Source organism: Amycolatopsis sp. 505 (genome assembly GCF_031625235.1).
GTDB lineage: Bacteria > Actinomycetota > Actinomycetes > Mycobacteriales > Pseudonocardiaceae > Amycolatopsis.
The window spans coordinates 173,015-634,387 of the sequence record NZ_JACKQP010000003.1 but is presented as its reverse complement, the minus strand read 5'-3'; the positions used below and the strand labels follow the sequence as shown (position 1 = coordinate 634,387).

Below are 461,373 nucleotides of genomic sequence, written 5' to 3'. Positions count from 1 at the left end.
TCATGAACTGTCGCAGAAGGGCGCCGAACCCCGGACCGGGCGCCGCACCGAACGACCCGCCCGCCTGGCGCTTTGCTTTCCGTCTGCTGCCTGGTCCGGCGTGGGGTGTCGCATATGCTGTTCTGGGCATCGCCGGGGCCGTCGAACTAGCGTGCCGCGCACCGTATGCGGTGATCATCGCAGCTTTGGCCGCACCGAGGGGAGATGTCAGGAAAGGCTTGAGCGCGTCCCGAACGGCCCCGTAGACGGCCACCGTGAGGACGGTAATCATGAGACGAGAGCGCCGATCGATCAGGGACGTCAGAAAGTCGACGTGGGCAATCTTTGGCACGATTGCCTTTGTCGTTCTCGTGACCTATACCCTCCGCCGGTGGCTGAGTCCCGGCGACTGGGCCGGCGTTGGCCAGTGGTTCGGCGGCCTGGGCGCGTTGATCGCAGCGTGGGTGGCCCTCCGGGTCGCCAGCGACGAGCGGCGGCGCGAGAGCCGCCGAGACGCCGAGCGGCTTCGCGTACAGGCCTTCTACATCGTCGGCGGACTAGCAGGATCCGAAGGCAGCAACGGCGTGCAGGTGTTCGTGCGGATTACCAGGCACGAGCCTGTCGTGAACATCGACGTCGTCGCACTGCACGTCGTCGGCCGCAGCGAGACATTCGTCGTCGAATGCGCGCCCACGGGCGAGCGCCGACAGGTACTGCAAGCCGACGAACGAAGATCTCACGTCGGTCGTGACGAACCCGCGCGTGCCGACAATGGGATACCGACTTGCAGTCCGCCGGTGACGCATCTTCTCCCGGGCGCGTCCACCATGTCGGTCTGTACATCGGCGGCAGCAACATGATCGACGCCCCCGACTTCGGGCGGGCAATCGAGGTCGAGCCCTACCTGCGTTGCGGCGGCGAACCCCGGTGCGGAAGCCCGCGCCCGGACGCGCGCGGGCACCGGCTGGGCCGTCGAGAACATCACCCGCGCGAATCGACGTCCTGCCCACGACGGAGACTCAACCGCCGGCGGGCTTCGTGCGTGGAGGTAGCAGCCAAGCCGTCACGTGTTGATTGTCTGGTGGATTTTGCTCTGTTCCGTTTGTCCGTGTTCCGTGTTACGTTCGGTTGACGGGCCCGCGGTAGTGCTCCGGGCTCGGCGTGCCCGCCCGCCCGGAGTGCTTCGCCGTCCCCGCCAGGCCGGTGCGCGGTTCCGTGCGCGTCCGAAGGGGAGTCCGATGCGCCGTCTCTTCGTCCTGGTCTTCGCACTGCTGTGCACGATCCTTCCCGTGGTGCCGGCGGCCGACGCCGCCGTCGCACCCAAGCCACCGCCGTTGTCCACGCCGTGGACCTCGCAGGTGAGCACCACGAACCCGCTGCCCGAGTACCCGCGGCCGCAGATGACGCGGCCCGACTGGCAGTCGCTCAACGGTGAGTGGGAGTTCCTCAACCCCGCCACCGGCGCGAACGGCAGCGTCGACCGCTACGCCGCGCCGCCGCTCGGGCAGACCCTGCCCGAGCGCATCCTGGTCCCCTACCCGGTCGAGTCGGCGTTGTCGGGCATCATGCGCAACGACAACCGCGACCTGATGTTCTACCGCCGCACCTTCACGGTGCCGGCGGCCTGGGCCGGGCGGCACGTGCAGCTGCACTTCGGCGCCGTCGACTACGAAGCCACCGTGTGGGTCAACGGCGTCCAGGTCGCCACGCACAAGGGCGGCTACGACCGGTTCGAAGCCGACATCACCGCCCGGCTCAACGGCGGGGTGAACGAGATCGTCGTGCGCGTCTACGACCCGACCAACGGCCGCGACGAGAAGCAGCCGGTCGGCAAGCAGGCCACCACCCCGTCGGACATCTTCTACACGCCGACTTCGGGCATCTGGCAGACCGTCTGGCTCGAACCGACCGCGCCGACGTCGATCTACTCCGTCGACATCCGCCCGAACCTGGCCGACAACACCGCGCGCGTGCGGGTGTTCGGCCGCGGCGACGTCAGCGGCTACTCCGTGCTCGCCGAGGCGGTGACCGGCGGGGCCGTCGCCGGCAGCGCGACCGGCGGCTTCACCGAGTTCTCGGTGCCGGTGCCGAACGCGCGGCGGTGGTCACCCGACGACCCGTTCCTCTACGACCTGCGCGTGTCGCTGCGCGACGCCGCGGGCACGACCGTCGACCAGGTCGTCAGCTACTTCGGCATGCGCGAGGTCGGCACCAAGAACGTCAACGGCGTGCTGCGCCCGACCCTCAACGGCGAGTTCGTGTTCCAAGTCGGCACGTTGGACCAGGGCTTCTGGCCCGACGGCCTGTACACCGCGCCGACCGACGCCGCGCTGGCGTCGGACCTGCAGAAGCACAAGGACCTGGGCTTCAACATGGTCCGCAAGCACATCAAGGTCGAGCCGGCCCGCTGGTACTACTGGGCCGACAAGCTGGGACTGCTGGTGTGGCAGGACATCCCGTCGACCACGAACGCGAACGCCGACCGCACGCCGGCGCAGATCGCCGAGTTCGAGACCGAAGCACGCGAGATCGTCGACGAGCACCGCTTCTCCCCCGCCGTCATCACCTACGTGCCGTTCAACGAAGGCTGGGGCGAGTGGAACCTCGCCGAGACCAGGCGCGTCACCACGAACATCAAGAACCAGGACCCGACGCGGCTGGTGGACGCGCACAGCGGGTTCAATTGCTGCGCGTCGAAGGGTGATCCGGGCACCGGGGACATCATCGACTGGCACGTGTACACCGGGCCGGACGCGCCCCGGCCGGCCGGGGCGCGGGTGTCGGTGCTGGGCGAGTTCGGCGGGCTCGGCCTGCGCAACCCCGGGCACGAGTACAGCCCCACCGGCAAGTTCTTCGCCTACGAGCAGATGGTGAGCGCGGCGCAGCTGAACGACCGCTACACCGGCATGGTCCGCGACGCGCGCCAGCTGATGACCACCAAGGGCCTGTCGGCGTTCGTCTACACCGAGATCACCGACGTCGAAGGCGAGTACAACGGGCTGCTCACCTACGACCGGCGGGTGCAGAAGGTCGACACCGGGCTGGTCCGCGCGGCGCACACCGATCTGATCAACGCCTCGAAGAACCTGAACGCCGCGGTGCCGCTGACGCTCGGGCACATCCGGTCGTTCCGGGTGACCACGCCCGGGTACACCGACCGGTACCTACGGCACGCGGACTCCTTCGCCCGCACCGACGTGCTGACCACGGGCAGCGCCGACGGACCGCGGCAGGACGGCTCGTTCCGGACCGTCGCGGGCCTCGCGGATCCGCGGTGCTTCTCGTTCGAATCGGTCAACTTCCCCGGGAAGTTCCTGCGGCACGCCGACAACCGGGTCCGGATCGACAGCGACACCGGCGGTACGTTCGCCGCGGACGCCACCTGGTGCGACCGCCCGGGTCTCGCCGCCGGCGGGACGTCGTTCGAGTCGCTGAACCTGCCGGGCCGGTACCTGCGGCACTACGACGAAACCGTGTACCTGGCCGTGAGCGGCGGCCCGAACCCGTGGGACACCGCGACGAGTTTCGCCGCCGACGCGACGTGGGACGTCTCGGCGCCGGCGTTGTGGCGCAGTTCGGTGCCCCTGGCGGTGAACGCGCGGCAGTCGCTGCGGGTGACGACGTGGGGCTACACCGACCGCTACCTGCGGCACGCGGGCGGCCTGGCCTACACCGAGGTGGTGACCAGCGGCAGCAGCGCGTTGCTCAAGCAGGACGCGACGTACACGGTGCGGCGCGGGCTCGGCGAGTCGTCGTGCTACTCGTTCGAGTCGGTGAACTACCCCGGGCAGTTCCTGCGGCACCAGGACGGGCGCGTCCGCAACTCGGTCGACGACGGATCGGCCTTGATGCACGCGGACGCGACGTTCTGCACGCGGCCGGGGCTGGGCGGCACCGGCGTGACGTTCGAGTCGCTCAACATCCCGGGCGCGTTCCTGCGGCACTTCGATTCCGCCGTCTACATCGCTTCCGGTGGCGGAACGGGCTCCGACCGTCCCCAGACGGTGACGGCGGACAGCAGCTGGACCGTCGCGGCCCCCTGGGCACCGTAAGTGGATACGGTCCGGTGTGGACACTCCACACCGGACCGGGCTCAGTGCCGCTCGGACACTGCTTCGGCCTCGGGCTCCGCGGGCGGCGCCCCGCGACGCAGGTCCGCTTCGGTCCGCACCTGGATCCGGTTCGGGTTCGCGACGAGCCGGGGCGTGGGGTTCTCGTTCACGTCGGTCCTTTCGACTGCTTCCAGTCTCGCGAATACCCCGGCGCCGGCGCTTTGAACAGTGGCCAAGAGCACTCCCGGCGGACGCCGGTGATCACGCTGGACCACGCCAGCGGCTCGGCCGTATGCACCAGGAGCCCGACCGGACGGAGTCTGGAGGTCGCTACTCGAGGAAGTCGGTGCCGGCTGCCAGTGCCCGTACTCGCGGACGGTCATCGCCGCCGCGCGGGTCGCCGAGCTCGGAGCGGCAGCAGGTCGAGCACGACATCAGTTGTTCAACCCCAGGGTGCGGCGAACGGCTGGACTTTCGGGTTGTCGACCGGCAGGTCGTGGTTTGGGGTACGAGGTTCGGGGTACTTGCGCAGTCCGCGCTCATTGATCACCCAAAACCATCGAGGATGAGCATGCCTGAGCCGACCACGCCCGAGCCCTTGCCGGCCGAGCTGCGTGCGCTCGCCGCCGACGCTGAAGCGCTCGCGGCACGTACCGCGGAGGTGGCCGCCCGGCTGCGGACCGCCCCCGACGGCCACCTGCAGCGCCTCGCCCGGCCCATCGCGAAGGCGACCCACGACCTGAGCGACTACACCGACGAGATTTCCCGGACGGCCGAGGACCTGGCCCGGGTCCGGGTCGCCCGCGACCCCGGCCTGTGCGACGTTCCGTGGGGCATCTGCCCGGCCCACGGCGTCACGCTGCACTCGGCCGGAGGACGCGCCTGGTGCACCGACCCCGGCTGCGCCGGTGCGTGGGACTACGACCGGCTTCACACACCGTGTGCGGAGCCGGTCGCCGCGGTGGTGACCGACCAAGGCGGCGTGACCGCAAGGCTGTGCGCAGCCCACGCGCGGGACGCGAGCGACCGGCTGGCCGGCTGCACCGTCTCCCGTCTGGACCGTCAGGGCTCCGGCGACTGAACCGGCGCCGGCAGTTCGGGACGAGCGCCACCGCGAAGCAGCCGGCCGCCGAGCCTCTGTCAGGGCCTCGGCCGCTCCCTGGTCCACCGCCGGCGCCCGGGACGGTCGCCGGTCGCGGCGGCGCACCGGTGACAGAGCACCATGCGCTCGTCGGTCGTGTCGGCCAGCCAACGGGCGTCGATCCACAACACGTGCGGGAACCGCTCCAAGCCGGCTTTGTGCAACGGCAGTCCGCACCGGGTCTGGTTGGTCCCCGGCCGCCAAGCGTGCACGGATCCGCCGGGCGCGCGCACGCCGTCGTCGTCGGTCCACCGGCTGGACGCGGCGACCGCGGGTTCCGAGCGCCTGGGCATCCGGGCCTCACCTTCCGTGTCGGTGGTGCGGTCAGCTCACGGTGAAGTTCTGGTCGACTTCGGCGGCCAAGGCCTCCAGCGCCGCGTCGAGCACCGTGCGCACCTCGCCGGCGTCGACGTCGTCGCCGGCCTCCACCAGCAACTCCGCGCGGCTGGACCCGGCACCCTGTTCGGTGACCCGCAGCTCACCCGCCCAGGCGCCGTCCCCGGCCGGGTGCCAGGCCAGCCGGTGCCCGGCCGCATCGAGGTCGATCTCGTAGCGGTGCACGCCCTCCTCCCGCCACCGCAGGTCGACCGTGCCGGCTCCGGTGCCGACCACCTGCACCGGGGCCGGCAGCCACGCCGGGGCGCGAGTGAGATCGGAGGCGGTGTTGAGGACGATGTCGGCGTCCGCGGCCATCGCGCGGCTGGTCCCTCGAACTTGGGTCATGGGTGCAGGTACCCCGCCCGCTCCCGGCTAGCCGCCGATCGCCGAGCCATACGGCGTGTTTTCGCCCGCGGGGCGCGGGTACTTGCGGCGGATGGCGAGAAGACGCGACGAACTGCAGCGGATCGCAGCGGACACCTTCGGCTGGTCCCAGCTCACCGACGAGCAGCTGGCCGCGATGGAGCAGGTGATGGCCGGGCACGACGTCCTCGCCGTGCTGCCGACCGGGGCCGGCAAGTCGGCGATCTACCAGGTGCCCGCGCTGCTGCTGGACGGCCCGACCCTGGTCGTGTCGCCGCTGATCGCCCTGCAGAACGACCAGATCGAGGGCATCGAAGAGAGCCGGGCCCCGGGGGCCGTCGCCCTGAACTCCGCACAACGCGCCGCCGAGCGCAAGCACGCGTGGGAGGCGCTGCGCGAGGGCACCGCCGAATACCTGTTCCTGTCCCCGGAACAGCTGGCGTCCGACGAGGTGCTCGACGCCGTCGCCGAGCTCGGCGTCTCCTTGTTCGTCGTCGACGAAGCGCATTGCGTCTCCGCCTGGGGGCACGACTTCCGGCCCGACTACCTGCGCCTGGCGCCGGTGATCGAGCGGCTCGGCCACCCCCGCGTGATCGCCCTGACGGCGACCGCGGCCCTGCCCGTGCGCAGCGACATCGTGACCCGCCTCGGCCTGCGCGACCACCGGGAGGTCCTCGCCAGCTTCGACCGGCCCAACCTGCGTCTCGGCGTGGACCCGCTGCCGGACGACGACGATCGCCACCAAGCCGTTCTCACCCGCACGCGGGCGCTGACCGCCGACCCTGCGACGCGTCCAGGGCTGGTGTACGTCACCAGCCGCAAGGACGCCGGAACCTACGCCGAGGAACTCGCCGCGGAGGGCGTCCGGGTCGCGGCCTACCACGCCGGGATGAAAGCGGCCGACCGCGAACGGGTGCACGAGCAGTTCCTGCGTGACGAGCTCGACGTGGTGGTGGCGACGTCGGCGTTCGGCATGGGGATCGACAAGGCCGACCTGCGGTTCGTCCTGCACGCGGCGGCGCCGGAATCGCTCGACACGTACTACCAGCAGATCGGCCGGGCCGGCCGTGACGGCGAACCGGCCGAGATCACGCTGTACCACCGGCCGCGGGACCTGGGCAGGCAGAAGTTCCTCACCGCCGCGAAGGCACCCGAGCAGGCGCTGGCCGAGGTGGCCGCCACCCTCGCCGAGCACGACACCCCGCTGAAACCGGCCGAGCTCGGCCGGGAGATCGGCGTCTCGGCGGCCCAGCGCACCAGGGCAGTGAACCTGCTGGAGCAGACCGGCTCGGTCGGCGTCACCGCCGACGGCCGCCTCGAGTACCTCGATTCCGATGTGGACCCCGAACACGCCGTCGAGCAGGGCGTCGAGGCCGCCGAAGCGCACCAGCGGCTGATCCGGTCCCGGATCGACATGATGCGCGGCTACGCCGAAACGACCGGGTGCCGCCGCCAGTTCCTCCTCGGCTACTTCGGGGAGCAGCTCGAGCAACCTTGCGGCAACTGCGACACCTGCATCGCGGGCACCGCCGAAGCGGTGTCGTCCGATGGCGGGGACTTCCCGGTCAACAGCGGCGTCGAGCACGCGGAGTGGGGTCGCGGCATCGTGATGTCCGCAGACGACGACACGGTGACAGTCGTGTTCGACGACCACGGCTACAAGACGCTGTCGGCGTCCGCGGTCCGCGAGCGCAGCCTGCTCACCGCCGTCAGCGGGGATTGAGCGGGGTGCGCGGGTCATGACGGACCGCAGCGGAACGGCGACCGACGACGGGGGCCGCACCCCGCCACCTGCGCGACCAGCTCGCTGGCGCAGGTCGCGGACGGCGTCGCGGAGGACGTGCGCACGTTCCAGGCCGCCATGCGCACGCTCGGGGTCCGGCCCGATCCGGCCAAGGTCGTCCTGGCGGCGGCCGGGGAACGGATCAAGCGCAATGGTTGGGCCGCACGGTCATCGCCCCCGGGCAGCCCCCGGCCGTCCTTCGTGTGGCTGCTGTACCGGCACCGGTGATCGAGGTTCCCGCCGCGTCCACGGGGACAACCGGGTGGGCACGGACCGCAGCGCGCCGGCCACCCCCTCGCCGGCGCGCTCCGGTCCGGCCGGAGACGTCCCCGATCGACCTGGCGACGCGGGACGGCTCGCTCACCTCCGGCAACCGGCCGCTCCCCGTTCCCCCGGCGGAAGCGGCCGGTCGCCGGGCCGGAGCTCAGCAGACGATCAGGATCTTGACCCAGGCGAAGCCGGTCCGCTGGCTGGTGTCGACGCTGCTCGACAGGCGGTAGTGCGGCACGGTGCTGCCCTGGTTGAACAGGTGGCCGCTCTGTCCTCGCGCGTCCCACTCGTACGAGCCGTGGTACGGGATCGAGTGTTCACCACAGCCTTCGATGAACGCCTTCCGCCCCGTCATCCCGCCCTTCTCGTAGGCCGTGAAGATGGACGTCGCCGCGAGACTCGTGGCGGGCGCCGCGACGGCCGGGGTCACCGTGGCCACCATGGCCGCGACGGCCAGCGTGCCACTCGCCCAGATACCGGACTTCCTCATGCGTGGAACCTCCCCTTCGTGGAACCCCCGGCGCCCGAGGCCGCTCCGCCGATCGCGTGAATCGAACGGAGGTTCGCCCAAGGCGCCGTCCAGGTCTGCTATCCCGGACGCGGGGGGATTGCAGGTGCTGGCTGAACCGAGTACGTCGAAGACTCTGGCCGACGTCTTCACCGGGAATACACCACCGGCGTGGAATCGCCTGGTCAGCCGCCGTGGGCGGGACTGACGCGTGCTGCGGTTCCGGGTGCTCGGCGAAGTGACCGCCACGGACGGCGGCGCCCGGGTGGCCCTCGGCCACGCGCGGCAGCGGTGCGTGCTGGCGGTGCTGCTGGTGGAGGCCAACCTCGTCGTGTCGACCGACCAGCTGGTGGACCGGGTGTGGGGCGACCGGCCGCCGCTGCGGGCCCGGCAGGTGGTCAGCAACTACGTGTCCCGGCTGCGGCAGCAGCTGCCGCCCGGTGGCGGCGTGGAACTGCAGCGCCGGGGCGGCGGGTACGCGTTGCTGGTCGAACCCGGCCGTATCGACCTGCACGAGTTCCGCCACCTCGTCCGGCGCGCCCGCAGCGAACCCGACGAGCAGACCGCTTGGGCCCTCCTGGAACAGGCCTCGGCGTTGTGGTCCGGCGAGGCCTTCGCCGACGTGGACGTCCCGTGGCTCGCCGCCGTGCGCGAAGGCCTGGCGATGGAGCGGTTCACCGCCGACGCCGACCGCATCGACCTGGCGTTGCGACTGGGCCGGGACGCCGGCCTGCTGTCCGAGCTGACCGCCCGGGCCGCTGCACATCCGCTGGACGAACGCGTGGCCGGGCAGCTCATGCTGGCGCGGTACCTGGCCGGTCACCCGGCCGAGGCTCTCGCGGAGTTCCAGCGGGTGCGCACCCGGCTCGCCGACGAGCTCGGCGCCGACCCGGGCCCGGCGTTGCGGGAGCTGCACCAGCGCGTGCTGACCGCGGATCCGGACCTCACGGCGTCCCCTCCGGCGCCGCCGGTGCCCGTGCCGCGGCAACTGCCGCCGCGGCCCACCCCCTTCACCAGCCGTGAAGCCTGCCTGGCCCGGCTGACGGATTTCCTGGCCGGATCGCCGGTGCCCGACGGCGCGAGCCCGATCGCCGTCGTCAGCGGGGCCGGCGGGATCGGCAAGACGTGGCTGGCGCTGGAGTGGGCGCACCGCAACGCCGGCCGGTTCCCCGACGGCCAGCTGTTCGTCGACCTGCGCGGCTTCGGCGCCGACCGCGGCGGCCCGATGGATTCCGGTGTGGCGGTGCGGGGCTTCCTCGCCGCGCTGGGGGCCGATCCGGACCGGCTGCCCGCCGAACCGCACGCCCAGGCGGCGCTGTTCCGGAGCGTCACCGCCGGCAAACGCCTGCTCGTGGTGCTGGACAACGCCGCGGACGCCGGCCAGGTCCGGGCCCTGCTGCCCGGCAGCGGGCACTGTGTCGTGCTCGTCACCAGCCGCCGGTGGCTGACCGGGCTGACCACCGCGCACGGAGCCGGCCGGCTGCACCTGGACGTCCTGGCCGACGACGAGTCCCGCGCCCTGCTGGCCCGGCGGCTGGGCGGCCGGGCGCGCACCGAGGCGGCGGCGGTGGCCGAGCTGACTGCCTCGTGCGGCGGTTTCCCGCTCGCGCTGGGGATCATCGCCACCCGCGCCCAGCTGCACCCGGACGTCCCGCTCACCGAGCTCGCCGCCGAACTGCGCCGCCAGGGCGCGGCCGCCCTCGCCGACGACGACCCGGTCGCCAGCCTGCCCGCGGTCCTGTCGTGGTCCTACCGCGCGCTGTCCGACCGCGACCGGACGGTGATCCGGTTGCTCAGCACGGCGCCCGGGCCGGACATCGGCGTGCCGGCCGCCGCCGCCCTCACCGGTCTCCGGCCGGCCGAGGCGGGCGCCGCCCTGCGCGCGCTGGAGGAGGCGTCCCTGCTCGGCCAGCACCCGCGCGGCCGGTACCGGATGCACGAGCTGATCCGGTCCAGTGCCCGGTCGGCGGGCGCCGACCCCGGCTCGGCCGCCCTGCGCCGGCTGACCGACTTCCACCTGCACACCGCCTACACCGCCGAGCGCCTGCTGAACCCGCACGCCCTGCCGATCCGGCTCGCCCCGGCCGTCGTCCGGCCGCACCCGGTGGGCGACGTCGCGGCGGCACTGTCCTGGTTGGACACCGAGCACGCCAACCTGCTGGCCGTCCAGCAGGCCGCGGCGGATGCCGGGATGCACGCGGTCGTCTGGCAGCTGGCCTGGGTCCTGCTGACGTTCCAGACCCGCCGCGGCCACCACCGCGAGCAGGCGGTGGTGTGGCGGACGGCGCTCGACGCCGCCCGCCACCTGCCCGACCCGGCGGCCCGCACGGTGGCCCACCGCCGGCTCGGCGCCGCCTGCGTCGAGCTGGAACGGCACGACGAGGCGGTCGAGCACCTGCAGCTGGCGATGGACCTGGCCCAGCGGCACGGGAACACCGGCGACGAGGCCCACACGCACTACCAGCTGGCGTGGGCCTGGGGCCGCCGCGGCGACGACCGGCAGGCCCTGGATTACGCGATCAGCGCGGTCCGGCTGTGCCGCCGGGCGGACCTGCCGGTGTGGGAGGCGGACGCCCTCACCACGGCCGGCCGCCACGCCACCCGCCTCGGCGACCACGAAACCGCCCGCCGCCACTGTCACGCGGCCCTGTACCTGCACCGCAGGCACCACAACGCCCACGGCCAGGCGAACGCGCTGCGTGTGCTGGGCGAGATCAGCCTGCTGGCGGACAACGAGATCACGGCGGCCCAATGGTTCCGCGCCGCCGCGACGCTGTACCGCAACCAGGAGGTGACGGCCGCCGAAGCCGACGCGGCCGACCGGCTGGGCCACGCCCGTACCGCCGGCGGGCCCCACGTCCGGTGGCAGGACGCCGTCTAGTACTGCAACGGCAGTCAGCCGGGTGGTGGTGGATCGTCGATGTGGTGATGGAGCGGCTTGAACCGGGTGCAGGAGCGGATCGAGCACCTCGGCGGCCGTCCTCGGCGGGCAGTACTACGGCCCCGACGGCCTGGCCGGGCGACGCGGCCACCCGGAGCTGGTCACCTCCAGCCCCGGCTCCTACGACTTGACCGTGCAGCAACGCCTCTGGGCCGTCTCCGAAGACCTCACCGGCGTGCGATACCCCCTCGGCCAGGCAGCCGCCGCAAGGTGAGCGTTCGCGGTAAGAACCGGCGGCCGGTGCTTCAGTTCCGCTGCTCGGGTGGCACGTACTCGAACGTCGGGCCCGCGGTCGTCTTCCCGTCGCCGGTCGGCATCTTCATCAGCGCCAGCCCTTGCTTGCGCAGCCCGAACATCGTGCCGACCGCGTCCATCATCCCGCCCGGGTTGCCGGTGAACGCCTCTTCCAGCTGGTACAGCAGCAGGCTGTAGGTCTGGTTGAACTCCTCCTGGGCGACCCGGATGGCGCTACCCTCCGGGTAGTCGGCGGTCCGGGGGTTGTGCCGCATCGGCAGCACGCCGTCGAGGTCGACCGCGATCGCCTCGCCGGTCGGGCCGGACTGCGGGGTGTCGCCGGTCCGGTAGCGGCGGCCCACCTTCAGCTCCTGGAACCGGAAGTAGTGCGCGACCTCATCCCGGTCGGGGTGGAAGACGTCGCGATCGCCGTCCCACACGTCCGTGCGCGCGGCCCCTTCCCCCTGCTCGACGATTTCCGCCAGCGCGGCCGATGCGGACTTCAGGTCGTGGACCGGCAGTACCCGGCCACCTCCGCCGCGGAGGTGGAACTCGCCGATCTGCCGGGCGGGGTCGCCGGTGAACACCCGGTCCTCCCCCAGTTCGTCGCACAGGGTGCGCAATCCGGCCTCGATCGCGGCGTAGAACTGCCCGATGGTCCGGTACTCGTCGGTCTGCGGCGGCGCGTCCGCGGACGCGGGTTGCTCGATGCGCAGGAACAGCTCCAGGGCTTCGGGGCCGAACGGCGCCAGGTGGACGTGCACGGACCGGTCGCCGTGGGGCAGCGGGTGCGGGTACGGCGGCAGCAGCTCCGGCGTGTCGAGCTCGGGCGAGCCACCGACGGCGTTGAGCAGGTTCGCGGCCAGGGCCAGGTGGATCATCTCCTCGGCGAGGACCGTGCCCACGACCTGGGTGGCTTCGGGGTTGCGCGCCGGGTCCAGCGAGTACAGCGCGCACAGGTAAGGCGGAATCGTCGCGTGCTCGAGTTCGATCGCCCACTGCAGGTGGCGGCGGAGATCGTCGATCGTGTCGATGGCGTGAGCGCCACGGGTGTCCATGCGGTACTCCGGTTCGTCGGGTCGGTGTCGCCAGCCAAGACCGGACGCCGTCGCGGTTTGTGACAGCCGGGCTGTCACAAACCGGCAGCCTGTCCGGTCCTTGCCGGAGAACGACGTCCCGGAGCGGCCGGGGCGCGGGAGGAGAAGGCACACCATGAAGATCGTCGTGATCGGCGGCAGCGGGCTGATCGGCTCGAAGCTCGTCCGGAAGCTGACCGCACACGGCCACGAAGCGGTTCCCGCGTCCCCCGATTCGGGCGTGAACACGCTGACCGGCGAAGGGCTGGCCGAGGTGCTGGAGGGCGCCCAGGTCCTGGTCGACGTCTCGAACTCACCCTCGTTCGCCGACGACGCCGTGCTGGACTTCTTCCGCACCTCCACCGGAAACCTCCTCGCCGCCGAGGAGAAGGCCGGGGTGGGGCACCACCTGGCGTTGTCGGTCGTCGGCACCGAGCGGCTCTCCGAAAGCGGTTACTTCCGCGCGAAGATCGCGCAGGAGAAACTCATCAAGGAGGCCGGGCAACCGTACTCGATCGTGCACGCCACGCAGTTCTTCGAGTTCGTGGGCAGCATCGCCCAGGCGGCGACCGACGGGAACACCGTGCGCCTGCCGGACGCGCGCATCCAGCCCATGGCGGCCGAAGACGTGGCCACCGCGGTCGGCCGGGTCGCCGTCGGCGCACCGCTGAACGGCACCGTCGAAGTGGCCGGTCCCGAGCAGTTCGGGCTGGACGAGCTGATCCGCACCGGGCTGGCTTTCCGCGGTGACCCCCGCGAGGTCGTCACCGACCCCGAAGCGCGCTATTTCGGTGCCCTGCTGGACAAGGACATGCTCCTGCCCGGCCCCGGCGCGCAGCTGTCCGCCACGCGGTTCGCCGACTGGCTCCCGCTCAACCCGCCGCCGGTGAAGTGACCATGACCGAGCGTCGGATCGCCACGTCGGTCCTCGTCATCGGGACCGGCGGAGGCGGCCTGCGCGCCGCGATCGAGCTGGCCGAACAGGGTGTCGACGTCCTCGCGGTCGGCAAGCGGGCGAAGTCGGACGCGCACACCACCCTCGCCGCGGGCGGCATCAACGCGGCGCTGGCGACGATGGACCCGGAAGACTCGTGGCAGCAGCACGCGGCCCGGGGCATCGAGGACCTCGAACGCTACGGCATGCCCTTCGCACGTGAAGATCTCCCAGCGCTTCTTCGGCGCGCACACCTACCGCCGGACCGCGTTCGCCGGTGACTACACCGGACTGGAAATCCAGCGCACGCTGGTGAACAGGGCGGCGCAGGTGGGCGTCCCGGTCCTGGACACCGTCTACGTCACGCGGATCCTGGTCCGGGACAACGTCGTCTTCGGTGCCTATGGATTCGACCTCACGGACGGGAAACGCTATGTGATTCACGCCGACGCGGTGATCCTCGCCGCGGGCGGGCACACGCGCATCTGGCGGCGCACCTCGTCCCGCCGCGACGAGAACACCGGCGACTCCTTCCGGCTCGCCGTACTGGCCGGCGGCCGGATCCGGGACGCCGAACTGGTCCAGTTCCACCCGTCGGGTCTGATCGCGCCGGAGAACGCCGCGGGCACGCTCGTCTCGGAGGCGGCCCGCGGCGAAGGCGGGGTGCTGCGCAACGCGCTCGGCGAGCGGTTCATGGCCGGGTACGACCCGGACCGCAGGGAACTGTCCACTCGCGACAGAGTGGCGCTGGCGGCCTACACCGAGATCAAGGAGGGACGGGGGACGCCGGCTGGCGGGGTGTGGCTCGACGTCTCGCACCTGCCGAGGGAGACGATCATGCGCCGGCTCCCCCGCGTCTACCAGACCCTGCTCGAACTGCAGATGCTCGACATCACCCGGGAACCGATCGAGATCGCGCCCACCGCGCACTACTCCATGGGCGGGGTCTGGGTCCGGCCGGAGGACCACGGCACCGGCGTCGAAGGCCTGTACGCCCTCGGCGAGGCGGCGAGCGGTCTGCACGGCGCGAACCGGCTCGGCGGCAACTCCCTGATCGAGCTGCTGGTCTACGGCCGCATCGTCGGTGAAGCCGCCGCGCGCTACTCACGCGACCTGAGAGCGCAACAGCGGTCACCGGCGGCGACGGAGGAAGCCCGGGGCGAGGTCGACGAGCTGCTGGCCGCCGACGGCCCGGAGAACGTCCGGGCCCTGCAGCGCACGGTGCGGAACACCATGACCGAACACGCCGGAGTGGTCCGCCACGAGACCGGCCTGCGCACCGGCCTGGCCGAGCTGGACGAACTGGAAGGCCGGATGCGTGCCGTGGGCGTCCACCCCGACATCGCCGGGTTCCAGGACCTGGCGCACGCGTTCGACCTCAAGGCGGCGGCGCTGGCCGCGCGAGCCACGCTCGAATCGGCGCTCGAACGCCGCGAGACGCGTGGCTGCCACAACCGCGCGGACCACCCGGACCTCGACGAGTCGCTGCGCGTGAACCTCGTCTGGTCCGGGCCCGGGCGGGTCGCGCGCGAGGTGTCCACCGCGGGCAAGCTCGTCGAATGAGCCCCCCGGAGCCGACGTCGTAGAGTCGAGGGGTGGCGGATTCCGGGATGAGTGCCGAACTCGGCGACGTGGCCGATCTCGAGGCGGCCACGGCCGCCTTCACGCAGGTGCGGCCGCGCCTGTTCGGGATCGCCTACCGCATGCTCAGCAGCGTCACCGAGGCCGAGGACCTGGTGCAGGACGTGTGGCTGCGCTGGCACTCCTACGACCGGTCCACGGTGACCAACCCGGAGGCGTTCTTGGCGACGACCACCACCCGGCTGGCCATCAACGTCCTGCAGTCGGCCCGGAAACGGCGAGAGACCTACATCGGGCCGTGGTTGCCCGAACCGGTCGACACCGGCGCGGACCCGTACCTGGGCGCCGAACGCGGTGAAGCACTGGAGTTCGCGACCCTGCTGCTGATGGAGAAGCTCACGCCCGGCGAACGCGCCGCCTACGTGCTGCGAGAAGCCTTCGACTACTCCTACGCCCAGATCGCCGACATCCTGTCCTCGACCGAAGCCGCGGTGCGCCAGCTGGTCAGCCGGGCGCGCAAGCACCTCACGAGCGAACGGCACGCGTCGGTGCCCGCGGCCGAGCAGCGGGAACTGCTGACCACGTTCCTCGCCGCCGCCCGGTCCGGCGACATGGCCGGACTGGAGCGGCTCTTCACCCCGGACGTGACCAACCTGTCCGACGGCAACGGCCGCAAGGGCGTCGCCCGCCGTCCGCTCGTGGGCAGCGTCCGGGTGGCGAAGTTCCTGCAGGCGATCTCCGGCTGGTTCTGGGACGACATCGACATCGAGTGGACCCGGGTCAACGGGCGGACCGCCGCCGTGCTTCTCCAGGACGGTGGCGTGTACGGCCTGCTCACGGTCAGCGCGACCGCCGAGGGCATCGATCAGCTGCTGTGGCTGGTCAACCCCGAGAAGAACAAGGCGGTGTCGATTCCGGCCTGACCCGCCGGCGGGAGGAAGCCGTGTTCGACCCGCATGACGCGACCGTGCGCCGGTTCGCCGCGGCTTGCCGCCGGCGGGACAGCGCCGCGCTCGAAGCCGTCCTCGGCGACGACGCGGTCGCGACGTGCGACGGCGGCGGCCTGGTGCCCGCGCCGGCGGGGACCGTGCGCGGCGCGGCGGAGGTCGCCCGGCTGGTCATCGAGGTCATGGGCGGACGTGCGGACGCCGAGCTGACCGTGGAGTCCGTCAACGGCCGCGCCGGGCTCGCCCTGCGCCACGCCTCGCGCGCCGTCGCGGTCGTCGGCGCCGAAACCGCCGGGTCCCGGGTCACCACGCTTTGGATCGTGCTCAACCCGGCCAAGCTGGCCGGGTGGCACCGCGGTTGACCGGGCCCGCACCGCCACCGCCGTGCGGGCCCGGTCACTTCACCGTCCCAGCCAGTCCCGGTAGGTGGTCTTCGCGATGACGGCGCCGTCCTTGGCGATGAGCGCGTCGCCGGACGCGGCCGCGAACAGGCCGGCCTGGTCGTCGGTCACGACCGGCCGCCGGTCGCCCTGGGCGGCGAGGGTGATCCGGCCCAGCTCGTCGAGGGCGAACACCTCCGGCCCGGCGACGTCGCGGGTCCCTCGCAGCGGGGTCCCCATGCTGACGTCGGCGACCGTCTGGGCGACGTCGTCCGCGGCGATGGGCTGGATGCGCGTCGCGGGCAAGCGGACGGTGTTCTCGTCGGAGGTCCACGACATCGTCGCGGCCATGAACTCGAAGAACTGCGTGGCGCGGACGATCGAGTACGGCACCGGCCCGGCCTTGAGGATGTCCTCCTGCAGCACTTTGGCCCGGTAGTAGACCAGGTCCGGCACCAGCTCGGCGCCCACGATCGAGAGGATGACCGCGTGCCCGACGCCGGCCGCGCCCGCCGCCTCCAGCAGGTTGTCCATGGTCGTCCGGAAGAACGCGGGCGAAGCGTCGTCGAACGTCGGCGAGTTCGTCAGGTTGACGACGACGTCGGCCCCGGCCAGCGCTTCGGCGAGGCCCTTTCCGCTGAGCAGGTCCAGCCCGGTGGACGGCGAGTGCGGGACGGCCTCGTGCCCGTTCGCGGTCAGGATCTTGACGACCCGGGAGCCGATGAGCCCCGTCCCGCCGATGACGGCGATCTTCACTTCCGCGACCATCCCTTCGCGCTGAGTTCGTCCTCGCTCACCAGGTCGACCATCGGTTTGCCCGGTTCGCAGAGCATGGTGACGGTGAACCGCACCGGGACGTCGTCGCGGTTGTTGCCGTCCTGGTAGTGGATGACGTCGCCGCCCGGCTCCCAGAACGCTTCGCCGGCGCGGACGACCCGCGGCGGCTCGCCTTCCAGCTCGAACACCATTTCGCCCTCCAGCACGTAGCCGAAGGCCGGCCCGGGGTGGCGGTGCGGCGGGGTGCCGGGGTCGCCCGGCGGGTACTCGATGACGATCGTCATCGCGTGCGCCCCCTCCGGGATGACGGGCGGTTTCGCCTCCTGCAGCACGGTCAATGACATGAGAAGACCTCCTCGACGAACGGATACACCCGCTAGGACCGGACAGCCCCGCGATTTGTGACCGGCCGGCGCGGCGGGCGTCCGCGTCACCGGATCGGTCAGCAGGCAGACGCGGGTTCTCGCCGCCGCTGATCCGGACGGACAGGCCCAGCAGCGACGCGGTCGGGCGCGGGAGCTTCGGCCCGCCTCATTCGGCTCGGCTCGGGGAATCGGTGGGTTAGCCGGATCGCCGAGGGGTAGCCGCCCCCGGTCGGACAGGCCCGGGGCGTGCTTCACCCGGTTGTTCGGCAGGGCGCAATCGGATCGGAGGCTGACCATGACGCGCTCGGCAAGCCCCGCAGCAGAACGAACAACGCAGGAGAACGGTCGGCGACTGGGCTGGATGAGTCTCGGTCTCGGCCTGGCACAGCTGATGGCCCCCCACGCCGTGCGCCGGATCAGCGGCGTCGACGACTCCGCGAAGTCGCAGGCGGTGGTCACGGTCGTCGGCGTGCGGGAGCTGGTCCACGCGGCCGGGCTCCTGACCAGCCGGCGGAAGGGCGTCTGGGCGTGGACCCGGGTCGCGGGCGACGCGATGGACCTGACCGCCCTGGGAGTGGCCCTCACCCACCGTGGCGGGCGCCGGCGACGGCGGCTCGCCGCGGTCACCGGCGCCGTCGCCGGGATCACCGCGCTGGACCTGCTGACCGCCGTGCGGGCCACCCGAGCGGACCACACCGGCTCCGCGCGGGCAGCGCGGGGCGCACACAAAGGAGATTCCGTGGAACTGACCGCAGCAACCACCATCCGCAAACCCGCGCCGGACGTCTTCGCGTTCTGGCGCGATCTGGAGAACCTTCCGTCGTTCATGGCGCACCTCGAGCAGGTCCGCGCCACCGGCGACCGGACCAGCCACTGGACCGCCAGTGCCCCGTTCGGCCAGGACGTCGAATGGGACGCGGAGATCACCGACGAGACGCCGGGCGAGCGGATCGCGTGGCGCTCGACCGGGAAAGCGACCGTGCCGAACGCCGGCACCGTCTGGTTCGCCCCCGCCCCCGACGGGGAGAGCACCGAGGTGCACGTCGTCCTCGCGTACGAGATCCCCGGCGGCGCGGTCGGCAAGGCCGTCGCCAAGTACTTCGGCGAGGAACCGCACCAGCAGCTCGACGACGACCTGCGCCGCCTCAAGCAGGTCCTGGAGACCGGCGAGGTCGTGCGCTCCGACGGCGCGCCGTGGGGCAAGCAGGCACGCAGGGAATTCCCGCAACGGCCGGCACAACCGCTGTCGGACGCCGAACTGGAGAAGGGACCGGACGCATGAGGGCCAACACCTGGTCGGGCCGCAACAAGGTCGAGGTCCGTGACGTCCCCGACCCGAAGATCCTCAACCACCGCGACGCGATCGTGCGGATCACCTCCACCGCCATCTGCGGCTCGGACCTGCACCTGGTCGACGGGTACGTCCCCACCATGCAGGACGGCGACGTCGTCGGCCACGAGTTCATGGGTGAAGTGGTCGAGGTCGGCCCGGGCGTCGACCCGGGCAAGCTGCGCGCCGGGGACCGGGTCGTCGTGCCGTTCCCGATCGCCTGCGGCGCGTGCGCCGCCTGCGCCGCGGAGCTGTACTCGTGCTGCGAGAACTCCAACCCCAACGCCGGGATCGCGGAGAAGATGTTCGGCCACCCGGTCGCCGGGATCTTCGGCTACTCGCACCTGACCGGCGGCTTCGCGGGCGGCCAGGCGCAGTACGCGCGCGTGCCCTTCGCCGACGTCGGCCCGATCAAGATCGAGTCGGACCTGACCGACGAACAGGTGCTGTTCCTCTCCGACATCCTGCCCACCGGCTACATGGGCGCCGAAATGTGCGACATCACCTCCAGCGACGTGGTCGCGGTCTGGGGCGCCGGCCCGGTCGGCCAGTTCGCCATGGACAGCGCCCGGCTCCTGGGCGCGGCGAAGGTCATCGCCATCGACAAGGAGCCCTACCGGCTGCGGCTGGCCGAAGAAGCGGGCCACGTCCCGGTGAACTTCGAGGAGGTCGACGTCCGGTCCCGGCTCCTGGAGCTGACCGGCGGCCGCGGACCCGACAAGTGCATCGACGCGGTCGGGCTGGAAGCCACCCACGGCAGCGCGCACATCGCCGCCTACGACCGCATCAAGCAGGCCGTGCGGTCGGAGACCGACCGCCCGCACGCGTTGCGCCAGGCGATCATGTCGTGCCGCAGCGGCGGGGTGGTTTCGGTGATCGGCGTCTACGGCGGCCTGCTCGACAAGTTCCCGGCCGGCGCGTGGATGAACCGGTCGCTGACCCTGCGGACCGGGCAGTGCCACGTCCAGCGCTACATGGATTCGCTGCTGCACCGCATCGAACGCGGCGAGCTCGACCCGACCCGGATCATCACCCACACCCTCCCCCTGGAGGAAGCCGGCCGCGGCTTCGAGATGTTCAAGAACAAGCAGGACGACTGCGAGAAGGTCGTCCTCAAACCCTGACCGGCACCTGCGCCTCCGGCCGCCGGCTTACCCGGCGGCCGGAGGCGCGGGCCGCTCAGCCGTCTCCGGCTTCTTCGGCACGTTCGCGGTTGCGTTGCTGCCGCTCCCGCTCACGGCGGCTGTAGGTGGCCCGGCGGACGCGTTCCTCGTCTTCGACGCTGGAGCCCAACGCCCCGGCGACGATGCCCACCGAGGTGGCCAGCCACACCAGCTTCAGGTACGACGCCGGCCCGGCCGGATGGCCGAGGGTCTGCCCGAAGTAGGTACCTTCGATCAGCACGATCGACGCCACCAGGGCCAGCCCGAACAGGATCGCGTACATGCACGCGACGCCGATCGACAACGTCAACGCGGTCGACGCATTGTACAGCAGCGCTTTCCGCCGGTCCAGGTGCCCGGACGGGGAGTCCCAGAGGTGGTTGTGCACCATCAGCCAGCCCGCCATGACCACGATCGCCAGCACTGTGATCCCGGCCAGCCGCACCGCGGGCAACGCCTCGGCCAGCTTCCAGAACGAGGTGGTGATGATGCCATAGGCCGCGGTCCCGGCCGCGGCCGCGGTGGCCCCGGCGAGGTTGGGCACCAGCCGCCACGGCCGGTTGTCGCGGATCATCCCCGCCAGCAGCCGCACCCGCCCGCGCACCCCCGCCAGTGCCAGGTGCTCGTCGGCGGCACCGCGGCCCTCGACGTGCCGCGTCGGCGCCACCAGCTCCCGCAGCCGGTCGAGCGCCCGCGGGGGCGGATCGACCGCCTTCGTCGAACGGGGTGCCACCAGGTGCCGGACCAGGTGGACGATCAGCCGGCGCGCCCGGTGCCGCAGGCGCACCGCGCCGAGCGCGGGCAAGGACACCATCGCCACCCCGTGGTCGGCGTTGTAGTCCGACGCGATCGGGACCGTGCCCGCCCGCCGCGGGAGGTCCGTGATCAGTACCAGCAGGTCCCAGCCGTGCTTCTCCCGGCGCTCTTCCGCCAAGGCCAGCATCGGGATGTCACCCTCCTCGTTCAGCGGAAGGGCCTGCGTTTCGTGCTCGACGCGCCAGGACCTCTCCTCACCGAGGTCACGAGCCAGGCGGGCGGGCAGCCCGTCGGCGATTCTTCCGACGAGCTGACCGGGCAATCCCTCATCGGTCAGCAAACCCACCACCAGGGCCTCTCGCTGAGCGGTCATCTTCGAACCTTTCCTCGATCCGCGAGGTCAGCCCTCCGGGTTCCCGGCTCGATCACCGGCAAACGGCCGGGCGTTTGCCGTGCGGATCTCCGGGTACGACCAGGTATGACCGAAAAGGACGATCCGACGACCGACGACCTGCGTGCCGAAGAGTTCGACCGCGCGGCGGTGGGGACGGTACTGGCGGCCGGTGACTGGGCCGGGTGGGACGACCTGCTCGACTGGCTGCGCACCGAAGGCCCGGGCGTTCCGGAACTGTCCCCCGGCGCGCTGCGCGGCATCCGGCAGGACGCCGAACGGGCCTGTGCCATGGGGTTCCCCTTCCCGCACGACCCGGACCACTTCTACGCCATCCTCCGTGGACAGCACCTCGCGCGATCCCACGACTGAGTTTGTCCCCGCGGCCGACGGGTAGCCGCCGCACCGTGGATCGGTGGTATCGCAACGGCGTGATCTACTCCCTCGACATCGAGACCTTCCAGGACTCCGACGACGACGGGGTCGGTGACCTGCGCGGGCTCGCCGACCGGCTGGACTACCTCGGGCGGCTCGGGGTGGACACGATCTGGCTCAACCCGTTTCATCCCTCGCCCCGCCGCGACGGCGGCTACGACATCACCGACTACTACGGCATCGATCCGCGCTTCGGCACGCTCGGGGATTTCGCCGAACTGGTGAGCCAGGCCGACGAAGTCGGTATCCGGATCGTGCTCGACCTGGTCGTCAACCACACCAGCGACGAGCACCCGTGGTTCCGGTCGGCCCTCACCGAACGGACGGCACCGCACCACGACTGGTACGTCTGGGCCGACGACGAACCGGCCGACCGGTGGGACGGGTGCGTGTTCCCCGGATCCGAAGAGGAGACCTGGACCTACGCCGAGGCCGTCGGCCGCTGGTACCGGCACCGGTTCTACCGCTTTCAACCCGAGCTCGACGTCGAACACCCGGAGGTCCGCGCCGAGCTGGCCAAGATCGTGACCTTCTGGCTGCGGCTCGGCGTCGCGGGGTTCCGGATCGACGCGGCCCCCTTCCTCATCGAGTCGCGCGGGCGGCGGGACTTCGGGCTGCTGCGGCAGCTGCGGGAAACCGTTTCCTGGCAACGCGGGGACGCCGTGCTGCTCGCCGAGGCGAACGTGCCCGAGGACGAGCTGCTGGAGTACTTCGGCACCGCGGACGACGAGGCCAGCCGCGCGACGATGCTCTTCGACTTCCGGCTCAACCAGGCTCTCATGCTCGGGCTCGCGCGCGGGGACGCCGAACCCGTCCGGGAGCGGCTCCGGCGTTCGCCCCCGCTACCGGGCCAGGCGCAGTGGGCCACCTTCCTGCGCAACCACGACGAGGTCGACCTCGGCGGCCTGTCCGCGGAAGAACGCGCCGACGTGATCGGCCGGTTCGGGCCGGAGCCCCACATGCAGCTCTACGACCGCGGCATCCGGCGCCGGCTGGCCTGCATGCTCGACGGCGACCGGCGGCGCCTGGAACTGGCTTACAGCCTGCTGCTGACCATGCCGGGCAGCCCCGTGCTGCGGTACGGCGACGAGATCGGCATGGGCGAGGACCTGGCGCTGCCGGAACGCACCGCGATCCGCACCCCGATGCAGTGGTCCGACGGGCCCAACGGCGGGTTCTCCCGCGCTCCGGCCGACCAGCTGGTCTCCCCGCCCGTCCAAGGCGGGCCGTTCGGCTTCGAACGGGTCAACGTCCTCGGCCAGCGCCGGGACGCGAACAGCCTGCTGACCTGGTTCGAGCGGGTCCTGCACACCCGCAAGGAGTGCCCGGAGATCGCCGTCGGCACGCACGAACCCGTCGACGGCGGCCCATCGGAGGTGCTGGTGCACCGGGCCGAGACGGCGAAGGGCCGCATGGTGTTCGTGCACAACCTGGGCCCGTCCGCCTGCCGCGTCCGCATCCCGGCCGGGCCGGACGATGTCGCGCTGGCGGTGTTCGAGGACGGCGGCTACGACGACCGGATCGACCCCGCGGACGTGGCCGTCGCCGGCCACGGCTACCGCTGGATCCGCCTCGTCACCGCCTGACCAGCCACGCCGCGGCGTCCACCGGCAACAGGCCTCCCTCCGGCGGCACGCTGGCCAGGAGCACCCGCGCGCCGTCCGGCAGCTCGACGGGCCCGGACGACAGGTTCACCACGCACTCGAAGCCCGGCTCACGCGCGAACGACAGGACTCCCCCCGGCGCGGGCAGCCACGCCATCGTCCCGTCTCCCAGCGCGGGGTGCTCGCGCCGCGCGGCGAGGGCGGCGCGGTACAGGCAGAGCATCGACTGCGGGTCGTCGCGCTGGGCCTGCGCGGTCAGCTCCCGCCACCGGGCCGGCTGCGGCAGCCACGTCGGCACGCCGGCGTCGGTGAAACCGAACGGCGGCGCCGTCCCCGACCACGGCAGTGGCACCCGGCAGCCGTCACGGCCCCGCTGGGTGTGGCCGGAGCGTTCCCACGTCGGATCGGTGAGCACGTCCTCGGGCAGGTCCTCGACCTCTTCCAGCCCCAGCTCCTCGCCCTGGTAGAGGTACGCACCCCCGGGCAGCGCCAGCATCAGCAGCAGCGCCGCCCGGGCCCGCCGCCTGCCCAGCGCGAGGTCGGCAGGCTCGGTCGGGCAGGGGTGGTCCTCGACCCGGGTGTTCGCGCGGCCGAACCGTGTCACGTGCCGGACGACGTCGTGGTTCGACAGCACCCACGTCGCGGGCGCCCCCACCGCGTGCAGGGCCTGCACCGTGCAGTCGATCACCGAACGCAGGGCCCCGGCGTCCCACGAACAGCGCAGGAAGTCGAAGTTGAACGCGGTGTGCAGCTCGTCCGGGCGGACGTAGCACGCCAGCCGCTCCGGTTTCGCGACCCAGGCTTCGGCGACGAACACCCGGTCCGGGCCGAACTCGTCCGCGACCGTGCGCCACGACCGGTAGATCTCGTGCACGCCCTCGAGGTCCCAGTGCGGGTGCCGGGTGCGGTCCGGCGGCCGCATGAGATCTTCGTGGTCGGCGCCCAGATCGGGGAACGCCGGATCCTTCACCAGGCCGTGGGCGACGTCGATGCGGACGCCGTCGACCCCGCGGGAGAACCAGAACCGGAGCAGGTCCTCGAACTCGGCGCGCACGTCGGGGTGGTCCCAGTTCAGGTCCGGTTGCTCCGGGGCGAACAGGTGCAGGTACCACTCGCCGTCCGGCACCCGCCGCCACGCCGGACCGCCGAAGACGCTGCGCCAGTCGGTGGGCGGCAGCTCGCCGCCGTCGCCGCGCCCCGGCCGGAAGTGATACCGCCCCCGTTCGGGCGAACCCGGCCCGGCGGCGAGCGCGGCCTGGAACCACCGATGGCGGTCGGAGGTGTGGTTGGGCACGACGTCGATCAGCAGCCGCAGCCCGGCCCGGTGCACCTCGGCGATCAGCTCGAGCGCGTCCGCGTCGGTCCCGAACAGCGGGTCGACGGCCCGGTGGTCCTCGATGTCGTAGCCGCCGTCGACCATCGGCGAGCGGTACCACGGCGTCGTCCACACGGCGTCCACGCCCAGGTCGGCCAGGTAGCCGAGCCGCGCGCGCAGCCCCGCGAGATCTCCGGTGCCGTCCCCGTTCGAGTCGGCGAAGCTGCGGGGGTAGACCTCGTAAACGACGGCGTCGCGCCACCAGTTCTCGGAGTCGTCCATGGCGTACGGGTATCCGCTTCGGCTCCACTCAACCGGGCCGTCCCCCGGACCCCACCGCGGCGACGGCTTCGTCGATCCGTCCGGCCAGCCACAGATCCGGTTCGGTGACGACTCCGTCACGACCGGTGCGCAGCCGGAACGTCACCCCGCCGTCGGCCGGCTCGACGTGGGCGTGGTCGTTCATCGCCCGCGCCTCCCGCTCGACGCGGTCGACCAGCGGCTTGATCCGGTCGGCGGGCAGCTGCACCGTGCGCTCGATGCCGTGGCGGTCCCCGGTCCACCCGGTCAGGTGACGCAGGCCGCGGGCCACTTCCTCGTCCGACAACCGCGTCGGCACCTCCGGCCGGTGGCTCGCCGCGTCGCGGGGCGACTCGCCCGCCGGGGTGAGCGTCTCGACGACCGCGTGCGGAAGCCGGCCGCGAAGCTCCTCGGCGAGCCCGGGATCGGTCCGGGTGAGCGCGGTGAGGACCGCCTGGGTCAGGTAGCGGCCCCGCTCGGGCGTGGTCCGCAGCCGCCGGGCCACCGCCGCTTCGACGTCGGTGCCCGACTCCAGGTTCGCCGGCCCGGGATCGCGGACGGGCCCGGCCTCGGGACTGGGCAGCCGATCGGCCAGCCACTCACGGCCGGTGTCCGGCAGGCACCGGGCGAACGCGGCCATGACCGCGGCGAGCGCGGCCCTCGCTCCGGCCCGGTCCAGCTCGGCAACGTCTTCGACGGCGGTCAGCCACTTCTCGTGCTGTACCACGGCAGGCTCCTTCCCCGCGGATGCTTTCGCCGTCGCGTACCCGCCGAGCCTCCGTTCACACGAGGGTCGCCGGGGGCAAGTATGTTCTCCCGGTACCGGGAGAGGTCGTCCATGCACAGGATCGCCTGCGGGTAGCGACTGGTGACCTCGTTCAACGCGGCCTCGTACCGGAACGCGACGACCCCGGTCCACCGAGAAGTCCTCCGGCAACAGCAGCGTGGCCCCCGCGGCCCGGCAACCGGTCACGGGGTGTTCCTCCGTTCGAAGCCGGGGTGGTGCCCGTCTTCGGCCGCTGAGCAGTAATAGGGGTTTTCGACGAGCGTCCCGGCCATCCAGACCTTCGGGTGCGCCTTGATCATCGGGATGATCAGGTCGCCGCCGAACAGGTCGAGGTCGTACAGGCACAGGACGACCTGGGGGAACCTTTTCCCCCACGCGGTCACCGCGACCTCTTCGGCGAGGAGGGCATCGATCAGCGCGGAACTCAGCCGGGGCGCGGCCCAGCTCATGTCACCGGCGATGCGCCCGAACGAGTGGTCTCCGGTGGCGAGCTTGCGTCGCGACCAGCCGTCCAGCGTCCCGAACAGCGCGTCGGGTGCGAACTCACCGTCCCGGAGGTGGCCGCCGTCCGGCTCGGTCAGGTCGAGGTCGCCGGCGGCGGCCAGCCGCTCGCGGAAGGTCTCCCGCTCCCCCTCGGCGGCCAGGTAGAGCACGGCGTCCCCCGCCCGCAGGCCCTCGGCGAGGAACGGGACCAGGAGGCGGTCCCGATCGGTCCTGCCGCGGTGGAAGACGCAGAGGTGGTCCCCGGGCGCCAGCGCGACTCCGCCGAAAGTGACCTCGTGCCCGGTCCGGTTCTCCTGGTCCATCGTGGCCTCCGGTCACTCCGATCCGCGCAGCACCTGCCACACCCGGGTGGCGAGGTGCAGGTTCAGCCTGCTGTCCACGTCGTTGAGGTCGAGCTCCGTGATGTCCCGGATCCGGCCGAGCCGGTAGCGCAGCGTGCTCCGGTGGATCATCAGCGCGGCGGCGGTGTCGCCGTAGCTGCCGCCGCATTCGAGGTACTGCGCGAGCGTCGCGACCAGCTCGGCGTTGCGCTGGGCGTCGTAGTCGAGCAGTTTCCCCAGCCACTCGCGGACGAACTCGACGACGTCGGCGTGGTTCTGCCCGGTGTCGAGGATGCGGTAGATCCCGAGCTGGTCGAACGTCGTGACCCCGTTCGGGGTGTGCGAGCCGCGCCGGATCTCGAGCGCCCGCACCGCTTCCGCGTAGGACTTGGGCAACCGCGCCGGGGTGTCGCAGCGGCTGCCGATCCCGATCGCGCCCTCCGCGCCGAGGCTTTCCGACAGCGAGGCGTGCAGTGCCGCACCGTCCGGTGGCCCGGCCACGAGCAGCACGACCGCGCCCGAGTGGCGCGACACGAGCGAGGCAAGCCCGAGCGTCGTCACGGCGCGGGCCGTGGCCTCGGCGACCATGTCCTCGGCGAGCTCACCGGACCAGCGCAGCACGACCACGTGGTGCGGGCGGCGAAGATCGTGCCCGATCGCGTCGGCACGGGCGTAGGCGCTCCCGTCACCGGTTCCGGTGATGAGGTCGTCCACGAGGTCGCGGCGCAGGCGTAGCTCCACCTCGGCCAGGCTGCGCTGGTGCGACAGTTCCAGCGCCAGCACGGTCGAGCCGTACTCGAGCGCGAATACCTCGTCCGTGCCGGCGGTCCGCCCGGGGTCGATCAGGGCGAGCACGCCGAGCACCTCGTGCCGCGGCCGGACGAGGGAGATGAGCCGGTCCTTCACGCGGACCGGCTCGGACAGGGTCGCGGCGTGCCGCAGCAGCTCCTCGCGCCGGTGCACGGCGACCTTCGGGTACGGGTCCGGCCGGCCGGGACCGCCCCACGCGCGCAGGTTGCCGAACCGATCCTCGATCGCCACCGGCAGCGCGGTCAGCTCGTGCAGCGCGTTCGCGATCCCCGGCTCCCCGGCCCCGGACGCCGAGATGGTGGACAGCACGTCGTGCACCTGTGTCTGGCGCTTGAGCCGCTTCACCGACGTCGACAGCTGTTCGTTGAGCTCCCGCAGCGTCACCGACTGCCGCCGTTCCCGTTTGAGCAGAGCGGAGCTGGCCAGCGCCGCGGCGGTCTGCTGGCCGAGCGAGCTGAGCAGGAAGAGTTCATCACGGGAGGGTGACTTCTCGGCCCGGACGACGAGGTTGCCCGTCAGTCCTCCCAGTCCCCGCAGGGCGTAGCACCAGCGCCAGTGGCCGTCGGCCAGTTCGATCCGCCCGCTGTGCCCGCCGAGCTTGCCGACTTCCGCGCCGAGGCCGGGGTACGCCTCTTCCGCACCATCTTGCGGGGTGACCGTGCCGTCCTCGTCGATGAGGTACGCCGCATCGGTTGTGCAACCACTCAGCGACGGCACGGACGTCGCGGCGAGCCGGAGGATGTCCGCCGCTTCGCGGCCGTCGAACATCATCATCGAAATCGCGAATAGGCCGTACAGGTCCGACAACTGGGCACGCCACCAACTGTCCGTTTTGGCTTCGTGGCCGAGCGGAACCGCATCGTTCTCGGGCGTCATTTCCGGCCTCCCCGGCGCCGACCTGCTGTTCGCACCCTACGCCGCCGCGACCTGTTCTGCCGGGACGACAACGCTCCCGGAAATTCGGCCTGCGGGGCGCACGCGGACAGCGGGCTCCTTTGCCACCGTGGAACGCATCGGACAGGCACACCCCGTCGCCGTATGCCGGGCGTGGCACGCAGGAAACGCCTGCCCGCCGGACAATTGAGCGCGAAAATCGGTGCGGATCGGACACTCCCGGCAGGACGGTCCGCACCGGAATGGGACTAGACCATGACCTTGATGCGTTTCGATCCCTTCCGTGATTGGGAACGCCTGAGCGAACAGGTGCTGAGCGGGCGCACGGCACCCCGCGCGATGCCGATGGAAGCGTTCCGCCGTGGTGACGAATTCTGCGTCGCGCTCGACCTGCCCGGAATCGATCCGGACGACGTCGACGTGTCCGTCGAACGCAATGTCGTCACGGTGCGGGCGACCCGCCGGCCTGCTCGCGACGAGAGCGCCGAACTGATCATCGACGAGCGGCCGAAGGGAGAGTTCAGCCGCCAGCTGTTCCTCGGGGACAACCTGGACACCTCCCGGCTGTCGGCCGACTTCGAGCGCGGCGTTCTGACCCTGCGGATCCCGGTGGCCGAGTCGAGCAAACCCCGCCGGGTCGAAATCGGGAACCGCGAAGAGCGACGGCAGCTCACCGACGACCGCACCGAAGAACACGCGAACGCCTAGGAGGCGAGCCATGACCGCACAGCCGGGCGCCACCGCGCCTTCCCCACGCCACGCCCCCGAACGCGTCCCCATCGCTTCCTACGACGACTACCGCGAGGCGGAGCGTGCCGTCGACTACCTGTCCGACCAAGGGTTTCCGGTGCAGCGGACCGCCATCATCGGCCGCGACGTGCAGCTGGTCGAGCAGGTCATCGGCCGGCTCGACTACGGCGGAGCCGCCCTGCGCGGCGCCGGCTCGGGAGCCCTCACCGGGCTCCTGATCGGCTGGCTGTTCGGCCTGTTCAACTGGTTCACCCCCGTCCTCGCCACGCTGACGCTCGCCCTCTACGGGCTCGTCTTCGGCGCGATCGTCGGGGCGGTCTTCGGGCTGGTCGCGCACGCGCTGCAGCGCGGCCGCCGGGACTTCGCGTCGGTCCGGGCGATGGCGCCCTCCCGGTACGAGGTCGTCGCCGACGCCGAAGTCGCCGACGAAGCCCGGGCGCTGCTGGCGAAGCTGCCCCCGGCGCCGGGGGGTGCGTGATGGCCAGGGCAGTCGGCATCGACCTCGGCACGACCAACTCGGTGATCGCCGTCTGGGAAGCGGGTGAGCCGCGGGTCATCCCCAACTCGGAGGGGGCCCGGACGACCCCGTCGGTCGTCGGGTTCACCGAAAGCGGTGAACGGCTGGTCGGGCAGCTCGCCCGCCGCCAGGCGATCCTCAACCCGAAGGGCACCATCTACTCGGCGAAGCGGTTCATCGGCCGCAAGTTCGACGAGGTGTCCGACGAGGCCAAGGCGGTCGGGTTCGACGTCGTCGAGGGCGAGGGCGGCGTCGTCCGCTTCGACATCCGCGGCAAGCTCTACTCGCCGGAGGAGATCAGCGCGCAGGTGCTGCGCAAGCTGGCCGACGACGCGGGCAAGAACCTGGGTGAGCGGGTGACCGAGGCCGTGATCACCGTACCCGCGTACTTCAACGACGCGCAGCGGCAGGCGACCAAGGACGCCGGCAAGATCGCCGGGCTGACCGTCCTGCGGATCATCAACGAGCCGACCGCCGCGGCACTGGCCTACGGGCTGGACTCCCAGCAGCACGAGACCGTGCTGGTCTTCGACCTCGGCGGTGGCACGTTCGACGTGAGCCTGCTCGACGTCGGTGACGGCGTGGTCGAGGTCCGGGCGACCGCGGGCGACAGCCACCTCGGCGGCGACGACTTCGACCGCCGGATCGTGGACTTCCTCGCGGACAAGTTCGCCGCGGACAACGGCATCGACCTGCGGCAGGACGCGCAGGCGTTGCAGCGGCTGTTCGAGGCGGCGGAGAAGGCCAAGGTCGAGCTGTCCTCGGTCGCCCAGACGAGCGTCAATCTGCCGTTCATCACCGCCGACGCGAGCGGGCCGAAACACCTGACCGCCACTGTCCGGCGCTCGGAGTTCGAGCAGATCACCGCCGACCTGGTGGAGCGCTGCCTCGGCCCGGTGCGGCAGGCGATGGCCGACGCCAAGGTCAGCGCGAACGACATCGACGAGGTCATCCTGGTCGGCGGCTCGACCCGGATCCCGGCCGTGCAGAGCCTGGTCCGCCGGCTGACCGGCGGCAAGGACCCGAACATGAGCGTCAACCCGGACGAGGTCGTCGCGCTCGGCGCCGCCGTGCAGGCCGGGGTGCTCAAGGGCGAGGTCAAGGACGTCCTGCTGCTCGACGTCACCCCGCTGTCCCTGGGCGTGGAGACCCGCGGCGGCGTGATGACGAAGATCATCGAGCGGAACACGACGATCCCGGCGCGGCGCACCGAGGTGTTCTCCACCGCGGAGGACAACCAGCCCGCGGTCGACATCGTGGTGCTGCAGGGCGAGCGCGAGCGCGCGGCCGACAACCGGGTGCTCGGGCGGTTCCAGCTCAAGGACATCCGGCCGGCACCGCGCGGCGAGCCGCAGATCGAGGTGACGTTCGACGTCGACGCGAACGGCATCGTCAACGTCACCGCGCGCGACAAGGACACCGGCGCCGAGCAGGGCATCACGATCACCGAGAGCTCGAACCTCGACAAGTCCGAGATCGAACGGATGGTCAGCGAGGCCGAGCGCAACCGCGCCGACGACGAACGCCTGCGCGAGGAGGTCGAGGCGCGCAACCTGCTGGACACCGTCGCGTACCAGGCCGAGAAGGCGATCACGGACCGAACGCCGGCGCACGAGAAGGCCCGCGCCGAGATGCTGATCACCGACGCCCGCGAAGCCGTCCAGTCGAACGCGCCGCTGGACCGGGTGCGCGAGCTGACCTCGGAACTGCAGCAGGTGCTGGCCGGGCTCACCGCGGCCGGGCCGGCCGGCGACGGCGGTCCGCCGCCGCAGCGAGAGCAGTCCGAGGACGACGACGTGATCGACGCCGACTTCGACCGAGCGTGAGGAAACCATGGCCACCACAGGGAAATCCGCGGAGTCGGGGACAGCCGCCGCGGATGCCGCCGGGACGGGCGCGGAACCCCGCCCCCAGGACGCGCCCGTCTCGGCGGCGGGGCAGGACCGGATCCGGGAGCTCGAGGCGAAGGCGGCCGAATGCGAGGACCGCTGGCGCCGGGCGATGGCCGACGCCGACAACACCCGCAAGCGGCACGTGGCGGAGCTGCGCGCCGAGCGGGCGGCCGAACGGGCCCGGGTCGCGGCGGCCTTCCTCCCCGTCATCGACAACCTGGAACTGGCGCTCGCGCACGCCGAGGCCGATCCCACCGCCGTCGTGCAGGGGGTGCTGGCCATCCGCGACCAGGCCGTGCAGCTGCTGACCGGGCTCGGGTACGAGCGCGACGACGAGAGCGGCGTCCCGTTCGACCCGGCCCGGCACGAAGTGGTCGCCGTCGTCGACGAGCCGGGCACCGAACCGAACACGGTGACCCGGGTGGTCCGGCCGGGGTACGGAACCGGTGGCGGGCAGCTGCGGCCGACCGCGGTCACCGTGGCCCAGCCGCGGAGGTGAGGGCCCGTGGCACGGGACTTCTACGCCACGCTCGGCGTCGGCCGGGACGCCGGGCCCGACGAGATCCAGCGGGCGTACCGGAAGCTCGCCCGCGAAAACCACCCGGACGTGAACAAGGACCCGGAGGCCGAGGAACGGTTCCGGGAGATCGGCGAGGCCTACCAGGTGCTGTCCGACCCGGAGCAGCGGCGCAAGTACGACCGGTTCGGCGCGGACTTCCGGCAGGTGCCCGACGACTGGGAGCAGCGCGTCGGCGCCGGTGCCGGACCGCGCGGCGGCCGGGTCCGCCACGCCACCTCCGGCGGTGGGTTCGCAGGGTTCGAGGGCGTCGACATCGAAGACCTCCTCGGCGGCCTCTTCGGCGGCCGGGGACGCGGCGGCCCGGTCCCGGGCGCGGACCAGGAAGCCGAGCTGGAGCTGACCGTCGAGGAGGCCTACCGCGGCGGACGGCGGCACCTGACCATCGGCGGTGACCGCGAATACGACGTCAAGATCCCGCCCGGGGTGCTCGACGGGCAGCGCATCCGGCTGGCCGGGCAGGGCGGGCGCGGCTCCGGCAACGCCGCCCCCGGGGACCTCTACCTCGTCGCCCGGATCCGGCCCGACCGCCGGTACCGCCTGGAAGGGCGGGACATCCACGTCCAGCTTCCCGTGACGCCGTCGGAGGCCGCGCTCGGCGCCACGGTCCCGATCACCACCCCCGGCGGCGAGGTGAAGGCGCGCGTCGCGGCGGGCTCGTCCAGCGGGCGGCGGCTGCGGCTGCGCGGGGAGGGCATGCCGAACCCGAAGGGCAAGCCGGGCGACCTCTACGCCGAGGTCCGGATCATGGTGCCGAAGCGCCCGAGCAAGCGCGAACGCGAGCTGTACGAACAGCTCGCCGCGGTGTCCGACTTCGATCCCAGGAGGACCTGATGGCGCGGTACGTGCTCGTCCGCCCGGCCCGGCTCGACCTCGAGACGGTGGCCGTGCGCAGCGGGCTGCACCCCGAGCTGGTCCGCCGGTTCGCGGCACTCGGCCTGGTGGAGTCGACCCCGGACGCGAACGGGCGCCCGTGCTTCCCCCTGTCCACTGTGGCCAGACTGGCCCGGATCCAGCGGTTGCGCGCCACCCTGTCCCTCAACTACGCCGCGCTCGGGCTGGTGCTCGACCTGCTCGACCGCATCGACGTCCTCGAAGCCCGAGTCAGGAGCCACCGGCGATGGACATGAGCAAGCTGACCCAGAAGTCGCAGGAAGCACTGCAGGAGGCCCAGAACCTCGCGGGACGCCTCGGACACACCGAGACCGACGGCGAACACCTGCTGCTCGCGCTGCTCGACCAGCCCGAAGGGCTCGTCCCGCGGCTGCTCGCGCAGACCGGCGCGGACGTCGACGCGCTGCGCGCCGCGGCCGAAGCGGAGCTGCGTCGCCGGCCGAAGGTGACCGGGCCCGGCGCCTCGCCGGGGCAGGTCTACGTCACCCGGCGGCTGGCCGGGCTGCTCGACACCGCGGAGCGGGAAGCCCGGCGGCTCAAGGACGAGTACGTCTCCGTCGAGCACCTGGTCCTGGCGCTGGCCGAGGAGGGGACGAAGTCGGCGGCCGGGCGGGTCCTGCGCGAGCACGGCGTGACGCGCGAGTCGTTCCTGACCGCGCTGACGAAGATCCGCGGCAACCAGCGCGTCACCTCGGCGACGCCCGAGGGCGCTTACGAGGCGCTGGAGAAGTACGGCCGCGACCTGGTCGCCGACGGGCGCGCCGGCAAGCTGGACCCGGTGATCGGGCGTGATGCCGAGATTCGCCGGGTGGTCCAGATCCTGTCGCGCAAGACGAAGAACAACCCCGTGCTCGTCGGCGATCCCGGCGTCGGCAAGACCGCGATCGTCGAAGGGCTCGCGCAGCGGATCGTGCGCGGCGACGTGCCCGAGGGCCTGCGGGACCGGACGATCTTCTCGCTCGACATGAGCGCGCTGGTGGCCGGGGCCAAGTACCGCGGCGAGTTCGAGGAGCGGCTCAAGGCCGTGCTCGGCGAGGTCACGGCCGCCGCGGGCCGGATCATCCTGTTCGTCGACGAGCTGCACACGATCGTCGGCGCGGGCGCCACCGAAGGCGCGATGGACGCGGGCAACATGCTCAAACCGATGCTGGCCCGCGGTGAGCTGCACATGATCGGCGCCACCACGCTGGACGAGTACCGCAAGCACATCGAGAAGGACGCCGCGCTGGAACGGCGTTTCCAGCCGGTCGTCGTGGACGAACCCGCCGTCGAGGACACCATCTCCATCCTGCGCGGGCTGCGCGAGCGGCTGGAGGTGTTCCACGGCGTCAAGATCCAGGACGGTGCGCTGGTCGCCGCCGCCGTGCTGTCGCACCGCTACATCACCGACCGGTTCCTGCCGGACAAGGCGATCGACCTCGTCGACGAGGCGTGCGCGCGCCTGCGCACGGAAATCGACTCGATGCCCGCCGAGCTCGACGAGCTGACCCGGCGGCTGACGCGGCTGGAGATCGAAGAGGCCGCGCTGGCCAAGGAATCCGACCACGCGAGCAAGGCACGGCTGGAGGAGCTGCGCCGGGAACTGGCGGACCTGCGGGCCGAAACCGACGCCAAGAAGGCGCAGTGGGACGCCGAACGCCAGGCGATCCGGCGGGTGCAGGAGCTGCGGTCGGACCTGGAGCGGGTGCGCCACGAAGCCGAAGAAGCGGAACGGAACTACGACCTCAACCGCGCCGCCGAACTGCGCTACGGCGAGATCCGCGAGCTGGAGCGCCAGCTCGAAGGCGAAGAGGAACGGCTGGCGCGGAAACAGGGCGAGAAGCGGCTGCTGCGCGAGGTCGTCACCGAAGACGAGATCGCCGAGATCGTCTCGCAGTGGACCGGCATCCCGGTCTTCAGGCTGCAGGAAGGCGAGCGCGAAAAGCTGCTGCGCCTCGACGAGATCCTGCACGAGCGGGTCGTCGGGCAGGACGAGGCCGTCCGGCTGGTCGCCGACGCGATCATCCGCGCCCGGTCCGGGATCCGCGACCCGCGCAAGCCGATCGGGTCGTTCATCTTCCTCGGCCCCACCGGGGTCGGGAAGACGGAGCTGGCGAAGTCCCTCGCCGGGGCGTTGTTCGACAGCGAGGACAACATGGTCCGGCTCGACATGAGCGAGTACCAGGAGCGGCACACGGTCTCCCGGCTGCTCGGCGCGCCCCCGGGGTACGTCGGCTACGACGAGGGCGGGCAGCTCACCGAAGCGGTGCGGCGCAAGCCGTACTCGGTGGTGCTGTTCGACGAGATCGAGAAGGCCCACCCGGACGTGTTCAACACGCTGCTGCAGGTGCTCGACGACGGCCGGATCACCGACGCGCAGGGCAGGCTCGTCGACTTCCGCAACACCGTGATCATCATGACCTCCAACATCGGCTCCCAGCACCTGCTCGACGGCGTCACCTCCTCCGGCGAGATCAAGGCGGAGGCACGGGACGCGGTGCTGGCGGAGCTGCGCCACCACTTCCGGCCGGAGTTCCTCAACCGCGTCGACGACATCGTGCTGTTCACCCCGCTGGGCCTGCCGGAGATCGAGCGGATCGTGGACCTGCAGTTCGACCAGCTGCGCAGCCGGCTGGCCGAACAGGGCATCGCGGTCGAGCTCACCGGCGACGCGCGGCGGTTCATCGCCGAGCGCGGGTTCGACCCGGTGTACGGAGCCCGGCCGTTGCGCCGCTACATCTCCCACGAGGTCGAGACGCGGATCGGGCGCGCGCTGCTGCGAGGGGAGCTGGCCGAGGGGCTGACGATCGTGGTCGACGCCGTCGACGGCGACCTGGCCGTCGAGTTCCGCGCCCCGGCAGAGGAGGCGGCGTGAAAACCGTGACCGTCACTTGCGAACACTGCGGCAAGACCAACCGGATCCCCGTCGCCGCCGACGGGTCGCCGAAGTGCGGCCACTGCCACCGGCCGCTGCCGTGGGTGGTCGACGCGGGCGACGACGACTTCGCGGGGATTGCCGAGCAGGCGGGCATCCCGGTGCTCGTCGACCTCTGGGCCACCTGGTGCGGCCCCTGCCGATCGGTGAGCCCGGCGCTGGACCGGCTCGCCCGCGCCCGGGCCGGGAAGGTGAAGCTCGTCAAGGTCGACGTCGACCGGGCGCCGGGAGTGGCGCGCCGGTTCGACGTCATGGCCGTGCCGACGCTCCTCGTGCTCCGCGGCGGCGAGGTCGTCCGGCGGCAGGCGGGCGCGGCCCCGGAAAACGTTCTGCGCGACTGGCTGGACCAAGCGCTCGACTCGCCGGAGGAGGCGAAGACATGACCGCCGTCACCGATCCGCACCTGGCTCTCGTCCGAGACGTGGTGCCCCGCACTCCTCAAGGCTGCGAGGAGTGTCTCGCGGCCGGGACCCCGTGGGTGCACCTGCGGCTGTGCCTGACCTGCGGGCACGTCGGCTGTTGCGACTCGTCGCCGATGAAGCACGCGAGCCGGCACGCCCACGCCATCGGCCATCCCATCGTGCGCTCGTTCGAGCCCGGGGAGAACTGGCGCTGGTGCTATGCGCACGAGGCGTTCGTATGACGCTTTCGGCGCAGGACCTCGTCGAGACTCCGGATCCGCACGGCGCGTTCCCCCGGCTGACCCGGGAGCAGCTCGAAACGCTCTCCACCGCGGGCGAGCGCCGGCCGGTGCGCCCGGGCGAAGTGCTCTACGCGCAAGGGGAACGGACGACGGACTGGTACGTCGTCTTGAGCGGCAAGGTCGCCATCCAGCACCGCGAAGGGGACGACACCAGAACCGTGCGGGTCCACGGGCCAGGGCGGTTCCTCGGCGAACTGGGTCTGCTCGAGGGGCAGCCGTCGTTCTTCACCGCCGTCGCCGCGGAACCCGGCGAGGTGCTCGTCGTCGGAGTCGGCGAGCTGAAGCGGCTGGTGCTCGGCGACCCGGTCCTCGGCGATCTGATCCTGCACGCCTACTTCGTCCGCCGTGCGGTGCTCATCGGCTCCGGAGACGGGCTGCGGATCGTCGGCTCGTGCTATTCACCGGACACCCGGCGGCTGCTGGAGTTCGTGGCCCGCAACCGCCTGCCGTACCGGCTGGACGACCTCGACAAGGACCGCGGCGCCGAAGCGCTGCTGCGCCGGCTCGGCGTCACCGCCGCCGAAACCCCGGTCGTGGTGCTGCCCGGCTCCGGCGTGCTGCGCAACCCCAGCAACACCGAACTGGCGTGCGCGATGGGGCTGCGCCACGAGGAACCCGCGGCGGGTGTGCGCGACGTGCTCGTGGTCGGCGCCGGACCCGGCGGGCTCGCGGCCGTCGTCTACGCCGCGTCCGAAGGACTCACGACGTCGGCGTTCGACGCCGTCGCCGCGGGCGGGCAGGCCGGCACGACGTCGCGGATCGAGAACTACCTCGGTTTCCCGTCCGGGATCTCGGGTGCGGAACTGGCCGAGCGGTCGGTGATCCAGGCGGCCAAGTTCGGGGTCCGGGTCGCCGTCCCGGGCGAGGCGCGCACGCTCGTCCCCCGGGACGGGCTGTACGCGGTGGGCTTCGACGACGGCACCGAGATCGTCACGCGCACGGTGATCATCGCCAGTGGCGCCCGGTACCGGCGCCTGCCCCTGCCGAGGCTCGAACACCTCGAAGGCACGTGCCTCTACTACGCCGCGACCCCGCAGGAGGCCCGGCAGTGCCGGACCGACCCGGTCGCGGTGGTCGGCGGCGGGAACTCCGCGGGACAGGCCGCGGTGTTCCTGGCGGCGACCTCGCCCGTGGTGCACCTGCTGGTGCGCGGCGGCGACCTCGGCAAGGACATGTCGCGCTACCTGGTCGACCAGGTCGGCAGGCACCCGCGGATCCAGGTCCACCTGCACACCGAAGTCCGCGAGGTCGTCGAGGACGGCAAGACGATGTCGGCGGTCGTGACCGAGGACAACCGCACCGGCGAGCGGAACCGGCTCGCCGCCCGTGCGCTGTTCGTCTTCATCGGGGCCGCGCCGCACACCCGCTGGCTGTCGGGCCGCATCGCGCTCGACGAGGACGGGTTCGTGTTCACCGGGGCGGACGCCGACGCGTTCCGGGACGCCGAGGTGTGGCGGGCCCGTCCTCGGGCGCCGTTGCCGCTGGAGACGAGCAGTCCCGGGGTGTTCGCCGTCGGCGACGTCCGGCACGGCTCGGTCAAGCGGGTGGCCTCGGCGGTCGGCGAGGGCGCGATGGCCGTCCGGCTGGTGCACGAACACCTGGCCCACGAAAACCCGACCACCGGAGGATCACCATGACCACCAGGCTCTCCCACCCGCCTGCTTCGCTCGCGGAGCTGGATCAGCTGCTCACCGGCGCGACACCCCCGGACGAGTTCACCATCAGCTCCACTCTGCACCCCGGGCGTTACACCGTCGTGGCGATCGCCGGACGAGCGGACGCGGCGGCGTCACGGACCCTCGCGGGGTACCTGGCCGGGCTGGTGCACGCGGGCTCCCGGTTCTTCGTCGTCGACCTGTCCCGGGTCGAGCACCCCGACGAGGGCTTGCTCGACCTGCTGCGCCGCTTCGGCGGCCGGCTCGCCGCGGCCGGCGGCGCGCTGGAGCTGACCGGGCTGACGCCACCGGTACTGTACGAACTCGACGACGGGCCGCTCGCCGAGGTTTTCGCGCTGTACCGCGTCGATTCCGAGGGCGGCCGGCGGGGCTGGGCGGCACTGCGCTGCCCGCAGGGGTTCGACGGCGTCGCCGAACCCGGCTCACCCGGGCGCTTCCGCGCGTTCGTCGACACCGCGGCCACCGGGCGCGGCGAGCGGTTCGGGAGGCGCCGATGACCACCGCCGGCCGCCGTCCCCGCCGGCGGGCGTGGGCGCGGATCTTCGTGGTCGGCCTGGTGCTGTGGGTGCTGTCGGTGGTGGTGACGTATGCGACCGGCAACCCCAATCTCCTGCCGACGCTGGTGCTGCTGGGCAGTTTCCTGGTGCCGGTGACGTTCGTGGCGTGGGCGTTCGAACGCCGCGACTCCGGGGAGATCACCGCCGAGCTGGTGTTCCGGACCTTCCTCGTCGGCGGGGTGCTCGGCGTTCTCGGCGCGTCGGTGCTGGAGGCCTACCTGCTCTACTCCTCGACGTGGCTGTACCTGTGGGTGGGGTTGATCGAAGAGGCGGTCAAGCTGGTCGCGCTGGCGCTGCTGACGCGCGGGCTGGCCGTGAAGTCCATGCGGGACGGGATCATCCTCGGCGCGACGGTCGGGTTCGGCTTCTCCGCCTTCGAATCCGCGGGCTACGCGCTCACCTCGTTGTTCACCGACCGGGGCCTGTCGCTGACCGATCTGGTCACGACCGAGCTGCTGCGCGGGCTGCTCGCGCCGGTCGGGCACGGGCTGTGGACCGCCATCCTCGGCGGGTTGCTGTTCTCGTGGAGCACGCGCGAGCACTTCGTGCTGAGCCTGCGCCTGGCGCTGGCGTTCCTCGGCGTCGCGCTGCTGCACGCGCTGTGGGACTCGATGTCGGCCATCGCGCTGGTGGTCGCCCTGGTGCTGACCGGGCAGGTGGCGCAATTCGACCCGCGCGGCCTCGTGGTGCCCCCGGAAGACGTGGCGACGGTGTACACCGCGACGACCTGGCTGGGCCAGGGCGTGATCGCGCTGATCGGCGTGCTGTGGCTGCTGGTCCTGATCCGACGGTCGCGGCGGGAGCGCCGGGCCGCGGAACCGCACTGGGCCTACCGCGTCCCGGCCACGCGCACGCCGGCGACCGGACGCTACTGACCGCGGTCACCCACCGGCCGGCGCCGTGACGGCCCGGCCGACGCCGGCGTGGATGTCGAACCGGCCGACGAGCCCGAGCGCGGTGAGCGGGCGCAGGACGGCCCGCGACGGGTGGGCCAGCCGCAAGGGGATCCCTGCGTCCTGGAGCGTGCACCGCGCGTGCTCCAGGACGCCGACACCACCCGCGCTGAAGAACCCGACCCGGCCGAAGTCGAGGACCACGAGCCGGTTGCCCGTGCCCAGCAGGCCCGCGAAGGCGGAACGCAGGTCGGCGAGGCCGCAGACGTCCACTTCACCGCCCACTTCCAGCACGGTGACGTCCCGGCGGACCTGGTAGACGCACACCCACAGTTCCCGGGGAATGCGTATCGGGAGGTAGGCCTCCCGGCGCGTTCGGACGGACGGGGTGGCGTGGTTTCGCGGCTGGGCCATATCGCGATTCCCTCCTGCTCGGCGAAGCGGCCGTTCGTGTGGGGCGAATTCGCATTTTGCCGAGCCTGGCGGCATCACTCCTGGTCCTGACGGTGTGAACATCGGGGTGCCGATCGGTCCCACGGAGTCGATCGGCCGAAATCGCCCGCGGCGGCCGGGTTCCGGCAAAGTCGGGCCACGCGCGCGGGGGCGGGCCCGCGGTGTCGCGAATGACTCATTCGGGGCATCCCAGGTCCCGAATGAGTCATTCGCGACCTTCGACGAGCGTCGGCACCCACACCGGCAGAACTTTGCCGGTCCCCCGCCCCCGGCGGGCAGCTCACTCCAGACGGTCCGGACCGGACTCTCGGAAGTCCCCCGGCGGCAAGACGAGCACAGCGAAGCCGTTCAGCGACTCGTGGAGGTCGGCGGCGGCGCCGGCTGCCGCGGAGACGACCCGGAGGTACCTGCTTCCTCTTCTTCGGTATCCGACCGGGACGAACGACGGCGGACACGGGACCGCTGTGCTTCCCCGCCCGTCGGCCGGTCACGTCAGCGCCGGTTCAGCCGCTTCAGCATGCCGGACCACCGGGGAACCGAACCTGACGAGTACCTTGCGATTCCGGCAGACCGGCCGGCAGCTCCGGAGCCGGTGGCAACCGGTGGCCGCGAGTGCCGGGCGCGGCTACCTCGCCGGCTCGGCTGCGGCCGATGTCGCCGGCCAGGACCGTCGAGTGCTTCTCACGGCGAGGCCGTCGGCCGCCGGGACAGGTCCAGGGCCTGGTCGCGGCGCGGGAGCGGGCGCAGGCGGTAGGTGTAGTGGTAGTCCCGGTCGGCGAACAGCTTGTACTCGTCGTGCGTCTGCGCGCCCCAGCTGTCGTCGCCGCCGACGCCCATCTGGTGGTGGTTCAGCCGGAGCACCACGTCCGGGCGCGGGGTGAGCTGGTAGTCGTGGAGTGCGCCGCTCGAGAGGTCCTCCGGGGTGAAGCGGGACGCGTTGACCTCCAGGAGCGGCTCGCCGCTCGCCAGCAGCCCGACGCCGCGCCGGTTGGTCAGCGCGATCCAGCGGACGTCGGTCTTGTTGCCGTTCTCCTGGGGGCGGATGTAGCCGGTCCACTGCTCGGCCACCGTCGAGGAGTACACGCCCACGTCGGAACCCGTGTTGCGGTCCCAGTGGTTCTCCTCGGGCCCGCGGCCGTAGTAGTCCAGCGTGTCGAATTCGCCGGGCACGAACAGGATCGAGCCGATTTCGGGGATGTACGGCAGGTTCGGTGAGCCGGGGTGCACGTCGTGCGCCACGAGGATCTCGCCGTGGCCGAACACCGTGTATGTCGTGGTGTAGGTCGAGGCGACCGAGGTCGGCAGGGTGCCGGTGACCGTGACGACCACCGCCCGGCCCGGCTGGACCGAGACGTCCGTGACGTGCCGCTCGGCGCCCGCGTAGCGCCAGGTGGCGACGCGGCTCGGGTGGCCGTTGCCGATGTCGTTGTCGGTCGGCGCGCGCCAGAAGTTCGGAACCGGCCCGGACGTGACGAGCCGGACGCCGTGCGCTTCGTAGGCCGTGATGAGCCCGGTGTCCTTGGCGATCGACACGCTGAACCCGGCGCCGGTGATCTCGACGCTCCGGTCGCTCTCGCGCACGGTGGCCGCGGGCACCTGCGCGAGCGGCACCAGCGGGACGGCGGGGCTGCCGAAATCGACCGGCAGCTGCTGCTTCGCCACTTCGAACCCGCGTTCGGCCCAGGTCGTGGGTGCCTTGGTGGTGAAGGAAAGCCGGAGGAAATACTCGCCGGACGGCCGGCCGGGCCGGCGCAGCGGCAAGGTGATCGTCCGGCTCGATCGCGGCGGGACGTCGAGCTGGGCGGGCGTGAGCCGGCCGCGCTGGACGACCTTGCCGTCGTTCACCAGTTCCCAGGCCCCGTCGTGGGCGTTGACGTTGGTGAACAGGTTCTCGTTGGTGATCGTCACGCGGCCGGCGGGCAGGTCGGCGCCCGCGGAGACGTTGATCGCCTGGTAGACGTGCTTGACCTCGACGGCCTTGCCGCTGATCCGGCGGTCGGCGGTGACGATGCCGTTGGCGCAGAAGTTGCCGTCGTTGGGGTTGTCGCCCCAGTCGCCGCCGTAGGACAGGTAGGTCCGTTCGGCCGGCTGCTTCTCGGCGTAGCCGGCGGTGGCCGCGTCGAACCAGAACCGGACGGCCGGGTCCTGCGGGGACCGGTCGGCGGCGAGCTCGGCCGCGGTCAGCGCCCGCGTGTAGACCCGCGCGATCCGGATCCGCCCGCTGAACACCCGCTCGGGGTTCTCGTAGTCGGTGCCCAGCGCGAGCTGGGCGGCGGTGCTGTCCGGAACGCGATCGGTGCCGGCCTGGGCCACGGCTTTGCCGTCCACGTAGAGGGTGAGCGTTTTCGCGTCGTGGTCGAGGACGCCGGCGACGTGGTGCTCCTGGCCGACCCAGTCCGCGGGAAGCGGTGCGGTGGCCGAAATCCAGCCGCCGGAGTACACGAAGAACTCGAGATTGGTCTCGCTCTGCTTGAGCGAGTACTGGTGATCGCCCTTGGCGACGATCGGCTGGTGACCGCCCACCGCACCGGCCGTGACCCACGCTTCGAGGGTCACCGAACCGGTCAGGTCCAGGCTCCGCGCGGGCGGGAAGACCGCGGCTCCCGCCAGGCCCTGCCCGGCGTCGAACGTCGCGGCGGGTGCCAGTTCCGCGGTGAGAGCGGCGGGGCCGGTCTCGGTGACCAGCTTGCGCTTCGGTGTCGGCCAGTACAGCCCCTGGTCCACGAAGTCCCAGATGAACCCGCCCTGCAGCACCGGGTGCGCGCGGATGACGTCCCAGAACTCCTTGAAGTTCCCGGTCGAGTTCCCCATCGAGTGCGCGTACTCGATCATGACGTACGGCCGGGTGTCGGCCGTGTCGCGCGCCCGCTGCTCGAGCGCGGCCGGGGTCGGGTACATCTGCGAGCGGATGTCGCTGGTCCCCGGCCGGTCGTCGCCCTCGTACTGGATCACCCGCGTCGTGTCGTAGGAGTGGATCCAGTCGTACATCGCGGTGAAGTTGCTGCCCGAACCGGCTTCGTTGCCGAGCGACCAGATCACGACGCTCGGGTGGTTCTTGTCGCGGTGCACCATCGCCTGGGCCCGGGCCAGCACCGCGCCGGTCCACTCCGGCTTCGAGGCGGGGTACTGGTCGCGGACGCCGTGCGTCTCCAGGTTCGCCTCGTCCACGAGGTACAGGCCGTACTCGTCGGCCAGCTCGTACCAGGCGGGATCGTTGGGGTAGTGGGACGTGCGGACGGCGTTGATGTTCAGCCGCTTGATCAGCCGGATGTCCTCGACGAGATCGGCGCGGGTGAGGGCGCCGCCGCGGGCCGGGTGCTCCTCGTGCCGGTTGGTGCCGCGCAGGCTGACCGGCTGCCCGTTGATCCGCATCAGCCCGCCGGTGAGCGCGAACTCGCGGAACCCGACGCGCGCGGACAGCGTCTCGATGGCCTGTCCCGAGGGATCGCGCAAGACGAGCACCGCGGTGTAGAGGTTCGGCTGCTCCGCCGACCAGAGCTTCGGTGCGCGGACACCTTGGGCCGTCTGCACGGTCACGTCCTGCCCGGCCGGCGCCGAGCCGAGCCCGACCTGCTGCCGCAACGGCTGCGCCCACACCGGTCGCCGGTATTCGTCGTACAGCTGGGTTTCCACGGTGTAGGTGCGGTTGTCCGCGCCCCCGTAATTGCGGACGCTCGCGGTGACCGCGAGGTCGGCGTTCGTGTAGCCGTCACGCAGCTTCGGGTCGAGCCGGAAGTCGCGCAGGTGCACCGTCGGCGTGGAGAACAGGTACACGGAACGGAAGATGCCGGACAGGCGGATCATGTCCTGGTCTTCCAGCCAGTCGCCGTCCGGGAAGCGGTAGACCTCCACGGCGAGCTGGTTGGTCCCCGGCCGCAGGTGGTCGGTGATGTCGAACTCCCCCGGCGTGCGCGAATCCTCGCGGTAGCCCAGCAGGGTGCCGTTGACCCACACGTAGAACGCCGACTTCACCCCCGCGAAGTGCAGGAACGTCCGCCGGCCCGACCACCCGGCCGGGACCTGGAAGGTCCGCCGGTACTGGCCGACCGGGTTGAACTTCGTCGGCGCGAACGGCGGCTGCGCGTTTTCGTTCTGCCCGTTGGCGCCCCACCAGGGGTAGGTGATGTTGACGTAGATCGGGAAGTCGTAGCCGTGCAGCTGCCAGTTCGACGGGACCGGGATGGTCGCCCAGGAGCTGTCGTCGACGTTTTCGCGGTAGAACTCCGGATCCCGGGCGTCCGGCCGGTCGGCGTGCCGGAACTTCCAGTCGCCGTCCAGGCTCTGGCGGAACGGCGAGCGGGTGCGGTCGCCGGCCAGCGCCTGTCCCAGGTCGGCGTACGGCATGAGCGTGGCGTGCGGCGGTTCGCTGCCGATGTCGAAGACGCCGATGTTGTTGTTCCACTCGGGGAACCCGTTGGGCGGCGCGGCCGGTCGCCGGGTGGCGGCCGCGGCCGGGCAAGCCAGCGACGAAAGCGTCGCCGGTAACGCCAGCGTGCTCAGCAACGCAGCCCCACCGCTCAGGAAAGTGCGACGGCTGAGCGCGCGACGGTACTCGTGCGACATCGTGAACCACCCCGTTCCTCGACGCGCAGAACGTTACCTTCCCACCCCGCGAAGTCAACGTTCTTCCGCATAGTCAAACGGACAGGATGTTGAGTCCTGTTCGACAATGGGTTGTTCACGGGAATGGCGGAGTGACCGCAGGCCGGCGGCTCAGTCCGTGAGCAGGTCCGGAAAACCGAACAGGGCCACGTTCGCCGCGTGCGCCTACGGGAACCTGACCGGCCGTCCGGCGGAGTGTGTCGCCATCGCCGGGCCGGGTCGACGAATCTGCTCACCGGGCTCTACGACGTGGCCGTCTCGGCCACCACCGTCCACCGCGGAAGCGACCACGCCGAGCCGGCCGCGCTCGCCGTCAAGCACGCGATCGACCGCCGCGGCGTGGCGCACCTGGTGCTGCCCGATGAAGTCCAGCTGATGAACGAGGCCGATCTCCTGATCGTCGTCGGCGCGTCCTTTTCGAACCACACCGGGATCGCCGCGAACCAGCCGATCCTGCGGATCGACGACGAACCCGCGGCGATCGGCCGGTTCGACGCGGTGACGGTGTCCCTCCCTGCTCGGCGACGCCCGGCTCACGGTGGCCGCGCTGACCGCCGCGCTCGGCGGGACCAAGGCCGAGGACCAGCGGCCCGACGTCGGCAACCACGCCTACTCACTGGGCCGCTACCCGGAGTCGACGGGCCGGCCGGTGCTGATGTCGGGCTACCTCGGATTCGGCTACCCCGCCGGTCTCCGCGTCACCTCCCGCGACCACCTGTATCAGAAAGGAAGACCATGCCCCAGCTCACGACCGGCGTCGTCCTCGAGCGTCCCATGTGGACGCTCCTGCACGATTTCTCCGCCATCGGGTCCCCGCCCGCCAGCGCGGTGCTGAGCCTGCGCGACGTCGGGGACCACACCGCCGAGGAGGTCTGTGCAGTGCTGCAGATCTCCGCGGCCAACCAGCGTGTGCTGCTGCACCGGGCCCGCGCCGTCGTCCGGGAACGGCTGGCGGACTAACTGCAGAGCGGAGCCAGGACGTGAACTGTGACGAATTCATCGAACTCGTCACCGCGTTCCGCGACCGGCACAGCGCCCGCTGATCTCGGCACGGGCAGCCGACCGCTGTCGACAAAGCCCGAGAAGCCCGCTCGTTGCTGTTTACGACGACCTGTCGTAATCTTTGCGACAGGTCGTCGTAAAGCGGCCGGGAAGGAGCTTCTCCATGGACACCCTCGCCGATCGCGCCGAGCTCGTCGAACTGCTCGGCCGGTACGCCGACATCGCGGACCGGAAGGAGTACACCGAGCTGCCCGGCCTGGTCTTCACCGACCCGGTGACCCTCGACTTCGAGGCGGTCGCCGGGATTCCGCCCATGACGACGCCGCTGCGCGAATACGTCGAAATCCTTCGCGGCTCCTTCGCGGCCTTCACCGCGACCCACCACGTCATCAGCGGGCACGTCGTCGAGATCGACGGCGACACCGCGAAGATCCACGCGCACGTCCGCGCCGAACACTGGGCCGACGATGGACCCGACCGCTGGCTGGTGGCCGGTTTCTACGACAACGAGGCGGTCCGCACCGCGGCCGGCTGGCGCCTCAGCCGCGTCAAACTGACTGCGACGCACCAGGAAAACGCCCACCTGTCGGGTCTCGCCGGTCCCGCGGGAGGATGACCGGATGCCGCGGATCCGGGGAGCCAGCATCGACGAGCACCACGAGCTGGTGTGGGCCGACCTGGCCGAAGCGCTTCGGCAGCTGCTGCTCGACCACGACTTCGACGCGATCTCCATGGGCCACATCGCGGCCCGCGCCGGGCTCGCGCGCAACACCTTGTACAACTACGCCCGCGACAAGAACGCGCTCGTCCTGGCGTTGACCCGGAGGGCATGCCGGCCGCTGATCGACCGGGTGACCGCGATCGCCGGGTCGGCCGGCCCGGCCGCCGAACGGATGCGGGACATCGTCGAAGCGGTCCTGAAGGCGTGCACGGACCCGGCCCTGCACCTGATGTTCCGGCCCGGTTCCGGGCTGCCGGTCGCCGAGGTGCCGGAAGGGCCGGAGAGCCCGTTCCACGCCATCGTGGCCGACGTCGAGAACGTCGTCCGCGACGGCATCGCCCGCGGAGAATTCCGCGACGTCGGCGACGTGCCGCTCGCGATCGAGCTGCTGTCCGGCGCCATGCGCGCGGGCGCCGAACGCATCAGCCGCGACCCGGCCACCTACGCGCCGACGGTCGCGGCGGCGCAGGACACCATCCTCGCGTCCCTGACCCGGCGCCCGGATCGCCCCTGAGCCCCCCGACGCCGATCCTGATCCCGGGCGCCACGCAGACCGCGTTCGCCGGGCCCCTGGCGCACGCCGTCCTGCGGTCGACGCTGCGTGGGGCGGATCTGCCCGGGATCACCGCCGCCGCGCATCGGTACCTGCAGCTCCACCTGGCCCGCATCGCCGACCACCTGGAGCCGGCCGGCGGGTGAGCGGACTTGCGCCGATCAGCGGTTCTCACGCCCGGGTTCGCCCGATACACCCGAACGGTGAGCGGTGAGACGCGTCCCGAGCCCGTTCCCTACCCGTTCGGGGCGGCGGCGGGGCTGGACATCGACCCGGCCTTCGCGGAGGCCCGCGAAACACCCGGGCTGATCCGGGTCCAGCTGCCCTACGGTGAGCCCGCGTGGCTGGCCGTCCGTTACGACGACGTCCGGCTCGTCGTGGGCGACCGGCGGTTCAGCCGCGCCATGGCCGTCGCGGCCGACGTGCCGCGGATGGGGCCGGTCAAGCTGGACGCCGGGATCATCGTGCGGGATCCCCCGGAGCACACCCGGCTGCGCAGGCTGGTGGCCAAGGCGTTCACCGTGCACCGGGTGGCGCAGCTGCGGCCGCGGATCCGGGAGCTGGCCGAAGAGCTCGTGGCCGCGATGACGGCCAGGGGGATGCCGGTCGACCTGGTGGAGCACTTCGCGTTGTCGCTGCCGGTGGCGGTGATCTGCGAGCTGCTCGGCGTCCCGGTGGCCGACCGGCCGAAGTTCCGCGCCTGGAGCGACGCCTTCCTGTCCACGAACACGGCCACGGCGGAACAGTTCGCCGAAAACCGGGACGGGTTCCGTGACTACCTGAGCGGGCTCGTCGCCGCCCGCCGCGCGGCCCCCGCCGACGACCTGATGACCGCGTTGATCGAGGCCCGGGACGAGCACGACCGGCTCTCCGAGCTCGAGCTGGTCGACATGTGCCTCGGGATCCTGGTCGCCGGGCACGAAACCACCGCGTCGCACATCCCCAACTTCCTCGTCGTGCTGCAGGCACACCCCGAGCGCCTGGCCGAGCTGCGCGCCGACCTCGACCTGATCCCGGCCGCCGTGGAGGAGCTGATGCGGTTCACCCCGCTGAGCTACGGGCCCGGCTTCCCGCGCTACGCCACGGAGGACGTCGAAGTGGGCGGTGTCCTGGTACGCGCGGGAGAACCCGTCGTCGTCGACTTCGCGGCGGCCGACCGGGATCCCCGGCAGTTCCCCGATCCCGACGAACTGCGCTTCGACCGGGCGGAGAACCAGCACCTCGGCTTCGGCCACGGCGTGCACCACTGCCTCGGCGCGCCGCTGGCCAGGGTCGAGCTCCAGGAAGGACTGCGAGCCCTGCCCGGCCTGCACATCGCCGGGGACGTCGAGTGGAAGGTCGAGATGCCGGTCCGCGGCGCCCAGCGGATGCCCATCGGGTGGTGAGCTGCCGGCCCCGGCGGCTCACCGAGCGTCGCGCAGCTGACGCCGTGAGCTGATGCCGAGCTTGCCGAAGACGTTGCGCAGGTGCCATTCCACGGTGCGCGGGCTGAGGAAGAGCCTCGTGCCGATTTCGGGGTTGGACAGGCCTTCGCGGACCAGGCGCGCGATCTGGAGCTCCTGGGCGGTCAGCTCCCCGGTGGTCCCCGTCGTGCGCTTGCACGCGGTCTCACCGGTGGCCAGCAGCTCGCGGCGCGCACGGTCCGCGAAGGCTTCGAGGCCCATCGCGGACGTCATGGCGTGGGCCGTGCGCAGGTGCTCCCGGGCGTCGGCACGCCGTCCCTCGCGCCGGAGCCATTCGCCGAACAGCAGGTGGCCGCGGGCCAGCTCGACCCGCAGCGGCGTCCCGGTGAGCAGCGCGATCGACGCGGCGTAGCACTCGTCCGGGGTTTCCCCGGCCAACGCCCGCAGCCGGGCTTCGAGCGCCCGGGCCCACGTCGTCGGCGTGGCCCGGGCCCGTTCGGACATCCGGTCCAGCGCGGCGGCGACGAGGACGTCGTCGCCGGTCCGGGACGCGGCTTCCGCCAGCTCGGCCGTCGCCAGGGCCTGATGGCCGACGGTGTCGTCCTCGAACACCCGTAGCGCCGCGTCGCGGGCGCGGTCGTGGCGGCCGAGGCCGTTGCCGAGCACGGCGTTCGCGTAGCCGGCGAACCGCACGACCCGGCCCTGGCCCCGCTCGGCCGCCTCCTCCGCCGCCGCCGCGATCTCCGCGGTGTCCCGCCCGCGCAGAGCGGCGAGCAGGATCGCGCTGTACCCGACCGGGCGGCCCCCGGTGACCTCGGCGAGCAGGCGGTCCTCGTCGACGAGCGCCTGTGCCGCGTCCAGGTCGCCGGCGACGAGGTCGTGGTTGGCCAGGAAGTTGAGGGCGAACTGCAGCTGGACGAGCGCACCGGTGTCGCGCGCCAGCCGGACCTGACGCTCGGCGAGCGCGCGCCCGGCCGCGTAGTCCAGCATTTCGGTCGCCAGGGTGCCACCGGCCCGGTTGCCCAGCAGCCACAGCACGCGTCCGGTGTTCTCGCTGCCGGTGTCCAGTGCCCGGACGGCGTCGATCGCCTTGGTCATCAGCGGGGCCGCGGCCGCGTAGCCGTCGGTGAGGCGGGTGGCGAGCGCGTCCAGCACGAGGTCGGCAGCGGTCGGCGGGCGCTGGGCGGCGGGCGCCGTACGCGCCTGCTTCGCGGCTTCGTCCCCGGATCCCGCCCAGACCGCGGCACCGAGTGCCTCCAGGTAGGTCTCGCGCGCCTGGTCGCCGTCGAGGCGTCCGGCCGCACGCAGGAGCAGCTCCGCCGCGGCACCGCCGCGCCGCTGGTCGAACGCGATCTGCCCGCGCAGCCGTTCGGCTTCGGCGTCGCGCTCCGGATCCGGCGGCCCGGCATCGGCCGCGTTCAGCAGGCCCAGTGCCGCGTCCAGTGCGCCGGCGCCGCGTTTGGCCCGGGCCGCGGCGAGCTCGCGCCGGGCCCGCAGCGCCGGATCGGGCGTGAGCGTGGCCGCCTGCTCCAGCAACGCCGCGGCGGCGACGAGGCCCCCTCGGGCCTGGGCGCGGCCGGCGGAGTGCGCCAGTTCGGCCGCGACCTCTTCGTCGGGGGTGATGGTGGCCTGCGCGCGGTGCCAGGCGCGCCGGTCCGGGTCGACGCGGGCGTCGGTCACCTCGGCCAGGGCCCGGTGCACCTCCCGCCGTTCGCGGGGCTCGGCGGACCGGTAGACGGCCGAGCGCACCAGCGGGTGCCGGAAGCGGATCCGCGGCCCGAACTCGATCAGCCCGGTCGCTTCGGCGGCCGCGGCGGGGTCGGCAGCCAATCCGAGCTCGCCGGCCGCACGCCAGAGCAGGGTCGCGTCCCCCAGCGGCTCCGCCGCCGCGACCAGCAACAGCTTCCGGGTGTCGGACGGCAGCGGGTCGAGCTGCTGCAGGAAGCAGCGCTCGAGGCGGTCGGCGAGCGCGTTGCCGTCGGGGCGGAGGAGGCCGTCGGTCTGCTCGGCGGCGGTCCAGAACCGGGGCAGCTCGACCAGGGCCAGGGGGTTGCCGTGGGTTTCCGCGACGATCCGGTCCCGCACGCGAGCGTCCAGCGGGCCCGGAAAAACCGAATCCAGCAGGGTGCCGGCCGCCGCTTCGCCGAGGCCGCGGACGGTCAGCTCCGGCAGCCCGGCAAGGCCGGGTTCCCCCGCGGGCTCACGGACGGCGGCGACCAGGGCGATCGGCTCGGCCAAGAGCCGCCGCGCGACGAACGCGAGGGTCTGCGCGGACACCTGGTCGAGCCACTGCGCGTCGTCGACGAGGCACAGCAGGGGCCGCTCCTCGGCGACCGCCCCGAGCAGGGTCAGCACCGCCAGGCCGACCAGGAACCGGTCCGGCGGGGCACCCGCGGTCAAGCCGAACGCCGTGCCGAGCGCGGCCCGCTGCGGCGCCGGCAGGTGCTCGAGCCGGTCGAGGAAGGGCGCGCAGAGCTGCTGCAGCCCGGCGTAGGGCAGCTCCCGCTCGGACTCGGCACCGGCCGTCCGCGCGACCCGGCAGCCGCTCGCCTGCGCTGCGACGTGGTCCAGGAGCGCGGTCTTGCCGATGCCCGCCTCGCCGCGCAGCACCAGGACCCGGCTGTGTCCCGCCCGCGCGGCGGCGAGCACGCCGTCCAGCGCGGCGAGTTCCTCGCCGCGGCCCAGCAGCTCCGGCTCCCGACCAGACACCCCCGGAACCCTAGCGCCATCCCCGGGGCACCGGCCCGGGGAACACCAGGGTGTCTCCCGGGGGCGACCACACCCCCGGGAGACGACTGTGGTGGTGCGCGGCGAACCCCGCCGCCACCCGAAGAAGGAGTCCGATCATGGACATGAAGCTCGAAGTCGTCGTCCTGCCCGTCGCCGACGTCGACCGCACCAAGCACTTCTACAAGACACTCGGCTGGCGCGAAGACGCCGACATCGCGTTCGGTACCTCGCGCGTCGTGCAGCTGACCCCGCCGGGATCGCCGGCGTCGGTCCACTTCGGCACCGGCATCACCGACGCCGCCCCCGGGTCGGTGCGCGGCACCTACCTCGTCGTCGAGGACATCGAGGCCGCCCGCAAGGAGCTCGCGGCGCTCGGCGTCGACGTCAGCGAGGTCTTCCACCGCGACGACACCGGCGCCTTCGCCCCCGGCGCGCACCCCGCCCGCGGCACCTACTCGTCGTTCGCCTCGTTCAGCGACCCGGACGGCAACACCTGGCTGCTGCAGGAGATCACCACCCGGTTCCCCGGCCGCGTCTCCGGCGTGACCTACGGCTCGGCGCAGCAGCTGGAGCAGGCCCTGCGCGAGGCCGCGGCCGCGCACGGCGAGCACGAGAAGGAAACCGGCCGGTACGACGAGGAATGGCCGGTCTGGTACGCCCGGTACATGGCCGGCCACCAGGGCGTCTGAACCGATCCGGGTGACCACACCGCGGCCGGCGACGCTCGACACGGCGACCTCAACGGGGCCACTTCCCGGCCCAGGCCGTGTCGGCGCTCGCCGACCAGTAGTTGTCCATCAACCGCGCCGCCGAGCGCGGATCGGAGCCGAGGTCGGGCGGTGGCAGTTCACGCCGCTCCGCGGGAATGCCCAGCCCCATGATGACCTGCTCGAATCCGCCCGGCGTGTAGCCGTTGAACACGTGCGCGGCGCTCCGGGTGGTGAAACTGTGCACCGTCCCACGCGGGATCCACACCGAATCACCCGCCGTCGCGCGCATCGGCGGCTCGTCCCCGACCCGGAACTCGATGGAGCCTTCCAGCACGGTGAACCACTCGTCGATCGGGTGCACGTGCGGCGGCGGCCCACCGTCCGCCGGCATCCACTGCTCCATCACCGAGAACGCTCCCCCGGTCTGCTCCGAGTCCGCCAGCACGACCCAGAGGACACCGAAGGCCCAGTACGCCGGCGCGGTGTCCCTCCCGGTCATGAACGGCACGCTCTTCACGATCGCGTCCCTTCCGCCGCGTCCTCGGGTGCGAGCGGATAGACGTCGGCATCGAAGAACCGGGCGAACGGCAACGTCGCCAGGATCTCCGCCACCTGCCCCTGATCGGCGGCGGCGACCTCGACGAACGTCGTCCGCCGCGCCGGGGAAACGTGGTGGGCACCGATCTTTCCCTGTGAGCGCAACACTTCCAGCTGCCGGTGCTCGTCCTCTCTCCGCGCGGCGAATTCCGCGGGGTCGGTGTCGTCCCGGAGGGTTCCGACGACCATGAACGTCTGTCCCGTAGCGGGGTTCGCAGGCATGGTTCTCCTTTCGAGGGCAGCTCGTGCGCCCTGATGTCTCGACGTGACATCACCGTAGCACTGATGTCGCGGCGCGTCATCACCTCGGCTATCCTGGCGCCATGCCCCGGTGGGAAGAAGGCAGCGAAGAACGGATGAAACAGGCCGCCATGGAGCTGTTCGAGGAACAAGGCTTCGAGGCCACCACCGCGGTCCAGATCGCCGAACGCGCCCGCGTCACCACCCGGACGTTCTTCCGCTACTTCCCCGACAAGGAAGAAATCCTCTTCGCCGACGCGGAGCCGCTCAACGCGGCACTCGTCCGGCAACTCCGGCAGACGCCCGACCTCGAACAGCCACTTCTGGCCGTGGTCCGGACCTTGGCCGGGTTCGACTGGGAGAAACTCGGCTCACGGGACGTCCTGCAGCGGCGAAGCGGGATGATCGCGGCCAACCCGCGGTTGCTGGAACGCGATCTGATCAAGCAACACCAGATGGCCGAAGGGTTCCGCCAGGCCCTCCACGAGCGCGGCGTCGATCCCGACACCGCAGAGCTGGCGGCCGGCGCGGGAAGCCAGATCTTCCGCACAGCCTACCGCAAGTGGCTGGAAAGCACCGACGACACCGACCTGAAGGCGATCACCGACACCGTGACGTCTCTGCTCACCGGCATCGTGCCCGCGCCCCGGCCGCCACGAGGACGCCGCCGCGCGCCGGCCACTCTGCCGGCGAAGTAGGCCGAGGGCCACCGGAAAAGCAGGCTCTAGCCCGGTCCGGCCGCGGCGTTGGCCCGGTCGATCGCGGGCATGTGCTCCTCCGCCCAGGTGCGCAGGGCCGCCAGTGGCACTTCGAGGGAGTGGCCCAGTTCGGTGAGGCGGTAGTGCACCTTCGGCGGAACCGTCGGCTCGACGCGGCGCTCCACCAGGCCGTCGCGGGTGAGGCTCTGCAACGTCACCGACAGCATCTTCTGCGAGACGCCGGGCATTCGCCGGTGCAGCTCGGCGAACCGCACCTCGTCCGGGCCGGCCTCGGCCAGCACCTTGACCGCCATCGACGTCCACTTCGTGCCGATGCGGTCGAGCAGCCGGCGGGTGGGGCAGGCGGGGTCGAAGAGGTCGCCGCGCGCGCCCTTCGGCGAGGGGGTCACCTGGAGCTCACCACCTGTCGGGAAAGTGCCGTCTTGGCCAGGCCGGGCCGATTACCTAGCCTCACCTGGTAACCAATGGTAACCGACAAGGAGGCAAGGGTGCACGAGCAGCGGGTCAGGGCGAACGGCATCGACATCACCGTGGCCGTCACCGGGCACGGACCGGCTTTCCTGCTGCTGCACGGCTTCCCGCACACCTGGCGGCTGTGGACCGCGGTCATCCCGCACCTGGCCCGCCACCACCGGGTCATCGCCCCGGACCTGCGCGGGCTCGGGGCCACCACCCGCACCGAAGACGGCTACGACGCCGGCACCCTCGCCGCCGACGCCGAAGCGCTCCTCGACGCGTTGGGCGAACCGGACGCGACCGTCGTGGGTATCGACGCGGGTGCCCCGCCGGCGTTCCTGCTCGCCATGCGGCGCCCCGAGCGGGTCCGCCGGCTCGTCCTCATGGAGTCGCTGCTCGGGCGCCTGCCCGGCGCCGAGGACTTCCTCGCCGGCGGGCCGCCGTGGTGGTTCGGCTTCCACGCCGTCCCCGGCCTCGCCGAAACCGTCCTCGCCGGACGCGAAGCCGACTACATCGGCTGGTTCCTCGACGCCGGCACCCGGGGCCGCGGCGTGCCACCCGCGATCCGGGACCACTTCACCGCGGCGTACACCGGACGCGACGCCCTGCGCAGCGCCTTCTGCCACTACCGGGCCATGCCCGAAAGCGCGGCACAGATCGCGCACGCCACCGCAGCCGCCCGGCTCACCGTGCCCACCGTGGCGATCGGCGCCCACCCGGTCGGCGACACCCTCGCCCGCCAGCTGCGCCCGGTGACCGACGACCTCACGGAGCACCTCATCGAAGACTGCGGCCACATCATCCCGCTGGACCGCCCCGGCGCCCTGGTGGAGCGGCTGTGTTTCGGCACCGGCCGGCCCGGGTAATACTGCTCTCGTAACGCAACCAGTTTCGAGGTGAGAGCGGTGAAGGCAGCCCGGTCGCGGTGTCCGATCAACCTGTCGCTGGAGATCTTCGGCGACCGGTGGACGCTGCTGGTCCTGCGTGACGTCGTTTTCGGCGGGGCGCGGCACTTCCGCGAGCTGCTCGGCGGCGAGGAACGGATCTCGTCGAACGTGCTGGCCGACCGGCTGGCCGTGCTCGTCGAGCACGGGCTGCTCACCCGGGCCGGGGACGCGTCGCACAAGCAGAAGGTCACCTACAGCCTGACCGAACGCGCGATCGACCTCGTCCCGGTGCTCGTGCAGCTCAGCGCCTGGGGGGTGCGGCACCTGCCCGTGGCCGACGCCTACGCGGCCCGCGCGGGAGTGCTCATCGCCGGCGGTCCCCCGCTGTGGGAAGCCTTCATGGACGAACTGCGCGAGATCCACCTCGGCACCCGCCGCGGTGAGGCGCCGGACGGCCCGAGCGTCGCCGAGCGCCTCGACGCCGCCTACGCGGCTTCCGCGGCCGACCGAACGGAGTGACGATGGAAACCCGGCTCGACGAACGGTTCAGCGATCCCGGCACCGAGGCCACCGGCTGGGCCGAAACCACGCGGGCGCTGGAAGACGCCCAGATCAGCTGGCTCACGACCGTCCGCGCCGACGGCCGGCCGCACGTGACACCGCTGGTCGCGGTGTGGCTGGACGGTGCGGTCCACTTCAGCACCGGCGCCACCGAACAGAAGTACCGCAACCTCACGGCGAACCCGAACGTCGTGCTGACCACCGGCCGCAACGCCTGGGACGACGCTCTCGACGTGGTCGTCGAAGGCGTGGCCCGCCGCGTCACCGACCGCCCGGCACTCGACCGGCTCGCCGCGGCGTGGCGGCGGAAGTGGGACGGCAGCTGGGTTTACGAGGCGACCGACACCGGATTCCGGCAGGGCGGCCACGACGACGTCGCGGTCTTCGCCGTCGAACCGGCGAAGGTCCTGGTCTTCGGCCGGCGGCGGACGAACCCCTCGGAGACGTCGATGCTGTCCACTGTGGAGTTCACGCACACCAGCCACCGGCTCTGACGGGTCGAGGGGCCGGCGACGAGCTGTGCGGGACCGGCGCGAACTGGCCGGCTCCGCGTTTCCGGCGGCCGCACGTCGTCGTCCCAAGTGGACGGAGGATCGTCCCGCAGGGCCTGGATCCGGGGCTTCGCCTCGGTGCGGTTCAGCAGGCCCATGGCCACCTCCGCCGCGCGGTCGTCCTTGAGCTTCGGCAACGCGCTGATCAGTTCCAGCCGGGCAGCGCCCGCTCGCCTCCTCGCGGTACTGCGGCACGGCCGGGTCGGATCGAATGGCCAAGCCGTTCCTGGTGCTGACTGCGGCCACCGGTCTGCTCATCGCCACCCTGCCGACGGCCGGCTCGGCGGCCGCCGGGACCGCACCGGCCGAGCAGGGCTTCGAACTGATCACCGGTGACGGCCACCTGCTGCTGGCCGACTGCCCGTCGACACCCGGCAACGACGGGTTCATCCGGGTGCGCCGCAACCTCGAGCCGATCGCCTGCTTCAAGGTCCCGGCCGGCCAGTCCGACCGGCTGACGATGGAGAGCACCGTGATCGACATCTCGAAGAACAAGTGGACGCCCATCCCCGGGGACAAGGGCAGCACCCTGGTCACCCTCGTCGCCGCTCCCTGAGCCCCACCGGCCCGGAGGAATCAGCCCGCGGCGGCGGCCATGATCCGGCGGACTCGCTCGCGCAGCAGCGCGTGCGTCCGGTCGTGGTGGTTGCGGGGGTGCCAGGCCATGCCGAGCACCACTTCCGGCACGGCCACCGGGATCGGGAACGTCCGCAGTCCCAGCGTTTCCAGCATCGGGCGGCCCAGCTTGGCCGGGGTCACGCAGACGACGTCGGTGCCGCGCGCCACTTGGAGCGCGCCGGCGAAGCTCGGCAGGACGGCGATCACCCGGCGGCTCAGCCCCAGCTCGGCCAGCCGCTCGTCGATCGGGCCGTGCGCGCGGCCCCGGCGCGAGACGACGATGTGGTCGGCCGCGGCGAACCTCTTCGCGGTGACCGTCTTGACCTTCGCCAGCGGGTGATCCGGGCGGATCGCGCCGACGAGCGTTTCGGTGACGAGGGTTTCCGAGTGGATTTCCGGGTCGCCCGGGCCCAGCGTCCCGATCTCCAGGTCCACGAGTCCTTCGCGCAGCGCCGGGGTGTCCTGGAGGGTTTCCGGCCGTAGCCGCAGGGAGATCCCCGGCGCCTGGGCCCGCAGGTCGTCGATGAGGGACGGGATGACCGTCGTGGACAGCATGTCGGTGACCTGCAGGTCGAACCGGCGCACCGCGGTCCGCGGGTCGGCGGCGGTCGACGGGCCGAACAGCGCGCGGGCCCGGGCGGCGACCGCGTGCACCTCCCCGCGCAGTTCGAGGGCCCGCGGGGTCGGGACGAGATCGCGGCCGGCCCGGACGAGCAGCGGGTCGTCGAACGCGCGCCGCAGCCGGGCGAGCGTGCGGCTCATCGCCGGGGCCGACGTGTGCAGGCGCTCCGCCGCCTTCGTGACGCTGCTTTCGGTGAGCAGCGCGTCCAGCGCCTCGATGAGGTTGAGGTCGTAGTCCACCGGCCGATTATCACAGGTGGAATGAGTCCGTACCAACGTTGCACTGGAGTCAACCGGCGGACGTCCTTAACGTCGAGTTCGGAAGACGAAGGAGGACAGTGATGCGGGCTGTGGTGATCGGCGGCGGGATCGTGGGACTGACGAGCGGTCTCGCCCTGCGCCGCAAGGGAATCGACGTGGTGGTCTACGAGCGCGCGCCGGAGGTCCGCGCGGCCGGGGCGGGGCTGGGCCTGTGGGCCAACGCGCTGGCGGTGTTCGACGAACTCGGCGTCGGCGACCAGGTGCGAGCCATCGGCAAACCCGGGGAGATGTACTTCCACGACCCGGCCGGGCGGCTGCTCGAGACGCCCGAGTTCGGCGTCGAGGACCACCGGTTCCTGCTGGTGCACCGGGCGAAGCTCACCGACCTGCTCGCCGACGCCGTCGGCCGGGACGGCATCCGCCTCGCCACCGGGTTCGCCGCGTACGACGAGCACGCCGGCCACGTCACCGTCCGGCTGAGCGACGGCAGCGAAGACACCGCCGACGTGCTCGTCGGGGCGGACGGCGCGTACTCGGCGGTGCGCGCGCAGCTGGTGCCGGGGACGCCGGCGGAGGAACACCCGGGGCACCACGCGTGGCGCGCGGTGCTCCCGGATCCGGGTCTCGCCCTGACCGGGAACCGGGTGATCCTCGGCGGCGAACGCTGCCGCGGCGGGTGGGTGCGCACCCACGAAGGCGGCGTCTACTGGCTGGTGAACCAGTTCGACACGCCGGAACCGACCGGCACCCGCAAGGAGCAGGCGCTGGCCCGGGCCGCGCACCTGGACGACGGCGAGCACGGCGGAGTGCTCGCCGAGCTCATCCACGCCACTCCCGAGGAATCGATCCTGCACAACCGGATCATGATCGTGCCGCCGTTGCCGCACTGGGCGTCCGGGCGTGTCGTGCTCGCCGGGGACGCGGCGCACGCGATGTCGCCACACATCACCGCCGGGGCGACGCTGGGCATCGAGGACGCCGCGCTGCTCGGCCGCCTGCTCACCCCGGGCGGCGACGTGCCCGCGGCGCTGGGTGCCTACGAAGCGGACCGGATCCCCCGGTACGCCCGCGCCGCGGAACTCTCGGCGGCCGTGGAGCACGCCCCCACGCCGCAGGGGTTCGCCCGGCACTACGCCGCGTTCAGCCACTGGATGCTCACCTCGTCCGCCGGGAACCCGGTGACGGCATGACCTTCACGGTGGAGGTGGACGTGCCGGTGCCGATGCGCGACGGCGTCGCGCTCGCCACCAACGTGTGGCTCCCGGACGGGCCCGGTCCGTTCCCGGCGTTGCTGGTCCGCACGCCCTACGGCAAGGACGACGCCGGGCTGTACGGCAATCCGAAACTCCCCGACGTGTTCGCCCTCGTCGAAGCCGGGTACGCCGTGGTGGCGCAGGACGTCCGGGGCACGTCCCGCTCCCCCGGGACGTTCGTGCCGCACACCCACGAAGGCCCGGACAGCGTCGACACGCTCGCCTGGCTGGCCGCGCAGCCGTGGTGCGACGGCGCGGTCGGCATGTGGGGCGGGTCGTACATGGGGTTCAGCCAGTGGCAGGCCGCCGCGCGGAACGTTCCGGCGCTGCGGGCGATCGCGCCGGTGATGACCTCCGCCGATCCGTACGCGGCGCCGTGGCGCTCCCCCGGCGGCGCGCTGTCCCAGGACGCGGTCCTGACCTGGGGCACCCTCTCGGCCCTGCGCAATCTGCGTCGTGGACTCGACGGTGACGCCGGAGCGCTGCTGTCCGGCCTGTCCGACCCGCGGTCGCTGCACGAGCCGTTGCCGATCGCCGATCGCGCCGCGGTGACCCGCTCCCTGCCCTGGCTCGGCGACGTGCTCGCCCACCCGGAGCGCGACGCCTTCTGGCGGGAGATCGCGGCGACCGACCAGTGCGAGCGGATCACCGTCCCGGCGCTCCACATCGGAGGGTGGTACGACGTCTTCGTCGGCGAAACCGTGCGGTCGTACCGGATGCTGCGCCGCCGCGCCGGCAGTGCCGCCGCCCGTGACGGCCAGCGGCTGATCATCGGCCCCTGGTCCCACCCCGACGGGACCGACCTGGGCACCTACCCCGACCGGTCGTTCGGGCTCGCCGGCAGCATCAAGACCGCCGGCGTCACCGAAGCGCACCTGCGGTTCTTCGACCGCTGGGTCCGTGACCGCGAGCTCCCCGAGGACACGCACCGGGTCCGGATCTTCGTCATGGGAACCGACGAGTGGCGCGACGAGCCGGACTGGCCGCTGCCGGACACCCGGTACACCGGCTTCTTCCTCGACGGCGGCGGCCGAGCCAACACCGCGGCCGGCGACGGCGTCCTGGCGTCCGACGCCCCGGCCGAGAACGCCACCGACACGTTTCGGTACGACCCGCGCGATCCGGTGCCCAGCCTGGGCGGCACCGTGCTCGCCGCCGCGCCGGGGACCTACCCCGGACCGGCCGATCAGGCCGCGGCCGAGGCGCGCGAGGACGTCCTGTGCTTCACCACCCCGGTGCTCGAACGTCCCATCGAGGTCATCGGGCACATCACCCTCGTGCTGCACATCCGATCGTCCACACCGGACACCGACTTCACCGGCAAGCTCGTCGACGTGCACCCCGACGGCCGGGCGATCCTGCTGTGCGAAGGCATCCAGCGCGTCCGCTACCGCGAGTCCCTCACCGAACCGGTGCTCCTCGCGCCGGGCACGGACGCCGAACTGACCCTCGACCTCGGCGTCACCGCGAACGTCTTCCGGCCGGGGCACCGCATCCGGATCGAGGTGGCCGGCAGCAACTTCCCCCGCTACGACCGCAACACCAACACCGGCGCGACGATCGCCACCGACGGCCCGGACGACGTGGTGGTCGCCGTCAACCACGTCCACCACGGCCCCGCGCACCCCAGCCGGCTGGTCCTGCCGGTGGTGGAACGCCCATGAGCGCACTGCAGGATCTGCTCGATCGCGCGGCCATCGCCGACGTCGTCGCCGGTCTCGCCCACGCCCAGGACGACCGCGACTGGGCCATCTTGCGGCGGCTGTTCGCCGACGAGGTGACGCTGGATCTGTCGACGCACTACCACGGCAGGCCGCCCACGACGGTGACTGCCGACGCCCTCGTCGAGCTGGCCCGCGCGACCCTGGAGGGTTTCGACAGCACCCACCACACCGCCACCGACCTCGTCGTGCAGTCGTCCGGGGACGACGCGACGTGCCGCGCGCACGTGGTCGCCTACCACCACGTCCCCGCCGAGCCCGGCGTCGTCGACCACTGCACCATGCGCGGCCGCTGGGAGCTGGAGCTGCGCAAGCTCGGCGGGCGGTGGCTCATCCACCACTGGACCGTCCTGCGCACCGCGCCCTGGGACGGCTCCCCCGACGTCTACGCCCTCGCCGCCGCCCGCCGCTCTTGACCCCCTCCGAGGAGGACCGCCGATGTTCTACGAGATCCGCACCGAGCACGCCCGCCCCGGCCACGGCAGCGAACTGGCCCGCTACCTGGACGAGACCGTCATCCCCCTCCACCGGGAACGGGGGATGGAGGTGGTGGGTTCGTTCACCGTGGCCGGCGACGAGGACGCCGTCGTCTGGATCAGGCGCTTCGCCGACGACGCCGACCGCGAACGTATCCTGGACGCCGTCCACCGGGATCCCCGGTGCGCGGCCCTGGCCGAGACCGTGGCCGCGCTGACCGGGCAGCCCGCGTCCACGGTGCGCCTGGCACCGACCGCCGGTTCCCGGCTCCGCTGAACACCCGCACCGGAAAGGAAGAACCGTGGCCGAGTACCGGCTTCCCGCGACGCGGGAGACCACAGTGGACGTCCTCGACCGGGCCACCCCGCCCGTGCTCACCGTCGATCCGGGCGACTCCGTCCTGGTCGAATCCCTCGACGCCGCCGGCTACCTGGACCGGCGGGTGAACGGCCCGGCGATGTACCCGGCCCGGCGCGGGCACTGCCTGACCGGGCCGATCGCGGTGCGCGGCGCCGAGCCGGGCATGGTCCTGGGCGTGCACTTCACGTCGATCACGCCCGGCGGCTGGGGCTGGACCACCGCCGGGGTGAAGGACACCGCGCTCAACCGCAGGCTCGGCGTCGCCGACGGCCCGGCAACGTGGCTGACGTGGGACATCGACGGCGAAGCCGCGACCAGCGACCTCGGCCACACCGTCGGCATCGCGCCCTTTCTCGGTGTCGCCGGCGTTCCCCCGGCCGAGCCGGGACCGCACTCGACCATCCCGCCGCGGGCTCTCGGCGGCGGCAACCTCGACTGCCGGGACCTCGTCGCCGGGTCGACGTTGTACCTACCGCTGACCGTGCCCGGTGCGCTGCTGCACCTCGGCGACGGGCACGCGGCCCAGGGCCACGGCGAAGTCGGCGGGAACGGCGATCGAGTGCCCGATGACCACCGAGGTCACGCTCACCTTGGCGGCGGACGCGCCGGTGCCGGGCATCCACGCCGAAACGCCCGAGGGCCGGGTCACCTTCGGCTTCGGGGCCGGCCTCGACGAGGCGATGGCCGACGCGCTGGCCACCATGGTGACCTGGCTGCAGCGGCTCCACGACCTGGACCGGGCCACCGCGCTCGCGCTGGCCTCACCGGTCGTCGACCTGCGGATCACCCAGGTCGCCAACGAGACGTGGGGCGTGCACGCCGTCCTCCCGCACGACGCGATCCGCTGACGGGCATCCGGTTCACCGGCCGTTCGCCACCGACAGGTCGCCCGCCGGCTGGAACCGGGTCAGGCGCAGGCTGTTCGACACGACCAGGCAGCTCGACAACGCCATCGCCGCCCCGGCGATCATCGGGTTCAGCAGGCCTGCCGCCGCCAGCGGCAGCGCGGCGACGTTGTAGGCCAGGGCCCAGAACAGGTTCGCCTTGATCGTGCCGAGGGTCCGGCGGGACAGCCGGATCGCGTCCACCGCGGCCATCAGGTCACCACGCACCAGGGTCAGGTCTCCCGCCTCGATCGCGGCGTCGGTTCCGGTGCCCATCGCCAGCCCGAGGTCGGCCGAGGCGAGCGCGGCGGCGTCGTTGACGCCGTCGCCGATCATCGCCACCACGTGCCCCTGCGCTTTCAGGCCGGTGATCACGTCGACCTTCTGCTCCGGGGAGACGTCCGCGATGACCTCGGTGATCCCCGCCTCGCGGGCGATCGCCTGCGCCACCGCCTCGTTGTCGCCGGTGAGCAGGATCGGCGTCAACCCGAGCCGCCGCAGCTGGAACACCGCGGGCGCCGACGTCGGTTTCACCGTGTCGGCCACCACGAGCACGGCGTGCGCGAAGCCGTCCCACGCCAGGATCACCGCGGTGTGGCCGGCCTGCTCGGCCTTCTGCTTCACGGCCAGCAGCGACTTCGGCAGCCGCACCGAAAGGCGGTGCATCAGCTCCGGGCGGCCGACGACGACGCGGTGCCCGTCGACCCGGCCCAGCACCCCGTACCCGGCGACGTTGCGGAACTCCCGCACCTCCCCCACCGAGCCGAACCGCCGGAGCGCGGCGGACACGACGGCGTCGGCGATCGGGTGCTCGGAGGCGTTTTCGAGCGCTCCGGCCAGCTGCAGCGCCAGGTCCGAGGGGACGCCGTCGACCGAGCGGACGGCGACCAGGCTCATCTTGCCCGTGGTCACGGTGCCGGTCTTGTCGAGCACGACGGTGTCGACGCGGCGGGTCGACTCCAGCATCTCCGGTCCTTTGACCAGGACGCCGAGCTGGGCGCCGCGGCCGGTGCCGACCAGCAACGCCGTCGGCGTCGCCAGCCCGAGCGCACACGGGCAGGCGATGATGAGCACCGCGACCGCGGCGGTGAACGCCACCGCGGTGTCCGCGCCGGTCCCGAGCCAGAACCCCAGGGTGGCCAGGGAAAGCGCCATGACCACGGGCACGAACACGGCGGACACGCGGTCGGCCAGCCGCTGCACGTCGGCCTTGCCGCTTTGGGCCCGCTCCACCATCGCCGCGATCCGGGCCAGCCGAGTGTCCGCGCCGACGCGCGTCGCCCGCACGACCAGGCGGCCGCTCATGCTGACCGTGGCGCCGACGACGGGGGTGCCGGCGGAGACCTCGACCGGGACGGCCTCACCGGTCACCAGGCTCAGGTCGACCGCGGAGTCGCCTTCCTCGACGACGCCGTCGGTGGCGATCTTTTCGCCGGGCCGGACCACGAACCGCTCGCCGACCCTCAGCTGCTCGATCGGGATCCGCTCTTCACGGCCGTCTCGCAACACCGAGACCGACTTCGCGCCGAGGTCCAGCAGCGCGCGCAGGGCCGCGCCGGCTCGGCGCCGGGACCGGGACTCGAAGAACCGGCCCGCGAGGATGAACAGGGTGACGCCGGTGGCGACCTCGAAGTAGATGCCGTCGAGGTTGTGGTCGGCGGCCAGGGTCAGTTCGAACTCGTGCCGCATCCCGATCACGCCCGCGCCGCCGAAGAACAGCGCGTAGAGCGACCAGAGGAAGGCCGCGGCGACGCCCATCGACACCAGCGTGTCCATGGTCGCGGTGGCGTGCCGCAGGTTGGTCCAGGCCGCGCGGTGCAGCGGCCACGCACCCCAGGCGACGACCGGGGTGGCCAGCACGAGCGACACCCATTGCCACGCGGGGAACTGCAGCGCGGGCACCATCGCGAGGACGATCACCGGCACGCTCAGCACGGCCGAGCCCAGCAGCCGCTGCCGCAGCAGATCCGGTGCCGCCGCAGCGGGCTCGGCGGCCTCCGGTTCCGGCGGTGCGGGCGGCTGCGCGGTGTAGCCGGCGGCCTCGATGGCGCGGACGATGTCGTCGACGGTCAGCGCCGCCGGCACCGAGACCAGCGCTTTTTCGGTGGCGTAGTTGACCGACGCCTCGACCCCGTCGAGCCGGTTGAGCTTGCGCTCGATCCGCGCCGCGCACGACCCGCAGGTCATGCCCCCGATGACGAGTTCGATCTCCGTGCCCGGCACGGGCGGCGCTGCCGGCGGGGCCGGTGCTGGTGGCGCGGCCAGGGCGGGCGGCGCGGCTGATGCAGGCGGTGCGGGCCGCACGGCAGGCGAGGCGGCTCCTACGGGGTGCCGGGCAGGTGCACGCCGGGCATCGAGGGCGTGGATGGGGCTGGTGACGGGCTCGGGCCGACGAGGCTGCCCAGCAGCCACGCCAGGCCGAACACCAGTCCCAGCACCAGCGCGAACCCGCTCACCTTGGCCGAAGTCGGCATGACGGCCTCTCTCGTTCATCGGACGAGCTGGTAGCCCGCGACCTGGACGGCACCCTCGACCTGCTCCAGCGCCAGCACGCCCTCGCTGGTCACCAGGACGCGGCCCGAGCCCAGGTCGACCTCGACGTCACGGACACCCGGCAGCTCACCGACCTCCTCCTTGACCGACGCGACGCAGTGTCCGCACGTCATTCCCGTCACCACGTATGTGCTCTGGGTCATCGTCACACCTTCCGGGCCCGTGGCCGTCTCGTGACGAGGCAGTGGCCTCGCTGCCACAAAGGTCGGCCCGGACGGCGGAATGGTTCCCGTGAGTTCTTTTTGAACCATCCCGGCTCGAGCCGCGTACTAGCCGGTGTGAGGCCACAGTCATCGGATGACGCCGACATCACCCACTGGGCCCGGCTCGCCGGCCGCGGCGACCGGGTCGCGCTCGAGCGGTTCCTGCGGGCGACCCAGCCGCACGTCTGGCGGTTCGTCGCCGGCCTGAGCGACCCCCAGTCCGCCGACGACCTGACCCAGGAGACGTACCTGCGCGCGCTGGGCAGCCTCGGCCGCTTCCGCGCGGAATCCTCGGCGCGGACGTGGCTGCTGAGCATCGCCCGCCGCGTCGTGGCCGACCACATCCGCGCCGCCCAGGCCCGCCCCCGTCCGGCCACCCTGGCCGACTGGCGGGTCGATGCGGGCCGGACCACCGAACGCACCGCGTTCGAAGAACGCGTCCTGCTCGACCACCTCGTCGCCGCGCTGGAACCCGACCGGCGGGACGCGTTCGTGCTCACCCAGGCACTGGGACTGTCCTATGCGGACGCCGCCGAGATCATCGGCTGCCCGGTCGGCACGATCCGCTCCCGGGTCGCCCGGGCCCGCGACGACCTCGCGGAGGCGATGCGCGACACCAACGTGCGACGGACCGCCGCCGGGTGAGGCACCGGAGCGTCCGCCAGTAGCTCCGGAACTCCTGCAGGACCAGCTGCAGCGACGCCGCCTTCGCCGCCGCGACCGCACCCTGCTGCACGTCCGACTTCTTCTTCGCCGTCACTGTTCCTTCTCCCCGGAACCGTCGAACGAACGCAGCCGCAGGCTGTTGGACACCACCAGCACCGAGGACAGCGACATGGCCGCGCCGGCGATGAGGGGGTTGAGCAGGCCGAGGGCCGCGAGCGGCAGGGCGGCCACGTTGTAGCCGAACGCCCAGGCCAGGTTGCCGCGGATGATCCGCAGCGTCCGGTCGGCGAGCCGGATCGCGTCCGGCACCACCCGCAGGTCCTCGCGCACCAGCACCAGGTCGGCCGAGCGCAACGCGATGTCGCTGCCGCGGGCCATCGCCATCCCGAGGTCGGCGGTGGCCAGCGCCGGGGCGTCGTTGATGCCGTCGCCCACCATCGCCACCCGCGCTCCGGTGGCCCGCAGCTCGTCGATCGCGCGGGCCTTGTCCGCGGGCAGGACTCCGGCGCGGACCTCGTCGACGCCGATCTCGGCCGCCACCGCCTGGGCCGCGACCTCGTGGTCGCCGGTGAGCAGTACCGTCCGCAGGCCCTGGGCCCGCAACGCGGCCACCGCTGCCGCGGCGGACGGTTTGACGACGTCGCGGACTTCGATCAGCCCGATGGGTTCGCCGTCGACCGCGACCAGCACCGGCACGGCCACCCCGGCGGGCGTCTCGAACTCCGAGGGGATGCCTCGGTCGCCGAACAGCCGCGGGCTGCCCACGAGGACGGTGTGACCGTCCACAGTGGCCTCGGCGCCCAGGCCGGGAAGGGCGGTGAACCCCGAAACCTCGGGCAGCGACGGGAGTTCGGCTCGGGCGGCGCCGACGACGGCGGCCGCGATCGCGTGCTCGGAACCCGACTCGACCGCGCCGGCGAACCACAGCAGGTCGCCGCGGGTGCGGCCGGGCGCCGGGCGGCAGGCGGTGACGGTCATCCGGCCGGTGGTCACCGTGCCGGTCTTGTCCAGCACGACGGTGTCGACCTTCCGGCTCGCTTCGAGGGCGTCCGGGCCCTTGATCAGGATGCCCAGCTGCGCGCCGCGGCCGACCCCGGCCAGCAACGCCGTCGGCGTCGCCAGGCCGAGTGCGCACGGGCAGGCGATGATCAGCACCGACACCGCCGCGGTGAAGGCGTCCCGCCCCGGGTGCCCGGTGAGCAGCCACGCGCCGAGGGTCAGCGCGGCCAGCACGAGGACGACCGGGACGAACACCGCGCAGATCCGGTCGACCAGCCGCTGCACGGATGCCTTGCGCGCTTGGGCGTGCTCGGCGAGCGCGGTCATCTGCGCGAGCTGGGTGTGGGTGCCCACGGCCGTCGCGCGGACCACCAGCCGCCCCTCGCGGTTGACCGACGCGCCGATCACCCGGTCGCCCGGGGCCACCTCCGCGGGCACCGGCTCACCCGTGACCGCGCTAACGTCCACAGTGGATCGTCCACTTTCGACGATGCCGTCGGCGGCGAACGCCTCCCCCGGCTTTACCACGAACCGGTCGCCGACAGCCAGCTCGCCCACCGGAACCAGCGCCTCGGCGCCGTCACGCAGGACGCGCACCTCCTTGGCGGCGAGGGCGTCGAGCGCGGCCAGCAGCCCGGCGGCGTTGCGACGGGACCGGCTCTCGAAGTAGCGCCCGGCCAGCAGGAACGTCGTCACGCCCGCGGCGACGTCGAGGTAGATCGCGTCCGCGCCGGCCGCGGTCGGCCCGAACCCGACCCAGTACCCCGGTTCGTGGCCCCCGAACAGCGTCGCCCAGGCCGACCAGCCGAAGGACGCCAGGACCCCGAGCGACACCAGAGTGTCCATACTGGACGATCGGTGCCGCAGGTTCCGCAGCGCCGCCCGGTGGAACGGCAGCGCCGCCCAGAACACCACCGGCACCGCAAGCGCGAGACACAGCCACGGCCAGCCGGGGAACCGCAGCGACGGCACCAGCGCCAGGGTGATCGACAGGTTGCCCAGCGGCACGGCCAGCAGCGCCGCGACGAACAGCCGCCGACGCAGGTCACGCACCCTGGCCAGGGTGCGGTCCTCGTCGTCCTCGCCGCGGACGCGCGCGCCGTAACCCGCCTTGCGGATGCGCTCGACCAGCAGGTCGTCGCCGACCGCGGCGGGGACCTGCACGGTGGCGCGCTCGGTCGCGTAGTTGACCGACGCGCGGACGCCGTCGACCTTGTTCAGGGTGCGTTCGACCCGCGCCGAGCAGGCGGCACAGGTCATTCCGGTCACGGCCAGCTCGACCGTCCGGACCTCCCCGGCGACCGGGGTGGTGGTGGACATGCGGGTTTCTCCTCAGTTTCTGCGGGCCGCGAGCTCGGCGAGCATCGCGTTGTAGGCGTCGAAGTCGCCCTCGCCGTGCCGGTCGGCGCGGCGGGCCTTGCGTTCGTCGTCGCGCGCCCACTGCACGAGCAGCGCGACGACCAGCACCACCATCGGGATTTCCCCGCTCGCCCAGGCGATCCCGCCGCCGAGCCGCTGATCGGCCCGGAGGTCACCGGCCCACGGCAAGGCGAGGTAGTGGTAGTAGGTGGCGGCGATCAGGGTCTGCTTGCTCATCAGGAGCACGCCGAAGAAGGCGTGGAACGGCATCACCGCGAAGAGCATCCCGAGCCGGGCCAGGTGCGGCAGCGGCCGCGGCGTCCGGTCGGCACCGACCGCGACCCACGCGAACAGGTAGCCCGTCACCAGGAAGTGCAGCTTCATCAGCTGGTGCGCCCAGTGGTAGAGCATCGCCTGGCCGAACAGGTCCGAGAAGTACAGCACGTAGAACGATCCGGTGAACAGGATCGCCGCGACCGCCGGGTGCGCGAAGAACCGCGTCACCGGGGCGTGCAGCAGCGCGACCACCCACTCGCGGGCACCGGGAACGTCGCCGCGGGCCGGAAGGGCGCGCAGGGCGAGCGTGACCGGCCCGCCGAGCACCAGCAGCACCGGCGCGAACATGTTCAGCGCCATGTGCGTGACCATGTGCAGGCTGAAGGTCCCCGGCGCGTAGACCCCGAGCCCGGACGACGTGACGGCCACGACGATCGCCCACCCGGCGAGCCAGGCCGCCACGCGGCCGGGCGGCCAGTGGTCACCGCGGCGCCGCAGCCGCCGGACGCCGAGCAGGTAGGCCGTCACCGCGATCAGGGCGAGCGGAACGAACAGCAGGTCCGGCCGCCAGGCCCCGAGCAGCCGGGCGAGGGTCCGGGGCGCGTCGAGGTCGTAGCCGAGGACGGTTTCCGGCACGGTCGCCGGGTGGTTCACGAACGACGGCGGCACGAGCAGGGTCAGCGCCGCCGAACCGCCGGTGCCCAGGGCCAGCAGGAGCAGTTCCGCCACGGCCGGCCGGAGACCCGTCCGGCGCCGGCGCCACCCGGCGATGCCGAACCCGGCGGCGAGCAGCAGGACGGTCTCGACCGCGAGGGCGAGCCCGTAGCGGCTCATCAGCCCGTCGGGGCGGGCGAGCGCGAAGCCGGAAACCGCGCCCGACACGGCCGTCACCACGAAGCAGGTCAACGACAGCCGGTGGTAGCGCCGCCGGACGAGATCCGCGGGTCCGCGGCGAAGCCGGGCCAGCAGGGCCACCGACGCACCGAGCCACGCGCTCGCGGCGGGCACGTGCCAGAACATCGCGTTGGTCGCGATGTCGTGCCCGGCGCCGACGGAGACGTGTCCCACGGCCACCAGGGGCAGAGCAACCCCACTCCGGCGACCGCCGCCGCGGCGACGACGGTGCGCCAGGCCATCGCCGGCCAGGCCAGCGCCGTCGCCACCGCCGCCGCGGCCACGACGCACAGCCAGGCCTTCGGTTCTTCGGTGGCGCTGAAGGTGGGCAGGAACACCTCGGGCCGCAGGACGCGGGACACCGGCAGGCCCGCGGCGACCGCCGTCGAGAACGGCACCGCGACCACCGCGGCGGCCAGCCAGCAGGCCGCACAGCCGGCGGCGAACCGGCTCGCCGCGAAGGCGTCCGCCGACAACGAGCCGCCCCGGCGGCCCGGCGCCACGAACGCGGCGAACACCAGGCCGCCGAAGCACCCGGCCGCGGCCGCGTCGGCGGCGAACCGGACGACCGCGAACCCGTAGGTGGTCAACGGCCCCGGATCGGCGTTGCCCAAGGGCGCGTACACATCGCCGGCGGTGGCGACGACGAGCAGCACCAGGGCGAGCCCGGCCACCACCGCCGTCACGACCGCGGCGCGGAACCGGGACGTCGTCACCCCTCAGCCGTCGGACCGGACCCGGCCGCGGTTCCCGGCTGTGAGCCTTCCCACAGTCCACTGAGGACAATCACGCCATGGTCAGCAGCATCAGCGCCATGCCCAGCGCCATCACGCCGTTCGCGCCGCTGCCGAGGCTGCGCAGCGGCGGCCGGGACACCCGCGCCTCGTCGATCGCCCGGGCCAGGAACACCAGCCCGGCCACGGCGAACACGGCCACGAGCACCAGCGCGACGGTCGTGACGTCCGCGGGCGTGCTCCCGGCGGCGCCGGACACGGACATCGACATCCCGGCGTGGCCCGGCATCTCCATCGTCCCGCCGGGCCCGGCCAGGCCGGCCATCGCCCGCGGCATCACGAACACCATCCACGCCATCGCCGCCATCATCACGACGTGGTAGAACGCCGCCCGGCGGCCGCCGTGGTCCCCGTGCGACGCCCCGGTGACCGCCACGCCCACGAACCAGACCGCGGCCAAGGCGAAGAACACCGTCTGCGGCCAGCGGGCGAAGCTCATCGTCGCCGGCCACGCCATCGCGACCATCGCCACGCACATCACGACGTGCAGCACGTCGCCGGTGCGCTCCCCCGCGGTCCGGTCCTGCAGGCACCGATAGGCGCAGAACGCCCCGGTCAGCGCGAACAGGACCGTCACGATCCAGCGCAGGCCTTCCGCGGTGATCATGCCGCCGCCTTCCGCCGCCGGGCCTCGAGCAGGCCGTCCACGATGAGGAAACCCAGCAGCGACAGGCCGAACAGCGGCAGGTAGTAGCCGACGACGGCGACCACGACCAGCGCCGGGGCCAGCGCCCGCCCCGGGATCTTCCGCCACGTGGCCCGGGCCGGTGGCCGCCCGGCGCGGGCTTCCCCGCGCGTCGGCCGGCGCAGCCACCACATCCGGTAGCCCCAGCCGATCACCGCGATCAGCGCGACCGCCAGCAGCGTCAGCACGATCTGGTTCCAGATGCCGAAGAGGAAGCCCATGTGGGCGTCGATCCCCCATTTGCTCAGCTTCGCCGCGAGGTTGTAGTCGGCGAACCGCAGCGTGTCGGTGACGGTCCCGGTCGCCGGGTCGACAGCCATCGAATCGGCCCGCGTCGGCCAGCTGCGGCCCGTCTGCGCGACGACGTAGCCCTTGCCGGGCCCGGCCGGCGGCCGCACTTCGACCGGCCCGGTCAGCCCGGCCCGCACCGTCGCTTCGCGAGCGCCGTCGAGACCGATGTCCCGGCCGCTCGACGCGGGCACGGTCGCGGACACCGACGGAGTGGTCCAGTCCAGCTGCGTACGTAGCTCGCTGATGCTGTTCCCGGCGTACTCCGACCACGTCAGGCCGGTGGCCGAGAGGAACAGCAGCCCGATCGCCAGGACCAGGCCGGTCCGGCCGTGCCAGGTCAGGAGCTTGGCGCGCCGGCCGGCGGCGGCCCGCTTGCGGCGGACCCGCCCGAACCAGAGCGCGAGCCCGGCCAGCACGACCACCCAGAGCCAGCTGGCCGCGAGTTCGCTGTACAGCCGCCCGAAATCGCCGAGGTGCAGGCTGCGGTGCAGGACGTCGATCCAGGCGCGCACCGGCATCGCCTGGCCGGAGCCGTAGGTTTCCAGCTGGCCGCGGACGTCACCGGTGTGCGGGTCGACGAAGACCGTCCAGTGGAAGCTGGGCTCCAGGCCGGGACGGTTGAAGATCACCTGGGTCGTGTCGGTCGGGGTGAGCCCGGGACGGACACCGGTGAGGGTGCCGTCGGGCACGAGCGCCTTCGCCGCCGCGGCCTGCTGGTCCAGCGGAACCGTGGTGGCCGCGGCCGGGACGTGCAGTTCGTGGTCGTAGACCGCTTGTTCCACCTGCGGCGCCCACACGTAGGCGAGTCCGGTGATCGCGGCGACGAGCAGGAACGGTCCGATGAAGACGCCCGCGTAGAAGTGCAGGCGCAGCAGCAGCGGCCGGATCCCGGCCCAGCCGAGCCGAGGCTCGGCCGGGCTTTCCCGCTCCGGCGTGAGCTTTTCCGCGTTCTGATCGATCGACATCCGGCTCCCTTCGTCCACCGCCCCGGTGAAAGAGTCGGCCCGGGAACGCCGCTGGTTCCCGGCAACCGGGTGACCCGGCTCACCGCCTCCACACCCGGGTGGCCACGGCGTCGAGCAACGGGCCGACCAGGGACTTGGTTTTCCCTCCTGAGGCTCCGGAATCGCCGCCGGCCCGCTCAGCCCGCCGGGGCGAGCACCGCGTCCAGGACGCCGGATTTCACGTCGGCGACGAGCACCGCCAGCTGTTCGCGGCTCATCTCGATCCGCTGCCCGAAGTCGTCGGTGATCACCACCTCGCGTTCCGCGGGCGCACCGTCGGCCAAGAACAGCTCCGGGCACCCGCAGTTGCACTGGCCGCAGAACGTCGCGACGTGCCGCAGGCCGGAACCACGTTCGGACATGGTGATCAGCTCCTCGTCGATCGATCCCCTCACCCGGTAGTCGGCCGGCGGGCGGCTTCGGTTCCCGCGGGTTTCCGGCCGCGCGGCCGCGCGGTTTCCAGCCGCGCGGCCCGCGGTATCACGCCGCGTGCCGGCCGGTGGGCCGCTGCGGGAACCGGCGCCGCTGCGGCCGGTCGCCCGACCCCAGCTCGGGAGCGTCCGAAGCGCTCGCGCCCGCAGCACCCGGCGCCGGGAGCCGGTCGGCCGACGGGGGTGCGGTCTGCCGCGTGTGCTGCCTGCGCACCGCGAACAGCAACGCGACCCCCACGACCACCAGCCCGTGCGACGCGACCCGGTCGAACGCCACCTGCCCGGTCGACAGATCGACCCCCGACACGAGACCGAGCACCACCACGAACCCACCCAGCGCGGGCAGCAACCCCGACGCGGTCGCCGGGCGCAGCGCGGCCCACAGCAATCCGATCCCGACCGCGAAGTTCCAGGCCGCGCTCTCGTTGCCCAGGTGCACCGCCGCGGCGAGCCCGCCGTGACCCGCGTGGCCGACGTCCGCGCCCAGCAGCTCGGCCAGCCCGAGCCCGCTCTGCACCAGGGCGACCAGGCCGAGCGCCAGCCGCAGGCCCCACCGCTGCGGCTGCGGCGCGGGCACCTCGGCCAGGATCCGGGCCGTCAGGTCGGGGACCTGTGGCGCCTCCCGGACCAGCGTCAACCGCCGCAGCGCCATCGCGCGCTCCTGCCAGGCCCGGCACTCCGGGCACCCGGCCAGGTGCCGGTCGAGCAGTTCGTCCGGTACCGCCGGCTGCTCGCCGTCGATCCGGGCCGAAATCGATTCGCGCAGTTCGGAGCAGTCCACACCCCAATAGTCGCCCACCGGGCGGTCCCGGTTCCCGCGGGTGTCGGCTACCGTGTCCGATCGTGACTTCCGGCAGGGACCGCGACGACGAGCGGATCACCGCGCTCGCCTTGGCCGCCGTCCGCGGTGACCAGGGTGCCTTCGAGGCGTGGGTGCGGGCGACGCAGGCCGACGTGTGGCGGTTCGTGGCGCACCTCACCGACCCGACCACTGCCGACGACCTCACCCAGGAGACCTACGTCCGCGCCGTCACGGCGCTGCCCCGGTTCGCCGGCCGCTCCTCCTCCCGCACCTGGCTGCTGTCCATCGCCCGCCGCGTCGTGGTCGACCACTTCCGCGCCCGCTCGGTCCGCCCGCGCTCGTCCGGCCAGGATTGGGAAGCGGCCGCCGAAACCGCATCCGCGCGCCGCACCGGCCGCGGCTTCGAGGACCTCGTCGAGCTGGGCCTGCTGCTCGACGACCTCGACCCGCAGCGCCGGGAGGCCATCGTGCTCACCCAGGTCCTCGGGTACTCCTACGCCGAAGCCGCCGAGATCTGCGACTGTCCGATCGGGACGGTCCGGTCCCGGGTCGCCCGGGCCCGCGAAGACCTCCTCGCCGCCCGCGACGAACGGGACAACGCCGTCTGAGCCCGTTCGGCTCCACCCGCGGTCCGGAGCCGGGGAACCCGGAAGGCCGGTGGTGGCAAAGAGGGGCATGACATCGTTGCGTGCCGTGGGAGACAGCGATCCGCCGGTGGCCGGGTTGCCGGGCTCGGACGCGGAGCTGGTGGCCGGGAACGCCGAGCAGTTCGGCGTGTTGTTCGATCGGTACGCGGGGGTCTTGCACCGGTACTGCGCCGGCCGGGTCGGGGCCGAGGTGGCGGAGGACGTCGTCGCCGACGTGTTCTGCGTGGCGTTCAAGCAGCGGGATCGGTACGACGCCGGCCGGGTGAACGCCCTGCCCTGGTTGTACGGGATCGCCACCAACCTGTTGCGGCGCCGGTGGCGGCAGGAGGTCGCGCGGTACCGTGCCATGGCGAAGGTGGTGCCGCCCCTTGCCGGAGGTGATGAGCCCGCGCAGCGGGCCGTCGAGCGCACCGATGCCGCCGAGTACGTGCGGCTGATCACTTCGGCTCTCGAACAGATGCCGCGTCGCCAGCGGGACGTGCTGCTGCTCTTCGCGCTGGCGGACCTGGACTACGCCGAGATCGCCGCCGCGCTCGGGATTCCGGTCGGGACGGTGCGGTCCGCGCTGCACCGGGCCAGGAAACGGCTGCGTGACGTCCTTCCCGCCCATGCCGATGTATCCGCGTCCCAGGAGATGACCTCGTGAGCACCCAGCATGCACGGGACGAGATCGACCTGCTCCGGTCCGTCCTCGACACCCCTCCCCCGGACGACCTCGGCCTCGCCCGGATGCGCGCCCGGGCGCTCCGGTCGATGCAGGCCCCGCCGGCACCCCGCCACCGGAAGCGCGTGGTGCTCGTCGCCGCGTCGGTCACGCTCGTCGCGGGCCTGGGCATCGCCATCGCGGTGCAGCCGACCGGCGGCGACACCCCCTCGACCGCGCTGCCGACCGGCGGCGGCCCCGCCCCCGCACCGCTCGTCGGCGCGGACACCCCGGCTCAGGAGGCACTGATCACGCTCGCGGCGCACACCGGCGACCTCCGGCCGCTGGCGGTCCGGCCCGGCCAGTTCGTGTACTCGCACACGCGCGGTCAGGCCGTGACCGGGATCCCGGTGGGCGCGGCCGGCGAGGCCCAGGTGGTCACGGAGACCGAGACCAGGACGTGGTTCGCCGCGGACGGGCTGCGGACGGTCCGCATGGAGATGGCGATGAACCTCAACGCACACCCGTCGACGGACGAGGACGCGCGCAAGCTCGCCGCCGGCGGCCGGTCCCTGCCACGGCCGCACACCCAGGTGTACCCGAACCCGAACGGCGGTCCGAAGGAACAGCTGCCGATCAGCCAGCCGACGGCACCGGGCGTCGACCACCCCACGCTGTCCTGGGTGGCGGGTCTGCCCACCGACCCGGAGCGGCTGCTGGCCGTGTTCCGCGCCGCCGCGGGCACCAGCACCAAGCACGACAGCGACTACCTGACGTTCAAGACCGCCGCCAGCTTCGCCGCCCGTGCCGACGCCCTGCTCACGCCCGCGGTCCGCGCGGCGCTGTACCGGGCCATCGCCCTGCTGCCGGGCATCGAGCGGGTCGCCGGCCAGGTCGACGTGACCGGCCGCGCCGGCGTGGCCATCGGGCGGAACGCGGAAGGCTTCCGCTCCGAGCTCATCCTCGACCCGGCGACCTCCCGGGTGATCGGCACCAGGATGGTCGCGACGGACGGGGCCGACTGGCCGGCCGGGACCGTGATCGCCTGGTCCAGCACCGACCAGGTGGTCGTCGACTCGGTGGGGGCGACCTCGTGACGCGTCGGAGCGGACGCCTCGGTCACGCGGCACTGGCGGTCGTCACGGCGCTGGCCGTCGTGGTTTCGCCGCCGGCCGCGTCCGCGAACGGCAGCGCCGTCGCCGCACCGGCGCCGCCGGCCGGGAAGACCGTCACCCTCGTGACCGGCGACCGGGTGACGCTCACCGGCCGGGACGACGTCCGGGTCAGACCCGCGCCGGGCCGCGAGCACGTCGGTTTCGAGCAGCGGATCGACGAGAACGGCCACAGCGTCGTAGTGCCTCACGACGTCGCCGCGCTCGTCGCGAGCGGGCAGCTCGACCCACGGCTGTTCGACATCTCGTCACTGGTCGAAGCCGGCTACCACGACGAAGCCCGGCGGGACCTGCCGCTGGTGGTCACCCACCCCGGCGGCGGCCTACGCGCCGGGCTCGCGGCCGTCGCCGGCGGCCGCGAGCTGCCCAGCATCGGCGCCACCGCCATCCGCCCGGCCAAGGACGCGCTGGCTTCGGTGTGGGCGGCCCTGGACGCCGGCGGCGGGACGACGCTGTCGCCCGGTGTCCGGCGGGTGGCGCTCGACGGCCCGGTGCGGGTCGACCTGGAGCACAGCGTGCCGCAGATCGGTGCGCCGCAGGCCTGGCAGGCCGGGTACACCGGCCGCGGGACGACCGTCGCCGTCCTCGACACCGGCATCGACGCCACCCACCCGGACCTCGCCGACGCGGTGGCCGGGACCAGGGACTTCACCGGAAGCCCCAGCGGCAGCGACGACCGGGTCGGGCACGGCACGCACGTCGCGTCGATCATCACCGGCAGCGGGGCCGCCTCGGCGGGCCGGTTCCGGGGCGTCGCTCCCGATACCCGGCTCCTGGCGGGGAAGGTGCTCGACGACAACGGCAACGGCACGGAGTCCACGGTCGTCGCGGGCATGGAATGGGCGGCCGCGCAGGGGGCCGACGTCGTCGCGATGAGCCTCGGCGGGTCGGTGGCCCCCGGCAAGGGCTCGAGCGTGGACGTCCTGGCGGAGGCGGTGAACCGGCTCACCGCGCAGTCGGGCGCGCTGTTCGTGGTCTCCGCCGGGAACAAGGGCCCGCGCGGCGGGTCGGTCGGCACCCCCGGTGTCGCGGACGCCGCACTGACGGTCGGGGCGGTGGACGGCGACGACGCGCTCGCCGAGTTCTCCGGTCGCGGCCCGCGCGCCGGCGACGGCGCCGTCAAACCGGACATCACCGCGCCGGGAGTGGGCATCGTCGCCGCCCGCGCGAAGAACGGGCACCTCGGGACGCCCGTCGACGACGCGTACACGGCCATGTCCGGTACCTCGATGGCGGCACCGCACGTGGCCGGCGCGGCGGCGATCCTCGCCGGGATGCACCCGGACTGGGACCCGGCGCGGCTGAAGTCCGCGCTGATGGGCAGTGCCGCGCCCCGCGACGGGCTGACGGTGTACGAGCAGGGCGCCGGCCGGGTCGACGTCGCGAGGGCGGTCGGCCAGCCCGTGTCGGCCACGCCGGCGAGCGTGTCCCTCGGCCTGGCAAGGTGGCCGCACGAGGACGACGAACCGCTCCCGACGGTCCTCACCTACCGGAACACCGGCACCACCCCGGTCACCCTGGACCTGGCCGTGGCCGTGCGTGACGCGGCCGGGCAACCGGCGCCCGCCGGGATGTTCACCGTGGCGCCGCGCACCCTCGAGGTACCCGCGGGCGGGCAGGCCACCGCCACGCTGACCGCGGACACCTCGGTCGACGGCCCGGACGGCACCTACGGCGGCACGGTCGTCGCCACCGGTGCCGGGACCGTGGTCCGCACCCCGTTCGGTGTCCAGCGGGAGGCCGAGAGCCACGACGTCGAGCTCGACTTCCTCGACTGGCAGGGAAACCCCGCACAGATCGCCGACTACCGCTTCGTCGGCCTCGACCGGCCGGCGGCCTACCTGGCCACCGTGACGACCGGGTCGGCCGTCGTCCGGCTGCCACCCGGCCGGTACTTCTTCCACGCCACCGTCCTCGGCCGGAACGCCGGCAACGAGCTGATCAGGGCGCTGTTCGCCGAGCCGGAGATCACCGTCACCGGGGACACCAGGATGGCGATCGACGCCCGGGACGCCGGACCGGTCGGCATGACGGTCGACCGGCCGGACGCCGGCGACTCCGAGACGATCCAGTCGTTCCTGCGCACGACGTCCTACGGCGAGACGGGCTTCCGCACCTTCGGTTCGTTCGACGACGTGTGGGTGCGACCCTCGGCCACGAGCGCACCCGAGTTCACGTTCACCGCGGAGGGCCTGTTCGCCCGGCGCGACGGGCAGGGCGGCTTCACCGGCAGTCCGTACCTGTACCACCTCCGGTGGGCGGAGCGGGGCCGCGTGCCGGCCGAGCTCGTGCGGCACTTCGCCGATCGCGACCTCGCCACCGTCCGGTCCACGCACGCCGCGAGCGGCGGCAGCGGGGAGACCGGCGAACGCGACTACACGGTGCGGGCGCCGCTTCCGTTCACGCTGCAGGAGTTCTACAGCCCCGACACGCCCTGGGAGCGTTTCTTCGGCAAGCCCGTGGGAAAGCAGCAGTACGAGTGGCTCACGCAGACCGTGCCGAGGACGTTCCGGCGGGGCGAGATCGTTTCCGAACGCTGGAACACCGGGGTGCTCGGGCCGGCTTTCCCGCCGTATCCCGGTTCTCCGGCGCACTGGGCGGGCCGGACCGGCAACACGGTGTACTTCGACCTGTGGCCGTTCAGCGACCCATCTTCCGGCCACTATGGACAGTCGGTGACCGATTCCGCCGAAACCGTGCTGTACCGGGGAGACGAGCGGATCGGCAGTCAGCCTTGGGTGGGCTACAGCGAGTTCGACGTGCCACCGGAGGAGAGCACGTACCGGTTGCACAGCGAGTCGGTGCGGGCAGGCTCGGCCGAGCTGTCCACGAAGGTCACCGCGGACCGGACGTTCCGGTCGGGCACCGTGCCGGGCACCGAAGCGCGGCCCCTCCCCCTGATGGCGGTGCGGTTCACGCCGTGGCTGGACGACCACAACCGCGCGCCGGGCGGCGTCCCGTTCCTCGTTCCGGTGCGGGTGGAGCACACCGGCCAGCACGCCCGCATCACCTCGTTGTCGGTCCGGGTGTCCTATGACGACGGCGCCACCTGGCAGCCCGCGCCGCTGCACCGCGGCGACGGGCAGTGGCTCGCCGCCCTGCGGCACCCGGCCGGGGCCGCCTTCGTCTCGCTGCGGGCCACCGCGACCGACGACGCGGGCAACACCGTCGACCAGACGATCATCCGGGGGTACCGGCTGAGGTAGCCGGACGGCGGCCGTCGGCCCCGCTCACGCGAAGTGAGCGGGGCCGGGTGGCAGCGCGCTCGGCGTAGCGGGTGGCCAGGTGACGGAACGGATCGAGGCGGGCGAAGCAGCGTTCGACCCCCTTGCGCTGCCGATAGACCTCGGCAGCGAAGGCGGGTGGCCGCCCGTCGCGGGAGCCATTGGCGGCGCGGCGAGCGATCTGGTCATCGCGTTCCGGGCTGATGAAGGTGATCCGCCGGTCCAACGGCTGGACCAGGACACGCCCTAGAAACCTTCGAACAAGGCGACTGCCTGCTCGTAGTCCCCGTCGCGGAACGCCTTCGGCGGCAGGATGAAGTGCACGTAGCCGCCATCGCCGAGGTCGTGGTGGCCGATGGTGATGAGGTGGCGGTACGGCTCCTCCAGCTGGGGGAAGCTGTTCTCCAGGTGCGGCCAGCCGAACGCCTGGTCGGGCGAAAAGGACACGCCCTCGTACTGGTACAGGCCCTGCTCCCGCTCACAGAACTCGAGCCAGGGGTCGCCGAGGCGGTCCGAAGCCGCCCAGCCGGGCATCGACCGGTAGTGGAGGGAGTCTTCCGTCTCTCCGCCGTAGTCCACCGTGTCGAGGACCGGGTCGTAGGACACTCCGCGCATCGACGGCAGCGTCACCACCGGTACCGCGGAGAACGGCTCCGGGGCGTGGATCGAGGCCGGCGCGGGTGCTGCCCGCTCGATCGCCCGTGCCGGGTCCGCGGGGATGATCCGGCAGCAGCGCGGGTCGTCCAGGTCCAGGAGAGGCGCGCCCGCGAGCACGTACCCGCGCTGGACGTCCGGCTCGAAGAAGAAGATGTTCAGCAGCCCGTCGGGCGGGCGCTCGTCACCGAGCCAGGAGCCGAGCGCGTCGACGTCCAGGACGGCGAACAGGCTGAGCGGCACGCCGTGGTGCTCGGGCCACGGCGTGCCGGGGTCCAGCAACGCCGGACCGCCCCACCGGCCGAGGCCGGCCGCGGGGCGGCCCGGCTGCACCGGACGCAGCCCGAAGCCGGGTTCCGCCAGGGCCGCGACCTGGGTCCCGACGTGCTCGCCCAGGTGCTCGACGCACAGCTCCCGCACCCTCGCGCAGGCTTCCGCGAAGCTCACCGGTGCACCCTCCGGCGGTAGCGGACCAGGCTCGTGAGGACCAGGGCGAACAGGGCCAGCGCGAGGCCGCCCACCACGAAGGAGATGACGGCGGTGGTGCGGGTGTCGCCGTTGTGCTCGGGGTCGCCGGGGTCGTAGTTGATCTCGAAGCGGTCCCCGACGTGGGCGTCGTAGGGAATGGCCCGTTCGGTGTGGTAGGTCCGGGCGCCGACCGTGAAGACCGCGTCGCCGGTGCTGCAGGCGTTGCCCGGTGTCGCGGTGTGGCAGGCGACGACCGTCGCGGTGGTGGACGCGGGCTCGCTGGGCGCCTGCTGCCACTTGATCACGCCGATCGCGAGTAGAGCCACCGCCAGACCGCCGCACAGCACCGCGGCGACGACGAAGGCCGGCCAGCTGAAGCGTTCGGGCCGGCGCCGGGACGGCCCCGGGCGACGCTTGCGGCTCTGGTTCACCGGTCCACGATGTCATGCCCCGCTCGCGCCCGGCGGTGCTCCCCCGGGTGGCGTAATCCGTCAGTTTCTGCCCGGAGTGCGCCGCGACGGTGTTAACTTCCGTCCGTCATCCGCTGCCCGAGCGAGGTGTTCGAGTCACAGTGACACTGCACACGGACAAGTTCGCCGCCTACCTGCGCATGCTGAAAGACCGCAGTGGGCTGGGCTATGAACGGCTGGGCAAGCAGGCGGGGGCCAGTGGCTCCAGCCTGCACCGGTACTGCTCCGGCAAGAGCGTCCCCGCCGACTACCGCGTCGTCCACTCGTTCGGCAAGGTCTGCGGCGCCTCCCCGGCGGAACTGCGGGAACTGCACCAGCTGTGGGCCCTGGCCGACGCCGGCCGCGTCGGCGAAGCCGAGCAGGCCGGGCCCGGCGAGGAGGCCGCGCCGCCACGCCGGCGGCGCGCCTACGCCGCGACGGCCATCGCGGTCGTGGTGCTGCTGGCGGCCGGTCTGGTCTGGCTCACCGCCGACGCGTCCCCACCGGCGACCGGCCGGTACGCCGATCGGATGCTGTTCTCCCCGGGGTGCCGGCCGCCGGTCAGCATGGGGCAGCACGACGAGTGCGTCACCGAGGTGCAGAACCTGCTGGTCGCGGCCCAGGGGCGGCTCTCGGTCGACGGCTCGTTCGGGCCGGAGACGCTGCGCCGGGTCACCGCGTTCCAGGTGCTGGCGGGCCTGCCCGCCCGCGGGGTGGTCGACGAGGCCACCAAGACCGCGCTGTACGACCGCCGGACCAGCATGGCGACCTGGCCGGCGGCCATGGTGGAGCAGCGGGTCCGGGCCGTGTTCACCGAAGTGCCGGACACCGCGGTCGCCATCGCGCGCTGTGCCTCGTTCCTCGATCCGCTCTGGGTGCTGCCCAACACGAACGGCAGCCGCAACTGGGGCGTCTTCCAGATCTCCGACGCCCGCCTGCTGGAGCTGGGCGGCTCGCCGCGGCAGGCGTTCGACCCCGTCTGGAACATCGATGCGGCACACCGCCTGTGGAGCGTGCGCCACGACTTCCACGACTGGCCGGCCTGCTCGGCGGCGCTGACGGACGCCAAGCCGCGCTGAACACGGCCGGGGGCCGGGAATCCCCAGGTCTCCCGGCGCCCGGCCGCTAGATCAGACGGTGCCGTTCTCCCACCACCACGACCGGCCGAGGTCGGCCCGGCTGTCCACGTGCTGGTGGTCGGTGTTGTAGGTCTCCAGTCCGGAGAACCCGCACGTCTCGGCCTTCTGGTAGACGGTCTTGTTGGCCACGCCCGGCACGTTCAGGTCGGCTGCGGTGCCGTACAGGTGCATGCTGTCGCTCGCGCCGCCGATCTCGGCGTTGTGCGCGATGCTGCGGAACCCGGAGTTCACCGTGATCGGCTTGTTCCCGAGCTTCTTGCGCAGCGCCTCCAGCTTGTACATGCAACGCCGGGCGTTCTCCTTGGCGGTGGCCGCGCTGACCTTGCCGCCGTTGAAGGTGCCGCTGTCGCGGTCGGTGAACTCGCTGAAGTTGAAGTGGACGGTGGACCCGTCGCTCTGCTCCAGCGCGTTGAGCGCGGCCTGGGTGGCCGGACCGACCTGGGCGTCCGCGCCGAGGCCGTAGGCCGCCTGGAACCGGCGGACGGCCGCCGCGGTGCCGGGCCCGAACTCGCCGTCGATCGAGACGCGGCTCTGGGCGGCGTGGTCGGCCGCCCAGCCGGCGACCCGGATCTGGAGCTCGGTGACGTCGGCGCCCGTGCTGCCCTCCTTCAGCGTGCGGGACCACGGGTAGGCCTGGGCGGTGCCGGTCAGCAGCAGCGGGCTCACGGCGGCGGCCGCGCCGAGCACCACCGCGCCGCGGAGCACCGAGCGGCGGCTCATGGGGAGACTCATTCTCGTCCTTTCCTAGCGGGGATTCAGCGGTTGGCGAGCTGGTCGAGGTCGGCCTGGGTGCCGTTGAAGACGTCGCCGGTGGCCGGCGCGGGGATGCCGGCGGGGATGGCCGCGTCGGTGTACTGCCACATCAGCCAGGTCTTCGAGCCGGCGGGCAGCGCGGGCTGGGTGACGGACTGCCGGTAGTCCGCGAGCTGCATCGGGTAGGCCGAAAACGCCGTGGTGCCGCCCAGGCACGCGTCCAGGAACGACTTCTGGGTGTAGATGATCGGGGTCCGGCCGAACGCCGCCTGGACCTTGTCCAGCCACGCCTTGGCGTCGGCGACGGTCACGTGCGGCGGGCAGCCGCCGGAGCCGTCGTCCTTCCACTCCAGGTCGAACACGGGCGGCAGGTCACCGGCGCGCCGGCCGGTGTACCCGGTGGGCTTCACGGCGGCGATGAACCGGTCGGCCTGCGCGCCGCCGGTGCCGGCCGTGGTGCCCGTGTAGAAGTGGTACGGCCCCACGGCCAGGCCGGCGTTGCGCGCGGCGGGCAGGTCGGTGGCCAGGTAGTCGTCGGTGACGTTCAGGCCGCGCGTCGCTTTGACGGTCGCGAACTCGACTCCGGACGCCTTCACCGCGTTCCAGTCGATCGGCGCGCCCCCGGGGTGCTGGTACTTCGCCGTGTCGACGCCGTCGATCGGGTGCCCGGCGGGCTTCGGCGGCGTGCAGTAGGTGTTGCGGCCGGACCAGTCGGTGACCTTCGCCCAGGTGGTGGGCCCGGCGATGCCGTCGGCACTGGCATTGACGCAGTGCTGGAACTGGATCACCCGGGTGCGGGTGCCGTCGCCGAACTGCCCGTCGATCGTCAGCGGCGGGTAGTGCCCCGGCTCCATGGCGAGGTTGAGCCGGCACTGCAGTTCCTCGACGTCGGTGCCGCTGGAGCCGCTCTGCAGGGTCGGGCGGGCGGTGGACAGGCCGCACACGACGCTCTGCGCGGCGCCGGCGGTGCCCTGGGTGGCGCACTGGCGCGGCCGCGCGGCCCAGGAGTTGAGCGCGGCCCAGGTGTTCGGCCCGATCCGGCCGTCCACACTCAGGGCGGCGCACTTCTGGAACACGCGGACCCGGGCGTCGGTCGCCGGGCCGAAGGAGCCGTCCGCGCCGATGGGCGTGTACCGGCTCGCCTTGGTCGCCAGGTTCAGTTCGCACTGCGCTTCGGCGACCGCGGCGCCGGTCGCCCCTTGTGCCAGGGTGGGCTGGCTGGTGGTGTGCCCGCACACCGCAACGGGTTCGGCCGCGACCGCGGCTGCGGCGGGGAACACCAGCAGCACCGCGACGGCCAGAGCGAGTCTTTGCATGGCGAGAAGGCTGGCAGCGGCCGGGCCGCCGATCGCCCTCCGGCGGCCGACCCGGGACGCCGGGACGGTCCCACCCCGCCGGACCAGCGGGAACGCCACGCCCCTGGGACGCGGCGGGGACGCCGAGCCGGCTCAGCCCCGCGGCACGCCGAGGGAGCGACCGGCCGCCGCGACGCCTGCGCGCTCACCCCGGACTGCCGCCGCAGTGGTCCACGAGTTCATGGGCGCGCCGGCGACGGGCGCCCGGACCGGCGCGAAATCCCCGGCGGCCGCGTCGCCCGGGACACCCGACGCGGTGCTGCCCGCCAGGCGGCAAGGCCACCTGACCTCTGCCGCCGCGGCGAGCGCCCCTCGCAGACGAACCCCCGTCAACGCCCGTCGTTGAGCTCACCGATGCTGCGGCGCACGGCAGCACGCAACGCCGGCTCGCGGGTCTCGGCGGCACTGGCCGTCGCCACGTGACCGCCGGTGACCGGGCCGGCCACCGGGAAGACGCGCTCCTCGCCGGGCAGGGGCACGCCCGGGCAGGTGACCGAGCCCGGCCGGGAGTTCGCCGTCAGGAAGACGTTGACCATGCCGTCGACGCACGGGTTGCCGCCCAGGGCGTACTGGCCGTGGAACGCGGCGTCGTCGACCGACACCAGCGGGACCCCGGCGGCGCGGATCGCCGAACGTGCCTGCTCGTAGCCGGTCTGCGGGTCGAACTCGCCCTGGACCACCAGCACGTTCGCCGCCGCTTCGGGCGGCAGCCCGGCCAGGGCCTGCCGGGGCCGGTCGGACCAGAACCCGCACGGCTCGGTCAGCCCGTAGGCCCAGCCGAAGATCGGGTACTGCGGGCCCTGGCGGTCGGACAGGCGCCGGTACCAGCCGGCGGACTTGGTCGGCTGGTCTCCGCACGCCACCGCGTAGCGCGTCCCGGAAACCTTGCGGTAGTCCGGTTCCGCCGCCGCCAGCCCGGCGGCGACGTCGGCGCTGGTCAGCTGGGCCATCCGCTTGCCGAACACGGCCGTCGACCAGGTGTCCAGCTGCCCGGCCAGCGCCGCCGGGAGCTGGACCGGCTGGCCGTCCAGCTCCCCCGCGCCGGCGACGAGCACGGCGGCCACGAGGATCCAGCGGATTTCGTTGCCGTTGCCGACGAACAGGGCGTCGAACTGGTCCGGGGCGACGCCGTGCCCGGCGTAGAACCCGCGCAGCCGCTCGATCTTCTCCTTCACTTCGGCCGGCGAAGCGCCCAGCTGGTCGGGGAACTGCCGGGCCAGCCACGGCACGAAGACCTCGTCGGTCTGCCGCTGCCCGATCTTCGGGAACGCCTCGAAGTCGGCCTGGAGCCGGCCTTCGAAGTCGACGCTGGAGTCGAGCACCACCTTGCCCGCGCGGGCCGGGAACAACGACGCGTACTTGGCGCCGAGCCAGGTGCCGTAGGAGTACCCGAGGTAGTTCAGCTTCTCGTCCCCGAGCAGGGTCCGGATCAGGTCCATGTCGTGCGCGGTCTGCCACGTCGTGATGAACGGCGCGACCGCGTCGCTCTGGCACGCCTCCGCGATCGCCCGCGGCGTCTTCTGGTGCTCGGCGATGCTCGCCGCCGAGCGGTCCCGCGCGTCGAGCGGTCCCTGCGGCAGCCGTCCCGCCGGTACCTGGCAGACGAACCCGGCGTCGGTGGTCCCTTCGTGCCCGGTGCCGCGCGGGTCCATGCCGATGATGTCGTACCGCTCGTTCACGCTCGGCTCGAGGCCGGCCAGCGCACCCGCGAGGGAACTCCCCTGCCCGCCGGGACCACCCGGGTTCACCAGCAGTGCGCCGAGACGTTCGCCCGTCGCCGCGACGCGGCTGACGGACACGCTCAGGTCCACTCCGGAATCCGGGTTCGCCCAGTCCCGCGGCACGGTGATCACCGCGCATTCGGCCGGTTTCGCCCCGGCGGTGACGGGGAACGGGCACGCTCCCCAGGTCAGCTCCTGGCCGGTGTAGCGGTCCGGCGTGGCCGCGGCGGCGGTGCCCGCGGGAACCGCCGCCGCCAGCACGACGGTGACCAGAAACCGGCTCGCTGTCTTGTTTTTCACGTGACGCCCCTCGTCCGGGTGAATGATCAACCCGGAGTATGGCGCGCTTTCCCGGCGCCGGGATCAACCGAAAGTACGAGGACCGGCCCGCACCACGAGGGTTCGCGCCACTAGGTCGCCGATCCGCTGCCGCCGCCGGGAAACCGCGATGCTGACGACGGCCACCAGCCCGAGCAGCAACCCGTCGACCGTCATCAGCAACCACCGGATCACGTAGGCGCGCGCCTTGGGCGGCCCGCCCCGCAGGGTCTCCACGCGCAGCCCCATGACCAGCATGCCCGGGGTGACCCCGCCGCGGCGCAACGGGATCCAGATCTGGATCACCGCGTCACAGGCGTAGTTCACCGCGAAGAACGTGATGACCGGACCCCACAGGATCACCTTCGGCGGCACCCATCCCCACCGCAGCAAGGGAATCGCGACGAGGCCGGCCGCGAGCGCGGCGAACACCCCCACTCCGGTGGCGAGCGCCTGGTCCAGCACCGCTTGCACCACCCGGCGTCCCGCCATCCGCAGCCGCTCCGGCAGTTCTCCGGGCGAGTCCCGCCCCCCGGTCGAGGTCATCCCAGCAATCCCCGCTGCCACGCCCAGACGGCGATCTCCGTGCGGTTCCGGAGTTCGAGCTTGCGCTGCACGCTCGCCAGGTGCGTCTTGACCGTCGAGAGGGAGACGCGCAGGTCGTCGGCGATCTCCGCGTTGGTCCGGCCGCGCGCGACCGCGAGCACCACATCGGACTCGCGGTCGGTCAGCAGGCCCGGTGTCCCCTGCGCGCGCTGCCGCGCCTTTTCGGTGAACCGGGCCAGCAGGCGCACGGTCACCGACGGCGACACCATCGCCTCGCCGCCGGCCGCCGCGCGGACCGCGTCCACCAGCAGCTGCGGGCCGGCGTCCTTGAGCAGGAACCCGCTGGCGCCGCCGAGCAGGGCGGCGTAGACGTTCTCGTCCGCGTCGTAGGTCGTCACCACCACCACGCGCAGCGGTTGCGCGACTCCCGGCCCGGCCAGCAGTTCGGTGGCCCGCAGACCGTCCACTTTGGGCATCCGGATGTCCATCAGCGTGACGTCCGGCCGCAGCTGCCGCGCCAGCCGGACCGCGGTCTCCCCGTCGGCGGCTTCGGCGATCACCTCGATGTCCGGCGCGGCGTCCAGCACCAGCCGGAACCCGGTGCGCACCAGCACCTGGTCGTCGGCGACGAGCACCCGGATGGTCATCAGAGCCCCCTCGGCAAGGCGTCGAAGGGCGCGTCCTCGCCGGCGAGCGGGAGCCGTGCGGCGACCCGCCAGCGCGCCCCGGGTTCCGGCCCGGCGGTCAGGCTGCCGCCGAGCATGGTGAGCCGCTCGGTCATGCCGATGATCCCGAACCCGCCGGGTGCGGCGCGGGCCGGCGCGGCGACCCCGTCGTTGCGCACTTCGAGCACGAGTTCGTCGGCCTCGACGCGCGCGGAGACGACCACCTCGGTCGCGTCCGGCGCGTGCCGGCGGGCGTTGGTCAGCGCTTCGGTCACGACGCGGTGGACGGTCGTGGCCACCTGGGACGGCACCGGCAACTGGTCCAGTTCCTCGGCGATGTCCACGCGGGCGACGGAGCCGGCGGCCGCGCGCACCGCGTCGCCGAGGGCGGCGCCGGACAGCAGGGGGACGTCCCGGGTGTCCCGCAACATCCCGACCAGCCGGCGCGCGGCGGCCAGCGCCGCACCGCCGGCTTCCTCGATCTCGCGGTAGACCGCCGCGTGCCCGCCGACGTCCGCGTTCGCCTCGGCGATCGCCCGGGCGGCCTGCACGCGGACGACGATCCCGCTGACGTGGTGGGACACCAGGTCGTGCAGTTCCCGGGCCAGCTGCAGGCGTTCCTGGCTGCGCACCCGGTCCAGCGCGGCCCGCTGCCGGGCGTCCGCCGCCCGCAGGATCAACCCGACGCCGAGGCAGGCGCCCCAGTACGCCGCGGCCGCCACCGCCAGCAGCGTCTCCGGCTCGCCGGCGCCGTAGCGGAGCAGGGGCGCGGCGATCATCACCGCGCCGAGGGCCGGCGCCAGCGCAGCCGCGTGCCTCGGTTCGAGCTTGCGGCCGGCGGCGGCCGTGAGCAGCCCGGCGGCCACGATCTCGGCGAACGGCGGCTGGCTCCGGGCGTGCGCGGTGACCACCACGACCGTGCTGAGCGCCGACAGCGCGGCGACGACGCTCCCCAGCACGCCGATGTGGCGGGGGAAGCGCCGCCGCAGCACGGCCAGCACCGGGATCGCCGTCCCCGTGGAAGCCAGGAGCCCGGTGAGCGGCGCCGCCCAGCCCCCGCTCCCGCCGGGGACGCGCAGCACCAGCACCACGTCGGCGACGATCGCCGCGACCAGCACGGCGAGCTCGGTGCCGAGCATGCCGCGCCGGGCCCGTGCCCCCGCTCTGCGCATGGCCGTCATGATCTCGCGCCCCGGCTCAGCCCGCGCGCCGAACCCCGGCGATGTAGCGGTTGGACGGCGTCAGGTAGCTGAGCACCGTCGCGACGACGGCCACCCCGCAGCTCAGGTAGCCCGCCCACGACGGTTCGGTGGTGAGCAGCGACGCCGCCTGCAGCAGGGTGAAGACGGTCAGCGTGACGCGGGCCCAGTTGCGGCCGGCCTTGAGCTTGAACGACAGCCACAGGTAGACCAGCGCGATGACCACGGCGATGGCGATCGGCACGGCCTGCGCGACCAGCGTGAGCCGGTCGAGCTGCTCCGGCGCCAGCGTGGGGTTGGTCCGCCGCAGAGCCGCCGCGATTTCGTCGCGCGCGCCGAGGATGAGCAGCCCGCCGGCGATCGCGGACACGGTGGACACCAGGAAGCCGAAGAAGGCGGCGATGATCGTGCTGGGCGGGTTTTCCCGCGCGGTTTCGGTAGTCATACCGGGAAGTTAGGACGCACCGCGCCCCCGCACCGGTCGAGGCGAGCTCGTCTCGTACTTTCGGCCGAGGCGGGGAGTGCCCGCGCGGCGCCGTCTCCCCTAGGTTCGGGGGATGCGGCAATTCGCTGACGTCGAAGAGCTGTCGGAGCTCGTCCGGGAGACGCTGGGCGCGGGCTGCCGCGTGATCGCCGTCGACCGGCTGCGCGGCGGGACCAAGAAGGGGGTGTACCGGTTCCGCCTCGACGGCACCGGCACGGCCGGCGTGATCGTCTACCGCTGGGCCGACGCGGAGAACTTCTGGCCCGGCGAACGGGGAACCGACCCGGCCGACCCGTTCGCGCCGGCCTCGGGCCTGGCCCCGTTCCTGGCCGCGCAGCGGAGCTTGGCCGGGCTCGGGGTGCGGGTGCCGCGGGTGCACCGGGTGGACGACAGCCGGAGCCGCTATCCCGCGGACGTCGCCGTGGTCGAGGACGTTTCCGGTGGCACGCTCGAGGCCCTCTTCGAAACCGATCGCGCGGGTGCCGCGAACGCCCTGGGCGAACTCGCCGGGGCGCTCCAGGTGATGCACCGGCACCGGAGCCGGCATCCCGGCCGGGTCGGCCTGCCGGACCGGGCCGAGGTCTCCTGCGAGCGGCGGGTTCTGGACCGTGCGCTGCGGCACGTCGACGAGGCGGCGGAGCGCGACGCACGCATCGCGGCAGCCGGCGGCGCGCTGCGGGACCGCCTGCGGGAGTTGGCCGGCCGGGTGCCTCCTCGCGCCGAGTACGGGCTGATCCACGGGGAACTCGGCCCCGACCACGTCCTGATCGACGCCGGCGGGCACCCCGTGCTGATCGACATCGAGGGCCTGATGCACTTCGACGTCGAGTGGGAGCACGTCTTCCTCCGGCTCCGCTTCGGCGAGCACTACCCCGCGCTGGCCCAGCCCGGCCTCGACCCGCGGCGGCTCGACCTCTACCTGCTCGCGATGCACCTGTCCCTGGTGGCCGGCCCCTGCGGCTGCTCGACGGGGACTTCCCGGATCGTGCGCTCATGCACGGGATCGCCGAGCACAACGCGAACGAGGCGCTGGCACTCCTGCGGCGTCCGGTGTAGCACCCGTCGCTCCGCCCGACCGGCCGGGTTCCGCAAGACTGCAGTGCGACTGCAGTGCACACTGCCAGGCTCCCCGTCGACAGCAGGTCGATCTTGACGAGGGGACACGCACGATGGGCAAGACGTGGATCAGGGGAATCGCGGTGGCCGCGGCCGCGGCGGCGTTGCCGATGGTGCTGGCCGGCCAGGCCGGAGCGACGACGACCGCGTTCCCCAACGACTCGTGGGACATCAGCAACGACGTCTCCCCGGTCGGGCTGAGTTCCGGCGGGGTCATCTGGAGCAATCGGAGCGCCGTCCTGCAGGGCAGCGTGGAGGACTTCGGCGGCAACTTCGCCACCAGGGTCTACTTCACCGCGTACGCCGGTGACACGAAGGTCGACGGCGACGGGCGCACCGCGGGCCCCGGCAAGACGGTGCCGTTCAAGTTCTCCATCGGCGATCCCGACCGGGTCGGCGGGTTCGACCGCCTCTCCATCCAGGTGTGCGAGCTCGGCCTGGACGGGCCGCAACTCTGCAGCCCCGGCGTCAACCTGCACCGGGACGACCTCGGCGAACGCCGGGTCTGGCGCCCGTAGCCGATCCCCACCAGGTGTACCGAGCCGAGCCGAAGGAAGAAACTGCCATGAAAACCCGGACCATCCTCGCCGGCGCGCTGCTGAGCGCCGCGGCCGTGGTGACGACCGCGGCGCCCGCCTCCGCGGCGACGAACCCGTACACCCCGGCGGAGGTGTGCGGCAGCGGCTACGGCGTCATCTCCTCGAAGCCGGCCAAAACCGACGCCGGACGCGAGTACGGCGGCGTCTACCTGCTCTACAAGTCCGGCGGCTACAACTGCGTCGTGACCATCAAGTGGACGTCCATCGGGGTGGCCAGCGACACGATGGCCGGGCTGTACCGGGACTCCGAGGACCACAGCCGGAACCTGATCGACCAGGGGAACTTCAAGTACTACGCGGTCGTGCGCGGCTACGCGCCCGACTGCATCAGCTACGCGGGCTGGGTCGGCGACGCCGTCGCCACCAGCGGGTGGGGTTGGTGCGACTGAACGCTCACGCGGCAGATTCGCCGGCACGAGCGATCCGAATCCCACGTACGAAGGCCGCCGGGTGCTGAAGGCTCTTCGGGGTCGGCGCGGCCCGGGCTGTTCTCGCTGCCTGCGGGAGCGGGTCCGGTGGCGCGCCGACCACCAGGGGCGGCGCACCGCCCGACTCCGGCGCGGGAACCTGAAAGTTTCAGCGGAAAAAGCCTCCTCGGCGGCACCTGTGTTAGCGTTCACACTTCCACCGTCACTGCCGATGGGGGTTCCGTTGCCACACGCGCAAGCACGCCGAGTCAAGCGCCCGCTGAGTCCTCTGTGGACGGTCTGCGCACTGATCGCCGCCCTCTTCTCCCTCGCGACGCCGTCGAACGCCGCCGCCGCGCCGGCGCCGATCACCAAGCCGCCGATGGGCTGGAACTCCTGGAACTCCTTCGCCGGGGCGATCGACCACACCGTCATCGAGCAGCAGGCGGACGCGCTCGTGTCCTCCGGCATGAAGGACGCGGGCTACGAATACGTCAACATCGACGACGGCTGGTGGACCGGCAGCCGCGACGCGAGCGGCAACATCACCGTCGACACCGCGAAGTGGCCGGGAGGGATGTCCGCCATCACCGCCTACATCCACAGCAAGGGCCTGAAGGCGGGCATCTACACCGACGCCGGCCGCAACGGCTGCGGCTACTACTACCCCACCGGGCACCCCGCCTACCCCGGCACCGGCGCCGAGGGCCACTACGACCAGGACTTCCTCCAGTTCTCCCGCTGGGGCTTCGACTACGTGAAGGTCGACTGGTGCGGCGGCAACGCCGAAGGGCTCAACGCCCGCACCGCCTACACCCAGATCAGCGACTCCATCTCGCGCGCCACCGCCCAGACCGGCCGCCCGATGACCTTCTCCGTCTGCGAATGGGGCGGCAACCAGCCCTGGAACTGGGCGCCCGGCATCGCCAACCTGTGGCGCACCAGCGGCGACATCATCTACTGGGGCGAGCGGCCCTCGATGTCGAAGATGCTGGCCAACTTCGACGCCGCACAGCACCCCAGCGCGCAGAGTCCCGGCCACTACAACGATCCCGACATGCTCATCGCCGGCCTGCCCGGCTTCTCCGACGCGCAGAACCGCACCCACCTGAGCCTCTGGGCGATCTCCGGCGCCCCCCTGATCGCGGGCAACAAGCCCAGCGACATGAGCGCCGCCACCCGCGCGACGCTGACCAACCGCGAGATGATCGCCATCGACCAGGACTCGCTCGGCCGTCAGGGCACCAAGGTCGCCGAGGACGCCTCGGGCCTGCAGGTCTACCAGAAGGTGCTGTCCGGCACCGGCCGCCGGGCCGTCGTCCTGCTCAACCGCACCGGCTCGGCCGCCACCATCACCGCCCGGTGGTCGGCGCTGGGCCTGTCGGGCCCGGCGGTCGTCCGCGACGTCTGGGCCGGCGCCGACCGTGGCACCTTCACCTCGAGCTACGCCACTTCGGTTCCGGCCGGGGAGGCGTTCCTGCTCACCGTAACCGGCACCGACGGCACGCCCCCGGCCGGTGGCGGGCCGATCACCGGCAAGCAGTCCGGCCGCTGCCTCGACGTGCCCAACGCGACCACGGCGAACGGCACCCAGCTGCAACTCCTGGACTGCCAGGGCGGCCCGGGGCAGACCTGGACCCGCACGGCGAGCCGCCAGCTGACGGTCTACGGCAACAAGTGCCTCGACGCATCCGGCCAGGGCACCGCCAACGGGACGGCGGTGGTCATCTGGGACTGCAACGGCCAGGCCAACCAGCAGTGGACGGTCAACACGAACGGCACGATCACCGGCGTCCAGTCGAACCTCTGCCTGGACGCCAGCGGCCAGGGCACCGCGAACGGCACCAAGGTGCTCCTCTGGGCGTGCAACGGCCAAGCGAACCAGCAGTGGACCGCACCCACGGCGTGAGCGTCACCCCTGAATCGGCTCGGACACGCACCTGTCCGGCGGGTCACACCCGGAATGGTGACCGGGGGAAGCGGTCCCTCAGGAACCCCCGCCGGGCTGGGCCGCGCAGTGGATGTCACGCACCGGCCGCTCCCCCGTCGCCAGGAAGTTCGTCACCGCCCTGTTCGCGCACTGGTTGAGCCCCAGGTACACGCCGTGGCCGCCCTGGTCGGCCGTCACCATCCGGGCGCGCTCGCCGAATGCCGCGCGCAGTTTGACCGCGTTCACCAACGGCGTTGCCGGGTCGCGGTCGTTCTGCACCAGCAGGACGTTCGCCGGGCCGTGGCCGGTGATCCGCACCGGCTGCTCCTTCGGGGGTGCCCAGTAGGCGCACGCCGAGATGTTCGCCGTGGCCGCGCCGAGCAGGGGGTAGCGGAGGCGGTCGACCGCCACGTTCAGCTGGTACGTCGCCACCGATCGCGGCCACGCCGCATCGCCGCAGATCACCGCGAACCGGGAGGCGAAGAGGTTCTCGACCGAGCCCCACACCGGCGCCGGTTTCGGTGGCCGGCCCTGGTCGAGGGCCTGCCAATCCGCCGCCAGCGGGGCCAGGTCCGTCGCGTACAGGCCGCTGAACGTCAAGCCGCGGAAGACCGAGCCCGTCACCTCCGCCACCGGGGTGCGGTCCAAGCGCGCCGCCAGCTCGTGGAACTTGGCCGTCACCTCGGCCGGCGTGCGGCCGAGGCCGTACTCCGGGTGCGCCGCGGCGAACTTCGCGAAGTCCGGGAAGCGGTCCTCCATGCCCCGCGCGAAGGCGCGCATCGCCGTGATGTCGTAGCCGTCCGGGCCGAGATTGCTGTCCAGCACGATGCGGTCGCTGCGGTCCGGGTACATCGTCGCGTACACCGCGCCCAGGTACGTGCCGTAGGACGCACCGAGGTAGGACACCCTGAACTCGCCCAGCGCGGCCCGGATGCGGTCCATGTCCCGTGCGGTGTTCGCGGTGGTGACGTGGGGCAGCATCGGGCCGGTGGCGGCGTCCCGGCACTGCTGTGCCTCGGTTTTGGCCAGCTTCGCCTGCTTCACGACGTCGGCGGGGCCGCCGGCGTAGGGCAGGTTGCCGATCGCCAGCTGCTCCGGCGTCAGGTTGCACGTCACCGGCGTGCTGCGCCCGACGCCCCGCGGGTCGAACCCGATGACGTCGTAGGCGTCCAGCACGCTCTCCGGCAGCTTCAGGTACTTCAGCACCTGCGGGTAGTCCAGGCCCTCGCCGCCGGGGCCACCCGGGTTGGTGAACAGCACGCCGCGGCGCTTCTCCGGGTGCTTGCTCGGCATGCGCGACACGGCGAGGTCGATCGTGCGGCCACCCGGGTCGCCGTAGTCCAGCGGCACCTTCATCGTCGTGCACTGCAGGTCCGGGACCGGGAAGGCACCGGCCGGGCACGGTCCCCAGGCCGGGCCGGTCGCGGCGGACGCCGGGGACACGGCCGTCGCGCCGAGCACGGCGACCGCGGTGGTGAGCAGGGTTTTGCGCAGCATCGTTGTTCCTTTCGTCCGGCCGCGGTTCAGCGGCGCGGTTCCCAGCGGAAGAGCCGCGCGGCCAGCGCGACGGCGACGACGACCCAGGCGAGCGTCGGCGCGAAGAGGACGAGCGAGTCGGCGAGCGGGACGCCGCCGTTCCAGGCGTTCAGCACCAGCTCGGTCGCCGAACCACCGGGCAGCAGGCGCTTGAGCAACGTCAGGTCGCCGGTGCCGGTGAGGCCGACCCAGCCCGACACGGCGAGGACGCCGATGCTGACCGGCAACGTGGTCACCTGCGCGTGCTCGGGCGAGTTCGTCAGCCCCGCCGTGGCCAGCCCCAGCGCGAGCATCATGACCACGGTGGCCACCACGGCGGCGGTCAGCAGCAGCGGGTTCGCCGGCTTCCCGGCGACCCCGGCCAGCACGCCGAGGATGACCGCGATCTGCAGCACCGAAAGCACGGTGATCGGCAGCAGCAGTCCGCCGAGGATGCCGGCGTCGCCCGCCGCGGTGGAGCGCAGGCGCTTGAGGAACAGGTTCTGGCGGCGGGAGGCCAGCGTGGTCACCGACGTCGTGTAAAGGCCGATCCCGGCGACGAAGAACAGCGCCAGCGTCGCGATGTAGCCGATGCCGGCCCCGTCGGTGAACAAGTCGTGCTTGGTGACGAAGAACGCGCTCAGCGCGGCCGGCAGCACCAGGGCGGTGACCAGCACCAGGCGGTTGCGGAAGATCTGGATCAGCTCGCCACGAGCGATCGTGAGCATGGGAGTCCTTCTCTCAGGAGTGTTCGATGGCGCGGAAGACGTCGTCGAGCCGGGTCGGCCCGGCCGCCAGGTCCTGCAGCTCGACGGCGTGGTCCTCGGCCCAGCCGAGCAGCGTGTGCAGGTCCTTCTGCAGGCCGAAGGTCTCCACGAGGAACTTGCCGTCGCCGCCCCGCGAAGCCAGCAGCGGCGGCGCCGGCGCGTGCGGCGGCAGTCCGAAGTGGATGGTCGCGGGCAGGGTCCGGGTCAGCTCGGCGACCGTGCCCTCGCGGTGGAAGGCGCCTTGGTGCATCAGGCCGATGCGGTCGGCGCGCTGCTGGGCCTCTTCGAGGTAGTGGGTGGTCAGCACGACGGTCGAGCCGTCCTCGCGCAGCCGGTCGACCGCGTCCCAGAGCGCGTCGCGGGACTGGATGTCCAGGCCGGTGGTCGGTTCGTCGAGGAAGACCAGCTCGGGGGTGCCGTACACGGCGGTGGCGAAGTCCAGCCGCCGCTTCTCGCCGCCCGACAGCTGCCCCACCTTGGTCCCGGCCTTGCCGGTGAGGCCGGCGACGCCGAGCACGCGCCCGACGTCGTCGGAGCGTTGGGTGAGCCGCCCGACCAGGCCGACGGTCTCGCGCACCGTCAGATCCGGCGAGAACCCGCTCTCCTGCAGCATGATCCCCATCCGCGGGCGGACGGCGGCGCGGTCGCAGGGATCCTTCCCGAACACCCGCACGGCGCCCGAGGTCGGCGTGCGGTGGCCTTCGACCGTTTCCAGGGTCGAGGTCTTCCCGGCGCCGTTGGTGCCGAGCAGGGCGTACAGCTCTCCGCGTTCCACTTGGAACGAAAGGTCCTTCACGGCGGGGAAGCCGCCGTAGGTGAGGGTGAGGCGATCGACGTCGATGACCGGTGTCGTGGACATGCCGCCATTCCAGCGCCGATCGCGGCGGGGCGGCAGTGCGCTCGCGTCACCACCGCACCGTGACATTCCGGCCCCGGAAGCATGACGTGGCGTCACTGGTGGGGCCCCGGCCGGTGCGGCATGCTGGCGGGTACCACGCCGACCCCGGAGGACCATGACCGAGACCCGCCGGAGGTGGTCCGGCGGAGCCGTGCAGGACCGGCTGCGCCGGCTCAACCTCCTCACGACGGTGCCGCCGCTGGCCTTCGTCGGCGTGCTCCTGCTGGGGCTCACCGCCCGGTCGTGGTGGCACGCCGGCATCCAGCTCGTCGGGCTCGTCGCGGCGCTGGCGACGGCCGAACGCTGGACGGCGGGCGACTACCTGCGCGTCGCGCGGCCGAGCCTGGCCGTCACCGCGGTGGTCTGGCTGGCCGGGGCGCTGACGGACGACACCGGCGCGTTCTTCGGCGTGTCCATCGTCGGGTCGTTCCTCGTCCCCCCGCTGCGCCGCCACCGGCTCGCGGCCCTCTTCGGGGTCGCCGCGCTGGTCGCGGCCCTGGGCCTGCCCAACGTGCTCGTGCACCCCGGTGCCACCGGGCCGCGGCTGGTGCAGTTCGTGGCCGTCCCGGCGATCGCCGTGCTGCTCTCCACCGGGTTCATGTTCGCCACCCAGCGGCTGTTCGACCTGGTCGCCGAGCTGGAGCAGTCCCGCGAGCGGGAGGCGGAACTGGCCGTCGCCCGGGAACGCGTCCGCTTCGCGAGCGACCTGCACGACATCCAGGGGCACACCCTGCACGTGGTGAAGCTGAAGGTGGCGCTGGCGGAGAAGCTCCTGGACGCCGACCCGGACCGCGCGCGGGAGGAGCTGCGCGAGGTGCACACGCTCGTCGGCGACACGATCGTCCAGACCAAGGAGCTCGCCTACGCGCAGCGGCGGCTCAACCTGTCCGCGGAGCTGGAGAACGCGAAGAACCTGTTCGAGGCGGCGGGCATCCACGTGCGCCTGGAACGGGAAGCCGAGCCGGACGCCCGCGTCGGCGAGCTGCTCGGCCAGGTCCTGCGCGAGACGACGACGAACATCCTGCGCCACGCCGAAGCCCGGCACGTCCGGATCACGCTCGGCCGCACCGGGATCGCCATCGTCAACGACGGCGCGGGCGAACCCGGTCCGCCCGGCGGGCTTTCGGCGCTGCGGCACCGGCTGGCGGAGAACGGAGGAGAGCTCGAGGTGTCGCACGAGGACGGCCGGTTCCTGACGGCGGTGGCGTTCCCGGAGCTCGACGGAGCCGTCCGATGACGACCGTGGTGCTCGCCGACGACGAAGCGTTGCTGCGCAAGGCGTTGGCGGCGCTGCTGCCGCTGGAGGGCGGGATCACCGTGCTCGCCGAGGCCGAAGACGGCGAGCAGGCGGTGGCGGCCACCCTGCGGCACCGCCCCGACGTGCTCGTCATCGACCTCGAAATGCCGGCGGTGGACGGTCTCGGCGCCGTCGCGGAAATCCGGCGGGCCCGCCCGGAGCAGGTCGTCCTCATGCTGACCCGGCACGCCCGCCCCGGCGTCCTGCGCAAGGCGCTGAAGCTGGGCGTCCAGGGGTTCGTCAGCAAGGCCGCGGAACCGGCGCACATCACCGCGGTGATCCAGACCCTGCACGCGGGCAAGCGCTGGATCGACCCGGACGTCTCGGCGCTCGCCGTCGTCGACGACTGCCCGCTGACCGAACGCGAGCTCGACGTCCTGCGCGCGACCCGCGAGGGGTATTCGGTGGCCGAGATCGCGGGCCGGCTGCACCTGGCCGAGGGCACGGTGCGCAACTACCTGTCCAACGCGATGCAGAAGACCCAGACCCGCACCCGCCACGAAGCGGCCCGCTACGCCCACGAGCACGACTGGCTGTGACCGCCCCGGCCGTCACCGGTGCACGGACGTCGCCGGAGCGAGGGCCCGGCTACGCCCGGCCGGTCGCGGGCGCGCCCACGGGGTGCGGCCCCAGGGCTTGGCCACCGACAACCACGTCATGAACAAGAACGCCAGGATGTTGAGCCCGGCCCCGTAGGCCAGCCGGCCGGCCACCGGGCTCTCGACCCCGGAACCGGCCGCCGCGATGCTCTGTTCGACCCAGACCCCGAGACCGAACGTGCTGTAGCCGATCACCGCCACCGTGAGGACCAGCTTCACCAGCACCCACCAGAACCGCGTGACCCCCCACTTCGTCACCAGGCCGAGCACCACGCCTCCGGCCAGCGTGGCGAACGCGGCGGGGATGACCACGAAATCGTCGATCCGCTCGATCAGCACGTACGACACCCGCCGCACCGCCGCGTCCCCGGTGTAGCCGGCCGTCATCGCGAGCACGACGTTCGCCGCGCCCGCCCCCATCCAGCCGACCGACACCGCCACGTGCAGGAACACCAGTACCTGCCGGAAGCGCTTGTCCACCGTCCACCGCGTCACCCGTCCATCGTGACCGCCGGGGCTCCCGGCCGCAGCGCCGGTGAGCAATAGCGGCCGCATCCTCTCCTCGTGGGTCACGAGCGCGAGTGACGCGCCGCCGCCGATCGGGGTGACGCACCGGGCCGCGTCGCCGGCCAGGGCGTGTCAGGTCTTCGCGCGGGAGAAGGACAGGATGGCCCACGGCGGTGTACCAGCGCGAGCGGTCGTCGCCGAAGAGCCGGTCGCGGGTCGAGGATCGGACGCCGTCGGCGATGACCGGGAGGTCGGCTCGCAGCGTGGTGGTCACCGAGACCGTGGCGGCGTCCGGGCGAAATCGCCGCGCGGGACTTCGAGTTCGGCGGCGCGCCGTCCGGGCCGGCGGAGGTCGGTTCGCCCAGGCCCCGCCCGGCGGCGTCGACGAAGACGGTGCCGGTTTCGATGGTGTTCCGGCCCTCCAACAGGCCCACGCGCGCCTCCGGTCGCCGCCGCGTCACGTTGTGCCCCTCCCCCGCCGCGCGTGAGTTCCTCCGCGGGCGTCGAGGTCGCGGCCCGCCCTCCAGGCGGCAGACCCGGACGAAACCAACGCCTGAGCGGCTCGTCCGGACGGCGTCATCCGACGGGCGGCCGGGAGCCATTGCGTCGGTGGCACACCGGCTTCTACGGCGGAGCGCCGAGCTATCCGTCGTCGCGCCGGCGGCGCAGCCCGTCCAGCACGAGGGTGATGACACCGTCGGCCTCGGTCCGCCAGCCGGGACGGTCGTGGGCCGCGCCGATGCCGTGCAGGGCCATCAGCACGGCGCCGGCGTCCACGTCGTCGCGGACGCTGCCGTCCCGCACCGCGGCGGCCACCAGGTCGACGACCGCCTCTTCGAGCGCGCGGCTGCCTTCGGCGAGGGCACCCGATCGATCGGCCCACAGCGTGGCCAGCGTTCGGGCGAGGCCCGCGTGGGCGTCGATGTGGTCGACCATGCTGCGCAGGAAGGTCGCCAAGGCCTCGGCCGGGGGCAGCGTGGCCTGCAACCGGCGGGCGCGCTCGCACAGCGTGGCGACTTCCCCGCGGTAGACCGCCTCGGCCAGCGCCTCCCGGGTGGGGAAGTGCCGGTACAGCGTGCCGGTGCCCACGCCAGCCAGCCGGGCGAAGTCGTCGAAGCGCAGGTCGAAGAAACCTCCGGCGTCGAAGACCTCCCGAGCCTTGGCGAGCAGGGCCTCGCGCTTGCGCTGGGCGTCGGCCCGCAGCGGCTTCTCGGCAGTCACGCGCTCCCCCGCCGTAGCAACTGGAGATGATCTCCACATCGATACTACCGCACGAGGTGACCGAACCGGGGTCAAGCCATCCCCCGCGCGAAGTGGCCGGCCGCGCGGCGGACCCGGGGTGGCGGCCTGGGTCAAGCGGGCGGCGAACGTGTCGTCCGCCTGGGCCCGGGCGGCGATGGCGCCGGCCAGCTCGGCGACCTCCGGGCCGCCGGGGAGCAGGAGGAGGTCCGCGCCCGCGGCGAGTGCCGCCAGTACCGTCTCGCGCACCGGACGGCCCTTGGTCGTGGCCGGGGTGTCCAGGTCGTCGGCTGACGACCAGGCCGGTGAAGCCGAGGTCGCGGCGCAGCACCTCCACCGTCGCCGGCGAGGTCGAAGCGGGTTCGGCCGGGTCGATCGCCGGCACCACCATCGGGCCGGTCATGATCGCGCCGACGCCGGCCGCCACCACCCGGCGGAACGGGGTCAGGTTCGCCGGGACGGACTCTTCCAGCGCCGTGTCGTGCAACGCCGGGTCCAGGGCGAGCTCGGGGTGGCCGGGGAAGTGCTTCGCGACCGCGAGCACACCGGCACTTTGGACGCCCGTCACGAACGCGGCTCCGATGCGCCCGGCCTCGTCGTGGCCGAAGGGCAGCGTCCGGCCGGTCAGCCACGGGTTCGGGCCGGAGAGGACGTCGAGCACCGGCTTCGACGATGCGCCGGAGGCCGGATCCCCGCGGCCTGACCACCATCCCGCAGCCGATGGTCCGAAAAGGACAGCTGGCCGCCGAGCTGTTGTTCGACCTCCTGCGCGGCGATCCGAAGCCGGAGAACGTGTCCTTGCCCACCGAACTGGTGCGGCGCCGCACCTCCGGCCCGCCGCCACCCGGGCGACCGTTGCCGGCCGGAAACCGTCGCTCGTAGCGGCCGGCGGCTCGGCGGGCTACGTTGGTCGTCGCGATGGTTGAGCACACAGCCGTCTTCCGCAGCGACTCGGGGAGACCGGTATGAGCAGTGACCAGGACTGGCGGCGCGACAAAGAGGCGTTCGTCTCCGACCTCCTCGCGCCCGGGCCCCTGGCCCGGCAGTTCGCCGAGCTGACGCGCACCCTGCTCACCGCCCCGACCGTCGAAGACGTCCTGCAGCGGGTGCTCGAAGCCACCACGGTCATGGTCCCGGACGCCGACCTCGCCAGCTTCACGCTGCTCGACGCCGACGGCGGCTTCCACACCCCCGCCGAGACCGACGAGGTCGCCACCGAACTCGACCGGCTGCAGTACCGGTTCCGGGAAGGCCCCTGCGTCGATGCCGCCGAACCCGGCGGCCCGGCCGTCGCGATCGCCCCCGACCTCACGGCCGAACCGCGGTGGCCCCGCTGGGCTCCGTCCGCCACGGAACTCGGGATGGGCTCGGTGCTGTCCACCGCCCTCATCAGCGGGCCACCGGCCGGCGAGACGAGCGGCGCGCTCAACGTCTACTCCCGCGACCGCCACGGACTCGACGCCGCCGACCGCGACGTCCTGCTGCTGCTCGCCACCCACGCCTCCCTCGCCCTGGCCGCCACCGACGCCGTCACCCGAGCCGAGCTGCAGGCCGCCCACCTGCGCAAAGCCATCGACAGCCGGGACGTGATCGGCCAGGCCAAGGGCATCATCATGGCGCGCCGGGGCGTCTCCGCGGACGACGCGTTCGACGTCCTGCGCCGAACCTCCCAGGACCTCAACGTCAAGCTCGCCGACCTCGCCCGCACGCTCGCCGACCGGCACACCGAGATCGACCTGCCCACCGGCTGAACTCTCCGGCGGGCGGGTTGATCGCCGCGGCGAGCGGGTAGTCACTGGCCCACACGGACTCGTCTCGACGGACAGGAAGGGCCTCGATGCCTACCGAGCAGCTGGACGACTCGTTGCGGGTGATCGCGCTGGAGGTCGCCGACGACCTCGCCGAGCTGGCGAGGGTGCGCGCCTGGGCCGACCGGTTGCTGCAGGACCTGCCCGAAGACCAGCGCGTCGACGCACTCATGGTGGTCGACGAGCTGGCCTCGAACGCGCTCCGGCACGGGTCGCCGCCCCGCCAGGTCCGGCTGCTGCGCAGGCCGAACTGGCTCTCGGTGGAGGTCGACGACACGTGCATCGATCCGGCCTGCCCGCAGCCGCCCTCCGCCGAGGGCGGGCACGGGCTCAAGCTGGTGGCCGGCATGAGCGTGTCGTGGGGTCAGTCGCAGCGGCCCACCGGCAAGACCGTGTGGGCCGAGATCGACCTGACCCGCCCGCGCTGACCGGGCCACCGGCGGAGGAGAGCCCTCACCAGGTCGTGCCCGGGCGATGGGTCCCGGCGCTCCACTCCTTGCCCTCCGGGTCGAGCACGCGGGCGCGGCGCGTCCCCCACTCGGTGTCCTCCGGCGCGATCACCGCCCGTGCGCCCGCCGCGACGGCGCTGCCGAACCAGCCGTCCACCGATCCGGGCCGGTCGAACCACAGGTAGAGCCCGTCCCCGGTGCTGCGGCCGAGCAACCGCGGCCGGTCGTAGTCCGCATCCGCGGTGGCGATCATCAGCACGACCGCCCCGAACCGGACCTCCGCGTGGACGACGCCGCCGTCGGCACCGTCCACACGGGACACGATCGCGAACCCCGTCGCGGTCAGCCAGCCGAGCGCCGCGGCCGCGTCCCGGTAGCTGAGGTAGGCGTGCAGACCCGGTGTGTCCATGGTGCCCTTTCCTTCCGGTCACTTGCGGATCATCGGGTTCCCGTAGCCGATGACCAGTCCGGCGGTGAACGCGCTGACGCCGAACGTCTTGTTCAGCAGCGCCGCGGCCGGTGCCGTCAACGCCAAGGTGACCCCGGCGGGGGTCGCCGCGCCGATCGTGAACAGGTCGGCGCGGGTCCGGAAGTCGATCCGGCCGCTCACCACCCCGCGCCCGAGGTCGATGGTGTAGCTGGTCAGGTACAGGCAGCTGCCGCCCGCGCGCAGCAGCAGCCCGCCGAGGTGCTCGATGGTGCCGTCCTCGGGGTTGCCGACGATGGTGAACCCGAAGACCGTCTTGCCGCCCGGGTGGCTCACCCGGGCCAGGACCGGCGAAACCTTGACTCCCAGCGAAGTGAGCGCCTGCGCGGCCGCCGGGTCGAGCGTCAGGTCGGTCCGGCCTTTCCCGAAGTGGTACGGGTGGTGGTGCGAGACGGCGTGGGCCGGTTGCGCCGCCTGGGCGGGCGCCGCGGCCACGCCGGCCAGCGCCGCCGCGGCCACGATGGACATCCCGAGCATCCGAACGCGCATGATGACTCCGTTCCCGATGAGGACTGGACACCCGGGATACGAGCCGGGGCCCCGGATCGGATGCAGCCGTGCGGAAGTTTCCCGGCGATCAGGCACGGACGCTCCCGCGCAGCATGCTCGTCCCGTGCTCCTGCTGCCCCAGCGCCTGGGCCGACACGTCGATCACCGGGAACCGGCTCAGGGAAAGCCCCGGCGGAACCGCGACCTCGAGGTCGGCCCCGGCCGTCACACCGAGCGGGATCATCGTGTTCACGCCGTCGTAGAGCCAGACCTCGTAGAGGCCCTCCGCGGCCGGCATCCCGGTCAGCCGCACCTTCAGCCGCACCGTCCCGGACCCGTCGTCGACGACCTGCACCTGCCCGCCGGCCCCGGCCGGTGCGGCCGGCTGGCGGCTCAGCGGTGCCTCGGCCACCACCCGGCCGGGGTCGCCGCCGGAGGCGGTCACCACCCACGCCACCGCCACCAAAGCCGCCGCCACGACCGCGGCCGCGTACCGGAACAGCCGGCGCGCCGGAGTCCGCCGGCCTCGGTGCGGGAGGGCATGCACGGTTGCCCGCGCCGAACCCGCCGCGTCCTGACCGGCCGACACGCCCACCCACGACGAACCCGCCGGGTCCTGACCGGCCGACACGCTCGGCCGCGACGAACCCGCCGCGTCCCGACCGGCCGACACGCTCCCCCGCGGCGAACCCACCGGGTCCTGACCGGCCGACACGCCCGCCCGCGGCGAACCCGCCGGGTCCTGGCCGGTCTCGGCGGCGATGCGGTGCCAGACGTCGTCGGCCACCGGTGGCAGCGACAGCTCGGCCGCCACTTCCCGGCCCAGTCCGGCGATCGTGCGCAGCGAGTCGTAGTCCGATCGGCACGCCGGGCAGGTGCCGAGGTGAGCGGTCTCGGCGGTGTCCGGGCCGCCGTCACCGAGGGCGAGCAGCGTGAGGCGGTCGGGATCCGGGTGCGCCATCGTTCACCTCCTCCGCGCTCGACTCGAGCTGTTCGCGCAGCGCGCGCATGCCGCGGCGCAGGTGGCTTTTCACCGTGCCCAGCGGGAGATCCGTGCGGTGGGCGATCTGGGTGTGGGTCAGATCGGCGTAGAAGGCCAGGTGCAGCACCAGGCGTTGCGCCTCCGGGAGCCGCGCCAGGCCGTCCGCGACGATCAGCCGGTCGAGCACCCGCTCCGGCGACTCCGCCACGGCGGTCTCCGGCGGCGAAACGGCCGCCGCCGCTTCGCTGTCCCGGTGTTCCCGTCCGCGCGAACGCAGGAGGTCGACGATGCGGCGGCGGGTGATCCCCAGCAGCCAGACCAGCAGGCCGGCTCGGCCCGGGTCGTAGGTGCTCCGGCCGTTCCAGGCCGAGACGAAGGTCGACTGGACGACGTCGTCCACGTCCGCCGGATCGCGCAGGCTCGCGCGGGCGAGTCGCTGCACGGCGGGCCCGTGCCGGTCGAAGACCGCGCGCAGCGCGCCCGCGTCCCCGGCGGCGAACCGCCGGTCGAGGTCGTCGGGCACGAGCGGCCTGACGCCACCTTCGGTCCTCGGCATCGCCGTTTCCCGGCCGAGGGAAGCACCGGCTGCCAGGCGGCGGCTCACGACGCCGGCCTTCGGGGTGTGCGGCTCGTTCGCCGGTAGACGTCGGCGAAGCGGGCGGCGACCTGGGTGATGCCGAACCGGCGCCGGACCGTGTCCCGGCCGGCGGCCGCGGCCGCGCGCGCCCGCGCCGGGTCGTCGGCCGCGGCGCGGACGAACGCGCTCAAGTCGTCACCGAAGGCGTCGAGACCGGAGGTGTCGGCCAGCAGGCCGTTGTGGCCGTGGTCGATGTAGTGCCGGAGCCCGCCGCGGCGCGGGCCGAGGACGAGCAGCCCGGCTTCCATGGCTTCCAGGACCGCGATGCCGAATTCCTCCTTGCGGCTGGGGCAGGCGTAGAGGTGGGGCGAGGGCGCCGGAAGCAGGCGGGTGAGCCCGTGTTCGAGCAGCCGGACGTCGTCGTTGCCGAGCGCCGCCAGCACGGCCAGGCGGCCTGCCGCCCGCGGGTACGCCCGGTGCAGGGCGAGGATGCGCTCCAGCACCCGGGTTTCGTCCTCGGTCGGACGGGCGGGGTCGCCCCCGACGAGTACCAGCGCCGTCCGCCGGTGAAGGCCGCGGGTGAGCCAGGCTTCGACCAGGAGGTCCTGCTGCTTGACCGGGTGGAGCCGGCCCACGGACAGCACGATCGGCAGGCCGCGGGCGTCCGGGCCGAGGCGGGGCAGCCGGTCGTCCGGCGCGAACAAGGAGTCGGCCAGCTGCTGCTGCCGGGGATCCTCGGCGGCGACCTGGGGCAGCACCGGGATCCCCTCGGCGAGGGACTCCGGTTCCGGGCGCCCGCGCAACGCGGGGAAGTACGCGGGCAGTTCCCCCGGCGGCCGCCCGGGCAGGCCGAGCAGCGTGTCCGCCCGGGCCACCAGCCGGTCGGCCGCGTACACGCGGTGCAGGTCGAACCGCGCGCTGGCCGGGGACTCGGCGCTGGCGGGCCGGTGCCGCTCGGCGAGCGAGCGGTGCGGGTCCGCGGTCAGGGTGAACACGGTCCGGGCGCCGAGCGCGGTGGCGGCGTCGGCGATCGCCAGCGATCCGTCGTCGGCGTACCGGACGTGCACGACGTCGGGGTGACAGCCGGACAGCCGCAGCAGCCGTCGTGCCAGGAACGTGAGCGCCGCGCGGTGCCGGGACAGCTCGGGCTGGGCCGGCGCGGTGGGGGCGTCGACCGGGATCCGCAGCACGACGTGCCCGTCGCCGTCGGCTTCGGCCAGCGCGGGGCGGCCGGCGAGGTCGTCGTGCCCGGCCGGGGTCAGGGTGACCACGCGGGCGATGCCGTCGTGCTGGGGCAGGGCCGTACCGAGGTGCCGCAGGAGCACGGTCAGCCCGCCGCTCGCCCCGGCGCCGGGCTGGTCGAACGAGCCCAGCAGCATCGACTGGGCCACGACCAGCCCCTCGCGACGCGCAGGCGGGACCGTCCACAGTGGTGCGTCGGCCGGGGTCGCGCGGCAGACCGCCGCGAGCGCCCGTTCGTAGGGGTCTTCGTCGCGTTCCCGCGTGATCGCCCCGCTGTGCCGGGAGAGGTACCGCCACCCGGCGTGCCGCAGCGCTCGGTCGTGCTCGGCGCCCTCGACCACCGCCCCGGCCGGGATGCCCCCGACGTCGTGCCGCTCGGCCAGGTCCAGCAGCAGTACGCGACGGCGTGGCGAGGCCGTGCCGAAAGCGGCGCGGATCGCCACGCCCGCCGCCACCCAGCCGTGCGCGGCGGTCGCGGCGGAGAAGAGGTCCAGGGCCACGGACGTGCCCAGGTCGGCGAGCACTCCTTCGGTCTCGGGGAGGGCGGCCAGCACGTCGGCGGGCGACGGCGGATCCGACGCCCGGGCCAAGGCCCGCAACTCGGCCAGCGCGGAATCGGCGTCGCCCGCCGCCGGACCGGCGCCGGCGTATTCGACCAAGGCCGGGACGCCGAACGCCGGGTGGAAGCCGCGGCGGACCTCGTCGACCCGGGTGAGGTCGGTGCCGGGTCGCAGGTCCCGCAGCGCCGTCAACGCGTCGGCGGGGGCGGTGTCGTGGATGATCACGGCAGTACCTCTGGGGACAAGGCCGCCGGATCGGCGACGACGACGGGGAGAACGGGATGCCGGAAGCGCGGATCGTGGTGGTGAGCCCGCCGTTCGCCTCGCACGCCCAGCCGCTCGCCACGGTGGCGGCGGCGCTGGCGGCCGAGGGCGCGGACGTGACGTTCGCGTGCGACCCCGCGTTCGCGGACCTCGCCGCACGGCGGGGTCTGCGGTTCGAGCCGTTCGGGTTCGGCGACAACGCCAACACCGGCATCGCCGAGCGCACCCGCCAGCAGGCGGCCGGGGCCCGGCGGCTGACCGAGTTCCTCGACGCCACCCGCGCGGGTGCGGTGCCGGCGCTGCTGGCCCAGGCCCGGCACCGCCGGGCGGACATGCTGCCCGACCCCGCCGGCGTCCACGCCGCGCTGCGGCGCCTGGACGCCCGGCTGCGTCCGGACTGGTACCTCGTCGACCAGCTGGCCTACGCGGTCACGCTCGCGCTCCGGGCGCTGGACCGGCGGTGGGCGGCGTTCTGCCCGGGGCACCCCGGTTACGTGCTCGAGGGCCCGGACCGCTTCTTCGGGCTGCCGCCCTACTGGCCGGACGCGATCACGCCCCCGGCGGCCGAACTGGCGGCGCTGCGAGCCGAAGTGGCGGCCAACGACCGCCTGTTCACCGAGCTGTTCACCCGGTTCCTCGCCGAGCACGCTCCCGGCCGGCCGGCCCCGCGCAGTGCGTTCGGCCTGACCTCGCCCGAGGCCGTGCTGTTCAACTACCCCGAGCTGCCGTGGCTGCCGCCGTTGCCGGCCGGGCCGGCGCTGCTGTTCGCCGGGCACTGCAGCGACGTCGGCGAGACCGGGCTCTCGCCCGAGTGGCGGGACCGCGTCGGGCAGCTGACCGACGGCGGGCGTCGGCGGCTCGTCCTCGTCTCGTTCGGCACGTTCCTCTCCGCCCGCGACGACGTGCTCGCCACCGTCGCCCGGGGTGCGGCGCAGGTGCCGGACGTCTCGGTGCTGGTCTCGGCCGGGAACCGGGCCGAGACGCTGCGGACGGCGTTCGCGGACGGGCGCTGGATCGAGGTCTTCGACCACGTGCCGCAGCGGGCGCTCCTGCCGAGTGCCTCCCTGGTCGTGCACCACGGCGGCAACAACACCTTCACCGAATGCCTGGCCGCCGGGGTGCCCGCGATCGCGTTGCCGTTCTCCAGCGACCAGTTCGCGGTCGCTCATGATCTCGAACGCATTCCGGCGGGCCGCGTGCTCGACCCGCACCGCCTGACTCCGGCCGCGGTCACCGAGGCCACCGCCGCGGTGCTGTCGTCGGGCGGCCGCGTGCGCGAGGCCGCCGCGCGCCTGCTCGCGTCAGGCGGGCCGCAGACCGCGGCGCGCCGGTTGCTCGAAGCCATGGACCGCCCTCCCGAGTGAGTTGCACAATCGATGCAAAGCTAGCCGTCACTGCGCTCGATCGCCGTACTCAAGGCAAATTTGGGTCGTTTTGAATCGCATATGAATCGCCATTACGCGCTGAGACGCGGGGACCGGCAGCGAGTACTGTGATGCAGAATGCGTTCAACCGGAGCCGGGAGAGCCTGTGAGCAGCACATCCGAGGGGCGGTCCCTCACCTCGAGCGAGGTCGCCCGGACCCTCGGCGTCTCGCAGGTGACGCTGCGGACGTGGGAGCAGCGGTACGGCATCGGCGCCTCGGGCCGGGAGGAGAACGGCCGGCGGCGGTACACCGCCGAGGACGTCGAGCGGTTGCGGCGGATGCGAGCGCTTCAGGCGCAGGGCACCCGGGCGCGCGAAGCGGCCAGGCTGGTGCTGTCCCGGACCGCGGCGGAGACGACCGTGAAGCAGCGGCGGCAGCGGATCGCCGAAGCCGCCGAACTGCTCGACGTGCCGGCCATGGGCGACCTGGTCGACGACGCGCTCGCCAGTCTGGGGGTGGCGAAGTGCTGGACCGAGGTCGTCGCGCCGGTCCTGCGGGCGATCGGGGAACGCTGGGCGCAGGCGGGCGACCGCAACGCGATGGCCGCGGAGTGGGCGCTGGCCGCCGCGGCCTCGGCGGCGCTGGACCGGTTGCGGACGCCGGCGCCCGCCCGGGCCGGCCGGGGCCCGGCCCTGTTCGTCTGCGGGCCGGCGGAGCGCCACGAACTGCCGGTCAAGATGCTCAGCGCGGCCCTCGGCGACGACGGCGCGCCGTCGATGTTCCTCGGCGGCCTGGTGTCGATCGACGTCCTGCGGGTGGTGTCCGGCCGCTACGCGCCGAGCGCCGTGGTGGTGTGGTCGATGACGTCGCCGTCCGCGGACGTGCGGACCCTGCGCACCCTGCACGCCGAGGGCATCCCGGTCCGCCCGGCCGGTCCGGGCTGGCGCGGGCTCCCGACGGTCGGCGAGCCGCTGCCGCCGTCATTTCCCGAGGCGCTGGCGTCCTTCGGCGGCTGACCGCGGCAGTTCCGCGCGCGGCGGCCGGAAGCGGCTGGTCCGCTCGGTGCGGCGCGCCGGCACGTCGTTGGCGATGAGCACCGCCGCCCACGGCAGCGGCACGGAGATCGCGAGGAAGGCCAGGGCCAGCCACCAGACGTGCGCGGTGAGCCCGGCCAGCACCAGGCACGGGATGCGGCAGGCCATCATCACCACGTACTTGCGGCGGCGCCGGGCGAGCTGCTCGTCGGCCGACGGGGCGGCCGTGGTGATCAAGGCGGGGCTTCGGCTCATCCGACACTCCCGAGCCGGACGGACAGCACGGCCAGCGGCCCGACGCCGTTCTGGACGACCGACAGCAGCACCGCGGGCGGGCTGCCGGACCAGTGCACCGCGGCCGCCCAGGCCGACCCGGCGAGCAGCAGCCCGCCGAGCAGCACCGCGACGGTGGCCGCACTGCGCCGCAGCCGCCGGTCGCGGAGATCGACGATGGTCAGCGCCAGTGCCGCGTGGACGACGAGGGCCACCGCCGCACCCAGCGCCGGCCAGTCGAAGGGCAGCCAGGTGAAGCCGGCCGCCGTGGCGGCCGCGGAGCCCACGGCGGTGACCGCCGCACAGCAGCCGGCGAGCCGCGCCCGGGCGACCGGCGCCACCGTCGTCATCGCCGCCCCCGGTCCAGGGCACGGGTTTCGGCCGGCGGGTCCGGCGTGAACAGCGAGCCGGGCACCGCGTGGCCGGCCGAGCCCAGCTTGTTCATCTTCTTCGGCACGGGTGCGCCCTGGTACTCGAGCGGGGTGGCGGCCAGCGGCTGGTGGATCTCGATGAACTCACCGTGCGGCAGCCGCTTGATGATGCCCGTCTCGACGCCGTGCTCGAGCACCTCGCGGTCGGCCCGCTGGAGGCCGACGCACAGCCGGTAGGTGACGAAGTAGGCCAGCGGCGGTCCGATGAGCAGCCCGATCCGGCCGGCCCACGTCATCGCGTTGAGGGACACGTCGAACTGGACGGCGAGGATGTCGTTGAAGCTGGACAGGGTGAGCACGAGGAAGAACGTGATCGCCATCGCTCCGATCGACGTGCGGACCGGGACGTCCCGCGGCCGCTGGAGCAGGTTGTGGTGCGCGGTGTCCCTGGACAGCTTCCGCTCGATGAACGGGTAGCTCAGCAGGGCCGTCACCAGCACGGCGATGCCGATGGCGCCGGCGAAGAAGACCGGCGGCACGGTGTGGTCGCCCAGGTAGAGCTCCCAAGGCGGCCAGACGCGCAGCAGCCCGTCCGCCCAGCCCATGTACCAGTCCGGCTGGGACCCGGCGGAGACCTGGGAAGGGTTGTAGGGCCCGAAGTTCCACACCGGGTTGATCTGGAACAGCCCCGACATCAGCGCCAGCACCCCCACGACCAGAGTGAAGAACGCCCCGCCCTTGAGCGCGAAGTACGGCATGATCCGCACCCCGACGACGTTGGTCTCCTTACGGCGCACCCCCGGGAACTGCGTGTGCTTCTGATACCACACCAGCGCCAGGTGCGCCCCGACCAGCGCCAGCATGATCCCCGGCAGCAACAGGATGTGCAACGTGTACAACCGCGGGATGATCTGATCGCCCGGGAACTCCCCACCGAACAACGCCCAGTGGATCCAGGTCCCCGCCACCGGCACCGACAGCACGATCCCCGACAGCGTCGCCCGGATACCGGTCCCCGACAGCAGGTCATCCGGCAGCGAATACCCGAAGAAACCCTCGAAACAACCCAGGATCAGCAGCAGGCCACCGATCACCCAGTTCGCCTCACGCGGCCGCCGGAACGCCCCCGTGAAGAAGATCCGCAGCATGTGCACGGCCATCGACGCCACGAAGATCAACGCCGCCCAGTGGTGCAGCTGCCGCATGAACAGCCCACCACGGACGTCGAAAGAGATGTCCAGCGTCGTGCGGAACGCCTGCGACATCTCCAGGCCCTGCATGTTCTTGAAACTGCCGTGGTAGACGACCTCCTGCATCGAGGGGTCGAAGAACAGCGTCAAGTACACACCGGTCAGCAACAGGATGATGAAGCTGTACAGCGCGATCTCGCCCAGCAGGAACGACCAGTGGGTCGGGAACACCTTGTTCATCTGGTGCCGCAGGCCCTTGGCCAGGTGATACCGCTGGTCGGCGTTGTTCGCGGCCTCGCCCAGCGCCTTCTCCACCGTGCTCGACCCCTTGGTCGGCGTGGTGAGTGAACTCATCGGCGCCCCACTCCTCCCGGTCTGTCCCCTGCTCCCGACCGTGACACCGGGAGATCGATACCGCAACGACAGCCCGCGGTTTGCATCGACTGTGAATCGCTCGCGGGCCTTCGGCGTGCCGGAACGCGGCGGAAATCGTAGGCTCGGCGAAACAGCGCAGCTTTTGTGCATCGGGAGGTGGCCTTGGCCAGGGTCTTTCGCTCGGTCGTCCGGTCGGCGGTCGAGGAGGTCTTCGCCTGGCATGCCCGGCCGGGGGCGATCACGCGGCTCACCCCGCCGTGGCAGCCGGTGCGGGTCGGCGCGGAGGCGCCCTCTCTGCGTGACGGCACGGCCAAGCTCCTCCTGCCCGGCCGCGTGCCGTGGGTGGCGGCGCACGAGGCGGACGGCTACCGGCCGCCGCACCAGTTCGTGGACCGGCTCGCCTGCCCCGTGCTGCGGTGGCGCCACACGCACCGGTTCGACGCCGACGGCCCCGGCCGGACGCAGGTCACCGACCACGTCGACACCCCGGTGCCCGAAGCGTTCCTGCGCTCGATGTTCGCCTACCGGCACCGCCAGCTGGCCGCCGATCTGGCCGCCCACCGGCGCTATCGGCACGACCCGCTGACGGTCGCGGTGACCGGTGCGAGCGGTCTCGTCGGGACGGCGCTGACCGCGCTGCTGACCACCGGGGGCCACCGGGTCGTCCGGCTGGTGCGGCGGCCCGCCGAAACCTCCGGCGAGCGGACGTGGCAGCCGGAGGCACCCGCGGCCGACCTGCTCGACGGCGTCGACGCGGTCGTGCACCTGGCCGGCGCCTCGGTCGCCGGCCGGTTCGACGAAAGCCACCGGAAGGCCGTGCGGGAGAGCCGGATCGAGCCGACGCGGGCGCTCGCGGAGCTGGCCGCGCGCACCGCCGGCGGGCCGGCGGTGTTCGTCTCGGCGTCCGCCGTCGGGTACTACGGGCCGGACCGCGGCGACGAGGTCCTCACGGAGGAAAGCGAACGCGGCCAAGGGTTCCTGGCCGACGTCGTCACCGACTGGGAAGCGGCCACCGAACCGGCCTCGGCGGCGGGGCTGCGCGTGGTCCGGGTCCGCACCGGCCTGGTGCTGAGCCCGCGCGGCGGCCTGCTGCGGCTGCAGTACCCGCTGTTCACCGCCGGACTGGGCGGCCCGCTCGGCACCGGACGGCAGTGGATGCCGTGGATCGGGATCGACGACCTGACCGACGTCTACCTGCGGGCCCTGACCGACTCCGTCCTCAGTGGACCGGTCAACGCGGTGAGCCCGCACCCGGTGCGCAACGCCGAGTACACGCACACGCTGGGAGCCGTGCTCAAGCGGCCGACACTGCTCAAGGTGCCGCCGATCGGCCCCCGGCTGCTGCTGGGCGAGGACGGCGCCCGTGAGCTGGCGTTCGCCGACCAGCGCGTGACACCCCACCGGCTGACCGAGGCCGGCCACGAGTTCCGCCATCCCCGCCTCGCCGACGCGCTCGGCCACCTGCTCGGCACCGCGACCATGCCCACGTCCGGCCCCTCCCCCTCGCTCGCCCCGCCCGCCTCGCCCGCCTCGCCCGCAGGAGAACCGGTATGACGACGCTGCCCCGGCCCACCCCCGCCCCGCTGGCCCTGGCCGGCTTCCTCGCGGCGGTGACCGCCGTCGCCGTGGTCGGCAGCCTCGCCGCGACCCGGTCGCGCGCTATCTACAGTGGACTGACCCAGCCGCCCTGGGCTCCCCCGTCCTGGCTGTTCGGTCCGGTGTGGACGGTGCTGTACCTGCTGATCGCCGTGTCCGGCTGGCTGTTCTGGCGGGCCGGCGGCACCCGCCGGGAATTCCTCTGGTACGCGGCCGGGCTGGTGCTGAACGCGGCGTGGACCCCGCTGTTCTTCGCGGCCGGGGCGTACACCCTGGCCCTGGTGGAGATCGTCGTCCTCGACGTCGTCATCGCCGGAACCCTCCTGGTGTTCCGGCGCCGCTCGAAGACGGCCACCGCCCTCCAGCTGCCCTACCTGGCGTGGACCCTGTTCGCCACCGCCCTCAACGCGGCGATCGTCGTCCTGAACCCGTAGCCCGTCGTCCGGCTCACCTGGTGGCCGCGAGCACGCGGCGCACCTCGTCCGCGCCCAGCACCACGGGCGAACGCAGCGATCCGACCTCGCCGATCTCGATCTCGACGACGTCGTCCGGGCGCAGCCCGAGGTCGAGGCCCGGCACCACGGACGTGCCCGTCGAGAGCACCGCGCCGTCGGGGAAGTCGTTGTCGCGCCACAGGTACTCGACCAGTTCGGCCGGTTCGCGGTTCAGCTGCGAGGTATTGGCTTCACCGGCGAACACCTCGCGGCCGTCGCGCAGGATGCGCATGCGGAGGTCGAGGGACAGCGGGTCGGGCACCTCCCACACCGGCCGGACCCGCGCCGACACCGCGCACGAACCGGTGTAGATCTTGGCCTGCGGGAGGTACAGCGGGTTCTCGCCTTCGATGCTGCGGGAGCTGACGTCGTCGACCACCAGGTACCCGGCGGTCTCGCCGCCGCTCGTCAGCAGCAGGCCGAGTTCCGGCTCGGGCACGTTGCTGGCGGAGTCGGCGCGGACGGCGATCGGCTCGCCGTCGGTGACCACCCGCCACGCGGCCGACTTGAAGAACAACTCCGGCCGCTTCGCGCGGTACACGCGGGCGTAGACGTCCTCGTCGGCGCTCTCCTCGCGGCGGGCCTCCTCGGACCGCAGGTAGGTCACGCCGGCGGCCCACACCTCCATCCGCCCGTCCAGCGGCGGCAGCAGGCGCACCCCGGCCGCGGGCACCGGCTCCCCCGCGGCCTCGGCCAGCTCGCGGATCTCCGCCACGGGGCGGCGCAGCAGGTCACTCATCGACGCCACCGCGAGCAGCCGCAGCTGCTCATCGGCGAGCAGGCCGACGCGGATCTCACCGGTTCCGCCGGCGAACCGCACCAGGTGGCTCATCCCGCACCTCCTCGTTCCGCTCTCGAACCTACGGAGTGCGGAGCGTGGCGGTCAATGAGCGGACGCGGGGAGTCGCGGTGCCGCAGGTGGTCGAGCTAGGACCGGCAGAACAGCGCGTCCGGTGTCCGGCCCGAGCCGATCCGGCCCGTGTAGGCGACGCCGGCGACGTACTCCCCCGGCGCGCACTGGCCCTTGTAGTTCCCGGTCGCGAAGTCGCCGCCGGGATCGCCGGCGGGCCGGTTGTCGCCTCGGTCGAACCACACCGTGCGGCCCGTGCGGCCCAGCGGGGTCGCCGACCGGCCGCACAACACCGCCGAGAACGCCGCGCCCTGGACGCTGTACCCGACGACCGCGGAGTCGGGCGGGCACTGCGTCTTGGTGTAGCCGGACGCCCAGTCGGTGTCGACGAACGCCTCGTCGCGGACGACGACGTACCCAGTGGGCGCCGCGAGGGCTCCGGTGCACAGGCCGCGGTTGCCGGTGTGGGCCAGGCCCGCGAGCCGCCGGCCGTCGGGGCATGCGCCCTTGCGGGCGCCCGGGTTCCAGTCCGGCAGCGCCCGCACCTGGCGCGACTCCTGGAAGTCGCCGTGGTCGAGGTTCAGCATCGGCCATTGTTCCGCTGCCGGGATCGGCCCGGTCCGGGACGGCGCGGAGATCAGCCGCCGCCACGCCGGGCCGCGCCAGTCCGTGCCGTCGAGCACGTCGATGCGGCGCCCCGCGGAGTCGTACTCGAGCAGGGCCCAGCCGTCACCGGAGCCGTCGACCTGGAACCCGACCGCGGGCCAGTAGGCGAAGTCCGTGTCCGTCTCGGCGAGGTAGTTCACGAAGTTCTCGAAGAACGCGCGCGACGCCGGGTCGGTGGTGTTGCGGCCCTCGCCGAATTCGCTGATCCACAGCGGTGCGGTGTAGTGCCGGCCGGTGTCGGCCGAGACGAAGAACGCCTGCCGGTACAGGGTGTCCCGCAGGTCCTGGAGCGAGAGGTCGCGGTAGCGCGGGTCGTGCGTCTCGCCGATGCCGGTCGCGCCGGAGTGGCGGGGTCCGGTGTAGCCGTAGAAGTGCGCCGAATAGACGAGCTTGCCCGAGTCGACGAGCGTGTGCGACAGCGTCCGCGCGGGTTCGAGGGTCGGGCGGCCGTGCGGGAAGCCGTCGATCGGCAGCCCGGTCCAGTTGATGCCTTCGACGAAGATCAGCAGGTCGCGGTTGGCCTCGGTGAGGATGCGGTCGGCGACCTGCTGGCTCGCGCGCTGCCAGTCGGTGCCGTTGCCCCAGCCCCAGTTGGGGTCGTCGAGGGTGTTGCGGCGGACTTCGTTGTAGAGGTCGGCGCCGACGACGCGCTTGTTCGCGGCGTAGCGGCGCGCCATGAACAGCCAGTCGTCCTGCCACTGCTGCTCGGTCTGCGCGGTGTTCCAGCGTTCGTTGCCGTCGAGCCCGCAGCACCAGCGCGAGGTCGTGGTGTGGTTGTTGAGGATGACGGCTAACCCGCGCGCGGTCAGCCGTTCAACGACGCGGTCGTAGACCTGCAGGGGGGTCAGGCCGTGCAGGTCCGGGTTGGCGGCCAGGTCCGGGACGGGCCGGGTGTCGTGGAGCATCGCGTTGGAGAACTGCAGCCGGACGCTGTTGAGGCCGAGCTGCGCGAGCCCGTCGATCACCGTGTCGATCGACGCGCGGTCGAGCCCGAGCGGGGTCTGGTAGGCGATCTCGCCGGCGTGGTGGTTCGCCGGATCGGTCACGTCACCGGAGCCGGTCCACGTGCCGCTCGCGCCGTGCCAGTTGGCGGCCTTCAGCTTGAAGCGGTCGCCGTGCGCGTCGACGATGTAACGGCCGCGGGTGCTGAGCGGCCCGGCCCAGGACGGCGGGCCCGGCTCGGCCCGCGCGAGGGGCACGACGGCGCCGGCGGTGGCGAGCAGGACGGTGAGCAGCACACCCGAGATCCTCACGTGGGTGAGTCAACCAACTCGCGGCCCGCCGGGTAAGGGCCATAAGGAGGTGATCGGGCCTGGCGCCGCCGCATCCTCGCCGCCGAGACCGCCGGCCCGATCAACCCCGGGGCGCCGGCCGGTTCGGCCCGTCCACAGTGGATTGCTACGGTCGGCGTCCACCTCGGCCGAGGGCCGGCATGTCCGGTTCAGGGGGTCGGGGTGCGGTCACCCAGCCAGGCTCGGGCGGTGGCCAGGTAGTCCCGGGTCACGGCGGTGTCGGGCGCCCACGCCTCGAAGCCGTGGGGCGCGCCGGGCACCACGTGCAGCGTGGCGTCGACACCCGCCTCGCGCAGCCGGCGGGCGTACGCGGCGGACTCGTCGTGGAGCAGGTCGATGTCGCCCACGCCGATCCACGCCGGGGGCAGCCCGGCGAGGTCTTCGCGGCGGGCCGGTACGGCGTAGGACGGCACGTCCGGGGCGCCCGGCTCGGTGCCGAGGTAGGACCGCCAGCCGAAGCGGTTGAGGCGGTTGTCCCAGCCGCGGTGGTTGTGGTCGTCGAGCTCGCGGCGGGCGGCGGTGCGGTCGTCGAGCATCGGGCACAGCAGCCACTGCGCGTGCGGCCGCTCGCCACGGTCGCAGAGGCGCTGGACCAGCGCGGCCGCGAGCGCGCCACCGGCGCTCTGCCCGCCGACGACGACCCCGTCCGGCCCGCCGGCCTGGTCGCGGGCCCAGGTCCAGGCCGCGTGGCAGTCGTCGAGCGCGGCTGGGTACGGCGCGTCCGGGGCGAGCCGGTACTCCACGGACACCACCGTGATGCCCAGCTCCCGCGCCGTTTCCCCGCAGAGCCGGTCGTCCTGCGCCGCGCGGCCGACGACGAACCCCCCGCCGTGGATCCACAGGAGGGTGCGCCCGGGCCGCGCGGCCCGCGGGCGGTGCACCCGCCACCCCGGCGTGCTTTCGACGTCCACGCCCGCCACCTCGACCGGCTGGATCTGCGCGGTCGCGGCCCGGATCCGCGGCAGCACCCCGGCTTCCTCCAGCGGCACGCGCGGGAGCCGGTCGGCTCGAGGACGGAGTTCGGGAGCGATCTCGGCGAGTTTCACCGCACCGCACCGATCGTGGTCTGCGTCGTCGTGCTCATGATCTCACATTAGCGCGCAAACCCGTCCGCTGATGGCGTTTCCCCGACTTGGGTACCCCTATGTTTTCTTCTGACAGAGGGGAAAGTACCTTCCTGTACCGGTTGTCTCGTCTGTCCGAATCGGAGTGTTCGACTGTCCACTCAGGACTATTCACGTGCGCGGAGGAAAATCGGTTAGTTCCCGGCGGCTGCTTCGGTACCCTGACGCGCATGCCGACCTACCGCGTGCTCGTCCGGGGGAAGTTCGACCGGCCGAGCGAGGCAGTCCGCGAAAAACTGCTGGCCAACGCCGCCGACGACGACCTCTCCGGCCTGTCCTTCGGCGAAACGGGCACGCTGACCTACAGCCGGCACCTGGGCGGGTTCAGTTTCCGGGTCCTGGTCGAGGTCGCCGCGGGTGCCGGGGCCGCGCAGCGGGCACACGACGACGCCCAACTGCGGGCGATGGACCTGCTCGACCGCGAGGGCTATCCCTACCGCGACCTCACGGTGAGCTCGACCTGCCTGGACGACGTCCGGACCGCGCGCCACTGAGGCCGGCCGGAAAGCGGGTGGCGGGCCGGGCCCGCCACCCCCTCCCCTAGAACTGCGTGAAGAACTGCCACTCCAGCGCGGGAACCCAGGCCTGGGAACCACAGTCCCCCGGTCCCCCGTCGTGCGGGGCGGCGATGTGCCCTTCGTCGAACGCGGCCCAATGCACCGGGGTGCCCCGCGGCGCAGCCCGCGCACGACGTCACCACGTGCGTCCGGCTGCCCTGGGCCGGCTCTCGGGGGCTCCGCGCGGCACAGCCGTTGGCGCGGACGAACCGGTCCCGCAGCGACCGGTCGCCGGCGATGCCCAGCACCCCGTCGCGGATGCCGTGGACGCCGAGGTAGGCCACCGGCTGGGTGCCGCCGCTCCAACCGCTGAGCGTGCCGCCGGACCGGCGTGGCTCGCCCGTGCGAGGCGCGGGGCAGAGCATCCCCGCGCGAAGACCGTCGCCCGAGCCGGTCACACCTCGGCCTTCTCCGCACGGGACGGCGTGCCGGCCCGGTGGGGGCCGATCAGGAACGCGCCGCAGGCCCGGAGGCGGATCAGCACGGTGCGCGGCCACTGGCCGCTGCATCGGCCACGCGGCGCTCGCCTGGTTGGTTGCCGCATCGACCCGGTCGTCAAGCGCAACCACCAGGAAACGCGCCACCCGCGTGTTTCAAGTTGATCACACACGGTAACGCACCGCGGCACCCTTGCGACTCGCATGAACGCACAGCAAACAGAGCGCAACACCTGAGCAACGAGAGGGCTGTGACATGCCATGACCACCCCCGCAAAGCCAACGGTGCGCGGCCGTTCCCTCAAGGACAAGATCGACGCGGCCGAGGTCGCGATCAACGAAGCCCTGACGGCCGCCAGAAGAACGCGCAATTCAGCACTCGTCAAGGCCCTGACCGAGGCACGGGAATCACTTCGCTCCGCGAAACACCACACGAAATCCACCGCAACCTCAACCACCACGACGAAAGCATCAACGAGGGCAAAACCAGAACAGAAGAAGCGGCAGCCCAAAATCGACGTGAAGCCGCGGCCCACGGTTTACTCCGCCCGGCCGGGTGACGACGCGAGCGTCGGTCGTCAGCCATGACGTCCGCACCGGGCCCGGAGCCTTCGTCGCACCTCGCGCCGGCGCGGGAGATGATCAGAAGCGCTGCGAAGTGGTTCATCGCCGGCCTCGGCGGCATCGGCGTCGTCTTGATCGCCGGAAGTCAGCTGTCGAGTATCGGAGCACTTCCAGCCGACTCGTCACGCTTCTACCTCGCAGTGGCCGGAGTGGTGGCCGGCCTGGTCGCGATCCTCTGGGCGATGTGGCGGGTCGTCGACATCCTCTCCGGAAAACGCTGGACCTTCGACGACGTGGTGGCGGACTGGAAACTGACCAAGACCGACTCGACGTCGGCCTACAAGAAGCGGCGCAACAAATCACAACACCCGGTCGGATGGTACCTCCACGACCATTTGTCATCGCTGGGCGGATTCGCCTCCCCGACGGAAATCAAGAAAATCTACGACGAATCGGAGCCTGACCGCGAGGGACTCTCGGACCTCGTCGGGCTGATGGACGAACTGTCGGACATCGGCGCCACCGTCGACCTGGACGCACGCTTTCGCAGGCTGCGCCGGCAGATCGCGGTCGGCGTACTCGTCGGGGCCGCGGGGATCATACTCTTCGCCTGGGCCGCCAATCCTCCGAAGCCCGAGCAGCCGGTTCCGTCACTCCTTCATGCGGATCTGCGCAACGCCAACCTCAACGGCGCTTCCTTGCGCAACGCCGACCTGACCGGCGCCGACCTCTCCGGCGCCAGCCTCCGAGGGGCCGATCTGAAGGGAGCCACGATCAAGGATGTGATCTGGGCGAACACGATCTGCCCGGACGGCACCAACAGCAACGCGGGTGTCCGAACCGACCGCGCCGGTAAGCAAACACCACAGACTTGCGAAGGACACCTGATACCGGGTTGAGCACGCGGCCAGTCCCGTCTGGCCCGGTCCGTCCGGCGACCGCGTCGCAGCACGCCGGGCTCACTCCTGGCGCGCCACCCAGGCCGCGATCTGCGCCCGGTTGCCGAACCCCAGTTTGGCCAGGATGTGCTGGATGTGCGTCTCCGCCGTGCGCGGCGAGATCACCAGCGCGGCCGCGATCTCGCGGCTGGTCAGCCCTTCCGCGACGAGCTGCGCCACCTGCCGCTCGCGACCGGACAGCGGCGACGGCTGCTTCGGCGACGGCGCCCGCAGGTCCAGGGCGAAGCGGTCAGCCTCGTCGTCGGCCATGGCGCGGCCTGCGGCGAACGCCTTCTCGAACCGGGCGTTGCCGAGGGCGGCGCGGGTGTTCGCGATGTGCGTGCCGTGCGGGATGGCGACCGCGAACTCGGGCGCCGTGCCGATCCGCTCCCAGTTCGCCGCCGCGATGCCGAACAACGTGGCGGCCCGCGCGTGCTCCCCCGCCCGGTCGGCGATCCAGGCCAGCGTGTCGAGCCGGTAGGCGCGGCCCTGCAGGTCGCCGAGGCGCACGTCGAGCCGGAGCGCTTCGGTGGCCGCCCGGGCCGCCGCCGCGGCGTCGCCGAACTCGACCTCCACGACCGCTTCCCCGAACAACGACATCGCGCGGTAGAACATCTCGTCCTCGCCGGTGAGCTCGCGCATGCGACGCAGCGCGCCGTGCGCGGCTTCGAGGTTGCGGTCCCGGTAGGCCACCGAAACACTGTGGATGAACAGCGGGTGCAGCTCGTCGCGCACCAGCCCGTGCTCGCGGAAGGCCGCGGCGGTCTCGGCCGCCAGCCCCGCCGAGCCCGGCCGGTTGGTCAGCATCGCCACGAAACTGCGCACGTGCAGGACGCGCGCGTGCAGCACGGGGTCGTCGTCGAGGGCTTCGGCCTCGGCCACCAGCCGCTCCGCGCCGCCGACGTCGCCCAGCCACAGCGTGTACAGCGCACACACGCACAACGCCCGGCCGCGGTCGGGGTGCCCGGGCGCGGCCAGCGCGAGCGCGCGGGTGAGCCAGCTCTTCGCTTCGCCGGCCAGCCCGCGCAGCAGCCAGTACTCGGACGGGCGCGCGGCGATCCGCAGGGCGACGCCCACTTCGTCCGAAGTGGACAGTGACCGGTCCAGCGCGGCCCGCAGGTTCGCGTGGTCGCGGGTCAGGCCGGCGAGCAGGCGCTGCTGCCGGCCGCTCACCCACCCGGCTTCGGCGCACGCGGTCAGCCGGTCGAACCACTCCGCGTGCCGCCGCGCCACCCGCTCGCGCTCGCCCGACTGCTCCAGGCGTTCCTGCCCGTACTCCCGCAGGGACTCCAGCAGCCGGTACCGGACCACGTCGTCGTCCTGCCGCCGGACGAGCACCGACTTGTCGAGCAGGCCGTCGACCAGCTCGAGCACCTCGTCCGCCGGGACGTCGCACACGTACGCGGCCGCGTCGAGGTCGAACGACCCGGCGAAGACCGACGTCCGCGCCCAGACCTCCTTCTCGGCCGGCGAGCACAGCTCGTGGCTCCAGTCGATCGCGGACCGCAGCGTCTGCTGCCGCTCCGGCGCGCCGGGCAGGCCGGACTTCAGCAGGCCGAGCCGGTCGGCCAGCCGGTCGGCGATCTGCCGCGGGGACAGCGAGCGGATCCGGGCCGCGGCGAGCTCGATCGCCAGCGGCAGCCCGTCGAGGCGCGCGCACAGCTCGTCCAGGACGCGCTCGGAGTCCGGGGTGGCGGGCAGGGCGGCGGGCCAGATCCGGGCGGCGCGGTCGCGGAAGAGCCGGACGGCGTCGGCCGCCCCCAGCGGCGGCACCGGCAGCACCTGCTCGCCCGGTACCGCCAGCGACTGCCGGCTGGTGGCCAGGACGACGACGTGCGGGCACTCGGCCAGCAGGGTGGCGGTGAACTCCGCGCAGGCGCCGACGACGTGCTCGCAGTTGTCCAGCACCACCAGCACCGTCCGCGGCCGGAGGTGGTCGACGACCAGCCGGTCCGGGGCCAGGCCCGGCCGGCCGTGCAGCCCGAGCCGGTCCGCGACGACGTTCGCCACCAGTGCCCCGTCGCGCACCTCGGCGAGCCCGGCGAACACGACGCCGCCGGGGAAATCGGCGGCGACGTCCGCCGCGACCCGCACCGCGAGCCGGGTCTTGCCGACCCCGCCCGGGCCGGTCAGCGTCACGAGCCGCGCGTCACCGAGCAGCCTGCGGACTTCCGCGCCCTCCCGCCGGCGGCCGACGTAGCTGGTCAGCTCGGCCGGCAGGGCGGGCTCGGGCGTGGACGTCAGTGGGCACCTCGCAGTCGGGAACTCGATCAATTTAACCGAGCCACCCGCACCGGGCGACCGCGTACGTAGCCGCGCGGCGGCAATACCGGATTTTGCCGATGCGGCGTCCGGGCCGAACCGGTGATGATCACCCGCGTCCGGCTCGAGGAGGCGTGAAATGCCCTGGAAGTGCCACAGTGTTGTGGCAGTTGCGCTTAGGGTCGCTGCGGGTGCTTCGCCGTTCCGCGACCGCACCCCGGTCCCTGGCCGCAGGTGGCACCGGTGACCCGCGCGGCCGTCGAGGCACCTGCCTGGACCTGGGCGGTGGCCCGGCTGATGACCGATGCCGAGCTCCGGCCCGCGGTGCCTGGCCGCCCGGTGGCCCGGGCCTGGCGGTTCGTGGCGGTCGTCGCCCCGCTGATCGCCCTCCTGACCGCGGCGGGTGCTTCGCCGTTCCGCGACCGCACCCCGGTCCCCGGCCGCGGGCGGCACCGATGACCCGCGCCGCCGCCGAGGCACCCACCTGGACCTGGCCGGTGGCCCGGCTGATGACCGACGCCGTCCTCGGCGAACTCCGGCGTACCGTGCCCGGGCACCCGGCGGTCCGGGACGGCCGGGCCTGGCGGTTCGTGGCCGTCAACCTGCACCGGACGCTCACCGGGGACGACGCCGGCTGGGACGGTGCCGACGCGGACCTGTTCCGGCAGCTGGGCGCCGCCGAGTTCGCCGCGGGCCACGATGCCCAGCGCGTGGTCCGGGCCTGCAGTGCCGGGAGCCGCCGCGCGCTGGCCGCGCTGGGCGAGCCGCCCAGCGCCGTCGTCTGCGCGTGCGCGGAGGCGCTTTTCGCCGGTGTCGAAGCCCTTTCCCGGTTGACGAGCGCCGGTTACGCCCGCGCCCGCGACGCCGGTGACCCCGGCGGCAAGCTCCTCCTCGACGCGATCCTCACCGGCGCCGCGGACCTCGAGGCGCTGTCCCGGGCCGCCCGGTGGCCCCTGCCCGAGCACGTCGTCCTCGTCGCCCTGGAGCCCGGCGCGGCCGCTCCCGGCGGGCCCGCGCTCGCCGACCTGGATGCCCCGGAACCGCGGCTGCTGCTCCCGGACGGCACCACCCCCGGCCCCTTCGGCGCGCGGGCCGCCGTCGGCCCCCGCGTGCCCCTGCCCGATGCGGCGAAGTCCCTGTACTGGGCCCGCCGCACCCTGCAGCTCGTCCACGACCGCGTCCTGCCCGACCGGCCGGTCACCCACTGGGCCGACCACCTGACCACCCACTGGCTGCTGGCCGACGCCTTCCTCACCACGACCCTCGCCGACCGGGCGCTCGCCCCGCTCGACGCGCTCACCCCCACCCAGCGCACCAAGGCGGCCGACACGCTCCTCGCGGTCGTCAGCACCGGCGGCAGCGCCCCCGAGATCGCCCGCCTGCTCGGCGTGCACCCCCAGACCGTCCGCCACCGCCTGCGCCTGCTCACGGACCTCTTCGGCGGCCGGCTCGCCGATCCGGCCGAACGCCTCACCCTCGAGATCGCCCTGCGCGCGCGGAAACTCGCCGGGACGGCCGCCGGCGAAATAGGCTCGACGGCATGACCGACACCGCACCGGGCGCCTGAGCCGATGGCCCGGATCCTCGTCACCGGCGCCACCCAGGGCCTGGGCCGCCTCACCGCCGAAGAGCTGCTCGCCGACGGCCACCACGTCGTCGCCCACGGGCGTGGCGCCGGGCGGCTGGACGACCTCGCCGCCCGTGGGGCCGACGTCGTCCTCGGCGACCTCGCCGATCCCGGGCTGACCCGGGAGGTCGCCGAGCAGGTGAACCGCCTCGGGCCGGTGGACGCCGTGATCCACAACGCCGGCGTCATGACCGGCGCCACGATCCTTCCGGTCAACGTCGTCGCGCCCTACCTGCTCACCGCCCTCGTCGGCCCGCCCGGGCGCCTGGTCTACCTGAGCAGCGGCATGCACCGCGGCGGCCGGGCCGAGCTGGCGGGCCTCGACTGGTCCGGGGCGCGCCCGACCGGGTCCTATTCGGACAGCAAGCTGCTGGTCACCACGCTCGCCGCCGCCGTCGCGCGCCGGTGGGCGCGGGTGTTCAGCAACGCCGTCGACCCCGGCTGGGTCCCGACCCGGATGGGCGGCGCGGGTGCCCCCGACGACCTGCGCGAAGGAGCCATGACCCAGGTCTGGCTCGCGACTTCCGACGATCCGGAAGCCCGCACCAGCGGCGGCTACTGGCACCACCGGCGGCACGCCGACCGGCATCCGGCGGCCGCCGACCGGGAGTTCCAGGACCGGCTCCTCGACGCGCTCGCCGGGCACACCGGCGTTCCGCTCCCCTGACGCGCCGCCGATTCCCGGACCCCGGTCGGCGAGCATTCCGGAAACGCGCGTGAATGCGTTACGATGACGGCGAGGCGAATCGACACCGAGGGGGCTTGCCGGTGCCCGGCATCATCGATTTCTCCGTCCGGTTTCCGAGCGGCGTGCTGAAGGTCCCGGATCTGCAGTCCGCGTCGGGGGTGCCGCTGCCGGAAATTCTCGAAATCACGCACACCGAAACCATTCCGGTCCTCAGCGAGCACGAACAGGCGTGGGAGCTCGCGGTGGACGCCGGCCGGGAGGTGCTCGACCGCAGCGGCGTCGAGCCGGGCGAGGTCGGGTACGTGCTCTACGCCGGGTCCGGCGAATGGGACGTCCCCTTCTGGTCGCCGGCCGCCAAGGTGGCCGAGGAGCTGGACATCCGGCGGGCGCACTGCTTCGAGGTCGCCAACTTCTGCAACGCCACCATGACCGCGGTCCAGCTCGCGGCCGACAAGATCGCCCTCGGCCGGGCCGAGCACGTCCTCGTGCTGTCCGGTGACCGGCTCGCCGGGCTCGTCGACCACGCCGACCCCGACTCGAAACCGCTGTTCAACTTCGGCGACGCGCCCGCGGCCATCCTGCTCGGCGCGCACGACGTCCGGTTCGAGGTCGTGCACTCCGCGATGCGGACCGATCCCGCCTGGGCCGACTACTACCGCGGGGAAATCCTCGACGACCGGATCTACATGCGCCGCCGAGGGCACCGGAAAGGGCTCGGCGACGCCTATGTCCGCAATTTTGTCGAGCTCGTTTCCGAAACCCTCGGCGAACTCGAGCTGCCGCTCGGGGAAATCGCGTTCCTGCTGATGAACCAGGGCGACCGCGGCATGCACGAACGCCTGCTCGGCACGCTCGGCATTCCGCGGGAGAGGTCGGTGTTCAACTACGACCGGCTCGGGCACATGGGCGGGTCGGACCCGTTCATCGCCCTGCGCGGCCTGCTCGACGAGCACCGCCTCACCGAGGGGGACACGGTGCTCGTCGCCAGCAGCGGCATGGGGTTCAGCTGGGGCGTGACCGCGCTGCGCTACGGCAGCTGACGCCGCAGCTCGTCGAGGTGGTCGAAGCCGGCGAGGACGGTCTTCGTGTCGAGGCCGAAGTCGACCAGGCAGGCCACCTCGTCGACGCCGGTCTCCGCCAGCCGCCGCGCGATGCCGAGCGCCTTGGGCACGGTGCCGAGCAGGCCGCCGTCGTCGAAGTACCGCCGGAACGAGTGCTCGACCAGGAAGTCCAGCTCCTCCGGCGGCAGCTTGGCCGGGTCGACCCGGCGCTTGCCGTCGAGCTGCGAACCCAGGATCAGGCCCAGCGAGCTGCGGATGTACTCGCTCAGGGCGGGGCGGACCTGGTCGCGCACGCGGTCTTCGTCGGTGCCGAGGAAGGTGTGGACCATCAGCACGACGTGCCCGGGCCAGCCGTCGGCGTCCGGCCGCTGCGCCACCGCCTCCCGGTAGGCGGCGATCTTCTCCGCCAGCTGTCCGACGTCCTGGCCGAGCAGGTGGGTGAGCAGGCCGGCCCCCAGCGTGCCGGCCGCGCGGAACGTGTCCACCGAGCCGCCGCTGGTCAGCCAGATCGGCAGGTTCGCCTGCACCGGGCGCGGGTAGGTGCGGAACCGCTGGAGGGTGCCGGCGCCGTCCTTGCCGGACATTTCCTCGCCGCGCCACAGCGCGCGCACCTGCTCGGCGTAGTCGACGACCAGCCGGCGGCGGTCGGGGTAGGCGTCCGGGTTGAGGACGAAGTCCGACGCGTGCCACCCCGAGGCGAACGACAGCCCGACCCGGCCGCCGGAGATGTTGTCGACCACCGCCCACTCTTCGGCGATGCGGGCCGGGTGGTGCAGCGGCGCGACGACGCTGCCGGCGCGGATCGCCACCCGCTCGGTCACCGCGGCCACCGCGGCCCCGGTCACCGCCGGGTTCGGGTAGAGCCCGCCGAAGGGGTGGAAGTGCCGTTCCGGCGTCCACACCGCGGCGAAGTCGTTGCGGTCGGCGAACTTCGCGCCTTCCAGGAGCAGTTCGTAGCGGTCACCGGACTCGGCGGTGCTGTCGTTGGCGAAGTAGAACAGGCTGAAGTCCACCGGGAAATCCCCTCCAGAACGGTCAGTTGTCGGTTGCCGGGGCGGCCGGGCCGAGAGGGACCGCCGCCCGGTCCGCGGCGGTGGCGCCGGCCCAGCGGACGACGGCGGGCGCGGCCAGCCCGGCCAGCAGCATCACCGCACCGAAGGCCAGCCAGCCCGGCGCGCCGCCGCCGATGATGAGCACGGTCACCGCGAACGGCGCCACGGTCGACCCGAGCTGGGTCGACATGCCGAACAGGCCTTGGTACTGGCCCTGGGCGTGGTCCGGGGCCAGGCCGTAGGCCAGCGACCAGGCACCGGCGCTGTGCAGCATCTCCCCCAGCACGTGCGCCAGCGCGCCGGAGACCAGCACCAGCACCGCGGCCCACACCGGCAGCCCGGCCGCGAACGCGTAGAGCCCGCAGGTGATGGCGAGGACGAATCCCGCGCGCCGCAACGACTTCGCGCCACCGTCCGGCTTCTCCGCGCCCTTGCTGACCCGGACCTGCAGCAGCACGACGCACACGGTGTTGAGCACCAGCAGCGCGGAGAACAGCGACGACGGCGCCGCCGTGCGGCGGGCGATCCACAGCGGCAGCGCGACCGTCAGCAGCGGGCCGTTCATGATCAGCACGGCGTTGATCAGCGCGAACGCCGCGTACGGCCGGTCGCGCAGCACCCGCAGGCGCGGCCCGTCCGCCGGCTGGGCCACCGGGTCGACGCTCGGCACCCGCAGGTAGCAGAGCCCGGCGACGGCGAACAGCACCCCGGCGAGCAGGAGCAGCACGACGTACCCCGTGTGCGAGTCGAAGTACAGGCCGATCCCGCCGAGCACCGCGCCCGCGGAGACGCCGATGTTCGCGATGGAGCGGAAGTACGACCACGCCCGCACCCGGTCCTCGGGCGGGACCACGGCCGCCACCAGCGTGCCGCGCGAGGCGTCGGTCGCGGACTCGCCCATCAGCACCAGGCAGGCGGTCACCGTGAGCCAGGCGAAGCTGCCGACGAACGCGTACCCGCACGCGGTGACGCCGAGGGCGCACAGGGCGATGACCGTGGCGTTGCGCGGGCCGAGCAGGTCGGCCGCGTGCCCGGCGGGCACCGCGACGACCATCCCGGCCAGCGCGCCGATGGTCAGGGCCAGCCCGACCTGCGCCGCGGCGAGGCCCAGCGAGCCGGTGAAGTACAGGACGCTGACGGACATGATGATGCCGTGCGCGGTCGTCTTGGCCAGGTTGCTGACGCTGATCACGCGCACGACGCCCGCGGGCGGCACGAGCTCGGCCAGCGCCGCGCGCAGCCGCGTCCCGGCGGTCACCGGCCGCTCGGCTCGAGCTCGAGACCGGTGAACGCGGGCTGCTCGCGCAGTGCCGGCCGGTCGATCTTGCCGTTGGCGTTGAGCGGCAGCGCGGCCAGGTGCACCAGCCGCCGCGGCACCATGTGCAGCGGGACGTGCTTGCGCAGCCACCGCCGCAACTCCCCGGCCGGCTGCTCGTCGCCGGTGTAGAACCCGACGAGCACGGTCTCGCCGCCGGCCGGGCGGGCGAGCACCACGGCCTGGCCGATCCGCTCGTGGCGGCGCAGCGCGGCCTCGATCTCGCCGAGCTCGACGCGGTAGCCGCGCACCTTCACCTGGTTGTCGAGCCGGCCCAGGTGCACCAGCCCGCCTTCCTCGAACCGGACGCGGTCCCCGGTGCGGTAGTAGTGCTCCGGGGTCAGGCCGCCGCCTTCGTAGGGTGTGGCGCCGTCCGGGCCGTGGGCCAGGAAGCGCCCGGCGTCGTCGGCCGGGTCGAGGTAGCCGTCGAACCGCTGCGGCCCCCGGACGCACAGCTCGCCCTCCTCGGCGGGCTGCCCGTCGTCGCCGAGCACCACGTGGTCGAGGAAGTCGTAGACCGGGCCGATCGGCACCGTGTCGTTCGACGTCGGCGGCCAGCTCAGCGGGTCGAGGCCGAGCCGGAACTCGGTGCAGGCCACGGTCAGCTCGGTCGGGCCGTAGACGTTCGTGATCACCGCGTCGGGCGCCACGGCCTGCCAGCTCTCGGCCTGGTCGTAGGTGAGCGGCTCGCCGATGAACACGCTGTGCCGGACCCCGGTCGCCCGCCCCTTGGGCAGGGTGCCGAGCTCGTCGCCGACCGAAACCACCGACGGGACCGAGAACCAGTGCGTGATCGCCCGGTCCACCAGGTAGTCGACCGGGCTGAGCAGCTCCGCCTTGCCCGGCACGACCAGGGTCGCACCGCCCGCCCAGGTGACGAACAGGTCGTACACCGACGGGTCGAAGGTCAGGTCGAAGGTGTGCGACATCCGGCAGCCCGGGCCCACCGCGAAGCGCTCGACGTTGTGCCGGACGTAGGGCACGACGTTGCGGTGGCGGATCGGCACGCCTTTCGGCCGCCCGGTGGAGCCGGAGGTGAACAGCAGGTAGGCGACGGCGTCGTCGTCGGCCGGGTGCGCGGGCAGCGGTGGTTCCCCCGCCCCGGCGAGCACGTCGGCGTCCGAGGGGGCCAGCGCGGCCGGGACCGCGTCCGCGAGGCCGGCCAGCTGCGGGGCGCCCGACTCGTCGGCGATCAGCACGTCCGGACGGGCCAGCTCGCACACCGTCCGGTTGCGCCGCACCGGATAGCCCGGGTTCAGCGGCAGGACGGCGGCGCCCAAGCGTTGCGCGGCGAGGTACCCGGCGAACGTCGTCACGCTGTGCGCGGCCAGCAGCGCCACCCGGGCCGGCGGACCGCCGTGCTCGGCCACCATCCGCCCGGCCAGCCCGAGCGCACACCGGTGCAGCTGCGCGTAGGTCAGCTCCGTGGTGCCGATTTCGACCGCCACGGCGTCGGGCGTGCGGGCGGCGGTGCCGGCGAAGATTTCGTAGAGCGTCACGCCGTCACCGCCACGCCGGTCAGCGAAGGCGCGGTGACCTTCATCGTGGCCGGCGGTTCCGTGCGCCGCGGGACCAGGTGCAGGCGCTGGACACCCTCGTCGGCCGGCGCCAGACCGGCCTGACAGCCGCAGGGGTCGTCGGTGTAGCCGGCGAACCGGTAGGCGATCTCCATCATCCGGTTGCGCGCGGTCGGCCGGAAGTCGGCGACCAGGTGCGCCCCGGCCCGCGCGGCCTGGTCGGCGAGCCAGCCGAGCACGATCGCGCCGACGCCGAACGAGACCACCCGGCACGAGGTCGCGAGCAGCTTGAGGTGCCACGCCCCGGCGTCCTTGGCCACCAGCAGCACCCCGACCGCGCCGTGCGGGCCGAACCGGTCGGTCAGCGTGGTCACCAGGACCTCGTGCCGCTCGTCGGAGAGCAGGCCGCGCAGCACGGCGTCCGGGTAGTGCACGCCGGTGGCGTTCATCTGGCTGGTGCGCAGGGTCAGTTCCTCCACACGGGAGAGCTCCTCCTCCCCCGCCCGCCGGATCCCGAGCTCCAGGTCCAGCGAGCGCAGGAAGTCCTCGTCGGGTCCGTCGAAGCGGTCGCGGGCGGCGTCGCGGCGGAAGGAGGCCTGGTACATCGTGCGGCGCCGCCGCGCGTCGACCGTGACGGTGGCCGGGCTGAACTCCGGCCGGCCGAGCAGCTCCAGCACGTCCGTGGCGTCGTAGCAGCGCACCTCGGGCAGGTGGTGGGCGACCTCCGCGCGTTCGACCGGCTGGTCGTCGACGAAGGCGATGGTGCCGAGCGCGAACTTCAGCTCGTCGGCGATTTCGCGCACCGAGTCGGACTTGCGGCCCCAGCCGATCTTCGGCAGCACGAAGTACTCGGCCAGGCCGAGCGCCTCCAGCCGCTCCCAGGCGTGGTCGTGGTCGTTGCGGCTGGCCACCGACTGCAGGATGCCGCGCGCGTCCAGCTCGCGCACCACCGCGCGGACCTCCTCGGCCACGCCGACCTCGGCGTCCTCCAGCAGGGTGCCCCGCCACAACGTGTTGTCGAGGTCCCAGACCAGGCACTTCACCGTAGTCACCGCTGTTCCCTTCCCGCTCAGACCCGCCACAGCGACACCGCCCACGCGGCCACCGGGCTGTTGTTCAACACCAGCACGTGTTCCCCCGCCGAGACCTCGCCCGAGCGGAGCAGCGCGTCGAGGTTGAGCACGACGTCCATCGCGCCGACGTGCCCGTACCCGGCCAGGTTCCGGGCGCACACCGGGTGGATCGGCAGGCCCAGCAGGGTTTCGTAGAAGTCGTACGCACTCGCGGTCACGTTCTGCATGAGCGTGGCGGCGACCCCGTCCTTGCCCAGGCCGGCGTCGGCGAGCACCTCGTCGACCAGCCGGCTCAGCCGCAGCCTGCTGTGCATGGCGAGCTCGAACCGGTAGCGGTCGGGCGAGGAGCACTCTTCGCGCCACTCGTACCAGGGCGCCTGCTTGTAGTCGACGCGGAACAGGTCGTGGAAGCTGCCGTCGGTCTCCTGCCGGTGCGCCACCAGCTCCGGGCGCCCGCCGCGGACCACCGTCATCGCGTAGGCACCGTCCCCGATCACGGTGACCGGGTAGCGGACGCGGTCGGCGCCGGCCGGGCGGCTCGCGTGCGTGATCAGGACGCTCTGCTTCGCCGGATCCGCGAGCAGCAGGTCCCGGGCCAGCGCCCACGCCACGCTCGAGCCCGCGCAGCCGAGCCCGTCGACGGTGAAGGAGAACGTCTTCTGCAGCCCGCAGCCGGCCTGGACCCGGCCGACGTCCGAGCCCAGCAGGACGTCCGGCGCCCGCGGGCCGACCATGACGAGCACGTCGGGTTCGCCGGTGGTCTCCTTGAGCAGCTCCTGGCACGCCCGGGTCGCGTACTCCGCCGTGTCGGCCTCCGGGAAGACCCCGACCCGCGATACCCCGCTGGCCGTCGCGAACTCGGCCTCTTCGGTCGGCAACGAGTCCAGTTCGGACAGTGCCGTCACCTCGGTGAAGTCCTCGGGGAGGACACAGTGGACGGTGCCGATCCCGATCATGTCCGCTCCCGTCATGCCCACGTCCGCAGGGCTTCTTCGGCCAGCACGAGCTCGCTGATCTCGTTGCTGCCCTCGATGATTTCCATCAGTTTCGCGTCCCGGTACGCGCGCGCGACCGGGTGCCCGTCGCGGGCGCCCGCCGAGCCCAGCAGCTGCACGGCGGTGGCCGCGCCCGCCGCCGCTCCGGTCGCGGCGACGTGCTTGGCCAGCACGGCGGCGCCGCCGAGGTCGGGGTCGCCCTCGTCCCAGCACCGGCTGGCCCGGGCGCAGGCCAGCGTCGCGGACCGTTCGGCGACGTACAGGCCGGCCAGGTGCCGGCGGACGAGCTGGTGCTCGCTCAGGGCCACCCCGCCCTGCCGCCGCGCCGAGACGTGCCGGGCGGCCTCGGCCAGGCAGGTGCGCAGCATGCCCGCGCAGCCCCACGCGACGGAGATCCGGCCGTAGGTGAGCACGGTCGTCACCAGCATGCCGAGCGGGAGGGCGGTGCCGCCGAGCAGCGCGTCGGCGGGCAGCCGGACCCGGTCGAACCGGACGTCGGCGTGCCCGGCGGCGCGGCACCCGAGCGGGTCCGGCACCCGCGTCACGCGGACCCCCGGCGCGTCGGCGGGCACGACCACGCACCCGGCCTGGCCGGCCAGCTTCCCGATCACGACCAGCAGGTCGGCGTAGGCCCCGACGGTGACCCACACCTTCGCGCCGTCGACGACGACCTCGTCGCCCTCGACGGTCAGCGTCGTCTCCATCGCGGCGAGGTCGCTGCCGGCACCGGGCTCGCTGAACGCCACGCCGGCGAGCGCGCCCCCGGTGAGCGCGGTCAGGTGGGCGGCGCGCTGGCGGGCGGTGCCCAGCCGCTGCACCGCCCAGGCCGCCATGCCCTGCGACGTCAGCACGCTGCGCAGCGAACCGCAGAGCGTCCCCACGTGCGCGGTCAGTTCCCCGTTGTCCACACTGGACAGTCCGAGGCCGCCGTGGTCCGGGGGCACCTGCGCGCACAGGACGCCCTTGACGCCGAGCTCGCGCAACACCGCCCGGGGCAGTTCCCCGGCGAGGTCCCAGCCCGCGGCGGCGTCCGCGGCGAGCCCGGTGGCGAGGGCGGCCGCCTCGGCGTAAGGCTCAGCCATCGGCGGTCTCCCGCAGCCGCAGCACCAGCGCGGTCATCGCGGTCACCGTGCGGAAGTGGTCCAGCTTGAGGTCGGGGCCGCCGATCGTCAGGCCGAACGCGCTCTCCAGGTGCACCACCAGTTCCATGGCGAACATCGACGAGACGAGCCCGGAGGCGAACAGGTCGAGATCGGGGTCGACGGCCTGTTTCGTGCGCTGCTCCAGGAAGGCCAGCAGATCCGCCCGGACCGCGTCCGCGGTGACCGGCTCCCGGTTGGTTGTTGTGCTCACAGCTCTCCTCGGGTCAGTGTCGGTGGAAGCCCTGGCCGGTCTTGCGGCCGAAGTCGCCGTCGGCGACCTTGCGCAGCAGCAGCGCGCACGGTTCGTAGCCCGCGTCGCCGGTGCGTTCGTGCAGCACGCGCAGCGAGTCGACGACGTTGTCCAGGCCGATCAGGTCGGCGGTGGCCAGCGGCCCGGTCGTGTGCCCGAGGCAGCCGGTGAACGCCGCGTCCACCGCCTCGGGGGTCGCGATGCCCTCCTCGACGATCCGCGCGGCTTCGTTGATCGTCCGCTGCAGGATCCGGTTGATGACGAAGCCGGGCCCGTCGCCGACGACGACGGGTTCCCGGCCGAGCCGGTCCAGCAGGGCGGTGGCGGCGGCCATCGCCGTGTCGGTGCTGCGCGGCCCGCGGATCAGCTCGACCGCGCGGATCAGGTAGGGCGGGTTCATGAAGTGGATGCCGACGAGCCGCCCGGGGTGGGTGACCGAGGCCGCGAGCTCGTCGATCGGGATGGCGGAGGTGTTGGAGACGAGCAGCGCCCCCGGCCGCACGACGGCCGACACCTCGGCGAGCACCTTCGCCTTCAGCTCGGGCCGCTCGGTGATCGACTCGATCACGACGTCGGCCTCCGCCACCGCGGCGATGCTGTCCGTGGGGGTGACTTCCCCGGGGGTGACGTCGGTGGGCAGCTTCCCCATCAGCTGGGCCAGCCGCAGCTGGCCGCGTATGTCGGCCTCGACGGCCTCGAGGCGTGCCGGATCGACGTCGACCACCGTCACCGGCAGGCCGTGACCCGCCGCCAGCGTCGCGATCGCCGTGCCCATCACCCCGGCGCCGAGCACCGCCAGCCGTTCGCCGCTCACTTGCCCTCCCTCGCCAGTTCAGGCAGCTCCCCAGCCGGGATGTTGCCCCGCCGCCGCCCCGAATCGACCTCGACCACCGTCACCGGCAAGCCGTGGCCCGCCGCCGGCCGTTCGCCGCTCACTTGCCCTCCCTCGCTAATTCCGGCAGCTCCCGAGCCGGGACACCGCCCCGCCGCCCCCGCACCTCGGCGCCCACCGCCGCCAGCCGCCCCGAATCGACCTCGACCACCTTCACCGGCAGGCCGTGGCCCGCCGCCGGCGTCGCTATCGCCGTGCCCATCACCCCGGCGCCGAGCACCGCCAGCCGTTCGCCGCTCACTTGCCCTCCCTCGCCAGTTCCGGCAGCAGCTCGCCGAACGCTTCGTCGTGCGCGGCCAGGAAGGCCAGGCCTCGGCGCAGCTGCGCGCCGTCGATGGCCGAGCTGAGGCCTCGCCGGCGCAGCCAGGGTTGCCAAGCGCGCACCTGCACCGCGTCCTCGGCCAGCTCGTGGCCCTCGAGTTCGTACAGCGCGACCGCCGACAGCACGCGGCTGTCGCGGGCCAGCGCCTCCTTGGCCACCATCGCCCGCCAATCCGGCAACGGCATCGGGTCGGTCTCCAGGCCGGTGCCCGCCAGCAGGCCGAACAGGTCCCGGGTGCCGATCGAGCGCTCGTCGGCCAGGTGGTAGACCCGGCCCGCCGAGGCCGGGCTCAGCGCCAGCTCGGCGATCGCGCGCGCGATGACGTCGACCGGGGCGACCGGCTCGGCGCGGTCGTCCAGCGGGTGGGTACCGGTGGCCAAGCCGCTGGCGAGCATCAGCCACACCAGGTCCCGCGTGTTGCACGCGCCCGTGTCGCCGGCCGCCATGATCAGGCCCGGCCGGAACACCCGCGCCCGGATGCCGTCCTCTTCGGCCCGCTCCAGCAGCCGCTCGCCGACCCACTTGCTGATCCCGTAGCCGCCGAGGTCGGGGTGCAGCGGCTGGCGCCGCGTCTCCAGGCGGGTGCCGTCGGTCCCGCTCGCCGGAGCGGTCGCGGCCAGCGTCGAGACCAGGCTGAAGTCGCGGATGCCGTGGCGGCGCACCCAGTTCAGCAGGTCCACCAGCGGCAGGACGTTGTCCTCGCGCAGCACCCGGTACGGCTCGGTGAACACCACCCGGGCCGCGCAGTGCACGACGTGCCCGATCCGGTCCGGCAGCACGCCGTCGGCCAGCGCGTCCGCGGTCTCGCCGAAGGTGCGCAGGTCCGCGGGCACGGCGACGGCTCGGTCCGGATCGGGCGCGGGCAGCGCCACCGCGGCGGCCGCCTCCCGCAGCCGGGCCGCCGCCTCCGCCGGGTCCGCGGCCCGCACCAGGCAGTACACCCGGCCCGGCGTCGTCTTCAGCAGCTCGTGCAGCAGGAACGCGCCGAGGTAGCCGGTGGCGCCGGTGAGCAGGACGTCCCGGCCCGGCGCCCGCCGCCGCGACATCGGGGCGAGCGGCAGCTTCAGGTCGGCGTCGACCAGTACGCCGTGGTCGTCCACTTCGGACGGCTCGGCGGTGCCGTCCGCCAGCTGCGCGCGCACGATCCCGGCCAGCCGCCGCACGGTGGCCCGGCTGCCGCCCGCGCGGTGGACGTTGACCAGCACGCCGTGCCGCTGCTGCAGCCGCAGCGCCATCTGCACCGACAGCAGCGACGTCCCGCCCAGCGCGCCGAACTCCTCGTCGACACCGACGGTCTCGCGCTCGAACAGTTCACCCCACAGGGCGGCGATGTCGTCCTCCAGCGACCCCGTCGCCGCCGCCGCCGGCGGCTCGGCCGGGCGGGCGGGCGCGAACACGTCCAGCCGGTCCAGCGGCCAGAACCGCTTGCGCTGGAAGGGGTACGTCGGCAGCGGGACCCGGCGGCCGGTCTCGCCCGCGGCGGCCGCCCAGTCGACGTCGACGCCGTTCAGCCACGCCGTGGTCAGCAGCTCGTCGAGCCCGCCCGGCCCGTCGGCGAAGATCCGGTGGATCCCGTCCGCCGCCCCGGGGTCCACAGTGGACACGGTGGTGTCCGGAGGGAGGGCGGCGAGCAGGCCGGCGGGCGGCTGCGTCCCGACGACGACCGCGCGGCGCGGCGCCGGGCGGGCGGTGGCGGCCAGCGGGGGCCGGGGCAGCCGCAGGGCCGCGGCGAGCCGGCCGGGCGGGGCCGTCACGACCCGCCGTTCGCCGAACGCGGCCCGGCCGACCCGCAGCGTGTGCGCGATGTCGCCGATCGGGGCGCCCGGCGTGTCGAGCTCATCGGCGAGCTGCCGCGACAACGCGTCCAGCTCGGCCCGCGTGCGCGCGGAGAGCACGAGCCGGACCGTGTCGCCCGCCTCCGCCGGAGGACGTGCCGGCTCCGGCGGCGCGGCGAGCACCGCGACCGCGTTGGTCCCGCCCACGCCCATCGAGTTCACCAGGACGTGCCGGTCGGCGGCCGGGTCGGCGACCCGCTCGGTCGGCACGTGGAACGGGCTCGCGGCCAGCTCGGCCGGGTCCCGCGGGGAGTCGAACGCCGGGTGCGGCGGCAGGACGCCGGTGCGGGCGACGTGCACGGCCTTGATGAACCCGGCGATGCCCGCCGCCGGGCCGAGGTGCCCGATGTTCGCCATCACCGAGCCGAGCCCGCAGTAGCCGGTGTCCGCAGTGCTCAGCCGGAACGCCTTGGCCAGCGCCAGCAGCTCGACGTGGTCCCCCAGCGGGGTGCCGGTGCCGTGCGCCTCGACGTAGCGGACGAGCCCGGCCGGGACGCCGGAGACCCGCAGGGCGGCCGCCACGACGTCCGCGACGCCGTCCAGGTTGGGCGCCACGTACCCGAGGCGATCGCCGCCGTCGTTGCCGACCGCGGTGCCGCGCAGCACCGCCAGCACGGGATCACCGTCGGCGAGCGCGTCGGCCAGCCGCCGCAGCACGACCACGCCGACGCCCGAGCCGTACGTCGTCCCGCTCGACTTCGCGTCGAAGGACCGCACGTACCCGTCTTCCGACACCCACCCGCCCGGAGCCGGCTGGTAGCCGAGCAGCGGGTCGAGCACCGTCGCCCCGCCCGCGAGCACCAGGTCGCACTCGCCGGACAGCAGGCTGAGCGTGCCGTAGTGCACCGCCGTCAGCGACGACGAGCACCCGGTCTGCACGCTCACCGAAGGCCCGCGCAGGCCCAGTTTGTAGGCGGCGCGGGAGGTCATGAAGTCCGCCTGGCCGCCCAGGGTCAGGTCCAGGTCGCCGACCGCGGCGGCGAGGCCTTCGTCGCGGACGCGCGCCGCGAACACCGCGGCCGAGTAGTTGCCGGCCGCGCTGCTGGCGAAGACCCCGGTGACCGGCCCGTCCGGGCGCGGCGGGTGTCCCGCCGACTCCAGGGCCTCCCAGCAGGCTTCGAGGAAGATCCGCTGCTGCGGGTCGATGGCGTCGACCTCGCGGGCCTTGTAGCCGAAGAACTCGGCGGCGAAGTCGGCCACGCCCGGCAGCGACGCGCCGACCCGGACGAACCCGGGCGTTTCGAGGGCCGCTTCGGAGTGCCCGGCCGCGCGCAGCTGCTCGTCGCTCAGTTCGCGCATCGAGACGACACCGCGCTCGATGTTGCGCCAGTACTGCGCGGGCGTCCAGGCATCGGGGAACCGGCAGCCGACGCCGATGACGGCGATATCGGTCGGAGAACTCATGCCCGCCCACCGGCTCGGCCGAGCAGGGCACCACGCGCGGCCGGGCCCGCCGGGGCGGCCACCCGGTCTTCGGTGCCGGCGAGGAACGCCGCCTGCGCGCGGATCGTCGAGTGCCGGAACAGGTCCGACACCCGCAGCTGCCGGTCGGTCAGCTCGCGCAGGTCCTCCCAGAGCATCACGAGCAGCAGCGACGAGCCGCCCGCGTCGAGGAAGTTGCGGTCGAGCGGCAGCGCCGCCGGGTCGGCGAGGTCCAGGATCTCCGCCCACACCGCGCGGACCCGCTCCTCGAGTTCGGTGCCGGTTCCTTCGCTGGTCGTCACATTTCCTCCAGTGGCCGGGCCGACGGACCGGTGCTGAGGTCCTCGGCGGCGGTGACTATCGCGGCGAGCAGGGTTTCGGCCGTGCCGCGGTCGAACAGGGCGGTCAGCCCGGCGAGCTCGAAGGCCAGGTCGCCCGCGTCGTCGACGACGGTGAGCTCGAGCTCGTACTTGATGTGCAGGGGTTCCAGGGGCCGCAGCCGGCCGGGCGGCGGGGTGTCGCGCACGGTCAGGTACACCGGGGTCACCGGCGGCCGGCTGGTGTCGCGGTCGGGGTCGAGCGCCGCGGCGACGGCGTCGAAGCGCGCCAGCGACGTGCCGAACGCGGCCTGGCCCGCCGCGCGGACGCGGCTCAGCAGCTCGGTCCACGACGGGCCGTCCCGCAGGTCGACGCGCAGCAGCAGGGTGTCGACGAACATCCCGGCCACCTCTTCGTCCCGGGCCGAGCGGGTCGACCACGGGAAGGCGAAGAGGAAGTCGCGCTGGGAGCCGGTGCGGGCGAGGGCGACGCCGAGCAGCGCCGCGCCGAGCAGGAACGGCGTGCACCCGGCGGCGGTCGCGGCCGCGCGCAGGGCGGTGGCCCGCTCGGGACCGAGCGACGCGCGCACCACCAGCGCTTCGGTGCTCTGCTCGGGCGGCCGGGGCCGGTCGTGGGGCAACTCGACGTCCACCGGTGCCCCGGCCAGCCGCGCGATGACGGCTTCGGTGTCCTGGTCGGCTCCCGCTTCCTCGGCGGGGGACGGCGGGGTGGCCGGGGCGAGCGGCTCGCCGCGGCCCAGCGCCGCGATCTGCCGCAGCACCAGGTCCATCGACGGCCCGTCGCAGGCGATGTGGTGGGCCACGACGACCAGCAGCACGCCGTCGCGGTGGCGGACGACCTCGGCCCGCGCGAGCGGTCCCGCGGCGAGGTCGAACCCGCGCCAGCAGGCCTCGGCGAGGTGGGCCGCCAGCCGGGCCGCGTCCCACGCCCGCGCGTCGGTCACGGTCACCGGCGGCACCGCGTCGCCGGCCCGGACCACGACCCGGCGGCGCTTGCGGTCCAGCCGGAAGGCCGAGCGGAACGCGTCGTGGCGGGCCAGCACCTCGGCGGTGTCGTCCCGCAGCCTGCCCGGGTCGGTGCCCGCGGGCAGCTCGAGGACGGCGGGCACGACGTAGGCCTGCCGCAGCCACGGCAGCCGGTCCAGCGACCAGAACCGCTGCTGTGCCGCGGTCGCCGGGCGCTCCGGCCCGGGATCGGCCGGGGCCGGCGCCGCCGCGGCGGGGGCCGGTTCGGCGAGCAGGGCCGCCAGCCCGGCCACCGTCGGGTCGGCCAGGAACCGCCGGGCGGAGAGGGCCACGCCGGTCTCCTCCTCGATCCTGCGGAGCATGCGCACGACGAGCAGCGAATGCCCGCCCAGGGCGAAGAAGTCCGCCCGGGGCCCGAGCTGCCCCGCTTCCGCCCCCAGCTCGCCCAGCGCGGCTGCGAACAGCTCCGCGGCGCGGTGCTGCGTGCCGGACAACGCCGTGGTGGCAGGCGCTTCCGCCCGGACGGGCTCTTCGGCGGGCGGCTCCGCGGCGAACCGCGAGAGGTCGGCGGCGGGGTCGGCGAGGACCAGCGCCAGGATGTCCACATAGGACTCAAGCAGCGCGGCCGCGACCTCGGCGGGGTACCGGCCGGTGTCGTGCTCCAGGCTCACCCGGGCCTCGTCGCCGCGCGGCTCGACGGTGAGCAGGAGGTCGAACTTGGCCGTGCCGGTCGGCAGGATCTCCGGCTGGTCCCAGCGCACCGGGACGTCCGCGGCCGGCCGGGGGAAGTTCTGCAGCGCGAAGGCAACGTCGACGAGCTCGGTCCGGGCGGCCGCGGTGAGCCGGTCGAACGGGATGCGCTGGTGGGTCAGCGCCCGGTAGGCCTCGCCGCGCACCCGGCGGCACAGTTCGGTGAAGCCGGCGCCGTCCGGCACGGCGCACCGCAGCGGCACCGTGTTGACGAAGAACCCCACCAGGTCTTCGACCTCGACCGAACTCCGGTTGGCGGTGATCGCGGCGGCCAGGAACTCCGTGCGCGCCGAGCGCAGCCGCAGCAGCAACTGGAAGGCGGAGAACAGGACCACGAAGGGCGTCAACCGGTGGGCCCGCGCGTAGTCCGCCACCGACTGCCACAGCGGCGCGGGCAGGACGGCGACCTGCTCGGCACCGTCGCGGACCACCCGGCGGCCGGGCTCCTTCGGCAGGGCCCCGGCGAGGGTCAGCCCGGCCGGCACCCCGGCCAGTTCGGCCAGCCGCTGCCGGACCCGGTCCGCGGTTTCGGCCGAGCCGGCGTCCGCGGCGTCGCGGCGGGCGAACTCGGCGTACTGCTCGCCGAGCCCGGGCAGCCGCGCCGGCCGGCCGCGCACGGCGGCGTCGTAGGCCAGCGCGAGGTCGGTGCCGAGCCGGCCGAGCGACCAGCCGTCGAAGGCGATGTGGTGCAGCACGAGCAGCACCGCGTCCTCGGCGCCGTGGAAGACGGTGGCGCGCAGGACCGGGCCCGCGGCCAGGTCGAACGGCAGGGCGACCCGGTGTGAAGCGCTTTCACGGGCGTCTTCGGTCGCGACGACCTCGACGTCGACCGGGGCCGCCGGGACCACCTGCTGCACGGGATCGCCGTCCCGCAGGAGGTACCGGGTGCGCAGCACCTCGTGCCGCCGGACGACCTCGGTGAGCGCGGCCCGCAGGGCGGGCACGTCCACCCGGCCGTGCCACCGCAGGAAGACGGGGACGTTGTAGGTGGCCGCGCCCGGGGCGGCCTGGTCCATCAGCCACAGGCGGCGCTGGGCCGCCGACAGCGGCGCCTCCCCCGGGCCGGGACCGCCGTGCGGCCGATCGGCCGAAGCAATGGGCGAGGACGTCGGAATTCGACCTTGTTCGCGAATTTCGCGCAACTTTCACACCCCCTGCCGACCACCATAGGCAACCTTTTCGTAGATCATCATGTGATCTGGGTCACGACCCACCTTCGTCGGCGATTCCCTGATCATTCGCTCACCCTCGAAGCCGATCGGGTATCGTGCCGGGCGGACGTGATCGAATTGACCGGGCCTCGCCGATTAATCGGAATTCCCGGCAGGTGAACAAAGGACGAACATGCGCACCGAGCTCAGCAATCCGGCGACCGCGCCCGCCCCGGCCGGCCCCTACTCCCAGGTGGCCCGGCTGGACTTCGGCGACGGCGCGCTCCTCATCCTCTCCGGCCAGGTCGCCCTCGACGACGACAACGCCGCGATCGTCGGCGAGGGCGACGTCGCGGTGCAGGCCGAACGGACCCTGGAGGTGATCGGGGCGATCCTGAAGGCGCACGGCGCCGGGTTCGCCGACGTCGTCAACATCCGGACCTACCTCACCGACATGGCCGACCGGGCGGCGTACGCGCAGGTGCGCGCGCGGTACTTCACCGGCGACCTGCCGACCAGCACCACCGTCGCCGTGGCCGCCCTGTTCCGGCCCGAGGCGCTGATCGAGATCGAGGTCACCGCGGTCGTCCGGGGTCGCTGACCCACGTCCACGCACCAGGGGGAAAAGTGCAGCTCAACCGCTTTGTCACCGCCGAATTCCAGGCCGCCGCGGAACGCCTGCGGGTGCCGGAGATGGGCACCGAGGTGATCGCCCGGCTGCTGGCCGACCTCGTCTGCCTGCACCGGCCGAGCCGGGTGCTCGAGGTCGGCATGGGGTACACGACCCCGTTCCTGGCCGCGGCCCTGGCCGACGTGCGGGACCAGGTGGCCGCCGAGTCGGCGGCGCTCGCCGAGAAGACCAGCCGCCACCTCGCCGACCACGACGAGCTCGACGACACGTGGCTCAACGCCGCGCCGGCCCTGGTCACCCCGGAGTTCCACCTCCGGCCGTACCGGCCGTCCCTGGTCGCCGTCGACGACCTGTCGATCCCCGAGTCCTCGGCCGAACGGGTGCTCGGCGTGCTCCGGGAACTGCGGCTGGAGGACTTGGTGACGGTCGTCAACGCCGATATCCGCGACTGCGCCGACCGGCTGCCCGAGGGGTTCGCACCGATCGACTTCGCGTGGGTCGACGCCTGGGAGTGCCTGTACTTTTTCGACAATTTCTGGGAACGCATCAACCCGGACGGCGGAATCGTCCTGATGCATTATCTGCTGACCTATCCGGAGGGTGAGGCGATTGTCCGGTACATCGGCGAGTTCGCCCGCACGAATCCGGGTGAGCTGGAAGTCGTCAACCTCCTCGAATCGCAGAAACTGACCCAGAACAGCCTGACGATGATCCGCCGGACCGGCGGCACCCGAAAGCGCCGCTACGGCGGCCCGGGCGGCCGGGTGCGCTATTCGCCGGAGCTGCACGCGGCCGCCGAGGCCCACCGGGACGCCTTCCGGTCGTGATCACCCCGCCCCGGCCGCCGGATCACGGCGGCCGGAGCGGGGCCGTTCATGGGTGTTGCAGCTCGCGAACCCGCGTGGCGAGCTCGCCGAACGACTCCGCCAGCAGGACGTCCGCCGGTTCCAGCACGATCCCCAGGCCGCTGCGCACCCGGGAGGCCACCTGCATGGCCAGGATGGAATTCCCGCCGAGGTCGAGGAAGTTCGCATCGGCCGGGGTGCCGGTCACGCCCAGCACCTCGCGCCACGCCCGCTCCAGCACATCCCCCGCCGGCTCACCGGACGACCGCGGCGGCTCGCCAGACGGCCGACCCAGCACGCCGGCCGCCGACCCTGCAGCCGGCCCGGGCGGCGCAACCGGAGAGCCGGGCGGCCGATCCAGCGACGCGAGCAGGGCCGCGCGGTCGGCTTTCCCGGTAGCTCCCAGCGGAACCTCGTCGAGCACGATCCAGCGGGCAGGCACCATGTAGGCCGGAAGCACCCGGCCGAGCGCGGCCGACAGCTCCGCCGGACCGGGGCCACCACCCGCCGCCGGCAGCACGAACCCCGCCAGCCACGCCGACGGGCCATCGCCGACCTTCTCCACGAACACCGCCGCCACCCCGTCGACGGCCGCCGCGGCCTTTTCGATCTCCTCCAGCTCGATCCGGTACCCGCGCAGCTTCACCTGGCGGTCGCGCCGCCCGACCAGTTCCAGCGCGCCACCGGGCAATTCGCGCACCAGGTCTCCCGTGCGGTAGCTCGGCGCGCCCGTCTCGTCGGACACGAACCGTTCCGCGGTCAGGTCCGGCCGCCCGAGGTAGCCGAGCGCGACACCGGCGCCGCCGACGAGCAGCTCGCCGGTCTCCCCGGCCGCGACCGGCTCGCCGTCTTCGCCGACGACCGCGAGGGTGGTTTCCTGCAGCGCGAACCCGATCGGGATGCGGTCCAGCCCGGCCAGGGACTCCGGTGTGCAGTCGAAGAAGGTGGCGAAGGTCGTCGTCTCGGTCGGCCCGTAGCCGTTGACCAGCCGGCCGGGCGCGCCGTGGGCGAGCACCTCGCGCACCGCGCCGAGGTCGAGCTGTTCGCCGCCGACCACCAGCGTGTCCAGGAACCCGAAGGCGGCGGGGTGTTCCCGCGCCGCCGCGTGGAACAACGACGTCGTCAGGAAAGCCGCGGACACCCGGGCGTCCCGGGCCAGCCGCGCCCACTCCGGCGGCGGCAGCTCGGCCACGGTCGGCAGCACGACCACGGTGGCGCCGTTGCCGAGGGTGTTCCACAGCTCGAACGTGGTGGCGTCGAAGGCCGGGTTGGCCGTGTTCGCGACGCGGTCCCCGGGGCCGAGCGTGCAGAACCGCGCCCCGGTCGCGAGCCGGCGGACGGCGCGGTGCGGGACCAGCACCCCCTTGGGCGTCCCGGTGGACCCGGACGTGGAACAGACGTAGGCGACGTCTTCCCCGGTCAGCTCGACCTCCGGTGCCGCCGGGCCGCCACCGGCGTCCGGGACCGGCAGCGACGGCAGGTTCGCGGCGGGCGGGCCGGCCACGACCCGCGCGCCGGCGTCCCCGAGGATCGTCGCGACCCGGCCGGGCGGGGCCTGGGGGTCGACCGGCAGGTAGGCGGCGCCGGCCCGGAGGATGCCGAGCACGGCCACCACGAGCTCCGGGGACCGCGGCACGGTGACGCCGACGACGTCGCCGCGCCCGACACCGGCGGCCGCCAGCTCGCCGGCGAACCGGCCCGAACGCCGCCACAGCTCGGCGTAGGTCAGGCTCGCGCCGGTGCGCGCGTCGGCGACCGCTTCGGCCTCCGGTGTGCGGCTCACCCACTGCCCGACGAGCGCCGGTACCGTTCCGGCTTGCTGCACTGTCGCTCCTCCCACGCCGGGGAACGGGATCAGCTCCGGAAGCCGCGCTGGTGAAGGGAAAGCGCCACGCGAGCCGAGCGTCCGTGCGCGCTTGCGGCAGACTGCGGGCGCGACCCTGCGCCGACGGCGCCGTGCACCGTGTCTGCGATTCCCCCGAGCGAGCCCCCAGAAGTTCCCCGGCACCAACGGTCGAATCCGATGCCAGTTGGTGAAAACCATACCGAGCACCGAAGGGATGCCAACCCGCCAATCAGGTGACTGGTCACGGTAGTGTCACGCACGCGCGGTCACTGTCCACATCGGACGATCAAGAAGCACTGCGAGGAAACAGAATGCGCGTTTGACGACGTGACGAACACCGGCAGCCAAGGCCGATCGCCTTCACCGCCACCGCCTCGCCCGGGTGGCTGTTGCCGGACTCGCCGTGAGCCTGTCCGGACGTGGCACTGAGTGCCATCCAGGTCAAGAAACGGGCCGCTCGCCACCGAGCGCGGCCCGGACTTCGGCGAGCACCTGCTGCAGCGGAGTCGCCGTGGTCAGCACGGCGACCACCGTGGCGGCGTCGCCGCCCTCGGTGCCGGCCCGCGCTCGGAAAGCGTCGGCGACCAGCGCGAACGCCTCGGCCGCGTCGGCCTGGATGTCGCCCTTCCCGCCACTGCGCAGCCAGCGCCGGAGGACGTGGTTGTTGGCGGCGGCGATCGCCGCGGCGAGCACGGCCGCACGCAGGCTGGCCGCCTCGTCGCCCTGGTCCTCGAACCGTGCCTGCAGGTACCGCGTGAGCACGCGCTGGTAGCGATCGACCGTCGCGACCTCCTTGTCGCGCAGGGAAGGCACGGCGCGGGTCAAGGCGAAGCGCTTGAGCGAGACGTCGAGGTCGTCGGCGTAGGCGTCCAGGACCAGGCCGACCGCGGCACACGCCACTTCGACCGGATCGCGCCCCGGGTCCGCGGCCGCGAACACCTCTTCCATCTCGGCCACGATCTCGTCGTGGTTGGCGAAGAGCACGTCGTCCTTGGTTTCGAAGTACCGGAAGAACGTCCGGCGGCCGATGCCGGCCGCGGCCGCGATGTCGTCCACCGTGGTGGCCTCGTAGCCGTTCGCCGCGAACAGGTCCACGGCCGCCGCGGCGAGCGCGCGCCGCAGCCGCCGCCGGCCCGCGGGGGTGGCGCCGGCCCGGGTGGCGGGCGCGCGGTGCGGTGCGTCGGTCATGACGGGAAAAGTAGCAGCCCGGCTTGCTAGTGGCACTCAGTGCCGCTAACCTGGCATCCTCACCCCGAGCGGAAGGCGCCGAAGATGTCGCTCGACCAGGATCTGCAGCCGGTCTCGCCCCGCGACCGGGCCGACGCGGTGTACCGGCGGCTCTTCGGCTGGTCGGTGCAGTGGCGCGGGAGCCAGCCGTTCCTGTCGCTGGAGAACGGCATCTGCGCCGCGACGCTGCCGAAGCTGAGTGCCGCCCCGGTCCTGGCGCGGCTCGCCGCCAACGGCTGCCAGGGCCCGGCCGTGGTCATGCCGACCCAGCAGGGACAACGGGTGGCGATCCTGGCGGAAACCGACGGCCTCATCCCGCCGCAGTTCGAACTCCCCCGGGCCGTCGAGGTGCTCGCGTGGGGCACGCTGCTCCCCCTGCCCCTCGACCCCCGGCGCGGCACGCCGGGCGCGGAGTGGCTGGTCGCCCCGGATCCGCAGCGCCGGTGGCTCCCGAGCCTGGACGCCGTGCTCGCCGGCCTCCACCGGCAGTAACACGCCAGGCGCTCAAGGAACGCTCAAGCCTCGGCAGACCATCGGGAACCGCCGAGCGGCCCACCGGCAAGCACCGCGGGGCGGAACTCCGCGTGCGCCACCCGCTCAAGCCTCGGCGCATCCCCAACAAACGCCGGACGGCCGCCACCGGAACCCCGCGGTCGCCACCCGCTCAAACCACGGCAGACCCTCACGAAACGCCGAGCGGACCACCCGCAAACACCTCGGGCGGGAACTCCGCGGGCGCCACCCGCTGAAACCACGGCCGGCTCGCAGGAAACGCCGAGCGGACCAAGCACAAGCACCGCCACCGGAACCCCGCGAGCACCACCCCGCTCAACCACCCCACGCCCTCACGAAACGCCAAGCGGACCACCCTCAAGCACCCGCCGCCGGAACTCTGCGGGCGCCAAGCCGTTCGCCCGCTTGAAAACCGACCCGAAGTGCGATGCCCCGCGAAACCCCCACCGGGCACCGATCGCGGACGCCGGGACGTGCGCGAGTGCCGGGTCGGCGAGGTCGAGCCGGCAGTGTTCGATGCGGCGGTCGCGGATGCAGCGGGACACCGTGGTGCCGGTCCGCTCGAACAGGCTGTGCAGCGCCCGCGGCGAAAGGAAGTGCGCGGCGGCGATCCGGCCGGGGTCGAGACCGGGGTCGGCCAGGTGGCCGTCGATGTGGGCGAGGATCCGCTCGAGCAGCTCCTCGTGCGGGGGCCGCGCCGGCACGCGGGGCCCGAGTTCGCTGCGCAGCATCGTGCCGACGAGGGTCATCAGCGACCGGACGGCGGTGGGCCCGTGCGGCCCGAGCGCCTCCAGGTTCCGGTTGACGCTGAGCACCGTGCTCCACACCGTGTCGGTGAGGCCCGGCGCGCAGGCGAACGGCGTCGCGGTGATCTCGGCCAGCGGATCGCCCGGCCGGGACGTGATCGCGCTCTTCGGGAACCGGATGCAGGTGGAGCGGTAGCCGTCGCCCACGGTCAGGGTGGCCGGTTTGCCCGAGTCGTACAACGCGAACAGACCGGGTTTCAGCAGCGCGGCCCGGCCGTCCTGCGCGATGCGGATTTCGCCGGCGAGCTGCAGGGTGAGCACGTAAAACCCTGCGTCGGCGGGGCGGATCGTGCGGTGGTCGCGGTGGGCCGCGTGCCGTCCGGAGGCCATGTCGACGAAGCTGACGCCGTGCAGGTGCCGGTCGCGGACGCGGCCGGTGAACTGCTCCGGCCGGTCGCAATCGAACTCGATGCTCAGCACACTGCGCCGGACCGCGGCCGCCCACGACGTGAGCGTGATCGGTCGCGGTGCCAAGCCGGTGAACTGCTCGGGCAGCGATGCGAATGACGTCATCGGCGCACTCCACGGTCGGTCCCGCCCACGGTACCCAGCCTCCGCGCCGCGGACCAGTGCGCCGGCTCGACACCACCGTGCGCTCTGGCGCCACCTGCCGGCTCGCGGTGTTCCTAGAGTTCGCGTCGGCGGACGTCTCAGCGCAGAGGAGCCATCCATGACCCACGTGCAAGGTTCGCACCACGTGACGCTTTCCGTGGCGGACGCCCAGGAGGACGTCGACTTCCACGTCAAGATCCTCGGCCTGCGCTTCATCAAGCGCACCGTCCTGTTCGACGGTTCCCTGCCGATCTACCACCTCTACTACTCCAACGCCGCGGGCGACCCCTCGAGCGTCGTCACGACCTTCCCGTGGGCGCAGGCCGGGTTCTTCGGCAAGCGCGGCACCAACCAGGCCCGCGAGGTCCTGCTGTCGGTTCCGGAGCACTCGCTGGACTTCTGGCACGGCCGGCTGACCGAGCACGACGTCGAGGTCACCGACGTCGAACGGTTCGGCAAGCGCCGGCTCGCGTTCCGGCACCCCTCGGGCATCGAGTACCGGTTCGTCGGCAACAGCGGCGACGACCGGGCCGGCCACCCCGGCCACGGCGTGCCGCCGGAGCACGCGATCCACGGCATCCACGGCGTCGGGGTGCACATGGCCACGCCCGACCGCATGGTCGAATTCGCCGGCGAGTCGTTCCACGCCCAGGACGGCCTCGCCGAGGAGGGCGACGTCATCGGGCTGCAGATCGGCGACGCCAAGCACGGCAACCACCTCGAGATCACCGTCAACCGCACCGACGACCAGGGCACCTGGGGCTACGGCGCCGGCACCTACCACCACTTCGCGTGGAACGCCGCCACCCTGGAGAACCAGGACGCGCTGAAGTTCGAGATCGAAGGCCGCGGCTACACCGACATCTCCGAGCTCAAGGACCGCAAGTACTTCAAGAGCGTCTACGTCCGCACCCCGAGCGGCGCGTTGTTCGAGCTGGCCGTCACCCACGCCGACGGCGGCTGGACCTGCGACGAGTCCCCGCACGAGCTCGGCAGCCGCTTCCAGCTGCCGGAACAGTTCGAACACCGCCGCGACGAGATCCTGGGCCGGCTGGAACCGATCGACATCTGAGGGCGGCGCGCATGACCGCACCGCACGCGGCCGGCGGGCACGAGGTCACCTGCCCGATGGGCCCGCTGCCGGCCGAGCGAACTCGGACGAGACCGTGCGGCCCGTCATCGGCTGGATCCTGCCCACGCTGCCCACCGAGGAGGGACACCGTGAACCACCTGCACGTCAGCGCCGAGTTCGACGCGGTCATGGCCCGGCTCGACGCGATCACGCCGCTCATCGAGGACACCGCCGACCAGGGCGAGGTCCTCGGCCGCGTGCCCGACGAGCCCGCCAAGGCCCTGCAGGGCACCGGCGCGTTCAAGATCGGCATCCCGCGCGAACTCGGCGGCTACGAGTTCTCGCCGCGCCAGGTGATCGACACGATCGCCCGGCTGTCCTATGCGGACGCTTCGGCCGGCTGGGCGTTCATGGCCGTGCAGATGGTCACCGGCACGACGGCCGCCTACCTCGGCCCGGAGGCCGCCGCGGACCTGTACCCGGACGCCGGCCGCGGCGATCACGCGCTCATCGCCGGCCAGGGCACCAAGCTCGGCACGGCCGTCCGGGTGGACGGCGGCTACCGCATCAGCGGGCACTGGCACTTCGCGTCCGGGATCTCGATGGCGACCCACATCCACACCGCCGCGCTGTGCGCGGAGACCGGCGAACCGCTGGTCTTCACGCTGCCCAAGGAGCAGGCCACCGTCATCGACAACTGGGACGTCATGGGCCTGCGGGCGACCAGCAGCCACGACTACGTGTGCGAGGACGTGTTCGTGCCGGAGAGCCACGTGTACGGCATCGCGACCACCGACGTCCGGCACGGCGGCGCGATCTACCGGATGGGGCTGGCGAACATGGCCGGGGTCTGCCACACCGGCTGGGCGCTCGGCGTCGGACGCCGGATGCTCGACGAGCTGAAAGCGTTGGCGGCCAAGAAGACCGGCGTCCCGGGGGCGTCGGTGGACACGCAGCAGTTCTACGCCGAATACGCCCAGGCCGAGGCGAAACTGCGGGCGGCGCAGGCGTGGGCGAAGGAAGTCTGGGCGGCCAACGAAGCCACCCTGGACCGCGGCGAACCGCTGGACACCGAGCAGGAGACGCTGACGCGGTTGATGCTCAACAACACGACGTGGTCGGTGCACGCGGTGGGCCAGACGGTCTACAAATGGGCGGCGACGGCGGCCCTGCGCCACGGCGTCCTGCAGCGGTTCTTCCGCGACCTGCACGCGGGCACCCAGCACGTCACCTCCAGCCCGGTCGTGCTGCAGAACTGCGGCAAGCTCCTGAGCGGCCTGGCCCCCGGCGCGCGGTGGGTGTTCCTCGATCTGCAGGAATCGCGGTGACGGCCGGGCTCACCGAATGGGGCGCTCCGGCGGACCGGGCCGCGCTGGCCGTGCTCGCCGTGCACGGGCGCGGCCAGGATCCCGCCTTCATGCGGGCGACGGCACGTCGGCTCGGCACGGCGTCCGCGCGGTTCTTCGCGCCCGAAGCCGAGGGCAACACGTGGTATCCGCTGTCGTTCCTGGAGCCGGTCGAGCGCAACCAGCCCGCGCTCGACCGGGCGGTGCAGGTGCTGGAGTTCTCCCTCGACCGGCTCGCCGAGGCCGGTTTCGGTGGTGACCGGGTGGTGCTGTGGGGCTTTTCCCAAGGCGCCTGCCTGCTGGCGCACCTGGTGCTGAGCGCCCCGCGGCCGGTGGCCGGGCTGGTCCTGTTCACCGGCGGCTACCCCGGCACCACCCCGCCCGCGCCGGGCAGCCGGGCCCTGCGCGGGGTTCCCGTGGTGCTGCGGAGCATCGAGCACGATCCGTGGGTACCCCGGTACCGGGTCGAGGAGACAGCCGCGGTGTTGCGGCAAGCCGGAGCGGAGGTGGACCTGCGCATCGACCCGGGCACCGAGCACATCATCACCGATGAAGCCTGCGCGACGGCCACCGAGCTGCTCGACGCGGTGGCGGCGCGCGGCGCGGGAGAGCCGGGTGCGGCAAACGGTTGTTGACGGTGAACGGCTCGCGCTCAGTCCTCGGTGTACCGGCCGGCCAGTTCCGCCGCGCCGAAGGAAACGTCGAAGCGGTCGCACCAGAGGCTCACGCTGCGATAACCGGCCAAGTCCGTCCCGGCCGGCAGCGGGTAGTTCTGGTTTCCCTTGTTGCCCTTGAGCTTGCCCGCGTCGAGGTGCTTGCCGTCGTCGAAGACGGCCCAGCCGTCCTTGCCCGGCTTCACCGGCGCGTCGGTCAGCCAGACGTGCACGTCCGGGCCGCTGCTCGTCTCGAGGTTTTCCAGGCGCAGCACGAGCGATCCGTCGGCCGCACGCAGGATCCGGACGGTTCCGGCGGTCCGGTGCTCGTGGCTGATCAGCTTGCCGGTCGCGAGGTCGGCGGGTTCCGCCGGGCGAGACGGCACGGACACCGGCGGCGAGGACACCGGCGGCACGGACACCGTCGCCGGTGCGGCGGCGGGCTCGGGCAGCGCTTCCTGCACCGTTTCGTCCACCCAGAGCTGCCACGGCTGGAACCAGTACAGGCCCGCGGCGACCGCGACGAGCCCCGCCACCAGCACGCCGATGAACCAGGGCCGCCCGAATACCCGCCGGGTGCGGTTCATCTCGCTCTCCTCCACGTCGTCGGTTGCCCCTCATTCAACGGGAAGAATGGCCCGGCCCGCGCTCCGAGCACGGTTACCGATCCCTTACGGCGAACTAATTGCCGGCTTCGTCCGGGGCGTCCGCGGGCGGGTGCAGTTTGCGGAACTCGGCCAGCAGCATGCTGCGGCGTTCCGGCGCCAGCACCCCCGGCGATTCGTCGGGCAGTTCGCCGAGCGTGGTGATCGTCCGGCGGAACTGGTCGATGTAGCTTCCGCAGCCTTCGCAGATGGCGACGTGGTCGACCAGACGGCGCTCCGTGGCCGGATCGAGCTCGCCGTCGAGGAAGGCCGAGACCAGCTCGACCAGCTCCTGACATGTCATCTTCTTCATGTCGACCACCCGTTCAGACTACCTGTCCGACCTTCCTCGGCACCGCCGTGCAACCAAGAGCTACGGACATACAGTGTCGGAGGGTCGCGCAGCGTTACACCGCGCACGAGGATCGCGGTGCAGCCCCCCTCGACGACGGGCCGTCACGGTGCGATCGCGTCCGGGTCGTCGCCCGCCGGCGCGGGCGTCAGGTAGTCTTCGAGCCGCTGCCGGACCGCCGCCCTCGCCCGGTGCAGCAGAACCCGCTGGTTCGCCGCCGAAATCTCCAGCATCTCGCAGACCTCTTCGGACGTGCACCCCTCGACATCGCGCAGCGTGAGCACGATCTGCTGCCGCTCGGGCAATTCCGTCAGCGCCGACGACACTTCATTTCTGATTTCCGTCGCCATTGCTTCCTGTTCCGGCGTCGGCCACGCGGCCGGATAGGCCCACCAATCGCCGGGGTACGGATCGGTGGAACCGCGAAAACGGGACGGGTCGACCGTCGGCCCGAAGTCCTCCGCCAGGACCACACTGCTCCAGGGGACGGTACGCCTTTCTTGGGTACTACGCCGTTTGGCGGCGTTCACGAGAATCCGGAAGACCCACGTCTTCAACGATGAGCGGCCCTCGAAGTCGCCGATTCCGCGCACCACGGCCAGCCAAGTGTCCTGGACCAGCTCGTGCGCCGAATCGTTGGTGCTGACGAAGGATCGCGCCACGCGCAAGAGTTTTCCCGACCACGCGTCGAGAAGGAGCGCATACGCCGTTTCATCGCCACCCCTGAGCCGGGTGACGAGTTCGGCATCGGACGGGAGCGGTTGTGCTCCCCCAGTAAATCCTCCCACGGGCCGAGGGTAGCTCAAGACATGGGAGGGCGCAGACAATAGAGCAGCGCATTGATCAACGGAACAGAGCGTATTCGGAAACGCTCGGAACGGCGGTTGCGGCGGCGAAAACCGTGCGGCTCGTCACATCAGGTGACGGCGGGTGTGACGGCGGTGCGACTCCGCGGTCACGGCGAGTCGTGCAGGGTCGGCCCGATGGTCTTCCCTTCTACCGAGGACGCCACGATGCCTGACCTCATCGCCGTCGAGCCGGGCGGCCCGGAATGCGGCTGCGAACTGGTGGCCGTCCTCGGGGAGCAGGACCGGCTGCTGGTGCCGCACCGCTGCGGGGACGACTTCCTCGGCTACCTCGGCGACCTGCTCGGGTCGCGGCTGAGCGCCGGGAACCTGGTCGTGTCCGGGCCCGCGCTGGACGACGGCCGGGCCGCGGCCGCACTCCGCGCCGGCGACCTCGGCGCGCGACGGCTGGTCCCGTACCGCCCCGGGCGCGGCGTCCTGGCCCTCGCCGACGATCTCGGCCTCCCCCTCGCCGGGGTCGGCGGCGACACCGACGCCGCGTGCCGCCGGTTCCTCCGGTTCGGTGGCGCCGAAGCGCTCGACGGACCCGCCGGGCTGCATTTGCTGGCAAGCGCGGTCGGCGCTCCGCTCGTGCCGGGCCGGCCGGTCGCCACCGAGCACGGCCTCTGCTCGGCGGTGCGGGCGCTGCTGCCCGTCGCGGGGCGCGTGCTCGTCCGGCGGGATTCCGGCCGGGGCGAGGGGCTGGTGGTGACCGTGCACGACGAGATCCGCGACGAACGGCACCCGATCGTGCGGGTGCCCGGCGACGACTGCGACTTCGCTTTCCTCGCCGCCGAACTGTGGCCGCTGCTGAGCGACCACGGCGGCGCGGACGTGCTCGTCGAGGTGCACCGCCGGGTCCTGCGCGCCCACGTCGCGGAGTTCTGGGTGCCCGGGCCCGCCGGTCCGCCCGATCTGCTGGGCCTCGCCGAACGGCGGCCCGGCGTCGCGGGCCTCGAAGTGCCCGGCGGGAACCTGACCGCGGCCCTGCGCGCCGAGCTGACCGCGCACAGCGTGAACGTCGCGGCCGAGGCGGGGCGGCGGGGGTACGCCGGTGCGCTGCGCGTCGACTCGGTGGTGACCGGGGACGGGTGGTTCGTCAGCGGGGTGCGGGCCGGCGCCGGCCGGCACGGCCCGGTCGCGCGGCTCGCCCGGGCGCTGGCCGGGCCGGACCACACCCGGGACCGGGTCCTGCTGACCCGCGCGGGCATCAAGGTGCGCGATTTCCCGACGGCCGTCGCGGCGCTCGAGATCGCCGAGGTGGCCTACGACCGGCCGGCCCGGACCGGGGTGGCCGTCACCGTCGACGCCACGGCGTGCCGCGGCGAAATCGGCTGGCTGGTCGCCGGGCGCGACGCGGCGCACGCCGCCCGGCTGGAGCAGCGAGCGCTCGCGGCGTTGCGGATGACGTGGAGCTGTGCCGAGTGACGGTCGTGTGACGCCGCAGCGCGGAGGGTGGAACCATGGACACAGCAATCGGTACGCGCCCGGGGACGCGGTCCCCGGCCGAGCTCGGCCCGGCCGGGCTGCTGACCGTGCTGAGCGGCGCCGGCCTGTCGATCGTCGACTTCTTCATCGTCAACGTCGCCTTGCCGACCATCGACCGCACCCTGCACGCGACACCCGTCGTGCTGCAGCTGGTCGTCGCGGCCTACGGGATCGCCTACGCCACCCTGCTGGTGCTCGGCGGGCGGCTCGGCGACCACTTCGGCAGGCGGCGGCTGTTCGCCGTCGGCCTCGGCCTGTTCACCCTCACCTCGCTCGCCGGCGGCCTCGCACCGACGGCCGGCCTGCTGGTGGCGGCCCGGGCCGCGCAAGGGGCGTCGGCGGCGCTGATGGTGCCGCAGGTGCTGTCGATCATCCAGGCCACCACCGCCGGCGAGCGGCGGTCGAAGGCGCTGGGCTGGTGGGGGGCCACTTCGGGGCTGGCCATGTGCGTCGGCCAGCTGGCGGGCGGCCTCCTGGTGACGGCCGACCTCGGCGGCCTGACCTGGCGGCCCATCTTCCTGGTGAACGTGCCGATCGGGCTGGTCTGCCTGCTCGCGCTCCGGCGAACCGTGCCGGAGAGCCGCTCGGAGCGCCCGCTCGGCCTCGACCGGGCCGGCACCCCGCTGTTCGGTGCGCTGGTCCTGGCGGTCCTGGTGCCGCTGATGGCCGGCCGCGTGCTGGGCTGGCCGTGGTGGACGTGGCTGTCGCTGGGCGCCGCCCCGGTGCTCGCGGTGCTGTTCGCCCGCACGCAGCGGCGGGCCGAGCGGCAGGACGCCACCCCGCTGCTGCCGCCGTCCCTGCTCGCGCTGCCCAGCATGCGACGCGGACTGGCGCTCAGCGCCCCGTTTTTCGCCGGCTTCGGCGCTTTCCTGTTCGTGTACGCGCTGACGCTGCAGGACGGCCTCCGGTTCAGCGCCGCGGCCGCGGGCCTCGCGATTACCCCGATGGCGGTCGGGTTCCTGGTGGCCTCGCTGGTCAGCAGCAGGTTGACAGTCCACATCGGACACCGAGTGGTGACGACGGGCGCCATCGCCCAGGCAGCCGGGATCGCCGTCCTCATCGGCACGGTCCTGCTCGCCTGGCCGCACGTGCCGATCCTCGCCCTGGTCCCGGGCATGGCCCTCGCGGGCTTCGGCCAGGGCCTGACGATGACGACGATGTTCCGCGTCGTCCTGTCCCGAGTGCCGGCCACCCAGGCCGGCGCCGGGAGCGGCGTGCTGGTGACCGTGCAGCAGGTGTCGGTGGCCGCGGGCGTGGCCACGCTCGGCAGCTCGTACCTGTGGCTGGCGGAGCCCGGAGTGCTCGGCATCCGCGACGCCTTCGCGGGCGTGATGGCGGTCCAGGTCTTGGTCGCCCTGGTCATCTTCGCGGCCGGACGCAAACTCCCCGACCCACGCGGCTGACCCACCACACGCGACGGAACCCCTCACACCCCCAACGTCGCCGAGTGCAGCGAAAGCCCGAAGGTGGCCGCGAGCCGCTCCGCTTCGCGGTCGAAGCCCGCGCGGAATGCCTTGCCCTTCTCCTCCCGGACGGCGAACCGGCCCTCCACGGCCAAGCCGCCACCGGTCACCGTGCAGCAGACCCAGCCCACCGCGCGGTCGCCGGTCAGCAGCGGCAGGGCGTAATACCCGAACCTGCGGGCCGCGGCCGGTGTGTACGCCTCGAAGCGGTACGGCCAGCCCCACAGGAGCTCGAAGCGGCGGCGGTCCCAGACCACCGGGTCGAACGGGGCGAGGAACCGGACCCGCGGCGGTACCGGCGTTTCCGGGACGACCGCGCCGGCCGGCCGGGCCCACGCGCACCCGGCCACCACTTCGACGACGAGTTCCCCCGAAGCCACCAGGGCATCGACCGCCGCCGACGCGTCGATTCCGCCTCGGCGGCGCAGCTGCACCAGCGCGCTTCGCAACGTGGGCAACGGAACCGGCATCAGCAACCGCGCCAGGTACCTCGTCAGCGCGAGCGCCGGGTCGCCCGTCGAGGACACCGGTGCCGCGGGGCCGTAGAGCTTCACGCCGTTGCGGCGCCCGGCGACCCGGACCAGCCAGTGCCGGTGCAGCTCGTCGAGCGCGTGGGTGGTGGCCGTCGACGTCCCGCCCCAGAGGTTCTCCACGCGCGCGTCGCCCAGGCGGGCCGCGACCTCCCGAGGGTGGACGACCCCCGTCTCGCCGACCAGCGCCAGGACGTCCGCGGCCACGCCCGAGGGCCGGTACGCGAACTCCGGGCGGCCGCGGGGGTCGGCCAGCGCCCGCAGCCGCGGGGTCATCGCGCCGTAGACGTGCAAGTAGCCCTCGTCCAGGCCGAGCCGGTCGTACGCCCGCTCGAGACCGCCCTCGCGGTAGCCGCGCACCCGGTGGCGCAGGATCAGGTCCTGGGCGCGGCCCGGGCGGCGGATCGGGTCGTACTGCACGAACTCCAGCGCCTCGACGGCAGCGGTCAGCGCACCCGGGTCACCCAGGGTCGCGTGCACCGCCGCCGCCCGCAGGCGCCGGAGCCGGCCGGTTTCACTCATGGGGCGATCATGCAGCGCGCGCCGTGTCCTCGTCGTCCGGGGCGTCCTTCGGAGCCGGGGCCGGAGCCGGTGCAACGACCGAGGCGGCCGCCGGCGCGCGGCGCTTGAGACGGCTCAGCAGCGGCCCGGTCATCAGCGTCGTCACCACGGCCATGATCACCATCGCGGTGAACAGCCGCGTGTCGAGCACGCCGAGGCTCAGCCCGACGTTGAGGATCACCAGCTCGGTCAGGCCGCGGGTGTTGAGCAGGATGCCGAGCGCGACCGACCGGTGCCCGTCGGCCCCGGTGAGGCGGGCCGCCCCGACCGCGCCGGCGAACTTGCTCACGCACGCGACGGCGATCACCGCGAGCACGATCACCACCCCGCGCATCCCCAGCGTCCCGAGGTCGACCGAAAGCCCGGTGACGGTGAAGAACACCGGGAGCAGCAGCAGGCTCATCTGCTCGATCCGCGCCGGCACCTCCGGCGTGCTCGCGGCGACCGCCTCCCGCGGCACCACGGCGCCGAAGAGGAACGCCCCGAACACGACGTGCAGGCCGATCACGTCGGTCGTCCACGCACACGTGAGCAACCCGGCCATCAGCACGGTGTGCACCGCGATCCGGCTGCCCGCCCACTTCCGCTCCGGCGCCAGCAGCCACTTCAGGGCCGGGCGCACCAGGTACACCAGCACGAGGACGAACACCGCCGAGCCGAGCGCGATCCGGCCGAGTGGCCACGGACCGCCCACCGTGACGACGGCGACCACCACGGCCAGCACGCACCAGGCGAGGAAGTCCTGCACGGCCGCGCTGGCCAGGGCGACCGTGCCGAGCCGGCTGTGCTGGAGACCGCGCTCGGTGACGATCCGGGCCAGCACGGGGAACGCGGTGATCGACATCGCCGCGCCGAGGAACAGCGCCGGCCCGAGCGCCCCGCCCATCTTCAGCTCGTGCCGGTCGAGCCACGGGTACAGCAGCAGGGCGAGCCCGGCGCCGAGCGCGAACGGCAGCGCGACCGACACGAGGGACACCGCCGTCACCTGCTTGCCGACGCCCCGCAGCCGCGAAAACCTCAGTTCGTAGCCGACACCGAACATGAACAGCACCAGGCCCAGCTGCGAAAGCACCATCAGGTAGGGCCGGGCCGCCGGCGGGAACAGCACCGCCGTCGGGTCGCCGGGCAGCAGGCCGAGCAGGCTGGGGCCGAGCGCGATCCCGGCGACGATCTCGCCGAGCACGGCGGGCTGCCGCAGGCGCTTCGCCAGCAGGGCGAACGCGAACGCGGTCACCAGCAGCAGGCCGAGGTCGGCCAGGACGACGCCGGCCACCGCTTCGCCTCCGCCGGCGGAAGCAGCTTTGATGTGGGGAGTCACGGATTCGACCACCTTCGGGGGAAAGCCGCCCGCGACGCCGGGGACGACCGGCACTCACTCCCGGTCGTACCGGACGCCGAGCAGGACGGCGAGGATCACGACGGCGCCACCGGCGATGCCGTTGACACCGGGCACTTCGCCGAGGACGAGCCAGGTCCACACCGGCGTCATGGGCGCGTCGAGGACGTCGATCAGCGACGCGTCCCGGGACGGCACGCGGCCGGAGCCGAGCACCAGGAAGACGCGGCCCAGACCGAGGGTCACGATGCCGAACAGGGCCGAGACGGCGAACCCCTTCGGGTCGAACAGGTCGCGGTCCAGGAAGGGGGCCGCGAGCAGGCTGGAGAGCAGGCAGGCCAGCGCGGACGCGGCCAGCATCGGCGTGTCCCGGTGCCGGCGCGAGATCAGGATGACCCCCGCCACGCACACCGTCATCACGAAGGCCAGGCCCATGCCGGCCAGGTCGCCGCCGCTCAGGCCGCCGCCGGCCATCACGCCGACGCCGATCACCACGGCGGCGCCGGACACCCAGAACACCGGGGACGGCCGGCGCCGGAAGAAGATCAGCTGGGCCAGCCCGACGACGATCGGGATGGTCGCGTAGATGACCGACACGTTCACGACGCTGCCGAGCCGGTAGGCCCCGACCAGGCTGGTCATCCCGACGGTGAACAGGCCGGCCACGGCGAGCGCGGGCCAGCGGAAGTTCTCCCGGTCCGTCATGCGCTGCTTGGTGAACAGCCGGGCCACCACCCAGATCGCGAGCGCACCGAACACCCCGCGCAGGAACAGCACGTCACCCAGCGACTGCGTCGTCGCCCGGGTGAACAACCCGATCGTGCTGAACGACGTCGCCGAGCCCAGCATCAGCAGGATGCCGACGACCCGCTCCCGGCGCACGTGCGCGTCGCCGGACTTCTCCCGCACCAACGGCTCCACGTCTGACCTCTCGTCATCCACCGGACCAACCTACGGCACCGCGCCGGCCCCGGCCGGTTTCTCCGTCCACAAAGGACTCCCGGCCGGGGACGACCGCGGTGGTCAGAAGACCTGGGTCCCGCCGACGCTGTTGAGCTGCTCCGGCGCGAAGAAGGTGTGCTTCTCGAACACGGTGTCGTAGTCGCCGCGCGCGAGCGTGTCGTCGGGCAGCTTCTCCGTCGGGCGGTAGGCCCGGTGCGGCGACTTCTCCGGGTCCACCGGCTCGTTCGACCGCGCGTTGTAGACGCAGTGCATCAGCGTGCGCGGCCGGCTGGTGCTGTTGGGCAGCGAACCGTGGAGCATGTTGGCGTGGAAGAAGACCGCGTCGCCCGCCTCCATCTCGCACGGGACGACTTCCAGCCGGTCGAGGATCTGCGCGGTCCGCACCGGGTCGGCCACGTGCGCGCCGCCGACGTCGACCATGTCGATCCGGCCCAGCTTGTGCGAGCCCTTGACCACCTTCAGGCAGCCGTTCTCCAGGTTGTTCGAGTCGAGCGCGACCGAGCACGTGACGGTGTTCGGGTAGACGCAGTCGTCGTACCAGTAGGCGTACCCCTGGTGCCAGTCGACCGCGCCGGGGACGTCGTCGCTCTTGCGGACGAGCTTGATGTGCCAGAAGTAGCTTTCCTCACCCAGCAGCAGGGACGTGTTGTCGACCATCCGGGCCAGGCGCGGCAGCTTGCCGGCGTAGGTGTCGTTCTGCTCGCACCAGATGGTGACCTTCCACAGTTTCCCTTCGAGGTCGGGAATGCTGGACTGCGAACCGCGGATGTCCGGGTGCCGGTCGAGCTCGTCCTGCAGCGGGCGCAGCTCGCCGGCGGAGAAGAGCCCGCGCTTGACGACGTACCCGTCTTCGTGGAACTGCGCGGCCTCGTCCGGGGTCAGCAACCGTTCGGTGGCGGCCGCCGGGGTGGCGATGGAAGTCATCTCGTGTCTCCTTCGGTTGTCTCACTCGAGGTGTTCGGCGAGCCGGGTGACGTGCGGCGAGCGCAGCATCGAGAAGTGATCACCCGGGATGCGGACTACGGCAACGGAAGTACCTCCCAACTTCTCCTCGGCTTCGGCGGCCAGCGCGGCCGCGCGGCCGGGTCCGAGGCCGACGCCGGTGGCGGTCTCGGGCACGGCGATGACGATCGGGCAGCCGAGCTCGCCGACGACCTGGGCCGAGCGGGCGATCTCGCAGTTGACCCGGTAGCTCTCCCAGGCCTCGGCCCGGCTGTCCCCGGACAGGCGGCCCGCACCGCCGCCCAGTTCCAGCAGGCGCGTGAATTCCGCTTCACCGGCAGGTTCGACGGCGGATTCGGCGGCCGCGGCGACCGGTTCGCCGTCGACGGCCACGAACCGCCGCAGGGTCCGCCCGCGGCGCTTGAGCTCGACGGCCAGCGAGCAGGCGACCATCGCCCCGAACGAGTGACCGGCGAGCGTGATCTCACCCTCCGGCTGCACCGACTCGACCCGATCGGCCAGGTCGCCGGCCACCGCCACGACGTCGGTCCGGCCCGCCGCCTCCGCCTCGCGGGTCGGCGAAGCCAGCGTGACCAGCCCGCCCGGCGTCGTCAGCGCGCTCTCCAGGTCGGGCGCGCCGTCGAGCCGCCCGAAGATGCCGGAAACGTAGAACACCGGGTCCGTGGCCACCGGCTCCGTGGCCGCCGGGGCGACCCGCGGCCGGACGGCGTCCGCGGCCGCGGCCAGGGTCGGCGCGTCGGACAGGTCGTTCAGCGGCACCCGGACCCCGCTCCGGCGCTCGATGAGCGCGCGGACCTCGATCAGGGTCAGGGAGTCGACGCCGTTGTCGGCCAGCGACCGGTCCGCGGCCAGCTCGCCGGGCGCCACCCCGAGCACGGACGCCACCGCCGCGGTGACGAGCTCGCCATCGGGCGCGGTTTCACCGGCCGGGGCCGCGCTCGTGCTTTCCGGCGCGTCCGGAGTGGCCGCCGGGCGGGGCAGGGCGGGCAGCAAGGCGGTGTGGAACGGGTGCCGGCGCAGGACGGGCGCGCTCAGGTCGGCCGCGATGCCGGGCTCCCCGGTCCGGCAGGCCCGGTCGAGCTCGGGCAGCAGGACGGCCGCGGGCAACGGGTTCTCCCCCGCCCGGCGCAAGGCCGTGTTCAGCCCGCGCCGGGCGGTGACGCCGACGCCGTCCCACGGTCCCCACTGCACCGCCACGACGTCCGGGGCCGCGGCGAGGCCGTCCAGGTAGGCGCAGGCCATGCCGTGCGCGGCCTGGCCGGCGTTGCCGAGCAGGACGCTGGTGGAGCTGAACAGCACGAACCGGGCGGCGGTGCCGGCGAAGGCGGTCCGGAGGTGGTGGCTGCCGCGGACCTTCGGCCGCAGCACGGCTTCGAGGTCTTCGGCGCCGACGGTGTCGATCGTGCCGTCGCGCAGCACCGCGGCGAGGTTGAGCACGAGCGGCTTCGCCGAGTCCGCCAGGACCCGCTCGGCCACCGCGCGGACCTCGGCCGCGTCGCCGACGTCGGCCGTCACGTAACGGACCTGGACGCCGGTGTCCGCGAGCCGGGCGGCGAACCCTTCGGTGCCGGAGTCGAGGACCGACCGGCCGGCCAGCCACACCCGGCCGGTGCCGTGGTTCGTGACGAACCATTCGGTGACGGCGTGGGCGAGGTCGCTCGAGCCGCCGAACACCACCAGCGCGTCGTGGTCGAGGGGCTCGCCGTCCGGCGCGGGGCCGGCGGGTTCGACCGCGGGCAGCAGCAGCGTGCCGTCGCAGATCCGTGCGGCGACGTGCGCGCCGCGGTGCGTCAGCAGGGTCTTCACCTGCCGGACGGTCTCCGCGGCCGGGCCGTGCCCGTCGACCGCCAGGGCGAGGGTCCGGACCCGGCGGTCTTCCGAGGCCGCGACCCGGGCCAGCGCCGCGGCCATCGCCCCGGCCGGCGCCGCGGCGGCCCCGTCCGGGGTGCCGAACACGAGGGTGTCCAGCCGCGGCAGCTCCTCGGCCCGCCGGACCGCCCGCAGCAGCGCGGCGGCGAACCACTCGGCCGTGTCCGCGTCCGGCTCACCGGCCTCGAACCGCAGCACGGCCGTGCGTGCCGACGCGGGCAGCAGGTCTCCGGCGTCCGCACCGGTCGCGACGTCGACGACGACCGGCTCGTCCCGGTCCGCCGGGCGCGGGTTGGCGCAGACGAACAGCCCTTCGTCGGCGACGGTGTCCCCGGCGGGCAGCCCGCCGCACGCCCGGAGCACGTCGACCCGGCCGAACCGGCTGTCCAGCAGGGTCCGCCAGCGTTCCTCGGACAGCAGCGGGTGGTCCGCCCGGATGTCGTCGTCGAAGGACCACCAGCTGTCGAGCAGCCCGAAGGTCAGGTCCACCCAGGCCAGCGCCTTGAGGTCTTCGACCAGCAGGACCATCCCGTGCGGCGCGAGGCGCCCGGCGAGCCGGTCCAGCGTGGCGCCGACGTCCCGGGTGGCGTGCACGACATCCACCGCGACCACGACGTCGTAGTCGTCGTCGAGCGCGCCGACCGACTCGTCGGAGTCGAGGTCGGCGAGCGCCGTGCGGAAGCCGGGGTGCGCCCCGAACCGCTCGGCGGCGAGCCGGTTCAGCCCCTCGCTGAGGTCGGTGAAGGTGTAGTCCGCGTCCGCCCCGAGTTCGCCGAGCGCGGCGAGGACGCCCTCGGTGGTGGCGCCGGTGCCGCCGCCGACCTCGAGGACCTTCAGCGGCCGGGAGGAGTGCGCGGCCGCCGCGGACGCGACCACCCCGGCCAGCGCGGAGTTGAGCCGGTTGAGCAGGAACGAGCTCTGGTAGTAGGACCGCAGCCGGGCCGCGCCGGAGCCGCCGAAGAGGATGCTCTCGCCGTCGAGGGAACCGTCGAAGAACCCCGGCAGCTGGCCGGCGCAGTTGCCGACGATGGCCCACTCGGCGTCCAGGGCGCCCTCCGGCGGCACTTCCGTGACGGCCGGGCGCGGGCGGTCGAGCAGGTTCGCGAAGGCCCGCAGGCGCCGGTCGTCGGCCGGTGTGGTCGCGGTCGCGGCGGCCAGGTACTCGCGGGCGCCCGACGAGTCGAGGACGCGCACGGCGTGGTCTTCCAGCTGCCGGATGCGCCGCTGGTACCGCGTGACTTCGTCGTCCGGTGCGGACAGGGCGGCGTGCGCCTCCTCCAGCGCCGCGGCCACCGGGCCGGGCAGTTCGGCGCCGACCGGGACGTGCGGCCGCCACACGAGCCGGTGGGCCACCTGGCCCCCGCGGCGATCGCCCTGGAACCGGACGCCGGCGAGCTCGGCGACCACACCCCCGGTCTCCCCATACAGGGCGCCGGAAACGGTGGCCGGTCCGTCGGGGCCGACGGCGATCAGATCGGCCGGGGCCGCGACCGCGCGCAGCCGGGCCCACGCCACGTGCGCGGGCATCCGGACGTCCGGTCCGGCGGTGGCCGCCAGGACGTCCGCGAGCTGCAGCACGCCGTCGACCGCGGCCACCTCGTCGGTGCCGATGCCGAGGCGGGTGCGGTCCCCGCGGGCTTCTTCCGGCCGCCAGTGCGCTCGCGCCGCCGCCGGGCCGGCGGTGATCCGGGCGAGGCCGCGGTAGCCGGTGCCGTAGTGCAGTCCCTGGGCTTCGAACCGCCGGTAGAGCCCGTCGGCGTCGACCGGGCCGGCGGCGCCGTCCGGGGTCTCGACCTCGCGGACCTCGTCGGTGAGCAGGGCCGCGGCGTTGCGGGTCCACGCCTGCCCGGGCCGCCGGGTCCACAGGACGCACTCGGCGGGCGAGCCGGACGCGACCGAGATCCGGGCCTCCACGACGTCGGTCTCGGCCTCGAAGGCGATGGGCCGCTCGAAGGAGACGTCGGCCAGCAGGACGTCGGTGCCGTCCGGGCGCACCGCGCGCCCGATCCGGGCGAAGAGGCGGAGGATGCCGGCGGCCGGGACGAGCCAGCGGTCGCCGACCCGGTGGCCGCCGATCCAGTCCTCATCGGACGGAGCCAGGGTGAACGGCACGTCCGGGGCGAGCACGTCGCCGAGCGGCCCGCGCCGCGGCACCGGGCCGAGCGGCCGGATCTCGGTGCGGTCGAAGGGGTAGGCGGGCAGCGGGAGCAGGCCCCCGCCGGTCACCCGGTTGAGCGCGGCCCAGTCGGGCCCGCGGCCGGCGCGGTAGGCCGCCGCGGCGACCTTGCCGACGTAGCCGGGGACGGACTTCTTCAGGTCGCAGACCAGCTCCGGGGCCGGCACCGCGCCGTCGGTCGCCGCGGCGCGCACCAAGCGCGAGAGTGTGGCGGAAAAGCCGAGCTCGACCACGATCGCGGGGTGCGGCGACCGGCCGAGCACGTGCTCGGCGGCGGCGAGGAAGTCGACCGGCGAGGTCAGCTGGGTCGTCCAGTAGCGCAGGCCGTCCGGTTCGCGGGTGGGGCCGTAGGCCGCGTTCGAGCCGACGAACGCCACCGCGGCGGGGTGGGCCGGGACGGGTGCGCCGCGCTCCAGCTCGCCGGCCGCCCCGGCCAGCAGCCGGCTGTGGAACGGCTTGCCGACGGGCAGCGGGGTCAGGTGGATGCCCGCGGCGGACGCGGTCCGCCGCAGGTCGTCGAGCCGGGGCCGGGGGCCGGCCAGCACGACCTGCGCCGGGCCGTTGACCGCCGCGACGTCGAGGTCGAGCTCCGCGGCCAGTGCCCGGGCCCGGTCGTGCGAGCAGCGTGCCTGGGCCATGAACCCGGCCGGGGCGGCGTCCATCAGGGTGCAGCGGGCGGCCACCAGCGTCAGCGCGTCCGGTTCGGCCAGCAGGCCCGCGCACACCGCGGCGGTGATCTCTCCCAGGCTGTGCCCGGTGACGACGTCGGGGGCGCAGCCGAACGACCGCAGCAAGTCGGCCAGTGCGAGCTGGAACGAGAACTGCAGGACCTGCTCGCGGATCGTGCACGGGTCGCCGCACGTGGCCGCGTCGGTGTCCACCGGCCGCGCCGGGTCGCCGGTGCGCCGTCCGACGTGCCGCTCGAACGCTTCGGGCCCGAGCCGGTCCGAGAACTCCGCGAGCAGGGCCGGGAAGCGCTCGCCGAACACCGGCCACCGGACCAGCTCGGCCACCGCGTCCCAGGAGAACCCGCTGCCCTGCCCGGGGAACGCCCAGACGGTCTCGCCGCGCACGGCGGCGGCGGGGAACTCGCGGAACGGCGGCGCGCCGGCGCCGTGCACGAGCACGCCCCGGTGCTCGCCGGAGTGCTCGCGGCCGTGGGTGAGGGTGCGCACGACACTCGCCGCGGGCAGCTGGGCCGCGTCGTGGCCGAGCCGCTCGCCCAGCCGCGTCGCCAGTGCGCCGAGGGCCTCCCGGCTCCGGCCGCTGACCGGCAGGTAGAGCGGGGCGTCGCGGTCGCCCAGCGTCCCGGCGTCTTCGCTGGCCTGCGGGGCCGCCGGCGAGCTGAGCAGGACGTGGCAGTTCGCACCGCCCATGCCGAACGAGCTGACCCCGCCGCGGACGGGCCGGTCGTCGGGCAGCTTGCGGCTGTCGCCGGTCACCGTGAACCGGCCGGTCCCGGTCAGGCCCGGGTGCAGGCCGGAGAAGCCGTACGTCCCGGGGTAGAGCCGGTAGCGGACGGCCAGGCAGGCCTTGACGAACCCGGCGATCCCGGCGGCTTCGTCGAGGTGGCCGACGTTGCCCTTGACCGAGCCGACCAGGCACGGCGTGGCTTCGTCCGGGGCCTGCAGGCGGGACGCGAGCAGCCCGTCCCACTCGATGACGTCGCCGATCGCGGTTCCGGTGCCGTGCGCTTCCACGAAGTCGACGACGGGGTCCGAAGCGCCGACGGCGGCGTCGATCAGCCGGGTCTGCGACGCCGGGTTCGGTGCGCTGAAGCCGGCCTTCGCGGCCCCGTCGTGGTTGACGGCGCTGCCGACGACCTCGGCGTAGACCGTGTTGCCGCCGGTCCGGGCGTCGCGGGCGCGCTTGAGGACGACGACCCCGGCGCCGTTGCCGAAGACGGTCCCGTCGGCGTCGCGGTCGAACGGGCGGCACACGCCGTGGCGGCTGCGGACCGAGCCTTCGACGTACTCGTAGCCCTCCGGCTGCGGGTAGATGATCGACACGCCGCCGGCGAGCGCGAGGTCGCATTCGCCGGCCAGCAGGGCCCGGCGGGCGGTGTGCACGGCGGTGAGCGCGGTGGCGCAGGCGGCCTGCACGACGACGCTGGGGCCGGTCAGGCCGAGCCGGAAGGACACGGTCGAGGTGAGGTAGTTCCGGTCGGTGCCGAGCCGTTCGGCGAGCGTGTTGTGCTCCAGGAACGGCGTGTCGTCGTCGGCCAGCCGCCGCGGCTCGACCTCGTTGAGCAGGTAGGTGCTCAACCCGGCGCCCGCGAACACGCCGACGTTCTTGCCCGGCAGGCCGGCCACCTCGCCGGCGTCCTCCAGCGCGGTCCAGCACAGCTCGAGGAACACCCGCACCTGCGGGTCCATCCGCCGGGCTTCGGCCGGGCTGATCCCGAAGAACGCGTGGTCGAACGCGTCGACGTCGGCCAGGTGGCCCTGGGCGCGGACGAACGTGCCGCCGTCGCCGGGAGCCGTCACCGCGGACGTCCCGTCGAGCAGGGTGCGCCAGAAGGATTCGACGTCCGGGGCGCCGGGGAACCGGCCGGCCAGGCCGACGACGGCCACCTCGTCCGGCTCGCCGGCCGCGACCGGCTCGGGCCGGACGGCGGCGGGCCGGGACGCCGGCCGGTCCAGGGCCCGTTGCAGGTCCCCGATCACCGGGTGGCGGAAGAAGTCGGCGACGGACAGGCCGGGGTGGTCCCGGCCGAGCCGGGCCGCCAGGGTCATCAGGCTGATCGAGTCGAGTCCGGCGTCGAGGAACCGGGAGTGCTCGTCGACGGCCGGGTTGCCGGTGAGGTCGCGGACGGCGGCGAGCACGGCCGACCCCGCCGCGCCCGGTTCGGCGGCGGGCGCACCGGACGTCCGCTGGGCGCCGGCCTCCTCGGCCAGCTTCGTGATCGCCTGCAGATCGGGTTTGTGGTTGGCCAGCCGCGGGAGCGCGGGCACGAACCGGAGCTCGAACTCGTAGCCTTCGCCGAGGCGTTCGGCGATCCGGTCGCGGATCGCGGCCGGGTCGGGCTCGGCGGCGGAGTCCTGCCTGGTCGCCACGACGACGATCTCGATGCCGCCGGCGGGGGTCGGGTGGTGCACGGCGACGGCATCGGCCACGCCGGGCGCCGCGGCGGTCTCGGCCTCCAGGGCCTGCAGGTTGACGCGGAAGCCGCGGCGCTTGATGACCCGGCTGTTCCGGCCCAGGATGTGCAGCCTGCCGTCGCGGTCGGTGTAGCCGACGTCGCCGGTGACGACCGTATCGGTGCCGCGCCGGACGACCACCGCGCCGCTGAGGGTCGGCGGCAGTTCGACGTCGTCCCCGCCGACCACCCGGACGTCGACGCCGTCGATGGGGAAGCCCGCCGGCGGGCGGTCCGGCCAGCCGGACGGCGGCCCGCCGAGCTGGTGGCTGGTGACGTCCTGGGTCTCGGACATGCCGTACTGGTTGACCAGCCGCGCCGAGGTGCGGCCGAACCACTCGCGGATTTCGGGCGTGATCCGCAGCCCGCCGCCGGCGACGAGGACCTCCTTGAGCGCCGGGGTCGCCACCGCCGGTTCGACCAGCGCCGACTCGGCCACCGGCCGCAGCAGCACGGTCGGCAGGTACACCTTCTCGATCCCCGCCGCGGCCAGGAACTCCAGCAGCTTCCGGGGGTCGTCGCGGACTTCCTTGCCGGCCGCCACGAGGGTGCCGCCGCCACACAGCGTCGCGTAGATGACGTGGTAGGCGATGTCGAACGACAGCTTGGAGAACTGGAGCATCCGCCGCGGCGAGGGGAACGTCCGCAGGTGCCAGGCGACCAGCGCGGACAGGTCCGCGCGGGCGAACGGGATCGGCTTGGGCTGCCCGGTCGAGCCGGACGTCAGCGTGATGTAGAGCGGCCGCTCCGGACCGGCGGCCGGGCCGCGTGCCCCGGCGACGATCCGGTACGTCCCGAAGGTTCCTTCGAACGATTCCTCCGGCCCGGTGCCGCGCACCGGGGAGCCGGGCAGCCGGATGACCGCGCCGATCCCCGCCACCCCGGCCAGCGCGCGCCGGGTGGCCGCCGGGCCGCGGTCGAGCCGCAGCACGGTGGCCCCGGCCAGGTTCACCCCGAGCACGCAGGCGATCTCGGCGGGGTGCTTGCGGCCGACCACCGCGACGACGCGGTGCTCCGGCGGCAGCGTCCGGCCGAGGAGGTCCGCGAGCGCCGTAGCTTCCGCCCACAGCTGCCCGTAGGACGCCGTGCCGGTGCCGGGGGCGTCGACGGCCACCGCGTCCGGCTGGGCCTCGACCACGGCGGACAGCCGATCGAGCACGTCGAGCTCCGCCTGCGGTGCTTCCTGGCGGCCGTCGTCGCGGTGGTCCGTGCCGCCCTGCAGTTTCGCGCCCAGGTGGTCGAGCACCTCCGGACCGACCACAGTGGACTCCAGATGCACGCGCAGCCGGCCGGCACCGTCCCGCCAGTGGTTGAGCACCAGGGCGTACGGCGTTCTGCTGACGGCCGGCTCCGCCACCGACTCGACGAGCTCCCCGCGGTGGCCGAACAGGGTCCGGGGCACGAGCAGGACGTCGAAGGGGTGGGCCGGGTCGGCCGCGGCGCGGAACCCGTCGTCGGCCATGACGTGCTGGAACGGCACCTGCGCCAGGGCACGGGCCCGGTCGTACTCCCGCTGCGCCCACCGCGGGTCATCGTCGTCCGATGGCAGGACGGCGATCCCCGGGTTGCCGAAGTAGCCGAACTGCCCGTCCTGCTCCGGCGTGCCGCCGTCGAACGGGATCGCGACGAGCAGCTGCTCCCCCGGGACGAGGTGGGCGGTCGCCGCCCGCAGGCGCCGCAGGAGGTGGACTTCGTCGGGCTCGCCGTCCGGCCCCGGGTCCAGCACCCCGCTCCAGCGGTGGCCGCCGGGATCGGGCTCGACCACCCGCCGCCGCAGGTCCCCCGGGGCGGTGAGCGCCCCGGCGAGCCGGGCCACCTCCGCGCCGGCGTCCTCCGGCAGCGGCGGTTCGGTCACCAGCCGGCCGAGGTCCGGCCCGGCCGCGGCCGGCGGCCGGTCGTCGAGCCCGGCGAGGAACAGCTCCAGCGAGCGGTCGCCGTCGCACACCAGGTGGTGGAACCGGCAGCACAGGTACGTCGCTTCCGGCGTCACGACCAGGCCGGCCGACCACGGCAGTTCCCGGCCGAGGTCCCACGGCTGCCCGGCGAAATCGGCGTAGAGCGCGCGCAGCCGAGCCGGGTTCGCCGCCCGCACGGTGGGCCGCACCGCGGCGAGGACGGCCTCCCGCGGCGGCAGCGACCGCCACACCGGCTCACCCGCCGCCGCGTCGACGACCGCCGACAGCAGCGGGTGCCCGGCGACGACGTCCAGGAGCCGGCGCTGCAGCTCCTCGACCCCGATCGGGGCGCTGAGCCGGGCGGCGCAGGCGATCGTCAGATCGGTGCGCCGGACGTCCATCGCCTGCATGAACCACATGCGGAGCTGGGACCGGGTGAGAGCGGTTTCCCTGTTCACGGTGCCCACTTTCGTCGTTCGTGCGCCTGCCTCGGTGTGGTCGGAAGTCTTCCCGGACCGCCGTCGCCACGGCGTCACAGCGCGCCCGGTGGAGTCCTGCTGGTCCTCTGTGGACGGTCAGTACGCGGCGATCCCGAACGGGGGCAGCTGGCCGCCGTTCTCCGGGAGGACCACGTCGAACGCCTTGTGCTCCTCGAGGAACTTCAGCGTGCCGTCGGCGTTCACCTGGAACACCTGCAGCAGCCCGAAGTGGGAGTTGAGCTGGTACAGCCACCGGCTGTCGTGGCTGAGCGCGATGTCCAGCGTGCCGTCCTTGGGGCCCTTGTCGGTGGCCTGCGGGTGCAGCAGCGTCAGCGCCCCGGTGTCTTCGACGCGATAGCTCGAGAGCGAGCCGCCGCCCAGCGCGTTCGAGGTGAAGGCCAGCTTCCCGTCGTTGGTCGGGACGATCCAGCACGTGTCGGTGCCGCTGTTGGGCACGGCCTTGCTGATCGCCTTCAGGGTTCCGTTGCCCAGCATGGTGTAGCTGCTCGCGGTGCCCTTGCCCTTGTCGGTGTGGTTCTGCTCGCTGAACAGGACCGTGCCGTCCTTGGTGAACGCGAAGCCGAACGGGCCGGCGCCGGAGGTGTTCTGGACGGACTTGGCCCCCAGCGTCCCGTCGGGGTTGACGGCGAAGGTGTCGATGGCCCCGTTCTCGGCCGGTTGCGTGGGCAGCGTGGCGACCCGCTCGGACACGACCAGCTGCGAACCGTCCGGGGTGAACGAAACCTGCGCGCAGCCGGAGCGGCCGCCGCCGCTGAGCGGGCGGGTGGACGAAGGGATCGGGGTGAGCCTGCCCTCGACGTCGATCCGGAAGCCCGAGACCGACGGCTGGTCGCCGTGCGTGCAGTTGTCCAGGAACTGGTCGGGGAACCGGAGCACGAACCGGTCGTCGAGCTCACCACTGTTGAGCGCATAGAGCAGGCCGTGGTTCACCGTGAGGCTCACCGGCTTGGTCCCGCCGGAGGGCACGTTCGACACCAGCTGGAGGCCGTCGGCCGCGACCCGGAACACGCTGATCGAGTCACTGCCCGCGTTGGCCACGTACAGCAGCTGCGCGCTGTCGAGGTTGTGCTGCGGGGAAGTCTCCCCCGCCGTGGTGCCGAGCACGATGCCGTGCGCGGAGTCCTCGAAGCTGCCGCTGCCGACGCCGCCGGTCTTGTACCGGCCGACCTCGTGCACCCGCCCGTCCTCGCTGCGGGAGAAGGCGATGACCTCGTTGGCCGTCGGATCGTTCGTCTGCACGAACACGGCGCCGCGGCGCAGGTCGAAGGGGCCACCGCCACCCGCGGCGGGATTGCCGGCCCCGGCGAGGGAGTCCCCGGCGTCGCCGGCGGCCGTGCCGTTCTGGGCGGCCAGCGGGACCGACAGCCCGTCCGCGCCGTCCGAGTCGTCGTTGACGACCCAGCCGACGACGAACCCGGCGGCGATCGCGATCACCGCGACGAGCACCCCGACCACGATCGCCGGGCCGCGGCGCCGGCGCCTCGGCGGCGGGGCGGGCGGCGCGAAGCCGAGGTCCGGCCGCGGGGCGGAGCCGGGTGGCCCGGTCGGCGGCTGGGCGGGGAAGCCCTGGGTGCGGGGGCCGCGGTCGAAGCCGTGGCTTCCTCCGGCGTTGGTCGTGTTGTCCATCGTCACTCCTTTGCTGGACCGGCGGTTCCGGCCGCCTCCCCGGCCGGCGAACCGCTCAGTAGTGCGAGAATTCGGCTTGGTCGAAGGAATGCCGCTCGTCACCGCGCAGCGGCGGGTTGAAGACGCTCACCAGTTCCATGTCGCCTTCGGTGCAGGCGATGAGGAAGTGCTCGTCGTGGTCGTCGAGGGCGTAGATGACGCCGGGCGCCAGGTCGAAGGTGGTGCCGTCGGCGGTGACCACCTGGCCCCGCCCGGAGATGCAGTAGCAGGCTTCCAGGTGCCTGCGGTACTGCAGCGGCGATTTCGAACCGGCTTTGACCAGCGTGTGAGCCAGGGTGAACCCCATGTTGTCGCGTTGGGTGAGAAACCGGTAGCTGAGCCCGTTCCCCCAGTCGACGCAGGTCACTTCCGCCTTGGAACGCACGATCATGACAGGGTTCCTTCCTTCGAGGTGGCCACGGCCCGCCGCTTCCCGTTCGCGGTCCGGCCGATGCGGTGTTCGACGATCTCGACGTCGCTCGGGACGGCGGTGGCCGGCAGCTTGGCGCGGCAGTACACGCGCAGCTGCAGCCCGGTGAGCCGGGTCCGCGGCCGCAGCCGCACCGACGCGCTGATCCGGTGGCCCTCGGCGGGGTCGGCGGTCGCGGTGACGAGCGCGTCGACCACGTCGGTGTGGCGGAGGATGACCGCCTCGACCTGCTGCAGGTTCGTCCGGACGCCGCGCACCTTCACCTGGTCGTCGCGGCGGCCGCGCGGGAACAGCCGGCCCCGCTCGTCGCGCTCGACGACGTCGCCGGTGCGGAACGGGCTTCCGAGCGGCACGATCCCGCCCCGCCGCCGGTCCAGGTAGCCCCGGGCCTGGAACGGCGTGGACACCAGCAGCTCGCCCCGGCCCGCGCCGGTCACGGTTTCGCCGTGCTCGCCGGCAATGGTCGCCCGCACCCCGGCGATGGGGTCGCCGAGGGGCACGGCGCCGATCGTGAGGGCGTCCTCGGCGTCCACTTCGGCCAGGAAGCTGTCGTTGGTTTCCGTGCAGCCGTAGAGGTTCCACACCCGCGCCCGCGGGAACAGCGCCGGCAGCGCGGCGGCGAGGCGGGGCGGCAGGACGTCGCCGGTGGAGATCGCGTGCCGCACGCCGGGCAGCGGCCGGGCCGCCGATTCGGTCAGCATCCGCAGGTGCATCGGCGACAGCTGCACGACGTCGGCGCGCCCGCACGCCTCCGCCAGGCGGGCGCCGTCGGTGGCGGCTTCGGGTGCGGCCAGCTCGGCCCGCGCCCCGGCCGCCAGCGCGGCCCAGACGTCCAGCAGGGACAGGTCGAAGTTCAACGGCACGCAGCTGAGCGTCGCGACGCCCGGGCCGATCCCGAACCGGGCCGAGGCCCAGCCGAAGAACCGGTCGAGCCCGGCGGCGTCGAGCACCACCGTCCGGGCCGGCCCGGTGGTGCCGGAGGTGGTCAGGAGCAGGCCGGGTGGCGCGGCGGGCCGCACGTCCGCCCGGGCGAGCCGGACGAACTCCCCGTCCCCCGCGAGCACGGCCGAGCACCCCGCCTGGCCGCACAGGTCGACGAGCGCGTCCGACCCGAGTTCGGCGGGCGGCAGCAGGACCTGCTTGCCCCCGGCGAGACAGGCCAGCACGAGGGCGACGGTCTCCGGCGACCGGCGCGGGGCCACGCAGACGGGTCCGGCGGTCCGCGCGACGGCGCGGCCGAACCCGGCGGCCAGGCGCCCCAGGGCCGCGTAGGAGACGACCCGGTCACCGGCGGACAGAGCGGGCGCCTCCGGCGTGTGGCGGGCCCACGCGGAGAAGCGGGCGAGGAAGGACGACGACGGCATGGCGGGCTCCTTCGGAGTCGAGGATCAGCAGTGCCGGTGGGAGAAGTAGTGGAGCTGCCGCATCCCGGCGGCGACGGTCGAGCCGGGCTCGAGCACGGTCTCGGCCCCCGGTTCCAGCCGGCGCCAGGTGGCGCTCCCCCGAGGCAGCACGAAGGTCCCGTTGGCCGACTGCAGATCGGTGACGACGACCTGCCAGCCCCGCAACGCGATCCGGGCGTGCCGCCGCGAGACGAGCGGATCGGCCAGCGTGACCGGATCGGCCTCCCCCGTGGCCACGGCCTCGTCGAACTCGGGCATCCGGCCGAGCACGAGGTCCCGCAGCAGCGGGACGGTGGTGCCATCGTCGAGCACGAGCACGCCCAGCTGCGGCCGCGGTCCGACATCCGGCGAGCGCGGGGCCTGCGCCATCGAGATCCCGCACACGGAGCAGTAGGAGACGGCGGGATCGTTGAAGTGATCACGAGCGCACCGCACCCCGGGCACGGTCGCGACGACGACCCCGACGGGGCGGCTGTCCGTTGTGGACTCGGCGGTGGCCGGCGCGGTTTCGGTCGCCGGTGCGGGGGCCGGAGCTGGCGCGGGCGCCGGAACCGCGGCCGAGGCCTGCGCCGGAACCGGAGCTGATGCGGGCGCCGCCACTGGAGCTGTTGCTCGCACCGGAACCGAAGCCGCAGCTGCCGCCTGCTCCGCCACCGGAGCCGGAGCCGCGGCCGGAGCCTGCGCCGGCACCGGGGCTGGCGCGGGCGCCGGTACCGAAGCCGGAGCTGTCGTCCGCTCCGCCACCGGAGCCGGAGCTGCTGCCTGCTCCGCCACCGGAGCCGGAGCCGGAGCCGCGGCCGGAGCCTGCGCCGGCACCGGGGCTGGCGCGGGCGCCGGTACCGAAGCCGGAGCTGTCGTCCGCTCCGCCACCGGAGCCGGAGCTGCTGCCTGCTCCGCCGCCGGAGCCGAGTCCTGCGCCGGAGCCGCGGCCGGGGCTTGCGCCGGGACCGGAGCTGGCGCGGGCGCCGGAGCCGCGGCCGGAGCTGTCGCCTGCCCCCCTACCGGAGCGGAGTCCTGCGCCGCCGCCGGAGCTGTGGCCGGAGCCTGCGCCGGCACCGGAGCTGATGCGGGCGCTGCCCCCAGAGCCCGAGCCGCGGCCGGGACCTGCGCCGGCACCGGAGCTGACGCGGGCACCGGGGCCGGATCTGCCGCCTGCTCCGCCACCGGAGCCGAGTCCCGCGCCGGAGTCGGCTCGGCCGGGGCCGGAGCCGGGGCGTCGTCCAGCGTGCCCAGGTCCGTGCCGCCCAGTACCGCGCGTACGGCGTCCACCCGATCGGTGATCACCCGGTCCAGGACCGTCGCCGCGTCGCGGCCGTCGAGGTGGACGTGCTTGCCGTTGACCGTCACGATCAGCTCTGCCCCGCCGTGCACGACGGCCGCCATGCCGTCGCCGGTCGGGCCGAAGGCGCAGAGGGCCGGGAAGTCTTCGGCGTCCGCGTCGATCAGTCCCGCCACCCGGCGGCTCAGCTGCCTCGCGTCGGCCTCGTCCGCCGCGATCGCGGCGACCGCGTCGAGCAGCGCGCCGATGCGGTGCTGCCGGCCGGGCACCGCTTCGCAGACCAGGGTCAGGTCACCGTAGCGGGCCAGGACTGCGTTGCCCCGCAACGGGTGCAGCCCGTCCGGGGCCGTCGCGGCCGCCTGCGGTGCGTTGTCCAGAACCGTGCTCATACCAGTCTCCCGCCGTGAAACCTCCATCGGATGAACGGCACCCGCATCGGCCCGTTCGCGAACAGCCACACCGCCAGCCAGACGACCCCGAAGTGGATCAGGAACGCGCCCCAGGGCACCGGGCCCGGCAGCCAGGGCAGCCGGCCCCGGCCCGCCAGGACCCACACGAGGATTCCCTCCGGCACGGCGGTGAGCAGGCCGAAGAGGGTGGGCCAGTCCTTCTCCCACCGCCACTGCATGAGCAGGTGGTAGACGAACTCCCAGCCGACCCCCAGCACGGTGACGGCGCCCAGCACCACGAAGGTGGCCTGGTACCGCTGCGCCACCGGGGCGTCGATCGGCAGGATCGGCGCGAGCAGCGCGGTCAGCGCACCACCGAGGAAGATCAGCAGGAACAGCCGGGTCTGGATCCGGCCGAGCAGTGTCGGCACCACGTCGTCGTCCTCTCCACGTACGGTCAGATCCGGCGTCCGGTGGCCCACTTCAGCCACCGGGCGATGGAGCTGACCGGTCCCATGTGGTCGCAGTAGCCGCGCCGGGCGATGTCGTCGATGACGTCCTGCGCGGCGAGCTGGAGCCCGAGGAAGGTGTCCACCCCGGGGAAGTAGCCGCCGTACGCGGCCGCGCCGGTCGCGTAGAGCCGTCCTTCGCCGTTGTCCGCCCCGCGCACGTCGAAGGCTTCGCCGACGTCGAGCCGGCCGAGCACGTTGCGCCCGACGCCGGGCTGGCGCAGCAGGTCGCCGAGGACGCGGTGCTCGCTGATGTCGCCGTTGAGGCCGGTGCAGTCGATCACGTAGTCGACGGCGACGTTCGCCAGGCCCTCGGGGCGGCCGATGGTGGCCACCATGCCCGTCCCGTCGAGCCGCAGGTCGGCGATCCGTCCGGAGACCGGCTGGTACCAGCCCTGTTCCCGGGCGGTCCGCTGCCCCTCGCGCCAATGCCGCCGCGACGGCGTCGTCGTCCCGCCGATCTGCTCGTAGATCCGGACCCGGTCGGCGCCCTCCAGCCCGTGCATGCGGGCGCGCAACTGGCCGCCCCACGCGGACTTCGGGTAGTTGAAGCCCTGGAACGCCCAGCCGTCGCGACCGGGCCGCCGCGCCCACGGGTGCGGCCCGTGGTGGCCGGCGTAGAAGGTGCGGAACAGGTGCACGATCCGGGTTTCCGCGCCGCCGGAGAGCCGGTCGGTGATCAACCGGTGCAGGACGGCCGAGGCGACGACCCCGCCGCCGCGCACCAGCACGGTGCCGGGCCGGTGGCGCAGGGCCTGGTACACGTGCTCGTGGTCCTCGTAGCCGTTGACCACGTGGTGGAAGTCGTTCATCCGTTCGCGGAACGCCTGCATGTCGGGCAGGAACCGCAGGCCCGGGTAGCCGACGGCCAGGTGCACGTCCCGCGAGCGGAAGGCGACGTGCCCCGGCGCCGGGCTCCCGTCGGCGGCGGCCGGGGACAGCAGGCTGAAGTACCCGCCACCGGCGCGGCGGCGGACCACCTGCACCTCGCCGCGCACCAGCATCTCGCCGTACCGGATCCGGTCGGCCTCCCGCGCGATGCCGTCGAGCACCGTGCCGAGCACCGGGGTGTAGAAGTCGGCGAAGTCCGGCTCCAGGAACACCTGCGTCAACGGCTTGAGGCTGCGGGTCCGCCACGCTTCCTGCAGCGCGTACGACGGGAAGCCCCACAGGTTGTCCGGCCGCGACGCCGAGTCCGACCGGATCCGGCGGGCCCGCGGCAGCTGCGAAACGCGGGTCAGGTACTCGTAGGTCTCCCACGGGTGGGCCAGGTTCGACAGGACGCGGATGTCCTGCGCCGGCACGTCGCCGGCGATCCGCAGGTAGTCGACGGTGACGAAGGAGCCCATCCCCCCGCCGACGCTGACGAAGGGCGCGTCGTGCACCGGGATGCCCGCGCCGGCCACCATCTCGTCGGTCCACATGGGACTCTGGTCCAGCAGCGGCGGGACGGCCCGCGCGGTCGGCAGCTGCGGCGCAGCCACGGCATCGGTCGTGTCAGTCACTTTCCCTCACCGGCTCACTGTTCTCATCGCTCCGGGGAACATTCACTCGCAAGAGTGACGGCGGCGCCGTCGGCGCACCGTTCTCCGAGCGTCACACGTCGAGGCCGGCGGCCGGTTCGTCGAGCAGTTGGCCGATGCTGGAAGCGGGTTCGACGCCCAGCTCGTCGCGGAAGACCCGCTGGTAGTCGGCGAAGTAGGAAAGCGCTTCCTGCTGGTTTCCCTGCACGAGGCAGGCCCGGATGAGCGTCTGGTGTGCACTGTCGCGCAGGGAATCCGCCTGCACCAGCGCCAACGCCGTGCAGACGGCCGCGCCGGGCAGGCCCTCGCTGGCCAGGCGGCGGGACAGGGTTTCCAGTGCGGCCAGCCGGAGCTGGTGGTACCGGGTCTGGTACTCCAGCAGCCATTCGTCGTCCAGGTCGGGCAGGAGGTCGTGGTGGAAGCCGGCGTCGAGGGCTTCGGTGCGCACCGCGGCGGGCAGCGGGCCTTCGGTGGCGAGGATCCGGTTGGCCAGCGCGGTCGTCTCGTCCAGGTCGATGCGGAGGCCGCCGGCGAGCCGCAGGTAGGAACCGCACACGACGATCAGGCCCGGGCAGGTTCGTTCCAGCCGGTAGATGACAGTGCGTAGATTGGCGTGGGCGCGCGCGGTGGTGGCATCGGGCCACAGCAGGTGCGCGATCTGCCGCCGCGCGACCGAGCCGGAGTGGCAGACGAGGACGGCGACGAGCCGCTGCCCGGTCGTGCTCACGTCGACCAGTTCTCCGCGCAGCACGAGCCGGAACCCGCCGAGCAGGCTCAGTTCGCCCACCGGAGTGACCTCTTCGGACGTCCCGATCGGACGCTCGGGTGCGGACGGCCAGAGCTGCGCGTCCGGGCGGAAGAGAGCGGACCGGGTGGTGGTGACGTCGACGAGCATGGGATGTCCCCCAAACGCGGGTCGGAGATGGTTTCGTGGAGTACCGAGACGCCACGCCGCGGGACCGTTACATGATCACGGAATTCTCACGATCCGTACACGGATCACCGGGAATTCCGTTGTAACGAGGGGGAAAGACGATGGATAGTCACGAAAAGTAGTCGTTTGAGAAGACGTCGGACGGGGTATTCGGTTACTTCGGTGCCGTGCCCTGGGGCTGGACTGTCCTATTCGGCCGGTTTCGGCTCAGCTCCCGGCACACCGATGCCCGGCCGGTTCGCCACCGAACCGGCCGGGCATCGGCGTGTCACACCAGCGACGCCGTCAACCCGCCGTCGAGGACGTAGTGGCTGCCGGTGATCCAGCTCGCCCGGTCCGAGGCCAGGAACGCCGTCACCTCCGCGATGTCCTGCGGGGTGCCCAGCCGGCCCTGCTTGGCCGCGACGAGGTCGCCGAACGGGACCTGCGTGGCCGCCTCGAAGTCCGGGACCAGGCGCTCGACCATGGCCGTGTCCGCGAAGCCCGGGCAGACCGCGTTGACCCTCACTCCCGTCGGGCGCATCTCCACCGCCGCGACGCGGGTCAGCTGGATCACCGCCGCCTTCGTCGCGCAGTACGAGCCGAGCAGGGGGCTCCCTCCGATGCCCGCGATCGAGGCGATGTTGACGATGTTGCCCTTGGACTCCACCAGGTGCGGGGTCGCCGCCTTCATCGTCACGAACGTGCCGCGGACGTTGACCGCGAAGATCCGGTCGAAGCTCTCCGTCGGCTGCTGCAGCAGCGGGGACGACACCTCGATGCCCGCGTTGTTGACCAGGACGTCCAGGCCGCCGAGGAGGTCGACCGCCTGCTGGATCGCCGTCTGGACCTGGGTTTCGTCGGTGACGTCGCAGTTGGCGACACCCGCGGCGCCGATCTCGTCGGCCGCCTGCTTGGCCGCGAGGGAGTCGAGGTCGCTCACGACGACCCGGGCGCCGCGTTCGGTGAACAGCGCCGCGATCGCCTTGCCGATACCGGCACCCGAGCCGGTGACGAAGACGCGCTTTCCATCGAGTTCGGACATGCTGGTCCCTTTCACATCGCGTCGATCTTGGGGAGGATTTCTTCCTTGAGGCGCTTCAGGTCGTCGAGCGTCTTCGCCACCGGGACGTCCTGGAAGGGCGGCCACAGGAACGGCATCGTCAGCCCGGCTTCCCGGTAGCGCTTGAGCCGGTCGGTGATCTGCGCCTGCGAGCCCACGAGCAGGTTGGTGCCCTTGCCCAGCGGGCTCTGGTCCATGTCCTGGTCGGTGATGACGAACCAGATCATGCTGGCGATCTCGAGGTCGTCGACCGATCGCGGGGTGTCGAGGGCCTCGAGCTCGCGCTGGATTTCGGTGCGCCACCTCGTGATGTCCTCGGGCGAGTCCTGGATGCCGATCCAGCCGGCGAGCCCGTACTTCGCGATGCGCGCGGCCGACCGCTTCGCGTCCTTGAGGCCGCTGAAGAAGATCGGCGGGTGCGGTTTCTGCACCGGCTTGGCGCCGAACCCGCTGCGCTGGAAGTCGGCGAACTCGCCGTGGTACTCGAACAGGTCGTTGGTCCAGATGCCCTGCATGATCTCCAGGGTTTCCCGGACGTGCTGGTGCCGCTTGGGGAAGATGTGCGACGCACTCGCGGCGGCGAACTCCTCGGGCATCCAGCCGGAGCCGACGGCGACGTTGAGCCGGCCGCCGCAGAGGTGGTCGATGGTCGCCAGTTCCGCGGCGAGGACGCCGGGCGAGCGGTAGGGCGTGTCGATGATGCTCATCCCGATCCGCACCTTCGACGTCTTCGCCGCGAGCCACGGGATGAGCGGCATGCCCTGGAGGAACTCGCCGCGCGAGCTCACCGGCAGGCCCTTGGGAAAGCCCTCGATCATGCCGAACGCGTACTGCATCTCCTGGGTGTCCGACGTCTCCGGGACGATGATCCGGTCGAGCGTCCAGACGGAGTCGAAGTCGAGGTCCTCGGCCAGCGCGGTGAGGTCCTCGAGCTCCCGCACGGTCACCTTGTCCCGGAAGTTCGGCAGGTAGAGCGCGAGTTTCATGTGTTCTCCTTCAACGGGTGGCGAGGGTGGTGCGGATGTCGGCCTTGAGCACCTTGCCGACGGTCGAGCGAGGCAGGTCCGGCCAGACTTCGACCTGCTTCGGGGCCTTGACGCTGCCGATGCGGTCCTTGACGAAGGCGATCAGCTCGCCGGCGTCCAGTTCGGCACCGGGCCGGAGCTGGACGACGGCGGTCACGCGCTCGCCCCACTTGTCGTCGGGCAGGCCGACCACGGCGCAGTCGCGGACCGCTTCGTGGGCCAGCACCGCCTGCTCGACCTCGGCGGAGTAGACGTTGAACCCGCCGGTGATGACCATGTCCTTGGCCCGGTCGACGATGTGGAGGAAGCCTTCGCCGTCGAGGAACCCGATGTCGCCGGTGTGGTGCCAGCCGTGGGCCGACGCCTCCGCCGTGGCTTCCGGGTCGCGGTGGTAGCCGGCCATCACCAGCGAGCCGCGCACGCAGATCTCGCCGCGTTCCCCCTGCGGGACCGGGTTTCCGTCGCCGTCGAGGATCGCCACGGTGACCAGCGGCGACGGCCGCCCGGCCGAGGACAGCCGTCCGGTGTGGACGGTGCCGTCGGGCCGCCGGTGCTCGGCCGGGGACATCGTCGAGATCATCATCGGGGCCTCGGACTGGCCGAACAGCTGCGCCATCGGCCCGATCCGGTCGAGCGCTTCGGTGAGCCGGGCCGTCGACATCGGGGCCGCGCCGTACCAGAAGCACTGCAGCGACGAGAGGTCCGTGCGGTCGAGGGCTTCGTGGCCGAGCACCAGGTAGATCAGCGTCGGCGGCAGGAACGTGTGCGTGACGCGGTGGTGTTCGATGAGCTCCAGGAACCGGCCGACGTCCGGCTTCGGCATGATCACGACCTCGCCGCCGCGGGCCAGGACCGGGAAGCACAGGACGCCGGCCGCGTGCGTCAGCGGGGCCAGGGCCAGGTAGACCGGGCGCCCCTCGAAGGGGTAGCTCATCAGCGTGATCGCCGACATCACCTCGAGGTTGCGGTCGGTGAGCATGACACCCTTGGGACGTCCGGTGGTGCCGCCGGTACCCACCAGGGCGACGACGTCGCCGGGCGGCTCGGCCACCGCGGGCGGGTCGTCTTCCGCCTGGCCGAGCCAGTCGTCGAAGCCGGGCGCGAAGGCGTCGCCGTCGCCGAGGCGGACGAGCGTGGTCAGCTTCGGCAGCTGCGGGGCGATCCGGCGGACCAGGTCCTCGAAGGCGGGCTGGAAGACCAGGGTGGCGCAGTCGAACAGGTCCAGGAGCTCGGCGTTCTCGCCGGCGGCGTTGCGCGGGTTGATCGGGCACCACACCGCGCCGGCCCGGGAGATGCCGAAGACGCAGGTGAACGCGGTGGGGTCGTTGGCCGAGAGGATGCCGACCTTGTCCCCCGGGGCGACGCCGGAGCGCCGCAACGCGCGGGCGACCGCTTCGGCGAGCTCGACGACCTCGCCGTAGGACCGGGTGACCCCGTCGAGGGTCAAGCAGGGCGCCCCGGGGTCCAGGGAGGCGCCTTTCTCCAGGTAGAAGAACAGAGACATCGTCGTCCCTCCCGACATCGCCGGCGGCTGGTGAAGACCATGACCGCCATTTGGACGAATGTCAAGATTTTCTTGGACGATTGGTTAGAAAACGGCCGGATGGTATCTTCGGGGTCGTGACCAGCGCAGCCGCCGTGAGGCGCCGGACCCCAGCCGACAAGTTCGAGGACCGCCGCCGGGAACTGGCCGACGCGGCGCTCCTGGCCCTGGCCGACCTCGGCTACGCCCGCACCAGCCTGCGCACGATCGCGGAGCACACGAAGTTCTCCCACGGGCTGCTGCACTACTACTTCGCCGACAAGGTCGAGCTGATCACCTACTGCGTCCGCCGCTACAAGGCGGCGTGCGTCCAGCGTTACGAGGGCGGCGTCGGCGAGGCGGCCACGGCGGCCGAGCTGGCGGCGGCGTGCGCCGACGGCCTCGCCGCGGCGCTCGGCGAAGCGCCCCTGATGCACCGCATGTGGTACGACCTGCGCACGCAGTCGTTGTTCGAGCCGGCGTTCCGCGAGGACGTCGCCGAGATCGACGACAGCCTGCGGGACATGATCTGGCGCAACGTGACCGCGTACGCCGGCCTCGCGGGCGCCGAGCCGACGTGCTCGGCGGCGGACGCGTACGCGCTGTTCGACGGGCTGTTCCAGCAGGCGCTGCTGCGCCACCTGGCCGACGAGGAGACAGCGCTCGACGACCTGCGGCGCGGGGTGCGGGAGCCGTTCCCCCGGCTGGTCGGCTGACGACGACGGGCCGCCGTGCCCGGCACGGCGGCCCGCACCCGGGTCAGGGGATGTGCCACTGCTGGGGCGGCGTGTCCTCGCACGTCCACTGCTGCAGGAGCGTGCCCGGGGTGTTGCTCCAGTCCTTGTCGTCCACGCAGCGCCCGGTCATCAGGTTCTTCACGCGAGACGTCGGGACCGGCGGGGAGAACGGCTGGGTCTCCACCGCCCACAGCTGCATGTAGCCCTGCCGGGCGTCGGCCCAGCAATCCCACTGCTGCAGGAGGACACCCGGCGCGGAATCCCCGCCGGGGACGTCGAGGCACTTGCCGGTTTCCAGGTTGCGGAGCCGGTAGTAGTGCGTCACGCCGATGGTCATCACGTACTCTTCGGTCCAGCGTTGCGGCGCCCCTCCCCAGCAGTACCACTGCTGGATGCGAGCGCCGCTGGCGCGGTCGCCGCCGACCACGTCCATGCACAGGTGGCTGCTGTTGTTGATGAACAGGTAGGGACCGTAGTCGGGCGCCGCGTTCGCCGGCGAGCCGGTGAGCAAGGCGGCGCCGGCCAGGCCGGCCGACACGATCGACGCGACGATCCGCCGCGCGATTCGGTTCATTTCGCTTCCCCTCCCGAGAAAACCCGGACCCCGGTGGCCCGGTCCGGGGATTCTGGGCCCGCCGCCCCGGTGGCCGGAAACGCCCGTCTCGTTCAACGGAACGATCGGGGGTGCGGGAGCCGGTCGGTGATCTCCTGCGACGCCCGCCGGACCAGCTCGGCGAGTCCGGCCGGTGCGGCCCGGCGCACCACGACCGCGCCGACCGAACCGGCGAAGGAGCCGTCCGCGTGCCAGATCGGGGCGGCTACACAGGAAACGCCGGACGGGTGCTGCTCGGCCAGCCACGGGCCGCCGACCCTGGCCAGGATCTGCCGGCGCCGCCGCTCCACCGGCAGGCGGTCGCCGGCGGCCCGGCCGGCGAGGAGGACCTTTCCGGCCGCGGTGGCGTCCGGCAGGGTGTCCCCCGGCCGCATCGGCGGGAATTCGACGCTCTCGCACCGGGTTTCGGCGACCACCCGGACCCGGTCGTCGTGCAGCACCGTCACCACGACCGCCGTGCCCGTGAGGGCGGCGAGCACCTGCACCGGCTCCCGGGCCGCGTGGTGCAGCCGGGGATCCGGGTTCCAGGCCGCCCCGAGCCGGGCGAGCGACCGCCCGATGAAGTACCGCTGTTCGTGACGGTGCACCGCCCCGAGCGCGACGAGCTGTTCGAGCAGCCGGTGCACGGTGGCTTTGGGCAGGCGCACCGCGCGGGCGAGATCGGCCAGCCTGCTGCCGTCGGCGGACCGGGACAACGCCTCCAGCACGCGGAACGCCCCCTCCAGCACGCCCCGGCCCCGGTGTTCTCCGGATTCCATCGATGCCCTCCTCCCCCGGACACCCGGCAGGACGAAGATCGCCGGCGATATCCGGAGGGGGACGGGATTTCCCTGATACGAACCCACAGGGACTTCTCAGGAACGCGGCGGCCCGGGCCACCGCCTCCGGTCACTCCGTGACGACCACGACGTGCAGGCTCCGTGGCCCGTGCACGCCTTCCACCCGGGTCAGCTCGATGTCGCTGGTGGCGCTCGGCCCGCTGATCCAGGTCTGCGGGCGCGCCGGGTCCAGCGCGGCCACCGCCTCCGGCACCCCCGGCACGATCTGCTCCGCCCGGAGCACGCACACGTGCACGTCCGGCACCAGGCTGAACGCCCGCCGGCCTTGCCCCGGCCCGTGGTCGAGGACGATCGTACCGGTGGTCGCGATGCCCAGCGCCGCCGTCGTGACGACGGCGTCGAACCCGGTCGGCATGGCGGTGCTCGCCACCGGCGGCGCCCCCTCGATGCCGACCGGGAACCCGTCCGGTACCAGCACTTTCCGCGACGGCCCCAGCGCCGCGCGGATCGCGTCCGGCAGCTCGGCGGCGGTGCACCGGGTGAGCGTGGCCCGGTAGTCGACCACGCGCTCGGCGAACAACTCGACGTCCGCGACGGCCGCGCGGTATCCACGGGGTACCACGGCTTCCGTGCGATCCGCGTCCCGCAGCGCGCCGCGGACGGCCGCCAGGATCTCCTCCCGCGCGTTCATCGCTTCCGCCACCAGGACCGGAAGGACTCGGGCGGCGGCGCCGGCAGGTCGCGGCTGGTCGTCCACAGTGAACCCGGCCACGGCAGGCGGGACAGGGCCCGGCGGCCGCCCGGGAGCAGGCGGCGGCCGAAGCGGGTCAAGGCCCGGTTCGCGACCCCCAGCCCGCGTTCGGCCGCGCCGAGCCGGCGGGCGTCGGACAGCACCCAGGACGCCGTTTTCATCGCCACCGCCTCGGGTTTCGGGGGCCCGCCGCGGTGTGCGTCGACCACGCGGGACCGCAGGTGCACCAGGACTTCCGGGATGTCGATGCGCACCGGGCAGGCCTCGAAGCAGGCCCCGCACAGGCTGGAGGCGTAGGGCAGCGAGTCGGTCTGCTCGTCCACGCCGACGCCCTTGAGCAGCGGGTTGAGGATCGCGCCGATCGGCCCGGGGTAGACCGACCCGTAGGCGTGCCCGCCGGTCCGTTCGTAGACCGGGCAGACGTTCAGGCACGCCGAGCAGCGGATGCAGCGCAGCGCCTGCCGGCCGACCTCGTCGGCGAGCGCGCGGGTGCGGCCGTTGTCCAGCAGCACCACGTGCATCTCCTGCGGGCCGTCGCCCGGTGTCACGCCGGACCACGTCGAGGTGTAGGGGTTCATCCGCTCCCCCGTGCTCGACCGCGGCAGGAGCTGCAGGAACACGTCGAGGTCGGCCCACGTCGGGACCACCTTCTCGATACCCACCACGGAAACCAGCACTTCGGGCAGGGTCAGGCACATCCGGCCGTTGCCTTCGGACTCGACGACGACCAGGGTGCCGCTCTCGGCGACGGCGAAGTTCGCGCCGGAGACGGCCATCTTCGCGCGCAGGAACTTCTCGCGCAGGTGCAGCCGGGCCGCGCCGGCCAGCTCGGCCGGGTCGTCGGTCAGGCCCTCGGGCGCCGGACGGCCCGCCGCGGCCATCTCGCGGCGGAAGATCTCCCGGATCTCCGCGCGGTTGCGGTGGATGGCCGGCACCAGGAGGTGACTGGGCAGGTCGTCGCCGAGCTGCACGATGAGCTCGGCGAGGTCGGTTTCCCAGGCGGTGACGCCGTGCTCGGCGAGCACCTCGTTCAGACCGATTTCCTGGGTCACCATCGACTTGACCTTGACGACCTCGTCGACGCCGTGGTCCCGCGCGATGCCGGCGACGACCTCGCAGGCCTCCCGCCCGTCGCGTGCCCAGTGCACGGTCGCGCCCCGCGCCTGCAACGCCGCTTCGAGGGTCAGGAGGTGCTCGTCGAGGCGACGCAGGGTGTTGTCCTTGATGGCGGCGCCCGCCAGCCGCAGTTCCTCCCACTCGGCCACCTCGCCGACGACGGCCGCGCGCTTGGCGCGGATGGTGGCGGTGGCGTGGGCGAGGTTGCGCCGCAGCTGCGTGTCGGCGAGCGCTTCCCGGGCCGCCGCCGGGAAGGCGGGCATGCCGACGAACGTGGCGCTCACGCGTCCTCCTCGGTCGAAGCGAGCACGTCGGCCAGGTGCAGCACGCGGACGCCGGACCGCTGCCGCGACAGCAGGCCGCCGACGTGCAGCAGGCAGGAGTTGTCGCCCGCCACCAGCACCTCGGCTCCGGTGGCGCGGACGTGCCGGGCCTTGTCCGCGCCCATGGCGGTCGACGTCTCGGCGTTCTTGACGGCGAAGGTGCCGCCGAACCCGCAGCACTCCTCGGCGGCGGGCAGCTCGGCGAGGTCGAGGCCGCGCACGGCCCGCAGCAGCCGCAGCGGCTTGTCGCCGACGCCGAGCATGCGCAGCGAATGGCAGGTCGGGTGGTAGGTGACGCGATGCGGGAAGTACGCGCCGACGTCGGTCACGCCGAGGACGTCGACGAGGAATTCGCTCAGCTCGTGGACCTTCGGCCCCGCCTCGGCCAGCCGGGGCTCCCCCGCGCGCCGGGCGACCAGGCCGTGCTGGTGCCGGGCCGACCCCGCGCACGAACCCGAGGGCGTGACGACGTGGTCGTACCCGGCGAACGCGCCGGTGAACGCGCGGACCACCGGCACGGCCTCGTCGAGGTAGCCGGTGTTGACCATCGGCTGGCCGCAGCAGGTCTGCGCCTGCGGGAAGTCCGCGTCCACGCCCAGGCGGCGCAGCAGCCGGAACACCGCCTTGCCGGTGTCGGGGAACAGCGCGTCGTTGATGCAGGTGACCAGCACGGCGACCTTCATCCGCTCACCCGCATCGCGCACCTCCGTATTGAAAGGTTTCAATTTCCTGCGCGTTGACGCTACTACGATCGGTTGTTACGTTTCAAGTACTCGGGCACGGTGATCCACAGTGACGACGCTGCTGTTCCCGGCGTCCCCACTGCGCCACTCGTGGAAACTCCGTTCCACGATGGGGATTTCGTCACCACGGACCGTGACCGGATTGGACGGAGGTCCCGTGCCCGAGGCGTCCGGCCGTGCCGATGCACGCCCATTCGCCGGGCCCGCAATCGTTGAGGGACAACAAAATCTCGTTCATCCGTCAGGTGACGGATGTCTGAAATGCGCGCACCACGAAACATTGCTCTACGGAGTTTGCCGCTCCGGCCTCGACACCCGAGGAGGAGCGATGTCGCGTGCTACCACCACGGTCTCCACTCTGGTCATCTTCGTTCTCGCACTCAACCTGCGGCCGGCCGTCACGAGTCTCGGCGCCGCGTTGCCGGACATCTCCGTCGCCGGCGGCCTGGTCGCCGCGGTGCTCGTCGCCCTGCCGCTCTGGGCGATCGGCCTCGGCGGCTGGGCGACGCCGTGGCTGTGCAGCCGGGTGGGGACGCACCGGACCGTCACCGTGGCCCTCGTCGGGCTGATCCTGTCGCTGGCCGGGCGGGTCTTGGGGGGTTCGGTGGAACTCCTGATCGGGACGGCGCTCGCGTGCCTGTCCATCGCCGTGCTCGGCACCATGCTGCCGTTGCTGGCGCAGGGGTCCGCCGCCTTCACGTTCGGGCTGGGGGTGGGCAGCACGGCCGGCGCCCTGGTCACGCCCACCGCGGTCATGTCGTCGTCGTGGCGGGTCGCCCTGGGCGTGTGGGCGGCCTCGGCGCTGGTGGCCCAGCAGGTCTGGCAGCGCACGCCCGGCGAGTTCGCGTCGCCGCGGACCGCACCGGGCGCCGTCCGGGCGTCGGCGTTGACCCTCCACTTCGGACTGATTTCGACGGTGACGTTCCTGGTCATGGGCTGGCTGCCCGGCATCCTGCGCAGCGCCGGCGTCCCGTCGGCGACGGCGGGTGCGTGCCTCGCGCTGTCGATGGCGATGGGGTTGCCGATGATGTGGCTGGTGCCGGGCTGGACGCGCCGCTGGCGCAACCAGACCCTGCTCGTGGTCGTCCTGGCCGCGCCGAACGTGATCGGCGTGACAGGGCTGCTCCTGGCGCCCGCGGCGGCCCCCTGGCTGTGGGCCGCGGCGACCGGAACGGGCATGGGCGCGCTCGCGTTCGCGCTGACGACCATCTCGTTGCGCAGCAAGGACAGCTCGGTGGCGCTGTCCGCGGTGGTCCAGGGGGTGGGGTACGTCATCGCGGGCTTCGGGGTGCTGGTCTGCGGGTGGCTGCACACGGGGACGGGCACGTGGCGGACACCGCTGATGCTGGTCCTGGCGGTGTTGCTCGGCCAGATGGTGAGCGGGCACATCGCGGTGTTCCGCCGAACCCCGGCACCGACTCCGGAGCCGGCCCCCCAGCCGGAGCCGGCGCCCGACCCGAAGCCGGCCCCTGAGCCGGAGCCCGCGGCCACCCCGCCGCTCGTCGTGCATCCGCAGGACGACGCTCCGGAGGTCGCTGCTTGATCCGGCCGCGCCGGGCACCCGACGGCAGTCACGACCCGCCACCGGTGCCGCGAATGACTCATTCGGGACGTCGGAGGTCCCGAATGAGTCATTCGCGACGTTCGAGCCGCTGCCGTACCCGGCCGGGGCGCAGCTCAGCCGGAAGCGGACTGGTGGCGGGCGGCTTCGCGGGCGATGTCGATGCGCGAATGCACCCCCAGTTTGGTCAGGATGTGCGAGACGTGCGTGCCCACCGTGCGCGGCGACAGGTAGAGCCGGGCCGCGATCTGCGGGTTCGACAGGCCCTCCACCACCAGCGCCGCGATCCGGCCCTCCGTCGGCGTCAAGCTGTCCCAGCCGTGCGTGGCCTCACGGTGTTTCACCTTCGGCCCGCGGCGGATGCCCAAGGCGCGGAACAGGGCGCGCAGCCTCGCCACGTCCCATTGGGCGTCCAGCTCCGCGTACAGGTCGATGGCGCGGATGAACGCCGCCCGCGCCGAACCGCGGTCCTCCGGCCGGGCTTCGGCGAAGGCCAGTGCGGCCGCCTCCAAGGCTTTGGCCTGGGACAGCGGGCGGCCCGCGTCCGCGTAGCCGTCGGCGGCTCGCAGCAACGTCGTCCCGTCGCGCTCGAGCAGGCCGCGGCAGTACAGGGCCAGCGCGCGGCGGTGCGGGACCGCCGAGTCGGCGGCGATGCCGCGGGCCCGGGCCTCGATCTCCGCCGCGGTCTGCACGTCGCCGATCGTCATCGCCAGGCGGGCGGCGTCGCCGAGGCGCTCCTCCCCCGCGTCTTCGCCGGCCGGTACCGCCGTCAGCACGGCGAGCGCCCGGTCCGGCGCGCCCGCGTGCTCGAAGGCGAGGCTGCGGGCGCGGACCAGGGATTCCACCACCTCGTCACCGACGCGTTCGGAATGCAGCGCCGCGACGTCGAGGTGGCGGCGGGCCGCGGCCGACTCGTCGCGGTGGAAGTGGATGATCGCGGCGACGCCGTGGTCGCAGCACACCACGCCCGGGTCCTTGTGGTCGTCCGGCACGACGTCCACCTCGGCCAGCGCGTCGTCCCACCGGCCGGCACCCAGCATCAGCTGCCCGATCGCGCTCTGGACCTGCGTCAGCCGCGCCTCGCTGCCGGTGCGCTCGGCCAGGTCGCGCGCCTGCCCGGCCGCGGTGAGCGCGTCGGCGTAGCGGTCGAGCGCGCCGTAGGTGACCGACTGGTTGATGCGCAGCAGCAAGGTGAGTTCGATCAGCGTGGGGTCGCCCCGCACGACGGCGATCGCGCGCTCGAACAGCGGCAGCGCGGCGGCCCACTCGCCGCGGGCCATCGCGCACTGGCTCAGCACGTGCAACGCCCACCCCGTCGCCCAGCGGTCTTCCGCTTCGCCGAGCTCCGCCAGTGCCGCGGAGGCGGCCCGGCCGGCCGCGTCGATCTCGCCTTGGACGCGCCGGATCCGCGCGATGAGCACCAGCAACCGCGCCCGGTGCCGGGCCTGCAGCCCCGGCTGGTTCAGCGCCTCGTTGAGCGCGGGCAGGGACTCGGCGGCGCGGCCGGCCGTCCCGCGGCTCTGCACGACCGTCGTGTGCAGGTCGACGCGCACGTCGGGGTCGCGGACGCGATCCAAGGCGCGGCAGGCGATCCGCTCGGCCTGGGCCACGTTGCCGACCCGGTAGTAGGCGTCGGCCAGCCGGCAGGCCAGCGCACCGGTCACCGCGTCGTCGAGGGGCGCATCCCGCACCGCCCGTCTCAGCAGCGCGACGGCGACCACCGGCGCCTGGCCGATCAGCGGCATGGCCACCTTCAGCAGCCACCGCACGGCCCAGTCCGGGACCGGCACACGAGTGTCCGTTGTGGACACCATGGGCAGCAGCTGCCGCGCCACCCGCTCGACCGGGGCACTCGCCTCGGCCAGCGCCCACGCGGCCGACTGGTGCCAGGCGACGCGGACCGCCGTCGGCATCTCGTCGTACAACGCCGTGCGGATCAGCGGGTGCCGGAACTCCAGGTCGTCGCCCGCCGCCACCAGGACGCCGGCGGCGCGGGCCTCGTCGAGGGCGGGCAGCAGCTCGGCGAGCGAAGAGTTCGTCACGGTCATCAGGTCCGCGACCGAGAACCCGACACCGAGCAGCGCCGCCGTCCGCAGCACTTCCCGCGCCGGCTCGGTGAGGAAGCCCAGCCGGTCCGCGATCGCCTCCGGCAGCGAGTCCGGCGTGGCCGCGCCGGTCAGCTCCGCGATCCCCGCGTGGTCGACCTCCAGGCAGGAACTCCTGGTCAGCGCGTCGACGAGTTCGGTGAGGTACAACGGATTCCCGGCGGCCCCGGCGGCCAGTTCCTCCAGCCGGGCCCCCGGTTTGCCGCCGGCCAGCGCGGCGACCAGCTCGAGCACGGCCGGTTCCGCGAGCCGGGTCAGCCGCAGCCGCTCGGCCGGGCGGACGATCCGGAAGAGCGAGCGCAGGTCGTCGCGGCGCGGTACCGGCCGCAGCACGCCGATCAGCAGCAGCGGGAGCTGCCGGACCAGGCGGGCGAGCCGGCTCCACACCGCCACCGTCGTGCTGTCCGCCCACTGCAGCTCGTCGACGACCAGCACGGCCGGGCCGTCCTGGCACAGCTGGTCCACCAGCGCGATCAGCTGCTCGGCGGCCGCGGCGGCGAGGTCGGCGCCCTTGCCGGCGACAGCGCCGCCGCCCAGCAGCTCGTAAACGGCGTCACGACGCGGATCCCGCGTGGCCGGGGTGATCTCCAGTGCGTCCAGGAGCGGCAGCAGCGGCAGGGCCTGCCCGAGCTCGTCGCCGGCGCCCCAGTACACCTGGCAGCCCGCGTCGGTGGCGGCCACACAGGCGGACCGGACCAGCGCGGACTTGCCGATGCCGGGCTCACCGTCGACCAGCACGGCGCGGCCGCGACCCGCGGCGACGTCCCGGATCCACGCGACCAGCCGGGACAGCTCGCTGTCCCGGCCGACCAGTAGCTCCGTACCGTCCGTAAGCGGTCGCACACGGGGGATTTTAGAAGTAAAACCTGTTCCCCAACAAGAGGACCACTTGGCCAGCCCGGAACGCCGGCCGGTCGTCCGGCGTTCCCGGCGCGTAAACCTCCCATTCGGCAAATGCGCCGATTCGTGATCCGGGCGTGATTCACCCGGCCGGGCGCGCCGGATCTCCGGCCCCGGAACCGCAGGTCACCGCCGGTGCGGGTGGTCCGGACAAGCCGCGGGACGGCCCGGCGGGCGGCCGACGAATCCCTTGTGTCGCAGCCCGTTGACAACGCTTCCACGGACAGGTGAACTTCGCCCGCGCCGGCCGGCCGCTGCCGGCGAGGCGGCACCATCGACGATTTCGACACCTTCGCGGCTATTACCTGCTTTAGCAGACAACGGCGGGAAAACCCCGCCGCCGAGTTCGATTTCGGCGCGGCAACTACACCGGGTTCGCGGTCCCGGGATATGGCAGTCGATCTGTTGTTTCCGCTTTGCCGGTGCCCCTCCGGCCACGTTTTTCGCACTCCGTCCACACCTTCGTCGAGTCTCGCGGCGAGCGCTCGGTGACCGCGGAGAGCGCAAGATCGTCGATCTAGTATTCGTGCCGCCATTGTGGTGAATTCCCCGATCCGGCGGCATCACGCATTGTCAAGGGCTGCCGGGATCCCTACAGTTGCCCGCCTGACGCCGGGGAGTGAATCACGGACCTTCCTTGGAGCCGGTACATCAACTGTCATCTCCTTCGAGGAGCAGACCTTGTTCGGAATAGTCAGGACCAATGCCCGTTTTCGCGCCGCACTCGCTCTCGCGGTCGTCACGGTCGTAACCGGTTGCGGCGCGCTCGGCGCGACCGGCTCGAGCACGTCGTCGAGCGGCAGCGGGCTGGAGAAGTCGGCGCTGAAGGTCTCGATCCTGCCCACCACCGACCTCGCACCGTTCTGGCTGGCCCAGGACGAGGGCTACTTCCAGGCCGAGGGACTCTCCGTCGAGTCCGTCATCGCCGCCAGCGGCCAGGCCTCGTTGTCGAAGTCGATCTCGGGCGACGTCGACATCGCGTTCTCGACCTACCCGCCGTTCTTCACCGCCCGCAGCACCGGCGCCGCCGACATGCAGCTGGTCGCCGACGCGACGTCGGTCAACGCGAAGTCCAACGCGATCGTCACGGTCCCGAATTCGCCGGTGAAAACAATCACCGACCTGGCCACCGCGAAGATCGCCATCACGGCCAAGAACACCGCTTCGGATCTCCTCACCCGTTCGATCATGCAAGATCACAACGTCGATTTCAGCAAGGTGAAATGGGTGCTCATCCCGCTGCCCAACATCGCCGCGGCGCTGCAGCAGGGCCAGGCCGACGCCGCGTACCTGCCGGAGCCCTACATCACGCAGGCCGCCAAGACGGCCGGCGCGATCCCGGTGATCGACATCAACAGCGGCGCGACCCAGGACTTCCCGCTGACCGGCTACGGTGCGACGCGGAAGTGGGTGAAGGAGAACCCGAAGACCCTGGCCGCGTTCCAGCGCGCCATGCAGAAAGCGACGCACGACGCCCTGTTCGACCGCGCCAAGGTCGAGCCACTGCTGGTGCGGTTCGCCAAGATCGACGAGGACACCGCCAAGCTGCTCACCCTGCCGGGCTACGGCGCGGTCCTGGATTCCCGCCGCCTGCAACGGGTTCCCGACCTGCTGCTGCAGCTCGGCGCGATCCCGTCGCCGATCGACGTCAACTCGATGATCGGCCCGCAGGCCGGTAGGTGAGCGGAGGTGCCGCGCTAGCCGAGGCTCTCGTAGGGATCGGCAGGCGGCGCGACGGGCCGGGCCCGGCCGACGTCGACGAACGGGATGGTGCCGCCGTTGACCGGGTCCGTGGCCTGCCGGCCGGTGTACGCGCCGGTGACCTCCAGCCACGCATCGGGCGGCAGCACCGGCGGAACGCGGTCGGTCAGGCCGACCTTCACCGGCTGGGCGTCGGCCGCGCAGCAGTTCAGCAGCATCCGGACCAGGTACGGCGTGCCGTCGCGGTCGAAGGCCACGAACCCGGTGATCGTGACGGTCCGGCCGGCCAGCGACCGCCCGTGGTCGTAGACCGCGCGGTCCGCGTAGTCGATCATCGTCAGGCGGACGGGGTTGCCGTCCGGGAGCGGGGTGAGGATCCGCGGCGCCGTCACCGCCGTGCCGGCGCGCATCGCGCTGTAGGACCCCAAAGCCGGTGGTGCGGCGAGCATCAGCGCGAACACCGGCAGCACCAGCAGCCACGAAACGCGCGGCGCCGGATGCCCGCCCGGGCGCCGCCGGGCGTACCAGGCGGTCGCGACGGCCGCGACCACCAGCACCGCGCCCGCGGCCAGCACCAGCGGTTGCAGGCCGGCCTTGACGTACCGCAGGTACAGCCCGGTGAGGCCGGCGTGCAGCAGGACGCCGCCGACCAGGAACAGCAGGATCGCCTGCACGGTCCGGTTCACCGCAGCACCGCCCCGGTCACGACCGCGGCCGCCACGGCCACGACGAAGGTCACCGGCGCGAACCGCTGCGCGAACCCGCGGCCGAACGTGGCGGCCTGCATGCCGAACAGCTTGAGGTCGATCATCGGGCCGACGACCAGGAAGGCCAGCCGTGCCGTCGGTGAGAACTGCGTCAGCGACGAAGCGACGAACGCGTCGGCCTCCGAGCAGATCGACAGGAGCACCGCGAGGGCCGAGAGGGCCAGGACCGCGACGACCGGGTGGCCGGCCGCGGCGTGCAGCCAGGAGGCGGGCACCACGGCCTTCAGAGTCGCGGCGGCCATCGCGCCGCCGACGAGGAACCCGCCCGCGTGCATGACGTCGTGCCGCACCGATCCCCAGAACGCCTCTCCCCGGCCGCCGCCCGCGCCGTGGTCGTGGGCGCGGGGCCGCAGCCAGTCCGGACGGCCGAGCCGCTGCCACAGCCAGCCCATCACGCACGCCGCCGCGAGGCTCGCGGCGAACCGGGCGACGACCATCCGCGGCTGGCCGGGGAAGGCGACCGCCGTCGCGGTCAGCACCACCGGGTTGATCGCGGGTGCCGACAGCAGGAACGCCACCGCGGCCGACGGCTGCACGCCGCCGCGCACCAGCGCCCCGGCCACCGGCACCGACGCGCATTCGCAGCCGGGCAGGACCGCCCCGGCCAGCCCGGCGGCCGGCACCGCCAGCAACGGCCGTTTCGGCAGCACGCGCGTGAAGAACGACGGCGGCACGAAGACCGCGAGCCCGGCCGAGAGCAGCACGCCGAGGACGAGGAACGGCAGCGCCTGGACGACCACCGCCACGAACACCGTCATCCAGCTCTGCATGACCGGGGTGGACAACAGGCGCCGAACCGGGCCCTGCGCCAGGAAACCGGCCAACAGGACCAACGTCAGGACGAGCACCGGATCGACGTTCCAGCCCGGCGTTTCGCCCAGGTTCCGGCGTTCTTCGATGGCAGCCAACGGCGATCTCCCGTACTTCCGCTCCACACCCGCCCCTTTACACGGGCCTGGGAGGCGTCCGGTTCACCAGCGGCAGTGACCACTGTGGACTCCAGCGACGGACGCCGGCAGCGACCGCAGCGGGCGTCGATCGCCCCCCGTTGCCGCGGCTCGCGAAACCTGAACGTGACTTTGTTTCATGTTTGGCCTACGCTGAGCCGATGACCCAGGACACCGCGCTCCTGCAGGCCGAGCGGCGGGCCGTCGTCGCCGCCTGTCAGGACCTGGCCGGCGCCGGGCTGCTGATCGGCACCGCCGGCAACGTCAGCGTGCGCGCCGGCGAGCACGTCGCCGTGACCGCCACCGGCGTCGTGCTCGGGCGGGCCACCGCGGACCAGGTCACCGTCGTCGACCTCGACGGGACCGTGGTCGCCGGGGACCTCGCGCCGACCTCGGAACTCGAACTGCACCTCGGGATCTACCGCCGCTCCGGCGCCGCCGCGGTCGTGCACACCCACTCGCCGCAGGCCACCGCCGTGTCGCTCGTGCTCGACGAACTCCCGTGCGTGCACTACCAGCAGCTCCTGCTCGGCGGGGCCATCCGCGTCGCACCCTTCGCCGTCTTCGGCAGCGACGAGCTCGCCGAGCACGTCTGGACCGCGCTGGACGGCAAGTCGGCGGCGCTGATGGCCAACCACGGCGCCGTCGTGCACGGCCCGACGCTGCAGGCCGCGGTGGACAACGCGCTGCTGCTCGAGTGGGCCTGCGAGCTCTACCGGAACGCCGCCGCGATCGGCACCCCCCGGACCCTGGACGCCGCCCAGCAGACCGCGGTGGTCGAAGCCGCGCTGCGACGCGGTTACGGCAGCACCAAACGGATCGAGGAGGATCGGTGACGCAAACGGTGATCACGCTCGGCGCGCACGTGTTCGACGTGCAGGTCCGGCCGGTCGAGGCCATCCCGGACGGGCAGGGCGCCGCCCTGGTCGAGCAGATCCGCTTCGGCCCGGCCGGCACCGCCGCCGGCACCGCGCTGACGCTGGCGAAGCTCGGCGCGACCGTCCGCACCGCCGGCGCGATCGGCACCGACCCCATCGGCGACCTGCTGCTGGCCATGCTCGCCAAGTTCGGGATCGACACGTCCCTGGTCGTCCGCCGCGAAGCCGTGCAGACCTCGGCGTCGGTGCTGCCCATCCGCCCGGACGGCAGCCGTCCGGCCTTCCACGTCCCCGGCGCGAACCTCACCTATGGTCCCGACGACATCGCCGAAGCCGAAGTCGCCCGGGCGACCCATCTGCACCTCGGCGCGCCCGAGCTGATGGGCGGGGACAACGCGGCGAAGATCCTGTCCCCCGCGCGGGCGGCCGGCGTGGTCACCTCGGCCGACCTGCTCGCCCCGGGCGACCCCGGCGTCCTCGCCTGGATCGCGCCGGCCCTGCCGCACCTCGACTACCTGCTGCCCAACGAACAGCAGGTCCTCGGGCTCACCGGCGCCGACACCCTCGAAGACGGCGCTCGCGCGCTGATCGGGCAGGGGGTCGGCTGCGTCGCCGTCACGCGGGACGCCCGCGGCGCCCTGGTGATCACGGCGGACGAGGTGATCACCGTCCCCGCGTTCGCGGTCGACGTCGTCGACACCACCGGCTGCGGGGACGCCTTCTCCGCCGGTTTCCTCCGCGGCGTCGGCCTCGGCCGGTCCCCGCGGGACGCCGCCGTGCTCGGCTCCGCCGCCGCGGCCCTGGTCGCCCAGGGCCTGGGCAGCGACCACGGCGAGTTCGACCTGGCCGCCGCCGACGCCTTCGCCGCGGCCACGCCGACGCTGGAGGCCGCCGATGCGCCGCACTGACGTCGTCGTGGTCGGCGCGGGCCTGGCCGGGCTCACCACCGCCCGCGAGCTGACCGCGGCCGGCCGGGACGTCGTCGTCCTGGAGGCCCGCGACCGGGTCGGCGGCCGCACCCTGAACCACGACCTCGGCGACGGCAAGGTGGTCGAGGCGGGCGGGCAGTTCGCCGGCCCCACCCAGGACCACGTCCTCGCGCTGGCCAAGCAGGTCGGCGTCGAGACGTTCCCCGCCCACACCCGGGGAGCGTCGGTATACGTCCACGGCGACCGGGCCCGCCGGTACCGCGGCGACATCCCGCCCGATCCCCTGGCCCTGCCCGATCTCGGCATCGCCATGCGGCGGATCGACCAGCTGGCCCGGAAGATCCCCCTCGACGCGCCGTGGCGCGCCCCCAAGGCACGGGCGTGGGACAGCGTGACGTTCGAAAGCTGGCTCCGGCACACCACGGCCGGCACCGGCGCGCTCGACCTGGTCAACGTGCTGCTCGGCTCGGCCTTCGGCGGCAGTGCCGCCGACACCTCCCTGCTCTACAGCCTCTGGTACATCGCGGGGTTCGGCAACGAAACCACGCCCGGCACGCTGGAACGCGGCATCGGCGTCACCGGCGGCGCGCAGGAATCCCGCTTCGCCGGCGGCTCCCAGCTGATCTCGCAGCGCATCGCCGAGGAGCTCGACGGCCGCGTGGTGCTCGGCGCCCCGGTGCGGGCGATCGAGCAGGACGCGGGCTCGGTGACCGTCAAGTCCGATGTGGACACCTGGCACGCGCGGCACGTCGTCGTCGCCGTCCCGCCCGCGCTGGCCACCCGGATCTCCTGGCGCCCGCTGCTGCCACCGCAGCAGGACGCGCTGTTCTCCCGGATGGCCTTCGGCGCGCTGATGAAGTGCGAAGCCGTCTACCCCGAGCCGTTCTGGCGCGCCGACGGGCTCAACGGCCAGGCCGTGTTCCGGCACCCCTCCCCGATCTGCTCCATGTTCGACAACTCCCCGCCCGACGGCGAACCCGGTGTCCTCATGGGTTTCCTCGGCGGCCCGCAGTGGCACCTCTGGGCGGCCCGGCCGCCCCGCGAACGACGTGCCGCCGTCCTGCGCGTCTTCGCCGCCGCCGTCGGGAAGCCCGCGCTGCGGCCGGTGGAGTACTTCGAACAGGACTGGGTCGGCGAAGAATGGACCCGCGGCGGGCCGACGTCCGTGCCCGGGACCGGCGTGCTGACCGAGCTCGGCCCCTGGCGCGACCGGCCGTTCGGCCGGGTGCACTGGGCGGGCGCCGAGCACTCCGACCACTGGAACGGATACCTGGACGGCGCGGTCCGCTCCGGCGAGACCGCCGCCCGCGCCGTCCTCGGCCACGGGTGAAGGGGACGTTGGTGCGCGACTACACCGTTTCCGAGCAGGCGATCATCCCCCACCCGGTCCGGCGGGTGTGGGACGTGATCTCCGCGACCCACCGCTACGCCGAGTGGGTCCCGACGGTCCTGGAGGTGACCGACCACCACGGCACCGCGGAGCTCGGCCGGACCTACCGCGAGCACAACAAGTCGCTCGGCCCGCTGACCACCCGGTCCGTCTGGACGGTCCGCGAGATCGAGCCCCTGGCCCGCCGGGTCGACACGGGCATCGGCTTCGCGCCGCTGCAGGACCTGACGAACGTGTTCGAGTTCGAGCCGATCATCCGCGGCGACGGGTCGGAGAGCACGCTGATGACGTACGCGGTCCAGTACCGCCTCGGCCTCGGGCCGCTCGGACCGCTGGTGCACCGCGTCGTCGCGGCGGGCCTGCGGGCCGACATGACGCGGGCGATGGACAACCTCGCCGACGTCATCCTCGCCGAGGGGGTGCCCTCCTAGGGCCGGCCGTGCAACCCGGGGGCCGGCCCGTTCCGTCTTCGGGGCAACGGACCGAAGGAGGCATCCCATGCGAAGGCTGTCCGCGCTCTCCGGCGTGCTCGTCGTCGCCCTGAGCGCCGTGGCCTGCGGCGCCGACGCCCGGCCCGCGTCGGCCGACCCGCTGTGCGCCGCCTCCTACGAACCCCGCGAACTCGTCGTCAGCGGGCCGCTGTACCCGCCGTTGCCCGGCCCGGCGGACGGCACGCGCGGTGAAGACCGCAGCACCGACGCGGCCGCGATCAAGAAGGTCGCCGCCGCGGCGTGCGACCTGCCGGAAGCGCCGGCCGACCCGGTCTGCACGGCGGACCTGGGACCGAGCTACCGGCTGCGGTTCACCGACACCCGGAACCGGACCACGACCCTCACCGCGGCCGCGTTCGGCTGCCGGTTCGTCGAAGGGCTCGGAACCAAGCGGGTCGACGCGCGGCCGCTCTGGGACGCGCTGGCCGCGGCCGGCCTGCCCGCGCCGCGGGGCCGCTGAACCCACCGTCCACATCGGACACACACCGGACCACCGCGGACAGTGGTCCGGCTACGAAAGGGCACCGTCGAGGGCCGTCCGTACCCGACCCGGCCCGCGGGATGTTGACCCCGCCGGACCACGTACCTACCGTCCGGGCACCGTTTCCGCTTTCGAGGAGGTGCCATGCTGTCGAGGCGTACGTTCGTCACCAGCCTGGTCGCCGCCGCGGCGAGCACGCCGCTGTGGTCCGCCGTCACCGCGCCGGGCGCCCGCGCCGCCGCGGCCCTGCCGTTGACGCTCAAGAACAATTCGGGCAGCGGCACCGTCTACGCCTACATCAGCGGCGCGGACACCGCGGGCCGCCCCGGCTTCGTCACCGCCGACGGGCGGTTCCAGCCGCTGGCCAACCCGTCGGCGCCGGTGACGCCGATCCCCGACTACGCGATTCCGCTCGGCGGATCGGGTTCCCAGGTCACCGTGACGCTGACCGACTACCTCATCGGCGGCCGGGTGTGGTTCTCGGTCGGCAAGAAGATCCAGTTCTTCGTCAACCCCGGCCCCGGCCTGGTGCAGCCCGGGTTCGCCACCGCGGACCCGAACTGGCAGACGAACTGGACGTTCTGCGAGTTCACCTACAACAGCGCGAACCTCTACGCGAACATCAGCTACGTCGACATGGTGGCGCTGCCGGTCTCGATGGCCACCACCGGCGCGGCGGGCGCGCAGTCGGTCAGCCCGCTGCCCAACGGCGCCCTCGGCAGCATCGCGGACGGCCTGCGCGCGCAGCACAACGCCGACGGCGCGCCGTGGGACCGGCTGGTCGTCACCGACGGCTCCGGCCAGGTCGTGCGCGTGCTCGCCCCCGGCCACTCCCCGGTCGACTTCGGCGGCTACTGGACCAACTACCTCAACGCCGTCTGGGACCACTACCGCACGACGCCGCTGACGATCAACGGCCAAGGCGGCATCGGCTCCTACACCGGCACGGTCAGCGGGGACGCGATCGTGTTCGCCGGCCTGAACACCAACGGCGTGCCGTTCACCAAGCCGAGCGCGGCGGACATCTTCGGCTGCGCGAGCGGGCCGCTGTACAACTCCGGCAGCGACGCCCGCGGCGCGGTCGCGGCCCGGCTGGCCGCCGCCCTGAACCGCAGCAGCCTGCTGGTGGCGGGCGGCAACAACCAGCCCGACGGCGTCCCGCCTTCGCAGTACTACCGCGACGCCACCACGAACCACTACGCGCGCCTGGTGCACCAGTACGCGTCGATCGGCTACGCCTTCCCGTACGACGACGTCGGCCCGACCGGTGCCCAGCCGGTCGACGGCCACCTCCAGGACCCGGCCCCGACGTCCTGGACGGTCGCGCTCGGCCCGGGCGCCGGCGGTGGCACCACCCCGCCCGGCTCGGGCGGCACGAGCGCGTACTCGACGATCCAGGCGGAGGCCTACAACGCCCAGAACGGCACCCAGAACGAGTCGTGCGCCGACACCGGCGGCGGCGTGGACGTCGGCTGGATCGCCGACGGCGACTGGCTGAAGTACGCCCGCGTCGACTTCGGGTCGAGCGCGCCGCACCAGTTCGTCGCCCGCCTCGCGTCGGGCGCGGCGGCCGGTGTCAGCGGCGCCATCCGGGCCCGCCTGGACAGCGTGACGGGCCCGGTGATCGCGGAAATCGACTTCGCGAACAACGGCGGCTGGCAGCAGTGGCAGACGGTGCCGGCCAACATCGTCGCGTCCGCCACCGGCGTCCACGACCTCTACCTGACCTTCTCCGGGAGTTCGGCGGACTTCGTCAACGTCAACTGGTTCACCTTCACCCGCTAGGTGTATTCGGCCAGGACATTGGCAGCGGAAGGGGCTCGGGTTGACGTGGGAAGAGCCTCCGGTCGAGGTGTGGCTTGTCCAGGACCCGTCTCGACCGGAGGCTTTCGTGTCTCGCCGGCTGCGCTGGACGACTACATCCACTCCGAGATCCACCGGGACGAGAAAGGCCCGGCCTGCGCCGGCTTCCTCACCGGGGCGATCGCCTGCTTCGCCGTTACCCTCACCCGCTAAGCAGGCTCCGGGACGACGACGACCTTGCCGTGCACCCCGCCTTCGGCCGCGCGGGCGTGCAGGGCGGGCAAGCCGGCCAGGGGCACCCGTTCGGCGACGTCGATCCGCAGCTCGCCGTGGTCGACCAGGTCGACCAGCCGGGACAGCTGCTCGGCGTCGCTGCGGACGAACAGGTCGATGCCGCGGATGCCGCGCTCCTCGTCGGACGGGGCCGGCATCCACACCGTCGTGTTCACCAGGGCACCGCCCGGGCGGATCAGCGTCAGCAGCGCCGCCAGCCGCTCCGGGGTGATCGGGGCGAGGTTCAGCACGAGGTCGACCGGCTCGGTCACCACCGCCGCCACGTCGCCGGTGGTGCGGTCGACGGCGATCACCTCGGCACCGGCGTTTCCGGCCAGCTGCACCGCATACCCGCCGACCGCGCCCCGGGCGCCGTTGACCAGCACGCGCTGCCCGGCCGTCAGCTTGCCGTGGTCGAACAGGGCCTGGTGCGCGGTCAGCCCCACCAGCGGCAACGCGGCGGCGTCGGCCAGCGGGACGTTCTCGGGCGCCCGGGTCAGCACGTCGGCCGGGGCCAGGACGTACTCCGCGGCGGCGCCGGGGCCGTCCATCGGCAGGAAGCCGATGACTGCGGTGCCGGTCTCCGGGCCGGTCACGCCCTCGCCCAGCGCGTCGACCGTGCCGGCGACGTCGATGCCGGGCGTGTGGGGCAGCGCGACCGGGATCGGCCCCTGCATGAACCCGCCGCGGATGTTGCCGTCGACGGGGTTGAACGACGTCGCCGCGACCCGGATCCGGACCTGCCCGGCCCCGGGGACGGGCCGGTCCACGTCCTCGTAGCGCAGGACGCCGGGATCGCCGTACTCGTGGAACCGCACTGCCTTCATCGGGTTGCTCGCCTTCGTCCGTGATCCACTTCGCCCCCAGGATCGCGGCCGCGGGCCGGTTCAGCCTGGGCCGGTTTGGCCCACCCTGACGACGGACGGCGGCCCGGCGGCGGCGACGACCTCGCCGAGCAGGGCCGCGTCGCGCGACCCGGGTGCCGCGGTGAGGACCACCGCCATCAGGTCGTCCCCCGGTATTTCCAGGAGGTTGCCGTCGAGGGTGAGGTCAGCGCCGTCGGGATGCCGGAACACGGCCCGGTTTTCGTACGTGCGCACCGGTTCGGGCGTCCGCCACAGGGTGTCGAACGACCGGCTCGTCGTGCGCAGCTCGTCGACGAGCCCGGCGAGGGAGGCGTCCCCGGGGTAGCGCAGGGCGGTGTCCCGCAGCCGGCCGGCGAGCATCGCCCGGAACGCGGCCGCGCGGTCGTCGTCCCGGCTGATCCCGCGGGGTGCGTTGCGGAAGGTGCGCCAGGCGACGTTCCAGTCCCGGGCGTGCCCGGTCGGGCCGCCGGCCTGCAGCGCGAACCACGCGCCGTTGACGGCGAGCACGTTCCAGGCCGCGTCGGCCAGGAAGGCCGGGGTGTGGGGGAACCGCTCCAGCAGCCGCACGGCCGCCGCCCCGGCCTCGCGCGGCACCTGCCCGTCGACCGCGGCGTACCCGGCCAGCGCGCAGAGCCGCTCGTAGTCCGCCCGCCCGAGCCGCAACGCGCCGGCGATGGCGGCCACCACCCCGGCCGACGGGTGGCGGCGCCCCTGCTCCAGCCGCCGCACGTAGTCCGCCGACACCCCGGCCAGCTCGGCGAGCTCCTCCCGCCGCAGCCCGCGGGTCCGCCGCCGTCCGGCCGCGAGCCCGGCAGCGGCGGGATCAGTGTTTTCGCGCAGCCGCCGCACCGCCGTGCCGAGTTCGTGCAAAGCCATGGCGCCAGGGTATCCGGTCGCCGGGCTCCTTTGTGGACAGTTCGGCGCGTGACCCGCCGCGCCGGGCCGGTGACGGCCGACCGGTCACGCGTGGCCGGTCCACGACCTGGTCTCCCGCCGCTTCCCCGGTCATCATGGAACTCGCGGCAGCGCAGGAAGGACGGGGAGGGCGATTGACCGAGCACTGGGGCGCACTGCTCCGCCGGCACCGGACCCGCGCGGGTTTCACCCAGGAACGCCTGGCCGAAGCCGCCGGGGTGTCGATCCGGACCCTGCGGCGGTGGGAGACCGGCGACCGGGGGCACCCGCACGGGCCGTCCGTGCGGCGCGTCGCCCAGGTCCTGGACCTGTCGGCGAGCGAACGCGACCAGCTGCTCGCCCTGGCGGACGGCCCGGAGCCGCCCCCGGGGCGCGCCTTTGCACCGCCGCGGCTGCGCCCCTTCGATGCCGGGCTGTTCGTCGGCCGGACCGCGGAACTCGACGCCCTGACGGCGAAGCTGACCGGGCCCCGCAGCACCGGCATCGTCGTCGTCGACGGCCCGCGCGGCATCGGCAAGTCGTTCCTGGCGCTGCGGTGGGCCGCCGCGCACACCACGGACTTCCCGGACGGCCTGCTCCACGCCGACCTGTGGGGCTCGCGAACCGACCTCGGTGCGCAGGCCCCGTCCGACGTGCTGCGCGACTTCCTCCTCTCGCTGGGCGTCACGCCCGCCGAAGTTCCGGGCGGCAGCGACGAGCGGGCCGCGCTCTACCGGAGCGTGGTGGCGGGCAAGCAGCTGCTTGTCGTGCTGGACGACGCCCGGGACTCCAACCAGGTGCAGCCCCTGCTGCCGGGGGCCGGCGCCGTCCTGATCACCAGCCGGCACCGGCTCAACAGCCTGGTCGTCGGGGCCGGCGCGGACAGCGTCACGCTCGCGCCGATGCCGGACACCGACGCGCGGGAGCTGCTCGCCGGTTCGATCGGGGCGCGCAGCGATGGCGCGGACGAGCTCCTGGAGTTCTGCGCCGGGCAGCCCCTGGTGCTCAGTGCCGTCGCGGCCCGCGCGGCCGCGCACCCCGAACGCGACCTGCGCGCCCTGACCGAAGAACTCCGCGAGCTGGCGGCGGCGTCCCCGGCGCCGCACGACCGGACGTCCGGCCTCGCCGCCGTCCTGGGCGAGTACCACCCGGACGTCGAGCTGATGGAGCTGGGCTCCGACCTGATGACCCAGGCCCACCAGCTCAACGAACTGGGCCGGCCCGAGGAAGCGCTGTCGGCGCTCACCGACGCTGAGGCCGTCTTCCGGCAGCTGGACCGGCAGAGCCCGCGGTACTACCAGGCCGGGATGCTGGCCGAGTGCCTCATCACCAAGTCACTGCAGCTGCTCGGCCTCGGCTTCGCCGAGGAAGGGGTCAAGGCCAGTGCCGAGGCCGTGGCGCTGCGCCGCCCGCGGGACGACGGTCCCGGGCCTTCGATCCCGACCGGAGCCGCGCTGCGGATGCTGGCGAACGGCCTGAGCAACCACGCCGTGCTGCTGTGCACGGTGGGCCGCCCGGAGGAAGCCCTGGCGGCGCTGTCGGAGGTGGTCGAGCTGCGCAAGCGGTTCATCACCGGGAAGCAGGCCGGGCGGGCCGTGTCGGCGAGGGGGTGACACGGCCCGTCCGGCCACGGTGGACGGTGTCCGGGCTCAGCTCACCTGCAGGTCGATGCAGGCGTAGAAGGCGTTCGACGTGTCGGCGATGTTCCACACCGCCAGGACCGTCTGGCGGCCCGTGTGGTTGCCCAGGTTCACCTGGTGCGCGACCGTCGACGGCGGCTGCTGGTCGTTGCCGCTGACCTCCGCGATCTTCTGGCCGCCGATGAAGTACTGGTAGTTCGACGTGCGGTGGCGGGCGGTGAACGTCCAGTTGAAGGTCACCGTGCGGCCGACGTTCGCGGCGCGCCAGCCCTTGCCGTTGTCGTTGAGCTCGGCGAACTGGGCCACGCCGCCGTTGCAGGACCGCAGGCCCTTGGGCCCTTCGACGCTCTGGGGTTCGTACTGGATCTGCCCGCACTGCACGATGTGCTGGGCGCACTGCGCCTGCCGGCTGGCGGGCGAGCTGACGTAGCCGTGCGCGCTCGCGATCCCGGCGGGGTTGAGCACCACCAGCACCGGGGCCAGCAGGGTGCCCACGGCGGCCGCGACCAGTTTGCGATTCATCCCAAGCTCCTTCGGGGACAGGCTCGCCTCCCCGCCGCCGGGCACGGCGAAACCGCGGCCCCGGCCTCGCTGGGAGGTCCGCCGCGACGGGAAGGGTTACGAGCGAAGGAAAATTGTGGTCTAGACCATACGTCGAAACGTTACTCAGGTCAACGGCTGGCAAAGTCATGGCCAATGTTGGTAAGGCGCCAACTGTCACCCGGTGTTCCGTTGAGCGGGACCGGGCCCGCCGGACCGGCGGTGGGCCGCGAGTCGCGTGCCTCTAGGATCACGCCGGTGACCACCTACGACGACACCTTCGAGCACCTCGACCCCTCGGCCCTGCCGGAGCGGCAGCAGCGGATCCTGGTCGCGATCCGGGACTGGGTGGTCCAGCACGGCTACTCCCCCAGCACGCGCGAAATCGGCGAGGCCGTCGGCCTGCAGTCGACGTCGTCGGTCTCGAAGCACCTGGCCAGCCTCGAAGACAAGGGCTTCCTGCGCCGCGGCACCGGAGTGTCGCGGCCGATCGACGTGCGCGCGTTCCTGAACGGCACGGCGGCCACCGAAGACGGCGATTCGGTGCCGGTGCCCGTCGTCGGCGACATCGCGGCCGGCACGCCGATCTCGGCGGTCGAGCACACCGACGACGTCCTCAAGCTGCCCCGCGACCTCACCGGCCGCGGCACGGTGTTCGGCCTGCGCGTCCGCGGCGACTCGATGATCGACGCGGCCATCTGCGACGGCGACATCGTCGTGGTCAAGCAGCAGTCCGAGGCCCACTCGGGCCAGATCGTCGCGGCGATGATCGACGAAGAGGCGACGGTCAAAGTCTACCGCCGCCGCGACGGCCACGTGTACCTCGAGCCCCGCAACCCGGCCTACGACGTCATCGACGGCGACCGCGCGGTGATCCTCGGCGCGGTGGTGTCGGTGCTGCGGAGCGTCTGACTCACCAGGTGACGGGCAGCTCGTACACGCCGTACACCGACCCGTCGTGCTTGAACGGGATCTTTTCGACGTCGGTGGCCGGCGCCAGCGTCGGGATCCGCCGGTACAGCGTGCTGTAGACGACCTGCAGCTCCAGCCGGGCCAGCGGCTGGCCGAGGCACTGGTGGACGCCGAAGCCGAAGGCCACGTGGCGGTGCGCGTCGCGGGTCAGGTCCAGCCGGTCGCCGTCCGGGAAGGCCTCCGGGTCCCGGTTGGCGATGTCGTTCGCCATGATCAGGCCCTCGCCCGCGCGGACGGTCTGCCCGGCGATCTCGATGTCTTCCAGCGCGACGCGGCGGCGTCCGTTGTGCGTGATGTTCAGGTAGCGCAGCAGTTCCTCGACCGCCGACGCGACCAGCGCCGGGTCGTCGGACTCGCCCAGCAGCGCCAGCTGGTCCGGGTGCTCCAGCAGGGCCAGGGTGCCGAGCGCGATCATGTTCGCCGTCGTTTCGTGGCCGGCGATCAGCAGCAGGACGCCCATCTGCGCCGCCTCGACCCGGGTCAGCTCCCCCGCCGCGACGCGCGCGGCCAGTCCGGACAGCAGGTCGTCACCCGGGTTTTCGAGCTTCGATCCCACCAGCTCGTCGAGGTAGCCGATCAGCGCCCGGTGCCCGGCGGCCCGCTCCTCCGGCCGGGCGTCCCGGCGGATGATGACCTTGCTGTTCTCCTGGAAGAAGTCGTGATCGGCGTACGGGACACCCAGCAGCTCGCAGATCACCAGGGACGGCACCGGCAGCGCGAACGCCTCGACCAGGTCCACCGGCTTCGGCCCGGCCAGCAGCTCGTCGATCAGGTCGTCGACGATCTTCTGCACCGCCGGGCGCATCGCGGCGACCCGGCGGATGGTGAACGGCGCCGTCACCATCTTGCGCAGCCGCGCGTGCTCGGGGTTGTCCATCAGGATGAAGCTGATGCCGGTGCCGCCCTTCGGCAGCGGCGCGGGGCTCGGGTACCCGGGCCGCGTGACGTCGGCGCTGATCCGGGGATCGGCGAGCAGCGTCCGCTGGTCGGCGTAGCGGGTCACCAGCCACGGCGTGCTGCCGTCCCACAGCCGGACGCGGGCGAGCGGGCGCTCCTCCTGCAGCGTGCGGGCGGCCGGCGGCGGGTCGAACGGGCAGCCCGCGGCCCGGGTCATCGGGAACTCGGGGATCTCGGTCGTCGTCATCGTTCCTCCGCCGTCGCCGTCAGTTCGTGATCAGTCAACCGAAGACTGCTAGGCTAAGTCAAGCGACTGATTTAATTCAACGTCCTGGGAGGACCCACCCGTGTCCGATCCGTCCAGAGCCGCCGGGGAGGCGTCGCCGCGCGCGAACCTCGTCGTCGCGGTCCTCGCCCTCGCGGGCATCACCGTCTCGCTGATGCAGACGCTGGTCATCCCGCTGATCCCGGCGCTGCCCGGGCTGCTGCACGCCTCCGCGGCCGACGCCACCTGGGCCATCACCGCCACCCTGCTCGCGGGCGCGGTGGCGACGCCGACCATGGGCCGGCTCGGCGACATGTACGGGAAACGGCGGATGCTGCTGATCAGCCTCGGGGCGCTGGTCGCGGGCTCGACGATCGGCGCGCTCTCCGACAGCCTGGTGCCGATGGTCGCCGGGCGGACGCTGCAGGGCCTGGCCGCCGGCGTCATCCCGCTCGGGATCAGCATCATGCGCGACGAGCTGCCGGCCGAGCGGCTCGGTTCCGCCACGGCGCTGATGAGCGCGTCGCTCGGCGTCGGCGGCGCGCTGGGCCTGCCCGCGGCGGCGCTGCTGGCCGAAAACGCCGACTGGCACGCGCTCTTCTGGACCGCGGCCGGGCTCGGCGTGGTGGTGACGGCGCTGGTCGTCGCGCTGGTGCCGGAGTCGCCGGTGCGTACCGGCGGCCGGTTCGACGTGCCGGGCGCGGCGGGGCTCTCGATCGCGCTCGTGTGCTTGCTGCTGGCCATCTCGAAGGGCGCCGACTGGGGCTGGGGCAGTGCGGCGACGCTGGGCCTGTTCGCGGCCGCCGCCGTCGTCCTGTTCCTGCGGGGCCGCTGGGAGCTGCGGACCGCGCAGCCGCTGGTGGACCTGCGGACGACCGCGCGGCGCCAGGTCCTGCTGACCAACATCGCCTCCGCGGTCTTCGGCTTCGCGATGTTCGCGATGTCCCTGGTCCTGCCGCAGCTGCTGCAGCTGCCGGCGGCCACCGGGTACGGCCTCGGGAAGTCGATGCTGGCGGTGGGCCTGGTGATGGCACCGTCGGGGCTGGTGATGATGGCGCTGGCCCCGGTGTCGGCCCGCATTTCGGCGACCCGCGGGCCGAAGACGACGCTGATGCTCGGCGCGGTGGTCGTCGCCGCGGGGTACGGCCTCGGCGTCGTGCTGATGAGCGCGACCTGGCACCTGGTGCTGATCTCGAGCATCATCGGCGCGGGGATCGGGCTCGCCTACGGGGCGATGCCCGCGCTGGTGATGGGGGCCGTGCCGGTGTCCGAGACCGCGGCCGCCAACAGCCTCAACACGCTGATGCGATCGATCGGGACTTCGGTGTCCAGCGCCACGGCCGGGCTGGTCCTGGCGAGGCTGACGATCTCGTTCGGGCCGGCGACCCTGCCGTCGCAGAACGGGTTCCGGCTCGTGCTGGGCATGGGTTCGGCGGCGGCGCTGATCGCGCTGGCCGTGGCGGCGTTCCTGCCGCGGCGGTCGCCGGTCGCCACCCGGGAGCCGGCCGTCGCGGCCGCGCGCTGACCGCGGCTCGGCCGGGCCGGGCCACGACGGTCCGGCACCGACCTTGGGGAGCCTGGCATGACGAAGAACGCACTGGTGACGGGAGCTTCGCGGGGCATCGGGCGGGCGATCGCGCTGCGGCTGGCCGCGGACGGGGCGGTGGTCGCCGTGCACCACGGGGGCAACGAGGGCGCGGCCAAGGAAACCGTGTCACTGATCGAGGACGCGGGCGGGCACGCCTTCCCCGTGGCGGCCCGGTTCGGCGAGGCCGGCGCCGTCGAGCGGCTGGTGGACGCGGTGACCTCGGCCTTCGGGGACGGTTTGGACATCCTCGTCAACAACGCGGGGATCAGCTCGCACAGCTCGATCGGGGAGCTGACCGAGGAGGAGCTGGATCGGCTGCTGGCGGTGAACGTCAAAGCGCCGATGCTGCTCGTTGCTGCCGGTGCTGAACGAGGGTGGCCGGGTGGTGATGGTGGGGTCGATGGCCACGCGCATCGCCGTTCAGTCGCAGATCGGGTACACGGTGAGCAAAGCCGCGGTCGAGGCGTTGGCACCGACGCTCGCCAGCGAGCTCGGGCACCGGGGGATCACGGTCAAAACCGTGGCGCCGGGTCCAATTAGGACGGACATGACCGAGGCTGTCCTGGCGATTCCCGAGGCCGCCGCGGGTTTGGCGGCGATGACGGCACTGGGTCGGATCGGGGAGCCGGAGGACGTCGCCGAGGTGGTGGGATTTCTGGCCGGCCCCGGAGGACGGTGGATCACCGGCCGGACCTTGGATGTGTCCGGGGGCACTTTTCTCGGCCCCATTTCGGCGGGGTGACCGGCTTCGCCGTGTCGTCCCTTCAATCACGCGTGTCGTCCCTCTGATCACGCGTGTTGACCCTTCAATCACGCGTGATGTCTCTCTGATCACGTGTGATGCCTTTGCGGCTTTGTTTGATCTCGTTTTTGGAGGTGCCTTGGGGTCCTTCTGCCGGCCCGATCGCCGGATTGTTCAACGGCCGGCACGCCGCGTCAAGGCGGGAAAGCGTGCCTTGACCCGGCGTGCCGGCCGCTGATTCGGCTGCGTATCGGGTCGGCAGGGGTGTGGTCGTTGGCGGGCCTGGTTGGTGGCCGAGCCCGGTCGGCCCGCCGAGCCCGGTTGGCGGACCGAGCCCGGTCGGCCCGCCGCGCCCGGTCAGCCCGGCGAGGCGGCGGCCGCCGTCCCGGTCAGGTCCTTGCCGCCAAGCCGTCCAGGTGGAGGGTTCCGCCCGCGTGGTTCTCCGCCACGTACTCCGGGCCCTTCGTCACCAAGCGGGCTATCGCCGTTGCGTGGCCGTGGCCCAGGGCGTGTTCCTCCTTGAGCCAGGCCACGATCTCGCCCGTCTTGGTCAGGTTCTTGGCCGCCGCCAGTTCCAGGAAGCGGCGGGGGGTGATGCCCGTCTGCTTCTCCGCGTTGTCGAGGTAGGCCTGAAAAGACATGGTTACTCCCCAGTTGAGCCGAATGGAGCCGAGGTCGCCCTCGGGTTTCACCACCCTTTCACCGACAACTTTTTTTGTCAAGCCCGGGCCGCCACCACCGCCAACGTCGTGTACGGCAGCACGAAACTCCCGCCGAGGTCGTCGATCGCCGCGCCGACTTCGGACAACACCTCCGCCAGCTCGGACGGCGGCAGGTGGGTCAAGCCGCCCGTTGTCGGCAGGAAGTCGAGCCATTGCTCGCGCGTGTACGTCTGCTCCCACTCGAAGCTCCAGCGGTCCGGCGCACCGAGTACGTCCGCCCGCGCGATCGACTCGGCGAACCCCGTGAACATCACGTCGTAGACCTCCGCGGCCGGGCGGGACTCCCCCGCGAACGGCGCACCCGGGATCACCCTGCGGCACGCCGTCGCCAAGGCCTCCGCCACCGGCGCGGGCGGCTGGAACACGTGCGCGAACACGGCCAGCAGCCCACCCGGCCGCAGGACGCTCGCCGCCTTGGCCGGGCCCGTTGCCGGGTCCACCCAGTGCCACGCCTGGCCGGCGATGACCGCGTCGAACGTCCGGCCCTTCGGTTGCCAGTCCTCGAACTTGGCCACCTCCACGTCGATTCCGCTGCCGCGGGCGAACTCCGCCATCCGGGCGTCGGGGTCGATGCCGAGCACCCGGCAGCCCGCGTCGCGGAACTGACGGGCCTCGATGCCCGTTCCGCAGCCGACGTCCAGGACGTCGGTACCCGGACTGGCCTCGATGATCCGGTCCACCAGTTCGTGCGGGTACGCCGGGCGCGCCCGGTCGTAGCGTTCGACATCGGTTCCGAAGGACTCCGCCATTGCGCGGGCTTCGTGCGGTTGAGTGGGCATGCGCCCACTCTAGTGGGCACTCGCCCACTAGGACAACCGGCGGGGGTACCGGAGAATGGGCACCATGCCGACCGGGGTCCACCTGCGCGATGTGCGCCAGCAGCTGTTCCACGCGGCCGAGCGGGTCCTCCTCCGCGCCGGGCCGAACGCTCTGACCAGCCGCGCCGTGACCACCGAGGCCGACGTCGCCAAGGGCGTCCTGCACCGGCACTTCAGCGACTTCGACGACTTCCTGGCCGAACTCGTCCGCGACCGCATCACCCGGCTGGCGGACCAGGACGCCCTCCTGCGAGCGTCCGCCGGCACCCGGACCGTCGCCGACAACCTCGTCGCCACGCTCGTCGAACTCTTCGACCCGATCACGGTCGCGCTGACGAGCCTGGTTTTCTTCCGCGACGAACTGCGGGCCCGCCTCCGCAAGCAACCCGGCCTGCCGATCCTGGCCGAGGCGCGGGACATGCTGACGAATTACCTGTCAGCCGAACGCGAACAGGGCCGCATCGCCGCCGACGCCGACGTGGACTCGCTCGCCCTGTCGTTGATCGGCGCGGCGCACCTGCTGTTCGCGGGCCGCCGCCGGGGAACCCTGCCCGACACCGGCGAATTGGCGAAAACGGTCCACACGGTCATCGCCGACGTCGTGCAGCGCCGCCTGCTGTGACCGAGCCGACAACGAAGAAGGCCCCGTCCGCGGACGGGGCCTTCTTCGTTGTGGAGTGGGCGATACTGGGATCGAACCAGTGACCTCTTCGGTGTGAACGAAGCGCTCTCCCCCTGAGCTAATCGCCCGTGTACGAACTTCCACGAAATCCGGGGGTGGACTCGTGGTGCGCGATACTGGGATTGAACCAGTGACCTCTTCCGTGTCAGGGAAGCGCTCTCCCGCTGAGCTAATCGCGCGCTGCGGAACTTCGTACTGGCGGAAGCATATCGGACGCCTCCGGCGGCCGCGCAGGGGGGCCGGTGACCCGAAATCCGCCTGACAGAAGCGCCCCGAAACGGGCACACTGCGAAGGACATCCGTGTTCGCCACGGCCGTCTCCGGCCGACCAGGAGAGTCCCACCCCGATGACCAAAACCGTGTCCACCCCGCCCGCCGACGTGAACCGCGCCCCGGCGCGCTCGGGACTCATCATCGGGATTCTCGTGCTCTCCGCGTTCGTGATGATCCTCAACGAGACCATCCTGAGCGTCGCGCTGCGGGACCTGACCGTGGACCTGCGGGTTCCGACGACGACCGTGCAGTGGCTGACCAGCGGGTTCCTGCTGACCATGGCCGTCGTCATCCCCACGACCGGGTTCATGCTCGAACGGTTCTCGCCGCGGCAGGTCTTCGTGTTCTCGATGGCGGCGTTCAGCCTGGGCACGCTGCTGAGCGCGCTCGCGCCCGGGTTCGGGCTGCTGATGGCCGGGCGCGTCGTGCAAGCCTGCGGCACCGCCGTGATGCTGCCGTTGCTGATGACCACGGTCATGCGGCTGGTGGCGCCGGAACGGCGCGGCGCGACCATGGGCACGATCACGATCGTCATCGCGGTCGCGCCGGCGATCGGGCCGACCATCGGCGGCGCGGTGCTGCCGCTCGGCTGGCGCTGGATGTTCTGGATCGTGCTGCCGCTGGCGATCGCCGCGCTGGTGGCCGGCGGGCTGCTGCTGCGCATCGGCAGCGAGCGCCGTCAGGTGCCGCTGGACGTGCCGTCGGTGCTGCTGTCGGCGATCGGGTTCGGCGGGGTGCTGTACGGCCTGTCCTCCAGCGGCGAGCAGGCCGGGGCCGAGCCGGCGGTGCCGGGCTGGGTGCCGATCGTCGTCGGCGTCGCGGCGCTGGTGGTCTTCACCTGGCGGCAGCTGCGGCTCCAGCGCCGGGACCGCGCGCTGCTCGACCTGCGGCCGTTCACCCACCGCAGCTTCGTCGTCGCGCTGGTGCTGACCGGCCTGCTGTTCGTGTGCCTGATCGGCGCCGCGGCGATCCTGCTGCCGCTCTACCTGCAGACCGTGCTGCACACGAGCACGTTCGTCAGCGGGCTGGCGGTGCTGCCCGGCGGTCTGGTGCTGGGCCTGCTGGGCCGCCCGGTCGGCGCGCTGTTCGACAAGGTCGGCGGCCGCCCGCTCGTCATCCCCGGCGCGGCGGCGATGGCCGCTTCGCTGTGGCTGTTCGCGGTGCTGGGGCCGGATTCGCCGCTGATCGCGGTGATCGGGATCCACGTGCTGATGATGGCCGGGCTGGGCCTGATGATGACGCCGCTGTTCGCCGAGTCGCTCGGGGTGCTGCCCGAACACCTGTATTCGCACGGCAGCGCGATCCTTTCGACGCTGCAGCAGGTGGCCGGCGCCCTGGGCACGGCGATGTTCGTCACGGTGGCGACCATTGGCAGCCACGACACGACCGCGGCCGGCCCGGACGCCTCCGGCCTGCGAGCGGCCTTCATCGTCGCCGGGGTCGTCGGCCTCATCGCCTTCGCCGGCACCTGGCTCATCCGGCGCGGCCCGGTCCCGCAAACCACTTCGCACCACTGAGTCCCGCTTCCACCGGACGAGTGGAAGCGGGACTCCGGCGCGGCTACCCGACCTTGGGCGTCGCGCGGACGCCGCTGTGCAGGTACCGCTCCCCCGTGGGCAAGGTGTAGAACGTCGCCGAGATCCACGACCGGGTACCCGGCTCGCGGAACGCGAACTGCGGGCCGCCCAAGGGGATCAGGTCGTGTTCCGTCGTCGGTTCCGGGACCAGCTCGGCGATCGGGCCGGTGATCGACTGCCGCATCCGCAAGCCCGCCTCCCCCTCGAAAACCTCGATGCGCATCGACGCCCGTTCGTACACTCCGACGAACTCGTCGACCTCCACGGACGGCGGCTCGGCGGCCGGCGCAATCGGACGCGGCAGCGCCACTCCGGCCAGCGAAGCGAAGATCTCGCGGTAGAGCTCCTCGTACAGGTCGCGAGTGTTGCCGCCGTTGGTGAGCAGCGTGACCGCCAGGCCGTGCGAGGGCAGCAACCGCAGGAACGCCGACTGCCCGATCGTGTTGCCGTCGTGGCCGATCACGCGGTGGCCGTCCCACTCGAAGCGGATCCAGCCGAGGCCCCACGAATCACCCAGCGTGTGCTTGTCCGGCATGTCCGCCTGCCACTCGGTCATCGCCGCCGCCGACGCCTCCGACAGCACCTCACGGCCGCCCGCCAGGTGCATGCGGGCGAACTCCAGGACGTCCGCCGCCGTCGCCGTGATCAGGCCGGCCGGACCCGCCGAACGCGGGAGGGTCCACGCCGGGGCCGGTGCCGGCGCGCCGTCGCCCGCCGCGACGTGGCCCATCGCCGCTCGGTGCAGCAACGCCTCCTCCGGCAATGTGCCCGTGTGGGTGAGCCCCAGCGGGGTGAACAGCCGCTCGCGCAGGGCCGCGTCCCACGTCTGCCCGGTCAGCTTCTCGATCACCCGGCCCACCAGCACGAACCCCGAGTTGCAGTAGGACAGCGTCGCCCCGAGCGGGTGGTTCTGCGCGACCCCGTCGAGGAGGCCGACGAACTTCTCGAGGCAGTCGTCGCCGCGGCCGGTGTCGGTGAAGACGTCGCCGTCGATGCCGCTCGTGTGGGTGAGCAGGTGCCGCAAGGTCACCTGCTTGGTGACGTCCGGGTCGGCCAGCCGCAGCTCGGGCAGCACGTCGGCGATCGGCGCGTCCAGCTTCAGCAGCCCCTCGTCGACCAGCTGCATCGCCACCGTGGCCGTCCAGACCTTGGTGATCGAGCCGATCTGGAACACCGAGTCGTCGGTGACCTCGACCCCGGTCGCCGTGTTCAGCACGCCGTGGCTCGCGAGCACCCGCTCGTCGCCGCGCAGAATGCCCAGCGACGCGCCCGGGACGCGGTGCTTGCGCGCGAGCGCGGCCAGGCGCCGCTGCCAGTGCGCGGCGTCCAGTGGGACCTGCGCCGGCCGGCCCGGCTCGCCCGCGTACTGCGAAACCCAGTCGACGATGCGGCGGTTGAAGTCCCGCCGGTGCGACGGCTTCCCGTCGAGGATGAACAGGTGGGACGCGCCAGGGTAGAGCACCAGGCGGGTCGGCACGCCCTGCTCGCGCAGCGCGGTGAACCACTGCTCGGCCTGCCCGGCCGGGCACCGGTCGTCGGCGGCGCCCTGGACGACCAGGGTCGGCGTCCGCACTTTTTCCACTTGGGCCAGCGGGGAAAGCGCCGCGTAGTGGGCCCGGTTCTCCCACGGGATCGCGCCGAGTTCGGCGACGCCGAGGTAGTGCCCGCTGTCGGACGTGCCGGCCATGCTGACGACGTCGCTGACCACCCCGCCCGCGATCGCCGCGGCGAAGCGGTCGTCCCGGCTGGTGAGGTAGCAGGTCATGAAGCCGCCGTAGCTGTAGCCGGACACGGCGAGCCGCCGCGCGTCGGCCACGCCCTCGGCGACGAGGGTGTCCACGGGCTCGAGGAAGTCCCGGGCGTCGGCGACGCCCCAGGCACCGACCGCCGCGGTGTAGAACGCTTCGCCGTAGCCGTCGCTGCCGCGCGGGTTGAGCAGCAGCACCGCCCAGCCGCGCGCGACGAGCTCCTGGTGGTAGAGGTGCACGGCGTCGGCGGTGCCGTTCCACGCGTTGTGCGGGCCGCCGTGGATGTCCAGCAGCAGCGGCCGCGGCCCGGTGCGGGCCGGGTCGCGCAGCAGCCAGCCGGCCACGACCGTGCCGTCGGAGATGATGAACTCCCGTTCCTCGCCCGCGAAGGGGTCGAAGCCGGGCCCGTGCGCGGTGCGCAGCTCGATCTCGCCGCCGGGGAGGTCGACCGTCGCGATCTCGCCGTAGGACGTCGGCGTGCCCAGCACGATCGCCGCCGTGTTCCCGGCGACCGACATCGCCGCCACGGCGTTCCCGGTGCCGCCGAGCACGAGCCGCGGCTCGCCCCCGTCGGGATCGACGGCGTAGAGGTGGGTGTAGCCGCGGTCGCGCGCGCAGAACAGCACGGTGTCGCCGGCAAGCTGCGGCAGCGCGCCGGGATAACCGGGCGCCCCCGGCATGACGTTCCGGTCCAGCGGCGCGGCCAGGTCGGTGGTTTCCCCGCCGTCCAAGGGAATCCGCAGCAGCCCGAGGTGCCCGGGTGCGGTGTCGCGGCGGCCGACGACCAGCAGCGCACGGCCGTCGGCCGTCCAGGTGACCGTGCCGCACATCCCCTCGCCCGAACCGACCAGGCGAGGTTCGCCGCCGGGTTCGACGACGTACGCGCCGGAGCGGAACGTCAGGTCGGCGTCGGCGTCCTGGCCCGCGGGGAAGGCCAGCAGCGCGCCGTCCGGCGACCACGCGGGGTCGCCCGCGTGCCAGTCCCCCGACGTCACCTGCCGGACCTCGCCGGTGGCGACGTCGAGGACGTGGACGTGCTTGCGCAGCGTCCGCAGCAGCCCGGCGCCGTCGGCCTTGAAGTCGAGCCGGTCGGCGACCACGGGGGCGCCCGCGCGACGAGCCCGGGCGGCGTCGTCCTCACCCTCGTCCGCGGCGAGGTCGACCGGGGCGGCGAAGGCGATTTCGGCGCCGTCCGGGCGCCAGACCGGGGTGCCCGCGCCGAGCGGCAGCGTGGTGACCCGTTCGGGCTCGCCGCCGTCCGCCGGGAGCAGCCACAGCTGGGCCGGGCCGTCCTGGGCGCGCAGGAACGCCAGGCGCGTGCCGTCCGGCGACCACCCCGGCGCCAGGTCGGCCGGACCGCGGGTGAGCCGGCGCGGCTCGCCGCCATCGGTTCCGACGAGCCAGAGCGAGCGGGTGTCCTCGTCCTTGTCGCGGTCGGCGGTGCGCAGGACGTACGCGATCCGGCGGCCGTCCGGCGCCATCGCCGGCTGCTCGGGGAAGGCGAAGGCCTCGAGGTCGTCGATGCCGGGACGTCGGGTCATGCGGATCTCCTCGTGGGATGGCCGGCGGCGAAGTGGCACGCCGCGGAGTGGGACCGGCCCGCGGCCTCGCCGGCCGGGTCGGTGGTGACGCAGACCGTGCGGTCCGGGTGCGCGAGCGGCCCGATCGGGCAGCGCGGGTGGTAGCGGCAGCCGGACGGCGGGTGGTGCGGATCGGCGGGTTCGGTGTCGGCGAGCGGGTCGTCGCCGGTGTCGTCGAGCAGGCTCCGGTGGGCCGACGGCGCGGCGGCCAGCAGGTCCCGCGTGTAGGGGTGCTGGGGATCGGTGAGGACCTGCGCGGCGGGCCCGGCCTCGACGATCCGGCCGAGGTACATCACCGCGACGACGTCGCTGACGTACCGCACCACGGCGAGGTTGTGCGAGATGAACAGCATCGACAGCGCGAGCCGCCGCTGCACGTCCCGGACCAGGTTGAGCACGGCGCCCTGCACCGAGACGTCGAGCGCCGAGGTGATCTCGTCGGCGATCAGCACCTTCGGCCGTCCCGCCAGTGCCCGGGCGAGCGCGACGCGCTGCCGTTGCCCGCCCGAAAGCCGGCCGGGCAACATGTCCGCCCGATCGGGGTCGAGGTTCACCAGTTCGAGCAGCCGGGCCACCTCGGCCCGGCGGCCGGCACCGCGCGGCATCGCCTCGGCGATCGACTCCCCGATCGCCATCCGGGGGTCCAGCGACGAATACGGGTCCTGGAACACCATCTGCAGCGGCCGCCGCCGCGGCAGCCGGCGCACGTCGACGCCGTCGAGCCGGACCCGGCCCGCGCTGACCGGCGCGAGCCCGGCGGCCGCCCGGGCGAGGGTGGATTTGCCGGAGCCGGACTCGCCGACCAGGCCGACGACCTGCCCGGACGGGACGGTCAGGCTGACCCCGTCGACCGCGGTCAGCCTGCCGTAGCGGACGCTCACGGCGTCGAACTCCAGAGCGCTCACGCGGCACCCTCCTCCTGCGACTGTCCGGAAAGGACGGTGACCTGCGGGTGCCAGCAGGCGACCCGGTGGCCGTCCCCGGCGGGTTCGAGCACGGGGTCTTCGGCGCGGCAGCGGTCCGAGGCCAGTGGGCACCGGGCGGCGAACGCGCAGCCTTCCGGCACCTGGCCGGGTTCCGGCGGGCGGCCGGGGATGACCTCCAGGGGCCGGTCGCGGTCGGTGTCGAGGTCGACCGTGGTGGCCAGCAGCGCCCGCGTGTACGGGTGCTGGGCCGCGGCTCCGCTCGGCAGGTCCTCGACGATCCGGCCGGCGTACATCACCAGCATCCGTTCACAGGTCTGGGCCACGACGGCGATGTCGTGGCTGATCAGCAGGATCGCCGCGCCCTCGGCCTCGCGCGTGCGGGCCAGCAGCCGCAGCACCTGCCGCTGCACGGTGACGTCGAGCGCGGTCGTCGGTTCGTCGGCCACGATCAGCTTCGGCCGGCCCATCAGGCCCATGCCGATCATCGCCCGCTGCCGCATGCCGCCGGAGAACTCGTGCGGGTACTGCCGCGCCCGCCGCTCGGGGGCCGGGACGCGCACGGCGGCCAGCCGGTCCACCGCGCGGGCGAACGCCTGGCGCCGCGACAGGCCGTGGTGCTGCTCGGACACTTCGGCGAGCTGGCCGCCGACGCGGCGGGCGGGGTTGAACGACGTCATCGGGTCCTGGAACACCATGGCGAGCGCGGTGCCGAGCTCCCGGTCGGACGCCTCGGCCAGGGCCTTCCCGGCGAATTCGAGCCGGTCGGCGGTGACCAGACCGGGCGCTTCGACCAGCCGGGACACGGCCAGCGCGGTCAGGCTCTTGCCGGAGCCGGACTCGCCGACCACGCCGATCGCCTCGCCCGCGCGGACGCTGAAGCTGACTCCGCGCACCGGGACCGTCCAGCCGGACGGCCCGGGGAACGCCACCCGGAGGTTCTCGACCACGAGCACGGCGTCCGCGGGCGGCTCGCCGGGCGCGGACGGGGCCGCCGGAAGCGGCGGCGCCCCACGCCGGGTCGCGTGGGTCCGGACGCCGACCACCGCGGCGACCGTCTCGCCGACCAGGTTGAACGCCAGCCCGGCGAGCACCACCGCCGCGGCCGGGGCGAGCGCGGCCACCGGGGTGACGTAGATGCCGTCCAGGCCCTCGCGCAGCAGCCGTCCCCAGTCGTAGTCCGGCGCCTGCACGCCGATGCCGAGGAACGACAGCCCGGCGAAGGCCAGCAGCGCCGAGCCCGCCCCGATGGTCGCGTTGACCACCAGGGGCTCGCCGATGTTCGGCAGCACGTGCCGGGCCAGCAAGCGAATCCGGCCGACGCCGGCGATCCGGGCCGCGGCGACGAAGTCACGTCCGCTGACCGACGCCGAGAGCGTCTGCACCAGCCGCGCGAACGCCGGCGCCGTCGCGAACCCGATCGCCAGGACCGCGCCGTGCGTGCCGACGCCGAAGATCACCGCGAGGAACAGGGCGAGCAGCAGGCCGGGGAACGCGACGGCGATGTCGACGACCGCCGTCAACAGCCGGCCCACGCGCCGGGGCAGCACCGACGGCAGCGTGCCGAGGACGACGCCGGTGCCGGCGCCGATCGCGGTCGCGAGCACGGCCAGGCCGACCGAGAGGCGGGTCGCGACCAGGGTGCGCAGCAGCAGGTCGCGGCCGAGGGAGTCGGTGCCAAACGGGTGTGCCCCGGACGGACCCTGGCCGATCGCGTCGGTGTCGATCGCGGCCGCGCCCTCACCCCACAGCAGCGGGGCCAGCGCGGCCAGGACGACGACCAGGGCCAGCAACACCGCCGAGCACGCGCCCACCGGGGTGCGCAGGGCCGCCGCCCAGGTACCGCGTCGCGCCATGTCACGCCTCCCGAATGGCCGAGCGCGGGTCGAGCAGCCCGAGCACGACGTCGACCAGCAGGTTCACCAGCAGCACGCCGACGCCGTAGACGAGCACGATCCCCTGCACCAGCGGGTAGTCCTTCTGGAGGATCGACTGCACGATCGTCGAGCCGAGGCCGGGCCAGGCGAAGACGTTCTCGACCAGCACCGTGCCCGCGACCATCCCGGTCAGCATCAGCCCGCCCAGGGTCAGGGTCGCGGTCAGCGCGTTCGGCAGGGCGTGCCGGACGTAGACCAGCCGCGCGGGCAGCCGTTTCGCCCGCGCGGTGCGGACGAAGTCGGCGCCCAGCACCGAAAGCAGCTCCACCCGGACGATCCGGGCGAGCACCGCCGACGGCCCGGTGGCCAGGGCCGCGACCGGCAGCACGTACGCGCTCGCGCCGTCGCCGCCGGCCACCGGGAACCAGCCGAGGCCGACCGCGAGCAGCGCCACCAGCGCGACCGCCACCAGGAATTCCGGGACGGCGGCGAGGAAGGCGCTCACCGACGTGAACGCCAGCTCGCTGCCGCGACGGCGGCCGCCGCGGGTCAGCACCGCGAAGGTCAGGCCGACCGGGATCGCGACGGCGACGACGACCGCGAAGGCCGGCACCGCCAGCTGCAGGGTCGCCGGCAGCCGGTCGCCGATCACCTGCGTGACCGGCTGGCCGCTCGCCATCGACGTCCCGAGGTCGCCGGTGACCAGGCCGCGCAGGTAGTGCCCGTACTGCACCCACAGCGGGTCGTCGAGGCCGAGTTCCAGCCGCTTCGCCCGCACCAGGTCGGCCGGGGCGGTCATCCCGAGCGCGGCGCGCACGGGGTCGCCCGGGACCAGGTGGATCATCAGGAAGGCCGCGGTGACCAGCGCCCACAGCGAGACGGCGAACCGGGTCAGCCGCCGCGCGGCGAACGCCGGCCACGGTCCGCCGCGCAGCCGCGCGGGCGCCGCCGCCGTGGTCATCGCGCGTACATCCGGATCGACGACGGCGTGATGGAGCCCTGGCTGACCTCGAACCGCGACGCGTTCGCGTAGTACGGCACGACGGAGTCGATGTAGGGCACGACGTCGACGTGCTTGATCAACGCGGTCTCGGCGGCCTGCCAGGCCGGGCAGCTGGCCTCGCCGCTCATCGCGGCCGCCTGCTTCACGCCCTGGTCGTAACCGGGGTTGGCGATGTGGCCGAAGTTGGTCCCGTCCGGCGCCGCCGGGCCGGACACGAACGGCACCAGCTGGCTGGGCAGGGTGAGCCCGAGCGGCCCGAGCGACACCTCCCACTCGCCGGTGCCGAACAGCACCTGGGACAGGCCGGGACTGTCGACGGCCTTGAGCGTGACTTCGGCGCCGAGGGACTTCCACGTCTGCTGGGCCAGTTCGGCCGTGGGCGCCATGGTCGGGCCCAGCTGGGTGCCGTACAGGACGGTCAGGGTCAGCCGCTTGCCGCCCTTGACGCGCACGCCGTCCGCGCCGGCCTTCCAGCCCGCGGCGTCCAAAGCGGACGCGGCGGCGGCCGGGTCGTGGTTCGGCAGGTGGCCGGTGACGGTGTCGCCCGAGCACGCCTTCGGCTCGGCGGTGACCAGGCCCTGCGACGGTTTGCCGGTGCCGCTGGTCAGCACCTTGCCGAGCTGGGCGAGGTCGAGCGCCTGGGTGAGCGCCCGCCGCACGGCCTCGTCCTGGCCGGGGCGTCCGGGGGCCTGGTTGTAGAAGATCTCCCCGAGCGGGGCGAGGTAGTCCGCGTGGAAGAGTTTGCGCGCTTCCAGCCGCTGGCGGTCAGGCCCGTTGATCTGACCGGCGTTCAGCTCGCCGGACAGCAGCAGGTTCGCCGCCGTCGCGGTGTTCGGGACGACCCGGGCGACGACCTTGTCCGGCAGGCCGGGCTGCTGCGCCTGCCACTCCCCCGGTCCCCACGCGTAGTCCTTGCGGCGGGTGAACGTGTAGTGGTCGTTCGGCACGATCTCGGAGACGGCGAACATGCCGGTGCCGCTGCCGCCCGTGGCCAGGAGTTTCCGGTCGGCCAGTCCCTTGCCGCAGACGATCGGCAGTGCGCCGACGTTGCGGAGCAGGAACGCGTCCGGTCCGCCGCTGGTGACGGTGATCGTCCGGGTGGCTTCGTCGGCGCCGGCCTTGGTGCCGGGCGCGATCGTCAGGCCGGCGAACGGCGACTTGTTGGCCGGGTCGCCGACGAAGACGATGTTCGCGGCGACGTCGGCGGCGGTCAGCGGGGCCCCGTCCGCGCAGGTGATGCCGGGCCGCAGGGTGAACTTCGCCGTGGTGTTCGTGGCGTCCCACTTTTCGGCGAGGTTCGGGAGCGGCTTGCCGTCGGGGGTGAGGTCGAGCAGGGAGTCGTAGAGGAACCGGTCGACCTGGGCGGCCACCGCCAGCACTGACATGTGCGGGTCGAGGTTGCCCGGGTCGGAGGGCAGCCCGAGGGTGAAGGTCTTGCCGTCGGCGAGAGTGCCGCCGGCCGCGCTGCCGCCGCCCGGTCCCCCGCAGGCAGTGGCCGCGAGGGCGAGCGCGCCGACCAGGACCACCGCTGTCCGTGGGTATTTCATGGGTATTCCTTCCGGAGGTGGTCCACGGCGAGCCGGCCGGCCCGGCCGATCGCCGCGTCGATGGCGGGTTGGCGCTCGGCCAGGGAGTTCGCGCGGGTGAACACCGCGACGGCGAACCGGCGACCGTCCGGATAGGACACGACACCCGCTTCGTTGCGCACCGCGGGCAACGTGCCGGTCTTGGCCGCGACCCCGACGTCCGAAGGGAATCCGGACGACAGGCGGTGCGGCCAGATCTGCCGCGCCAGCATCGACCGCACCCGCTCGCACGCCGCCGGGTCACCGGCGCGGTCGGTCCACACCGCGTCCAGCAGCTCGGTGATCTCCCGGGGTGTCGACGACGTCGTGCGCTCGGGGTCCAGCACCGCGAGCTTCCACGTCTGCTCGGGCGTCGCCTCCGCGAAGACCGCGTCGATGTCGGCGCCCTCGGCCGCCCCGAGGTCCGCCAGTACCGAGGCGAACAGGTCCTCGCAGCAGCCGATCAGCCGGGTGCGGTGCAGGCCGAGATCGGTCAGGAGGCGGTCGACGGCCTGCTGCCCGACCCGGTGGTAGACGACGTCGGTGGCGGCGTTGTCGCTCATGGTCAGCATGAACAGCGCGAGGTCGCGCCAGCTCATCTCGACGTCGTCCGCACAGCCCGCGGTGCCGATGCCGCCGATGCGGTAGCGGCGGCCGACGCGGGTGCGGGCCGTCTCGTCGAGCCGTCCCGCCGCGGCTTCCCGCGCGTAGGCGACGGCGACCGGGATCTTGAACACCGACGCCAGCACCACCGGATCGTCGGCGCCGACGGCCACGGACGGGCCGCCGCCGATCTCCCGCGCGTGCAGGAACCCGCGCGCGTCCGCCCGGGCGAAGACTTCGGCGATCTCCGCCTCCACCGCGCTCACGCGTCGACCCGCCGGTCGGCGCGGCCGGTGTGCAGGTACAGCGCCCGGCCGGAGCCGTCGTCGCCGACGAAGGCGTGCGGCACGTACATGCCCTGCATCGGTTCGGCCAGGATCAGCGTGTCGCCGTTCAGCGCGACCAGCTCGGTCTTCTCCGGCTTGGCCAGCTCCGCGAGGATCCCCTTCGGGATGCGCTCGACCCAGACCCGGCCGTCGTCGTCCTGGCTGACCACGATGTCCGCCACCGACGACGAGTATTCGCCGACGTACCGCGAGGCGTCGAACCGCGGCGCGGCCGGGTCGGGCACCGGCGGCACCCGCAGGGCGATGCCGGTCAGCTCGCGCAGGACGTGCCCGACGACCTCGGTGTAGACGGCGATCGGGTCGCCGCCGTTGGTCAGCAGGGCCACCGCGACGTCGTGCTCCGGGGCCACGCGCAGGAACGCGGACTGGCCGATCGTGCCGCCGTCGTGGCCGACGACGAGCCCGCCGGGTGCGTCGAACAGCGACCAGCCGAGGCCCCACGCGTCACCGAAGAGACCGAGATCGGGCAGCTCGACCAGGCGTTCCCGCATCGCGCGGGCACTGTCCGCGCCGAGCACGCGGGTGCCGTCGGCGCCCTCGCCGTCCCGCAGGTGCATGGCGGCGAACGTGACCAGGTCCCGCGGGCGCATCGCGAGCATCGAGCCCGCCGGGGCGTTCGACGGCGCCAGCGCCCAGGTGCTCGCGGGTTCCGGCTCCGCGCCGGGCGAGGGCGTCAGATGTCCCAGCGCGGCGCGGAAGCGGATCGCCTCGTACGGGCTCTGCGCCGCGTGCGTCAGGCCGAGCGGCGTGAACAGGTGGTCCTGCAGGCATGCGTCGTAGGTCTTGCCGCGCAGGACTTCCACGAGCCGGCCGAGCACGCAGAACCCGGCGTTGTTGTAGGAGAACATCTCGCCGGGGGCGAACAGCTGGGGGACGTCGCCGAGGGTGGCGACGTACTTCTCGACGCAGTCGGCGCCGCGGCCGGTGTCGGTGAAGATGTCGCCTTCGAAGCCGGCGGTGTGGCACAGCAGCTGCCGGACAGTGATCCGCGCGGCCGCCTCCTCGTCGCCGAGCACGAACTCCGGCAGGTACTCCCGGACCGGCCGGTCGAGGCCGAGGACGCCGTCGTCGACGAGCTGCATCACCAGGGTGGCCGTCCAGACCTTGGTGATCGAGCCGATCTGGAACAGCGAGTCGACGTCCGCTTCGACGCCGGTGGCCTTGTTGAGCACCCCGGCGGCGTGGTCGGCGATCTCGCCGCCGGCGTACACGGCGACGGCGGCGCCGGGGACGTGGTGCTCGGCCAGCAGGGCGGGCAGCCGGGTCTGCAGCCAGGCGGAGAGTTCGGGGAGTTTCGACATGGGGACCTCTCGTTTCGCTAGGCGAGCCAGGACTTCGCGGTGGTCACCTCGGCCAGCCGCCCGGGGACCGGGGTGACGCCGAGGCCGGGCCCGGACGGCACCGGCAGCCGTCCGGCTTCGAGCACGAACGGCTCGGTGATGTCGGTGCGGTAGAACCGGTCCGACGCCGAGGTGTCGCCGGGCAGGGTGAATCCGGGCAGCGCCGCCAGCGCCACGTTGGCGGCCCGGCCCAGCCCGGTCTCGAGCATCCCGCCGCACCAGACGGGAATGCCGTGCGCGGCGCACACGTCGTGCACCCGCCGCGCCTCCAGGTAGCCGCCGACCCGGCTGGGCTTGATGTTGACGATCCGGCAGGCGCCGAGCCGGATCGCGTCGCCGGCCGACCGCGCCGACACGACGGTTTCGTCCAGGCAGATCGGCGTCCGGAGGTGCTTGGCCAGTTCGGCGTGACCGAGCACGTCCTCCTCTTCCAGGGGCTGCTCGATCAGCAGCAGCCCGAACGGGTCCAGCCGCTGCAGCTGCGGCACGTCCGAGAGCGTGTACGCCGTGTTCGCGTCGACCTGCAGCAGGACGTCGTCGCCGAAGCGCTCGCGGACCGCGCGCACCGGCTCGACGTCCCAGCCGGGTTCGATCTTCAGCTTGATGCGCAGGTAGCCCGCGTCGAGGTAGCCGCCGACGACGTCCAGGAGGTGCGGGATCGAGTCCATGATCCCGACCGACACCCCGCACGGCACGGAGTCCTTCGTGGCCCCCAAAGCGGTGCCGAAGGACATGCCGTGCGCGCGCAGCTCGGCGTCGAGCACGGCCATCTCCAGCGCGGCCTTGGCCATCCGGTGGCCCTTGAACTTCGCCAGCAGCGGCGCGACCTTGTTCGCCGTCAGGTCGCCGGCGGCGAGGAGCGCGGGCACGAGGAAGGCCTGCAGCACGTGCTCGACGCCGTCGATGTACTCCGAGGAGTAGAGCGGGCCGGCCATCGCCCCGCACTCGCCCCAGCCTTCGCCTTCGGACGTCACCGCGCGCAGGAGCAGCAGTTCGCGGTCGGCCTGCGTCCCGAACGACGTCCGGAACGGGGCGACCAGGGGCATCCGCACGCGCAGCAGTTCCACACCGGTGAGCTTCATCGGGACTCCTTGGTGAGCACGTACCAGCCGGCACGATCGAATCCGGTGACCGAAGCGCCCTGGGCGAGCAGGCCGCCGAGCACCTCGCGGAGCGCGACCCGCCAGGCCCGGCCCTGGTCCGGGTCGGTGCGCCGGAGCGCCTCGATGTCCGGCGGGACGGCGACCAGCACCACCGGCGTGTCCGCGGCCCCGGTGACCGGGCCTCCGTCCGGACCGGCCGCCAGGGCGACCGCGGCGCCCCGCAGCGTCGCCGCGTCCACCCGGTCCGGCCGGCCGGCGGCGGCCGCCCGCACGGACGGGCTCGCCAGGTCCCAGGCGACCATGAGGCGGTCGGTGTCGCCGGTGCCGTTGATGCCGTCCTGCATCGGGCCGTAGAAGTCCGGCAGGTAGCGCGCCGGGCGGGCGGCGAGCTTGGTCAGGTTGAAGTGGGCGTTGCGGCGCACCAGCGGGTCGAACGTCCAGGAGATTTCCGCGACGCCCTGGCGCAGGGCCCACGCGCGCTGGTGCAGCTTGAGCGCGAAGCCGATGCCGCGGCCGTGCCCGGCCGTCGCGACCCCCGCGATGTGGCTGTGCAGTCCTCCCTTCGCGGGTTCGCCGAAGAACCCGAAGCAGGCGCCGAGCAGCTCGGGCCCGTCGAAAGCGCCGGCCACGTAATTGCCCGCCGAAACCATGGCCCGCAGCAGCTCGGCCGTCACCAGGGGGTTTCCCGGGGCGGGCCGCCAGATCGATTCGAAGAGCCGGGACACCGCGGCCAGGTCGGCGACCTCGGCCAGGGTGCGGATCCGGACGCCCGAGGCGAGCGCGGCGCCGGCCGCCGCGGCGGTGGCCTCGTCCCGCAGCGGCGGGGCTGTGTTCGTCACGACTTCTGTCACGCCCACCATCCTTTCCGGACGTTCGCCGCCGGTCACCGTTGTCCCGCACGGGATTCGTCGCCGGTGTTCGTCGGCGCGGACGAACTCCGCCGGGCCAGGACGGCTTCGGTGAGCGCGGTGAGCAGCGCGGTCCGCCGGGGCAGTTCGGCGACGACGACGTGTTCGTCGTCGGCGTGCGCTCCCCCGCCGACCGCGCCGAGGCCGTCGAGCGTCGGAATGCCCAGTCCGGCGGTGAAATTGCCGTCCGAGGCGCCGCCGACCGCGGCCTCGGTGAGCGTCCCGCCCGCGAGTTCGTTCGCGAGCACGAACAGCTCCGAAGACGCTCCCGCGTCCAGAGGTGCGCGGTTGATGCCACCGGAGATGTGGATCCGGGCCTCTTCGTGCCCCGGTGCGAGGCTTCTGATGGCGCGGTCGACGCGCTCTTGTTCGGCCGCGTCCCACACCCGCACGTCGACGGCGACGCTCGCCTTGGCGGGCACGGTGTTCGTCGTGGTCCCGGCCGTCAGCGCGGTCGGCACGACGGTGGTGCCCCGGTCCGCGTCGGCGAGCGCGGCGATCGCGAGGATCTGGTGGGCGATCTCGATCCCCGCGTTGACGCCCTTTTCCGGTTCGAGCCCGGCGTGCGCGGCGCGGCCGTCGACCTCGACGCGGTACAGGGAAACGCCTTTGCGGCGGGTCTTCAGCGCGCCGCCGTCGGCCGAGGCTTCGAGCACGAAGACCGCGTCGCAGCTCTTGGCTTCCTCTTCGATCAACGTCCGGGACAGCGGCGAGCCGATTTCTTCGTCGCCGGTGACGAGGATCGAGAGGCCGTCGCGGTCGAGCAGCGTCGCGGCGGCGTACAAGGCCATCACGACCCCGGCCTTCATGTCGAAGCAGCCGGGTCCGCGCAGGATCCCGTCGCGGACTTCGCAGGGGTGCGTGCGCAGGGATCCCAGCGGCCACACGGTGTCGTGGTGGCCGAGGAGCAGCACCCGCGGCTCGCCGTCGCCGAACCGCCAGCGCAGGTGCGTGCAGCCGCCGGTGACGATCCGTTCGGGTTCGACGCCGAGCAGGCGGCCGCCGATCCCGGCGACCACCTCGGCGCTGCGCGCGACGGCTTCGTGGTCGGCCGACGGCGACTCGCACCGGACGAGCGTCTCGATGTCGTCGATCACCGCGGCTCACCCCGCAACGGCCGGCCGGGCAGTGCTTCGGTGTCCAGGGTTCCTTCGCGGACCACCGGAACTCCGGCGACGTAGAGGTGCCGGACGCCGTGGGAGGGCCGGGTGGGGTCGGCGTAGGTGGCGGCATCGGTGATCCGGTCCGGGTCGAGGACGACGACATCGGCGTCGGCTCCGGCACCCAGGTGGCCCTTGCGGCGGGCCGCGGGCGCGACGTCGTCGAGGAGCCGTGAAGGCAGGTAGGAGCAGCGTCGGAACGCCTCGAGCCAGCTCCAGGCGCCGGTCTCGCGGACCATCAGGCGCAGGGTCTTGGCGAAGGTGCCCGCGGTGCGCGGGTGCGTCCGGCCGCCGGGCGGCAGCGGCCACTCGGTGCTTTCGCTGCGGCCGTCCGGCCAGGACACGGGCATCGCGTCGCTGGCGACGACGGCGTCGGGGAAGGCCAGGGCCCGGTGCAGCAGCGCGCGTTCGCGGGGGTTGTCCTCGTCGAGGAACTCCAGGAGGCACGGTGCGCCCGGGTCGTCCCGGCGCAGCTGTCGCAGGCGGGCTTCGTCGCGCACGCGTTCGCCGGTCTCGAGGATGACCACGCTGGACGGCCGGAGTCCCTTGAGCCGCAGGCGGTCCGGCTCGATGAAGGCGGCGCCGACCGCGGTGCTGCCGGCGCCGTAGGGGTAGGCCTCGACGGTGACGCGGGAGCCGGCGCGCCGGGCGTCGTCGAGCGTGGCGAGGACGCGGTCGACGTGGTGGCCGGAGGTGCTGTTGACGTGGCAGTGGTGCATCGCGGCGCCGGTCTCCCCCGCGGCGGCGACGATCTCGGCCGAGCCGTCGACCGGGATCGCGGGATCGACCTCGACCAGCTCGCGCACGTGGGTGTAGGTGGGCACGCCGGCCCGCGCGGCGAGGTGGGCGACGGCGAGGAACTCCGCGGGCGCGGACTGCGGCGCGTACCCCATGAGGACGCCGATGCCCAGGGCGCCCGCGGCCAGCTCGGTGTCCAAAAGGGACAGCCAGGCGGCCAGCTCGGTGGGGGTGGAGGACCGTTGCCAGGCGGGGTTGCCGAGGACGGCCAGCCCGCTGTCGATGTTCGCGTCGGGCTCGATCCCGGCGAGCACCTGCGCCCGGGCGGCGCCCCAGGAGGCGGAGAAGCCGTAGTGCAGCGGCCGCCCGGCCGCGGCGGCCTCGGCGTAGGCGCGCTCGACGGGCATCAGGCCGGCTTCGAGGTCGAGCGCGGTGGTGACGCCGTCCATCGCCTGCAGCCGCTGCCCGGCGACGGAGTGCACGTGGCTGTGCAGGTCGACGAACCCGGGCCCGACGACGAGCCCGGTGACGTCGACCTCGGTGTCCGCTTCCAGCCCGGTCCCGACGGCCTCGATCCCGTTCTCGGACAGGAGCACGTCGGCGACGCCGTCGAACCCGGTCCCCGGATCGACGACCCGGCCGCCCCGCAAGAGTGTCCGCACCCGCCGCCTCCTCGTCACCGCCCGATCGACGTGACGATAGGAGGATTTCCGCGCTTGCCGTTCGTCCCCGGCAACGAACTCGGGCCGCCCGATCCATCCGCGCGGACGAACCGAACCGGACTACACGCGTACCCACACGGACGACACGCGTACTCAGCCGGACGACACGGCGGCAGGCGGCCCGGGCACCGTGTCGTCCATCCAGGTACGCGTGTCGTCCATCCACGTACGCGTGTCGTCCGGCTGGGTCAGGAGGGCGGGGTCACCGGGGCGAGGAGCAGGCCGGTGATCGCGTCGATCAGGCCCGTGCCCGCGTCGTTCCAGCTGGCCCGCGGGGTCGGCGTGCCCTCGGCCAGGGCTCGCTCGCGCTCGGCCGTCATGTGGATCATCAGCTGGCGGGCCATGTCGCCGCGCTCGGCGCGGACTTCCGGGGGGAGGCCGTCCAGGCAGCGGTCGAGGCCCTCGACCGCGCGGGCCAGCGCCGGTGAGGACAGGGACTCCTCCACGACGATCACGCGCAGCGCCGGGTCGGTCATCACCTGGGCGCTGAACCGCGCGAACCACGTCGGCGCGCCCAGCTCGTGCAGGTAGCTCGTCGACGGGCGGACCAGGCACGCCACCCAGTCGCGCAGCTCGCCGTCGCCCTCGATGGCGTCGACGAGCTCCTCGCGCAGCCGCTCGATCCGGCCGAAGTGCTTGCGGGCGATCGCGCGGACCAGGTCCACTTTGGTGCCGAAGTGGTAGTTGACCGCGGCGTTGTTGCCCTGCCCGGCCGCCTCGCTGATGTGCCGGTTGGACACCGCGTGCACGCCGTTCTCGGCGAACAACCGCTCCGCCGTCACGAGGATGCTCTCCCGCGTGGCACTCGCGCGATCCGCCTTGACGTTCATCCACCCACCCGGTCACCCCGACGTTCTGCCGGCCCCCACCTTACGGACGCCGTCACCGGAACCGGCCCAGCCACGCCCGCGCGGTGGCCAGGTAGCCGCGGCTGAACCCGGTCGACGGCGCCCAGGCCTCGAACCCGTGCGGCCCGCCGGGCACGACGTGGAACGTCGTCGCCACGCCGGCCGACCGCAGGCGCCGGGCGTACTCGGCGGCCTCGTCGTGGAACAGGTCGATGTCGCCGACGCCGATCCAGGTGTCCGGCAGCCCGGAGACGTCGTCGCGGCGCGCGGGCACCGCGTAGAGCGGCACCACCGCCGCGCCGGGCTCGGTCCCGAGGTAGGACCGCCAGCCGAAGCGGTTGAGGCGGTTGTCCCAGACCCGGTGCCCGGCGCCGTCGAGGTCGCGCCGGGCGGCCGTGCGGTCGTCGAGCATCGGGCAGAACAGCCACTGCGCCCGCGGCCGCTCCCCCTCGTCACGCAGGCGTTGCACGAGGGCCGCGGCGAGGCCGCCCCCGGCGCTCTGCCCGCCGACGACCACCCGGTCCGCGGCGACGTCGCCCCGCAGCCACCTCCAGGCGGTGTGGCAGTCGTCGAGCGCCGCCGGGTACGGGTTTTCCGGCGCGAGCCGGTATTCGGCCGAGACGACGGTGATGCCGAGCTCGCCCGCCGTCGCGACGCAGAACCGGTCGTCCTGGGCCGCGCCGCCGATGACCAGGCCGCCACCGTGGATCCACAACAGCGTGAGGTCCGACCGCGGGGTCCGCGGCCGGTACACGCGCAGGCCGGGACGCAGTTCGACGGCGACGTCCGGTGGCGACGGCGGCCGCATCCGCGCGGTCCCCGCCCGCACCAGGCGCCGCACCCAGGCCCGGTGCAGCGGCAGGCGCGGCATCCGCCGGACCCGGCCGCGCAGCTCGGGCGCCACCGCGGACAGCGCGGTCACTGCACCGACCAGCCGCCGTCGGACGGCAGCAGGGCACCGTTGACGTTCACGCCGTCGTCGGCGAGCAGGAAGGTGATCGACGCGGCGAGCTGCTCGGCCGTGGCGATCGGCGGGATGAGACCCAGGAACTGCCCGACCCGGCCCTGCCCGAACTCCGACGGCTCCGCGTGCATCCCCATGCCGGTCGCGACCCCGCCCGGCGCGACGGCGTTGACGCGGATGCCGTGCGGCCCGTACATGAACGCGCAGCTGCGGGTGATGCCGACGACGGCGTGTTTCGAGGCGGTGTAGGCGATCCCGGCGGCCGAGCCGCGCAGCGCGGCTTCCGAAGCGACGTTCACGATGGCGCCCGAACCCGCTTCCAGCATCGCCGGGACGACCGCGCGGATCAGCCGGAACGTCCCGTCGACGTTCACGGCGAAGACACGCCGCCACAGCTCGTCGCGCACCTCGTGGGCCGGGGAGAAGTCGTCGACGACGCCGGCGACGTTGGCCAGCCCGTCGATGCGCGGTCCGGCGGCGGCGAGGATCCGCGCGACGCCGTCCTCGTCGGTGATGTCGGCCGCCACGGCGACCAGCTCCGGCGAGCCGATCTCCGCGGCGAACTCGTCCAGCCGGCCGGCCGAGACGTCGACCGCGACGACCCGGCCGCCTTCGCGGGCGATGCGCGACGCCGTGGCCCGGCCGATACCGGACGCGGCACCGGTCACCACGACCGTCCGGCCCTCGAACCGGCCGGGCACGATCCGCTCGCGCCAGCCCGCCCGGCCGGCCCCGGGTGCCGGGGTCACGCCGTGGTTGGCCCGGGCCACCAGGTCGTCGACGACGTCCTGGGCGAGCCGTCCCTGGCTCAGGACGACCAGCTGCCGCAACGGCAGCAGCCGGACCGGCGCGAGGACGGTCTCGTCCACGCCCGCCTCCGCGAGCAGGGCGCGGACGAGCGGGCCGCCGTCGGGGTGGGCGACCCAGTCGCCGATCGGGCTGTCCGCGGTGAGCGGTTCGGTCGTGGACATGGCCGCAGCGTACCCCAATTTAAGTCAAGCGCTTGAGTTAATTGCCGGGTGGCGAGATCCCGGCGTCCCCTGTCCATCGAGCCGCTGGCCGCCCGGGCGGCCGGTTCCTAACGTCGGGTTCCGTGATCGAGATCCTGGCGCCGATCCTCATCGGCCTCGCCTACGTCCTGCTCAACTCGCTGATCCCGGAGCGGCACCGGCAGCGGTTCAACGCCGTGATGGTGGGCGGTGCGGGCGCGGCCTACCTCTCCGGCGGCGCGCTCGGGCCGTGGGAACTGGTGTTCTGCGCGGCGCTGACCTACGTCGCCTTCCGCGGGCTGGACTCGTGGACGTTCATCGGCATCGGTTGGCTGCTGCACACCGGCTGGGACGTCGTCCACCACCTCAAGGGCCAGCCGATCCTGCCGTTCGCCCACGATTCGTCGTTCGGCTGCGCGATCTGCGACCCGGTCATCGCGATCTGGTGCTTCACCGGCGGCAGGTCGGTGTGGACGTGGCGGCCGGTGGGTAACCCGGTGGCATGAGCGCCGACGTCGAACGCGCCGCCCACGCCTACTGCCCCCGGTGCCACCCGGACCCGCGCCCGGGGGACGTGATCAAGGCACTGTGCGGAGCCACCCACCCGTACTACGGCCGCCGCGACCGGCCGGTCAACACCTGTCCCGCCTGCGTTCAGCTGGCCTCGGCGAACATCTACGCCTGCGGCCACCCCGGCGCGTGACGGCCGCCCCGGGGAAGTTCCCCCGGGGCGGCGGCTTTTCACGGGCGGATCACGCGGGCAGTGAGGACAGCGGCACCGCGAACACCGAACGGCCGCAGGTCTGGCTCTTCGCCGCGCACTCGGCCGTGGACCACTCCGCCATGGACCACACCAGGCCCGTCGACGAGTCGTACGTCAGCGCCTCCGGGTGCATGGCCCAGCAGGCCGTCGTCCCGGTGCCGCACGTCGCCGAGGTGCTTTTCGCCGTCGTCTGGGCCCAGAGCTGGCCGTTGATCGTCGCCGAGCTGTGGGCCACGTACCACTTGCCGGCGTTGGACAGGACGCCCTGGACGTTGCCCACGTTGCTGCGGAACGCCTCGGTCGCGGGGACCGTGCCGGACGAGGCCGCCAGCAGGAAGTCCTCGCCCATCGGGTACCGGTAGAGGCGGCCGTGGAGGTTCGTCTCCTTGAAGTACTCCGACGTCACGATGCTCGCCGGGCTGGTGCTGCGGTCCAGCGACATCGACGAGAAGCACGGCACCGCGGTGTCCGAAGCCATGTTGCAGGTGCCGCCGGCATAGCTGTAGTAGCCGATCTGCATCATCGCGTACTTGTACGTCCAGGCCGCGTAGCCGGACGACGTCTTGCCGATCGCGTTCGACGTCGTGTCGGTCATCTGCAGGATGTGCTTGGTGCTGAAGACCCGGATCGCGGTCGAGGTGCTGCCCACGGCCGTCACGTAGATCTTGTCGCCGTACCAGGCCATCCCGCCCATGTGCGCCTCGGCGGCGGAGAAGTTGCTGCCGGTGCTGTTGGGCACGGCCAGGTACAGCATCCGGTACGACGGCTTGGCGGGATCGTTGTAGTTGATCGCCTGGATCCGCGCGTCGTTGTACCGGTTCTCGTTGTCGGTGCTGAGTGCGTCGGTGCCGTGCCAGCCGGACAGGATGATCTTGTCGTCACCCCACTTCCCGTCGTCGTCGGCGTCGCCGGAGGTCGTGATGGACTGGGGGACCCACGTCGTCGTCCCGGCGCGGTCGGCGTCCCAGCACATCGCCTTGGTGGCCACCGGCGCCTTCGGCAGCGACGCCTTCTCCGCGGTGGTACAGCCGGTCATGCTGTAGCTGGGGTCGTTGACCACGGTGTTGAGGCTGACGTTCGGCAGCGCGTTGTCCAGCGCGGTGAGCGCGGCGGCCGGCGTGGCGTGCCACACCAGGTTCTGCTTGGTGGTCGTCGTCAACGGGTCGCTGTAGGCGGCGCTCGCCGTCCCGGGCAGCGCCACCACACCGGCCGCCACGGCCAGCGCGAGGAGGATCGCTTTCGGAGTTCGCATGGGAGGAGTACGCCAGCCGGCAATCCAAAATCCGTACACCGGCCTTGTACGGCGGTTGTACCGCCGGCTCACTCCTCCCGCAGGTGCTCCAGGCTCGACGTCCGCCACAGCGCCGGCAACGTCACCGCGGTCACGGCCGGCACCGCCGCGGCCGCGGTCAGCGTGAGCAGCACGGTGGTCGCCACGTCGACCACCATCGGGCGGTGGACGACCAGCGTGAGCAGCAGCCAATCGAGGCCGAGCCCGGCGAGCACGGCGACGACCACCGCCACCGCCACCGGGATCGCCAGCTGCCACAACAACGACCGGGCGAGCACCCCGCGCCCGACACCGCCCGCCCTCAGCGCGGCGAGGCTGCGCCGGCGTTCCCGCAGCTGCTCCGCCGCGGCGATCAGCAGGCCGGCCGCCGCGAGCAGCAGCACCACGAACGACCCCACCGACAGCACCCGGGTGATCAGCGCGTAGGTGCCGTCCCGTTCGGTGCCCAGCGAGCTGACGACGCCGTTCCAGCCCGCGGCGTTGCGGACCTGCTCCACCAGATCCGGCCCGGCAGCCGGGATCCGCGCGGTCGAGCTCAGCCCGACGCTCGTCGCCGTGCGCAGGGCCGCCGTCGTGACGAGCAGGGCCGGCGCCTCGCCGGCGCCTCCGGTGACGTGGTAGCCCGCCGGGACCGTCCACTGTGGAGGCGCCGACGGGTCGGTCTGCCGTGCGTCGTAGAACCACAGCCGGTCCCCGGGTGCGGGCCGGTAGTCCCCGGCCGCCGCGGTGCCCGTCGCGTAGACGTCACCGTCGCGGCAGTCGGCGACCTCGAGCTCGGCGCACGTTCCCACGACGGCGGAGACCTTCCGGCCCGCGGCGTCGTACAGGATGGCGCGGGTCTGCACGGGGATGCCGCCCAGCCCGGGCAGGGCGTGGAGCGCGGTGGCGAAGGCCGGGACGTCGGCGAGCGCGGTGGCGAAGGCGGTCGCCAGCACCCGGACGTCCCGATCCACCGGCCGGTCGCTCTCGGCACGGGCGTAGACACCTTGCAGCGCAATGGATCCCGCCAGCACCACCGCGATCCCGCTGACCAGGCGCGCGGCCGTCGCGCTGTCCAGCTGGAGCCGCCGCACGGCCAGCAGCCAGGCGGGCGAACCGCCGCCGAGCACGCCCGCGACGCGCTCGACCAGCCACGGCAGCACCAGGGGCACGGCCACGAGGACGAGCACCACCCCGCCGACCACCAAGGGGTCCCGGGTGTCTTCGGTGCCCGGCTTGCCGGCCAGCAAGGCCCCGCCGGCCACCAGGGGCACGAGGCGCCACCAGAGCTTCCGCCGCAGCCGCGTCGCGCGCCGCACCACCCCGAGCGGCTCGATGACGACCCCCCGCAGCGCGAAGACGGCCGTCGCGCACGCCAGCAGCGGCAGCGCCAGCAAGGCCGGGAGGCCCAGGCGCCAGTCGGGCACGACGTCGGCGGCGAAGATCCCGCCGCGGAAGGCGGACACCGTGATCCGCGGGACGAGCGCCCGCACGAGCAGGAAGAGGCCCGCGCCGGCCGCGAGCCCGGCCAGCGAGGCGAGCAGGGCCTCCCCGGCGGCGATCCGGCGCACCTGGCCGCGGTCCGCGCCGACCAGACGCAGCGCGGCCAGGCGCCGGTCGCGGGACGCGGCGGCGAGCCGGGTGCTCGTGACGACGAAGACGAACACCGGCACCAGGCACGTCGTCGCGCCCAGCACGACCAGCAGCAGCTCGATCGGTTCGAGGGCGCGCCGCTGGGTCAGGCGGCCGAACTCGCTCACCGCCACGGCTTGCGGCTGCCGGACGACGGTGTCGGAACCGAGGTAGAAGTACAGCTCGTTCGGCCCGGTCAGCCCGTCGTCGCCGATGGTGCCGACCACCCGCTGCGGGAACCGCGGGCGGAGCAGTTCCCCCTCCGGTGACCGCAGCAGGTCCAGCAGGGCCGGGGACAGCACCGCCTCGCCGGGCCCCGGCAGCCGGTCGACGCCGGGCACCGCGGGCGGGTGCGGCCCGGTCGGCTGCACCAGGAAGCCCTGGATCCCGCGCCCGCGGAACTCGTCGCCGCGGCCGACGACGTGAACGGCGTCGACCCCGGGGACGGCCCCGGCGAGCGGCGTGCGCTCGGCGGACCGCTCGCCGCGAGCGGTGAGCATCTGCGGCAGCGACGTCGCGGTGAGCAGGACGGCGACGCCGAGGCCGACGCCGACGGTGATCAGGGTGAGCCGCACCAGCGCGGTCCGGGCCCCGCCGCCGCCGATCGCCAGCCGCACGCCGAGGAGCAGGTCGGCCACCCAGCGCCGGATCACCGGGTCACCTCGAGCTGCCGCGTCCGGCCGTCGCGCACGACCACCTCGCGGTCGGAGTACGCCGCGACGCGCGCTTCGTGCGTCACCAGGACGACCGCGGTGTCCCGTTCGCGGGCGACCGTGGTCAGCAGCCGCATCACCTGCTCGCCGTTGAGCGAGTCCAGCGCACCGGTCGGCTCGTCGGCGAAGACGACCCGCGGCGCGGTCACCAGCGCACGGGCCACCGCGACCCGCTGCCCCTGCCCGCCGGACACCTCCCCCGGCCGTTTCCCGGCGACACCGGACAGGTCGAGTTCGGCCAGCACCGCCCGCGCCCGCTGCACGGCCGCGCGGCCGCGGTCGCCGTTCAGCCGCAGGGGCAGGGCCACGTTCTCCAGGCAGGTGAGCTCCGGGACGAGCTGCCCGAACTGGAAGACGAACCCGAATTCGGTGCGGCGCAACGCCGAGCGCGCCCGGTCGGAGATGGTGGCCAGGTCCGCGCCGAGGTAGCGGACGGTCCCGGCGTCCGGCCGGACGATCCCGGCCAGGCAGTGCAGGAGTGTCGACTTGCCGGCCCCCGACGGGCCCATCAGGGCGACGATCTCCCCCGCGCGCACCTGCAGGCTCGCCCCGGAGAGGGCCTCGGTGGGGCCGAACGCCTTGCGGACGCCGGTGGCCTCCAGCAGCAGCTCGCTCATCGGATCGCCTCCGCCAGCCGGTCGAGCCGGGCGGCGGTGAGTTCGAGCCACCGGAGGTCGGCCTCCAGGTGGAACAGCGCGTGGTCGCAGACGAGCTGGTCGACGAGGTCGCCGCCGGTCTTGCGGCGGGTGAGCGCACGCATGGCGTCGAGGTGGGCGGCCCGCTGGACGTCGAGGACGTCCGCGGCGGGCCGCCCGGACAGCAGTGCGAGCACCACCTTGGTGTAGAGCGTGTTGTGCAGGTAGGCGTCGGGCTTTTCGGGCGTGGCCAGCCACCCGGCGACGTCGGCGACCCCGGCGTCGGTGATGGCGTACCGCTTCCGTTCGGGACCGCCGTCCACCTCGACGCCGTCGGCCTCGACGAGCCCCTGCTTCAGCAGCCGCGCCAGCGTCGAATAGACCTGGCCGTAGTGCACCTGGCGGTCATGCCCGAAGCGGTCGTCGTAGGCGCGTTTCAGGTCGTAACCGTGCCGGGGGCCGTTTTCCAGCAACCCGAGCAGGGTGAGTCCGATCGACATGGCGACGACTGTACACGGTGTGTATAGCCAGAGTTTATACACCCGGTTTATAGCTCGAGTGCCTCGGCGAGGACGGTCCGGAGCGGGGTGGCCGGGCGGTCGAGGAGGGCTTCGAGGTCCGGCCCGGCCGTGGCGAACTCACCACGACGAGCCGCCCGGAACATCCCCAGCAGCAACTCCGCCCGCTCCGCCGGAACGCCGTGCCCGACCAACCCGGCCGCCCAGGCGTCATCGGACACCACGACCCGCCGGACGGAACGCCCGGTCAGCTCGGTCAGCAGCGCAGCGACGTCCTCGAGGTCCAACGCCACCGGGGCGGTCAGTGGCGGCGTCGGGCCGTCGAACCGCCCTTCCTCCGCAAGGATGATCGCCGCGGCTTCGGCCAGGTCGGCGTGCGCCGTCCAGGAAACCGGGCCGTCGGCCGGTGCCGCCAGCTCGCCGGTCTCCAACGCCCCGCCCAGCAGCAACGGCACCGTGCTCGCGTAGAAACCGTTGCGGAGAGCGGTGAACGGCGCCCCCGCGAGGCGGCCCTCCGTCGTGGCGTGGTCGACCATGGGCGCGAACCGCGAATCGGCCGCCGCGGCCTGGTGGCTCGTGTACAGAACCCGCTTCGCCCCCGCCGCGCGTGCGGCTTCGACCGCCGCGACGTGGTGCGCCACCGCTTCGGCGCCCGTTTCGTCCGTCGACACGACGAGGACCTGGGTCGCCCCCTCGAACGCGTCGGCGAGCGATTCCGGATCGGCGAAATCACCGCGCCGGACCCGGACACCCCGCGCGGCGAGCTCCGCGGCCCGGCGGGGATCGCGCACGCTGACCCCGATCTCGGCGGCCGGCACCCGCTCGAGCAGGCAGTCGACGATGCGCGACCCGAGCCGGCCGGTGCCCCCGGTGATGACGATCATGGCGTGCCCCTTCTCGACGTTCACACTGATACTAACCACGTTAGCATCAGTGATATCAAGAGCGAGTTACCACTGGAATCGGACGGGTGTCCCGCAGGTTGAGGCGGCGGTAAGTCGTTGACCCTTAACGGGATTGAGCTGTTCGTGCGTTTTTCTTGCGTCGGCGTAACAACTTTCGGACGCCGGGCGCCATACCGGACGGCGTTCGCGCCAGTCCGGTCCCCGCCGCAGGAGGAGTTCGTGATGGGTCCACGTCGTTTCCTGGTTTCGCGAAGATCAAGACGCGCACTGGCCGCGGGGGTGGTCGTGCCGCTCGCGGTGGCGCTCGCCGTCGCGGCACCCGCCGCCGCGGCCGTGCCCGCCGGCTTCACCGACACGCTCGCCATCGGCGGCCTCAGCTCGCCGACCGCCGCCGCCTTCGCCCCCGACGGGCGGGTGTTCGTCGCGGAGAAGAGCGGGCTGGTCAAGGTGTTCGACAACCTGGCCGATCCGACCGCGACCGTGTTCGCCGACCTGCGCACCCCGACCCAGGACTTCTGGGACCGCGGCCTGCTCGGGCTCGCGGTCGACCCGGCCTTCCCGGCCCGGCCGTACGTCTACGTCTCCTACACCCTCGACGCCCTCCCGGGCGGCACCGCGCCGAAGTGGGGCGACACCTGCCCGACACCGCCGGGTGCGACCGACGCCGGCTGCGTCGTGACCGGCCGCGTCTCCCAGCTCACGATGGGCCCGGGCGGGACGGCGGTCAGCGAGAAACCGCTGGTCACCGGCTGGTGCCAGCAGTACCCGAGCCACTCGGTCGGCGCACTCGCCTTCGGCCCGGACGGCGCCCTGTACGCGGGCGGCGGCGACGGCGCCAGCTTCAACTTCGCCGACTACGGCCAGGTCGGGAACCCCTGCGCCGACCCGCCTTCGCCGGCCGGTACGAACCTCAGCCCGCCGTCGGCCGAAGGCGGCGCGCTGCGGTCGCAGTCCCCGCGCCGCGCCGCCGGACAGCCGGTGCTGCTCAACGGCGCGCTGCTGCGGATCGACCCCGACACCGGGGACGGCCTGCCCGGCAACCCGTTCGCGAGCAGTTCCGACGCCAACGCCCGGCGCGTCATCGCCTACGGCTCGCGCAACCAGTTCCGGTTCGGGTTCCGGCCCGGCACCGGCGAGCTGTGGGCCGGTGACGTCGGCTGGAACACCTGGGAAGAGATCAACCGCGTCGCGAACGCCGGCGACGCCGTGGCCGAGAACTTCGGCTGGCCCTGCTTCGAAGGCACCGGCCGCCAAGCCGGTTACGACGGCGCGAACCTCGACCGCTGCGAATCGCTGTACTCGGCGGGCGGCCAGACCGCGCCGTTCTACGCCTACAACCACAGCGCCAAGGTGGTGGCCACCGACCTGTGTCCCACCGGCGGCTCCTCGATCAGCGGGATCGCCTTCGAATCGGGCAGCAACTACCCGGCCGAGTACGCCGGCGCACTGTTCTTCGCCGATTCCTCCCGCGGCTGCATCTGGGCGATGCAGACGGCCTCCGGCCAGCCGAGCCCCAGCAAGCTCGTGCCGTTCGTGACCGGCGTCAACACGCCGGTGCAGGTGCTCACCGGTCCCGGCGGTGACCTCTTCTACGTCGCGCTGGGCGCCGGGGAACTGCGCCGGGTGAGCTACGCGGGCAGCGGCAACCGGCCGCCGGTCGCCGCGGCCACCGCGACGCCGTCCAGCGGCCCGGCACCGCTGACCGTCCAGTTCGACGGCACCGGCTCCACCGATCCGGACGCCGGCGACACGCTGTCCTACGCGTGGGACCTCGACGCGGACCGCGCCTACGACGACTCTGCGGCCCCGAAGCCCACCTGGACCTACACCACCGCGGCGGCGGTCGACGCCGGCCTGCGGGTGACCGACTCCCACGGCGCTTCGGCGACCACGACGGTCCGGGTGACCGTCGGGACCCCGGCGGGGCTCGACCCGGTGCCGGTCATCGACACCCCGGCCACCACGCTGAACTGGTCGGTGGGCCAGACGGTGCCGTTCTCCGGCCGCGCCGTCGACGCCCAGGACGGCGAGCTGCCACCTTCGGCGCTGTCCTGGCGGCTGGCCATCCGGCACTGCGCGGCCAACGGCACCTGCCACACCCACAACGTCCAGGACTTCCCGGGCGTCGCGGCGGGGTCGTTCGTCGCGCCGGACCACGAGTACCCGTCGTACCTGCAGCTGACGCTGACCGCGACGGACTCCACCGGCCGGACCGGGTCCAAGACGATCGACCTGCAGCCGAAGACGGTGACGCTGAACTTCACCTCGAGCCCGAGCCAGGCGATGCTCACCGTCGGCGGGACCGAGCAGCGGACGCCGTTCTCCCGGACGGTGATCGCCGGATCGACCAACTCGATCAGCGCGAACAGCCCGCAGAACCTGCCGCCGCTGAACATGAAGTACGCCTTCACCGGCTGGGCGCACGGCGGGGCGCGGACGCAGAATGTCGTCGCGCCGGCGACGGGCGCCACCTACCAGGCGAACTACCGGCTCTGCTGGCTGCTGCAACCCTGTTGAGCGGGATGACCCGGCGCCGCGCGGCGCCGGGTCATTCCCCGGGGTTCTTCGTCTTCTCGGCCTTCCTCGACTCTTTCGCGGACGACTTCGCGGCCTTCGACGACTCCTTGGCCGCCTTCTTGGACTCCTTCGCGGCCGGATCGTTCCCGAGGCCGTTGCCGTTGTTCCCGGTGCCGTTCCCGTTGTTGCCGTTGCCGTTGCCGTTGCCGTTGCCGTTGCCGTTGCCGTTCCCGGTGCCCGTCACGGCCGGGGCCCCGGAGTCCGCGGCCCCCGCCGACTCGCCCGCCGGTTGCGCGCCGGTCGGCTGCACGTCCGTGGCGCCGGGCACCGTCCCCGCGGCCTCCGACGTCGGCGCGACACCGCCGGGCGGGAGTCCGGCGCGGGAACCGGCCTGCGGCCCGGTCGGCACGGGCTGGGTCGTCGTGCCCTCGCCGCCGGACAGCGGCGGCGGAGCTTCGCTGGACGTGCTCGCGCCGATCGTCACCGTCGTGACCAGCGCCGCGCCCGCGGCCGCCACCTTCGCCGCCGTCGCCCACGACAGGACGGAAACGCCGGTTCCGGCGGCGCCGGACCCGGTCGCCGTCGCGGTGAGCCAGTGCGTTGCGACCGGGATGCCCAGGATGAGCGGGGCGACGGAGGCCGGCAGTTCCTCGTTGAGCTCCCGGAGGCCGGTGGCCAGGCTCCGGCAGTCGGCACAGCGGTCGAGGTGGGCGGCGATCCGGTGCGCCTTGTGGTCGGAGATGCCGTCGCGCACGAACTTGGCCAGCTGCGCGGAGACGTTCTTGCAGGTGCGCCGCCGCGCTTCGGGGACGTGCTGGTCCAGGTAGGCCTGGCGCAGGCCCTCCCGGGCGCGGTAGGCCAGCGCCGCTACTCCGTTCGGGGTCATCCCGAGGTCTTCCGCGATCCGCGCGGGCGATTCCCCGACGATCTCGGTCCGCCACAGCACCGTCCGCCACCGCTCGGGCAGGCTCGCGAACGCGTCCGCGGCGACGTTGGCGTGCATCCGGTCGCCGACCGGCTCGTCACTCCCCGCGCTCGGCGTCACATCCGGAACCTCGGCCACCACCGAGACGGCGGCGTCGCGGCGACGCCAGCTGATCATCGTGTTCCGGATGGTCGTCAGCAGGTACGGCCGGAAATCCTCGTCCGGGCCTTCGCCGGAACGCAGAATCCGTAGTACGCGGGTGAATCCTTCGGCGACCAGGTCGTCCCGCTCCGCCGGGTTGGCCGCGATCGCGGCCGCCACCCGCCGGGCGGCGGGGAGGTGCCGGTCATAGAGCTCGCCGTAGGCCGCGATGTCGCCACCGCGGACCGCTGCGATCAAAGCCGCGTCGCCAGGGACGTCCGTCGTCCCGGCCACCGCCGGCGCCACTTCGGTCACCACACCCCCTCGCCGTGCGGATGCACGTGCAGAACGTCCCGAGATAGTCGCGCAACGAGCGACCCCTGCGCAAGGTTGCGGCGCCGAAAGGACATTCTGTGAATTCGCTTTCCGCCGAGTGCCGGGCCCGTCGAGTTGTCACATCCCTGAGCGATCCCGGGTGGATTCCCCCCGATTCGCGGACCGGACGTTGCCCCCGGCCATTACCGGCGGGTAAAGACAACGGCGGTGACCGGGCCGGTCGCCGCCTCACTGTCCGATGTGGACGGTTCGGGGAGCCGGGAGCCGCTTCGCGGGCCGTCGCCCACCAGAAGGGTTTACCCATGCGCAGAGCCCTGCTCGTGCTGCTGACCGTGCTCCTGCCGTCCTCGGTGCTTCCCGGGGTCGCCCAAGCCGGACCGTCCGCCGCCGCGCCCACCGTGACGGCGGTGCCCGCGAACGCCGGGCGGGGCTGGCCGGTGAGCGGCGCCCACGGCGTCCTCGACCTCGCCGCCCGCGGGTACGTCGAAGAGGAGTACCTGCTGTCCGGCCAGGCCGACACGTTCGACCAGGTGGGACTGTGGACCGAAGCCGGCCGCTGGGCCACGCGCGTGGCCTCGACCGGCACCCCGTACACGACCCGGATGGTCGTCGTGCGGCCGCGCGACGCCGCCCGGTTCACCGGCACGGTCGTGGTCGAATGGCTCAACGTCAGCTTCGGCGTCGACATCCCGGTGGACTTCTCGCAGTCCTACGAGCACTTCATCCGCGAGGGCTACGCCTACGTCGGCGTGACGACCCAGAAAGCCGGTGCCGACAAGCTCAAGAGCCTCGACCCCGCCCGGTACGCCGCGGTGGACCTCGGCGGGGACGCGCTGTCCTACGATGTCTTTGCGCAGGCCGCGCAGGCGGTCCGGGCGAACCCGCAGCTGCTGGGCGGGCGGACGCCGACCGTCGTGCTGGGCTCGGGACACTCGCAGTCCGCGCTCCGGCTGACCACCTTCGCCAACGCGATCCAGCCGGTGCGGCGCAGCTACCAGGGCTTCCTGATCCACGGCCGGGCCGCGCTCGCGGCCCCGATCGGCGACGGCGTCGTCGGGCCGCTGTCGGCGAAGATCCGCACCGATCTCGGCGTCCCGGTGTTCGTCCTGCAGTCGGAGACCGACGTCATCGCGTCCGCCTCGGTCCGGCAGGACACCGCGCAGGTGCGGACCTGGGAGGTGGCCGGCACCGCCCACGCCGACCAGTACGGGCTGGACCTGTACAACGCGGCCAACGCCCGGGACGGGTCCATCAACGGCGGCGCCCCGACGACGTGCGACAAGCCGGTCAACAGCATGACCTTCCGGTATGCGGAAAACGCGGCGTTCCGCTACCTGGACCGCTGGGCCCGCGGCGGCGCGGCCCCGCCCACGGCGGCGCCGATTTCGATGCTGCTCAACCTGATCATCCTGCGCGACGGCGACCAGAACGCCCTCGGCGGCGTCCGGCTGCCCGACCTGGACGTCCCGGTGGCGTCCTACTCCCCCGACAACAGTGGCGGCAACGTGCCCGGCGCGTGCCTGTTGCTGGGCACGACCACACCGCTGACGCCGGACCGGATCCGGCGGCTGTACCCGGACCACGCCACCTACGTCGCCAGGTTCACCGCGGCGGCCGACCGGGCCCTGCGCGCGGGCTACCTGCTGCAACCCGACCGCGACGAGGCCGTGGCCCGGGCCCAGGCGACCCCGGTGCCGTAACCGTCCACAAAGGAGTGTCAACCGCGAGCCCGTCCCGGTCCGGGGCGGGCTCGCCGGCGAAACCGCCGAAACACCCCCTCGCCACCGCCGTTCCCGCTACCCTGGCCGCGCCGATTCCGAACGATTGAGTTTTCCGAACGAATGAGGAGGTGGCGATGCGGTTCAAGGCTTTGCGCGTCGCGGTCGCGGCGGTGGTTGCCCTGTCGCTGGCCGTGCCCGCTCAAGCCAGCCCGCGGCCCGATCAACCGGTTTCGCTGGGGGGCAAGAAGGTTCTGCTGGTCAACGACGACTCGGTGCAGGCGGCGAAGCCCGACGGGTCGGACGGGCGGGGCATCTACGTGCTCCGGCAGGCGCTGTGCCGGGCCGGAGCCGACGTGGCGATCGTCGGCCCGTGGGCGGTCCAGGGCGGCAAGGGCCGGTCCACGGCGGTGTCGTTCACGTCGTCCGTCGCGCCGCCGCCGGCGGTGCCGGCGGAGTTCGCCGCGGACTGCGCGGGCGCGCCGGGGCACGGGCTCGTGCTGGGGGCGTGCCAGGGCGCCACCCCGTGCGGCCCGGGCAGCGCGTCCCTCACCCCGGCGGACGTGACCGAGCTGGCGCTGACCGGCATCCTGCCGCAGCGGCTCGGCTGGACGAGCGGGCCGGACCTGGTCCTTTCCGGGATCAACGCGGGCCAGAACACCGGCATCCCGATCAGCATGTCCGGCACGGTCGGCGCCGCTTCGGTGGCGATCGAGCGGGGTCTGCCGGCGCTGGCGGTCAGCGCGGGTTCGGGCGCCACGCCCCCGTCGACGGAGACGTACCGGGCCGCGGCCGACGTCACCCTCAGCCTGCTGGCGTCGCCCCGGACGTGGAAGTTCGTGCAGGACATGGCCCTGGTCAACGTCAACCAGCCGGACGTGGCGCCGGGCGCGGGAGCGTCGCCGGTGCGCTGGACGAAGGTCAGCCGGGTCGCTTCGGGCTGGGTGAAGTACGTCCCGGCGGCGGACGGGACGTACCAGCTGTCGTACGACGTGGTGCCGTCGCCGGCGTACGAGGCCGACAGTGACGCGAAGGCCCTGCTCGACGGGTACGTGAGCGTGTCGCTGGTCGCGGTGGACCGCGGCTACCTCGGCCGGCTGCACGGCTGAGCTCGTTCCGGAGGGCGCGCCGCAGGCCGCGGCGCGCCCTCCCCGCTCACTGAAACCTGTTCCACCACACTGCCGAGCTGACAAACCCCGCCCAACCGCCGTATCTTGTCGAGAACAATAACGTGTTCTAGTCTGGCGCCGTGGAAGGGACCGGGATGGACGAGCAGGCGATGCGGTATCCGAACCACCTCGGCCACCTGGTCGTCTCCGCCCTGAAACGGCACCGGGACAAGCCCGTCATGGTGCTGGGCGAGACCACGATGACCGGGGGCCGGACCGCCGAGCAGGTCAGCCAGTACGCCCAGGCCTTCGAGGCGCTCGGCGCGGGCACCGGCGCGCCGGTCGCGCTGCTGTCGCTGAACCGGCCGGAAGTCCTGCTCATCATCGCCGCCGGGCAGCTGCAGGGCTCGCGGCGGACCGCGCTGCACCCGCTCGGGTCGCTCGACGACCACGCCTACATCCTCGGCGACGCCGGCATCACCACGCTGATCATCGACCCGGTGCCCGCCTTCGTCGACCGCGCGCTCGGCCTGCTCGACAAGGTCCCCGGCCTGACGCAGGTGCTCACCATCGGGCCGGTGCCGGAGCCGCTGGCCCACGTCGGCAAGGACCTCACCGCGGCCGCCGCGACGTTCGAACCCGGGCCGCTGGCGCCCGCCGTGCTGCCGCCGGACCAGGTCGTCTCCATCACCTATACCGGCGGGACCACCGGCAAGCCCAAGGGGGTCATGGGCACCGCGCAGGCGATGACCACGATGACGCAGATCCAGCTGGCCGAATGGGAGTGGCCGGAGGCGCCGAAGTTCCTGATCTGCACCCCGCTCTCGCACGCCGGCGCCGCGTTCTTCGCCCCGACGCTGATCAAGGGCGGGTCCCTGGTCGTCGTGCCGAAGTTCGACCCCGCCGACACCCTGCGGATCATCGAAGAGCAGCGGATCACCGCGACGATGCTGGTGCCCACCATGCTCTACGCGCTGATGGACCACCCCGACTCGCGCACCCGCGACCTGTCCTCGCTGCAGACGGTCTACTACGGGGCCGCGTCGATCAACCCTGTGCGCCTGCGCGAGGCGATCGACCGGTTCGGCCCGATCTTCGCCCAGTACTACGGTCAGTCCGAGGCCCCGATGGCGATCAGCTACCTCGCCAAGGGCGACCACGACGACGCCCGCCTCGCCTCCTGCGGCCGTCCGTCGGCCTTCCTGCGCACCGCGCTGCTCGACGCCGACGGCAACCCGGTGGCCCCCGGCGAGCCGGGCGAGATCTGCGTGGCCGGGCCGCTGCTCGCCGGCGGGTACTGGAACCTGCCGGAGATCACCGCCGAGACCTTCCGCGACGGCTGGCTGCACACCGGCGACGTCGCCCGCGAAGACGAGGACGGCTTCTGGTTCATCGTCGACCGGGTCAAGGACATGATCGTCACCGGCGGGTTCAACGTGTTCCCCCGCGAGGTCGAGGACGTCGTCGCCGAGCACCCGGCGGTCGCCCAGGTCGGCGTGATCGGCACCCCGGACGAAAAGTGGGGCGAAGCGGTGACCGCGGTCGTGGTCCTGCGCAAGGACGCCGACCACGACCTCGAGCGGCTCACCACCGAGATCCAGGCCGCGGTGCGCGAGCGCAAGGGCCCGGTGCACGTGCCCAAGCAGGTGATCGTGGCGGAGTCGCTGCCGATGACCGGGCTGGGCAAGCCGGACAAGAAGGCCCTGCGCGCGCAGTACGAGCCCCGCCGGGCCGGCGTGTAGCGCCCTCCTCCGTTCGAGCGAACCCCCGGTCACGGACCGGCTCGCCATCTCGTCCCCGGGGTTCGCCGGCGGCATCGCGGACGGCTCGACCACCGACGGCGTCGTCCGCCTGCCCGGCGCCGGCGTCCAGCCGATCGCCGGGCCGGAGGTCTTCGGCCTCGACGAGTGGGTGCGCACCATGCTGGCCGCCGAACAGAGCTGCCGGGCGGTCACCCAAGGCGAACGGGTACGCTGACCTCGATAGTCAACAAATTGAGTAGGCGAGGTGCGCAATGAACAGCTTCCGCAAGGCCGTCGAGGCCCGCGATCCCGACGCCATGGCCGCGACGCTGGCGGAGAACGTCGTCTTCCGCAGCCCGGTCGCGTTCAAGCCGTACCCGGGCAAGGCGATCACCGCGGCGATCCTGCGCGGCGTGCTGCGCGTGTTCGAGGATTTCCGGTACGTGCGCGAGCTGACCGGCGGCGAAGGCCGGGATCACGCGCTCGTCTTCGAAGCCCGGATCGGGGACGTGCGGGTCGAGGGCTGCGACTTCCTGCACCTCGACGAAGAGGGCCTGATCGACGAGTTCACCGTGATGGTCCGGCCGCTCTCCGCCGCGCAGGCGCTGGCGGAAGCGATGGCGGCGCAGTTCGGGCAGATCCAGCGCGAAGCACTCAACTAGTTGAGCATGGCACTGCGCAACGCGCTGATGGCGGCGCTGCTCGAAGGCGAGGCGTCGGGCTACGACCTGGCGAAGGGGTTCGACGCCTCGGTGGCGAACTTCTGGGCGGCCACCCCGCAGCAGCTGTACCGGGAACTCGACCGCATGGCGGCCGACGGCCTGGTGCGGGCGCGGGTGGTCCACCAGGAGCGGCGCCCGGACAAGCGGCTGTTCTCGCTCACCGACGCCGGGCACCGGGCGCTGCGCGAGTTCACCGCGCGCCCGCCCCGCCCCGGCGTGATCCGGGACGAGCTCCTGGTGCAGGTGCAGGCGGTGGACGTCGGCGACGAAGGGGCGGTCCGGCAGGCGCTGGCCGAGCGGATGGCCCGGGCGGAAGCCAAGATCGCGGGCTACGAACGGCTTCGTGCGCGGCTGCTGGACGGCCGCTTCGAGGACGACTACCTCGCCGAAGCCGAGCGGATCGGCCCGTACCTGACGCTGATGCGGGGCCTGTCGTTCGAGCACGAAAACCTGCGGTGGTGCGAGCAGTCGCTCAAGGTGCTCGACCGGCGCGGGCGCGGGTCAGCTCAGGCCGGCGTCGTGGACTAGGATCGCCACCTGGGTCCGGTTCGCCGCCTCGAGCTTCGCCATGATGTGTCCGATGTGGACTTTGACGGTGGACTCGCTGACCGCCAGGGCCTTGGCGATCTCCGCGTTGCTCAGCCCGCGTCCGATGTGGACGGCCACGTCGTGTTCGCGCGAAGTCAGCACCGAGAGCTTCGCCCGGGCCCGTGCAGTGCCGCCGCCGGCGGCGAATTCGGCCAGCAGCCGCTTGGTGATCTTCGGCGACAGCATCGCCTCGCCGCGGGCCGCGACGCGCACCGCGTGGACCAGCTCACGCGGCGGGGTGTCCTTCAGCAGGAACCCGGCCGCGCCGTGGCGCAGCGCCGTGTAGACGTACTCGTCGACGTCGAAGGTCGTCAGCACCACCACCGCCGGGGCCGCCGGGTGCTCCGCCAGCCGCCGGACCACTTCGAGCCCGTCGACCTTGGGCATCTGGACGTCGGTGAGCACGACGTCCGGCCGGTGGCGGTCGGTCAGCTCGACCGCCCGCACGCCGTCGGTGTCCTCGGCGACCACCTCGACGTCACCCGCCGACTCCAGGATCATCCGGATGCCGCTGCGGACCAGTTCCTCGTCCTCCAGCAGCACGACCTTGACCGTCACCGCCGTCCTCCCACCGGGAACCGCGCCAAAACCCGGAACCGGCCGTCGCCGGTCGGCCCGGTCTCCAGGTCGCCGCCGGCCAGCTCCACTCGTTCGTGCATCCCGACCAGACCGTAGCCGGACCCCGGGACGGCGCTGCCGTGCGGGGTCAGCCGGTTGGTCACCTCCACCGCCAGCCGGTCCCCGGTGACCGCGAGCCGGACCCCGACGGCGGCGTGCGGCGCGTGCTTGCCCGCGTTGGTCAGGGATTCCTGCACGACCCGGTACACGGCCCGGCCGACGTCGCCGGGCACCACCGGCAGCGGGTCCGGCAGGGCCAGCTCGACCCGCGCCCCGCTCGCGGCGACCCCGTCGACGAGGTGTTCCAGCGAGGCGAGGACACCGGGGCCGGCGTCCTCGGCCGGGGCGTCGTCGCGCAGCACCCGCAGGATCCCGCGCAGCTCGTCGAGCGCGAGGGCGCTGGTGGCGCGGATCGTTTCGGCGGCCTGCTCGGTCTCTTCGTCCGGTGCCTTCAGCGACAGCGCGCCGGCCTGCAGCGCGACCGCGGTCACCCGGTGGGCGACGACGTCGTGCATCTCGCGGGCGATCCGCCGCCGTTCGGCGAAGACGGCCCGGTCGGCCAGCAGCGTCCGGGTGCGCTCGGCTTCGTCGGCGCGTTCGCGCAGCACGGCCAGCAGCGCCGCGCGCTGGTGCATCCACAGCCCGGCCAGCACCGGCCCGAGCACGAAGGTGCCGAGCACGACCACGACGAGGGTGAAGCTGCCGGGGTCCCGCAGCACCGGCACCACGTTCCCGGCGATCCCGGCGACGACCACGGCCACCCCGGTCACGACGCTCACGCCGTGCCGGGCGGCGACCGAGTACTGCGCCACCATCAGCGGGATCAGCGTCACCCCGGCGGGCATGCAGGCCACGGCGACGAGCAGCACCAGGAACGGCCACCGGCGCCGCGCCAGCAGGGCGAGCCCGGAGATGACGACGGCGGGGACGTAGAGCGCGGAGTGCGGGTCACGCGGGTCGCCGCCGGTCAGGGACACGACGATGACGGCCGCGGCCACCGCGACGTCGAGCGCCAGCAGGACGAGGCGGCCGTCCCACCAGCTCAGCCATCGCTTCACCGTGATCAGCCTAGGCTCCCGCCGCGGGCCGTGCCGACCGCGGCCGCCGTCAGCGCCACGGCGACCAGCCCCGCGAAGGCACCGATCCCGGGCGCGGCGAACAAGGCCGTGCCGGTGAACGGGAGGACGGTCGCCGGGACGCCGGCGACCACGCCGAGGACGAGCTCCACGACGAACGCCCACCCCGCGAACACCCCGATCGCGAGCCCGCTGTGCCGCAGCAGCCCGCCGAGCGCCACCCCGGCGAGTCCGGAAAGGACGGTCAGCAGGACCACCGCCCCGGCCGCCCTGCCCGCCGCCCCCTCGCCGGCGGGCAGGGCACCCCCGCCCGCGGCCACCCCGGCCGCGGTCAGCACCACCATCGCCACCCCGCCGAGCCCCCCGAGCCCGGCGGTGACCAGCGCCCGCGCGGCGACGATCCGCGAGGGCGAGCGCAGCACGAGCCGCGTGGTGGCGAGGGTCCCGTGCTGGTGGTCCGCCCCGAACGAGGCCACCCCGATCGCGGCGACGAGCACCGCACCGAGCTTCCCGGCCACCCCGGAGGCGGCGACGAAGGCCCCGGGATCGCGCCGCAGGCCCCAGTGGAGACCGGAGGCGAACTGCAAGACTCCGGACGCGGTCAGGAGCAGCCACGTCGACCGCAGCGAGCGAGCCCTGGCCCATTCGTAGGCCAGTGCACGCTTCACGACAGCCCCGGCGGACAGCGCCACAGCATCCCGGCCCACACCCCTCCGAAAGCCGGCTCGCGCTTCACAACAGCCTCCGGCGACGCCGGCCATAGACCGCACCCGCCGATGTGGCCGGAGTCCCCACCGCAGGCTCGGCCGCAGCCGCAGCCGCAGCCGCCGTCGCGGGCGCCGCAGCAGCCGTGGCGCTCGCGGTCGCCGCCAGGAATGCGTCTTCCAGGCCGCTCTGCCGCACGAACACCTCGCGCACCGCCACCCCCGCGCGGCCGGCCACCGCCACCACTCGCCCGGTGTCGGCCGTGTCCACCACCAGCTCCCCCGCCTCCTGCCGCACGCGCAGGCCGTCGCGGGCCAGGGCCACCAGCAACGCTCCCGGGCTTTCCGCCCGCACCACCACGTCGGCGCGCGCGTGCCGCCGGACGAACTCGTCCAGTGGCCCGGCCGAGACGAGCCGGCCACCGGCGATGACGATCAGGTCCTCGGCGAGCAACGCCGTCTCCGCCAGCAGGTGCGAGGAGGCGAAGACCGTCCGGCCCTCCCCCGCCAGCCGCTTCAGCAGGTCGCGGATCCACCGGACGCCCTGCGGGTCGAGCCCGTTCGCCGGCTCGTCGAGGATCAGGTACTCCGGGTCGCCCAGCAGCGCGGTGGCCAGGCCGAGCCGCTGCTTCATGCCCAGGCTCAACCGGCCCGCCGGCTTCCGGGCGACGTCCGCGAGCCCCGCCTCCGCCAGCACCTCGCGGACCCGCCGGGGTGGCACGCCGCCGCCCGCGGCGACCATGCGCAGGTGCGCGGCGGCCGTCCGGGCCGGGTGCACCGCCGCGGCGCCGGCCAGCACGCCGACCGTCCGAAGTGGACCTGGCACCTCGGCGTAGGTCCGCCCGCCGAAGGTCGTGCGGCCGCGCCCGCGGGTGAGGCCGAGCATGAGCCGGATGGTCGTCGACTTGCCGGCGCCGTTCGGCCCGAGGAAACCGGTCACGACGCCGGGGCGCACGGTGAACGAAAGCTCGCCGACCCCGGCACCGTCCCGATAGGACTTGGCGAGTCCGTCCGCGACGATCACCGCCGGACCGCCAAGGCGGCGTCGCGGCGGCCGAACAGGAACCACAGCACACTGCCCAGGAACGGCGCGCAGAAGGCGAAGACCACCCAGACGAGCTTCATCCCGCCGGTCAGCGGGGACCGCAGGATGCCGACGAGCGCGGCCAGGAACAGCACGGCGAAGGCCAGCACGGCGACGCCGGCCACGCCCAGCAGGAGCCAGGCCTGCGTCGTCTCGGATGCCACGGACATGCGAACTCCACTTCGGACTCGGTGAACACCACCACGATCGCCGTCCGGGCGGGCCCGCACATCGGAAGTTCGGACGTCATGAGCTAGGCAGAAAGTATTAACCCGCGGTTGTACGACTCTTGTACGGCCGCGTCCGACGATGGCTCCCATGTCACTCCACCGTCTGGCCAAGGCCGCACTGGCCGCCGGCGTGCTGGCGGGCCTCGCGGCCGCGCCGGCCTCCGCCGCCGCGGCCGCGCCGTCGACCTTGCCCGCCGACCAATACACCCTGACCGCCAACTACAACCAGTTCGACGCCGTGAACGGCGCCCTGGTGTCGAAGCTCGGCACCGCGGCCGTCCACACCGTGATGGACAACGCGAACCACGACCGCACGGCGCTGCCGTCGTCGTTCTCCGTCGCCGGGCTCGAGACCGGGTTCCGGTTCGACAGCGGCGACAACTCCGACTGCACGAACTACCCGCAGGGCATCACCACCAGCCGCGACGCCGTCGGGACGGCCAACGGCGGCAACTACGACGGGCACCAGCTCGTCGCCGTCAGCTGGTACACCAAGGACGGCTGCGACGGCGGCCAGCAGCGCAGCCGGATCACCCTGGTCGACTGGGACGCCGACTACCCGAACGCCTACCGCAAGATCCTGCTGGTCGAGCCGACCGGCACCGCGGACGCGCCGGACTTCAAGGACATCCCGATCCACGCCGGCGGCATGTCCTGGTACGGCGACTACCTCTACGTCGCCGACACCGGGAAGGGCATGCGCGTGTTCGACATGCGCAAGATCCTCAAGACGAACACCGGCGGCACGGCCGACCAGATCGGCCACCAGAGCGGCAGCACGTACTACGCCCACAACTACGCCTACGTCCTGCCGCAGGTCGGCACGATCTCCTCGAAGACGACCTCGGGGACGAACCTCGCGTGGTCGTCGATCTCCCTCGACCGGGTCAGCAAGTCGATCGTGATGACCGAGTACACCTGCTCGTCCGGCTGCACCGACTACCCGAACCGGGCGCCGCGGGCGATCCGCTACCCGTTCGCCGCCGGCGGCACGTTCGCCGCGACGACAACGGCGAGCCAGGCGCTGCAGCTGCCCTGGTACAAGCTCAACGGCGTCGCCTCGCACAACGGCCGCTGGTGGTTCCAGTCGTCCGGTTCGAAGCAGCTCTACTACTGGAAGCCGTCGGCCGCCTCGCAGACCTTCGCCTGGGTCAGCAGCGGCGAGAGCCTTTCCTACTGGGAGGACGACACCGCCGCCGACCTGCTGTGGTCGCTGCAGGAGGGCGCGGGCAACCGCAACGTCTTCGCCGTTACCCAGGCCACCTACGGCGGTGGCTGAGCAGGCCGGAAAAGGCCCGTCCGGGGACATCCCGGACGGGCCGCTGCGCCGTCGGGTGAGATCCGGATCACGTCGGCGTGGCTCGGCGCGCTCGCGGGACCGCTGCCTGCCATCCTGTGCCGTCAAGAGGTAGCGGACGAGAGGACAACCCCGTGGGCATCATCGCCTGGATCGTGCTGGGTCTCATCGCCGGGGTGATCGCGAAAGCCCTCATGCCGGGCAAGGACCCGGGTGGCTGCATCATCACGATCCTGCTCGGCATCGCCGGCGCGTTCGTCGGCGGCTGGATCGGCAAGACGCTGTTCCACACCCAGCTCGGCACGTTCTTCGACCTGCGCACCTGGGGCCTGGCCATCCTGGGCGCGCTGATCATCCTGGCCGGCTACCGGCTCGTCTTCCACCGCCGCGACTGACGCGATCGGGTGGGGGCGCCGGATGTGGCGCCCCCACCGGTCGCGGTTCAGTTCAGCGTGACGCCGTACGCGCTCAGCGCCTCGCCGACCGGCTGGAAGTAGGAGGTCCCGCTGCCCTTGCCGGACGTGATGCCCAGGCCGACGCTGCCGGCGAACAGGCAGCCGCCGGAGTCACCGGGGTTGACCAGCGCATTGGTCTGGATCAGCTGGTACACCGAACCTTCGGCGTAGTTCACCGTCACGTTGGTCCGCTGCACCGAGCCCGAGGTCAGGTGCGTGGTGCTGCCGCTCTTGCTGATCCGCTGCCCGACGGTCGCGGTGCCGGCCGAGCTGATCCGCTGGGTCGAACCGTTCCACAGGGTGACGGCGCCGGGCGCGCTGCCGGTGGTGTTGCGGATGAGGCCGTAGTCGTTGGTGGGGAAGCTCGCCCCCTGCGACGGGCCGACGTTCCACTGCGAGACGGCGCGGGTGCAGTGCCCGGCATCGATGAGGTAGTTCTGCCCGCCGCGGTTGGTGTTGAAGCCCGCCGAGCAGCGGGTGCCGCCACCGGTGATGGCTTCGCCGTTGTAGATCGCGGTGTGCATCTCCCCGGCGACCCGCTCCACGCGCACCCGGTCACCGAGCGAGGCGGCCGCCTTCAGCAGCGCGTCGGTGCCTTTGGCCGCGTCGGCCACGGTCAGCACGACCTGGTTCGCCTTGGGGTCGAGCCCGATGGAGGTGTGCGTCACCGCGGGCAGCGCCTGCAGGGCGTCCTGCGCGCTCGCCAGGGCGGCACTGGAGTGCTTGACCAGCCTCGCCTGCGCGCCGGCTTGCTTCGCCTGGTCGACGGCGGCTTGGTCGAGCACGTTGACGACGGGCTGGGCGGCGTCATCGAGGTAACCGTCGGCGGCGCGGGACCCGAGGGAAGCGGTGACGCGCTGCAGGGTGCCGACGCTGGTCGCTTGGGTCCGCAGCAGGGCAACGGCGGCGGATTCGCTGATCCCGGCCTCGGCGGCGAGGGAGGCGACGGCTTCCTGCTGCACGGTGGCGGAGTAGCCCTCGATGGTCTCGGCGCCGGCGGTGTTCGCGGCGGTACTGAACCCGATGGCCGCGGCGGCGGCCACGAGGGCGGTGGCGGAGCGGGCGAGGAGGTGGTGTCCCGGGGACGTTCTGCGCATGCCGGTAACTCACTTTCGCGATCGCGGACGAAGCCGGCACCCAGGGTGGCGGCACCGGATGGGCCGGCGTTGTGGCCGGCGGTGGATCGAGGGTGCTGCGGTGAGCCGGTGGGGCGGTACCGACTTTCGTCGGATGGGACAAAAGATAGGTACCGGGCAATTCGCCCAGGGGTGGGCCGCGCAGAGCAACCGGACAGTGGGGCGGTTTTGCGGTGGCTTTGTGGCTGGCTTTGTGGCGGCTTTGCGGCGGCTTTGCGGCTCGCGCGGCGGCTGGCTTGAGGCTCGCTCGGCGGCTGGCTTTGTGGCTCGCCCGGCGACCGGCTCGGCGGCGGGCCTTGCGACCGGCTCGGCGGCGGCTCTGCGGCTGGCTTTGGCGGCTGGCTCGGCAGCTGGCCTTGCGGCTGGCTCGGCGGCTGGCGTTGCGGCCCGCTCGGCGGCGCCTGGCCTTGCGGCTGACTCGGTAGCTGGCTCGGCAACTCGCTCGACGGCGGTCGGCTCCCTTACAGCCTGATTCCCGCCCCACTCGCCGACATCCGAACCTCACCCCAGCCCGGAAACCGGCCGCTACCCCCGACCCAACACTCCCACCCGCCGGAAACCCTTACCCCACAACACAAACAGCCCGCCGAGCAACCCTCCAACCCGCGCGCGCCCGCGGGGGCGCCCCCCGGGTCCAGCGTATCGGCCACCACCGACAAAAACGGTCACCGTGGGCCGCTCCGGCGTACGAGTGGTTCCTCCGCCGCCTTCTCCCTCACTGCGTACCGTTCGAAGACGGGCGCGGCGTGCCCTCCTCCCCCTCGGAGCGCGCCGTGTCCGCCAGCGGAGATGTTGGGGCGCAGCGGTTCTTGAGCTGATGTGAACGAGAATCCGCTGTTCGCCCGAAGGTGTTCGCCGCTTTGCGTGTCTATGCTGGACGGCGGCAAGGGTTTCGGGTTCCGGGGAAGACGCGCGACATGAACGACCAGCGGCAGGTGCTCGTCCGGGCGGAGTCCCGGCGCGTCGTCGTCTCCGATGTCGATGGGGGACCTGAGACACTCACCTATCCGGGCGTCACGCTTACGCGCGTCATCGCCGGCATCCCCGACGAAGGGCTCTGGCTGCCGATGGGCGAGCGCCCCAGCGAAGGCGACGACGAAGCCCTCATCGACGCCCTGCGCGCCGCCTTCCTCTGGCGGATCGGCCACCCCTACCCGCATGAGTAACCGCGGGATTCACGGGTAGCCCTCCGCAGAAGGAGGAATGCACGTGAACCGGGGCGCGGGATGGCAGGTGCTCGACGTGGCCGGAGCGGACCCCGCCGCGGTGACCTCTGCGCGCCGGTGGGCCGAGGCCCGGCTGGCGACGCTCGCCGAGGCCGATCGGGTCGACGCCGTGATCGTCATCGGGGAACTGCTGGAAAACGCCTACATCCACGCCACCGGGCCGAGCCAGCTGCGGCTGCACCTCGCGCACGACCCGTGCGTGGTCACCGTGGCGGTCGCCGACACCGGCCCCGGCGAACCACGGCTGCGGGTGCCCGGCCGCGCCGGGGGCCGGGGCCTGCTGCTCGTCGACGAGCTCACCCTCGCCTGGGGCGTGCGCCACCACGACGACGGCAAGGTCGTCTGGGGCCCGCCTGGCCTGCACCAGCGAAGCAGACTAACGGCCGTTCCAGTGGACGATGTCCGGGAACTCGACGAACTTCCGCAGGTGCTGCTGCTCGGTGCGGCCCTGCACGGGCAGTCGGAAGATCGAGCCGTCCGGCCAGGTCAGCGTGCTCTTGCGGAAGCTCAGCTCCGGCGCCTGCGGCTTGCGCGCTTCCCAGACGATCCGCGGCGGCGGCGCGTCGGCCGGGTCGGTCGAGGTCGCCCCGGTGTCCACCACCGCCAGGCACGACGGCGAGCACGCCAGCCACGCGCCCCCCACGGACCGGAGGCGGTCGGCCAGGTCGAGCGCCATCGCGTTCTCCGGGCCGGTGACGCCGATCACGCGCTGGAACGGCAGCCCCGGCCGTTCGCCGTGCGCCAGGGCGAAGACGCCGAACACCGCGGCACCGATCCCGCGCAGGATGTTCCAGAAGAACCGCCGGATCAGCCGCTTCCCGACGACGGTGCCGTCCCGGCGGCGGCCGGGGACGTCGTAGCCCACGTCGGTGTCGCCGAGGTGCAGCACGATGACCGGCTCGTGCCACCGGTCCCGCAGCAGCGCCTCGACGCGCTCGCGGTGCCCGGGCCGGACCCGGGTGTCCTCGGCCCAGCGGTCGATGCGCTCGCTCAAATGTCGAGATCCTTGCGCGTCTCCTCCGGGCTCCGGTCCCCGCCGATCTCGCTCTTGTCGAACCACGGCTCATCCCCCTCGGCGGACACAGCTTCCTTGCCTTCGGCGAACGCGCCCTTGCCCGCCCCGATGCCGGCCTTCACACCCGCGCCGGCCAGGAACGGCTTGACCCCGGCCGAGGTGCCGAACATCGTCGTGAGCGCCCGGTTGCTCGGCTGCCAGCCCTGGGCGACCGCGCCGAAACCGAACTTCGTCTCGCCCGGCATCACGCCGATGCGCAGCTTGCGGGCGAACACCTCGAGCTTCCCGGAGTACCGGACCAGGAACTCCATGAACTTGTCGAGCAGCTTGCCGAACTTGCCGAGGTAGCGCGTCACCTTCTGCAGCACGCTGGCCGCCTTGGCGATCGACGCGGTCATCGCGGCCGCCACCGAGCCGCCGAAGCTGATCACCGACGCCGCCAGCGCCGGCAGCCACAGCGTGATCAGCCAGGACACCAATTCGGTGATGATCCCCTTGATCACCTCTTCGATGACCACCATGACCATCGACCACATCTGCAGCACTTCGGCCACCGAACCGGCGGCCGAGCCGATGCCGCGGATGCCGGAGGAGAAGTCGCCCAGCGCTTCCTTCGCCGCGTTGCCGGCTTCGTCCACCCACTCGGCCAGCGCGGTGTCGCCGGTGCGCTCGAAGTCGTCGGCCAGCGCGACGAAGCCCTGCGCGATCGTGACGAAGTTTTCCGACGCGTGGCCGATGGCCGGGCCGTCGCCGGTGACCTGGTGCAGCGCGTCCTGCAGCGGCTGGACCAGTTCGAGCAGCATATTGAGGCCGTGGCTGACCAGCCACCCGATCGGGTCCATCGCGAAGGTGACCATGTCGGCGGCCGCGGCCCCGACGAACGCCGCGCCGTCCCCCACCAGCGCCGCTCCCGCGGAGGCCAGCTCGCCCGGGCCGTCGGCCTCCGCGGCCTGCCGGGCGTGTTCGCCGATCTTCTTGCCCGCCTTGTAGGCGGTGCCGGCCACCGGCACGAACCCGGCCGCGCGGTCGAGGTTCGCGCCCATGCTCTCGTCGTAGGCCCCGACGTCCAGCGCGTCGGCGATGCTCTTCTTCGGCTCGGTCACTCGCCCTGTCCGATCGCGTCGATTTCCGCCTCGTACCGGCCGAAGGTGACCTTCCCGGCGTCTTCGGCGCCCTGGTACATCTCCGCGGCCTTGGTCAGCTTCGTGGTGAACCCGTCCACGCCGTCCTTGAGGTCGGTGAGCAGCGAACGCAGCTCGGCGAGGCGGTCGGTGTAGCCCTGCTTGGCCCAGAGGCCGACAAGTCCCCAAGCTTCGTTCGTGACGTCGGCGGCGTCGATCTTCGCGCCGAACTTGTCCGCTTCCTGCTCGTAGAACGGCAGTTGCTTGGCGTAGGCGGAGATCGCCCCGATGTTCGTCTGGATTCCGTCTGGCATCGCGGGTTTCCCTAGGATCGGCGGAGGATGGGGCCCTGGTCGAAGTCGTCGTCGTCCCCGGCGACGGGCCGGCGGACGGGCCGCGACGGCTGCCGCGGCTGAGGGTCCGACGCAGGTTCGGCCGCCGCGGTTCCGAACGCTTCCGCCTGGGCTTCGCGCACCTGCGCCGAGACGTCGACGCCGAACGCGTCGCCGAAGGTCTCGTCCACGATGCCGGCCTGCTGCTGCGCGGCCCCGGCCGCCGCCCGGCGGATGGTGGCCATGATCGTCGCGGCCAGCTGCCCGGCCTCGACGCGGGTGGCCCCGGCGGTGAGCCGCAGGTCGGTGATGGTCCCGCCGGCGCCCGCGGTGACGGTCACGGTGCCGTCCGGCGAGGTCACGGTGGTCTCCAGCCGGGCGATCCGCTCCTGCATGTCGCCGACGCCGGCGAAGCGGGCCTCGGCCTGCCGCACCTTGTTCTGGAAGTTCTGGAACTGGGCGATCAGCTCGTCCATCTGGGCGGACATCGTGTCTCCCTTTGCGCGGTTCGGGGCCCTGTGCCCGCATCATGACAGATCCGTTCCGCCGCCGATCGCGTTTCGCGCCGATCGCGCGCTCAGAAATCGACGAGCTCCACGGTGACGGTGCAGGTGTCCCCCACGCCGAGGCCTTCGGCGTTCCGGACGGCGCGTTTCACCGGCAGGACGTAGGCCTCGCGCGCACTGTCCGGGAAGATCGACGTCTGCCAGCTCGTGGCGCCGATCGTCACCCGGACGCGCACCGCACCGAACCCGCGCCGCGGCTCGGCGGCGAGCTCGCGGATGTCCTCCGACGCGTCGGCGGGCAGGCTGACGAAGACCCAGCTCTCGGTGCGCCGGGCGTCCCATTCCCACAGCTCGGCCTCGAAGACGATGATCACGCCCGCAGTGTCACACGGGGCACCGACAATTTCCGTCAGAGGCAGGGCGGCCGGTAGCCGTCGATGCGCAGGCCGCGGAATTCCAGCTCGTTGGGCGTCTTGCCGACGAACACCAGCCCCCGCGCTTCGCGCAGCGCCGAGGCGAACGAGTACGACGGCGTCCCCAGCTCCGGCAGCGACGTCCACCGGCGCGGCGAGAAGCTGAAGAACTTCGTCACCAGCCGGCCGCCCGTCGACGGCACCGGTGTCAGCCACTTGTCGCCGCCACTCCAGTGCGACGCCGGGCGCAGCTGGACGTAGAGGTCTTCGGTCGCGCGGTAGGTCAGCAGGAATCCCGCCGACCGGGACAGGTCGGCCTGCGCCTCGAACCGGTTGCCCAGCCAGACGACGGCCACGTGCCACTCGGCGTTCAGGAACGTCACCCTGGCCGCATACCGGCGCCCCTCGGGCACGAGCAGGCCCCCGGTGGCCGGGACGGTCGTCCCTTCGCCGCTGGCCAGCCACTGCTGCAGCCGGTCGATCGACGGGCTCGCGCACTCGCGGCCCGGCGCCGCGGAAGCCGACGCCGTCCCGGTCAGCGGAAACACCAGGAGGGCCGTCAAGGCGGAAAGCGTTCTGGCGAAAGGAAATCGTCCACGCATTCCCGGCAAGCTAGCACCACGGCCTGCCGAGCACCACCTGCCCGGGTGGGGCGGCAGGCCGCACGGCTAGGCTCGTCGTCGGCGAAACCGGCCATTTTCGCCGAGGCAAGCGCACCACGACGCGGGAGAACAACCCATGCTGGACCGAGCGGTCATCGACGCACTCTTCCCTGCCGACCTGCCCGAGCCCGAGCACTGGGAGCAGCAGTACCCCGCCCGCGACCTGCCCGAAGGCGCGCTGGTCACGCGCCTGGGCCCGTCGCCGACCGGCTCCCTCCACCTCGGCGGCGTCTACGTCGGCCTGATCGACCAGGACGTCGCCCGGCGCTCCGGCGGCCGCTACCTCGTGCGCATCGAGGACACCGACCAGTCCCGCGAGGTCGAGGGCGTCCTCGAGCAGTTCGAGCGCGGCTTCTCCTACTTCCACCTCGCCGCCGACGAGGACATCCACCGCGGCGGCGGCTACGGCCCGTACCAGCAGTCGGCCCGCGAGCGGATCTACCTCAGCTACGTCCGCGACCTGCTGCGCCAGGGCAAGGCCTACCTCGACTTCGCCACCAAGGAGGAGCTGGCCGCCATCACCCAGCGGCAGCAGGCCACCAAGCTGCCGACCGGGTACTACGGCAGCTGGGCGATCTGGCGCGACGCCGATCCGGCCGACGTCCAGGCCAAGCTCGACGCCGGCGCCCCGTACGTCGTGCGGTTCCGCGCCCCCGACGACACGGGTGCCCGCGCCCGCTTCACCGACGCCATCCGCGGGCCCCTGGAAGCCGAGGCGAACCGCAACGACGTCGTCATCCTCAAGAGCTCCGACCAGAGCCCCCGGCTGCCGACGTACCACTTCGCGCACGCCGTCGACGACCACCTCATGCGGGTGAACCTGGTGATCCGCGGCGACGAGTGGATCTCGTCGGTCCCGGTGCACCAGCAGCTGTTCGACGCGCTCGGCTTCGAGCCGATCACCTACGCGCACATCGCGCCGCTGATGAAGCAGGAGGGCGGCAGCAAGCGCAAGCTGTCCAAGCGCAAGGACCCGGAAGCGTCGGTCGACTTCTTCATCGAGACCGGCTACCCCGCCGAGGCGGTGCTGTACTACCTGCGCGGCCTCGTCAACGGCCGGCTCGCGGAAATGCCGCTGGAGCAGGCGCTGACCGAGCCGATCAACCTCGCCGAGTGCGGCGTGGCGGGCCCGCTGGTGGACCTGGTCAAGCTGGACGACATTTCGGCCGACCACATCGCGACGCTGTCCGGCGCCGAGATCCTCGAGGCCGTGCGCGGCTGGGCCGAGCGGTTCGACCCCGAGCTGCGCCGGGTCCTGGACGAGGAGCAGGACCTCGCGCTGCGCGCGCTGGCGGTCGAGCGCGAGGGGGCGGAGAACCCGCGCAAGGACCTGAAGAAGTGGAGCGAGTTCCGCGCGGTCTACGGCTTCTTCTTCCCGCAGCTGCACGCGGCGGTCACCGGCCCCGAGGACGAGCGCATCGCGGCCCTGGGCGTCGACCCGGTGGTCGTCCGGGCGGTGGCCCACGACTTCGCGGCGGACTACCGCCAGCTCGACGACGGCCAGGAGTGGTTCGACCAGATCCGCACGGTCGCGGCCAAGCACGGCTTCGCCCGCAACGCCAAGGAGTTCAAGAAGAACCCCGAGGGCTTCCCGGGTTCGATCCGCGAGGCTTCGCAGATCATCCGCATCGCACTGACCGGGTCGACGCGCAGCCCGGACCTGCACGCGATCACCCAGGCCCTGGGCGAGGACGAGGTCCTCGGCCGCATCGCGGCGCTGACCAAGTAGCGGCCGCGGGGCTCCGGCGACGCTTGTCGCCGGAGCCCTGGCCACGCTTATCGGGCGCTGGAGCCCTCGTCGTCCTCGAAGGGGCGGAACGCGAACCGCACCACGCTCGGCAGCCGGCTCCCGGGCCGGACCCCGCTCCCCCGCCCCGGCCCCACAATCACGCACGCCGCCAAACGACCTCGCTCGGCCCGCCGAGCAAAGACGGGAACCTCGGCCGGATCGCCGCCCCCACCAGGCGACTTCAGGCCCCGGAGCCCTCGTCGTCCTCGAAAGGGCGGAACGCGAACCGCACCACGCTCGGCACCCGGCTGCCGCTGTCGACCACCGCGGCGATCAGCCCCGCTGCGTCCTCGCCATCCAGCCGGGCCAGCAGGCGGGCGAGCGCTTCCGGCGCCCCCACCGGCTCCGCCGGCGTCTGGATCAGCGTGCGGTGGAGGATGCCGATGTCCCACCCGTCCCCGCTGCCGCTGCCCGCCGCCGTGCGGATCGTGGCGTCGAGCAGCCAGCGCGGTGGCTTGCCGGTCAGTGCCGGTGTCGCGTGCGCTGTCAAGCCGACGACCTGGTCGGCCCTCAGCAGGCCGTCGCTGAGGGTCGCGAGCCACACCTTGTTCAACCCCATGGATCAACGGATAGCACCCGGCGGGCGCGGCCGCAATCACTCGGGTTGCTCGGACTTCGTCTCCTCCATCATCAGCAGCGCGCCGTGGCTCTCGCCGTTCGAGGCGCGCAGCGGGCTGCACAGCAGGCGGACGACCGCCGCGCGGCCGCGGCGGTTGATCGCGTCGAGCATCAGCTCGCCGTAGTACGTCGCGTCCGACAGGGCTTCGCGGACCACCGGGCGGATGTCGGCGACCGGGAGGCCGATGTCCAGGTTCAGCAGGTGGGTGCCTTCGGCCTCCTCCCGCCGCACGCCCCAGAGGTCCTCGGCGCCGCGGTTCCACGCCTTGATCCGCATCTCGGAGTCGATGACAACAATGCCGGCCCGGATCGAGGTGAGCACCGATTCGAGGAACTCGTTCACCTCGTCGAGGTCGAGGCTGCGCTCGCGCAGGGCGTCGTTGATCGTCTGCAGCTCGTCGTTGGTGGACTGCAGCTCTTCGTTCATCGTCTCCAGTTCCTCGTTGGTGGACTGGAGTTCCTCGTTGGTCGTCTCCAATTCCTCCACTGTGGACTGGAGTTCTTCGTTGGTGGTCTCGAGCTCCTCGTTGGTCGACTGGAGTTCCTCGTAGGCCGACTCCAGCTGCCGGTTGGTGTGCTCCAGCTCGGTGAGCAGCTGGCGCGCCCCGCTCACGTCGTGGAACACCACCGAGACGCCGAGCAGGGACTTGTCCTTGTTCACCAGCGGGTTGATGTGTACCTCGTACCAGACGGTCTCGCCGGCCCGGCGCCACTCGACATCTTTGATCCGCAGCGACCGGCGTTCCAGCCGGGCCTGCTCGACGTACGCGCGCAGCGCCACCGGGCGGTAGGAGACGTCGAGGTCGCGCAGCGGACGGCCGACGTCCCGGTCGGACAGCCCGAACGCGGCTTCCGCCTGCGCGTTGATCAACGCGGTCGTCTCGCCTTCGGTGACGACGATCTGGGCGACCGGACTGGCCGAAAAGGCGTGCTCACGCAGTTCTTCGAGACCGGAGATGTCCTGCGTGCGCCGCGGCGGGATGCCGTGGGACACGAAGTGGTTGAAGCTCACCGGCGCGTTGACCGCCTTGCGGAAGACGCGCCGCTTGAGGTCCACCGGCTCGAAGATCCTGGTGTGGGACAACAGCATCTCCGCCTTGCCGAGGAACAGCACACCGCGCGGGGCGAGAGCGAAGTGGAACCGCTCCAGGATCTTGGTCTGGGTCTCGGCGTTGAAGTACATCAGCGTGTTGCGGCAGACCAGCAGGTCGATCCGCGAGATCGGCGCGTCCTGCACGAGGTCGTTGCGGCCGAAGATCACCGACCGGCGCAGGTCCTTGCGGAAGCAGTACCGGCTGCCCTGCAGCTCGAAGAACTGCTCCAGCTGCGCCTCGCTGAGCCCTTCGACCTCGGCCGGGGTGTAGGCCGCGTGCCGGGCCTGCGCCAGCGCCTCGTCGTCGACGTCGGTGGCGTAGATCTTCACCCGCTGCCGGAACGCTTCGATCCCGAGCGCGTCGGCGAAGAGCATCGCGAGGCTGTAGGCCTCCTGCCCGGCCGAGCAGCCCGCGCTCCACACGCGGATCGGCTCGTCGGGACTGCGCTCGGCCAGCAGGGTGGGCAGCACGTGCACGCGCAGGTGGTCCCACGCGTCCGGGTCGCGGAAGAACCCGGTCACGTTGATCAGGATCGTGTTGAACAGCGCGACGAACTCGTCGGCGTTGACCTGGAGCTGGTCGATGTAGTCCGCGTAGCTGTCGATCTCGACCTGGCTCATCCGGCGGCGGACCCGGCGCATCAGGCTGCTCCGCTTGTACCCGGTGAAGTCGAAGCCCCTCGACTCCTTGAGGTAGGTGAGCACGGACTCGAACTCACCGTTGGGTTCCTTGGGCTCGGTCACGGTCCGACACGCTACCCGGCCGGACGGTCACCGGTGGTGCGGGCACTCGGAACCAGCACGGCCCAGACGACCTTGCCCCCGGCCCACGACCGGCTGCAACCCCACGAACGGGCGACCTGCGCGACCAGCTTCAGCCCCATGCCCGGTTCGAACGGGGACAGCCGTTCGAGCAGCATCGCCGGCCGCGCGTCCTGGTCGGCCACGGCCACCGTGCACACCCCGCGGCGGAGGTCCAGCCGCACCTTCGGTTCGGATGTGGTGTGCCGCAGGACGTTCTCGGCCAGCTCGGTGGCGATCAGGCGGGCGTCCTCGGCGAGCTCGGCCACCTCCCACTCGAGCAACCGGCGCGTCACGAACTCACGGATGCGCGCCGAAGTGCTTTCCCCGCGGGTGAAGGTGCGTTCACTCCGGCGGCGTACCGGGTGGTCCAGCGCCGCGACCGCCGCCACCGGGTCGGCGCGGACCGGGACGTAGCGGTCGACCACGTGCCGGCTCAGCAGCGCCCGCTGCCCCGGATCGGCGACGATCGCGAACGGGATGCCCGGCCAGTCGCCGATCCGCATGGCGACCAGGGAGAACACGCTCACCAGCGAGGAGTCGGCGATGGCCAGCTCCCCGATGTCGGCCACCAGCCCGTCCGGCGCGTCGGTGGCGATCTTGAGCAGGCCGTCGCGCAGGACGGGGTACGAGCCGAGGTTCAGTTCACCGCTGACCTGCACGACGGTCGCCTCTTCGCGGCGGCCGACGGTCAGGTGGACGGGGGTGTGACTCATGGTGCCGCCGTTTCCTCCCCGGCGCCGTCGGTCGTCTCGAGGAGGAACCGGCGCAAGGTCTCCGCGGCTTGCGCGGCTTCCCTGGCCGACGCCGCATAACGGTCCGAGAGCCCGCCCGGGTGCCGGCCGGAGAGCTGGGCGGCCAGCTTCCGGGCCAGGCCCGCCTTTTCGTCGAGCGCGCGCAGCGCCTTCTGCAACGCGAACCGGAACTCGCCGTCGTGGGCCGCGAGCAGGGCCTGCGCTGACCAGGCGTGCCCGATCCGGCAGCGGTACCGGCCGGGGTCGACCTCGGTGAGCGAGCCCTGGCAGTCCGGGCAGGTGTACCCGGATCCGTCGTCCCGCTCGGCGTCCGGGAGCGCGCCGGCGCGGACCGCTTCGCGGGCGATCCGGTCCTCCAGCAGCAGGGACACCGGGGGCGGCGGGAGCTCGGCCGCCTCGACCGGCATCCGGACCAGCTTGTCGAGCAGCGCGCCGAGCTCGCCGGCCCGCACCACGTGCTCGGTGTCCACCTGGGCCAGCGCGTTCTCCGGCATGCCGCTGTACAGCGCGTCGGCCGGATCCTGGACGACGGCGACGCCGCCCCGGTCCGCGATCGCGCGCAACCCGGCCGCGCCGTCGTCCAGCACGCCCGAGAGCACGACGCCGATGGCCCTCGGACCGCCGGTCAGGGCAGCCGACCGAAAGGTCGCGTTGATCGCCGGGCGGTGCCCGTTCTCGGTCGGCCCCTGGGTCAGGACGAGAATCCCGTCGCCGGTGAGCAGGTGCCGGTCCGGCGGCGCGACGGACACGGTGCCCGGCTCGATCGGCGCGCCGTGGCGCGCCTCCCGGGCCGGCAACGGGCCCGCCCGATCGAGAATGCGGGCGAGCGCGCTCTGCGTCCCGGCGGACAGGTGCATGGTGACCAGCACCGCGGCGGGGAAGTCCGGCGGCAGCGCCGACACCACCGTGCGCAGCACCTCGACCCCGCCGGCCGACGCACCGACGACCACGAGGTCACGCCGGAAGGGTGGCACCGCGCCCACCTCCTCACTGTGGAGCTCACGGTAGTGGAGACCGTTCACTACACCGGGTAGCCCCCACCGTCCGGGCTAAACACCCGGTCGCTCGCCGACGAGACGTGGGCGAGCACGGCGGCGGCGATCCCGGGCAGCGGCAGCACGGCGTGGACCAGGCCCGTGCGGATGGCGGCGCCGGGCATGCCGAAGTGCGCGGACGTCGCCTCGTCCTGGGCGAACACGGTGCCGCCGCAGCGGGCGACGGCACGGATCCCGGCCTGGGCGTCGGTGCCCTTGCCGGTCAGCACGACCGCCAGTGCGCGGGGCCCGCACGTGACAGCGAGGGTGGACAGCAGAAGGTCCGCCGACGGCCGCGCCGGCGGCAGGGCGCCGGAGTCCACCAGCACGATGCGCGACTCAGGTGTCAGCAGGAGGTGTCGCGCCGCCGGGACGACCAGGGCCACGCCGGGGACGAGCTCGTCGCCGTCCCTGGCTTCGGCCACCCGGAGTGCGGTGCGCTCGGCCAGGATGGAGGCCAGGTGGCTCGTCCGGAACGGGTCGAGGTGCTGGGCGACGAGCACCGCCGCCGGGAATCCGGCGGGCAGCGGGCCGAGCACCTGCGCCAGGGCGTCCAGGCCGCCGGTCGAGGCGACCAGGGCGACGACGGGGAACCGCGCCGGATGGCCGGTGGTCACCGGTGCTCACCGCCGACGACGACCGGCGAAATCCGCCACGCTGCTGGACGGCTCCGCACGCCTTCGATCGTGTCACGGAACCGCCCCGGCAACCAGCGGTCCGTTGTTCACGCGGACGTGAGATGCTCGACCGCGCAGGCAGGCCGAAGGCGGGAGGCGCAGCGGGTGACCACCTGGATCGACGTGATCAACTTTGTCCGGACGCGGTACGAGGTCCTCGAGGAGTCGGAGGACTGGCTGCGGTTCCGGCTGGAGGGCCCGCGGGACCGGACGCAGCAGGTGACGGTGCATCACCTCGCGGAGCTCGACGGCGGCTCGTGGATCGAGCTCTCCTCCCCGGTCGGCTGGGCCGACAAGGTCGACCTGCGCCGGTTCCTCGAGCTGGCGGGCGGCTCGGCCGTCGGCGGCGCGGCGGTGGTCGACGGCGTCGCGCTGCTCAAGCACACCGTGCCGCTGGAGGACCTCAGCATCCAGGAGGAGTTCGAGCGCCCGCTCAAATCGGTCGTCGCCCGCGCGGACGCCTTCGAGCACGAGCTCACCGGCACCGACGAGTTCTGACCGGGCACCTCACCCGGCCCGCCGGGCCCGGTCGGTGCGCCGGCGGTTCTCCTTCTCCAGGGCGGCGACGAGCTCGTCCTTGGACATCCGCGACCGGCCGGGGACGCCGAGCTGCTTGGCGCGCTCGTAGAGGTGCTGCCGGCTCGCGGTGGCGTTGACGCCGCCGTGAGTCGGCTTTTCGGGCTGCCCGGCGCCCCGGGCGGCCTGCTCGTCCGACGGGCCGCGCTCCGGCTTGGGTTCCCAGTGGTCGCCGACCTTCTCGAAGGTGTGCTTCAAGGCCGAGTAGGCGGTCTGCTGGGCCCGCCGGCCAGGACCGTAGGTGGCGAGGGCGGAGTCGTGCGCGGCCACCCAGGTGTCCTGGGCCTTGCGCGGCGACCGCAGCAGCGTGCTGGGCAAGTCTTCGCGTCCGGGCATGTCACCTCGGCTACCCGTCGTCGCGGCCCGGGAAACGGCGAGCACCGTGTCGACCCTCCCATCACGCGTGTCGACCCTTCAATCACGCGTGATGACCCTCCAATCACGCTGGAGGCCACTACCGTCCGAAGAGGACCGCCGGTCCGGAGCCTCCCGTGCGCCGTCGCTGGGGGGTCGGGCATGCTGAGCACCACGGTTTTGCGGGGACGAGGGGACGAGAGGGCGAAATGGGTGCTTCACCCGATTTGACCATACCGGCGAGCGTCGACAGCCCGGCACCGCCGCAGCCGCCCTCCTCGCCCGTGGCGCGGTGGCTGCTGGAACACCGCGTCGCGCCGGTCGGCCGCGCGGGCGGCGAGGACCACGGCACGCCGCAGGCGTGGTGGAAGGTCATGTGCCTGACCGGCGTCGACTACTTCTCCACCCTCTCTTACCTGCCCGGCATCGCCGCGCTCGCCGCCGGGGCGCTCTCACCGCTGGCGACCCTGCTGATCGTCGCGCTGACGCTGCTCGGGATGCTGCCGATGTACCGCCGGGTGGCCCGCGAAAGCCCGCACGGCCAGGGTTCGGTCGCGATGCTGGAGAACCTGCTGCCGTTCTGGCGCGGGAAGCTCTTCGTCCTCACCCTGCTCGGGTTCGTCGCGACGTCGTGGATCATCACGATCACGCTGTCGTCGGCCGACGCCACGGTGCACATGCTGGAGAACCCGTACCTGCCGGGCTTCCTGCACGGCCACGCGGTGCTGATCACCGTCGTGCTCCTGCTCATCCTCGGCGGGGTGTTCCTGCTCGGCTTCAGCGAGGCCGTCGGGGTCGCCATCCCGCTCGTCGCCGTCTTCCTGCTGCTCAACGCCGTGGTGACGATCGCGGGCGTGATCGACCTGCTCGGCGATCCGGCCGCCCTCTCCCACTGGACCGACGCGCTCACCGCCGGCGGTGGCGGGTTCGCCGGCGTCATCGGCCCGGCCGTCATCGCGTTCCCGATGCTGGTGCTGGGGCTTTCCGGGTTCGAGACCGGCGTGAGCATGATGCCGCTGGTCGCGGCCGAGGGGAAGAACGCCGAGGAGAAGCTGGAATCCCGGATCCGCAACACGCGCAAGCTGCTGACCGCCGCCGCGCTCATCATGTCGGTGTTCCTGATCGCGACCAGCTTCGTCACCACGGTGCTGATCCCGGCCGACGCCTTCAAGGACGGCGGCGAGGCCAACGGCCGCGCCATGGCCTACCTCGCCCACCGCGAACTCGGCGAGCTCTTCGGGACCGTCTACGACGTCAGCAGCGTGCTGATCCTGTGGTTCGCCGGCGCCTCGGCGATGGCGGGGCTGATCAACATCGTGCCGCGGTACCTGCCCTCGTACGGCATGGCACCGGAGTGGGGCCGCGCCGTCCGGCCGGTGGTCGTCGTCTACACGGTGATCAGCATCCTCATCACCATCGCGTTCGGCGCCGACGTCAACGCCCAGGCCGGCGCCTACGCGACCGGCATCCTGGCGATGATGGTCTCCGGCGCGGTCGCGGTCAGCATCTCGGCGATCCGGCACCGCCAGCGCGGTGCGGCCGCCGGCTTCGTCGTCCTGACGCTCGTGCTGCTGTACGCCCTCGTCGAAAACGTCATCGAAAAGCCGGACGGGATCGCCATCTCGGCCCTGTTCATCCTCGGGATCATCGTCGTTTCGCTGGTGTCCCGCGTGTCGCGGACGACGGAACTGCGCGCCGACCGCATCGAGTTCGACGAGGAGGCCCGCCGGTTCATCGCCGACTCACTGGCCCACGACGGCGCCCTGAACATCGTCGCCAACAAGCGCCAGGGCGGCGACCACGCCGAGTATTCGGCGAAGGAGGCCGAACAGCGCGGGATGAACCCGGTGCCGGGCGCGGCCGACATCCTGTTCCTGGAGATCGACGTGGTGGACCCGTCGGAGTTCAGCAACGTGCTCGAGGTGCGCGGCGTGGAGATCGACGGCTACCGGATCCTCCGCGCGAACAGCCCCGCGGCCCCCAACGCGATCGCGGCGATCCTGCTCACCCTGCGCGACGTGACGGGCGTGCGTCCCCGGTGCTACTTCGAGTGGTCGGAGGGCAACCCGCTCGGCCACCTGTTCCGCTACCTGCTCCTCGGCCGCGGCGACACGGCCCCGGTGGTGCGGGAGATCATCCGCAGCGCGGAAAAGGACCCGTCCCGCCGCCCGGGCATCCACGTCGGCGGTTGACGACCGGCTCCGCTCACGGCAGTTTCCGGGCCGTGTCGACCCTTCGATCACGCGTGTCGACCCTGCAAACACGCGTGTCGCCCCTTCGATCACGCGAGCCGAAGGGGCGACCGGCCGTTCGCGGAGAACCGGGGCCGATCCGAAACGCCGGAAGTCACCCCGCGGCGAGGCGAGGGGCCGTCACCGCCAGCCGTCACCGCCGGCCGGCGGCGGACCGGCGCGGCGCACCGGTGCGCGAGCCGGTGCCCGGGCGGGGCCGCGGCCGTCCTGGGGGCGGGGTGCGCGAGCCGGCGCGCGGCCTGGTGCGCGCGCGGGTCCGCGGGCCGGTGGTGGGGTCGCCGGGCGGGGTGCGCGAGCCGGGCGCTCGTCCCGCGGTGCCGGCCGGGGCCGGTTGACCCAGGAGTCGAACAGCAGGATCAGGCCGGCGAACACCGCGAAGCCGATGCCCAGCCCGATGTGGACGAGCGCGCCGAGGATGCCGGCGACGAGCAGCACCGGCAGCACCGCCATCAGGCAGAACGGGTCGATGCGGCCGAATTTCGGGCGCGACGGCCCTTCTCGGGGACTCACCGTGCGGTCTCCGGGTTCCTGCGCGCCATTCCAGCAGTATGCAACGGCGGAGCCCGCCGCTGCCACCTGGCCGGGTCGCCGGGCCGATCATGATCACGCGCGGTGACCGGGCCGACCGTCGCCGTGGTGGACAGAAACGGACAGGATCCGGGCGCATCCGGAGAGAGACCGTCCCTCCCGTGGTGCAATGGCGCCCGGCCGGAAGGGGTACAGGTCATGAAATTCCCGCAGCGGATCGGCGCCACGCTCCTGGCCCTGGTGACGGCGTGCGGCACGCTCGCCGGCGCCGCCCCGGCCACGGCGAGCCCGGCACCGCCCTCGCTCGCGTTCGCCAACCCGGACAGCCAGTCCCTGTTCGGGACCGCCTACGCTGCCGCACTGCAGAACCTGTTGCGCACCAACACGATCGGGTACGACGCGCGGTACGACCGGAGCGGCCTGCTGGACCCGGCGACCGGCATCGTCCGCGCGGGCGGCGGCTACGACCAGCCGTGGACGCGCGACGCGTCGATCAACAGCTGGAACGCCACCAGCCTGCTCGATCCGGCGCTGGCGGAGAACACCCTGTGGGCGGTGGTCGACAAAGACACCGGCGGCGCCCTGCGCGTGCAGCAGGACGACCAGCAGTGGGACCAGGTGGTCTGGGTCACCGCCGCGTGGCACCACTACCTCGTCACCGGCGACCGGGCGTTCCTCGGCAACGCCTACCGGACCGCGGCGACCACCCTGGCGATCCGCGAACACGCCACCACGGCCGGGTTCGACCCGGCCTACGGCCTGTTCACCGGCGCGTCCTTCTTCAACGACGGCATCGCCGGCTACCCCGCGCCGCCCGCCGACGCGACCGAGTCGGTCAGCACCGGGAGCATGCCGTGGCCCGGCGTCGCGAGCGGGATGTACCTGAGCACCAACGAGCTCCACTACGCCGCCTACGTCAACGCCGCGAACATGGCCGCGAAGCTGGGCCGTCCGGCGGCGGAGGTCGCCGCCCACCGGAGCAAGGCCGCCGCGCTGCGGACGGCGATCAACCGGAACTTCTGGAACCCCGCCACCGGACTGTACGACTACCAGCTGCTCGCCGACGGCTCCCGCGGCGCCTTCCAGGAAGGCACCGGGCTGGCGTTCGCGCTCATCTTCGGCATCGCGAACCCGGCGCAGGCGCGGTCGATCCTCGCCCGTGCCCGGGAGCTGCCGTGGGGCATGCCCGACACCTTCCCGCACTGGGCGCGCTACAGCGACGCGCAGCCCGGCCGGCACAACGCGATCGTCTGGCCGCTCGTCCTGGGCCTGTGGGCGAAAGCCCTGGCCGGACAGGGTGAGCAGAACGCCTTCGCGGCGGAAACCGCGCGGCTGGCCAAGCTGGCCGGCGGCAACAGCGGCTTCTGGGAAATCCACAACGGCTCCACCGGGGTCGTCGACGGCGGCTGGCAACGGCTGGGCGACACGGTGAAGTTCCACTGGGGGTCCGAACCGGACCAGACGTGGTCGGCCACGGCGTTCCTCGACATGATCCACACCGGCCTGTTCGGGCTGACGTTCACCGACCGCGGCCTGTCCTTCGCCCCGCACCTCCCGGCGGGCTGGGGTGACGTCACCCTGCGGAACCTGCGCTACCGCGGCGCGAACCTCACCATCGCCCTGCGCGGCGCGGGCAGCACGATCGCCTCCTTCAGCGTCGACGGCCGGGCCGCCCCGGCCTCGATCCCGGACACGCTCACCGGCGACCACACGATCGCCATCACCCTGACCGGAGCGCCCGCCGGCGACCGGGACGGCGACGGCGTGCCCGACGACCGCGACCGCTGCGCCGACACCGCGGGCACCGCCGCCCTGACCGGCTGCCCCGACCCGGCACACCTCGAAGCCGAAGACGCCCGCAACACCGGCGGCGTGAAGACGAACGTCAACCACACCGGCTACTCGGGCCGCGCGTTCCTCGACGGCCTCTGGGCGCAGGGCGCGTCGACGTCGTTCACCGTGCACCGCACCACGACCGCGCCGGAACGCGCCGCGTTCACCGTGCGGTACGCCAACGCCGACAACGACACCCGGACGATGACGCTGTCGGTGGACGGGCAGCCGGTCCGGCAGGTCGGCTTCCCGAAGGTGTCCGACAGCTGGGACGCCTGGGGCACCACGACCTTCACCGACGTCCCGCTCACCGGCCGCGACCCGGTGGTGACCCTGTCCTACGCCCCGGGGGACACCGGCGCGATCAACCTCGACTGGCTCGAACTGCGCCCTTAGCGGACCGCGAACACCATCCCGATGTCGGCGGCCTCCTGCACGGGGTCCTGCACGGCCTCGACGGTGAACCCGCGCGCGGCGAAGACGTCGCGGACGGTGTCGCGGTGCTGCCGCCACCCTTCGACCTCGACGACGGCCTGCCGGACCAGCGGCCAGTGCCGGTCCTCCAGGCCGCGCAGGACGTCGAGCTCGGCGCCCTCGACGTCGACCTTCAGCAGGTCGACGCGCTCGATGCCCAGCTCGTCGAGCACCGCCGAGAGCGGCCGGACGCGGACGCGGTGGGTTTCGAGTTCCCGCATCACCCGCAGCTTGCGCCCGACGATCCCCCGCAGGATCGGCGCCGGCACGCGGCGCAGCCCGGCGCCCAGCCCGCCGCGCCGGATCATCTCGACGACGCTGGCGGTGACCCGCTTCCGCTCGTCCTCGACGTTCGCGGCGTCGCGCCACGACGAGGAGAAGATGGTCGCCGCCGGGAAGTAGCTGAAGTCGAGCTCGTCCTCGGCGGCGGCCAGTCCGTAAGGCAGCGCTTTCAGCCGGCCGCCGAAGAAGTCACGGCCGTTGCGCTCCAGCGTCGCGTGCAGGGGCGGAAGCGGCTCGAAGGCGAAGATCCGGACGTCGCCGTCCAGCCGTTCGTAGACGGCGGCGGAGAAGACGCCGACGTTGGCGCCGACGTCGAGGACGGTCGCACCGGGGGCGAGCCCGACACCGTGGGCGAAGTAGGCGCCGACCTCCTCGCGCAGGAAGGACACCTCCCACGGGTTGATGCTGTGGAGGTCGATCGTGTCCATGGTCACGCGCAGAGGCTTATCAGCCACGGGCGGTGCGCGGCACCCCCGTTCGGCGGCTCCGGGCCTCGGCCCGGCCACGGGCGGCGTACCACTGCAGCGCGATGATCAGCGCGAGCCCGAGTTCGACGACGTCCCCGCCGTAGTACATGAGCTCGGCGCCGGCCTGCCGGTCCGCGACCGCGAGCGCCACCCCCGGCGGCAGGGAGACGTACAGGGTCTTGGCCAGCACGGCGTGCGCGGCGGCGGCGCCGATCAGGGCGCCCGCGCGGACGCCGAGCCCGGCACGGTCGCGGACCGGGTCGAGCCGGCACACCGCGGTGGTGAACAGCAGGCCGGTCAGGAAGACGTGGACGTGCAGCCAGGGGCTGTCCCCGAGCGCGGCGAACAGGCCGGTCCGGTAGAGCAGCCAGAGGCTCCCCGCTTCCAGGACGGCCGCGACCGGCGGGAAGACCAGCACGCCGGCCGCTTCCAGGAGGCGCTTGAGGCGGCGGCGAGCTGCGGCCGGGACCGCGCGCAGCAGCAGGGTGACCGGGCGGGCGAGCACGATCAGGACCGGCGCCACCATGCCGAGCAGGACGTGCTGCAGCATGTGCCCGGTGAACGTCGACCCGCCGGGCGCGAGCGCCGCGGCGGCCCCGGCACCGAAGACGACGTCCCGGATCGGCGGCCACCGGTCACCGCGCCGCCGCAGCCGCCACGCGCCGGCTTCGTAGGCCGCGAAGGCGAGCAGCGCCGGCACGTGGTGGAGAACGTTCACGCGGTCGCCCGCGCGCGGCGCAGCAGGACGGCGCCGATGACGATCAGCAGCACGGCGACGACGTTCCACGTCCAGTCGTAGGGGTGAGGTCGACGGCGTAGCGGATCTGGTGCAGGCCGAGGAGTTTGTGCTGGATGGTGCCGTCGTAGAGCTGGAAGGCGCCGACCCCGGCGAGGACGCCGCCGACGAGGGCGCGGCCGGAGAGCCGGTCCCCGCGCCGGAGGTCGGCGACGAGGACGAGGCCGAAGACGACGGCGAAGAAGCCGAAGGCGTGGAAGAGGCCGTCGGAGACGAGCCCGGCCTCGGTGGTCGAGCGATCGTAGAAGTGGTGCCAGTGCAGCAACTGGTGGAAGACGGTTTCATCGAGGAAGGCGGCCACGCCGATCCCGGTCAGGATTCCGGCCCACGCGGAGCGTCTGGTTTCCGGCATGGTGGCGGGCTACCCGCCCGGGGCCGGGACACACGCCGACGAGACCGGGCCGGGCAACGCCAGAATCGGCCACGCAGGCCGAGCCGAGCCGAGCCGAGCCGGACCGGGCCGGGCAGGGCCGAGCCGGACCGGACCGGGCCGAGCCGGGCCGCGCCGCGCCGCGCCGCGCCGGGCCGGGCCGCGCCGGTCCGAGCCGCGCCGGGCAACGCCGGAATCAGCCCACGCAGGCCGCGCCGGGCTGGCCGAGCCGGGCCGAGCCACGCAGGCCGCGCCGCGCTGGGCTGGGCCGAGCCGGGCCGGGCCGGGCCGCGAGTGAGCCGCCGCCCGGCCCGGCCTCAGCCGATCACGCCTGCCGCCGCTCTCCCTCCACGTGCAACGCCGCCTGCTCCGGCCCCGCGGCCGTCGCCCGGCCGGCCTCGACACCCACCTGGTCCGGTTCCGTGTCCACCGGCGGGCCGTCACCCTCCACGGCCTCCAGCTGGACCGGCTCCTCCGGCGTCGCCCCCGTGTCCGGGTCCGGGTCCGCCTCCACGTCCGTGCGCGCCCCGGTGCCGGCCGGCGGGACCTCCGTCGCCGGGTCCGGGCGTTCCTCCGCGATCCGGTCGCCCAGGCCGCGCGGGTGGGCCTGCTCCCACGGGGTCATCCCGTACTTCGTCACGCCCGACCAGTGTTCCGGGGGATCCATCCCCTCTTCCAGGGGGTCGGCGCGGATGCGGTCTTCGTCGAGGTCCTCGGCGCTGTTCAACGCCGCCGGGTCGGTCTCGACGGCGTCCGGTTCGCCGGTGTCCTGCGGCGGGTCGTAGCTCTGGTCGGGTTCGGTCATGGTCCCCGGCTTCCCGCTGGCGCGACGGCGAAACCCCCGCCGGGTTTGTCCGGGCCCACCGGCGGTACCCGGCGCCTTCCGGATCGCGAACCAACGAGGAGGCGTCATGCCCCGACCGGTGTCCGACCAGGTGGTCGTGCTCATGGGCGCGTCGAGCGGGATCGGGCGGGCCGCCGCGCTCGCCTTCGCCGCCCGGGGTGCGCGTGTCGTGTGCGCCGGGCGCACCAGGCAAGCCCTCGACACGCTGGTCGGCGAGATCACCGGCCGCGGGGGTACCGCGCTGGCCGTCCCCACCGACATCGCCGATCCGGACGCCGTCCGCGCGCTGGTCCGCGCCGCCGAAGCGGAGTTCGGGCGGATCGACACCTGGGTCAACCTCGCCGGCGTGGCCGTGTTCGGCCGCGTCGAAGACATCACCGACGAGGAGTTCGAGCGCGTCCTGCGGGTCAACTTCCTCGGCCACGTCCACGGCGTACGCGCGGTGCTGCCCGCCCTGCGCCGGGCCGGCGGCGGGTCGGTGATCGGTGTCGCGTCGGCCGAAGGCGTGCGGGCCGTGCCGCTGCACGCGCCCTACACCGCCAGCAAGTTCGCCCTGCGCGGCTTCTACGACTGCCTGCGCATCGAACTCGCGCAGGAAGGCGCCCCGATCGCCGTCACCACCATCCTGCCCGGGGCCATCGACACGCCGTTCTTCGAGCACGCGCGCAGCAAGCTCGGCGCACTGCCGAAGCCCCCGCCGCCCGTTTACGCGCCCGAGACGGTCGCCGACACCATCGTGTTCGCCTCGACGCACCCGCGTCGCGAAATCCCGGTCGGCGGCGCGACGGCCGGCTTCTTCCTCGGCCAGCGGCTCTCCCCCGGGCTGGCCGACGCGCTGCTTTCGCTGCGCCGAGTCGGCTCCCGCAGCTTCCGCAACGCCTTGCCGGACAACGGAACCGACAACGTCGACTCCAGTGTGGACGAACCGGGGCAGGTCCACGGCAGCCACCCCGGCAAGGTGGTCCGGCGCAGCCTGTTCACCCGGCTGATCGGCACGCTGCCCCGGCCGGGCGACCTGCTCACCGCGGCGGTCTCACGCCGCCACGGTTGACCGGCGCGCGGCGGGGTAGCCGCCGCGGTATGGATCCCACGCGCGATGGTCACGCCCGGCCCGCTTGGGCGCACCGAGTCCTGCGGAAAGCCGAAGACGCCGAGGCGCTCGACGGCCCGGCGACCGGGCTCCAGCGGCTGCTGAACGGCGAAAGCGGCGTGACGCGCCAGTTGCGCGGCCACGCACTGGGGCACCCGCTGCACCCCCTGGTGGTGACGGTCCCGATCGGCGCCTGGCTGTGCTCGGCGGTGTTCGACCTGCTCCCGGGCGGCCGCGACGCCGCCCGCCGCCTGATCGCGACCGGTCTGCTGACCGTCCCGGCGGCGGTCGTGCTCGGCCTGGCCGACTACACCGGCCTGGACGTGCGGCAACGCCGGGTCGGGCTGATCCACGCGGCCGCCAACGCGACGGCGGCGGCGCTGTTCGGCGCGTCCTACCTGGCTCGCCGCAGTGGCCGCGGCGGAGGGCTCCTCAGCCTCCTGGGTCTGGCGGCGACGGGTGCGGGCGGCGCGCTCGGCGGGCACCTGGCCTACGCCCAGGGCGCCGGGGTGTTCCGCTGGCAGCCCCTCGACGACCTGGCACCGGCCGAACTCGCCGGCGAGGACCCGGCGAAGCCGCGCAACCCCGCCTGACCCCGCCTGACCCCGCCGCCCGAGGTCGCGAATGACTCATTCGGGACCTCGGGCGTCCCGAATGAGTCATTCGCGACACCCCGGCCCGCCCGAGTCCCGGGCTTGATCACCGGCATCCGGGGTAACCGCAGGCCATGAGCGAATCCGAAAACCGCCCCCTGACCCCGGACGTGCCGGCCCCGCCCGGCACCCCCGAACTGGACCTCGACGTCGAGATCCCCGAAGCCGACCGGAAGCAGCCCGGCTCTCAGGACGTCGACGAGGACGCCGGCGAGGTCGAACCGCCCAGCTGACCCGCCGGCCAGGGCCGCGCCGCCGCCATCAGGCCGATCATGCCCGCGACCAGGCGCAGCTGGTCCACGGTCCGGATGTCGGCCTCCACGAGCCGCGGCGAACACACCAGGACCGCCAGCGCCTGGGCCCGGGACAACGCCACGTTCAGCCGGTTCCGCGACAGCAGGAAGTCCAGCCCGCGCGGCAGGTCGACCGCCGACGACGACGTCATCGTCGCGATCACCACCGGGGCCTCCTGGCCCTGGAACCGGTCGACCGTGCCCACCCGGACCCCGGGGAACCCGGCGTCCTCCAGCGCCCGGCTCACCGTGCGCGCCTGCAGGTTGTAGGGCGCGACGACCAGGATGTCGTGGTCGCCCAGCGGCCGCGCCGGGCCGTGGTCGGTCCACAAGCGACCGTGCACTTCGGACACCAGCCGGACGACCTCGGCGGCCTCCTCCACCGAACGGGTCGTGTTGCCCTGGTGGTCCACTTCGGTCAGGTACAGCCCGGCGGCGACGCCGTCCAGGGCGCGGTCCGCGGCCGACGGGTGGGCGTGCAGCCGCCCGGCGTAGGACAGGTTCGACACCGGTTCGCACACGGCCGGGTGCATGCGGCGGGTCTCGTCGAGGAAGTAGCCCAGCGCCGCCGGCATGATGTCGGCCTCGCCGATCAGGTGGCCCAGCGCGGAGGCCTCGGCGCCCGCCGGGTGCGTGCCCTGCACCACCTGGGGCAGCTGCTGCGGGTCGCCCAGCAACAGGACGTTGCGGGCGCACATCGACACCGCGAGCGCGTCGGCCAGGGCGAACTGGCCGGCCTCGTCGATGATGAGCAGGTCGAAGGGTTCTTCGCGGACCGCCGCGTTGGCGAACGTCCACGCCGTGCCGCCGACCAGGTGCCCGGTGTCGTGCTCCTCGCGCCACTTCACCAGCGCCGGGTTGCTCTTCGGCTGGTCCCACGGCGCGGCGGGGTCCGGCGTCCTCTTCGCGCGCTTGGCGCACGGCAGCTCCGGCGCGCTCTTCTTCGCCGCGCTCAGCACGTTTTCCACGGCCTTGTGGCTGGTCGAGGTGACCGCGACCGTCCGCCCGGCCCGCACCAGCCGGGCGATCAACCGGCCCGCGAGGTAGGTCTTGCCCGCCCCCGGCGGCCCCTGCACGGCCAGCGCCGACCCGTCGAGCGCGTCGACCGCCTCGATCACCGTGGCCACCAGGTCCTCGCCCGGTGGCGGCAGCGCCGCCCCGCCCCGCAGCCGCGGCGGGGTCCGCCGGAGCAGGTCGACGCCGGGGTGCCGCGGCAGCTCCGGGAGCGTGTCGACGACCAGGCGCGCGAGGTCGGCGACGGCCTCGTCCTTGGGTGAGGGCCGCACCGGGCTGCCCGGCAGCACCGCGCTCGGCCGGTCGTTCGTGGTCGCGTCCGGCGGGCAGCTCTCCTCCAGGGTGAGCTCCACGGCCGACGCGGCGACGACCTTGGCGTCGCGGGCGGTGTCGCCGTAGCGCAGCCGCACGTCGTCACCGGGCGCGAACGGGTGCGGCCGGTCTGGGTCGCAGGCCAGCTGCAGCGTCCGCTTCGCGGTGCGCGCCCGCCCGGCCGGGGGCACCCACTCCCCCGCCTCCAGCGAGACCGGCACCGCGCAGGCGGTGTCCACCTCGAGGTCGCCGAGCGGGGCGGCGAGCTGGCGGAAGTACTCCCACCAGGCCGGGTTCGTCTCGCGGCGGTGGTAGCCGACCGACGCCGCCAGCAGCGCACGGGCCCGTTCGTCGGCGGTGAAGTGGGCCGGGTCGTCCGGCAGCCCGTCGAGCAGGGGGTCGACCAGCGCGGCCAGCTGCGCGGCCCGTTCGGCCCGCCGCTCGGCGGCGACGTCCTCCTCGGCCGCCCGCAGCAGCGCGTCTTCGGCGGATTCCTCCTCCGGCTCCGGGACCTCGATGCCCGCGTCGGCGCGGACCCGGTGCAGGAACTCGAACAGCCGCTGCGCGGAAACGCAGTCGTCCTCGGTGTTCTCGCCGATGCGGCGCAGGACCTCGTCGGCGCGTTCCGGCTCGCCGGACTGCGCGAGCGCCAGGTACTCCTCGTACGCCTCGACGTCGGACACGGCGGTCTTCGCGCGGGCGCCGGGCTGGTAGAGCGGCTCGAGATGACGGATCGAGTACGACCGCTGCGACACCCGCAGCGCCTTGCGCACGACCGCGTGCAGGTCGACGACCGCGCCGCTGCGCAGCAGGTGGTCGACGGTTTCCTCGCGGGTGCCGTGCACCGCCGCGAGCCGCTTGATCGCGGTGACCTCGTACGGCGCGTAGTGGTAGACGTGCGAGCCCGGGTGCTCGGCGACGCGCGCGGCGGCGAAGTCGACGAACTCCTCGAACGCCCGCCGCTCCTGGGCGCGGCTGTGCGCCCAGAACGGCGTGAACTGCCGGTCGCCGAAAGCGCCGAAGAGGTATTCCAGCCCTTCGCCGGCGAGGGCGTGCGGGTCGCCGGCCAGGTCGACGAAGACGTCGCCCGGCGCCGCGGCGGGCAGGGCGGCCAGCTCCCCGGGGTCGACGATCTCGTAGGCGACCTCGCCGGTGGTGTCCTGCCGGACCTGCAGCGCGGCCTGGGCGCGCAGGGCCGCGAACGCCGTCGCGGACAGGTCCCGCGGCCGGTCGTCCGGGCCGGCGGCGGCGAGCGCGTCGATCGAGCCGAGCCCGGCGGCGACCAGCTTGCGGCGCTGGTCGCCGCGCATCCCGGCGACCAGCGAAAGGTCCCGGTCGGCTTCCCGCGCGGACGCACAGTGCTGGGCGAACCCGCAGCCGGCGCAGGCCGGGCGTTCGTCGGCCCACAGCGGCACCGGCAGCCGCGGCGGCCGGCCCGCCAGCCGGGTCCGCAGCCGGTCGACCAGGGGCCGGAAGTCCTCGACGCGCAGCGTCCGGGTGCCGCCGCCGGTCAGCCTGAGATGCAGGTGCGGCCCGGCCGGCCAGCCGGCGCGGCGCACCGCGTCGGCGCACGCCGTGAGCCGGACGACCGCGGCGGGTGTCGCCTGCCGGACCGGTTGCGCGTCGTGGACCTCGTAGCGGCCGTCGCCGTCGCGGACCAGGAAGTCGGCCTGCGCCGAGAACTCGCCGTCGGCGAAGACGGCCCGGTGGATCACCGGGACCCCGGACCGCAGCGCCTCCTCCGTCGCCTTCGCGGCGAGCGCAGTGTCCTGGACGTCGATCTCGGCGACCTCGCGTCCGGCGGCGCGGAACCCGGCGAGCATCGCCGGGGCGTGCCCGCGGCGCGGGTCCGGTTCGGCGGGCGCGGGCCGCGGCGCGCCCGGCAGGCCCGCGGCCAGCGCCTGGACGAGGATGCTGCGGTGCTCGCAGTCGAGCAGGTCGGCGAGATCGGCTGGGGTGGGCATCGCCGCGAAGTCTGGCACGACCGATCAGCCGGGCCGGAGCACGGCCTGCCGACACGCCGAAACTTTCGGAAAATCCAGCTATATCGCCAATTCTTGACACCGCGGACCACGCCCGCAATAGTGCGGGAAGCGAACTAAATACTCGTGAACACGATGGGGGCACGGTGTCTTCCAGCGACGAGAACGAGCAGAGCCGGTTGCGCCGGCGTTCCTTCCTGATCGGCAGCGGCGCTGCCGTGGCCACCTCGATGTTCGGTGCCGTTCCGGCGGCGGCGAGTCCGCAGGGCACCTTCCCGGGTGACTACGACGGCTCGGACCTGTGGCTGCGCTACGAGCCGGTCGCCGATCCCGGCCTCCTCGCCCGGTACCGGGCCGCCCTCGGCGCGATCGTCGTCGAGAACGCCGACCGGACCCCGGTCCACCGCCACACCGCGAACCTGAGCATGGCCCCCGGCTCCACCGAGCACCTGGTGCAGAGCACCCTGGGCGCGGCGCGGGACGAACTCGTGCGGGGCCTCGGCGGGCTGCTGGGGCGGCCCGTGCCGGTGCAGGACGGGTTCCCCGACCGCGCGGTGGTCGTCGGCACCCCGGACAGCTCGCCGCGGGTGCGCCGGCTCGTGCCCGCCCGCGACCTGGCGAGGCTCGGTGACGACGGCTACCTCATCCGTTCGCTGTCCCGGGGCGGGCACCGGTCGATCGTCATCGCCGGCAACACCGATCTCGCCGCGCTGTACGGGACTTTCGCCTTCCTCCGCCGTCTCCAGGCGCAGCAGTCCGTCACCGGCCTGGACGTCTCGTCGGTGCCCCGGATCAACCACCGGTACCTGAATTACTGGGAGACCGAACGCCTCTACGCCGGCAACAACCCGGCGGGCACCGGCGGGCTGAACGGCGAGAACGGGGCGATGTTCGACTTCACCGCCACCGGCGCGTCGGCCGCGCTGAACCTGCCGGTGATCCTCGACCGGTACCTCGTGGCCGCGCGGGCGATGGCCTCCCTCGGCATCAACGGCATCACGATCAACAACGTCAACGCCAACAGCTTCTACCTCACCCCGGCCGCCATCGAGCAGGAAGCGGCCCTGGCGGACGCGCTGCGCCCGTACGGGATCCGGCTGGCCGTGTCCATCAACTACGCGGCGCCGACGGACGCCCGGTTCGCGCCCGACACCCTCACCCGGGAGGAGCTCGATCCCTACAGCGCGAAGTTCCGGGACTGGTGGACCCGCCGGGCCCGGCAGCTGCAGGCCGCCATTCCCGACTTCATGGGGTTCACCGTCAAGGCGAACTCCGAAGGCCAGCCGGGTCCCCAGGACCTGGGCTACGACCACGGTGACGGCGCCAACGGGATGGCGGCGGCGGTGGCGCCGCTCGGGATGCGGATCTTCTGGCGGACGTTCGTCTACAACGCCGACGTCGACGCCGACCGGCTGAAGCGCGCCTACCTGGAGTTCGGCCCCATCGACGAGGAGCCCCAGCCCGACGGGACGACCGGCCGGTTCGCCGGGAACGTGTTCCTGCAGACCAAGAACGGACCGCTCGACTACCAGGCCCGGGAGCCGGCGAACCCGCTCTTCGGCCGGATGGAACACACCAACCAGGCCATCGAACTGCAGATCACCCAGGAGTACACCGGGCAGAACACGATGCTCTGCTACCTCGGCCCGCTGTGGGAAGAGGTGCTGAAGTCCGACACCTACGCCACCGGGGCGGACGGCCGGCTGCTGGCCCGGCGGCTGGTCGGCCACGTCGTGGACGGCACGGCCCAGGGGCATCCGGACAGCGCGATCGTCGGCGTGGCCAACTTCGGCAACGCCGGCAACCTGACCGGGCACCACTTCGCGCAGGCGAACCTGTACGCGTTCGGCCGGCTGGCCTGGGACTGGACCCTCGACGCCCGCGGCATCGCCGAAGACTGGGTCCGGCTGACCTGGGGCAACCGCGACTTCGTCGTCCGCACCATCGTGACGATGATGATGGGCTCGCGGGAGGCGCTGGTGAGCTACCAGACCCCGCTCGGCGTCGCGCACCAGTTCCGGTCCAGCGACCACTACGGCCCCAACCCCGCCGAACGCCTGGCGCGGGACGACTGGAGCCCGGTGTACTACAACAAGGCCGACCGCGCCGGGCTCGGCTACGACCGCTCCCCCACCGGCAGCGGCTTCACCGCGCAGTACTTCCCGGTGCTCGCGGCCCGGTACGGCGACATCGACACCGTCCCCGAGAACCTGCTGATGTGGTTCCACCACGTGCCGTGGGACCGGAAGCTGCGCAGCGGCCGCCTCTTCTGGGACGAGCTGGTGTACCGCTACCAGACCGGCGTCCACTACGTGTCGTGGCTGCGCCACGCATGGGACGCGCTCGAACGGCACGTCGACGCCCGGCGCTTCGCCGAGGTGAAGGCCAAGCTCGCCGCGCACGAAGCCGACGCGGGCAGCTGGCGCGACACGTGCGTGCGCTACTGGCAGGAGTTCAACGGCCTGGCCGTTCCCACGGCCGGGCCCCTCGCGATCGAGATCGTCGTCGGCGGGCGAAGGATCGGCGGGTTCGACGCCGGCGCGCCGTCCTTCACCGTGGCTGTCCCGGCGGGGACGTCACCCAGGATCACGAAGGTCGTCCCGGGCGATCCGGCGGCGCGGTGCGAAGTGCTTTCCCAGGCTCGCAGCGTTCCCGGGCAGGCTGTGGTGCGGGTCACTTCCACGACCTTCTTCGGGCCGATCCTCAAGGACTACGTCTTCGAGTTCACGCACTGACGGGAACCTCCGGACGGCCGCGTCCGTTGTCGTTTCCTACGGCACCGTAGGTTACGGTCGCGTAGGTACGGAAGGACGTTCCCCCATGCCGGTCCCCGAAACCACCCGCCTGCTGCACGAACTGGAAGGCACGGTCGAAGAGAACCTCAACCGGCACCTCGCCGCCGCCCAGGAGTGGATGCCGCACGAGTACGTCCCCTGGAGCCAGGGGCGCGACTTCGCCGACCTCGGCGGGGAGGCCTGGGACCCGGAGCAGTCCCGGATGAGCCCGATCGCGCGGACGGCCCTCGAGGTCAACCTGCTCACCGAGGACAACCTGCCCAGCTACCACCGCGAGATCGAGCGCGCGTTCGGCCGCGACGGCGCCTGGGGCACCTGGGTGCACCGGTGGACGGCCGAGGAGGGCCGGCACGGCATCTGCATCCGCGACTACCTGCTGGTCACCCGCGCCGTCGACCCCGTCGAGCTGGAGCGCCTGCGGATGGAGACCATGCAGGCGGGCTACGACACCGACGACAAGCCGCTGCTCAACGTCTGCGCGTACGTCTCATTCCAGGAACTCGCGACGCGGCTCTCGCACCGCAACACCGGCCGCTACACCCAGGACCCGCTGGCCGAGAAGCTGCTGTCCCGGGTGTCCACGGACGAGAACCTCCACATGGTCTTCTACCGCAACCTGGTCAAGGCGGCGCTGGAGATCTCGCCGGACGCCATGGTGCGCGCGATCACCGACGAGGTGGTGAACTTCGCGATGCCGGGCGCGGTGATCCCGAGCTTCCAGCGCAAGGCCGCGCTGATGGCCAAGGCCGGCATCTACGACCTGCGCATCCACCACGACGACGTCGTCCAGCCGCTGCTGCGGTACTGGAAGGTCTTCGACCTGACCGGCCTCGGCGCGGCCGGCGAGGCCGCCCGTGAGGAACTGGCGACGTTCCTCAAGGGGCTCGACACGCAGGCGTCCCGCTTCGAGGAGCGCCGGGACGCCGCGGCGGCGCGCCGGGCCGCGCGGGGCATAGTGGACGTCTGAGCCTGCGTATCCGCCGGAGGTCGCCGTGCCGCACCGAGGTCGCGTTCCCGGCGCCACCGGGCCGGTGCTCGGCCGCGCGCTGCGGGTCCTGGAGGCGTTCTCCCCGGACCGGCCGGCCCTGCGGCTGAGCGAGGTCGCCCGCCGGACCGGGCTGCCGGCCGCGACGGCGCACCGGCTGCTGCGCGAGTTCTGCGAGTGGGGCGCGCTGGAGCGCGACGAGACCGGCGTCTACCGGGTCGGGCTGCGGCTGTGGGAGCTGGGCTCGCTCGCGCCGCGGGGGCTGGGCCTGCGGGAACTCGCCCTGCCGTTCCTGGAGGACCTCTCGCAGATCACGCGCGAGAACGTCCAGCTCGCCGTGCGCGAAGGCGCCGAAGTGGTGTACATCGAGCGGATCGCCGGCTCCGGGGCGGTGCCGGTGCTGACCCGCGTCGGCGGCCGGTTCGCCCTGACCGCGACGGGCGTCGGGCTGGTCCTGCTCGCCCACGCGCCGGCCGCCGTGCAGGAGGAGGCGCTGGGCAGCCCGATCGAGCGGTACACGAGCGAGACGGTGACCGACCCGGACCGGCTCCGGCACATGCTCGCCGACGTCCGGACGCACGGGTTCTCGATCAGCGAGCGCCAGGTGACGCTGGACGCGCTCTCGGTCGGCGCGCCGATCCACGACGCGCGGGGGCAGGTGGTCGCGGCGGTGTCGCTCGTGGTCCGGTACGGGAGCGTCGCGCCGCACGCCCTCGCGCCCCTGGTGATGACGAGCGCCCGCGCGATTTCCCGGGCGCTTTCCATCTTATGAAATCGGCCTTCGTGGCACCCGGGTCGCTCCTCCACGCTGTGACCCGGCCCACCACGAAAGGACGACCTCATGAGCGCCATTCCCCGCGACCAGTGGTACGTCGCCGCCTACGGCTCCGAGATCGGCGCCGAGCTGTTCAGCCGCACCGTCTGCGGTGAGCCGATCCTGTTCTGGCGGACCCGCGACGGGAACGTGACCGCGATGGCCGACCGGTGCGTGCACCGGCGGTTCCCGTTGTCGCAGGCGCCCTCCCGGCTGGTCGACGACCAGGTCATCTGCGGCTACCACGGCTTCACCTACGGCGCCGACGGCAAGTGCGTGGCCGTCCCCGGGCAGACCCGGGTGCCACGGACCGCACGGCTGACGCACTACCCGTTGGTGGAACAGGATTCCTTCGTCTGGGTGTTCATCGGTGACCCGGCGAAGGCGGACGCGTCGGCGATCCCGCGGGCGCCCTGGCTCGACTCGCCGGACTACACCACCGTCCGCGGGATGGAACCGTTGCGGGCGCGGTATTCGCTGCTGGTGGACAACCTGCTCGACCTGTCCCACGAGACCTACCTGCACGGCGGCTACATCGGTACCCCGGAGGTCGCCGAAACGCCGATCACCACCGAGGTCGACGAGGAAGCCGGGATCGTCTACGTCTCGCGGCACATGGCCGACGCGGCGTGCCCGCCCTTCTACGCCAAGTCGACCGGCCTGGAGGGCCGCATCACGCGCTGGCAGGACATCGAGTACACGCCGCCGTGCCTGTACAAGCTGCACAGCCGCATCGCACCGGTCGGGTCCGTGCCCAACCCGGACGGCAGCGACCCGGACGCCTTCCACGTCGAGGTCGTCTACGCCATCACGCCCGAAACGGAGAACTCGACACACGACTTCTGGGCGGTGGCCCGGGACTTCGCGCTCGACGACGAAGGCGTGTCGGCGTTCCTGGCGGAGAACAACCGCACGGTGGTGCTGCAGGACGTCGAAGCCCTCGACGTCCTCGAGCGGGTGATCGCCACCGAGCCGGACGGTTACCAGGAGCTGTCGATCAACATCGATACCGGCGGCCTCGCGGCCCGCCGCATGCTGCAGAGGATGGTCACGTCGTGAACCGGCCGATGCTCGCCGGAGACCGCGTCTACCGGATCCACTGGGTGCTCGGCACCGACCGGCTGCGCGCGGTCTGCCACTGCGGCGCCGAGCGCGAGTTCGAAGATCCGGTGCAGCTGTGGGACTGGCTGCTCGCCCACCCCGAAGGACACTCATGACGCTCGAACTGGTGGTGGACCGCAAGGAAGACGTCGCCGACGGCGTGGTCGCCCTCACCCTCCGCTTTCCCGGCGGTGAGCCGCTGCCGCTCTGGGAGCCGGGAGCCCACATCGACCTCGTCCTGCCGGGCTTCGTGCGGCAGTACTCGCTGTGCGGCGACCCAGCGGACAGGTCGGCGTACCGGGTGGCGGTGCTGCACGAGCGGGACGGCCGCGGCGGCTCGGCGTACGTGCACGACAAGCTGTCCGCCGGCGACCGGGTTTCGGTTTCCGGCCCCCGCAACCACTTCGCTCTGGTGGAGGCCGCGCGGTACCTGTTCATCGCGGGGGGCATCGGCATCACCCCGATCCTGCCGATGCTGGACCGCGCGGGCGATGACTGGCAGCTGGTCTACGGCGGCCGCACCCGGTCGTCGATGGCGTTCACGGCCGAGCTCGCCGCCCACGGCGACCGGGTGTCGTTCCGCCCCCAGGACGAACACGGCCTGCTGGACCTTTCTTCCCTGCTCACCGACGTCCGTCCGGGCACGGCGGTGTACTGCTGCGGCCCGGAGCCACTCCTGGCCGCGGTGGAGGCGCTGAACCCGGCCGACCTGCACGTCGAGCGCTTCACGCCGGTTTCGGACGAGGGCCCGCGCACGGCGTTCGAGGTCGAGCTCGCCGGCTCGGGCGTGGTACTGCCGGTGCCCGCGGACCGGTCGATCCTCGAGGTGGTGGAGGAGGCGGGGGTCACGGTGCTGTCGTCGTGCCGGGAGGGCACGTGCGGAACCTGCGAGACGGGCGTCCTCGGCGGCGAGCCGGACCACCGGGACTCGGTGCTGACGGCGGACGAGCGCCTGGAGAACGAGGTGATGATGCTCTGCGTGTCCCGCGCGTGTTCGCCGCGCCTGGTGCTCGACCTCTGACGGAGGTCAAAGCCATTTCAGCTTGATCCTCGGACCTGCGCCGACAATCCGATGCCGGTCGGCGTAGGCCCTGACGGTCAGCTTGACATCGCCCAGTCCGGAGAGGTCGATGTCCCGCCGGTCTTCGAAATTCGACAAGATCTCCAACGTGCTCAACTGGGACATCCGGGCGATCTGCGCCAACTGGCCCGGATCGACCGGCGTGGCGATCTGCAGGGTATGAAGGCCGCCGACGGCGGCGAGCGGAGTGAAGTCTTCGACCTGGCAATATCGGATGGACAGGAATTCCAAGGCAGAGAAGCGAGCTATTTCGCCGACTTCGTCGATCGGACGGACGTACAGTAATCCCAGACCAGCGATCCCGGGAGCTTCGCTGGCCAGTTGGCGCAAGCCACCCCGGACGCCCAGCCGGGCTCCGTCGGGAGTACGGCCCAGCTCCAGCCGTCCCAGAACAGGCAGGCTTCCGAGGAAGCCGAAATCGGCCCCGTCCGGATAGCAATAGAGACTCAACTGGGTCAAGCCCCGCAGATCGCCGAGTGGGGAGAGGTCCTCGACCTCCTCACCAACTTCCATGCCCAACGAGACCAGACTCGTCATGGATCGGAAGACCTCGAGATTCGGCAGAGACCCGGCTTGGGAATACAAGTACAAGTGTCGGAGACCGGGGATACCACGAAGGACCTGGTGATCGATATCGCTACGAGGCGCCAGCAACAACAATTCCAAGTCCGTGCACCGTGTCAGCGGAACAAGATCTTCGAAGTCGCCGGTAAGGCGGACTGTGCGCAAGCACGGAAGCCGCACCAACGCTTGCAGATCCGTGATATCACGAAGGTCGACGCTCAGGTCGCTCAGGTGGCGTAGCCAGGGGACCGCAGGCAAGAGTGCCTGATCCTCGATCGACAGATGCCCGTCCAGCAAAGGCGCATCGGCGAGGACCCGCGCGGCGTACTCGTCCGGATCGAAGTACCGCCAAGCCGCGATCAGCTCCTTCTGCACCCCCGGCCGCGGATCGCGGCTGAACTTCTCCAGCACCGGCCACGCTTCCGGGCCGTTGATCAACGCCGCCGTCCGCACCGTGGCCGCCGCCGCAGCCTCCGAAAGGTCGGCAGGCGTATCCAGAAGCCTTGGCAGCAGAACTTCACCGCCGGCGGCGAGGGACCGGGCTTCGGACTTCCCCCTCGGCGGAATCAGCGCGGTCAGCGCCAGCTCCATGCGTTCGGTCAACTCCACCGTCAAGGCAGGCGCCGACTCGGTCGCCGCCGCAGCGAGCAGGCGGAGCTTCCGGCGCGTTCTCGGCTCCGCATCGGCCCGGTCGAACAGCCCCTTGAACAGCTGCTCACGCACCGGCGCGTTGGCCAGGCCCGCGGCCATCACGACGATGTCCCGCCACTGGTCCAGGTGCGCGTTCTGCACCAGCAACCCGACATCCCCCTGGTCCGCAGCCTCCTCCGCGGTCAGGAACTCCTGGAACGTGCGGTGCACGAAGTCGATCCGGCCCGGCGTCGGCTCACGGACGATTCCGCTTCGCTGCACGAGGTGTTCGAGCACCTGCTCGGCGTCGTACTCGCCCCGTGGCATGGTCGCGAGCCGTTCGGCGAGGCGCCTGACGGCCTCCTCCCGGCCCAGCTCCGACCGGCCGTTCACCGACAGCCGCCAAGCCAGGTGCCGGAGCAGCTGACGGCTTTCCCGGTCACCGATCTTCAGCGAAGCGGGGATGCGCCGCTCGACGTCCCGGCGTTCCAGCAGCATGGCCAGCGCGGTGACGTAGAGCTCGAGCCGGTTGCGCGGGAGGAACGACGCACGGTCGAGGTTGAGAGCGCACAACATGGCGCACAGCAGCGGTGTCGTCGCGAGGGCCCTCAGGTGGGCGTTGCCGTCCAGGCGGCTGAGCAGGACACCTTCGTACCGGGGAAGATCCTCTTCGGCACACGGCATGCTCCCCGCATCGCGCACCGCCTTGTGCCAGTGACGGACGAGAGCGCGGACGTCGGCCTGGCTCATGTGCTCGATCCAGGCGGACCTGAACCCGTCTGCACTCAGCCACGTCTCGGTGGCCGCGGCCGGCCGGGACGTGAGGACAAGCCTGATCTCGGGGAACGCCTGGCACAGGTCCTTCAGCCACCCTCTTATCGCGCCTCGCTCGTCGGCGGTGAGCTCGTCGACGCCGTCGACGAGCACGAGCGCGCGCCCCGAGGCCAGGTGACGGTGGACCCAGGCCGACGGCATCAACGCGGTCAGCGCTTGCGCCGTCCCGTCGAGGTACTCCTCCGGTGATGGCAGCCTCCGGCCGGAGTAGCTGCGCAGTTTGATCAGGAACGGGACGTACCCGTTCAGGCCGGCCAGCTCGTCGCGGAACGTCCCCCGTGCGGCGTTGACCGCGAGCCAGCGCAGCAGCGTCGACTTGCCCGAGCCGGCTTCACCGCGGATCAGGATGCGGCCGGCCGTCGCCAGTGCTCTCTCGGCGCGGACGGACCCGTCCTGGCTGCGCATCGCATCGCCCCGCCACGAAAGCATCTCGTGGGCGGGCCCGCGGGAATCCGCGCCGGCGCCGCGGACGGTCAGGCTCACGTAGGCGACGCTCAACGTGGTCCGCGGACGGTAGCTGCGGGTATCCACCCCGAACAGCTCGAGGTCGTCCAGCGTCTCACTGATCTGGCGCAGGTACCGGGACCGGAACGCCGCGTCCGACGCGGTGCCGTCGGGCGCCATCAAGGTCGGCGCCGGCAGCCGGTTGAGGACGCGTTCGAGCTGTTCGGCCAAGCCCGACACCCGGCCGAGCAGCTCGGCCCCGGCCCTGGCCGCGAACGGCGTCAGGTGCACGACGAGGCGGACGTAGTAGCCGCAGCACTCGTCGAGGACCCGGCGGTGGAACCACGTCGCGGCCTCGCTGAGACCGGCGCGTTCCGCCGCGTCCGGCAGAGTGGCGCGAAGGCGGCGGGCGAGCTTGGCCGGATCGACGTCGACCTCGAACAAGTCGGCGTCGGCCAGGTCCGCTCGTTCGAAGGCCGCCGCGACTTCCGCCAGCGCCGCCGACCGCTCCCCGTCGTCGAGGTCCGGGACCTCCTGCCGGCACACCAGCAGGAGCCGCTCGGACACCACGTCGACCAGTGCTTCGATCTCCCGGTCGAAGCGACGGCGGGAAAAGCCGCCGCCCATGCGGGCCTGCACCAGCTCCGCCAGTGAACTTTCCCGCTCGACCTTCCCCTTCCTGCTGGTGAGCCACGACTTCACGGCAGAGCTCACGACCGCCGTGCCCACCTTCAGCACCAAAGGCTCCATGAAAGTCGAGTCGCGAGCACATCACTCACCGTTACTGCACGGCGAGCCGGGCCGATCTGTAGTGACATAGGACGGGTGAGACCTTTTCACTCTTTCCTGGACAAGGTGGACGAGCGGCTCGGCGACGGGCTCGAGAGCGTGCTGTGCGCCCACCACCGGCGGCGCCTGCGGGGGCTCGGCTGGGGCGACGTGCTCGCACCGGGCGGCTCGGACGACCCGCTCGGCGGCCGGGCCCCGGTGCGCGACGGTAACCGCGTCGAGGTGCTCATCGACGGTGAAGAATCGCTGCCCGCCGTCGCCGAGGCCATCCGAAGCGCGAAATCGTACGTGCACCTCGCCAACTGGCACGCCAGCGCCGACTTCCGGCTGACGCGGGAGCCCGGCTCGCCCACCCTGCGGGAACTGCTCGCCGAGGCCGCCGGGCGAGGTGTCCGGGTTCGCGTCCTGCTGTGGGCCGGGCCGCCCTTTCCCGCCTTCCAGCCGTCGCGGAAGCTGGCTCGGTCCGAACAGCGGAAGTTCACCGAGGGCACCGACGTCCGCTGTGTCCTCGACGCCCGCGAGCGGACCCTGCACTGCCACCACGAGAAGCTGGTGATCGTCGACGACGTCGTCGCCTTCGTCGGCGGCGTCGACCTCACCGCGCTCGAAGGCGATCGGCACGACAGCCCGGACCACCCGCCGCGGCCGATCGGGTGGCACGACCTGATGGCGCGGCTCGACGGCCCGGTGGTCGCCGACGTCGCCGAGCACTTCCGGCGGCGGTGGGTCGAGGTCGCCGGCGAGGACCTGCCGGCGCCCGCGGTGCCGGGGCCGGTCGGCGGCAGCCGCGTCCAGCTGCTGCGGACCGTCCCGAACGACACCTACGACTTCCTGCCGAAGGGCGAGTTCACCGTCCTCGACGGCTACCTGCGCGCCCTGCGGTCGGCGCAACGGCTGGTCTACCTGGAGAACCAGTTCCTGTGGTCGCCGGAGATCGCCGAGGTGCTGCTCGACAAGCTCCGCCACCCGCCGCACGAAGACTTCCGCGTGGTCCTGCTGCTGCCGCGCAAGCCGAGCAACGGCTCGGACACCACCCGCGGCCAGCTGGGCCGGCTGCTCGACGCCGACGACGGCCACCGCCGCCTGCTCGCCACGACCATCAGCGCCCACGACGGCGACGAGTCGGCGCCGGTGTACGTCCACGCCAAGCTCGGCATCGTGGACGACTCCTGGCTGACGGTCGGGTCCGCCAACCTCAACGAGCACTCGCTGTTCAACGACACCGAGGTCAACATCGCCACCGACGACCCGGACGTGGTCCGCACGACCAGGCTGCGGCTGTGGGCCGAACACCTCGGCCGGCCGGTCTCGGAGCTCGAAGGGAGGAATCCCGCGGACGTCGTCGACAACCTCTGGCGGCCGCTGGCCGAGGAGCAGTCCGAGCGGGAACGCCGCGGCGAGCGCCGGACCCACCGGCTGGTGCTGCTGCCGGGCGCCTCGCGCCGCGCGGCCCGGCTGCAGGGACCGTTGCGAGGACTGCTGGTCGACGGGTGAGCGGCCTCGAGCGCTACCTGATCCGCAGCTTCCGCATCAGCTTCAACCCGGAAAGCATGCTCTCGACGTACTTCTCGTACCCCTGCCCCGGCCGGGGCCCCATGACCTGCTTCTTCAGCACGGCCAGGTTCTGCACGTCCGTGTACTTCAGCAGCCCCTGGTCACCGTGGCGGGCCCCGACGCCGGAGTTCTTCACCCCGCCGGACGGCGTCCCCTTGGCCGCGTAAGCCGTCGCGAGGACGTCGTTCACGTTCACGTTGCCGGACTCGATCCGGGCAGCCACCGCGCGAGCCGCCGTGACGTCGGTGCTCCACACGGACGCGTTCAGCCCGTAGTCCGTGTCGTTGGCCAGCGCCACCGCTTCGTCGACCGTGCGGTACTTGTGCAGCGCCACCACCGGGCCGAACGTTTCCGTGACGCCGCAGACCATGTCCGAGGTGACGCCCTCGAGGATCGTCGGCTCGAAGAAGGCGGGGCCGAGGTCGGGGCGCGGCTTGCCGCCGCACAACACGGTGGCGCCCTTGGCGACCGCATCGTCCACATGGGACTTGACGCGGCGCATGTGGTCGGGCGAGACCAGCGAGCCCATGTCCGGGCCGAAGTCGTAGGCCGCGCGGACGTCGAGGGCCGAGGCCGCCGCGACGAACGCCGTCTTGAACTCGTCGTAGCGGGACTCCGGCAGGTAGATCCGCTCGATGTGCATGCAGATCTGGCCGGTGTTGCCGAACGCGCCGAAGATCGCACCCTGAACGGCTTCGGCGATGTCGGCGTCCGGGAGGACGATCATCGGGTTCTTGCCGCCGAGCTCCAGGCAGCAGCCGATCAGGTTGCGGCCCGCCCGCTCGCCGATCACCCGGCCGGTGGCCGTCGAACCGGTGAACATGACGTAGTCGGCGTGGTCGATCAGGGTGGGGCCGACGTCCGGTCCCTCGCCGCAGACCACCTGGAACAGCCCTTCCGGCAGGCCCGCTTCCTCCAGCAGCCGGACGCCGTAGAGCGGCGAAAGCGCCGTCTTGTTGTCCGGTTTCAGCACGACCGCGTTGCCCGCCATCAGCGCCGGCACGGCGTCGGAAACGCCGGTGGCGAACGGGAAGTTCCACGGCGCGATGATGCCGACGACCCCCTTGGGCAGCCGCACCTCGGTCGACGTCGTCAGCAGCGGCACCGGCCCGCCGCGCTTGGCCGGCGCCAGCAACCGGGCCGCCCGCTTCAGGTAGTGGCTCATCACCATCGGCGGGTCGCAGGTCTCCTCGATCGCCATCCGCCGGTTCTTGCCGCTTTCGACCTGGATCAGGTCGGCGACGGTCCGCGCCCGCTCGACGAACAGCGCGTGCGCCCGCCGGAACACCGCCAGCCGTTCCTTGACCGGCGTGGCCGCCCACTTCCGCTGGGCTTCGCGCGCAACGGCGAACGCCCGCTCGATGTCGTCCGGCGTCGACTGCGGCAGCTCGACGAGCAGGTCGCCGGTGTAGACCTCGGTGAGCTTCCAGTTCGCGCCGGCCGAGCCGGGTACCCGCGCCACGAGCTGGGCCAGGAACGCGTCGGTGACCGAAGCGGGACGGGTGAGTTCGAGCGGCGTGAGCGTCATGACCGGCTCCCGAGGACGAGCTGGGCGCCCATTTCCCCGATCATGATGCAGGGCGCGTTGGTGTTGCCGCCGGTGATCGACGGCATGATCGAGGCGTCGCAGACCCGCAGGCCCTCGACGCCGCGCACGCGCAGGTCGGGGCCGACGACGGCGAGCTCGTCGACGCCCATCCGGCAGGTGCCGACGCCGTGGTAGACCGACGTCGCGCGGTTGAGGATCGCGTCGCGCAGTTCCTGGCCCTTCAGCTGCGCACCCGGGTGGATCTCCTCCTTGACCGCGCCCTTGAACGCCTTGGACGCGAAGATCTCGCGCACCATTTCCGAGCCTTCGCCGAGCAGCTCGAGGTCGGCCGGGTCGGACAGGTACTGGAAGTCGATGAGCGGCGCCGCGGCGGGGTCGGCCGAGGCGAGCCGCAGCGTGCCGCGGCTCTTCGGGTAGATGAGCGTGGTCAGCACGGTGAGCGCGGGGCGCTTGTCGACGTCGTGCCGGATCGGCGCGTCCTGGTTGGGCGACACGTACGCCCACGGCAGCAGGTGCAGCTGCAGGTCCGGGACGGCGCCGGCCTGCGAGGTGCGCAGGAAGGCGACCGCCTCGAAGACCGAGTTCGCCAGGAACGTCGTGCCGGGGCGGAGCAGCTCCCGGGCCAGCCCGCGGGCGAAGTACGGTGCCGTGCCCTTGTTCTTGCTGGTCGAGACGTGGAACGTCAGGGCGTGGAACATGTGGTCGTGCATGTTGTCGCCGACGGGCAGGTCGGCGACGACGGCGATGCCCTGTTCCCTGAGGTGCTCGGCGTGGCCGATGCCGGACAGCATGAGCAGCTGCGCGGACCCGATGACGCCGGCGGAGAGGATGACCTCCTGGCCGGCCCGGACGGTGCGCCGGCGGCCGCGGTCGAGGACCTCGACGCCGACCGCGCGGCCGTTCTCGATCAGCACCTTCTCGACCAGCACCCGGTCCTGCAACTGCAGCGTCGAGGGCGCGAGGTGGTGGATGTACCCGCGCGAAGCGCTGTAGCGCAGGCCGTCGGCGGCGTTCTGCTGCATCCGGCTGACGCCCTCTTGGGACTCGGCGTTGTAGTCGTCGAGGATCTTGCAGCCGAGCGCGTCGGCGGTGGCGTCGACGAACTGGAGCGAGCCTTCTTGGGGGTTCTTCGCGCGGGTGACCCGGATCGGGCCGCCGGCGCCGCGGAAGGCGTTCTCGCCGTCTTCGAAGTCCTCCATGCGTTTGTAGGCGGCGTTGACGCTGTCGGCGTCCCAGCCTTCGTTGCCCTCGGCGGCCCAGGAGTCGAAGTTGGCGCGGTTGCCGCGGACGTAGACCATGCCGTTAATGGAGCTGGAGCCGCCGACGACCCGCCCGCGCGGCACCGGCATCCGCCGATCGAGAACGTGTTTCTGCGGCACCCCGTAGAAGCCCCAGTCGAGCGGTTTCTTGAGCTGCGGGACGGCGTGCATCGGTCCGACGAGCCCGGGTTTCCGGACGAGCAGCTGCTCGTCGCTCTTGCCGGCTTCGAGGACGATCACGCTGGCCCCGGCCTCCGCCAGCCGCCCCGCGATCGCCGCACCCGAGCTCCCCGACCCGACGACGACGTAGTCGGCCTCGTCGCCGCGCGCCGCCCTTTTCGCCATGTCCGCTCCTCGCTACGACCGGCCACTAGAACTGTAACGTGTTCTAGTTCGAGCCAACCGTATAGCGTCCGCCCAGGCGTGCGCAACGGTCCGCGGCGGCCGGCCGGATGCCGCGAATGACTCATTCGGGACGCCGGAGGTCCCGAATGAGTCATTCGCGACGTCGGCGGGCGCCCCGGAGCGAGCCTCAGCCCCAGGTCAGGAAGCGGTAGTGCAGGCCGGTGGCGGACTCCAGCCACTCCCCCACCGAGTCCGCCGGACGCCCGACCTCCGGCGCGTGGGTGTCCCCCTCGAAGGACTTCCGCAGCTCGGTGACCACCACGCGATCCGCGAACGGCAGCGCCGCCCGATACACCGCCGCGCCGCCGATCACCCACAGGTCACCGGACACCGCGGCCAGCGCCGAGGGCAGGTCGGAGAACGTCTCGATGCCCTCCTGCGGCGAACCGGACAACACGAGGTTCCGCCGGCCCGGCAGCGGCCGGAACCGCGGGGGCAGCGACTCCCACGTCCGGCGCCCCATCAGCACCGTCGCGCCCGCGGTCACCTCGCGGAAGTGCTTGAGGTCCTCCGGCAGGTGCCACGGCAGCTCGCCGTCGCGCCCGATGACGCCGTTCGCGGACTGGGCCCAGATCAGCCCGATCACACCGCCACCGGCGCCTTGATGCCCGGGTGCGGGTCGTAGCCCTCGACCGAGAAGTGCTCGTACGTGTAGTCGAACAGGCTCTCCGCCGGCTTCAGGCTCAGCGTCGGGAACGGCCGCGCGTCCCGGGCGAGCTGCGTGCGGACCTGGTCGACGTGGTTGTCGTAGATGTGGCAGTCCCCGCCCGTCCAGATGAAGTCGCCGACGCCGAGGCCCACCTGCTCGGCGATCATGTGCGTCAGCAGCGCGTAGCTGGCGATGTTGAACGGCACGCCGAGGAACAGGTCCGCGCTGCGCTGGTACAGCTGGCAGGACAGCTTCCCGTCGGCGACGTGGAACTGGAAGAACGCGTGGCACGGCGGCAGCGCCATCCGCGGGATGTCGGCGACGTTCCACGCCGAGACGATGATCCGCCGCGAGTCCGGGTTCTCACGCAGCGTGCGCAGCACCTCGGCGATCTGGTCGACGTGTCCGCCGTCCGGGGTCGGCCACGAACGCCACTGGACGCCGTAGACCGGGCCCAGATCGCCGTCGGCCGCCGCCCATTCGTCCCAGATCGTCACGCCGTGCTCCTGCAGCCACGAGACGTTCGCGTCGCCGCGCAGGAACCAGAGCAGCTCGTAGGCGATCGAGCGGAAGTGGACTTTTTTCGTGGTGATCAGGGGAAAACCCTCGGACAGGCGGTAGCGCAGCTGGTGCCCGAAGATCGACCTCGTGCCCGTGCCGGTACGGTCGCCCTTGCGGGTGCCCGTGTCGAGGACGTGGCGGAGGAGGTCTTCGTACTGCGTGTCCGGCATGCCCGGGAGCCTAACTCGTCCCGCTGACTCAGCGTGAACCCCGGTTGAGCCACACGGATGGGGGCGCAAACTTGACCCATTCCAGAAAAGGCCCTAGGGTCGGCGGCGATGTCGGACTTCGAAGCACAGCTGCGGGCGGTCTCGCTGCGGGTCACGCGACCCCGGCTGGCCGTGCTGGCCGCACTGCGCGAGCATCCCCACGTCGACACCGAAACGGTGATCGAACTGGTGCGCGCCGAGCAACCGACGGTCTCGCACCAGACGATCTACGACGTGCTGCGGGCGCTCACCGACACCGGGCTGATCCGGCGCATCCAGCCGGCCGGCGCGAACGCCCGCTACGAGGCCCGGGTGGGTGACAACCACCACCACGTCGTGTGCCGTTCGTGCGGGGCGATAGCCGACGTCGACTGCGCCGTCGGCCACACCCCCTGTCTCACCGCCTCGGACGACCACGGTTTCGTGATCGACCAGGCGGAGGTCGTCTACTGGGGCACCTGCCCCGACTGCGCGGCCGAACGTCCCCGAAATGATTCGCCGCTCCCGGAAGGAAGTAAATGAGCTCCACCCAGGACAACCCGTCCTCCGCGCAGGGCGTGGACAAGAAGGCGGCGGCCGGTTGCCCGGTCGCGCACGACTCGGTGACTTCGCAGGGCAGCGAGAGCGAGAACCCGGCGATCGACTCGCCGACCCCCAAGACGGGCGGCCGGCCGCGCACCCTCCAGGACTGGTGGCCGAACCAGCTCGACCTCAGCCCGCTGCGGGCGCACTCGTCGAAGAGCAACCCGCTCGGCGAGAAGTTCGAGTACGCCAAGGAGTTCGCGAAGCTCGACGTCGAGGCCCTCAAGCGGGACATCACCGACGTCCTCACCACCTCGCAGGACTGGTGGCCGGCGGACTTCGGCCACTACGGCGGCCTGATGATCCGGATGAGCTGGCACGCGGCGGGCACGTACCGGATCCACGACGGCCGCGGCGGCGCCGGTGACGGCGCCCAGCGCTTCGCCCCGCTGAACAGCTGGCCGGACAACGCCAACCTGGACAAGGCCCGCCGCCTGCTGTGGCCGGTCAAGCAGAAGTATGGCCAGAAGATCTCCTGGGCCGACCTGCTCGTCCTGGCCGGCAACGTGGCCCTGGAGTCGATGGGCTTCAAGACCTTCGGCTTCGGCTTCGGCCGCGTCGACACCTGGGAGCCGGAAGAGATCTTCTGGGGCCCGGAGGACGACTGGCTGGGCGACGAGCGCTACGCCACCGACACCGAGATGGTGCCGGAGCTCGGCGCGACCGAGATGGGTCTCATCTACGTCAACCCCGAGGGTCCCCGCGGCAGCGCGGACTTCGAGGCCGCGGCGCACTTCATCCGCGAGACCTTCGCCCGGATGGCGATGAACGACGAGGAGACCGTCGCCCTCATCGCCGGTGGGCACACCTTCGGCAAGACCCACGGCGCCGGCGTGGCCGACGACCACGTGGGCCCGGAGCCGGAGGGCGCCCCGCTGGAGGCCCAGGGCCTCGGCTGGCTGAACACCCTCGGCAGCGGCAAGGGCCCGGACCAGATCACCAGTGGTCTCGAGGTGACCTGGACCGACAAGCCGACCGAGTGGAGCAACCGCTTCTTCGAGATCCTCTTCGGCTACGAGTGGGAGCTCACCACCAGCCCCGGTGGCGGCAAGCAGTACGTCGCCAAGGACGCGCCGGAAATCATCCCGGACCCGTTCGACCCGAACAAGAAGCACAAGCCGACCATGCTCACGACGGACCTGTCGCTGCGCTTCGACCCGGTCTACGGCCCGATCTCGCAGCGGTTCAAGGACAACCCGGACGAGTTCGCGCTGGCCTTCGCCAAGGCCTGGTACAAGCTGCTGCACCGCGACATGGGCCCGGTCAGCCGCTTCCTCGGCCCGTGGGTCGCCGAGCCGCAGCTGTGGCAGGACCCGGTGCCGGCCGTCGAGGGCGACCTCGTGGGCGACGCCGACATCACCGCCCTCAAGGCGAAGGTCCTCGACTCGGGGCTCTCCGTCTCGGAACTGGTTTCGACCGCGTGGGCGTCGGCCGCGAGCTTCCGCTCCACCGACAAGCGCGGTGGCGCGAACGGCGCCCGGATCCGCCTGGAGCCGCAGCGCAGCTGGGAGGTCAACCAGCCCGAGCAGCTCGGCAAGGTCCTGGAGGTCCTCGAGGGCGTCCAGCGCGAGTTCAACGAGGCCGGTGGCGCGCAGATCTCGCTGGCCGACCTCATCGTGCTGGCCGGCTCGGCGGCCGTCGAGAAGGCGGCGCGCGACGCCGGCGTCGAGACGACCGTGCCGTTCCACCCGGGCCGCACCGACGCCACGGCCGAGCAGACCGACGTCGACTCGTTCAAGGTCCTCGAGCCGCGCGCCGACGGCTTCCGCAACTACCTGCGGGCCGGCGAGAAGCGCCAGCCCGAGGTGCTGCTGGTCGACCGCGCGTACATGCTCGACCTGACCGCGCCGGAGATGACGGTCCTGGTCGGCGGCCTCCGCGCCCTCGGCACGAACCACGGCGGCGCCGCGCACGGTGTCCTCACCGACCAGCCGGGTGTGCTGACCAACGACTTCTTCGCCAACCTGCTCGCGCCGGGCACCAAGTGGAAGGCGTCGGAGTCGGCGGAGAACGTCTACGAGATCCGCGACGTGACGACCGACGAGGTCAAGTGGACCGCCACCGCGGTCGACCTGATCTTCGGGTCGAACTCGCAGCTTCGCGCGCTGGCCGAGGTCTACGCCGGCGACGACGCCCGCGAGAAGTTCGTGGCGGACTTCGTCGCCGCCTGGACGAAGGTCATGGAGCTGGACCGCTTCGACCTCGCCTGATCGTGGCACCGACGGGCCCGGCCGGTCTTCCGGCCGGGCCCGTTCGCGTGGGCGGCGATCTTGACATCGGGTGAACGCCGACCTACCGTGAGTCCCACGCCGCCGGGTTGTCCAGACCATTTACCGTGAAAGGACACCCAACGATGCGTGTGCGCGCCTTGCTCGCCCTCCTGGCGGTCCCGGCCCTGGCCGTGGCGACCGCCTCCCCCGCGCTGGCGGCGGACCCGTCCGTGGCCCCGGGCGGCAACTTCGACCTCTCGATCTGGCAGCTGCAGGAGCCGGTCGGCTCCCCCGGCAAGCCGACGACCATCTCGTCGTCCCGGCTCCAGGGGCCGAACGGCTTCCAGGACAGCTACTTCTACACCGACACCCGCGACGGCGCGATGACCTTCTGGGCGCCGGAAAAGGGCGTCACCACGCCGAATTCGAACTACGCGCGCTCGGAGCTGCGCGAGATGAACCGCGACGGCTCCGCGGCCAACTGGTCGCTGAGTGGCTCGCACAAGCTGAGCGCGACCCTGCGCGTGGTCTCGGTGACGTCGAACGTGTGCGTCGGCCAGGTGCACCTGGGCACCGGCGGCTCGTCGACGAAACCGCTGCTGGAGCTGTACTACCGGGCGAGCGGGGACATCGTGCTGGGCACGGAGAACTCCCCCGACGGCGGGCAGACACCGCACACCGTCGGCCACGTCTCGATCGGCAAGACGTGGACCTACACGATCGGCATTTCCGGTGGCAACACCATCGACCTGACGGTCAACGGGAGCACCACGCACTACAGCATCCCGTCGTCGTTCAAGGCCTACAAGCAGTACTTCAAGGCGGGTTCGTACAACCAGTCCTCTTCGGACAGCACGACGAAGGGGGCCCGGGTCGCGTTCTACGGCCTGAAGGTCACCCACGGCTGACGAAGAGCGGCCCGGCCGCCACCGGGCCGCCTGCGGTCAGCGCCAGCCCAGCTCCGGGGCCACGTGCTTCAGGATGTTCTCCAGCACGTGCGCGTTGTAGTCCACCCCGAGCTGGTTCGGGATGGTGAGCAGCAGGGTGTCCGCGGCCTGGACGGCCTCGTCCTCCTTCAGCTGCCGCACGAGCTCGTCGGGCTCGCCGGCGTAGGACCGGCCGAAGATCGCGCGGGTGTTCTCGTCGATCATCCCGACCTGGTCGCGCGAGTGGCGGTCGCGGCCGAAGTAGGCGCGGTCCTGGTCGTTCGTCAGCGCGAAGATGCTGCGGCTGACCGAAACCCGCGGCTCCCGCTCGTGGCCGGCTTCGGTCCACGCCTCACGGTAGGCCTCGATCTGCTTGCGCTGCTGGACGTGCAGCGGCTCGCCCGTCTCGTCGTCCTTGAGCGTCGAGCTCTGCAGGTTCATGCCCAGCTTCGCGGCCCACACGCTCGTCGCGTTCGAACCCGACCCCCACCAGATGCGCTCGCGCAACCCCTCGGAGTGCGGCTCGAGCCGCAACAGACCCGGCGGGTTGGCGAACATCGGCCGCGGGTTCGGCTGGGCGAAGCCTTCGCCCTCCAGGAGCTTCAGGAAGACCTCGGTGTGCTGGCGGGCCATGTCGGCGTCCGTCTCGCCCTCGCCGGGGGCGTACCCGAAGTACCGCCAGCCGTCGATCACCTGCTCGGGGGATCCCCGGCTGATGCCGAGCTGGAGCCGGCCGCCGGAGATGAGGTCGGCGGCGCCCGCGTCCTCGATCATGTAGAGCGGGTTCTCGTAGCGCATGTCGATCACGCCGGTGCCGATTTCGATCCTCGACGTCCGCGCGCCGATCGCCGCGAGCAGCGGGAACGGGCTGGCCGCCTGCCGCGCGAAGTGGTGCACGCGGAAGTAGGCGCCGTCGACGCCGAGCTCCTCGGCGGCCACCGCCAGGTCGATCGACTGGTGCAGGAAGTCGGCGGCCGACCGGGTCTCGGAGTGTGCGCTGTCCGACCAGTGGCCGAACGACAGGAAGCCAATTCTCTTCACGCCCCCTCAGACGTCCGGCGGCCGGAAATGATTCCCGGGTGTGATCGCCGTCGTTCGCTCGTTCCGGTGAACCGCCGTCCGGGCCCGGCCAGGCCGGGTACTCCGCCGGAAAGAGGAGGAGACGCATGCCCGACAACGACCTCACCGGATTCCTGATCATCGGCCTGGTGTTCGTGGTGGCCGACGGCCAGGTGCTCTACCGCGGCGGCCGGCGCTACCTCAGCGGGCCGGACGGCGGTGAGGGGTCGGGCTCGCTGGCGTGGATGGTGGTGACCGTCTTCCACCTGGTCTCCTTCGGCGTGCTCGCGCTGCTCTCGGTGGTCGGCCCGCAGTGGTCGGGGTCGACGGCCGCGCTGGTCGGGCGGCTCGGCGTCTTCCTGCTGCTGATGGCCGTGGCCCACGTGCTGACGCTGGCCGTGCTCGCCCGCCGCCGTCAGGACCGGATCGTCGAGGAGCACTTCCAGGAGCGGGAGGGCGGCACCGAGACCTACGTCCGGCCCGCCACCGAGGTGGTCGTCGAGCCGGCGGCGACGGACCCGGCGTGGCGCGCCACCACCACCCCGGTGCCCGGCCAGGACGGCCCTCGCCCGCAGGTGGCTCCCGATCTCGGCAACCACGGCCCGTACCGCACCTGACCTGCACCGCGACGTTCACCGGATCGATGGAATCCGCCCGGCGAGCCGCGGCTCTGCGCTGCCCGTCCTGCACCGGCCGTGCTTGGATCTTCACGGCCGGTGCGTGAGGAAGGAAACTGCGGTGCGAACGTCCCGAGCAGGACTGGTGGTGGCGGTCTCGGTCCTGGTGGCGGCCACGGCGCCCGCCGCGGCGACCCCGGCCGACCCGCTCGCGCCCTACCGCGGGCAGGAGGTCTCCTGGGGCGCCTGCCCGTTCAAGCAGCGCACCAAGCCACCCACGGCGGAGTGCGCGCGGATCACCGTCCCGCGGGACTGGGCGGCCCCCGCGGCCGGGATCGACCTGCAGGTGGCGATCAGCCGGGTGCCGGCCACCGGCAGCAGGCAGGGCGCGATCCTGGTGAACCCGGGCGGACCCGGCGGCCGGGGCACGTCGCTCGCGGGCGCGCTGGCCGGGCTGGAACCGTCGCTGAACGAGCACTACGACATCGTCGGGATGGACCCCCGCGGCACCGGTCAGGAAGGCGGCACGGACGACGGGTACGTCTGCCGGGTGCCGCTGGGACGGCTGCCGCAGGAGGACGACCTCGACGCCCGTGACCGCTCGGCGGCGAGCATCGCGCTGCACCAGCGGACGCCGCGCGTGCTGGCCGAGGCGTGCCAGAGCGACGCGCTCGCGCCGTTCATCACCACCTGGCAGACCGCGCACGACATGGACCTGATCCGCGCCCTGCTGGGCGACGAGAAGCTGAACTACCTCGGCTTCTCCTACGGCACCTGGCTCGGCGCGAAGTACGCGTCGCTGTTCCCGGAGCGGGCCGGGAAGCTGGTGCTCGACTCCAGCGTCAACTTCGAAGGCCGCCTCCAGGCCGCGTTCGAGGCGTTCCCGAAGATCGACCAGCGCCAGTTCGACCGGGTCTACGCGCCGTGGCTGGCCCGCCGGTTCCCGGAGCAGCTCGGCAAGACCGCCGGCGAGGTCCGGGCCACGTGGGAGAAGCTGCGGGCCTACTTCAAGACCCAGGGCGTGCCGCCCGACGTCTTCGACTCGGTCTTCGTCGGCAACGGCAGCAGCCGGCAGTGGATGACGGGTGCCCTGGTCCTCACGAAGGGCGCGGCCGCGCTCGACGGCAAGACCACCCCGCCGCCGGCGGCGTTGCGCAGCGACCTCGACCGGGCGTCACGGGCGGTCTTCGGCCGTCCGGCGGACCGGCTGACCGCGGCCGACGTGGCGGCCGACCCGCCGGAGCCCGACTACGCCGACGTCCCCGGGACACGGCTGGCCGTGGCGTGCGGCGACCAGCCGACGCGGACGGCGAGCTGGTACAAGCTGCTCAGCGACCTGCAGGGGCCGGCGTACCCGCTGTTCGGCTGGGCGTACGGCCTCAGCGAGGCGTGCGGCTTCTGGTCCGACCCGCCCCGGCAGTCGCTGCCGAAGCTCTCGGCGGCCGCCGCGAAGAACATCCTCGTCGTCCAGGGCGAGTTCGACCCGCAGACCGGCTACGAGCAGGCGGAGGCGGCGGCGCGGGCGGCCGGGATCCCGATGGTCTCGGTGGCGGATTCGCCGTTCCACGGCCAGTACGCGGTCAGCGGCAACTCCTGTGTGGACGATCTGGTGAACGGCTTCTACCTCGGCGGCGCGCGGCCGGCGGCCACCATCTGCCCGGGCGTCCCGCTGCCCGGGGAGAACAAGGTGTACCCGGTGCCGGGCCCGGCGGGCGAGCCGTCCCAGGCGTCGGCGCCGGTGCCCCGGGATGCCCGCTCGGACGTCCGGGACCGGCTTCAGGACGACATCAGCGCGGTCAACCGGGGTCGCTGATCCGGTACGCCACGCCGATCCGCTCGATGTCCTCCAGGTCTTCGGGGTACAGGCCCCGGCCGGTGAACCGCTCGACCGCGACCAGGCCCTTTTCGTTGCCGTCGCGGTAGTTCTCCAGGTCGAGACCGGCCAGCGCCGCGGTGACCTCCTCATCCGCGGACGGCTCCTGCAAGCCGGGTTCGAAGGACGAGAGGAGAGTGCCGGCCTTGGCGAAGGACAGGCGCGTCACCGCGTTGACGTTCCAGAACATGCTCGCCGCCCGGCCGGCGCGGGAGGCCGCGGTGAGCACGTCGGCGTGGGAGCCGTAGTAGCCGTTCTCCTCGATCGCCACGACGACGCCGTCGAGGTCCAGGACGGCCAGCCACGGGTCCGCGTACGCCTCGCGCAGCTCGGGCAGGGGTTCGGGCCGGGCGGGGTCGGCGCCGAACGCGCGGATGACCTCCTCCGCCGGGAGGCCGGTGACCACGGTGACCGTCGCCGCGACGGTCAGCCGGGACCGCCCGATCCAGCGGTAGCGCACCTCGGGCCGGTCCGGTACCGGCGGCTCCGGCTCGCCGCGCAGGCGGTGGCCGAGCCGGTCGGCCCGGGCGTGCACGACCGGGGGCTCGGGCGGCGCCGCCCAGATCCAGAGGTCGTAGCTCTCGGTCTCGGGGTCGTCGCGGCCGTAGGCGTGCACGCGGACGCGGTAGTCACCGGGCCACGGCGGGGTCGTGACGGTCTTGACGTGGGGCCAGTGCGGCGTCGTCACGCCCCGGCCCACGCCGGCCGAGCCGTGCTCCGCGTGCCAGCTGAGGTCGACGACTTCGTCCCAGCCCAGGGTTTCCGCCGTGGCGGGCGGCTCGGCCAGCACCCGGATGCCGACCTGGACCGGGCCGTTCTCCGTGCCGGTGCGGACGGCCACGCCACCGTCGACGACCTCGGCCAGGCCGTTGCCGGCGAAGTCGGGCGGCACGGCCGGGGTTTCGCTTTCGGCCAGGGCGAAGACGTGGTCGCGGACGGCCACGGACGTGCTGCCGGACTGCGGCAGCCGGTATTCGGCTCGTTCCTTGTCCCGCAACGCTTCCGCGTAGCCGTCGGGCATCGGCGTCTCGCGCAGCAGGCTCGCGGCCACTCCCAGCGCCGTCCCGACGATGGCGGCGATCTCCGGGCTGTCTGCTTCGCGGGCGACGATCGTCGCGGTCACCAGGGCGATCGCGAGGTGGTGGGCGCCGTGCGCGGCCGCGATGGCGGCTTCGTCGCCTTCGACCGGGTGCGGGATTCGTGCGGCCAAGCCGGTGGTCAACTCCGCGACCAGGTCCAGGAAGCCGGGCCGGAGCAGGTGCAGTGACCGCGTCTCCCGCAGGGCGTCGGCTTCGCTGTCCGAGGTGAGGAAGCCGTACGCGCCGTCCGGCGGCGGCTTCAGCCCGGCGGCGACCGGGGGCGCCGGGATGGCCAAGCTCGTCAGAGGCAGCTCCACAGCGCCGTGGACGCGTTCGACGAGCCACGACGGCAGGGTTCTGAGCGACTTCAGCACCTCGGGCTCGGGGAGGTCCGGGAACCGGCGGCGTTCCGGTTCCAGCCGCAGCCGGCCCAGCGCCGCGGCGGGCGCGGGCGGGATCGCGGCGCGGACGGCCGGCACGACGGCGGCCACGGCGGTGGCAAGGTCCTCCCCCATGCGACCCACTGTGCCAGAAACCGGGGCCGGAGCTGCGGATCGCCGGAAATTGTCGGACCCCTCCCGTAGCCTTCGGCCCAGCATCGACCGACTTTGGGGGGCAGCAATGACCGAGACGTTCGTCCCGGACCCGGCGTGGAGAACGCACGTCCACGTCCGGCGCGGCGGCTGGTTCCCGCCGGACACCGAGCCGGCGGCGGACGCGGCCGGGTGGTGGCGGGCCGCGGTGGCCGGCGAAGACGTGGCGAGGGCGGCGCTGCGGAATCCGGCGAGCGATCCGGACCTCGTCGGCGCCGCCCGCGCGGGCGGCGAGGACGTGCTGAGTGCGGCCGTGCTGGCCACGCTGCTGCACAGCGGCCTGCGCCGGAAGTCCGGCGGGCAGGAGGAGGCGTGGCGGATCGCCGACGCGTGGTGGGCGCGGGGGCCCGGGTTCGCGGTCCGGGCGGCGGCCACCATGACCCAGGTCGTCCACTCCGACCACTACCCCGACGGCACCGCACTGCTGGAACGGCGGACGGAGCGGTGCCGGGGCCTCTTTCCCGGGGAATATCCGCTGTTCCGCCGGCTGCGCGCACTCCTCGCCGCCGCCGGCGATGCCGAGTACGAGGCGGCGACGGCGGCGCTGGCCGCGTTCCGGACCGAACCGGCCGGTCAGGTGGTGGCCTCCTACCTGGTGCCCACGCGCGAAGACTGGGCCCGCGAGATGCTGGCGGCCGTCCGGCCGCTCGGGGAGTTCGGCGTCGACTGGACGTCGGTCCTGCAGGCACTGTCCACTCGGGACCAGCTGGAAGCGGTGCCGGCCGTGGTGCTCCGCTGGCGCCTCCAGGCCGAGGAGGTCCGCTACACCCTGTTCGACGCGATGGGGGCCGCGTCGGCTCCCCTGTTCGCCCGCGCCCTCGACGCTGATCCGAGCGGAGGCGACTCCCGCAGGTTCTTGCTGTCCGTGCTGGCCGGCCTGCCCGGCGACGAAGCGTTCGAGCTGCTGGTGACGCGGCTGGGGCAGAAACACGTGCAGCCGGTCGTCGCCGCCGGGATGGCCGGCACGCCGGAGCGCGCGGTCCGGCTGCTGGCGCGGGCCGCCACCACGCAAGCAGCGTACGCCGAAGAGGCGAACTTCCTGCTGCGCAGCCACGTCGCGGCCCATCCGGACGTCGCGACCGGCGTCCTGCCCGATCTTGACGCTGCAGAGCGGGCACTGGTCGAACGCGCGCTGGCGGCCGAAGAGCGGCTGCCGTCCGTGGCCGACGAGGCGCTGCCGCGGGTGCTCGTGGACCCGCCGTGGGCCGCGAGCCACGCCCGGCGCACACCCACCGTCCTCAGTGGACTTTCGGTCCCGGCCGAGCCGAAACTGGTGTGGGCCCCCGGGGAACAGGCCGAGTGGGCGGAGTGGCACACGCGGCTGCACCGCGGCCTGTACGGCGGCTGGCAGCGCGCGGCCGAGGAGTACGACGCCGGGAAGCTGTACGCGCCGGACGGGCCCACCTTGTTCGTCAAAGCCCCGGACGACTGGGTGCGCGAGCGGCTGGCCGGGTGGCGCCCGGCCGAGGCGTGGGACGGGGAGATCTGGGGCCGCGTCCTGGCGAGCCGCCACGGGCTGCTCGCCTACCGGCCGCTGCTGGCGATGGCGGCGGCGCACCCGGGCCACCGCGGCGAAGTGCTGCTCCCGTTCGTGAGCCCGGAGATCGCGCTGCTGATGGCGGACTGGCTGGTCCGGCTGAAGAAGGCCCGGGAGGTCGCGCTGGCGTGGCTCGGCCGGCACCTCACCGACGCCACGAGGTTCCTGGTCCCGGTGGCGCTCGGCCCGGCCGGAACGAACCGCCGCACCGCCGAGGCCGCACTGCGCGTCCTGGCGAAGAGCGGGCACGAAGAGGCGGTGTCCGCGGCGGCCGCTCACCACGGCGCGGAGGCGGCCGAGGCCGTCGCCGAACTGCTCGTCACCGACCCCTTGGAGGTCCTGCCGGTGCGCCTGCCGGTCCCCGGCGCGTGGGCGGATCCGGCGGTGCTGCCCCAGATCCGCGTCCGCGGCGGCGAGCAGGCCCTGCCCGACCGGGTGATCCCGCACGTGCTCATGTTGTTCGCGCTGTCGACGCCTGACGAGGTCTACCCGGGGGTGGCGCACCTGCGCGACTTCGCGGACACGGCTTCGCTGGCGGAGTTCGCGTGGGCGCTGTTCGGTCGCTGGCGGGCCGCGGACTACCCGGCCAAGGACAGCTGGGTGCTCACCGCACTGGGTCTGTTCGGCGACGACGACGTGGTGCGCAAGCTGAGCCCGCAGATCCGGGCCTGGCCGGGCGAAGGCGGCCACGCCCGCGCGGCCGCGGCCCTCGACGTCCTGGCCGGCATCGGTACGGACTTTGCGCTGCTGCATCTGAATTCCATCGCGCAGAAGGTGAAGTTCAAGGCACTGAAGCTCCGGGCCCAGGAGAAGATCGCCGCCGTCGCCGAGGGGCTCGGCTTGTCGGCCGAGCAGCTGGCCGACCGCCTGGTCCCGACACTCGGCCTCGACGAGGCAGCCACGGCAGTGATCGACTACGGCCCCCGCAAGTTCGTCGTCGGCTTCGACGAACAGCTCAAACCGTACGTCACGGACCCGGACGGCAAGCCCCGCAAGGCCTTGCCGAAGCCGGGCGCGAAGGACGACGCCGAGCTCGCGGCGGTGGAATACAAGCGGTTCACGGCGTTGAAGAAGGACGTCCGCACGGTGGCGGCGGAGCAGATCCCCCGTCTGGAGTCGGCCATGGTCCAGGGCCGCCACTGGCCGGCGGCGGAGTTCACCGACCTCCTGGCCGGCCACCCGTTGCTGGTCCACCTGGTCCGCCGCTTGGTCTGGCGCACCACGGCGGGCCAGACGTTCCGCTGCGCAGAGGACGGAACGTACGCCGACATCCACGACGAGGAGTACGCCCTCCCCGAGACGGCCGAGGTGGGCGTGGCCCACCCCCTGCAGTTCGCCGACGAGCTGGCGGCCTGGTCGGCGTTGTTCGCGGACTACGAGATCCTCCAGCCGTTCCCCCAGCTCGGCCGCCCGGCGGCGCGCCTGGAGGAAGCGGAGAGGTCGGCCACCACCTTGAAGAGGTTCGAGAACCACACGGTCCCGACGGGCAAGCTCCTGGGCCTGACGAAGAAGGGCTGGCACCGAGGCCCAGCCTTGGACAACGGCCTGGAGGGCTGGCTCCTCCGCCCCACCCCCGACGGAGGAGCAGTGGTCCTGAACCTCGACCCGGGCATTTTGGTCGGCCTGCCGGCGGAGGAACCCGAGCAGAAGCTCACGGACATCTGGCTGGACGAGAAGGGAGAGGGAGCCTGGAGCCCCCAGGGAACCCGAGTATTCGGCGAACTCGACCCGGTGACGGCCTCGGAAGTCCTCGCCGAACTGACCGACCTGACCCGCTGACCGCCCTCAAGCCCCTCAACCCGACCGACGCCTGAAAGGAGTTGCGGTGTAACGCATCCGCCCACGCCCGGCCACCCAGGCCTGATCCGGGCAGGCCACCCGGTCCGGTCCAGGGGCCGAGCAAGGCGGTCCGGGCTGTCCACGCCGCCGGGCCCATCCTGTCCGGTCCGGGCAGGCCGGTCCGAGAGCCGAGCGAGGCGGGCCTGTCCAGCCGGGCCGGGCTGTCCACGCCGCCGGGCCCATCCTGTCCGGTCCGGGCAGGCCGGTCCCAGAGCCGAGCGAGGCGGGCCTGTCCAGCCGGGCCAGGCAGTCCAGGCCGCCGGGCCCGTTTGGGCCGGTCCGGCAGGCCGCCGGGCCGGGCCGGGCGGCCAGGCCGAGCCCCGCGGGCGGGCCCAGGCGGGTCGGCCGGTCCCGGCAGCTGGATCCGACCGAGTCCCGGCCGTTCGTGGTCGGCTGGTTCAGGTGGGCCGATCAGGCGAACCGTGCCGCGGTGGTCGGGCCGACCTCGCCCGACGGGCCGTTCAATCCGGACCGACCCCATCAGCCGGGCACCTCCGTCCGGGCGGCTCCCGGCCGCTCGTGGCGGGCCGGTCCTGTCGGGCCGAGCAGGCCCAAAGGGCCGGGCAAGCCAGCCGGACCGACTTGGCCGGGGCAGGCGGCGAGCCAGCCGGCCGAGAAACAGACGACAGCCGACCCGCACCTGCCCCACGCCAGCCAGGGCCCACACACCGCGAGCCGGTCCCGCAGGTGAAAGGCGCCGCCAGCATCGGCCCGAGCCGCACTCTCACCGAGCCCCGACAAAGCATCAGCCCGGCGCGCACCACCCGGAACCCCGCGTCCGAGACACAATCCCCACCACCCGCCACCGAAAATCTACCTCCATGACAGTAGACATTCACCGTCACCCACCGGTAAAGTTCTCCACGTACCGGAAGAGACAACGAAAGGAAGGGAACGGGACCATCATGGGATCGCCCGCAGCGGCCCGGTAACGCCGCGCGGGTTCCGCAAGCCCATCGAGTTCGGAGGTGGTGCTCGGTCACGGATGAGCGATCCCCGCGCCCCGCGCGGGAAGCCGGCGGTCACGCCGTCGGCCGGTAATGGTGAAACCCAACCTTTCGAGGACCCCGGACGCCCACGATGGCGTCCGGGGTCCTTCTGATGCGGAGGTGACATGGTCCCCGACGGGGAAAGACCCGGAAATCTCGACGACGAGCACTACCCCGGCTATACCATGGGCCGAGCCGCCGACATGCTCGGCACCACCCAGAACTTCCTGCGCAGCCTCGGCGACGCCGGCTTGATCACGCCGCAGCGATCCGCCGGCGGGCACCGGCGCTACTCCCGGCACCAGCTCCGGCTCGCCGCGCGGGCCCGCGAGCTCGTCGACCAGGGCACCGCCGTCGACGCCGCCTGCCGGATCGTCATCCTGGAAGACGAACTGCACGAAGCCCGCCGGCTCAACCGGGCCCTTCAAGGGGAAACCGAGGGCTGAGCGAACGCGTCCGCGATCGCCCCCATCGACGCCCGCGTCCGGTGCAGATCCGGCCAGATGGATCACGGCCGACACCCTTCCCGGCGACGCCGAGGCCACCACGAACGGCCGCCGCGACGGCCGGCCGCTTCGGATGAGCGCCTCGACTCAGCCGCACCAGCGCCGCGATCGTGATCCGCCGCCGGGAACCCCCGCAAGAGCCGAAACCCTTGACGCCGCCCCTCGCCGGATGTTCTCATCTCTGGGAGCGCTCCCAGCCTGTCGAAACACTCGAACACGGACCAAAGGGAGTTCAATGAAGCGCTCCATCGCTGCGCTGGCGGCCGCCGGCGCGACGGTTCTCGGCTGCACCGCCGTGCTGGCCATCCCGCAGGCCTCGGCCGCCGCTCAAGGGTGCCGGGTCGACTACACCGTCACCAACCAGTGGCAGGGCGGGTTCCAGGCCGGCGTCAAGGTCACCAACCTGGGTGACACGCTCACCGGCTGGTCGCTCAGCTTCACCTTCCCCGACGCCGGCCAGAAGGTCGCCCAGGGGTGGAACGCCACCTGGTCGCAGTCCGGCTCGATCGCGACCGCCGCCGGCCCCGACTGGAACCGGACCCTCGCGACGGGCGCCGTCGCCGACCTCGGCTTCACCGGCACCACGACCGGGGCCAACCCGATTCCGGCGTCCTTCACCCTCAACGGCGTCACCTGCACCGGATCGACCACGACCACCACGACACCGACGACCACCACCACCCCCTCCCCCGGCGGCACGCCGCTCGCCGCGAACGGGCAGCTGCACGTCTGCGGCGTCCACCTGTGCAACGAAGCGAACCGGGCGATCCAGCTGCGCGGCATGAGCACGCACGGCCTCCAGTGGTTCGACTCCTGCTACAACGACGCGTCCCTGAACGCCCTCGCGAACGACTGGCACGCCGACCTGCTCCGCATCGCCATGTACGTGCAGGAAAAGGGGTACGAGACCAACCCGGCCTGGTTCACCGACCGGGTCAACAGCCTCGTCGGCGAGGCCGAAGAACGCGGCATGTACGCGATCGTCGACTTCCACACCCTCACCCCGGGTGACCCGAACTACAACCTCGACCGCGCCAAGACCTTCTTCGCCGCGGTCGCCGCCCGGAACGCGAGCCGGAAGAACGTGATCTACGAGATCGCCAACGAACCCAACGGCGTGAGCTGGGCCGGCATCAAGAACTACGCCGAGCAGGTCATCCCGGTGATCCGCGCCGCCGACCCGGACGCCGTCGTGATCGTCGGGACCCGCGGGTGGTCGTCCCTCGGCGTCTCCGACGGCTCCAGCGAATCCGAGATCATCAACAACCCCGTCAACGCCACGAACATCATGTACACGTTCCACTTCTACGCCGCCAGCCACAAGGACAACTACCGCTCCACGGTGAGCCGGGCCGCCTCGAGGCTGCCGCTGTTCGTCACGGAGTTCGGCACGGTGACCGCCACCGGCGGTGGCACGCTCGACCAGGCCAGCACCACCGCCTGGCTGGACCTGCTCGACCAGCTGCAGATCAGCTACGCGAACTGGACGTACTCCGACGCGAACGAAAGCAGCGCCGCGCTGAGCCCGGGCACCTGCGCCGGCAGCGACTACGGCAGCGGCCGGTTGACCGCGTCCGGCGCCCTGGTGCGGAGCCGGATCGACACACCCGACCACTTCTGATCACCCGGGCGGGGTCCCGAAGCCGGGACCCCGCCCCTTCTCAACCTCCAGGTTGACAACACCCCCAGCCGCGCTCTATGTTCATATTCAACCGAATAGTTGAGGAAGAACCGGTGGACGAAGACAGCGAGCGGCTCAACCGCGTGTTCGCGGCCCTGGCCGACCCGACGCGGCGCGACCTGGTGGCCCGGCTGGCCGCCGCGGACGCGACCGTGGGCGAGCTGGCCGAGCCGTACGAGATGAGCCTCCAGGCGGTCTCCAAGCACGTGAAGGTGCTGGAGGAAGCCGGGCTGGTCACGCGCAGCAAGGACGCCCAGCGCCGTCCGGTCCACCTGGACGCCGAGGTGTTCGACCTGATGACCAAGTGGATCGAGCGGTACCGGCGGCAGGCCGAGGAGCGCTACCGGCGCCTCGAAACGCTGCTGGGCCGCATGAGCGGCAGTGAAACCCGACCCCGTAAGGACGCGTCATGACCATGACGAAGCACGAAACCGAGATCCTGGCCGACGAGAAGGTCCCGACGATCCAGCTCGTCCGGGACTTCGACGCCGCACCCGAGCAGGTGTTCCGCGCCCACGTCGACCCCGAGCTGTACGCGCAGTGGGTCGGGCCGCACTCGGTCACCACGCGGATCACGCGGTGGGAGGCACGAACGGGCGGCGAGTGGGCCTTCGCCAACGACCGCGACGGCGAGGAGATCGCCGCGTTCCACGGCAGCTTCCACGAAGTGCGGCCGAACGAGCGGATCGTGTGGACGTTCACCTACGACGGCGAGCCCGACGGCGTCGCGCTGGAAACGCTGACCCTGGAGGAGATCGACGGCGGCCGCACCCGGCTGCGGGTGCTCAGCGTGGTGCCGGACTTCGCCACCCGCGACGGCATGCTGGCCAGCGGCATGGACGTCGGGGTCACCGAGGGCTACGCCAAGCTCGACGCATTGCTCGCGCGATGACCCCGGCCCGGCAGCACGCCTCCGAAGCCGCCCGGTTCACCGAGCTGGTCGAGTCGGCTTCGGCCGGCGACTGGGCCCGCCCGGCACCGGTGGCGGGGTGGACCGCGCTCGACGTCGTCCGGCACCTGGTCGAGTGGCCGCGCGACTTCCTCCGCGGCGCGGGCATCGAATTGCCCGCGCTGTCGGTCGACACCGACCCGGCCGGGGCGTGGAAGCAGCACGTCGCCGACATCCAGGCCATCCTCGACGATCCCGCCGGACGGGTGCTCAGCAACCCGCACACCGGCGACCGGCCGGTGGACGAGGCGATCGACCAGTTCTACACCGGCGACGTCTGGATGCATTCCTGGGATCTCGCCAAGGCTCTCGGCCGCGAGCCCGACCTCGGTGAACAGCGCTGCGCGGAGGCGCTGACGGCGATGCGGCCGATGGAGCAGGTGCTGCGCGACAGCGGCCAGTTCGGCCCGGCGGTGCCCGTGGACGACAGCGCTTCGGCACAGGACAAGCTGATGGGCTTCCTCGGGCGCGACCCCGCCTGGCACGCCTGAGCCGCTCCGGCCGGCGGGACACCGGTTGCGCGTCCGACGCGGCGCAGCAGCGGACGACCCCTCGGATACAACGTTGTAAATATGTATTTACAACGTTGTATCCGACCGGCTACCGTTCCTCTGCCCGGTCCCCGAGGAGCACGAGGAGCGTCGGCATGCGCTCGGTTCGCCGTCTGTTCACGGTCTTGACCACCACGCTCGTCACCTTGTCGGCCGCCGTGCTCCCCGCGGCGGCCGTCCCCGCCGTCCCCGCCGGCCCGCCGCCGGCGTACCCGGTCGTCGGCCCCGGGACGCATCTCCTCGACCACGCGGCGAAGCTTGCCGGTCTGGGCGACCCCGCGTGGTACGAGGCCAACATCCCGTTCGTCGACCTGCCCGACAAGGCGATCGAGGACACGTACTACTACCGGTGGCGGACGTTCAAGGAGGCCCTCAAGTACACCGGGCCCGACGACGGCTGGATCGTCTCCGAGTTCCTCGGCCCGGTCGGCTACTCCGCCCCCGGCGGCGGGATCGACGCCGCCGCCGGGCACCACCTCTACGAGGGACGGTGGCTGCGGGACCCCCGCTACCTCGACGACTACGTCGACTACTGGCTGCGCGGCAGCGGCGCGGGCCCCAAGCCGGCGACCGACGGCCTCAACGAGAACACCACCGATTGGGCCCACGAATACTCCTTCTGGGCGGCCGACGCCGTGCTCGCGCGGGCGTCCGTCGACGGCCGGTGGGACTTCGCCGTCGACCGGCTCCCCGAACTGCAACGGCAGTGGGCCGCCTGGGCGCCGCAGTTCGACCCGCAGCTCGGCCTCTACTGGCAGGTTCCGGTGTGGGACGCCATGGAGTACACCGCGAGTTCCTATCAGAGCCCGGATCCCTACCACGGCGGAGCCGGCTTCCGCCCGACGCTCAACGCCTACCAGTACGGCGACGCGCGCGCCATCGCCGATCTGCTGCGCCGGCGCGGCGCACCCGGCGACCGGCAGCTCGCCGCCCGCTACGACCGGGACGCCCGGTCCCTGCAGGCGAACCAGGACCGCGTCCTGTGGGACGGTGGCGCGCAGTTCTACAAGCACGTGATGCGGGACGGCAACCCCGCCCGCACCAAGCTCGCCGACCGGGAAGAGATCGGGTTCGTGCCCTGGTACTTCCACATGGCACCGGCCGGCGCCGCCGCCGCGTGGGCGCAGCTGACCGATCCGGCCGGGTTCGCCGCCCCCTTCGGGCCCACCACGGTCGAGCGGCGCAGCCCGTGGTTCATGCACGACGCCCTCGCCGGGTGCTGCCGCTGGTCGGGGCCGAGCTGGCCCTACGCCACCAGCCAGACGCTGACCGGGCTGGCGAACCTGCTCACCGACTATCCCCCGCAGCCGTACGTGTCCACTCAGGACTACTACGCCCTGCTGCGCGAGTACGCCCTGACCCAGCGCAAGAACGGCGTGCCCTACGTCGCCGAAGCGCACCACCCCGACGAGGACCGCTGGCTTTACGACTCCCGCGGGCACAGCGAGGACTACAACCACTCGACGTTCGACGACCTCGTGCTGTCCGGGCTGCTCGGCATCCGGCCCCAGCAGGGTGACCACGTACGGCTCGCCCCGCTCGTTCCGTCCACTTGGGACCACTTCGCGGTGGAGAACGTGCCCTACCACGGCCGCAACCTGACCGTGGCCTGGGACCGCGACGGTCACGTCTACCGGCAGGGCGCCGGGTTGAGCGTCTGGCTGGACGGCAAGCTCGTGCACCGCCAGGCCGGGCTGACCGCGGTCGACGTGCCGGTGCGCCCCGGGAAGGCGGCCGTGGCCGGTCACCTCGTCGACGACCTGGCGAACATCGACCGCACCGGCTACCCGGCGGCGTCGGCGTCCTACACCTGGCCGGCCGACAGCCCGGCGAACGCGATCGACGGCCAGGACTTCGACCTCGACGTCCCGTCGACGCGCTGGACGAGCTACGGCAGCCCGAACCGCCAGGACTGGCTGGCCGTCGACCTCGGCGCGGCCACCGACGTCTCCGACGTCCGGATCTCCTTCTACGACGACGGCGGCGGCGTCCGCACGCCGGACACGTTCGCGCTCCAGTACCGCACCGCCGACGGGTCGTGGGCCGACCTCCCCGCGCAGCACCGGGATCCCGCGACGCCGGTGCGAGGCCGGCCGAACCGCGTCGTCGTCCAGCCGCCGGTCCGCACCGACGGGCTCCGGGTCGTGGCGTCCAGAGTGGACGGAGGCGCGGTCGGCATCACGGCGGTGCAGTCGTGGCGCGCCGAAGACGAGCGGCTCGCCGTCCGGCTGCCGGACGAACCGCCGCGGCTGCGGCCCGGGCAGACGGCCGAAATCACCGGTTCGGTCCGCAGCGCGCAGCCGATGACCGTGCGGCCCGCGCTCACGGTGCCGCGCGGCTGGACGGCCCAGCCGCTCGGGCCGGCCGGCGACCTCCGGCTCACGCCGGGCCGAGCCGTCCCGCTGCGGTGGCGGGTGACCGCCCCCGCCGACGCGCCGGTCGGCACCCGGGCGCCGGTGCGGCTGCTGGTCGCCCCGCTCGACCACGGCGTCCCGGCCCGCAGCACCGCGGACCTCGTGCGGGCGGAGGTCGTGTTCGACCCGGCCGATTTCGCCACACCGGTGTGGGACGACGACTTCACCGGAGACCGGTTGAACGACTACCGGATCGGCGCGCGGTTCGGGGAGCCGCCGCCCTCGCTGAGCCAGGCGGACGGCGCCCTGATCGCAACGGCGAGCCGGCAGTCGGCCGCCGTGCTCGTGGCGCCGGTGGCCGCCCCGGCCGGCGACTTCGCGGTGCTCCTGGAACCGCGTTCTTTCGCCGGGAGCGCTCCGGAGGACAGCGTGCTCCTCGGCCGCGCCGCCGGGCCGGACGAGCTGGCCTTGGCCTGGTACAACCACCACTTCGGCACGTCCGGCGCGGACGTGCGGGCCGACGGGCGCGACTACGGCGACGACGTGACCGGCGGGTGCTGCGCCGCGGTCGAGTGGTCGCCGGGCGACCGGTTCGCGGTCGTGTCCGACCACCGCGGCGGGCTGACGAGCTGGCTGGGCCACCAGGGCCGGTGGCAGCTGCTGAGGACGATCCCGGCGGGTCCGGTCGTCGCTCCCGGCTGGTCGCCCGCGATCGGGCTCCGGCTGACCTCGGGCCGGCTGGCCCTCGAGCGCCTGACCGTCGTGGCGCGCGGCTCGGCGTGAGGGGCGATTGACAAACGATCGGTGCGCGGGGGACTCTGGGAGCGCTTCCAGACGACGCCGCCGGGGCCGCTTCCGCCTGCCGCGGTACCGACAGGCGGAAGGAGAATCCATGGGGTCCGTCTCCCGCCGGCCGGGCGTGCTGGCCGTGATCGCCATGCTCGTCGTAGGTGTTTCCGTGTTGTGGCCGTGGAATTCGGGCGCCGCGCCGGTCGCGCCCACAACGGGCAACGCGACCCACTTCGACGCGCTCGGCGCCCCCTACGGCGGTTGCGGCCTTCCGCAGGACATGCTCGATTCGCCGGATTTCGTCGCTCTCAACGTCTACAACACCCCCGGCGACTACAGCTTCTACCCCCGGCCGATCCCGCCGGCGCAGGCCGCGAAGATCGGGCTGTGGGACAACGGTCGCAACTGCGGGCGGTTCGTGCAGGTCACCATCGGCGAATACTGCACCGGCGTCAACGACGGCGCGCCGGGACAGCCGTTCTGCCGCAACGGGTCCTGGGTGACCGACGGGTACGCCGGCGCCCAGCTGACCATGGTCGTGGCCGACAGCTGCGGCGACTCGAACGCCTGGTGCCGCGACGATCCCGGGCACCTCGACCTGTCGACCGCGTCGCTCAACCGGTTCGTGAAGAACGGCGTGCCGGTCGGCGACATGAACCCGGGGCACTGGAACAACCGCCGGGTTTCCTGGTCCTACGTGCCCGCCCCGAACTACACCGGCGACCTGAAGCTCGGTTTCCTCCAAGGGGCGCAACGGTATTGGACGGCCATCGCGGTGTCGCACCTGCCCAACGGCGTCCACGGCGTGGAGTTCCTCGGCGCGGACGGCACCTGGCAGCAGGCGCAGCCGGACAGCGACCTCGGGCAGGCCTTCCTCATCGGCCCGACCGCCACGGCCGGCACCGCGTACGCGATCCGCGTCCGGGACGCGAGCGACGCGCTCGTCAACGACGGCCGCGTCTACCGTTTCACGCTGCCGGACCAGTGCCTTTCCGGCTGCGCGGCGGCCTACACCGGCATCAGCTACACGACCGGGACCAGCACCCCGACCACGACGCCGACCACCCCGACCACTCCGACGACGTCCACCACCCCGGCCGGGGCGTCGTGCACCGCGACCTCGGCGGTCACCTCCTCGTGGAACGGCGGGCACCAGCTGGAGTTCACCGTGAAGAACACCGGCTCGGCCGCGCTGGCCGGGTGGACGACGGCGTTCTCCTTCGCGGGCAGTCAGCAGGTGACCAACTCGTGGAACGCTGTGCCGACGCAGACCGGCCAGGAGGTGCGGGCGGCCAACCAGACCTACAACGGGACGCTGGCTCCCGGCGCGACGACGACGTGGGGTGCAGTCGTGACCGGCACGTCCCAGCCGCTGGCCGGGCTGGCCTGCACCGCCCGCTGATCCTCAGCCGGCGCTCGCCCAGAATCCGGTCAGCACCGCGGCGGCGCGGGCCGGTTCGTGAGTCATCCACCAGTGCCCCAGGCCGTCGAGGACGGCGACCCGGGCCCCGGCGCGGGCGGCGGCCCGGCGGCGTTGCTCCTCGGTGCCGACGACGTGGTCGGCCGTGGCCAGGATGGCGAGACCCGGCCGGGCCGCCGCGCGTTCCAGCGGCAAGCCGAGGCCGGGCGCACCGGCCGCGGCGGCGGACCGGTACAGGGTGAGCACCGCGCGGCCCATCGCCTCGTTCTGCCCCGCCGCGACGCGGGCCGCGACCGCCCGGCCCATCCCGCGTGCCACCAGCACCGCGGCGCGCTCTTCGGGCGCGGCACCGAACCGCGCCGCGACATCGGCCTCGCCGACGCCCGGGGTCTGCCAGCGGCGGGCGAGTTCGTGCCATTCGTAGTCCGGGTCGAAGCTTCCGAGGGTGTCACTGACCCAGCTGCGGACCAGGTGCGGGTGGCTCAGCACGACGTTGAGGACGTGAGTGCCCCCGAAGTCGTGGCCCACCAGGTCCACCGGCTCGCCGAAAGCCGCCAGTTCGACGGCCAGCCAGTCCCGGTAGCCGGCCGGGGTGGCTTCGAACCCGGCGGGCAGGGGCGCGCCGAAGCCGGGCGGCGACAGGCAGACCACGTCCGGGCGGGCGAGCTCCGCCAGCAGCGGGTCCCAGACCGCCGCCGTCTCGGGGTTGCCGTGGACGAACACCGCGGGCATCAGGCCACCACCGGCGTCGTCGGCTGCAGGACCGATTCCACCAGCGCCTCGGTGCGCAGGTGGGTGATCGCCTGGTACTCGGGGTCGCGGACCATGGCCGCGAAGGTCTGCCGGTCCGGGTAGCGGACGAGCACCACCATGTCCCACGCCTGCCCGTCCTCGGCGACCAGCGCCGGCCCGCCGGTACCCAGGTACTCCACCTTCAGGCCGTAGCGGGCGTTGAGTTCGCGGCGGAGGGCTTCGGCGTAGCGCTGGTAGCTTTCGCGGCCGCCGTCCGGGCGGAACCGCAGCAGGTTCAGCATCACGACCGGGCCGCCGGGGTCGTCGGCGAGCAGGGCGTCGAGGGCACGTTCTTCGATTTCGATCATCAGGACCTCCTGGACCGGCACTCTACACATACTTGTTGGTCAACACGCAAGTTACTTTGCTAGACTCCGATCATGCGCCGCACCCAGCAGGAACGCCGTGACCAGGCCGAAGCCGCGTTGCTGACCGCCGCCGCCGAACTCGTCGTCGAGCAGGGCGTGCGGTCACTGACGCTCGCCCGCGTCGGGGAGCGGGCCGGGTACAGCCGCGGCATCGTCACCCACCACTTCGGCGGGAAGCAGGCACTGGTCGAGCGGCTGGCGCGGGCCACGCAGGCCGGGTTCGTCCCGGGGCTCGAGGACGTCCCGCCCGGCCTCGACCGCCTGCTGCGGCTGATCGACGGCTACCTCGGCGAGCTCAGCCGGATCGGCGTGTTCCACCAGGCTTTCCTGCTGCTGTGGGCGGAAGCCGCCACCCAGCCGGAGCTGGCCCCGATCTTCCGCGAGCGGGACGCCGCCTTCCGCGCCGACCTGCGCGAAGACGTCGAAGCCGGCCTCGCGGACGGCAGCATCGACGCGGGCGCCGGGGCCGACGAGGTCGCGACCGCCGTCGTCGGGCAGCTGCGCGGGATCGCGTTGCAGCGGCTGCTCGATCCGGGCAGCGTCGACACCGAGGCGCTGCGCCGGAGCGTCACCGGCCAGTGGCGCCGCGCCCTGACCCCTTAGGCTCGGCGTCTTACGCGGAGGGAGGTGACGGCGTGACCGAACGCGGGCGGCTGCCACGCGTCAAGCGCGTGACGATCGAGGACGTGGCCCGGGAGGCCGGCGTCGGGCGGCAGACGGTTTCGCGGGCGCTGCGCGACCTGCCGGAGATCGCCCCGGACACCCGCGAGCGCGTGCTGGCGGCGGCGACCCGGCTGGGCTACCGGCCGAGCGCGCTGGCGAAGGGCATGCGCACCCAGCGGTCGGACGTCATCGCGCTGATCGTCTCCGACATCGCGAACCCGTTCTACCCGGCGGTGGCGCGCGGGGTGTACGACGCGGCGGAGGCGGCCGGGTGCAGCGTCGTGCTGTACAACACCGACGCCGACCCGGGCCGGGAACGCGACGCCATCGAGGACGCGCTGGCCCGGTCCGCGCGCGGAGTCGTCGGGTTCTTCTACGGCATGCCCGACGACGTCCTCGCCGACTACGCGCGCTCGGTCCCGCTGGTGGTCGCCGACCGCGAGCTGCCGTCGGAGGTGGCGGCATCGGTGAGCAACGACTTCGCGACCGGCACCGCGGCGGCCGTGGAGCTGCTCGCCCGCAGGCCGGACGCGTGCCTGGGCATGCTGGACAGTTCGGTCGGCGTCGCGGTCGACGAGCGGCGGCTGGCCTTCGTGACGGCGTGCGCGGCGCTGGGCTTCGGCGACGTCTCGGCCCGGATCGTCCAGGGACCGCCGACCATCCCCGGCGGCACGGAAGCGGCCCGCGAGCTGCTCTCGGCGTGGCCCGAGGTCAACGGGATCTTCGCGTTCAACGACCTGATGGGCATCGGGGCGGTCCAGGCGGTGCTCGCGCGCGGCGGGGCGGTGCCGCGGGACTGCGCGGTGGTCGGCTTCGACGACCTGGAGATGTCGGCGTACCTCAACCCGCCGCTGAGCACGGTCCGGATCGACAAGTACGACCACGGCCAGGCCCTGGTCCGGGCGCTGCTGGCGGACACCGCCGACCGGATCTCGCTGCCGGTTTCGTTGATCACCCGCGCGACCGCCTGAATCGAATCCTCCGGAAGACGCCCTTGACGGGGTAGCTCCGAGGTGCGCATACTCCCCGGGTGCCACGGCCGGGAACATTCCCGGGAACGTTCCCGAGCGAGTGGCGGAAGGAGGTGGCGGCATGGACGCAGGCTCGCCGAGAACGGCCGGGTCGGGCTGGCTTCGCAGGTCACGCCGGTTCATGCGCCGCTCCGACGGTTCCGTGGTGGGCTGGTGGGTGAGGGGTTGCCCGCGCCGGGCGCGGGTCGCTTGGTGCGGTGGGCGGTTGCCTGAGGTCCTGCCTGCCTGGGCGCACCTCGACCGGCACCGCGGCGGCGAACTGCCGCGCGAAGCTCGCTTCGCCCGGCAGCACCTCGACCCGCCCGGCGAGCCGCTGCCCCAAGCCCTCCCCGCCCGAGCACACCTCGACCCGCCCGGCGAGCGGCTGCCCGAAGCCCTCCCCGCCCCGCCGCAACGCAACCCGCGCGCCGGCGGCGAGCAGCCACCCGAAAGCCCGCCCGAACCGCCGCGCACCCCCGCGCCCCGATCCACAGTGGACCCCTGACCCGCAACCGCGACCCCCCTGCCCCAACCGTTCCCGAGGCCCGGCCCCACTGCGCCGAGCCTCGGCCGAAGCCGCCGCCACCCCGAAAGGACCGAACGCAATGGTGCGTACTTCTCCCCCGACGAAACGGCTTCGCCGGCTGGGCGCCGCCGCGGCCGCTGCCGTGCTCGCGCTCGTCACCGCCGGCTGCGGGAATGCCGACTCCGCCGCCCCGGCCGCCGGTGCCGCTTGTGCTGTCTCCGGGGGCAAGGTCGAACTCTCGTTCTGGTCCTGGCTGCCCGGCATCGACCAGGCCGTCGCCTTGTGGAACCAGGGGCATCCCGACATCCACGTCACCGTCGAGCAGACGCCCCAGGGCAACCAGGGCACCTACAACAAGATGTTCACCGCCCTCAAGGCGAACCAGGCGCCGGACCTCGGGCAGGTCGAGTTCGACTCGCTGCCCGGCTTCCGCGTCCAGCAGGGCCTTCGGGACATCTCCGCCTGCCCCGGCGTCGCGGACGCCAAGTCGAAGTTCGTCGACTGGACCTGGGCGCAGGCCTCGGTCGGCGGTGACGGCGTCTTCGCCATCCCGCAGGACACCGGGCCGATGGGCCTGTTCTACCGCAAGGACCTCTTCGAAAAGTACAACGTGCCGGTGCCGACGACCTGGGACGAGTACGCCCAGGCCGCGAAGACCCTGCACGCCGCCGACCCGAACCTCACGATCACGCACTTCCCGCAGAAGGACGTCAACTGGTTCGCCGGGCTCGTCTGGCAGGCCGGCGGGCACTGGTTCACCCAGGACGGCCGGCAGTGGAAGGTGAACCTGACCGACCCCGCGTCCACCAAGGTCGCCGACTACTGGCAGAACCTGCTCTCCCAAGGCCTCGTCTCGAACTACCAGGGCTTCTCCGAATCCTGGAACAAGGCGCTCGACTCCGGGCAGATCGCCACCTGGACCGGGGCCGTCTGGGGCGTCGGCACGATCGCGAAGGCCGCGCCCTCCACCGCCGGGAAGTGGGCCGTGGCGCCGCTGCCGCAGTGGACCAAGGGTGCGCAGCGCTCCGGCAACTGGGGTGGCTCGACCACCGCGGTCTTCGCCGGCACCAAGCACCCGGCCGAAGCCGCGCAGTTCGCCCTGTGGCTCAACAGCGACCCGCAGGCCCTGGCCATCCTGACCGCCCAGGGCGGGATCTACCCGGCGACCACCGAAGCCCAGGCCGGTGCGAAAGCCTCGCCCGAGAACACGCAGTTCTTCGGCGGCCAGGACGTCGACGCGGTCTTCCGCGAGGCGGGCAAGGGCGTCAGCCAGGACTTCACCTGGGGACCGTCGATGGAGCAGACCTACGCCCACGTCCGTGACGGGTTCGGCGCCGCGCTCGCCGGCAACGGCACGCTCGGCAAGGCGCTCACCGAGGCCGGCGCCGCGACGATCACCGACCTGCAACGCCAGTCCATCCCCGTGGCGAAGTAAGGACGACGATGGTTGTCGCAGCGTCCCAGACCGTCGCCGGCGTGGCGCCCCGCCCCAGGGTGGCGCGCCGGCGACGGGCGAACGGCAGCGCCCGCGCCGCGTGGCTGCTGCTCGCCCCGTTCCTGATCGGCTTCGCGGTGTTCTACGTGGCCCCGATCGTGGTGGCCCTGGTGAAGAGCTTCACCGCCGTCACCCGGACGTCGACCTACGGCCGTCCCGTCGAGGTGTTCGCCGGCCTGGGCAACTACACCGCGGCCCTCGGCGACACCGGGTTCACCGGCTCGGTCGGGCGGGTCCTGCTGTTCGGGGTGATCCAGATCCCGGTCATGCTCGGCCTCGCGCTGGTCCTGGCGCTCGCCCTGGACTCGGCGGTGGTGCGGCTGCGGCGGTTCTTCCGGCTCGCGTTCTTCCTGCCGTACGCGGTGCCCGGCGTGATCGCCGCGGTCATGTGGGGCTTCTTCTACGCCCCCAACCTCTCGCCGGTCAACCAGCTGCTCGACCCGCTCGGGATCCACCCGGACCTGTTGTCCGGCAACGTGATCCTGTACTCGATCGCGAACATCGTCACCTGGACGTTCACCGGGTACAACATGCTGATCCTCTACTCGTCGCTGCAGGCGATCCCGCCCCAGCTCTACGAAGCGGCCCGGCTCGACGGCGCGTCCGGCTGGACGATCGCCTGGCGGATCAAGGTGCCGATCATCGCGCCGTCGCTGGTGCTGACCGGGGTGTTCTCCATCATCGGCACGTTCCAGCTGTTCACCGAACCCCAGGTGATGGCCGGGGTTTCCAGCGCGGTCTCGTCGTCCTACACGCCGTCGATGGCCGCCTACGCCCAGATCTCCGCCCAGAATCACGGCCTCGGCGCCGCGATGAGCGTGCTCGTCACGCTGCTGATCGCGGTCCTGTCGTGGCTGTTCTTCCGGATCACCCGCGCGAGGGCCGCCCTGTGACCACCCGTTCCTCCGCCGTGGTGACCACGGCGATGTTCGTCGCCGCGGTCTACTTCCTGCTGCCGGTGGTCTGGCTGGCGATCTCCGCGACGAAGTCCGCGTCCGATCTGTCGACGACGTTCGGCCTCTGGTTCTCCGGCAACCACCTCGGGGAGAACCTGCGCGACACCGTGACCTTCGGCGATGGCCTCTACCTGCGGTGGCTCGCCAACAGCGCGCTGTACTCCGTGGTGGGGGCGGCGGCGGCCACGCTGCTGTCGGCGATGGCCGGCTACGCCCTCGCCAAGTTCACCTTCCGCGGGCGCTCGCTGACGTTTTCCACCATCCTGGCCGGCGTGCTGGTCCCGCCGACCGCGCTCGCGGTGCCGCTGTTCCTGATGCTGGCCGGCGCCGGGATGACGAACACGGTGTGGTCGGTGCTGCTGCCGAGCATGATCAGCCCGTTCGGGGTCTACCTGGCCCGTGTCTACGCGGCGGCGTCGGTCCCGGACGAGATCCTCGAAGCCGGTCGCATCGACGGCGCGGGCGACGTGCGCATGTTCTACACCGTGAGCCTGCGCCTGATGGCCCCGGCGCTGATCACCATCTTCCTGTTCCAGTTCGTCGCGATCTGGAACAACTTCCTGCTCCCCCTGGTGATGCTGACCAGCGACCGGCTCTACCCGGTGACGCTCGGGCTGTACACGCTGAACACCCAGATCACCCGGGATCCGGACCTGAAGGCGATCGTGGTCACCGGCTCGCTGCTGTCGATCATCCCGCTGATCCTGGCTTTCCTGGCGCTGCAACGCTTCTGGCGGACCGGGCTGGCGGCCGGGGCGGTCAAGGACTGACCGCCCCGCGCCGGGCGGACACCGGCAGCCAGGTGCAGGCCCAGGCCGGTGCCGTGGCCGATGTCCTTCGTCGTGAAGAACGGCTGGAACGGCCTCGGCAGCAGGTCTGCCGGGATGCCCGGGCCGCGGTCGCGGACCTCGACGACCGCGCAGGGACCCTCCTGGCGGGTCACCAGCCGCAGTTCGCCGTGGCCGCGAGGTCGGAACAGGCGGCCGCGGAGGCGCGACCAGGGCGCTGATCGCCCGGCCGGCCGCCTGCGCGTCCGCCCGCCTCCGGGCGGACCGCCGCGGCCAGCCCCGCGGCGGTGACCGCGGCGCGCACTGGAGGGCCAGGTCGAGGGCGACCTCCAGACCGAGTTCCCGGGCCCGCGCGACGAAGGCGCACCAGGAGGTCCCGGTTGCGCAACGCGGTGGCGGCGTCGAGCAGCGCCTCCCGCTCGGCGCGGCGGTCGGGCCGGTAGGCGACGCGTTCGAGCAACCGCGCGCCGATCTCGAAGTCGTTGGCCAGCGGTCCACGGCTCGCTCCAGGCGCCGATCCGGAAGGTCCGGACCCCGGGTTCGTCGGGGACGACGATCGCCGCGAAGCCGTCGCCGCCGTCGGGCTCCAGCCGGGTCCGCCGGGTGGAGCCGTCCGCCCACACGGTGGCCGACACCCGCACGGCCTCGCCGACCACGGCCTTGGCCGGATGTTCCGCCGTCCCCACCGTGGTGCGGACGTCCTCGATCACGGATGCGCCCGACCACCGCGCTCACCTCCCGCGCGGCCAAGGGAAAACCCGGGTCGGCTCCGGAAACTCGACGCAGTCGGCGCAGGGGCGGATCAGGGCGCGCGCAGGGCGTACCGGCGTTCCGCATAGGCCAGGTCGTCGCGCCACAGGCGGGCGGCGGCCCGGCGCATGAGGGGACGCAAAACCGGCGCAAACCGTGCAGCGTGGGCGAAACCCGGCCGTTCGGACGCCGCGATCGTCGCCTCGATCACGGCCGTTTCCGGGCGGCCGTCCGGGCCGGGACCGAGCGGGGTGGCGTGCGTTTCCACGACGCTGCCGACCCCCTCACCGTCCACAATGGTCATCAGCACGGTGCGCGGGCCCGGGCAGGTGAACTCGGCGACCACCGGGACACCGATCTTGCCGGCCAGGCGGAACGTCACCTCGACGACGAACCGGTCGTCCTCCTCGGCGACGTCGACACCCTGCGGGGCGGACAGCACGCGCAGCCGCGCGAACGAGTACGGGTGGAACCACGCGCCGTGCCACGGGTCGAGGCGGTTGGCCACGACGTCTTCGGGCTCGCAGACGCCGGTGAGCGTGGCGACGGCGTCCACCGTCGTCCCGTCCGGACGGACCGGCACCGGCGGGCGCTCGGTGGGCTCCTCGCCGCCGATCCGGTCGAGCCGGACCCACGCGAGCACGCCGTCGTCGAAGGCGGGGAGGGCCGTCCACCCGGGACGGTCCGCGCCGACGCGCAGGCCGTGCCAGCGGCAGACCAGCTCACCGCAGTGCACCCGCGCCTGCTCCAGCGGGGCGCCGAGGTGGGGGCAGGCGCCGGGGCCGACGAGCAGGCCGCCGTCGGGCCCGCGCCAGGCGACCAGTTCGCGGCCGGCCACCCGCACCCCGAACGGCCGGTCGGCGCGTACCTCGCGGGCGGCCGCGAAGACGAACCAGTTGCCGGACGGCCGCGTGCCGGCCCGCTTGACGGCGGCTTCGATCAGCGCGGGACTGCACTCCCGGTAGGTGGGTTCCTGCCGCGCCCAGGCCGGTTCCCGGAACGGCCGCACCGGCCACCGCGCCGGCCAGCGCTCGATCACCTGCCGCTTGAAGTCCACCTGACACACTCCCACCCGAACACGACCGGCCGAGAAGACCGGCTCGCGAGCCATCCTCAGCCATGTGAAGCGATTGCGCAACGCTTCCGGGCCGGGGCTGGCGTCCCGGCGCGACGCTTCACGCGCAAGCGGGACAAGGCCGCGCAGCTCACGTGTACCCGCGAGGTCGCGAATGACTCATTCGGGGCGTCGGAGGTCCCGAATGAGTCATTCGCGACCTCCGAGGAGCGCCGGAACTCGCGCACCCGGCCACCACGCCGAGCCGGCGCTAAGCCTTCAGCCGCTCCGCCGCCACCTCGATCGCCCCGGCCAGATCGTTCACCCACACGACGTCCCGGCCGGCGAGGTTCTCCCACCCCGGCCCCGCCAGCACCACGCCGACCCCGCGGCCGCGCAGCCGGCGGACCAGGGCGTCGTCGATCGTGCCCGCCGACATCGACCACAGGAACACCGCCGCCGGGTCGAGTTTGGCCGTGATGGCCGCCGTCGTCTCGGCCGGGACCAGCTGGCCGAGGTACACCGCCGGGATGCCGATCTCCACCAAAGCCGCCCGCAGGACCTCCATCGGCAGGCTGTGCCGCTCGTCCGGGCAGCACGCGAGGACCACCGCCCGGCCGGGCGGGATGTTCGCGAACCGGGCGCTGTAGCGCTGGAGCGCCAGCGAGATCTCGCCGGTCAGCGCCCATTCGGACTCGAAGCAGACGTCGCCGCGCAGCCAGCGGCCGCCCAGGTGCGTCAGCACCGGCACGAGCACGTCCGTCCAGGCTCGCGAGGGGCCCAGCGCGTCGAGCAGCTCGTCCAGCAACGCCGCCAGCGCCGCGAAATCAAGCCCCTCCGCGGCGCCCTCCAGCTCCTCGATGCGGCGGCCGGCCGGGACGTCCGGCAGCGCGTCGGGCAGACCCGAAAAGACCGCCGCGGCGGCCTCGCGGGCGCGCAGGCCCCGGTCGATGAGCCGCTGCATGTGCTGCAGGCGGCGGACGTCGGCGTCGGAGTAGCGCCGGTGGCGCCCGTCGTCGCGAAGCGAGGGACCCACCCCGTAGCGCGCCGCCCAGGTGCGCAGCGTCACCGGCGAGACGCCGAGCAGTTCGGCGACCTTGCCGGGCGTCCACGAACCCCGGCCACCCACCGCCTCGACGTCCATCGACACCACGTCCTGCCAGCCGAACCCCCCGGATCGAAGTTTATCCGGCGCGCATCCGGCGACACCCGGGGTGGAGACCCGGGCGCCGCCGGATGCCGGACCCGCGCCGAGGGGAGGCGGCGGGCCCGGCGGGGCGGCGCGTGGCAACACCACCCCGTCCACAGGAAAGTCGCTTCGATGCGGCAGCGATCGGTTCGGGTCACCGCCGCGTTTTCATCCGTTCAAGTGGACAAGCTACACCCCATATGCAACGGTTGCGAATCGAATAGCCTGAACGTGGGAGGGCGGCGGATGACCGCGACGATGACGCCGGCCGACCGGCTGGACGCCTGGGGCCGGCGTTGCCTGGCCGAGGCGCACGGGTTCGTGACCGAACGGGCGGCCGAGCACTTCGCCGGGCGCAGCGAGGGGGCGCTCGCGGAAACGGCGGTGCCCGAGTTCGTCGCGGGCGGGAAGTGCCTCCGGCCGCTGTTCGCCTACGTCGGCTGGCGGTGCGGGCAGCCGGACTCCGACGCCGCCATCCGGGCGGCCGCGGCACTCGAGCTGCTGCACTGCTTCGCCCTGGTCCAGGACGACGTGATGGACGGTTCCGAACTGCGCCGGGGCCGGCCCGCCCTGCACGTCCGGTTCGCCCGGTGGCACCAGGAGCAGGGCTGGGCCGGCTCGGCCACCCGGTTCGGCGAATCGGCCGCGACGCTGTTCGGCGACCTCTTCCTGGTCTGGTCGGAGCAGCTGCTGCGCGAAAGCGGGCTGGACCCCGCGCGGCTGGCCCGGGCCTGGCCGCACTACGACGCGATGCGGGCCGAACTGGCCGTCGGCCAGCTCGCCGACCTGGTCAACGACGCCCGGGCGCTGCCCAGCTGGGACACCCTGCTCGACGTCCTGCGCCGCAAGTCCGGCAACTACACCGTGCAGCGGCCGCTGGAGTTCGGCGCGGCGCTGGCCGGCTGCGGCCCGGAGCTGACCGCCGGGCTGTCGGAGTTCGGCGGCCTGGTCGGCGAGGCGTTCCAGCTGCGTGACGACCTGCTGGGCGTGTTCGGCGAGCCGGCCGTCACCGGCAAGCCCGCCGGGCAGGACCTGCGCGACCGCAAGGCCTCCAGCGTCGTCGTGCTCGCCGCGGCGATGGCCGGACGGCGCCGCCAGGCCGAACTCGCCGAGCTGCTCGACCTCCCGGTGATCGACGACGAAGCGGTCGAGCGCTGGCGGGACCTGATCGTGGCCACCGGCGCCCGGGACCGCCTGGGCGAGCTGATCCGGGAACGAGCCGACAAGGCCCTGGTCGCGATCGACCCCGCGGTGGTTCCGGAGCCGGCCGCCGACCTGCTCGCCGCGCTCGCGATCCGCTGCACGGACCGCGTCCGATGAAGACCGTGCCCGGACCGGCGGACCGCGTCGTCGTCGTGGGGGCCGGGCTGGCCGGCCTGGCCGCGGCCCTGCACCTGGCCGGACGCGGCCGCGAGGTCACCGTCCTCGAGCGCGACCCGGGCCCGGGCGGCCGCGCGGGCCGCGTCGAGCGCGACGGCTACCTGCTCGACACCGGCCCGACCGTGCTGACCATGCCGTCGATCCTGCGGGACACCTTCGCCGCGGTCGGCGCCCAGCTCACCGAGGAACTGCCGCTGACCCGCCTCGACCCGGCGTACGTGGCGCAGTTCGCCGACGGCAGCACGCTGCCCGTGCACTCCGACGCGGACGCGATGACCGAGGCCGTCCGCGAGTTCGCCGGCCCGGCCGAAGCCGCGGGCTACACCCGCCTGCGCGCCTGGCTGACGAAGCTGTACCGCGCGGAGTTCGGCCGGTTCGTCGACGCGAACATCGACTCCCCGCTCGGCATGCTCCGCCCGGAACTGGCCCGGCTGGTGGCCCTGGGCGGGTTCGGGCGGCTGGACGGCCGGGTCGGGCAGTTCCTCTCCGACGAACGGCTCAAGCGCGTGTTCACTTTCCAGGCGCTCTACGCGGGCGAGTCCCCGATGCGGGCCTTGGCGCTGTACGCGGTGATCTCGTACATGGACACCGTCGGCGGGGTGTACTTCCCCACCGGCGGGATCGCCGCCCTCCCGCGGGCGCTGGCCCGGGTCGCGGCCGACGCCGGGGTCAAGTTCGAGTACGGCGACGCCGTGGCCGAGCTCGAACGCCGGGGCCGCCGCGTCACCGCCGTCCGGACCGCCTCCGGGACCCGGTACCCCTGCGACGCCGTCATCCTCACCACCGAGCTGCCCGAGAGCTACCGGCTGCTCGGACGGCACCCGCGGCGGCCGGTGCCGCTGCGGGCCGCGCCGTCGGCGCTCGTGGTGCACGCCGGCGGCCCCTCGGCGCACCCGGACGTCGCCCACCACACGATCTCCTTCGGGCACGGGTGGCGGTCGACGTTCGACGAGCTGATCACGCAGGGACGGCGGATGAGCGATCCGTCGCTGCTGATCACCCGGCCGACCGCGTCCGATCCGGGGCTCGCGCCACCCGGACGTCAGCTCTACTCCGTGCTCGCGCCGGTGCCCAACCTCGACCGCGGCCAGGCGGACTGGGCGGCCGGGAGCGGCGCCTACGCCGAGGAGGTCCTCGACGTCGCCCGGGCCCGGTTGCTGCCCGGCTTCGAACCGGAGTTCACGTACGTGCTCGGCCCGGCCGAGTGGGCGGACCGCGGGCTGGTCGCCGGGACGCCGTTCAGCTACGCGCACTCCTTCGCCCAGACCGGCCCGTTCCGGCCGCGGAACCTCCCGCGCGGGACGGACAACGCCGTGCTGGCCGGCGGCGCCACCGTGCCCGGCGTCGGGGTGCCGACCGTGCTCATCTCCGGCAGACTGGCCGCCGACCGGATCACCGGAGGGACCCGATGACCCGACGTGAACTCGACGCCGCCGGCATCCGCGCACCGGGCCTGCGCTCGGCCTACACGTGGTGCCGCGAACTCAACGCCCGGCACGGCCGCACGTACTTCCTCGCGACGCGGCTGCTGACCCCGGCCCAGCGGCCGGCGATCCACGCGCTCTACGGCTTCGCCCGCTGGCTCGACGACATCGTCGACGAGCCGGCCGCGGACGCCACCCCCGCCTCGCTCGACACCCGCCTGCGGGAGGTCGAAAAGCGCTTCCTCGCCGACCTCGACGCCGGCGCGAGCGACGACCCGCTGCTCACCGCGGTGATCGACACGGCGGCCCGGTACACCCTCGCCAAGGCGTACTTCGAGGCGTTCTTCACCTCGATGCGGATGGACCTCACCGTCGCCGGCTACGCCACCCGCGCCCAGCTCGACACCTACGTGCACGGCTCGGCCGAGGTGATCGGGCTGCAGGTGCTGCCGGTGCTCGGCACCGTCGCCCCGCGCGAAGAAGCCGAGCCGCGGGCCGCCGCGCTCGGGAAAGCCTTCCAGCTCACCAACTTCCTGCGCGACGTCGCCGAGGACCTGGAGCGCGGCCGCGTCTACCTGCCGGCCGACGAACTGGCCGCGGACGGCGTCGACCGCGACCGGCTGACGTGGTGCGCCCGGCAGGGGCGGGCCGACCGGCCGGTCCGGACCGCGATCCGGAACCAGATCGCCGTCACGCGCGAGGTGTACGCCCAGGCGCGGCCCGGGATCGCCATGCTGCACCCGGTTTCCCGCCCGTGCGTGGCCACGGCCGCGACCCTGTACGGCCGGATCCTCGACCGCATCGAGGCCGCCGGCCACGACGTCTTCGCCGGGCGCGCGGCGGTGTCCCGGGGGCAGCGGCTGCTGGTCGCGTGCGGGGCGGTCGCGCGGACGCAGTGGGCGCGGGTCCGGCACCCGGCGCCGGCGCTCCCGGTGGCGGTGGGCTGAGGTGGGCCAGCTCGAATACCTCGTCGTGCTGGCGGCGTGCGTCCTGGTGACGCTGCCGCTGGAGCTCGCCGGAGCGCGCGTGTACCGGCAGCCGCGCCGGCTGGTCCGCACGGTGCTGCCGGTGGCGCTGGTGTTCCTCGTCTGGGACGCGCTGGCGATCGCGGGCCGCGTCTGGGACTACGCGCCGGGCCGCGTCACCGGGATCCGCGCGCCGTTCGCCGTGCCGCTGGAGGAGGTCCTGTTCTTCGTGGTGATCCCGATCTGCGGGCTGCTGACCTACGAGGCCGTCCAGCTCACCACCGTGTTCGTGCGGCGGCTCGCGAAGAAGGAGGCACGCCGGTGATCCCCTGGGGCTACACCGTGCCCGCGGTCGCCGCGGTGGCCGTCGTCGTGCTGCTCGAGGTCTTCGTGCTGCGCACGGGCCTGTTCCGCCGTCCGGCCTACTGGATCGCGATGGCCATCGTGACCGCCTTCCAGATCCCGGTGGACGGCTGGCTGACCAAGCTGTCCGACCCGATCGTCCGCTATTCCCCCGAGCACATCACCGGCTGGCGCTTCCCCTGGGACATCCCGGTCGAGGACTTCCTCTTCGGCTTCGCGCTGGTGACCGCGGTGCTGCTGGTGTGGGAACGAACCGGCCCCCGCGAGGAGCGCGCATGAACCAGATGGCCAAGGACGGCCTCCCCCGCGGCGCGGTGCCGTCGGCCTTCGACACCGAAGCGCGGTGGTACGACCGGCTGGTCGGCGCCAATCCCGGCTACCACGAACACCTCCGGCTCTCGGCGCGGCGGCTGGAGCTGCCCCGGGCCGGGGCCGGCCTGCGGCTGCTGGACGCCGGCTGCGGCACCGGCGCGTCGACGGCCGCGCTGCGGTCGATCGCACCCGGAGCGGAGATCACCGCGTTCGACGCCTCCGGGGAAATGCTCGCGCGCGCCGAAGCCAAGCCCTGGCCCGGCAACGTCACCTTCGTGCACACGTCGGTCGAGGAACTCGCCGGGATCTCCGGCCCGTTCGACGCGATCCTGGCGGCGTACCTGCTGCGCAACCTCAGCGATCCGACCGCCCAGCTGCGGCGGCTGCGCGGGTTGCTGCGTCCCGGCGGCCGCATCGCGATCCACGAGTACTCGGTTCGCGACTCCCGGCGCGCCCGGTGGGTGTGGAACGCGGTCTGCGCGGGCGTGATCATCCCGCTCGGGAAGGCCACCACCGGGGACGCGACCCTCTACCGCCACCTGCGCCGCAGCGTCCTCGAGTTCGACGGGATCGCCGCGCTGGCCGGCCGGCTCACCGACGCCGGCTTCACCGATGTCCGCACCGGCACGATGCCGGGCTGGCAGCACGGCATCGTGCACACCGTCCTCGGCACCAACCCGCAGGAGCACCCGTGATCCCCGGCACCGACCGCCGCATCGAGACCCGGCCGGCGCCGCCCGGCCTGCCCGACGCCGGGCGGCTCGGCCGGCGCCCGACCGCGGCGGTCGTCGGCGGCGGCATCGCGGGCCTCACCGCGGCCACCGGGCTGGCCGAGCGGGGCGTCGCGGTGACGCTCTTCGAGCGTGACACCCACCTCGGCGGGCGCGTCGGCGGCTGGGCGGACCGGCTGCCGGACGGCACCGGCGTCACCATGAGCCGGGGCTTCCACGCCTTCTTCCGCCAGTACTACAACCTGCGGGCGCTGCTCATGCGCACCGATCCCGGGCTCGACCGGCTGGCCCCGCTGGCCGACTACCCGCTGCTGGACGCCCAAGGCCGCACGGACACCTTCGCGGGGCTCCCCCGGACGCCGCCGTGGAACGCGCTGGCGTTCGCCTGGCGCAGCCCGACGTTCACCCCGCGCGACCTCGTGCGTCTCAACGGCCGCAACGCCCTGCCGCTGGCCACGGTGAGCGTCCCGGAGACCTACCACCGGCTCGACGACATCGACGCCGCGAGCTTCCTCGACGCGATCAACTTCCCCGAAGCGGCCAAGCACCTGGCGTTCGAGGTGTTCTCGCGCAGCTTCTTCGCCGATCCGCGCGAGCTGTCCGCGGCGGAGCTGGCGACCATGTTCCACCTGTACTTCCTGGGCTCCAGCGAAGGTCTGGTGTTCGACGTGCCGACCGAGCCGTTCCCGCAGGCGCTGTGGGATCCCCTGGCCGGCTACCTGGCCGACCGCGGGGTGACGATCCGGACCGGCACACCGGTGGCGTCCCTCGAACGCACGTCCGACGGCTTCGCCGTCACGACGGCCGAGGACACCGCGCAGTTCGACAGCGTCGTGCTCGCGTCTTCGGTGCGCGGGCTGCAGGCGATCGTCGGCTCGTCGCCCACGGTGGGGACACCGGAGTGGCGGGCGGCCGTGGCCGGGTTGCGCACGGCACCGCCGTTCCTCGTCCGCCGGCTCTGGCTCGACCGGCCCGTCGACGCGGCCCGGCCGCCCTTCCTGGGCACCGGGAGCGTGCCGCCGCTGGACAACATCAGCCTGCTGGACCGGTACGAGGGCGAAGCCCGCCGCTGGGCGGCGCGCACCGGTGGCTCGGTCGTGGAGCTGCACGCGTACGCGGCCGCGACCGACGACCGCGAGACGCTGGTGAAGGCCGTGGACGACCGGCTGCACGCGATCTACCCCGAGACGCTGGGTGCGGGGGTGACGGCGTCGATCTCGCTGTGGCGCGAGGATTGCCCGCTGTTCGGCCTGGGCGACTTCGCGCACCGCCCGACGGTCTCGACCCCGGACCCGGCGCTGGTCCTGGCCGGCGACGGCGTGCGGATCGACCTGCCGGTGGCGCTGATGGAACGCGCGGCGACGACCGGCTGGGCCGCGGCCACCACGCTGCTGCAGGGCTGGGGGCTCGCCGGGCACCCGCTGCGGTCGGTGCCCAACCGCGGCCGGATCGGCGTGCTCAACCGGCTCGCCGCGACGAAGTTCTTCAGCCGATGACCGCCGTCATCGTCGGCGCAGGGCTCGCCGGGCTGGCCGCCGCCGTCACCCTGCACCGGGCCGGCGTGCCGTGCACGGTCCTGGAGGCCTCGGACGACGTCGGCGGCCGGGTCCGTACCGACGTCGTCGACGGCTTCCGGCTGGACCGCGGCTTCCAGATCCTCAACCCGGCCTATCCCGCGATCCGGCGCCTGGTCGACGTCGACGCCCTGCAGCTCGGCCGGTTCTGGCGCGCGGTCCGGGTGTCCGACGACGACCGCCTCTCCCTGCTCGGCCACCCTCTCGACACGCCGAAGGCGTTGCGCGACATCGCGGCCCGGCGTTATCTGTCGGCCAAGGACCTGGCGGCGCTCGGCGCGCTGTCGGCCCGCGTCGCCGCGGGACCGGCCCAGGCGATCATCGACCGCGACGACCGCACGACGCTCGCCGAGCTGCGGCACGCGGGGGTGTCCGCGCGAGCGGTGGAGACGGTGTTCCGGCCGTTCCTCTCGGGCGTGTTCCTGGAGGGCGAGCTGGCCACGTCGGCCCGGTTCTTCCAGCTGGTGTGGCGCAGTTTCCTGCGCTCGGCCCCGTCGCTGCCGGCGCTGGGCATGGGCGAGCTCCCGAGACAGCTGGCCCGCGGCCTGCCGACATCGGCCGTCCACCTGGAGACACCGGTCGAGGAGATCGGTCCGGGCGAGGTCCGCACGGCCGACGGCACGCGCTGGCCGGCCCGTGCGGTCGTCGTCGCGACGGACGGCTCCACGGCCGCACGGCTCGCCGGAGTGGCGGAGCCGCGCTGGAACAGCGGGACGACGTGGTACTTCGCACCCCCGCGGTCCCCGTTGCGCGAGCCGGTGATCGTGATCGACGCGCGCGGCGGGCCGGTGGTCAACACGAGCGTGGTCAGCGAGGTGTGCCCGACGTACGCACCGCCGGGGACGGCCCTGGTGAGCGCGTCGGCGTTGACGACCCTGCCGGAGGGCGAGGTCCGGCGGGCACTGGGCCGGATGTACCGCACGGACGCGACGCGCTGGCCACTGGTGGCCCGCTACGAGATCGCCCACGGCCTGCCGTCGATGCCCCCGCCACACGCCCTCCGGCGCGATGTCCGGCTGGGCGACGGGATGTACGTGTGTGGGGATCATCGGGACACGAGCTCGCTGCAGGGGGCGCTGGCATCCGGCACCCGGGCGGCGCGGGCGGTGCTCGCCGACCTCGGCCAGGCGGCGCGTCCGGGCCGCTGAGCCGCGCCTCGCACGGCCGCTGGCGCGAGATTACTGCCCGAACCGCGCCGGGTCCGGGGCGGTGATCCCGGGACACGAAACCCGCCCCGCGCCAGCCCTGCCCTCCGGCACCCGGGCAGCGCGCGGTGCTGGCCGACACCGGCCAACCGGCGCGCGCGGGTGCTCGCCGACACCGGCCAACCGGCGCACGCGGCGCTCGCCAACCTCGGCCGGCCGGCGCATCCAGGCCGCTGAACCCGCCGCACGAGCGCTACCGGTCGGCCGGTCCGGCGTAAGGCCGTCCGGAGCACCCCGGGCCGGAGGTCGCGAATGACCCATTGCGGACCTCAGGCGTCGCGAATGAGTCATTCGCGACCCCGGGGATCCCCCGGCCGGGCGCCAGAAGCAGCGCTGCGCGTTACGACATTCGGGCGGAAATTCGCTCCCCGCGCTGCGAAAACCGCCGCGAGGCCCAAGATCACCCGGTACCGGCCGTGCCAGAGCGTCGCTGAATCGAGTGAACCCCGCACCACGGCATTCGGTGCCCCGGCTCATCCGAACCATGGTTTCCGTAGCCCGGAACCGCACCCGTACCCCGTTGAGCGCCTTGACATGCGGCGCTCCGAGTGACGCTTTCCCGGCCTGCTAACGAAATCCCGCGCTTTCCGTCTTCCCGAGGCAACCCGCAGCAATCCGGCCTTCGGAAGGGAAGTCATGTCGCGGAGATCCTTGTTCGTCGCATTGACCACGGTCAGTGCCTTGCTCACCCCGGCCGCCGTCGCGGCCGCGGCGCCGCCGGGTGTGGATCCGGCCACCGTCGATCTCACGCTCTCCGCCGGGCAGAGCACCACCGTCACCAAGCACGTCACCACCTCCGCCGTCCCCCCGAACCCCGACCTCGTGCTGCTCGCCGACACGACCGGCAGCATGGCCGGCGCCATCGACAACGTCCGCACGAACGCCGGTGCCATCACCGGGGACGTGCTCGCCGCGCAGCCCACCGCCCAGTTCGGCGTCGCCGAGTACAAGGACTTCACCGACTCCGTGCCCTTCAAGGTCAACCAGGGCATCACCGCCAACACCGCCGCCGTGCAGGCCGGCATCGACCAGTGGTCGGCCAGTGGCGGTGGCGACCTGCCCGAAGCCGACCTCAACGCGCTCTTCGAACTGGCCAGCGGCGCGGTCACCTTCCGCCCGGACGGCACCCGCATCATCGCCTGGTTCGGCGACGCGCCGTCGCACGATCCCAGCGGCGGGCCCACCCTCGCCCAGACCATCGACGCGCTCAAGGCGGCGAAGATCCGGGTCGTCGCGGTCAACGTCGGCGCGCTGGACGCCGACGGCCAGGCGAGCGCCATCGCCACGGCCACCGGCGGCGTGCTGCTGAACAACGTGCCGTCGAACCAGGTGTCGCAGGCCATCCTCGACGGCATCAAGTCCATCGAGGTCACGGTCACCCCGAAGGTCACCAGCTGCGACCCGCAGCTGACGCTCACCAACGCCCCGGCGAGCGTCAAGGTGCCCAGCGGGGACGTCGCGACGTTCACCGAGACCGTCGCCGCCAAGGCCGACGCCGTGCCCGGCACCTACCACTGCACGGTCGACTACCAGGTCGACGGCGTGTCCCGCGGGTACGTCGAGACGACGACCGTGCGGGTGCTCGGCCTGAGCATCAACGACGTCACGGTGAACGAGGGCTCCGGCGGCGCGCCGGTGCCGGCCACCTTCACCGTGTCGCTGCTCGGGGGCGCCAGCCCGAACCCGGTGTCGGTGCACTACGCCACCGCGAACGGCACGGCGACCGCTCCGGCGGACTACCAGGCGGCGAGCGGTGACGTGACCTTCGCGCCCGGCGAGACGACCAAGCCGGTGACCGTCCTGGTCAACCCGGACACCGTCGACGAGCCGGACGAGACGTTCACCGTCACCCTGTCCGCGCCTTCGGGCGCCGGGCTGGTCGACCCGACCGGCGTCGGCACGATCGTCGACGACGACCGCGACGGCGTCTTCTCCTGCACCGGCACCGCCGCGAACGTCATCGGCATCACCGCGGCCGTGGCGAACCCGGCGAACCTGCCCTGCGCCGACGACAGCAAGACCGTCCTCGACGCGACCCTCAACGCCGGCCTGATCAAGGTGCAGACGCACGCGCTGACCTCGTCGACCGACCTGGCCCCCGACAACCAGTCGGCGGCTCCGGCGGCCGGTGACCACGCGCAGGCGTCGGCCAAGATCGACAAGACGGTGATCAGCACGGTCGGGCTGACCATCGAGCTGGGCGTGATCCAGTCCCAGGCGGCGGCGACCTGCCAGCCGGCCCCGGGCGGGCTCGCCCCGGTGCTGACCGGCAGCTCGAACGTCGCGTCGCTGAAGATCAACGGCGTGTCGGTCACGGTGGGCTCGGCGCCGCTGACCATCGCGCTGGTCATCGGCTCGCTGAAGCTGAACGGCCAGACCATCGCGAACGGCGTCGTGAAGCAGCAGGCCGTCGCGCTGGAGACCCCGCTGGCGAAGATCGTGCTCGCGGAGTCCCAGGCCGACGTGCACGGCACCGCCGCGCACCCGGCGGGCAACCCCTGCAAGCGTTGATCCGGTGAACCACCCGGGGCGGGCGGCTGCCGCCCGCCCCGGGCCTCACAGCTCGTGGGACGTCGTCTCGTCGGTCGTCACCAAGAGCGCGCTCCACGCCGCAGCCGGGCTGATGTTGAGCAGCACTGCGCGCCCGCCGAACTCCCCGGTTTCCCGGGCGCTGGAGAGGTTGAAGAAGACGTCGTTGGGCCCGAGGTGGCCGAAGCGGGCCAGGTTGTCGAAGCACGCTTTCGCGATCGGGACGCCGATCGCCTCCGACCAGTTCCGGAACGCCGCCGTGGACAGGTTCTGCGCGAGGTAGCACGGGACGTCGGCGGGACTCAGGCCGTTGCGGCCGAGGAGGCGGGTGACCAGGGCCCGCAGCCGGTTGCGGGTCTCCACGGCCAGCCGGAACGAGTAGACCGCCGGGTCGGTGCACTCCTCCCGCCAGCGCGCGAACTCCTCGTCCCGGTAGTCGACGCGGAACAGGTCCGCGTAAGCCCCGTTCGTCTCCAGCAGGACGTCCCGGATCCGGAGTTCTCCCTGACGCCGCAACAGAAGCGCGCCACCGCTGTCGCCGTTCACCGTGACGGGGTGGCGGTAGCGCCCGGGCGTCGCGGGCTTGCTCCCGTGCAGGACGAGCACGTTCCCCAGCTCCGGATCGGCGCGCAGCAGCCCGCCCGCGGCGAGCAACGCCGGGGTGAGTGACGCACACCCGAGGCCACCGACCGAAAACGCCATCGCCCGCTCCGCGCCCAGCATCGCCTGCAGCCGGGTCGCTTCCGAGCTGACCAGCGTCTGCGGGGCCCGCGGCTCGACCGTCAGGACCACGTCGACGTCGTTCGCGTCGAGGCCCGCGGTGGCCAGCGCCCGCTCCCCCGCCCGGGCGGCCAGGTCGGCCGCGGTCAGCGTGTCGTCGGCGGGCACCCGGTCGATGCCGAGCGCGGCGCAGGTCGCGCGTTCGGCGTCGGAGAGCGAGGGCAGCTCGGCGACCGGCAGGAAGGTCTCCGGCAGGTACCAGGCCGAGGCGGCGAGCGCGATCACGGCAGTTCGGTGAAGGCGCCCAGGATTTCGTCGGCGAGCGCGTCGAGGCGCTCCTGGCCGACGCCGCCCGCCACGGCCAGCCGCAGCGCCCCGTCCCGCACCGCGCTGGTGACCACCAGCGGGAACCAGGACGCGACCGCGCGTTTGAGGTTCACCGACAGGTCCCAGCGGGTCCGCAGCAGGCGGACGCCGGAGTCGAACGCGGAGGTGTCGCTCGGCCCGTGCAGCACCAGGACTTCCGGCTCGGGCAGGGCCCGCAACCTGGCGGTCCCGGGTGAGTCCGGCGAGAGGTGGCGCAGCATCCCGTAGCCGACGCCGTCGTTCGGCACCGAGCGCGCGCGGTCGGCGATCTCCGGCAGGCAGTCCCGGGCCGTGGTGCCCGGCCCGACCGGCAGCACCAGCGGGTGCAGCGTGGTGAACCAGCCCACCGACGGGCCGCGCCCGGCCAGCCGGAACGGGTTCGGCGTGGCCTCCCCCTCGGTCATCACGAACGCGCTCGGCGCGCCCTGCCACCGGGCCAGGCCGCAGGACACCGCGCACAGCGCCGCCTCCCGGCCCTGCGCGCCCCCGGCGGCCAGCAGCGTGGCGACGCCCGAGTCGTCCAGGGTCCGGGCGGTGATGCCGTCGCCGGGCGCGCCGCCGATCGCGCCGGCCGCCGCACCCGCCCGCAGGGTCGCCGTCCAGTAGGTCAGTTCGCCGGACAGCTCGTCCGAGGCTGCCATCGCCCGCAGGTGCTCGGCCCATTCCCGCCACCGCGGCGGCCGGGGCGCCGGTGCCGGGAGACGGCCCGCCGCGAGGTCCGCGAGCAGCACGTCGAGGTCGTCGAGGACGACCACAGTGGACATGTTGTCGAAGACGAAGTGGTTGACCAGCAGGACGAGCAGGCCGCCGCGGGCGCGGCCGCGGTCGTAGTGGCGGACGCGGAACAGCGGCCCGCGCGCCGGATCCATCTCCGCCTTCATGGCCAGGCAGTCGTCCGCGACGATCCCGAGTTCCTCGTCGGTGGTCAGCGGCGGGAGCACCTTGGTGTCGAACACGTCCGCCGCGGTGAGGTCCGCGACTTCGAGCCGGGCGCCCAGTGCGTTGCGCCGCAGCCGGTAGCGCAGCGGTTCGTGCAGGGCGAGGAGGTGCCCGATCGCCGTCCGGATCACCGCGCCGCCGATCTCGGGGGTGGTCTCCACGGTGTGGACGTCGACGAAGTCGCCGACGTCGTCCGGCATCCGGTCCAGGAAGCTGAGCATGATCGGGGTCGGCGGGATCGCGCGCGGCGGCTCGGGGGCCGGCGCCGAGGACGGCGCGACCACCGGTGCCGGGCCGTCGACGACCGCGGCCCGGGCCAGTTCGCCGAGCGTGCGGCACTGCAGCAGCTGCTGCGGGGTGAAGTGGACGCCGTCCTTGGCCGCCCGCGCGGCCACCCGGACGCCGAGGACCGAATCGCCGCCGAGGTCGAAGAAGTTGTCCTTCGGGCCGACCGGGCCGCCGCCGGTCAGCAGCTCCGCGCAGATCGCCGCGAGGACCCGTTCGGCGTGGCCGGCGGTGTCACTGTCCACAAGGGATGGTTTGGTCATGGCGGGCTCCCGGTGGGTGGGGGCGGGGACCGGCTCGCCGTCGACGGCCGGGAGGGCGGCCAGGGGGCGGCCGGGTTCGCGCAGCACGGCGTCGAGCAGGCCGGGCAGGAGGCGGGCGAGCGCGTCGGCCGTCCCGCGGTCGAAGAGGGCGGTCGCGTACTCGAAGTAGCCGTCCATCGGCCCGTCCTGCTGGTCGATGACGCCGACGGTGAGGTCGAACTTCGCGGTACCCGGCGCGATCCCGGCGACGGTGCCGGCGTCGGAGAAGCGCGAGCACTCCAGCCCGCCCAGTTCGGCGGTGTCCTGCGGGACGTTCTGGTAGGTGTAGGCGACGTCGAACAGCGGCTGGCGGCCGGGTTCGCGTGGCCCGCACACCGCCGAGACGATTTTCTCCAGGGGGATTTCCTCGTGGTCGAGGACGTGGGCGACGGTGTCCGCGCAGCGGCGGACCAGGTCGGTGAACGACAGCTCGCCCTCGACCCGGGTGCGGAACGGCGGCAGATTGTTGAAGTACCCCATGAGGTCGTGCGTCGCCGGGTGCGTCCGGCCGGAGGTGGCCACGCCGACGACGACGTCGGTGAAGCCGGCCCAGCGGTGCAGCAGCGCGTCGACCAGCGCGAGCATGGTGACGAACGTCGTCACGCCGTGTTCGCGGCTGAACCGGCGGGCGGCCTCGGCGGCCGGTTCGGCGATGGTGAACTCGACGAGGTCGCCGTCGAAGGACTGGGCGGCCGGGCGGGGCCGGTCCAGCGGCAGCTGCGCGGCGGGCAGGCCGGCCAGCTCGGCGCGCCAGAACCGCAGGCCGCGCTCGAGGGTCTCCCCCGACAGGCGCCGGCGTTGCCAGGCCGCGAAATCGGCGAACTGGAAGGGCAGGTCCGGCAGCTCGGGTGCCCGCCCGGCCAGCCGGGCCCGGTAGAGCTCGGTGAAGTCGCGGAAGAAGATCGTCGGCGACCAGCCGTCGAAGACGATGTGGTGGTAGGTCCAGAGCAGGACGTGGTCGGCTTCGGCCAGGCGCACCAGGGTGATCCGGACCAGCGGGCCGGTGGCCAGGTCGAACGGGCGGACGGCCTCCTCGCCGGCCAGCCGGTGCGCCGCCGCGGCTCGCTCCGCTTCGGGCAGCGTGCTCAGGTCGTGCACGACGAGCCGGGGTCCGGGTTCGGCGAGCCGGGTGAACGGCACGCCGTCGTCGTCGGGGATGCAGGTGCGCAGGATTTCGTGGCGGTCGAGGAGGTCCTGCACGGCCCCGGCGAGCGCGGCTTCGTCCAGGGGGCCGGACAGCCGGAGGTCGTGCGGGATGTTGTAGAGCGCGCTGCCGGGGTTGAGCCGGTCGAGGAACCACAGTTGCTCTTGGCCGAACGACAGCGGCAAGGGGCCGCCGCGCGGCAGCACCGCGATGGCGGGGACGTCGCCGGACGGGCCCCGCTCGGCCCGCACGGCCTCGATGCGGGCGGCGAAGGCCCGCACGGTCGGGTGGCCGTACAGGTCGGCGAAGGTCAGCTCGACGCCGAAGTCGCGTTCCATGGTGCGCAATGCGGTGATCGCCGCGATCGACGTCCCGCCGAGGGCGAAGTAGTCCGACCCGGGGTCGAGTTCGTCTTCCCCCAGTGCCCGCGCCCAGGCTTCGGCGACCCGGCGCTCGGTGTCCACATCGGACACCACGGCGACCGGTTCCGGGGCCCGGGTCTCGACGGACGGCGAGCCCGGCGGCCGGCACCAGCAGCGGACGCCTTCCAGCGGGTAGGCCGGCGCTTCGATCCGCGGCACCGGCGTCCCGGCGTAGTGGCGGTCCCAGTCGAGCCGGACACCGAGCCGGTAGAGCGTGGCCACCTGCCGCAGCACCGCTGGCCGTCCGGCCCCGGCGATCAGCTCGACGCAGCCGAGCTCGGGCGCCAGCCGGCGCATCGTCCGCGAGAGCACGCCGCCGGTGCCGAGCTCGACCAGCACCGCGCCGTCCCGGACGAACCCGCGCACCGCTTCGGCCAGCCGGCCCGAGTCGAGCGCCGGCCCGACGGCCCGGCCCGCCGCGACCGCCAAGCCGTCCTCGATGGACAGTTCGCCGCGCGCGATCCGCACGGACAGGTTGCCCGCGCCGGACCCGACGAGGTGGGTGTCGGGCAGGCCCAGCGACCGGGCCAGCCGGTGCAGCGCGTGGTGGACGGCGACCAGCCGGGGGCCCGGCTCGCCGGGCAGCGGGTCGTCGCCGAGGACCGGCCACGCCGCGCACAGGTCCGCCCAGAGCTCGGGTTCGACCCCGCCGTCCCCGGAGAACAGCAGCACCACGGGTGGGTCGTCCGGGGCGGGCGTGTCCGGGACGGCGGCCGACCTCAGGGCCGTGGCGAGCGCGGCGGGCTCGGCGGCGACCACGGCGATCCGGACGGGGTGGTCATCGCGGCCGCGGTTCATCGCGTGGCCGATGGCCAGGACGTCGTGCCCGCTCGATTCGGCGAAGTCCGCGAGTTCGTCGCGGTAGCGGGCGAGCGCGGACGCCGTCTTCGCCGAGACGGTCACCAGGTGTTCGGTCCCGTCCGGTTCCGCGGGCTCCGGAGCCTCCGGGGGCTGCTCGACGACGGCGTGCACGTTGGTCCCGGTGAGCCCGAACGAGCTCAGGCCCGCCCGCCGCGGTGTGGCGTCCTCCCAGGGACCGAACGCGGGGTTGACCCGCACCGGGCCGCCGAAGTCGATCAGCGGGTTGGGGGTTTCGAAGTGCGCGGTCGGGTACCGGACGCCGCGCCGCACGCTCAGCAGCACCTTGACCAGCCCGGCGACCCCGGCGGCGTTGTCGAGGTGCCCGATGTTGCCCTTGATCGAGCCGATCGCACAGGACGGGGTGGTCACCCCGGCGTCGAGGAACGCCTGGCGGAGGGCCTCGACCTCGACGACGTCGCCGAGCGGGGTGGCCGAGCCGTGGCACTCGACGTACCCGACGGTGGCCGGGTCGACGCCGGCGTCCCGCCAGGCCGCGGTGATCACCTCGGTCTGGGCCGCCCGGCTCGGCGCGCTCATGCTGGCCATCCGGTAGCCGTTGTGGTTGACGGCGATGCCCTTCAGCACGGCGTGCACGTGATCGCCGTCGGCGAGCGCGGCGGCCAGCGGCTTGAGCACGACGATCCCGCCGCCTTCGCCGCCGACCGCGCCGGTGGCCTTCTCGTCGAACGGGCGGCACCGGCCCTCGGGCGACTCGACCCCGCGGACCGGGACGTGCCCGGCCTCGCGGATCGGCACCGGCCGCACGCTGATGCCGCCGGCCAGTGCGAGGTCGGCGGCCCCGCTGCGCAGCAGGGCGACGGCGTGGGCGACGGCGACCAGGCTGCCGCTGCAGGCGGTGTCGAGGACGAGCGCGGGCCCGGTGAAGTCGTGGCGGTAGCTGATCCGCGCGGCGAGCGAAGCCGCCAGGATGCCGAGGATCTGCTGCGGGTCTTCCTCGTCGAAGAGGTCTTCGTAGTCGCTGCGCGAACTGCCGAGCACGACGGCGGTGCGTGAGCCGCGCAGGGCATGGGGCGCGTAGCAGGCGTTTTCGAGGGCTTCGTGGGCGAGTTGCAGGATCAGCCGCTGGTGCGGGTCCATCCACGCGGCTTCGGCCGGTGGCACGCCGAAGAAGCGGTGGTCGAAGCGGTCGATCCGGTCGAGGTAGCCCATCGGCAGGTAGCCGGGGCCGGGCGCGAAGCCGTTCTCCCGCAACCGTTCCCCGGCCGGCTGCCCGGTGACGTCGCGCCCCGCGGCGAGCAGGTCGTGGACGGCAGCCAGCCCGTGGGCGCCCGGGAGCAGGGCGGACACCCCGATGATCGCCACGTCGTCGGTGCGCACCGGTTCCGGCCTCCTAGAGTTCGTAGTCCTGCGGCGGGTTCAGGCCGCGATCCACGGCCCGGCCCAGTGCTTCGAGCGTGGGGTGCTCCAGCATCAGGGCGAGAGCGCCGACGGTGGGGTTGTCGAACAGCGCCCGCGGCGGCAGGGCGGCACCGAAGTCGGCCCGCAGCCGCGCGGTGACCCGCAGGCAGAGCAGCGAGTCGCCGCCGAGGGCGAAGAAGTCGTCGTCGACGCCGACGTGGTCGACGGAGAGGACCTCGGCCCAGATCCGGCTGAGGGCCCGTTCGGTGGCGGTACGTGGGGCGAGGTAGGGCGGCTCGCTCTCGGCGGGTGTGGCGGCCGCGTGTTCGCGCGGCGATGCGGCGGCGCCGGCCGGCTCGTGTTGGCCGGCCGGAGGGCGGTCGCCCGGCGGCGTGGCTGGCTCAGCACCCGGATCACCCGGCCCGGCTGCAAGCGGCTGGCCAAGCGAGCCGACTGGCTCGGCGGCCAAGCCGCTCGCCAGACCCGGCGGGCGCTCTTCCGGCAGCCCGGCCGGCCCCGCCGGCTCGCGCAGCAGGTCCACGAGCTCTCCCGCCAGAACCTCGACCGTCCCCCGGTCGAACAGCGCCGGGTCATATCCCAGCCGCAAGCTCAGCGGCTCGTCGTCGCGCGCGCTGCCGTGGGCGATCAGCACCAGCGGATAATTCGTGATCTCGACCGCCGTCACCTCCGCCACGTGCAGGCCGCGCTCGGCCAGGGCGTCGCGGTCGAACGGGTAGTTCTCGAAGACCACGATGCTGTCGAACAGCCCCGCCCGGGCCGGCAGCCCGCTCCAGCGGCGCAGCGCCGCCAGTGACACGTGCCCGAAGCGGCGGGCCTCGGCCTGGTCCGCCTGCAACCGCCGGAACCAGCCCGGCCCGTCTTCCGCGACCGTCACCCGGACCGGGACCGTGTTGACGAACATCCCCACCATCCGGTCCACGCCGGGCAGTTCGGGCGGGCGGCCGGACACCACCGCGCCGAAGCAGACGTCCGGATCACCGCCGTGCCGGGCCAGCAGCCGCGCCCACGAGCCCTGGACGACGGCGTTGACCGTCAGCCGGTGCCGTCGCGCGAAGGCGGCCACCCGTCCCGAGTCCACTGCGGACAGTGAACGTTCCACTGTGGACGTCGAGCGGGCGCGATGGGCGCGGCCCGGCGGGCGGTCGTACGGCAGCCGGGTGGGAACAAGCCCGGAAAGAACTTTGCGCCAATGGGTTTCGGCGGCCGCCGGGTCCTGGCGGGCGAGCCAGGCGAGGTGGTCGGCGAACGGGCGGCGGCGTTCGGGGGCCAGGCCGGAGAGGTGCGCGAGGACGTCGGTGAGGACCTCGAAGACGCTCCAGCCGTCGAGAATGACGTGGTGGAACGTCCACAGTGTCCGGACCCGGATGTCGTCCAGCCGGACCAGGGTGACCCGCATCAGGGGCGCCGCGGTGGGGTCCAGCCCGGCTTCCCGGTCGGCGGTGAGCAGCTCGGCCTCGTCGTACGATCGCCCGTCGTGCACGGTCACCGGCAGGGTCACAGCCCGGTGCACCACCTGCACCGGCTCGCGGACGCCGGTCCAGTGGATCGCCGTCCGCAGGGCGGGGGTCTCGTCGACCGCTCGCCGCCAGGCGCGTTCCAGGGCCGTGAGGTCGTCGACGCCGGTCAGGGTGAAGCAGACCTGCTCGAGGTAGGTGCCGGGTTCCGACAGGCTGTGGAACAGCATCCCGGCCTGCATCGGGGTGAGCGGGTAGACGTCCTCGACGTGCCGGCCGTCGCCGAGGACCCGGTCGAGTTCGGCCTGGCTCGCCGCGGTGAGCGGGAAGTCGGACGGCGTGCGGCCGCCGGCGCCCGGCTCGGCGCAGTGGGCGGCGATCTCCCGCAGCGCGGTCAGCGTCTCGCCGGCCAGCCGGGTGACGGTACCGGAGTCGTGCGCGCCCGGGGAGTAGGTCCACTCGAATTCGAGTTCGCCGGCCGCGGTGACGGCCGCGGTGACATCGAGGCGCGAGGTGCCGGTGACGTGCGGCGCACGGCTCAGCCCGATGGCGGAGGGAGCTCCACGGAACAGCGCGCCGGACTCCGGCTCGGCGTCGAAGCGGCCCAGGTAGTTGAACGCCGCCACCGGGCGGGATTCCGGCAGTTCCGCCTCCCCCAGGTACCGCAACGCCCCGTACCCCAGCCCCCGGTCCGGGACCGCGCGCAAACACTCCTTCACCGCCTTCAGCACCGCACCCCACCCACCGTCCCGGGGCACCGCCACCGGGCACGGGTACAGCGCCGTGAACCAGCCCACCGTCCGGGACAGGTCGACGTCCTCGAAGACGTCCTCGCGGCCGTGCCCCTCCAGCTCCAGCAGCACCCGCTCCCGCCCCAGCCAGCCGCCCAGGACCCGGCCGAGCGCGCTCACCAGCACGTCGTCGATGCGCGTGCGGTAGGCGGCGAACGTGTCGCGCAGCAACGCCGCCGTCTCGTCCGCGGCGAGCCGGACCGTCACCGCGCGAGGGGGTCGCGGGTCGCCGTCCGGCCCGGCGCCCGGCGCCGTCCGGCGCCAGAACCCGGCGGTGAACCCGCCCGCCGCCACGTGCCCGGCCAGCCGGCGGGACCAGTCGCCGAACGACGTGGTCCGGGGCGGCAGCTCCACCGGCCGCCCGGCGCGCGCCGCCGCGTACGCCGCGCGCAGGTCCGCCAGGAGGATCCGCCACGAGACGCCGTCGACGACCAGGTGGTGGGCGGCCAGCAGCAGCCGCGAGCCGTCCAGGACCGCGGTGAACAACGGGCCGCCGTCCAGCTCGAAGAAGTCCATGGTGGACACCGGACCGACGCGGAAGGCCGTGAACGGTTCCGTGTACTCCTGCCGCCACTCGCGGCCGGCCCGGCGGAAGCGCAGCCGGAGCGCGTCGTGGTGGTCGACGAGCGCCGCGACCGCGGTCCGCAGCGCCGCCTGGTCGACATCCGCGGCGAGGTCGGCCGACACCCATTGGGTGAAGTGCCCGGGGTGCTCGGTGATCGTCTCGAAGAACCAGTGCTGGATCGGCGACAGCGGCACCGGGCCGGCCGGCCGGGGCGCCTCGCGCGCCGCCGGTTCCTCCCACGCCCCCGCCGCGGCCAGCTCGGCCGGGGTCTGCCGGAGGAAGACGTCCTTGGCGCTCAGCCGCAGCCCCAGCTGCCGGGCGCGCGCCACGACCTGGATGCCGAGGATCGAATCCCCGCCCAGTTCGAAGAAGTTGTCCCGCGTGCCGACGTGCTCGACGCCGAGCACCTCGGCCCACACGCGCGTCAGCAGCTCCTCGGCCGGGCTGCGGGGCGCCGTGCGGACGCCGGCGGCTCGCGGCCGCGGCGCCGGCAGCGCCCGGCGGTCGACTTTGCCCTGCGGCGTCAACGGGAACCGGTCGAGCAGCACCAGCGCGCCGGGGACCAGGTGGCCCGGCAGGCTCTTCCCCAGGAACTCCCGCACGGCGCCGGGCTCGACCGGACGGCGGGGCACGACGTACCCGGCCAGCCGCTTGTGGCCGGGGGTGTCCTCGCGCGCCACCACGACGGCCTCGGCGACGTCCGGGTGCCGTCGCAGCGCCGCCTCGACCTCGCCCACCTCGATTCGGAAACCGCGGATCTTGACCTGGTCGTCGGACCGGCCGAGGAAGTCGAGGACCCACTCCTCGCCGGCGCGCCAGCGCACGACGTCACCGGTGCGGTACAGCCGGGTGCCGTCGCCGAAGGGGTCGGCCACGAACCGGTCGGCGGTCAGGCCGGGCCGGTCCAGGTAGCCGCGGGCCAGGCCGCTCCCGCCGACGTACAGCTCGCCGGGCACGCCGGCCGGCACCGGCGCGAGGTGGCTGTCCAGCACCAGGCAGCGCGTCCCGGTGATCGGCCGCCCGATCGGCACCGGCCGCCCGCCGTCGCCGTCGCGGACGCGGTGGCAGGCGGTGAACGTGGTGCCCTCGGTCGGCCCGTAGCCGTTGACCAGCTCCAGGTCCGGGCACCGGCGCAGGACCGCCGCGCACTGCCGCGGCGACAGGACGTCACCGCCGGAGACCAGCCGGCGCAGGCCCGCGAACACCCCGGGGTCGGCCGCCGCCACCTCGTGGAACATCCCCGCGGTCAGCCACAGCGCGGTGACGCCCTCGGCGCGGACGAAGGCGCCGAGGGCCTCGACCGACGGCACGTCTTCCGGGTCGATCGCCAGCCGCGCCCCGGACAGCAGCGCGCCCCAGATTTCCAGGGTCGAGGCGTCGAAGGACAGCGGCGCGTACTGCGTCGAGACGTCGTCAGGCCCCAGCCGGGCGGATTCGTCGGCGCACAACCGGGTCACCGAGCGGTGCTCGATCAGTACGCCCTTGGGCCGGCCCGACGACCCGGAGGTGTAGAGCACGCAGGCGAGGTTCTCCGGCCGGGCCCGGCGCGGCGGGGCGTCGCCGGGCCCGCTTCCGTCGTCCGAGAGCAGCACCTGGGCCCCGCGGGGGACCCGGTCGCGGGCCGCACGGGTCGTGACGACCGTCGCGGCGCCGGAGTCGTTCAGCAGCAACGCCAATCGCTCGTCCGGGTAGCGCGGGTCGAGCGGGACGTAGGCGCCGCCGGCCTTCAGGATCGCGAGCATGCCGACGACCGCGTCGATCCCGCGCGGCACGCACAGGCCGATCCGGACGTCCGGGCCGGCGCCGCGGGCGATCAGGGCGTGGGCGAGCCGGTTCGCCCGGCGGTCCAAGTCCCGGTAGCTCAACGCGGTGCCGGCGCAGGTCACGGCGAGGGCGTCCGGGCGTTCGCGGACGCGCTCGGCGAAGACGTCGAGGACGGTCCGGCCGGGCCCCTCCACCGGATTGCGGCCGACGGCCAGGAGTTCGTGTCGTTGTGCGGGCGCCGGGAACGGCAGCCGGGACAGCCGCCGGCCGGGGTCGTCGGCGATGCCGGTGAGGAGTGTGCGCAGGTTTTCGGCCAGCCGCCGGATGGTGTCGGCGTCGAAGAGGTCGGTGCTGTATTCGACGGTGGTGCGCAGGCCGCCGTCCCGCGGCTCGAACTCGAGGGTGAGGTCGAACTGGGCCGAGTGCCGGGGCAGGTCGAATTCCTCGACGGCCAGCCCGTCGAGCTCCGGCAGCGCCGAGGGCGCGTTCTGCAGCACGACCATGACGCTGACCAGCGGCGACCGGCTCGCGTCGCGGTCCGGGGCGAGCAGCTCGACCAGGCGGCCGAAGGGGACGTCGTCGTGGGCCATCGCGTCGAGCACGGTCGAGCGGACGCCGGTGAGGAAGTCGGCGAAGGACGGGTCGTCGTCGAGCCGGGAGCGGATCACGACGGTGTTGACGAAGAAGCCGACGAGCCCGGCGAGCTCGTCCCAGGACCGCCCGGCCGTGACGGTGCCGAGCGCGATGTCGCGCTGGCCGGTGTAGCGCGCGAAGAGGACCTGTGCGGCGGCGATGAGGGTCACGAACAGCGTGGCGCCGCGCTGCCGGCCGAGTTCGGCGAGCCGGGTGGTCACGGCCGGGGGAACGGTGAAGCGGTGCGTCGCGCCCGCCGTCCCGCGCACGGCGGGCCGCGGGCGGTCGGTGGGCAGCTCGAGTGCCGAGACGCCGGCGAGCTGCCGTTCCCAGTAGGCGATCCGGTCGTCGAGCTCCGGACCGGCGAGCCGCTCGCGTTGCCAGGCGGCGAAGTCGGTGTAGCGCAACGGCAGCGGGGGCAGCTCGGCGCCGGGGTCCGAGTAGAGCAGGCCGAGCTCGTGGGCGAGCACGCCCATCGACCAGCCGTCGGTGATGATGTGGTGCAGGACCAGGACGAGCAGGTGGTCGTCCTCTCCGAGGCGGAAGACGGTGGCACGGAAGAGCGGGCCGCGGGCGAGGTCGAAGGGCCGGTGCACCTCGCGTTCGACGCCGTCGGCGGCGCGGACGTCCGGCCGGATGTCCGGCGGCGGCCCGACGACTTGGACCCCCCGCCCGCCGACGGTGGGGAAGGTCGTCCGCAGCGACTCGTGCCGCTCGGCCAGCGCGGTGAGGGCGCTGGCCAGGGCGTCGACGGAGAGGGGGCCGCGCAGGCGGAACCCGGCGCTGGTGTGGTATTCGGCGCTGCCCGGGGCGAGCTGGTCGAGGAACCAGAGCCGTTGCTGCCCGGAGGAGAGGGGAAGAGCGGCGCCGGGTGCGGTGCGGGCGGGCGCGTGCCCGGGGTGCGCGGCGGGGAGGGCCGCGGCGAGCCCGGCAACGGTCCGGTGTTCGAAGACGGCTTGGGCGGGCAGGGCGGTGCCGAGGCGCCGGTTGAGCGTGCCGGCGACGCGCATGGCGAGGATGGAATCGCCGCCGAGCTCGACGAAGTCGTCATCGGTGCCGATGTGGTCCAGGCCGAGCGAGTCCCGCCAGACTTCGGCGACCAGCGCTTCGGCGGGGTTGCCCGGGGAGGTGCCGTCGGGGTGGCCGGGGTCGGGCAGGGCGCGGCGGTCGAGCTTGCCGTTGGCGGTCAGGGGGAGGGCGGCGAGTTCGACGAACCGGGCGGGGATCAGGTGCTCCGGCAGGCGGCTGCGGAGGTAGGAGCGCAGGTCGGTGCCGAGATTCGGCTGGATTTCCGACTCGGCCTCCGCGCCGGACTTCGGCTCAACCTCCGCCCCGGTCCCCGCGCCGGACCGCGGCCCAGCTCCTGCACCGACCCTCACCCCGAGCGCCGGCCCGCTCCGGGGCCCAACCTCCGCACCGGACTCTGGCCCAACCTCCGCCCCGATCCCCGCGCCGGACTTCGGCCCTGCCCCGGCCACCAGCGCGCCCTCCCCGCCGGTCTCCGGCGCCGTCCTCCGCACGACGTAGGCGACCAACTGGTCATCGCGGCCGTTGCGGCGAGCCACCACTGCCGCTGCCGCCAGGCCCGGGTGGGTCAGCAGGGTCGCCTCGGTGTGCGCCGGGTCCACTCGGATGCCGCGGATCTTGACCTGGTCGTCGGTGCGGCCGAGGTAGTCCAGCAACCCGTCGTCGCGGTGGCGGACCTGGTCGCCGGTGCGGTACATCCGCGATCCCGGCGGTCCGGCCGGGTCCGCGACGAACGCCGCCGCCGTGGCGCCCGGGCGGCCGAGGTAACCGCGGGCCAGGCCGGCTCCGGCCAGGCAGAGCTCGCCCGCCCGGGCCGGGCGCAGTGCGGCGTCCCGTACCTCGGCGCGGGTTCCCGCGATCGGGTGCCCCAGCACCGCCCGGCCTTCCGGCACGGTGTCGCACAGCAGACTGTCCACTGTGGTCTCCGTGGTTCCGTAGGCGTTCCAGACCACGACCCCGGCGGCGCGCAGCTCGGCCCCGAGGTCCGGATCGACGGGCTCACCCCCGGCGATGACGAGGCGCGGCCGCGCGGGGCCGTCCAGCAGGCCGGCGAGGATGAGCATCCGGAGGTGGGAGGGGGTCACGTCGAGCACGTCGATCCGCGCGGCCTCCAGCGCGGCGACCGTCTCCCGCGGGTCGAGCCGGGCCAGGACGTGCAGTTCGTGCCCGGCCAGCATCCACAGCAGCGGAACCCACGAGGCATCGAACGACAACGCCGCGGTGTGCGCCACCCGGAGCCGCTCGCCGACGCTCGCGAAAAGGCCTTCGCGGTGCGCGGCGAACAGGGCGAGGAGGCCGCCGTGGGTGCCGAGGACGCCTCTCGGGCGGCCGGTGGAGCCGGACGTGTAGAGGACGTAAGCGAGATTCTCCGGCCGGATCCGCGGCGGGGAACCAGCCGGGAAGTCGCCCTCCAGGAACACCGGCACGCACCGGCTCGGCAGCGACGCGGCCAGTTCCGGCTGGGTCAGCACCAGCGTGATCCCCGCGTCCGCGACCAGCTCCGCCCGGTGCCGCGGCGGGTGCGCCGGGTCCAGCGGCACATACGCCGCCCCCGCCTTCAGCGCTCCGAACAGCGCCACCACCATCTCGGCCCCGCGCTCCAGCAGGAGCCCGACGCGGGTCTCCGGCCCCGCGCCGCACGACGCCAAACGCCAAGCCACTTCGTCGCTGCGGGCCGCCAGTTCCGCGTAACTCAGCCGGGTCCGGCCGCTCACCAGCGCGGTTTCCGCCGGCGTGCGCGCCGCCTGGTGGGTCAGCAGATCGCCCACGCTGTTCGATGGTCCAGTCATCCCCAGAATTCCCCGTGCACGATGCCGGAAATCCCGGCGGTGACGAACTCCGGATACTTCCAGCGGCTTCCCGCCGTCGGCAAGCCGCCGATCGAGGGATCGGCCGTCACTGTCCATAATTGCCGTCGATTACCACGGAAATTGATCGTCCAATGAGGACAGAGAGCAATTACGCCGTTCGGCGCCGTCCGCGCACCCGAGACCGTGTTAGCTTCGGATGAGGGGCATCGCTCGAGGGAGGGCGCGTGACAAGCGGTCAGCCGGTGAACGCCGACGACATCCTGGCCGAACTGACCCGGTTCTTCGCCACCGCCACCGCCGGCACCACTCCCGGCCCCGACGAAGACTACTTCGCGCTCGGCCTGGTGAATTCGCTGCTGGCCCTGAAACTGGTCACGCACGTCGAACGCCGCTTCGGCATCGAAGTCGCGACCGAAGACCTCGATCTCGACAATTTCCGGACCATGAACCGCGTCACCGCCTTCGTGCTCCGGAAACGGACCACAATGGACGGCTATCCGGCGGGGTGAGCCGCGGTCGGCAGCAGTTCGAACGTTTCGGCCGCCAGCCGGTCCGCACCTTCGCGGAAATCCGCGTCCAGCTTGCGGAACAACGTCTCGGCCTCGATCGCGGGCCAGTCCCGGGGCAGGTGCCCGGCCGGCAGGTGCGGGTCCCGGCGGACGACGTGCAGCCAATCCGAGTGCAGCACCAGCCGGCGCGTCAGGTCGTCCGGGAACGACGGCTTCCCGCCGTCCCACTTCTCCAGGAAGTCGTGGTAGCGCGAGGCGATCGTCGCGGTGTCGAACGCCTTGCGGACGAGCTCGGCCGCCTCCGTCGGCTTGGCGGGCTGCGCCGTGAAGACCGTGACGTGCCCGTCGACGCCGAGCTGCTCGACGATGGCCGTCACGTCGCGGACGCCGGGAGCGACCCACAACCCGTTCTGCAGCAGGCCGAATCCCGCCCAGGTCAGCTGGCGGCGCAGGTCGTGGCGGTCGCCGCGGCGGGTGTCGGGCAGCGAAAAGCCGACCAGGGTCCAAGCGCCGTCCTCGGCCCGGTTGACCGCGCCCGTCTCCCAGATCCGCCGCCTGCCGTCCTCGAGGACCGCCGCGAGGCGCTCGCTGAGACCGAAGTAGACCTTCCGCCCGTGCCGGTGCCGGGTCAGCAAGCCGGTGCCCGCCATCCGGGTCAGCGTCGAGCGGACCGCCTCCTCCGAGACGCCGACGCGGCCGAACACGTCGATCACGCTGCCCGAGTAGATCGCGCTCGCCCGGCCGAGCAGGTGGATGCCCAGGAACGTGAGCATGACGGACTTCGGGCGGGGCCCGGAGCCGGTCTCGGCGGATGACGTCACGAGCGCCAGCGTAACCCGGCCCGGCGACCACTTGATGTTGTGCAGAATATTGACGGCCGTCATGGCCCTGACTAACGTTGAGCTCCGCTCCCCCGTCGTCCGCCCCGGACGAACCTGCCCTCCGCAGTGCCCCGCCCCCGAAGACGAGGGTGAACCCCATGAGCACTCAGCTCCGCAGAGCGGTCGCGTCCAGCTTCCTCGGCAGTCTCATCGAGTACTACGACTTCCTCCTCTACGCCACGGCGAGCGCGGTGGTCTTCGGGAAGGTCTTCTTCGCCGACCTCGATCCGGCACTGGCCACGGTCGCCAGCTTCGGCACGTTCACCACCGGCTACCTCGCCCGCCCGCTCGGCGGCCTGATCTTCGGCCACTTCGGGGATCGCCTGGGCCGCAAGCGGATGCTCGTGCTGACCATGACCCTGATGGGCGTCGCGAGCTTCCTCATCGGCCTCCTGCCCGGCTACGACCAGATCGGCCCGATCGCCCCGATCGGCCTGGTCCTGCTCCGCGTCGTCCAGGGCATCGCGGTCGGCGGCGAGTGGGGCGGCGCGGTGCTGATGTCCGCCGAGCACGCGCGGACGCGCCGTGGCCTGTGGGCCGGGTTCACCAACGCGGGCGCGCCGAGCGGCATGGTGGTCTCGACGCTCGTCATGTCCGCCACCGCCGGGCTGACCTCCGAAGCCGACTTCCTCGCCTGGGGCTGGCGGATCCCGTTCCTGCTCAGCATCGTCCTGCTCGCGATCGGCCTGTTCGTGCGTTCCCGCGTCGACGAGACACCCGCGTTCCTGGCCGCCCGCAAGGAAGAACGCCGGCGGCTGCCGCTCGTGGCCGTGCTGCGCGACCACCCGCGCGTGCTGGCGCTGAGCGTCGGTGTCGGGCTCGCCGCGTTCGTCGTCCAGGCCACGCTGACCACCTTCGTGCTCGCCTACGGCGTCCAGCACGGGCACCCGCGGCAGGAAGTGCTCAACGCGCTCACCCTGTCCTCGGCGTGCGCGGTGGCCGGGATCCTGCTGTGGTCGGCGCTTTCGGACCGGATCGGCCGCCGCCCGGTCGTGCTGGCCGGGGCGGCCGCGATGGCGGTGTTCGGGTTCCTGCTCTTCCCGATGGTCCGCGACGGCAACGGGTTGCTGCTCGTCCTCGCGCTGGTGATCGGCCAGGGCGTGCTCCACCCGATGATGTACGGGCCGCTGGCCGCGCTGTACTCCGAGCTGTTCGACACCGAAAGCCGGTACACCGGCGCGTCGCTGGGCTACCAGCTCGCCGGGCTCGGCGCCGGGTTCGCCCCGCTGATCTTCGCCGAGCTCCAGCGCGCCAACGGCGGCGGTTCGACCACGCCGGTGTCGTGGACCATCGCCGCCTTCTGCCTCCTGTCGGCCGTCTGCGTGCTGGCGCTGCGGGAGACCCACCGCCGCGACCTGACGCCCGAGCCGAGTGTGCCGGCGGCCGTCCAGCCGGAAGGACACCGAGGATGAGGCGCTGGCTCCGCCGGGCCGGCGCCCTCGTCGCGACGGCGCTGATCGCGTTCGGCCTCACCACGGCGACTCCGGCCCTGGCCGCGACCACCGCGCACTACACCGGGCAGCTGCCCGACGGTGCGAGCTGGGTGGCGGACGTGCCGGCCGCCTGGAACGGCACCGTCATCCTCTACAGCCACGGCTTCGGCCCCCTGGAAGCACGCAACGCCCCCGACGAGCCGACCGGGCAGGCCCTGCTCTCGGCGGGGTACGCGCTGATCGGCTCGTCCTACAGCGGACCGTCGTGGTGGGCGCTCGCCTCCGCCCCGCGGGACCAGTTCGCCTCGCTCGACGCGCTCGTCCGGAAGATCGGCGAGCCCCGCCGCACGATCGCGTGGGGCACGTCGATGGGCGGACTGGTCAGCGCCCTGGAAGCCGAGTCCGGGAACCGGCGGCTCGACGGCGCCCTGACCACGTGCGGCCTGGTCGCGGGCGCGCTGAACCTGAACAACTACCAGCTCGACGGCGAATACGCGCTCTCGCGCCTGCTCGCCCCGGCGCAGCCGGTGAAGCTGGTCCGGTACGCGAGCGCCGACGAAGCGGGAGCGGCGGGCGCGGCGCTGACGAAGCTCGTCACCGACGCGCAGGGCACCGCGGCCGGCCGGGCCCGGATCGCCCTCGGGGCGGCGCTGATGAACACGCCGCCGTGGCTGACCGGTGACGCCCCGCCCGGGCCCGCCGACCACGCGGGCCAGGAACAGCAACAGCAGCAAGCCCTCGCGCAGTTCGTGCTCGGGTTCGTGGTGCCCGGCCGCTACCAGATCGAACTGGCGGCCGGCGGGAACAGCGCGGCCAACCGCGGGGTCGACTACCGGGCGCTGCTGTCCGGCAGCCCGCTGGCGCGGCAGGTCCGGGCGCTGTACCGCACCGCGGGCCTCGACCTCGACGCGGACCTGGCCGACCTGACCCGCCACGCGGACGTCACGCCGGATCGGCAGGCCGTCGGCACGCTCGCCCGGACGTCCACGGCGACCGGGCACCTGCGCGTCCCGTCGCTGGCCATCCACACGACCGCGGACCACCTGGTCCCGGTCGAGCATGAGAACTGGTACGCCCACCGGGTCCGCGCGGCGGGCCGCGAAGCGCTGCTGCGGCAGGCGTACGTCGAAGCGGCCGGGCACTGCGCGTTCCGGCCGTCGGAGACCCTGGCGGCGTTGCACGCCCTGGAATCCCGCATCGAGACCGGGCACTGGCCCGACCTCCGGCCGGAGCGCCTCAACGCGGCCGCGGCCGAGCTCGGGGCCCCGGGCCGCTACCTCCGCTACACGCCGGCCCCGCTGACCGGCGCGGACCGCCGCTGAGGCCGGGGGCGGCCGCACTCCTCGGCGGCCGCCCCTTGCGTCACGGTAAATCAATTCTTTCCGAACTTGCATTTGATGTTAAGTGCGAGGGTCCCTAGCGTGGACGGCATGAACCTCACCGTCCTCGCGGCGTCCGGCCGGACCGGACTCGCACTCACCCGGGAAGCGTTGCGGCGCGGGCACACCGTCACCGCCATCGCCCGGGATCCCGGCCGCATCGACCTTCCCGCGTCGGCTCGTCTGCACAAGGTGGCGGGCGACGTCGAAGACCCGGCGAGCATGGCCATCGCCGCCGGCTCGACCGTCCTTTCCGGACTCGGCACGGACCGGGCGGGGGTCCTGCTGGCCGGCGCGAAGGCGGTGGTCGCCGCCGGGCCGTCGCGGATCATCTGGCTCGGCGCGTACGGCACGGGGCAGTCGGCATCGGTGGCCGGGGCCGCCGCGGGGGCGCTCACGAAGCTGCTGGGCGACCGGCTCGGCGACAAGGTCGAGGCCGACGAGACGATCCTCGCGGCCGGCGGCACGGTGTTCCACGCGGGCCTCCTCACCGACGGCCCGGAAAGCCCCCACCGGCGCACGGTCGGGCTCGAGGCCGGGCCACCGCTGGACTTCGAGGCGGTGATCAGCCGGGCGACCGTCGCGGCGGCAATGCTCGACGAGGCCGAGACACCCCGCTTCGCGGGCACGATCGCGCTGCCGCTGCCGGATTGACCGCTAGGCGGTGATCTCTTCCAGGGCTGCCCGCACCTGGCCGCGGAGCCAGGCGTGCGCGGGGTCGGAGTCGTAGCGCTGGTGCCAGGTGCAGCAGATCTCCGCGGCCGGCGACTCCGCCGGGAGCGGGCGGGTGATCAGCCCGAAGGCGTCGATCAGCGGGCGGCCGAGCACCGCCGTGCAGCTGACCAGCGCGTCACTGCGCACCGCCAGCTGCAACGCCGTCGCCAGCGTCGCCACCGAAGCGATCACCTGGCGGCGCAAGCCTTCCGCGGCCAGGACGTCGTCGATCGGCGCCGTGAGCCGGCCGCGGCGGGAGACCAGGACGTGCGGATGAGCCGCGAACGCCCGCAGGTCCAGGCCGCCGGCCGCCGGGTGACCCGGCCGCATCGCCACCACCAGGGCGTCGTGCCCGAGCACCTCGGAGCGGAACTCGGGCAGGTCCGGCCGGGCGCCACCGAGTTCGACGTCGACGCGGCCGTGCCGGAGGTCGTCCGTGTCGGCGGAGTGCTCGGCCAGCACCCGCAGCCGCACCCCGGGCGCCCGGTCCCGGAGCCGGCCGGCCAGGACGGGGATCACCGACGCCGCGAGCGCGTCGTGGCACTGGATCGTGAACGTGCGGTCCAGACCGGCGAGGTCCAGCTCGCGGGCCGGCTGCAGGACCGCCTGCGCCTGCCGGACCAGCCGGTGCACGTCCTCGCGGACGGCCACCGCGTACGGCGTGGGCACCATCGTGTGACCGGTGCGGACCAGGATGTCGTCGCCGGTCACCGCGCGGAGCCGGCCGAGGGTGCGGCTGACCGCCGGCGACGACAGGTGCAGCCGCTCGGCCGCGCCCATCACGCTGCCCTCTTCGAGCAGCGCGTCGAGCACCGTGAGCAAGTTCAAGTCGAGTTGCACGAACGCAAGACAACCACAGGAGTCCCGATGAGCCAGGACCTGCTCGCCGCCACCACCGCCGCCGTCCGTGCCGCCGGCGCCCGGATGCTGGCGCGCTACTCCCCCGCGGCCCGCCAGCCCGGCTTGCCCGAGCTGCTGGAAAGCCTGCACGACAACGACTCCGCCGTCGCCGAGGTGCTCCGGCCGGCGCTCGCCGCCATCCGGCCGGAGGCGCGCTGGCTCGACGACGAGCACGGCTCCGGGCCGCTGCCCGCCGGCGAGTGGTGGCTCATCGACCCGATGGGCGGCAACGTCAACGCCGTGCACGGCATGCCCGACTGGAACATCGGCGTGAGCCTCGTCCGCGACGGCCGTCCGGTGCTGGCCGTGCTGTACTTCCCGGTGCTCGGCGAGCTGTTCACCGCTACCGAAGGCGGCGGCGCGCACCTCGGCGGCGAGCGGCTGCGGGTCTCCGCCAAGACGGCGCTGGACGGCGCCCTCGCGGGCACCGGCCAGGCCCAGCACGGCCACCGCTTCCTCGAGCGGATGGGCCGGTCGTTCACCGCGATGTCGGAAGCGGCGCTGTACGTGCGGATCTCAGTGCCGGTGACCCACCAGCTCGCCCAGGTCGCCGCGGGCCGGATGGACCTGCACTGGCAGTTCGAAAACGTCCGGTCCCACGCCGCCGGCGTCCTGCTGGTCCGGGAAGCCGGCGGCGTGGTCACGGACCTCGACGGCGGCCCGTGGGACCTGACGAGCGCCGGCTACCTCGCCGCCGCGCCCGGCGTGCACGCCGCCGCGCTGAAGGTCCTCAGCGCCTGAGCGCCCCGCCCGGAGGTCGCGAATGACTCATTCGGGACGTCGGAGGTCCCGAATGAGTCATTCGCGGCACTCACCCGCCCAAGCCGAAGAAGGCGATCGCGGAGGCGGCCATCCCGGCCGAGGGCAGGCTGTGCCCGGCACCCTGGATGCTGTAGGCCTCGACCTTGTCGGCGAAGCGGCGGCGGTTCCAGCCGGCCTGCGGGGTGTCGGCCGACGTCGGCGTCTGGCTCAGGCCGAAGACGTTGGTCCACTGCTCGATTTCCTCCTGCAGCAACGCATACGGCACGAGCGTGTCGGCGGTGCCGTGCCACAGCTGGACGCGCGGGCGGGCGCCGGTGTAGCCGGGGTAGGCCTGGCGGACCGCGTCACCCCACTGCTGGGGCGTGCGGTTCGCGCCGCCGTTGCCGGTGCACTTGCTCGACCACGGCGGGAAGTCCGCGGCGTTCGCGAAGCAGGTGAACGGCACGCCCATGAACGCCGCGCCCGCCTTGAAGACGTCCGGGTAGAGCGCGAGCATCTCGTTGGTCATCATGCCGCCGGAGGACGAGCCGGTGGCGAAGACGCGGTTCGGGTCGCCGCCGTAGCGCTGCTCGGCGTAGGTCACCATCGACACGATCGACACCGGGTCGCTGCCGCCGCCCCGGCGCTTCGCCGCGTCCGACCAGGTGTCGAAGCAGTTCCCGAACCCGGCCTGCTGCTGGGCGCTGGGGTAGATCACGAGGAACCCGTAGCGGTTGGCCAGCGCAGCGAATTCGCTGCCGGAGTAGAACCCGGGCCCCGAGCCGCCGCACCCGTGCATGGCGACCACGATCGCGGGATTGGCCGGCCGCGTGTCCGGCACGTAGACGTGCATCCGCATCCCGCCCGGGTTGTTCCCGAAGCCGGTCACTTCCACCAGCGAAGCGGCCGACGCCGGGGCCGGGACCACGGCCGAGGTGACGGCCAGCAGCAAGGCACTGGCCATGGTCACGAACGCCGTTCTGAATCCACTCATCGGTGACCTCCGGTCGGCGATCCCCCTCGGGCCTTGAGGTTAGGCAGATTCAGAACGACCGTCAACAATTCATCAAGTATTCTGGGATACCGAAACTTTCGAACTCGGTGATATCCTCGAATTGCCGGACAAACGATTGATGATCGTCGGGAAAACAGCGAGGAACGCATGCTCGAAGCGGCCGATTGGGCGGAGGACGAGGGCGCGCCGGGCGTGCGGCCCGAGGCCCTGCTGCTGACGCTGTTCGGCGACCACGTCCTGGACCGCGGGATCGCCGTGTCGACCGGCGGCGTGATCGCCACGCTCGAGCGCCTGGGCGTCGGCGAACACGCGACGCGGGCGACGCTGAGCCGGATGAGCCGCCGCGACCTGCTCCACACGGTCCGCCGCGGGCGGCAGGCGTTCCTGGGCCTGACGGCGCACGGCACGGCGGTGCTGCGCGACGGCCAGCGCAAGCTCGACGGCGACATCGTCGACCGGCACTGGGACGGCCGGTGGACGCTGCTGACGTTCTCGGTGCCGGAAACCCGCCGCGCGGACCGGTACGCGCTGCGCACCCGCCTGGGCTGGTTCGGGTTCGGGCCGCTGCGCAGCGGCCTGTGGGTCTCGGCGTCGGCGGCCGACATCGCGCCGGCGCTGGCCGAACTCGACCTCCTGGACCACGCGGAGGTGTTCCGCGCGGAGCCGTTCATGTGGACCGACCCGGCCCGGATCGCCCGGGAAGCGTGGGACTTGCCGCGGATCGCGGCCGGCTACGAGCAGTTCCTCCGCCGCTGGAGCGGCCGGGAGCCCGGTTCGTCCGACGAGCTGTCCCTCCGGATCCGGCTCGGGGCGGAATGGCTCCTGCTGATCCGCCGGGATCCGGTGCTGCCACCGGCGCTCCTGCCGGCGGACTGGCCGGGCACCCGGGCGGCGGCCTTGTTCCGCTCCCTGCGGCAGCAGTGGGCGGAGCCGGCCGGGGAGCTGGCGGGCGGACTGCTGGAGTTCCTCGTCAAGGAATGAAACCGACGGCGGTTGCCACGTTGCATGCCACGTTGCAAACTGGGGTTCCCGCTCCCCACCCCGGAGGTCACCGGTGACCGACTTCGATCGACGTGACGTGCTGCGTGCCCTGACCGCGCTGGGCGTGACCGGCGTGACCGCGAGCCTGTTCGGCGGCACCGCCGAAGCCGCCGGCACGGGCCCGCTGGACCTGGAGTTCTCCGTCGCCGAGCAGTTCCGGCCGTTCGACCTGATCGCGCGCAACTTCGTCCAGTTCGACACCCCGGCCCGGCCCGGCGCGCTCGTCACGACCGGCATCCGGCCGAAGGCGGCCTACGGGACCGTGACCGTGCAGGTGCTCGACGACCGCGCGCCCGTCGTCGCCGGGCTGGCCGGGGCCGGGGTTTCAGTGCTCGGCACCTACCACGCCGGCCAGGCGGCCATCGAGATCACCACGGCCGCGGGCACCGCCGTGGTCAAGACCGCGCCGGCGCAGCTGCGGGCGCCGTTCGGCTTCGCCGTGGTGGTCAACGAAAACGCGGTCACCGTCCTGGCCGACCAGGGCACCGGCTGGCGGCCGCTGCTGACCGAGCGCGACCAGGTCCGGGCCCGGATCGACCTGCGCGACCCGGCGGTCCTGGGCCGGCTGGGCTACGCCTACGGCAGCCGCGGGCCGGCGCGGCTGGGCCGGGTCCGGGCCGGGTACTACGGCCAGGCCGGCGTCCGCGACCCGCACGTCGTCCAGTACGCCGACGGCCGCCCCGTCATCCGCCACGGCAAGCTCTACCTGACCATGACCAACGCCGGTCTCGGGTTCTTCCAGCAGGCGCACTGGGCGGTCTGGACGCTCGACCTGGCGGATCCCACCAAGCTCGAGCAGGTGGCGACGCTGTTCTTCGCGCGCGACGGCGTGGTGCTCGGCGACCACGCGGGCCAGATCGTCCTCGACGGCGACCGGTTCATCCTGCTGATGAGCTCCTGGGGCGACTTCTCGTTCAACGGCGTCCACGTGCGCCACACGGTCACCCGCAAGGACGTGCTGTCGGGCGTGCACGTGCTGCCGACCTCGCCGCTCCCGCTGCCCACGACGGTGAGTTCCTGGGACCCGGCCCTGACGAAGATCGACGGCCGCTGGCACATCGCGTTCGTCGAAAGCCCGGCCCAGCAACCGGCGTTCGTGTTCCACCCGGCCCTGGCGGCGGCCCCGCGCGGCGCGGACTACGACGAGGGGCTGACGCTGCTGGGCGCCGACGTGTCGGTGAAGCAGACGGAGGGCACGATCCTGCAGCGCGTGGGCGGCCGCTGGTACCTGTTCACCAGCGACGGCGACGCGCGCGAATACCCGGTGTACGACTTGAGCCTGCGGAAGCTGGGGACGCTGAACGCGCCGTACGGGACGAACATCCCGCACCCGATGCTGGTGAAGATCGGCAACCGCTGGTGGCTCCCGACGTTCGACGGAACCCAGTACGCGGAGGACGTCCTCGGCTACGGCGGCCACGGCGACTTCATCCTGATGCGGTCGAGCTAAAGCACGAATTCGGCCACCGTGCGCCAGGAATCCGGGCGCGCGTTTCCGGCGATCAGGCGCACCCGGTCGACGCCGGCCCGGATGGGGAGTGCCCCTTCCACCTCGGCGGCTGCCTTCCGCAACGCGGCGACGTCGGCGCGGCGGGTGCTGCCGATCGTCAGGTGCGGGACCACGTCGGGGTGTTCACCGCCGTACGGCGGGCACTCGGGGAACGCGCGCCACACCCGGTGGGTCAGCGCCCGGAACGGTTCGGCCGGGTCGGGAGCCAGCCAGAGCACGTCCTCCCCGAACCAGGCGACCCGGGAGAACACGCACTCGAAAGCGTCGTGCTCGGCGACCGCGGCCTTCAGGTCGCCGAGGACCGCCGAGGTGATCCGGGCCGGCGGGAGGAACGGGTAGAGGACCGTGACGTGGGCCGGGACGCCCCAGGCCGCGGAGTGGTCCAGCTCCTGCCGGTACGGCCCCACCACCGCGTCGGCGGCGGGAACCGGCACGATCACGGCTGTTTCGGTCGGCCCGGCCAGATTCCTCACCACCGCATGCTCGCACGGCGTGCCCGAAGGTTCAGCTGCTTTCCTCGGGCTTGTGCCGCAGCCGCGTCCACAGGTCCGTTCGCCGTGGCGGCCGGCGGTGCCTGCTCCGCGCCCGGACGCTCGGGCCCGGGCGCGGAGCGGGGGGATTCACCGGTTGGACGCGATGAAATACACGACGACCCCGATCAACGCGAGGACTTCGCTCAGAACGAACGTCGAGTAGCCCATCGTCTGCAGTTTCCCGCGCGCTTCCGGCTGCCGCGCGGTACCATTGATGACGGCGGCGAAGATCAGGCCGACGCCGATTCCGGGGCCGATCGCCCCGAGTCCGTACCCGATGGCGGCGAGGCCGGGGTTGATGTTGGCGGCCTGGGCCAGAACTGTGTCACTCATGGACATTCCCCTTCACATCGGTCCACGCGCACGCTCGCGTGGAACAGCGGGCTCGTGCGTCACACCGGGCATGGTTCAGGGTCGAGCGAAGGCGGCGGAAATCGCAGAAGGGACGTCGGATCGAGGCAGATCTCGCCGGCCGGGCGGGATTGTCGGTAAACGAGTGGTCCGAACACCGACAGGATATCACGGGAAATCGGACGGCGCCGCCGGACAATCGGGCGGTAGCCACCCGAAACGTCCATTGTGGCCGGTCGAGCGCACCGGCCACGCGTGAGTCGGCCCGGCCGATACGCCGGCCGCCCCCGAGGGCCGCCCACTGCGTCGGACACGGAGAGTGATCGAGCGAGCGCAAGTTCGCCCGCCTCGCCAGAAGGCTTTGTCCGAATCGTTCGCCGTTCACCCGGCGCGGTCGAGAAGGCCCCGCGGACCCCGGCTTGTTTCGAAACTCGGTGTACACCGTTAACCAAAGCCGGAAAGCCTCCGGACAAACCCCGGCGGACGCCGAACCCGGCCCCACGCCCGCCTAATTTATTAGCCGGATAGAAATAGGATTCATGTTTGCGCTCTCATTGCCGAGAGCCTCCGCCCGGCCCGTCGGCCGGGCTCCCCGGGCCCCCTCCGCACCCGGCGTCCGAGGCGGTCCGGAGCACCCGGCCGCCACCCGCGCACCCCACGGTCAGCGCGGGTTTCGCGGCGTAATGACCCCTTCGCCGTTCGTGCAACCGGACGGGGCGCCAGCACCACCCGCGGGGACCCTACCAGCGAAGATCAGCTCGGTCTCCCGGTGTGCTGTCACCACCATTAATGGTGGTGCTAACACCACCATCCCCGGGTATGTCCGAATACATCCCGAGTCAAACTGTCCACGAACTGATACTACTGGCGAGTTAGGCGTTTCACTGGTCCGAACGGAGGTACCTAAGCCACCGGCCCTCTGCCACTATCTTGCGCAAAATACATCTTCGGATGGTCCGCGATGAGCGGCGGGCTGCCCGAATCTGGGGGTCGATCAAAGTGGAAATCGAACTACTAGGCGCCATGGAAATAAGATCGAATGGGAGAATTTACTCGATACGCGCGAAGAAAGTCCGGACCTTGCTGGCGATGCTGGCGCTGTCGCCGGGACGTCCGGTGTCCTACGAGCAACTGGCGGACGAGCTGTGGGGCCCGCGGTCACTCGCCAACTCCCGCAACGCACTGCAAGCGAACATCGCACGGCTGCGCCGGCTGTTCAAGCCGATCACCGACGCGAGCGGGGAGGAGGTCGTCCGGACCACCTACAGCGGCTACCAGCTGGAGGTGCCCGCCGAGGCGATCGACTCGCACCGGTTCCTCGAACTCGCGCGCCGCGGCACTTCCCTGGTCTCCACCGCACCGCAGGAAGCCGTCGGCATCCTGCGGGAGGCCTTGGTGCAGTGGCGCGGGCCGGCCCTGATGGACGTGCAGGAGGGGGTGCGCTGCCGGGCCGCGGCCACGCACCTCAACGAGCGGCGGCTGGCCGTGCAGGAAGACCTCATCGCCGCCCGCCTGGCGGTGGGGCAGCAGCACGACATCGTGCACGAACTGCGGCAGCTGGCCACCGAGAACCCGGGCCGGGAACGGCTCAGCGAACTGCTGATGCTCGCCCTCTACCGCACCGGCCAGCAAAGCGAGGCGCTGTCGGTGTTCCACCACACCAGCAAGTGGCTCGGCAGCGAGCTCGGCCTCTCGCCGGGCCGCGCGTTGCGGCAGCTGTACCAGGCCATCCTGGTCCAGGACTGCATGCTCGACTGAACACCGGTTCCCCTTTCGCAGCAGGGACGGCGATCTTCGCCGTCCCTGCTGTCGTTTCGCTGTCACGCACACGGTCCGGGCTCATCCACTCTCCTTCCGTGATCGACGGCCATGATCGTGGCGCACCCGGATGACGGACGGCTGACGGTTTGCCGACGCCGTCCTTCGTCAGCGGTCGGTCAGAGGGCCGTCATCTGCGCTGGCTAGTTTCCGGCCAGGCCGAAGTTCGTCCGAAAAACCGGTACAGGAGTGGTCATGACAGCGGCAGTGTCCGAGCGCAGGGAACAGATCCGCGCGATCGTCCGCGAGCACCTCGAGCTCGAGGACGGCGAACTTTCCGAGACGAGCAACTTCATCGAGGACCACGAAGCCGACTCGCTCACGCTGATGGACGTCCTCGCCGCGCTGGAGAAGCAGTTCGGCGTCACGATCGACCAGGCGCAGTTCCGCCGGATGGTCGACCTGGACAGCGCCTACGAGGTCGTCGCGGAATCCGCCGGCTGGTAGGGGAAATCCGATGAGCGAGCACTCCACCGCACCCGGCAGGCGGGTGGTGATCACCGGCTGCGGGGTGGTTTCCAGCCTGGGCACGGGCATCGCCGAGTTCACGGCGGCCCTGCGCGCCGGGCGCAGCAACGTCCGGCCGATCAGCGTCTTCGACACGACCGGCTTCGAGCACAACAACGGCTGCGAGGTCATCGGCTTCGAACCCGAACGCTGGATCGAAAACGTCGACATCGAGTCACTCGGCCGCGCCAGCCGGTTCTCCACCGCCGCGGCCCGGCTGGCCGTGGCGGACTCCGGCATCGACCTCGACGTGCTGCGCGAGGCGCGCTGCCTGCTGTCGATCGGCACGACCGACGGCGAGTCGCACGAGCTCGACAGCATGGTCTCGTTGGAGATCGCGGCCGGTCCGGAGGCGATGAGCCCGCGGCTGGCCCGGCGCACGTCGGCCGGCCGGCTCGCCACCTCGATCGCGCACGAGCTGCGGCTGTCCAATGTGGAGGTCGGCAGCATCGCGACCGCCTGCTCGGCCGGCAACTACGCGATCGGCCACTCGTTCGACGCGATCCGGCTCGGGGAAGCCGACTTCGCGTTGTGCGGTGGCGCGGACGCCGTCTGCCGCAAGACGTTCACCTCCTTCTACCGGCTGCGCAGCATCGCCCCGGACTACTGCCGCCCGTTCGACAAGAACCGGCTGGGCATCCTGACCGGCGAGGGCGCCGGCATCCTGATGCTGGAAAGCCTGGAGTCGGCGACCGCGCGCGGCGCCCGCATCTACGGCGAAGTGCTCGGGTACGGCCTGTCCTGCGACGCCCACCACCCGGTGGCCCCGCACCAGGGCGGCATCGCCCGCTGCATGGAACTGGCCCTGGCGAACGCCGGCGTCAAGCCCGCGGAGGTCGACCTGATCTCCGCGCACGGCACGGGTACCCACGCCAACGACAAGACCGAGGCCGCGGCGATCCGCGAGCTGTTCGGCGACGACACCCCGCGCGTGGTCTCGATGAAGTCGATGCTCGGCCACTCGATGGGCGCGGCGAGCGCGCTGGCCGCGATCGGCTGCTCGGTCGCCATCACCGAGGGCTTCATCCCGCCGACCATCAACCACGTCGAGACCGACCCCGAGTGCGCCGTCGACTGCGTGCCCAACGTGGCGGTCGAGGCGGACCTGCGGATCGTGCAGAACAACGGCTGGGCCTTCGGCGGCAACAACTCGGTCGTGCTGATCGGCCGCTACGACGGCCCGCGGGAGGCGGTCGCATGAGCACGAGCTCTCCGGCCGCCCCGGTCATCTCGGCTTGGACGGCGATCTCGCCGTTCGGCCACGACCGCGCGGCCTTCGCCGACGGCGTCCGCACCCGGACGTCCCCGGTGTCCACAATAGATGAACAACGCTGGGCGCGGGGACCGGCGGGAACGGCGGCCACCGTCCCGGGCTTCGAGCCGCGGGAGTACCTCGGCACGAAGGGCACCCGGGCGATGAACCGGGTCAGCGGCCTGGCCGTCGCCGCGGCGAAGCACCTGCTCGCCGACATCGGCGTCGAGCCGGGCGACGAGCGCGACGACATCGGGTTCGTGCTGGGCACCACGACCGGCAGCGTGCAGAGCATGATGGACCTGACCCGCGCGTCGCTCACCGGCGACAAGCCCGACCACGTCGAACCGGCCGCGGTCCCCGGCTGCGTGATGAACTGCGCCGCCGGGCAGGCCGCGATCTGGCACGGGCTCAAGGGCCCGAACGCGACGATCGCCGCGGGCCGGACCACCGGCCCGCACGCGCTGAACTACGCGCGGCGGCTGCTGCGGACCGGCCGGGCGACCCGGGTGCTCTGCGGCGCCGCCGAGGAGTACTCCCCCGCCCGCGCCTGGGTCGAGCACCACCGCCGCGGCGGGGACGACCCGGTGGTCATCGGCGAGGGCTGCGCGATGTTCCTCCTCGAGCCCGCGGACCTGCGGCCGCCCGGCCGCCGGGTGCTGGGCACCCTGGAGGGGTTCGAGTCCCGGGTGTGCCTGGACGGCGATCTCGCCGGGACGGTCACCGTCGCCGTGCGCGCGCTGCTGGCCTCGGCCGGGGTCGCACCCGAGCAGGTGTGGGCCGCGACCGGCAGCGGCTTCACCGACCAGCGCGGCGAACCGGTCGAGACCACGGCGCTGCGGGCCCTGTTCGGGGACGCGGCCGTCGACCGGGTGCCGTCGGCGGACCTCCTGGGCGACACGGCGTCGGCGAGCGCGATGTTCCAGCTCGCCGCGGTCCTCAGCGTCGCGGAATCCGCCGAGCGGGCGGGCACCGACCACACGGTCGTCACCACCTGCGACGACGACGGTGCGGTGGCGTGCACGCTGCTGCGGCTCGGCGAGCCGGTCCGATGAGCGCGGGCAAGGTCGCGCTGGTCAGCGGCGGGTCGCGGGGCATCGGCCGCGCGGTCGTGCTGAGCCTGGCCGGAAGCGGCCACGACATCGCGTTCTGCTACCGCTCGGACGAGCAGTCCGCCGACGTGCTCGCCAAGGAGGTGCACGACCTCGGGCGGCGGGCGGTCGCCACGCGGGTCGACGTCACCGACCGGGAGGCGGCCGGTGAGTGGGTGGCCGCCACGGCCGCCGACCTCGGCGTCCCGGACACCGTGGTGACGTCGGCGGGCATCACCCGCGACGGCGCGTTCGTGACGATGACCGAGGACCGCTGGACCGACGTGCTGCGGACCAACCTCGACGGCGTCTACAACGTCTGCCAGCCGGCCGTGTTCCTCATGCTCAAGCAGCGCCGGGGCAGCGTGATCACGCTGTCCTCGGTGTCCGGGGTGTACGGCAACCCGACGCAGGTCAACTACTCGGCGTCGAAGAGCGGCGTGATCGGCTTCGCCAAGGCGCTGGCCAAGGAGGTCGGCCGGTTCGGCATCCGGGTCAACGCGGTCGCGCCGGGCCTGATCGAGACCGACATGACCGCGCAGATGACGGACAAGGCGCGCGAGAAGCTGCGCGCGGCCATCCCGCTGGGCCGGTTCGGCACCGCGGGCGAGGTCGCCGACCTGATCGCCTACCTGGCGTCGGACCGCGCCGCCTACATCACCGGAAGCGTATTCGAGATCGACGGCGGCCTGGTCGTCTGAAGGGGGAAGGTCCACAGTGGACTCCGATAGCCCGAACTTCATCGCGCGGCTGAAGACCGCCGCGCTCGGCTCGGCCGAGCACCCGCTGGTCTTCCTCGGCAACTTCGAGGTCGAGGAGCTGTGGGCGGCCGACGAGCTCGGCCTCCCGCGGGTGTCCGCCGCGGGCAGCACCGCGGTGGTCAACAGCATGGACGAGTTCGCGCTGCTGCTCGGCGGCAAGGGCGACCACGTCGTGCTGAAGCACGCGCCCGACCCGGACTACCACCGCTACCTGCTCGACCTCGGCTTCGAGCTGCCCGAAGTGCACGTCGTGGCGGCACCGGACCCGGCGCGCAACGTCAGCCAGGACGCGCTCGCCGACCCCGCGCTCGTCGCGGCGCTCACCGAGCTGGCCACCGACGGCGCGCACCTGCTGCCGCACGGCGCGTCGGCCGTCGAAGAGGAACTGGCGGCCCGCACCGGGGTTCCGCTGGCCACGCCTCCGGCCGCGCTCTGCAAGGCCGTCAACAGCAAGGTCTACAGCCGGCAGCTGGCCGACGAGCTCGGGCTGCGGCAACCGCCGGGCTGGATCTGCGACACGCCCGAGCAGCTGGCCGACGCCGTGCCGGAGGCCGCCAAGGTGCTCGTCGAGGGCGGCACGGTCGTGGTGAAGGAGGCGTTCGGCGTGTCGGGGAAGGGCATCGCCGTCGTCACCAGCGAGCAGCGGCTGCTGCGCCTGCAGCGGATGATCGAGCGGTCCGCGCGGAAGGCGGGCCGCGACCGGATCGCGCTGGTCACCGAGACCTGGGTCGACAAGCGCGCCGACCTGAACTACCAGTTCACCGTGGGCCGGGACGGCTCGGTGCGGTTCGACTTCGTCAAGGAGGCGATCACCGAGAACGGCGTCCACAAGGGACACCGGATGCCGCCGCGCCTCGACGGGGCCCAGCACGCGGTGATCCGGCACGCGGCGGACGTTCTCGGGGCCCGGCTGGCCCGGGACGGCTACTACGGTGTCGTCGGCGTCGACGCGCTGGTCGAGCCGGACGGCGGGATCTTCCCGGTGCTGGAGATCAACGCCCGCAACAACATGTCGACCTACCAGGTGCCGCTGCAGGAGCGGTTCGTGCCCGAGGGCGCCGTCGCGATGGCGCGGCACTACCCGGTGCGCCTGGCCGCTCCCCTGCCCTTCGCGCGGCTGCGCGAGACGCTCGGCGACCTGCTGTTCGCCGGGTCCGGGAGCGGGCTGCTGGTCAACAACTTCGCCACGGTCAACGCCGGAGCCGGGGTCGCCGCCGCGGGCGAAGCGTTCGCCGGGCGCCTGTACGGCGTGCTCATCGGCCCGTCCGTGGAGACGCTCGACGAACTGGACCGCCGCATCACCGACCGCCTCAGGAGGCTGCCAGCATGAGCACCAGCACGTCCGTCCCGGAGTTCGCCGTGATCTCCGGGGCGCAGGTCCACGAAGTCCTCGACGGACAGGAAAAACTCGTCATCGACCTGATCGAGTCCGCCTACCGCCTGCACGGCGCCGGCGACACGGTCAACCCGCCGTCCTACTTCCTGCGCTTCCCGGACCGGCCGTCGTCGCGGATCATCGCGCTGCCGGCGTCGGTCGGCGGGGACATCGCGGTCGACGGGCTCAAGTGGATTTCGAGCTTCCCGGAGAACGTCGCGAGCGGACTGCCGCGGGCCTCGGCGATCCTCGTCCTCAACGACCGGCGGACCGGCTATCCGCTGGCCTGCCTGGAAAGCTCCATCATCAGCGCCACCCGCACCGCCGCGTCGGCCGCGCTCGCCGCCGACTGGCTGACCCGGGACCGGGCCCGGCCCGCCCGGCTCGGCATCGTCGGCACCGGCCTGATCGCCCGGTACATCCACACCTACCTGGCCGCCGGGGGCTGGACCTTCGACGACGTCGGCGTCTTCGACCTGAGCACCGCGCACGCCGAGGGGTTCCGCGGCTACCTGACCGCGGCCGGGCAGGCCTCGGTGACCGTGCACGAGTCCGCCGAAGACCTGATCCGCGGCAGCGACCTGGTCGTGTTCGCCACGGTCGCCGGGGAGCCGCACGTCCACGACCCGGCGTGGTTCGACCACAACCCGCTGGTCCTGCACGTCTCGCTGCGCGACCTCTCGCCGGAGGTGATCCTCGCCTCGGCCAACGTCGTCGACGACGTCGAGCACTGCCTGAAGGCGAACACCTCGGTGCACCTGGCCGAGCAGCGGACCGGGGACCGGGAGTTCCTGTCCGGGACGCTGAACGACGTCATGACCGGCACGGTGGCGCTGCCGAAGGACCGGCCGCTGGTCTTCTCGCCGTTCGGGCTCGGGGTGCTCGACCTCGCCGTCGGCAAGCACGTCTACGACCAGCTGCACACCGCCGGCGACCTGCGGACCGTGCCGGAGTTCTTCTTCGAACTCGACCGGTACGGGAAGAAGTGACGGGAGCCCCCGCGTGCCGATCATCACCGCCCCGCAGGACTTCAACACCGACGACCTGTTCGTCGACCTCCGCCGGTTCGCCGGCCACCCGCTGTACCTCAAGTGCGAAGGCTTCAACTTCGCCGGGTCGATCAAGATCAAGGCGGCCCGTTCGATGGTCGCCGCGGCCGAGCGCCGCGGCGACCTGCGGCCCGGCTCGACGCTCGTGGAGAGCTCGTCCGGCAACCTCGGCGTGGCGCTGAGCCTCGTCGCCGCCAGCTCCGGCTACCGGTTCGTGTGCGTCACCGACTCGCGGTGCACGCTCGGGGCCCGGCAGCTGATGGAGACCCTCGGCGCCGAGGTCCGCATCGTCACCGAGCCGCACCCCGAGCACGGCCTGCTGGGCGCGCGCATCGAACTCGTGCGGCGGCTGTGCGCCGAGCACGGCCACGTGTGGCTCAACCAGTACGAGAACGCCGGGAACTGGCGCGCCCACTACGAAACGACCGGACCGCAGATCGCCGCCGCCTTCCCCGACGCAGGCGTCGTCTTCATCGGGGCGGGCACCACCGGGACGTTGATGGGGTGCGCGCGGTACCTGCGCGAGCACCGGCCCGGCACCCGGGTGGTCGCGATCGACACGGTCGGCTCGGTCACCTTCGGCACGCCACCGGCCCGGCGGATGATTCCCGGGCTGGGCACCGGGATCCGGCCGCCGCTGCTCGACCCGTCGTACGTCGACGACGTCCTGCACGTCGAAGAAGCGGACACCGTGCGCACCTGCCGGGCCCTCACCCGGGAGGGGTTCTGCTTCGGCGGCTCCACCGGAACCGTCGTCAGCGGCGCCCTGCGCTGGCTTTCCGAGCACGAGGACGTCGGCACGGCCGTGGCGATCGCGCCCGATCTCGGCGACCGCTACCTCGACACCGTCTACCACGACCAGTGGGTGGCCGACCTCTACGGGGAGGACCTGCTCGAAGAGCGGGTGCACGCTCTGTGATCCACCACACACGGCCTAGCACCACCGCGGATCCGGGAGTCACCCCCCGTGAACGAATGATCACGGTTCACTAGACTCGAACACATGCGCGGACAGCCGAAACCGCGAACGCGCCATGCCCGTCGGGTCGAAGGGGACGATCGTGAAGCCTTCATTGGCCGTCCGCGCTTCCTGCTGGTCCGCCGGCCACGCCGGCGCGGTCATCGCCCTCTGGCTGGTCTTCGTGGGCCTGGCCCAGCTGCCGGGCCTCACCGGCGGGCACCGGCTGGGCGACGGCTCGCTCTCCGACCCCGACGTGGCGGCGAACTGGTGGCCGGTGGTCGCCGCGCCCGTCGCGGTGCTGCTGAGCGTCCCGTTCTCCCGGCTGCTGCTGCTCGTGTCCGCGCTGTTCACCAGCGTGGTCACGGCGGCGTCGGCGGCGATGCTCGACACGGTCTCGGAATCCGTCGCGATGTCCCCGCTCACCGGCAACGCGGCACTGCTGGTCGTCATCACGGTTTCGGTGCAGCACATGCTGTTCACCTTCTGCCGGCGGCGCGAAGCACTGGCCGGCGGGAACGACACGTCCCAGGCCGCGCGGATCGTCGCGAGCACGGCGGGCAACGCCGCCCTCGTCTCCGGCAGCGGGGTGGCCGCGGCGCTGGCCGCGGTGGCGCTCGCCGGATCGGCGGACCTGGTGCCGCTGGCCACCGCGGTCCTGGTGGCGGTGCTGGTGTCGACGGTCGCCGCGCTGAGCCTGCTGCCCGCCTTGAACGACCGCGTGCTCACCTCGCCGCGCGAGCTGCCGCCCCCGAGGTTGTCCGTCGGCGACCTGCCCCGCTTCGTGCGGCCGACGGCGATCGCGCTCGGCCTGCTTTCCCTCGGCGCCGCCGCGGTGTACGGGTCGCTGCGCGTGTTCTCCCCCGGCTGCCCGGGCTGCCGCCCCTTGGTCGACGACCTGGACGCGCGCGGGGTGGTGACGTTGCTGGTGGTGCTGGGCCTGGCCACCCTCGTCGCCTACCGGCGGCCGGTGGTGGCGCTGGCGACGTTCGTGCTGAACGGCGTCGCCGTGCTCGCCGGGCTGGGCATCCTGGCCCTGCTGGTCGATCCGCTGCCCGGCTGGGCCCCGATGGTCCTGGTGGTCGTCCTGCTGGTGCCGGGGAACCACCTGCAGGTGTACCTCCTGCACCGGCTCCGGAGCGAAACCCTGGCGGGGATGTCCCGCCGCAACACGGTGGCGCACGCCTGCCGCCGAGCCTGGTCGGCTTCCGGCGGCGCACTGCTGGTGGCGGTGGTGATGTGGCTGGTCTGGGGCATGACGGAGAGCGGCGACGTCCGCGAGTTCGCCCTGGCGACCACGGTGGTCCTGGTCGCCGACACCCTGATCGTCCGGTTCCTCCTGCTGCCGCGCCTGGCGGTGCTCGGAGGCCGGACGAACTGGTGGCGGGTGCGGGGCCCGAAAGACGCCCGCTGACGCCGGGGGCGGGCGGTCGCGGCCTCACGCCACGTCCGGCCACAGCCGGACGACACGCGTACCCAGCTGGACGACACGCGTACCCAGCTGGACGACACGCGTACCCGGCCGGACGACACGGGCCGTCGCGGCCGGGGGTGGGTCAGGGGCTCGAAGGACGCCCGGTGAGGTCCAAGAACACTTCGTCGAGCGTCGGGCGCCTCAGCGCGAAGTCCGTGTACTCGACACCCGCGTCACGCAGGGCGGCGGCCGCGGCCGCGATGCCCCCGGCCGTCTCCGGCAGCTCCACCGCGATACTGCGCTTGCGTTCGTCCACCGTGACCGCCGAGGCCGACACGGCCGACAGCGCCGACACCGCGGGCTGGAGCCACTTCGCGTCGGCGACCGCGACTTCGAGCCGCTCCGCGCCGATCTTGCGCTTGAGCTCGTCGGCGGTGCCCTCGGCGATCACGCGGCCGTGGTCGATCACCACGATGTGGTCGGCGAGGTAGTCCGCCTCCTCGAGGTACTGCGTGGTGAGCAGGACCGTGACACCCTCGTCGACCAGGCCCCGCACGATCCCCCACAGCGTGCTGCGGCTCGCCGGGTCGAGGCCGGTGGTCGGCTCGTCGAGGAACAGCACCGACGGGCGGCCGATCAGGCAGGTCGCCAGGTCGAGCCGCCGCCGCATGCCGCCCGAGTACGTCCCGACCGCGCGGTCGGCCGCCGCGGTCAGGTCGAACCGCTCGAGCAGCTCGGTGGCCCGCTCGCGGGCCCCGCGCCGGCCGAGGTGCAGCAGGGTGCCGAGCAACTGGAGGTTCTGCCGGCCGGTGAGCAGCTCGTCGACCGCTGCGTACTGGCCGACCAGCCCGATCCGGCGCTGGACCTCCTTCGCCTGCGTGGCCACGTCGAAGCCGGCCACGCGGGCGGTGCCGCCGTCCGGGCTCAGCAGCGTCGCGAGGACCCGGACGGTCGTGGTCTTGCCGGCGCCGTTGGGGCCGAGCAGGCCCAGCACCGAGCCGGCGGGCACCCGCAGGTCGATGCCGGCCAGGGCCTGGTGGTCGCCGAAGCCCTTGCGCAGGCCCGTGACTTCGATGGCCGCTTCGCGGTCGAGCGCGTCGCTCGCCATCAGCCGGCGTCCTGCAGGCTCTTCGGGCGCAGGTCCGTCCAGGTGGCCTCGACGTGGGCGACCGCCTCCGCGCGGGAACTGTCCCCCAGCACGACGTCCCACCCCGGTGGCACCGCCGCGAACACCGGCCAGATGCTGCGTTCTTCCTCGGCGTTGACCAGGACGAGGAACCGGCCGTTCTCGTCGTCGAATGGACTCGTCACTTCACATCTCCGTCTGTTTCGGGCGGCTTGCTGTCATGGTGTTCGGACCGGCTGACGGCGTGCTGACCGCCACCTGACCCGCTAGGCGATGGTGCGGTACTTCCGGAAGCTCAAGGCGCAGGCCAGCACCAGCGTGACGACGAGGGTGACGGCCACGACCACGCCGGGGTGCTGGGCGGGGAACCCGGTCTCGTCGACCGGCGTGCCCCACATGCGGCGGACGGCGGTGGTCACCGAGCTGACCGGGTTCCACTCCGCGACCGGCCGCAGCCACCCGGGCAGGCGGTCGGTCGACATGAACGCGTTGGAGAGGAAGGAAAGCCCGAGCGTGGCCACCGCGCCGATGCCGTCGATCGCCTCGGGGTTGCGCAGCGACAGGCCGAGCAGGATGCCGACCCAGATCATCGCGTAGAGGAACACGACGAGCAGGGCGAGACCGCCGGCGAGCGGCAGGAACCCGGTGTGCACGCGGCCACCGACGAGCAACCCGGAGGCGACGGTGATGGCGAGCGCGATCAGGCCGACCACGAGGTCGCCGAGGGAGTGCCCGATCAGCACGGCGGGCCGCACGATCGGCAGCGAGCGGAACCGGTCGGTCAGGCCGCCGTTGAGGTCGGTGGCGACGGCGATGGCGGTGGGCGCGATGCCGGCCAGGCCGACCTGCATCAGCGCCGCCGGGAACAGGAACTCCGGGTAGCTGCCGCTGCCCGGCACGATCACCGCGTCCTTGAACACGTACCCGATGGCCAGCATGGTGATCAGCGGGTTCAGCGTGACCGCCAGCAGGCGGCCGGGAACGTTGCGCAGGTGGGTGAGCCGGCGCCCGGCGAGCGCCAGCACCTCCACCACGGCGTCGGAAACTCGCCCGGTCCGCACCGGGGCAATCACAGTCATTCGTCCTCCTCGGAAGAGCCGTCCAGAGCGGCGGCGACGATCCGGCCGATGGCGGCCTGGGCTTGCGGGTGCATCATGAATTCGTGCCCGCAGCCGATGCGGTGCGTCTCGATCGCGCCGTCGACGTACGGTGCCCAGCGGCCGGGCCGCTCGGCGAGGTCGGCTTCGGAAAGACCGTCGGCCGCCAGGAACAGCAGCAGGCGGCCCGAGAAGCGGGCGGGCTCGTAGCGGAGCGCGAGCTCGCCGTTGTTGCTCATCACGTCCAGCACGCGGGCCATCCGCTCCTCGCCGATCCCGGCCAGCCGCGACCCGCCGCGGCGCAGGACGTCGATGACGGCCGCCGGGGACAGCTCGGCGTCCTCGTCGGCGTCGTAGCCGAGGTGCTCGAGGAAGCTGACCAGCAGCTCGTGGCGGGTCGGCGGGGCCTGGCCGTCGGCCTCGACCGGGAAGCTGTCCAGCACGCACAGCGTCTCGACCTGCTCCCCGGCTTCCTGCAGCTGCACGGCGATTTCGTGCGCCAGTAACCCGCCGAAGGACCAGCCGAGCAGGTGGTACGGGCCCGACGGCTGGATCGCGCGGATCCGGGCGGCGTACTCCTCGGCGACGTCTTCGACGCTGACCGGCAGTTCGCGGTCCCCGCCGATGTTGGGCGACTGCAGCCCGTACATCGGGCGGCCGGGGGCGAGGTGCTGGACGAGCCCGAGGTAGGGCAGGCTCAGCCCGAGTCCCGCGTGGACGCAGAACAGCGGCGCGCGGTCGCCGTCCGGCCGGATCGGCAGCACCGGGGCGAACGGGTCGAGCACGTCACCCGCCCCGCCGCCGGTGCCGGCCAGCGCGGCGAGGCGCTCGACGGTCCCGTGCGTCAGGACGTCCGCGACGGTGAAGTGCAGACCGGCGTTGCGGGCCAGCGCGACGAGCCGGACGGAGAGCAGGCTGTTGCCGCCCAGGGTGAAGAAGTCGGCGTCGGCGTCGACCTCGGGCAGGCCGAGGGTTTCGGCGAACGCCAGCCGGAGGACCTCCGCGGCGGCGGTGCCGGCCTTCCGTTCGGGCGCGGGCAGGTTCGCGTGGTCGAGGTCGCCGGCCGGGGTGAGCGGGATGGCCTCGAGGGCGACGATCGCCGACGGGACCGCGAAGTCCGGCAGTTCCCGCGCGAGGTGGTCGCGCAGGTCGTCGCCATGGCCGACGACGTAGGCGACGAGCTGGTCGTCCCGGACCACGACTTCGGCCGCGGCGACCCCCGGGTGCCGCAGGAGCGCGGCCTCGACCTCTCTCGGCCGGACGGCGAACCCGCGGGCCCGCACGGTGCCGCCGACCGGTTCGAGGCTGCCGTCGAGGCGGCGGCGGACGACGTCGCCGGTGCGGAACATCCGGGCGCCGGGGGTGACGGGGTCGGCGACGAAGTGCGTGGCGGTGCGGCCGGGTTCTCCCGCGAAGCCGCGGGCGGGGGTCGCGAGCCAGAGGTCGCCGTGGGCGCCGGGTGGGACGGGCCGGAGGGTGTCGTCGAGGACGCAGGCCCGGGACGAGGGCGGCAGGGTGCCGGGTTCGGCCGGGCCGGTGAGGGTCCGGTAGTGGGTGTGGACTTCGGCGCCCGCCCGGTAGAGCCGTTCGGTGAGCGGAGCGGCGAGGGGTTCGCCGGTGACGATCAGCCGGACGCCGGCGAGCGCCGGTTCGTGGCGGGCCGCGAGCGCCCGGACCTGGTGCGGGGTGGCGAAGAGGACGGCGGGCAGTTCGCCTTCGAGGAGCTGCGCGAGCGCGGCGGGATCACCGGTTTCGGCCTCGGCGAGGTGGACGGACCCGCCGGCGGCCAGCGCGGCGAGGATCGCGGGAATGGCGTCGGGCAGGTCCGGGACGACGACCCGGCGGCCGGCGGGAATGGAGGCTTGCAGGGCGGCGACGGACTCGGCCAGCGCGCGGCGGGTGAGGACGGTGCCGTCCGGCAGGTGCGCGGCCGCGTGGGCGGGAGTGATCGGCGCGGCGGAGGAGGAACCGGCGGGGCGACCGGCCCCACCGGAAACCGGCGAGCCGATTTCGGTCGCCGGGCCACCCACCGGGCGGCCCGCCTCGGCATGCGCCGCCGGGCCTTGGCCGGCGGGGCCGACCACCGCGCGGCCGACCTCGATCGTCACTCCGGGTTCCCCGGCCGGCTCGACCAAGCGGTACGCGGCGCCGGCCTGCAGTGCGGCCAGGACGTGGACCACCCGGTCCAGCGCCGACTCCGCGGCGATCGTCACCGTCTGCTCCGGACCCGCCCCGCGAGCCGTCAGCTTCCGGGCCGCTTCGGTCACGCGGCGGCGCAGCTGGGCGTGGCTCACCCGGCCGCCCTCCCCGATCAGCGCTGGTCCGCGGCCGCTCCGCAGTGCCGGCAGTTCGGCCGGTTCCGCCGCCACGACAACCGGATCCTGCTCGCCCAGCTCGATCGCGCTCAGCGGCAGCGACGGATCCTCCGCCACCGCCGACAACAGCCGGCCCAGGCGGGTGGACAGCAACTCCGCCGTCTCCGGGGTGAACAGGTCCGCGCAGTACTCGATGCTTCCCTCCAGGCCCCCCTCTCCCGGGCGCTCGCCGAGCTGGAACGTCAGGTCGAACTTGAACTTCGCGCCCGTCGGCGGGAGGATCTCCGGCCGCACCGACAACTCGCCGATCGTGAAGCGGGGGTCCGGGACCTCGTAGTAGGACAGCATCACCTGGAACAACGGCTGCCGCGACAGCGAGCGCGCCGGGCGGGCCAGCTCGAGCAGGAGCTCGAACGGCAGGTCCTGGTGCGCGTACGCCTCGAGGTCGGTGTCGCGCACCCGGGCGACCAGCTCGGCGAACGTCGGGTTGCGGCCGGTGTCGGTGCGCAGGACCAGCGTGTTCACGAAGAACCCCACCAGGCCGTTCGTCACCTCCTCCGACCGGCCCGCGACCAGGCTGCCGAGCGGGATGTCCGTGCCCGCGCCGTGCTTGGTGAGCAGCGCGGCCACCGCCGCCTGGACCACCATGAAGACGCTCGCACCCGACCGGCGGGCCAGCGCGGTCAGTGCTTTGTGGACGGTCGGGGGCACCTCGAACCCGACCGAACCGCCCCGGAAAGCGGTCGTGCCCCGGCGCGGGAGGTCCGCGGGCAGCCGCAGCTCGTCGGGCAGGCCGGCGAGCGCGTCGCGCCAGTACTCCCACTGCTGGTCCGCCGCCTGGCGGTCGTCGAGCAGTTCGCGTTGCCAGACCGCGTAATCGGCGTACTGCGCCGGCAGTTCCGCCCACCCGGGCCGGGCGCCCCGCACCCGGGCGTCGTACGCGGTCGCCAGGTCGCGGGCCAGGACGTCCACCGACCAGGCGTCGCCCGCGATGTGGTGCAGGACGAGCAGCAGGACGTGCTCGGCCCCGACGCGGTACAGCGTCGCCCGCAGCGGGCGGTCCGTGGCCAGGTCGAACGCACGGCCCGCCTCGGCCGCCAGGACCGCGGTGAGCTCGTCTTCGGCGATCGTCGCCGTGGCCAGCACCGGGGCGGGCGGCAGGATCCGCTGGTACGGGACGCCGTCGACGTCCGGGAAGATCGTCCGCAGGATCTCGTGCCGCTCGACGACGTCGTCGAGCGCGGCCGCCAGCGCCGCCGGGTCCAGGGCGCCGCCGAGCCGGACGGCCAGCGGGATGGTGTAGCCCGCGCTTTCGAGGCGGTTCAGGAACCACATCCGGGTCTGCGCGTGGGACAGCGGAATCCGCTGCGGCCGCGCGAGCTTCCGGAACCCGGCGCCCGCCTGGCCCGCGGAGACGAGCCGGCCGGCGAGCCGGCTGACCGTCCGCGCTTCGAACAGGTCGCGGATGGACAGGTGGGCGTCCAAAGCGGACCGGACCCGGCTCACGACCGAGTTGGCCAGCAGGGAATGCCCGCCGATGGCGAAGAAGTCGTCGTCGATCCCGACTTCCGGGAGGCCGAGGACGTCGGCCCAGATCTCGCACAGCGTCGCCTCGACCGGGGTGCGCGGGCCGCGGGCGGCGGTGCCGGTGTGCTGTTCCGGTGCGGGCAGCGCCTTGCGGTCGATCTTGCCGTGCGCGGTCAGCGGGAAGCGGTCGAGGACGACGTACGCGCCGGGGACCATGTACGCCGGCAACTGCTCGCTCAGCCGCGAGCGCAGTTCCCCGGCGGTGGCGGTGCCGGTGACGTAGGCGACGAGCCGCCGGTCGTTGCCGGTGCCGTGCACGGTGACGACCGCTTCCCCGACACCCGCGTGCGCGGCGAGGGCGGCTTCGATCTCGCCGAGTTCGATGCGGTGGCCGCGGATCTTGACCTGGAAGTCGCGGCGCTCCACGAACTCCAGCTGCCCGTCCGGGCGCATCCGGACCCGGTCGCCGGTGCGGTACATCCGCGTGCCCGGCTCGCCGAAGGGATCGGCCACGAACACCGCCGCCGTCCGCGCCGGATCACCCACATAGCCCCGGCCGACGACCAGGCCGCCGACGAACAGCTCGCCGATGGCACCCGCGGGCACCGGGCGCAGCTCGTCACCCAGCACGTAAAGCCGGGAATTCCGCACCGCGTGGCCGATCGGCACCACGTCGACGCCGGACCGGATCACCGCGTGCGTCACATCGTCCGAGCACTCCGTCGGGCCATAGGCGTTCACCAGCGGCACGTCGGGGAACCGCGCGAACCAGCGCGTGCACAGGTCCGGCGGTAGCGCCTCACCGGTCACCACCAGCCAGCGCAGCCCCGAAACGTCGGCGGCCTGCCCGGCCAAGTCCCAGGAATCGAGGGCTGCGCGCAGCAGCGAGGGCACGACTTCCAGCACCGAAACACCCTCGGCCCGGATCAGGCCGAACAAGGCGTCCGGGTCGGCCGCCACGACCCGCGACACCACGCGGACCCGGCCGCCGACCAGCAGCGGCGCCAGCATCTGCCACACCGAGACGTCGAACGTGACCGGAGCGTTCTGCACCACCAGATCCGAGGACGCCAGGCCCAGGTCTTCCACCTTGGCGAGCAGGTGGTTCACCATGCCGCGGCGGTGCACCATCGCGCCCTTGGGACGACCGGTCGAGCCCGACGTGAAGATCACGTACGCCAGGTCCAGACCGGCGTCGCCGTCGGAAACCGGCGCCCACTCGGTGTCTTCGGCGTCGTCCAGGACCACGATCCGGGTGTCGCCGCCGGCGATCTCGGCCGCCAGGTCCTCGAAGCCCGGGCCCACCACGACGGCCGTGGCGCCCGAGTCCGCCAGCAGCCCGGCCAGCCGGGCCACCGGCAGCGTCGGGTCCAACGGCAGGTAGGCCGCCCCGGACCACAGCACGCCCAGCACGGACGTCACGAAACCCACCCCGGGGTCGGCCAGGACGCCGACCACGCCACGGGACGGCAGCCGGCGGGACAGCGCACTCGCGCGCCCGGCCAGCGACGCGTACGAAACCCACGCGCCTCCGTCGGCCACCGCGGGCGCGTCCGGCGAGGCCGAAGCGAACTCGCACACCCGCGACACCACGTCGGCGCCCACCGGCCCGGTGACACCGGCGCCCCGCTCCAGCTCCGCCGCGGGGACGACGTCGATCGCGCCCAGCGCCACCGAAGGATCGGCGATGGCGGTGTCGAGCAGGTGCCGGAACATGCCGGTGAGCCGGCCGGCGCGCTCGGCGTCGAACGCCTCGGGCGCGTAGTCGAACCGGAAGGCCAGTTCGGGGCCGGGGTTGACGACCAGGCTGAGCGGGTAGTGGCGGGAGTCCTCGGTCACGGCGTCGAGCACGCGGACGTCGGCACCGAGCACGACCTCGGTCTGCTCGCCGTCGGCGGGCACGTTCTCGAAGACGATCGCGGTGTCGAACAGCTCGCCGGTGCCGGCGAGGCCGGGCACGTCGTTCTGCACCTCGGCCAGGCCGACGTGCTGGTAGGCCGACATCCGGGCCTGCTGGTCGCGCAGGACGACCAGGAGCTCGTCGAGGGTGCCGGCCGGGTCGAGATCGGCCCGGACCGGGACCGTGTTGATGAACATCCCGACCATGGTTTCCACGCCCGGCAGCTCGGCCGGGCGCCCGGAGGTGACCGAGCCGAACACGACGTCCCGGCGGCCGGTGAGCCGGCCGATCAGGATCGCCCAGGAGGCCTGCACGACCGTGTTCAGGGTGAGCTCGTGGCGGCGCGCCCACGCCACCAGCTCGGCGGTCTCCTCCCGCGACAGCACGACTTCGGCCGATTCCGGCACCGCCTTGAGGTGGCCGTCGACCTCCGGGGCCACCTTCGTGGGCTCGGCGAGGCCGTCGAGGACCTCGCGCCACGCCTGCCGGGCTTCCTGCTCGTCCTGGCGGCCCAGCCAGGCGAGGTAGTTCCAGAACGGCACCACTTCCGGCAGCGCGGCCGCCGGGCCGTGCGTGTACAGCGTGGCGAGCTCGCGGATGAGGATCGGCACCGACCAGCCGTCGGTGGCGATGTGGTGGGCGGTCCAGAGGAACCGGTATCGCCCGGCCGCGACCTTGATCAGGGTGAACCGGACCAGCGGCGGGTGGGCGAGGTCGAACCGGCGCTCCCGGTCCTCGGCCGCCAGCCGCCCCAGCCGCTCCTCGCGTTCGGCTTCGGGCAGCGTGGTCAGGTCGATTTCGGTCCAGGGCAGGCCGACCTCGGCGGCGATCAGCTGCACGGCGTCGCCGCCGCGGCGGTGCCGGAAGTACGCGCGCAGGGTCGCGTACCGGCGCAGCAGGGCGGCACACGCGTCGCGCAGGGCTTCGACGTCGAGCGGGCCGGCGAGGTCCGCGGTGGCCTGCACGGTGTAGACGTCGACGCCGTCGGGGTCGAACTCCGAGTGGAACAGCAACCCCTGCTGCAGAGCGGAAAGCGGCCAGGCGTCCTCGATGCGGCCGCCGTCGGGGGCCAGGTCCCGCAGTTCGTCGCCGGTCAGCTCGACCAGCGGGCCGTCCGCCACGGTGAAGACACCCGCGCCCGGCTCGCGGACGGCGACCTGCTCGGCGATCGCGGCCGGGGTGCGGCGTTCGAGGATGTCGCGCGGGGTCAGCTCGATGCCCGCGGTGCGGGCGCGGCCGGCCACCTGGATCGCGCTGATGCTGTCGCCGCCGAGGGCGAAGAAGTTGTCGTCGATGTAGACCCGCGGCACGGACAGGACTTCGGCGAGGATGTCGCAGACGACCGTCTCGACGGTGTTGCGGGGCCGCCGCCCGACGACCTCGGCCCGGAAGTCCGGGGCGGGCAGCGCTTCGCGGTCGACCTTGCCGTGTTCGGTGAGCGGCAGTTCGTCGAGGACGACCAGTGCCGAGGGCACCATGTAGTCCGGGAGCAGCTGCTGGGCGGTGCTGCGCACGTGGCCGGCGTCGACCGGGTCTTCGGCGTCGACGCCGACGAGGTAGCCGGCGAGGCGTTTGCCGCCGTCGGCGTCGGTGAGCACGCGCACGACGGCGTCCAGCACCCCGGGCACGGACCGCAGGACGCTTTCGATCTCGCCGAGCTCGATGCGGTGGCCGCGGATCTTGACCTGGAAGTCGCGGCGCTCCACGAACTCCAGCTGACCGTCGGGCCGCATCCGGACGCGGTCACCGGTGCGGTACATCCGCTTTCCGGCCTCCCCGAACGGATCCGCGACGAACACCGCCGCCGTCCGCGCCGGGTCGCCCACGTAACCCCGGCCCACGACCAGGCCGCCGACGAACAGCTCGCCGATGGCACCCGCGGGCACCGGACGCAGCTCGTCACCCAGCACGTAAAGCCGCGAATTTCGCACCGCATGGCCGATCGGCACCACCTCGACGCCGGACCGGATCACCGCGTGCGTCACGTCGTCGGAACACTCCGTCGGACCGTACGCATTCACCAGCGGCACCTCGGGGAACCGCGCGAACCACCGCGCGCACAGATCCGGCGGCAACGCCTCACCGGTCACCACCAGCCACCGCAGCCCCGAAACATCGGCGGCCTGCCCGGCCAGGTCCCAGGAATCGAGGGCCGCGCGCAGCAGCGACGGCACGACCTCCAGCACCGAAACACCCTCGGCCCGGATCAGGCCGAACAAGGCGTCCGGGTCGGCCGCGATCGCCCGGGACACCACCCGGACCCGGGCACCGACCAGCAAGGGGGCCAGCATCTGCCACACCGAGACGTCGAAGGTCACCGGGGCGTTCTGGACGACCACGTCCGCGGGCTCCAGGTCGAGGTCTTCCACCTTGGCCAGCAGGTGGTTCACCATGCCGCGGCGGTGCACCATCGCGCCCTTGGGACGGCCCGTCGAGCCCGACGTGAAGATCACGTACGCCAGGTCCAGACCTGCGTCATCGCGGGACACCGGCGCCCACTCGGCGTCTTCGGCGTCGTCCAGCACGACGACCTCGGCCCCGCCGCCGGCCGCGGCCACGACCTCCGTGGCCAGCTCCTCGTACCCGGGGCCCACCGCCACGGCGTTCGCGCCCGCGTCGGCGAGCAGCCCGGCCAAGCGGGCCACCGGCATCCCGGCGTCCAGCGGCACGAACGCCGAGCCCGACCACAGCACTCCCAGGACGGCCGACACGAACCCGACACCGGGGTCGGCCAGCACGCCCACCACACCCCGGGCGGCCAGGCGGCGGGACAGGGCACTCGCCCGGCCCGCCAGGGAGCCGTAGGAAACCCACTCGCCACCGTCGGCCACCGCGGGCGCGTCCGGCGAGGCCAGCGCGAACTCGCACACCCGCGCCACGACGTCGGCCCCGACCGGCCCGGCCGCCCCGACCCCGGCCGCCAGCAGCCCGCCCAGCTCGTCCGCCGACACGACGTCGACCGCGCCGAGCACCGCCGAGGAATCGGCCTCGGCGAGCCGGCCGACGAACCCGGCGAGCCGATCCAGGTGCGCGGTGACGCCGTCGGCGTCGTAGAGGTCGGGGTTGCCGTTGAGGTGGATCTCGATGACGTCCTCGGTGACGTCGAGGACCGTCAGCGAAAGGTCGTTGGTGATCCCGGTCGACAGGTTCATCACGCGCGTGCGGCACTCGCCGAGCCGCAGGCCGGGCTCGGGCGGGAGCACGTTGACGAACGGGCCGCCGAACGGGCGCCGCTCGTCGCTGCGCACGCCGATGTCCCGGCGGATCTGGTTGACGTGGTAGCGCTGGTGCTTCAGGGTCGCGGCCAGCTCACGGGACGCCTGGGCCAGCAGCTCGGCGATCGTCGTCTGCGGCTCGACCACCATCCGCAGCGGCAGGTAGTTCGCGACCATGCCCGGGGTCGCCCGCGAGCGCACGCCCGCGCGCGCCGCGACCGGGACGGTCAGCAGCAGGTCCTTGATGCCCGAAAGCCGTTGCGTGTAGGCCGCCATCGCGGCGATGAAGAACGTCGGCAACGTCACCTTCGCCGCCGCGGCCGCCTCGCGCACCGCCTTCGCCGTCTCCGGCGGCAGCACCATCGTGCGCCGCAGGAAGCCGCGGGCCGGCGCCGGTTCCTTGCCGGACAGGCTGACCAGGTCGGGCGTGGTGTCGAAGTGCCGTCCCCAGAACTCCTTGTCCCGCAGCCGGTGCGGCGATTCCTGGTAGGCGAGGTCGGCGTCCAGCAGCAGGCGGAACGGCGGCAGCGCGGTGGGTCCGGGGTCCTCCCCCGCCAGCAGCGCGTTGTAGAGCTCGCCCAGGCGGCGGTGGCAGATCGCCGCGCTGAAGCCGTCGCCGATGAGGTGGTGGGTGGTGAGGTACCAGAAGTGCCGCCGCTCCCCGACCTTGATCAGCGCGCCGCGGAAGAGCGGGAAGTCCTCCAGGGAGAACGGGTGCCGCATGTCCTCGTGCATCCAGTCGAGGGCGGCGGCCTCCGGGTCGGCTTCCCCGGTGACGTCCGGGTAGCGGATCGGCAGCTCGCCGAGCGGCTCGATGAGCTGCCGCGGTTCGCCCTCGACCTCGACGAACCGGGCGCGGAAGCACTCGGCTTCGTCGGCCAGCGCGCGCAGGGCCGTCCGGAACACGCCGACGTCCAGCGGGCCGGTGATGTCCAGGTAGTCCGCCATCGCATAGGCGAGGCCGCCACCGGACAGCTGTTCGTCGTACCAGACGTCGGTCTGTGCGGTGGACAGGGGCAGGAACGCGTCGACCGCGGTCATCAGGGCACCTCGAAGAGTGTTTTGGCGTACGGGGTTTCGGGTTCGGCGCCGTCGAGCAGCGCTTCGGGGCCGTAGTTGTCCTTGACCCACTGGTCCTGGTAGATCGTGTCCAGGTAGCGGTCACCGAGGTCGGGCGAGATCACCACCGCCGTGGCCGCGTCGTTCTCCGCCAACCAGCCCAATGCGCCCGCCAGCACCATGCCGGAGCCGCCCCCGAGCAGGAAGCCGCTCAGCGCGAGCTGCCGGCACGCGCGGATCGCGGCCGCCTCGTCGACCCGGACCAGATCGTCCACGAGGGACATGTCGATGACCGGGAACCGGACGCTGGTGCGCACCGCCGTGCTGCGCCGGGCGGCCCGCGGGCCGGGGCCGACGCACTCGACGGCGACGATCCGCACCTGCGGCCGGACCTGGCGCAGGTAGCGCGCGCAGCCGGTGAGGGTGCCGGCCGAGCCGACCCCGACGAAGAGCACGTCGAGGTCCGGCACCGTGCGCAGGATGTCCGGGCCGGTGGAGCGGAAGTGGGCCATCCAGTTGCCCGCGTTGACGTACTGGTCGAGCCAGGTGTAGCCGGCGTTCTCCGCGCACAGCCGACGCACGAGCCGCAGGCCCGCGGCCGGGTCCGGGGCGACCAGGACCTCGGTGCCGAGGTTCTGCATCAGCTGCCGGGTGAGCAGCGTGCTGCGCGGGTCGGTGACGCAGACGAACCGGTAGCCGCGGCTGGCCGCGACCAGGCTCAGCGCCACGCCGAGGTTGCCCGACGACGTCTCGACGATGGTCGAGCCCGGGCGCAGCACGCCCGCGCGCTCGGCCAGCGTCACCATTTCGAGGGCGGGCTTGAGCTTGCTGGAGCGCGCGAAGTTGAAGCCCTCGCACTTCATCAGGACCCGCCGGTCCACGAGGTGGCTGAGGTCGACGTACAGGTCCGTGACGTCGAACTCCTCCGGCCTGGTGATCACCCGCACGACGAACCTCCGGTCGACGACTTCCCGGCGTGCGCGGGAAAGGGCTCGCCCCGGCCGACCTTGCCGGCGAGCAGCCCCTGGAAGACGGTGAGCTTCTGGATGTTGCCGGCGCCTTCCATGAACTCGACGCCGCGCGCGTCCCGGGCCAGCTTGTCCAGCGCCGGGTGGTCCCAGCGGGCCCGCGGCCCGAAGAAGCCGCACGCTTCGAGCGTGGCGTCCTCGGCCAGCCGGCACGCTTCGGCTTTCGCCGCCGAGGCGAGGTGGCCGCGGGAGCCGTCGGCGTCGACCTCGATCGCGGACAGGTGCACGAGGTGGCGGACGCCGTCGATGCGGCGGCCCAGCTCGTCGAGCCGCCCGCCTTCGGCGCGCACGTAGTCGTGGGCGGCCGCGGCGATGCCGAGCGCGATCGCGGCGACGCCCGGCCGCAGCCGGTTGAAGGTCTGCACACACGCCCACATGCCGCGGCGGGCCGGCGAGCGGTCCCGGCCGAGCACGCGCTCGGCGGGTACCGCGACGCCGTCCAGGGTCAGCTCGCAGATCCGCGCGGCCCGCAGGCCCAGCGATTCGAGCGGCTCGGCGTGGAAGCCCGGGTCCGTGGTGTCCACCAGGACCGCCGTCACGCCCAGCGGGCCGGGCCCGGTACGGGCGAACACGACCCCCAGGGCGGCCCGCGCGGCGTTGCCGACGTACTTCTTGCGGCCGTCGAGGCGGTGCGGGCCGCCGTCGGGGGACGTCGTGAGCGCCGTCTCCAGCGCGGTGGCGTCCGAGCCCCGGTCCGGCTCGGTGAGCGCGAAGAACGTCCAGGTCGGCCGCTTGAGGAGCCGGCCGTAGAACCACTCCTTCTGCTCCCGGTCGGCCAGGACGTCGACGAGCACGCCGGACATCGACGCGCCCGGGCTGGCCAGCATCAGGCCGGCGTCGCCGCGGGCGAGCTCTTCGAGCACCACCGTCCGCTCGATCGCCGTCATGCCGTGGAACCGGTGCGGCCCGAGGCGCAGGCCCGCGCCCCCGAACTCCTCGGGGACGAGCATGGTGGCGAGGCAGCGGACGCCGCCGAGGTCCAGGAGCTCGCCGACCCCGTCGGGGTCGGTGTCGAGGCCGGCGCCCGCGGTGCGGAACTCGGTCCCCCACTCGCGGGCCGCGTCCCGCAGTGCTTCGAGCCGTTCGTCGAGCACGGTCGCCGTCACGCCGCGACCTCCGGGGTGTAGGCCCCCGCGAGCAGCTCCGAAACGTCGGCGACCTCGCCCGCGCCGCCGCGGACGAACCCCGCGGCGCCCAGCAGGCGCAGCAGGACGCGGTCGGTGCCGGTGAGCCGCCGGTGCAGGTAGGCCAGGGCCTCCGGCGGCGGGCCCGCCGGGTGTGCGGTGAGGAACGCCCGCACCTCGAGCTGCCCGGTCAGTGCCTCGGCGACGGCGCCCTGGACCAGCTGACGGCGCAGCAGGGTGGTGTCGCCGCTGCGCCGCCCGCCCAGATAGGCGAGCCCGGTGTCGAGCAGGGCGCCGGACAGGCCCAGCCGCAGCCACACCGACCCGGTCGCCAGGACCTGGCCGGGGTGGCCCGCGGGCCGGTGCGTCCGCACCAGGACGACGGGGCCGCCGGGCAGCTCCGCCGTCCGGACCACGAGCACGTCGCCGTCCACCGGCCCGGCCGGCAGGACCGCGGTACCGCCGGCGCCGAACACCGGTTCCCCGGCAGGCAGGGCCGCGTGCAGCACCGCCAGCGCCGGGGCCATCCCCACCTCGCGGGCGGCGTCGTGGCACCGCAGCCAGGTCGCCGTGATCGGCGGCGAGATCGTGGTCATCGCTCAGGCGGCCATTTCTGCCGAAACGAACCGGGCCAGCGAACCGACCGACTCGAAGTGGCTCATTTCCAGGTTCTCGGCGTCGAATTCGATGCCCAGCGCCTCTTCCAGCTGCATCAGCAGTTCCAGCACGCCGGTGGAGTCGAGGCCGGCGTCCGCGAGCCGGGTCTCCGGGCCGAGGTCGGCGACCTCCGTCTCCAGCACGGACTCGAGTGCGGCGCAGATCCCCGCGACCACGCGGTCGTCCAGGACCTCCGTCGATCCAGCCACGGTTTCCGTCACTTTCGCTCACCATTCCCTTCGTCAAGACAGCAGCTTTTGCCCACGGGCCCGGAACCGGGCCCCGAGTTCTTTCCTTTTCCGGAGGAGTCCTTATCCCGCCACGACCCGGTCGAGCAGGGCGAGGCCGCGGGCCTCGCGCCGCCGCAGCCCCCGGGACGTGCGCAGCGGGTCCCAGCCGGGCTCGCGGTCCGGGAGCAGCTCGGGATTCCCCAGCACCCCGCCGGCGCCATCGGTGAGCACCGGCCGGCCGAGGATCGTCGAGGCGCACAGCGCGCCCCCGGTCGCGACCCCGACGATTCCGCCACCGTGCAAGATGCTCTGGCCCGTCAGGTAGAGACCCTCGACACCCGAATCGATATCCGGCCGTTGCCCGACCCGGCCCCAGGTGTGCAGGCCGTACGCGCTGCCCCCGGTCGAAAGCGTGTAGCGCTCCTGGGTCAGCGGCGTCGACGTTTCGGCGTGCACGAGGTGCTCGCGGAACGGCCCGATCGCGGCCTCGGCCAGGTCCAGCATCTGTTCGGTCAGCCGGTTCTTCGCGCCGAGGTAGCCGGGTTCGCGCCGGTACCGCGCCCCGTGCGCGGGCCCGTCCGTGAGTCCCCAGTGCGCGTACCCGGGCGGGCAGGCGGTCATGATCTGGAAGTTCATGTGCCCCGGCGGGCACGCCGAGCCCGGCACCGGGTCCTTGAGGGAGGCGAAGGACAGGAACGCGAACGGCAGCTCGTCGAGCCGGCCGGCTTCCACCCGGGCGTAGGCCGCGTCGACGTCTTCGTCCGGCCAGTACCAGATGTTCGCGCTGGGGAGCGGGAGTTCCCGGTCGAGCGCCACGTAGCAGACGGCCAGCGGCAGGCGCATGGTCGCGGTCTCCGCGCGGGCCACCACCGGCTCGGGCAGGTTTTCCCGGCCACCGCACAGTTCCAGGACGGTGCGCCGGTAGTCCGCATTGGACACGACCACCGGGGCGCGGTGTTCGGTGCCGTCGGTCAGCCGGACACCGGCCGCCTTCCCGCCTTCGACCAGGATCTCCTCGACCCGGGTGCGGGTGAGCAGCGTGCCGCCGTGCGACTCCAGCAGCTCGACGAACGACGCGGCGATCACCTGCCCGCCGCCCTCCGGGTAGTAGGCGCCGCGCAGGTAGTCGTCGAGCATCATCGTGTGCGCGACGACGAGCGTGCCGGACGGCGCGGACCCGTAGTTGCCGGACTGGGCGGCCAGAACCGTGCGCGCCCGGGCCGACAGCCCGCAGTGGTCGAACAGCTGCGCCAGCGTCCGGCGGCTCCAGCGCAGCATCACGGCCGGCACCTTCGCCGGGGCCGCCGCGAAGGCGGACTGGCGGCAGGCCCGCGCGACGGCCGCGCAGACGTCGATGTAGCGGGTGATGCCCTCGGCCTCCGCGGGGAGCGCGGCCCGCAGCCGCTCGGCGTAGCGGTCCCAGCCGACCGGCACGTCCACGGTGACGCTGGGCAGGACGATCCGGTCGAACCCGTCCGGGTCCATCGGGTGGAAGCGCACCCGGTCCCCCAGGCCGAGACCCGAGAGGACCCGCGGCAGCAGGCCGTCCGGTCCGCAGTCGCCGAGGTAGTGCACCCCCACGTCGAACTGGTAGGCGCGGCGGCGGCGGAACACGTGGCTGTTGCCGCCGGCGACGTCGTGCTGTTCGAGCACGAGGACGCGCATCCCGCTCGCCACCAGGTACCCGGCGCAGACGAGCCCGCCGATCCCGGAGCCGACCACGATGGCGTCCCAGCGCCCGGCGGCGTTCTCTTCGGTGTTCACGCCCCGACGCTATGCCGGGGCGGTGACCTCGGGCTGACCGCGCGCTGACAATCCGGGGGAGAGTTCGTCAGCGCCTCTCTGGGGGTTCCGGCCCGCCCGAGGCCACCTATTCAGGGGCGAGCGTCGAAGGCGACGGCCTGGTGCGCAACGTGAACCACGTCGGCGCACAGGTGGCCACCACCGTCAGCACGACGGCCAGCCCGAGTATCACCAGGTATATCCACAAAGGACCGGACGGGAAGAGGCTGTCCGACACCGCCGCGCTGAACGGCACCAGCATCGACGCCGCGACCAGCGTGCCGAGGAAGACGCCGATGGCGGCCACGATCCCCGCTTCCACGGCCATCATCCGCAGCACCTGGCCCCGCGTCGACCCGATGAGCCGCTGCAGCCCGAACTCCCGGCGCCGGTCCGCCGTCGCCATCACCAGCGTGTTCACCATGGAAATGGCGGCGTACACGAGCAGCAGCCCGACGATCAGGTAGTTGACCCAGGCATTGGCCTGGACCTCGGCCAGGAACGCCTTGGTGAGCGCCTCCCGGCCGGCCACCTCGACGCCGTCGACGTCCCCGACCCGGCCGCGCAGCGAGGCGAGCAGATCGCCTTCCGCCGTCCCGGGTTGTGCCATCACGAGGATCCGGTCGGCCGAACCCGCGGCCGTGTGCGGCGCCAGGGTGTCGGCCGGCATCAGCGCCGACGCCGAGGCCGCGGTGGTCCGCAGCGTCGCGACGACGTCCAGGGTGGCCCGGGAGCCGTCGCCCAGCCGCATGACGATCTTGGCGCCCACGCCGACCCCCAGCCGTTGCGCGAGATCCGCGGGCAGGGCGATCGTGGTGCCGCGCAGGGCGTCGAGCTTGCCGGTCTCGACGAGGCTCCCCCACGCCCGCGCCACGCCGTCCGCGGTGATGCCGGTGAGGTCCACGCCGTCTTCGTCCTGCGTCGCGTCCGAGGGCTTTTCGTTGTAGCCCTTGCTGGTCACGAACGCCGTGGCCCCGGCGACGCCGGGTGCTTGCCGCACCTCGGCGACCAGATCGGGCGGCAGGTCACCGGTCGCCGACGTCACGACGGCGTCGGCGAGCAGCGAGTCGGTGTACTGCTTCTCCGCGACCGCGACCTCCGTGGTCTGGAAGTACAGCATGAAGATCGCGAGCCCGGTGGCGAGCATGATCGGCGTGACCGCGCCGGCCATCGGCATCCAGCGGGCCCGGGCGTTCAGCGAAGCCAGGTAGCCGGGCAGGCCGCCGAACGCGCGGATCGGCCGGCGCAGCACCCCGACCAGCAGCTTGGTCAGGCCGGGCGCGAACAGTGCGACGGCGGTTGCCACCAGCGTGACGGCCGGGCCGGCCGTGCTCGCCGCGAGCGGGCCGTCGACGACGGTGATCGTCAGGTAGGCCAAGGCGACCGCGCCGATCAGGCTCGACACGCCGAGCCACAGCCGGGTCGGGGTCAGCCAGCGCGTGGGGATCGCCGTTTCCCGCATGGCTTCCACGGGCCGGGTGCGGCCCGCGTACCGGGCGGCGACGAACGCGGCGCCCCACGCCGAGCTCAGGCCCACGACGGCCGCGGCGACGACCGGGTAGAAGCCCTGCTCGAACTTGAGGACGGGCTGGATCACGCCGAACCCGGTCAGCCGTCCGAAGAGCCAGTCGCCGAGCAGCACGCCGGGGAAGATCGCCAGCGCGGTCCCCAGCGCCCCGATGATCATCGCCTCGCCGGTGATCATCCGGCTCAGCTGGCGCGGGGTCGCGCCGATCGCCCGCAGCATGGCCACTTCGCGGCGGCGCTGCTGCACCGAAAGCGTCAGGGTGCTCGCGACGACGAACATGGCGACCTGCGCCGCGAGACCGCCGAACACGGCCGCGAGGATGATCAGCAGTTCGCCGTCGCCGGCGGCCTTGGCGAACTCCGCGGAACCACGGGCGTCGCCGGTCAGCGTCACCGCGCGCTGGTCGCGCACCGCGGTGGCGATCTGCGCGGTGACGGCGTCGACGTCGGCACCGGGCGCGAGCTGGACGCCGAACGCGTCGACCTGCCCGGCCGCGGACCGCAGCCCGGCGGCCTCGGCGGGCGAGAAGAACACCGCGTCGGAGGCCATCCGGCGGCCGGCGTCGGCGATGCCGGTGACCCGGTAGGAGTGCACGCCCCCGCGGACGGCGATGTCGACCTCGCCGCCGGCGTGCGCGCCGATCCGCCCGGCCGTGGCCGAATCGAGCACGACCTCGCCCTCGCGGATCGGGGCCTGGCCCTCGGTCAGCCGGTAGGGCGCCAGCTCGGCGGAAACCCAGCTGTGGCCGGCCTGGGTGCCGGGCACCGACGGGCCGCCGGAGTCGCCGAGCACCTCGGCGTGGAAGGAGACGTCCGGGACCACGTGGGCGACCCCGGGTACGCCGCTGATCGTGCCGGCGAGGCCTTCGTCGAGCCGGACGCGCTCGGACAGCGTCGCCGTCTCGTGGTAGGCGTCCTCCCCGTGGCCGACCGTGGGCAGGTCGTAGGACTGGTTGCCGGCCACCACGATCGGCGCGGCGGCCAGGCGCTGCGGCGGGATCACGGTCCGGATGCCGGTCTCCATCAGGCCGCCGCAGGCGAGCATGACGGCGGTGCCGACGAAGACCGAGACGAGGGTGGCGATGAAGCCACCGGTCCGGTAGCGCAGGGTGCGCCAGACGAGGGTCAGCATCAGCGCGTCAGCTCGCTCGGCCGCTGCTCGGCGCGGGCGACCAGGCCGGTCATCCGGCGGGCCACCTCTTCGGGGTTCGGCTGCCGCAGCTCGTCGACGACGCGGCCGTCGGCGAGGAAGAGCACGCGGTCGGCGTAGGAGGCGGCCACCGGGTCGTGTGTGACCATCACGATCGTCTGCCGGGCCACGCTCGTCGCCTCCCGCAGCAGGTTCAGCACTTCCTGGGCCGAGCGCGTGTCGAGCGCGCCGGTCGGCTCGTCGGCGAAGATCACCTCGGGGTGGGTGACGAGGGCGCGGGCGATCGCCACCCGCTGCTGCTGGCCGCCGGAGAGCTCGCTGGGCCGGTGGTCGCGCCGCTTGCCGAGGCCGACCTGCTCGATGACCCGGCGCACCCACGCCGGGTCGGCGCGCCGGCCCGCCAGCCGCAGCGGCAGCGTCACGTTCTGCTCGACGTCGAGCGCGGGCAGCAGGTTGAAGGCCTGGAAGACGAAGCCGATCCGGTCGCGCCGCAACCGGGTCAGCTCGACCTCGCGCATCACGCTGAGGTCCGTGCCGCCCAGCACGACCGAGCCGGACGTCGGCTTGTCCAGGCCGGCCGCGCAGTGCAGCAGCGTGCTCTTGCCCGACCCCGACGGCCCCATCACCGCGGTGAACGTGCCGCCGGCGAACCCCGCCGTCACGTTGTCCAGTGCCAGTACCTGCGCCCGGTCCTTGCCGTACGCCTTGCGTACGGACAGCAGCCGCACGACTTCGGCCGTGTCGCCTTGCTGGTACATCTGCGGCTCCCCTGCGCGTCCTTCGATCTTTACCGCGACCACGTTACGAAGCCGCGGGCCGGTTTCCGAGGGTGCTAGGGAGCGGAAGTTTGCGGGGGTTAGCACTACCGCGGAACGCGGCCCGGCCTGCGCATAATGGCGCCATGACTAGCGGAAGCCCGGTCGCCACGATGACGCGGTCGCTGCTGCGCGACGGCGGGCTGGCGACGGTGCGCGGCAGCGCGCTGGCCGTGGTGGCGGTGACCGAACTCGTGATGTTCGTCGTCGTGGTCACCGCCGCCTCGCTGATCGGCGTGGGCGTGGGACTGTTCATGCTGCCCCCGGCGGTGCTGCTGATGCGGTCGCTGACCGACCGGGTGCGCGCGTCGGCCGCGGCGTGGTCGGACGTGCGGATCGCCTCGCCGTACCTGCCGGAGCCGGCCGGGAGCACGCCGCTGCGCCGCTGCCACCACCTGCTCGGCGACCGCGCGAACTGGCGGGACGCGCTGTGGCTGCTGGTCGACAGCTCCCTCGGCATCCTGCTCACCCTCACCCCGCTTCTGCTGATCCTGCACGGGATCCGCGGGCTCACGATGCCGTTCCTGGTCGGCACGGAGGCGGCCGAGTGGCTCGGCAGCTGGTACGTCGTGCTCCCGGTGGACGACCAGCCGACGGCCTGGTTCGCCGCCATCCTCGGCCTGGCGCACTTCCCGCTCGCGCTGTGGAGCGCACCGCACCTGCTGAAGCTGCACGCGCGGCTCGCGGCCACGCTGCTGTCCCCGACCGAGGTGACCCGGCTGACCAACCGCGTGCAGCACCTGGCGGAAAGCCGCGACGACGCGGTGGGTTCGCAGGCGACCGAGCTGCGCCGCATCGAGCGCGACCTGCACGACGGCGCCCAGACCCACCTCGTCGCGATGGGCATGACGCTCGACGCCGCCATGCGCGTGCTCGATTCCCACCCGGAAGCCGCCCGGTCCTTGATGGACGAGGCGAAGAACAGCTCGGCCAAGGCGTTGCAGCAACTGCGCGACCTCGTCCGCGGCATCCAGCCCCCGGTGCTGGTCGACCGCGGCATCGCGGACGCGATCCGCACCCTGGCGATCGAAAACCCGCTGCGCATCGAGACGACGATCGACCTGCCCGGCCGGCCGTCACTGGCGGTCGAGACGGCGGCGTACTTTTCGGTGTCCGAACTGCTGAACAACGCGATGAAGCACTCGGGCGCGGACAGCGGCGCGATCAACGTCCACTACGAGTTCGGCCGCCTGGTGATCAACGTCAGCGACAACGGCTGCGGCGGCGCGAACACCGAGGGCGGCTCGGGGTTGCGGGGCATCGAAAAGCGGCTCGCCCCGATCGACGGCTTCATCACCATCCTCAGCCCGCTCGGCGGCCCGACCATGGTGACCATCGAAATCCCCTGCGGCCTCGAACCCTGATCAGTGCTTCAGGTACGCCAGCACCGCGAGCACCCGCCGGTTGGCGTCCTCCGACTGGGGAAGGTTCAGCTTCGCGAGGATGTTGTTGATGTGCTTGGAAACGGCCTTCTCGGAGACGACCAGCTCACCCGCGATGTTGCTGTTGGACCGGCCTTCGGCCATCAGCTTCAGCACCTCGCGCTCCCGGGGGGTGAGCCGTTCCAGGCGGTCGTCGCGGGTGTTGTGGGTCAGCAGGCGGGTCACCACGTCCGGGTCCATCACCGTGCCTCCGAGGGCGACCTGGCGGACGGCGTCCACGAACTGGTCGCCGTGGAACACGCGGTCCTTGAGCAGGTAGCCGACCGAACCCTCGCCGTCCGCGAGGAGCTCGTCGGCGTACAGCCGTTCCACGTACTGCGAAAGGACGAGCACCGGGAAACCCTGGATGCGGCGGCGCGCTTCGATGGCGGCGCGCAGGCCTTCGTCGGTGAACGACGGCGGGAGCCGGATGTCGACGATCGCGATGTCGGGCCGTTCGCGCAGCATGGCCTCCAGCAGGTCCGGCCCGTTGTCGACCGCCGCGCTGACCTCGAATTCGTGCGCTTCCAGCAGCCGCACCAGGCCGTCCCGGAGCAGGAACTGGTCTTCTCCGATGACCACGCGCACTTGTCCGTCCCCCGCTTCCGAGCCCGACCACGACCAACGCCCATCTTAGGGCCGCGTCAATCGGACTCGGCCACCACGCAGATCCCCAGCGCACCGCGGCGCGGGTCGTGGTCGGCCAGCACCACCGGACCGGTGGCCGGGCCGTCGGCGAGCGGTGCCCAGAGGCCGGTGCACGGGAATTCCGGCGGGGCGACGATCGCGTCCGGCCAGGAGCCCAGCCCGGCGAGCCCGGGGCCGATGACGACCGTCTCCGCCGGCTCGAGTTCCGGAACGGCGTCCAGCGTCGCTTCGGGTTCGTAGCCGACGCGGACCGTCCGGCCGCCGCCCGCCTCGAACAGCAAGGCCATGGCGGCGTCGCCGATCCGGTCCGGCGTGTCGTACGGCGTGGCACCCTGGTCCATGATCAGGACCAGCACGCGCCGGTAGCCGTGGCGCCGGACGTACGAGCCGGCGATCCGCAGCGCGGTGAACGGGGCCAGGCTTCCCTGCCCCGAAACGGAAAACACCAGCGGGTGGCCGGGCAGCACGGCCGTCAGGTTCACCGGCGCCGACAGCCGCGGGTCGAACTCCGGCGCCGCGTGGGCGACGATCGCGAGGTCGATCCGCTCGCCGGACAGCTGCCCGGCGAGCAGTTCGCGGGCCATCTCGAGGAAGGGGTTGCCGCGCGCCCGCGTCACCCGGTCCGGCCGGAAGCCGATGTCGTGCCCGCGGCTGAGGTCGGCGAAGTACCGGTGCAGCGCGGGGACGTCGATGGCGCGCTCCCCCGGGCCGAACTCGCGCCGGACGGCCAGCGCCAGCCGCAGCGGCAACGGCTGCAGCCCCGGCGCAGGCGCGGAGGACAGGGTGGTCGCGGACGCGCGGTACATCTGCCTAGCGCTCCGCACCCACCGCGACCGGCGCGGCGAACTCGTGCAGGTGCTGGCGCCGCAACAGGTCCGCGGGCTCGTCCCGCTCGCTGACCAGGTAGTGCTGTCCGTTGTGGACGATGACCTCGGCCGGGTAGCCGTGACTGAGGAACAGCACCGGGGACGCCGTCGGACCGTAGGCACCGGACCGCGTGACGCCGATCAGGTCACCGGCCCGGACCGGCGGCAGCGCGGCCTTCTTGGCCAGCACGTCGTTGGGCGTGCACAGCGGCCCGGTGATCTGCCAGGTTTCGGTGGCCGGCTCGTCGATCCGGTTGAGCAGCCGGATCGGGAAGTCGCGCTTGACGTAGGAGCCGATGCCGACGGCGGCCATGTGGTGGTTCGTGCCACCGTCGGCGACGGCGAAGTTCTGCCCCAGCGACGTCTTGGTGTAGCGGACGCGCACGACGTAGGTGCCGGCCGTCGCGGCCAGGTACCGGCCGAGCTCCATGACCAGCCGCGTCGCCGGGTGCCGCTGCGCGAACTCGTCGATCACCGGGTTCAGCATCGAGGCGAGCAGATCGCGGTCGAGGTCCTTTTCGCCGTCGAAGTACGCGACACCGAGGCCGCCGCCGACGTCGACCATCTCCAGCGGGAAACCCAGCTGCCGCGAAACGCGTTCGGCGAGCTCGAAGATGCGCCGCGTGTTCTCGACGATCGGTTCCTCGTCGAGGATCCGGGTGCCCATGTAGACCTGCACGCCCATCAGCCGCAGGTGCGGGTGCCGGTCGGCGAGGTCGGTCGCGGCGAGCAGCTGCTCCTCGTCGATGCCGAACTGGCGCGGTTTGCCGCCCATGGTGAGCCCCGAGCCCTTGACCGCGAAGCTCGGGTTCACCCGCAGGGCGACGCGTGCCTCGATGCCGCGTTCCCGCGCGAGGTCGTCGAGCAGCTGCAGCTCGCCGAACGATTCGCAGACGACGGTGTAGACGCCTTCGTCCAGGCAAGCAGCCAGTTCCGACGAGCTCTTGCCGGGGCCCAGGAAGATGATGTCCTCGCCGGCGACCCCGGCCCGCCGGGCGGTGATCAGCTCGGCCATCGACGACACTTCGGCCCGCGCGCCGTGGGCGTGCAGCAGCGCGCACACCGAGATGTTCGGATTGGACTTGAGCGAGTAGAAGATCTCCAGGCGCGGGTGCAGTCGCTCCCGCAGGCCGAGGAGCCGGCCGCCCAGTTCGTCGCCGTCGTAGACGAAGAGCGGGGTGCCGTAACGCTCCGCGAGCTCCCCGATGCCGACGCCGGAGATCTCGAATTCGACACTCATTGCAGCGCTCCTCATTTCCGGAAGACCATGGCGGAGAACGTCGACCCCAGGCCGACGGAAATCATCAGGTAGCAGGCGCCCGGCGCGATGAGTCCGAGGCCGTTCGCGATGTGGTGATTGAGAAAGGGGTCGGCGCAGAAGCAGTGCCCGGTGAGCCCGACGTTGCGCAGGAAGATCTTCGAGCGCGGGATGCCGAGCGCCGCGCTCGCCCGCACCCAGGAGATCTTGTTGACGTTGTGCGGCAGGACGAGATCGATGTCGTCGACGCCCAGCCCGGCCGCCGCGACGGCTTCGAGCGCGACGTCGGCGACCGCGCCGGGGTAGATCTGCCGGAATTCGGCGGCCTGCTCGTCGTCGAGGATGACTTCGCCGCCCGGGCCGCCGAGCGTGGTGGTGGCGTAGCCGAGCAGCGTGTCCTGGTCCTCGCCGGGGCCGACGAGGACCGCGGCGGTGGCCTCGCCCATGATCGCGGTGTCGGGGATGACCTGCGCGGAGTGGGTGAACGCCTTTTCCCCGGTGAGGACGAGGGCGAGCGCGTCGGGATCGCCGTCGGCGGCCAGCAGCGTGCCGCAGAGGTCGACGGCGAGCAGTCCGGAGGCGCAGGCGTGGTCGGTGAGGGTGAAGAGGGCCGCGTGGGTGAGCCCGAGCGCCTCCCGCACGTCGACCATGGGGTCGACGGGGTACGGGTTCGCGGCCGGCATCGTCTTCGCGCGCACGACGTACCGCACGCGTTCTTCCCGGCCGCGGAGGGAATCGAGCTTGCTGACCGCGCCGAGCACCATGTCCGCTTCGGACTCGTCGGACCGGCAGACCCGGTCGAGGCCGTACATCCGCCGGAAGCGGCGCACCTGCCCGGCGTCGAGGCCCAGTTCGTCCTGCAGCGATTCGATCGGCACGGTCGTCGGCACGTAGGTGGACACCGCAACCAGCGAAGTCATCGCGCGGTCAACTCCCATCGGGGTTCGCCACCGGTTCTCGGACCCCCCAAGGATCGCGAGGAACGCTGACGGCCCACTGACGGCGTGCTGACCTGCGCCCGGCCGGTCGTGAGTGGTGAGGCGGGTTAGAACCCGCCTCACCACTCACGACGCGCGGGTGCTTACGGCGTCTTCGGGAACGGGAGGATGTCCCACACCCGGTCACCGGACTGCGGCGTGCAGTCGTACTGCGCGGCGGTGACGTCGTTGCCGGGGCTCGCCACCCCGGCGCAGCGGCCGGTCGCCCGGTTCTTCAGCTGGACGTGCCCGTCCGCCGCGACGACGTCCCACAGCTGGTCGGTGAACTGCGGCAGGCACTCGTACTGCAGCAGCGGCTGCCCGTTCACGTTGCCGGCGCCGTGCACGATCAGGCACTTCTTCGTGTAGTGGTTGCGCACCAGCACCCCGCCCGCCGGCTGCGGTTCGATTTCCCACGCCTGGTCCTGGAACTGGGGCAGGCAGTCGTACTGGACCGCGGGCGCGTCGTTGACGTTGTCCGCGCCACGGACGATCAGGCAGCGGCCCGAGGCGCGGTTGACGACCTGCACCGGGTCCGGCACCGGGGCGATCTCCCAGACCTGGTCGGAGTACTGCGGGAAGCACTCGTACTGGGCGGCGGGAGCCCCGTTGACGTTGTTGGCGCCGAACACGACCGCGCAGCCACCGGTCGCCCGGTTCTTGAGCTGGACACCGCCGTCGACCGGGACGATGTCCCACAGCTGGTCGGAGTACTGCGGCAGGCACTCGTACTGCTGCAGCGGCGTCCCGTTGCCACTGCCGGTCGCGTGGACGATCAGGCACCGCTTGGTGAAGTGGTTGCGCAGCAGCACCCCGCCCGCCGGCTGCGGTTCGATGTCCCACGCCTGATCGGCGTAGGCGGCCGGGCAGTCGAACTGGAACGCCGGCGCGTCGTCGACGTTGTTCGCGCCCTGGACGGCCAGGCAGCGCTGGGAGTAGTGGTTGACGAACCGGACCGACTTCGGCGTGACCTGGTCGGAGATCCAGCCCGCGAGGTCGTCGGTGCGGGCCGCGACCGCGCCCTGCCGGGTCTCGGTCACCGCGAGGCAGCCGTGCTGCCACGACCGGCTCAGGACGCCCGCGAGCTCGAGCCCGCCGTCGGTGCCCGGGCGCAGCAGCGGGCCGCCGGCGTCGCCGAGGCACGGGTCCTGGCCGGCCGGGCTGGTCACCGCGACCGTCGTCGGCGTGGTGGTGCCGAGGGTGAACGACGCGGTCGTCGCCCGGTTGGGCACCCACTCGGTCGCCGTGCGGCCGTACCCGGTGATCCGGACGGTCTCGGCGGCGGGCGGCCGGTTGCCGACCCGCAGCGGGGTGACGTCGGCAACCGGGTGGGTCAGCTTCGCCAGTGCGACGTCCCGGTCGGCGCGGGCGACCACTGTGGACACCCGGTAGGGGACGGCGGCGCGCAGGTCGGGCTGCCCGGCGTACACGGTGGTCGGCTTCGCGGGCGCGGCCGGCTGCGCGGTGGCGCCGGGGAAGCAGGCCGCCGCCGTGACGATCCACTGTGGAGCGATCAGGGCGCCGGAGCAGGCCGCGGTGTCCGTCGTGATCTTGACGGCGAACCGGTCGGCCCCGTCGGCGACCGGCTGGCCGCCGGCGAGGGCGCCGGCCGGCGACGGGACGAGCACCGCCCCGGCACAGACGACGGCGGCGACGAACGGAACACGGGATCTTCGCATGGGGTTCCCCCTGGTGGTGATGCGGAAATGAGGACGACGGCGGCGCGCGGCGGCGGTGGCGGCCGCGCCCGGCCGTCCAGGGCGGCGGACCCCACGGCAGGTCGAACTCCCAGCACTCCTGCGTCCCCCTCGCGCGCGGTAGTCCGGCTGGGGCCACGCTAGCCAAGATCGTCCGGCAAGACCACCCTCTTCCGGCGAATCAGGCGGACGGCTCCCCGAAGGCCTTCAGCAGGAGCCGGTGCAGGGTCTCCCGCTCACCGGGACTCAGCCGGGCGAGCAGCTCGCCGGTGACCGCGGTGGAGACCTCGTCGACCTTGCCGACGGTGGCCTGACCGGGCTCGGTGAGGGTCAGCACGTGCCGGCGCCGGTCCTCGGTGTCGCGCTCGCGGGACACCCAGCCGGCGGCCTCCAGCCGGTCGAGCACCTTGACCAGGTCACTGCGGTCGAAGCCGAGCCGGTCGGCCACCCGCTGCTGCGAGAGCGGCCCGGCCTCGCCGATGCAGACGAGGACGTAGTAGTCCCGCAGGGCGACCCCGTGCCCGGCCAGCGCGGTGTCGATCCGGCCGGTCCCGCTGCGGTGCAGCTGCCCCATCACATAGGTGGGCCAGCGCAGCAGGCCCCGGGGCCGCCCGGACGGCGAAGCGGACATGGCGGCGAGCATAGGGGCGGCCGCGGGCCGGCACAATTGTGGGAAGTCCCCACGGTCGGGCTCACGTCCGGCGACCTCAGCAATCCGGTTGCTGCGGGAACGACAACCCGGCGAGCCCGGTCCGGTCGGTGACCCCGAGCTTCGGGTACAGCCGGTAGAGGTGGTTGCCGACCGTCCGCACGGAGAGCACCAGCCGGTCCGCGATGTCCTGATTGGACAATCCGGCGGCGGCGAGCCGCGCGACTTCGCGTTCGCGGGTGGTCAGCTGCAGCCGGGTGATCTCCGCGACCAGCGGGGTCGTCGCCGTCTCGCAGCCGCTCAGCGTCAGCATCGCCTGGGTGTGGAGCCGCCGGCCGGTCGCGGGGTCGCCGGCCGCGCGGAACGCCCGCGCCGCCTGGGCGCAGGCCTCGGCGGCGAGCAGGTCGGTGCCCAGGTCGGCGAACCGCTGCCCGACCTCGGCGAGTGCCGCGGGATCCGGCCCGAGCATCGCGGCGACGTGGTCGGCGAAGACGCGCGGGAACTCGCTTTCGGTGTCCGCGGCCAGCTCGTGCAGGCGCTCCGCGACGTCGCCGGGGCGGCCGACGCGGGCGGCGTCGTGCAGGGCGAACGCTTCGAACACCGGCGCCCCTTGGGCGCGGCAGAACCCGGCGGCGGCCAGGGCCAGCTCGCCCGCGCGCCCGGTGTCGCCGGCCGCGGCCGCCACCCACGGCCGCGCCAGCTCGGTCCACGGCTGCAGGAGTCCTTCGGCGGGTGACCGGAGCTCGTCCGCCTGCGCCAGCGCTTCGGCGGCGGCCGCCGGGTTCCCCGCGAGGGCCTCGGCGTGGGCCGCCTCCCCGATCACGTGGGCCCGGAACATCGCCGACACCTGCTTGGCGGCGAGGGCACGGCCCTCCCGGGCCCAGCTCGCCGCGGTGCGGACCCGGCCGCGCAGGCGCGCGACCTGCGCCAGGGCGCCGCACGAGAGGATGAGCGGGAAGTCCCACTGGGTGTCGACCGCGTGCGCGTAGAACTGCTCCGCGCGCGCCCCTGCCTCGTCCAGCCGTCCGGCGAACAGGTCGGCGTAGCACCGGTACAACGCGCGCGACTCCTGGACCCAGGGGATCTGCGCGCACAGCGCCAGCTCGTCCTCGAGGTCGTCGAGCCGCTGCGCGGCCTCGGCCGAGCGACCGAGCTGGACCAGGGCCATGCCCTCGGACAGCAGCCGCTGCGCGCCGACCCGCGGGCTGAGGTCCGGCCGGGCGGCGAGGCGCGTGGTCGCCTCCAGCGACTTCCGCGGCTGCCCCGAGAGCAGGTCGAACACGCAGTGCAGGAAGTCGATCTCGTCCTGCCACGCCCGGTCGCCGAGCACCGCCCGGGTTTCCCGCAGCACCTCGTGCGCGGCGTCGATCCGGTGCAGGCCCCAGAAGAGGTTGTACGCCCGGCCGATCGCCCAGTCGCCGCGCTGACCGTCGGACATCGGCGCCCCGGCCGCCTGCGCCATGACCTCCTCGGCCTCGGCGGGCCGCCCGGTGAGAAAGAGGATCCGCCACAGCACCTCGCCTCCGGCGACGTCCGCTCCCGCGTCGAGGGCCGCGCGGGACAGCCGTTCCGCGAGGGGGAGTTCGAGCGCGGCGAACGCCTGGCGGGCCGCGGCGGTGAGCACGTCCGGCTCGATCGGCAGGGACGCGTCCAGCCGCCAGATCGCGATCCGGATCCAGTCGTCGCGCCGCCGGGCTCCGGTGGCGGCGACCGCGTCGGCGAGCTTCTGCCGGACGATCCGGGCCCGCAGCGGCGGCAGCCGCGCGCGGATCACTTCGCTGTAGAGCGGGTGCCCGGCCCGCACGTCGACGCGCCGCCCGTCCTGCCGGGTCCACAGCAGGTTCTTCGACTCCGCCGCCAGCACGGCCCGCTGGCTGGTCAGCCCGACGAGGATGTCGGCACCGACGGGTTCGCCGTAGGCGACGAACTCGAGGACTTCCTGCTCGTCCGGTTCCAGCCTGCCGATCCGCTCGGCGATGACCTCGGCGAGCCGGGGCGCCACCACCCACGGACCTGTCCACTGCCACACGCCGGCGATCTCGGTGAGCGCGCCGCTTTCGCGGCCGGCGTTCACCAGTTCGCGCAGCAGCAGCATGTTGCCGCGGGTGTGCTCGAACATCCGCCGGCTGGTCACGCCGTCGACCGGGCCGCCCAGCACCGCGGCCAGCACCTCGCGGACGTCTTCGTGCGTCATGGCCCGGATTTCCAGCCGGGCGGCCCGGTCCTCCTTCCACAGCGCGGTGATCGCCGGCGGGACGCTTTCCCCGGCCCGGACGGTCACCAGCACGAACGCCCGCCCCGCCTGGGCGAGCTGGTGGACCAGTGCGGCGGAGAGCTCGTCGAGCAGGTGCGCGTCGTCGATCCCGAGCACCAGCCGGCGGGCGCCCGCCCGGCTGGTCAGCGCGTCCGCGATCCGGCGGAGCAGTTCCGCCGGGCTGACGCTCTCCGGCACGGACGGCAGGCCCTGGGCGAGCGCTCCGAACGGGATCGACGTCATGGCCGCCGTCGCCGGAAACCACAGTCCCAGCGTCCGGCGGGGGTCGACGGCGCCGACCGCTTCGTAGGCCAGCCGCGTTTTTCCCACTCCCGCGTCGCCGACGAGAACGACGCCGTCCCGTTCCCGCATCGCGGTTTCGATCTGCCGGAGCTCGGCACTTCTGCCGACGAACGGCCACGGGCTGCTCACGACCCGCCAGCATAGCGAATCCGGGAATCGCGTTCGCGGTCAATCGGCTACGGGGTGACCGTGAATATCGTCCTGGCCCATTGGCCGCCGTCCCGGCATTGCCCGGTGACGTAATGGTCGCCCGTGCCCGCGGGAACGGTGACGGTCGCGGTGAACGTGCCGTCCGCCCGGATCGGCACCGCGGCTCCGATCGCCGCGCCGTCCCAGAGCACGTTGACGCTCCGGTCGCCGTAATCGGGGCAACCGCCGTACTGCGTGCCGTGCACCTGCACGGAACTGCCCGCGCGGCCGCGGGCCGGCGTGGTCGTCACCTGCAGCGGCGGGGTGACGGTGAACGTGCTCCGGGACCACTCGCCGCCGTCGACGCACCGGCCGTAGAGGTAGTGCGCGCCGGGGCCGGCGGACTCCGGAACGGTGAACCGCACGGCGAACCGGCCGTCCGGCCCGGCGGTGACGGTGTTCCCGGTGCCGTACCCGTCCCAGAGCACGTCGACCTTGCGGGTGCCCTCGGCCGGGCAGGCGGTGTAGCCGGTGCCGGAGAAGTTGACCGACGTCCCCGGCAGGCCCTTCGCCAGGTCCGTGGTCGTCGCGAGCCGCGGTTGCGCCGTCGTGGCACCGGTTTTCGGCGTGGTGGTGCCCGGAACCTGCCCGGTCGGCACCTGGCCACCGGTCAGCGGAGGACGCGTGCCGCCGCCCGGTGCCGGGTTTCCTCCGTCGTCACCGGTGCCGGGTGCCGGAAGGACGGGCAGGTCTTGGGTGGGCAGGACCGGGACGGAACTCGGTGCCGGCGGGACGGTCGACGTGATCGACGTGACGCCGTCCGATTTCGGCTGCGTGGCCACGGTGCCGCCGTCGTCGTGCGGGGCCAGCAGGAACACCGTTCCCCCGCAGCTGAGGGTGATGCTCAGGAACACCAGCGACAGTTTCTTGTTCCGGGAGACGACCTTCTTGATCCGGGTGAACCAGGACCGCGTCACCACGGTGCCGTTGCCGTTCAGCACGACGGCGTCCCCGTAACGGGCCTCCGCCTTCTGGTCGACATCCTGCGGCCGGTATTCGCGCAGCACCTCGGCGAGGCTCCGCGCGAATCCGGCGTCCGCGCCGGCCCGGGCCGCCAGTTCCGCGGCGAGCGTTTCTTCGCCGTCCGGATCTTTCGCGGCGGTTTCGGCGACACCGCCGAGGTGCTCTTTCACCAGATCCACCAGCCGCTGCTGGGTGTCCGTGAGCACGTCCATCGATTCCACGCCCTCGATGAACAGGCGTGCGACTTCCCCCACCTGTGATTTTTTCAGCACGGTTCCCTCGACCCCTCTCGTCCGTACGCCCCATTGTCGGCACACCACGGAGATCACTTGAGGGATCGGCATTACTCAACTCGATCGGGACCCTACTCAATTCGAATCCGGATTCAGTGAATTTCCGTCGTGTAGCCCCCGTCGATGGCGAATGTCGCGCCGGTGATGTTGCCCGCCACCCGGTCACCGGCCAGGAAGGCGACCAGGTTGGCCACCTCCGCGGGCCGGGTGAAGCGGCCGGTGACCGCGTGGGCCGCTGCTTCGTCCGCGACCGCGTCCGGGCTCGCGCCCGTCGTCGCGGCCAGGGTTTCCGCCACGCCGCCCGTGCCGAGCCACAGGTCCGTCGCGACCGGGCCCGGGTTGATCGCGTTCGCGCGGATGCCGCGGGGGCCGAACTCCTTCGACAGCGACTTCGTGAAGTTGACCAGCGCCGCTTTCGCCGCGCTGTAGTCGATCACGCCCGGGTCGGGCAGGACCGCGTTGACCGAGGCGACCGTGACGATGCTCCCCCGGCCCGCCGTCACCATCGTCGGCAGCACCGCCCGGGTGGCCCGGACCGCGCTCAGCAGGTTCAGCGTCACCGAGCGCGTCCAGTCTTCGTCGGTCACCAGCAGGAAGCCGTTCGGCCGGGGCGTGACCGCGCCGACGTTGTTGACCAGGACGTCGATGCGGCCGAACTCGGCCACCGCCAGCTCGGCCAGCCGGCCCGGGCCGTCCGTGGTGCCGAGGTCGACCGCGAGCGCGTGCGCCTTCCCCGCCTCGACGAGGGCCTCCAGACCCGGCCCCGGGACGCGCGCGCCCGCCACGACGTGCGCGCCTTCCGCGACCAGGACTTCGGTGACGGCCAGGCCGATGCCGCGGCTGGCTCCGGTGACGACCGCGACCGCGCCGTCCAGTCCGAGGTCCACCGGCTAGACCCCCTGCTCGCGCAGCCAGGCCAGGACGGCGTCGGCGACTTCGCGCCAGCCGCTGTCGATGGTCAGCGAGTGGCCGCGGCCCTCGAACTGCTTCAGCTCGGTGACGGCGGTGGAATCCCGGTACTGCTTGAACGTCGAGCGCGTGACGACGTCCGGGACCGTGTGGTCCGCCGTCCCGGATATGAGCAGGAGCGGGCCGCGGTCCGCCCGGCCGGTGTCGACCGCGGCCTGGGAGTGCAGCACGAAGTTCGCGGCCGCCGCCTGGAACAGCGGCCGGGCCGGGGACGGGATCGTCCAGCGCCGGTACAGTTCCGCCGATTCGGCGTCGCTCAGGGCGTTGCCGAAGCCGAACCGGAACTCCTTCTCGGTCAGCGACACCGCGCGGTGGAGGTTCGCCGGGTTCCCCAGCGCCGGCAGGCCCGCCCGCAGCTGCGCCAGCGGGAGCGGCAGGACGCCCTTGATCTGCGCGGGATCGATGGCGACGCCGGCCCGGCCGATCCCCTGGCCCAGCAGCTTCTCGGTGATCAGGCCGCCGAAGGAGTGCCCGATGACGACCGGCGGCCGGTCGAGGCCGGCGATGATCGCCGCGTAGTGCTCGGTGGCCTCGTCGATGGTGGTGTCCGCAACGGCCTCGGGGTTCGCCCGCGCCAGCTCGACGGTTTCGGGCTCGTGCGGCCAGCCCGGCGCCACCGGCGCGTACCCGGCCGCCCGGAAGTGGTCGATCCACGGGGTCCACGAGGTGGCGTGCAGCCACAGCCCGTGGATGAACACGACGGGGGTGCCGGCCATCGGATCCTCCAGTTCTTCGAAAGCACTGTCCCCAGCCAACCCGACCGGTGGCGCCGACGTCCAAGACCTGTTGCGCCCGGATCGATAGCCGTGGTGGCATCGTCGGCGTGGACCTCGACCTCCGGCTGGTGCGGTACTTCGTCACCGTCGCCGACGAACTGCACTTCGGCCGCGCGGCGGCGAAGCTCTTCATCAGCCAGCCGACGCTGTCGAAGCAGATCCGCAAGCTCGAAGCCGACGTCGGCGGCGCCCTGCTGGTCCGCGACAGCCGCCACGTGGCCCTCACTCCGCGCGGCGACCGGTTCCTGCACCTGGCCCGGCAGCTGCTGGCGACCGCCGACCTGATGCTGCGCGAACCCGCCCCGCACCACGTGCGGATCGCCCACATCTTCGAGCTGGACACGAGCCGGCGGGTCGCCGACGCGTTCCACACCGCCCACCCCGGCATCCGGCTCGTGCAGAGCCAGATGGACAGCGCCCGCCAGCTCACCGCGTTGCTCGAGGACCAGCTGGACGTCGCGATCATCCGCGTGACGAGCGCGCTGAAGGCGGCGAACCCGGCGGGCTGGCGGCACGAGCTGCTGCGGCTGGAGCCGTTCCGCCTGGTCGGCCGCCCGGGCGACCCCCGCCGCCCGGGGGTGTCGGTGCACGAACGTCCGATCGAGGTCTTCGCCGACGCACCCGGCACGGCGCTGTACAACGTGCACGGCCGGTACCTGAGTTCCCTGGAGCAGCACACGGGCCTGACCTTGCGCTGGCTGGGCAACCCGGGCACGTTCGACACGTGCCACGCCGCCCTCACCCGGGCACGGGACAGCGCTTACCTGCTCGAGTTCGACAGCTACGCCCGGCGGTACGCCGAGCTCGGGATCCCGGCGTACCGGCCGCAGGAGCTGGAGCCGGTGTACCCGTGGTCGCTGGCGTGGCGGGATGGCGAGCAGCCGGAGAGCGTCCGGGCGTTCCTGGACGTGGCGAGGGAGACGGCCGCGCGGCACCACTGGCTGCACCCCGAACGGGCGGACGGCGTGCCGCTGTGGGCACCACCGGAGGACCTCGCCGTCGCGTGACGGCTACTCCGCCAGGCGGTGCAGCACGATCATGCCGCCGTACGCGGGCTCGCCGGAGCGTTCGGTGTCCGTGGACACGTACCGCTCGACGAGCGCGACGATGCCGCGCTCCAGTTCCGCCGCGTCCTCGGCGGACAGGTGGACGGCGAACCGCATGAAGGTGCGCACCGCGTCGGGACCCGCTGCGCGCAGCTCGTCCTGGATCGCTTCGATCGGCGCCAAGGCGGCGTCGAATTCGGTGTTCGGCGGGTCGTCCAGCCACCACGAGCGCGCCTTGGCGCGGTAGGGCTTCTCCAGCGCGCCGCTGTCGCCGGTGCGGACCGGGGCCGGCTCGAGCAGGCCCGCCTCGAGCAGCTGACGGACGTGGTACAGGACCGTCCCGGGGTCGCGGTCCAGCCGGTCGGCCAGCTGCTTGTTGGTCAGCTCGCCCTGCCAGCACAGCCGCAGGATGCGCAGCCGCAGCGGGTGGGCCAGGGCCTTGGCCTCGCCGACCGTGGCCTCGCGCCGCGGCATCGACGAGGACGCACCGTCGTGATCAGCCATGGGCGCAGGCTAGTGCATCCCCATCGATGGACTTTTCTCCATCGATGTGAAATCCTCCACCAATGCGGACATCGCTGGGCGGCAGGTACTGGCGGCTGTGGACGTCGGCCGCCCTGTCCAACCTCGCGGACGGAATCCTCAAGTTCGCGCTGCCGCTGCTGGCGATCGGCTACACGCGCTCGCCGACGCTGGTCGCCGGGCTGACGCTGGCCTTCACCCTGCCGTGGCTGCTCTGCGCGCTACCGGCCGGCGCGATCGCCGACCGCCACGACCGGCGCGCCCTGATGCTGCTGGCGAACGTCATCCGCGCGACCTTGCTCGCCGGACTCCTCGTGGCCGTGCTGCTCGACGCCGGTTCGATCTGGCTGCTGTACGTCGCGGCACTCGGCACCGGCATCGCGGAAACCTGCTACGACACCGCGTCCCAGGCGATCGTGCCGCAGCTGGTCGGGCGCGAGCAGCTGCCGAGAGCGAACAGCCGGCTGTACGCGGCCGAGACGACGGCGCTGGAGCTCGCCGGGCCCCCGGTGGCCGGGCTGCTCGTCGCCACCGCGGCCGCCCTGGCGCTCGGGACGCCGATCGCCCTCTGGGCGGTGGCGGTCGTCGTCCTGGTGTCCGTCCGCGGCTCGTTCCGGGTGGCGGGCACCGATCGGCGCCCGGTGCTGCGCACCGAGATCGCCGAGGGACTGCGGTTCGTGTGGCGCACCGGCATCCTGCGCACGTTCACGGTGATGACCGGTGTCTTCAACTTCGCCAGCAGCGCGATCCAGGCCGTGCTCGTCCTGTACGCCGTCGGCCCGGGATCGGCGATGGGCCTGTCGGAGGAAGGCTTCGGCTGGCTGGTGAGCCTGGTCGCCGCCGGCGCCCTCGCCGGTTCCTTCTTCGCCGAGCGGATCGAGCGCGCGCTGGGCACGGCACGCGCGATCGGCATCACCTTCTTCGCCGGGGCCGCGTCCCTGGGGGTGCCGGCGGTGACGGCCGATCCGGTGCTCGTCGGGGCGGCCTTCTTCGTTTCCGGTGTCGCCCTCATCGTCTCCAACGTCACGACGGTCTCCCTGCGCCAGCGGATCACCCCGGACCGGCTGCTCGGGCGGACCAACAGTTCCCACCGCCTGGTGGCGTACGGCACGAAGCCCCTCGGCGCGCTGGCGGGCGGGCTGCTCGCCCAGTTCTCCAGCCTGCCCACGGTGTTCGCGGTGATGAGCGTGCTGGCCATGTCGACCGCCTTCGGCGCGACGAAAGTGACCGCCAGCGCCGTGGCCGAAGCCGAACGCGACGCCTCGCGCAGCCCGGTCTAGCCGTCGCCGGCCGCCAAGCGTTCCTGGACCCGCGCGTGGCGGAACTGGTAGACACCGCCGGCCTGACGCAGCACTCCGCGCCGGTGGGCGTCGTCGAGGAAGTGCATCAGGCGCCACGGGAGGCGGCCCGTGGCCGCGAGCCACACGTGGTGGACGAAGTAGTTGCCCCAGGCCCGGGTCACCAGCACCGCCAGCCCGATGCCCACGCCGAAGCACACGCCGACCACGAACGGGGCCACCGGGTTCGTCGCCGCCGGGAACACCTGGCCGCCCGCCAGCGCGCCCGCCACGCCGTAGCAGACCGCCGCCACGCCGCGGGCCATGAAGAAGCCGAACGCCGCGCCCGCGATCCCGCCGGCCACGGCCAGCGCCAGGTCGTAACGGCCGCCCAGCACCGGGAGGAACCGCGTCTGGGCGGTGAACGCGAACGCCATCCCGTCGAACAGCCCGAGCGACACCAGGAACGACACCGACAACGCGATCGCGCCCGTCCGTTCGTTGCGCAGGATCGTCCGCGGGCTCGCCACGCGGCTGGCGTCGACCGGCTTCGCCAGCCACACGTGTACCGCGAACACCAGGCCGAACACCAGCGCCAGGAAGACGACCAGGCCGGCCGCCAGCGACCAGCCGAGGCCGAGCAGGACACCCACCGCGGCCCCGATCGCGAAGCGGCCGGCGAACTTCCCGGCCGCCCCGGCGAAGCGCAGTTCCGTGCGCAGCGGCTCCGGCGGGCGGCCGAAGCGGTGCGTCAGATAGGCGGCGCCCCCGAAGGACAGGCCGTAGATCGCCGCCAGCACCGGGCCGTCGTCGACCCAGCCGGTGACCACGAAGAACAACGCGATCAGCACGCCGATCAGGCCCGAGCGGGTGCCGACCGGCACCGCGCGGTACAGCTGCCACCAGGCGAGGTCGCGGCTGCGCGCGCGTTCGAGGTGGCGGGCCAGGAACCCGAGCCAGCGGGTCGCCTGCTCGGCGGAGTAGCGCCCGGACGGGCTCGTCTTCGGGTTCCGGCCCGGCGGCTGCGGGACCTGCGCGTAGGCGTTGGGCACGAACGAGTCGAGGAGCTGTCCTTCGAGGACTCCGGCGTCTTCGGCGGCGAGCAGCTCCGCGGGATCGGCGGGCGGGCGGCCGTAGCCGATCCGCGCGAGGTCGACCATCAACGGCGTCCGCAACACCCGGGCCAGTGCCGAATCCGGCTCGCGCCGCAGCCGGTCGGCGACCGGCCGCCAGCGGTCTTCGCCCTGCCGCGCCGCCAGGTAGGTGATCGCCTCCTGGCGGGCGACGGGTTCGAGCCGCACCACGGTCGCGGCGCTCAGCACCGCGCCGGACTCACGGGTCGCCTGCTCGTACTCGGCCGAGCGGCAGGTCAGCACCAGCGAGCGTCCGGCGCCCATGGTCTGGTCGAGCGCGTCGAGCGCCGCGACGCGCAGGTCGGCCGGCATCTCGTCGAGGCCGTCGAGGACCGGGACGACGTGGCCGCCGAGGACGAGCCGGGTCGGGGCGTCGGTCCCGTACTCGCGGGCGGTGAGCAGCGCCGGGTGGTTCTCGGCGAGCCGGGCCGCCAGCCACCGGTCGAGGTGCTCGCGCCGCGGGTCCCACGAGGCCAGCGACAACAGGACGGGGACGGGAGCGTCCGGGGCGCGGGTGCGCAGCAGTTCCAGCGTCAGCATCAGGGCCAGCACGGACTTGCCGGAGCCGGGATCGCCGAGCACCACCAGCTGCCGCACGGGCAGCGCGGTGAACGTCGCCGCGATGTCGTCGAGATCGCCCCGCGGCTTCCCGGCGGGCGCGGCCGACGACCAGCGCAGCATGATCGGCTGCGGCCGGTGCAGCGAACGCAGCTCGGCTTCGGCGCGCCACTGCCACGTGACGGCTTCGGCCAGCTCGGTGACGGCCCGGTCGAACCGGTGCTGCGGCGGCACTTCCGGCTCGGGCTCTTCGGCGCTGGGCGCCGACTCGGCGAGGATCCGGTCGTGGAGCCGCCGCAGGTCGGGGTTCGGGTCGACGCCGAGTTCGTCGGCCAGCCGCCGGCGCAGGCCGTGGAACAGCGTCGAAGCTTCGGCGTAGCGGCCCTCCTTCGCGAGGGCGCGCATGAGAAGCAGGTGGGACAGCTCGCGCGTCGGGTGCTCGCCGCAGAACTCGGTCAGCTCGCGGACGACTTCGGCCGTTTCACCGAGCCGCAGCCGCCATTCGGCGCAGAGTTCGACGGCTTCGGCGCGTTGTTCGTCGAGCAGCGCGGCCCGGCCGGCGAGCGTGGTGGTCCGCAGCCCGTCGAGCGCCGGGCCGCGCCACAGGGCGAGCGCGGCGCGGATTTCCTCGACGGCGTCGACGAGTTTGGCCTGCCCGGCGAGTCCCCGGGCGGCCGCGACGTGCCGGCGGAAGCGGAGGGCGTCGAGGTCGTCGCCGTCGATCTGCAGGCGGTAGCCGGGCCCGTCGGTGACGATCGCCCCGCCGAGCTCGCCGAGCCGGCCCCGCAGCGCGGAAACGCAGTTGCGCACCTGCTTCACGGCGGTCGCCGGCGGCTCGTCCTCCCAGAGCGCGTCGATCATGCGCTCCACCGGGACGACGGCGCCGGCGTTGAGCAGCAGCACGGCGAGCGCGCGCTGCTGCCGCGGGCTCGCCAGGGTGATTCGGCTCCCGTACGCCTGCACTTCGAGCGTCCCGAGAATCCGGAACCTCATCGCCACCCCCTGCTCGTCGGACCGGCCGGTTCGCCGAACGCGCAGGTCGAAGCGGCGAATGCCGGCGCGAGGACGAAACGAGGACGGCGTCGGAAACCCTAGGGCCACGGCGAAAGAGGGGGAATGCCGGGGCGACCCGGTGGCGGGCGCGTCGTTGGGGGTCGCGCCCTCCGCCGGGACAGCCGGTCGCTGCAGGCCCGATCCCGCGCTCACCGGCGGCGGGTGCGTCGTCGGGGGACGCGCCCGCCGCCGAGACCACCCGGCCTCGGTCCCGCCCCGCCGCGCTCCGAAGGCACGCGGGAACTCGGCGGGAATCCGGCTCGTTGAACGGGCGAGCGGTGACGGGTGACCGTCGTGTGCGTCGCCGGCTTCGCCGCCGCGGCCCTGGTTCTTAGCCGTTTCTTAAAACCCCGCCTGGCGACCGTTCCCGCCGCCTCGGAGAATCGGCAGGGTGCTGATCGTGATCGCCGACGACGAGGATGCCGTGTGCGACTCCCTGTCGCGCACCCTGCGCTTCGAGGGCTATGCCGTCGAAGTCGCCAAGGACGGGCAAGCCGCTCTCGACGTCATCCGGGAGCGCGAACCCGACGGGGTCATCCTCGACGTCACCATGCCTGTGCTCGACGGCCTGGAAACCTGCCGGCGGCTGCGGGCGGCCGGGAACCTCGTGCCCGTCCTCATGCTCACCGCGCGCGGGGACGTCACCGCGCGGGTCGCCGGCCTCGACGCCGGGGCCGATGACTACCTCGCCAAGCCCTTCTCCCTCCAGGAACTGCTCGCCCGGGTGCGGGCCCTGCTGCGGCGCGCGCGGTACGAAGCCGTCCCCGAAGCCCCCGCCGATCTCCGCTTCGGGGATCTCGCGCTCAACCCGGCCACGCGGGAAGTCGTGCGCGCGGGCCGTCCGGTGCGGCTGACGCGCACCGAATTCGCCATCCTCGAACTCTTCCTGCGCCACCCGCGGCAGGTGCTCACCCGGACCGTCCTGTTCGAGCACGTCTGGGGCTTCGACTTCGGCAACAGCTCCAACAGCCTCGACGTCTACCTCGGCTACCTGCGCAAGAAACTCGAAGCCGAGGGCGCCGCCCGGCTGCTGCACACCGTCCGCGGCGTCGGCTACGTCCTGCGCGAGGACCCGGTGTGAGGCTGCTGCGCGGCCTGGGACGGCGCAAGCTCACCCTGCGCGCGCGGGTCGCGATGCTCTCCACGCTCGGCGTCGCGTTCGCCGTGGTCGTCGTGTCGCTCGCGGGCTGGTGGCTGATGCACGGCCGGATGTACGACAACCTGGACCTCCGGATGCGCGCCGACACGGCCGAAGCGGTGCGGGCGGCGACACCGGAGGACGCGCTGCGCGCCCTGCACGGCGCCGACGAGCTGCCGGGCGACTGGTCGGACGACGACCTGCCGTCCGAAATCCGGCAGCTGCTCGTCGTGGCCGGCACGCCGCCGCCGTTCGTCGTCCGGTTCCTCGACGGCCAGGGGCAGCCGGTGGCGGCCACCGCGGGAGCCGAGTGGCTGGGACCGGTGACGTCGCCGGCCGCCCGCGTCGCGGAGCGCGGGAGCGGCCAGGACCTCGCCGACGCCGGGCCCGAAGACGACGAGACGGTCTACCGCGTGAGCACCGTGCCCCGGCCCGGCGGCGGCGCGGTGCAGGTCGCCAGCCGGGTCATCGGCATCGAAGGGACGCTCGACGACCTCCGCGTGCTGCTCACCTGGATCGGCCTCGCCGGCACCGCCCTCGCCGGCGTGGTCGGCTGGGGCGTCGCGCGGGCGGGCCTGGGCCCGGTCCACCGGCTCACCGGGGCCGTCGAGAAGGTGGCCGAGACGCAGGACCTGGACAGCTCGATCCCGGTGGCCGGCCACGACGAAATCGCCCGGCTCGCCACCGCGGTCAACCACCTGCTGACCGCGCTCGCGGCGTCGAAAGCCGCCCAGCAGCAGCTCGTCCAGGACGCCGGCCACGAGCTGCGGACCCCGCTGACCAGCCTGCGCACCAACGTCGAACTGCTCACCTACGCCGAGGAGCAACGCGCCTCCGGCCGGGTCCTCGCCCCCGACGACCGCGCCCGGCTGCTGCGGGACCTCGGGGTGCAGGCCGAAGAGCTGACCACGCTCACCACCGAGCTGGTGGAACTGGCCGCGGAGAACACCGACCCCGAGCCGTTCGGTCCGCTGGACCTGGCCGACGTCGTCCACAGTGCCGTCATCCGGGCGCGGGCCCGCTGGCCGCAGGTCGTCTTCGCCGTCTCGACCGCCCCGGCGAGTCTCACGGGCCAGGCGGGCGGGCTGTCCCGTGTGGTGCTGAACCTGCTCGACAACGCGGCCAAATGGAGTCCCCCGGGCGGGACCGTCCGGGTCAGCCTGTCCACCTCGGACGGTCACGCCGACCTGGCGGTCACCGACGAAGGGCCGGGCATCGACGAACAGGACCGGCCCAAGGTCTTCGAGCGCTTCTACCGCGCCACCGCGGCCCGGTCGATGCCGGGCTCGGGCCTCGGGCTGGCCATCGTGGCCCAGATCGTCCAAGCACACGCCGGCACCGTCGCCGCCGGCGCGGCTCCCGGCGGCGGCGCCGAACTCCGCGTCCGGCTGAAGAGCGACCGCGTTTCTTAACCGGCCCAGCGGCGGCTCTTAAGGTTCTTTCATCCGCGGACCCGAACTTCGAATCGTGTCCTCCGTCGAAACGATCCGTCCCGCGCCGCCCACGGCGGCGGGGCCGCGCCAGGCCCGGGTCTGGGCCGCCGCCGCCATCGGGTGCTTCGGGCTGTGCGTCGCCACCGCCCTTCTGCTGCACGTCACCCAAGCCGTCGATCCCGTCCGGCAGGTGATCAGCGACTACGCCCTCTCCCCCGCCGCCGACGGGTTCGGGGTCTGCGTGCTCACCCTGGCCGGCGGGACCGGGTTCCTGCTCGTCGGGCTCGGGAAAGCCGGGCTGCCCGTGTCCCGGCCCGTCGTCGCGCTGGCCGGGTGCTGGGGTGGCGGGCTGACGCTCTGCGCCTTCTTCCCCACCATCCCGACCGGCGCGCCGATGACGCTCTCCGCCGAGATCCACCGCTTCGCGGGCCTCGTCCTGTTCCTCAGCCTGCCCGCCGCGGCCGGGCTGCTCGCCCGGGACGCCGCCGGCCACCCGGTACACCACACCCTCGCCGTCCGGCTGCGGCGGCACACCGACTGGGCGTGGGCCGCCCTCACGGTCTTCCTGCTCAGCCAGCTCCCGGTGCTGCTCGCGCCGCCGCGCGGGTTCGACGGCCCGCTGTTCCAAGGGCTCGCCGAGCGGCTCGTCTTCGTCGTCTACCTCGTCCTGCTCGGCGAGCCGGCCCTCGCCGTCCTGCGTTCCGGGAGGAAATCGTGCTGACCCTCGCCATCGTTCTCGCCGCCGCCGGCGCGTGCTGCTTCGCCGGTACCGTCCACCTCCAGCACCGGGCCGTCCGCGGGGCGACCGCGGGTCCGGCGTTGCGGCTGTCCGGGATCCGGGCCATCCTGCGCACCCCCGGCTGGTACGCCGGGATCGGGCTCGCCGGTCTCGGTGCCGCCTTGCACGTCCTCGCGCTCACCCTGGCCCCGCTCGCCGTCGTGCAGCCGATCGGCGTGCTCACCCTGGTGCTTACCGTCCTGCTGGCGCGCACCCCGCTCACCCGGACCGTGCTCGCCGCGCTGGCGATGAGCGTCGCCGGGCTCGCGGGGTTCGTCGCGCTCTCCGCCACGGCCGCGAACACCGCCCTGCCGGCCCCCGACCTCGCGACCGCTCAGTGGGCGCTGCCGGTCGCGGCCGGGCTGGCCGTGGCCGCCCGGTACACCCGCGGCCGGACGCGGTCCCTGCTGTCCGCGCTCGGCACGGCGGTGCTCTTCGGGTTCACCTCGGCGCTGATCCGGGCGGCGACCGTCGCCCCGTTCTCCCTCCTCGTCATCGCCGAAGCCGTGGCGGCGACGCTCGCCGGGGCGTGGCTGCTGCACCAGGCCTACGCCAGCGGACCCGCGCCGATCGTGGCCGGTGTGACCACCATCGTCGACCCGCTCAGCGCGGTCCTCATCGGCGTTTTCGCGTACGGGGAACTGACTCCGGGCCAGCTCGCCGGCGTGGCCGTGCCCGGCTTGATCGCCGTGGGCGGACTCGTGCTCCTGACCCGCGAACTGCCGTCGCCCGCCGCGCCCGCACGCCGGGTGCGGCGCGAGGGGCCGCTGCGCATCGCGATCACCGCGGACACCTACCCGCCCGATGTCAACGGCGCCGCCAACTTCGCCGCCCGCCTGGCGTCCGGGCTGGCCGCCCGCGGGCACGACGTCCACGTCCTCTGCCCGTCGCCCACCAGCGAAGACTGCACCGAAACGGCGGCCGGGGTCACCGTCCACCGGCTCGGTTCGGTGCGCACGCCGTTCCACCCGACGTTCCGCGTCTGCCCGCCGTGGCGGACCGCGAAGGCCGTGCCGGCCCTGCTCGCCGGGATCGACCCCGACGTCGTGCACACCCAGGCGCACTTCCTGGTCGGCCGCAGCGCGGTCCGCGCCGCCACCGCGGCCGGCGTCCCGGTGGTCGCCACCAACCACTTCATGCCGGAGAACCTGCTCGGGTACGGCCCGCTGCCGCGCTGGACGCACCGCCCGCTCATCCGGCTGGCGTGGCGCGACCTCGCCCGGGTCTTCGGCCGCGCCACCGTCTGCACCACCCCCACCCCGCGCGCGGCCCAGCTGCTCGAACAGAACGGCCTGCACCGGCCCGTGCTGGCGATCTCCTGCGGGATCGACCGCGCGCACTACGCCGGCCCGCCCGACGAGCCCGCCGAGGCGCCGAACGTGCTCTTCGTGGGCCGGCTGGACGCGGAAAAGAACGTCCACGAGCTCCTGGAGGCGGCCGTCTTCCTGCCCCCGGACGTCCGGGTCGAGCTCGTCGGCGACGGCAGCGAACGCGGACGGCTCGAGGCGCTCGCGAAGCGGCTGGGCCTCACGGACCGGGTGACCTTCCACGGCTTCGTCCCGGACGAAGACCTGGTCCGGGCCTACCGGCGGTGCACCGTCTTCTGCATGCCGGGCACCGCCGAACTGCAGAGCCTCGTCACCATGGAGGCGATGGCCGCGGGCAAACCGGTGGTGGCCGCGGACGCGATGGCGCTGCCCCACCTCGTCCGGCCGGGCCGCAACGGCTGGCTCTACCCGCCCGGCGACGTCGCGGCGCTGGCCGGGCGGCTCACCGCGGTGCTGACCGACGCGCCGGCCCGGACCGCGATGGGCCGGGCCGGCCTCGAGCTGATCGCCGCCCACGACCTGGATTCCACATTGGACACCTTCGAAGGGGTCTACCTCGACGTGACCGTCCGCCCGGAGGCCGTCGCGCTGCGGGGCTGAGCACGGCAAAAATGCCGGTGCCGGCGCGCCGGGCGTGGGGCACAGTGACAGGTCCGTGGTGGGTGTGGCGGAACCCCAGCGCCACACCCACCACGCCTACGGGAACACCGTCGGTGACGGCTCGTAGCCGAGCCGGTCGATCGCCGCGGAGATGTCCAGGGAACGCTCCACCGCGAACTGGCTGATCACGTACCGGTTCAACCGCCCGCCCGGGAACAGGCGGGCGAACGGGGCGAGCAAGCCGGCCGGCACGTACGCCGGCCGCACCCGCACGCCCGCCGAGGCCAGCAGGCCGCGCAGGGCCCAGTCGATCGGCACCGGCGCGCTGTCGGCGATGTTGAACACGCTCGGCCACGCCGGTTCGGCCGTCGCGGCGAGCAGGCAGGCGTGGGCCAGGCTGTCCACATTGGTCATGCTCACCAGTACTTTCCCGTTGCCCGGCACCAGCAACCGGCCGCCCCGCACGTTCTCCAGCAGCCGCGGCAGCAGGGTGGTGTCCCCGGGGCCGTAGACGGCGTGGGGCCGCAGGACGACCGCGTCGCGGGCGATGGCCAGCACGAGCTGTTCGGCCGCGGCCTTGGCCGCCGCGTAGGCGTTGAGGTACCGGTCCACCGGAGCTTCGTGCTCCTTGGCGCGCACGGTCGGCCGGAACGGGTCGTACACGCTTGCGCTGCTGACGTGGACGATGCGGCAGTCCGGGAAGGACGCCAGCACGTGGTGAGTGCCGAGCAGGTTCGTCCGCCACACCTCGTGGGCCACGCCGGTGTCGGTCGCCGACGCCGCGCAGTGCACCACCGCGTCGACGCCCGGCGGGTCGGCGAGCTTGGCCGCCCCGATGTCCCACGACCGGTACGCGGCCCCGCCGAGCCGGCCGGTGTCCGCCGCGGCGCGCCGGCCGAAGGCCGTCACCCGCCAGCCCGCCGCCACGGCCGCCCGGCACACCGCGCCGCCGACGAACCCGGTCGCGCCGGTCACCGCGAGCCTCACGGCCGGCTCGCGGTCATCAGCTCGCGCAGGCGGCCGCGGTCGAGCTTGCGGGACCGGCCCGACCGGGGCAGCTCCGGCAGGACGACGATCCGGTCGGGCACGGCCTCGGCGTCGATCAGGTCCGGCAGCTGCCTGCGGAGCCGCCGGACGAGCCGGGCCGGGTCCACCGCCGGGTCGGCGACGACCGCGAGCACCACGGCCTCGTCCTCGGTCACCGGATCGGGCGTCCCGACCATCGCCGCTTCCCGGACGCCGGCCAGCAGCGCGATCGACGGCTCGTACAGCCCGGGGTAGATGTTGTACGAACCGCGGATGAGCATGTCCTTCTTGCGGCCGGTCAGGACGATCCGGCCGGCGTCGTCGAGGCGGGCCAGGTCGCCGGTGGCCAGCACGGTCAGCGGCGGGGCCCCCAGGTAGCCGAGGCAGGCGTTGGGCGCGGACACGAGCAGTTCGCCATCGGCGGCGATCCGGGCGGTCACCCCCGGCGACGGCGTGCCGAGCAGGTCACCCGGGAGGCCCTGCTCGAGGTGGGCCAGCTTGTCCTCCGCGCGGGCGGCCGCGATCGGGATCGCTTCGGTCATCGCGTAGATCGAGAGCACCTGCCCGCCGGGGATCGCGGTCAGCGCCTGCCGCAGCACGGCGGGTGCCGCGGGCGCGGACCCCAGCACCAGGTGGCGGACGTGCGCGGGCCACCGCGGGAGGACGCCGAACACCTCGGCCAGGTGGACCGGCACCCCGTAGGCGTGGGTCACCCGGCGGTCGGCGAGGTCCCGCGCGAACCGCTCGGGCGGCGCGGACGGCTTCGGCAGGGAGAGCCGGGCGCCGCCCAGCAACGCGGGCAGGCCGGCCACGATGCCGTCGGCGTGCATCACGTCCCCGGGCGCGAACGGCAGGTGCTCCCCCAGCATGGTCACGGCCGCGGTGAGCGACCGCAGCGAGTGCACGACACCCTTCGGCTGCTCGGTGGTGCCCGAGGTGAACACGACCAGGGCGGGCGCGTCCGGGTCGCGGTCCGGTGCCGCGGACGGCGCGCGGCCGAGGAGGCTTTTCAGCGACAACGCGGACTTCGGGACACCCGGCAGCCGGCGTCCGAGGTGGACGTGCCGGATGCCGGGGTCGCCGATCGGCTGCCGCAGGTCCGGCACCGGCCACCCGCGGCGGCGGCAGAAGGAGCGGGCCGGGCCCACGACGCTGGTCGTGTAGAACAGCGACTCCGCGATCAGCCAGCGCGGACGGTAGGCCCGCAGCCGTGCGGACACCAGCGCCGGGCCGACGGCGGTGTCGGCCGAGATGAGCACCGCACCGGCGTGCAGCGCGCCGAGGAACCAGCCGATCGCCTGAGCCGAGTTGCGGACGGCGAACAGCACCCCGTCGCCGGGCTCGAGGCCCTCGGCCCGCAAGCCGGTGCTGACTTCGAGGACCAGGCGGCGCAGTCCGCCGAAGGTCGTCGTGCGGCCGTCGGGGTCGATGACCGCCACCTCGCCGGGCCGCTCCTCGGCGACGTCCAGGAACCGGGTCACGAAATCGTTCATGCGCAGCTGACCTCCAGACGCCGATAGGCGGGGAACAACACCCCGGGTGCGGCCCGGCGGGCGGTGATCCGCAGCGGCCCGGCTCCGGCCAAGGTGCCGAGGACGGCGTGGATCTCGGCCATGGCCAGCGGGTAGCCGAGGCAGAAGTGCGGCCCCGCCCCGAACCACAGCCGTCGCAGCTCCGGCGGGTGCGCGCGGGCCAGGTCGAACCGGCCGTGGGCCCGGGCGCAGTTCAGAGTCGACAAAACGACCCGGTCGCCGGCGCGGACGGCGACCCCGCCGATCCGGCCGGGGCGCACGGCGTTGCGCAGGATGATCGGCGCGGGCGTGATCAGCCGCGCCGTCTCGTGGATCGCGGCTTCCACCGGCCCCGCGTCACCGCCGCGGTAGGCCTCGGCGACGGCGGCCAGCTCGCCCTGGTCGTGCAGCAGGGCCACCATCCGGGGCAGCAGGCTGGTGATCGTCTCCGTGCCCGCGATCAGGAACGCCGACGCGAGCCCCCGCGCCTCGGCCTCGCTCAACCCGAAGCTGCGCATCCGGCCGACCGCGGTGGTCTCGTCCCCCGCGGCCCACGCGAGCGACGTGGCCTCGCCGACGTCCGCCACGATCACGCGCGCCTGGGCGATCTGCCGGTCGTTCAGGCGGAGCTTGCCCAGCTTGACCAGGCCGATGATCGCGGTGGCCTGGCCGGTCATCCGCAGGTACGCCGCCTCCCGCTCGGCCGGGGAGCCGGTCACGGTGAACCCGACCAGCGCACTGGTCACCGCCCCGGCGACGATCTTCGTCGTCCGGACGACGTCCACCGGACGGCCGCCGCGCAGGGCTTCGGCCGTCCGGGCCAGCGGCTCGGTGCACGCCGTGTCGATCAGACGGCGGACGTAGGCCGGGGTGAAGAACTCGGCGAGCTTGCGCCGCATGGCCCGGTGCTCGGGGCCGTCCATGTTGACCAGCATCGACGGGCCGAAGACCGGGGTCCACAGGTCCGCCTCGGTGCCGCCGCCGCTGCGGAAGGTGCCGGTGTCGGTCAGCACCTCCCGGGCCGCCGAGGCCTCGTTCACGACGACCCCGAGGCCGGGCACCCGGACCGCGGGACCGAGCCGGCCGAGGACGCGGACCACCGGGTACACCAGCGGGTGCGCCGCCAGCTGCACCCGCAGCTCGTGCGCGCCCGCCCTCATCGGACGTCCACCGTTTCGCCGCGGTAGCCGTGGCTGGTGTACCAGGCGAAGGTGTTGCGGATGCCCCACGCCTTGGTCCGCCGCTGCGACCAGTACACGACCATGTCCCGCCGCCGCCCGTAGGAGCGGGTGACGCACCGGACGCGGTTCACCAGCGTGCGATCTTCGTGGTCGTCCTCGATGCACGTCCGGGGATAACCGCCGCACCGCTCGTACAGGCGCGCGGTGATGGCCGTGTTCCCGCCCGCGCAGAGCAGGTACGGCCCGAGGTACGCCGGCCCGCGGTTGGCCCGGCGGAACCGGGCGCAATACCCGCCGAACGCCACCAGGAACGCCAATACGGCCCGCTCGGCGCGGGGCACGGCGAAGTCGTCGGTGCGCGCCTTGAACCGGCCCCCGATCAGCTCCAGCCCGGCCCCGAAGCCCCGCAGGACGGCTTCGGTCCACTGTGGAGCGACGAGGCAGTCCGCGTCGGTCCGGGCCAGGTGCGTGGCCCCGTTCGCGATGGCCTGGCGCATGCCGGTGTCGCAAGCCGCGCCGGTGCCCTTTTGCGGCTCGCCGATCACCCGGACGTCCATCTCGGGGTGGGCGGCGGCGAAGGCGCGGACGACGTCGGCGGTGGCGTCGGTGCTCGCGTTGTCCACGACGAGCACGGTGAAGTCGCGGAAACGCTGGCCGGCGAGCGACCGCAGCGGCCCTTCGATCCACTTTTCCTCGTTGTACGCGGGAATGATCACCCAGAGGCGCGTCATGACGTCAGCTCCGCGAACACGGTGCCGACGCTGACCCCGCCGGCCAGCCCGATGAACGCGACCTTGTCGCCGGGAGCGCAGCGGCCCGCTTCCCGGGCCAGGCTCAGCTGCAGCGGCAGGCTGCACGAAGCGACGTTGCCGTGGTCGGTGATCGTCACGACGAGCTTGTCCTCCGGCACCCCGCTGCACTCGAGGAACACCCGCAGGTGTGGCACGCCGACCTGGTGGACGCAGAAGAGCGCGAAGTCGTCCCGGCTCAGGCCGGTGCGGGCCAGTGCCGAGTCCAGCTGCGGCCGGATCCCCCGCACGACGGACTCCATCAAGGTGCGGCCGTCGCCGCGCAGGTACCCGTCGGTGACGAGGTTGCGGGAGTTCGCGCCGCCGTGCCCCGGGATCGAGGCGACGTGCCAGGCCGACGAGTCCGCCGAGAACTCGCGGTGGAAGATGCCGGGCACCGGCGAAGCCTCCAGCAGCATCGCGGCCCCGGCGTCGGACAGGGTGTAGCCGGCGAGGGAGTCGACGAACTGAGCGCGGTCCGCGACCGGCCACCGGACCACCCGCGAGCCGGTCTCGCCGGTGCAGACCAGGATCCGGCGGTACTGCCCGCTCCGGATCAGCGCCTCCGCGACCTGCATCCCGTTGAGGAAGCTGTTGCAGGCGTTCTTGACGTCGAACACCGGGCAGGACGCCCCGAGCTTGGCCGCCACGACGTGCGCGGTGGCCGGTTCGACGAGGTCCTGGGAGGCGGACGCGAACACGAGCAGATCCACCTCGTCCGCCCCGAGCCCGGCGCCGGACAGCAGTTTCGCGGCCGCCGCCACGGCGAGATCGGAGGCGAGCTCACCCGGCGCGGCCCGGTGCCGGGTCCTGATCCCGCTGAGCTTGCCGATCGCGCCCGGCCGGGGCGTGAAACCGTTGCTCTCGCGGGCGATGCGCTCCTCGATCTCGCGGTCGCCGACCAGAGCCGGGGGCAGCTGGGCGGCGACGCCGCCGATCGCCACGTGCATGGCACTGTCCTTTCTAGACACCGGCGAACGCCAACGTCACGTTGTGGCCGCCGAAGCCGAACGAGTTGCTGATCGCCGCGGTGAGCGTGACGCGGCGGGGCGCGCCGGCCACGATGTCGAGGCCGATCCGGTCGTCGGGCGTCTCGAGGTTGGCCGTCGGCGGGACCAGGCCGTCCCGGACCGACAGCACGGTCGCGATCGCCTCCACCGCGCCGGAGCCGCCGAGCAGGTGCCCCAGCGCGCCCTTCGGCGCGGTGACCACCGGGCCGTCGCCGAGGACCCGCCGGATCGTGACGCTCTCGGTCAGGTCGCCCAGCGGCGTCGACGTCGCGTGCGCGTTCACGTGGCCGACGTCCCCGGCCGCGAGGCCCGCCCGGCGCAGCGCGGTGGTCATGGCGGCGCACTGCCCGGCGCCGTCCGGGTCCGGCGCGGTGATGTGGTGGGCGTCGTTGCTCATGCCCGCACCCGCGAGCCGGCCGTACGCCTTCGCGCCGCGCGCCGCGGCGAAGTCCGCGCGCTCCAGCACGACGATGCCGGCGCCCTCCCCCAGCACGAAGCCGTCCCGGCCGGCGTCGAACGGGCGGGACGCGGTCCCCGGGCTGGCGTTGCGGGTGCTCATCGAACGCGCCCGGGTGAACCCCGCCATGATCGCCGGCGTGATGCAGGCGTCCGTGCCGCCCGCCACCACCACGTCGGCCTCCCCCGCCACGATCATCCGCCACGCCCACGCGATCGCCTCGGCCCCGGACGCGCAGGCCGACATCGGGGCGTGCACCCCGGCCCGCGCCTTCAGCGCGAGCCCGACCAGCGCGGCCGGGCCGTTGGGCATGACCATCGGGATCAGCTGCGGTGACACCGCGCGCAGCCCCCGGTCCCGCAGGGCGTCGTGCTGGGCGACCAGCGTCGTCGCGCCACCGATGCCGGTGCCGATCACGACGCCGCAGCGCAGGGGGTCCACCGTGTCGCCGGCCAGCTCCGCGTCCCGGCACGCCTGCCGGGCCGCGACCACGGCCAGCTGTTCGGCCCGGTCCATCCGCTTGAGCTCGGCGTACGCCAGTTCCCCGTCGGGTTCGGCGGCCAGCCGCGCGGCGATGCGCACCGGGAAGTCCCGCGCCCATGCGGTGTCCAGAGTGGACGTTCCGGTGCGGCCGTCGAGCAGGCCGCGCCAGGTGGCGGGCACGTCCCCGCCCAGCGGGGTGGTCGCGCCGACGCCGGTGACCACGACCTCGACGTCCGGGCTGGTCACGCCGCCGCGCGCAGGTAGGCGGCGACGTCGCCGAAGGTCTGCAACGCGGGGAGGTTCTCCTCGGGGATGATCAGGCCGTAGCCGAGTTCGATCTCGTCGGTCAGCTCGACCATGGCCAGCGAGTCGATGTCCAGCTCGTCGCGCAGCGACAGGCCGGTCAGCGGGCGCTCGGCGGACAGCGTCACCGGGTCGGTGCCGGACACCTTCGCGATCAGCTGGGCCAGGGTGCGCTCGATGTCGTCGGAAGGGCTCATCGCTTACCTCTCTCGGTGGATTCGGGGCTACGGCGAGAGGCTGGCAACGGCCGCTGACCGACAGCTGACGGCCGGCCCCGGATCCGGCCCGGCTGTACGCCGTGCACAAGCGGTTCGCGGCACCGGCCCAGCCGCGGCGCTATGGTCGGCGGATGCCGGGGCATCCGCACGCGTCCAGGAGGGTCATCCGCGAGGTGGCCGCCGCCGTCCTCACCGAGCTGCCGTCGTTCGCCGACCGGCTGACCGAGCGGGGTGCGGTCGAGGAGAAGACGTTCTACGCGCGCGGCGACTGGGTGGCGCCCGCGGACATGCGGCAGTCGTTCATGGACAACGCCCGCAGCGCGCTGGTCCTGATGACCGAGGGGTTCGAAACGCGGGCCGACTGGATCGCGGCCCCGTTGGCCACCGGCCGCCGCCGCGCCGAACAGGGCGTGCCCCTGGAGGCGGTGCTGCACCTGTTCCGGTTGGGTACCGAGCTGCTGTGGGAGATGCTGCTGACTGTGGCCCGCCGCCGGTCACCGGCCGAGCTGACCGAGTTCGTCGACAGCGTGATGGTGCTGTGGCAGGCGACCGACCGCGTCTCGACGGCGATGGTCGAGGGGTACCGGTCGCGGGAGAATCAGCTGCGGACGCGGGCGAACCGGCGCCGGGAGGGACTGGTCCGGGTGCTCGTCGAAGGCCGCGGCGCCGATCCCGCCGTCGCCGCGGACGCCGAGGCCGAGCTGGGCCTGCCCGGGCACGGCCGGTACGTGGTGGTCCTTGTCGTCGGCGACCTGGCGGCCGAGGACGTGGCGCCGGTCCCCGAGCTGGCGGCGCTGGGGGTCCGCGTGGTCGTGGCGCCCTACCGGGACCGGGTGGTGTGGCTGGCCGAGCTGGGCGGGAGCACCGCCGGTCGGCTGGCCGGGCTGCTGACACCCCACCTGCACCACCGCGCGGGCCTGTCCGGCGAGGTCGACGGCCTCGCCGAGATCGGGATCGCCTACCGGCTGGCGGAAATCGCGCTGGACACCCAGCCGCCGGGGGTGCCGGGCCTGGCCGTGCTCGACGACCGGTTGCCCGAGGCGCTGGTGGCCGCCAGCCCGCGGCTGGCCCACCGGCTGGCGGCGAAGACCCTCGGCCGCGTCCTGGACCTCGAGGACGCGGAGCGCCGGGTCCTCCTGCAGACGCTGGAAGCGTGGTTCCGGGCGGACCGCTCCCCCAGCCGCGCCGGCGAACTGCTGTACTGCCACCGGAACACGGTGCTCAACCGGCTGCGCAAGATCGAGCAGCTCACCGGCGCTGCCCTGGAGGACGACCGCCACCAGCTGTGCTGCCGCCTCGCCCTGATGGCCCCCGCGGCCCGGTCGTGAGGGGTAAGGCGGGTCAGAACCCGCCTTGCCACTCACGAGGCCTGGGCCCGGGTCGGTCAGGAGGTGCTGCAGCTGACGCTCGGCCAGTTCCAATTGCCGTTCGCCATGATGGTGACGCCCCAGTTGTCGCCGTTGCCGTTCGGCTTCGCGACGAGCACCTGGCTGCTCGGCCACGTGGCGTTGATGTTCCAGGTGGCGCTGATCCGCTCGGGGCTGGGCACGTTCATCGTGACCGTCCACGAGGAGGAGCCGCTGACCGAGACGTTGAGGTTGTACCGGTCACCCCACCGCTGCCCCGCCGAAAGCGTGGCGGTGCAGTTGCCCCCGCCCGGTGTCGTGGTCGTGGTGGTCGGGGTCGTCGTCGTGGTGTCCGTCGGGGTGGTCGTGGGTGTCGTCGGGGTCGTGGTCGGGCCGGGACCCGCGGCGTTGAGGGCGTTCAGCACCGAGGTGTAGGCCGCCTTCTTGTTGCCGTTGCCGTCGAACAGCAGCGGGCTTTCGTTGGACCGCCACGAATCGCTGTCCCGGACGCCCCACACGGTGATGCCGACGCAACGCGCGACGTTCATGCACGCCTGGGTCAGCGCCGAGTACTGCCCGGTGTTCGAGTTCGTGACGTCGACCTCGGTGAGCGCGACGTCGACGCCGAGCGCCGCGAAGCTGGAGATCGTCTGCTGGAAGTTGCCCGGCACCGAGCTGCCGCCGGTGAAGTGGGCCTGCAGGCCGACGCAGTCGATCGGGACGCCGCGGGACTTGAAGTCCTGCACCATCCGGTAGACGCCCTGGGTCTTGCCGTAGCTCCAGTTGTCGATGTTGTAGTCGTTGTAGCAGAGCTTGGTCGACGGGTCGGCCGCGCGCGCGGTCCGGAAGGCGACCTCGATCCAGTCGTTGCCGGTGCTCTGCAGGTTCGACGACCGGCGGCTGCCGTCCTCGTTGAACGCCTCGTTGACGACGTCCCAGTAGGCGAGTTTGCCCTGGTAGTGGGCCATCACCTTCTGGATGTGGTTGATCATCGCGTTGCGGAGGTTGCTGCCGCCCATGTTCTGCATCCAGCCCGGTTGCTGCGCGTGCCAGGCGAGGGTGTGGCCGCGGACCTTCGAGCCGTGGCTGACCGCCCAGTTGTAGATCTGGTCGCCCGCCGAGAAGTTGAACTGGTTCTGGTTCGGCTCGGTCGCGTCCGGCTTCATCTCGTTCTCGGCCGTCACCATGTTGAACTCGCGGGCCGCGATGGTGGTGTAGGCCGAATTGCCGAGCCGGCTGCCGGCGATCGCCGTGCCGAAGTACCGGCCGGACTGCGCGGCCGCGGCGCCCAGCGTGCTGGCCGCGGCGTCCGCGCCGGGCGCGGTCACCAGAACGGTTGCGGTCGCGGCGACGCTCGCCACTCCCGCCAGCACTCGAGTGGTCGTCGACCGCCACCAGCGCCTGCGGCGCAGGCCCGACGAACTTTCCGCCATCCGTGGTCTCCTTCGGTGAAGTTCCCCCGTTGCCAGCAGCAGAGCACGCCGCCGAAGGGCCACGCAAAAAGTTTCGATCGACTTTCGACGCCACGCATCCCGTCCTGGCCGGAACGCCGAAAGTTTCGAACACCCCCGAAGCCGGTTTCGAGCTGGCGAAACCCTGTCGCCGGGTCCTGGTCCCGGCGCACAACCACGGTCGCCGCCGGACGTCTTGTAGGGGGTGATCATCGCAGCGATCCGGGAGGACGTGCCGCCGCGGGCCGGCGCGCGTCCTCCCGGCCGCCGGTGGCGGTGGCTGCTCCCGCTCGCGGTGTTCGCGCTGCTGGCCGAGATGGCGATCGCGATGGTCACCACGGCCGTCGAGCAGACCCCGACCATCGACGAGCCGGTCTACGTCGGCGCGGCGGTCTTCTCCCTGGACCACGACAGCCTCCGGTACAACCCCGAGCACCCGCCGCTGGGCAAGCTCGTCATCGCGACCGGGCTCGCCTTCGCGGACGTGCACGTCGACGCCGGTTTCGCCGGCGACCAGACCCAGCTCGGCCGGTACGTGCTGTACGAGCCGGGCCACGACGCGGGCCGGTTGCTGCTGTTGGCCCGGCTGCCGGTCATCGTGCTGACGCTGCTGTTCGGGCTGGTCGTGTTCCTGTTCGCCCGCGATCTGGCCGGCCCGGCCGGCGGTGTCGTGGCGCTGGCGCTGTATGCGCTTTCCCCCGACCTGATCGCGCACGGGTCTCTGGCGACCCTCGACGTGCCGGTGGCCGGTTTCCTGGTGACGTCGGCCTGGCTGCTGTGGCGCGCCCGGAAACGTCCCTGGCGCTGTCTTCCGTTGGCGGGGCTGGCCTTGGGCGCGGCGGTGGCCACGAAGATGAGTGCCCTGGCCGCGGTTCCGGTGGTGCTGATCCTGGCCGCGCTGTCGGCCTGGTACGCCTATGGTCCACAAAGGACAGCCAGGCGCCTCGGCGCCGGCGTGGCGGCGGCTTCCGGCGTCGGGCTGATCGCGGTCGCCGTCGTGTGGGTTTCGTACCTGGTCGTCGATCCGCAGCTGCGCTGGACACCACCGCCGGGCCTGCCCGCCGTCGAAGGCCTGCGGTCGCTCGTCGACCTGCTGCCGCTGCCGCGGCCGTACCTCGACGGCATGCGCGTCCAGTTCGGCTTCGAAGACCAGGTGTGGACGACGTTCCTGTTCGGCAGCGTGCACGTCGGTGCGCTGTGGTACTACCTCCCGGCCGCGCTGCTGGTGAAGACCCCGCTGGGCGCGCTGGCCCTCTGGCTGACCGGCGCCGTCGCGATGGTGGCGGTCCCCCGCCTGCGTCCGGCGGCACCGTACGTCCTGGTTCCGGCGGCCGTGCTGCTGGCCGCGGCGATGACGGGCAGCCGCGATCTCGGCGTCCGGTACGCGCTCTTCGTGCCGATGTTCCTGGCCGTCGCGGCGGCCGGGGTGGTCACCGTCCGCCGCCGGTGGGCGCCGGTCGCCGTGGCCGCCCTGGTCGCGTTCACCGCGATCAGCTCGCTGCGGACGTTCCCGTACTACCTGCCGTACTCGAACGAGGCCTTCGGCGGCCCGGCGCAGACCCACCGGCAGCTGCACGACTCGAACGTCGACTGGGGCCAGGACCTGGGCCGGCTGGCCGAGCGCCTGAAGCAGCGTCACCCAGGTGAACGGGTGTGGCTGGTCTACAAGGGCAGCGGCGTGCCGTCGTCCTACGGCATCGCCGCCGCCGACCCCCTGGCCGTGCCCCCGGACGCGGTGCACGGCCTGCTGGTGGTCTCGGATTCGGCCATCGCCAAGGCGGACGACCGCCTGGGGTTCCTGCTCCGCACGAGCACCCCGCTCGACGACGTCGGGCACTCGATCACGATCCACCGCCGTCAGTGAGCCGCCCGGCGACCGGCCGGACCGGCTGACGGCGAAGGGCGTGGACCGCCCGCTGACGTCTCGGGCATGATGATCGGGTGCCCCGAAGAGAGCTCCGCCCCGACCAGGTCTGGCTGATCGGCGTTCCGCTCAACCTGCTGCTGGCCATCCCCTGCGCCTACCCGGTCGCGCTGGGACTGTTCGGGTTGCAGATCCTCGCGGGTGAGCTCGGCTTGGCCGAGGTCGTGGCCGATTCCGGCGAGGCGGGGATCAAGATCGTGATCGGCCTGGTCCTGTTCCTGTTCGCCGGGCTGGTGGTGTTCGGTTTGAACGCCTTGTTCGCCTTCCGGGCCCCGGACCTCGGGGTGGCCCGCTATTGGCTCGCGGTGGCCCTGCTGATCATCGTTCCCGATGTCCTTTACTGGACGGTCATCCGCTAGGGCGCGAGCGCGCTACGCCCCTCCACTTCGGACACCGTGGCAGGGCCGCGGGCGATCAGGTACGCCACGAGATCGGCGCCCGCAAGGCACTCGACCGGCTGCGCGCCGAGCGGGTCCGGGGCCGGGCTGTCCTCCTGCCCCACCCGCTCACATGTTCATGATCGGCAGCTGAGCGTCCGGGCGCGCCAGCCGGGCGAGGAACTGCTCGGGGCGGTCGGTCACCGGACGCAGCGCCTCCACCGCTTTCGCCCGCTGTCCCAAACCCGACCACACCACCGCCAAGGCGAGCCCCAGGCCGTTGGCCACGTGCGGGCAACGCTGTCTCGCCAGCTGCAAGGCCGCGATACAGTCCTCCAGGGCCTCGTCGTGGCGGTCGGTGCGGCTCAGCGCCATCGCCCGGTTCGCCATCAGCATCACCCGCACGATCGGCGTGTCCTCGGTTTCGAGCTGGCGGGCCATGAGTTCGGCCGCCGCCGCGAACTCCCTCGTGCGGAACGCGGCCGCCCAGCCGGTGCGGTCGCTCAGCTGGATCAGGTCGATGACGCGCCCCTCCTCCGGCCACTCCCGCCGGTAGCCGAGGCGGAAGCTCTGCCACCCGTCCGGTTCCAGCGCCGGGAGCAGCGGGCGGATGTCCGTCGCGCACTGCTCCGCGCTCGGCCGGCAGTGCAGGAACACCGGCCGCGGGTCGTGCACCAGCGCCGTGCCGTCGCGGTCGAACAGCCAGTTCCCGCGGTGGGCGTCGCCGTGCAGGACGTTGCGGGAGTGCATCTTGGCGAGCGTGGTGCCGATCGCGAAGCCGTCCGGTTCGAGCGGCTGCGCTTCGGTCACCCACAGGTGCCGGAACTCGCGGTAGTCCGTCACCACCGGCTGGGCCTCGCAGGGCACCGGCACGCTCTCGACGTACGAGCAGAGGAAACGGATGCTCTCGCGCCGGCCCACCACGAGCGGGTAGCGCGGGCCGCCCGCTCCGGTCAGGCTCGACAGCGGCACCGCCGCGCACTCCCCGATCGACTCCACGACGTCCCGTGGCCACTGGTCGAGGGTGCGCTCGCGCGGGATCTCCTCGCGCAGGAGCACGATTTCGCCGCGCTCCACCAGTTCGCGCACCGGCAGCAGGTCGGTGCCGGTGACCTCGGTCGCCTCGACGGACGCCGCGCCGAGTTCGAGCAGGAACGTCACCGCCCCAGCATAGAATGGCCGGCGTGGCCGAAACCGGGGAAAACGTGGCGCTGGTGACCCAGACCCTGGTCGCCAACGCCAGCAGCGTCCTGAGCCGTCCGGAAACCCTGACCCTGCCGCTGTTCCTCGACCTCTGCGCGCTCTGTGAAGCGGCGGTGCTCCTCGACCGCCTGGAAGCGCTGGGCGCGGCGGACGACCACGTCAACGTCCTGGGCCGGCGGCTCGGCGAGGAAGGGCTCTACCGCACGTTCCGGCCCGCGCTGTCCCCCGACGAGCTGCGGCGCGTCATGCTGCGGCTGCCGGACGAGCTCGCGAAACGCATCACCCTCGACGCCGTCGGCCACGAGCACACCGTCGACGCGTCCGGCGCGCTGACCGGCTTGGACTACACGACCGGGCTGAACAACCTCCTCGCCCAGGTCGACGCGCTCGGCGGGTACGCCAGCAGCCGCGACGGCTCGGTCAAGGAGCGGCTGTACCGCGGGAACGGCTACCTCATCATGGCCGCCGCGCACGGCCTGGACTACTTCCCGGACTTCGACCGGGTGCCGTTCGTGGCGGGCACGCTGCAGAAGACCTACCGCTCGCTGCCGCGCCGGCTGTACGACAAGGTCAGCGAATCGCTCGACGAGCCGCTCAACGGCGGCGACGTCGTCGCCGAGTGGGCGGCGATGTCGACCATCCCGATCCCGCCGATCAGCGCGCTGGTGCTCTCGCGCGCGGCCTCGCTCGGCGACGTCCCGGAGCAGCTGCTGCGCGTGCGCGACGAATTCCGCCGCTATCGGCGCTATTTCGGCGAATTCAAGGCGGATCTGCGCACCGCCGACACGATCCGGGAGCGCCGGAAGCTGCTGGCCAAGTACCAGGCCCTGCTGGCCGAAGCGAGCGGTCCCGACCGCGAAACCGTGTCGCTGACCGAGATGCTGAACCTGACGGAGAAGGCCGTGAAGGCCGCGGCCGGCCCGGCGCTGCCGACGAGCTACGGCGCCCTGCTGGTGACGCAGCCGGTGGACTGGATCCGCCGCTGGTGGCAGCGGCGCCCGCTGGCCATCCTGTTCCGGCTGGACAGCAAGCTGCCGCGGCTGTCGGAGTACCGGGACCTGGTCGGCAAGCTGTGGGGCGAAGAGGCGGGCCGGCTGCTGCTCGGCCAGGTCCCCGACCACGGCGCCCGGCTGCGCGCCCTGATGGCCGACGCCGAGCCGGCCTGATCCGCGCGCCGGAACGCCGCGAATGACTCATTCGGGACCTCGGACGTCCCGAATGAGTCATTCGCGGCACCCGCCGGCGGGTGAAACTTTCAGCTGCTCCCCGGCTCCCGCCAGCGGTGACACCGAAGCGACGGTGAATTGCTTGCCAGAACCGGATTCCTTGCGAACGATGGTCACGGACCTGCCTGCGAACCGGCGGTTCCCCCGCCCGGCGACGCACCGGAGCACCCCGCCCATCGACTTCTGCGACGGAGATCCGATGTCCCTGCGCTTCCCCGGCCGGCGGAGACTGACCGCCGTGCCCCTGCTCGCGTTGGCCGCGGCCACGCTCGTCCCCATCGCGGAGGCGGCCCCCGCCCAGCCCGGCACCCTGCCGGTCTACCGCGACACCCACTACGGCTTCGCCGAGCGGGCCGCCGACCTGGTCGCCCGCATGACGCTGCCCGAGAAGGTCCTGCAGCTGCGCACCAACAGCGCCCCCGCCATCCCGCGGCTCGGCGTCCAGCAGTACACCTACTGGAGCGAAGGCCAGCACGGCCTCAACACCCTCGGCGCGAACACCGACGACGGCCCGGCGACCGGCGGGGTGCACGCCACGAGCTTCCCGACCAACCTCGCCAGCACGATGTCCTGGGACCCGGACCTGATCCACCAGGAGACCACGGCGATCTCCGACGAGGCCCGCGGCATGCTGGACAAGTCGCTGTGGGGCGTCGCGCAGAACAACATCGGCCCGGACAAGAACAACTACGGCTCCCTGACCTACTGGGCACCGACGGTCAACCTCGACCGCGACCCGCGGTGGGGCCGCACCGACGAAGGCTTCGGCGAGGACCCCTACCTGGTCGCGAAGATGGCCGGCGCGTTCGTCAACGGCTACCAGGGCCAGACGCCGTCCGGGCAGCCGGCGACGCCGTACCTCAAGGTCGCCGCGACCGCCAAGCACTACGCGCTCAACGACGTCGAGAACGACCGGCACGCGGACTCCTCGGACACCACCGAGACCAACATCCGCGACTACTACACCCGGCAGTTCCGGCACCTCATCCAGGACGCGCACGTCGCCGGCCTGATGACGTCGTACAACGCGATCAACGGCACGCCGGCGCCGGCCGACACCTACACGGCGAACGCCATCGCCCAGCGCACCTACGGCTTCGACGGCTACATCACCTCCGACTGCGGCGCGGTCGGCGACGTCTACGCATCGGGCAGCCACAACTGGGCGCCGCCCGGCTGGACCACGACCACCGCCGGGGCGGCGACGCAGTGGACGAACACCGCCACCGGCCAGAAGGTGTCCGGTGCCGCGGGCGGCCAGGCGTACGCCCTGCGCGCCGGGACGCAGCTCAACTGCACCGGCTCGGAAGCCACCGTGGCCAACATCCAGGAGGCCATCAAGGCCGGCGTGCTGTCCGAAGGCGTGCTCGACACCGCGCTGGTGCACGTGTTCACCATCCGCATGCAGACCGGTGAGTTCGACCCGCCGGACCGGGTGGCCTACACGAAGATCACCAAGGACGTCATCCAGAGCGCCGAGCACCAGGCGCTGGCCGCGAAGGTCGCCGCGAACTCGCTGGTCCTGCTGAGGAACGACCCGGTCGCCGGCACCGCGGCGCCGCTGCTGCCCGCCGACCCGGCCAAGCTCGGCAGCGTGGTCGTCGTCGGCGATCTCGCGAACAAGGTCACCCTCGGCGGCTACTCCGGCGAGCCCGCGCTGCAGGTCAACGCCGTGCAGGGCATCACGACCGCGGTCAAGGCCGCCCGCCCGGACGCCACGGTCACGTTCGACGCGTGCGGCACGTCCACCGGCACGACCACGGCGGCGAGCTGCTCGGCGGCGACCCTGGCCGCGATGAAGACGGCCGATCTGGTCGTGGTGTTCGCCGGGACCGACGGGAACGTCGCCACCGAGGGCCGGGACCGCACCACCATCGCCATGCCCGGCAACTACGACTCGCTGATCGACCAGGTCAAGGCGGCCGGCAACCCGCGGACCGCGCTGGCCGTCCAGGCCGGCGGCGCCGTGTCGCTCGGCCACGCCACCGGGATCCCGGGCGTCGTGTTCAGCTCGTACAACGGCGAAAGCCAGGGCACCGCGCTCGCCGACGTCCTGTTCGGCAAGCAGAACCCCAGCGGGCACCTGAACTTCACCTGGTACACCGACGACGCGCAGCTGCCGGCCATGAAGAACTACGGCCTGACGCCGTCGCAGACCGGCGGCCTCGGCCGCACGTACCAGTACTTCACCGGCACCCCGGCCTACCCGTTCGGCTACGGCCTCTCCTACACGAAGTTCGCCTACTCCCGCGTGCACGCGGACACCAAGTCCGTCGACGCCAACGGGCAGGTGACCGTGCACGTCGACGTCACCAACACCGGCACCACGCCCGGCGCCAGCGTCGCCCAGCTGTACGCGGCCACGGCGTTCGACGTCCCCGGCGTGGAGCTGCCGCGCCAGCGCCTGGCCGGGTTCAAGAAGACGAACGTGCTGGCGCCGGGCCAGACCCAGCACGTGGCCTTCCCGGTGCGGATCAGCGATCTTTCCTTCTGGGACGAGGGAAAGCGCCGCGAAGTGGTGTACCCCGGTGCCTACCGGTTCGGCGTCGGCACCGACTCCGGCCACCTCGCCGGTACCGCCACGGTCGCCGTCAAGGGCGCCCTGGCGCCGAAGACGAAGTACGTGACCGTGCAGCCCGGCCAGGTCGTGTACACCCCGGGCCAGCGCCTCGACCTGACGGCGAAGAACCCGTGGATCGCCGACGTCACCGCCCAGGCCGGCCAGCACACGCCGGCCGACCATGTCGTCGAGGCGGTGCACGACGACCAGTCGTTCGTCGACCTGTCCCGGGCCCGGATCGGTTACCGCAGCAGCGATCCGCGGGTCGCCCAGGTGAGCCGGACCGGCCAGGTGACCATGGTGGCGCCCGGTGTCGCGACGATCAGCGTCACGGTCGACGGCGTCACCGGCACCACGCCGGTGGTGGTCGAGCAGCCGTTCACGCTCAGCGCACCGGCGCAGGTGACGGCGGGGACGACGTACACCGCCACGACCACCCTGCCCAACCCGGCGGGGGCCCGGCCGCTGCGTGACGTGGCCCTGACGCTCAGCGTGCCGGCCGGCTGGACCGTGAGGGCCACCTCGCCGTCCACCTTCGCCACCGTGCCCGCCGGGCAGACCGTCAGCACCGCCTGGGAGATCGGCGTGCCGGAGTCGGCGCAGCCCGGCAAGTTCGACGTGTCGGCGCAGGCCACGTTCACTTCGGCCAACGGCCGCGGCACGGCGGTGGACGCGGCCACCGTGCTGCTGCCCCACCCGCCGTACCCGTCGCTGGCCGCGGCCCGCAACAACGTGGGCATCAGCGACGACGCCACGCCCGGCGCGGGCAACTTCGACGGCGGCAACGCCAGCTTCTCCGCGCAGGCACTGGCCGCGGCGACGCCCAGCCTGACGCCGGGTGCGACGTTCACCCACAACGGGCTGACGTTCACCTGGCCGGACGCCCAGCCGGGCAGCCCGGACAACGTGGTCGCGGGCAGCTCGGCCGGCGGGCAGACGATCGCGCTCTCGGGCTCCGGGACCACGCTGGGCCTGATCGGCGCGGGCGACTACGGCAGCCCGAGCGGAACGGCCACGGTGACCTACACCGACGGGACGACCGAGTCCCACTCGGTGAGTTTCGCGGACTGGTGGTCCAACGCGGCCACCGGCGGCGACATCCTCACCACGCTGCCCTACCTCAACAACAGCAACGGACGGCTGGACCAGCGGGTGAGCCTGTACTACGCCCCGATCCCGCTGCAGCCGGGGAAGACGGTGCAGTACCTGACCCTGCCGGACGTCAGCGACGGCGCGAACATGGGCACCGCGGCGATGCACATCTTCTCCGTCGCCATCGGCTGACCGAGAGGGGTCGGCGTCCCGCCGGCGACGAGGCCGGCGGGACGCCCCTCAGCGGGTGCAGACGAAACTCGCGGCGCTGTCGGGATCACCCGAGCGGTACCGGGGCCAGCCCGGGTAGGCGCACAGCGGCCGCGTGCGCTGGTGGGCCAGGTCGGTGACGACCTGGTTCACCGGCGCGCGGCCGGTCCCCACCCACTGCTCGAGCGCCGTGAGCGAATCCCAGCCGGCCGCGAACGCCGGGGTCCCGAAGTTGGCGTGGTTGGCGCCGGGCACGACGTAGTACCGCAGGAACGCGTCGGTCGTGTGCGGACCCACCACCCTGCGCACGCGCTCGTAGTAGTCGCTCGTCGAGTACGGCGAGACCAGCTCGTCCGCGGCGCCGTGCAGCAGGATCAGCTTGCCGCCCGCGCGGGCGAACGGGCGCAGGTCCGCGTTGTTGCGGTCCTCGATCTTCGACAGGGCGCTGATCCGGGCGAGCCACTTGCCGGGGTGCCGGGGATCGATGTCCAAGGCGTTCTGCCCCGGGTCCCGGGTGAGGAAGTACTTGACCCACTGGTCCCAGTACTGCATGCCGTAGCCGCTGGTCACCGGCATCGGGTCGGCCGGCGCGGTGGTGCCGAAGCCGAGGAACGGCGTCCGCATGTCCGCGCCCGCAAGGAACGGGAAGCCGGGGTACTGCGTTTCGCCGCTGGCGATCCGGTACGGCCACCGGAACGGCGACGACATCGCCGTCACCGCCCCGATCTGGGCGTCCGACAGGCACGCCGGGCCGGTGTCGGCCCCGGCCGGGCAGCGCAGCACGCGCGGATCGAAGCGGCAGCCCGGGTTCGAGACCACGCCGTCGGCGACACCGTCCCGGCTGTCACAGGCCTTGATGACGCTGTCGTAGAGAAGCTTCTGCTTCACCGGGTCGGGAAAAGCGCCGGGCCGCGCCAGGACCTGCGTGAGGTAACCCAGGTCCAGGATCTCGGCGAGGTTGTTCCAGGCCGGGTAGGCGGAGATGACGCCGTCGAACGCGGCCGGCCACCGCTGGGCGACGACCAGCGCCTCCCGGCCGCCGGTCGACCCGCCGGCGAAGAAGACTTCGGCAGGCGCGGCCGCGTAGGCGCGCTTGATGAGGAACAGGCTCGCGTCCCGCGTCTTCTTGAGCGCGTCGCCGGCGGCGAAGTTGGTCAGGGCCTCGTCGTTCGCGCCGAACGACCCGTCCAGGGACGGCGGGCGCGCCGGGTCCTGCTGGTGGCCGGAGTCGCTCGCGAAGGTCGCATAGCCCCGGGCCAGCGGCGTGGGCCGGTCGGCGGGGCCGAACGGCACGTTGGCCGCCACGTCGGGGATGGTGCCGTTGTACCCGCCGCCGCCGAACATCAGCGCCTTGTGGTTCCACGCACCGGGCAGGGCGACCCGCAGCTTGATGGCCGGCGCGGCCGGATCGACCGGGTACAGGTCGGCGTCGACCCGGCAGGTGGCACCCGTCACGGCGGCGGCCGTGACCAGCCCGCCGCTCGTGGGCAGGCTGATGACCGACGCCGGAATCCGCAGCCCGGCGAGCCCGGCGCACTCCGGCGCGGCCGGAGACGCCAGCGCGGGGCCGGGGACGCTCGCCGTCAGCGCCACGACGGCCGCCACCACCGTCTTCCTCATCGCGCGGCCGCCTGGTGCAGGTGCGCGCCCGGGACGGCGTCCGGATCGGCTCGGACCTCGGGCGGGTTCGTCTCGGGCAGGAACCACGCGCTGGCGAAGGTGATCAGTCCCATCAGCGTGATGTAGACGGCGACCGGCCAGGTGCTCCCGGCCTCCGCGATCAGCGCCGTCATCAGGAACGGCGTGCCCCCGCTGACGACGATCGCGGACAGCTGGTAGGCCAGCGACGCGCCCGAGTAACGGACGTTCGGCGCGAAGAGCTCGCCGAGGAAGCTCGCGATCGGGCCGTAGGTGAGGCACTGGAACACGAAGCCCACCGCGACCGCGACGAAGATCAGCGGCAGCGACGCGGTGCCGACGAGCCCGAAGTACGGGAACGCCCAGACGGCCACGCCCAGCCCGCCGATCAGGATCAGCGGACGGCGGCCCACCTTGTCCGAAAGGTGTCCCGACCACGGGATCGTCGCGAGCATCGCCGCGGAACTGAGCAGCACCACCGCGAGCAGCGAGTCGCGCTGGAGCTTGAGCGTGCCGGTGCCGTAGCTGAGCAGCCCGGAAATGCTGACGTAGAACAGGCTGTTGGTGGCCGACAGCAGCCCGCAGCCGAGCAGGATGGTGCCCCACTTGCTGCGCAGGACCTGGGCCAGCGGCGCCCGGACGACCGGGCCTTCCTTGTCCGCCACCGCTTCCTGCAGCTGCCGGAACTCCGGGGTGTCCTCCACCTTGGCCTGGATGTAGAGCACCACGCCGAACATCACGACGCTGAGCAGGAACGGGATCCGCCAGCCCCAGCTGAGGAAGGCCGCATCGGGCATCAGGCCGCTGGCCGCGACGAAGATCAGGTTGGACAGGATGACCGCCACCGGCACGCTCGTCTGCCCGAACGTCCCGGCGAAGCCGCGCCGCTTGGGACTGGCGGATTCGGTGAGCAGCAGGACGATGCCGCCCCACTGCCCGCCGGCCGCGAGGCCCTGGACGAACCGCAGGATGACCAGCAGTGTCGGGGCGAGCGCGCCGACGCTGGCCGCGCTGGGCAGGCAGCCGATCAGGAAGGTCGCGGCCCCCATCAGCGCGAGGCAGGCGACGACCACCGGCTTGCGCCCGTACTTGTCGCCGAGGTGCCCGGCGAGCACGCCGCCGACCGGGCGGGCCACGAACCCGGCCCAGAACGTGCTGAAGGCCAGCAGGGTCCCGGTCAGCGCCGAGGCGTGCGGGAAGAACACCTTCGGGAACACCAGCGCGGCGGCGGTGCCGTAGAGGAAGAAGTCGTACCACTCGATCGAGCTGCCGATGAGCCCGGCGGCGAGCAGTTTGCGGAAGCCCCGGCGCGGGGCGGCGGGCACCCCGGTGCCGGACTGCCCTTCGGGTTGGGTGAGCGGAATGGCCATGGGTGCCGCCTTCGTCGAGGAGGTCAGGCAGGTGCTGGCGGTGATGGTAGGGCGCGGTTACGCTGCCGGCTGAGGTGTGGACCACCCACTCCTCCCGCCGCAGCGGTGGGTCTTTCGCCCACCCCGATGCCGAGGAGGGCGACCCCGTGACCAGTGCGGCGGAACCGCGCCGGCAGCGCGAACTGGCGTCGTTGTACGCCACCGTCAAGTCGCTCACCGCGCTGGGCGAGCTCGACGAGGTGCTCCAGTCGATCGTGCACCACGCCCACGACCTGATCGGCACCGACTTCACCTACCTCTCGCTGGTCGGCGCGGACGGCCGGCTGTCGGCCCGCGCGTCGGAAGGCACGATCTCCGCGGAGTTCCTCGCGGCGACCATCCCGGCCACGGTCGGGCTCGGCGGCAAGGTGCTGGCTTCCAAGAGCCCGCACTGGGTGCGCGACTACGCCACCTCGACGCTCATCCAGCACGACGCGAACTTCGACCGCCTGGTCGTCACCGAGGACCTGGTCGCGCTGCTCGGCGTGCCGCTGGTGATCCGCGGCGAAGCCGTCGGCGCGCTGTTCGCCGCGGACCGCTCCGAACGGTCGTTCCAGGCCGAGGAGATCGCGCTGCTGAACGCGTTCGCCGACCACGCCGCGGTCGCCCTCGACAACGCCCGGCTCTACGAGGAGAGCCGGACCGCGTTGCGGGAACTGCGGGTCGCCTACGGGAAGATCGAACGGGCGCAGGCGATCCACGAAGCCCTGACCGGCGTCGTGCTGGACGGCGGGACCCCGGCCGACGTCGCCCAGCACCTCGCCGACCAGCTCGGCGGCAGTGTCACTCTGCTCGGCCGGACCAGCAGTCCACTGAGGACGGACCTGGCCGGGGCCGTCGAGGACGCCCGCCGCACCGGCCGCTGCACGACGTCGTCCGGCGCCGACGGGACCGACCGCAGCGTGGCGGCCGTGCAGGCGGGCGACAGCTACCTCGGCGCGCTCGTGTGGAGCCGGCCGTCGGGCACCGGCGACGACACGGACCTGCGGACCCTCGAGCGCGCCACGCACATCCTGGGGCTGCTCATCCTCAAGGAGCAGGCCGTCGCCGAGGCCGGCGAGCGGCTGAGCGGGGAGCTGCTGACCGAGCTCATGGTCGGCAGTCCCGGCATCGGCCCGGCCCAGCGAGCCCGCGCCCGGGCCCGCGCCATCGACGTCGACCGCCTGGACCTGGTCCTGGTCGCGGACTCCCCCGCGGTGCCGCAGGGTGATCTCGCGCGGCACCTGCACGACATCGCCCGGGACCGCGCCGGGCTGGCCGGCGAGCACTTCGGCCGGGCCACGATGATCCTGCCCGGCGCCGACGCCGAGGCCACTGTCGCCCACGTCCACACGAGACTGCGGCGGACGCTGGGCGGTCCGGTCATCGTCGTCGGGGAACGCGCGAGCGGCCACGACTGGGCCCGGGCGCAGTCCCTGGCCGGTCGCTGCGGCGCCGTGATGCGCGCGCTCGGGCACACCGACGGCGGCGCCACCACGAGCCAGTACGCCTTGTACGCCATGGTGTTCGACCCCGAGCGGGCCGGCGAGCTCGACCGGTTCCTGGCCGGCTCGATCGGCGCGCTCCTGGAGTACGACCGGCGGCGGGGCACCGATCTGGTCGGCACGCTCAGCGCGTACTACGTCCACCGCGCCAACGTCGCGGCGACCGCCCGCGCGCTGCACCTGCACGCCAACACCCTGCTCAAGCGCCTGGACCGGGCCGCCGCGGTGCTCGGCTCCGACTGGCGCCACGAGAACGACCTGGAACTGCAGCTCGGCCTGCGGCTGCACCAGCTCCGGACGGTCACGTCCTGAGCGGTCAGCCGACCCGCACCGAATCGCGCAGGGCGGTCTTCGAGATCTTGCCGGTGCCGGTCTTGGGCAACGCGGGCACGAACACGACCTCGTCGGGCAGCCACCACTTCGCGACCATCGGCGTGATGTGCGCCAGGAGCTCGTCGGCCGTGGTCTCGCCGCCGTCGCGCAGCACCACGTACGCCACCGGGCGTTCCATCCACCGCGGGTCCGGGCGGGCGATCACCGCCGCTTCGACGACGTCCGGGTGCGAGGTGATGGCGCTCTCGAGTTCGACCGAGGAGATCCACTCGCCACCGGACTTGATCAGGTCCTTCATCCGGTCCACCAGCCGCAGGTAGCCCTCGGCGTCGATGGTGGCCAGGTCACCGGTGCGCAGCCAGCCGTCCGCGGTGAAGCTGCCGTCGGCGCCGACCCGGTAGTAGCCGCCCGCCACCCACGGGCCCGCGACCTGCAGCTCGCCGACGGCGTCGCCGTCCCGGGGCAGCTCCCGGCCGGTTTCGACGTCGACGATCCGGACGTTGACCAGCGGCAACGGCTGTCCCTGGGCGGCCCGCACCGCGACCTGATCCGCCGCGGGCGCGTCCCGGTGCTGGGTGCGCGTGCCGCCGATGGCCCCGACCGGGCTGATCTCCGTCATCCCCCAGGAGTGCGTGATGGGCACCCCGATCGCGGCGCGGAAGGTCTCCGACAGCGCCGGCGGGACGGCCGACCCGCCGCCGAGCAGGAACCGCGTGGCGCTCAGGTCGTGGTCGCGCAGCCCGGGTGCCATGCTCGTCCAGACCGTGGGGACGGCCCCGGCGACGGTGACGCGCTCGGTGGCCATCAGCCGCAGCAGGTGGCCGGGGTCCGCGGACGGGCCGGGCAGGACCAGGGCCGCGCCGGCCAGCATGGCGCCGTAGGGCAGGCCCCAGGCGTTGGCGTGGAACATGGGCACGATCGGCAGCACGACGTCGCTTTCGCCGAGGCCGATCAGGCCCGCGGCGAGCGTCCCCAGGCCGTGCAAGACCGTCGAGCGGTGGCTGTAGAGCACGCCCTTGGGCCGCCCGGTCGTCCCGGAGGTGTAGCAGAGCCCGGACGCGAGGTGCTCGTCGGCGAGGGTGAAGGAGTCCTCGAACGAGCCGGTGACCGGCGCGGCCGCGGAGACCAGGTCGTCGTAGTGCCGGATGCGGGGATCGTCCGGAATCGGCTCGCCGCTGTCGTCCGGCAGCACGATCCAGTGGCGCACCCGCGGCAGGCGGGCGGCGCTCGGCCAGATCCGCGGCAGCAGCGCGCGATCGACGAACACGACGTCGTCTTCGGCGTGCTCGACGATGTACTCGAGGTGCTCCGCCGGGAGCCGGATGTTGATCGGGTGCAGCACCCGCTTGGTCACCGGCACGGCCAGGTAGAGCTCGAGGTGCCGGCGGTGGTTGCTCGCGAAGGTCGCGACCCGGGCGCCGGGCGGGACACCGAGGGCGTCCAGCGCGGCGGCGAGGCGCCGGGTCCCGACGGCGACCTCGGCGTAGGTGAGCCGCTCGCCCCCGGCCGTGACGACTTCCTTGTGCGCGAAGAGCCGCTCGGCTCGCTCCAGGATGTGGGCGATGGTGAGCGGCCGTGGCTGCATCAGCCCGTCCATGGCGCCTCTTCCGGTCCGGTGGCCTGGTCGCGAGTGACTTTAAGAGCGTTCCGGGCCGCGGCAGAGGTGCGAACCGCCCACTCGTCGGGGGTCCCCGGTGGTGATCACCTCCACGCCGGCGGGCCGTTGCCCACCCCGGGCAGCGATGGCGGATTTTCGGGCAGGCGGGTCGCGGGGCCGCCGCCCGAGGAGACGGCGCTGCTAATTTTGGCTGAAGGCCCGACGAAAAGAAGGTCAACAAGTGGCAAACCCGCTGGTGGCTGAGACCAAGGACTCCACGAAGGCGTATTCGGGCATTTCGCTGCTGGAGACGGCGAACGACCTGAAGTCGGCCATCGAAAGCGGGGACTGGGCCTCGGTCGCCCTCGGAGCCGTCGGGACGGCGCTGGACGCGCTGTCGATGGCAATGGACCCCTTCGGGGCGATCCTCGCCGCCGGAGTCGGCTGGCTCATCGAACACGTCGGACCGCTCAAGGAAGCCCTCAACGGCCTCACCGGCAACGCCGACGAGATCGCCGCCCAGTCGGAAACCTGGAAGAACATCGCGACCGAACTGGGCAGCGTCGGCGAAGACCTGACCGGCATGGTCACCACCGACATCGCCTCCTGGACCGGCGCCGCCGCCGACACCTACCGCCAACGCGCCCAAGACACCGTCACACTGCTGGAAACCGCGCAGAAAGGCTGCGAAGGCGCCTCCAGCGGCGTCAAAACCGCCGGCGAGGTCGTCGCCGCCGTCCGGGCACTGGTGCGCGACATCATCGCCGAGCTGGTCGGGCACCTCATCAGCTGGGCGCTGCAAGTCGTGTTCACCCTCGGCATCGGCATGACCTGGGTCGTGCCACAAGTCATCAACGCCGTCGCCAAGACCGCCTCCAAAATCGCCGACCTGGTGAAGCGGCTGGTGACGGCGTTGAAGGCGCTGATTCCGCTGCTCAAACGCGCCGGGGACCTGTTCTCAGACGCGGCGAAAGCGCTGCGGAAGATCAAGCCGGGCAAGACCGCGCCACCGCCCAAGCACGCCGACATCAAGAGCGGGCCGAAGGACATCGGTGGGCCCAAGGGCAAGGGTGACGGCGACGGCACCACGACCTCGGGCGCGAAGGGCGACGGTACCTCGCCTTCGGGCGCCAAAGGCGACCCGCCACCCAAGACCGATGCCCCACCCAAGACGGACCCGCCCCCGAAGAGCGACCCGCCGGACGGCACCCCGCCGCCGCCGAAAGACGGCCCGCCCGGGGCCACCCCGAAGGGCGGGGCCGACGGCGGCGGCAAGCCGAAGGGCGACCCCAAGGGCGACGGCCCGCGTGACCGCGCGGTGCCCGACGACAAGAAGGTGTGCGTCTCCGACCCGGTGGACGTCGCCACCGGCGAGGTCGTGCTGAAGCAGGTCGACCTGACGCTGCCGGGTGACGCGGGGGACCTGGAGCTGTCCCGCACGCACCTGTCGGCCTACCGCGGCGGCCGGTGGTTCGGCCGCTCCTGGGCGTCCACTTTGGACCAGCGGCTGGAGGCCGATCGCGACCACCTGCGGTTCTTCGCCGAGGACGGCATGGTCCTGGTGTACCCGCGGCCGGACGGCGACCGGCCCGTGCTGCCGATCGAAGGACCGCGCCACCCGCTGCGCCGGACCGGCGGGGGCTACCGGCTGTCGGCCGGCCCGCGCGACCTGGTGTTCGCGGACGGCGGCGGCCGCGTGCTGCCGCTGACCGGCATCGAGCAGGGCGGCTCCCGCACCACGATCGAACACGACGAGAGCGGCGCCCCCAGCCTGCTGCGCCGCGACGACGGCACCGAGATCGGGATCAACGCCGGCGCGGGCCGGATCATCGCGCTCGGCGTGCCCGGCGGCGCGCCGGTCGTGCGGTACGGCTACAACCGGCTCGGCCAGCTGACCCAGATCGCCGGCTTCACCGGCCGCCCGGTGAACCTCGACTACGACGTCGACGACCGGATCGTCGGCTGGCAGGACCGCACCGGCACCTGGTACCGCTACGTCTACGACGCCGAAGGCCGCTGCGTCCGCAGCGTCGGCGCCGAGCGCTACCTCAACGGCGCGTTCGCCTACGACACCGGGACCCGGACCACCCGGCACACCGACGCGCTCGGCCAAACCTGGGTCTACCGGATGAACGAGGCCGGCCAGCTCGTCGAGCGGACCGACCCGCTCGGGCACACACGCCGGTACTCGTGGACCCGCTACGACGACCTGCTCTCGCAGACCGACGAACTGGGCCGGATCACCTTCTACGGCTACGAAAACGGCGTCCTGACGACGGTGACGCGGCCGGACGGGTCCGAGGTCCGGCTGACCCCGGCCGGGGCAGGCGAGGTGGAACTGCGGGCCGGTGACGCGCGGGCGGTGGCGCCGGCGGCCGATCCGTACGCCGCGCTCCCGGGCGTCTCGACCCGGTTGCGCGTCGACGGCACGGACGTCTTCGGCGACGAGCCGGTGCTCACCGCGGCGGTGCGGCCCGGTGACCGCGACCCGTTCGGGCGGCCGCGGCTGGTGCACACCGCGTCCGGCGGCGCGGCGAAGCTGGGCTGGACGGCGGAAGGGCAGCGCGCCTGGCGGATCGGCCCCGGCGGCGAGCGCGAAAGCTGGCGCCACGACGGCGAAGGCCGCGTCGTCGAGCACCGCGACGCGGCCGGGCGGACGACCCGGCGCACGTACGGCCCGTTCGGCCTCCCGATCGAGGAGTTCGACGCGGCCGGCGCGCGCACGGCGTACGGCTACGACGCCGAGCTGCGGCTGACCGCCGTGACCAACCCGCGCGGCCAGACCTGGCGCTACACCTACGACCCGGCCGGCCGGCTGGTCGAGGAGACCGACTTCGACGGGCGCCGGCTGACCTACGCCTACGACGAGGCCGGGCAGCTGCGGCGGATGACGAACGGCGCCGGCGAAGTCACCGAGTACGCCTACGACGTGCTCGGCAACGTCGTCGAGCGGCGGACGGCGACCGGGGTCACCGGGTACGCCTACGACGCGCTCGGGCAGCTCGAGTACGCGATCAACAACGAATCGGTCCTGCAGATCGTGCGCGACGAACGCGGGCGGGTGCGCGAGGAGACCGTCAACGGCGTCGGCGTGCGCTGGACCTACGACGCCGCGGGCGTCCACCGCACCACTCTGTCCGGTGTGGACAGTGAGTGGCGGTACGACGGCGACCGCCCGGTGTCGCTGCGCGTCCGGGGCCACGAGATCGCGTTCGAGTACGACGAAGCCGGTCGCGAGACCGCCCGGTCGGTCGACGGCACCGTCGTCCTGCGCCAGGTCTTCGACGCTTCCGACCGGATCGGGGAGCAGACGATCGCCGGCGTGGGCCGGCGCGCCTACACCTACACGCCGGACGGCCGGCTCGCCGCGATCGACGACACGCGGCCGGTCCGGTTCGGGTTCGACGCCGCCGGCCGCGTCGCGGAGGTGCACGCGCCCGAAGGCGTCGAACGCTTCGCCTACGACCCGGCGGGCCGGCTGGTGCCGCCGTCCGGGACGCGGTACGGCCACGACCCGCAGGGCCGGGTGATCGGGACCGCGGGGTGGCGCTTCGTCTGGGACGAGCTGGACCGGCTGGTCGCCGCGATCGGCCCGGACGAGTCGTTCTGGACCTACCTCTACGACCCGCTCGGCCGCCGGTTCGCCAAGCGCCGCTGGATCCTCGGCGACGACGGCGCGCCGCGGCAGACGGCGGAGACGTGGTTCGTCTGGAGCGGCGGTGAGCTCGTCGAGGAGATCGAGGTGTCCGACGACGGCTCGTCGCGCGTGCTCACCTGGGAGCGTCATCCCGACGACGGCCGGCCGGTGGTGCAGGTCGAGCAGCGCGGTGCGGAGGTGCGGTTCCACACGGTGGTGACGTCCCCGGCCGGCACGCCGACCGAGCTCCTCGCCCCGGACGGCGGCGTCGAGTGGCAGGCGCGGAGGAGCTTCTGGGGCGAGCTGCTGCCGTCGACGTCCGGCAGCGCGCCGATGCCGCTGGCCTTCCCGGGCCAGTACCGCGACGCCGAAACCGGGCTGCACTACAACGTCTACCGCTACTACGACCCGCGGAACGGCCGCTACCTGAGCCAGGACCCGCTCGGCCTGGCCGCGGCACCCGACCCGGTGGGCTACGTCGAGCAGCCGCACCTGCAGGGCGACCCGCTCGGCCTGGTGCAGAGCCCGTGCGGCAAGACGGGCGGCCCGAAGTCCCCGGACAACCCGGCGGGCGGCGGCGACGCGGGCAAGCTCCCGCCGGGCGCGAAGAAGCCGGACGGCCTCGGCGAGTTCCGCGACCCGGACGGCAAGATCCGCCCGCACAACATGACCGACGAGCAGTACGCCAAGTTCTCGAAGAAGTGGGACGAGATGATGGCGCCGGGCAAGGACAAGTCCTGGTTCTGGTCGGGCGGCCACATCACGGACGCGAAGGTCGACCCGGTCACCGGCACCAAGATCTCGGACTCGAAGTACCACGGCTCGATCGAGGACCCGGCGATCAACCTGGCCAAGAAGAACGGCGGCAACACCCTCGAAGGCATCCTGAAGGACAACGGCGTCGAGATGCCCAAGTTCTCCGACAACCACCCGAACGGCGAGAAGGTCTGGAAGGACGCCTCGAAGGCCCTGGCCCACAACGCCCAGGGCGACGTCCACATCGCCCTGCCCAACACCCCGGGCAAATCGAGCGGCTGGGCCGACCAGGGCGACGAGCTCGCGTCCCGCCGGCCGAACAACGTGTTCGACATGGACGAGTTCCCGATCCTCCGCCACAACCCGAAGGTGGATAAAGTTTGGGCCCACGACGTCAACTACCCGGACGCACCCCCGGTGGTGATCTGGGACCGCACCAAGCGCTGAGCCGTCGTCACGGTCCGGCCGCGACACCGGCGGCCGACATGACTTCGGCGATCTTCCGGGTGATCGGGTCGTTCTCACCGCGCAGCGCCACGAAGACGCGCAGCACCGTCATCGCCTTGTGGCGAACCGACCGCAGTTGCCGCCCGTCCTCGGCCAGACGCAGTTCGGTGAGGCGAAGCGCGATCTTCTGCAGATCTTCCTCGCTTGCGCCGTCACCGAGCGACTCCCGGATGAGTTCGGCCAGAAGCACGTCGGCCTGCTCGATCTGCCCCGTCTCGAACAGCAGAGCGGCGACCCTGAACTTCGTGACCACCGTGTGCGCGTGATCGCTGCCCAGGATCCGGACCCGGTCGTGGAACAGGCACTGGTGGTGGTGCAGGACTTCGTCGAGCGGCACACCCGAACGCCACATCGTGCTGCCGGTGAGGTCCCGGATCTGCAGAACGCGCGGACTGTCCGGACCGTAGACCCGGACGTACCTCGCCCGCATGTCGTCCAGCATGCCGAGCGCCCTCTGCGGCTCGTCCTCCGAAACGAAGAAAGCCAGATAATGCCGTGCCAGGAGAGTGGATATGTGTTCGTTCCCGAACACCTCCTCGTGCGCCGGAAGGATGTCGTTCAGCAAGCCGATCGCGGCTGGAAGATCGCCGCACACGCCGATCGAGTAGGCGTACCAGCGCCGCGCGTCCAACGTGTCACGATGGTGACGGCCCAGCACCTCGTCGAGATCCCGGATCAATTCCGGGAACACCTCCAGCGCCTTGGCGGAGTGCGGCGAATCGGCGATGCTCTCCGCGTACATGAGCCTCACGTGCAGCGTCTCGGGGTGTTTGTCGCCGAATCTTTCCTTCCGGTCCTCCAGCAACCCTTCGAAAGCGCTTCTCACGTGGAGCTGGTCACCGTAAGCGGCGTAGAACTCGGCCGCGGTGTCCGCACCGGGAACCCCACGAGCGGCCGCTTCGCGGAACGCCTGCGCGGCGACGTCGTGCTGCATGACTCGCGCCGCCGTTTCCCCGATGCGGAAGACCTGCCACGGTTCGGCACGGCCGATGAGCGTCTGCCACGTCAGCGACGGGACCAGCGCCAGCCCGGGAAGATCCACGAGGTAGTCGAAGGCGATGTAGTAGTCGGAACCCTCCGACGGCAGCAACAGGCTGCTGGCTCCGTGACTGGTCTTCGTCGCCCAGGCGAGGGCGTCCGCCGGCGACTCCGGGCGCAGCACTTCACCGCCGTGCTCGCGCAGGTAGTGGCGCGATAGGTCGGCCAGGAGGTCCAGCGGCACCGGCTCGTCCATCCCCGCCCGGCGGCAGTCCACCGCGGCCGCCACCAGGGCGGCACCCCGCGGGTGCGCGGACGGTGACCAGGCATTGCGCCAGTTGCGGACCAGTTCCGGCCCCGCGGCGAGCACTTCCGCCAGGCCGAACTTCTCGATGCTCGCCAGCGCCGCCCGGATGCGCGGGTCGTCGTCGCATTCGCGGGCCCGCTCGATCTCCCCGTCCGTCCAGCGCCGGGAAAGGCCGGCCACACTCGCCAGCCGCAGGATGTCGCGGGCATCGCGCCAGGCGTCCAGATCCGCCCCGGCCACCCCGGTTTCCTCGCGAGCGCCGTAGCGGTCGAACTCGGGACTGCGCATCGTCGCGGCGACGACGAGGTGGCCCCACCCGCGGCCGAGGAGCCGGTTCAGCAGGATCGGCGTCAGTCCCCCGGCCCCGAGGAACCGCTCGAGGTCGTCCAGCCACAGCACGCACCGGGGCGTGTCGGCGGCGGTCACGATCACGTCGGTCAGCGCCTCGCGACCGGCCGGCACCAGCAGCACGTGGTCCGGGCACACCGCCCGCACGGCCTCGTAGACCGCCCGCGTCTTGCCGGCCGTCGATTCACCGACCACGAGGACGAACCCGCCCCGGCGGATCAGGCCGCCCAGCTCGTCGTGCAGGTCCCGGCGCACGTACGGCGGCGTCCGGTCGAGCGTCCGCTCCCCGGCGACGTCCCGGACGACCGCCTCCGCGGGGTGCACCCTCAGCACGATCGGATCATCGAGATCCCGCACCCGCAGCGGCCGCCCGCCGGCCCCCGCGGCGAGCATCCGCAGCGGCCGGGCGTCCCGCCGCTCGGCCTGCCGTTCGAGGACATCCTTGCCGCGAGCGCTCGCCACCGTGAACACGGCCACGGCAACGGCGGAGCCGACCGACACCGCCGCGACGCCCGGAACCCACAGCGCGACGACACAGCCGATGACCACTCCCAGGAGCGCGGCACCGCCCAGCAGGCCCCACCCACGCGCGGCGCGGAACCGCACTTTCAGGGGACGCCATGACCGAAACGAGAAGCCGCCCACCCCGTTCTCCTCCGCCCGGGTCGATCAAATGCAACACAGGCTTCACCGGAAAAGATACGGCACGACGGATTCCCGTTCGGGTCAAAAGCTGGACATCCGGGGGCCAGGCGCCGGCCCGGCCCCCGGACATGTCTCAACTCGCGTTGCTGAAGGTGAGGTGCACGCCGGTGATGGCCATTGCCCGCGTGTAGGTCGGCGGAAGTCCCAGCGTCTGCAGGGTGGCGTTGACGGCGGCGACGAAGGCCGTCAAGTCCGGGGTCGCGTTGTTGTGATTGCCCGGCCACGTCTGAGTGGAAGCACAGGTCGGGTCCCAGACCGCACACGCCATCCCGTAGTTCACGGCACTCGGGAACGAACCGCTCGCGGTCTCGATCCACAGTTGGGCGTTCACCCGGCACGCGGCGAACAGGTACGGGCTCCGGACGGTCGTGCTCATCTCGGCCTGGTCGTTCGCGGGGTAGTAGTCCGCGTGGGCGGACGCCCAGCAGCCCCCGTTCCAGGTATCGCTGCTGCCGTCGACTCTCCAGACATTCGGGGGCGCAGCCGCGGAAAGCCCGCCGCGCGCCTTGATCCGCGCGACTTCCTTCGCGACGGCAATGTCCGAAACGGCGCCGGAAGCGGGCGGGTCCGCGGAGGCCGAGGCATCAGCCGAAGTCGCGCCCAGCGCGGCAGCGGCAATGGCGACGACGGTGAAGACGCGACCGATCACATCGCGCGGTTTGGTGAACACCATAACGGGAAACTCCTTTTTCCGGAAAATCGATTCCACCCATTTGCTTCAGGTAAGCAACTTCGAGGGCGGCGGCCCGACGTTGATCGAACCTTTCCGCCACGGCCGGGACCGGGAAGCTCGAAGCACCACCGAGCACTGCAGAGGGGTCTTTCGGCCTCTCCCGGATACCTCCGGCCGGGAGTATTTTTTTTCGTGACCACCCGGGTGAATCTGCGCGGCCCGCCGGCCCTCTCCTCCGCGTAGGCGACAACCCCCTCTGCAGGAGGCAACCCCATGAAGGTCAAGTACCACCCGCCGGGCCGCCCGGCAGGACCGCAGGACGTCGACGCGCCGTTACCCGAATGGCCCCAGCACATCCTCGACCGGCATCGCGCCCGGATTCTCCGGCCCGCGGAGGCCCGGCGCGGAACGGTCGACAATCTGCGTTCCACGGCGTACCGCGCCGATGTTCTCCTCATCTGCCAAAATGCGCTCGACACAAAGTGGCAGGACTTCAGCGCGGTGCTCGATGGCACCGGCATGGCTCTCCAGGAACCTCCTGAGCTGGACGACATCGTCACCAACTCCGTTCTGCGGGAGCGGCTGAGTGACTCACGGCTTCCACGGGCGGTCAGGCTCGTCGAAGGTGGCGGCGAAGACCCGGCCGATGCCTGGGTGGCATTGCAGCTGATCCGCCAGCAGCGGCCAGACCTGGCGGGCGACGTTTCGCTGGACCACCTCATGTGCGGATCCGTGCTGGGTTACGGCGGTGTGCCGACCTACGATCCCAATGGTGTCGGGCACGATGCGGCCGACGGCAGTCCGGGTTCGCGCTACGGCTTGGCTCCAGTGACGTTCAGCGGGGCGCCACCCCACCGATCGCCGGACGGGGCGACGCGTCGTCCGGTCATCGCCGTCCTCGACACCGGCGTGCGCTCGCACCCGTGGTGGGGCGACGTGGAAGTCCTCGAGCAACCCGGAACCGGCGGCTTCCTACGCCTGTTCAAGCCTGCGCAAGACGCCATCGACGCCCAGCACCAGCACGTGGCCGGGCTGCCCGACGGCGATGCGCTGCAGACATACATCGATGCGCCGATCTGGCAGGCCGGACTGGGCGAGTACCTGAATTACGCGTCCGGCCACGGCTCTTTCATCGCCGGGATCATCCACCAGAACGCGCCCGATGCCGATGTGCTCAGCATGCGTGTGATGCACTCGGACGGCACATCCTGGGAATCCGACGTCCTGCTGGCCCTCCACCTGATCTTGGCGTTGGTCACCGACGCACAGGCGAAGCACGACGACCGGCCCATGGTCGACATCGTGTCCCTCTCGCTGGGGTTCTACGACGAAAGCGACGGAGCGGACAGCACCGGTGGCGCCAATATCACCGTCACCGATGGGAAGGTGGTCCGGCTGGCCGAGGTGATCGGCGAACTCACCGACCAGGGCGTCCTCGTCGTCGCCGCAGCCGGGAATGACACGACCACCCGGCCCTTCCTGCCCGCGGCGTTCGCCACGCTGCCGACGGGATCCGCCGGCCACGGCGAACCGGTGCTGGGCGTCGGCGCGCTGAATCCGAACGGCACCACCGCCTGGTTCAGCAACGGTGGCCCGTCCGCGACCTGGTACGCCCCGGGCGCCCGCATCGTCAGTGCCTTTCCTCCCGACATCAGGGGCGCCGGTGCACCCGGGCGCATCGGAAGCGACAACGACCGCCAGGGACTGGACCCCGACGACTTCAGCGGGGGCTTCGCGGTCTGGGACGGCACCTCGTTCGCGGCACCGCACATCGCGGCCGCGCTCGCCAGGGAGATCGAAACGGAAATCAAGGCGGGCAACACGGACGCCGGGAAACGGGCCTCCGAGGCTGTCCGGCGGTTGAAGCAAATCGCCCGCACTCAGGCCGAAGCCGAAGCCAATGCGCGACCGGAAGCCGGCCTCCACACCCGCGAGCCGGACGAATGACGAACCCGTCCGTGCACCCCTCCCCGGCCGACACGGGGCTCGGCGCCCTGCTGGAGGCCGCGAGGGCGGGCGAGCGCGCCGCCTTGGACGAGATCGTCCGCACGCTCACCCCGTTGCTCTGGCACACCGCGCGCGCACAGGGCCTGGACGCCGAATCGAGTTCCGATGTCGTCCAGAACACCTGGCTCACTCTGCTCCGCTCGCTGTCGGACATCCAGACCCCGGCGGCGCTCACCGGGTGGCTGGTGACGGTGGCCAAACGCGAAGCGTGGCGGACGGCGCGAGCTCGGCGTGCGGAGCGCACCGCCGATTCCGCCGACGTTCTCGAAATCGCCGACACCGCGCCGGGCCCCGAGCAGTCGGTCGTCGAGAACGAGGCGCACCGCCGGCTCTGGTCACTGCTGCGGCAGCTCCCCGAACGGTGCCAGCGGCTCCTGCGCATCGTCGCCTACGTGCCGAGACCGGACTACACGGAGATCAGCGACCAGTTCGGAATGCCCCGCGGCACCATCGGCCCTACGCGCGGGCGGTGCCTGGCGAAGCTGCGGCGTCTGCTGGAAGCCGACGGAGGGGGAACGCCATGACCTCCGACGAGGGACACCCGCCCTTCGACGAACGCGACTTCGCCGTCCTGCAGGAAGTCCGGGCACTGTGGGATGCCGCCGATCCACCGCCGGAACACCTCAGCGACTGGGTGCTGTTCGCGATGGACTCCGCCCTTTCGGAGGTGGAACTGCTCAAGGCGAGCGGCCGCCGGGAACTCGTGGCGGCGCGCGGCGACGAAAGCACGCGGTCGATCACCTTCGACGGCCGCAGCCTGACCGTCGTCGTCACGCTCACCCCGGCGCCGGACGGGGCGGTGCGGCTGGACGGGTGGATCGCCCCGCCCGCCGCGCACTCCGTCGAGCTCCGGACCCCCGGTGGCCTGCTGACCGTCCGGGCCGACGAGCGCGGGAGGTTCGTCTTCGACCGGGTCGAACGCGGGATGGTGCAACTGCTCGTCCACGACGGCGGCACCATGGTGACCCCGTCGATCGTCGTCTGACGGAGGAGGGCGCGCGACGGTGAGCGACCGGGTCGAGGAACTCCACCGGCGTGGACAGGCCGCGATCGGCAGCGGCCGCCCGGTGGACGGCGCACGGTTGCTGCGGGCCGCGCTGCGGTTGCTCGAAAAGCCGTCGGACGGCGGCGAACCGCACCCGCTACTGGCGCGGGTGCTGATCAGTCTCGCGTCGGCCGAGGTCCAGCTCGGCCGGCGCGAGACCGGCTTCGCCCTGCTAGACCACGCCGCGGAGGTCGCCGCGCCGGAGGAGGCAGGCGTGCTGCTGCAGCAACGGGGACTGCTGCTGATGCTCGTCGGCCGCTTGGAGGAAGCCCTCAAGTTCATGAACGAGGCCGAACCGCTGATCGACCCCGCCGACCGGGTGCGGGTCGCCCGCGGTCACCTGAACCGGGCCATGCTGCACGAGCTCGCCGGCCGGATCCGCGCGGCGGTGGCCGACCTCGACCGGTGCGAACCGATCGCCGTCTCCGAAGATCTTCCGCTGATGCTGGCCAAGGCCCGGCTCAACCGCGGCTACCTGAAGACGCTCACCGGCGACATTCCGGCCGCTCTGCGGGACTTCGACGCGGCCCGGCCCGGCTTCGCCCAGCACGCGCCCGGCCTGCTGCCGGTGCTCGCGGTCGACAAGGCGCGCGCGTTGCTCGGCGCCGGCCTGATCGCCGAAGCCGCCACGGAACTCGACGCCGCGCTGTCGTCCCTGGTGGTGTCCCGCACCACCCACGAGCGCGCCGAAGCGGAACTCACCCGTGCGCAGGTCGCGATCGCGGACGGAAACCCGTCCCTGGCACGCCAGTGGGCCAGGCAAGCCGAACGGCGCTTCCGGCGCCGGGGCAACGAGACCTGGGCGGCGGTCGCGTCGTTCACCGTGCTGCTCGCGGATTTCGAGAGTGGGCGACGTGCCCCGGGCATCGCCGGTCGCTCCGCGGCCGTGGCCGACCGGCTGGCCGCACTGGGCCTGCGAACCGACGCCGCTCTCGCCGCGCTGCTCGCGGCACGGGCCCACGTCGCCGCCGGCCGGTTCGACGACGCCCGTGCGCAGTTGCGGGGCCGAGCCGTCCGGCCGACCCTGGACCTCACGCTTTCGCGCTGCCTGACCTTGACCGAACTCCACGCCGCGGAAGGGAACCGGGCGGGGGTGTTCACCCACGCACGGGCCGGGTTGGCCGCGTTGCACCGGCATCGTGGCCGGTTCGGCAGTCTGGACCTCCAGACCGGCACCGCCGCCCTCGGCGTCCAGCTGGCGAGGTCGGGGCTGACGGCCGCGCTGCGTTCGGGCCGGCCCGCTTCCGTGTTCAGCTGGCTGGAGCGATCACGGGCCCAGGCCTTCAGGCTGCGTCCGGTGCGCCCTCCGGTCGACGAGACGATCGCGGACGCGGTCGCCGAACTGCGGCAGCGCGCGGCACTGGCCAGGTCCGCCGAACTGGCCGGTCGCCGCGACCCGGGTGCCGAACGACGGTGCGTGGAACTCGAGCGGGCGATCCGTGCCCACGGCTGGACCGCGGGCGGAACCGGGGACCACGGCACGACCGCGTCCCCGCGAGAGGTCTCCGACGAGCTGGCGAAGTCGCACAGCGCGCTGGTGAGTTTCCTGATCGACGAGGGCAGGCTGGCCGCCCTCACGATCGCCGGCCACCAGTACCGCCTCACGGACGTCGCGGACCTGTCGACCGTCGCCGAGGCCATCGCCCGGTTGCGCGGCGACCTGGACACGCTCTGCTGCCGCAATCTCCCGGCGCGCCTGGTGGAGGCCATCAGGCAGTCGTTGCGGCACGACGTCGGCACCCTGTCGGACGCACTGATCAGACCCCTGCGCGCGATCATCGGGGATCAAGACCTCGTCGTGGTCCCCACCGGCCCGCTCTCCGCGGTGCCCTGGGGTCTGCTGCCGGAACTCAGAGGCCGCCCCGTGACCGTCACGCCGTCGGCGACCGCCTGGTTGCGCGGCCGCCGGCGCAGCGAGGTGCCGCGTCCGGGCCGGCGGCCGTTGCTGGTCGCCGGGCCGAACCTGGCCCACGCGGCACGTGAAGTGGCCGAAATCGCCCGGACCGTGCCCGGGAGCACGGCGCTGTCCGGCCCGGCGGCGACCGTCGCGGCCACTTTGGAGGGCCTGACCGGACGAGCCGTCGTGCATTTCGCCGCGCACGGGCACCACGAACACGCCAACGTGCTGTTTTCCCGGCTCGACCTCGCCGACGGCCCGCTCATGGCCTATGACATCCAGCAGCTGCAGGCACCACCCGAACACGTCGTGCTGTCGGCCTGCGACGTGGGCCGCTCGGTCGTCCGCGCCGGCGACGAGCAACTCGGCTTCACCGCGGCACTGCTGTACGGCGGCACGAGGAGCGTCGTGGCCGGAGTCGCCCGGGTGCCGGATGAGGTCGTCGTGCCGATCATGGTCGACTACCACCGGATCCGCGCCACCGGCCGGGCACCGGCCCAGGCCCTCGCCGAAGCCACTCTCGGCCGTCAATTCGTGCCACTGGTCTGCTTCGGCGCCGGCTGACCGCCGGTCCGGCTACCGGTCTGTTCGCCGTTCCGGACGGCGGCCCGGGTCGCCCGAGTGCTCGATCCCGGCCCAGTAGGACAGATCGGCGCCCGGCCCGCCGGCCGGCGAGGGACGGCCAGGTTCCTTCGGCGCCTTCCGTTTGCCGAAGGAGAACCGTCCGGGCAACGACCAGGACTCACGCACCACCTCGTCTCCGACCTGCGGATCGACCGTGCGGACGGCCGGGTGCGGCGTCGATCGCCCTTCGCCGACCGGCTGCGCACTTCCAGGGGAGTCCACGAACCTGGTCGCCAGCGAGGACACCTCCAGGGCGAAGTCCTCGCGTATGCCGAGCTGGTCGTGCCAGGTGCGGGCCCGGTCCGAACCCGGCTGCCCGCTGTTCCCGGGCAACTCCTGCCAGGGTGCACACTTCAGCGGCGGTTCGTGGGCGTCGGCGAGCGCCGTGGGATGCCGGTTCCAGTCCAGCGGCATCCACGACTCGTAGACCTCGCCGGCCCACACCGTCCAGTTCTGCTCGATGACGTCCAGCTCGGGCACGTTCGCTTCCCGGTCCAGGCTGAGCCAGCCGACGAAACAGTAGAGCGGGCGCGTGCCGTCGGAATTCTTCGTCTCGCTGATCCGGTCCGCCTGGGTGGCGGTGCCGACCAGCAGGGCGTCCTCGCGGCGGGCCAGCAAGAAGCGCGGCCCGGTGGCGAGCCCCTCGCCTCCGGCGACGGTGGCGGTGACCATCGCGTTGAGCCAACCGGTGTCGGGTGCCAGTGGCCGGACCCGCCACCATCGATCGGCCCGGACGGTCCGCCCGTAGAGCACGTCCTGCCACCTCGGCCCGGTCACCATGACAGCACCTCGTGCCCGTCCCGGAACATCGGCAACCGGCTGGGCAGTTCTTCATACAGGCGTTTCGCGCGGCCTTCGGCGATTTCCCGGACCGTGTTCATGTCATGCTCCTCGTCCTGAGCGGCCAGCAATCCGGCCTCGGCGTCCCTCATGCGGCCCCGCCCGAAGAGCGTTCTGCGGAGGTCCCGGAGGGCGTCTTCCGCCTCCCGCTTCCGAAGTCGGGCTTCGTTCGCCGCCTCGGCCGCCGCGAGCGACAGCAGCCGCATGTACTCGGCCAGGGAGAAGACGATCGGATAGTGCAACCGCTGTGGGCCGATGAGCCCCGCGGGCACGCGATCCGGTGGTTTCTGCCCGAACTCACCCAGCTGAACCGGGCAGATCAAGGTCGTGAACCCCTCTTGGAAACAGATCGGCAGCAACCGCTGGATGTCGTCGACGATGTCCTCCATCCGCTGGCGCCGCGCGGGCGGGACGAGGTCGGACTTGGTGACGAGCACGACGAGGGACGGCGGGGGTGCCCCATTGGCGATGCGCTGCTGAACGCTCCCCTGCAGCAGCGATGTCATCCGGCGCAAGCCGGTCTCGCGGAGGATCGCGCCCCTCGTGGCGTGCCGCACCGGGTCCACGAGGTAGCTGCCGTCGAGGACGAGGTAGACCGAGTCGGACCCGGCGAGCCGCTCGTGCAGGACCGGGACGTCCTCGGATTCCGAGCCCCGTGCGTCGGAGAGGGCACCACCGCGGTAGTCCAGCCAGTCGATACCCAGAAGCCGCTGGAGACCGTCGAGGAAGTCGAACGAGTACGAGATCATCTCGCCCGGGTTGGGCGGCGGCAGTTCCCCGTCGTCGAGCAGGCGTTCCCACCTCGCGGCGAGCTGCAGATCGACATCCTGGTCCGGCGCGTTGAGGAAGTACCCGTTGAGGCCCGCCGACATGATCGCGTACATGCCGAGCAGGAACGTGGTCTTCCCCGAGCCGCTGTTGCCGAGGGCGGTGACGGTGATGTGGGGCTGGTCGTCCATACGGCCTCCTCAGAACTTCTCGACCGGGTCGAGCAGGGTTTCGAGCCGCTGCCCCGGAACGATCAACGGGCGCAGCAGCTCCGCTTCCGCTTCGGCGCTTCGCAGCGCACTCGCGGCGATCCGGTTCCACGCCGGTTCACCGGTGATGACGGCTTTGACCCGGTCCCACCAGGTGTCCCGGCTTCTCGCCAGCAGAGCGGTGTTCTGCAGCTCTTCGACACTTCGTTGCAGCGACCACGCCCGAACCGCGAGTCCCACGTACAGGCACCAGAGGGCGGGCTGGACGACGTTCAACGGCGTCCGGCCGCAAGCCACCGGCACCAGGGCACCGTGCACGTGCGGGCTGGCGCGGACCGCGGAGATCAGGTCCCCGAGCACCCGGTTCGCCGCGCTTCGCGCTTGTGCCGGCTGTACGAGATCCCACTTGGTGAGCGCGATGACGAGCGCCAAGGGGTCCGAGCGTTCACTCGCCGACCGGAGCGCGGTGGCGACGAGCGGCCGGATCCGCGCGACGGCCCGGGGACCACCGGTCAGCTCGGTGCTGTCGACGACCAGGACCAGGCCCGTGGCCGCGGCCACGTCGGCGCGCAGTTCGGCCGCCTGGGGCGAGCGGGAATCCTCCGTGAGGGCGCCGCCACGGTAGTCCCGCCAGGAAAAGGCCAGCACCGGCGCGTGGTCGTACAGCAGGTTCAGCCGGTAGACGGTGCGGCGGTCCCCCAGCAAGGGGTACTGCCCGTTCCTCAGCCGCCGGGCGTTGCGGAGCAGGACACGGTGGTCTTCCGGGCGCTCGGCCCGCACCGAGAAGCCCCCGACGCCGTGGGTCACCGACTCGTACATCGCCGTCATGAACGAGGTCTTTCCCGCTCGGCTGTGGCCGAGCATCACGATGTCCATCAGGACCACCAGTCGTTCGGGTCCACGTCCAGGTTCTCCCTGAGTTCGCGGCGCCCCGGTTCCGGGCCCACGACGGACGCGGTAGGCCGGCTCAGGGCGCGGACCACGGCACCGGGCACGACGGAGCCGGTGGCGGCCAGCTCCAGGAGCAGCCGCCGGTGCCACGCCTGGAGCTCGTCCACCCGCCGGCCGGCCAGCGCCCGGCCGACGATCGCCGCGGCGCCGGCCCGGTCGCCGGCGGCCAGGCAGCGCCGGGCAGTGTGCAGGAGGTGGTACACCGGGTCGGCCAGCGGGCCGCTCGGTTCGGGAATGGTCACCGGCAACGCGAATCCGGCCGACAGCCGGGCCGCCGCGGTGCCGAGCTGCTCGTCGTAGCCGACCCGGTGGCGGAGGTGGTACGCGTCCACCGCGGCGATGACGACCAGGACCGCGAGCCGGGTCGCCCATTCCTTCTGCAGCCGGTGCCGGGCACCGGGCGTGTTGGAGGGCTCGGGACGGCGAAAGCCGTTGGTGGAGGTCCGTTCGAGCACCGCCAGCTGGGTTTCCGACCAGGTGCCCGGATCCGGCAGCGTCGCCGCGACCACCTGGTGCAGCGGCTGGACGCGGGCACCACCGAGGTTGCACCCACCGAGACGCAGCTCGAAAACGTCGTCGAGAACCGAGGCGGCGACGACGACGGTGGCCAGGTCACCGAGGTCGTGGTCGATGAACGCCGGGTGCGGCCAGGTCACGGCGCGATCCACGAGCCGGGGAGCGAGCACGGTGTCCTGTTCGAACGGCATCAGCGACGTCTCGATCGAGCGCGGCAGGCTCCGCCACACGCCGTCGACCTGTTTTCCCGTCGGCAGCAACAGGACCAGCGGTGGCCGCAACCGGCTGTCCGGATAGGACGCGGTCATGCTCGACCGCAGGACGCCGTGGCCGCCCCGGATGGGATAGTGCTTCAGTTCGACCTTGAGCCTGGTCCCTTCCCGGGCGTCGGCCACCAGTTGCTGCGCCGCCCGGTCGCGGTGTGCGTGCTCGGCTTCGACCTGGCTCCGGGCCCATTCCCGCTCTTCCTGCCGGTTCTCCTGAGCCGCTTCCATCACGAGCCGCGTCTTGCGGAGATCCGTGGCCTGGCTCATGAAATCGAAGGCGCTGCGGATCATCTCGGCGATGGAACTGACGGGATCGCCCATCGTTCACCTCCCCTCGCCGGCCACCTGGTTCGGTGACCTGCTGCTGGAGGGGCGGCGGCCGGGCGCTGGATGCCGTGGGCGGAGCAACGTGACCCGATCGTGACCGGTGCTTAGTGAGCCGGCGGGGAACTCACCCTCAGCACGTTCCCGTCCGGATCGAGCAGGCGCATCTCGTACATCCCCCACGGGCGCACGAACGGCGGCTCCGCGATCTCGGCGCCCCGCCCGCTCCACTCGAGGAACAGCCGGTCGACCCGGTCGGCGGCCGGGACGTCCAGGTGCAACCGGGTCGTGTGCGAACCGGCCACCTGCGTCAGCATGATCTGCACCTGATCGCGTGCCACCAGCGCGGTACCCGCCTCGGTCGGCTCGTCCGCGTCGAGGAACCGGCCCTGCCGGTCGGACCAGCGCCAGCCCACCCGGAAGCCGAGCAGGTCCACGTAGAACGCGACGCTCTCCGCAAGATCACGCACCAGCAGGTTGGGCCGGCAGGCGAAGAGCTCGGCTGAATGGCCGCGGTCTTCGGGCAGCAGTCCGAAGAGCAGGTCGTCGGTCCACTCGCCCTTGAGCCACGTGTGCCGGCGGCGGTGGCCCTCCGGGCGGAACCCGAGCCGGTCCAGCAGCCGCGCCGAGGCCTTGTTCCGCGCGTCGCACTCCGCCGAGACCCGGCGGATCCCCATGCCGAACAGGCGGTCCAGCACCGCCTGCGCGGCCTCGGTCGCGTAGCCCCGCCGCTGGTGCTCCCGCGCGATGGTGAACCCGAGCTCGGCCTGCATCCGGTTGGGGTCGACGCACACCCCGACGTCCCCGGCCAGGCCGCCGCCGTCGCGCAGTTCCACGGCGTACTGGAACCAGCCGGGCGCCCCTTCGTCGGCGGCTGCGAACTCCGCCACGAGGCGCCCGGCGTCGGACGGCGACACGGGCACGTCCCACGACTGGTAGCGCGCCACTTCGGGATCCGAGCGGTAGGCGCCGAACGCCGGCACGTCACCGTCCTCGAACCGGCGCACGATCAGGCGTTCGGTCACCACCGGCAGCTCGTCCACCCGGCCAGCCTACGACGGCCGGGCCGGCCTCAGCTCGACGTCCACCGCTGGTTCGAGCCGCCGTTGCAGCTCCAGATGATCACCTTGGTGCCGTTGGCGGTCGCGGCGCCGTTGACGTCCAGGCACAGTCCCGACTGGCCGTTCGTGACGGTTCCGCTCCCGGTGAAGGTCCACTTCTGCCCCGCCCCGCCGGTGCAGTTGGCGATGACGGTCGCCGTGCCCGCCGCGGTCCCGCCGCCCACGGTGTCCAGGCAGCGCTTCGTGCCGCCGGAGTAGACGCTCAGCTCGCCCGCGCTGCCGCGGGTCCACTGCTGGTTCGCCCCGCTGTTGCAGTCCCAGATCTGGACCTGGGTACCCGCGGTGGTCGACGAGGCGGGCACGTCCAGGCAGCGGTTCGCGGCCACCGCGCGCACCGGGCCGGTGCCGCCGGGGCTGGGGTCGCTGCCGCCGAGCGCGTCGAGGACGGCGGTGTAGGCCTGCTTCTTCCCGTAGTTGCCGTCGAACAGCAGCGGGGTGTCACCCGATCGCCACGAATACTTGTCCGTCACGCCCCAGACGGTGATGCCGGTGCAGCGGGACACCGCCCGGCACGCCTGGGTGACCTGCCGGTACACGTTCGCCTGCCCGGAGCCCGACCCGCCGACGTCCAGCTCGGTGATCTGCACGTCGACGCCGAGGTCGGCGAAGCGCTGCAGGTTCGCCTGGTAGCTGCCGAGGTTCGAGTTCGCGCTCAGGTGGCTCTGGAAGCCGACGCAGTCGATCGGCACGCCGCGGCTCTTGAAGTCCCGCACCATGTTGTAGATGCCGGTGCTCTTCGCGTTG

At 72.8% G+C, this 461,373-nt stretch carries 389 protein-coding genes, 2 tRNA genes and 5 pseudogenes (1 of these 396 running past the window's edge); 182 read left to right on the top strand and 214 right to left on the bottom strand.

Going from position 1 to position 461,373, the window contains the following annotated elements:
* Window positions 1-269: 269 nt before the first annotated feature.
* Entirely contained in the window at window positions 270-839 is a 570-nt protein-coding gene (locus H5965_RS14480) for a hypothetical protein (RefSeq protein ID WP_310970218.1), read from the top strand.
* A gap of 378 nt (window positions 840-1,217) precedes the next feature.
* Window positions 1,218-4,031: an AbfB domain-containing protein gene (locus H5965_RS14475; RefSeq protein WP_310970217.1), complete on the top strand. Its 2,814-nt coding sequence runs from the start codon at window positions 1,218-1,220 to the stop codon at window positions 4,029-4,031.
* Window positions 4,032-4,072: 41 nt separating this feature from the next.
* Here the strand turns inward: H5965_RS14475 and H5965_RS14470 are convergent, their stop codons facing one another.
* Entirely contained in the window at window positions 4,073-4,201 is a 129-nt protein-coding gene (locus tag H5965_RS14470) for a hypothetical protein (protein WP_310970215.1), read from the bottom strand.
* A 401-nt stretch (window positions 4,202-4,602) separates the two neighbouring features.
* Between H5965_RS14470 and H5965_RS14465 the strand changes: the two genes are divergently transcribed.
* Window positions 4,603-5,112 carry a hypothetical protein gene (locus H5965_RS14465; protein ID WP_310970213.1) on the top strand — a complete coding sequence of 170 codons (510 nt, stop codon included), beginning with the start codon at window positions 4,603-4,605 and terminating at the stop codon, window positions 5,110-5,112.
* Between the two features lie 59 nt (window positions 5,113-5,171).
* Here the strand turns inward: H5965_RS14465 and H5965_RS14460 are convergent, their stop codons facing one another.
* Window positions 5,172-5,465: a hypothetical protein gene (locus H5965_RS14460; protein ID WP_310970211.1), complete on the bottom strand. Its 294-nt coding sequence runs from the start codon at window positions 5,463-5,465 to the stop codon at window positions 5,172-5,174.
* Window positions 5,466-5,496: 31 nt separating this feature from the next.
* Window positions 5,497-5,895: a hypothetical protein gene (locus tag H5965_RS14455; RefSeq protein ID WP_310970210.1), complete on the bottom strand. Its 399-nt coding sequence runs from the start codon at window positions 5,893-5,895 to the stop codon at window positions 5,497-5,499.
* A gap of 91 nt (window positions 5,896-5,986) precedes the next feature.
* Between H5965_RS14455 and H5965_RS14450 the strand changes: the two genes are divergently transcribed.
* Window positions 5,987-7,636, top strand: coding sequence for a RecQ family ATP-dependent DNA helicase (locus H5965_RS14450; protein ID WP_310970209.1), 1,650 nt, complete (start codon window positions 5,987-5,989; stop codon window positions 7,634-7,636).
* Window positions 7,637-7,753: 117 nt separating this feature from the next.
* Window positions 7,754-7,924, top strand: a complete 171-nt coding sequence (locus tag H5965_RS14445; protein WP_310970208.1) for a hypothetical protein — start codon at window positions 7,754-7,756, stop codon at window positions 7,922-7,924.
* A 196-nt stretch (window positions 7,925-8,120) separates the two neighbouring features.
* Here the strand turns inward: H5965_RS14445 and H5965_RS14440 are convergent, their stop codons facing one another.
* Complete coding sequence (locus tag H5965_RS14440) at window positions 8,121-8,456, bottom strand: hypothetical protein (protein ID WP_310970207.1); 336 nt, start codon at window positions 8,454-8,456, stop codon at window positions 8,121-8,123.
* A gap of 229 nt (window positions 8,457-8,685) precedes the next feature.
* Here H5965_RS14440 and H5965_RS14435 point away from each other — a divergent pair, with 229 nt between their 5' ends.
* Window positions 8,686-11,355: a BTAD domain-containing putative transcriptional regulator gene (locus tag H5965_RS14435; RefSeq protein ID WP_310970206.1), complete on the top strand. Its 2,670-nt coding sequence runs from the start codon at window positions 8,686-8,688 to the stop codon at window positions 11,353-11,355.
* Between the two features lie 305 nt (window positions 11,356-11,660).
* Here the strand turns inward: H5965_RS14435 and H5965_RS14430 are convergent, their stop codons facing one another.
* The gene (locus tag H5965_RS14430; protein ID WP_310970205.1) at window positions 11,661-12,707 is read right to left on the bottom strand and encodes a ferritin-like protein; all 1,047 of its coding nucleotides are present in this window, start codon (window positions 12,705-12,707) and stop codon (window positions 11,661-11,663) included.
* A gap of 154 nt (window positions 12,708-12,861) precedes the next feature.
* On the opposite strand from H5965_RS14430, the gene H5965_RS14425 reads away from it, so the two are divergent.
* The 5 genes from H5965_RS14425 to H5965_RS14405 are packed head-to-tail and all read left to right on the top strand — an operon-like array spanning window position 12,862 to window position 16,549.
* Window positions 12,862-13,620: an SDR family oxidoreductase gene (locus H5965_RS14425; protein ID WP_310970204.1), complete on the top strand. Its 759-nt coding sequence runs from the start codon at window positions 12,862-12,864 to the stop codon at window positions 13,618-13,620.
* A gap of 2 nt (window positions 13,621-13,622) precedes the next feature.
* Complete coding sequence (locus H5965_RS14420) at window positions 13,623-13,940, top strand: FAD-binding protein (protein ID WP_310970202.1); 318 nt, start codon at window positions 13,623-13,625, stop codon at window positions 13,938-13,940.
* Complete coding sequence (locus H5965_RS14415; protein WP_310970200.1) at window positions 13,879-15,222, top strand: FAD-binding protein; 1,344 nt, start codon at window positions 13,879-13,881, stop codon at window positions 15,220-15,222. The genes H5965_RS14420 and H5965_RS14415 overlap by 62 nt, the downstream gene beginning before the upstream one ends.
* A gap of 47 nt (window positions 15,223-15,269) precedes the next feature.
* Window positions 15,270-16,163 carry an RNA polymerase sigma-70 factor gene (locus H5965_RS14410; RefSeq protein WP_310970199.1) on the top strand — a complete coding sequence of 298 codons (894 nt, stop codon included), beginning with the start codon at window positions 15,270-15,272 and terminating at the stop codon, window positions 16,161-16,163.
* Window positions 16,164-16,183: 20 nt separating this feature from the next.
* A complete protein-coding gene (locus H5965_RS14405; protein ID WP_310970198.1) occupies window positions 16,184-16,549 on the top strand; it encodes a hypothetical protein in 366 nt (121 codons plus the stop codon).
* Window positions 16,550-16,588: 39 nt separating this feature from the next.
* Here H5965_RS14405 and H5965_RS14400 read toward each other — a convergent pair whose 3' ends face one another.
* Window positions 16,589-17,323 (bottom strand): SDR family oxidoreductase, encoded by a 735-nt coding sequence (locus H5965_RS14400; protein ID WP_310970197.1) that lies wholly within the window; start codon window positions 17,321-17,323, stop codon window positions 16,589-16,591.
* Window positions 17,320-17,688, bottom strand: a complete 369-nt coding sequence (locus H5965_RS14395) for a cupin domain-containing protein (RefSeq protein ID WP_310970195.1) — start codon at window positions 17,686-17,688, stop codon at window positions 17,320-17,322. The genes H5965_RS14400 and H5965_RS14395 overlap by 4 nt, the downstream gene beginning before the upstream one ends.
* A gap of 382 nt (window positions 17,689-18,070) precedes the next feature.
* Between H5965_RS14395 and H5965_RS14390 the strand changes: the two genes are divergently transcribed.
* Both H5965_RS14390 and H5965_RS14385 read left to right on the top strand, forming a co-directional pair.
* Entirely contained in the window at window positions 18,071-18,991 is a 921-nt protein-coding gene (locus tag H5965_RS14390; RefSeq protein WP_310970194.1) for an SRPBCC family protein, read from the top strand.
* Complete coding sequence (locus H5965_RS14385) at window positions 18,988-20,163, top strand: zinc-dependent alcohol dehydrogenase (RefSeq protein WP_310970193.1); 1,176 nt, start codon at window positions 18,988-18,990, stop codon at window positions 20,161-20,163. The genes H5965_RS14390 and H5965_RS14385 overlap by 4 nt, the downstream gene beginning before the upstream one ends.
* Window positions 20,164-20,218: 55 nt before the next feature.
* Here H5965_RS14385 and H5965_RS14380 read toward each other — a convergent pair whose 3' ends face one another.
* Complete coding sequence (locus H5965_RS14380) at window positions 20,219-21,331, bottom strand: hypothetical protein (RefSeq protein WP_310970192.1); 1,113 nt, start codon at window positions 21,329-21,331, stop codon at window positions 20,219-20,221.
* A gap of 105 nt (window positions 21,332-21,436) precedes the next feature.
* Here H5965_RS14380 and H5965_RS14375 point away from each other — a divergent pair, with 105 nt between their 5' ends.
* Entirely contained in the window at window positions 21,437-21,721 is a 285-nt protein-coding gene (locus tag H5965_RS14375) for a hypothetical protein (protein WP_310970191.1), read from the top strand.
* 35 nt (window positions 21,722-21,756) lie between these two features.
* The gene (locus H5965_RS14370) at window positions 21,757-23,370 is read left to right on the top strand and encodes an alpha-amylase family protein (protein WP_310970190.1); all 1,614 of its coding nucleotides are present in this window, start codon (window positions 21,757-21,759) and stop codon (window positions 23,368-23,370) included.
* On the opposite strand, the gene H5965_RS14365 is transcribed toward H5965_RS14370, so the two are convergent.
* From H5965_RS14365 to H5965_RS14350, 4 genes are all read right to left on the bottom strand, one after another.
* On the bottom strand, window positions 23,360-24,985 hold the full coding sequence (locus H5965_RS14365) for a glycoside hydrolase family 13 protein (RefSeq protein WP_310970189.1): 1,626 nt from the start codon (window positions 24,983-24,985) through the stop codon (window positions 23,360-23,362). The two genes, H5965_RS14370 and H5965_RS14365, sit on opposite strands and share 11 nt — an antisense overlap.
* Before the next feature lie 28 nt (window positions 24,986-25,013).
* Window positions 25,014-25,730 carry a DUF2267 domain-containing protein gene (locus H5965_RS14360; protein ID WP_310970188.1) on the bottom strand — a complete coding sequence of 239 codons (717 nt, stop codon included), beginning with the start codon at window positions 25,728-25,730 and terminating at the stop codon, window positions 25,014-25,016.
* A 242-nt stretch (window positions 25,731-25,972) separates the two neighbouring features.
* The gene (locus H5965_RS14355) at window positions 25,973-26,596 is read right to left on the bottom strand and encodes an MEDS domain-containing protein (RefSeq protein ID WP_310970187.1); all 624 of its coding nucleotides are present in this window, start codon (window positions 26,594-26,596) and stop codon (window positions 25,973-25,975) included.
* 12 nt (window positions 26,597-26,608) lie between these two features.
* Window positions 26,609-28,300: a helix-turn-helix domain-containing protein gene (locus tag H5965_RS14350; RefSeq protein ID WP_310970185.1), complete on the bottom strand. Its 1,692-nt coding sequence runs from the start codon at window positions 28,298-28,300 to the stop codon at window positions 26,609-26,611.
* Between the two features lie 273 nt (window positions 28,301-28,573).
* On the opposite strand from H5965_RS14350, the gene H5965_RS14345 reads away from it, so the two are divergent.
* From H5965_RS14345 to H5965_RS14290, 12 genes are read left to right on the top strand one after another with little or no spacing between them, the layout of a single operon-like run.
* Complete coding sequence (locus tag H5965_RS14345; RefSeq protein WP_310970184.1) at window positions 28,574-29,026, top strand: Hsp20/alpha crystallin family protein; 453 nt, start codon at window positions 28,574-28,576, stop codon at window positions 29,024-29,026.
* Between the two features lie 10 nt (window positions 29,027-29,036).
* Window positions 29,037-29,546: a general stress protein gene (locus H5965_RS14340; protein WP_310970182.1), complete on the top strand. Its 510-nt coding sequence runs from the start codon at window positions 29,037-29,039 to the stop codon at window positions 29,544-29,546.
* Window positions 29,546-31,411 (top strand): molecular chaperone DnaK, encoded by a 1,866-nt coding sequence (gene dnaK, locus H5965_RS14335; RefSeq protein ID WP_310970181.1) that lies wholly within the window; start codon window positions 29,546-29,548, stop codon window positions 31,409-31,411. Before H5965_RS14340 ends, dnaK begins: the two co-directional genes overlap by 1 nt.
* A gap of 7 nt (window positions 31,412-31,418) precedes the next feature.
* On the top strand, window positions 31,419-31,976 hold the full coding sequence (locus H5965_RS14330) for a nucleotide exchange factor GrpE (RefSeq protein WP_310970180.1): 558 nt from the start codon (window positions 31,419-31,421) through the stop codon (window positions 31,974-31,976).
* A gap of 6 nt (window positions 31,977-31,982) precedes the next feature.
* Complete coding sequence (locus H5965_RS14325) at window positions 31,983-32,888, top strand: J domain-containing protein (RefSeq protein WP_310970179.1); 906 nt, start codon at window positions 31,983-31,985, stop codon at window positions 32,886-32,888.
* The gene (locus tag H5965_RS14320; RefSeq protein WP_310970178.1) at window positions 32,888-33,184 is read left to right on the top strand and encodes a chaperone modulator CbpM; all 297 of its coding nucleotides are present in this window, start codon (window positions 32,888-32,890) and stop codon (window positions 33,182-33,184) included. The genes H5965_RS14325 and H5965_RS14320 overlap by 1 nt, the downstream gene beginning before the upstream one ends.
* Window positions 33,175-35,802, top strand: coding sequence for an ATP-dependent chaperone ClpB (gene clpB / locus H5965_RS14315; RefSeq protein ID WP_310970176.1), 2,628 nt, complete (start codon window positions 33,175-33,177; stop codon window positions 35,800-35,802). The genes H5965_RS14320 and clpB overlap by 10 nt, the downstream gene beginning before the upstream one ends.
* The gene (gene trxA, locus H5965_RS14310; protein ID WP_310970175.1) at window positions 35,799-36,245 is read left to right on the top strand and encodes a thioredoxin; all 447 of its coding nucleotides are present in this window, start codon (window positions 35,799-35,801) and stop codon (window positions 36,243-36,245) included. Before clpB ends, trxA begins: the two co-directional genes overlap by 4 nt.
* A complete protein-coding gene (locus H5965_RS14305; RefSeq protein ID WP_310970174.1) occupies window positions 36,242-36,505 on the top strand; it encodes a UBP-type zinc finger domain-containing protein in 264 nt (87 codons plus the stop codon). Before trxA ends, H5965_RS14305 begins: the two co-directional genes overlap by 4 nt.
* Window positions 36,502-38,202: an FAD-dependent oxidoreductase gene (locus H5965_RS14300; protein WP_310970173.1), complete on the top strand. Its 1,701-nt coding sequence runs from the start codon at window positions 36,502-36,504 to the stop codon at window positions 38,200-38,202. Before H5965_RS14305 ends, H5965_RS14300 begins: the two co-directional genes overlap by 4 nt.
* Complete coding sequence (locus H5965_RS14295; RefSeq protein ID WP_310970172.1) at window positions 38,199-38,738, top strand: STAS domain-containing protein; 540 nt, start codon at window positions 38,199-38,201, stop codon at window positions 38,736-38,738. The genes H5965_RS14300 and H5965_RS14295 overlap by 4 nt, the downstream gene beginning before the upstream one ends.
* Window positions 38,735-39,673 carry a PrsW family glutamic-type intramembrane protease gene (locus tag H5965_RS14290; RefSeq protein ID WP_310970171.1) on the top strand — a complete coding sequence of 313 codons (939 nt, stop codon included), beginning with the start codon at window positions 38,735-38,737 and terminating at the stop codon, window positions 39,671-39,673. The genes H5965_RS14295 and H5965_RS14290 overlap by 4 nt, the downstream gene beginning before the upstream one ends.
* 6 nt (window positions 39,674-39,679) lie before the next feature.
* Here the strand turns inward: H5965_RS14290 and H5965_RS14285 are convergent, their stop codons facing one another.
* The 3 genes from H5965_RS14285 to H5965_RS14275 form a co-directional block, all read right to left on the bottom strand.
* Window positions 39,680-40,105 (bottom strand): STAS domain-containing protein, encoded by a 426-nt coding sequence (locus tag H5965_RS14285; RefSeq protein ID WP_310970170.1) that lies wholly within the window; start codon window positions 40,103-40,105, stop codon window positions 39,680-39,682.
* Between the two features lie 720 nt (window positions 40,106-40,825).
* Entirely contained in the window at window positions 40,826-44,707 is a 3,882-nt protein-coding gene (locus tag H5965_RS14280; RefSeq protein WP_310970169.1) for a glycoside hydrolase family 2 TIM barrel-domain containing protein, read from the bottom strand.
* 204 nt (window positions 44,708-44,911) lie between these two features.
* On the bottom strand, window positions 44,912-45,283 hold the full coding sequence (locus H5965_RS14275) for a hypothetical protein (protein WP_310970168.1): 372 nt from the start codon (window positions 45,281-45,283) through the stop codon (window positions 44,912-44,914).
* 198 nt (window positions 45,284-45,481) lie between these two features.
* Here H5965_RS14275 and H5965_RS14270 point away from each other — a divergent pair, with 198 nt between their 5' ends.
* The 4 genes from H5965_RS14270 to H5965_RS14255 all read left to right on the top strand — a co-directional run bounded on the left by H5965_RS14270 (window position 45,482) and on the right by H5965_RS14255 (window position 48,407).
* Window positions 45,482-45,706, top strand: a complete 225-nt coding sequence (locus tag H5965_RS14270; RefSeq protein WP_310970167.1) for a sigma factor-like helix-turn-helix DNA-binding protein — start codon at window positions 45,482-45,484, stop codon at window positions 45,704-45,706.
* 205 nt (window positions 45,707-45,911) lie between these two features.
* The gene (locus tag H5965_RS14265) at window positions 45,912-46,364 is read left to right on the top strand and encodes a nuclear transport factor 2 family protein (RefSeq protein ID WP_310970165.1); all 453 of its coding nucleotides are present in this window, start codon (window positions 45,912-45,914) and stop codon (window positions 46,362-46,364) included.
* Window positions 46,365-46,368: 4 nt separating this feature from the next.
* Window positions 46,369-46,983, top strand: a complete 615-nt coding sequence (locus H5965_RS14260) for a TetR/AcrR family transcriptional regulator (RefSeq protein ID WP_310970163.1) — start codon at window positions 46,369-46,371, stop codon at window positions 46,981-46,983.
* A 242-nt stretch (window positions 46,984-47,225) separates the two neighbouring features.
* Window positions 47,226-48,407: a cytochrome P450 gene (locus tag H5965_RS14255; RefSeq protein ID WP_310970162.1), complete on the top strand. Its 1,182-nt coding sequence runs from the start codon at window positions 47,226-47,228 to the stop codon at window positions 48,405-48,407.
* 18 nt (window positions 48,408-48,425) lie between these two features.
* Here H5965_RS14255 and H5965_RS14250 read toward each other — a convergent pair whose 3' ends face one another.
* Complete coding sequence (locus tag H5965_RS14250; RefSeq protein WP_310970161.1) at window positions 48,426-51,134, bottom strand: AAA family ATPase; 2,709 nt, start codon at window positions 51,132-51,134, stop codon at window positions 48,426-48,428.
* A gap of 137 nt (window positions 51,135-51,271) precedes the next feature.
* On the opposite strand from H5965_RS14250, the gene H5965_RS14245 reads away from it, so the two are divergent.
* Window positions 51,272-51,844: a VOC family protein gene (locus H5965_RS14245; RefSeq protein ID WP_310970160.1), complete on the top strand. Its 573-nt coding sequence runs from the start codon at window positions 51,272-51,274 to the stop codon at window positions 51,842-51,844.
* Between the two features lie 49 nt (window positions 51,845-51,893).
* Here the strand turns inward: H5965_RS14245 and H5965_RS14240 are convergent, their stop codons facing one another.
* Together H5965_RS14240 and H5965_RS14235 are read right to left on the bottom strand one after the other, a co-directional pair.
* Window positions 51,894-52,364 (bottom strand): cupin domain-containing protein, encoded by a 471-nt coding sequence (locus H5965_RS14240; RefSeq protein WP_310970159.1) that lies wholly within the window; start codon window positions 52,362-52,364, stop codon window positions 51,894-51,896.
* A 14-nt stretch (window positions 52,365-52,378) separates the two neighbouring features.
* Entirely contained in the window at window positions 52,379-52,684 is a 306-nt protein-coding gene (locus H5965_RS14235; protein ID WP_310970158.1) for a muconolactone Delta-isomerase family protein, read from the bottom strand.
* A gap of 101 nt (window positions 52,685-52,785) precedes the next feature.
* On the opposite strand from H5965_RS14235, the gene H5965_RS14230 reads away from it, so the two are divergent.
* Window positions 52,786-53,400 (top strand): TetR family transcriptional regulator, encoded by a 615-nt coding sequence (locus H5965_RS14230; RefSeq protein WP_310970156.1) that lies wholly within the window; start codon window positions 52,786-52,788, stop codon window positions 53,398-53,400.
* A 26-nt stretch (window positions 53,401-53,426) separates the two neighbouring features.
* Here the strand turns inward: H5965_RS14230 and H5965_RS14225 are convergent, their stop codons facing one another.
* Entirely contained in the window at window positions 53,427-53,810 is a 384-nt protein-coding gene (locus H5965_RS14225; RefSeq protein ID WP_310970155.1) for a helix-turn-helix domain-containing protein, read from the bottom strand.
* Window positions 53,811-53,909: 99 nt separating this feature from the next.
* Between H5965_RS14225 and H5965_RS14220 the strand changes: the two genes are divergently transcribed.
* The 4 genes from H5965_RS14220 (at window position 53,910) to H5965_RS14205 (ending at window position 56,432) form a co-directional block, all read left to right on the top strand.
* Window positions 53,910-54,743: an alpha/beta fold hydrolase gene (locus H5965_RS14220; protein ID WP_396136902.1), complete on the top strand. Its 834-nt coding sequence runs from the start codon at window positions 53,910-53,912 to the stop codon at window positions 54,741-54,743.
* 39 nt (window positions 54,744-54,782) lie between these two features.
* Window positions 54,783-55,283: a helix-turn-helix domain-containing protein gene (locus H5965_RS14215; RefSeq protein ID WP_310970153.1), complete on the top strand. Its 501-nt coding sequence runs from the start codon at window positions 54,783-54,785 to the stop codon at window positions 55,281-55,283.
* A gap of 2 nt (window positions 55,284-55,285) precedes the next feature.
* The gene (locus H5965_RS14210) at window positions 55,286-55,819 is read left to right on the top strand and encodes a pyridoxamine 5'-phosphate oxidase family protein (RefSeq protein ID WP_310970151.1); all 534 of its coding nucleotides are present in this window, start codon (window positions 55,286-55,288) and stop codon (window positions 55,817-55,819) included.
* Window positions 55,820-56,087: 268 nt separating this feature from the next.
* Window positions 56,088-56,432: a hypothetical protein gene (locus H5965_RS14205; RefSeq protein WP_310970150.1), complete on the top strand. Its 345-nt coding sequence runs from the start codon at window positions 56,088-56,090 to the stop codon at window positions 56,430-56,432.
* 20 nt (window positions 56,433-56,452) lie between these two features.
* Here the strand turns inward: H5965_RS14205 and H5965_RS14200 are convergent, their stop codons facing one another.
* Window positions 56,453-57,355: a LysR family transcriptional regulator gene (locus H5965_RS14200; RefSeq protein ID WP_310970149.1), complete on the bottom strand. Its 903-nt coding sequence runs from the start codon at window positions 57,353-57,355 to the stop codon at window positions 56,453-56,455.
* Window positions 57,356-57,456: 101 nt separating this feature from the next.
* Between H5965_RS14200 and H5965_RS14195 the strand changes: the two genes are divergently transcribed.
* The 6 genes and pseudogenes from H5965_RS14195 to H5965_RS14170 all read left to right on the top strand — a co-directional run bounded on the left by H5965_RS14195 (window position 57,457) and on the right by H5965_RS14170 (window position 62,035).
* Complete coding sequence (locus tag H5965_RS14195) at window positions 57,457-58,566, top strand: FAD-dependent oxidoreductase (protein WP_310970148.1); 1,110 nt, start codon at window positions 57,457-57,459, stop codon at window positions 58,564-58,566.
* Window positions 58,563-60,293: a CocE/NonD family hydrolase gene (locus tag H5965_RS14190; RefSeq protein WP_310970146.1), complete on the top strand. Its 1,731-nt coding sequence runs from the start codon at window positions 58,563-58,565 to the stop codon at window positions 60,291-60,293. Before H5965_RS14195 ends, H5965_RS14190 begins: the two co-directional genes overlap by 4 nt.
* Complete coding sequence (locus tag H5965_RS14185; RefSeq protein ID WP_310970145.1) at window positions 60,290-60,766, top strand: nuclear transport factor 2 family protein; 477 nt, start codon at window positions 60,290-60,292, stop codon at window positions 60,764-60,766. Before H5965_RS14190 ends, H5965_RS14185 begins: the two co-directional genes overlap by 4 nt.
* Window positions 60,767-60,788: 22 nt before the next feature.
* Complete coding sequence (locus tag H5965_RS14180) at window positions 60,789-61,103, top strand: NIPSNAP family protein (RefSeq protein WP_310970144.1); 315 nt, start codon at window positions 60,789-60,791, stop codon at window positions 61,101-61,103.
* 25 nt (window positions 61,104-61,128) lie between these two features.
* Window positions 61,129-61,668: pseudogene (locus H5965_RS14175) on the top strand (acetamidase/formamidase family protein); the annotation flags it as partial.
* An 85-nt stretch (window positions 61,669-61,753) separates the two neighbouring features.
* Window positions 61,754-62,035 (top strand): hypothetical protein, encoded by a 282-nt coding sequence (locus H5965_RS14170; protein WP_310970613.1) that lies wholly within the window; start codon window positions 61,754-61,756, stop codon window positions 62,033-62,035.
* A gap of 12 nt (window positions 62,036-62,047) precedes the next feature.
* On the opposite strand, the gene H5965_RS14165 is transcribed toward H5965_RS14170, so the two are convergent.
* The 3 genes from H5965_RS14165 to H5965_RS14155 all read right to left on the bottom strand — a co-directional run bounded on the left by H5965_RS14165 (window position 62,048) and on the right by H5965_RS14155 (window position 64,767).
* The gene (locus tag H5965_RS14165) at window positions 62,048-64,258 is read right to left on the bottom strand and encodes a heavy metal translocating P-type ATPase (RefSeq protein ID WP_310970596.1); all 2,211 of its coding nucleotides are present in this window, start codon (window positions 64,256-64,258) and stop codon (window positions 62,048-62,050) included.
* 134 nt (window positions 64,259-64,392) lie between these two features.
* Window positions 64,393-64,545, bottom strand: coding sequence for a hypothetical protein (locus H5965_RS14160; RefSeq protein WP_310970143.1), 153 nt, complete (start codon window positions 64,543-64,545; stop codon window positions 64,393-64,395).
* A gap of 15 nt (window positions 64,546-64,560) precedes the next feature.
* Complete coding sequence (locus H5965_RS14155) at window positions 64,561-64,767, bottom strand: heavy-metal-associated domain-containing protein (protein WP_310970142.1); 207 nt, start codon at window positions 64,765-64,767, stop codon at window positions 64,561-64,563.
* A 135-nt stretch (window positions 64,768-64,902) separates the two neighbouring features.
* Between H5965_RS14155 and H5965_RS14150 the strand changes: the two genes are divergently transcribed.
* On the top strand, window positions 64,903-65,472 hold the full coding sequence (locus H5965_RS14150; protein WP_310970140.1) for a sigma-70 family RNA polymerase sigma factor: 570 nt from the start codon (window positions 64,903-64,905) through the stop codon (window positions 65,470-65,472).
* Between the two features lie 111 nt (window positions 65,473-65,583).
* Here the strand turns inward: H5965_RS14150 and H5965_RS14145 are convergent, their stop codons facing one another.
* From H5965_RS14145 to H5965_RS14115, 7 genes are all read right to left on the bottom strand, one after another.
* Window positions 65,584-67,812, bottom strand: coding sequence for a heavy metal translocating P-type ATPase (locus H5965_RS14145; protein WP_310970139.1), 2,229 nt, complete (start codon window positions 67,810-67,812; stop codon window positions 65,584-65,586).
* 12 nt (window positions 67,813-67,824) lie between these two features.
* Window positions 67,825-68,961, bottom strand: coding sequence for a cytochrome c oxidase assembly protein (locus H5965_RS14140; RefSeq protein WP_310970594.1), 1,137 nt, complete (start codon window positions 68,959-68,961; stop codon window positions 67,825-67,827).
* A 68-nt stretch (window positions 68,962-69,029) separates the two neighbouring features.
* Window positions 69,030-69,737 (bottom strand): hypothetical protein, encoded by a 708-nt coding sequence (locus tag H5965_RS14135; RefSeq protein WP_310970138.1) that lies wholly within the window; start codon window positions 69,735-69,737, stop codon window positions 69,030-69,032.
* 70 nt (window positions 69,738-69,807) lie between these two features.
* A complete protein-coding gene (locus H5965_RS14130; protein ID WP_310970137.1) occupies window positions 69,808-70,422 on the bottom strand; it encodes a DUF5134 domain-containing protein in 615 nt (204 codons plus the stop codon).
* Window positions 70,419-71,756 carry a PepSY-associated TM helix domain-containing protein gene (locus H5965_RS14125; RefSeq protein ID WP_310970136.1) on the bottom strand — a complete coding sequence of 446 codons (1,338 nt, stop codon included), beginning with the start codon at window positions 71,754-71,756 and terminating at the stop codon, window positions 70,419-70,421. The genes H5965_RS14130 and H5965_RS14125 overlap by 4 nt, the downstream gene beginning before the upstream one ends.
* 176 nt (window positions 71,757-71,932) lie before the next feature.
* Window positions 71,933-72,157, bottom strand: coding sequence for a hypothetical protein (locus H5965_RS14120; RefSeq protein WP_310970135.1), 225 nt, complete (start codon window positions 72,155-72,157; stop codon window positions 71,933-71,935).
* 118 nt (window positions 72,158-72,275) lie between these two features.
* Window positions 72,276-73,007, bottom strand: a complete 732-nt coding sequence (locus tag H5965_RS14115) for a zf-HC2 domain-containing protein (protein ID WP_310970134.1) — start codon at window positions 73,005-73,007, stop codon at window positions 72,276-72,278.
* Between the two features lie 62 nt (window positions 73,008-73,069).
* On the opposite strand from H5965_RS14115, the gene sigC reads away from it, so the two are divergent.
* From sigC to H5965_RS14090, 5 genes are all read left to right on the top strand, one after another.
* Entirely contained in the window at window positions 73,070-73,636 is a 567-nt protein-coding gene (sigC, locus tag H5965_RS14110; RefSeq protein ID WP_310970133.1) for an RNA polymerase sigma factor SigC, read from the top strand.
* 67 nt (window positions 73,637-73,703) lie between these two features.
* Window positions 73,704-74,321, top strand: a complete 618-nt coding sequence (locus tag H5965_RS14105) for an RNA polymerase sigma factor (protein ID WP_310970132.1) — start codon at window positions 73,704-73,706, stop codon at window positions 74,319-74,321.
* Window positions 74,318-75,415 (top strand): CU044_5270 family protein, encoded by a 1,098-nt coding sequence (locus H5965_RS14100; protein WP_310970131.1) that lies wholly within the window; start codon window positions 74,318-74,320, stop codon window positions 75,413-75,415. The genes H5965_RS14105 and H5965_RS14100 overlap by 4 nt, the downstream gene beginning before the upstream one ends.
* The gene (locus tag H5965_RS14095) at window positions 75,412-78,696 is read left to right on the top strand and encodes a S8 family serine peptidase (protein WP_310970130.1); all 3,285 of its coding nucleotides are present in this window, start codon (window positions 75,412-75,414) and stop codon (window positions 78,694-78,696) included. Before H5965_RS14100 ends, H5965_RS14095 begins: the two co-directional genes overlap by 4 nt.
* A 79-nt stretch (window positions 78,697-78,775) precedes the next feature.
* Entirely contained in the window at window positions 78,776-78,964 is a 189-nt protein-coding gene (locus tag H5965_RS14090) for a hypothetical protein (protein ID WP_310970128.1), read from the top strand.
* On the opposite strand, the gene H5965_RS14085 is transcribed toward H5965_RS14090, so the two are convergent.
* Together H5965_RS14085 and H5965_RS14080 are read right to left on the bottom strand one after the other, a co-directional pair.
* On the bottom strand, window positions 78,961-79,815 hold the full coding sequence (locus H5965_RS14085) for a DUF1963 domain-containing protein (protein ID WP_310970127.1): 855 nt from the start codon (window positions 79,813-79,815) through the stop codon (window positions 78,961-78,963). The genes H5965_RS14090 and H5965_RS14085 overlap by 4 nt on opposite strands.
* Window positions 79,812-80,267: a hypothetical protein gene (locus H5965_RS14080; protein WP_310970126.1), complete on the bottom strand. Its 456-nt coding sequence runs from the start codon at window positions 80,265-80,267 to the stop codon at window positions 79,812-79,814. Before H5965_RS14080 ends, H5965_RS14085 begins: the two co-directional genes overlap by 4 nt.
* Before the next feature lie 140 nt (window positions 80,268-80,407).
* On the opposite strand from H5965_RS14080, the gene H5965_RS14075 reads away from it, so the two are divergent.
* On the top strand, window positions 80,408-81,364 hold the full coding sequence (locus tag H5965_RS14075; protein ID WP_310970124.1) for a helix-turn-helix domain-containing protein: 957 nt from the start codon (window positions 80,408-80,410) through the stop codon (window positions 81,362-81,364).
* 51 nt (window positions 81,365-81,415) lie between these two features.
* On the opposite strand, the gene H5965_RS14070 is transcribed toward H5965_RS14075, so the two are convergent.
* From H5965_RS14070 to H5965_RS14040, 7 genes are all read right to left on the bottom strand, one after another.
* Complete coding sequence (locus H5965_RS14070; protein ID WP_310970122.1) at window positions 81,416-82,156, bottom strand: D-Ala-D-Ala carboxypeptidase family metallohydrolase; 741 nt, start codon at window positions 82,154-82,156, stop codon at window positions 81,416-81,418.
* 23 nt (window positions 82,157-82,179) lie between these two features.
* Window positions 82,180-83,493 carry a GH25 family lysozyme gene (locus H5965_RS14065; protein WP_310970120.1) on the bottom strand — a complete coding sequence of 438 codons (1,314 nt, stop codon included), beginning with the start codon at window positions 83,491-83,493 and terminating at the stop codon, window positions 82,180-82,182.
* Window positions 83,494-83,861: 368 nt separating this feature from the next.
* Window positions 83,862-85,553, bottom strand: coding sequence for an alpha/beta fold hydrolase (locus tag H5965_RS14060; protein ID WP_310970119.1), 1,692 nt, complete (start codon window positions 85,551-85,553; stop codon window positions 83,862-83,864).
* 63 nt (window positions 85,554-85,616) lie between these two features.
* Entirely contained in the window at window positions 85,617-86,117 is a 501-nt protein-coding gene (locus tag H5965_RS14055) for an RDD family protein (protein ID WP_310970118.1), read from the bottom strand.
* Window positions 86,114-86,764, bottom strand: a complete 651-nt coding sequence (locus H5965_RS14050) for a response regulator transcription factor (RefSeq protein WP_310970117.1) — start codon at window positions 86,762-86,764, stop codon at window positions 86,114-86,116. Before H5965_RS14050 ends, H5965_RS14055 begins: the two co-directional genes overlap by 4 nt.
* Window positions 86,764-87,954, bottom strand: coding sequence for a histidine kinase (locus H5965_RS14045; RefSeq protein WP_310970115.1), 1,191 nt, complete (start codon window positions 87,952-87,954; stop codon window positions 86,764-86,766). Before H5965_RS14045 ends, H5965_RS14050 begins: the two co-directional genes overlap by 1 nt.
* Window positions 87,955-87,979: 25 nt before the next feature.
* Window positions 87,980-88,426, bottom strand: a complete 447-nt coding sequence (locus tag H5965_RS14040) for a hypothetical protein (RefSeq protein WP_310970114.1) — start codon at window positions 88,424-88,426, stop codon at window positions 87,980-87,982.
* A gap of 112 nt (window positions 88,427-88,538) precedes the next feature.
* On the opposite strand from H5965_RS14040, the gene H5965_RS14035 reads away from it, so the two are divergent.
* The 4 genes from H5965_RS14035 to H5965_RS14020 all read left to right on the top strand — a co-directional run bounded on the left by H5965_RS14035 (window position 88,539) and on the right by H5965_RS14020 (window position 92,496).
* On the top strand, window positions 88,539-89,618 hold the full coding sequence (locus tag H5965_RS14035; RefSeq protein ID WP_310970113.1) for an aminoglycoside phosphotransferase family protein: 1,080 nt from the start codon (window positions 88,539-88,541) through the stop codon (window positions 89,616-89,618).
* A gap of 16 nt (window positions 89,619-89,634) precedes the next feature.
* Window positions 89,635-90,099, top strand: coding sequence for a hypothetical protein (locus H5965_RS14030; protein ID WP_310970112.1), 465 nt, complete (start codon window positions 89,635-89,637; stop codon window positions 90,097-90,099).
* A 47-nt stretch (window positions 90,100-90,146) separates the two neighbouring features.
* Window positions 90,147-90,569: a hypothetical protein gene (locus H5965_RS14025; protein WP_310970111.1), complete on the top strand. Its 423-nt coding sequence runs from the start codon at window positions 90,147-90,149 to the stop codon at window positions 90,567-90,569.
* Window positions 90,570-90,819: 250 nt separating this feature from the next.
* A complete protein-coding gene (locus H5965_RS14020) occupies window positions 90,820-92,496 on the top strand; it encodes an RICIN domain-containing protein (protein ID WP_310970109.1) in 1,677 nt (558 codons plus the stop codon).
* Between the two features lie 78 nt (window positions 92,497-92,574).
* On the opposite strand, the gene H5965_RS14015 is transcribed toward H5965_RS14020, so the two are convergent.
* From H5965_RS14015 to H5965_RS14005, 3 genes are read right to left on the bottom strand one after another with little or no spacing between them, the layout of a single operon-like run.
* Entirely contained in the window at window positions 92,575-94,011 is a 1,437-nt protein-coding gene (locus H5965_RS14015; RefSeq protein ID WP_310970593.1) for an alpha/beta hydrolase, read from the bottom strand.
* Between the two features lie 29 nt (window positions 94,012-94,040).
* Window positions 94,041-94,760, bottom strand: coding sequence for an ABC transporter permease (locus H5965_RS14010; protein WP_310970108.1), 720 nt, complete (start codon window positions 94,758-94,760; stop codon window positions 94,041-94,043).
* Window positions 94,761-94,773: 13 nt separating this feature from the next.
* Window positions 94,774-95,658, bottom strand: a complete 885-nt coding sequence (locus H5965_RS14005; RefSeq protein ID WP_310970107.1) for an ABC transporter ATP-binding protein — start codon at window positions 95,656-95,658, stop codon at window positions 94,774-94,776.
* A 154-nt stretch (window positions 95,659-95,812) separates the two neighbouring features.
* On the opposite strand from H5965_RS14005, the gene H5965_RS14000 reads away from it, so the two are divergent.
* Together H5965_RS14000 and H5965_RS13995 are read left to right on the top strand one after the other, a co-directional pair.
* On the top strand, window positions 95,813-96,934 hold the full coding sequence (locus tag H5965_RS14000; RefSeq protein ID WP_310970106.1) for a histidine kinase: 1,122 nt from the start codon (window positions 95,813-95,815) through the stop codon (window positions 96,932-96,934).
* Window positions 96,931-97,533, top strand: a complete 603-nt coding sequence (locus tag H5965_RS13995; RefSeq protein WP_310970104.1) for a response regulator transcription factor — start codon at window positions 96,931-96,933, stop codon at window positions 97,531-97,533. Before H5965_RS14000 ends, H5965_RS13995 begins: the two co-directional genes overlap by 4 nt.
* Before the next feature lie 12 nt (window positions 97,534-97,545).
* Here H5965_RS13995 and H5965_RS13990 read toward each other — a convergent pair whose 3' ends face one another.
* The 3 genes and pseudogenes from H5965_RS13990 to H5965_RS46150 form a co-directional block, all read right to left on the bottom strand.
* On the bottom strand, window positions 97,546-98,088 hold the full coding sequence (locus H5965_RS13990) for a hypothetical protein (RefSeq protein WP_310970103.1): 543 nt from the start codon (window positions 98,086-98,088) through the stop codon (window positions 97,546-97,548).
* Window positions 98,089-98,742: 654 nt separating this feature from the next.
* Window positions 98,743-99,321 (bottom strand): TetR/AcrR family transcriptional regulator, encoded by a 579-nt coding sequence (locus tag H5965_RS13985; RefSeq protein WP_310970592.1) that lies wholly within the window; start codon window positions 99,319-99,321, stop codon window positions 98,743-98,745.
* Window positions 99,322-99,640: 319 nt separating this feature from the next.
* Window positions 99,641-100,000 (bottom strand): annotated as a pseudogene (locus tag H5965_RS46150) (glycoside hydrolase family 3 N-terminal domain-containing protein); the annotation flags it as partial.
* Between the two features lie 11 nt (window positions 100,001-100,011).
* Between H5965_RS46150 and H5965_RS13980 the strand changes: the two are divergent.
* The 3 genes from H5965_RS13980 (at window position 100,012) to H5965_RS13970 (ending at window position 101,575) form a co-directional block, all read left to right on the top strand.
* Window positions 100,012-100,221 (top strand): substrate-binding domain-containing protein, encoded by a 210-nt coding sequence (locus H5965_RS13980; RefSeq protein ID WP_310970101.1) that lies wholly within the window; start codon window positions 100,012-100,014, stop codon window positions 100,219-100,221.
* An 83-nt stretch (window positions 100,222-100,304) separates the two neighbouring features.
* Window positions 100,305-101,090, top strand: a complete 786-nt coding sequence (locus H5965_RS13975; protein WP_310970099.1) for a GAF and ANTAR domain-containing protein — start codon at window positions 100,305-100,307, stop codon at window positions 101,088-101,090.
* A gap of 86 nt (window positions 101,091-101,176) precedes the next feature.
* Window positions 101,177-101,575, top strand: coding sequence for an ATP-binding protein (locus tag H5965_RS13970; RefSeq protein WP_310970098.1), 399 nt, complete (start codon window positions 101,177-101,179; stop codon window positions 101,573-101,575).
* 25 nt (window positions 101,576-101,600) lie between these two features.
* On the opposite strand, the gene H5965_RS13965 is transcribed toward H5965_RS13970, so the two are convergent.
* The 5 genes from H5965_RS13965 to H5965_RS13945 form a co-directional block, all read right to left on the bottom strand.
* Window positions 101,601-102,005, bottom strand: coding sequence for a VOC family protein (locus H5965_RS13965; RefSeq protein ID WP_310970097.1), 405 nt, complete (start codon window positions 102,003-102,005; stop codon window positions 101,601-101,603).
* 18 nt (window positions 102,006-102,023) lie between these two features.
* A complete protein-coding gene (locus tag H5965_RS13960) occupies window positions 102,024-102,572 on the bottom strand; it encodes a hypothetical protein (protein WP_310970096.1) in 549 nt (182 codons plus the stop codon).
* Between the two features lie 88 nt (window positions 102,573-102,660).
* Complete coding sequence (locus H5965_RS13955) at window positions 102,661-103,533, bottom strand: anti-sigma factor (protein WP_310970095.1); 873 nt, start codon at window positions 103,531-103,533, stop codon at window positions 102,661-102,663.
* Window positions 103,487-104,110: a sigma-70 family RNA polymerase sigma factor gene (locus H5965_RS13950; RefSeq protein ID WP_310970094.1), complete on the bottom strand. Its 624-nt coding sequence runs from the start codon at window positions 104,108-104,110 to the stop codon at window positions 103,487-103,489. The genes H5965_RS13955 and H5965_RS13950 overlap by 47 nt, the downstream gene beginning before the upstream one ends.
* A gap of 44 nt (window positions 104,111-104,154) precedes the next feature.
* A complete protein-coding gene (locus tag H5965_RS13945; protein WP_310970093.1) occupies window positions 104,155-106,158 on the bottom strand; it encodes a glycosyltransferase in 2,004 nt (667 codons plus the stop codon).
* Window positions 106,159-106,214: 56 nt separating this feature from the next.
* Here H5965_RS13945 and H5965_RS13940 point away from each other — a divergent pair, with 56 nt between their 5' ends.
* Both H5965_RS13940 and H5965_RS13935 read left to right on the top strand, forming a co-directional pair.
* Window positions 106,215-107,561 (top strand): glycosyltransferase, encoded by a 1,347-nt coding sequence (locus H5965_RS13940; RefSeq protein ID WP_310970092.1) that lies wholly within the window; start codon window positions 106,215-106,217, stop codon window positions 107,559-107,561.
* A gap of 166 nt (window positions 107,562-107,727) precedes the next feature.
* The gene (locus H5965_RS13935; RefSeq protein ID WP_310970091.1) at window positions 107,728-108,579 is read left to right on the top strand and encodes a MerR family transcriptional regulator; all 852 of its coding nucleotides are present in this window, start codon (window positions 107,728-107,730) and stop codon (window positions 108,577-108,579) included.
* On the opposite strand, the gene H5965_RS13930 is transcribed toward H5965_RS13935, so the two are convergent.
* The 3 genes from H5965_RS13930 to H5965_RS13920 are packed head-to-tail and all read right to left on the bottom strand — an operon-like array spanning window position 108,544 to window position 110,785.
* Complete coding sequence (locus H5965_RS13930; protein ID WP_310970090.1) at window positions 108,544-108,852, bottom strand: DUF3099 domain-containing protein; 309 nt, start codon at window positions 108,850-108,852, stop codon at window positions 108,544-108,546. The genes H5965_RS13935 and H5965_RS13930 overlap by 36 nt on opposite strands.
* Window positions 108,849-109,220 (bottom strand): hypothetical protein, encoded by a 372-nt coding sequence (locus H5965_RS13925; RefSeq protein WP_310970089.1) that lies wholly within the window; start codon window positions 109,218-109,220, stop codon window positions 108,849-108,851. Before H5965_RS13925 ends, H5965_RS13930 begins: the two co-directional genes overlap by 4 nt.
* A complete protein-coding gene (locus H5965_RS13920; protein WP_310970088.1) occupies window positions 109,217-110,785 on the bottom strand; it encodes a cytochrome bc complex cytochrome b subunit in 1,569 nt (522 codons plus the stop codon). The genes H5965_RS13925 and H5965_RS13920 overlap by 4 nt, the downstream gene beginning before the upstream one ends.
* 183 nt (window positions 110,786-110,968) lie before the next feature.
* Here H5965_RS13920 and H5965_RS13915 point away from each other — a divergent pair, with 183 nt between their 5' ends.
* Window positions 110,969-112,360: a TIGR01777 family oxidoreductase gene (locus tag H5965_RS13915; RefSeq protein WP_310970087.1), complete on the top strand. Its 1,392-nt coding sequence runs from the start codon at window positions 110,969-110,971 to the stop codon at window positions 112,358-112,360.
* The gene (locus tag H5965_RS13910) at window positions 112,357-112,836 is read left to right on the top strand and encodes a TspO/MBR family protein (protein ID WP_310970086.1); all 480 of its coding nucleotides are present in this window, start codon (window positions 112,357-112,359) and stop codon (window positions 112,834-112,836) included. Before H5965_RS13915 ends, H5965_RS13910 begins: the two co-directional genes overlap by 4 nt.
* 13 nt (window positions 112,837-112,849) lie before the next feature.
* On the opposite strand, the gene H5965_RS13905 is transcribed toward H5965_RS13910, so the two are convergent.
* The 3 genes from H5965_RS13905 to H5965_RS13895 form a co-directional block, all read right to left on the bottom strand.
* The gene (locus H5965_RS13905; RefSeq protein ID WP_310970085.1) at window positions 112,850-113,728 is read right to left on the bottom strand and encodes a fumarylacetoacetate hydrolase family protein; all 879 of its coding nucleotides are present in this window, start codon (window positions 113,726-113,728) and stop codon (window positions 112,850-112,852) included.
* 95 nt (window positions 113,729-113,823) lie between these two features.
* Window positions 113,824-115,665, bottom strand: a complete 1,842-nt coding sequence (locus H5965_RS13900; RefSeq protein ID WP_396136901.1) for a glycoside hydrolase family 5 protein — start codon at window positions 115,663-115,665, stop codon at window positions 113,824-113,826.
* Between the two features lie 188 nt (window positions 115,666-115,853).
* Complete coding sequence (locus H5965_RS13895) at window positions 115,854-116,750, bottom strand: alpha/beta hydrolase (protein WP_310970084.1); 897 nt, start codon at window positions 116,748-116,750, stop codon at window positions 115,854-115,856.
* Between the two features lie 248 nt (window positions 116,751-116,998).
* On the opposite strand from H5965_RS13895, the gene H5965_RS13890 reads away from it, so the two are divergent.
* From H5965_RS13890 to H5965_RS13880, 3 genes are all read left to right on the top strand, one after another.
* On the top strand, window positions 116,999-117,322 hold the full coding sequence (locus tag H5965_RS13890; protein ID WP_310970083.1) for a DUF6204 family protein: 324 nt from the start codon (window positions 116,999-117,001) through the stop codon (window positions 117,320-117,322).
* Between the two features lie 761 nt (window positions 117,323-118,083).
* On the top strand, window positions 118,084-118,410 hold the full coding sequence (locus tag H5965_RS13885; RefSeq protein ID WP_310970082.1) for a hypothetical protein: 327 nt from the start codon (window positions 118,084-118,086) through the stop codon (window positions 118,408-118,410).
* Window positions 118,407-119,285 (top strand): pentapeptide repeat-containing protein, encoded by an 879-nt coding sequence (locus tag H5965_RS13880; protein ID WP_310970081.1) that lies wholly within the window; start codon window positions 118,407-118,409, stop codon window positions 119,283-119,285. Before H5965_RS13885 ends, H5965_RS13880 begins: the two co-directional genes overlap by 4 nt.
* 60 nt (window positions 119,286-119,345) lie before the next feature.
* Here H5965_RS13880 and H5965_RS13875 read toward each other — a convergent pair whose 3' ends face one another.
* A complete protein-coding gene (locus tag H5965_RS13875) occupies window positions 119,346-121,598 on the bottom strand; it encodes a LuxR C-terminal-related transcriptional regulator (RefSeq protein ID WP_310970080.1) in 2,253 nt (750 codons plus the stop codon).
* 231 nt (window positions 121,599-121,829) lie between these two features.
* Between H5965_RS13875 and H5965_RS13870 the strand changes: the two genes are divergently transcribed.
* The 4 genes from H5965_RS13870 (at window position 121,830) to H5965_RS13855 (ending at window position 124,941) form a co-directional block, all read left to right on the top strand.
* Window positions 121,830-122,045, top strand: a complete 216-nt coding sequence (locus tag H5965_RS13870) for a hypothetical protein (RefSeq protein WP_310970079.1) — start codon at window positions 121,830-121,832, stop codon at window positions 122,043-122,045.
* Window positions 122,042-123,130 (top strand): helix-turn-helix domain-containing protein, encoded by a 1,089-nt coding sequence (locus tag H5965_RS13865; protein ID WP_310970078.1) that lies wholly within the window; start codon window positions 122,042-122,044, stop codon window positions 123,128-123,130. The genes H5965_RS13870 and H5965_RS13865 overlap by 4 nt, the downstream gene beginning before the upstream one ends.
* Window positions 123,131-123,157: 27 nt before the next feature.
* A complete protein-coding gene (locus H5965_RS13860; protein ID WP_310970077.1) occupies window positions 123,158-123,880 on the top strand; it encodes an SDR family NAD(P)-dependent oxidoreductase in 723 nt (240 codons plus the stop codon).
* Between the two features lie 101 nt (window positions 123,881-123,981).
* On the top strand, window positions 123,982-124,941 hold the full coding sequence (locus H5965_RS13855) for a 3-oxoacyl-[acyl-carrier-protein] synthase III C-terminal domain-containing protein (protein ID WP_310970076.1): 960 nt from the start codon (window positions 123,982-123,984) through the stop codon (window positions 124,939-124,941).
* Here the strand turns inward: H5965_RS13855 and H5965_RS13850 are convergent.
* The 13 genes from H5965_RS13850 to H5965_RS13790 are packed head-to-tail and all read right to left on the bottom strand — an operon-like array spanning window position 124,929 to window position 139,973.
* On the bottom strand, window positions 124,929-125,975 hold the full coding sequence (locus H5965_RS13850; protein ID WP_310970075.1) for a MupA/Atu3671 family FMN-dependent luciferase-like monooxygenase: 1,047 nt from the start codon (window positions 125,973-125,975) through the stop codon (window positions 124,929-124,931). The genes H5965_RS13855 and H5965_RS13850 overlap by 13 nt on opposite strands.
* Window positions 125,976-125,997: 22 nt before the next feature.
* On the bottom strand, window positions 125,998-127,272 hold the full coding sequence (locus H5965_RS13845; RefSeq protein WP_310970074.1) for an MFS transporter: 1,275 nt from the start codon (window positions 127,270-127,272) through the stop codon (window positions 125,998-126,000).
* Window positions 127,269-128,828, bottom strand: a complete 1,560-nt coding sequence (locus H5965_RS13840) for an amino acid adenylation domain-containing protein (RefSeq protein ID WP_310970073.1) — start codon at window positions 128,826-128,828, stop codon at window positions 127,269-127,271. Before H5965_RS13840 ends, H5965_RS13845 begins: the two co-directional genes overlap by 4 nt.
* The gene (locus H5965_RS13835) at window positions 128,825-129,889 is read right to left on the bottom strand and encodes an HAD-IIIC family phosphatase (protein ID WP_310970590.1); all 1,065 of its coding nucleotides are present in this window, start codon (window positions 129,887-129,889) and stop codon (window positions 128,825-128,827) included. Before H5965_RS13835 ends, H5965_RS13840 begins: the two co-directional genes overlap by 4 nt.
* 26 nt (window positions 129,890-129,915) lie before the next feature.
* On the bottom strand, window positions 129,916-130,890 hold the full coding sequence (locus H5965_RS13830; protein ID WP_310970072.1) for a 3-oxoacyl-[acyl-carrier-protein] synthase III C-terminal domain-containing protein: 975 nt from the start codon (window positions 130,888-130,890) through the stop codon (window positions 129,916-129,918).
* A complete protein-coding gene (locus tag H5965_RS13825) occupies window positions 130,887-131,996 on the bottom strand; it encodes an acyl-CoA dehydrogenase family protein (protein ID WP_310970071.1) in 1,110 nt (369 codons plus the stop codon). The genes H5965_RS13830 and H5965_RS13825 overlap by 4 nt, the downstream gene beginning before the upstream one ends.
* Window positions 131,989-132,267: an acyl carrier protein gene (locus tag H5965_RS13820; protein ID WP_086851882.1), complete on the bottom strand. Its 279-nt coding sequence runs from the start codon at window positions 132,265-132,267 to the stop codon at window positions 131,989-131,991. Before H5965_RS13820 ends, H5965_RS13825 begins: the two co-directional genes overlap by 8 nt.
* Before the next feature lie 13 nt (window positions 132,268-132,280).
* Window positions 132,281-133,120, bottom strand: coding sequence for a 3-hydroxyacyl-CoA dehydrogenase family protein (locus H5965_RS13815; RefSeq protein ID WP_310970070.1), 840 nt, complete (start codon window positions 133,118-133,120; stop codon window positions 132,281-132,283).
* A complete protein-coding gene (locus tag H5965_RS13810) occupies window positions 133,117-133,242 on the bottom strand; it encodes a hypothetical protein (RefSeq protein ID WP_310970069.1) in 126 nt (41 codons plus the stop codon). Before H5965_RS13810 ends, H5965_RS13815 begins: the two co-directional genes overlap by 4 nt.
* Window positions 133,239-133,439, bottom strand: a complete 201-nt coding sequence (locus H5965_RS13805) for a 3-hydroxyacyl-CoA dehydrogenase NAD-binding domain-containing protein (protein WP_310970068.1) — start codon at window positions 133,437-133,439, stop codon at window positions 133,239-133,241. Before H5965_RS13805 ends, H5965_RS13810 begins: the two co-directional genes overlap by 4 nt.
* A complete protein-coding gene (locus H5965_RS13800; protein WP_310970066.1) occupies window positions 133,436-136,759 on the bottom strand; it encodes a thioester reductase domain-containing protein in 3,324 nt (1,107 codons plus the stop codon). The genes H5965_RS13805 and H5965_RS13800 overlap by 4 nt, the downstream gene beginning before the upstream one ends.
* Complete coding sequence (locus H5965_RS13795; protein WP_310970065.1) at window positions 136,756-137,079, bottom strand: acyl carrier protein; 324 nt, start codon at window positions 137,077-137,079, stop codon at window positions 136,756-136,758. The genes H5965_RS13800 and H5965_RS13795 overlap by 4 nt, the downstream gene beginning before the upstream one ends.
* Window positions 137,076-139,973 (bottom strand): condensation domain-containing protein, encoded by a 2,898-nt coding sequence (locus H5965_RS13790; protein WP_310970064.1) that lies wholly within the window; start codon window positions 139,971-139,973, stop codon window positions 137,076-137,078. Before H5965_RS13790 ends, H5965_RS13795 begins: the two co-directional genes overlap by 4 nt.
* A gap of 202 nt (window positions 139,974-140,175) precedes the next feature.
* Here H5965_RS13790 and H5965_RS13785 point away from each other — a divergent pair, with 202 nt between their 5' ends.
* Both H5965_RS13785 and H5965_RS13780 read left to right on the top strand, forming a co-directional pair.
* On the top strand, window positions 140,176-140,583 hold the full coding sequence (locus H5965_RS13785) for a RidA family protein (RefSeq protein ID WP_086852962.1): 408 nt from the start codon (window positions 140,176-140,178) through the stop codon (window positions 140,581-140,583).
* A 26-nt stretch (window positions 140,584-140,609) separates the two neighbouring features.
* A complete protein-coding gene (locus H5965_RS13780) occupies window positions 140,610-141,440 on the top strand; it encodes a class I SAM-dependent methyltransferase (RefSeq protein ID WP_310970063.1) in 831 nt (276 codons plus the stop codon).
* A 46-nt stretch (window positions 141,441-141,486) separates the two neighbouring features.
* Here the strand turns inward: H5965_RS13780 and H5965_RS13775 are convergent, their stop codons facing one another.
* Entirely contained in the window at window positions 141,487-143,283 is a 1,797-nt protein-coding gene (locus H5965_RS13775; protein WP_310970062.1) for a non-ribosomal peptide synthetase, read from the bottom strand.
* A 462-nt stretch (window positions 143,284-143,745) separates the two neighbouring features.
* A complete protein-coding gene (locus tag H5965_RS13770; protein ID WP_310970061.1) occupies window positions 143,746-144,492 on the bottom strand; it encodes a TetR family transcriptional regulator in 747 nt (248 codons plus the stop codon).
* An 84-nt stretch (window positions 144,493-144,576) separates the two neighbouring features.
* Here H5965_RS13770 and H5965_RS13765 point away from each other — a divergent pair, with 84 nt between their 5' ends.
* Window positions 144,577-145,023, top strand: coding sequence for a glycogen operon protein GlgX (locus H5965_RS13765; RefSeq protein WP_310970060.1), 447 nt, complete (start codon window positions 144,577-144,579; stop codon window positions 145,021-145,023).
* Window positions 145,024-145,376: 353 nt separating this feature from the next.
* Here H5965_RS13765 and H5965_RS13760 read toward each other — a convergent pair whose 3' ends face one another.
* Window positions 145,377-146,363, bottom strand: coding sequence for a helix-turn-helix domain-containing protein (locus H5965_RS13760; protein WP_310970059.1), 987 nt, complete (start codon window positions 146,361-146,363; stop codon window positions 145,377-145,379).
* 157 nt (window positions 146,364-146,520) lie between these two features.
* Between H5965_RS13760 and H5965_RS13755 the strand changes: the two genes are divergently transcribed.
* The 3 genes from H5965_RS13755 to H5965_RS13745 all read left to right on the top strand — a co-directional run bounded on the left by H5965_RS13755 (window position 146,521) and on the right by H5965_RS13745 (window position 149,455).
* Window positions 146,521-147,474, top strand: a complete 954-nt coding sequence (locus tag H5965_RS13755; protein ID WP_310970058.1) for a VOC family protein — start codon at window positions 146,521-146,523, stop codon at window positions 147,472-147,474.
* Window positions 147,475-147,623: 149 nt separating this feature from the next.
* Window positions 147,624-148,802 carry an acyl-CoA dehydrogenase gene (locus H5965_RS13750; RefSeq protein WP_310970057.1) on the top strand — a complete coding sequence of 393 codons (1,179 nt, stop codon included), beginning with the start codon at window positions 147,624-147,626 and terminating at the stop codon, window positions 148,800-148,802.
* On the top strand, window positions 148,799-149,455 hold the full coding sequence (locus H5965_RS13745) for a phospholipase (RefSeq protein ID WP_310970056.1): 657 nt from the start codon (window positions 148,799-148,801) through the stop codon (window positions 149,453-149,455). Before H5965_RS13750 ends, H5965_RS13745 begins: the two co-directional genes overlap by 4 nt.
* A gap of 17 nt (window positions 149,456-149,472) precedes the next feature.
* On the opposite strand, the gene H5965_RS13740 is transcribed toward H5965_RS13745, so the two are convergent.
* From H5965_RS13740 to H5965_RS13730, 3 genes are all read right to left on the bottom strand, one after another.
* The gene (locus tag H5965_RS13740) at window positions 149,473-150,060 is read right to left on the bottom strand and encodes a DM13 domain-containing protein (RefSeq protein WP_310970055.1); all 588 of its coding nucleotides are present in this window, start codon (window positions 150,058-150,060) and stop codon (window positions 149,473-149,475) included.
* 94 nt (window positions 150,061-150,154) lie between these two features.
* Complete coding sequence (locus H5965_RS13735; RefSeq protein WP_310970054.1) at window positions 150,155-150,430, bottom strand: zf-HC2 domain-containing protein; 276 nt, start codon at window positions 150,428-150,430, stop codon at window positions 150,155-150,157.
* Between the two features lie 143 nt (window positions 150,431-150,573).
* Entirely contained in the window at window positions 150,574-151,257 is a 684-nt protein-coding gene (locus tag H5965_RS13730; protein ID WP_310970053.1) for a sigma-70 family RNA polymerase sigma factor, read from the bottom strand.
* A 225-nt stretch (window positions 151,258-151,482) separates the two neighbouring features.
* Between H5965_RS13730 and H5965_RS13725 the strand changes: the two genes are divergently transcribed.
* Together H5965_RS13725 and H5965_RS13720 are read left to right on the top strand one after the other, a co-directional pair.
* Window positions 151,483-152,742, top strand: a complete 1,260-nt coding sequence (locus H5965_RS13725; protein WP_310970052.1) for a peptide ligase PGM1-related protein — start codon at window positions 151,483-151,485, stop codon at window positions 152,740-152,742.
* Between the two features lie 35 nt (window positions 152,743-152,777).
* Entirely contained in the window at window positions 152,778-154,205 is a 1,428-nt protein-coding gene (locus H5965_RS13720) for an MFS transporter (protein WP_310970051.1), read from the top strand.
* 23 nt (window positions 154,206-154,228) lie between these two features.
* On the opposite strand, the gene H5965_RS13715 is transcribed toward H5965_RS13720, so the two are convergent.
* The 15 genes from H5965_RS13715 to H5965_RS13645 all read right to left on the bottom strand — a co-directional run bounded on the left by H5965_RS13715 (window position 154,229) and on the right by H5965_RS13645 (window position 179,900).
* Window positions 154,229-155,317, bottom strand: coding sequence for a DNA glycosylase AlkZ-like family protein (locus H5965_RS13715; protein ID WP_310970050.1), 1,089 nt, complete (start codon window positions 155,315-155,317; stop codon window positions 154,229-154,231).
* A gap of 7 nt (window positions 155,318-155,324) precedes the next feature.
* A complete protein-coding gene (locus H5965_RS13710; RefSeq protein WP_310970048.1) occupies window positions 155,325-156,674 on the bottom strand; it encodes a cation:proton antiporter in 1,350 nt (449 codons plus the stop codon).
* Window positions 156,675-156,728: 54 nt separating this feature from the next.
* Window positions 156,729-157,601, bottom strand: a complete 873-nt coding sequence (locus tag H5965_RS13705; protein ID WP_310970047.1) for a DMT family transporter — start codon at window positions 157,599-157,601, stop codon at window positions 156,729-156,731.
* A 114-nt stretch (window positions 157,602-157,715) separates the two neighbouring features.
* Window positions 157,716-158,579 (bottom strand): phytanoyl-CoA dioxygenase family protein, encoded by an 864-nt coding sequence (locus H5965_RS13700; protein WP_310970046.1) that lies wholly within the window; start codon window positions 158,577-158,579, stop codon window positions 157,716-157,718.
* 21 nt (window positions 158,580-158,600) lie between these two features.
* The gene (locus H5965_RS13695) at window positions 158,601-168,155 is read right to left on the bottom strand and encodes a polyketide synthase (protein WP_310970044.1); all 9,555 of its coding nucleotides are present in this window, start codon (window positions 168,153-168,155) and stop codon (window positions 158,601-158,603) included.
* A 117-nt stretch (window positions 168,156-168,272) separates the two neighbouring features.
* Complete coding sequence (locus H5965_RS13690) at window positions 168,273-169,823, bottom strand: beta-propeller fold lactonase family protein (RefSeq protein ID WP_310970043.1); 1,551 nt, start codon at window positions 169,821-169,823, stop codon at window positions 168,273-168,275.
* A 55-nt stretch (window positions 169,824-169,878) separates the two neighbouring features.
* Entirely contained in the window at window positions 169,879-170,253 is a 375-nt protein-coding gene (locus H5965_RS13685) for an ectoine synthase (RefSeq protein WP_310970042.1), read from the bottom strand.
* Window positions 170,250-171,656, bottom strand: a complete 1,407-nt coding sequence (locus H5965_RS13680; protein WP_310970041.1) for an AMP-binding protein — start codon at window positions 171,654-171,656, stop codon at window positions 170,250-170,252. The genes H5965_RS13685 and H5965_RS13680 overlap by 4 nt, the downstream gene beginning before the upstream one ends.
* A 24-nt stretch (window positions 171,657-171,680) precedes the next feature.
* A complete protein-coding gene (locus H5965_RS13675) occupies window positions 171,681-173,363 on the bottom strand; it encodes an FHA domain-containing protein (protein WP_310970040.1) in 1,683 nt (560 codons plus the stop codon).
* Window positions 173,360-173,797: a hypothetical protein gene (locus H5965_RS13670; RefSeq protein WP_310970039.1), complete on the bottom strand. Its 438-nt coding sequence runs from the start codon at window positions 173,795-173,797 to the stop codon at window positions 173,360-173,362. Before H5965_RS13670 ends, H5965_RS13675 begins: the two co-directional genes overlap by 4 nt.
* Window positions 173,798-173,820: 23 nt before the next feature.
* Entirely contained in the window at window positions 173,821-175,377 is a 1,557-nt protein-coding gene (locus H5965_RS13665) for a hypothetical protein (RefSeq protein WP_310970038.1), read from the bottom strand.
* 91 nt (window positions 175,378-175,468) lie between these two features.
* Window positions 175,469-176,290, bottom strand: coding sequence for a BTAD domain-containing putative transcriptional regulator (locus H5965_RS13660; RefSeq protein ID WP_310970037.1), 822 nt, complete (start codon window positions 176,288-176,290; stop codon window positions 175,469-175,471).
* 307 nt (window positions 176,291-176,597) lie between these two features.
* Window positions 176,598-177,353: an SDR family NAD(P)-dependent oxidoreductase gene (locus H5965_RS13655; protein ID WP_310970036.1), complete on the bottom strand. Its 756-nt coding sequence runs from the start codon at window positions 177,351-177,353 to the stop codon at window positions 176,598-176,600.
* An 11-nt stretch (window positions 177,354-177,364) separates the two neighbouring features.
* Complete coding sequence (locus tag H5965_RS13650) at window positions 177,365-178,357, bottom strand: LLM class flavin-dependent oxidoreductase (RefSeq protein WP_310970035.1); 993 nt, start codon at window positions 178,355-178,357, stop codon at window positions 177,365-177,367.
* Between the two features lie 10 nt (window positions 178,358-178,367).
* On the bottom strand, window positions 178,368-179,900 hold the full coding sequence (locus H5965_RS13645) for a long-chain fatty acid--CoA ligase (RefSeq protein ID WP_310970034.1): 1,533 nt from the start codon (window positions 179,898-179,900) through the stop codon (window positions 178,368-178,370).
* 116 nt (window positions 179,901-180,016) lie between these two features.
* Between H5965_RS13645 and H5965_RS13640 the strand changes: the two genes are divergently transcribed.
* Window positions 180,017-180,634 (top strand): TetR/AcrR family transcriptional regulator, encoded by a 618-nt coding sequence (locus tag H5965_RS13640; protein WP_310970033.1) that lies wholly within the window; start codon window positions 180,017-180,019, stop codon window positions 180,632-180,634.
* Between the two features lie 43 nt (window positions 180,635-180,677).
* On the opposite strand, the gene H5965_RS13635 is transcribed toward H5965_RS13640, so the two are convergent.
* The 5 genes from H5965_RS13635 to H5965_RS13615 all read right to left on the bottom strand — a co-directional run bounded on the left by H5965_RS13635 (window position 180,678) and on the right by H5965_RS13615 (window position 184,920).
* A complete protein-coding gene (locus H5965_RS13635) occupies window positions 180,678-181,229 on the bottom strand; it encodes an RICIN domain-containing protein (protein ID WP_310970032.1) in 552 nt (183 codons plus the stop codon).
* A gap of 92 nt (window positions 181,230-181,321) precedes the next feature.
* Window positions 181,322-182,026: a helix-turn-helix domain-containing protein gene (locus tag H5965_RS13630; protein ID WP_310970031.1), complete on the bottom strand. Its 705-nt coding sequence runs from the start codon at window positions 182,024-182,026 to the stop codon at window positions 181,322-181,324.
* 130 nt (window positions 182,027-182,156) lie between these two features.
* A complete protein-coding gene (locus H5965_RS13625) occupies window positions 182,157-182,738 on the bottom strand; it encodes a lactate utilization protein C (RefSeq protein WP_310970030.1) in 582 nt (193 codons plus the stop codon).
* A complete protein-coding gene (locus H5965_RS13620; protein WP_310970589.1) occupies window positions 182,735-184,177 on the bottom strand; it encodes a lactate utilization protein B in 1,443 nt (480 codons plus the stop codon). The genes H5965_RS13625 and H5965_RS13620 overlap by 4 nt, the downstream gene beginning before the upstream one ends.
* Before the next feature lie 17 nt (window positions 184,178-184,194).
* Window positions 184,195-184,920 (bottom strand): (Fe-S)-binding protein, encoded by a 726-nt coding sequence (locus tag H5965_RS13615; RefSeq protein WP_310970588.1) that lies wholly within the window; start codon window positions 184,918-184,920, stop codon window positions 184,195-184,197.
* 388 nt (window positions 184,921-185,308) lie between these two features.
* On the opposite strand from H5965_RS13615, the gene H5965_RS13610 reads away from it, so the two are divergent.
* A complete protein-coding gene (locus H5965_RS13610) occupies window positions 185,309-186,523 on the top strand; it encodes an MFS transporter (RefSeq protein WP_310970029.1) in 1,215 nt (404 codons plus the stop codon).
* 134 nt (window positions 186,524-186,657) lie between these two features.
* On the opposite strand, the gene H5965_RS13605 is transcribed toward H5965_RS13610, so the two are convergent.
* Window positions 186,658-189,489, bottom strand: a complete 2,832-nt coding sequence (locus H5965_RS13605) for an AAA family ATPase (protein ID WP_310970028.1) — start codon at window positions 189,487-189,489, stop codon at window positions 186,658-186,660.
* A gap of 738 nt (window positions 189,490-190,227) precedes the next feature.
* On the opposite strand from H5965_RS13605, the gene H5965_RS13600 reads away from it, so the two are divergent.
* Window positions 190,228-191,229: an ABC transporter substrate-binding protein gene (locus H5965_RS13600; protein WP_310970027.1), complete on the top strand. Its 1,002-nt coding sequence runs from the start codon at window positions 190,228-190,230 to the stop codon at window positions 191,227-191,229.
* A 14-nt stretch (window positions 191,230-191,243) separates the two neighbouring features.
* On the opposite strand, the gene H5965_RS13595 is transcribed toward H5965_RS13600, so the two are convergent.
* Together H5965_RS13595 and H5965_RS13590 are read right to left on the bottom strand one after the other, a co-directional pair.
* Window positions 191,244-191,933 carry a TIGR03943 family putative permease subunit gene (locus H5965_RS13595; protein ID WP_310970026.1) on the bottom strand — a complete coding sequence of 230 codons (690 nt, stop codon included), beginning with the start codon at window positions 191,931-191,933 and terminating at the stop codon, window positions 191,244-191,246.
* Window positions 191,930-192,922, bottom strand: a complete 993-nt coding sequence (locus tag H5965_RS13590) for a permease (RefSeq protein ID WP_310970025.1) — start codon at window positions 192,920-192,922, stop codon at window positions 191,930-191,932. The genes H5965_RS13595 and H5965_RS13590 overlap by 4 nt, the downstream gene beginning before the upstream one ends.
* A gap of 200 nt (window positions 192,923-193,122) precedes the next feature.
* Here H5965_RS13590 and H5965_RS13585 point away from each other — a divergent pair, with 200 nt between their 5' ends.
* The 6 genes from H5965_RS13585 (at window position 193,123) to H5965_RS13560 (ending at window position 198,915) form a co-directional block, all read left to right on the top strand.
* Complete coding sequence (locus H5965_RS13585) at window positions 193,123-193,797, top strand: class II aldolase/adducin family protein (protein WP_310970024.1); 675 nt, start codon at window positions 193,123-193,125, stop codon at window positions 193,795-193,797.
* Window positions 193,794-194,747 carry a carbohydrate kinase family protein gene (locus tag H5965_RS13580; protein ID WP_310970023.1) on the top strand — a complete coding sequence of 318 codons (954 nt, stop codon included), beginning with the start codon at window positions 193,794-193,796 and terminating at the stop codon, window positions 194,745-194,747. Before H5965_RS13585 ends, H5965_RS13580 begins: the two co-directional genes overlap by 4 nt.
* A complete protein-coding gene (locus H5965_RS13575) occupies window positions 194,734-196,098 on the top strand; it encodes an FAD-dependent oxidoreductase (RefSeq protein WP_310970022.1) in 1,365 nt (454 codons plus the stop codon). The genes H5965_RS13580 and H5965_RS13575 overlap by 14 nt, the downstream gene beginning before the upstream one ends.
* 11 nt (window positions 196,099-196,109) lie before the next feature.
* On the top strand, window positions 196,110-196,589 hold the full coding sequence (locus tag H5965_RS13570; RefSeq protein WP_310970021.1) for an SRPBCC family protein: 480 nt from the start codon (window positions 196,110-196,112) through the stop codon (window positions 196,587-196,589).
* Between the two features lie 67 nt (window positions 196,590-196,656).
* The gene (locus H5965_RS13565; RefSeq protein ID WP_310970020.1) at window positions 196,657-197,109 is read left to right on the top strand and encodes a hypothetical protein; all 453 of its coding nucleotides are present in this window, start codon (window positions 196,657-196,659) and stop codon (window positions 197,107-197,109) included.
* Window positions 197,110-197,274: 165 nt separating this feature from the next.
* On the top strand, window positions 197,275-198,915 hold the full coding sequence (locus H5965_RS13560; RefSeq protein ID WP_310970019.1) for a beta-1,3-glucanase family protein: 1,641 nt from the start codon (window positions 197,275-197,277) through the stop codon (window positions 198,913-198,915).
* Window positions 198,916-199,142: 227 nt separating this feature from the next.
* On the opposite strand, the gene H5965_RS13555 is transcribed toward H5965_RS13560, so the two are convergent.
* Both H5965_RS13555 and H5965_RS13550 read right to left on the bottom strand, forming a co-directional pair.
* Complete coding sequence (locus tag H5965_RS13555) at window positions 199,143-200,033, bottom strand: NADP-dependent oxidoreductase (RefSeq protein ID WP_310970018.1); 891 nt, start codon at window positions 200,031-200,033, stop codon at window positions 199,143-199,145.
* A gap of 60 nt (window positions 200,034-200,093) precedes the next feature.
* The gene (locus H5965_RS13550) at window positions 200,094-200,948 is read right to left on the bottom strand and encodes a helix-turn-helix domain-containing protein (protein WP_310970017.1); all 855 of its coding nucleotides are present in this window, start codon (window positions 200,946-200,948) and stop codon (window positions 200,094-200,096) included.
* 173 nt (window positions 200,949-201,121) lie between these two features.
* Between H5965_RS13550 and H5965_RS13545 the strand changes: the two genes are divergently transcribed.
* Window positions 201,122-202,579 carry a helix-turn-helix domain-containing protein gene (locus H5965_RS13545; RefSeq protein WP_310970016.1) on the top strand — a complete coding sequence of 486 codons (1,458 nt, stop codon included), beginning with the start codon at window positions 201,122-201,124 and terminating at the stop codon, window positions 202,577-202,579.
* 36 nt (window positions 202,580-202,615) lie between these two features.
* Here H5965_RS13545 and H5965_RS13540 read toward each other — a convergent pair whose 3' ends face one another.
* Entirely contained in the window at window positions 202,616-203,128 is a 513-nt protein-coding gene (locus H5965_RS13540; RefSeq protein WP_310970015.1) for a lytic polysaccharide monooxygenase, read from the bottom strand.
* A 276-nt stretch (window positions 203,129-203,404) separates the two neighbouring features.
* Between H5965_RS13540 and lexA the strand changes: the two genes are divergently transcribed.
* Window positions 203,405-204,058, top strand: a complete 654-nt coding sequence (lexA, locus tag H5965_RS13535; RefSeq protein ID WP_310970014.1) for a transcriptional repressor LexA — start codon at window positions 203,405-203,407, stop codon at window positions 204,056-204,058.
* A gap of 1 nt (window position 204,059) precedes the next feature.
* On the opposite strand, the gene H5965_RS13530 is transcribed toward lexA, so the two are convergent.
* A complete protein-coding gene (locus H5965_RS13530; protein ID WP_310970013.1) occupies window positions 204,060-205,262 on the bottom strand; it encodes a cytochrome P450 in 1,203 nt (400 codons plus the stop codon).
* Between the two features lie 100 nt (window positions 205,263-205,362).
* Between H5965_RS13530 and H5965_RS13525 the strand changes: the two genes are divergently transcribed.
* Together H5965_RS13525 and H5965_RS46145 are read left to right on the top strand one after the other, a co-directional pair.
* On the top strand, window positions 205,363-206,805 hold the full coding sequence (locus H5965_RS13525; protein ID WP_310970012.1) for an MFS transporter: 1,443 nt from the start codon (window positions 205,363-205,365) through the stop codon (window positions 206,803-206,805).
* 57 nt (window positions 206,806-206,862) lie between these two features.
* A pseudogene (locus H5965_RS46145) lies at window positions 206,863-207,610 on the top strand (SDR family NAD(P)-dependent oxidoreductase).
* Window positions 207,611-207,999: 389 nt separating this feature from the next.
* Here the strand turns inward: H5965_RS46145 and H5965_RS13510 are convergent.
* Entirely contained in the window at window positions 208,000-208,251 is a 252-nt protein-coding gene (locus H5965_RS13510; protein ID WP_310970011.1) for a DUF4287 domain-containing protein, read from the bottom strand.
* A gap of 77 nt (window positions 208,252-208,328) precedes the next feature.
* A complete protein-coding gene (locus H5965_RS13505; RefSeq protein WP_310970586.1) occupies window positions 208,329-209,081 on the bottom strand; it encodes a methyltransferase domain-containing protein in 753 nt (250 codons plus the stop codon).
* Window positions 209,082-209,175: 94 nt separating this feature from the next.
* Between H5965_RS13505 and H5965_RS13500 the strand changes: the two genes are divergently transcribed.
* Window positions 209,176-209,772: a TetR family transcriptional regulator gene (locus H5965_RS13500; RefSeq protein WP_310970010.1), complete on the top strand. Its 597-nt coding sequence runs from the start codon at window positions 209,176-209,178 to the stop codon at window positions 209,770-209,772.
* A gap of 56 nt (window positions 209,773-209,828) precedes the next feature.
* Here H5965_RS13500 and H5965_RS13495 read toward each other — a convergent pair.
* Both H5965_RS13495 and H5965_RS13490 read right to left on the bottom strand, forming a co-directional pair.
* Window positions 209,829-209,900, bottom strand: a tRNA-Val gene (locus tag H5965_RS13495).
* Between the two features lie 36 nt (window positions 209,901-209,936).
* Window positions 209,937-210,011: transfer RNA gene (locus H5965_RS13490), tRNA-Val, on the bottom strand.
* A gap of 168 nt (window positions 210,012-210,179) precedes the next feature.
* Here H5965_RS13490 and H5965_RS13485 point away from each other — a divergent pair.
* The gene (locus H5965_RS13485) at window positions 210,180-211,622 is read left to right on the top strand and encodes a DHA2 family efflux MFS transporter permease subunit (protein WP_310970009.1); all 1,443 of its coding nucleotides are present in this window, start codon (window positions 210,180-210,182) and stop codon (window positions 211,620-211,622) included.
* A gap of 43 nt (window positions 211,623-211,665) precedes the next feature.
* On the opposite strand, the gene H5965_RS13480 is transcribed toward H5965_RS13485, so the two are convergent.
* The 14 genes from H5965_RS13480 to H5965_RS13415 all read right to left on the bottom strand — a co-directional run bounded on the left by H5965_RS13480 (window position 211,666) and on the right by H5965_RS13415 (window position 230,082).
* Complete coding sequence (locus H5965_RS13480) at window positions 211,666-214,971, bottom strand: serine hydrolase (protein ID WP_310970008.1); 3,306 nt, start codon at window positions 214,969-214,971, stop codon at window positions 211,666-211,668.
* Window positions 214,968-215,915 carry an ABC transporter ATP-binding protein gene (locus H5965_RS13475; protein ID WP_310970007.1) on the bottom strand — a complete coding sequence of 316 codons (948 nt, stop codon included), beginning with the start codon at window positions 215,913-215,915 and terminating at the stop codon, window positions 214,968-214,970. The genes H5965_RS13480 and H5965_RS13475 overlap by 4 nt, the downstream gene beginning before the upstream one ends.
* Entirely contained in the window at window positions 215,912-217,789 is a 1,878-nt protein-coding gene (locus tag H5965_RS13470) for a dipeptide/oligopeptide/nickel ABC transporter permease/ATP-binding protein (protein WP_310970006.1), read from the bottom strand. Before H5965_RS13470 ends, H5965_RS13475 begins: the two co-directional genes overlap by 4 nt.
* A 1-nt stretch (window position 217,790) precedes the next feature.
* Complete coding sequence (locus tag H5965_RS13465) at window positions 217,791-218,771, bottom strand: ABC transporter permease (RefSeq protein ID WP_310970005.1); 981 nt, start codon at window positions 218,769-218,771, stop codon at window positions 217,791-217,793.
* A complete protein-coding gene (locus tag H5965_RS13460) occupies window positions 218,768-220,360 on the bottom strand; it encodes an ABC transporter substrate-binding protein (RefSeq protein WP_310970004.1) in 1,593 nt (530 codons plus the stop codon). Before H5965_RS13460 ends, H5965_RS13465 begins: the two co-directional genes overlap by 4 nt.
* Complete coding sequence (locus H5965_RS13455) at window positions 220,357-221,247, bottom strand: serine hydrolase (RefSeq protein WP_310970003.1); 891 nt, start codon at window positions 221,245-221,247, stop codon at window positions 220,357-220,359. The genes H5965_RS13460 and H5965_RS13455 overlap by 4 nt, the downstream gene beginning before the upstream one ends.
* Window positions 221,244-222,629 (bottom strand): serine hydrolase domain-containing protein, encoded by a 1,386-nt coding sequence (locus H5965_RS13450; RefSeq protein WP_310970002.1) that lies wholly within the window; start codon window positions 222,627-222,629, stop codon window positions 221,244-221,246. Before H5965_RS13450 ends, H5965_RS13455 begins: the two co-directional genes overlap by 4 nt.
* A gap of 17 nt (window positions 222,630-222,646) precedes the next feature.
* A complete protein-coding gene (gene menC, locus H5965_RS13445; RefSeq protein ID WP_310970001.1) occupies window positions 222,647-223,750 on the bottom strand; it encodes an o-succinylbenzoate synthase in 1,104 nt (367 codons plus the stop codon).
* Window positions 223,747-224,631 (bottom strand): GNAT family N-acetyltransferase, encoded by an 885-nt coding sequence (locus H5965_RS13440; protein WP_310970000.1) that lies wholly within the window; start codon window positions 224,629-224,631, stop codon window positions 223,747-223,749. The genes menC and H5965_RS13440 overlap by 4 nt, the downstream gene beginning before the upstream one ends.
* 23 nt (window positions 224,632-224,654) lie before the next feature.
* A complete protein-coding gene (locus H5965_RS13435) occupies window positions 224,655-225,776 on the bottom strand; it encodes a M20 family metallopeptidase (protein ID WP_310969999.1) in 1,122 nt (373 codons plus the stop codon).
* A complete protein-coding gene (locus tag H5965_RS13430; RefSeq protein ID WP_396136907.1) occupies window positions 225,773-227,332 on the bottom strand; it encodes an amidohydrolase family protein in 1,560 nt (519 codons plus the stop codon). Before H5965_RS13430 ends, H5965_RS13435 begins: the two co-directional genes overlap by 4 nt.
* Window positions 227,333-227,487: 155 nt before the next feature.
* Entirely contained in the window at window positions 227,488-228,129 is a 642-nt protein-coding gene (locus tag H5965_RS13425; RefSeq protein ID WP_310969996.1) for a TetR/AcrR family transcriptional regulator, read from the bottom strand.
* A 52-nt stretch (window positions 228,130-228,181) separates the two neighbouring features.
* Complete coding sequence (locus H5965_RS13420) at window positions 228,182-229,069, bottom strand: alpha/beta hydrolase (protein ID WP_310969995.1); 888 nt, start codon at window positions 229,067-229,069, stop codon at window positions 228,182-228,184.
* On the bottom strand, window positions 229,066-230,082 hold the full coding sequence (locus H5965_RS13415; protein WP_310969994.1) for an SDR family NAD(P)-dependent oxidoreductase: 1,017 nt from the start codon (window positions 230,080-230,082) through the stop codon (window positions 229,066-229,068). The genes H5965_RS13420 and H5965_RS13415 overlap by 4 nt, the downstream gene beginning before the upstream one ends.
* A 122-nt stretch (window positions 230,083-230,204) precedes the next feature.
* On the opposite strand from H5965_RS13415, the gene H5965_RS13410 reads away from it, so the two are divergent.
* The gene (locus H5965_RS13410) at window positions 230,205-230,606 is read left to right on the top strand and encodes a DUF6010 family protein (RefSeq protein WP_310969993.1); all 402 of its coding nucleotides are present in this window, start codon (window positions 230,205-230,207) and stop codon (window positions 230,604-230,606) included.
* Window positions 230,603-230,803: a hypothetical protein gene (locus tag H5965_RS13405; protein ID WP_310969992.1), complete on the top strand. Its 201-nt coding sequence runs from the start codon at window positions 230,603-230,605 to the stop codon at window positions 230,801-230,803. The genes H5965_RS13410 and H5965_RS13405 overlap by 4 nt, the downstream gene beginning before the upstream one ends.
* A 49-nt stretch (window positions 230,804-230,852) precedes the next feature.
* Here H5965_RS13405 and H5965_RS13400 read toward each other — a convergent pair whose 3' ends face one another.
* From H5965_RS13400 to H5965_RS13380, 5 genes are all read right to left on the bottom strand, one after another.
* Window positions 230,853-232,115 carry a hypothetical protein gene (locus H5965_RS13400; protein WP_310969991.1) on the bottom strand — a complete coding sequence of 421 codons (1,263 nt, stop codon included), beginning with the start codon at window positions 232,113-232,115 and terminating at the stop codon, window positions 230,853-230,855.
* A 68-nt stretch (window positions 232,116-232,183) separates the two neighbouring features.
* On the bottom strand, window positions 232,184-234,418 hold the full coding sequence (locus H5965_RS13395) for an FtsX-like permease family protein (protein WP_310969990.1): 2,235 nt from the start codon (window positions 234,416-234,418) through the stop codon (window positions 232,184-232,186).
* Window positions 234,415-235,095, bottom strand: a complete 681-nt coding sequence (locus H5965_RS13390) for an ABC transporter ATP-binding protein (protein ID WP_310969989.1) — start codon at window positions 235,093-235,095, stop codon at window positions 234,415-234,417. Before H5965_RS13390 ends, H5965_RS13395 begins: the two co-directional genes overlap by 4 nt.
* A complete protein-coding gene (locus H5965_RS13385) occupies window positions 235,092-235,613 on the bottom strand; it encodes a PadR family transcriptional regulator (RefSeq protein WP_310969988.1) in 522 nt (173 codons plus the stop codon). The genes H5965_RS13390 and H5965_RS13385 overlap by 4 nt, the downstream gene beginning before the upstream one ends.
* A gap of 47 nt (window positions 235,614-235,660) precedes the next feature.
* Window positions 235,661-236,515, bottom strand: a complete 855-nt coding sequence (locus H5965_RS13380) for an NmrA family NAD(P)-binding protein (RefSeq protein WP_396136906.1) — start codon at window positions 236,513-236,515, stop codon at window positions 235,661-235,663.
* A 243-nt stretch (window positions 236,516-236,758) separates the two neighbouring features.
* On the opposite strand from H5965_RS13380, the gene H5965_RS13375 reads away from it, so the two are divergent.
* A complete protein-coding gene (locus H5965_RS13375) occupies window positions 236,759-239,053 on the top strand; it encodes a PQQ-dependent sugar dehydrogenase (protein ID WP_310969986.1) in 2,295 nt (764 codons plus the stop codon).
* Window positions 239,054-239,084: 31 nt separating this feature from the next.
* Here H5965_RS13375 and H5965_RS13370 read toward each other — a convergent pair whose 3' ends face one another.
* On the bottom strand, window positions 239,085-240,434 hold the full coding sequence (locus H5965_RS13370; RefSeq protein WP_310969985.1) for a sigma-70 family RNA polymerase sigma factor: 1,350 nt from the start codon (window positions 240,432-240,434) through the stop codon (window positions 239,085-239,087).
* Between the two features lie 323 nt (window positions 240,435-240,757).
* On the opposite strand from H5965_RS13370, the gene H5965_RS13365 reads away from it, so the two are divergent.
* The 5 genes from H5965_RS13365 (at window position 240,758) to H5965_RS13345 (ending at window position 246,274) form a co-directional block, all read left to right on the top strand.
* Window positions 240,758-242,155, top strand: coding sequence for an alpha/beta hydrolase domain-containing protein (locus H5965_RS13365; protein ID WP_310969984.1), 1,398 nt, complete (start codon window positions 240,758-240,760; stop codon window positions 242,153-242,155).
* Between the two features lie 155 nt (window positions 242,156-242,310).
* Entirely contained in the window at window positions 242,311-243,282 is a 972-nt protein-coding gene (gene surE / locus H5965_RS13360) for a 5'/3'-nucleotidase SurE (RefSeq protein ID WP_310969983.1), read from the top strand.
* Between the two features lie 140 nt (window positions 243,283-243,422).
* Window positions 243,423-245,024 (top strand): fatty-acid--CoA ligase FadD8, encoded by a 1,602-nt coding sequence (gene fadD8, locus H5965_RS13355; protein ID WP_310969982.1) that lies wholly within the window; start codon window positions 243,423-243,425, stop codon window positions 245,022-245,024.
* Window positions 245,025-245,296: 272 nt separating this feature from the next.
* On the top strand, window positions 245,297-245,686 hold the full coding sequence (locus tag H5965_RS13350) for a nuclear transport factor 2 family protein (RefSeq protein WP_310969981.1): 390 nt from the start codon (window positions 245,297-245,299) through the stop codon (window positions 245,684-245,686).
* A gap of 6 nt (window positions 245,687-245,692) precedes the next feature.
* A complete protein-coding gene (locus H5965_RS13345) occupies window positions 245,693-246,274 on the top strand; it encodes a PadR family transcriptional regulator (RefSeq protein WP_310969980.1) in 582 nt (193 codons plus the stop codon).
* Here the strand turns inward: H5965_RS13345 and H5965_RS13340 are convergent.
* The 5 genes from H5965_RS13340 to H5965_RS13320 all read right to left on the bottom strand — a co-directional run bounded on the left by H5965_RS13340 (window position 246,248) and on the right by H5965_RS13320 (window position 249,986).
* Window positions 246,248-246,892 (bottom strand): response regulator transcription factor, encoded by a 645-nt coding sequence (locus H5965_RS13340; RefSeq protein WP_310969979.1) that lies wholly within the window; start codon window positions 246,890-246,892, stop codon window positions 246,248-246,250. The genes H5965_RS13345 and H5965_RS13340 overlap by 27 nt on opposite strands.
* On the bottom strand, window positions 246,889-248,010 hold the full coding sequence (locus H5965_RS13335; RefSeq protein WP_310969978.1) for a histidine kinase: 1,122 nt from the start codon (window positions 248,008-248,010) through the stop codon (window positions 246,889-246,891). Before H5965_RS13335 ends, H5965_RS13340 begins: the two co-directional genes overlap by 4 nt.
* Window positions 248,011-248,015: 5 nt before the next feature.
* Window positions 248,016-248,696 carry a hypothetical protein gene (locus tag H5965_RS13330; protein ID WP_310969977.1) on the bottom strand — a complete coding sequence of 227 codons (681 nt, stop codon included), beginning with the start codon at window positions 248,694-248,696 and terminating at the stop codon, window positions 248,016-248,018.
* Window positions 248,697-248,760: 64 nt separating this feature from the next.
* Complete coding sequence (locus tag H5965_RS13325; protein WP_310969976.1) at window positions 248,761-249,756, bottom strand: ATP-binding cassette domain-containing protein; 996 nt, start codon at window positions 249,754-249,756, stop codon at window positions 248,761-248,763.
* Window positions 249,753-249,986: a PLD nuclease N-terminal domain-containing protein gene (locus tag H5965_RS13320; RefSeq protein ID WP_310969975.1), complete on the bottom strand. Its 234-nt coding sequence runs from the start codon at window positions 249,984-249,986 to the stop codon at window positions 249,753-249,755. Before H5965_RS13320 ends, H5965_RS13325 begins: the two co-directional genes overlap by 4 nt.
* Window positions 249,987-250,134: 148 nt before the next feature.
* On the opposite strand from H5965_RS13320, the gene H5965_RS13315 reads away from it, so the two are divergent.
* Window positions 250,135-251,325 (top strand): hypothetical protein, encoded by a 1,191-nt coding sequence (locus tag H5965_RS13315; RefSeq protein WP_310969974.1) that lies wholly within the window; start codon window positions 250,135-250,137, stop codon window positions 251,323-251,325.
* Window positions 251,326-251,477: 152 nt separating this feature from the next.
* Window positions 251,478-251,738 carry a GlsB/YeaQ/YmgE family stress response membrane protein gene (locus H5965_RS13310; protein ID WP_310969973.1) on the top strand — a complete coding sequence of 87 codons (261 nt, stop codon included), beginning with the start codon at window positions 251,478-251,480 and terminating at the stop codon, window positions 251,736-251,738.
* 47 nt (window positions 251,739-251,785) lie between these two features.
* Here H5965_RS13310 and H5965_RS13305 read toward each other — a convergent pair whose 3' ends face one another.
* Window positions 251,786-252,895, bottom strand: coding sequence for a S1 family peptidase (locus H5965_RS13305; protein ID WP_310969972.1), 1,110 nt, complete (start codon window positions 252,893-252,895; stop codon window positions 251,786-251,788).
* 956 nt (window positions 252,896-253,851) lie between these two features.
* On the opposite strand from H5965_RS13305, the gene H5965_RS13300 reads away from it, so the two are divergent.
* Window positions 253,852-254,100 carry a hypothetical protein gene (locus tag H5965_RS13300; protein ID WP_310969971.1) on the top strand — a complete coding sequence of 83 codons (249 nt, stop codon included), beginning with the start codon at window positions 253,852-253,854 and terminating at the stop codon, window positions 254,098-254,100.
* A 37-nt stretch (window positions 254,101-254,137) separates the two neighbouring features.
* A pseudogene (locus H5965_RS13295) lies at window positions 254,138-254,446 on the top strand (ATP-binding protein); the annotation flags it as partial.
* A gap of 90 nt (window positions 254,447-254,536) precedes the next feature.
* Here H5965_RS13295 and H5965_RS13290 read toward each other — a convergent pair.
* The 6 genes from H5965_RS13290 to H5965_RS13265 all read right to left on the bottom strand — a co-directional run bounded on the left by H5965_RS13290 (window position 254,537) and on the right by H5965_RS13265 (window position 258,110).
* Window positions 254,537-255,154: a hypothetical protein gene (locus tag H5965_RS13290; RefSeq protein ID WP_310969970.1), complete on the bottom strand. Its 618-nt coding sequence runs from the start codon at window positions 255,152-255,154 to the stop codon at window positions 254,537-254,539.
* Window positions 255,151-256,278 (bottom strand): hypothetical protein, encoded by a 1,128-nt coding sequence (locus H5965_RS13285; protein WP_310969969.1) that lies wholly within the window; start codon window positions 256,276-256,278, stop codon window positions 255,151-255,153. The genes H5965_RS13290 and H5965_RS13285 overlap by 4 nt, the downstream gene beginning before the upstream one ends.
* On the bottom strand, window positions 256,275-256,610 hold the full coding sequence (locus tag H5965_RS13280; protein ID WP_310969968.1) for a hypothetical protein: 336 nt from the start codon (window positions 256,608-256,610) through the stop codon (window positions 256,275-256,277). The genes H5965_RS13285 and H5965_RS13280 overlap by 4 nt, the downstream gene beginning before the upstream one ends.
* A gap of 11 nt (window positions 256,611-256,621) precedes the next feature.
* Window positions 256,622-257,116, bottom strand: a complete 495-nt coding sequence (locus H5965_RS13275) for a YbaB/EbfC family nucleoid-associated protein (RefSeq protein WP_310969967.1) — start codon at window positions 257,114-257,116, stop codon at window positions 256,622-256,624.
* An 89-nt stretch (window positions 257,117-257,205) separates the two neighbouring features.
* Window positions 257,206-257,508 carry a DUF1905 domain-containing protein gene (locus H5965_RS13270; protein ID WP_310969966.1) on the bottom strand — a complete coding sequence of 101 codons (303 nt, stop codon included), beginning with the start codon at window positions 257,506-257,508 and terminating at the stop codon, window positions 257,206-257,208.
* A 35-nt stretch (window positions 257,509-257,543) separates the two neighbouring features.
* Window positions 257,544-258,110 carry a hypothetical protein gene (locus H5965_RS13265; RefSeq protein WP_396136900.1) on the bottom strand — a complete coding sequence of 189 codons (567 nt, stop codon included), beginning with the start codon at window positions 258,108-258,110 and terminating at the stop codon, window positions 257,544-257,546.
* A gap of 175 nt (window positions 258,111-258,285) precedes the next feature.
* Here H5965_RS13265 and H5965_RS13260 point away from each other — a divergent pair, with 175 nt between their 5' ends.
* On the top strand, window positions 258,286-259,938 hold the full coding sequence (locus H5965_RS13260) for a glutamate--tRNA ligase family protein (RefSeq protein WP_310969964.1): 1,653 nt from the start codon (window positions 258,286-258,288) through the stop codon (window positions 259,936-259,938).
* A gap of 241 nt (window positions 259,939-260,179) precedes the next feature.
* On the opposite strand, the gene H5965_RS13255 is transcribed toward H5965_RS13260, so the two are convergent.
* From H5965_RS13255 to H5965_RS13235, 5 genes are read right to left on the bottom strand one after another with little or no spacing between them, the layout of a single operon-like run.
* Complete coding sequence (locus H5965_RS13255; RefSeq protein ID WP_310969963.1) at window positions 260,180-260,557, bottom strand: hypothetical protein; 378 nt, start codon at window positions 260,555-260,557, stop codon at window positions 260,180-260,182.
* A 36-nt stretch (window positions 260,558-260,593) separates the two neighbouring features.
* Window positions 260,594-262,453 carry a CheR family methyltransferase gene (locus tag H5965_RS13250; RefSeq protein ID WP_310969962.1) on the bottom strand — a complete coding sequence of 620 codons (1,860 nt, stop codon included), beginning with the start codon at window positions 262,451-262,453 and terminating at the stop codon, window positions 260,594-260,596.
* Between the two features lie 11 nt (window positions 262,454-262,464).
* Window positions 262,465-263,226 carry an ATP-binding protein gene (locus tag H5965_RS13245; RefSeq protein ID WP_310969961.1) on the bottom strand — a complete coding sequence of 254 codons (762 nt, stop codon included), beginning with the start codon at window positions 263,224-263,226 and terminating at the stop codon, window positions 262,465-262,467.
* On the bottom strand, window positions 263,223-264,248 hold the full coding sequence (locus H5965_RS13240; RefSeq protein ID WP_310969960.1) for a chemotaxis protein CheB: 1,026 nt from the start codon (window positions 264,246-264,248) through the stop codon (window positions 263,223-263,225). Before H5965_RS13240 ends, H5965_RS13245 begins: the two co-directional genes overlap by 4 nt.
* 38 nt (window positions 264,249-264,286) lie before the next feature.
* Window positions 264,287-264,916: a chemotaxis protein CheB gene (locus H5965_RS13235; RefSeq protein ID WP_310969959.1), complete on the bottom strand. Its 630-nt coding sequence runs from the start codon at window positions 264,914-264,916 to the stop codon at window positions 264,287-264,289.
* Window positions 264,917-265,081: 165 nt separating this feature from the next.
* Between H5965_RS13235 and H5965_RS13230 the strand changes: the two genes are divergently transcribed.
* Window positions 265,082-265,474 carry a hypothetical protein gene (locus tag H5965_RS13230; protein ID WP_310969958.1) on the top strand — a complete coding sequence of 131 codons (393 nt, stop codon included), beginning with the start codon at window positions 265,082-265,084 and terminating at the stop codon, window positions 265,472-265,474.
* Window positions 265,475-265,483: 9 nt separating this feature from the next.
* On the opposite strand, the gene H5965_RS13225 is transcribed toward H5965_RS13230, so the two are convergent.
* Window positions 265,484-265,888, bottom strand: a complete 405-nt coding sequence (locus H5965_RS13225) for a ChaB family protein (RefSeq protein ID WP_310969957.1) — start codon at window positions 265,886-265,888, stop codon at window positions 265,484-265,486.
* A 227-nt stretch (window positions 265,889-266,115) separates the two neighbouring features.
* On the opposite strand from H5965_RS13225, the gene H5965_RS13220 reads away from it, so the two are divergent.
* Window positions 266,116-268,098, top strand: coding sequence for an amino acid transporter (locus H5965_RS13220; protein WP_310969956.1), 1,983 nt, complete (start codon window positions 266,116-266,118; stop codon window positions 268,096-268,098).
* 180 nt (window positions 268,099-268,278) lie between these two features.
* On the opposite strand, the gene H5965_RS13215 is transcribed toward H5965_RS13220, so the two are convergent.
* Entirely contained in the window at window positions 268,279-268,668 is a 390-nt protein-coding gene (locus H5965_RS13215) for a hypothetical protein (protein WP_310969955.1), read from the bottom strand.
* 216 nt (window positions 268,669-268,884) lie between these two features.
* Here H5965_RS13215 and H5965_RS13210 point away from each other — a divergent pair, with 216 nt between their 5' ends.
* Window positions 268,885-270,915, top strand: coding sequence for a glycosyl hydrolase family 65 protein (locus tag H5965_RS13210; RefSeq protein ID WP_310969954.1), 2,031 nt, complete (start codon window positions 268,885-268,887; stop codon window positions 270,913-270,915).
* On the opposite strand, the gene H5965_RS13205 is transcribed toward H5965_RS13210, so the two are convergent.
* From H5965_RS13205 to H5965_RS13190, 4 genes are all read right to left on the bottom strand, one after another.
* Window positions 270,912-271,703 carry an FkbM family methyltransferase gene (locus H5965_RS13205; RefSeq protein WP_310970585.1) on the bottom strand — a complete coding sequence of 264 codons (792 nt, stop codon included), beginning with the start codon at window positions 271,701-271,703 and terminating at the stop codon, window positions 270,912-270,914. The two genes, H5965_RS13210 and H5965_RS13205, sit on opposite strands and share 4 nt — an antisense overlap.
* Before the next feature lie 19 nt (window positions 271,704-271,722).
* Entirely contained in the window at window positions 271,723-272,460 is a 738-nt protein-coding gene (locus tag H5965_RS13200; protein ID WP_310969953.1) for a cytochrome c oxidase assembly protein, read from the bottom strand.
* A 43-nt stretch (window positions 272,461-272,503) separates the two neighbouring features.
* A complete protein-coding gene (locus tag H5965_RS13195; RefSeq protein ID WP_310969952.1) occupies window positions 272,504-272,890 on the bottom strand; it encodes a DUF2243 domain-containing protein in 387 nt (128 codons plus the stop codon).
* A gap of 343 nt (window positions 272,891-273,233) precedes the next feature.
* Window positions 273,234-273,713, bottom strand: coding sequence for a hypothetical protein (locus H5965_RS13190; RefSeq protein ID WP_310969951.1), 480 nt, complete (start codon window positions 273,711-273,713; stop codon window positions 273,234-273,236).
* A gap of 106 nt (window positions 273,714-273,819) precedes the next feature.
* On the opposite strand from H5965_RS13190, the gene H5965_RS13185 reads away from it, so the two are divergent.
* The 3 genes from H5965_RS13185 to H5965_RS13175 all read left to right on the top strand — a co-directional run bounded on the left by H5965_RS13185 (window position 273,820) and on the right by H5965_RS13175 (window position 275,728).
* Window positions 273,820-274,803 carry an SDR family oxidoreductase gene (locus H5965_RS13185; protein ID WP_310969950.1) on the top strand — a complete coding sequence of 328 codons (984 nt, stop codon included), beginning with the start codon at window positions 273,820-273,822 and terminating at the stop codon, window positions 274,801-274,803.
* A 29-nt stretch (window positions 274,804-274,832) separates the two neighbouring features.
* Window positions 274,833-275,435 (top strand): DUF2231 domain-containing protein, encoded by a 603-nt coding sequence (locus tag H5965_RS13180; protein ID WP_310969949.1) that lies wholly within the window; start codon window positions 274,833-274,835, stop codon window positions 275,433-275,435.
* Window positions 275,436-275,569: 134 nt separating this feature from the next.
* A complete protein-coding gene (locus H5965_RS13175) occupies window positions 275,570-275,728 on the top strand; it encodes a hypothetical protein (RefSeq protein ID WP_310969948.1) in 159 nt (52 codons plus the stop codon).
* Here H5965_RS13175 and H5965_RS13170 read toward each other — a convergent pair.
* A complete protein-coding gene (locus H5965_RS13170; protein ID WP_310969947.1) occupies window positions 275,683-279,078 on the bottom strand; it encodes a TM0106 family RecB-like putative nuclease in 3,396 nt (1,131 codons plus the stop codon). The two genes, H5965_RS13175 and H5965_RS13170, sit on opposite strands and share 46 nt — an antisense overlap.
* A 164-nt stretch (window positions 279,079-279,242) precedes the next feature.
* Between H5965_RS13170 and H5965_RS13165 the strand changes: the two genes are divergently transcribed.
* The 6 genes from H5965_RS13165 (at window position 279,243) to H5965_RS13140 (ending at window position 285,812) form a co-directional block, all read left to right on the top strand.
* Window positions 279,243-281,831 carry an alpha-glucuronidase family glycosyl hydrolase gene (locus H5965_RS13165; protein WP_310969946.1) on the top strand — a complete coding sequence of 863 codons (2,589 nt, stop codon included), beginning with the start codon at window positions 279,243-279,245 and terminating at the stop codon, window positions 281,829-281,831.
* 85 nt (window positions 281,832-281,916) lie between these two features.
* The gene (locus H5965_RS13160) at window positions 281,917-282,858 is read left to right on the top strand and encodes an acyl-ACP desaturase (RefSeq protein WP_310969945.1); all 942 of its coding nucleotides are present in this window, start codon (window positions 281,917-281,919) and stop codon (window positions 282,856-282,858) included.
* 25 nt (window positions 282,859-282,883) lie between these two features.
* The gene (locus H5965_RS13155) at window positions 282,884-283,648 is read left to right on the top strand and encodes an IclR family transcriptional regulator (RefSeq protein ID WP_310969944.1); all 765 of its coding nucleotides are present in this window, start codon (window positions 282,884-282,886) and stop codon (window positions 283,646-283,648) included.
* A gap of 69 nt (window positions 283,649-283,717) precedes the next feature.
* The gene (locus H5965_RS13150) at window positions 283,718-284,749 is read left to right on the top strand and encodes an aromatic ring-hydroxylating dioxygenase subunit alpha (protein WP_310969943.1); all 1,032 of its coding nucleotides are present in this window, start codon (window positions 283,718-283,720) and stop codon (window positions 284,747-284,749) included.
* Window positions 284,746-284,907 carry a hypothetical protein gene (locus tag H5965_RS13145; RefSeq protein ID WP_310969942.1) on the top strand — a complete coding sequence of 54 codons (162 nt, stop codon included), beginning with the start codon at window positions 284,746-284,748 and terminating at the stop codon, window positions 284,905-284,907. Before H5965_RS13150 ends, H5965_RS13145 begins: the two co-directional genes overlap by 4 nt.
* Entirely contained in the window at window positions 284,904-285,812 is a 909-nt protein-coding gene (locus H5965_RS13140) for a PDR/VanB family oxidoreductase (protein WP_310969941.1), read from the top strand. The genes H5965_RS13145 and H5965_RS13140 overlap by 4 nt, the downstream gene beginning before the upstream one ends.
* A 6-nt stretch (window positions 285,813-285,818) precedes the next feature.
* Here the strand turns inward: H5965_RS13140 and H5965_RS13135 are convergent, their stop codons facing one another.
* Window positions 285,819-289,082, bottom strand: a complete 3,264-nt coding sequence (locus tag H5965_RS13135; protein ID WP_310969940.1) for an NACHT domain-containing protein — start codon at window positions 289,080-289,082, stop codon at window positions 285,819-285,821.
* Between the two features lie 87 nt (window positions 289,083-289,169).
* On the opposite strand from H5965_RS13135, the gene H5965_RS13130 reads away from it, so the two are divergent.
* Entirely contained in the window at window positions 289,170-290,627 is a 1,458-nt protein-coding gene (locus tag H5965_RS13130; RefSeq protein ID WP_310969939.1) for a phospholipase D-like domain-containing protein, read from the top strand.
* 13 nt (window positions 290,628-290,640) lie between these two features.
* Here the strand turns inward: H5965_RS13130 and H5965_RS13125 are convergent, their stop codons facing one another.
* The 4 genes from H5965_RS13125 to H5965_RS13110 all read right to left on the bottom strand — a co-directional run bounded on the left by H5965_RS13125 (window position 290,641) and on the right by H5965_RS13110 (window position 295,280).
* Window positions 290,641-292,215, bottom strand: a complete 1,575-nt coding sequence (locus tag H5965_RS13125) for a succinic semialdehyde dehydrogenase (RefSeq protein ID WP_310969938.1) — start codon at window positions 292,213-292,215, stop codon at window positions 290,641-290,643.
* The gene (locus H5965_RS13120; protein ID WP_310969937.1) at window positions 292,212-293,840 is read right to left on the bottom strand and encodes a GMC family oxidoreductase N-terminal domain-containing protein; all 1,629 of its coding nucleotides are present in this window, start codon (window positions 293,838-293,840) and stop codon (window positions 292,212-292,214) included. The genes H5965_RS13125 and H5965_RS13120 overlap by 4 nt, the downstream gene beginning before the upstream one ends.
* 187 nt (window positions 293,841-294,027) lie before the next feature.
* A complete protein-coding gene (locus H5965_RS13115) occupies window positions 294,028-294,486 on the bottom strand; it encodes a dihydrofolate reductase (RefSeq protein ID WP_310969936.1) in 459 nt (152 codons plus the stop codon).
* The gene (locus tag H5965_RS13110; protein ID WP_310969935.1) at window positions 294,483-295,280 is read right to left on the bottom strand and encodes a thymidylate synthase; all 798 of its coding nucleotides are present in this window, start codon (window positions 295,278-295,280) and stop codon (window positions 294,483-294,485) included. Before H5965_RS13110 ends, H5965_RS13115 begins: the two co-directional genes overlap by 4 nt.
* Before the next feature lie 108 nt (window positions 295,281-295,388).
* Here H5965_RS13110 and H5965_RS13105 point away from each other — a divergent pair, with 108 nt between their 5' ends.
* The 3 genes from H5965_RS13105 (at window position 295,389) to H5965_RS13095 (ending at window position 299,019) form a co-directional block, all read left to right on the top strand.
* Window positions 295,389-295,841, top strand: a complete 453-nt coding sequence (locus tag H5965_RS13105; RefSeq protein WP_310969934.1) for a Fur family transcriptional regulator — start codon at window positions 295,389-295,391, stop codon at window positions 295,839-295,841.
* Entirely contained in the window at window positions 295,838-298,111 is a 2,274-nt protein-coding gene (gene katG, locus H5965_RS13100) for a catalase/peroxidase HPI (protein WP_310969933.1), read from the top strand. Before H5965_RS13105 ends, katG begins: the two co-directional genes overlap by 4 nt.
* 143 nt (window positions 298,112-298,254) lie before the next feature.
* Entirely contained in the window at window positions 298,255-299,019 is a 765-nt protein-coding gene (locus H5965_RS13095; protein WP_310969932.1) for a polysaccharide lyase family 7 protein, read from the top strand.
* A gap of 36 nt (window positions 299,020-299,055) precedes the next feature.
* Here the strand turns inward: H5965_RS13095 and H5965_RS13090 are convergent, their stop codons facing one another.
* Window positions 299,056-300,078, bottom strand: coding sequence for an LLM class flavin-dependent oxidoreductase (locus H5965_RS13090; RefSeq protein ID WP_310969931.1), 1,023 nt, complete (start codon window positions 300,076-300,078; stop codon window positions 299,056-299,058).
* Window positions 300,079-300,203: 125 nt separating this feature from the next.
* On the opposite strand from H5965_RS13090, the gene H5965_RS13085 reads away from it, so the two are divergent.
* Both H5965_RS13085 and H5965_RS13080 read left to right on the top strand, forming a co-directional pair.
* Window positions 300,204-300,713 carry a hypothetical protein gene (locus H5965_RS13085; RefSeq protein ID WP_310969930.1) on the top strand — a complete coding sequence of 170 codons (510 nt, stop codon included), beginning with the start codon at window positions 300,204-300,206 and terminating at the stop codon, window positions 300,711-300,713.
* 148 nt (window positions 300,714-300,861) lie between these two features.
* Window positions 300,862-302,526 carry an alpha/beta fold hydrolase gene (locus H5965_RS13080; RefSeq protein WP_310970584.1) on the top strand — a complete coding sequence of 555 codons (1,665 nt, stop codon included), beginning with the start codon at window positions 300,862-300,864 and terminating at the stop codon, window positions 302,524-302,526.
* On the opposite strand, the gene H5965_RS13075 is transcribed toward H5965_RS13080, so the two are convergent.
* Window positions 302,510-304,180, bottom strand: coding sequence for a DUF6461 domain-containing protein (locus tag H5965_RS13075; RefSeq protein WP_310969929.1), 1,671 nt, complete (start codon window positions 304,178-304,180; stop codon window positions 302,510-302,512). The genes H5965_RS13080 and H5965_RS13075 overlap by 17 nt on opposite strands.
* Window positions 304,181-304,286: 106 nt before the next feature.
* Between H5965_RS13075 and H5965_RS13070 the strand changes: the two genes are divergently transcribed.
* The 8 genes from H5965_RS13070 to H5965_RS13035 all read left to right on the top strand — a co-directional run bounded on the left by H5965_RS13070 (window position 304,287) and on the right by H5965_RS13035 (window position 316,855).
* Window positions 304,287-307,574 carry a DUF4132 domain-containing protein gene (locus H5965_RS13070; protein WP_310969928.1) on the top strand — a complete coding sequence of 1,096 codons (3,288 nt, stop codon included), beginning with the start codon at window positions 304,287-304,289 and terminating at the stop codon, window positions 307,572-307,574.
* Window positions 307,575-308,748: 1,174 nt separating this feature from the next.
* The gene (locus H5965_RS13065) at window positions 308,749-309,069 is read left to right on the top strand and encodes a MerR family transcriptional regulator (protein ID WP_310969927.1); all 321 of its coding nucleotides are present in this window, start codon (window positions 308,749-308,751) and stop codon (window positions 309,067-309,069) included.
* 295 nt (window positions 309,070-309,364) lie between these two features.
* Window positions 309,365-310,750: a cellulase family glycosylhydrolase gene (locus tag H5965_RS13060; protein ID WP_310969926.1), complete on the top strand. Its 1,386-nt coding sequence runs from the start codon at window positions 309,365-309,367 to the stop codon at window positions 310,748-310,750.
* A 113-nt stretch (window positions 310,751-310,863) separates the two neighbouring features.
* Window positions 310,864-311,223: a metalloregulator ArsR/SmtB family transcription factor gene (locus H5965_RS13055; protein WP_310969925.1), complete on the top strand. Its 360-nt coding sequence runs from the start codon at window positions 310,864-310,866 to the stop codon at window positions 311,221-311,223.
* Window positions 311,220-311,702, top strand: a complete 483-nt coding sequence (locus H5965_RS13050) for an SRPBCC family protein (RefSeq protein WP_310969924.1) — start codon at window positions 311,220-311,222, stop codon at window positions 311,700-311,702. Before H5965_RS13055 ends, H5965_RS13050 begins: the two co-directional genes overlap by 4 nt.
* Window positions 311,699-312,250 carry a maleylpyruvate isomerase family mycothiol-dependent enzyme gene (locus tag H5965_RS13045; protein ID WP_310969922.1) on the top strand — a complete coding sequence of 184 codons (552 nt, stop codon included), beginning with the start codon at window positions 311,699-311,701 and terminating at the stop codon, window positions 312,248-312,250. The genes H5965_RS13050 and H5965_RS13045 overlap by 4 nt, the downstream gene beginning before the upstream one ends.
* Before the next feature lie 155 nt (window positions 312,251-312,405).
* Entirely contained in the window at window positions 312,406-315,447 is a 3,042-nt protein-coding gene (locus tag H5965_RS13040; protein ID WP_310969921.1) for an MGH1-like glycoside hydrolase domain-containing protein, read from the top strand.
* Window positions 315,448-315,556: 109 nt separating this feature from the next.
* Window positions 315,557-316,855 carry a cellulose binding domain-containing protein gene (locus H5965_RS13035; protein WP_310969920.1) on the top strand — a complete coding sequence of 433 codons (1,299 nt, stop codon included), beginning with the start codon at window positions 315,557-315,559 and terminating at the stop codon, window positions 316,853-316,855.
* A 3-nt stretch (window positions 316,856-316,858) separates the two neighbouring features.
* On the opposite strand, the gene H5965_RS13030 is transcribed toward H5965_RS13035, so the two are convergent.
* Both H5965_RS13030 and H5965_RS13025 read right to left on the bottom strand, forming a co-directional pair.
* A complete protein-coding gene (locus H5965_RS13030) occupies window positions 316,859-317,605 on the bottom strand; it encodes an alpha/beta fold hydrolase (RefSeq protein ID WP_310969919.1) in 747 nt (248 codons plus the stop codon).
* Complete coding sequence (locus tag H5965_RS13025) at window positions 317,605-317,973, bottom strand: DUF1330 domain-containing protein (protein ID WP_310969918.1); 369 nt, start codon at window positions 317,971-317,973, stop codon at window positions 317,605-317,607. Before H5965_RS13025 ends, H5965_RS13030 begins: the two co-directional genes overlap by 1 nt.
* Window positions 317,974-318,045: 72 nt before the next feature.
* Here H5965_RS13025 and H5965_RS13020 point away from each other — a divergent pair, with 72 nt between their 5' ends.
* From H5965_RS13020 to H5965_RS12995, 6 genes are all read left to right on the top strand, one after another.
* Window positions 318,046-318,636 carry a TetR/AcrR family transcriptional regulator gene (locus H5965_RS13020; protein WP_310969917.1) on the top strand — a complete coding sequence of 197 codons (591 nt, stop codon included), beginning with the start codon at window positions 318,046-318,048 and terminating at the stop codon, window positions 318,634-318,636.
* 32 nt (window positions 318,637-318,668) lie between these two features.
* The gene (locus H5965_RS13015; protein WP_310969916.1) at window positions 318,669-319,667 is read left to right on the top strand and encodes a LacI family DNA-binding transcriptional regulator; all 999 of its coding nucleotides are present in this window, start codon (window positions 318,669-318,671) and stop codon (window positions 319,665-319,667) included.
* A 265-nt stretch (window positions 319,668-319,932) separates the two neighbouring features.
* The gene (locus H5965_RS13010; protein ID WP_310969915.1) at window positions 319,933-320,211 is read left to right on the top strand and encodes a hypothetical protein; all 279 of its coding nucleotides are present in this window, start codon (window positions 319,933-319,935) and stop codon (window positions 320,209-320,211) included.
* Window positions 320,212-320,311: 100 nt separating this feature from the next.
* Window positions 320,312-321,667 (top strand): sugar ABC transporter substrate-binding protein, encoded by a 1,356-nt coding sequence (locus H5965_RS13005; RefSeq protein WP_310969914.1) that lies wholly within the window; start codon window positions 320,312-320,314, stop codon window positions 321,665-321,667.
* A gap of 8 nt (window positions 321,668-321,675) precedes the next feature.
* Window positions 321,676-322,620, top strand: coding sequence for a sugar ABC transporter permease (locus tag H5965_RS13000; RefSeq protein WP_310969913.1), 945 nt, complete (start codon window positions 321,676-321,678; stop codon window positions 322,618-322,620).
* A 17-nt stretch (window positions 322,621-322,637) separates the two neighbouring features.
* Window positions 322,638-323,453 carry a carbohydrate ABC transporter permease gene (locus H5965_RS12995; protein WP_310970583.1) on the top strand — a complete coding sequence of 272 codons (816 nt, stop codon included), beginning with the start codon at window positions 322,638-322,640 and terminating at the stop codon, window positions 323,451-323,453.
* A gap of 29 nt (window positions 323,454-323,482) precedes the next feature.
* Here the strand turns inward: H5965_RS12995 and H5965_RS12990 are convergent.
* From H5965_RS12990 to H5965_RS12980, 3 genes and pseudogenes are all read right to left on the bottom strand, one after another.
* Window positions 323,483-324,127 (bottom strand): annotated as a pseudogene (locus H5965_RS12990) (ATP-binding protein); the annotation flags it as partial.
* A 146-nt stretch (window positions 324,128-324,273) separates the two neighbouring features.
* Complete coding sequence (locus H5965_RS12985; RefSeq protein WP_310969912.1) at window positions 324,274-325,278, bottom strand: DUF5914 domain-containing protein; 1,005 nt, start codon at window positions 325,276-325,278, stop codon at window positions 324,274-324,276.
* A 268-nt stretch (window positions 325,279-325,546) separates the two neighbouring features.
* Window positions 325,547-326,419, bottom strand: coding sequence for a MerR family transcriptional regulator (locus H5965_RS12980; protein ID WP_310969911.1), 873 nt, complete (start codon window positions 326,417-326,419; stop codon window positions 325,547-325,549).
* A gap of 291 nt (window positions 326,420-326,710) precedes the next feature.
* On the opposite strand from H5965_RS12980, the gene H5965_RS12975 reads away from it, so the two are divergent.
* The 9 genes from H5965_RS12975 (at window position 326,711) to H5965_RS12935 (ending at window position 336,929) form a co-directional block, all read left to right on the top strand.
* Window positions 326,711-327,784, top strand: a complete 1,074-nt coding sequence (locus H5965_RS12975; protein ID WP_310969910.1) for a polyprenyl synthetase family protein — start codon at window positions 326,711-326,713, stop codon at window positions 327,782-327,784.
* Window positions 327,781-329,256: a phytoene desaturase family protein gene (gene crtI, locus H5965_RS12970; RefSeq protein ID WP_310969909.1), complete on the top strand. Its 1,476-nt coding sequence runs from the start codon at window positions 327,781-327,783 to the stop codon at window positions 329,254-329,256. Before H5965_RS12975 ends, crtI begins: the two co-directional genes overlap by 4 nt.
* Window positions 329,253-330,215, top strand: a complete 963-nt coding sequence (locus H5965_RS12965) for a phytoene/squalene synthase family protein (RefSeq protein WP_310969908.1) — start codon at window positions 329,253-329,255, stop codon at window positions 330,213-330,215. Before crtI ends, H5965_RS12965 begins: the two co-directional genes overlap by 4 nt.
* A 1-nt stretch (window position 330,216) precedes the next feature.
* Complete coding sequence (locus tag H5965_RS12960) at window positions 330,217-330,558, top strand: lycopene cyclase domain-containing protein (RefSeq protein WP_310969907.1); 342 nt, start codon at window positions 330,217-330,219, stop codon at window positions 330,556-330,558.
* Window positions 330,555-330,875, top strand: a complete 321-nt coding sequence (locus H5965_RS12955) for a lycopene cyclase domain-containing protein (RefSeq protein WP_310969906.1) — start codon at window positions 330,555-330,557, stop codon at window positions 330,873-330,875. Before H5965_RS12960 ends, H5965_RS12955 begins: the two co-directional genes overlap by 4 nt.
* Window positions 330,872-331,603, top strand: a complete 732-nt coding sequence (locus tag H5965_RS12950; protein WP_310969905.1) for a class I SAM-dependent methyltransferase — start codon at window positions 330,872-330,874, stop codon at window positions 331,601-331,603. Before H5965_RS12955 ends, H5965_RS12950 begins: the two co-directional genes overlap by 4 nt.
* Window positions 331,600-333,135 carry an NAD(P)/FAD-dependent oxidoreductase gene (locus H5965_RS12945; RefSeq protein WP_310969904.1) on the top strand — a complete coding sequence of 512 codons (1,536 nt, stop codon included), beginning with the start codon at window positions 331,600-331,602 and terminating at the stop codon, window positions 333,133-333,135. The genes H5965_RS12950 and H5965_RS12945 overlap by 4 nt, the downstream gene beginning before the upstream one ends.
* Window positions 333,132-334,361, top strand: a complete 1,230-nt coding sequence (locus H5965_RS12940) for an NAD(P)/FAD-dependent oxidoreductase (protein WP_310969903.1) — start codon at window positions 333,132-333,134, stop codon at window positions 334,359-334,361. Before H5965_RS12945 ends, H5965_RS12940 begins: the two co-directional genes overlap by 4 nt.
* Window positions 334,362-335,054: 693 nt before the next feature.
* Complete coding sequence (locus tag H5965_RS12935; protein WP_310969902.1) at window positions 335,055-336,929, top strand: Calx-beta domain-containing protein; 1,875 nt, start codon at window positions 335,055-335,057, stop codon at window positions 336,927-336,929.
* 45 nt (window positions 336,930-336,974) lie between these two features.
* On the opposite strand, the gene H5965_RS12930 is transcribed toward H5965_RS12935, so the two are convergent.
* The 3 genes from H5965_RS12930 to H5965_RS12920 are packed head-to-tail and all read right to left on the bottom strand — an operon-like array spanning window position 336,975 to window position 351,368.
* A complete protein-coding gene (locus tag H5965_RS12930) occupies window positions 336,975-337,952 on the bottom strand; it encodes a 3-oxoacyl-ACP synthase (RefSeq protein ID WP_310969901.1) in 978 nt (325 codons plus the stop codon).
* On the bottom strand, window positions 337,949-343,324 hold the full coding sequence (locus H5965_RS12925; RefSeq protein WP_310969900.1) for a condensation domain-containing protein: 5,376 nt from the start codon (window positions 343,322-343,324) through the stop codon (window positions 337,949-337,951). The genes H5965_RS12930 and H5965_RS12925 overlap by 4 nt, the downstream gene beginning before the upstream one ends.
* Window positions 343,325-343,337: 13 nt before the next feature.
* Window positions 343,338-351,368 (bottom strand): amino acid adenylation domain-containing protein, encoded by an 8,031-nt coding sequence (locus H5965_RS12920; protein ID WP_396136899.1) that lies wholly within the window; start codon window positions 351,366-351,368, stop codon window positions 343,338-343,340.
* Between the two features lie 266 nt (window positions 351,369-351,634).
* On the opposite strand from H5965_RS12920, the gene H5965_RS12915 reads away from it, so the two are divergent.
* Window positions 351,635-351,919: a phosphopantetheine-binding protein gene (locus H5965_RS12915; protein WP_310969898.1), complete on the top strand. Its 285-nt coding sequence runs from the start codon at window positions 351,635-351,637 to the stop codon at window positions 351,917-351,919.
* Here the strand turns inward: H5965_RS12915 and H5965_RS12910 are convergent.
* Entirely contained in the window at window positions 351,904-352,740 is an 837-nt protein-coding gene (locus H5965_RS12910) for a PaaX family transcriptional regulator C-terminal domain-containing protein (RefSeq protein ID WP_310969897.1), read from the bottom strand. The genes H5965_RS12915 and H5965_RS12910 overlap by 16 nt on opposite strands.
* A gap of 158 nt (window positions 352,741-352,898) precedes the next feature.
* Between H5965_RS12910 and H5965_RS12905 the strand changes: the two genes are divergently transcribed.
* The 3 genes from H5965_RS12905 (at window position 352,899) to H5965_RS12895 (ending at window position 356,266) form a co-directional block, all read left to right on the top strand.
* Window positions 352,899-354,212, top strand: coding sequence for an MFS transporter (locus H5965_RS12905; protein ID WP_310969896.1), 1,314 nt, complete (start codon window positions 352,899-352,901; stop codon window positions 354,210-354,212).
* Complete coding sequence (locus tag H5965_RS12900; protein ID WP_310969895.1) at window positions 354,209-355,555, top strand: alpha/beta hydrolase; 1,347 nt, start codon at window positions 354,209-354,211, stop codon at window positions 355,553-355,555. Before H5965_RS12905 ends, H5965_RS12900 begins: the two co-directional genes overlap by 4 nt.
* 108 nt (window positions 355,556-355,663) lie before the next feature.
* Window positions 355,664-356,266, top strand: coding sequence for an NAD(P)H-binding protein (locus tag H5965_RS12895; protein WP_310969894.1), 603 nt, complete (start codon window positions 355,664-355,666; stop codon window positions 356,264-356,266).
* A gap of 3 nt (window positions 356,267-356,269) precedes the next feature.
* On the opposite strand, the gene H5965_RS12890 is transcribed toward H5965_RS12895, so the two are convergent.
* Window positions 356,270-357,166: a LysR family transcriptional regulator gene (locus H5965_RS12890; protein ID WP_310969893.1), complete on the bottom strand. Its 897-nt coding sequence runs from the start codon at window positions 357,164-357,166 to the stop codon at window positions 356,270-356,272.
* 27 nt (window positions 357,167-357,193) lie between these two features.
* On the opposite strand from H5965_RS12890, the gene H5965_RS12885 reads away from it, so the two are divergent.
* Window positions 357,194-357,967, top strand: coding sequence for an inositol monophosphatase (locus H5965_RS12885; protein ID WP_310969892.1), 774 nt, complete (start codon window positions 357,194-357,196; stop codon window positions 357,965-357,967).
* 70 nt (window positions 357,968-358,037) lie between these two features.
* Here the strand turns inward: H5965_RS12885 and H5965_RS12880 are convergent, their stop codons facing one another.
* Window positions 358,038-358,961: a PHB depolymerase family esterase gene (locus H5965_RS12880; RefSeq protein ID WP_310969891.1), complete on the bottom strand. Its 924-nt coding sequence runs from the start codon at window positions 358,959-358,961 to the stop codon at window positions 358,038-358,040.
* 168 nt (window positions 358,962-359,129) lie between these two features.
* Between H5965_RS12880 and H5965_RS12875 the strand changes: the two genes are divergently transcribed.
* Together H5965_RS12875 and H5965_RS12870 are read left to right on the top strand one after the other, a co-directional pair.
* Window positions 359,130-359,963, top strand: a complete 834-nt coding sequence (locus H5965_RS12875) for a PaaX family transcriptional regulator C-terminal domain-containing protein (RefSeq protein ID WP_310969889.1) — start codon at window positions 359,130-359,132, stop codon at window positions 359,961-359,963.
* 73 nt (window positions 359,964-360,036) lie between these two features.
* Complete coding sequence (locus H5965_RS12870; RefSeq protein WP_310969888.1) at window positions 360,037-361,473, top strand: hypothetical protein; 1,437 nt, start codon at window positions 360,037-360,039, stop codon at window positions 361,471-361,473.
* On the opposite strand, the gene H5965_RS12865 is transcribed toward H5965_RS12870, so the two are convergent.
* Together H5965_RS12865 and H5965_RS12860 are read right to left on the bottom strand one after the other, a co-directional pair.
* Window positions 361,470-362,006, bottom strand: a complete 537-nt coding sequence (locus H5965_RS12865; protein WP_310969887.1) for a 2'-5' RNA ligase family protein — start codon at window positions 362,004-362,006, stop codon at window positions 361,470-361,472. The genes H5965_RS12870 and H5965_RS12865 overlap by 4 nt on opposite strands.
* Before the next feature lie 147 nt (window positions 362,007-362,153).
* A complete protein-coding gene (locus H5965_RS12860) occupies window positions 362,154-362,399 on the bottom strand; it encodes an ATP F0F1 synthase subunit C (protein ID WP_310969886.1) in 246 nt (81 codons plus the stop codon).
* 969 nt (window positions 362,400-363,368) lie between these two features.
* Between H5965_RS12860 and H5965_RS12855 the strand changes: the two genes are divergently transcribed.
* From H5965_RS12855 to H5965_RS12815, 9 genes are all read left to right on the top strand, one after another.
* On the top strand, window positions 363,369-364,175 hold the full coding sequence (locus H5965_RS12855) for an AfsR/SARP family transcriptional regulator (RefSeq protein WP_310969885.1): 807 nt from the start codon (window positions 363,369-363,371) through the stop codon (window positions 364,173-364,175).
* A 255-nt stretch (window positions 364,176-364,430) separates the two neighbouring features.
* On the top strand, window positions 364,431-364,682 hold the full coding sequence (locus H5965_RS12850; protein WP_244210629.1) for an acyl carrier protein: 252 nt from the start codon (window positions 364,431-364,433) through the stop codon (window positions 364,680-364,682).
* A 10-nt stretch (window positions 364,683-364,692) separates the two neighbouring features.
* On the top strand, window positions 364,693-365,943 hold the full coding sequence (locus H5965_RS12845) for a beta-ketoacyl-[acyl-carrier-protein] synthase family protein (RefSeq protein ID WP_310969884.1): 1,251 nt from the start codon (window positions 364,693-364,695) through the stop codon (window positions 365,941-365,943).
* A complete protein-coding gene (locus tag H5965_RS12840) occupies window positions 365,940-367,049 on the top strand; it encodes a beta-ketoacyl synthase N-terminal-like domain-containing protein (RefSeq protein ID WP_310969883.1) in 1,110 nt (369 codons plus the stop codon). Before H5965_RS12845 ends, H5965_RS12840 begins: the two co-directional genes overlap by 4 nt.
* Entirely contained in the window at window positions 367,046-367,786 is a 741-nt protein-coding gene (fabG, locus tag H5965_RS12835) for a 3-oxoacyl-ACP reductase FabG (protein WP_310969882.1), read from the top strand. Before H5965_RS12840 ends, fabG begins: the two co-directional genes overlap by 4 nt.
* A 16-nt stretch (window positions 367,787-367,802) precedes the next feature.
* On the top strand, window positions 367,803-369,176 hold the full coding sequence (locus tag H5965_RS12830) for a hypothetical protein (RefSeq protein ID WP_310969881.1): 1,374 nt from the start codon (window positions 367,803-367,805) through the stop codon (window positions 369,174-369,176).
* On the top strand, window positions 369,173-370,210 hold the full coding sequence (gene sbnB / locus H5965_RS12825) for a 2,3-diaminopropionate biosynthesis protein SbnB (protein ID WP_310969880.1): 1,038 nt from the start codon (window positions 369,173-369,175) through the stop codon (window positions 370,208-370,210). The genes H5965_RS12830 and sbnB overlap by 4 nt, the downstream gene beginning before the upstream one ends.
* Before the next feature lie 13 nt (window positions 370,211-370,223).
* Window positions 370,224-371,189, top strand: a complete 966-nt coding sequence (gene sbnA, locus H5965_RS12820; protein ID WP_310969879.1) for a 2,3-diaminopropionate biosynthesis protein SbnA — start codon at window positions 370,224-370,226, stop codon at window positions 371,187-371,189.
* 142 nt (window positions 371,190-371,331) lie between these two features.
* Complete coding sequence (locus tag H5965_RS12815) at window positions 371,332-372,642, top strand: MMPL family transporter (RefSeq protein WP_310969878.1); 1,311 nt, start codon at window positions 371,332-371,334, stop codon at window positions 372,640-372,642.
* A gap of 142 nt (window positions 372,643-372,784) precedes the next feature.
* Here the strand turns inward: H5965_RS12815 and H5965_RS12810 are convergent, their stop codons facing one another.
* From H5965_RS12810 to H5965_RS12760, 11 genes are all read right to left on the bottom strand, one after another.
* A complete protein-coding gene (locus tag H5965_RS12810; RefSeq protein ID WP_310969877.1) occupies window positions 372,785-373,750 on the bottom strand; it encodes an ATP-binding cassette domain-containing protein in 966 nt (321 codons plus the stop codon).
* The gene (locus H5965_RS12805) at window positions 373,750-373,953 is read right to left on the bottom strand and encodes an MbtH family protein (protein ID WP_310969876.1); all 204 of its coding nucleotides are present in this window, start codon (window positions 373,951-373,953) and stop codon (window positions 373,750-373,752) included. Before H5965_RS12805 ends, H5965_RS12810 begins: the two co-directional genes overlap by 1 nt.
* An 81-nt stretch (window positions 373,954-374,034) precedes the next feature.
* The gene (locus tag H5965_RS12800; RefSeq protein ID WP_310969875.1) at window positions 374,035-374,847 is read right to left on the bottom strand and encodes an ABC transporter permease; all 813 of its coding nucleotides are present in this window, start codon (window positions 374,845-374,847) and stop codon (window positions 374,035-374,037) included.
* Entirely contained in the window at window positions 374,844-384,863 is a 10,020-nt protein-coding gene (locus tag H5965_RS12795; RefSeq protein WP_310969874.1) for a non-ribosomal peptide synthetase, read from the bottom strand. Before H5965_RS12795 ends, H5965_RS12800 begins: the two co-directional genes overlap by 4 nt.
* Window positions 384,863-385,828, bottom strand: coding sequence for a pyridoxal-phosphate dependent enzyme (locus H5965_RS12790; RefSeq protein WP_310969873.1), 966 nt, complete (start codon window positions 385,826-385,828; stop codon window positions 384,863-384,865). Before H5965_RS12790 ends, H5965_RS12795 begins: the two co-directional genes overlap by 1 nt.
* Window positions 385,819-387,015, bottom strand: a complete 1,197-nt coding sequence (locus H5965_RS12785) for an acyl-CoA dehydrogenase family protein (RefSeq protein ID WP_310969872.1) — start codon at window positions 387,013-387,015, stop codon at window positions 385,819-385,821. Before H5965_RS12785 ends, H5965_RS12790 begins: the two co-directional genes overlap by 10 nt.
* Window positions 387,012-387,629, bottom strand: a complete 618-nt coding sequence (locus H5965_RS12780) for a DUF2786 domain-containing protein (protein ID WP_310969871.1) — start codon at window positions 387,627-387,629, stop codon at window positions 387,012-387,014. Before H5965_RS12780 ends, H5965_RS12785 begins: the two co-directional genes overlap by 4 nt.
* Before the next feature lie 3 nt (window positions 387,630-387,632).
* Window positions 387,633-387,911: an acyl carrier protein gene (locus tag H5965_RS12775; protein WP_310969870.1), complete on the bottom strand. Its 279-nt coding sequence runs from the start codon at window positions 387,909-387,911 to the stop codon at window positions 387,633-387,635.
* Between the two features lie 90 nt (window positions 387,912-388,001).
* Window positions 388,002-389,684: an NAD(P)/FAD-dependent oxidoreductase gene (locus H5965_RS12770; protein WP_310969869.1), complete on the bottom strand. Its 1,683-nt coding sequence runs from the start codon at window positions 389,682-389,684 to the stop codon at window positions 388,002-388,004.
* A gap of 106 nt (window positions 389,685-389,790) precedes the next feature.
* Window positions 389,791-392,361 (bottom strand): FtsX-like permease family protein, encoded by a 2,571-nt coding sequence (locus H5965_RS12765; RefSeq protein WP_310969868.1) that lies wholly within the window; start codon window positions 392,359-392,361, stop codon window positions 389,791-389,793.
* Entirely contained in the window at window positions 392,361-393,137 is a 777-nt protein-coding gene (locus H5965_RS12760; protein ID WP_310969867.1) for an ABC transporter ATP-binding protein, read from the bottom strand. Before H5965_RS12760 ends, H5965_RS12765 begins: the two co-directional genes overlap by 1 nt.
* Before the next feature lie 143 nt (window positions 393,138-393,280).
* Here H5965_RS12760 and H5965_RS12755 point away from each other — a divergent pair, with 143 nt between their 5' ends.
* Entirely contained in the window at window positions 393,281-394,558 is a 1,278-nt protein-coding gene (locus tag H5965_RS12755) for a sensor domain-containing protein (RefSeq protein ID WP_310969866.1), read from the top strand.
* On the opposite strand, the gene H5965_RS12750 is transcribed toward H5965_RS12755, so the two are convergent.
* The 10 genes from H5965_RS12750 to H5965_RS12705 form a co-directional block, all read right to left on the bottom strand.
* On the bottom strand, window positions 394,559-395,203 hold the full coding sequence (locus H5965_RS12750; RefSeq protein WP_086839021.1) for a response regulator transcription factor: 645 nt from the start codon (window positions 395,201-395,203) through the stop codon (window positions 394,559-394,561).
* 56 nt (window positions 395,204-395,259) lie between these two features.
* Complete coding sequence (locus tag H5965_RS12745; protein WP_310969865.1) at window positions 395,260-396,069, bottom strand: hypothetical protein; 810 nt, start codon at window positions 396,067-396,069, stop codon at window positions 395,260-395,262.
* 4 nt (window positions 396,070-396,073) lie between these two features.
* Entirely contained in the window at window positions 396,074-397,369 is a 1,296-nt protein-coding gene (gene lysA / locus H5965_RS12740; protein ID WP_310969864.1) for a diaminopimelate decarboxylase, read from the bottom strand.
* Window positions 397,370-397,380: 11 nt separating this feature from the next.
* Window positions 397,381-398,307 carry a 3-oxoacyl-[acyl-carrier-protein] synthase III C-terminal domain-containing protein gene (locus H5965_RS12735; RefSeq protein WP_310969863.1) on the bottom strand — a complete coding sequence of 309 codons (927 nt, stop codon included), beginning with the start codon at window positions 398,305-398,307 and terminating at the stop codon, window positions 397,381-397,383.
* 161 nt (window positions 398,308-398,468) lie between these two features.
* On the bottom strand, window positions 398,469-400,043 hold the full coding sequence (locus tag H5965_RS12730) for an RICIN domain-containing protein (protein ID WP_310969862.1): 1,575 nt from the start codon (window positions 400,041-400,043) through the stop codon (window positions 398,469-398,471).
* A gap of 199 nt (window positions 400,044-400,242) precedes the next feature.
* Entirely contained in the window at window positions 400,243-400,692 is a 450-nt protein-coding gene (locus H5965_RS12725) for a MarR family transcriptional regulator (protein ID WP_310969861.1), read from the bottom strand.
* A 76-nt stretch (window positions 400,693-400,768) separates the two neighbouring features.
* Entirely contained in the window at window positions 400,769-403,396 is a 2,628-nt protein-coding gene (locus tag H5965_RS12720) for a LuxR C-terminal-related transcriptional regulator (protein WP_310969860.1), read from the bottom strand.
* A 47-nt stretch (window positions 403,397-403,443) separates the two neighbouring features.
* Window positions 403,444-404,673, bottom strand: a complete 1,230-nt coding sequence (locus H5965_RS12715) for a hypothetical protein (RefSeq protein WP_310969859.1) — start codon at window positions 404,671-404,673, stop codon at window positions 403,444-403,446.
* A gap of 131 nt (window positions 404,674-404,804) precedes the next feature.
* On the bottom strand, window positions 404,805-405,599 hold the full coding sequence (locus tag H5965_RS12710) for an SDR family oxidoreductase (protein WP_310969858.1): 795 nt from the start codon (window positions 405,597-405,599) through the stop codon (window positions 404,805-404,807).
* A gap of 3 nt (window positions 405,600-405,602) precedes the next feature.
* Window positions 405,603-406,397, bottom strand: coding sequence for an alpha/beta fold hydrolase (locus H5965_RS12705; RefSeq protein WP_310969857.1), 795 nt, complete (start codon window positions 406,395-406,397; stop codon window positions 405,603-405,605).
* 107 nt (window positions 406,398-406,504) lie between these two features.
* Here H5965_RS12705 and H5965_RS12700 point away from each other — a divergent pair, with 107 nt between their 5' ends.
* A complete protein-coding gene (locus tag H5965_RS12700) occupies window positions 406,505-407,464 on the top strand; it encodes a LysR family transcriptional regulator (RefSeq protein ID WP_310969856.1) in 960 nt (319 codons plus the stop codon).
* Between the two features lie 3 nt (window positions 407,465-407,467).
* Here the strand turns inward: H5965_RS12700 and H5965_RS12695 are convergent, their stop codons facing one another.
* Window positions 407,468-408,007 carry a winged helix-turn-helix domain-containing protein gene (locus H5965_RS12695; protein WP_310969855.1) on the bottom strand — a complete coding sequence of 180 codons (540 nt, stop codon included), beginning with the start codon at window positions 408,005-408,007 and terminating at the stop codon, window positions 407,468-407,470.
* Between the two features lie 62 nt (window positions 408,008-408,069).
* Here H5965_RS12695 and H5965_RS12690 point away from each other — a divergent pair, with 62 nt between their 5' ends.
* Window positions 408,070-409,305 (top strand): MFS transporter, encoded by a 1,236-nt coding sequence (locus H5965_RS12690; protein ID WP_310969854.1) that lies wholly within the window; start codon window positions 408,070-408,072, stop codon window positions 409,303-409,305.
* Here the strand turns inward: H5965_RS12690 and H5965_RS12685 are convergent.
* Window positions 409,302-411,986 (bottom strand): BTAD domain-containing putative transcriptional regulator, encoded by a 2,685-nt coding sequence (locus tag H5965_RS12685; RefSeq protein ID WP_310969853.1) that lies wholly within the window; start codon window positions 411,984-411,986, stop codon window positions 409,302-409,304. The genes H5965_RS12690 and H5965_RS12685 overlap by 4 nt on opposite strands.
* 451 nt (window positions 411,987-412,437) lie before the next feature.
* Here H5965_RS12685 and H5965_RS12680 point away from each other — a divergent pair, with 451 nt between their 5' ends.
* Genes H5965_RS12680 through H5965_RS12665 form a run of 4 tightly spaced genes read left to right on the top strand, consistent with a single transcriptional unit; the run spans window position 412,438 to window position 417,323 of the window.
* Window positions 412,438-413,127, top strand: coding sequence for a response regulator transcription factor (locus H5965_RS12680; protein ID WP_310969852.1), 690 nt, complete (start codon window positions 412,438-412,440; stop codon window positions 413,125-413,127).
* Window positions 413,124-414,596: a HAMP domain-containing sensor histidine kinase gene (locus H5965_RS12675; protein WP_310969851.1), complete on the top strand. Its 1,473-nt coding sequence runs from the start codon at window positions 413,124-413,126 to the stop codon at window positions 414,594-414,596. The genes H5965_RS12680 and H5965_RS12675 overlap by 4 nt, the downstream gene beginning before the upstream one ends.
* 55 nt (window positions 414,597-414,651) lie before the next feature.
* Window positions 414,652-415,338 carry a DUF998 domain-containing protein gene (locus H5965_RS12670; RefSeq protein ID WP_310969850.1) on the top strand — a complete coding sequence of 229 codons (687 nt, stop codon included), beginning with the start codon at window positions 414,652-414,654 and terminating at the stop codon, window positions 415,336-415,338.
* Complete coding sequence (locus H5965_RS12665; protein WP_310969849.1) at window positions 415,332-417,323, top strand: glycosyltransferase; 1,992 nt, start codon at window positions 415,332-415,334, stop codon at window positions 417,321-417,323. Before H5965_RS12670 ends, H5965_RS12665 begins: the two co-directional genes overlap by 7 nt.
* A gap of 96 nt (window positions 417,324-417,419) precedes the next feature.
* On the opposite strand, the gene H5965_RS12660 is transcribed toward H5965_RS12665, so the two are convergent.
* Genes H5965_RS12660 through H5965_RS12630 form a run of 7 tightly spaced genes read right to left on the bottom strand, consistent with a single transcriptional unit; the run spans window position 417,420 to window position 424,279 of the window.
* Entirely contained in the window at window positions 417,420-418,310 is an 891-nt protein-coding gene (locus H5965_RS12660; protein ID WP_310969848.1) for an NAD(P)-dependent oxidoreductase, read from the bottom strand.
* Entirely contained in the window at window positions 418,307-419,842 is a 1,536-nt protein-coding gene (locus H5965_RS12655) for a class I adenylate-forming enzyme family protein (protein WP_310969847.1), read from the bottom strand. The genes H5965_RS12660 and H5965_RS12655 overlap by 4 nt, the downstream gene beginning before the upstream one ends.
* Entirely contained in the window at window positions 419,839-421,020 is a 1,182-nt protein-coding gene (locus H5965_RS12650) for a cytochrome P450 (protein ID WP_310969846.1), read from the bottom strand. Before H5965_RS12650 ends, H5965_RS12655 begins: the two co-directional genes overlap by 4 nt.
* Complete coding sequence (locus H5965_RS12645; protein ID WP_310969845.1) at window positions 421,017-421,772, bottom strand: glycosyltransferase family 2 protein; 756 nt, start codon at window positions 421,770-421,772, stop codon at window positions 421,017-421,019. Before H5965_RS12645 ends, H5965_RS12650 begins: the two co-directional genes overlap by 4 nt.
* Window positions 421,769-422,779 (bottom strand): ketoacyl-ACP synthase III, encoded by a 1,011-nt coding sequence (locus tag H5965_RS12640; protein WP_310969844.1) that lies wholly within the window; start codon window positions 422,777-422,779, stop codon window positions 421,769-421,771. Before H5965_RS12640 ends, H5965_RS12645 begins: the two co-directional genes overlap by 4 nt.
* A 13-nt stretch (window positions 422,780-422,792) precedes the next feature.
* Window positions 422,793-424,025: a beta-ketoacyl-[acyl-carrier-protein] synthase family protein gene (locus tag H5965_RS12635; RefSeq protein ID WP_310969843.1), complete on the bottom strand. Its 1,233-nt coding sequence runs from the start codon at window positions 424,023-424,025 to the stop codon at window positions 422,793-422,795.
* On the bottom strand, window positions 424,022-424,279 hold the full coding sequence (locus H5965_RS12630) for an acyl carrier protein (protein ID WP_310969842.1): 258 nt from the start codon (window positions 424,277-424,279) through the stop codon (window positions 424,022-424,024). Before H5965_RS12630 ends, H5965_RS12635 begins: the two co-directional genes overlap by 4 nt.
* Before the next feature lie 152 nt (window positions 424,280-424,431).
* Here H5965_RS12630 and H5965_RS12625 point away from each other — a divergent pair, with 152 nt between their 5' ends.
* Window positions 424,432-425,628, top strand: coding sequence for a helix-turn-helix domain-containing protein (locus H5965_RS12625; RefSeq protein ID WP_310969841.1), 1,197 nt, complete (start codon window positions 424,432-424,434; stop codon window positions 425,626-425,628).
* A gap of 56 nt (window positions 425,629-425,684) precedes the next feature.
* Here H5965_RS12625 and H5965_RS12620 read toward each other — a convergent pair whose 3' ends face one another.
* Complete coding sequence (locus H5965_RS12620) at window positions 425,685-427,079, bottom strand: endo-1,4-beta-xylanase (RefSeq protein ID WP_310969840.1); 1,395 nt, start codon at window positions 427,077-427,079, stop codon at window positions 425,685-425,687.
* A 223-nt stretch (window positions 427,080-427,302) separates the two neighbouring features.
* Between H5965_RS12620 and H5965_RS12615 the strand changes: the two genes are divergently transcribed.
* The gene (locus H5965_RS12615) at window positions 427,303-428,961 is read left to right on the top strand and encodes a phospholipid carrier-dependent glycosyltransferase (protein ID WP_310969839.1); all 1,659 of its coding nucleotides are present in this window, start codon (window positions 427,303-427,305) and stop codon (window positions 428,959-428,961) included.
* 77 nt (window positions 428,962-429,038) lie between these two features.
* Window positions 429,039-429,380 (top strand): hypothetical protein, encoded by a 342-nt coding sequence (locus H5965_RS12610; RefSeq protein ID WP_310969838.1) that lies wholly within the window; start codon window positions 429,039-429,041, stop codon window positions 429,378-429,380.
* Between the two features lie 147 nt (window positions 429,381-429,527).
* Here H5965_RS12610 and H5965_RS12605 read toward each other — a convergent pair whose 3' ends face one another.
* Complete coding sequence (locus H5965_RS12605; RefSeq protein WP_310969837.1) at window positions 429,528-430,559, bottom strand: hypothetical protein; 1,032 nt, start codon at window positions 430,557-430,559, stop codon at window positions 429,528-429,530.
* A 23-nt stretch (window positions 430,560-430,582) separates the two neighbouring features.
* Here H5965_RS12605 and H5965_RS12600 point away from each other — a divergent pair, with 23 nt between their 5' ends.
* Entirely contained in the window at window positions 430,583-431,767 is a 1,185-nt protein-coding gene (locus H5965_RS12600) for a hypothetical protein (protein ID WP_310969836.1), read from the top strand.
* Between the two features lie 259 nt (window positions 431,768-432,026).
* Window positions 432,027-435,671, top strand: coding sequence for a glycoside hydrolase family 3 C-terminal domain-containing protein (locus H5965_RS12595; RefSeq protein ID WP_310969835.1), 3,645 nt, complete (start codon window positions 432,027-432,029; stop codon window positions 435,669-435,671).
* Between the two features lie 48 nt (window positions 435,672-435,719).
* On the opposite strand, the gene H5965_RS12590 is transcribed toward H5965_RS12595, so the two are convergent.
* Both H5965_RS12590 and H5965_RS12585 read right to left on the bottom strand, forming a co-directional pair.
* Complete coding sequence (locus tag H5965_RS12590; RefSeq protein WP_310969834.1) at window positions 435,720-437,309, bottom strand: tannase/feruloyl esterase family alpha/beta hydrolase; 1,590 nt, start codon at window positions 437,307-437,309, stop codon at window positions 435,720-435,722.
* Window positions 437,306-438,697 carry an MFS transporter gene (locus H5965_RS12585; protein WP_310969833.1) on the bottom strand — a complete coding sequence of 464 codons (1,392 nt, stop codon included), beginning with the start codon at window positions 438,695-438,697 and terminating at the stop codon, window positions 437,306-437,308. Before H5965_RS12585 ends, H5965_RS12590 begins: the two co-directional genes overlap by 4 nt.
* A 146-nt stretch (window positions 438,698-438,843) precedes the next feature.
* Between H5965_RS12585 and H5965_RS12580 the strand changes: the two genes are divergently transcribed.
* Entirely contained in the window at window positions 438,844-440,532 is a 1,689-nt protein-coding gene (locus H5965_RS12580) for a GAF domain-containing protein (protein WP_310969832.1), read from the top strand.
* Between the two features lie 4 nt (window positions 440,533-440,536).
* On the opposite strand, the gene H5965_RS12575 is transcribed toward H5965_RS12580, so the two are convergent.
* Window positions 440,537-442,150 (bottom strand): long-chain fatty acid--CoA ligase, encoded by a 1,614-nt coding sequence (locus H5965_RS12575; RefSeq protein ID WP_310969831.1) that lies wholly within the window; start codon window positions 442,148-442,150, stop codon window positions 440,537-440,539.
* A 241-nt stretch (window positions 442,151-442,391) separates the two neighbouring features.
* Here H5965_RS12575 and H5965_RS12570 point away from each other — a divergent pair, with 241 nt between their 5' ends.
* Window positions 442,392-446,990, top strand: a complete 4,599-nt coding sequence (locus H5965_RS12570; protein ID WP_310969830.1) for a DUF6531 domain-containing protein — start codon at window positions 442,392-442,394, stop codon at window positions 446,988-446,990.
* A 7-nt stretch (window positions 446,991-446,997) separates the two neighbouring features.
* Here H5965_RS12570 and H5965_RS12565 read toward each other — a convergent pair whose 3' ends face one another.
* Complete coding sequence (locus H5965_RS12565) at window positions 446,998-449,289, bottom strand: hypothetical protein (RefSeq protein ID WP_310969829.1); 2,292 nt, start codon at window positions 449,287-449,289, stop codon at window positions 446,998-447,000.
* Between the two features lie 172 nt (window positions 449,290-449,461).
* Complete coding sequence (locus H5965_RS12560; protein ID WP_310969828.1) at window positions 449,462-450,061, bottom strand: hypothetical protein; 600 nt, start codon at window positions 450,059-450,061, stop codon at window positions 449,462-449,464.
* 273 nt (window positions 450,062-450,334) lie between these two features.
* Here H5965_RS12560 and H5965_RS12555 point away from each other — a divergent pair, with 273 nt between their 5' ends.
* From H5965_RS12555 to H5965_RS12540, 4 genes are read left to right on the top strand one after another with little or no spacing between them, the layout of a single operon-like run.
* Window positions 450,335-452,008 (top strand): S8 family serine peptidase, encoded by a 1,674-nt coding sequence (locus H5965_RS12555; RefSeq protein WP_310969827.1) that lies wholly within the window; start codon window positions 450,335-450,337, stop codon window positions 452,006-452,008.
* On the top strand, window positions 452,005-452,592 hold the full coding sequence (locus H5965_RS12550) for a sigma-70 family RNA polymerase sigma factor (RefSeq protein WP_310969826.1): 588 nt from the start codon (window positions 452,005-452,007) through the stop codon (window positions 452,590-452,592). The genes H5965_RS12555 and H5965_RS12550 overlap by 4 nt, the downstream gene beginning before the upstream one ends.
* The gene (locus H5965_RS12545) at window positions 452,589-453,053 is read left to right on the top strand and encodes a hypothetical protein (RefSeq protein ID WP_310969825.1); all 465 of its coding nucleotides are present in this window, start codon (window positions 452,589-452,591) and stop codon (window positions 453,051-453,053) included. Before H5965_RS12550 ends, H5965_RS12545 begins: the two co-directional genes overlap by 4 nt.
* Before the next feature lie 19 nt (window positions 453,054-453,072).
* A complete protein-coding gene (locus tag H5965_RS12540) occupies window positions 453,073-455,574 on the top strand; it encodes a CHAT domain-containing protein (protein ID WP_310969824.1) in 2,502 nt (833 codons plus the stop codon).
* A 12-nt stretch (window positions 455,575-455,586) separates the two neighbouring features.
* Here H5965_RS12540 and H5965_RS12535 read toward each other — a convergent pair whose 3' ends face one another.
* The 4 genes from H5965_RS12535 to H5965_RS46140 are packed head-to-tail and all read right to left on the bottom strand — an operon-like array spanning window position 455,587 to window position 458,605.
* A complete protein-coding gene (locus H5965_RS12535; protein WP_310969823.1) occupies window positions 455,587-456,414 on the bottom strand; it encodes a hypothetical protein in 828 nt (275 codons plus the stop codon).
* A complete protein-coding gene (locus H5965_RS12530; protein ID WP_310969822.1) occupies window positions 456,408-457,433 on the bottom strand; it encodes a hypothetical protein in 1,026 nt (341 codons plus the stop codon). Before H5965_RS12530 ends, H5965_RS12535 begins: the two co-directional genes overlap by 7 nt.
* 9 nt (window positions 457,434-457,442) lie before the next feature.
* Window positions 457,443-458,327, bottom strand: coding sequence for a hypothetical protein (locus H5965_RS12525; RefSeq protein ID WP_310969821.1), 885 nt, complete (start codon window positions 458,325-458,327; stop codon window positions 457,443-457,445).
* On the bottom strand, window positions 458,327-458,605 hold the full coding sequence (locus tag H5965_RS46140) for a hypothetical protein (RefSeq protein WP_396136898.1): 279 nt from the start codon (window positions 458,603-458,605) through the stop codon (window positions 458,327-458,329). The genes H5965_RS12525 and H5965_RS46140 overlap by 1 nt, the downstream gene beginning before the upstream one ends.
* A 309-nt stretch (window positions 458,606-458,914) precedes the next feature.
* Between H5965_RS46140 and H5965_RS46135 the strand changes: the two genes are divergently transcribed.
* Window positions 458,915-459,541, top strand: coding sequence for a hypothetical protein (locus tag H5965_RS46135; RefSeq protein WP_396136897.1), 627 nt, complete (start codon window positions 458,915-458,917; stop codon window positions 459,539-459,541).
* A gap of 74 nt (window positions 459,542-459,615) precedes the next feature.
* Here H5965_RS46135 and H5965_RS12515 read toward each other — a convergent pair whose 3' ends face one another.
* Entirely contained in the window at window positions 459,616-460,551 is a 936-nt protein-coding gene (locus H5965_RS12515) for a GNAT family N-acetyltransferase (protein ID WP_310969819.1), read from the bottom strand.
* A gap of 29 nt (window positions 460,552-460,580) precedes the next feature.
* Window positions 460,581-461,373, bottom strand: partial view of an endo-1,4-beta-xylanase gene (locus tag H5965_RS12510; protein ID WP_310969818.1) — the 3' portion only. The gene runs 635 nt beyond the window's last position; 793 of the gene's 1,428 nt are visible here — the last part of the coding sequence; its start codon lies beyond the right edge, outside the window; its stop codon occupies window positions 460,581-460,583.

Excerpts from the sequence above, each read along its gene's own strand:
- H5965_RS13380 (WP_396136906.1), bottom strand. The coding sequence starts at position 236,515 with ATGATCGTCATCACCGGGGGCACCGGCCGGCTCGGGTCGCGCATCGTC.
- H5965_RS13320 (WP_310969975.1), bottom strand. The coding sequence starts at position 249,986 with ATGTCCGTGGCATCCGAGACGACGCAGGCCTGGCTCCTGCTGGGCGTG.
- H5965_RS13305 (WP_310969972.1), bottom strand. The coding sequence starts at position 252,895 with ATGCGCAGAACGTCCCCGGGACACCACCTCCTCGCCCGCTCCGCCACC.
- katG (WP_310969933.1), top strand. The coding sequence starts at position 295,838 with ATGAGCTCCACCCAGGACAACCCGTCCTCCGCGCAGGGCGTGGACAAG.
- H5965_RS13005 (WP_310969914.1), top strand. The coding sequence starts at position 320,312 with ATGGTGCGTACTTCTCCCCCGACGAAACGGCTTCGCCGGCTGGGCGCC.
- H5965_RS13375 (WP_310969986.1), top strand. The coding sequence starts at position 236,759 with ATGGGTCCACGTCGTTTCCTGGTTTCGCGAAGATCAAGACGCGCACTG.
- H5965_RS13365 (WP_310969984.1), top strand. The coding sequence starts at position 240,758 with ATGCGCAGAGCCCTGCTCGTGCTGCTGACCGTGCTCCTGCCGTCCTCG.
- H5965_RS14245 (WP_310970160.1), top strand. The coding sequence starts at position 51,272 with ATGGACATGAAGCTCGAAGTCGTCGTCCTGCCCGTCGCCGACGTCGAC.
- H5965_RS14295 (WP_310970172.1), top strand. The coding sequence starts at position 38,199 with ATGACCACCAGGCTCTCCCACCCGCCTGCTTCGCTCGCGGAGCTGGAT.
- H5965_RS13470 (WP_310970006.1), bottom strand. The coding sequence starts at position 217,789 with ATGGCGCGACGCGGTACCTGGGCGGCGGCCCTGCGCACCCCGGTGGGC.
- H5965_RS12795 (WP_310969874.1), bottom strand. The coding sequence starts at position 384,863 with ATGACCGCGGTCGACGCGTTCCTGCCCCTGTCCACCGCACAGACCGAC.
- H5965_RS13000 (WP_310969913.1), top strand. The coding sequence starts at position 321,676 with ATGGTTGTCGCAGCGTCCCAGACCGTCGCCGGCGTGGCGCCCCGCCCC.
- H5965_RS14035 (WP_310970113.1), top strand. The coding sequence starts at position 88,539 with ATGCGGCAATTCGCTGACGTCGAAGAGCTGTCGGAGCTCGTCCGGGAG.
- H5965_RS13225 (WP_310969957.1), bottom strand. The coding sequence starts at position 265,888 with ATGCCCGGACGCGAAGACTTGCCCAGCACGCTGCTGCGGTCGCCGCGC.
- H5965_RS14125 (WP_310970136.1), bottom strand. The coding sequence starts at position 71,756 with ATGTCGATCGATCAGAACGCGGAAAAGCTCACGCCGGAGCGGGAAAGC.
- H5965_RS14365 (WP_310970189.1), bottom strand. The coding sequence starts at position 24,985 with ATGGACGACTCCGAGAACTGGTGGCGCGACGCCGTCGTTTACGAGGTC.
- H5965_RS13025 (WP_310969918.1), bottom strand. The coding sequence starts at position 317,973 with ATGATCGAAATCGAAGAACGTGCCCTCGACGCCCTGCTCGCCGACGAC.
- H5965_RS12655 (WP_310969847.1), bottom strand. The coding sequence starts at position 419,842 with ATGAACGATTTCGTGACCCGGTTCCTGGACGTCGCCGAGGAGCGGCCC.
- H5965_RS13220 (WP_310969956.1), top strand. The coding sequence starts at position 266,116 with ATGGGTGCTTCACCCGATTTGACCATACCGGCGAGCGTCGACAGCCCG.
- H5965_RS13465 (WP_310970005.1), bottom strand. The coding sequence starts at position 218,771 with ATGACCACGGCGGCGGCGCCCGCGCGGCTGCGCGGCGGACCGTGGCCG.
- H5965_RS14120 (WP_310970135.1), bottom strand. The coding sequence starts at position 72,157 with ATGTCCGAACGTGGTTCCGGCCTGCGGCACGTCGCGACGTTCTGCGGC.
- H5965_RS12730 (WP_310969862.1), bottom strand. The coding sequence starts at position 400,043 with ATGCGAAGATCCCGTGTTCCGTTCGTCGCCGCCGTCGTCTGTGCCGGG.
- H5965_RS13205 (WP_310970585.1), bottom strand. The coding sequence starts at position 271,703 with ATGGACACGATCGACCTCCACAGCATCAACCCGTGGGAGGTGTCCTTC.
- H5965_RS12900 (WP_310969895.1), top strand. The coding sequence starts at position 354,209 with ATGAGGCGCTGGCTCCGCCGGGCCGGCGCCCTCGTCGCGACGGCGCTG.
- H5965_RS14105 (WP_310970132.1), top strand. The coding sequence starts at position 73,704 with ATGACATCGTTGCGTGCCGTGGGAGACAGCGATCCGCCGGTGGCCGGG.
- H5965_RS13500 (WP_310970010.1), top strand. The coding sequence starts at position 209,176 with ATGCCGACCGGGGTCCACCTGCGCGATGTGCGCCAGCAGCTGTTCCAC.
- H5965_RS13825 (WP_310970071.1), bottom strand. The coding sequence starts at position 131,996 with ATGGCTGAGCCTTACGCCGAGGCGGCCGCCCTCGCCACCGGGCTCGCC.
- H5965_RS12695 (WP_310969855.1), bottom strand. The coding sequence starts at position 408,007 with ATGGCTGATCACGACGGTGCGTCCTCGTCGATGCCGCGGCGCGAGGCC.
- H5965_RS12530 (WP_310969822.1), bottom strand. The coding sequence starts at position 457,433 with ATGGACGACCAGCCCCACATCACCGTCACCGCCCTCGGCAACAGCGGC.
- H5965_RS14465 (WP_310970213.1), top strand. The coding sequence starts at position 4,603 with ATGCCTGAGCCGACCACGCCCGAGCCCTTGCCGGCCGAGCTGCGTGCG.
- H5965_RS13175 (WP_310969948.1), top strand. The coding sequence starts at position 275,570 with ATGAGCGAATCCGAAAACCGCCCCCTGACCCCGGACGTGCCGGCCCCG.
- H5965_RS13890 (WP_310970083.1), top strand. The coding sequence starts at position 116,999 with ATGCCGACCTACCGCGTGCTCGTCCGGGGGAAGTTCGACCGGCCGAGC.
- H5965_RS13040 (WP_310969921.1), top strand. The coding sequence starts at position 312,406 with ATGCGCTCGGTTCGCCGTCTGTTCACGGTCTTGACCACCACGCTCGTC.
- H5965_RS13575 (WP_310970022.1), top strand. The coding sequence starts at position 194,734 with ATGCGCCGCACTGACGTCGTCGTGGTCGGCGCGGGCCTGGCCGGGCTC.
- H5965_RS13540 (WP_310970015.1), bottom strand. The coding sequence starts at position 203,128 with ATGAATCGCAAACTGGTCGCGGCCGCCGTGGGCACCCTGCTGGCCCCG.
- H5965_RS12685 (WP_310969853.1), bottom strand. The coding sequence starts at position 411,986 with ATGAGGTTCCGGATTCTCGGGACGCTCGAAGTGCAGGCGTACGGGAGC.
- H5965_RS14235 (WP_310970158.1), bottom strand. The coding sequence starts at position 52,684 with ATGCCTGCGAACCCCGCTACGGGACAGACGTTCATGGTCGTCGGAACC.
- H5965_RS13035 (WP_310969920.1), top strand. The coding sequence starts at position 315,557 with ATGGGGTCCGTCTCCCGCCGGCCGGGCGTGCTGGCCGTGATCGCCATG.
- H5965_RS14000 (WP_310970106.1), top strand. The coding sequence starts at position 95,813 with ATGACCGAGACCCGCCGGAGGTGGTCCGGCGGAGCCGTGCAGGACCGG.
- H5965_RS14165 (WP_310970596.1), bottom strand. The coding sequence starts at position 64,258 with ATGACCTGCGGGTCGTGCGCGGCGCGGATCGAGCGCAAGCTCAACCGG.
- H5965_RS13505 (WP_310970586.1), bottom strand. The coding sequence starts at position 209,081 with ATGGCGGAGTCCTTCGGAACCGATGTCGAACGCTACGACCGGGCGCGC.
- H5965_RS14430 (WP_310970205.1), bottom strand. The coding sequence starts at position 12,707 with ATGGACACCCGTGGCGCTCACGCCATCGACACGATCGACGATCTCCGC.
- H5965_RS13610 (WP_310970029.1), top strand. The coding sequence starts at position 185,309 with ATGTCGCGTGCTACCACCACGGTCTCCACTCTGGTCATCTTCGTTCTC.
- H5965_RS13385 (WP_310969988.1), bottom strand. The coding sequence starts at position 235,613 with ATGTCGATCGGACTCACCCTGCTCGGGTTGCTGGAAAACGGCCCCCGG.
- H5965_RS14070 (WP_310970122.1), bottom strand. The coding sequence starts at position 82,156 with ATGAGTCTCCCCATGAGCCGCCGCTCGGTGCTCCGCGGCGCGGTGGTG.
- H5965_RS13645 (WP_310970034.1), bottom strand. The coding sequence starts at position 179,900 with ATGTCTCTGTTCTTCTACCTGGAGAAAGGCGCCTCCCTGGACCCCGGG.
- H5965_RS14290 (WP_310970171.1), top strand. The coding sequence starts at position 38,735 with ATGACCACCGCCGGCCGCCGTCCCCGCCGGCGGGCGTGGGCGCGGATC.
- H5965_RS13050 (WP_310969924.1), top strand. The coding sequence starts at position 311,220 with ATGACCATGACGAAGCACGAAACCGAGATCCTGGCCGACGAGAAGGTC.
- H5965_RS14355 (WP_310970187.1), bottom strand. The coding sequence starts at position 26,596 with ATGGACCAGGAGAACCGGACCGGGCACGAGGTCACTTTCGGCGGAGTC.
- menC (WP_310970001.1), bottom strand. The coding sequence starts at position 223,750 with ATGAAGCTCACCGGTGTGGAACTGCTGCGCGTGCGGATGCCCCTGGTC.
- H5965_RS14030 (WP_310970112.1), top strand. The coding sequence starts at position 89,635 with ATGGGCAAGACGTGGATCAGGGGAATCGCGGTGGCCGCGGCCGCGGCG.
- H5965_RS12765 (WP_310969868.1), bottom strand. The coding sequence starts at position 392,361 with ATGCTGACCCTCGTCTGGCGCACCCTGCGCTACCGGACCGGTGGCTTC.
- H5965_RS12780 (WP_310969871.1), bottom strand. The coding sequence starts at position 387,629 with ATGACCACGATCTCGCCGCCGATCACGGCGACCTGGCTGCGGTGCCAC.
- H5965_RS12575 (WP_310969831.1), bottom strand. The coding sequence starts at position 442,150 with ATGGACGGGCTGATGCAGCCACGGCCGCTCACCATCGCCCACATCCTG.
- H5965_RS14045 (WP_310970115.1), bottom strand. The coding sequence starts at position 87,954 with ATGCGCAGAGCGGGGGCACGGGCCCGGCGCGGCATGCTCGGCACCGAG.
- H5965_RS13460 (WP_310970004.1), bottom strand. The coding sequence starts at position 220,360 with ATGAAATACCCACGGACAGCGGTGGTCCTGGTCGGCGCGCTCGCCCTC.
- H5965_RS14455 (WP_310970210.1), bottom strand. The coding sequence starts at position 5,895 with ATGACCCAAGTTCGAGGGACCAGCCGCGCGATGGCCGCGGACGCCGAC.
- H5965_RS12850 (WP_244210629.1), top strand. The coding sequence starts at position 364,431 with ATGACAGCGGCAGTGTCCGAGCGCAGGGAACAGATCCGCGCGATCGTC.
- H5965_RS14340 (WP_310970182.1), top strand. The coding sequence starts at position 29,037 with ATGACCGCACAGCCGGGCGCCACCGCGCCTTCCCCACGCCACGCCCCC.
- H5965_RS13190 (WP_310969951.1), bottom strand. The coding sequence starts at position 273,713 with ATGACCGAACCCGACCAGAGCTACGACCCGCCGCAGGACACCGGCGAA.
- H5965_RS13345 (WP_310969980.1), top strand. The coding sequence starts at position 245,693 with ATGGCACTGCGCAACGCGCTGATGGCGGCGCTGCTCGAAGGCGAGGCG.
- H5965_RS13885 (WP_310970082.1), top strand. The coding sequence starts at position 118,084 with ATGACCACCCCCGCAAAGCCAACGGTGCGCGGCCGTTCCCTCAAGGAC.
- H5965_RS13955 (WP_310970095.1), bottom strand. The coding sequence starts at position 103,533 with ATGGCGCACCCGGATCCCGACCGCCTCACGCTGCTCGCCCTCGGTGAC.
- H5965_RS14305 (WP_310970174.1), top strand. The coding sequence starts at position 36,242 with ATGACCGCCGTCACCGATCCGCACCTGGCTCTCGTCCGAGACGTGGTG.
- clpB (WP_310970176.1), top strand. The coding sequence starts at position 33,175 with ATGGACATGAGCAAGCTGACCCAGAAGTCGCAGGAAGCACTGCAGGAG.
- H5965_RS13720 (WP_310970051.1), top strand. The coding sequence starts at position 152,778 with ATGGACACAGCAATCGGTACGCGCCCGGGGACGCGGTCCCCGGCCGAG.
- H5965_RS12885 (WP_310969892.1), top strand. The coding sequence starts at position 357,194 with ATGAGCCAGGACCTGCTCGCCGCCACCACCGCCGCCGTCCGTGCCGCC.
- H5965_RS13725 (WP_310970052.1), top strand. The coding sequence starts at position 151,483 with ATGCCTGACCTCATCGCCGTCGAGCCGGGCGGCCCGGAATGCGGCTGC.
- H5965_RS13965 (WP_310970097.1), bottom strand. The coding sequence starts at position 102,005 with ATGGACACACCGGGTCTGCACGCCTACCTCAGCTACCGGGACGCGGCC.
- H5965_RS13910 (WP_310970086.1), top strand. The coding sequence starts at position 112,357 with ATGACGACGCTGCCCCGGCCCACCCCCGCCCCGCTGGCCCTGGCCGGC.
- H5965_RS12630 (WP_310969842.1), bottom strand. The coding sequence starts at position 424,279 with ATGAGCCCTTCCGACGACATCGAGCGCACCCTGGCCCAGCTGATCGCG.
- H5965_RS12860 (WP_310969886.1), bottom strand. The coding sequence starts at position 362,399 with ATGAGTGACACAGTTCTGGCCCAGGCCGCCAACATCAACCCCGGCCTC.
- H5965_RS13480 (WP_310970008.1), bottom strand. The coding sequence starts at position 214,971 with ATGACCCGACGTCCCGGCATCGACGACCTCGAGGCCTTCGCCTTCCCC.
- H5965_RS12950 (WP_310969905.1), top strand. The coding sequence starts at position 330,872 with ATGAACCAGATGGCCAAGGACGGCCTCCCCCGCGGCGCGGTGCCGTCG.
- H5965_RS14285 (WP_310970170.1), bottom strand. The coding sequence starts at position 40,105 with ATGGCCCAGCCGCGAAACCACGCCACCCCGTCCGTCCGAACGCGCCGG.
- H5965_RS14040 (WP_310970114.1), bottom strand. The coding sequence starts at position 88,426 with ATGACTACCGAAACCGCGCGGGAAAACCCGCCCAGCACGATCATCGCC.
- H5965_RS12640 (WP_310969844.1), bottom strand. The coding sequence starts at position 422,779 with ATGCACGTGGCGATCGGCGGCGTCGCCGCCCAGCTGCCCCCGGCTCTG.
- H5965_RS12590 (WP_310969834.1), bottom strand. The coding sequence starts at position 437,309 with ATGAGGAAGACGGTGGTGGCGGCCGTCGTGGCGCTGACGGCGAGCGTC.
- H5965_RS13315 (WP_310969974.1), top strand. The coding sequence starts at position 250,135 with ATGTCACTCCACCGTCTGGCCAAGGCCGCACTGGCCGCCGGCGTGCTG.
- H5965_RS14395 (WP_310970195.1), bottom strand. The coding sequence starts at position 17,688 with ATGTCATTGACCGTGCTGCAGGAGGCGAAACCGCCCGTCATCCCGGAG.
- sbnB (WP_310969880.1), top strand. The coding sequence starts at position 369,173 with ATGAGCACCAGCACGTCCGTCCCGGAGTTCGCCGTGATCTCCGGGGCG.
- H5965_RS12745 (WP_310969865.1), bottom strand. The coding sequence starts at position 396,069 with ATGTACCGCGCGTCCGCGACCACCCTGTCCTCCGCGCCTGCGCCGGGG.
- H5965_RS13975 (WP_310970099.1), top strand. The coding sequence starts at position 100,305 with ATGAGCAGTGACCAGGACTGGCGGCGCGACAAAGAGGCGTTCGTCTCC.
- H5965_RS13195 (WP_310969952.1), bottom strand. The coding sequence starts at position 272,890 with ATGCCGGAAACCAGACGCTCCGCGTGGGCCGGAATCCTGACCGGGATC.
- H5965_RS13675 (WP_310970040.1), bottom strand. The coding sequence starts at position 173,363 with ATGAGCACGGTTCTGGACAACGCACCGCAGGCGGCCGCGACGGCCCCG.
- H5965_RS14350 (WP_310970185.1), bottom strand. The coding sequence starts at position 28,300 with ATGACGCCCGAGAACGATGCGGTTCCGCTCGGCCACGAAGCCAAAACG.
- H5965_RS13390 (WP_310969989.1), bottom strand. The coding sequence starts at position 235,095 with ATGAGCGAGCTGCTGCTGGAGGCCACCGGCGTCCGCAAGGCGTTCGGC.
- H5965_RS12545 (WP_310969825.1), top strand. The coding sequence starts at position 452,589 with ATGACCTCCGACGAGGGACACCCGCCCTTCGACGAACGCGACTTCGCC.
- H5965_RS13120 (WP_310969937.1), bottom strand. The coding sequence starts at position 293,840 with ATGGCGAAAAGGGCGGCGCGCGGCGACGAGGCCGACTACGTCGTCGTC.
- H5965_RS14265 (WP_310970165.1), top strand. The coding sequence starts at position 45,912 with ATGGACACCCTCGCCGATCGCGCCGAGCTCGTCGAACTGCTCGGCCGG.
- H5965_RS13650 (WP_310970035.1), bottom strand. The coding sequence starts at position 178,357 with ATGAAACTCGCGCTCTACCTGCCGAACTTCCGGGACAAGGTGACCGTG.
- H5965_RS12800 (WP_310969875.1), bottom strand. The coding sequence starts at position 374,847 with ATGACTGTGATTGCCCCGGTGCGGACCGGGCGAGTTTCCGACGCCGTG.
- H5965_RS13785 (WP_086852962.1), top strand. The coding sequence starts at position 140,176 with ATGCGCACCGAGCTCAGCAATCCGGCGACCGCGCCCGCCCCGGCCGGC.
- H5965_RS13920 (WP_310970088.1), bottom strand. The coding sequence starts at position 110,785 with ATGAGTTCACTCACCACGCCGACCAAGGGGTCGAGCACGGTGGAGAAG.
- H5965_RS13940 (WP_310970092.1), top strand. The coding sequence starts at position 106,215 with ATGCCGGAAGCGCGGATCGTGGTGGTGAGCCCGCCGTTCGCCTCGCAC.
- H5965_RS13020 (WP_310969917.1), top strand. The coding sequence starts at position 318,046 with ATGCGCCGCACCCAGCAGGAACGCCGTGACCAGGCCGAAGCCGCGTTG.
- H5965_RS12535 (WP_310969823.1), bottom strand. The coding sequence starts at position 456,414 with ATGGTGACCGGGCCGAGGTGGCAGGACGTGCTCTACGGGCGGACCGTC.
- H5965_RS13415 (WP_310969994.1), bottom strand. The coding sequence starts at position 230,082 with ATGTCCACGACCGAACCGCTCACCGCGGACAGCCCGATCGGCGACTGG.
- H5965_RS14320 (WP_310970178.1), top strand. The coding sequence starts at position 32,888 with ATGGCGCGGTACGTGCTCGTCCGCCCGGCCCGGCTCGACCTCGAGACG.
- H5965_RS13140 (WP_310969941.1), top strand. The coding sequence starts at position 284,904 with ATGACGCTCGAACTGGTGGTGGACCGCAAGGAAGACGTCGCCGACGGC.
- H5965_RS12585 (WP_310969833.1), bottom strand. The coding sequence starts at position 438,697 with ATGGCCATTCCGCTCACCCAACCCGAAGGGCAGTCCGGCACCGGGGTG.
- H5965_RS13060 (WP_310969926.1), top strand. The coding sequence starts at position 309,365 with ATGAAGCGCTCCATCGCTGCGCTGGCGGCCGCCGGCGCGACGGTTCTC.
- surE (WP_310969983.1), top strand. The coding sequence starts at position 242,311 with ATGCGGTTCAAGGCTTTGCGCGTCGCGGTCGCGGCGGTGGTTGCCCTG.
- H5965_RS14185 (WP_310970145.1), top strand. The coding sequence starts at position 60,290 with ATGAGCGCACTGCAGGATCTGCTCGATCGCGCGGCCATCGCCGACGTC.
- H5965_RS13440 (WP_310970000.1), bottom strand. The coding sequence starts at position 224,631 with ATGGTGGGCGTGACAGAAGTCGTGACGAACACAGCCCCGCCGCTGCGG.
- H5965_RS12810 (WP_310969877.1), bottom strand. The coding sequence starts at position 373,750 with ATGGCGAGCGACGCGCTCGACCGCGAAGCGGCCATCGAAGTCACGGGC.
- H5965_RS13700 (WP_310970046.1), bottom strand. The coding sequence starts at position 158,579 with ATGACTTCCATCGCCACCCCGGCGGCCGCCACCGAACGGTTGCTGACC.
- H5965_RS12940 (WP_310969903.1), top strand. The coding sequence starts at position 333,132 with ATGACCGCCGTCATCGTCGGCGCAGGGCTCGCCGGGCTGGCCGCCGCC.
- H5965_RS13765 (WP_310970060.1), top strand. The coding sequence starts at position 144,577 with ATGTCGCTCGACCAGGATCTGCAGCCGGTCTCGCCCCGCGACCGGGCC.
- H5965_RS12905 (WP_310969896.1), top strand. The coding sequence starts at position 352,899 with ATGAGCACTCAGCTCCGCAGAGCGGTCGCGTCCAGCTTCCTCGGCAGT.
- H5965_RS13065 (WP_310969927.1), top strand. The coding sequence starts at position 308,749 with ATGGTCCCCGACGGGGAAAGACCCGGAAATCTCGACGACGAGCACTAC.
- H5965_RS14410 (WP_310970199.1), top strand. The coding sequence starts at position 15,270 with ATGAGTGCCGAACTCGGCGACGTGGCCGATCTCGAGGCGGCCACGGCC.
- H5965_RS13300 (WP_310969971.1), top strand. The coding sequence starts at position 253,852 with ATGAACGACCAGCGGCAGGTGCTCGTCCGGGCGGAGTCCCGGCGCGTC.
- H5965_RS13075 (WP_310969929.1), bottom strand. The coding sequence starts at position 304,180 with ATGGGGGAGGACCTTGCCACCGCCGTGGCCGCCGTCGTGCCGGCCGTC.
- H5965_RS14270 (WP_310970167.1), top strand. The coding sequence starts at position 45,482 with ATGCCCCAGCTCACGACCGGCGTCGTCCTCGAGCGTCCCATGTGGACG.
- H5965_RS12855 (WP_310969885.1), top strand. The coding sequence starts at position 363,369 with ATGGTCCGCGATGAGCGGCGGGCTGCCCGAATCTGGGGGTCGATCAAA.
- H5965_RS12845 (WP_310969884.1), top strand. The coding sequence starts at position 364,693 with ATGAGCGAGCACTCCACCGCACCCGGCAGGCGGGTGGTGATCACCGGC.
- H5965_RS14230 (WP_310970156.1), top strand. The coding sequence starts at position 52,786 with ATGCCCCGGTGGGAAGAAGGCAGCGAAGAACGGATGAAACAGGCCGCC.
- H5965_RS13995 (WP_310970104.1), top strand. The coding sequence starts at position 96,931 with ATGACGACCGTGGTGCTCGCCGACGACGAAGCGTTGCTGCGCAAGGCG.
- H5965_RS13255 (WP_310969963.1), bottom strand. The coding sequence starts at position 260,557 with ATGGGGTTGAACAAGGTGTGGCTCGCGACCCTCAGCGACGGCCTGCTG.
- H5965_RS14240 (WP_310970159.1), bottom strand. The coding sequence starts at position 52,364 with ATGACCGGGAGGGACACCGCGCCGGCGTACTGGGCCTTCGGTGTCCTC.
- crtI (WP_310969909.1), top strand. The coding sequence starts at position 327,781 with ATGAAGACCGTGCCCGGACCGGCGGACCGCGTCGTCGTCGTGGGGGCC.
- H5965_RS14010 (WP_310970108.1), bottom strand. The coding sequence starts at position 94,760 with ATGCTCACGATCGCTCGTGGCGAGCTGATCCAGATCTTCCGCAACCGC.
- H5965_RS13185 (WP_310969950.1), top strand. The coding sequence starts at position 273,820 with ATGCCCCGACCGGTGTCCGACCAGGTGGTCGTGCTCATGGGCGCGTCG.
- H5965_RS12975 (WP_310969910.1), top strand. The coding sequence starts at position 326,711 with ATGACCGCGACGATGACGCCGGCCGACCGGCTGGACGCCTGGGGCCGG.
- H5965_RS13125 (WP_310969938.1), bottom strand. The coding sequence starts at position 292,215 with ATGACGCTCACGCCGCTCGAACTCACCCGTCCCGCTTCGGTCACCGAC.
- H5965_RS14300 (WP_310970173.1), top strand. The coding sequence starts at position 36,502 with ATGACGCTTTCGGCGCAGGACCTCGTCGAGACTCCGGATCCGCACGGC.
- H5965_RS13800 (WP_310970066.1), bottom strand. The coding sequence starts at position 136,759 with ATGAGTTCTCCGACCGATATCGCCGTCATCGGCGTCGGCTGCCGGTTC.
- H5965_RS13660 (WP_310970037.1), bottom strand. The coding sequence starts at position 176,290 with ATGCTCGTCGACGTCACCACCACCCGGTCCGCTCTCTTCCGCCCGGAC.
- H5965_RS13170 (WP_310969947.1), bottom strand. The coding sequence starts at position 279,078 with ATGCCCACCCCAGCCGATCTCGCCGACCTGCTCGACTGCGAGCACCGC.
- H5965_RS13275 (WP_310969967.1), bottom strand. The coding sequence starts at position 257,116 with ATGTCCGCCCAGATGGACGAGCTGATCGCCCAGTTCCAGAACTTCCAG.
- fabG (WP_310969882.1), top strand. The coding sequence starts at position 367,046 with ATGAGCGCGGGCAAGGTCGCGCTGGTCAGCGGCGGGTCGCGGGGCATC.
- H5965_RS13685 (WP_310970042.1), bottom strand. The coding sequence starts at position 170,253 with ATGATCGTGCGTTCCAAGGCGGAAGTGACCTGCGTCGACTGGGGGAAC.
- H5965_RS12555 (WP_310969827.1), top strand. The coding sequence starts at position 450,335 with ATGAAGGTCAAGTACCACCCGCCGGGCCGCCCGGCAGGACCGCAGGAC.
- H5965_RS14420 (WP_310970202.1), top strand. The coding sequence starts at position 13,623 with ATGACCGAGCGTCGGATCGCCACGTCGGTCCTCGTCATCGGGACCGGC.
- H5965_RS12620 (WP_310969840.1), bottom strand. The coding sequence starts at position 427,079 with ATGGCGGAAAGTTCGTCGGGCCTGCGCCGCAGGCGCTGGTGGCGGTCG.
- H5965_RS13160 (WP_310969945.1), top strand. The coding sequence starts at position 281,917 with ATGCCGGTCCCCGAAACCACCCGCCTGCTGCACGAACTGGAAGGCACG.
- H5965_RS13770 (WP_310970061.1), bottom strand. The coding sequence starts at position 144,492 with ATGACCGACGCACCGCACCGCGCGCCCGCCACCCGGGCCGGCGCCACC.
- H5965_RS13530 (WP_310970013.1), bottom strand. The coding sequence starts at position 205,262 with ATGACGACGACCGAGATCCCCGAGTTCCCGATGACCCGGGCCGCGGGC.
- H5965_RS12980 (WP_310969911.1), bottom strand. The coding sequence starts at position 326,419 with ATGGACGTCGAGGCGGTGGGTGGCCGGGGTTCGTGGACGCCCGGCAAG.
- H5965_RS13615 (WP_310970588.1), bottom strand. The coding sequence starts at position 184,920 with ATGAAGGTCGCCGTGCTGGTCACCTGCATCAACGACGCGCTGTTCCCC.
- H5965_RS13030 (WP_310969919.1), bottom strand. The coding sequence starts at position 317,605 with ATGCCCGCGGTGTTCGTCCACGGCAACCCCGAGACGGCGGCGGTCTGG.
- H5965_RS13180 (WP_310969949.1), top strand. The coding sequence starts at position 274,833 with ATGGATCCCACGCGCGATGGTCACGCCCGGCCCGCTTGGGCGCACCGA.
- H5965_RS13905 (WP_310970085.1), bottom strand. The coding sequence starts at position 113,728 with ATGAGCCACCTGGTGCGGTTCGCCGGCGGAACCGGTGAGATCCGCGTC.
- H5965_RS13635 (WP_310970032.1), bottom strand. The coding sequence starts at position 181,229 with ATGAACCGAATCGCGCGGCGGATCGTCGCGTCGATCGTGTCGGCCGGC.
- H5965_RS12755 (WP_310969866.1), top strand. The coding sequence starts at position 393,281 with ATGACTAGCGGAAGCCCGGTCGCCACGATGACGCGGTCGCTGCTGCGC.
- H5965_RS12690 (WP_310969854.1), top strand. The coding sequence starts at position 408,070 with ATGCGGACATCGCTGGGCGGCAGGTACTGGCGGCTGTGGACGTCGGCC.
- H5965_RS14475 (WP_310970217.1), top strand. The coding sequence starts at position 1,218 with ATGCGCCGTCTCTTCGTCCTGGTCTTCGCACTGCTGTGCACGATCCTT.
- H5965_RS13655 (WP_310970036.1), bottom strand. The coding sequence starts at position 177,353 with ATGTCCGAACTCGATGGAAAGCGCGTCTTCGTCACCGGCTCGGGTGCC.
- H5965_RS13755 (WP_310970058.1), top strand. The coding sequence starts at position 146,521 with ATGACCCACGTGCAAGGTTCGCACCACGTGACGCTTTCCGTGGCGGAC.
- H5965_RS13095 (WP_310969932.1), top strand. The coding sequence starts at position 298,255 with ATGCGTGTGCGCGCCTTGCTCGCCCTCCTGGCGGTCCCGGCCCTGGCC.
- H5965_RS12725 (WP_310969861.1), bottom strand. The coding sequence starts at position 400,692 with ATGTCCGCTTCGCCGTCCGGGCGGCCCCGGGGCCTGCTGCGCTGGCCC.
- H5965_RS13625 (WP_310970030.1), bottom strand. The coding sequence starts at position 182,738 with ATGAACGCGCGGGAGGAGATCCTGGCGGCCGTCCGCGGCGCGCTGCGG.
- H5965_RS14050 (WP_310970117.1), bottom strand. The coding sequence starts at position 86,764 with ATGACCATCCGGGTGCTCGTCGCCGACGACCAGGTGCTGGTGCGCACC.
- H5965_RS14160 (WP_310970143.1), bottom strand. The coding sequence starts at position 64,545 with ATGCCGACTTCGGCCAAGGTGAGCGGGTTCGCGCTGGTGCTGGGACTG.
- H5965_RS13925 (WP_310970089.1), bottom strand. The coding sequence starts at position 109,220 with ATGACGACGGTGGCGCCGGTCGCCCGGGCGCGGCTCGCCGGCTGCTGT.
- H5965_RS13350 (WP_310969981.1), top strand. The coding sequence starts at position 245,297 with ATGAACAGCTTCCGCAAGGCCGTCGAGGCCCGCGATCCCGACGCCATG.
- H5965_RS13715 (WP_310970050.1), bottom strand. The coding sequence starts at position 155,317 with ATGAGTGAAACCGGCCGGCTCCGGCGCCTGCGGGCGGCGGCGGTGCAC.
- H5965_RS14460 (WP_310970211.1), bottom strand. The coding sequence starts at position 5,465 with ATGCCCAGGCGCTCGGAACCCGCGGTCGCCGCGTCCAGCCGGTGGACC.
- H5965_RS14385 (WP_310970193.1), top strand. The coding sequence starts at position 18,988 with ATGAGGGCCAACACCTGGTCGGGCCGCAACAAGGTCGAGGTCCGTGAC.
- H5965_RS13405 (WP_310969992.1), top strand. The coding sequence starts at position 230,603 with ATGAGCGCCGACGTCGAACGCGCCGCCCACGCCTACTGCCCCCGGTGC.
- H5965_RS13555 (WP_310970018.1), bottom strand. The coding sequence starts at position 200,033 with ATGAAGGCAGTGCGGTTCCACGAGTACGGCGATCCCGGCGTCCTGCGC.
- H5965_RS13045 (WP_310969922.1), top strand. The coding sequence starts at position 311,699 with ATGACCCCGGCCCGGCAGCACGCCTCCGAAGCCGCCCGGTTCACCGAG.
- H5965_RS13630 (WP_310970031.1), bottom strand. The coding sequence starts at position 182,026 with ATGGAATCCGGAGAACACCGGGGCCGGGGCGTGCTGGAGGGGGCGTTC.
- H5965_RS13690 (WP_310970043.1), bottom strand. The coding sequence starts at position 169,823 with ATGGACAACACGACCAACGCCGGAGGAAGCCACGGCTTCGACCGCGGC.
- H5965_RS14280 (WP_310970169.1), bottom strand. The coding sequence starts at position 44,707 with ATGTCGCACGAGTACCGTCGCGCGCTCAGCCGTCGCACTTTCCTGAGC.
- H5965_RS12705 (WP_310969857.1), bottom strand. The coding sequence starts at position 406,397 with ATGGCCGGCACCCCCGTCGTGTTCATCCACGGGCTGTGGCTGCACGCC.
- H5965_RS13070 (WP_310969928.1), top strand. The coding sequence starts at position 304,287 with ATGACCGAGACGTTCGTCCCGGACCCGGCGTGGAGAACGCACGTCCAC.
- H5965_RS14020 (WP_310970109.1), top strand. The coding sequence starts at position 90,820 with ATGGGGGTTCCGTTGCCACACGCGCAAGCACGCCGAGTCAAGCGCCCG.
- H5965_RS13560 (WP_310970019.1), top strand. The coding sequence starts at position 197,275 with ATGCTGTCGAGGCGTACGTTCGTCACCAGCCTGGTCGCCGCCGCGGCG.
- H5965_RS14155 (WP_310970142.1), bottom strand. The coding sequence starts at position 64,767 with ATGACCCAGAGCACATACGTGGTGACGGGAATGACGTGCGGACACTGC.
- H5965_RS12840 (WP_310969883.1), top strand. The coding sequence starts at position 365,940 with ATGAGCACGAGCTCTCCGGCCGCCCCGGTCATCTCGGCTTGGACGGCG.
- H5965_RS13760 (WP_310970059.1), bottom strand. The coding sequence starts at position 146,363 with ATGACGTCATTCGCATCGCTGCCCGAGCAGTTCACCGGCTTGGCACCG.
- H5965_RS13150 (WP_310969943.1), top strand. The coding sequence starts at position 283,718 with ATGAGCGCCATTCCCCGCGACCAGTGGTACGTCGCCGCCTACGGCTCC.
- H5965_RS13550 (WP_310970017.1), bottom strand. The coding sequence starts at position 200,948 with ATGGCTTTGCACGAACTCGGCACGGCGGTGCGGCGGCTGCGCGAAAAC.
- H5965_RS14345 (WP_310970184.1), top strand. The coding sequence starts at position 28,574 with ATGACCTTGATGCGTTTCGATCCCTTCCGTGATTGGGAACGCCTGAGC.
- H5965_RS12880 (WP_310969891.1), bottom strand. The coding sequence starts at position 358,961 with ATGAGTGGATTCAGAACGGCGTTCGTGACCATGGCCAGTGCCTTGCTG.
- H5965_RS14210 (WP_310970151.1), top strand. The coding sequence starts at position 55,286 with ATGGAAACCCGGCTCGACGAACGGTTCAGCGATCCCGGCACCGAGGCC.
- H5965_RS13485 (WP_310970009.1), top strand. The coding sequence starts at position 210,180 with ATGACCAAAACCGTGTCCACCCCGCCCGCCGACGTGAACCGCGCCCCG.
- H5965_RS13510 (WP_310970011.1), bottom strand. The coding sequence starts at position 208,251 with ATGTCTTTTCAGGCCTACCTCGACAACGCGGAGAAGCAGACGGGCATC.
- H5965_RS12650 (WP_310969846.1), bottom strand. The coding sequence starts at position 421,020 with ATGAGGGCGGGCGCGCACGAGCTGCGGGTGCAGCTGGCGGCGCACCCG.
- H5965_RS14390 (WP_310970194.1), top strand. The coding sequence starts at position 18,071 with ATGAGTCTCGGTCTCGGCCTGGCACAGCTGATGGCCCCCCACGCCGTG.
- H5965_RS13740 (WP_310970055.1), bottom strand. The coding sequence starts at position 150,060 with ATGAACCGCACCCGGCGGGTATTCGGGCGGCCCTGGTTCATCGGCGTG.
- H5965_RS14005 (WP_310970107.1), bottom strand. The coding sequence starts at position 95,658 with ATGTCCACGACACCGGTCATCGACGTCGATCGCCTCACCCTCACCTAC.
- H5965_RS12595 (WP_310969835.1), top strand. The coding sequence starts at position 432,027 with ATGTCCCTGCGCTTCCCCGGCCGGCGGAGACTGACCGCCGTGCCCCTG.
- H5965_RS12875 (WP_310969889.1), top strand. The coding sequence starts at position 359,130 with ATGCTCGAAGCGGCCGATTGGGCGGAGGACGAGGGCGCGCCGGGCGTG.
- H5965_RS13450 (WP_310970002.1), bottom strand. The coding sequence starts at position 222,629 with ATGTCGAAACTCCCCGAACTCTCCGCCTGGCTGCAGACCCGGCTGCCC.
- H5965_RS13970 (WP_310970098.1), top strand. The coding sequence starts at position 101,177 with ATGCCTACCGAGCAGCTGGACGACTCGTTGCGGGTGATCGCGCTGGAG.
- H5965_RS13110 (WP_310969935.1), bottom strand. The coding sequence starts at position 295,280 with ATGCCGGACACGCAGTACGAAGACCTCCTCCGCCACGTCCTCGACACG.
- H5965_RS13425 (WP_310969996.1), bottom strand. The coding sequence starts at position 228,129 with ATGAACGTCAAGGCGGATCGCGCGAGTGCCACGCGGGAGAGCATCCTC.
- H5965_RS14140 (WP_310970594.1), bottom strand. The coding sequence starts at position 68,961 with ATGAGCCGCTACGGGCTCGCCCTCGCGGTCGAGACCGTCCTGCTGCTC.
- H5965_RS13950 (WP_310970094.1), bottom strand. The coding sequence starts at position 104,110 with ATGCCGAGGACCGAAGGTGGCGTCAGGCCGCTCGTGCCCGACGACCTC.
- H5965_RS12735 (WP_310969863.1), bottom strand. The coding sequence starts at position 398,307 with ATGACTTCGCTGGTTGCGGTGTCCACCTACGTGCCGACGACCGTGCCG.
- H5965_RS13880 (WP_310970081.1), top strand. The coding sequence starts at position 118,407 with ATGACGTCCGCACCGGGCCCGGAGCCTTCGTCGCACCTCGCGCCGGCG.
- H5965_RS14065 (WP_310970120.1), bottom strand. The coding sequence starts at position 83,493 with ATGCAAAGACTCGCTCTGGCCGTCGCGGTGCTGCTGGTGTTCCCCGCC.
- H5965_RS12935 (WP_310969902.1), top strand. The coding sequence starts at position 335,055 with ATGTCGCGGAGATCCTTGTTCGTCGCATTGACCACGGTCAGTGCCTTG.
- H5965_RS13860 (WP_310970077.1), top strand. The coding sequence starts at position 123,158 with ATGGCCCGGATCCTCGTCACCGGCGCCACCCAGGGCCTGGGCCGCCTC.
- H5965_RS14195 (WP_310970148.1), top strand. The coding sequence starts at position 57,457 with ATGCGGGCTGTGGTGATCGGCGGCGGGATCGTGGGACTGACGAGCGGT.
- H5965_RS12965 (WP_310969908.1), top strand. The coding sequence starts at position 329,253 with ATGACCCGACGTGAACTCGACGCCGCCGGCATCCGCGCACCGGGCCTG.
- H5965_RS14190 (WP_310970146.1), top strand. The coding sequence starts at position 58,563 with ATGACCTTCACGGTGGAGGTGGACGTGCCGGTGCCGATGCGCGACGGC.
- H5965_RS14130 (WP_310970137.1), bottom strand. The coding sequence starts at position 70,422 with ATGATCACCGCGGAAGGCCTGCGCTGGATCGTGACGGTCCTGTTCGCG.
- H5965_RS14480 (WP_310970218.1), top strand. The coding sequence starts at position 270 with ATGAGACGAGAGCGCCGATCGATCAGGGACGTCAGAAAGTCGACGTGG.
- H5965_RS12625 (WP_310969841.1), top strand. The coding sequence starts at position 424,432 with ATGCCGGGGCATCCGCACGCGTCCAGGAGGGTCATCCGCGAGGTGGCC.
- H5965_RS14055 (WP_310970118.1), bottom strand. The coding sequence starts at position 86,117 with ATGACCTCGACCGGGGGGCGGGACTCGCCCGGAGAACTGCCGGAGCGG.
- H5965_RS14205 (WP_310970150.1), top strand. The coding sequence starts at position 56,088 with ATGGCCAAGCCGTTCCTGGTGCTGACTGCGGCCACCGGTCTGCTCATC.
- H5965_RS13735 (WP_310970054.1), bottom strand. The coding sequence starts at position 150,430 with ATGAAGAAGATGACATGTCAGGAGCTGGTCGAGCTGGTCTCGGCCTTC.
- H5965_RS13960 (WP_310970096.1), bottom strand. The coding sequence starts at position 102,572 with ATGCGCGTTCGGATGCTCGGGATGTCCATCGTGGCCGCGGCGGCGCTG.
- H5965_RS13830 (WP_310970072.1), bottom strand. The coding sequence starts at position 130,890 with ATGACGGGAGCGGACATGATCGGGATCGGCACCGTCCACTGTGTCCTC.
- lysA (WP_310969864.1), bottom strand. The coding sequence starts at position 397,369 with ATGAGTGTCGAATTCGAGATCTCCGGCGTCGGCATCGGGGAGCTCGCG.
- H5965_RS13210 (WP_310969954.1), top strand. The coding sequence starts at position 268,885 with ATGAAATTCCCGCAGCGGATCGGCGCCACGCTCCTGGCCCTGGTGACG.
- H5965_RS12760 (WP_310969867.1), bottom strand. The coding sequence starts at position 393,137 with ATGTACCAGCAAGGCGACACGGCCGAAGTCGTGCGGCTGCTGTCCGTA.
- H5965_RS14450 (WP_310970209.1), top strand. The coding sequence starts at position 5,987 with ATGGCGAGAAGACGCGACGAACTGCAGCGGATCGCAGCGGACACCTTC.
- H5965_RS13260 (WP_310969964.1), top strand. The coding sequence starts at position 258,286 with ATGCTGGACCGAGCGGTCATCGACGCACTCTTCCCTGCCGACCTGCCC.
- H5965_RS12645 (WP_310969845.1), bottom strand. The coding sequence starts at position 421,772 with ATGACGCGCCTCTGGGTGATCATTCCCGCGTACAACGAGGAAAAGTGG.
- H5965_RS14425 (WP_310970204.1), top strand. The coding sequence starts at position 12,862 with ATGAAGATCGTCGTGATCGGCGGCAGCGGGCTGATCGGCTCGAAGCTC.
- H5965_RS14170 (WP_310970613.1), top strand. The coding sequence starts at position 61,754 with ATGACCACCGAGGTCACGCTCACCTTGGCGGCGGACGCGCCGGTGCCG.
- H5965_RS13565 (WP_310970020.1), top strand. The coding sequence starts at position 196,657 with ATGCGAAGGCTGTCCGCGCTCTCCGGCGTGCTCGTCGTCGCCCTGAGC.
- H5965_RS12550 (WP_310969826.1), top strand. The coding sequence starts at position 452,005 with ATGACGAACCCGTCCGTGCACCCCTCCCCGGCCGACACGGGGCTCGGC.
- H5965_RS14330 (WP_310970180.1), top strand. The coding sequence starts at position 31,419 with ATGGCCACCACAGGGAAATCCGCGGAGTCGGGGACAGCCGCCGCGGAT.
- H5965_RS12560 (WP_310969828.1), bottom strand. The coding sequence starts at position 450,061 with ATGGTGTTCACCAAACCGCGCGATGTGATCGGTCGCGTCTTCACCGTC.
- H5965_RS13865 (WP_310970078.1), top strand. The coding sequence starts at position 122,042 with ATGACCCGCGCCGCCGCCGAGGCACCCACCTGGACCTGGCCGGTGGCC.
- H5965_RS14025 (WP_310970111.1), top strand. The coding sequence starts at position 90,147 with ATGAAAACCCGGACCATCCTCGCCGGCGCGCTGCTGAGCGCCGCGGCC.
- H5965_RS14380 (WP_310970192.1), bottom strand. The coding sequence starts at position 21,331 with ATGACCGCTCAGCGAGAGGCCCTGGTGGTGGGTTTGCTGACCGATGAG.
- H5965_RS14375 (WP_310970191.1), top strand. The coding sequence starts at position 21,437 with ATGACCGAAAAGGACGATCCGACGACCGACGACCTGCGTGCCGAAGAG.
- H5965_RS13980 (WP_310970101.1), top strand. The coding sequence starts at position 100,012 with ATGCGCCGGAGGCCGGATCCCCGCGGCCTGACCACCATCCCGCAGCCG.
- dnaK (WP_310970181.1), top strand. The coding sequence starts at position 29,546 with ATGGCCAGGGCAGTCGGCATCGACCTCGGCACGACCAACTCGGTGATC.
- H5965_RS13620 (WP_310970589.1), bottom strand. The coding sequence starts at position 184,177 with ATGCCCGCCTTCCCGGCGGCGGCCCGGGAAGCGCTCGCCGACACGCAG.
- H5965_RS14145 (WP_310970139.1), bottom strand. The coding sequence starts at position 67,812 with ATGTCCACCACCACCCCGGTCGCCGGGGAGGTCCGGACGGTCGAGCTG.
- H5965_RS13930 (WP_310970090.1), bottom strand. The coding sequence starts at position 108,852 with ATGAGCCGAAGCCCCGCCTTGATCACCACGGCCGCCCCGTCGGCCGAC.
- H5965_RS13245 (WP_310969961.1), bottom strand. The coding sequence starts at position 263,226 with ATGAGTCACACCCCCGTCCACCTGACCGTCGGCCGCCGCGAAGAGGCG.
- H5965_RS14180 (WP_310970144.1), top strand. The coding sequence starts at position 60,789 with ATGTTCTACGAGATCCGCACCGAGCACGCCCGCCCCGGCCACGGCAGC.
- H5965_RS13105 (WP_310969934.1), top strand. The coding sequence starts at position 295,389 with ATGTCGGACTTCGAAGCACAGCTGCGGGCGGTCTCGCTGCGGGTCACG.
- H5965_RS14260 (WP_310970163.1), top strand. The coding sequence starts at position 46,369 with ATGCCGCGGATCCGGGGAGCCAGCATCGACGAGCACCACGAGCTGGTG.
- H5965_RS12895 (WP_310969894.1), top strand. The coding sequence starts at position 355,664 with ATGAACCTCACCGTCCTCGCGGCGTCCGGCCGGACCGGACTCGCACTC.
- H5965_RS13680 (WP_310970041.1), bottom strand. The coding sequence starts at position 171,656 with ATGCCGTCGTCGTCCTTCCTCGCCCGCTTCTCCGCGTGGGCCCGCCAC.
- H5965_RS13085 (WP_310969930.1), top strand. The coding sequence starts at position 300,204 with ATGCCCGACAACGACCTCACCGGATTCCTGATCATCGGCCTGGTGTTC.
- H5965_RS12525 (WP_310969821.1), bottom strand. The coding sequence starts at position 458,327 with ATGGACATCGTGATGCTCGGCCACAGCCGAGCGGGAAAGACCTCGTTC.
- H5965_RS14440 (WP_310970207.1), bottom strand. The coding sequence starts at position 8,456 with ATGAGGAAGTCCGGTATCTGGGCGAGTGGCACGCTGGCCGTCGCGGCC.
- H5965_RS13585 (WP_310970024.1), top strand. The coding sequence starts at position 193,123 with ATGACCCAGGACACCGCGCTCCTGCAGGCCGAGCGGCGGGCCGTCGTC.
- H5965_RS13400 (WP_310969991.1), bottom strand. The coding sequence starts at position 232,115 with ATGCGAACTCCGAAAGCGATCCTCCTCGCGCTGGCCGTGGCGGCCGGT.
- H5965_RS13280 (WP_310969968.1), bottom strand. The coding sequence starts at position 256,610 with ATGCCAGACGGAATCCAGACGAACATCGGGGCGATCTCCGCCTACGCC.